This window comes from Petrimonas sulfuriphila (genome assembly GCA_038561985.1).
GTDB classification, from domain to species: Bacteria; Bacteroidota; Bacteroidia; order Bacteroidales; family Dysgonomonadaceae; genus Petrimonas; species Petrimonas sulfuriphila.
Genome location: CP073276.1, coordinates 922,743 through 1,384,115, shown reverse-complemented (window position 1 = coordinate 1,384,115; position 461,373 = coordinate 922,743). Strand labels below are relative to the sequence as shown.

Sequence of the window (461,373 nt, the reverse complement as noted above, 5' to 3'; positions counted from 1 at the left end):
CGAACACGGTATGTCTGTCGACCACAAAGGTTTTAACGTCGAAATGCAAAAACAGAAAGAACGTGCCCGTAACGCAGCTGCCGTTGAAACGGGAGACTGGGTTAAAGTACGGGACGGCGGGACCGAATTTGTGGGTTACGACGAAACAGAATGCGAGACACAGGTGATCCGTTACCGGAAAGTGAAACAGAAAAACAAGGAATATTACCAGGTTGTGCTTACCAAGTCGCCGTTTTATGCCGAAATGGGGGGCCAGGTAGGCGACAGCGGCTGGCTTATCGACGAAAATGGAGAGGGGACCGACATCTTCGACACCAAGCGTGAGAACAATCTTCCCGTTCATTTGGCGAACAAGCTGCCGCATCATATCGAAGGCTCTTTTCGAGCAAAAATAAACACCGCCAGGCGTACGGCAACCGAATGCAATCACACCGGGACACACCTGATGCACGAGGCGCTGCGTGAGGTACTGGGAACGCATGTAGAGCAAAAAGGATCGTATGTCTCTCCTGAAATCCTGCGGTTCGACTTCTCGCACTTTCAGAAAATGACCCCGGAAGAAATTCGTGCCGTGGAACAGAACGTCACCGAAAAAATCCGCAGCAATTTCTCCATTGAGGAACACCGCCACGTACCCATCGATGAGGCGAGAGCACAAGGTGCCATGGCCCTTTTCGGCGAGAAATACGGCGACGATGTTCGCACGGTCCGTTTTGGGTCGTCCATTGAACTTTGCGGAGGAACACATATCTCTTCCACCGGGCGTATCGGCACATTCCGTATCGTAAGTGAAAGCGCCATCGCTGCCGGTGTCCGCCGCATAGAAGCCGTTACTGCCAAAGGCTGCGAAGATTATTTGTACACGATGGAAGACATGCTCCGAAACATAAAAGAAGCATTGTCGGGTAACGCGCCCGAAATCATGGTGGGCTTACGCAAACTGATGAGCGAAAACGAGGAGATGCGGCAAAAAATTGAAGCGTTTACAAAAGAGCGCACCGTACAGTTAAAGAACCTCATTATCCAGAAAAAAGAGATCGTTAACGGTGTCACGGTGTTTAAGCTTGAAGGTATGGTGGTTACCCCCGAAATTGTTAAGGATATTGCCTTTCAGCTGAGAGGAGAGTTTCCGGAATACATGGCCTTTATGGCGGCAACCGGTGGCAACAACAAACCAAGCCTGACAGTAATGCTGAGCGACGACTTAGTGTCAGGAGGGCTTAATGCAGGAACCATTGTACGTGAAGCAGCCAAACATATTCAGGGAGGAGGAGGAGGCCAACCACACTTTGCGACTGCCGGAGGTAAAAATGCCGATGGGTTAAAGATGGCGATGGAAACAATGTTGCAATATTTACCATAAGCCGGAAAAAACTCCCGGGTTTTGTTGTTTAGGTCCCTTTTTTTCATATATTTGAGACATTTAAAAACCTCAACAATATGGACAAGCGACAAATTACCCTGAAAGACATTGCCAAGGAGTTAAAATTATCACCCTCAACCGTATCCCGGGCGCTAAGGAATCATCCTGCCATCAGCAAGGAAACCAAAGAGCTTGTACGGGACTATGCCGTGAAACACAAATACAAGCCTAACACGCTTGCGCTTCAACTTCGTACGAATCGGAACAATACCATTGGCGTTATTGTTCCTGAAATTGTGCACTATTTTTTTTCTACGGTAATAGCCGGTATTCAGGATGAAGCGGAAAAAGAGAATTATAACCTGATCATATGCCAGTCCAACGAAAATTACGGCCGGGAAGTAAAGAGCGTGGAAACCCTTCTTGATGCGAGGGTACGGGGCATTCTGGCTTCTCAATCCAAATCGACCGAAGAGTTTTCTCACTTCCAGGACATTATAGACAACGGGACACATCTCGTATTTTTCGACCGTATCTGCACCGGGATCAATACCGACAAGGTGGTTATAGACGATTACGCCGGTGCTTACAATGCCGTTGATTATCTGATCAGGAGTGGATGTACACGCATTGCATTTCTTGGATCCAACCCGCACTTGCCCATTGCCAACAACAGAAGGATGGGTTACGAAGATGCGTTGCGGAATCACAATATCTCCGTGGATAAAGCCCTTATACAGGTATGCGATACCATTGAACTTGCACGCGAAATAGTGCCTGTCATGTTGAAGATTGCTCCTGCTCCCGATGCTTTTTTCTGTATCAACGACGAAGTGGCCTCTTATTGTCTTCAGATTTGCAAATCAGCAGGATACAAGATTCCTCAGGACATATCGGTTTGCGGATTTACCAATTCATACATTACTGAAATGACCGATCCAACGCTTACGAGCGTAGATCAACACGGTTTCGAGATGGGAAAAGCTGCAGCACGCCTGCTTATCAACCGCATAAAAGGTATCGAAAAGAAGACGGGTATCGTGAGCAAAGTCATTAAAACCAAGTTGGTGGTCAGGAACTCCACAAGAAATTGACAACGAGTGACGCCCTCAGTTGTTACGTCACAGATTCCAATGCATTCGATTGCATACATTTTTCAACTTTTTTACTTAAAATACGGTTCTTCGATGTTCAAAGCATTGTAAATTTGCTTATTAACAGAAGAAAAACATCACAACATGAAGAAAAGACACCTCTCTTTTTGGGAAATCTGGAACATGAGCTTCGGATTTTTGGGAATTCAATTCGGCTTTGCGCTTCAAAACGCGAATGTCAGCCGTATCTTCGAGACACTGGGCGCTCGGGTGGAAGATATCCCCATACTCTGGATTGCCGCCCCGCTTACCGGACTCATCGTTCAACCCATCATCGGACACCTCAGCGATAAAACCTGGAACCGGTTCGGCAGGCGTCGTCCCTATTTTACCATCGGAGCCATTTTTACTACGCTGGCGTTGTTCGTCATGCCCAACTCCCCTGCACTGTGGATTGCGGCCGGAATGTTATGGATCATGGATGCTTCCATCAATATTTCCATGGAACCGTTCCGCGCTTTTGTGGGAGACAATCTTCCTTCGGAGCAGCGGACCATGGGATTTGCCATGCAGAGCTTTTTTATCGGTTTAGGCGCCGTCATTGCTTCGGCATTACCTTATATCTTAACCAACTGGTTCGGTGTGCCCAATACGGCCGGTGAGGGCATAATACCCCAGTCGGTTAAACTCTCGTTCTATATCGGAGGGGTTGTTTTGCTGGCCTCGGTCTTATACACGGTCTTTACCTCCAAAGAATACTCTCCCGAAGAATTGGCTGCGTTTGAGCAGGAAAAGGAGAAAATATCCGGTATTAAAGCCGGGCTGAAATCGCCGGTCACCCCGGATCAATTTCTTAAAAACGGTTCCGTCTGGACAGTGGCAGGGATCGCTGCAACTGCAATAATCGTTTTGTTGAGGCTTGAAGCTCAACTCTACATTGTTTCGGGATTGTTATTGACCTTTGGAATTATTTTACTGGTATCGGGTGCGTTGACTAAAAAAGGAAGTACCCAAAACGGCATGGTGGGCATCATGAACGACTTGCTTCATATGCCGAAAACCATGGGACAACTCGCCGTGGTCCAGTTTTTTTCGTGGTTGTCGTTTTACGCCATGTGGATTTATACTACGCCGGCCGTAACCCAGCATGTCTTTGGGACGAACGAGACAGCTTCCGAACTTTACAACCAGGGTGCCGACTGGGTGGGGGTTCTTTTTGCCGTTTACAATGCCGTGTCGGCCCTGTCGGCATTCCTGCTTCCGGTGCTTGCCCGTCAGATCGGGCGCAAGGCAACCCATTCCATTGCACTGGCTGTGGGCGGGGTCTCATTTATCTCGTTCTTCTTTATCCAGGATCCCCAAATTCTTCTTCTGCCCATGATCGGCATAGGGTTCACCTGGGGAAGCATTCTCTCCATGCCGTATGCCATTCTCACGGGCGCCCTTCCGGCAGATAAAATGGGAACGTATATGGGGATTTTCAATTTTTTTATCGTTATTCCACAGATCCTGGCTGCCAGTATCCTGGGATTTGTCACGAAAGATATTTTTGGAGGACAAGTTATCTTCACGATGGTGCTTGCCGGATGTTCGCTTATTCTCGGAGCTTTATCGGTTTTCTTCGTTCAAGATCGGGACGATGCGTATAAATTTAAAAAAAATGCACAAGAACAAAAATAACAATTTAAGTTTCGCATGTGTTGCTAAGGAGCTTGAATAAATAACACAGCAATGAAAAAAACAATTTTCCTTTTATGGATTGTGTCGCTTCTGTTTTCGTGCGGAAACAAAAAGCAGGAAGCGGCAACAAGTGTACACCCCGAATGGGTTTACGATGCCACTATCTACGAGGTAAACACGCGACAATTCACGCCAGAGGGTACGTTCAATACCTTTGCCGCTCATTTACCCCGGCTGAAAGAACTGGGCGTGGACCTGTTGTGGTTCATGCCTGTTCAACCTATCGGAGAAAAAGACAGGAAAGGAACATTGGGGAGTTATTACTCCATCAGGAACTATACGGAGGTGAACCCTGAATTCGGCACCATGGACGATTTTATAACCGTGGTAAAAGAAGCACACGACATGGGTATGAAAGTAATTCTGGACTGGGTACCCAACCATACCTCACGCGATCACACGTGGATAACGGAGCACTCCGACTGGTACAAGAGGGACAGTTTGGGAAGTCCGATTATCATGTACGACTGGACAGATATCGCGCCACTGGATTACGGCAAGAACGAAATGCGCAAGGCGATGATTGACGCCATGGCGTTTTGGGTGCGTGAGGCCGATATCGACGGTTTCCGCTGTGATGTAGCCTATGAAGTCCCGATTGATTTTTGGGAAACGGCAAAGGATTCACTCATAACGCTGAAACCGGATATTTTCATGCTTGCCGAAGCTGAAAAACCGGAACTCAACGAATCAATTTTTGATGCCTATTATGCGTGGGATCTCCACCACAAAATGAATATGGTGGCTCAGGGAAAAGAAAACGTGGATTCTCTACGGCTATCGCTCAAGCGAATGAACGAACGTTTTTCCTCCCATGCCATACCGATGTATTTCACCTCGAACCACGATGAAAACTCGTGGAACGGAACGGAGTTTGAACGAATGGGCGAGGCCGCCGGAACCTTTGCCGTACTCACCTATATGCTCCCCGGCATGTCTCTGATTTACAGCGGACAAGAGGCCGGATTAAACCGCAGGCTGCAGTTTTTTGAAAAAGACAGTATCAATTGGACCGACAGGAGCGGATTTACCGGTTTATACACATCGCTTAACGCATTAAAAAAAACCAATAAAGCGTTGCTTTCACCGGAGAGAGGGGGAAAGATGACTGAAATCGTGAACGACAGTCCGGCAAGCGTTTTCTCTTTCAAACGCGCCCATGAAGGAAACGAGATCGTTTGTGTTTTTAATCTCAGCAAATACAGTGTGAAAACTGTTTTCAACGAAGAAGTGCCGGGTATAGGCTTTACCGCTTTTCCTTCTGCCAAAACAGTAACGCCTGTAAAAAAAATAGAACTGGCCCCCTGGGAATACCGGATATATATCAAATAGCCGGTGATAACTTTACAACCACTTCCTTTTCTTGAAATACAACAGGATGGCCAGCGATGAGAGCACCATCAACCCTATGGATACTGGATATCCCCATTTCATATTCAACTCTGGCATGGCTGTAAAATTCATCCCGTAAATACTGGCGATAAGCGTGGGCGGCATAAAAATCACCGACACAATGGTAAAAATCTTGATGATTTTGTTCTGTTCGATATTAACATAACCTAAAAACGTATCCTGCAAGTAATCCAACCGGTCAAAACTGAACTTGATATGCTCTACCAGCGAGTTGATGTCGCGGATCATCATGGATAGTTTCGGCTGTAGTTCCTTGGGAATAAAATCACTGCGTAACATGCTCGAAACCGTGCGTTGCTTATCGATAATGTTCTCGCGGAGCATCATGGTCTTTTCCTGTAAGTTCTTGATCTCGCCCAGCAACTCCTTGTCGGCTTCCTGCAGACTCAAGCTGTTACTGAGCTGGGTGATCTTGTGCGTCATGTTTTCAATCATATCGGCATCAAACTCCACCCGGGTTTCGAGCAATGCCACCAGAACATCCGCACCGGTATTGTATCCTTTGGGGTTTGCCGATATTTTCTTCACCGTTTCATGAAACGAAATAAGTTCCTCGCTGCGAACCGTAACCAATATATTGTTTTTGAGTATAAACGACACCGGGTCGCTTTCGAAGTTCGACAAAAGGAAGTTCGAGTTAACCACCAGTGTATCCTGCGTCTCGATGTAACGCGACGACATCTCGATCTCGATCATTTCCTCTTCTTCCTGAATGTAAATCTTCAGAAAGTCTTCGAGTTCGTTTTCCACTTCTTCGTCAACGTCATTAAGGTCTATCCATAGAAAGCTCTGGATAGGGTTTGATTTGAGAAAATCAAGGCTGCGGCTGAGTCTAACCACGCCGTCTTTGTGGTAAAAGAGTTTGATTTCCGCCATGATGTTTCGGTTTTTAATCGATGAATAATCAGTTCTTGTTTTCTTCCAAGAAATTTTTGCCGGCTAAGGGTTCGAGCAGGTTCGTCAGCTGTTCGAATTGTTCGATCGACAGCTGCTCGGGACGCTTTGTGAGCATCGGGTCGTCGGGCAAAGGACTTTCTTCGGGCAGCAGCGATCTGATGGAGTTTCTCAGCATTTTCCTTCGCTGGTTGAAACTTGTTTTCACTACCGACTTGAACAGTTTTTCATTGCAGTTGAGCTGCTTTCGTTTATTACGTGTAAGCCGCACAACTGCCGATTTGACCTTGGGCGGAGGAATAAACGCCTGTTCGCTCACCGTGAAGAGGTACTCGATATCGTACCAGGCCTGCAGCAAAACACTGAGTATGCCGTAAGCTTTACTACCGGGTGAAGCAATCATGCGTTCAGCCACCTCCTTCTGTATCATACCCGCACAACAGGGAATCAGATCCTTGTTTTCGAGCACTTTAAAGAAAATTTGCGTGGATATATTGTAAGGATAGTTACCAATAACACAGAATGGTCCGTCGTAATATTCCGCAACATCCAGGGTCAGGAAATTTTGCTGCAAAATATTTCCGTTCAACGAAGGAAAATACTCCTTCAGGTAAGCAATGGACTCCCGGTCGATTTCCACAACCGTAAGGTTTCTGCCTTTTGACAGCAGAAATTGCGTGAGCATACCGGTACCCGGCCCTACCTCGAGAATGGGAAGCGGAGCAAAAGCGTCGAGCGTGTCGGCAATCCGACTGGCAATTGCTGAATCTTTCAGGAAATGTTGCCCGAGGTTTTTTTTAGGTTTTACCGATATCATTGTCAATTAGCGATTATTAGCTATCTTTACGGTCGCAAAGGTAAGGAATAATTTAAAAATTTTGGCAATCAACGGTCAAAAAAGGATAGAACAATAAGTTAAAATAGTGCTTTTTAGCTTTCTTTTTATGCCTTTCGCTCCTACTCTAGAAAGACCCTATTCAGTTAAGATGAACTCAAAGCGCATACAGGATATTCTAAAAACAACATTATCACTTGCAATTGGCGTAGCTATAATCTGGCTGCTCTATCGCAAAACCAATTTAAGAGAAGTGTGGGAGATTGCAAGCTCCGCTCATTTCGGGATTATCGCTTCATCGCTCGTGTTCGGGCTTTTGGGCAACTATTTTCGCGCATTACGCTGGGAACTTTTCCTGAATTCCCTGGGATACCGCCCCAAGCGGGAGAGCATTGTGTTCGCCACCTTTGGAAATTATGCCGTCAATTTTCTTTTGCCCCGCGCTGGAGACCTGTGGCGATGTGGGATAGTAACCAAATACGATCAGATCCCTTTCTCCAAAACTTTCGAAACTTTTTTTGTAGATAAAATCCTCGATATCTTGGCGGGTGTTGTTCTCGTTATCATCAGCCTGGCGCTTTATGTCGACTTCTTTGTATCTTATTTTCATCAAAACCCCGGCTTTGCAGAAAACTTCACGAAATTATTTACGTCCGTTTGGCTGTACCTGCTTCTCATACTGATTAGCGGCGGAATCTTTGTCATGTTTTTCTACTTTAAAGAAAACCCTCTGGTAAAAAAAGTCAACAAGTTCCTACAGGTCGTCCAGTACGACATGGTACTGATTGCCAAGATGAAATCGAAAGGGAAAATAATTATTTACACCGTTCTCGCCTGGTTGAGTTTTTATGTGTATTTTTACATTTGCTTTTATGCCTTTGATTTCACCAAAAACCTGGGTCCGATAATCGGGTGGATTGTATACGCCATGAGTAACGTCGGCGTGGCAGTACCTGTTCAGGGAGGCGTCGGGACGTGGCATTTCATGGTAATCTCCTCCCTGGTTATCTTCGGGATAGGTTATGAAGAGGCCAGCGCATTTGCAGGGGCAATCTTCACCGTTCAATCGGTTTGGATCATCCTTTTGGGAGTGATGGGAATTCTAGCTCTTCCGTATGTAAAAAGAGAAAAAGAAAATTTAGGATTACCTGTTATCGAAAATCAGAAACAATAAATATATAATTATGGCAACATCAGAAATTTTAAACCTAAATCCCCAAGGGGTCTGGAAATATTTTCACGAACTCAATCAAATTCCACGACCTACCGGACAAATGGAAGAGGTCACGAAATTTGTAATGAATTTTGGCAAATCACTCAACCTGGAAACCAGGCAGGATAAAGCAGGGAATGTGCTCATAAAAAAGCCGGCATCAAAAGGGTACGAAAGCGGAAAAACCATTATCATTCAATCGCACCTGGATATGGTTCCCCAAAAAAACGCTGATGTTACCCACGATTTCTCCAGAGACCCCATTCAAACGTATATCGACGGTGAGTGGGTGAAAGCCCGCTCCACAACGTTGGGAGCAGACAACGGTATCGGCTGCGCCATGATGATGGCCGTACTGGAAGATAACCTGCTGAATCACCCGCCTATAGAAGCTCTTTTCACTGTGGATGAAGAAGTGGGAATGGACGGTGCCTTTGGTCTGCAGAAAGGCTTTCTGAGCGGCACGGTCATGTTGAATTTAGATACCGAAGAAGACGGCGATCTCTGTGTTGGTTGTGCCGGAGGGACAGACGTGAATGTCTCTTTCCAGTTTAAGCCCGATGAAGAAATTGAGAAAGGCGACGTGGCTTTTAAGATAAGCCTTACCGGGCTCAAAGGCGGACACTCGGGAACACAGATCCATCTGGGACATGCGAATGCCAACAAACTGATGAACCGGTTTCTCAAAGACGTTGTGAGAAACTACGAAGCCCGTCTCGCAAACATTCACGGAGGATCACTGAGAAACGCCATTCCACGCGAATCATTTGCCGTTGTCACCATCCCCGAACAACTTTCGGAGGACCTGGTTGATTTGGTGAATGAATACGAATCGCTTTTCCGGGAAGAATTTTCAGGAATTGAAAGCTCCATCTCTTTTAAAGCCGAAAAAACCGACGTGCCGGAATCGTTGTTACCGATTGAGGTTCAGGATGATCTGATCAATGCCGTAGAAGGTTGTCCAAACGGAGTAATCAGTATGCTTGCCGAATTTCCGGGTGTAGTAGAAAGCTCGCTCAACCTGGCCCTGGTTCAGTCGACGGAAGGACAGATTGAGGTGAAACTGCTGGTCCGAAGCTCCTCGGAAAGCCGGAAAGAATGGGTTTGTTCATCGGTGGAAAGCGTGTTTATGCTTGCCGGAGCAAAAGTGGAATTCGACGGTGCTTATCCCGGCTGGCAACCCGATGCCAACTCAGAACTACTGACCACGATGACGAAAATATACATGGAGAAGTACGGTCAACGTCCCAACGTAAATGTTATTCACGCCGGACTGGAATGCGGAATCATTCAGGCAAATGCCGGACACAAACTTGATATCGTTTCATTCGGCCCCACCATCACCGGTGCACATTCGCCCGATGAAGCCGTTCATATCGCAGCCGTCGGAAAATCCTACGACTACCTGTTAGCTATTTTGGAACAAATGAAATAAATTTCTATTCTGCACGCACTTCTTCCCAAAACAACCATCAGATGGCAGCAAACAACACACTCATTGTTTATGCTTCCCGGCGCGGAGACGAGGAGAAGTGCGCGCGGGAGATTTTCAATTTGATCGACGGTAAAGTAGATATCTGCGACCTGAGTAACAGAGAATCTTTTCCCGATGCGTCAACGTATGATACTGTCATTATAGGCAGTTCCGTTTATCACGGAAAAGTTTTGGAGTTGGTCTCTAATTTTTGCCGGATAAACCTCGACATACTTACCCGGAAGCGTCTCGGGCTTTTCATCATATGTCCGGATTCCGGCGAAAGGGCAGAAAAAGAATTGCAGGAAGCTTATCCACCCGAGCTTTTTAACAGTGCCATTGCCAGGGACTACTTCGGTGGAGAGATCGATCCTTCCAGGCTGTCCATCCTGGAAAAAATAATAACGTACCGGCTGTCCGGATCAAGAAAACCGTCGATCCCTGCCTCCCGGGAAAAAATTAAAAAATTTGCCAAAAAAATGAACCCGTCCCATGCCTCTCAAGAGTAAAAGGTACATATTTCTACCGCTGGCTTTAGCTGCTTATGCTATCGTGATGGCTGTTATCGGATATCCCAACTACAAACAGTCGGGTAACCTCAACGAGTTCTGGATGATTATTGGTGTATGTCTCATTTTGGCAGTTTTACTCCATTTCGTTTTAAAACGAAGAGAAAAAAACCGGGAGAAATTCAACAAGTAATTCTTTTTTCTGTCACAAATCTAATCCCTTTTCGTCTTCTTTTTAAAAGGAAGACAAATCTTATTTTGCAATCACCAAAAATTCTATTTTATGTACAAACGTCTATCACTCATATTGCTGTGCGGATTATTGGCATTCTCCGCCTATAGCCAGTCGAAAGTATCGTTCGAACACCTGTACAACAGGTTTGCGCAGGAGAAGAACGCAGAAAAAGTTAAGGTGGGCGGATTGCTGATGTTTCTGACCAAGCCCCTTGTAGCGAAATACGCTGACGGTTTAAATATTTCGAGCGTTCATGTTCTCGCTCTGGATGAATGTTCGCAGGATGTAAAACTCAGGTTCAATACGTTGGCTGAAAAACTGAATGATGACAAATATGAGGTTCTGCTGAAAGCAAACGATAAAGAAGAAAAAACAAGAATACTCGCACGATTTCAAAACGACGCAATCCGGGAGCTGGTCATCGTTTCCATGGGTAATGAACCGACTCTCGTACGCATCAAAGGAAAAATTAAACCCGAAGATGTACAAAAATTAGTCAACCCGGACGACAATGAGCAATGAGGAATTTAAAAAGCGTTTTTTATCCTTTCATTCGTTGATTTATCGAATTTCGTGCCGTATTCTCGAAAACGGAGATGACGCTGATGATATTACGCAGGAAGTGTATATAAAACTTTGGGAACAGAGGAATAATCTTGGAAACATCCGTAACGATGAAGCCTTTGTGGTAACCCTGACAAAAAACCTGTCCATTGACTGGCTCAGGAAAAATCACCGCAAAACGACATCCGTTGTTGACAACAAAGACATAAGGTGTGAAAACAGGGAAGAGGAAAGAATGGATGCCCGGGACGAATTATCCAATTTGATGAAATGTATGAGCGCTTTACCCAAAACACAACAGGAAGTAATCAGGCTCAGGCACTTCGCTGATCTGTCGATCAGAGAGATAGCCGAAGCCACTCGTCAAACGGAAACCAATATCCGGCAACTATTATCGAGAGCCAGACGTACAATGAAAGAAAAATTAAACAGAAACGGAAATGAACAGCAATGATATCAGAAAATTAGTAGAAAAATTCTACGAAGGAAAAACTTCGTTGGAAGAGGAGAGAACACTGGCTGATTTTCTTCTACGGGATAACGTGCCGGACGAGTTTTTCCCAGACAGCAAACTGTTTTATGCATTGAACACGCATTCGATGGCAATAGCGTCACTCATCGACTCGTTTAAAGAGGAACAACCGTCGGATAAAAAAATAAAGATGTCCCACGCAAAGTATTGGGCCATTGGCGTTGCAGCATCGTTCGCGCTTATTTTAGGAGTAAGACAGTTTCAAAAAAGTCAGCATGCAGAGTCTACACTTTTTACCGACACTTACAAAAATCCTGACGATGCTTATCGGGCTACCGTAGAGGCCTTACAACTCTTTTCGGATAATTTCTCCAAGGGAACCGAATCGGTTGAAAAAGCCAACATGCATCTGGAAAAAGCACAAGAGATAATCAATCAATCACTTAAACAAGGCATAGAAAAATGAAAAAAACAATCTTATCCATACTGTTACTGGCAGGTTTCACATTTACTTTTGCACAAAAAAACCCGTTTGAACAATTCTCCGAAATGGACGGTGTAACATCGGTTTACATATCAAAGACGATGTTGTCCATGATTCCCAAAAATTCTAAAATGAATTACGGAGGAGTAAACGTGGGAAGCTTTTTAAACAAATTGTCATCGATCCTCATCCTTACATCCGAGGATCAGAAAATTGCCCCGCAAATGCTTTCCATGGCTAACAACCGCGTGAAAGGACGTGATTACGAACTGTTGATGCGCGTGAAGTCGGACGATAACGATAACGTCAATTTCTTTATGAAAGGTAAGCCCGAGGATATCCGTGAGCTGATTATGATTGTTGCCGGAAATGACGGTGAAAACGTGGTGATGCAGTTTTTGGGAAATTTCACACTCGACGATATTCAGAAAATGACAGAAGGGTTCAATAAATAACCAAACTTAGTTCAGAACACCTTTCCATATATTTTATCACACCTAACAACCGGAGATCAGCCTCTGTCGGTTCAGAAGGAAAGGAGGTTGTCCGGAAAAATATTTTTCCGGACAACCTCGCAGATTTACCGAATATTCTTCAAGTCAATATCCTTCATTCTGAACGATACTTCCTCCGGATTTGTCTATCTCCCTTTGAGGAATAGGGTACAGGTAATGCACACCCTGAAATCCCCGGGAACCCAATACCTCTTCCGCAATACCCCAGCGTTTAAGGTCCCGAAAACGGTGAGACTCAAACCCCAATTCAACCCTTCTTTCGTGAATCAACCAGTTTGAAATAACAGCTACATTTGATTCATTGATATCTCTGTCGGGTAATGTCCCGGCTGGAGGCCAAGTTCCGTCAGCGGCCATCGAATTTCTGGCCCTCTGGCGAACCCGGTTGATAATACCAATGGCAGCTTGTAGTTTTCCGGTTTTTAACAACGCTTCCGCTTTCCACAAGAGGACATCGGCATAGCGAATGTAAACTCTGCTGCTTGGCGCATCATCATCACCTTTAAATTCCCCGTCGAGCGTTCCCAGAATTTTATTTATGTTCCTTGATTCAACATCTACCGTATAGAGCAGCCGTGGATCATTATCCTCAAAAGCAGCGATGAACGATGCTTCGGGAGCCACGAACCCCCAACCCAGCAGGGCACACAGACCGTTTCCTTTTCTTGGAGTCTGGGCCGACTCGTGATCATAGCAAAAGATCACTTCTTGCTCCTGAAATTGCTTATTCACATCAAAGCTATCGAAGTAATTATCGTTTAAATTATAATACCCGCTGTTTTCAAGTTCCTCTACAAACGTGATAACATCCTGCCATCTTTCGTTAAATAACGCCACTTTCGCCTGAAGGGCTATCACCGCCCCCTTTGGCACACGCCACTTTTCTTGTTGATGGGAATATTTGGCATCGGGCAACAGACTCCGGGCATCATTTAAATCTTTATCAATCTGAGCCCAGACTCCATCGGCGGTTGCCCTTACGGCAACTTCATAAGCCTCATTAAAGGATGTCAATGGCTTCAACAACAATGGAACTCCTCCGAAATTCGTCACCAGATCAAAATAGTAAAATGCCCTTAAAAAGTACACCTCTCCTAAAAGCCTGTTCTGTTCCGTTTTATTGAAATTAAGCTTGGCCATCATTTCCTCATCGGTTAAATAGTCAATGGCGGTATTCACCCTGGAAATTCCCTCGTAATTATATGCCCACTGCCCATTGAATCCTCCGTTTGAGGCAATAAAACTAAAATTATTGAACTCATCCATCCAAGCCTGGTCTCCATCGGGATTCCATTTTTTCTGCACATCGTCGGAAGCGATATCCTGAAGGATAAAATCGCCTCTGGTAACCGTTCCGTCATTCCATCCCCATTCCCCGATAATATTCAACGTACTCGAAAGCAGTTGATAGGAGGAGCTTACAGCATATTGTACAGTGGTAGTCGTGGGCTGCATATCAACCTGGTCGGGCGTCAACAGGCCTATCGGGTCTTTCGACAGATAGCCTTCGCATCCTGACAAAAGAAATACCCCGATGATCAACACAAACAGATTCTTATATAATTTCATTATTCAAAAGATTTAAGTTGTTTAAAAAGAAAGATTTATTCCAAAAATAAAAGACCTGGACTGTGGATAGGTCCCCATATCAATTAAGTCCGTAGATTCCGGATCGAGTCCCGTATACCCGGTCAATGTAAAGATATTTTGACCTGACATATAGATTCTCATATTCTGTAAGCCAAGCTTTCTTATGTTTGTAAAAGAGTATCCGATTTCAATGTTTTTCAACCTGAAATAAGAAGCATCCTCAACAAATATGCTCGATATCCTGCTACTTCCATTGTCGGTAAAACTCACGCGGGGAATTTTGTTCGTTGATCCTTCTCCGTCCCATGCGTTCAAAATATTTGTGGTATAATTAAACGGACGCGTATCGTAATCAATTATTTTTTTAGAGTCGTTATACCTGTCTACACTTCCAACACCTTGAAAAAGTACGGCCATATCAAAATTTTTATACGAACCTGAAAAATTTAATCCGTACAACAATCCCGGGTTAGGATCGCCGATGAAATCCCTGTCGTTGTCGTCGATTCTTCCATCGTCATTTCGATCTTTAAATCGGATATCTCCGGGTAGGGGTGTCGGGTTCGTTGTACCATGCAGGTGGGTTTTGATCTCATCCGTATTTTGATAAACTCCTTCAAAAACATATCCGTAATAGGCATTAAGCGGCTGTCCGGGCTCCGTTCTTGTGACTGACCCTACTAAACTGGGCAGATTCGGATGCAGTTTTTCCACCCGGTTCTTTACGGTAGATAAATTGGCATTGATATTATATTTAAATGCAGTTTCAGAATTGCGCAACGTTATACCAAATTCCCAACCGCGGTTACTCACTTCTCCTGCATTAACGATAGTAGGCTGTACATCGCCAACGATACTCGGAAGGCTTATAGGTAACAGGATGTCCGTGGTGTACTTATGAAAATAGTCGGCAGTGAAATACAACCTGTTTCTAAAGATACCTGCATCAAGCCCTACGTTATACTGTGTGGTGGTTTCCCACTTTAAATCGGGATTTCCATATCTTGAAACAAGATATTTGTCTCCATCTTTTTTTATCAACGTGAGATATGCATAGTTGGCAATTTCCTGATTTCCCAACTGTCCGATGCTTGCCCTTAGCTTCAAATCGGAAAGCCAGTCCTGTTTTTTCAGAAATTGCTCTTCGGATAGCTTCCAACCTACTGACAAAGAGGGGAAATATCCCCATCGGTTTTTTTCCGCAAACCGGGAAGAAGCATCTGCCCTGAAATTTGCCGTGAGCATATACCTCATATCATATACGTAAGTTAACGAGGTAAAGTAAGACATCAAAGCCCATTCCGAGCCACTGCCCCCATTCCATATATCCTGCTCGGTACTTCCGAAATCAATATACCTGAACTTCTCGGTATCATACTCATATCTTCTTCTTGATGCATTTATTCCCGATCCGTAATTGGTAATAAATTCACTTCCGGCCAAAGCATTTAAGGAATGGAGATTGAACATTTTGTTATAATTCAACGTGTTGTTCCAGGTAAAAGTCAGCTCTTCCCCCCTGTATTCATCTAATCCATTGGGTCTGTTTTGGCGTCCTAATCCGCGATCGATCTGACTTCCGCCACCATCGTCATCTCCAAAATTAACAAAGAAAGCCTTTTCATGCTGGAAATTCAAGTCAACACCTGCATTTGTCCTGAAAGTCAGCTCTTTTTCGGGCAAGAAAGAGATTTCTCCGAAAAGATTGCCGAATGTTTTGAAATGCGAACGGGTATCATCAGTGAAGTAAGCCAGGGCAATCGGGTTTTGTGTCCATTCGTACTTATCGCTTTCCCAACCTCCCGCATCTCTGTTGTTATGGAGATAGAAAGGTAAATCGGTAAAAGGATTTGTCTCCGAATAGGTGGGGTCGGAGGGTGATTTATACACCGGAATAACGGGCGGGCGTAAAAGCGCATGCCTGATAATTCCGGGGGCATCGCCTTTCGACGAAAGCTTATCCTGAACGGCATAGGAGAGTTGCAAGTTGGTCCCTATCTTTATTTTTTCCGAGAGATTGGCATTGATGTTCGTACGGAAATTAAAACGCTTGTATTTATCGTTATCATACACGACAATACCGTCTTGGCTAACATATCCTGCGGAGAGCAAGTACTGTAATTTATCACTGCCTCCACTTGCCGTCATCTGGATATTCCGCGTATATCCCGGTTCAAAAAGCTCACCCAACCAGTCGGTATTTGCAAAATCACTTCTTCCCTTATCGGCGGTATAGGGATTCGTTCCGGAATAACCGGCATTGTTCCACGCTTTTTCCACAACATTCATATATTGCTGGGCATTCAGCATCTTGGGAAGATTGGAAGCGTATTGTATGCCGCCGTAAAAATTAATGTCGAAGTTCGTCTTTCCGGCGGCGCCGCTTTTTGTAGTAATAACAATTACTCCGGCCGAGGCCCTCGAACCGTAAATGGCGGCAGCGGAAGCATCTTTCAACACAGTCATCGATTCAATATCGGACGGATTGATAAAAGCCAATTCCCGGGTAGGGACTCCATCCACAATATAAAGCGGGTTGTTGTTACCGATGGTGCCTTCCCCTCTGATCCGGATGTTTATCTCATCTCCGGGGGCGCCGGTACTTTGGGTCACCTGAACACCTGCTACCTGTCCTTGAAGCGCCTGCCTCACATCTGCTACGCGACGCCGCTCCATATCGTCAACGTTGACAGGTGCCACCGCCCCGGTAAGGGTCGACTTTTTTTGCGCGGAGTAACCAACGACGACCAACTCATCCATCAGTTGAGTTTCCGGCTGGAGGTTTATATCCAACACCGTTTGATCGGTTATGACAACTTCCTGGTTAGCATATCCCACATAGGATATTCTAAGGGTATTATTTACCGGGACAGCCAGTTCAAAGGTACCATTGATGTCGGTAACAGTACCTGCTCCTGTTTCTACAACAAGCACGGTTACTCCGATCAATTCTTCATTGGACAGGGCATCCTTGACAGAACCCCTGACATGGATAGTCGTTTGAGCATGCAATCCTAAAACAGCACAAACCCCTATTACAAAAAATAATGTTTTCTTCATGTTTTACAAAAGTTAAGTTATTTATACGCTATAATTTTTTTATCAATCAAAAGCTTTTTATCCCCTTTTTCCATTTCCGCGCCTGACGGCAACTCCACGATAACACAAGCCTGATCGGCCGGCATTTCTATTTCTGCACTGCCCTTAACCAACCTGGCTAAATAAGTCTTTGAAACAATATCAAAAAGATCGGCCTCCTCTCTCACGGGCGTGTACACCACTTTCACCGGTTCGTTATACGGGTTGTACAATAAAAAAGTAGGATAACTCCTGTCTGAATAAAAGTCTGTAACGTTACAGTTAAGTTTAAGTACTTTTTCAACATTGGTTTTTTCTATCATAGCCCCAAATATGCCCACGGGGGCCGTACTGTAAAGACTGAACATGGATTCTTTTGGATTGTCTTTGTGCCACTTCGGCCCGTCGCCGAGGGCAACGGGGTGCACCCCCTCCAGCCGGGGACTCTGCAAGTCGTCCGCGTAACGCAAGCCTTCGTAAGCAACAACGGAATTCGTATATCCCTGCATCGCCGGAAGCCATTGATTGGCATCCGGTATCTTATCGGGGAAGAAAAGCCGTGAAGCATTCACGTTATTCAGCATCCATTTACCTATAGCCCTCGCAAACTCAGGTTCATACTTTACCATCGGGACAAGGGGCATGGCCATTTTTATACTGTTCATCAGAAACGCGTAACCACCCCCGTCGGTAATGCTTCCTTGCAGGCCGCTAACATCGTATTCCCCCCATTTGTCCACAATAATTCCCCATCCGGTACGCCCGTTTTCGCTTTTCGTGCCCTCAAAAACCCAATCAAGCATCTTAGCCACGTCGTAATCCGTTCCTTCTTCGGCATTTAAACGGGCGGCCGTGTAAACCCCAATAGGCAGCAACACTTCATAGAAACGGCTTTCGGTTTGATGGTCCAACGCCTCAATGGCAGATTTTGCGCGTGCCAGATAACGCTTATCCCCAAATAGTTTGTATGCCGCATACAGCACGTAGCCGTGTCCTCCGGCAGCATCTTGTTGCAGGGGGATCTGGTTTGTCATGCCCTTCATTTGAGCGTAATCGAAGTAAGAATAATTGTAATTCCCGTTTAATAACGAATCGGCTTTATAAAACTGTTCTGCAATCGTACGCTGTATGTTTTCGGCATTATCAACACCCGGAAAAACGTCACATACATTATAAAACAACACGTTCGGAAAGACATCATACCACCAGTCTCTCCCATAACCTCCACCCAGGAGAGCCACTTCAGGAGTCGTGTTGTTCATCATGATATTCCATCCGTTGTCCCTGTTAAAATAGTTCTGGATCATCTTCACAAAGTTATACCCGTTCTGACTGGTTTTGTCAATCCCTATTAATCCGGCGCCTAATATTGCCGCTAAGGAATTGAGGCTTTCGTGAAATTCGCCGTTGTTTACATCGGGGCCCTGACGCACGTCATGAACCGCAGTAAATAACCCGAATGTCTGTTGGGGCAAATTACGCTGGTTATTGTCGAGCCAGATCATCGGTCCCGCGGGCAGCTTGGAATCAAAGTCAAAAACATATTCGTCAAACTGCCGGGCCTTTTCTTTCCAATCCAGCAAATCATAAGGCTGCGGCATATTGGGCATAAGCTCTACCCTGTTAATATTAACCTGAACAACAGGATCTCCATAATAAGGCTCCGCAGTATTGCACGACAACAGGGCAACAATGCAGACAAGTGCTGCTAAATTAAATATCCATTTCATCTGTTTATATTTTTCTTTTTGCATTATAGTCGGATGACAATTTTGCCTCGCTAAATTGCCGACTTCCGTTGAAAATCTTATTGACTTTTATCAAATGACAATTTAAAACCACACATTTTTTATGTAAGTTCTTTATACTTCGTATCGATATCGTGGATGATATTTTTGGCAAGCGGCAGCGATAATAATTGGATGCCCCCCACAATCACCAACGCGTATTTCAAGGCGAAATCTTCCGATATCCAATAAGCCAGTGATATAAACAACCCCATTCCAAAAGCACGGCCAATAAACAATCCTATCTCATGACTGAGTATATAGGCATATTCATTTCTATTCTCAATTGCTTTCACGGCATCAATGGTTTTCATCATGGTTGGAAAATAAGCCAAGTCGTGCAGGGGTTGAAACAACACTTTGCACAACACGAAAACAATGACGCCAACGGCAGAAAAAAGAACGGCGTTAAACAGTGTGCCCAGAAAAAAGACAAACAGTCCAAGTCCAAAGATTGCCATCCGGTGTTTGGGTTTGGCAATCCGCCCTAATGTGTAAACCAGGATTGCCGTAAGCAATCCTCCCACACCTTGTATCAATCCCAAAGACCCTTCATTACCGACAAGACGCATGACCAATATGGCCGGCGCTGTCACCAAAAAGCCCTGCACCATCCCTTTGAGCCCGGCAAGAGTCAAAAGTTTTTGCCAAAGCACATGAAAACGGGTATAAAAAAACCTTTTTTGCACCGGGTTGTCGAAGTGTCCTTTCGATAAAACAAATCCGGCAGCCATCGCGACCAGTAAACTGAACGCGGTAATAAATTGATAACCGTTATTCACATCCAGCACCCTCCCAAGAAAAACAAACCCGTCTACCGAAACCAGAAAAGCCCCTACAATTAACGGGACGGTAATACTCCATAACGAGAAAAAGAACGACTCCAGCCCGAAAAAGTAGTTTCGGTTTTCATCATTTGTTGAATTTAGCGTGAGCAGGTAACGGTTGGTCCAGAAAAATCCGGTAGACGCGCCCAGAACAAATCCGGACAGCCCCAGCTCTACGATTCCGATGGAATTCACGAACATCATGGCCATTAATGCAGTTGCCGACAACAAAATACCGAAGACGTAAAGCAGCGAAGCCTTAAACCTTTTAAGCATTAATCCGTTGAGAACCGATGTAACCAACACCCCAAAGTACATACATAGCTGATAAATTGCCACGTAAGCCGGGCTACCCGTGTTACGCATGATATACGCCCCCACGAAAATCTCGATGATGGGCAATATAAACGCATACAACATGTTTGTGACCAGCAGTGTTCTTATGTTCAAGGGTTGAGAACGGAAAAACCTGTATTCTCCCAATATGCTTTTCGACATATCCCTATTTTAATGAGTTCAATATTTCCTGAATGGATAACTTTGCTCCGCAAATAACCTCGTCACTCGCACCATAGAATATTTTAACGGTATCGTTTTCCACATAATGTCCGTTCGTGAAGACAACGTTACCGAAGAATCCGTTTTTTTCATATTCGGCAACGGGTTCCATAATCGGCTCCACACTCCTTGCCAGCACTTTCGACGGGTCGTTCAAGTCCAGCAGTAACGCACCCAAACAATACCGGTGATCGGCATTTGCACCGTGGTATATTTCGAGCCATCCTTCCGGCGTTTTAATAGGTGGACCTCCGGCTCCCACACGCGCCGAGTCCCAGCTGTTCCGACGGGTAACGGCAATGCATTTGTGATTCCCCCAATGAAGCCTGTCGGGAGATTCGGCTAACCAGATGTAATTTCCTCCCAGTTCGGGACTACTCGGACGATGCAGGGCATAATACTTTCCGTTTATCTTCTCTTCAAAAATAGCGCAATCTTTATTGTGCGGAGGAAATATCATCCCCTTACGATCATAAGTTTTAAAATCATTTGTGACAATCAGCCCAACGCCTACTGCCACGGGTGATACCATTGTATAGGTAAGAAAAAAGCCATCATCCAGTGTCGCCACGCGACAATCTTCAATACCGAATGACTCCAGTGCACCCTCACCAAACAGGGGCGGATAATCGGGATCTTCACGGAAATGCACGTCGTCATCACTGACAACAATACGCAAATAGGATAAAGTGGTGAGGTAATCCTTCCCCTTGTACCGTATCACCCGCGGGTCGGAGGCATCCAACCGGGGATCTTTCTTATCGAAAACAACGATCTCTATTTTACCGTTGTCATTGTAAACGGGAAAGCTGATCTTCCCTTCCACCTGTTTCGGCCGTTCCGCCACGCGTAATAAAAGAGCGGTTTTGCCATTTATCCGGAATACTCCGGGATTGAGCAAACAGGTTATTTCCATTCCTGCTATTCCCGGCTCTAAGTCCGAAGGTCGTAACAATGGATTTTCATTGAAGCGTTTTGCAATATCCATGATATAAATATTTTTAATGAAATTCAATCAAAATTAATGGATTCAAGACAAACAGAGGTATCCTAAACTTTCAAAACAGTATACTCCTCTTTCAATTAAAAAAATAGATGCTCCTCTTGAAAAGATAATGTACTTTCGGCATTTTAAAAGCAGCCAAAATTTAGATATTGCCGTAAGTTTTACGGAGAAAATATGTAAATTTGTGATTACAACCGGATGAAAGGAACATGTAAATCAGTCACACCCCTATTTATCCCTAAAAGCGAACCGCCTCCGGCTAAAATTTCCAAAGGAAGTCGACAATTTCGCTTCATTCAATTGTCGCACGACACATTTGAGCTATCGCGATAAACCGGAAAAGCATACTACGTAATACCGCCAATAGGTCGAACAAAGAAGAGAAACTCCAACGCTTGCGGCAAAGAAGACTCATGCTTCTAAATTTGAACGAAAACAAAATAAATATCAATTTACAATGAAAAAAATTATTTGCATATTTTTTCTTATTTTTCCGGTAACGGGGTATGCAATTGATTTTGACATTAAGGCTCTGACAAACAAGGATGGTTTGTCGAACAGTTCCATTAATGTTGTTTTTCAGGATTCGAATCAACTGATGTGGTTTGGAACCTGGGATGGGCTTAATTTGTATAATGGGAGGGAGTTTCAAGTTTATAAACCTTCTCCGGGTAATATTCAAAGTATAAGCAACAACATTGTCCGGGATATTATTGAGGAAAAAAGAGATTATTTGTGGATTGCCACAGACATTGGTATAAACAGGTTTAATGTCAGGGAAAAAGTTTTTGAGCGTTTTTTTGTCGACTCCCTAAGTCGTCGGGAAATAACGAATGAACACTCCTATTTAATCGCCCGCAATTCTCAGGGAAAAATCATTGTATCCATTTATCAACGAGGACTATACTATTTTGATTTTGAAAAAAAACATTTTGAGCCACTGAATCTCAACAAAAAGCTGAACATAAAAAAGATTATTTTCGACCGAGATGATAATCTATGGATATTAACTAAAGAAAAAAATCTGCTCACCGCCACGTTGCAAACCCAGGATGGCCATTTAATTGTACATGATACCAATCTATTTCTTTCAAGAGATATTGAGAATTTCTTTCCTCTCAAATCGGGTGATCTGTTTATACAAACATCCGATTATAAAATATATACATACGGTAAGTACCAGGATAAACTTAAGCCACTTCCTTTCCATGGCGAAATTGGCAAGATCAACGACATTGAATTTAATGAAAAATCAATTTATTTAGGCACAAACAAAGGATTGTACCTGTACGATTTTAACACCGGTATTGTTCCGATAATCGAAAATACTCCCGTATTGAATGTGGGCAGAGGCACTCAAAATATTATATGGGTAGGCACAGATATGAAAGGAATATTTAAGATTGTTCCTTCCGGGGAAAAATTCAGAGCCTGTTTATCGGAAAACATCCCCAATTTTGGCAATTCTGCCGTAAGAACTTTTTTTGAGGACGAAAGCGGGACGCTCTGGGTGGGCACCAAGGGATCGGGCATCTACAACTTTACAAGGGATCCGACAATCAAAGCATTAACACTCAGCAACAGATTCAACATGGAAAGTGGGTTATTGAGCAACTCTGTTTATAAGATAGCCAAAGGTTTCAAGAATGAGTATTGGATCGGAACGGACGGGAGCGGGATCAATTATTATGATAAGAAAACGAAGAATATTCGCAGCCTGAATATGCCCGATAACCTAACCCTCTCATCCGTCTATGCCATTTTACCGGACGATGACGATATCTTATGGGTGGGAACAAGCGGTTACGGCATGTACAAATTGAAAATCGATCTCTCAACGACTCCTTATCGGGTTGCCGATTACAAACAATTTATTTTCAATGAAGAGAAATCTTCCCTGAGCAATAACATTGTATATTCAATCATAAAAGAAGACAGTGCTCACTTATGGATAGGTACACGAGGAGGGGGAATAAACCGATTCAACATCATTGACGAAACCTTCCAAATATTCAAATTTTCCGGGGAGAGCTATGGTAGCAACGATGTGTTATGTATGCATAAAGATAACAAAGGAAGTTTATGGGTCGGTACAAGCATGGGGCTTATCAAGCTGACATGGAGAAACAGAGAACAGCCTGCAGTCATTAACTTTAATGAGAAAAACGGGATGCCTAACAATACCATTCACGGTATTTTAGAAGACAAAAACAATAATTTGTGGGTAAGCACCAATCATGGGCTGGCAAAACTTATTCCGGACGAAACGAAAGAGGACTCCTACCGCATTATTTCATACTTTGCAAACGACGGACTACAAGACAATGAGTTCTCGGACGGGTCATATTACTCAAGTCCTTATTCTTCTCTCTTTTACTTTGGGGGTATCAGCGGATTCAATGAATTCAACCCTCTCGAAATTATTCAAAATGAATACATGCCCGAACTCTGGTTGGACGCATTTCATGTTGATAATACAGAAACAGATTTGTCCGATTATTTAGTACAAAAAGAAGGCCTTAAAGTTCTTACTTTATCACACCAACACAAATCTTTCAGCTTCCGCTTCGTCCCCATTGATTACATTGCTCCATCCAAATGTGAAATAGCCTATATGCTGGAAGGGTTCCACGATGCCTGGGTTAACTTAGGGACATCGAATGCGGTAGTGTTCACTAATTTGCCAAGAGGGAAGTATGTACTTAAAGTCAAAACAAGCAATGCAAATAAGGTATGGAGCAAAACGCTCTACAGCTTACCCATCGAAATGACACCCCCCTGGTGGAAAAGCAATCCGGCATATTTCCTTTATTTTGTTTTTTTCTTAGGTCTCCTGGCAATTATAAGGAAAATGATATTGTATCGCATAAGGCTTACCAACGATATACGAATGAAAGAGCTGGAAACACAAAAAACAGAAGAAATCCACCAGGGAAAACTCCGTTTTTTCACCAATATAGCACACGAATTTTCCAATTCTTTGACACTTATCTATGGCCCTTGTGATAAATTGTTGAAGGAAAAAGAAACCGACAGGTATACTAAAAAATACCTACAGGTAATAAAATCAAATTCGGAAAGGATGCAGAATCTGATAGAACAGCTCGTGGAATTCAGAAAAGCCGAAACCGGACATTTAAAATTGAAAATTGAAACGGTGGATATTTCCGAGTTGATTAAATATGTAATTGACAACTTTATCGAAATATTGGAGCAAAAAAAGATCGATTACACAACCACTTTCATACCCGACGAAAACATAATTTGGAGAACCGACAGAAACAATCTCGAAAAAATCATCTTCAATTTGCTATCAAATGCCGTAAAATACACATCGGAAGAAGAACATATTGAAATCAACGTTAGAACGGAAGATGAAATATTATCCATCTCAATCAAAAATACCGGTATCGGAATAAAACCAGAATACTATGACATTTTATTCGACCGGTTTGAAGTGCTTAACCGCCTTGAAAAACAAATGACTATCGGCGACTATCCCCGGCATGGGATTGGATTGGCATTATGTAAAAGCATCGTAAATATTCTAAAAGGAGACATCAGCATTGAAAGCGACGGGGAAACCTATACATTGTTTGAAATTCGTATCCCAAACTTAGAGTTAACATCCGTACAACCTGAGCCGGCATATAACAAACCTGATTTATCACGGTTAAAATCAATTACATCAAGTGAAATCAATCGATCAGAAGAAAAAAATAAATTACCGGAACAGGATTATATCTCAAACGACGGATCTGTTTTGATAGTTGAAGATGATCAAGACATCCGTTCAATGATAAAAGATCTTTTAAGCCCAAGTTACAATATAATAGAAGCTTCCAATGGAATGGAAGCATTACAGGCTGTAAACAGACAACACCCAATATTGGTTATCAGCGACATTATCATGCCAAAAATGAATGGGGTTGAGTTTGTGAAAATAATGAAGACGCAGGAAATGACCAGCCACATTCCCATCATACTTTTATCTTCAAAAAGCTCCATCGAAAGCCAGATTGAGGGATTTGAAGTGGGTGCCGATGCTTATATAAACAAGCCTTTCAATTTTCGCCATTTAGAAGTAATCGTAAAAAGCCTGCTTCACAAAAAAAACATATTGGAGAAGTACAGTAATTCTCCCTACTCCGCTCTTGAACAATATGAGGGCTCTCTGATCCACAAAGAAGACAAAGATATAATCCTGAATATCTCAAAAGTTATCTACGATAATATCGACAACGAAGAACTCACGATAGATTTCATTGCAAATGAAACGGCAATCAGCAAGATACAACTTTACCGTAAAATAAAGGAGATCACCAAAAAAACACCTACCGAATTTATTCGTTCCATCAGGCTTACGCATGCGGGAAAGCTTCTGAAAACCACTAACAGGACCGTTCAAGAGGTTATGTATGCATCCGGTTTCAACAATAAGGCCTATTTTTACAGGGAATTTTTTAAAAAATACAATACAACCCCCAAAGATTTCAGGGCATCAAGAAGCGATCCGAAAAATTGAAAATCGACCGATAACTTTTACACGGTTATTCGTTATCTGGGAAACTTCACGCTCGACGATATCCAGAAAATGCGTATATTTGTCCCTCCACCATTTATCGAGATAGAATGAAATTGTCCGGCATCACCTTTTTCTTGTTTTTCTGCATCACTTTGTCCGCTCAAAACACGCAACTTCAGTATCGTTTCAGAGTTTACCTGAAAGACAAAGGAAATACGCTTTCCTTGTTTTCCGAACCTGAAAAGTTCCTCACCCCAAAAGCCATTGAGCGTAAAAAGCAACAACAGGTAAAAATAGATCAATCGGACCTCCCTATTTCTCCCGACTATTTCAATCAATTGAAAAATGCGGGCGGGAAGCCGGTTTCGTACAGCAAATGGTTTAAAACCATCGTGATTCAATTAAGAGACAGCTCTCAGATCAACGCTATTCTACAACTCCCGTTTGTGGATTCTGCCAGATATGTTTGGCGGGGTATCGAACGGAATTACCGCAACCCTGTTCGCCCCCGACTCGGGTGGCCCGATTGCCCGGAAGAAAGCGGAGAGGAAAATGGATTCGGACTTACAGAAAAACAATTTGCGCTCCACAATGCCCAACAGATGGTGTTGAGTGGATTCACCGGAAAAGGCATAAACGTAGCCGTTATCGATGCCGGATTTACCAACGCCGATGTTATCCCGCAATTCGGGGATGTTAACTTGGCAGGGTTCAGGAGTTTTGTTCCCGAAGGCGATATTTTTGCATCTAGCGACCACGGCACCAAAGTCTTTTCGACCATGGCGGCAAACCTGCCCGGGGTAATGGTGGGATCGGCTCCTTCTGCGAGGTATTATTTGCTTCGTTCCGAAGACGTTGTGAGTGAGTTTCCCGTGGAAGAGGATTACTGGGTACGGGCCGTTGAATATGCCGACAGCATCGGGATCGACCTGATAAATTCATCGCTGGGATACACCGCCTTCGACGATACTACCCTGAATTATAAACCCGAAAGTTTAGACGGAAAGACATCTTTTATGACCCTCGCTGCCGATAGAGCTTACGAAAAGGGAATGATCCTGGTCACAAGTGCGGGGAATGAAGGCAATAAACCGTGGCAGAAAATATCGGCTCCAGGCGATGCGCAACATGCCCTGACCGTGGGGGCAGTCGGAACGGACAGCCTAATTGCTTCGTTCAGTTCAAAAGGTTTTACGGCCGACAACCGCTTGAAACCTGATATTGTTTCCGCAGGAAAAAATACGGTAACTATAAGTAACAACGGCTTATTAGATTTCACGAACGGAACATCGCTTTCATCGCCTTTTGTAGCCGGACTTGTGGCTTCGTTGTGGTCGGTAAATCCTAGCATGAACCGGGCGGAAGTGCTGGATATTGTGAAACGATCGTCCGACCGGTATAACCATCCCGATTCTGTTTACGGGTACGGTATCCCCGATTTCAGGAAAGCGGTAAGGGTCGTTTTAAGCAAACTGGAAACCCACGAAAAACTGGTTGCCGAAGACTGTTTTTCCATATCGCGTACTGCGAAAAACAGTTTCGAGATAACCATTACCGAGCCCGATTTTTCATTCGATGCCTACACGGTAAATGTGTTGGATGAATCGGGTAACCTGATAGCAAAACACGAGTTTGAAAACGAAAAGCTCACTGTTCCTGTTCAACAGGAGGTCAAAAAAGCTAATCAATTCATACATTTCGTCTTCAAATCACCTTTTACACAGAAAACGGTCCGGTTCAAATTGTGATCCGGGACTGATAAAACAAACCAAAAATAACGGTATGCCCGAAAATTCACTTTCGTTATCGGAACTCAACGGTCAGGTGAGTGACGCCATCCGCGACCACCTGCCCGACACCTATTGGGTACGTGCCGAAACCAGTGATGTGCGCCTCAACCGGAACGGGCATTGTTATTTAGAGTTTATTGAAAAAGATGCCAGGGGGCAAAACATTGTTGCGCGCGCGCGTGGAGTTATTTGGAACAATGTGTATGAAATGCTTTCGTCCTATTTCGAGACGGAGACAGGACAGCCATTTGTATCGGGATTAAGTATTTTGGTACGGGTCTCGGTGGATTTTCACGAACTGTACGGCTTCTCTCTCTCGGTGGTGGATATAGATCCTTCGTTCACTATCGGCGAAATTGCCCGAAACCGGCAACTCGTTCTCAGGAAGTTGGAGGAAGAAGGCGTCTTAACGCTTAACAAAGAGCTTACGTTTCCCGAACTGACGAACCGGATTGCGGTAATTTCATCGCCAACAGCCGCCGGGTACGAAGATTTCTGCGATCAATTGGCAAAAAACCCGTACGGGTTTGTGTTTTATACCCGGTTGTTTCCGGCAATCATGCAAGGGGAGCGGAGTGAACCGTCGGTAATCGCTGCCCTGGAAAAAATTTACGCCCACAAAGAACACTTCGATGCCGTTACCATTATTCGCGGCGGCGGTTCTTCGTCCGATTTAAGTTGTTTTGATTCTTACTATCTGGCAACCAACTGTGCGCAGTTCCCGCTTCCTGTAATCAGCGGAATCGGCCACGAACGAGACATCACCGTGATTGATATCGTTGCTCACACACGGGCAAAAACTCCGACAGCAGTAGCCGAACTCCTGATTTCTCACGCCTCCAAAACGGCCGTCGAGTTGATGGATTTACAGCAGCGTCTGGTAGAAAAGAGCGGCCTTATCTTGCAAAGTTTGCAGGATAAGCTGGGCGAATTATCGCGTCGAATGATCCATTCCTCCCGTTTTTTTGTCCGGGAAGAACTTTCTGTAGTGCAGCAGTTATCGATTATTCTCAATCACCAGGCCAAACGTTTGCTACAAGCAGAAAATCACTCTGTGGCCGAAAAAAGTCAATACATCCACATGGCGTCACCCGAAAATATCCTGAAACGGGGGTATACATTGACATTGAAAAATGGAAAAATCATTAAATCGGCAACGGAGCTTTCGGAGGATGATATTATCGAGACCCTTTTTACAGATGGAAAAACAGAATCAATAATCACTAAAAAGTAATACTGTCATGACAAAAAAAGATTTCTTCAGAATCGTGCTAAGAATTCTCGGACTCTATTTCTTGGCCATGGTGGTTTTTAACTACCTTCCCAGCATAGTGGTCTTTTTTCACAGTCTGCCCCTTCTTAGCCTAATTCTGGCCATAGTTGTGGTTTCGCTGTTCGCATACATTTTTTTACTGCTTATTTTGAAGCCTGATCCAGTTATTAGAATTTTCAAGTTAGACAAAGGATTCGACGATGATGCGCTGTCTGCAAAGCGCATAGAATTCGTCAACTTATTAAAAATAGCTATTATAGCCACGGGGTTATTTCTAATCATCAGCCACTTGCCAACCTTTTTAACTCACCTCCTTTTTCTTTTAAAGCTAGTAGTAAAGAACCGGAACGAAATAACGGACCATGTGGAAAGCGCGCTCCTGACCGATTATATCTCTTGGGGAATAAAGATTTTAAGTTTGATAGTCGGTTATCTGATGATAACGAATTACTCGGCTATTGCTCGGTTTATCATAAAAAAAGATTCAGAAAAACAGTCAGATAAATGAAAGAATCAGCCCTTACCTACTCACAGGCCAAACAGGAACTCGAAGAGATTGTTTCGGCGATTGAATCGGGGGAATTGGATGTGGACGCGTTGACCGAAAAAGTGAAACGCGCATCGGAACTCATCGCATTCTGTAAAGAAAGACTCACAAAAACCGATGAGGAGTTACAGAAAATATTGGATGAAATCAATTAAGAGTTTATGATCCCGGAACAACACTTCAGCGTAGTTATCGTTGCCGGCGGCAAAGGATTGAGGGCAGGCGGAGAAATCCCGAAGCAGTTCCAGCCCATTGGCGGGAAACCCATATTGATGCGTACGGCAGAAGCCTTTTACAATTTCGATTACCGGATGCGAATTGTTATTGTTCTGCCAGAGGAGTTTCGCTTCTTCTGGGAAGAACTTTGTGAAAAGCACAGTTTCCGGATACCACACAGCATTGTCAGCGGGGGAGAAACACGCTTCCACTCCGTGAAAAACGGACTGGAAGAAATCCAGAAAGACGAGATTGTAGGGATTCACGATGCCGCCCGACCGTTCATCCCTAAAGAAGTGATCGGGAGATGTTACCGGGAAGCTTTTGATTTTCGTTGCGGAGTCATTCCGGTTATCGAGGAGAAGAATAGTGTCCGTATTCTTACTGCATACGAGAGTAAAGCTCTTGACCGTAAAAAAATCCGTGTGGTGCAAACTCCGCAGGTCTTTCCGGCCGATTTGCTAAAAAATGCCTACGAAACACCTTACCGCGAAGAATTTACCGATGACGCTTCAGTGGCTGAAGACAGTGGAATTCAGATAAAATTGGTGAAAGGCGATGAAAGAAATATAAAGATTACCACCCCACTCGATCTGAAATTTGCAGATTATTTATGTCGGAACAACCTTGTTTGAGTAACTTTTTGTAAACAATTAAGCGGTTATTAACCCCTATTTCGTACTAAAAGCACTATTTTATTGAAATAAACTTCTCAAAATGCTATTTTATTGTGACTTTTTCTCTATCTTTGCCCTAATATTTTAAAACGAGTTCCCATGGAAAAAATCGACAAACTAGACAGGCAAATACTTGAAATTATTTCACAAAATGCCCGCATCCCATTCAGAGATGTTGCGGATCAATGCGGAGTTTCACGCGCTGCCATTCATCAACGTGTTCAGCGTATGGTGGAAAACAATGTCATAACAGGATCAGGTTATCATGTCAATCCCAAAATACTCGGATATGCTGCAAGCGCTTATATCGGTGTGAAACTCGAAAAAGGATCGATGTACAAGAACGTGATTCCCGAGTTTGAAAAGATTCCCGAAGTAACCGAGTGTCATTTTACTACTGGGCCATACACTCTTCTTATAAAGCTTTATGCTAAAGACAACGAGCACCTAATGGACTTGCTAAACAACAAAATTCAGGAGATTCCCGGTGTTGTAGCCACCGAAACCATGATTTCGCTGAGCCAGAGCGTAAAAAGAGAAATTCCTATCTTAAAAGAATCTCCACGCGAATAACCAAAAACATTAAATAAAGTTAAACAGACGGCTTTTTTCGTGCATAAATAAGGTTTATATTATAAATCGATTTATATTTGCGTCGTATTTTGATTATAAACTTGAAATAACTATTCACTAAAATATTAAACAAAATGGAAGACAAACAATTAAATGAAAAAGAAAGTCTGGAACTTATCGCTCAGATGATCCGCAACACGCAAAAGAAAATGGAAAAAGGGAGCGGTATTCCGTTCCTGATTTGGGGCTATGTCACCATAGCCGTTTCATTAACAGTGTGGTATTTACTCGGTAAAACCGGAAATCAGAACTGGAATTTCCTCTGGTTTGCCATTCCAGTTATCGGATTTCCCGTAATGCTGCTCGCCCTGAAGAGGAAAACAACTCTTCCCAAAACGTATATCGACAAAGTAATCAGCTATGTATGGATTGTCATGGGGGTTTCAGCGTTGATCCCTTCGATGGCTGCAGCCGTAATACACAATTTCCCGGTACTGTTTTTGGTAGTCTTGCTTATTAGTGCCGGGACGGCTATGACGGGACTTGTTATCAAGTTTAAGCCATTGGTTATTTCCGGTTTTGGAGGGATGCTTTTGTCGATTCTGTGCTTGATCCTTCGCGAATCGCTAGATTCAATCCTTGTCTTTGCTGCTCTTTTCTTGTTAGTCCAAGTCATTCCCGGACATATTTTGAATTATAAAAACCGAAAAAACCATGTTTAAGGAACTAGATCCGCTCCTTCATTCCGAACTTCGACTGGCAGTTATGTCAATACTGTTGTCGGTAGATGAAGCCGATTTTGTTTACCTGAAAGAACAAACAAAAGCGACCTCCGGCAACCTGAGTGTGCAGATCGACAAGCTGAACGAAGCTGGATACATTGAAGTGGAGAGGGGATTTGCGGGAAAACGCACGCGTACCGTTTGTAAAATAACGCCGGTTGGCGTGAAAGCTTTTGAAGATTATGTGGAATCTCTAAAAAGCTATTTGAAGCTATAAGGGAAAGACAACGGAAAGAGAATATAACTTCTAAAAAAGACGAAAGCCTGAAACTTTCGTCTTTTTATCTTTGTCGGGATGAGGTGACTCGAACACCCGACCTCCACGTCCCGAACGTGGCGCGCTAGCCAACTGTGCTACATCCCGATTTTTACGTATGCAAAGGTACAATATTTTTTTGTTCGTTCGGAACAAAAGTGAAAAAAACTCTTGCCCAATGAATAAATCGATCGAAAAAAATGTTACATTTGCATAACTATTTGCGGCAATAGCTCAGTCGGTAGAGCATTAGCTTCCCAAGCTGAGGGTCGCGAGTTCGAGTCTCGTTTGCCGCTCGTTCATCATCAAGCACTTATCGGTTTATTCCGGTAGGTGCTTTTTTCTTATAACAAACAAATAACAAACATGCGCCCAGAAAAACAATGAAAAGAAAAACAACGTTATCTACTGAAATCGAATAATAAATAGTATGTTTGCTATTCAAAATCATGGATTATGGCACGTCCCCGCAAATATACCTTTCCCCTTTCCGATCTGAGAGGATTTGAAGATGTAAGGCTGGAACTTAAATCCAACCCTGAACTTGATGGTCTTGATATTGAAAACGCAGTTATAACCCTGAAGCAACGTAAGCAGTCATATACCGCACAGCCTGAAAACCTTAAAAGAGCCCTTGTATCACTTGAACGATATATTTCCCGAAACGGTATCACCGAACCGGTCGAGTTGAGCAAGCGTGAAATGAGCGATATATTATGCATTTCCCGTCCGACCGTTGACAAGTGGATCGATGCGGAGATTATCAAGGCCGAAGTCACTGAAATTACAAATGACAAGTTCAGTAGCATTCAGTATTATCCGAAAATCTTTACTACCCGATCCGTATTGCAAGGATTGAAAAAGTTAGTAGATAAATTATAGTTATACAGCGTTTTATAATCATTACTACCTCTCATTTACACATACTCCCCCTTTCTATTTATATTTATTTAACCGAAAATAATTACCACTTTACGTTTGGCATCGAGTGGCTTCGACTGTCTCCGAATTGACATATGGTATTGTTAAAATGTAAAGTTTAATCTCTGCCATTACTTTACGTTTGTCTGTGAGTGGCATCGAGTGGCTTCATAATACAGACATCTGTAAACCGATTTTGTGATTTGATTTTCAATAATATACGACTTTACTTTGTGCGATGGATTTTTATTTATAATTTAAAAGAAAACGTAATGGAGAAAATTATTATCACTACACCCGACGAATTGAAAGCACTGGTAAAGGATGCGGTACACGGGTTACTGCCGGCACCGGCAGAGCAAAAGAACGATACGGATGCAGCCAACCTTGTGGAGATACTTGCCTTCCTGAAAGAAAACGGTTATCCCACATCCAGAGGAAAGATGTACAAGCTCACTTCCGCAGGAGATATCCCGCACCGGATTTATAATGGCAAACTTGTCTTTTCACGGAAAGAGGTACTGAAATGGGCTGCAAGCCAGACACGAAACCGTCATGACTATAGTGAAATCACCCGAACCGTTGCCCGTAGCGCACGCAGGAAAATGAAATGAAGCCATGGAAGATAAAAGAGAATATTTCCGTGTCGGGACAACCCTGTACAAGAATGTCAGGCGACCACTGATCAGTGGTGATTTTATCGAGGAAAAGATTGTCTGGAGCTATGAAGCGTTACGGCAGGATTACGGGAAAAACAGTCTCCCCGAAATCGGGAAATACGACGGATTTTGTATCATACCCAGCCATATAGACTATCAGCAGGCCTATGGAACTTTCCTCAACCAGTACGAACCTGTTGGCCATGCACCCTGCGAGGGTGATTTTCCTTATATCCGGCTATTTCTGGAACATATTTTCGAGGAACAGATAGAGCTGGGACTGGATTATATCCAACTACTGTATGTCCGTCCGACACAAATGCTGCCCATTCTCCTGCTTGTATCCAATGAAAGAGAAACGGGCAAGACAACGTTCCTGAAATTCCTGAAAGCATTATTCGGGAAGAATGCCACATTCAACACGAACGAGGATTTTAAAAGCCAGTTCAATGCCGACTGGGCAAACCGGCTGTTGATCCTGGTCGATGAGTTGCTGTTGAACAGGATGGAGGATACCGAGAAGATCAAGAACCTGTCAACAGCCGGAGACTACAAGATTGAAGCCAAGGGGAAAGACCGTCGTGAGATCGAGTTCTTTGCCAAGTTCGTACTCTGTTCCAATAATGAAAAGAACCCGATTATCATCCCGAGGGAAGAAATCCGTTTCTGGGTTCGTAAAATCAAACCGGTCGAAAAGGATATAACTTCCCTAAAGGAATTGATGACAAAGGAAATACCCTTTTTCCTGCATTTTCTGAAGAACCGGAAGCTATCCACGCAAAACGAATCCCGCATGTGGTTCAAACCCTCGCTGCTTGAAACCCCTGCGCTGAACAAGATAAAGAAATACAATTCGAGCAAGGTCGAGATTGAAATGGCTTCCTATTGTGCCGAGGTCATGGAACGGCTCAACCTGACCGGAATCCATTGCTGCCCGAAAGATTTACTTGACGTGGTACGGAATGCAGGATTGAAAGCAAACCTTCCTCAAATCCGGAACATTCTAAAGGATAACTGGAAGCTCCGTTCGGATCACAACAGCGATTATACATTTTACAGTATAGGCCCTAACGGGGAGATAAGTCCACTGGACAGGAAAGGACGGTATCTGGAGGTAGGGAAAGAGGTGATCGATAAAATCCTGTTGTGATGTTTTTCTTTCATCGTTAATTGGTTAATAATCAATGAAAGAAAAATAACAACAAAAGCACAACAACCGTACAACAAAACCGGGATTGTCGGGAACGGGCGGCAACGGAAATAATACTTGTTGTGGAAGTGTTGTCAGTGTAATGTATTGTAATACAGCAAGTATTGGATAAACCGCAACAAAACAACAGAAAAATGAATAGAGACAATATAAAAAACATACAGATAAGGGATTACCTGAAAAGTCGGGGATTTTACCCTGCAAGGGAATATTCCGGCTACGGGATGTACAGGAGCCCGTTCAGGGATGACAGCACGCCAAGCCTCAAAATCGATTATTCCAAAAATCTGTGGTACGACTTCGGAAGCGACGAGGGAGGAAGCATCATCGACCTGGTGATGAAACTGGAGGGATGCACTTTCAATGACGCCATCGAACATCTGAGGGAACAGCCGCTCATACCCATGGAGGAGCAACGATCCTTTTCCTTTCACCGGAACAGCGGAAAGAACAGCGGTATCACCCTGATCGAAGATAAACCGCTGGAACATCCCCGACTGCTGGAATACCTGAAAATCCGGAAGATCAATGCGGACATCGCACGGGAACATTGCAGGGAGATACACTACAGCGTGGGGGAAAACACCTACTATGCCATCGGCTTTGCGAACAATGCCGGAGGCTATGAACTGCGCAATTCCTCATTCAAGGGATGCATCGCCCCCAAGGATATCACCCATATCCGGCAGGAGGACGGAAAGGAAAGCTGTCTCGTTTTCGAGGGGTTTATGGACTATCTCTCTCTGCTTACCATACACAAACAACTCAATCCGGAATATCCAAATTCCAACCGGCACGACCATATCATTCTCAACTCGACGGCAAACCTGCAGAAAGCCATACCTCTATTGGTAGACTATGAACAGGTACATCCCTTCCTCGACAACGACAAGGCAGGGATGACAGTTTTCAGAAAAATGGAAAAGGATCTGGGCTGCCGTGTACGGAATTCCTCGCACCACTATTCGGAGTACAAGGACTTGAACGAATACCTGTGCGCAAGGGCACATTTGAAACACAGCCGATCTCCTAAGAAGCCAGTCCAAAAACCAAAAAGGGGATTAAGGATTTAATGCAGCAAAAAATGGGATACCTTATGTTTTTGGGAGTAGCAAGTTTATGTTTTGGTAGTACCAAAACCCGCTTGCTCCCCGAATAGGGAGAAGAAATCCCGCCGGTCTGGAATGAAATCATAATGAAAAATGACATTGAGAACTAAAGTATGAACACGATAAAAAAGGGAGGAAGACCCGCCAAGAAACTGGGAGAAAAACGCAAGTACACCGTCAGCGTGAAACTCGACACGAGGGAGTATATCTCGCTAAGGACAAAGGCAAACAGTGCAGGGATCAGCAGGAGTGAATTTATCCGGCAGTCCATATCTGGGAGCATGATCCGTCCACGGATAACCCCCGAACTGAACGGCCATATCCGCAAGCTGTCGGGGATGGGGAACAACCTGAACCAGATCGCAAGGAGAGCGAATGCCGAGGGGTACGCCAATGCAAGGGGGGAATATCTCCGTCTGGCAGTCAAGATCGATGACCTGATAGAAACTTTACGCAATGATGGCTAAGATCACAAAGGGAAGTTCATTCAAGGGCGTAATAAAATACGTCATCGATGAAAAGAAAGAGACACGGATACTCAATTCGGACGGCTTACGGCTGAAAAACCTGAATACCGTCATCGACGGCTTTGTAACGCAGGCAGGGATGAACGGCAGGGTATCGAAACCGGTCGGGCATGTCACGCTCGATTTTTCGGCACAGGACAAGGAAAAGCTATCCGACAAGGTGATGGTAAGAATCGCCCATGATTACATGCAGCGGATGGGGATCACCGGTACACAATACATCATTGCCAGGCATTTCGACAAGGAACACCCGCACATCCATCTTGTCTTTAATCGGGTTGACAATAACGGCAAGACCATATCCGACAGTAACGACCGTTACCGGAGCGAGAAGATCTGCAAGGAATTGACGCACAAGTACGGATTATACTATTCCACGGGCAAGGAGAATGTGAAGCAACACCGCCTGCGTGAGCCGGACAAGACCAGATACGAGATATACGAAGCCCTTAAAACTTCCGTCCCGAGGTGCAGGGACTGGAAACAATTGATAAGAGAACTTGAAAGATCAGGAATCAGGACGGAATTCAAGACCAAAGGCAATACCACCACCGTGGAGGGAGTAAAATTCAGAAAGGGAGGGTACACGTTCAACGGCTCGAAAGTGGACAGGATGTTCAGTTACTCGAAAATCGACTACCAATTAAAACAGAACGTCCGACAGTCCATGCGGCAGGATCAGGCACAATCGATATCGGCAACGGTACACAACAGTACAGAATCCATAGTATCGGGATTGGGAGGACTGTTCGACATCCGGCCTGCAAGCGGGCATGATGACGATCAGGCATACCTGTACCAGCAACCGAAAAAAAAGAAGAAACGCAGGTACGGCCGGCAGATGTAGTCTACATAATGCAGTCAATATCTCAATAAGTCATGGCATCATGATCTCATTAAATAGTACTTCAATGCATAAATGCAAGGGTGCAATAAAATATCAAGGTAATAACACAATAACACATTAAAGAAATGAAGAATAAAGACGTAAACGAGATATACACGCTTTTCGAGGAAATCAGGGAGATTGTAAAGGCAGGGAACAGTAATAGCGCTCCCACCCAACCCGAAATACTCGGCTTGTCGGCCATCGACGAGTTATCCGGTAAACTGGATGAAGCCATCAGAGAAATCCGCAAACCGGTTAGGACTGAATACCACCATATTTTCAGTATCGCTTCCAGTAAGGTATTTTACGGGATGATCGGGTTATGTATCATGTGCCTAATTTTATTTTTCATCGTATTCTACCAGCAGAAAGAAATCACTACCTGCAAGGACAACGATTTAAAGTACCGTTACGTCCAGATGCAGGGAGAAATCACCCCTGCAGGTGTAAACGATCTCGACAGTATTTTCGAGAACCGGAGGGATAGCGTGAGAATGATCCGTAAACTGGTGAAACAGCACGAAAAAGCAGTTATCGAAAAAACCAGAAGGTTGGAAAGGGCAAGGCTGAAAGAACTGGAAGCAGAGCAGTTGAGACAGGATGTGGAAAATTTCAAACACAAAAAATAAATTTCACAGCGATCAAAAAACACACTTTTGTGTGTTGTGTACACTATTTTTCTTCACGACCTTTGTTGCAAAAATAAGACAATATGGAAGAAAGATACAGTAGGAACCGAATTTATGTCCGCCCGGAAGAACAGCAACTCCTCAAGCATTTCCGCATCCTGCTGGGTGGTGCAGGTATCGGCAGTATTATAGCCGAGTGCGCATTGCGGTTCGGATTTGAAACCATTACCATCGTGGATGGCGACGTGGTGGAAGAATCAAACCTCAACCGCCAGAATTACCGGATGCAGGATATAGGTAAACCCAAAGCCGAAGCTTTGAAAGAGCATTTATTGAGTATCAATCCAAATGCTGACATTACGGCAATAAATACATTCATCGATGCCGGCAATGTGGAAGAACTGGTTAAAGAACAAGATGTTGCCATAAACGCATTGGATTTCCAGTCGGATATCCCGTTTGTTTTTGATGAATGGTGCCAGAAGTATAATGTCCCGGTCATACACCCCTATAATCTCGGTTGGGGCGGATTGGCATTTGTGGTGGAGCCTACAGGCCCGCAACTGAAAGACTTTACCGATAAATGGGAGAACTTTGAAGTACAGCTTATAGAGCGCATTGTGAATTACTTTAAACTCTGGGTACAACCCAAGCCGTGGATTGAAAAAATCATCACCCAATACAAAAATGAAAAAAGTATACTTCCGCCACCGCAACTTCCTATCGCTTCGTGGATAGCCGCCGGATTGTGCACCAACCTGTTGTTTTGCATTGCCACGGGGCAAAAGACAAAACGCTATCCAAAATTTTATCTGTCATCCATTATAGATGACAGGAATTAAACAGGGGAGACAAGTAAAGGTATTGTAAAGCTTCGAGCTCCACTTTGAATTATACTATATCAGCCTGTGGTGAATGGCAAAACCAAGGGCTTCGGTTATGTTACCCACGTTTAATTTCTCAAACAGTAACCGTTTATACCCCTTGATGGTATCGACCGACTTATGGATCTGTTCAGAAATTTCGTTCATCGTGCAGCCTTGTGCGGATAACCGGAGCACCTCTTTTTCATAATCCTTCAGTTCTACACCCGCATATTTGACCCATTTTTTATTTTCCGGATGATACCTCCAGCGCGAATTACAACCCTGACGGGAAATCTCGATATTACCGGCTTTCGTCTGTGAGGAGAGGGATACCGAGCATAACGCCAACCATATCCTGCCGTCCCTTGTCAAATGTAGCGGTGTGATTTCATGGTGGACAAGCATAGCCTTGCCTGACGGTTGTTTCATATGGAAATCGTAACCAAGCGTATATTCCAGCCGGTTCACAGGCGGAACAGACTCCGAGAACAAAAAACCTGCCCGGTTGATTTCCAGTAGAAGTGGCAGGTCTGCATCCGTCACACGTTCAAGATAAAAATCGTATCCCATATCCCTGACCTTTCCGGCAGGCATACCACAAAGGAATAAAGGGTTTTCAGACACATACAGGAAGTTTTTCCTGAAATAGTCAATGACGTAAATACTTACATAAGTAGTTCGTGAGAACGCATCCAAAAACTGAATATACCTTTCCATGGGTGCATAGTCCTCATCAGGGACAAAAAGAATTTCATTCTCCTGAATGAAAAAATCCTCTTTTTTAGCCATACAACACTCCTTTTAATAAAAACAGACGGATCTTACATCCGGAACTTAAGAAACACACTTTTGTGTCATTCCCTTTTGCCCCGACAACTGTACTTTTGTGTCCGTAAATATAAAAAAATAAATCTAAATAATGGATAAATTCATTACATTTTACGACAAATATACCATCTGGCAATTGTCGGAGGATAGTTTGCATGAACTTGCCGGATTTGTGGTGCGGGAAAACTACAAGCATCATTCCAATAGCCGGCCCAATATTCATTTCGATGCAGAAGTCGAAGCAGTATATCGGGAAGAAGTGCGTTATTTTAACCATTCACGGATATTTGTAGCAAAAAATAGTGAGAATAACATTATAGGAGCCATCCGCCTGATGCTGTGGGATGGGAGAGAAACACTGCCCATACAGTCTTTATTCGGCATTCAATGCCTAAACGATATTTCACCCGATGATAGTTGTTCTGCAATTTGGCATATAGGACGATTGGCAGTCAATACCGATATCGGCCGTCATGGATTGTTACTGTTCAAATCGCTGTTGCTCTATGCCATGTACCCGATTTGCAACAGAAAGAAAGGGATTGTGTTTGCAGAATGTGATAGCAAACTGCTGCGAACAATGAAACTAATGGGTATTCGGGTGCATAGCCTTGGCAATGGGATCGAATACCTCGGTTCGGAAACGATCCCCGTTTATTCCACATATGATGACCTTGTCGGTTTTTTTCGTGAGAACCAATCTTCCTACAGTATCAATCAAGCCAGTGTAGTTGCTTGAAATGCAATTGTAAGGAACAACCAAGTGTCATTACGACGGCTTTTTTGGATCAGAATTGAAAAATATTCCGTAAAACCAGAAGTTTTTTGCCCAAAGGAAAAAACACACAAAAGTGTGTATTTCGATAGTGTACGCCAAAAACACACTTTTGTGTATAGTAAATGGAAAAACAAGGGTATAATTTTGCATCAGCAAAGCAAAAAAATGAATTAACAAACAGCTTTTTTATAGTGCGCAATCAATATAGAAAAGATGGTTAAGAGAATTTACTAACAAATATTCATTCACTCCGCAAGTGCCTGAATACAATAGGCATGGGAAAATAAAAAATTAAATTTATGAAAACAAATTTCAGACATTTATTATTGGCGATATTTATGATTTTCGCCGCCTGTGAACAAGATGAATTAATTGTTCCAGAACAACAACCTGAACAGTCTAAACAACAACTTGTCAACCCAGATTTTCCAATGCTTCAATACAGTAGTAGAGATGCTTTCTATGCTGCATTGGAAAGTGGGGTTGAATCAACAAGAAGTACAACGTCAAATTCGTTTATTAGTCTTTTGGATGAAATTCCTGTTTCTTTACGCAGTGCATCTAATGATGATGAAGAAATGAGTTATTACGAACTAAATGGATATGATGAACTTGTCCCAAATAAGGATTTTGCGAAACTATTGAATCCGAATGGAGAAATAATGGTAAATGATACTATTTATCTTATAAACAGAAACGGAACATATTATTTCCCGAAAGAAAAAGAAGAAGAATTTAGAAATATTTATGCTATGGATTCTATCGGGACAGAAGTTTCCGAAGATTTGTACGAATTAGCGGATAACATTTACAGATTCGATACATTCAAAGAGTTGAAAGATCTTATAGAAATCGATTTAGATTCCTTGGATTTTGAAACGAATGAAGTTGAAACAAGGTCTTCAAATAATGAACCTAATTACGCGAGTTTTCCGTCTTACAAGGCAGACCGTCATACATGGTTAGGTAAACTAAGACAGGGACTTTTTGGAAATGATAAATGGTATTCGGTTGAAATAAAAAATATTAGTAAAAAACGTAAAGTAAGAGGCCGCTTATATGCCTATCATTATGCATTCTATTCGGAAGCAGGAATTACAGGTCAGGTTAAGAAAAAAAACTGGATTGGTTGGAGTAAAGAACCAGCTCAAGAGATAAGAGTTGGATGGAGACCCGTTGTTTTGACAGTGAAAATTCCTGAATTAGCAAGAATACAGAGACCTGTTATACAGCAACCAGTTCTTACTAACGTATTAGCAGAACCTTTTCCTCATAAGACTGCAAGAGTTGAGTGGGTTCACGTGTTACTTCCAACAGATCTTTTAACTGATCAGCAAGTAAACCAATATACACAACAGGCTATTCAAATGGCGTTTAGTCATGTAAGAAGCAAACATAATAGTGTTACAGAAGTAAAATGTAAAAATATTGTTATGGCAGGCCCCTCAACTATATATCATGTTATGCCTGATGATTTTATTATTGCGTATAATGCTAAAGAAATAAATAAAGTATTTACATCAAATTATAACATTCATTTCAGTGCAGATTTATTAAATTTACCAAGCTCAATAATTGGATGGGCAAAGACATTGACCGGCTCACTCAAACAGGAGTATCCTAAACTCCATTCGGGGGAGGCTATAATCTGTGGAAAAGAACAAAATAAATGGGCTGGTATGCGCATAGTGAAATAAATAGAATTTGGTTTTGCAAGTAAATAACTTATATTATGAATAGTAAAATTGGATTTGCATTTCTATGTATTGGTTTGTTTTTCAGCACTGTTGCTAAATCACAACTAAATAATACTTCTACGCTTCAAGTTGAAATTTTGGGTGTTTACAACCTTGCAGGTGTTTCTTTTGATCAGCGCTTTTTGGATAATTACTCCGGACTTGGTTTTAAAGCGGGGATTGGTGTTGGATATGCTAATGCTCCCTGGACTTTTGTACCTTTTAAATATACCTCATGGGGGAGTTTTCCAAAAAATGAAATTGTATCAGTTCCTCTACAATTGAATTATCTTTTTGGGAAAGGTAATAGTCAATTTGAAGCAGGTGCAGGTGTTACACCCTTTTATTCAACTTATAAATTCAATGAAAAAAGTAATTTCAATGCGTATGGAACACTTGCTACCGGTTATCGTTATCACAACCTAAAGAGAAACTTAGCTTTTGGTGCAGGTATTATGTATGGATTTAAACTGCCCGTACTTAAACTTAACTATGTAGATAATTTCTTTTGGCAACCCTATTTTTCAATAGGTTATATCATTAATTAGTATGTGAGAAAAAATAGTCGAAGTTTATTCATGAATAGGAAAGAGGTTAAAATCACTTCAGTGGATTTCTATCCTCTTTCTCTTTATATATTGTACCGATATTCTTATGATTTAGTAGCTGGAATATACTGGGATATATTCTTAAAAATAGAATGCCAAAGATTAGATGGCTGGTTGAATTGGGTTAGATTAATCTCCCAAAAAGAATCTTTATCAAAGAAAAAAAGTTTATCCTTATTTATTAATAAATCGCCGGATGTTTTTATAGTACCTACCGGAACATACGAATTATCAAGTAAGATAAAATCTGTATTATTATTCGATACCAATGTGTATTGACTATTATCTGTTATCTTATGATACAAGTCAGGTTTACCATACACCAATATTGTTTCAAGATTATCTGTCAGAACAAAAATCCTGCCTTTGGAAGTCATCATAAAATTGTGATTTGAAAAATCGGATATGAGTTCTTTGAAAAAAGGCTCATTCCCTTTCCAATAAATCCCGGAATCAACAAAAACATCCAAGAATTCCCCATCATGTAATTCTAATGCTTTTTCAGTTATCATTGAGCCATCACTTAATGAATATGCAGCTATCTTATCCTCAAAAACCACGAATAATCTATCATTTACTACCTGAAAATTACGAATAAACTCTTTCTTTTCAGCAATGGATGTAAGAAATAATTGTTCCCCACTTTGTAAATCAAATGATGCAAAATAGGGTGCGCCAACCATGGAAAAATTTCTATTATATTGGGCATATCCCCGGTTAATCATAAAAATGTTGGTATCAATCAGGAATAAAGAAGATTTTGATGTTTTTTTCTCCGGTAAAGAGGTTGACCATTGTATTTTCCCTGACTTGTCAATCTTCGATATTCGATCTTTAGAGGCAAGGATTGTATTTTCATAGGGATCAATAAGCATATTTGATACCATATCGGAATAAGTATTAGGTTCCGTTTGTAAGATATATAGATCAAAAATCAAACCAAGAATTATATTGATCGCATTAAAACCTATCATCTTTCCAATCTCTTTATTGGAGGTGCTTGCCTTATAAGTCCACCCTTTGCCATTTGTTAGATTTATTGCTCTGATGCCGTCAACTGAAATTAACAATGTAGTATCGTCCAACATATATGCGTCATTCCATCCGCATATCCGGTTAACCTTTTTTCTCCATAACTCTTTGCCGTTCGATAAATCAACTGCCGTAAGTTTATTGGACAACGATTGGAGCGGATAACCAACCCCAATATTTAAAAACGGATCGATAAAATAAAACTCATTTCTGTTCTCCCACAATACATCCCCCGTTTCGGGATGGATACAATAATTTTTTTTCTTTTCAGAAAGAAAGTAGTAGTTTCCCTGCAATTTAACTTCCGACGAATTATAGTTTATAGCCCGTGCCCATTTCACATTCTTAGCCTCCATGTCGACCATGTTAAGGGTACCTCTATTTGTGAAAGAAATCTCCTTACTGTCAGGATCTTTCAATTCGAGCAGTAAATTATCCGAAATCCCATCCCAATGCCATCCGGATAATTTTCCCGAAACAACATAACGTGTTGCGGTAACAGGAGATCCTGTCACATAAGATGTGCCAACTGTCGAATCCGTTAATGAAAACAAATGGGTTGATGTTTGACCAACAGTAATCCCAAAAATACAGATTGATAGTATTAAAAAAGATGTTCGTTTCATGTGATTGCTAAAATATGAGGACTGTTACTCTATGGCAAATTTACAGAATTTTCTTTTATAATCGATCAGGAAAAAACACACAAAAGTGTGTATTTCGATAGTGTATGCCAAAAACACACTTTTGTGTATAGTAAATGGAAAAACAAGGGTATAATTTTGCATCAGTAAAGCAAAAAAATGAATTAATCAACAGATTTTTATAGTGCGCAATATGGAAAGAAGGTTGTTAAGATAGTTCATTGACAAATATTTATTCATACCCTGAGTACTTGAATACAATATGTACGGTATGGGGACAAAAAAATTACAATTATGAGAACAATTCTTTTTACATTGCTGGCATTAACATGCATGCTACTATCCTCTTGTAATAATGAGTTGGATGAACAACAAGTAGCGATCACCGATGAAACTAATACAGTTTTTAGGCAATCGGATGGAATTCTTATGTTTGATAATGAAGCAGCATTTTTAGAAGCTGTCGAAAAAGTGAGAAATAATGAAGTTGGAACTGCCTCTTTTACCCGTTCTGCTTCCGGGGAAGAATTTATTTCTTTATTTAGAGAATTTGATCAGGCTATGACTGAAGCAGACGATTATTACCAACGTGAGGGAGGATATGAAGAATTTAAGGTGAAATTCCCCAATCTGTATTATCCTGAATACGAAGAAGATTATGCAGCGTTCCTGCCAGTAAGTGACGAGGCTATTGCAAAGCTATTAAATCAGCAAGGTAAAGTTATAATAGCTGGAAAAGAGATAGATATGCGTGATGTTTTTTCTTATGAAAAAATTCAAGAATTAGGATTAGGTATGCCCGAAAATGTAAATGTTGATGTAGAGGAAAATCCCAATACTCGCGCATTTACAGATATAAAGTATCTTACCTTGGATAAAGAAAATATGAATAAAAAAAGAAAAGCTTGGATTACTTTGAGAGGAATTGAGGTTAGTGATAAAAATTCAAAAGACGGGTCTAAAGTTAAACTAGGAAGAGTTGATTTATGTTTTAGGAAGAAAGGGGCTGTTCATTGGTATAATGGGAAAATGACATCAAGGGGTTATTGGTATTCAACAAATGGCGTTCGAACCCCCATAACAAGTCAAGGTCTAAAAGAACTTGAATATTCCCCCCATAAATATTATGTTTCTGCATCCAGGTATTATCAAACTATAAAGCCATCAGAAGTTGATAAAATTAAATTGGAATTCGCATGCGGAGAAGATTATCCTAAATACTCTTTTACAGGAATTTATACTGTAGATATAAATCATTTAATGTCACTAGATAACGGTACGGGTTTTGGGGAAGACCTTGCAAGTTTTTTGGTTAATTGGGGCCTGTGGTTAATACCTGTAGCAGTAACCATTATTTTATTATAAATATAAAAAAAAGGATTATGTTTTCGATTTTAAGGACATCATTATTTGTGTTATTTGTTTTCGCATGCACATACATGAACGGCCAGAACTTAGAAAAGATGGAATTTTTTTTTGAAGCAGGTTCCGCAAAGGGGATAAATGACGTTTTTAGTTATAACTTCCAGTTTTCTCCAGGATATAAATTAACAGAAAATTTCACATTAGGAGTAGGAATTGGATTTGTAGACTATAATAATAGAACGGATTTAAAAAATGAATTAATAGATAATCATTATTTTCAAACAGGCTGGCATAATGCGTGGAAGCCTTATCTACATGGAAAATATAGTATTTCGTCAAATCATCGGGTAAACCCCTTCATTAAGGTTGACATTGGCTATGCATTCTTTTCCCATAAGAAAAAACTTTCTTATGTAGATGAAATTGAAAACGATTATGTTACTATACCGTTTGATATAAAGGGGGGGATTAACTCTACTATCAATTTAGGCATTTTAAAACATTCAAATCATTTTGGAGAGGCATTAACTGTATCCGTGTTTTATCTTTTTCAGCCTGTAACATATAAATATATGTCGAACTCTGTAAGGAAAAACATATCTTCCATTGGATTTAATGTAGGTGTTATTTTTTAGTCTCCTGCGATTGTATCGCATGGATGAGCATGAGCCATATGAATGTGAAATATACGTTCTCCTCACGTGGTAAGATCGCTCCTTACGTCAAAGGCCGGGTAGGACATGGGATTCTCTTATCCACTTGCGGGAGAAGCTCGTATATTGTTAGCTGTTTCTTATCATTATCAGCGGTTAACAAATAGATACCTGGAGCATCCATGAGAATATAGCCGGTTGCAAGTCAATTCCTCCGTAGGATTAAACGTCGATATTCTTTTTTAAGACAAATGTCTATTGAAATAGTAGCACTATCATTTCAGCATGCTGCCTTTTAAAAATTTTATGGAAATGAAATTGATTAAGTACTTTTATTTGACAGCTATATTGTCCCTGCTAGTAAGTTTGGGGTCAAATATTACTTTTAGAATATATTTGATTCCAAGCCAATTTCTCTTTCAGAATTACCCGCAGGAGTTTTGTTCTTACATTCAACAATGATCACGGCACTATGTGGGGGGAATTTGAAATTAATTGATAAGGTAGAGTTGAGACTTTAACTAAAGTTTCTTTGTAAACTCTAAATGACAATATTGGATAAATACTCTATCCTCTTCTCAATGGCAGCAAGCTTGTGGCTGAAATAAGACAAGCAATAAAAGCAATTATTAATTTCGTCCTGAATGCGTAGGGACGTAACACAATTTTACAAAATGAAAAAGTTTAATGTATTCATGCTTGTAGCATGTTTTGTTGTTTTTCAGTTTTTGTCTTCATGCAATAAAAGTGAAGATAATTTTGAGAATGAAATTTTGGTTAAACAGACAGAATCTGTTTCTGAGATCAATGCTTTTAGTAGTAAGGAAGAATTAAAAAATGCGATAAACAATACAGGTTATACTCGATCGGCATCTTCTGTTTCAGCATTTGACTCTGATATTTCCGAGGTACTCGTTCCAAATGAAAATTTCAGAAAATTATTGAATGAAAAAGGACAAATTATCGTAGATGATACCTTATATATGATTACAAGACAGGGTACACTATTTACCCATATGTCAAATCAAACAGTTGTTGACACGCTTTCTGATTTTTCAGTTTTTGAGCAAGTTTCTACCGATTTAAAAAAATTCAATGAAATATTTCTTTTTGATACTTTCAAAGATTTGTCAGAAGAAGATTTTTATGAAGAACCGGATGGAGATGAAGAGGATATTTCATCTATCTCTACACGTGCAACCGCATATAATCTACAAAGAGATCCTGTAGATATAAAGAATTTTCCTGTTATGTCAACAGAACCGTATACTTTGGTTGGGAAAGGACTTGCAGGTTTATTCGGAAATAACAGTGCTCACAAAATAGATATTCAACATAAAAGAAGATTGAGTGCTTCTTTATATAGTTATAATTATTTGGTCTATAGTGAAACAGGATTAAAAGCGGCTGTAATAAGAAGACGATCGTTGCTTCATAACTGGACTAAAGAAGCAAGTTGGGGGCCTGGAACAGTTATGGGATGGGAACATATTCATTTTGTATATGATAAGTTAGATATACCTGACATGCCTGATTTACATGATCAGACTAAGAGAATGACCTACGGCAAATTCATGGGAAATTTAGCTAAAGTCTCTACATTGTATAAATTTGACAAGAAAGTCTCGGATGGTAATATTATTACCATACCTATTATTTTAGGAAAAGAGATTGAAGTTAATTCACTTGATATTGCAAATGCAGGTATAGACTTAATGACAAAAGCAGGATTAGATTATCTGAAAAAATTAGGAGACCCCTATCTTACTCAAGCTCTTGAGCAAAGAGAAGCGGCGATTAACAAGAGTATATGGAATACAAATCCTTTTCAAAAAGTACCGATTCCGGGTATTTCAATACATATTATAGATTTGAAGAAAAAGCAGATGCATGTTTTTATTGGTTCCGATAAAATTTGGAAACCCGGGCCAAGCCAAGTGAAAGTTTTTGATAGTGGTGTTGTATTTGAAGTTGAATACAATTCAAATTTAGGACTGGTTGGAAGTGCCCTTAAAACTTTAGCAAAAAATGTCAAGAATAAAGCTCCTAATGTGGAATCTGCATTTGTTTACGCATATACAACAACTGATTCCGGCGGTGAAGTAAAAGGTATGATTCTTAAAAAGACAAAAGACAAGTAATAGAATCATAGTAAAATATTATATTTAAATTTTATATCCGGCGTGAGTGTTTATTTGCTTGCGCCGGATTAAAAGTAAAATAATCAAAATAATACGAATATATAAATGGAAACGAAGAAACTACTTTTTAGATACTTTTTATTTTGCTCCCTTTTTATTACAAACACTTTGTATTCACAAGAGTTGCAAACAGTATCCAGAATAGGATTGGGAATAAATGGACTTGATCTGGCGGTTGAGTTACCCATAGCGAAAAAAATAACCATTGAACCGAGCATTGGTCTTGGGCCAAGTTATGATTTCGGTGAAGGTGAAGCCCTTACGTTCAGGATGGATTGGCATTGGACATTATTGAATCCGAGCGTACATTTAGGAGTAAATGGCAAGTTTATTTATAACCATAAAAGTGAACCGAAATTATTCAATTCGGGAAACTTTATCGGTTTAAAAGTGAAATATGTATCAAAACCATTAACTGATGAGATACATTATTTGACCAATACATTGCTAACAAATCTGAATTGGGGAGGACAGCGAAATATTGGAAGACATTGGATTTTCAGTTATTCGTTAGGAGCAGGATACGGCTACAACCTCGATGAACCGTATGGTTTATTCTATCCGGCTTTCGATCTCAAATTTGCCTATGTATTGCCCTACGGAAGAAGCAATTAAAATTTAACTATAGCAAACAAAATACTAAATAGTCTCTTAGCTAATAAATTAATGTTTTCACAATTATAATTAGTATGAGGGACTATTATTTTACTAATTGTTTCTTTCTGCAAAAATAGAAGAACAAATAATGATACAAATATCGGCATGAAACGTATAATATTTTGTACTTTGGTTTTGGTTATGTTTTTTCTTAATTCAGTTTATTTGAATGCGCAAATCCAAAAAACTTTAGGTATGGATGGCGGTTTTTACTTTAATTCCAGTAACATAGCATATCATTTTTCGTTGACTTATAGCCTTCAATTCAATCAGTATTTTGGAATTTCTGCTGGAACTATGTTCCTTTCCGTTCCATTGGATATTGCTGGATGGTCGGATAGTTCAAGAAATAGCAGCTATTATTTTGATGAAGATAATATTAAACGTTTCAATCTGTTTTTTTCTACTTTTTATTCACGACCACTTTTCCAATCTACAGGTGTTTACACGAATTGGTCGGTTTCATTCGAACCAATTCCATATGAGTATATATCATTAGAGAAACGGATGAACAATGATATACTATCCGAGAATGTAGGTAAATACCAATTTGCTGGATTTTCACCCGGTACATTTTTAGAAATGGGCTTAGTTCAATATTTAAATAGAGATAATAATGGATTAAGGCTATCCCTCGGGTTTGGTTATGGCTGGTATGATATGTATGCCGGTTATAATAGAGCTATTATTGATGGACAAAGAATATCGACATATATTCCTAATAATAATCTTTATAAAAGGATAAGTCTAAAGTTAATTGGACTTTAGACGATTAATGACTTAAAAATAAATGTAATTACACTTTCTAAATTCTAACGCGCTCATACCATATTTTCATTAAACAAATAGTTGGGATAATGTTTTCATTTAGCGAAGGTGCCTAAAATATCACATTTTACAACCAGTTCGGTGTTATACAGGAATTGGTTTCCTTATCTTTGAAATTAACAGACACAGTCTGTCATATTTCGGGAAACGATCATCCGGTTACAGACAATAGACTTATCGTATTATATTTTTTGTTTGGGTTTAATAGTTTAGAATTCACCTCTCTCCTTTTTTTGGGGGATGGATTATTATAGCCGGCGGTTACATTCTTTCCAGTACTATGGCCAACCATTTGTTTAACGAAAATCTCACTAATATACATTTCGCTTGTAAGATGAGTTACGTAGCTGTTACGGGTATAGGCGGTCGATAAATTCCGGTCTATCCCTAATTGTGCTGCTATTACTTTTAATGAATTATTTATTGGGTTTAATGCCAGTTGAATAGCGTCTTTTATCTTTCTTTCGTTTTGATCTACTCGTTCGATGCCGTTAAGAAATGGAAAGATATATCCATTCTGTTCTTTATTGCCGTGTCGGTTAATTATTTCTACCATTGGAGGTAGTAGCGGAGCGCAAATAGGCTCTGGATTTTTTTTCTTTTTTGTATCTCTGGTTTTCTTACGATGAAATACAATCTCTTGGGATGCTCCGTCGATGTCTTTGTATTGCAACCTGCATAGATCACCGAAATTTAGTCCGTTACAATAGAACATGAATATGAAAATATCCCTTGCAACCATCAATCCTTGATTGTCAGTCTCAAAATCCTCTATTTTCCAAATGTCCTCAATGTCTAAAGCGATAGATTTTCTCCCACCTTCCGGAATAGAATATTTATTCTTGCCCTCTCCAAATGGATAGCGAGTTCCGCTTAAATAAGGGTCTTCTCCATTGTTTATTATTGCCCTAAGTGTTCTCATATAAATCCCGATAGTAGCGTATTCTATACCGGTCGCACTCCAAAAGTCTTCGCAGTCAGATAAAAATTTCACCGTGATATCGTCAAATTTAATATCAGCGATGACGTTTAAAACATCCTTACCTTTTGTCTTATGCTTTTTACTTACACATTCTTCAATAAATAGTTGTTTGGCTATTTTACTTTTGATTTTTCTGTAATACTGAAAACGTATAAGAGCGTTTAATGTGGTTCTGTATATTGTTGTAATCAGTAACTTCGCATGTACAATTTTCGGCAAGATTGAATGTACAGAAATTGGCAATATGCAATGTACATAAAAAGGGTTAAAGAAGAGTCTTCATATATTTGTAATTCACAAAAATACAAACACTATGAAGACTCAGATACATGACCTTAGAAAGGTACGTATGTGGTACGAAGTTAAAGAACTTTCCAGTAATCCGGGCAATTCGGACAGTAAAATTGCAAAAAAGTTGGGTGTTGATCGCAGAACTGTTTCCAGGTACAAGAAGATGAGTGAAGAAGAGTTTCATGAGTTTTCAATGAAACAACGTGTATACGAACTTGTTCTGTCGCCATATTACCCGGACGTTCTTTCCTTATTGAGTATAGACAATGGTTTGCCGGCGGCAGTGATAGAAGACCGGCTGAAGGAGAAATACGCCGACTTGCCGAAGGTGAACAGCAAGACTGTATACAACTTTGTCCAGCACGTGCGGCGTCAGGAGAAGATCCCTGTACCGGAGAAGATCCGCCAGACGGAAGCCCTGGAAGAGTTTGCATATGGCAGCCAGGCGCAGGTTGACTTCGGTACAGCACAGATGCGACGTTTGGACGGCAGTAGGCGCAGGGTTTATTTTTTTTGCCCTTGTCCTGTCACGCAGTCGCTACAAATATGTGTTTTTCCAAACAACTCCCTTCACCGGGAAAACAGCCGTCCAGGCTCACGAGCAGGCCTTCAAGTATATAGAGGGTATCCCCGGGAAGCTTCTCTATGATCAGGACTCGGTGTTTCTGAAAAGTGAGAACCTTGGCGATTATCTCCTGGCTGATGATTTTCGTCGCTACAGGGATGAACGCGGTATCAGCGTTGAGTTCTGCCGCAAGGCCGATCCCCCAGAGCAAAGGCCGGGTCGAGAACGTGGTAGGATACGTGAAAAACAACTTTCTTCGCGCGCGTACCTTTCACGATATAGATCGCCTCAACGAGGAAGCCCTGAGCTGGTTGGAGCGCAAGGCGAACGGCACCAAACATGCCACGACGAAGCGCCTGCCCCATGACGTGTGGTTGATTGAAAAGGAGCATCTCTCCTTTTTTTCGCCCCTCACCGGCAATCCCCCGGGATGAGATTCCCACCTACACGGTGAGAAAAGATAACACAATCAGTTACAAAGGGGAACTTCTACAGGGTCCCATATGGCACCTATAACGGGAAGGGACCGGAGGTATTACTCAAGGTCAAGGATGGCACCCTTTCGCTTTCCAACCGGCAAGGCATCCTTCTGGCCGAGCACCCCGTCAGTCTTGAAAAAGGCAAGGTAATCGGCAGCACAACTTATCGACGGGATCGGAACTCCAGGCTCGAGGTCTTCAAGCAGGAAGTCCTATCGATCTGGAAGGGCAACAACACTTTGTACCTGTTCATAGAGGAGATACACAAGTATAAGCCCCGTTATCTGAGAGACAATCTGAAAATGATAAGGGAGGTGATGGGCGAATATGGTGAGGAGATCGTTGGCAGCGCACTTGATTACTGCCTCGACAATGGGCTCCACAACGCCCTTTACCTGAAAGAAGCCGCATCACATTACCGGGAGTTAAAACGCCGGGAGAAGAAGCCCTTGCCTGTTGTAAGCGTGTTGCATGACGGTGTTCAAACAAGTCAGTATGACACGGATGCATACATCCCCGAGAGAAGCAAGATAAACCGGTACGATCAAATCATGGAGCTATGAAGCAGATAGAAAACATGAAGCAATATGCCGGCATACTTCGTTTGGGATACCTGAGCAAAAACTTGCAGCCGATGCTTCACCAGGCGAGCATAGATACACCGGGATACGCGGACTTCCTGGAGAACATGCTTGTAAAAGAGCTGGAGCAGCGACAGCTGAATGATTACCGGCGCAGGACTAAACTGGCCCGTCTGCCACGTGCACACGAGCTTGACGAGTACGATTACAAGGCCTCGAGCAGCATCGGCATAAGGCAGATGACACAGCTCAGGGAGCTGCTCTGGGTCGATCAGCTATACAACCTGGTGCTGATGGGTCCAAGCGGTACGGGCAAAACATACCTGGCCGGGGGACTGGTCAATGATGCCATCAAGAAAGGTTATAGGGCCTATTTTACCACCATGGCTGACCTGATAGGCGTGCTCAACAGGAAAGAAATCATCTCATCGGCAATGAGCACCTACAAGCGATACACCAAGGCACACCTGATTGCCATAGATGACATCATGATGTTCCCGGTGCAAAAGAGTGAAGCGGTGGCTCTGTTCAATCTGATCAATCACCTGCATGAGCAGTGCTCGATCATCATCACCACTAACAAGTCACCCAGCCAGTGGGCGGAGACACTGGATGATGAAGTGTTAGCCACAGCCATCCTGGATCGACTGCTATATCGTTGCGAGGTGATCAGGTTCGAGGGAAACGGTTACCGTATGGACAACCGGAAAACTTTCCTTGAGAAAGAATAAAAAAACAGTTGAATACAATAAAAAAGAGATAGTTAATGTAATGTTAAACCTGTACATTGGATATTGCCAAAAGTTGTACACTCAACATTGCCATTTTTTGTACATTGTAAATTTGCTAATTACAATTGTTGCATTCCCGACCTTGAAGGTGTTGTTTAAAGTGTTTATTTTGGCCGTAAACGCATCATTTACGGTTAAGATATCCGACTTGCCTAATTTGTGATCGAGTGCTGCAAAAGAGAAATTGTCTGCAGTCTCTTTAACTGCGGGTTTAAGAATATCATCAAAATATTTTTGTATGTCGTCTTTATGCTCTCTTAGATGTGCCGCTTTAGTCTTAAAATTAAAATCAGCTTCCTCTGAAGCTTCAAATAATTCCCAGTCCTCACGATCTAATACTTTTCCTGTAGAGTAGTAGTCGCTATCTCTTTTATATGTTACACGCCACCGTAGTGGGCATTCATTTTCGGGATTTTTATTCCTTATATCTCGAACAAGTTTAACGGTTATACCGTTATTGGAATAGTAGAATTTCATATCAGTATATTTTTAGATTGTATTCGATATATAACAAACAATCATAACAAACAAATAACAAACAAAAGTAGCAAAAATATACAAATAGAAGAAATAGGAAAGAGTTAATAATTTATTATATATGCTGTTAAACAGGTATTTATGAATTATTTGAAAATAGAGAAAAAATACAGAAATAACTGTTTAAAAGCTTCCCAAGCTGAGGGTCGCGAGTTCGAGTCTCGTTTGCCGCTCGTTGAAAATCAATCGCTTATAGGTTTTACCTGTAAGCGATTTTTCATTCTGGGTAAACAATGGGTAAACATTTTGCCACAAACATCCAAAACCAACCACCCCTATCCATAACCTCAAACTCACCTTTCACCATTGAAACATTCTCTTTCGATAACGAAAACCATAATTATCCGAAAACCGTTTATAAATTATATAGAGGTGTGATCATTATCATCACGTGCTTCGCACGCCATGATAATCGACAGTATTAGGTGAAACGACAGAATCTGATTATTCTTTTGTGAAAAAACCATCAACATAACCTCTGGCAACCGTACCGGTTACCAGGTTATGTCATTCACATTGAATAATCAATCTTGTCAGATTGATTGGTGCGACTCAACAAGGATTGTTTGGGTAATTATTCTCTGAATCTTTTCAGAAGTCTTTCATGTCCCATTAGAGAATACAAATCTGTTATGAGAGCGAAAGAATACCTTGAAATCAATAAGAAAAGGATTTACCACTACGACCAGGTAAAAAAATCCGTTTATGATCTCTACCCATTGAGAAATAGCAAGATACAGACGGAAGTCTATTTTAACCGGTATCTTTTCGCCGATACAAGATACCGGAGTTACGAACAATATTATGCCGATAAACCACCTTCAACAACTTTCAACGAAAGAGAAGACGAGATCGACAGGAATATTGCCCATAAAGTCAGGCAGGAGATCCTCAATGTCATTTCCGCGGATGATACATTTATCTTCGCCTATAACATCATCACGGTAGGAGCCAACAAGTACGACGACTACCACCGCATCATGGCCTATAACCTGAAGGAAGAAAACCGGAATACACTCACCTATATAGAAGAAATTTGCAAAAACTATAAGGAGGATTATCCAAAAGCCGATCTGGCCGACTATCTTTTGGATGACAACAACAGGACAATCTTCAACAATAGAAAGTGCGACCTGCGGAAAGACGAGGACTGGTGGATTTGCGCCTTCAATAAAGCCTACGAGATATTCGACCTGGTACGTGCCAAAGTTTCCAATCCCTTCCAGGCGCAATATATCATCAAAAATATCTACTTTGATGATAAGGACCTCGAAAGAACCATCGTCGAAATAATAAAAAGCCTGATCGACAATTACTCCTACGATCTAACTGATGCACAGAAGAAAAAATTACAAATGTTATCAGACAATATCGATGGATATGGGAAAGAGTATTTTCTAAAAATTGATGATATATACCTGGACAACATCCGGGATCTAAACCTCGATGAAATAAACTGGCTCAAAGCGACACATCTATTCAATTACGAAGTGATTTCCATGTGGACCACACACGAAGCGTTCAATCCCGAACAAAGACTGCATATCATCGACCTTATCGAAAAGAAATACCTCATCGAGAAAGAAAAGCATCCCGATATTTTTATCTACGATCTTTCTCATTTCTTTGCTTCACTTCGTGAACAAAGAAATATAAATTACCTCAACGATCCCCAACCCCAAGCGTATAAGTATCTTCCGGAGAGGGTAGAGGAACTCGAATCGACCATCGACCAAAAAAACAAAGAAATTGAAAAAATCAAAAACACTATCGGGCAACTTAATCAGTTGCTCGATGGAGAAAAACAAAAAATCAAACAACTCAAAACCAAACTCCGGACAGAGACCCGGGCACTCAAAACAACCATAGCAGAGCTCACGGAAGAAACCAACACCAGGGGAATGACCATGCCCCAACAAGTACTGGCGTTCTACTATCTTTTCAACGAGTTGGGAATTAGTTTCAACAACTCCGACAAGACACAATGGGCAAGATTTATCAACACCTTCACCGGGAAGAATTTCCAGAACATCCGGACGGAACTCAATATCGATTTCGAGAGCAGGAAAACTCAGAAAAATCTTAGGATAGTTGCCGATCTCTTTGCCGAATTATTCCCGAGAATCCAACAAAAAGTAATAAACGATAGCCAAATCTAAAATTGTAGCACCCAAAGTAGCCCGGTAGATAGTCTACAACCCTTACTACAAGGTTATTATTACTTCTCATATTTGAACCACTTCCTCACTTCCGGGGAAGTGGTTTGCTTTTCTATTGGTACGGAAGTGAACCTACATACCGATAGTATCATGGCAGAAAAAACAATCACGTTCAACGACGTACCCGAAGCAATGACCTACCTGATCGAAAAATTCGACAGATTGGAAAATCTGATCGAATCCGCAGTCTCCCCGAAAACCGATGAAGTACAATGGATGGATATCGATGCCCTCTGCGAGTATCTCCCCGACAAGCCGGCCAAGCAGACAGTCTACGGATGGGTATGCAAGAAAACCATCCCCTTCCACAAGAAAGGAAAGAAGCTGCAGTTCCTGAAAAGCGAAATCGATCGCTGGTTACTCTCCGACGAAGCACCACCGGAAGCACCACCTGAAGTCTTCCGGATCTCCACCAGGCGAAGAAAAAACTACTAAGATGGCCGACAGAAAGCATACCGGCAGCCATCAGGACAGGAGCGACAGGAACGGCAGAAACAACAGTAACGATTGGACCGACTGGATCGATGCGCAGGATGTGATGCAAAAGCTACACATCTCGCTGCGCACGCTCCAGACATGGAGAACCAACGGAATCCTGCCCTATTCCCGAATCCGGGGAAAGCTCTATTACCGTAAATCCGACATTCTATCCCTACTCGAAGAAAACTACAATGGAAAGAAAGGAGAATCCCTATGATCGGAAAAACAAGTACCGGCATCAATCCGCAACAACAACGAGTAAACATCAATAACGGCTTTTCTTTGGAAAACTCCGACTTTATTGATATCCTTGAAATGGATTTGCAGAAATTCAGGAGCCAGTTCAGCGAGAAACACGAAGAACCGGCAATCGACCATTCCAAGATACTCAATTCATTATTCGAGCAGATTGATGAGGTCGATTTCCGGGAAGAAGCCGGATTTACCAATGAGGACCAGAAACTGTCAAAGAAACATTACCTGGTAACCTGCGTCGAGAAAATTCTGGAAACGGCCAACCTCAACAACTGGGGAATCTGTCGCAACCACGATTTTATCTACCTCTATAATGGCGAGTATTGGAGCCTGTTGGATAACATAGAGTACCAGACCTTTCTGGGGATCGCTGCAGAGAAGATGGGAGTAGACCGGTTCGATGCCCGGCTTTACACCTTCCGGGAACAACTACTCAAACAATTCCTTGCCGTGGCAAACCTGCCAAACCCGCCACAATCCGATAAGGTGTTGGTAAATCTCAAAAACGGAACCTTTGAAATTGATGAAGGACGGTTGAATTTACGCAAACCCGACAGGAACGATTTCCTCACCTACCAGCTCCCATTCTGTTATGATGTGAGTGCCAAATGCCCTATCTTTGATTATTACCTCAACACCGTCCTGCCCGAAATTGAAAAGCAACAGATACTCGCAGAGTATCTGGGATATCTCTTTATAAAACCTTCGGTTTTAAAACTCGAAAAGGCATTGCTCCTTTATGGCAAGGGGGCAAATGGCAAATCCGTTTTCTTCGAGATCGTGAACGCCCTCTTGGGAGGAACCGAGAATGTAAGCAGCTATTCGCTGCAGAACCTCACCAACGAAAACGGATACTACCGGGCCATGTTGGCCAACAAGTTGGTCAACTATGCCAGCGAGATCAACGGCAAACTCGAAGCATCCATATTCAAACAACTGGTCTCCGGGGAACCGGTCGAAGCCCGGCTGCCATATGGAGAACCGTTTACCCTGATTAATTACGCTAAACTGATCTTCAACTGCAACGAACTCCCGAAGGAAGTCGAGCAGACGACAGCCTATTTCCGCAGGTTCCTTATCATCCCTTTCGATATCTCCATCCCGGAAGAAAGACAGGACAAGCAGATCGCACAGAAGATAATCAGGAATGAGCTGTCGGGCGTATTCAACTGGGTGCTCGAAGGACTGAAACGGTTGCTTCACCAGAAGCAATTCACCCGAAGCGAAGCCGTGGACAATGTCCTTGAGCGGTACATGAGAGAATCCAACACCGTTATCCTGTTTCTCGAAGAAGAAGGCTACCGGGCATCACTGGATGAGCATGTACAACTCAAAGACCTCTATAACGACTACAAATTATTCTGTTACAATGGAAGTTATCACCCGGTATCAAAGCGGAACTTCAGCGAACGGCTCCGGAATGTGAACATAAAATCAGAACGGAAGAACTATGGCATGGTAGTCTATGTAAAGAAATATTTTTTTTAGAACGTTCACTTCGTTCACTTTCTACACTTTTTTCGGCATTTCAGCCCCTTTTTCTCCAAAATCGTGCACGAAGTGAAGAAAGTGCAGCTTGAAAAACAAATTATTTTTATGCCAGTCTATAAAAAACCATATCTCCAACCCTATAAGGGAAAATCCACCAGGCACACCTGCCCGGCTTGTAAAGCCGTGCAGTCTTTCACCCTCTACCTCGATGGGAACACCGGCCAACCCATCCATCCCACTGTAGGCAAATGCAATCACGAAAACAAGTGCGGTTACCACTATACACCACGCCAGTACTTTAACGATCATCCCGGGAAGAAAAACAACCAACCTAAAAAACAGCACACTTCCCGACAATCAAAAAAGCAACAAACTCAACAAACCCAAAAACAACCCACATCCAAACCCCTAACACCCCAACAACCGAAAAATCAACAACCACCGGAATCGTGCCAATTGCCTTTCCGGCAATTAACACCACCTCAACAACTTCAACTCCAACACCCGGTACAGCCGGTCGGAAGTGCCCCAAATAAGAAACCATCAACAGAAATAAACTACATCCCCTACCTTTATGTTAAGAAATCCGCATCTTGCAATTCCAACTTCGTGCGCTTCCTCTGCAATTTTTTCTCCAAAGAAAAAATAGAGAAAGCTGTAGAAGACTATGCCCTGGGAGTCACAAAAAATAACGAAGTTATTTTTTGGCAAATAGACATCGATGGGAAAATCCGTACCGGGAAAATCATGCAGTACAATCCCAAGACAGGCAAGCGGGTAAAAAACAATACCGGAGCGATCAACTGGGTACACAATAAACTAAAGAAAACCAACCCTACGTATGCCGACTTCAACCTTCGCCAGTGCTATTTTGGAGAACACCTGTTGCGCCTCTACCCCGACAAACCCCTGGCCATTGTTGAGGCGGAGAAAACAGCCGTCATAACAAGCATGGTAATCCCCCAATGCAACTGGTTGGCTGCCGGCAACCTCAACGGCTTAAACATAGAAAAATCAAAAGTATTCGAGAATCGCGATATAGTCTTATATCCCGATGCCGGATGTTATGAAAAGTGGAGTAGGAAGATGCTTGAAATCAGAAAACAGATACCCTGCCAAATAGCCATATCAGAATTAATAGAGTACCACGCAACACCTCGACAGATTGAAGCCGGTTACGATATTGCCGACTACATCATCCAACAACTCAAAGCAAACAAGGCTTACGATCAGCAACAAACCCGGAATCAACACCCCCAGCCCCAACAACAATCATCAACCTTGCAACCCGGACAACAACCGCCCCAACCCCAAAAAGAAGAATCCATTGAAACAGGACACAACACTCCCTTTAGCCCCACACTACAAGAAATGATTGACATTAATCCCTCATTACTAACTCTCATAAACGAATTCGAATTAGTCGAATGTCAATAGTGAAGAAACTTCTCTCGAAGCACCTTCCATTGTATTCTTTATGTGCAACTATATTATTATTTTCCAATTTGTAAGTTTATTAGATTGTGATTTTTTACCTTTGTCAAAAGGACGTGAGTTTTTCAATAAATTGGATAACTAATCGGTTAAAAATATTCAATCATTATGTACAAATATATCTTGATCATATTACTTTTAAATAGTATGGTTATATTGGGGCAGTCCAATGCCGAATACTATAAATTTTTACGAGATATTTATTCAGCAATTGATAAAGATACAACGGATTTTAAATACCAATTAGGTGCCAATGAGCTATCGTTTAGCGGCTACTATATGGATGTTTTAAAAGTCTGGGAGAAGAATGGATTTGGTGGGTCTGAAAGGCCGACATTCACAAGAGAAGATAGTTTGTTATGGTTGAACAGCAGGAAAGTCGATGCAAAACAATATATACTTAGTAAATCAAAAGAGGCGGAGATCGTCATAATCAATGAAGCGCACCACATCCCAAAACATCGGACATTTACCAAATCCTTACTGGAAGGATTGTATGAGAATGGTTATCGATATTTAGGACTTGAGGCGCTATTCGACACAATAATTAATGAGAGAAAATATCCTGTCATTGAAAGTGGAATTTACACGAAAGAGCCTGAATTCGGGAATCTTATTTCCGAGGCATTGGCTTTAGGGTTCGTCTTGTTTGGTTATGAAACGTCGAAATTAATGAATGGGGCAGAAAGAGAAAAGGAGCAGGCGGAGAATATCCAGAGATTTATTGAGAATAATCCCAAAGGGAAAGTTCTTATCCATTGCGGATATGCACATGTATATGAAAATGAATATGGGGCATGGGGAAAAGCAATGGCCGGCAGGTTAAAAGACAATCTCAAAACAGATCCGTTGACAGTTAACCAGACGATGTTTTTAGAAAAATCCAGAGAGAGCTATAATCATTTGTATATCAGGAATAATGATAAAGGGTATCCGATAATTCTGGTCGGTGAAGATGGAGAAGTCTTTAATGGAAAAAAAGAACCGAAACAAACCGATATTGTAGTAATACATCCGGGAACAACATATATCAATGGCAGGCCCGATTGGTTTATAAAAGGAAAACATAAGCACTCTGTTGAATATGCGCGGACAGACAATAGCCAACCTGTTTTGGTATTGGCCTATAGGGATCAGGAATTTGAGAACGATGGAATTCCGTCCGATGTTATAGAGGTAACCGGGAATAGTATTTCTCAAGATCTTTACTTAAAGGGTGGTATGTATGAAATTATAATTAAGGATCAGTATTATAACATTATCGAAAAGTATAATATCACGATAAGATAGTGTGTGCTTTATTCCTTCAGGTAAATGCTGTTTGTATAAGGTGTTTGTCAATCAAAAGGAGACGTTTCAAAATAGATAAAGTATGAAAATAAAAAAGACAATATGTTTCAGCGGTATTTTATCCCTTGTTTTGTTAATGAGTTGCATACCTAAACAAAACGGACAAACATCTGTGTCTGATCAGAAAAAAGATTTGACAGAAAATGAAAGGATTAAATCTCATTTGAATTCTTTGGATATACGGATGGAGTTGGTGGACTCCCTATTTTTCGGGAGAGTAGATATGATAGAATGTGTTATAATCAATAATTCCGATTATGATCTTCGCTCGGGTTCGATGTATGATATCAAACAATTTGAATCGGGACAATGGAAGCAAAGTCAAATACCGTTGAATATGATATGGAATGATGAGGAAATTATCGTACCTGTAAAAAGTAATAGACGTTTTGAAGCATCTATTCATTATCTCAATTTAAAACCGGGTAGATACCGGATAGAGAAAGAATATGAAATACACCTTCCATTCAAACGAACTACAAATCCCCATCGTATAACTCTGTCACATGAGTTTGTGATAAACTCCCAGAACTCATAATTGATTATGTTCATGTTACACTCCCAAGACAGGCAAGCGAGTAAAGAACAATACCGGAGCAATCAACTGGATGCACGACAAGTTATCGAAAAAAAATCTGTAATTTTGCATGAAGTGCAAAGATGCGAAACAATCACCTAATCTATGGATAATACAGAATTAATAAAACTGGTCGATGAGTTACGTGCCCTACCCAAAGAGAACGAATACGTAGAATTCAAATCAGGGAATGCAACTACCAATGAAAGATTTGGAATGTATATCTCCGCTATTTCCAATGCGGCATGTATTCACAACAACCCTTTCGGGTATCTTGTATTTGGCATAGATGATGCTACCCATGCCGTGGAAGGCACTAAATTCAGATTTCAAAAAAGAAAGGAAGGCAATTCGGAGTTGGAGATATGGGTAAGAAGATTGCTCTATCCTTCCATCAAATTCGAGTTTCTGCCTTGCGATTATGAAGGACATTATCTCGAAATATTTAAAATACCGGCAGCCGTCGGTGAACCCACTTACTTTAAGAATACACCCTATATCCGTTTCGGATCGAGCCTCACCGAATTAAAGAAATATCCCCAGTATATAAAAGTCATCTATAACTCACAGGATGACTGGTCAGCCAAAATAATCGAGAGTGCAACAATCAACGACCTCGACAGTGAGGCCATTTCCCTTGCAAGAGAAAAGTTCAAGGAGAAGATGGCCGGAAAACCTTTCTTCGATGATATTGATCGCTGGTCGGATGAAACCTTTCTCGACAAAGCCAGAATTACCCTCAATGGTAAAATCACCAACACCGCCATTATTCTTCTGGGAAAACCCGAATCGTCCCATTATATCCTGCCAGGTGTGGCACAGATCACGTGGAAACTCGATACCGAAGAAAAGGCATACGAACATTTTGGGATACCTTTCTTTATCACCGTGAACGATGTCCTGAAGCAAATCCGCAATGTAAAATATAAATTCTTTCCCAGGAATCAACTCGTTGCCGTTGAGGTGCAGAAATATGATCCCGAAGTCATACTCGAAGCGCTGAATAACTGCATCGCACATCAGGAATATAACTACAACTCCCGGATTGTCCTAACTGAACAGACCGGGAAACTGATATTTGCCAATGCCGGAAACTTCTTTGAAGGAAATGCGGAAGACTATACAACAGGAAATAAAACACCCAAGAAGTACAGGAACAGATGGTTGGCAGAGGCGATGGTTACCTTGAAGATGATCGACAGCCTGGGATATGGTATACACAAGATGTATAAAAGCCAGATGCAACGATATTTCCCTCTGCCCGATTATTCCAAATCAACATGGGATGAGGTCGTACTTGAAATATATGGCCACGCCATTGATGAAAACTACTCGAAACTCCTGATCGAGAGAAAAGGCGATATCGACTTGACCGATGCCGTCCTTCTGGATAAAGTGCAAAAGTCGCTTCCGATCAATGGTGAAGCAGCAAGAAAATTAAAACAGAAAGGATTTATTGAAGGACGGAAACCAAACTACTTTATTTCGGCGCAGATAGCGGACATAACCGATAAAAAAGCCCAATACACACGTAACAAGGGATTAGATACTGAACTACTCAAATCATTTATTCTAAAGCATATCGAAATACACGGCTACGCTACCAGGAAAGAAATCGACGAATTACTATTAGACAAGATGCCCGATTACTTGGATGAAAGACAACGTAAAAAGAGAATCGATAATATCATACAGAATATGAGAGACGACACCATTGTAAATCTTGGAACTCGTAGTATTCCTAAATGGGTGATAAAAAAAGATTAAGAGATAAAGTAGGAAAGGAATTCAGCAATTTAAGGAAAGAAAAATTTATTAATTGTTGATAATCAAAGGTATATGCTTTCCTATTAAGGAAAGGATTAGGAAAGGAATTCAGCAATTTAAGGGAAGGAAATATATACAAATGTCTGGTATTTAGGTTGATATTGATGAGTAAATAAGAGAAGGGTAAGGAAAGGATAAGAGGTAAAATAGGAATAAGTAAGGGAAGGATTGGAAATAAAAAAGGGAAGAAATTCATTAGTTTATTTTTAAATACAATATTAATTGTAACTTTGCACCCAGTTGAATTTCGATCACACATAAAACTTATTTATGATGAAATCAAAAACTAACTTCTTTTTTGCGATGGTTATCGCATTGCTTACCGTTTCCTATGACGGCAAGGATGAACCGGTCAATCTGAAAAAAGTGTCTACAAGTTTGAAGTCTCCACAACGGAAAATTCAATGTATTATCAGGAGAATTTGCTTTTGCAAATCTATGATGACAATGCAAGCAGTGTTACTCTAAGTAATGCACTTGATTTTGAGGTAGTACCTGAAAGAGCAACCCCAATTTCCAAAATGTTTAGATCGGCCAAAAAGGCACAAAGGCTATCAGTTTTTGAAACTTCACAACCGATCTCTGAACTTAGCTTGTTTATAAGCTATTTGTTTGATGATGATATTACTACTGAAGGGGATTTTTCATTTATCTGTACTGTAAAAGTGTATAAAGACAATAAACTATTTGATACTAATAATTATAATTTCAATAAAACTTCGATTGAACCGGCAGTATTGAACTATCTAAATAATGAATCATAGAAGAATTAATCTGTCCGGTTTGGATTATAGTTTTTCTATTTGCTTTATAGTAAGCCCTGCATACTCTGAAATATTGGAATACTATACTCCTTTTGCTTTCATCCTTTTGGCAATTATTTAGTGTTTCGTCCTTATCCGTTTTTATTCTATTTTTAATCCGTTTCTTATTATGAAGAAAAAAACGATAAAATATTTACTTTGTTTCATTGTATTCTTTAGTTCTCTGAAAGATATTTATTCTCAACAAATTAATCCGATTTTTTCTTTTATTGAGATTGGTGGGGGAGCTCTTATAGCCAATCAAAATAATAAAGACTTTGGTAATGCACATTTTATATTTAATAATTCGCCAAGTATTTATACTACAGAGCATTTTGGATTGGGGTTTGGCTTTTCAATAATGACATACAGTTTAAATAAGAGATTGGCTGAACTCTCTCAGGGAAATGATATAGTCTTTAACATCCCAATTTATATACACGGAATGTATATTTTTCCTGGGTATAAAAAATATTACCCATTTATCCATTTAAAGGCTGGATATGGTATCCTCTCAAAAGAAGTTGAAATAACAGAGTCTCAGTCACAAGAAGCCAGGGAGTATAAATATTCAGGTGGAAGATATTTAGGGACTTCAATCGGAGTCTTCTATAATTTTAATAGCGATCATAAGTTCTCAATATCTTTATCCTGCAACCTCATGAATTACCACTTAAAGATAAATGCAACTGAATCCATAAAACGGGATAATACGGCTGTTTCAATAAATATAGGGTGGTTATTAAACTAATATCACTTTCCATAAATCATTTCACAACAACTGAAATTTTGATCAGCAATAAAACTATGACTATCGTCAACTACTTCTTATGTTCTCAATCAAGTTGAACTATCATAACCAGTAATCATGTAAGAATTAATCTGTCCGGTTTGAGTTATAGTTTTTCTATTTGCTTTAGGGTAAGTCCTGTATACTCTGCAATATTGGAATACTCTACTCCTTTTCCTTTCATCCTTTTGGCTATTGTCATTGTCTCTGATCCGGAATTTAGGTAGGAAAAGAATATACTTGACAGGTATTCGATTGCGTTACGCAGCCGTTGGGTGCCTTCCTCAGAATTAATGTCAATCCCGCCAAACTCCGATAAATCCCCATGTAACACGAGGTAATATATACCACCGATGATTAGTGCCGATAGAGCATCTATCTCGACGGAGGAATCCTCAAAGATCTTTTTATATCTCTCCACTAATGGCAAAGTATGAAATTCCCGTAGCCTTGCCGTACGTTTAGTCGTATTATTGTGCGTAGATAACTCCCACCGTAGCAATTGCTGCATTACCTTATTCTCTTTTAATGAATCCAATAAGGAATGCATGATAGTTATATATTGCTCCCGAGGGTTTTCCTGAATTTCTATGTTTTTAATAATATCACTGAACCAGTAGTCGTATTTCTTTACAAATTCATCCATAAAATTGTCGAGGTCGTCGTATCTATTATAAAATACGACAGGTTCTATCTTGGCTCTTTGCATGATAGCTGTTACGGCAATATTCTGAAATCCCTTCTCCTCTATCAGTTGAATCGCTGCATTATTGATGCTTTCATCAATATCTTTCTTTGTTCTTTGTTTCCTTTTCCTTGTTTCCATTTGCCCGGTTTGTTACTTAATGTCTTTTTGATTTGAGTAGAGAATTAACAATAAAATTACTATTTCCTGATGACTTATGCGTATTTAGCAAAGAATAATGGGTATTAATACCCAAGTCAAAGTGTTTTTGAAATGCAAATTTACATATAATTAGTTAGAGTAGTATCAATTTACAATATATATTGTATCTTTGCTTTTGGCATAAAAATAATAAACCGCAATACGGATATAAGTAGATATTTAATATTACACGGTGAAGATAGTATTCTTACCTTTAAAATAAAACGTTATGGATAAATTACTAAGATTTCCCTTTTCATGTTTCGTTTTGATTAGTGGTGTATTCTTGACAAGTTGCACCGATAGATATCTCTTTGATATGCCTGATACTATAGAGACAAGGTTATATGAGCAAGATGCTGAAATATTAAGTCGATTTGTGGATATTGATATGGAGAACGGCTGGTATTACTTAAACACTCAAAGAGGTTCCTTCTTCGATCTACTTCCTCAATCCTACAGGAATGAGTTAAACTTGGTAGCTGAAGAAAATCGACAAATATTTCTTCGGGAAATGGAGATATTAAACAGGAATCTTGCAAGTGTTATTGACAATGGGAGTAGTGATTTTGTTGTCTTTTCTACCCCGAGAAAATATGTGACAAAAAAGATCAATCCCAATTCAACTATTGAATTTTTTAGTAAATCTCCGGGCACATCAACACGTTTGGCCAACCAAAGTCATAGTTTGTCCTTGACCGGATTTGACGATGCGCAAAATCAGCTTAATTTTAATTCCGGTAAATATGTTGATTGCCTGGTAGATATGACAGCTTCCGGTGGAAGTAATTTCTTAATAACTATCAGTGAATCAAAATCGAATGCAACGCCAAACGGTTCCGATCCAACTAATCCTTATTCAATTACTTATTCCGGTTATGGAAGTTATAGTGGGATCACCAGATGGACTCATAGCAACTGGGGAAATAACCTGCAATGGAATATGGAATCATACATAGCAATTGCTCCTACAACCGGTAATGCTGTTTTTAGTTCTGTTCAATAGTATTTCCGCAATTCTTATAAACAAACAAAAGATAGAGTGAATTAATCTGGTCATCATACACTTTATTTTAAGTGTTTTAATCACCTAATGGGGAATAGGTATAAGAGGAAGACATGGAATTAAATCGGAAACCCACTTTACAGGAAGAAAGATTAATTGAAATTCTTTTAAGAAGATCTTCCCTTGAAATATCCGAAGATTGGAAAGAAGGGTTACTGGTTCGTCCTATGGATAACGGAATGGGAGACAGTTTATATTTATTTCCCAAAGGCAAGGACATTACAGGCCGAAATTTCGGAAAACGGATCAGTGATTTCCAATTTACCGATGCCGATGGAGTAGAAGTGATCGCATCCTTGCATATCGATAGTGATGGAGACTTGTTCGAGCTCGATATCTGGAAAACCGATCACGGCAAACTTGTAGAATTTCCAAATATATAGATTAATAAAAAGAAACAACACTTGTCATTGCCGAGGTTTGCATACGAATTAAAAATAGTTGAAAAATGGTGCAAAGTTTCTCAATATTTTAGCGTCTTGATAATATAGAACCTTTCTTGAAGTGATGTTTATGTGTTTAGATAGATAAAAGATGAAACAATTAAGTGGTAAAATATTTCATTGTTGGCATATAGCTTTCATTGTTGGTTGTTTTCTATTGAACCCTGTTTTCACATATTCGCAGAAACAAACACTATTAAGTATAGATGGTGCGTTGTATGCCAATTCAGATAATATAGCAGCTCATTTTTCTGTTAATCGTAACTGGTTATTTAATCCCAGTTTTGGTATCTCTGCAGGAGTTATGTTTGCCGCAGCACCATTGGATATTCCCCGATGGTCGAACGCAGAACAAACCATTAGCTATACTTTAGATAATAAAAGTGTAAAACATTTGAATATAGCACTGTCCACTTTTTATATGCGACCACTTATCGGGAATACCGGAATATACGGAAATGTCTCTTTTTTATTTGAGCCTATTCCGTTTGATTATATTTCCATAGAAAAGCGAGCAGAAAATGATTTCAAACAACAAGCGGAAACTATTGGGAAGCTTCAATTCTCCAAATTCTCACCCGGCATTTTTGCTGAAGCGGGCCTGTTTCATCATTTCAAAAGGGGCGACAAAGGAGTCAGGCTCTTTATTGGCATAGGCTATGGATGGTACGATATGTACACCGCATGCCGGATTGTTACCCTCGATGGACAATCTCTCTCTAAATTTCTTCCTCAAAACAATAACTACAGCAGGTTCACAATAAGAGTAATGTAAAGTATTAAGATGAGTGTATTTATTATTTACAACATTTTCCCATTTGAACAAATCGAATAATTAATTTATTATGAAGCAGATACTTTTTTTTATTTTATGCCTTTTGATCGGTATCTCCGGAAGTTTAAAAGCACAATCTTCTTTTTCTAAATCAAAAGGAGCCATCGGTATCACCTACTCCGGTCTGGGGGACAATGATGCCTACTATTTTGAAAGCCTTGTTGGAATAGGCGGATATGACGGCAAAGGGTATTATTCTTTGGGAATTACCTATATACGCCCCATCACAAAACGTTTGGATATAGAAACCGGTATCTCTTATAGTAAATATAAATACCGAGTCAGTAGTGCGCCTATGCCGGATCCACCGGCACCTTACAATATAACGAATGCTGTAGTCGATATACCGGTAACAGTTCGATGGAATTTTCTTAAATATTTCTTTTTGAACGGAGGATTGTTACTCGGGATTGATACCGGAAAAGAAAATCATTTAGATAGGCAGACCGGTATTGGGGCGATGATTGGTGTCGGCGTAAAGTATGATCTGAAAAATGTACCGGTAGGTTTCTTTGCCAATCCCTATTTTAAAATGCATAGCTTGCTTCCGTTTTCTATGGAAAAATATCATCAACGAACAGATGAAAGTGGGTTCCGGTTCGGTGTCGTCTATTCCCTACCATAAAGTGATATTGATTTATTATAAGTGTCTGTTATTAAGATGGGAAAGCAGGTATGAATTAAAATAGGTGAAATAGTCAATGAAGCGATTGTAATTTTCTCACAAACGATATTATACAGGATAAGACAATGATGAATTTCTTAATCGGACAGAATCAAATTTCTAATAACAAAATGTACAGTTATGAAACAATTTAAATTATCAAGAACATCGGTTTTATTTTTCTCCTTGTTATTGTCATGCGTATTGCTTTCTTGTGACAAGAAGGAGAAGGAGCCCGAAATCCAGCATTTGTATATCGGGAACAGCAGCTATTCAGTGGGAGTGAAGGCAAGCAATTATATTCCTATCTATAGCGGGAATAAGAGCTATACACTTACGCCCGGTGATGCCAGTATCTTCAAAGCGGAATACAGACCGGCAACCGGTTCTTACGATAGGACCGGAGATATCCGTATTGAAGGATCGAAAAAAGGAACTACCACGCTTACCGTGAAGGATAATGTCAGTGGTGAAACTGCAGTGCTGGATATTACCGTAACACGAAAATACTTGAATCTGTATATGAATTATGCTTTTCCTTCTATTGATATGGAGGATAAGGTGGATAAAAATAAATTAAGTTTGGAAGTGAAAGGTGATATCCTACATACAAAGGATTATGTTGTCACATTGTTGGCCAATGAAGGGAATAACCTTGAGAATAAGGCGTACCTGTTCAATTCGCCCAAGGAGGCCCGAACCGGGGAAATATTATTGGCTGGAAACTACCAATTTGAACGGAAGGGCGATGACTATTGGCTCTATCTGAACTTCAAGGATGGCGATAAAACAATCTCCCATAAGTTCAATATTTTTAGAGGCGAATACATTTTTCCCTCTCTGGTAAGTTATTTGAATGTAGCCTCGGGAGAGAAGGAAACAGATTACATATCAGAGGAAATACGATTGTTGGAAGACTTGACAGATAAGTATAAGTCCAATTATCCGGAATTAAAAAATATTTCTTTGACTGTCAAGATGTACGCTTCGGCCCGTAATTGGGATATTGCAACCGATTTGATTAAATAATGGGAGTTCGAGCTCCCATTAAACAGGATATAGATGTAAGTGTTTCTCTACTTTCCCTTACATCTTGACAATCATCCTTGACAATAGCCATATTTTCAGGGATGTTGTTTATTGATCAAATAACTCAATAATATTTTACAAAATATGAGAGACCATATTGTTGTAAATATTTGAAGCACCAAAATTTCGAAATGGGTAACCATACCAGTAGTCATTCTTTGTCTTTACTTTGCAGTACGAATTATTTCTCTTAATTGTGAACAAGAAAAAAGTTAATACATATGAAGCTAAAAATCAGAATTTTATTCGCTTTCGTAATAATGACAAATCTTGTATTTACACAAAATGCTAAAATGACAAACAACTACGGAAGTGAAAATCAAGAAATCCAAGACTTAATGGATTTTGAAAATATTTACATCGAACAACTCAACTTTGAAAGTGAAAATCTGAATGGTAAATATTATCAAATAAATCTTGAAGAATATAAAAACGGAAAACATATAAAAACTTTTACACTTTTTGACGGCTCAGAAACTGAATATTTCAAAATAGACTCTAATAAAGAATCAATAAAATTCTTTTTCAAACTGAGTGACGGAAAATTAAAAACTTATATCAAAGGAAAAAAATTTGGGAGTAAAAAATCGTATTTCAAACTAAGTAATAATTCAGATAAATACGCATTGAAAGATTTTTTTGGAAGTAAAAAAGAATTAAGCATTGACTTGCAGAAAAAAAATGCTGTTTTTGCAATCATTACACCAACAATTCACGAAGACGGTTCTGGTTCATATTGCGAAGTTGCACAATCAGAAATTGCACCAGAAAAATTGGGAGAACATTTTAAAATTCCACACTATTTTTTAATTACAATAACATTCAAATAAAAAACAGCAGGTAACACACGCTAAATAGTTCTGCGCTTCGAATAAACTTCCTTTAAAAACAATAGTATGAATGGATGTTTGAAGATAATAGGTTTTATAATTATCATTTCGATCGCTTCAATCACAATATTGAACGGTTTGATGTCTCGTAACTATTTTGCCTTTTTTATTGGTGTAGTCCTTTTTTGGGGATATGTTATTTGGGCATTAAAAAAGAAAAAGCAATGATGATGAAAACTTGTATAAAACACCTACTTGCAAAATGAAAAGTTCTATTTTTAAAACAATAGTGGTGGCCAGCATTTTGGCATTTAGCAATAATATATATGCTCAACTGGTATAGCCGGGGGAGTAAATCTCTCCACCTTGAGGAATGGTAATACCATCCTGCGATGGGATAATTCTCCGGGAGTAGGATTTCAAATTGGAGCATTCTATGATATTCACCTGTCAGACAAATTTAAGTTTCAACCTTCCTTGATGTTGTTGAACGAAACATACCGGCGATCAATGCTGGTTGAACAGGGTAGTACCGATGACATGAAGGAAGCCTTCAAATCATTCGGTTTTTTATCCCCATGGTTTTTTCATATAAGTTACCGGTAAAGTCAAATGAGAATTTTTTAATTGATCTCGGCTTGTATAACTCTTTTGGTCTTTGGGGAAAGGTTGATAGGACTAAAGATTTAGTCACAACCAAAGCTGATTTATACACTGAAGATTTTGGCAGATTTGACTTTGGATTAATAACAGGAATAGGTTACGACACACAGAAAATAAACTACTCACTTCGAGTCAAACATGGTTATATGCTAAATGGCTCTACCCGGGATAGACCGATGGCTTTCTTATTCACTATTGGATCTAAATTGCAATAATAGTTTTAAATAGAGTTTTTTTTCAATTTGCAAGAATTCATTTGTTTGTTTCGATTGTGGAAAGAAGTAGAAAGTAAAGAAATAATGACAAACTCTAAATTATGAAATATCCTATTTTATCAATCCTGATAGTTTTTATCTTATTACAAGGTTGTGTTTCATCGAGAAATTACATTTCTCCTGATGAAACTGCAAAAAAAATCTTTACCCCGACAGAGCTGGAAGGCATCGGACAGATGATCCACTTCGTGGATAGTATCGTATCGGAAAAGACCGGGCTAACAGGCATCAATGAAAGTTACCACGCCTATTTTGATAAATTGACCGCAGATTTTTTTAACGAAAAGGGCTTTGTTCCACTGTTGAATGATACCGCAAAATTTAAGTTTTTCGATACAATGGAGAGTGAGGCTTTTTCTGCATTTTGGATAGAAGGTCTCGAATACATAAATAGAAGCACACAAGGTAGAAAAGTCGTTACTCTTGATATACGAGGGAAATATATGAAATATTTGCAGGAGACAGGAAAGTCGGACGATCCGTATGCTATGGTATATGAACTTACATACACGTCGGGGACTATCTTATCTGCATCGGTAATTGTATGGTTTTTCAGAAATTACCATGAACTTGACTTTACCGTTTACAAGCACCGTTTATGGGCTACAGTTTTCCTACTTAGTATAAAAACGTATGAACCCCCGGAGACTTATTTGCAAAACTTAAAACGTGAATAATAAATCTTATAATCTTGAAAAGACTGAACTAAAGTCGAGATTATATTGATCTAAGCAAACTTATCGATGTAAGAGTTTCTCTACTTTCCCTTACATTTTAACAATCATCCTTGAAGGTATTTTATTTTCAGGGATATTGTTTTGAAATAGAAAGAGTATAAATTCGATTAGTCTCATTTTAATTTTCCCCATCCCCCGGCAGTGAAATCAGTCTACTGTCTTTTGAACCTGTCGAACGGCAACTAACAAAAGCGAACAATTAAATAAAGCACCAAAATAAGCAGATAACAAACGAGAGTAAATTTTACCCTCATTCTATGAACGAGAGTAAAATATTTGTGTTTTTACCCTTGTATTGAAAACACTCCCCAGACAGAATAAAATTCTTACCACATGCTCAGTTCAGTTGTACCCCCCGGCAAAAACAACCTTTTACATTTCTATACCCATACATCATTACCGGGCATTAGGATTTTCTAATCCTGCAGCTCTAATCATTCGGGTACAGCGGAAATTGGGGAACGAACATCAAAGGTAACCCCCACCACATCTTTCATCCCGGTTCCCCAACACCGTAACCACAGGAACTCTCAAATCCCCAATTCCCCCTGTACCTCTGCCGGGCAAAGGATGTTTTTGCCTCACCGACAGCGAAATCCATGCACCGGCTTCTGTTCCTTTCAACATCCCCCGGAAGTCTTGGATACCACCATCATCCCTGTAGTGCATCGATGAATCCCACCGGCAGACCGATTTCCAACCCCATCCCGATAGTGATCCGACTCTCTCGCTATCCGTCTCCCCGGTTTCCAACCTTCACCCCAATAGTAATACAATCCCCTCGTTACCCATCTTCCCGGTTCCTACCTCATCCCAATATTGCATATGCCACCTATCTCCACCCATCCCGGTATTCTCCCGGGATGCAGTCCACACCGCTCTTTGACCGCAGACCATAAAATCAACCATCCCCTTCCTATCCCGGTAAACTCCTGCACCCACCGTCTCCCGGTAAAACCAAACAGGTTATAAGGTGTTCGTCAATCGCTCGCTTAGTTCCGCAAAACATGTGAGCAAGGGCAAGCAAGTGGCTTAAAAAAATCTCCACACCTCGCTCCGCTTCGGGTAGCATTTTTTTAGCCACCCTTGCACACACCGCAGTCACACCTCACGCTTCCGCTCCAGTCCACTTCGCTTGCGGAGGGCAATCCATATCCATACCAACCTATCACATCCCCCAAAAATATCCAATAAGAAACCCCTTCAAACCGCTCCGTTTGGTGCTCATCGTGGCGTGGCTGCTTGTTTTTCTGCACAACGCTCGCTCAATCCTCACCCGTGGCTACTCTTGCCCCCTTAAACCCCGATATCGAATTCGCTACGCTCATACATCTTTTTCTAAGGGGGCAACCGCCACTCAGTGTTTCTGCTCGCCTGCTGGTCGCTCGGGCTACGCGGGGTGTCACACTTTTTGTAAATCCACCGGTCTGCCGCTATTGCAGTGCTCATTTCACTCACTACGTCTGTTGCCGACCCTCATTCTTCGGGACAACAACATCCTTCGTTCGGTTCCATTCACACCGCACCGCTGTATCAAGGCAAGAGCTTAATTCCGCTCGTCATCCCGTTCCATCCTTCGCTCATTACACTACAGGCGCTTTTCCCTAATCGTTGAATATCAACCAATCGTTCTCCGCTTCGCTCCGCATATTGCAGCCAAGTTTGCTCCGCACTTCGCTGCAATCCGCACCGTCTAAAGCCCCTTACGTTTCATTCGCTCAATTCCACTCACTTCCTCACTGCATCAAGCACTTGCCCAAACCGATACCCATAAACAAAAAGATGCGCCACCCCTGCTGAAATCAGTAGGCGTCACTCGCACTCGTGACCTCGTGCTTCCTTCTGCCACCACCCTCGCTCCACTCGCAACGGCTCGCGCCTCTTCACTCCGCAACAAAAAAACACTCCACTTCGTTCCGCAGTTTTTTTATTGCTCCGTTCCGGATAACCTGTTTTTCCGGCAGGCGAAGAACCCGATAATCAACCGGCAGGTCGTTCAGGTATATCCGACGCAGTATAGTGAACCGAACCTTTTCAATAGAAAAACCAGGTTGCTTCGCTCCCCCGGTTTTTGAATTGAACCTTTGAGGATAAATATTTTATCCTCAAAAATTCGATATTCTTTTAGTCCTTTTTTCGGATTTCCGAAAAAAAAGACTAAACTTGCACGGTTATTACTATTTTAAATGCATTATGTGTGATATTGAAACGATAAATCCATACGAAGAACCTCTAACAAAATATTTTGAGACAATAATTGATTTTATTCATACTTATAATAGACTAAATAAAATTCTCTTGAAAGACGCTCAAAAATATTCCCAAGAAGGCTCTATATATGATGCTACGTCTGCTTTAGTAATTAGTGATTGGACAGGTTCCACTGATAACGGATGGAAAATTAATTATTACACGGGTACAATAAAAGAAGTGAATAAGAAAAACTATCCTGATGAAATAAGCAAAATACTCTCCAGGGAGTTTGGAATGGCATATGCTCAATGTTTTGAAGCGTTCGAAACATTATTAAAGGATTTGATTTACATCAAAATTCAGAATGATCACAATTTCAAAAACTTATTGCCAAATAATGACTATTCAAGACAATCTATAAAAGGAGGAACCGACTTATTTAAATTAGTGAGAAAAGCTGGAGGTGAGAGATTTAGAAAGTATTCTAAAGAGAATAATTGTAAATTCAGGTTTAAAGAAATGTTCACCATTATATCCGAAATAAGGCATGCAATTACACACTCAAAAGGAGTTCTTGCAACGGCAAAAATTCCAAACGACAACTATTACAAGGCTCTTTTCAAATACTTAATGCCTTTTAATGATCTTGAAGGAGAAAAAATACTTTTGAAATTTGAATATGATATGTTTTATAATCTTCTTATTTATTTGTCAGAGTTTGGTTATCAGATATTTAAGATATTAAGCGAAGAAGATAATTACGAGTGTAAAATACTGTAAATAAATTCTTACTTAAAAATGACACTACACGAAGCCATAGAAAAGCTTTTACGACGGACAGGACTACCTATGACAACCCTGCAAATAGCACAGGAGCTGAATAATAATGGTTGGTATCAAAAAAGGGATAAATCACCAATTCATGAATCGCAAATTCGTATTAGGGCATATAATTATTCTAAGATTTTTCACTTGCATCGTTCAATTGTCTCACTTAAAAAACAATCTTCAAATGAAGCAATAGGGAAGGTTACAATATTATCCGATAATACTAACAAGAGGCAAAAGTGTACTCTCCTTCAAAAAACTAATCAATGTATAACGAGAATCTAAAATTCCGTTAGACATTTGTTAGAGTTCCGTTATGTTTTTTATTTCGTCCCACCTTAGGTCTGTATAACTTGCTTTTAATCATAGATAAAATGGAATAAAGAAAATAAAAATCAATAAATTCGGTAGTGTGAAAAAAAATAGTTAAACTTGCAATTGACATTATTATGCTTTAGAAACATATCAGTTCATATTATCAGATTATTATTAAATCAAGTAGAGAAGCATGACAATTAAAGAAGCTGTTTTAAAGAGTCTGGAAGATATCAATGGTGTAACAAATTATTGGGCTGTTTTCGAGCATATCATTAGCAATAATTATTATGATTTTGGTGAAGCGAAAACTCCCGGATCCACAGTATCCGCAATATTGGGGGATTTTATTAGAAATGGAGATACCAGAGTAAAAAGAATTAAGCAAGGAAGTACATATTCATATTACCTGACAAAAAATGAGCAAAACATTGGTCTGGAGATATTGAGCGGAGAAACAGAACCTTTAGTAACCGGCAAAACTAAGGCAAGGAAGACCAAAACCTATGAAGAGAGAACTTTACATAAGCTTTTGAGTAGTTTCCTTAAGAATATCGATACCTATTCAAAAACCATTTTTCATGAACATTCTAATGGGAAAGACAGCAACCAGATTTGGACTCATCCAGATATGGTTGGTATTAAATTCTTGAATTTACAGACAAAAGCCAGTCAAAACTTCTTAAAATCAATCAATCGGGTTGACACTTTCAAATTGAGTTCATATGAACTCAAAAAAGAAATTAACAGCGATAGCGAACTGAAAAAAGCGTATTTCCAGGCAGTATCAAATTCAAGCTGGGCAAATTATGGTTATCTCGTCGCTTTTGAATTTAGTGATAACCTGTATGAAGAAATGGAAAGGCTGAATCAGTCTTTCGGAATAGGTATAATTGAGCTTAATGCCAATCCCTATCAAAGTAAAATCCTTTTTCCGGCAAGTTATAGGGATCTGGATTTTAAAACGATTGATAAACTCTGTAAGATGAACAACGAATTTGAAAATTTCATCGTGCAGGTTGAAAAACTGATGACCGCAAGTGAAAAATATCTTATGGGGGCAGAAAAGGAACTTGATGAATTTTGCGACACCTACTTTGCCAATGACACAGAGGTTGAAAATTATTGTACTGAAAACCATATTCCTATAACAATTGAATAAAAAAACATTCATAGGCTTGCATCCAAAGAAGTAACACTGAAATTAAAACAACATTAAAATGAATAAGGCAATCTCAATATTTCTGTCAGCCATTATCCTGATGGCATGTTCCAAATCGGATGAAGACGTTCCTTCCGGAGATGAGGATAATCGTATTGTCAAAACCACGATAACTGGTAAAATCGAAAAGGGTCCTTTCCTTACAGGCTCAAAGATTACACTGTACGAATTGGATAAAGAGTTAAAACAAACAGGAAAGAATATATTTAAGACAGAAACAACGAATGATAATGGTGATTTTGTTTTTGACAGTAAAATGGAACTACTGAGTCAGTTTGTCGAATTGGAGATATCCGGATATTTTTTTAACGAAGTTACAGGTATAAGATCTTCCTCACAAATCACGCTTAACGTTCTCGCAGATGTTTCCGGTAAAGACAAGGTCAATGTGAATATCCTCACGCATTTGGTCTATAAAAGAATTAAAAACTTGATCTCTGAGGGGTTAAGTTTTCCTGTTGCGCAAAAACAGGCGCATAAAGAACTTCTAAACGTTTTTTATATCGCCAATGAAGTCAAAAATTCCGATGACATCGGGTTAACAGACGGAAATGATGATGCAGCGGTACTGCTTGCGATATCGGCAATTCTATTGCATGACAAAAGGGAAGCTGAGTTTTCAGAATTCATTGCTAAACTGAGTAATGACTTTGCGGATGACGGTACAATTTCGGATAGTGACTTGATGGGGAAAATTCATCTGGGTCAGCAAAATGTGAACTCAATTAAAGTGATGGATAATCTGAAATCCTATTTTTCTGAACAAGGTAAAACAATAGAGGTTCAGAATATTCGCAAATTTATCGATGGTAATGGAGATGGTATATTGGATGATAAAGACGCAAATCTAGACCGTAACCCGAATGAGTCGATAACGGAGGATGAGATTTTTAAAAATGAGGAAGTATTTAAACAAGCCTTAACCGGATCCTACGATAAGGTTCGTGGCTATTTTGAGAGAATGCTTGTGCTGGATGCAGTTCGATGTAATTTAATCGATTATAGTATAGATATTTCTTCTGACAATACTATTTTAAAAGACGCCTGGGCCCAAGCATATCAAGCTATTCATAGGTTAAATCAAATCATTGAACATTCCCAGGATGATGCAAACCAATACGCAAAACCATACCATTTTACCTCACGGGTATTGCGTGCTTTGCTCTATTTGGACATGGTTCAGCATTGGGGTGATGTACCTTTCATTACAAAGCCATTGACAATGGAAGAGATATTTGTACCCAGAACTGACAAAGTTCAAATATTCAATTCTTTATTAATCGATCTGGACGAATCGATGCCTTATTTAGAAGAAGATACGGAACATAATCAGATGTTTGTTTCACAAGATCTGGCAATCGCATTGATTGCAGCCATCCAATTGGAACGTAAAGATTATAGTACCGCAGCAACATATTTCGAAAAAATAATCAATAAAGGGAATAAAATATCTTTGGATAATACTGTCTACTCTGACATAAATAATAACGAAGCATTATTTACCCTGTTGTTTTCTGAAAGCGAAGATTATCAGCCTTTTCAGGTGTTTAGTCAACACTTGAAAAAAGGCAATTTGCATCCAATATACAGAAATACAGATGTATTTCTCAGCTATGCGGAGGCTCTGGTAGCTTTAAACAAAACATCAGAATCGTTAAGCTTATTGAATAAGGTCAGGGCTGCTGATAATATGGCTCCATTACAAGACTTTCCGTTAAAACCTGAACATGAAATAGCAGATCTATGGAAAAAATTCATTGGTTCGGATTACGGTTACTTTAGTCTCCTCAAACGATTAGGAATTGCAGTTGAACTTTTAGATATTCAAAGTTATCATCAGTTATATCCTATTCCGCTAACTGAATTAATGATGAATCCAAATATAACGCAGAATCCGGGATATTAAAATATATTTATACCTCAATTTAAGACAGAGATACTTATCCCCGCCCAATCTCTCATAAATACGCACACCGCAAAGGTACGGTGGCTTTTGTGTAATCTTGCAAGGTCGAGCCCTTCGGGTTTTCGATGGAATCTCCAATTCCGCCGGGGCGGAAATAGTATTCCACCGAAAAACCTTGCCGATTACAAAGCCACCCTTTGCTATACGCTAAGTTTGTATTTAATCCATTCCGTTCATTTCCCTTCGTTTTTCCTGACACATGGTTATATGATTGATCAGACGTCTATTAATAGGAAGAGTAATGGACAAGCCTAATCTTTAGCTACCGGTTTAACCTCTTAATTATTTATCAATCGAAACGTAGACTCTTTCAATACCAAGTTTCTGCCATTCTCCATTCCTAAATTCAGGTCTTGACCTTAAATTTCCTAATACACCTGAACTTTCGCTAAATCTTAGGGCATTCCAAACTTTTTGTTTTGTTGTCCCATTATTGTAGAACGTTGTTATATACGCTGTTTTTGTTGATAAAAGCCTCTGCTTAAACTCCGACTCAGACGATGGATTTAACTCGATCGGCAAAACACCCGCAGAATAGTCAATATTTACCTCCTGTTTTAATTGATTTTTAGGTAATTCTGTTGGATTTTGCTCTATGTTTTTCTGTTTTATCTCAATTCTTAACTCTTTCAGTACAGTATCTATTAGCTCCCCATCATATTCGTTTAAAAAATCTTGTTTTATCAACTCCCGGATTTTATCCTGATAGCTTTCTGAGAGTATTTTTTTTGTCAAGATTTTATGTTCTTCCCTTCGGTTTATTTTTTTTAAAGCACTTATTGTATAAGATTTTAATGATTCCCGGTTGAAGCTTTCTTTGCCAAATAATTCAACAAATCTCAACCCTTTCTCATTATCTTTTGTAAAATTAATTGTCTCTAATAGTATTGGATCTTCTTGATTTGATAAGTCGCCATCATAAAATATTTGAATTTCTTGTCCGATTAAGATTCCGTATTCAAGCCTTAGTTGACGCATATAAGAAAACAACTGTTGTTGGAATTTGGAAGTAAGCGGAATACTTGGTTGCTTTATTTCAATGACAAACAGTTTCTTATTGTCAGAAGCTTTGATTACAAAATCAGGAGTAATTTTGTTAGCCGCTCCAATTGGTAAAGAAGGGCGAATCTCAATATCACCAGAATACTCTTTCCAGTCTAAAACTCTTAAAGCCTGAACTACATTCTTTTCGAAATCGTTTTCACTAATGTCAAATTTAATGCTATCGAATAATAAAAAGCATATTTCATTCCATTTTTCGTTGTTCATTTTTGTTCTTTTCAATATTAATATAGTGAGATAAGCAATTAACAATTAAATAGATATATGTATATCTGTACTATGTAATTCAATCGAATCCACTTGCCCGATATTTTAAATCAGATCGCTTGAGAAATATTGGAAGTATCTTTTCAAAATACTTTCCTGACAAACCAAAAAAATTGGCTGAAAATAAAATAGATATGCAAGTTTAGCGAATTTTTTTAATACCAATAGCATTTATTTTGAAGTTTCTTCCTATAACGCAAGATAAAGCATACGAAGGCACTCCATACCAGCCCCAAACAACTTGAAATATTATTCAATATTTTAGCCTCGGATAAGGTTACGGCCATACCAAGTCAATACCAAGTCCAAGCAATCAATGTTTAACATTTTAAAGAATACAGTTTTATGGGAACAATTAAACAAGGTATTTTAGGAGGTTTCTCCGGCAAGGTCGGAACGGTTGTCGGAGGAACGTGGAAAGGCATCCATTACATGCGAAGCCTTCCTTCCAGTGTGAGGAATCCCCGGACACCCGGGCAAGTGAAGCAGCGGACAAAATTCTCCATCATGATCGAGTTTCTAAAACCGCTCACCCCTTTCCTGCGGATAGGGTTCAAAAACTACGCCAACAGGCAGACAGCGTTCAATGCAGCGATGTCTTACAATGTAAACAACGCGGTAGATGGCGAGGTTCCCGATCTGGAGCTTGATTTTCCAAAAATCCTCGTCTCCCGGGGAAGTCTTCTGCCGGCAGAGAATGCCGCTGCAGTAGCTTCCGAAGGGAGCCTGAACTTCACATGGAATGACAACAGTGGAGTAGGGAACGCCTCTGCAGGAGACCTGGCAATGCCGCTGGTTTTCAACAGTGACAAAGGCGAATCCGTTTTCAGCACCGAAGCCGGTGAGCGCTCGGCCGGTTCTGCAACAATGAATATCCCCGACAGTTGGATGGGTGATACCGTGGAAATATACCTGGGGTTTATTTCCGAAGACGGTACGATGGTGGCCAATAGCGCCTATCTCGGTCAGCAGACAATAGCTTAAGCTATTACTGTCCTTCATGGAACCGCTCCCTGCAGGAACGGTTCCATGTTCACCTACTATAATGTTTAACATGCCACATACAACCACAAAATGTTTTCGGTTATTGCCCTGATTGCATCGTGATATTTTTCTCAAACCGGCTCCCCTATAAAATATTGAAAAGATGATCGGACTTCTTCAAAATAATTATGAATTGCTCGCCATATTCTCTTCATTGGTAGGTGGAGGTGCGTTGGGTGGATTAGTTTCGACAATCATAAACCGGAAAGAAAACAAACGGATCAAAAAGAGTGAAGCCGTAAAGTCGGAAGCGGAAGCTAAAAAGGAAGATGTTTCGGCAGCCGTGGAAATGATGGGCTTATTGGAACGTACAGTGGCACACATGGAACGGATGAATGATTATAACAAAACCAATTCGGAAGAACTGCTAAAACTACTTCGGGATAAGGACGATATCAACGAGAAGTTGAGGAGCGATATCAAACTACTACAGCTTCAAAGAACCGAAGATCATAGAAGGATCACCGGACTTGAAAAAGCATTCGACAGGGAGCTTCAATGGCGAAAAGATGGGGACTACCATTATTGCGGGGTTGAGGATTGCGACAAAAGACAACCCCCTCTGGGCACATTTAAACGTGAAACCCAACAAAAACAACAACAATGAATATCCAAATCTTTCTTCAGGAGATAAATACAAGTCTGTTCAACCGACGTATGAATGACAGCCAGCGAAAAGGCATCATTGTTAAGTTGACAGAATTTGGCAACCACCATATAACCGATACCCGATGGAGAGCATATATGCTTGCGACATCCTTCCATGAAACCGCCAGAACCATGCAACCGGTCGAGGAAATCGGAAAAGGCCGAGGCAAACCTTATGGTCAAAAACTGAAATATAACCGAAAACCCTATACATGGCCCGACAAAATCTACTACGGACGAGGCGATGTGCAATTAACCTGGTACGAAAACTACCTGAATATGGGGAGAATCCTCAACCTGCCGCTACTTGAACAGCCGGAGCTCGCCCTTCAGCCCGGCATATCCGCACGGATAATGATAGAAGGCATGACAAAAGGTATCTCCAACCGAGGCGATTTCACCGGTGTATCGCTCGAAAACTACTTCAACCCGTACACCGATGATCCCATACGTGCACGACGGATTGTGAATGGACTCGATCAAGCCAATAAAATAGCGGAATATCATTACAAGTTCCTGGACGCAATAAAAAAAGCATCATAAAAAAGTACCACTATGAGTAAAGCAACAAAAGATATAATAGCTGCAGTCGCTTTAGTAATTGCAATTCTGCAATTACTTTTAGGATGCAAACCCAATCAACTGATCACAGAAAAAATAATCACAGAAATCGACAGTACCGCAGTATGGAATCTTGAAAAAGAACTCTATAAGAAAAAACTCCAGATCACCCTTCTCGAAACCGATTTAAAGCTGACAAAGGACGAAAACATCAATCTCCGGAATGAAGTATTGAAACATGAAGTACATTACGATACAACCGCCCCGGTTGACACCTCAACCGGTCGGCCGCCTGTATCTGCAGAGATCATTACCATCAGCAAGAGTTGGATGGAAAAAACGATTAAGGAGTATGAAACCCTTATTCAGCAAACATCCACTCAAAATGAAACCCTAACCACGGAAAATGCCAACCTGCAGCTCACGGTTAAAACCTTGGTCAATGAAAATAAAGAATTGAAAGAAAAAACCACCAGTACTGGCAGTACAAAATTCAGGCTATTTTTCTCCGGCCTAATGGCCGGCATACTCTTGAGCTTGCTGATTTGTTTCGCAATTCGCAAACTCAAATAAAAAATGGATGAGGATCCTCTCCTTCGGAGTAGATTATCATCCATGCAAAATTCAGATCATTCCTGCCGATTTTTTTAAATTATTTTGTTTTTACATATCCTATCGGATTACGTGGTTTTCCGGATAGTTTCTTTTGCGCTTGGAGTTCAGCCAATGACTCATTGATAAGCTCTAATTGCATCCTTGTATCTTCATTAATATCATTGTAGTCGGTGAACACTTCCTCTATGTATTCTTTGAATTTCCTTACTTCTTTTTGCAGTTCCTTTACTTCATCGACTTGCGGATTGTGGATCAAATGCCGGATGGCGACGAAAGCACGCATGATACCCTTGTTTATTTCAATAGCTGTATCTGAGTTCAGTACACTACTTAACATTGCCACGCCTAATTCGGTGAATGCAAAGGGCATATATTTTATGTTGTATCCACGACCTTTGTTCAAGATCACAATTTGTGATCTTGAAAGTTCTTCCCTTGTAACCTCAAACATAAAATCATCACCTTCAAAGCGTTTTATATTGCGCCTTACCGACTGTTTTAAAACCCTCGTTTCCACGCCATACATCTCCGCCAAATCAAAATCCAGCATGACCTTTACGCCCCTTATTTCATATATCTTACTCTGTATTATTGCTAATTCCATGAACTATTAAATTATATTCAAATTCTCCTTTCCCCTTGTTACGATCCACATTCAAAAACAACATAGCTTATATAAACTCTCCTGCACCTCAAATTATTGACAAAGGTATGAAAAACAACCAATTTGTTGCTACTCGTATAATCTTCTATGATATAAACATATAGGTTTATTATCTTTGGTTTAATCACCACCCGGGACGTAACCCCTAAGTCTAAGTTCCTGCAGCAATGAGTTTATTTTTATTAGAAAATATGCAGTTATACTGCAAATATCCTAAATAATGTAACCCATTTGTATTTCTTCTCAGATCATTTATCCGACTTCTACCGACTTGCCAGAATTGATCGTCGCATATTTTTTTTTCGGGTTCAACAATTTTGAATTGATCTCTCTTCTCTTTTTCGGCGTCAGGTTGACATATCCTGCCGTCACATCCTTCTTTGTACTATGCCCAACCATTTTTCGTACCACGATAGGATTGACATACATTTCGCTGGTAAGATGCGTTATATAGCTGTTTCGTGTGTACGAAGTTGATATTTCCGGGTCTAACTCAAGTTTATTGGCAATTATTTTTAACGAAGAATTGATAGGGTCTAATGCGAAATTGATAGCCTCTTTGATTTTCCTTTCATTCTTGCCGCTTGGAGCAATTCCGTTGAGAAATGGGAAAATATATCCGTCCTGATTTTTGTTCCCTTGCCGGTTGATTATTTCAACCATAGGTGGGAGCATCGGTGCATAAATATAAGTAGGTTTTTCTCCTTTTCGCAAAGTCTTTTTTCTTTGGAAAATTATTTCTTCACTGGGAGCATCAATATTCTCATACCTTAACCGGCAAAGGTCTCCGAAGTTCAATCCATTGCAGTAGAACATAAAAACAAATATATCACGTGCTGTTGCTATGGCATCATTATCTGTTTGGTAATTTTCGATTTTCCAAATGTCATCAACTGGTAAAGCAATATTCCTTCTGCCACCTTCCGGTATGGCGTACTTACCCCGTTTTACTCCGAAAGGATATTTCTTCTGGTTTATATAAGGTTCCTCACCCTCATTATTATTGATGATGGCTCTCAATGTTCTCATATATATACCGATGGTCGCATGTGCGACCCCGGTATCGAGCCAAAATTTCTCACATTCGATTAAGAATTCCGGAGTGATCTCCTCAAAAGATATTTTTTCGGATATACTCAACGCCTTTTTACCGATGGCTACATACTTGCTTTCAATACAGCGATTAATAAAATCCGTTTTGTCAGCACTTTTCTTATAAAGTTTATAATGTTTGAACCTCATAAGTGCATTAAGGGTTGTTCTATAAATCGATGCATTTCCAATCTTGTACTCATTTTCCAATGATACAATTTTCTTTTGAAACGCTTCATTGACTGTAGAGGTCGGTTGATCAGTCAAAAGGTTATCCAACGCAGCAAAAGAAAAGTCATTCGTCTCGGCCAAAGTATCTATCGCAGGTTTTAATGTAAGGGATAAAAAACGTAATAGTGTTTGTTTAGTTCCTGCATGTTTTCTTAGGTCTCTGTTTACAAATTCATCCCACTCATTTCTAGAAAACTCAAAGCCGGAGAAATAGACTTTTAGTTTTCGATTGTACGTAATCCGCCAGAATATGGGAGCCACTTCTTCAATATCGTATCGATATTTTCTCACCAAGCTAACAGAAATATTCCTATTTTTGTATTTAAAAACGGGGTGAGTTGATAAATAATTGTCGCTACTTGGCATAATATTAATATTTTAAACATTATATTTTGGGTAAACAATGGGTAAACAAAGATAGAAAAATACCAATATATAAGCAAAAATATCGATAAGATTTAACGTGGAAAAAATCATAAATAATTATAAATCAAATATATAATAAATAACGGTAAACAACGAAAAGAGCCAACTATTGCTTCCCAAGCTGAGGGTCGCGAGTTCGAATCTCGTTTGCCGCTCATTGAAGAACAAGCGTTTACCTATCGTAAGCGCTTGTTTTCATGATAAACCGTCCGGCGTCACTTCTTCCACAAACTTTCCATCTCTTCCAATGACTTCCCTTTGGTTTCGGGAACCATTTTCCATACAAAGAGAGCCGAAATTACAGCCATCAACCCATAAAAACCGTAGGTCAAAGCTCCGCTGTATTCCATCATTGCCGGATAGGTAGACGAGATCAGGTAATTGGCAGCCCATTGTGCGGCAACCGCCACGGCTACCGCCTGACCCCGGATTTTGTTTGGGAAAATTTCAGAGATGAGCACCCAGCAGATCGGTCCCCACGACATCATAAACGACGCCGTATAAATGATGATGAATACCAGTGTGCTTATTCCGATAATTTCGTTATAGGACAACGAGGATATGGCAAACATGCCGATGGCCATGCCAACGGAGCCGGTAATCAACAACGGTTTTCTCCCCCACTTATCCACCGTCAGGATGGCCACAACCGTAAACACGACATTGACAAACCCCATGATGATGGTTTGCAGCATGGAGGCATCTTTCGCAGCTCCCATACTCTCAAAAATACGTGGAGCGTAATACAACGCAACATTGATTCCCACAAACTGCTGAAACACCGACAACAAAACACCGATAAGAATAACCATTTTCCCGTAAGAAAAAATACGGGAACGTTCCGTTGTACGTCCGATGGACTGCTTTATTTCGGAGAAAATAGCTTCAGCCCTTAATTTATCAGCGTTAATCCGGCTTAAAACAGACCGTGCTTTTTCATCGCGATTCGACAATACCAGGTATCTCGGCGTTTCAGGAACCAGAAACAGCAACATACCAAACAAGGCTGCAGGAATAGCTTCTGATGCGAACATATACCGCCAACCCACATCGTTGATCCAATCGATACTCTGTCCAAAGGCGATGCCCCAATTAACGAAGTACACCACCAGCATTCCAAAAATAATGGCGAACTGGTTGAAAGAAACCAGCCTTCCCCGAATATCTGCAGGAGCTATCTCGCTGATGTACATGGGAGAAACGGCAGATGCCAGTCCCACTCCGACACCTCCGATTATACGGTAAAAATTGAATGTCAACAGCAACCCGATGGACGGCTGCCCTTTAGAGAAGAAAATAGCTTCGGGAAATCCCGATCCCAGTGCTGACACAAAAAACAAAACGGCAGCTATAAGCAGCGTTTTTCTTCTGCCAAACCGGTTTGAAAACACTCCCGAAATAACTCCTCCGATAATACAGCCGATCAGGGCACTCGACACGGTGGCTCCATGGATTAACGAATTTAATCCCAACGGCTTGACCAGGTAAGCTTCTATCGATTTTTCCGCACCGGAAATCACGGCCGTATCGTAGCCGAAGAGTAAGCCACCCAATGTCGCTACCAGGGTGATCCCAAAGATATAGGTTTTGTTGTACTTCATTTATCTTTAGATTATAAGACGTGAGAGCCAGAAATCAAGACAGACAAAAGATTATCAGGTCAATAAGCTTTTTCGTTGAATTGCTCAACGTTGTGCCCGATGAATTCACTGGTCAATGTTTTGAGAGTAGGGACGAACGTCCTTGTTCTTGGCTCTACTACCATCTTGGTTCTATCAAATGTACATGTTTACAATTGCTTCGTACAGTTCCTGCTTGCCGCTGATCTGATCAGGCTCTTTCCCCAGCGCGAGAGCGTATTCACGCATATCTTCGAGCGAGAGCTTTCCCTCTTCGAACTCGTTTCCTTTACCGCTATCGAAAGAAACGTATCTCTCCTTGAGCATCTGCAGATAGGGTGATTCATCCAGAATCCCGGCGGCAGCCTCCAGGGCTCGTGCAAAGGCGTCCATACCGGCAATGTGTGCAATAAAGATATCTTCCAAATCGGTGGAATTTCTCCGGATTTTGGCATCGAAGTTCGTGCCTCCGCCTTGCAAACCTCCACCTTTCAGAATAACCAACATGGCTTGGGTCAGTTCGTAAAGATCGATGGGAAACTGGTCTGTGTCCCAGCCGTTCTGGTAATCACCCCGATTGGCATCAATGGAGCCCAACAAGCCGGCATCGACAGCGCACTGCAGGTCGTGTTCAAAAGTGTGCCCTGCCAGTGTGGCGTGGTTTACCTCAATGTTCAGTTTGAAATCCTTGTCGAGGTTGTGTGCGCGGAGAAATCCGATCACTGTTTCAGCATCTGCATCGTACTGGTGTTTGGTCGGCTCCATCGGTTTGGGTTCAATAAGAAATGTTCCTTTAAATCCCTTCGAACGGGCATAATCGCGTGCCTTGGCCAGCATCATGGCCAGGTGTTTTTTTTCACGCTTCATATCGGTATTCAGGAGGCTCATATACCCTTCGCGACCACCCCAGAACACATAATTTTCTCCTCCCAGCTCGATGGTGGCATCAAGTGCGTTCTTGATTTGTGTGGCAGCGTAGGCTACACTGTCGAAGTTGGGGTTGGTAGCTGCCCCGTTCATGTAACGCTTGTGACTAAAAACATTGGCCGTACCCCAGAGCAGTTTGATGCCTGTCTCTTCCATCCTTTTTTTAGCGTATGCGACGATGGACCTGAGGTTGGCTTCATACTCCCCGATGGTTTTCCCTTCGTCGATCAGATCGATATCGTGAAAACAGAAATATTCGATTCCAATCTTCTGCATAAACTCGAAACCGGCATCCAGTTTCTTCCGGGCTCTTTCCAAAGCGCCATCACCATTGTTCCATTCGAAATCCTTGGTTTCTTCGCCAAAGGGGTCACTCGATTCCGCACAAAGGGTGTGCCAGTAAGCCATGGAGAATTTGAACCACTCTTTCATCTTCCGTCCGTAAACCACTTTCTCCGCATCGTAGTAACGGAATGCCAGCGGATTTTTGCTTTCTTTTCCTTCGAACCTGATCTTCCCTATTCCGGGAAAAAATTCTTTTTTTGTTTCCATAATTTTTCGCATCTGTTTTCTATTGTTTAATGTATTTTTTCCAACGTTGGTAAACCTCCTTGTACCTCTCACCATTCTTTTCATCGGGCTTAACGGTCATGATTTTCTTCAGCGAAGCAAATGCCTCTTCGTTGGAAGAATAGATCCCTACGCCCATACCGGCAGCTTTTGCAGCGCCTGCCGCTCCGTCGGTATCGAACAGCTCGATGGTTGATCCGGTTATGCCCGCCAGTGTTTCTCTGAATACGGGACTCAGGAACATATTGGCGTTTCCAGCCCTGATAAGGTTGATCTTCATCCCCATCTCTTCCATAATCTCCATTCCGTATTTAAAAGAGAAGACAATGCCTTCCTGCGACGCACGAACAATATCGGAAAGGGTATGAATATTGAAATTGATACCGTGAAAGGAACATCCCGGATCCTTATTTTGCAGTACGCGCTCTGCACCGTTTCCGAAAGGAATCACCGAGACCCCCCTTGAACCGACAGGAGACTTTTCAGCCAGCCCGTTCATGTCGTTGTAACTCAATCCCGGCTGTATCATGTTCCTTTTTATCCACGAATTCAGAATACCGGTTCCGTTGATGCACAATAAGACACCCAGCCTCGGCTTCCCGGATGTGTGGTTCACGTGTGCAAAGGTGTTAACACGCGAAAGCGGATCGTAATTCACTTCGCCCAGCACGCCGTAAACCACTCCCGATGTTCCTGCGGTAGAGGCTATTTCTCCTGGGTTGAACACGTTGAGCGAAACGGCATTGTTGGGCTGGTCCCCTGCCCGGTATCCCAGCGGGATACCCTCTTTCAGACCGAGCTCCTTGGCTGCTCCGGCGGATACCGTTCCCTGAAAACCAAACGTTGGAATTACCGGAGGAATAATTTCGTCACTGAATCCAAAATACCTCATCACCTCTGTCGAGACGGCGTTTGTCTGAAAATCCCAGAAAACACCTTCCGATAATCCTTCAATCGTAGTGCAAACACCACCCGTCAGCTTCATGGCAATATAATCACCGGGGAGCATGATCTTATCGATTTGTCCATAAAGGTAGGGTTCATTTTCTTTTACCCAAGCCAGTTTTGATGCGGTGAAGTTACCCGGCGAGTTCAACAGTGCAGCCAGGGCATTCTCTGCCCCTATCGCCTCGAATGCTTTTTCACCGTAGGGTACAGCGCGACTGTCGCACCAAATGATGGACGGGCGAAGCACTTTTCCGTTCTTATCGATGGCGACCAATCCGTGCATCTGCCACGATATCCCGATGCCTTTGATTTCGGCAACATCTATACCCGACTTTTTAATTACCGATTGGTTTGCCAGCTTCAGGTTTTCCCACCACATGTCGGGGTCTTGTTCCGCCCAACCCGGTTGTGCAGCATAGATCGGCATCTCGGTCTTCGGGAAAAAATCGGATGCTACCACCTGCCCCGTTTCTGCATTCACCAGGCAAGCTTTTACCGATGAACTGCCTATATCGTATCCCAACAAATACATGATGTTCTCTTTTTATTCGTTAATAAAATAATTATCCCCCTCTGTCTCAATAAAAACCTCTACTACGTTTCCGGTAGCCAGCGAACCGGCATCGGGTTGCTTACCTCCGATCGACACCTGCACTTTTCCGGTCTCAACAACCGGTATGTTCGCTTTGTTCCTTGCAGCAATCTGATGCGGTTTCAACGTAAACTTCACGGTTTGTGTTTCGCCTTTTTTCAAATGTACCCGTTTAAATCCCTGCAAAGCACGAATCGGTTTTTGCAGTTTACTGTCGGGTAGAGACACGTAAAGTTGAACAACTTCATCTCCATCCATATTGCCGGTATTGGTCACATCGACAGAAACCGAAATATCCTCTCCGTTCTTCACGCTTTCGGGAACAGTACGCAGTTTATACTGAAAGGTGGTATAGCTTAACCCATAACCAAACTCGTACAGAGGTTTTCCTTCAAAATACCGGTAAGTTTTACCCTGCATGTCATAATTATCAAAAGCAGGAATCTGGTTCACATCTTTATAAAAGGTAACCGGAAGGCGGCCTGCCGGATTGTAATCGCCAAAAATAACGTCGGCAATGGCTGTTCCGCCCGACTGCCCGGGATACCATGCCTCCAGAATGGCAGGAATATTTTCAGCTTCCCAGTTAAAGGCTAAGGCGCTTCCATTGAGAAGGACCAGAACAGTGGGTTTCCCGAGTTTCTGAATTTCTTTCATGAGCTCGGTTTGAACAGCGGGTAGTTTGATGTCGAGACGGTCTCCACCCGCAAAACCTTCTACATTGACTTTCATCTCTTCGCCTTCCAATAAGGGGCTCAGTCCCATACACAGAATCACCAGATCGGAGTTCCTGGCCAAATCAATGGCTTCTTGTTTCAAATTAGGATTAGGCACATCCCAAAGTATCTTCACATGAGCATATTCTGTTTTATCCTGAACGTATTCCACCTCTATTTCATACGGTTTTCCGGCTTCAAACTGCACATACTCATACCTTTTTCTCGCGTGATGCTGGTCCCTGCCTTGTGTTACCTCCTTACCGTCCACCGACAGTTTGTATCCGGTGAAAGCTTCGCCTCCAATGGCATATTCACCTGTAACAGGTGGCACAAGAACCCCTCTCCAGCAGATCGAGAATTCTTCCGGGTTTAAATCATCGAAGGGTGCTTTATTCCACCACACGAAATCGATATTGTCATCAACGCGCGTGCGCTTTGCGATACCTTCCAGCTTGTTGTTATCGAAATATTCAACATTCAGTCCTTTCGTTTGAAGCGTTTTATCGGTATAAAAATAATCAGCCGGAATAACGGTAAAGTAGGGAAGCTTTTCCGCCAGTGTGCATCCCTGAGCAAAAGCAACTTCAGCATGGGGTAATTTTTCGATAATCCCTTTTAACGGCGTGATTCCTTTCGAAGGGTATCCGTTGTAGTTGCCCAACAGAACCTCGTTATCGTCCGCATTTGGACCAATAACGGCTACTTTTTTAACTTCCTTGCTAAAAGGCAAGAGGTTGTTGTCGTTCTTCAATAAAACCATCGATTTTCGTGCAGCTTGTAATGCCAGCACCCGATGATTCTCACTGTCCACGACCTCAATAGGGATTTGCGCATATTTCACTTCGCTATCCGGGTCAAACATTCCGAGCTTGAACCTGGCAAGCAAAAGCCGTTTTACCGAAACATCCAGCTCCGCTTCCGTGATTAGATTTTGCTTCACGGTTTCAATCAAACCTTTGGCATATGTATCGCCACAATTAAGGTCGGTTCCGGCTTTTACCGCTTTAGCCGATGCTTCTTCGGGTGTGTTGACTATGTGGTGGGCATTTTCCCTGTAAAAATCACTGATGGCCCCACAATCGGAAACAATATATCCGTTGAACCCCCATTTGTTCCGCAACAGATCTTCCAGGTATTTATCGCCACAGCACGGCTCACCCCGTAACCGGTTATAGGCACACATGACGGAATAGGCACCCGCCTCCTGGACAGCACGCCTAAAATGAGGCAGATAAGTTTCTGCCAGATCATAATCTGAAGGATATACGTCGAACGAATGCCGGGTGGATTCCGGACCGCTGTGAACAGCAAAATGTTTGACGGTTGCCACTAACTTCAGGTACTTTGAATCATCGCCCTGTAATCCTTTAATGAAAGGGATGGCAAGTTCTGCCGTCAGGAACGGATCTTCCCCGTAGGTTTCCATCCCCCTGCCCCACCGCGGATCACGGAAAATATTGATGTTGGGTGTCCAGAAAGTCAATCCCTGGTAAATACCTCTTTTCCCTTTTGAGACATAATCGTGATGCTTGGCGCGCGCTTCGTCAGAAATGGCTGTTGCAATTTCTGACATTTGCTGACTGTCCCACATAGCCGCCATTCCGATAGCTTGTGGAAAAACCGTAGCCAAACCGGAGCGCCCGACACCGTGCAAGCATTCGTTCCACCAATTATATGCAGGTATGCCCAGCCGGTCAATGGCCGGTGAATCGTATCGCATCAGCTCAGCCTTCTCTTCGATTGTCAACCGTGAGAGCAGGTCGTCCGCTCTTTCTTCGAAAGAGAGTTTTGTGTTTAAATAAGGCTGTACCTCTTTGCAGGAAAAAAAGAGAAATCCTGCGATCCACAAAAGAAACAGGTAGTAACCAGAAGTCTTTTTCATTGCAAACTGTATTTTGAGTTTAACATGAACGGCTAACTATATAGTTTTCGTGTATTTTTTTTGTGTACTTTTTTATCGAACCTGTAAAGCCTGGGAGCTCTGTAAGGTACATCTTTCTGCACTTCGTCCAATTGTTCCAGGCCTTCAATCTGCATTATTTTTTTCTTGAAGTTACGGACATCAGACGTTGTGCCCATTATGATATCATACAGGTTTCTAAGTTGTGTCATGGTGAACTTCTGAGGCAGCAGTTCGAATAACATGGAGGGCTCCGACTTCACTTTGTGGCGGATATGCTCTAACGCAGTATCCGCAATTTCATTGTGATCGAAAGCTAGCCGTAAAGATTTTAATGAACTTACGTCGTACCAGTTTGCTGCAGTATTCTCCGACTCAAAAATAATTTTTCTACTTATTTTAATCAGTGCCACATACCCTACTGTAACGATTCTGCCGATTTTCATGTTTGTCAGTTTCTCCAGCCAATTTTTGTCCCTCATATTCTTTGTCCTTTGGGGATTGCCAAAGCTATGAAACTGGCTCAGGTAAATGTTTTTTAATCCCGTCAGTTCGTTAAGGATACGTATAGCTGCCTCATCCAGGTCTTCATCTTCGAAAATAATGCTTCCCGGTAATTTTTTATCGCTGAAGTTTTGTTCTTCTATCGTCCGTTCGATAAGCAATACTTTCAGTTTTTCACCGTCAAACCCAAAAACAACGCAGTCCACCGAAACGTGAGGGTTGTAAACATGAGTGCTATTTTTCATGACATATTCTTAATAAGAATACAAAATTATACAGATTAATCACAATACATGTAAAATTTTTATATGTTTTAAAACATTATTATCAGCAATTTATATAAAGTAAAAAATACATATATAAAAATAACCTTATTGTAATTATTACTTATATTACATCTTGAAAACTACTTCGAATTACTTTTATAGCTTTACCTTTTTATGAAAAATAATATTCATGAATAGTTTTATATATATGATTAGCTTAGGAGAAAAGTTTCCTGCCAAAAGAAACAGATTTCTGACATAATTCCAATAAAAAACTTGTTTCAGGAGATTATCTTCTTTTTTTTTTGTTATTTTGTGCGTAAACTCCCTTAACAATACTTTTTATGATTCACAGATTAGCTGAACTTACCGAAAAAGCCAAACAGAAACCCATACGGAAGATTGCAGTTGCGGCAGCAGAAGACGGATCGGTACTAAAATCCATCAAAGCAGCTATGCAACAAGGACTTGTCAGTCCTGTACTGGTTGGTAACAAAAGTGAAATTGAAAGAATCGCGCAACTCATTGATTTTGATCTGAGTCAGGTAGAAATTATCCACAACGACAACGGAGCCAATGAATCGGCAAAAATAGCTGTGTCTGAGATAAAGAAAGGTAATGCCGGTATTCTTATGAAAGGCCTTGTCAGCACGGGCGACCTGCTAAAAGCTGTTCTCGACAAAGAAAACGGCCTGCGAAAAGCAGCAGTCCTCAGTCACGTGGCCTTTTTTGAGTCGCCTTACTACCACAAACTTTTCTGTGTAACGGATGCGGCCATGAACATTGCTCCCGATCTGGATACCAAGGTACATATCCTCAACAATGCCGTGGAGGCATGTCATAAACTCGGGATAACCGTGCCTAAAGTCACTGTAGCCGCCGCTGTAGAAACCGTTAATCCAAAAATGGAAGCCACCGTTCATGCCGCTCAGCTGAAAGAAATGAACATCAATAAACAATTGCAGGGATGCCTCGTGGATGGACCTTTTGCCGTCGATATTGCCGTCGACAAAGAGGCTGCCACACATAAAGGCATCTTCAGTGAAGTTGCCGGGGACAGCGACATTATTCTCGTACCCGACATAGAAGCCGGAAATATATTTTACAAGGCGTTAAACTTCTTGGGAGGAGCCGTCTGTGCAGCCGTAATCATGGGTGCGGCGGTTCCTATTGTGCTTACATCACGCTCCGATTCAGAAATCAGCAAGATGCTTTCTATCGTTTTGGCAGCAGCTATGGATTAAACATTACAACTATGGACAATCATCCACGGATCCTGGTGATTAACCCGGGTTCAACATCAACAAAAATTGCCGTTTATAAAAACGGAGATGTAGTTTTTTTAAAGACTATCCGCCACTCAGTCGAGGAATTAAGCCAGTTTAAAAGAATAAGCGATCAGTATGAATTTCGCAAAAACATCGTCTATAATGAATTAAAGAACGCCGAAATCAGGTTGGACCTTATCCGGATCGTCGTCGGACGTGGAGGAATAGTGAAACCTATTGCGTCGGGCGTTTACAGGGTAAACGAAACCATGAAGAGAGACCTTATCGAGGCAAAAAGAGGAGAACACGCCAGTAACCTGGGAGCGCTTATTGCCGACGATATCGCCAAACAACTCCCCTCAGCAGAAGCCTTTATCGCTGACCCGGTAGTGGTGGACGAGTTCGAACCCATTGCCCGGTATTCGGGGCATCCCCTTTTCGAAAGAGTATCCCTTTTCCATGCGCTCAATCAAAAAGCCATTGCCCGCGCTCACGCCAAATCACTCATGCGGAGATATGAGGATATGGACCTTATCGTGGTACACTTGGGAGGAGGAATATCGGTGGGGGTACATCATCAGGGACGCGTCGTGGACGTGAACCAGGCACTCGACGGTGATGGACCCATTTCTCCGGAACGGTCCGGAACGCTTCCCGTCGGCGAACTCCTGAAAATGGCTTTCAGCGGCAAATATACGTATGAGGAGATGAAGTCGATGGTGGTCGGCAAAGGGGGACTGTACGCATATACGGGCCTCAACAATGCCTATGAAGTAGAAAAAGCCGCTCAGGCCGGAGATAAAAAATGCTACGATGTGATGGAAGCCATGGCTTACCAGACAGCAAAAGAAATCGGCGCATTCTCAACCGTTCTGAAAGGCGATGTGGATGCCATCCTGATCACCGGAGGAATGGCTAACAGCAAATGGTTCTGCAACCTGATCATCGAACGTATCCATAAAATCGCACCGGTATACGTTTATCCGGGTGAGGATGAAATGAAAGCCCTGGCTGAAAACGGTGCACTGATCCTAAGCGGAGAGATTGAACCGAAAGAGTACGTGTAACCCAAGCGTATGCATCTCTTCAATCCCGAGAACGATCTGGCCCTGGCGAACTTCGGTATTAACTACACGCCTCCGGCATCTGCAGTGAAAATTGCGGACGATCTGGCCATTTTGCCGATGTGGTATGCTCCGGAAGGTGCTAAGGTGATTGCCGCCACTGCTCAAAACGAACAGTTCCTTTCCCGATTGAAAGAGTTTTTCGCCCTCGAGGTATCCCTCATCCCTTTTTCGGGCATTTCCCTTTTTCCGAAAGAGAAAATTATCCCGTGGGGATGGAACCCCGCATTGAGAAAAAAGTTGCTGGACGCCGGTGCAATGGAAGAGAGCCTGCCTTCGATGGAGGAGTTAAAACAGCTTCGAAGCGACTCGGGCAGGAAGAACGCCATACATATTCTGAACGAACTCAGGGCGGAGAATAACGCGTTTTGTGGAGAATCCTATTTTTTCTCCGCTGTTGATGATGTATTGCACTTTTTACATTCGCGAAACGGGGATCACGTATTGAAAATGCCCAATTCCGGCAGCGGCAAGGGATTAAGCTGGATCAAAGGGAAAATAACCGACAAACAAACCGATTGGTGCCGGCGGGTAATTCACGAACAGGGAGGCCTTATTGCGGAGCCTGTTCTGAACAAGATTCGAGATTTTGCCATGGAATTCTGCCTTTCCGATAACAAAGCTGAATTTATCGGGTACTCCCTGTTCCAATCCACATCTTCAGGTGCCTACATGGGCAACTTCCTGATGCCACAAACCGATATTGAAGAAAGGTTGGGTGAATACACCGGTCCGGAGTTGCTGCCGCAACTCCGGAAATCTCTTGCCGAAAAACTCTGCCGCCAGTACCCATCCTATTCCGGTTGTCTGGGAGTGGACATGATGGTTTGCAAAACCAACAGAGGGTATCAAATCCAACCTTGCGTTGAGATTAACCTTCGAATGAATATGGGGATTGTCGCCTACATTCTCTACGACCGTTTTGTAAAACCCGGGTCTACCGGAAAATTTACGGTCGATTTTTTCAAAAAAACGGGCGGAGCGTTAACCTTCCAACAGAAAATGTCAACAGATTTTCCCCTCATCGTTGAAAACGGGAAAATTATTTCGGGATTTTTAGCTTTAACACCGGTTTCCGAACAAACACAATATCTGGCTTATGTGTTTGTTACCTCCCCATCTCTTCTGCAAAATACCGGTAAAACAGCGGAATAGTACGGATTCCGTTGTAAAACTGTTCCAAAGGGTAATTTTCATTGGGTGAGTGAATGGCATCAGATCCTAACCCAAAACCCATTAGCACCGACTTAATACCGAGGACCTCTTCAAAAGTGGCGATAATCGGAATACTTCCTCCCGAACGGACAGGAATCGGAGTTTTTCCGTATACCTCCGTGTAAGCCTTTGCGGCGGCTTTGTATGCCGGCAAATCAATAGGGCAGACATACGACGGCCCTCCGTGCAGGTATTCCACTTTTACCTTTACCGATTTCGGAGCAATGCTTTCAAAAAACTTCACAAACAATTTGGCTATTTTGTTGTGGTCCTGGTTGGGCACCAGCCGGGTACTGATTTTAGCATATGCCCTGGAGGGAAGCACTGTTTTGGCGCCTTCACCCGTGTAGCCGCCCCAGATACCGCATACGTCGAAAGTAGGCCGGATGCCGGTGCGTTCATTGGTGGTGTACCCTTTCTCGCCGAAAACTTCCTTCACGTCAAGCGATTTTTTGTATTCCTCAAGCGAAAACGGAGCTTTCGCCATCATGTTCCGTTCCTTTCGGGAAACCTCTACAACATCGTCGTAAAATCCGGGAATCAAAATACGTCCGTTATCGTCCGTAACCTGTGCAATCATTTTGGCCAGCACATTGATGGGATTGGCTACTGCACCGCCAAAGAGGCCCGAATGAAGATCTTTGTCCGGGCCGGTAACTTCCACCTGCCAGTATGCCAATCCGCGCAACCCGGTGGTAATGGAAGGAACATCCGGGGCTATCATTGAGGTATCTGAGACCAGAATAACATCGGCCTGCAGCATTTTTTTGTGTTTTTTGCAAAACTTGGGCAAACTGGGCGACCCAACCTCTTCCTCACCTTCAATCAGGAATTTCACGTTACAATTCAATTTTTCCGACTTCACGAGGTATTCAAACGCTTTGGCGTGCATAAATCCCTGGCCTTTATCGTCATCGGCGCCACGCGCCCAGATCTTCCCCTCTTTCACCACCGGTTCAAAGGGGTCGGTTTTCCATAAGCCGACCGGATCAACCGGCATAACGTCCATGTGAGCGTAAACCATTACGGTGGGTGCCTTGGGGTCGATTATCTTCTCGCCATATGTCACCGGATTTCCATCGGTTTCATATACCTCCGCCTTATCGGCACCGGCAGCGAGCAGAATTTCTTTCCATTTTTCGGCGGCGCGGTACATGTCCGGTTTGTGCTCGGGAAGTGATGAGATGGATGGAATTCGGATCAGTTCGAAGAGCTCGTCTAAAAATCGTTGCTTGTGGGTTTCCACGTAGTTGTTAATCTCCTGCATAATTAATTTAGTTTTAGGGTTTGGGCGTAAAACTACAAAAAAAATTGCATCCAGAAGCGGATGAAACGCTTTTTAATTACCTTTGCAACATAATGTTAAAGTTTAAACATGAAAAAGATGAGGCCACTACTATCCGTTTCACTACTGTTGGCATTACTTGTTTCTTGTAATACCCACCCATCAAAAAAAGAGAATGATATGTCAGAAAGCCGTTTTATTGCAGAAGCGCAGCGCAACGAAGTAATTTCAATGCTGAAGGATTCGTTGGGAGAAACGGCCTATTTCCGTATTGAACGTGGTGTCCGGCAGGTTGCTGACCTTTGGCGGGAACCGGACGGAACGGCAGGAGAATTTGCCGAGTTCTGCAAGCGGAGTTTTGTTGCTGATGAAGCTCGACTCGATCAGCTTTTTCATACACTGGAGCGAAACTTTGAAGTATTCGACGGATACTTCCACAAAATCGATGTCCTGTTGAAAGAGCCGCTACAACTGGAAGGTGAAGAAATTACCCCCGTAGACATGATGTTTGGAAGCTACGATGTAACAGCACACCTGAACGATGACCTATATGCCAATAAAATTGCCTTTATTACAGCACTTAACTTCCCATTCTATTCGTTACAGGAGAAGACAGGGCTGGGGGAGAAATGGTCAAGAAAAGAATGGGCTTACGCCCGCATGGGCGACCGTTTCACCGCGCGTGTGCCGGCAACTGTTCAGCAAAACATATCGAAAACAATTACCGAGGCCGACGCATACATTTCCGACTACAATCTTTTTATGGGAAAGCTTCGCAACGATAACGGTGAACAGCTTTTCCCGGACGATATGAAACTGATTTCACATTGGGGGTTACGCGATGAACTGAAATCGAACTATGCCGATACAGTCAGGGGGCTAGAAAAACAACGCATGATATACACGGTGATGAAACGTATCATCGACCAGACTATTCCTCAGCAAACCATTAACAGCGACAAATTCACGTGGAACCCGGGTACGAATCAATTGTTTGAAAACAATGCCGAGGCATCAGCTTCTCCCGAACCCGATACCCGGTACAAGATTTTCCTCGCCAATTTCCACGCTATGCGCCAGCTCGACACCTATTTTCCGCATTATCCCACTCAACTCTCGCGAGCCTTTGATGCGACCATGGAGATTCCGCAAAAAGACGTGGAAACCCTTTTTAAAGGGTTGCTCTCTTCACCCGAAGTAAAAGAAGTAGCCGCATTTATCGAGTCGCGCTTAGGACGGAAATTGGAGCCGTTCGATATTTGGTACAACGGATTTAAAGCCCGCGGGGGAATACCCGAGGAACAGCTTACAGCCATCACCTCTAAAAAATACCCGAACCCAAAAGCATTGGAGACCGATCTCCCCAATATCCTGGTTAAACTGGGATGGAAGCCAGACAGGGCCCGGGAAATTTCATCACTCATTGTGGTTGACCCGTCACGTGGCGCCGGGCATGCCTGGGGGGCAACGATGCGTAACGACATAGCTCATCTGCGTACAAGAATCGGTGCTGGCGGAATGGATTATAAAGGCTATAATATTGCCGTACACGAGTTCGGTCATACGGTGGAGCAAACCATTACGATGAATGATGTAGACTACTATGTTCTCAACGGTGTACCCAACACAGCATTTACCGAAGCAGTGGCTTTCCTTTTCCAGAAAAGAGACTTGGAACTGCTGGGCCTCAAAAATCCAAATCCTGAAGACGAGCACTACCTGGCTTTGGACAACTTCTGGTCGAGTTACGAGATCATGGGAGTTTCCCTGGTGGATATCCGCGTTTGGGAATGGCTTTACAACCATCCGGATGCCACTCCCGATCAATTGAAAGAAGCGGTTATAACGGCTGCAAGAGATGTGTGGGACACCTATTATGCCGATATTTTGGGAGGGAAGGGAGAGACGCTTCTCGGGATTTACTCGCACATGATCGACTACCCGCTTTATCTACCGAACTATCCGATGGGACACCTCATTGATTTTCAAATCGGCCAACAGGTGCGCGGAAAAAATCTTGCCGACGAAATGGACCGGATGTACACCCAGGGTAGAATCATCCCACAGCTGTGGATGAAGAACGCTGTTGGCTCCGGCATATCTATTGAGCCGCTTCTGGCATCCACAAAAGCAGCGTTATATGCTTTAAAGAAATAACTTTCAGGGGCCACAACATGCAAATATCCAAAAATATTGTACCTTTGTATCGTTTTTTAAAACCATATTTTAATGATGAAAAAGTTAAGTATTTTATTATTTGCTTTTGTTGCAATTGTCTTCATCAGCTGCAATAACGCAAAACAAAAAAATGCCGAGACTCCCGATATGCATACATCTGAAATGGCTTTAGACTATCTTGGCGTTTACGAAGGCATACTTCCTTGTGCTGATTGTGAGGGCATTAAAACCCAACTGACAATCCACGACGACAACACATTCACTCTCGTCAGCGATTACCTGGGTGAAAAGGAAGCTAAGTTTGAAGATAAAGGCTCCTATTTTATCGAAAGTGGAGAAATTTTAGTTATTCAGGACGAAGACGGAGATCAAAAATATTTTAAACTGCAAGAAGGAAGTCTGGCTCAGTTGAATGCCGATAAAAAAATGATTGAAGGAGAATTGGCTCCTTTTTACGTTCTTACAAAAGTAAGGTAAGACTTGACATAAAGCCAATAGCGAATAGGCTTTAAAAGGAAAGATGCCGGAGTGGTCGATCGGGGCGGTCTCGAAAACCGTTGTACTCTTACGGGTACCAAGGGTTCGAATCCCTTTCTTTCCGCAGAGGTAACACAACAATGATATCCCACGTATTTCCGGAATATGTGGGATTTTTTATTGTCGATTTTCTATTTTCACTTACATTTGCAGTATGAGAAAAGTGTATGCATCGACACAAATAGAAATTTACAAACCGGAGTTTTCGGAAGTGGAAATTTCATTGGGGGGCAGCGTAGCGGCGGGCCCATTCTCGAATGTGGACGATTTTGCAAGCGAACGGATCGATATAAACAAATTGCTTATCCGGCATCCGGAAGCCACATTTTATGCCCGTGTCCGGGGGAATTCCATGCTGGGAGATTTTAACGATGGAGACCTGCTGGTTGTGGACAAGGGAGAGGAATGGTCGCACGGCAGGATTGCCCTGTGTTATCTGGAGGGTGAATTTACCGTGAAACGTATACACCTGGAAAACGGTGTTTGTATGCTTATGCCCTCCAATACAAGTTATAAGCCTATTGTCGTCACATCGGAAAATACACTCATTGTGTGGGGTATTGTCACCTACTCAATCCGCAAACATCCATGATTGCCCTTATCGATTGCAATAATTTTTACGCTTCGTGCGAACGGGTGTTCAATCCTTCCCTTAACGACAAGCCGGTAGTTGTGCTTTCCAACAACGATGGGTGTGTTATCGCACGCAGCAACGAAGCTAAAAAGATAGGCATCGAAATGGGAATTCCGGCCTTTAAAGTACAGGAATTGTTCAGGAGAAATAACGTGGCTGTCTATTCAGCCAACTTTGCCCTATATGGTGATATGAGCCGTAGGGTAATGAGTATTCTATCGGGTTACTCCCCTCTGCAGGAAGTATATTCCGTGGATGAATGCTTTCTCGACCTGGCGGAAACGGCAACCCCGAAAGAGTATGGCCTACGAATGAAGGAGCACGTGGGGAGATGGACAGGAATCCCCATTAGTGTGGGTATTGCCCCCACCAAGGCGTTGGCAAAAGTAGCTAACCGTATTGCCAAAAAGTATCCTTCACAAACGGGAGGATGCTACGTAATGGATACGGAAGAAAAGCGGGTGAAAGCCTTAAGGTGGCTGTCGGTAGAAGATGTGTGGGGCATCGGCAGGCGCAATGCCGTGAAGCTTCAGGCGGCAGGAGTGTTCAAGGCCGTCGACTTTGCGGAGATGTCCGAGTCGTGGGTGCGCAGAAACATGACCGTTACAGGAATTAACCTGCAAAGGGAATTAAACGGGATTCGCTGTATTGAGTTTGTGGAAGAAGAGAAAAGCAAGAGTTTTTCCGTCACCCGCACGTTCGAAAAAGAATACGGAACGTGGGACGAGATAAAAGAGCGTGTGGTTACGTTCACAGCAATGGCTGCCGCAAAAATACGCAAACAACAATCGCTGTGCAGCCGGATACAGGTATTTTTACAGACCAATTATTTTAAGGATACGGAGGAAGTGCTTTCAAGGAGCGTTGAAGTGCGATTACCCTTTTCCACATCGTCCACGCTGGAGATAGTGGACTTTGTCGTATCCGGACTAAAAAAAATCTATGAAAAAGATCTCCACTACAAAAGAGCGGGGGTTACACTTTATAATTTCACCGATGAAAAGCACCATCAGCCCGCTCTTTTCCCTGAAATGAATGCCAATCCCCGCCACAAAGGACTGATGAATGCCATAGATGCGATCAATCACTTTTCATCGTCGGGAGGCATAAGGCTGGCTTCACAAGATGCCCGTATGTTTAAAATGCACCAGGAACATCTCTCCGGAAGATATACCACCGATATACGGGATATTTTACAAGTAAGGGGCGAATAGACAGACGATTTTTGCACACACAAAAGTTGTGTATATTTTCCACGTTTTATCCCTCATTTACAATTAATTGAAACAATTAAAGTAATTTTGTCGTTATTAATTTCTTAATTAAGATTGTAAGATTGTCAACGACAAAAAAGATGAAGGCTATAAAAATCATTGCACTGGCCGCGCTTATCACATTATTAGCAAGCTGCGGCAACGGAAAACCGGCTAACGAAAACCAAAACGACCTGACTTCACAAACGGAAAATGAACAGATTGCCAGTCCCTTAACAGATATCTACGGAACCTACCAAGGTGTTATCCCGGCAGCAAACACCGCTGGTATTGCAATGCATCTTACCATTAATTCCGATGAAACTTTTATCCTCACCCGTGAATATCAGGACAAAAAACAAGGTTCTTTCAAGGACCATTTGCCTCACGCTATCAACTCAAAAAGATTTAACCCATGAAAAAGGTTGCTTATTTGCTTCTGGCATTGACTTTTTTGGTCTCATGCGCCAAATCGAAAGAAGACCAGGTATTGAATTACGTTCAGAAAACTATCGGGGAAAAACCGAGTAACGTTGAAGCCAATCTGGGAGATATTCTTTATGAATTTGAATACGTGAATGAAAAAATGATGCTTGACCTGCTCAACGACTTTAGAATCTCGACCAACGGATTGGATAAAATCATGAACAAGAAGCACGAAAACCGAAAAGGAGTGATTGTGAGCGACGCCAGCGGGCGGCAGCTCGGCACATCGGAAGTAAATATCTGGGAAACAAGGGATATGACAACTTTACTCGAACTTTTTTCACCCACTGAAGAGCAATTCAATCACAAGATAAACGTTCGGGTGATATCCAAATGAGCACGCGGCCTATTTTTTGACTGCCCGCAACATTTCCCTTTTTCCGGGCGGCCCCGGCAGCCTCTCAACAAAGAAACCCGCAGCCTGTAACATTCTCCTCACGGACCCTTTGGCGCAATAAGTGGTCAATATCGCATTTTCGGAAGAAACAGAATATATTTTATCGAAAATTGCCGGTGTCCACATTTCGGGTTGTTTTTCAGGAGCAAAAGCATCGAAAAAGACGACATCAAACTTGTTCTCCGGATGGAAATTAGATGGGTTGCTGAAATCGAGCCGCATTTTCAGCAGCGAAAAATAGAGCGCTACCTGATTCCATTTTCCCCAGCCTGTTTTGTGCAACTCATTAAAAACTTCCTTTCGGGTGGGATCAATCAACTCGGCATAATTTAATTTTTCAGCATCGGTTATTGAAACAGGATAGAGTTCAAGTGAAGTGAAATCTATTTTCCTGCTGTTTTTTTCGGCTTCCAACAAGGTCAGAAATGCATTTAACCCGGTTCCGAAACCGATTTCCAGCACCTTTACTTCGCTTTTCACGCAATGTCGTAATCCGGCATCAATATACACGTGCATCGATTCCTGTATGGCTCCATGCGTGGAATGGTAATGTTCGTTCCGTTCAGGAACAAAAAGGGTGTGCGAACCGTCTTCGGTAATTTCAAATTTGATGTTCATGTCCGTCTTTAACAACAAACAAAAATAGAAAATCTTTGTTTATAACTTTCCTGTTGCGCTATTTATCTTAATTTTGCAACAGATTCTAACAAAACAATCAACCCAACAGGATGAGAAAATATATTTTCACGCTCTTATTTCCATTCTTACTTCTTGCCTGCCATTCCAACCGTGAAAAGGAAGCAAACGTACTCACGGTAACTATTGAGCCGCAGCGGTATTTTCTGGAACAAATCGTGGGCGATAAATTTCAGGTAAACACGCTTGTCCCTCCGGGTTCAAGCCCGGAAACCTATGAACCGTCGCCCTCGGCCATGATAAAGCTGGGAAACAGTCGCGCCTATTTTAAAGTAGGTTTTCTGGGTTACGAAAACGTGTGGACGGGAAAACTTGCCGAAAACAATCCTGACCTGAAAATCGTGGATTGTTCAGTAGGAATTGAACCTGTTTATGGTGGACACGGGCATCACGATCATTCGCACGAGGCCGCAGACCACAGTCATAACCAGACAGATGCTGCTGATCCGCATGTATGGAGCTCTGCCAAGAATGCGGTTCTTTTTTCGCAAAATATGTTGAACGCAGTAGTGGAACTGGACGTTGAAAACGCCGATCTCTACCGGGCCAACTTCGAAAAACTGACGCAAAAGATCGCCGAAACCGATTCCGCGTTAACCCGCTTGCTGAAAGATATTCCTACCCGGAGTTTTATCGTTTACCATCCGGCGTTGGCCTATCTTGCCCGCGACTACAACCTGACGCAGCACAGTATTGAGTTTGAAGGGAAGAACCCGTCACCCGCTCAAATGAAAGAACTGGTGGATCTGGCAAAGGCTGAAAACATCAAGATCGTTTTCGTTCAGCAGGAATTCGATATAAAAAACAGCGAGGTTATTGCCCGGGAAATCGGGGCCACATCACATACCATCAACCCATTGGCTTATGAATGGGACGAAGAATTGATTCGCATTGCCCAACTGTTAGCCAGCCAGGAAAAATGAACCCGATCATTGAAATACATAACCTGAACGCCGGCTACGAAAACAAGCCCGATGTACTGAAAAACGTTTCGCTCACCGTTTTCGAAAATGATTTTCTGGGTATTATCGGGCCTAACGGAGGAGGAAAAACCACCCTACTGAAAGCTATTTTAGGGTTAATACAACCGGTTTCAGGCAGTATCACGTTTCTCGATGCCGGAAAAAAAGTTAGCCACCTTAACATCGGTTACCTGCCACAGATCAACCAGATCGATAAAAAATTCCCCATCAGCGTACACGAAGTTATTCTCTCCGGCTTAACGCTACGGGGGAAGTTTATCAAAAGATACACGGCAGAAGACAAACAAAAGGTAGAACCAATTGCCGTAAAAATGGGCATTGAAAACCTACTGCACAGGGCTATCGGCGAACTTTCGGGCGGACAACTGCAACGCGTGTTGCTGGGGCGAGCCATTATCGACAACCCCAAGCTTATCATTCTCGACGAGCCAAGCTCATATGTCGACAAACTCTTCGAAACTAATTTTTACAAATTGCTCGACGAAATAAATAAAGAGATAGCTATCGTGCTGGTCTCCCACGACGTGGGAACCATTATTTCGCAGGTAAAAAATATTGCCTGCGTCAATCAAAGCCTTCACTACCATTGTGGAAGCAATATTTCGCAGGAGTGGCTCATGGGGGCTTACGATTCGTGTCCCATCGAAATACTTGGCCACGGTTCCCTGCCGCACCGGGTGCTTTTGCAGCACGACCACGATCACGATGAAAAAGAATAACTCATGTTGCCCGAGCCGTTACTAATCTCCCTGGCCGTAATCTGCGTTATTGTAGGAGCAGTCGGTACGGTTGTACCGGTATTACCGGGTGTTCCGCTTTGTTGGGCAGGATTGCTGGCGCTGAAATTCGTACCTTCGGTAAAAGATAACGTTTCGTGGACCGTAATCGTGCTTCTGGGAATTATCACCATCGGCGTCACTATCCTCGACAATATTTTGCCGCTGTGGGGAACCCGGAAGATGGGCGGAAACAAAAAAGTGGTCTGGGGAGCAACCATCGGTTTACTGATCGGTTTTTTCCTGGGTCCGTGGGGGATTATTTTCGGCCCTTTTGCCGGAGCGCTCGTGAGTGGATTAATCGTCGGGAATAAAATAAAACCCGCCGTAAAACACGCGTCAGGCGCATTTTTCGGCTACATTGCCGGACTCATTATTAAGCTGATCACCGTGGGGTTGATCGTTTTCTTTTTTGTGATGACGTTGGTATAAAACCTATACTGTTTTACTGTTTCATCAAATACTCTGCAATTTGCACCGCATTTAAGGCGGCACCCTTACAGATTTGATCGGCTGCTGTCCAGAACGTCAATCCGTTGGGGTTAGTAAGGTCTTTTCGAATCCTTCCCACATAGACCGGATCTTGTCCGGCAGCATCCAACGGCATCGGGTATACTTTTTTCTCCGGGCTATCGAGTAACACAACGCCTTCGGCTTTGGCAAACGCTTCACGAGCTTCCTCCACCGACACCGGCCTTTCCGTCTCGATCCAGATAGCTTCCGAATGTGCACGTAATACAGGAACACGTATGCAGGTAGCACTCACTTCGATATTGCTGTGCATTATCTTGCGAGTTTCGTTGAACATCTTCATCTCTTCCTTAGTGTATCCGTTTTCAGTAAACACGTCTACCTGTGGTATCAGGTTGTATGCCAATTGATACGCAAATTTAGAGATCGTCGGATTTTCGTTGTTCACCAGTTGCCTGTGCTGTTCCTGCAACTCGGCCATCGCTGAGGCGCCCGCTCCCGAAGCTGCCTGGTAGGTAGACACGTGTACGCGCTTAATGTGTGAAATATCTTCGATGGCTTTCAACGCCACAACCATCTGAATAGTAGTACAATTAGGATTGGCAATGATGTTTCTGGGACGCTTCAGCGCATCTTCCGCATTCACTTCGGGTACGACTAACGGAACATCGTCATCCATCCGGAAGGCACTTGAATTGTCAATCATGATGGTTCCGTACCGGGTAATCGTTTCTGCAAATTCCAACGATGTTCCGCCTCCTGCCGAGACAAAAGCAATATCAATCCCTTTAAAATCGTCGTTATGCTTGAGTTCTTTAACGGTAATTTCTTTACCGCGAAAAGTATATGTTGATCCTGCACTTCTGGAAGAACCGAAAAGAAACAATTCATCCACAGGGAAATTTCTTGCATCAAGTACACGAAGCAATTCCTGACCTACCGCTCCGCTTGTTCCAACAATCGCAATTTTCATTTTAGTAACTGTTTTAATGATGATAAATAAATGAAACAACAAAGGTATAAAAAAACTACCATTACACGCAACATCGCCTTCAAAAAGCAAGTATTTTTATAACTTTATGCGCTAAAATATACTTTTTTCACTTTAATAATATCTTTTTGACTAAATCTCCGATCCGGATGATGTAATACCCCTTAGGAAGGTCGAGTTGGTATTCGTTCGTTCCGGCTTTTATTTTCCGGGTATACACTTTTACACCCATGATGCTGAAAATTTCCAACACTCCATCTTTCGGAAGATTTTCGATGACCAGCCGGTTTTCCGTTACCTTGATTTTTGTTTCAGGGACGACCTCTTCCATAACCTCTTTCCTGTTTTGATCTTGTGCGTAAATTCCGTCAATCCCAAAACCGCATAAAAAAAGCAATATACATAGCGTTGTCCAGTAAAATCTCTTCATACTTAACCCTTTTGAGTGTCGAACCTCCGGGGTTGAAAACCTCACAAACTGTTTTGTGTTCAATACCCTGCAAAAGTAGGAAAAAATTACGTTGTTGTAACTGTTTCTCTTAAAGATTAATCGTCATCCCTTCATCAGCCAGTTCTGTTTCAGGAAAAACGGCCTGGGCTTCGTCAAGCAATTCGCCCAATTCATGGTACCGTGACGAAAAATGACCGATAATAAGTTTTCTCACGTTTGCCGACCTGGCGATTTCGGCCGCCTGTCGTGCAGTGGAATGGTACGTCTCCTGCGCTCTCAGGTTCTCGGCTTCAGCAAAGGTAGCTTCGTGATACAGCACATCGGAATGTTGAATGTATGGAATAATTTCGGGAGAATAGGCAGTATCCGAACAATAAGCATAGGTCCTGGGTGGAATGGCCGGAGTAGTGAGAATTTCATTTTTAATCCATTTTCCATCATCAGTCAGGTAGTCACCCCCTTTTTTGATCTCATTTATCTTGCAGACTGGAATGTTGTAAAAGTCAATCATCTCCCGCTTGATGTGACGGGGCCGGTCTTTCTCTTCGAATAAAAATCCGCTGGTGGGTATCCGGTGCTTCAAAGGAAATGAAAAAACGCGTATGGAGTTGTTTTCGAAGATCAGTTGATGTTGATAAGGATCCAAAGGAGTGAGGTTTATTTTGTACGGAAACTGGTTGCCGAAGTGTTTGATGAAAGGGTCGAGAAACAACTCCATATCCTTGTGCGCGTAGATATTCAAATCGCCGGTCCTTCCCAATAAACTCAGTGTAGCCAGCAATCCGGGAAGCCCGAAAACATGGTCGCCGTGCAAATGGGATATGAAAATGCTGTGCAGCTTGTTTATCCGGGTTTTATACTTCCGCAACTGAAGCTGGGTACCTTCACCGCAATCGATCATAAAGAGTTTTTCGTTTACATTGACCAATTGCGAAGAAGGGTTATGCAGCGTGGTTGGCATTGCCGAACCACAACCTAAAATCGTTATTTCAAAGCGAGTCATAAAATTTCAAACGGATAGCTTACAGTTACCTGATTCCAATAAGCTTATGAACTTGTAAACTCAGCCCCCAGTGCGGATTTTGCTTGATAAGCTCCACGCAGTAATCCACATTTTCCTGTATAACGTTCAACCCATCAAAGATAGGGCTTAGCAAATAGCGTTTTGTTTTGGGGAGGACAGAGACATCGGGCAAGGGATCGCCCTTGGCCATGGGAAAACGCAATTCATCCACCTCAGGAATCAGCGTACGGATCTTCCCGAACTGCTGCTTGGGACTGCACGTGATGTAGTCGATCCCCGAAGGAACCCGGCGTGTCCCATTGGTTTCAATGGCTTGCCTGTATCCCTTGTCTTTGAAAAAAGCAACGATCTCCTCGTTAAGTTGAAGCGTAGGTTCACCTCCCGTCCAGATAATCCACCGGCAAGGATAGGATGAAATTTCAGCGTAGATCTCGTCGAGCGCCATGCTCTTCCCGAACTCAAAATCGGTATCACAAAAACTACACGCTAAATTGCATTTGGACAACCTGATAAATACGGAAGCTTCGCCAGTACGGCCTCCTTCTCCCTGTAATGAATAAAATATTTCATTAATTATCAAGCTCATATATAGCAGAAGTTTTTGGTGTTTCACTCACTTCAACGGCATACAGCTCGGGAAGCATCGGTTTAAAAATATCAAAAAACAGCCGGGCCAGGTTTTCGGCCGAGGAGTTCAACGGATACATGATATCGTTCAGGTTCCGGTGATCGATATGTTCATCAATATATTGCTTTACGACCTTCAACTCGTTGTAGTCTTTCACAAATCCCGTATCGTTCAGCTCTTTGGACCGAAGGTGCACCGTAACCACATAATTATGTCCGTGTAAACGGGTACACGGATGATCGCCGGGCAATCCGTCAAGCGAGTGCGCAGCGGAAAATGCAAACTGTTTACTTATCTTATACATAAATTTTTATCATTTTTTAGTGTTCTATTTCACCAGACCCTCAGCATCGCTTTCTGCGAAACGGATAAAGCCAAAGGAATAATTAGTCGCCCACGTTCAAAAAGGTAGTTAACGGATAATGATCGGAATAGGGTACTTTGTCTACCTTCGCCTTGTAGGATTTCAGGTTGGGGCTGTGCATAATATTGTCGATCCGGAACCAGAAGAAATCCTTATGATAGGTGATCCCCGGACCGAAACCGGTGGATGCAAACGCGTCATCCATTCCTTCCTTCATCTGTGCGTAAACGTAAGAAATGGGTGTATCATTAAAATCGCCGCAAATCAGGGTTCCATCAACATTTAATTCCGAGAGATGATCTTTTACTTTCCGTACCTGTTCCGCACGCATGCGATAAGCTCTCCCTAAACGGGAACGAATATTGGATGTTACATCTTCCAGGTTTACCTCATCACTGTTCTGAATGAAATCGCCATAAAGTTTTTTATCTTCTGCAGAAATACTGTTCGACTCAAGATGTACATTGGCAACAGCAAGTTTTTTCCCGTTTACATCAATGGTATAAACCGCAGCACCGTTAAACGACGAATTAAAAACGACTTCATGGGTTTTCTCAATGGGGTATTTGGAGAAACAAGCCAACCCGTAAATATGGTATTTCCCCGACGCTTCCAGTGCCGTAGAAGAGTGATACGGATATTTATTGAGGATACGGTTCACATCGCGCTGCGATTTTATCGATTGTCCTGTTTTACTTACCAGGTACTCCTGCAAGCAAACAATATCGGCATCCGTTTCTACAATATAATCGAGGATAGGATGCTCTTTGTCCTCTTTTTTGTTCTCGTTGACAAAACCCTCCACGTTATACGTAAGAATTCTCAAGCTGTTCCCCGGGACTTTCTCCGGAAAGATGTTCATCGGGAAAAAAGTGATTATCGGATGGTAACACAACAGCAGAGAGACAAGAGAGACGAACGTCAATTTCCATTTTTTAAAAGCTATCCATAAAAAAAGATAGCTGATATTCAGGAAGAAAACAAACCCGAACGCGATTCCGATGTAGGAGAACAGGTTGGTTTTGAGCGGCGAGACACGCCAGGATAAAAATGAACTGAAAAGCAACAGTATAGCCATAATATTCGTAGCGAATATTATGTTTCTTACTATTCCCCGGAACAAGGCTATTTTATTTTTTACTGGCATCGAACAACTTCTTTTTCTCTTCCGACGATAAATTACTATATCCCGACTTCTTCAGCTTATCCAGGATAGCATCGATCTCTGCCTGTTCATTATGCTTGCGCTCATTATATTCCCTATCTGTTTCTCTTCGACGGTACTCAACTTTCATTTTTGTTTTTTTTCTTCTCGGCTTCGACAGGTTGGCCAAACCGTCAAGCAGTTTACTCACCCAACCGGTAATATCACGTCCGTTCCGGTACTGTCGCGCAAAGATGTAACCCGCAATAGCTCCGCCGATATGGGCAACATGTCCGCCTTCGTTTATCCCATTACCCAAGGAGAGGAAGTCTATCAAGAAAACGCCAACAGCAATATAAACAATCCTCACCTGACCTATCAGCAACAGGTTTAACTGAACATTGGGGCGGTAAAAAGCGGCGCCCATCACGACAGCCATGACGGCGGCAGATGCTCCAATCATCCAACTGTGACCCATTCCAACAAAATAGGGAACTGTATTAAACGCTACGATATAGAGAAATGCGCCGGCAAAACCTCCCAAAACGTACAAACTGCCTAACGTCCTTCCGCTAAAGTATTGCAGAAAAATGCGTCCAAACCAATAAAGCCAAAGCATATTGAAAAGCAGGTGCCAGAATTGTTCGTGGACAAACATATAACTAAGGAGGGTCCAGAAGCGGTTTAGCAGCTGAGACAACTCGGAAGGAACACCCAAAAAAGAAATCAAGTCTATCGCGCTGACATTGAACAAGACAAAAAAGACGCCAATCACCTTAAGTATGAGAAAAACTGCCACATTGATGAAAAGAAACTTCACCAAAACATCCCCGTTTTTATACCTGTATTTTAACCGATCAATAATAGTTGCCATGTACCCTGTCTTTTTTCCTCCAATATAATATCATAAATATGCCGAATAACATACCTCCCAGGTGTGCAAAATGGGCAACATTATCCCAAGAAAAGTTACTGATACCGAAGATAAGTTCAAAAACACCGTATCCGAGAACAAACCATTTTGCTTTGATGGGAAACGGAAACGGAATGATAAAAAGTTCCGCATTGGGAAACAACATCCCAAAAGCCAGCAGTATCCCAAAAACAGCTCCGGAAGCCCCTACCGTAACCGAATTCAGAGCAATGTTCAAGCTACCCTGTGCACTGTTGATGTAATTCATATTTTGTTGCAGAAGCTGATATCCCTGGGAGTAAACCTCCTCTATGGCTTCAACAGACATACCGCTCTTAACAGACTGAATACGTAAAAAAGCGACAACCAGTTGCACCAGCCCGGCTCCAACACCCGTTACCAGGTAAAAACTAAGAAACCGTTTCGATCCCCACACGTGCTCTAATGTACGCCCAAACATAAAAACGGCAAACATATTGGAGAAAACGTGCATAAACGAACCGCTATCGTGAAGAAACATATATGTCACTAGCTGATAAACCCGGAAGCCTTCGGACGCTATATAATGCAGCCCGAACAGTTCGGCCAAGTTGATTCCCTGCCTCAAAAAAACCACCTGAGCCAGCCATAAAATAACATTTATTATAATTATATTCAGTGTCACCGGCGGCAATGCAGCACCAAATCCCGATCTTAAATTGTTCATAATTGCTTTATGGAAATGAAAAGCAAAAATACGTATATTTTCGTATTATGTCGAGATTTTGGGGCATAATTCCTTTTTTTTAAATAAAATCAAATACTTTTTATCTTTTTTCTTGATTGTTTTTAAATAATCAATTATATTTGGCGCTAAAATAGGTGAAAACCTTAACATTAATGTTTGTTTAATTTTTTTATTAACGTTTTCTTATGAATAAATCAGAACTAGTTAGTGCTATTGCTGAAAAATCAGGCCTCAGCAAAGTTGATGCGAAAAAAGCATTGGACGCAACCCTCGATGCAATCTCGGGTGAAGTGAAAAAAGGTGGCAAAGTTGTATTGGTAGGCTTTGGAACTTTCTCTTTAACACAAAGAAGCGCACGAAAAGGTATTAATCCCCGCACGAAAAAGGCAATCAACATCCCGGCTAAGAAAGCAGCTAAATTTAAAGCAGGTGCCGCCTTGTCCAACCTCTAATAATTTAGTCAAACGATCTAAATAAGGAGCAAAGTCCAATAACTTTGCTCCTTATTTTTGTTTTTATAAGAAAAATAATCCGTAACTTTGTGCGGTTTTTCAGACTCCGTAGCTCAGCTGGTAGAGCAATTGACTCTTAATCAATGGGTCGAGGGTTCGAGCCCCTCCGGGGTCACAACAATCGCAAAACAGCACGAAAAGGATTTCATTACGAAATCCTTTTTTTGTATTTTTGCACTTTAATTCAGAAGCGTAATGGAAATCTCAAGTAAGTACAACCCTGCGGAGGTAGAAGACAAATGGTATTCATACTGGATGGAACACAAACTGTTTCGTTCCAAGCCCGATGAACGTGAACCTTATACAATTGTCATTCCACCCCCGAACGTCACCGGTATCCTGCACATGGGGCATATGCTCAACAACACCATTCAGGATATCCTGATACGACGTGCACGGATGGAGGGAAAAAATGCCTGTTGGGTTCCCGGAACCGATCATGCCTCCATTGCTACCGAAGCGAAAGTGGTTGCCAAGCTTGCTGCGGAAGGAATAAAAAAATCCGACCTTACGCGCGAAGAATTCCTGTCCCATGCCTGGGAGTGGACACACAAGCATGGCGGAATGATTCTGGAACAGTTGAAAAAGCTGGGTGCATCGTGCGACTGGGACAGAACCTGCTTTACCATGGACGAAAAACGTTCCGAAAGTGTAATCAACGTTTTCGTGGATCTGTACAACAAAGGGCTCGTTTATCGCGGTGTCCGTATGGTAAACTGGGATCCGCAGGCACTTACCGCACTCTCGGATGAAGAGGTGGTGCACAAGGAGGTGAACGGGAAACTTTATTACTTGCGTTATAAAATCGAAGGAGAAGAGGCCTATGCGGTTGTAGCCACGACCCGTCCGGAGACCATTATGGGCGACACGGCGATGTGTATCCATCCGGATAATCCTAAAACGGCACATTTGAAAGGGAAAAAAGTTATTGTCCCGCTCATCGGCCGCGTTATCCCCGTTATCGAAGATGAATACGTGGATATGGAGTTTGGAACGGGATGTCTGAAAGTTACGCCGGCCCACGATGTCAACGATTATGTGCTGGGAGAAAAATACAACCTGCCGTCCATCGACATTTTTAACGATAACGGTACGCTCAACGAAAACGGAGCGATGTATGCTGGAAAAGACCGGTTCGAAGTTCGGAAACTCATCGAAAAAGACCTGGAAAATGCGGGCCTGATTGAGAAAACCGAACCCTATACCAATAAAGTCGGTTTTTCTGAACGAACCAACGTCGCCATTGAACCCAAACTCTCCATGCAGTGGTTTCTGAAAATGGAAGACATTGCTAAACCTGCCCTTGATGCGGTTGAAAACGATACCATTAAATTTCATCCGGTGAAATACAAAAATACCTATCGCCACTGGATGGAAAATATCAAGGATTGGTGCATCAGCAGACAATTGTGGTGGGGACATCAGATTCCAGCATATTATCTTCCCAAAGGCGGAGTGGTGGTAGCCGTGACAAAAGAGGAGGCTTACCAAAAGGCGCTTCAAACGGTGGATTACCCACTCACCATAGACGACTTGCGTCAGGACGAAGATTGCCTCGACACCTGGTTTTCATCGTGGCTATGGCCCATCTCGGTTTTCGACGGAATTAACCAGCCCGACAATCCGGATATCAGTTACTATTATCCTACAAACGATTTGGTTACCGGGCCCGACATCATTTTCTTCTGGGTGGCCCGAATGATTATGGCGGGATATGAATACCGCCAGTCTCCCTGTTTCAGCAACGTATACTTCACGGGAATCGTTCGCGACATTCAAGGCCGAAAGATGTCGAAACAGCTTGGAAATTCACCCGATCCCATTGAATTGATGGCAAGACACGGCGCCGACGGCGTCCGAATGGGTATGTTGCTGGCCTCATCAGCGGGAAACGATTTGCTGTTCGATGAATCACTCTGTGAACAGGGCAGAAACTTCAACAACAAAATCTGGAACGCTTTCCGGCTGGTAAAAGGCTGGGAAGTAAACGACACAAATGAACAGCCAGAAACGGCAAAAATTGCCATCAACTGGTTTGGGAACGTATTGTCGAAAACCATTGTCGAGCTGGATGATTTATTCAGTAAGTACAGGCTTTCGGAGGCATTGATGATGGTCTATAAACTATTCTGGGACGAGTTTTCATCGTGGTACCTCGAATTGGTAAAACCGGCTTACCGACAACCCATAGACCGGGCAACCTATCAGGCGACACTAGCGTTCTTCGACAGCCTACTGCGCCTGTTACACCCGTTTATGCCCTTCATCACCGAAGAATTGTGGCAGGCCCTGAACGAAAGGAAACCGGGTGAAAGCATCACGATCGCTCAACAGCCAAAGGCTAATCGGGTGGATGAAAAACTGATCGCCGATTTCGAAATTACCAAACAAATTATTGCCGGCATCCGTACTATCCGTTTGCAGAAGAATATTCCCAATAAAGATGAATTGACACTGCAGGTGATCGGGAATCACGATAGCCGGTTCGATACGGCTGTTGCCAAAATGGCAAACCTCTCATCGATCGAGAACCTATCGGAGAAGCCTGCCGTCACCATCGGTTTTTTGGTGGGTACCACCGAGTTCATCGTCCCGATGAGCGATAAGATGGACGTGGAAGCCGAATTAAAAAAGATGAAAGCCGAACGGGAGTACTACGCAGGCTTCTTGCAATCGGTGATGAAAAAGCTGGGTAACGAACGGTTTGTACAAAATGCCAAACCCGAAATCGTGGAAAACGAACGCAAAAAACAGGCCGATGCGGAAAGTAAAATTGCGTTGCTCGAAGAAAGTATTAAGGCGTTGGAGCAATAACCAATAATGCAAACAATCCTATCTCATATTTCCCAGGAAATCGGAGAAGGCATTGCCTCATACCGCTCCATTCCCGGAGGCGATATTTCTTCAGCATATCAACTGCAAACCGAAACCAAAAAGTATTTTCTCAAAGTAAACACCAACCCGTTTGCGTTGGCAATGTTCCATGCGGAACAAAAAGGGTTGCAGACGATTGAAAAAACAAAGACTATTGCCATACCGCACGTGTATGTAGTGGGGTCGCTTGAAGGAAAATCATTTCTGCTGATGGATTTCGTGGAAGCCAAACGTCCTGACGCAAACGATTTCAGGCAGTTTGGCACGCAACTCGCCCAATTGCATCGGTGTACTCAAAAAGACTTTGGTTTTTTGTCGGATAACTTTATCGGAAGCTTGCCGCAAAGCAACCGCCTTCATCCCGACTGGGCAGAATTTTACTGGCACGAGCGTATTTCCCCGCAATTAAAGCTGGCTTACGACCACCAGTTACTCCATAAAAAGGAGATTCCCTCGCTTGAAAACGCACTTCCGGTTTTTCGTGAAATTTTTGGAGTTGTAAAGCCGTCACTCTTGCACGGAGACTTGTGGGCTGGAAATTACCTCATCTCCACCGACGGAACCCCTTACCTTATTGATCCTGCCGCCTATTACGGACACTCACTGGTAGATATAGCCATGAGCAAACTTTTCGGCAGTTTCGGCCAATCGTTTTACGATGCCTATCACGAAATCAATCCAAAATCTGAAAACTATTCGCAGCAAATAGAACTCTATCAATTATATTATCTGCTTGTTCATTTAAATTTGTTTGGAAGCGGATATTATTCAAGCGTTTCATCTGTCTTAAGAAAATATTTTACATAAATAATCGTTACTACCTCAATCAGTTTTACCAACATAATCATTACTGCTCTAACCTTTTCATAATTATTTTCATTATATCAATAACTATTTTTTCTAACAACTTGGTTGTTCCGATAACTATTTATACCTTCGCAGAAGCAGCTATTTTCAAACAAAAATGGACAGCCTACTCAACACATATCGCAAGTTAATATCAGCAGAAAAGTCTGATTTTAAGCGCTATCTTCACTCCGATATTGATTGGAACGAGAGAATGACAGGTATTACAGGTGCTCGCGGAACAGGAAAAACCACGCTTATTTTACAGCACATTCGCAATAATTTCCCCGATAGAAACAAAGCCGTTTACGTAAGTTTGGATAATCTGTGGCTTTCGAAAAACAGTTTGCTCGATTTTGCCGAACGATTTTCGGTGTACGGTGGCACGCATCTTTTTATCGACGAAGTGCATAAATACCCCAACTGGTCACTGGAATTGAAAAATGTGTACGACAATTATCCCGACTTGAAAACCGTTTTCACGGGGTCGTCCATTTTGGAAATTTACAAATCCGATGCCGATTTGAGCCGTCGTGCAGTGAAGTACGAACTACACGGATTGTCGTTTCGCGAATACTTATCGCTGGAAAAAATTATCGATTTGCCAGTGCTCCCGTTAAATGAAATTCTGAGCAATCACATCGACATTGCTGACGATATCCGCAACAAAATCAAGGTTATACCGCTATTCAAGCAGTATCTAAAAAACGGTTATTATCCAATTTACAAGGAAGGGATTCGCAACTATTTCACCAAAATTACCAATATCATCAACACCACTCTCGAAAAGGATTTGCCCTCTATCGAAAAAATCGATTACAACGGCATTTACAACGTGAAAAAACTGCTGATGGTGCTAGCAAACCTTGTTCCGTACACGCCCAACATCGAGAAACTGAGTGCGGAAATGCAGCTCAATCGCGCATCCACACTCAAATACCTGCATTATCTGAACAAGGCAGCGCTCACGAATCAACTGCTGGTGCCAAACAAGGGCATGAGCTTGCTCACGAAACCCGAGAAAGTGTATCTGAACAACTCGAATTTGATTTATGCCCTCAATGTAGATGATGCTTCAGCAAATATTGGAAACGTACGCGAAACATTCTTCTTCAACCAGTTAAAAGTCAGACACGATGTAAATTTGCCTAAAAGCGGCGATTTTCTTATCGATAAGAAATACACATTTGAAGTGGGCGGAAAAGGAAAATCTTTTGAACAGATTAAAGATTTGAAAAACAGTTTTGTTGTAGCCGATGATATTGAAATGGGTATAGGCAATAAAATTCCTTTGTGGCTTTTCGGATTGATATATTAACTTTACTTCTCGTTACTGCTATAATGAATTTAAACGTAAAATCAGTTATAGCAATAACTATTTTATAAATAAAATTCAATAAATATGTTTGACGATTTACGAATGGAAAACGCCGCCATTATCCGCAAATGCGCCCGTGATTTAATGGTGCGGCAGCAGATTGAAGAATTCCAGTTGCTTTTTATCGATTGGGCAGCAAGCTTCGACCCATGGAATTACATTGTGAACGATTGGGGATTGTTTAATCCGCCGGGAGTTGGCCCGCACGATGAACAGTTTTAAACGTGCACGGCGGTTCGAAACCGCCTTGCGCATTACTTCCGCTTAGCGGAGCAAATTTCCCTTCTATGAAACTCACTCGATACATCCGTCTTCTTTTCACGTTTTACCGATATTTTCTATGGGTATCCGTTTTTATTGATGCGGCTTGTGCTTACATCCTGTGGCAACACGGAATAAGTGTTTACAAAGCACTGTTTTGGTTGAAATTATTCTCCATGGGCGCATCGTTTTATCTGGTTAACGAGTATCGAAAGCAGGAATATTTCTACTTTTACAACTTTGGTTTCTCAAAAAAATCACTGTGGATAATTACGCTGGCGTTTGATTTATTGCTGTTTTTCGGTTTAATGATTTTAGCCTATCAATTCCGATGAAACACACGATGGAAATAAGTGGAATGCGGTTGTTATTTGACGAAAGACTTATCCTTTCGGATGTTTACATGAAAATTGAAACCGGAGATACCGTTGGATTATTAGGCCGAAACGGATGTGGGAAAACGTGCTTGATGCGCGGTGTTTACGGCACATTGGAGTGTGAAAAATCCGTTATTATCGATAATATCTCAGTTTATGAAGCCTACAAAAAACCCAGTTTAATACGATACCTTCCGCAACACCATTTCATTCCGAAATATCTTACGTTGAAACGGGTCTTTCGTGATTTTGCTGTCGATTTTGAACGTTTTACAGAATTTTTTCCGGTATTTCAGCTTTGGGAAAACACAAAAATCGGACATCTTTCCGGTGGAATGCATCGATTGGTGGAACTGTACGTTATCATCAAATCCGATGCAAAATTCATATTACTCGATGAGCCTTTCACACACATCAGCCCCGTACAGATCGAAACTATTCAGTCCATCATCGATGAAGAGCGTTCCTGCAAAGGGTTTCTGATTACCGACCACCTTTTCAAACGCATTCAAGAATCTTGCAATCAAGTATATTTGCTCTTAAACAGAAAAATCCACTACGTAGAAAATGAAGATGATTTGAAAAAAATGGGGTATTTATTTTGAATGAAAAAGTTCACGAGCGCATGGCAGTTTCGTCCACCTTAAACCTGATTGTCAACGAATTTCCCATTTCATCCACCACCGTCAACCCATGTGCACCCGATTCGGGTGAAAGCTCCATCTGATGAACATCCGCTGTTTCACCGAGGTATTCATTGTCCAAGTGCCAGAACACCCGTGCCGAAGGGTTTCGGTGAGCAAGTTCGAAAACCGCTTTTCCACGCGAACCATCCAGTTGCCTGGTTATTTTGATGACTGAGTTGGGATAAGGGTAGATAAACTGCATCACCTCTCCCGATGCGCCATCGCTACATTCAGGCGAAAAAGGCGGAAGCGACCGGTATGTAGGGTGTTGTTGTTTGTAATACCACTCCCACGACGGAGGCAACACAAACCACGAAACCGGGCGAATTCCCCTGCCTACAGCACAATGTTCATAAACCCGGTAACGCTCATCTTCCGAAACATGCACCCGTTGGTGATAATTGCAGACGCTTCCCTGCACCGCTTTTGCCGGAGCAAAAACAGTATCTGCCGATGAAGGCGGACAATGCAATCCCACGAGGCATCCGCTCTCCCGGCAAACAACAACCTCGGTCAGATGATTATAAGGTGTCTCGAACCAGGAAGTGGGCGGCAACAAGTTGAACAAATCAAACATCACCCGCGCCGATGTACGCGCACCAGTCAGTCCGGGACGGCCTTCGCCACTCGCATTCCCTGTCCATACCGCCACAAGATATTTCGGTGTAACACCCACTGCCCAGGCATCGCGGAAGCCGAAACTCGTTCCTGTTTTCCACGCTACCCTCCGCATCGAAGGGATAAACTGCCAGTCGATCTCTTCGGGGCGGTTGACGTTGGTCAGCGCTTCCAATGTCAACCACGCCGCTCCAGCATCCGTAAAGGCGTTTACCCGTCCTCCCCTATAATCCTGACCTTCATGCACCAGTGAAAATTCCTCCTTACGGGGAGCAACCGTCCTTACGGCGTTCGCCATATCCGCATACGCGTTTGCCACTTCCCAAAGTGTCCCTTCAGCACCGCCCAGAATAAGCGAAAGTCCGTAATAGTCGGCCGGGCGGTTAAGCGTTGTCAATCCGGCTTTTTTCAGAAAATCGTAAAATTTCGGCACTCCATACCGGCGCAGCGAGACTACAGACGGAACGTTCAACGAGCGTGCCAGCGCCTCATTTGCATGAACTGCTCCGTCGTATTGCAAACTGAAGTTTTTGGGCGAAAAACCGCCAACATTTATCGGTATATCGGGCAATAACTCACCCGGTAACAGTGCGCCCTCCTGTAACATGGCACAGTAAAGAAAAGGTTTGAGGATACTGCCCGTACTTCGCGACGATTGAATAATATCCACTTGATTTCCTGATTGTTGTTTGCCGAAGTTTACGTTACCGATATACGAAATGACTTCGTTTTTTTCCAAATCGACAATCAGCGCGGCGAGGTTCAGGATATGGTTCTGCGAAAACTCGGTGTTCCATCGCTCCAGCACATTATCGGCTTGGAGTTGCAAGCTTTTGTCGATAGTGGATTGCACATGCGTTCCGGGTTGAGACAAATAAAGCCGTGTGACCAAATGAGGGGCGATTTGTGGCAACGAATGTGGGTTTTCGGGTAGCGGCTCGGCGGTGGCTAATCGATAATCGGTTTCGGAAATCGTGCCGTTGTCAAGCAATTTTTGCAGCAAACGATTTCGTTTCGTGAGTAACGCATCCCTGTTCCTGCCGAAATGCATTAACGACGGTGAATTAGGCAGAACAGCTAGAGTGGCAGATTCGGCCCACGACAACGACCGCGCGCCGTGACCGAAATACCGCCACGCGGCGGCATCAATTCCCACCACATTTCCCCCCATCGGTGCGTGGGAAGCGTATAGCGCGATAATTCGTTTTTTGGAGTACGACAGTTCCAATCGCGTGGCGAGAATAATTTCAATAAATTTCTCGAAGTAGGTGCGTTTGTTTTTCCGCATTAATCGTACGGTTTGCATCGTGAGGGTACTTCCGCCGCTCACTACCCTGCCCGCTTTGATATTTTGCACCATCGCACGCCCCAACGACAACGGATTCACTCCCGGATGATACCGAAAATAGCGGTCTTCAAACGCCATCAGACAGGTTTTGTATTTATCGGGAATACTATCGGTTGGCGGAAACCGCCACTGCCCGTCCGACGCAATGCGTGCACCCAACAATTCACCGTTCCGGTCAGAGACTAACGTACTGTATGATGCATCGAACAAGGGATCGGGAAGGGAAAAAGCATACCCCATCATCAGTATAAAACCGATAATCAAGGTTGCTTTTTCCCATCGTTTTAAAGATAGAAATTTGTCAATCATCTTACCTCTACCCATATCCCGCTCGTTCGGGCCTGTTCACGCGGTTCATACATCGCCTGGCACGATACGGCAGGCAGGTAATAGTTACCCCGGTACGCCGCCTGGAGCCTTGCACGGAACGTGGCCGATTGACCGGCTCCCAGGTTGAAATAGGTCAATACCCGGTCGTCCCGGATATCCCGGTAGTTATAGGTTTCGGCAGCCGATTGGGTTCCCGTCAGGCGTTCGTTAAAAATCTCCCAACCCGACGGAAATACCTGCAGCAACGCCAGATCTGTAAACGACTGCTCCACCGAATTCCGGACAGTAACCACGGCCGTAAATTCCGTTCCCTGTTTCAGCGATTTCACGTCCAGCGGTTTACCTGCGGCATCAAGGTAATTAACCGACAACCGCAACGAACCCTCCGCGGCACGAAGTGTGTCCACCAACGGTTGCATGAAGGCGGTAAGCCGGGCATACACTTTGCCCTTGCCTTTGTTGGAAATCTGTACCGATTGATTGGGCGCCGTTTTCAAATCCACCTGATGAAAAGCATGCGGCGTATTCACGGCAGCCATTTTCTTTCCGTTCAATGTCCAATCCACATCAATATTTCCCGAACCCATTTTTTCTGCTAACTGTGCCATTGCCATCAATCCGAACGCGACGGTTTGCGTGGAGATATAATCGGATGAAAGCGCCCGTGACACATCCGGAGCCAATTGCAACGCTTTCTCGATATTCCCCAGCAGCAGATACGTCTGCATGATCATCGCCTTATCACGTGCCGGAGAACCGTACGTATCGTTATTGAAACGATAATCTTCCACTGCATCCGAAGCATTGAAAACAAGAGAGTTAGCAACATCAGGCTTTCCAGCCAACGCATAAGCCGCCGCAAGCCGCCATTTCGCCAGCAAGTTCAAGTCAGCGATTTCGCGCATCCGGTTCATAGCGCCCAACTCCGTATTTCCACTCAATGCCAAGGCGTACAACCGATAAGCCTGCTGCAACTCAGTCATCGAAATCCCGTAATAACCCCGATGAGAATCGATACGTGTCCAGTTTCGGGCTAGCTTCTGCTGAAAGCCTACCCACCGGCCGATCACGCTCTGCGATACATCGAAACCCTTGTTTTTGGCTTCCACCAGGAAATGTCCGGCGTACGTAGAAGCCCATTCCGAGGCAAAGCCTTGTCCGGGCCAATAGACGAATCCTCCGTCCGGCAACTGCCTAGAGGACAAAACCTGAATTACCGACGCTATTTTTTTGTTCATCAGCTCTTTTTCCCCATCCGATAACGAAACAAAATTACCCAGATACAACAAGGGAAACCCTTGTGATGTAACCTGTTCGGTGCATCCGTGCGGATATTCTGCCAAATAAGACAGATTTTTGTTTAGATTGACACTCGGAATGCGCGACAGCTCCAGTTTTGCCCAATCGGTAGGGTTCACGTTTCCGGGATTGAGCGCAAGTTGCGCATTCCCGTTCGGGTCGATAAGCACCGATTGGCTGATGACAACAGGAGGATTTGGATTCCGGATGCCGATATCGATGGTCTCCGATACCGATTCTCCTCCACCCGACGCCTTGATTCTTACCTGCTCCGCTCCTGTGCTGTTCCCGGCTTTCAGCGTAAAGTAAACGATTGTATCGCCTGTGGCGTTAAACGAAACCGACTTGGACGCTCCATCCAGTAGTTTCAGTAATCCGTCTGTCTGGACGGAAACTTGCACGTTTTTCACTTTTCTGTCCATCACAAACACATTTACCGGAAGCCAAACCTCTTCACCCGGGCCCAGTACGCGCGGGAGCGTACTGAGTGTCATCAGCGCATTTTTCACCGCAACTGTTTTCTCGGCGCTTCCGTATGCCCCGTTTCCTCCGGCAACTACCATCACGCGGACAGAGCCCACGTATGGCGGAAGTTTTATCTTGTGTGTTTTGGTCTCTCCATTTTTAATCGTAAATGGTCCCAAAAATTTAACTACGGGCTTGAAACGGTTTACCTTATCGCTCGATGCTTTCAGCGCCTCGTCGCCTCCGATGCTCAGCAACGGGCCAATCATTCCGGTATTCGCTCCCAATACACGGTCGAACAAGTCCCAAGTACGCACGCCAAGCGCCTCGCGGGCATAAAACTCATTCCACGCGTTGGGAGTCTTAAAAGACGTAAGATCCAGTAAACCTTCGTCCACAATGGCAAGCGTGTAAGTCATCGACTTTTTGGTTTTCTCCGAAATCGAAACCGAAAATTCCTTTTCCGGACTTAACTCATTGGGCATTTGTATGATGGGTTGTAACTTGCTATTTTTATCTTCAACGTTTATATTTCTCACACCATACAAGCGGATAGGTAAATCGTTTTCGGTTTGCGCGTGCGGTTGAAGTAACGTGATGAAAAGATAGAAATTGGGGTTCATCTCTTCGGTAATTTTGAATCGATATTCGGTGTCTTCGGTTTCCGACGTTTTTATCCATTCTTTCCAAATGATGCTAGAACCGTTTTCGATACTTATCAAAGCACTTCCCGATGAGCTTTTCGGAATGATAACCGTAGCCGTTTCGCCCACAGCGTAGGTTTCTTTATCGGTAGAGAATGACAACATGGTCAAGCCGTTCGGATCGGTCTTATTGGAACGTCCATATGTCGATGCCCAGTCCACATAAAAGATTGTTCCCGCCGTGTGTCCGCTCCCGGCATCTTTCACCAAGATCAGGTAACGACCCCAATCGGGATAATCAACCTGAAATTTAACTTTTCCGCTTCCGCCCGATGTCGAAATAACTCCGTTGGCAACGGGCGAGACCGCCGTGTTGTTCACGTACGAGCCCAAATCTTCTTCGGAGCTGTTCCACCACCACGACCAGTTAAGCTTGTAGATTTTATATTCTACATTGTCGCGCGAAACCTTTTTCCCATAAGGATCCAAGGTAACAACATCAAAAACGATGGGTTTGTCTGTCTCCAGAAAGCCCGATGCTTCTGTCTCCGGTGTTTTCACTCCGGCGTACACGCCATAAGGCGAGTAATAAGCGGTTTGCGCGTAAAAACTCATGTCGCCGCCGGTTTCGAAAACGCGTGACACAATATTGCCCCGCAACATGCCCGGTGCACTTTCAGCAACCGGAATCCTCGAATTCACATCCGCCACACCCGATGCATTAAGCGTTCCTTCAAACAACTTGTAGCTGTTGGTTTCAAACTTGAAAAGCGGATTGTTGAAAACATATTTATTGTATCCCGAAAACGGATTTTCCGTACGCGAAAGTGTGATTTCCACTTCCGATTTCAAGTTAGATGCCGGCGCACCGTGCAGCCACTGCGACGTGAGCGTTCCCGAAAAAACACCTTTACTTGCATCGATAATGGAATCGGTTTCCAAACGTACTTTCAACCGGTTCGGCTTAACGGTTTCTATCCGCAATGGTTTGTAGAACGAAGTGCCACCCACTTTCACGTAAGACTGCCAAACACCGGTGGGTGCTGACGGGTCGGTAACGATTTGAAACGTGTAAAATCCGTTTTCACCGTTGGTTTTCACTTGGCGGTGATAAAACTGACGCGTGGGTGTGTACACTTCGAGCGCAACGGGATGTCCTTCGGGCAGTTTCTTTGCCCTGTCCTCTAGGATAAACGACAAGTAGATAGTGTCGCCGGGACGCCAAACACCTCGTTCGCCATATACAGAACCTTTTAAACCTTTCTGGATCTCTATTCCGCTTACATCAAAATTACTCAGCGAAAGCGAAAGTTCTTCCTTCACTTCCAGATAGCCTATATCTTTTCCGTTGGTGGCAGTAACCACAAACGGTTTCCCGTTTTTATAATCAATTTCGGCAAAACCCTGTCCATCGGTTTTCCCTTTTCCTATTGCCTGCATCTGATAGTTATAAACCGTTACATCAGCACCGGAAATAGGTGATGTGGAAAGAATATCGGTAACAGCGATCAGGATTTTATTCTCGTCTCCGCCTTTGGCAATAATCCCCATGTTGGATGCCATAACCGTGGTTTCGATAATGCGGTCGCGGTTCATATAATAGGTGGATTTGCACGGGTCGTCACGCTCTTCCCAATTGTATTCTGCCCAGTCGATGGGTTCGTAATAATACGGGTTCGTTTCGTCCCAAACCGCTTCATCTTCTTCGCTGATGTTTTCGTCTTCAAAATTACGCATCGATGAGCTTTGGGGAATCTGTGGCGTTATACCTCCACAATTGAAAAGCGAATAATCGGATTTCATAGAGAGTTGCACTATATAGATAGCTCCCGGGTCTTCATTAATCATCGGTGCCAAGTCGATAGAAAAATTGTTCCAGCGGGTTAAATCCAGTGTTTTATCAGTATCTAAACGAATTTGTTTCTTTTTGATTAACCGTCCGAAACGACGTACTTCGCCATTCGAATTGCTGTTCATTGAATTCGATTGCAAGAAGTAAAGAATATTATTCTGATAAATTTTTATCACTTTCACATCCACGGCCCACAAATTCACAGCACTAAACGGAAGGACTAATTGTGAGGAATTGGGCAGGATATTTCCGCTTTTTCCCATTTTCACCTGTGGTTTTTCGCTTTCGGCACGAAGTTGATAGGTATAATCTCTTGCGAGTGCCCGATTTTCGAAACTCCGTAACCCTTGATGAATTTGCAATGTAATTTCTTCCCGCGGGTAAGCTTCGGGAAATATTTTCAGTACGTTTTTATCGATTTGATACGTGAAATTAGTGATTCCTGAAGGAACGACCAATCCCTGAATATCCTGGTCATGTGACAAAGGGCTACTGAAAGCGATACGAATGTGAGAAGCGGTTTCACTTATCATCCGCACATCAATCACCTGAAATTCGGTTTCGGGCAATGAAGGGAGCTGAATGCTAAAGTTCTCCCTTTTTTTGGCTCCGACAGCGTTTCCGTTCACCGTAAGTTCATAGCTTTCCGCATTATTTGTCCGAAGCAAACTATCTATCGAAATCTGATACATTCCGTCTGAAACCGTTTTCACATTAACTTTTGCTTCACGATTAGCCCCTTTCAGTTCAAAGATACCAACGATTTTCTCGGGTGATTCGTTATTGGCCAATCGTAATGCTCCCGTTACGGAGTTCCATTTCAAATCATTGATACTCATAGGAGAATAGGGTAACAGATCGAACGAGAAGTTTTGCTCGTTTACCCTGAAATAGAAATTGAAAGTCTTAAACTTCGGCTCCACTTTCAACGCTTTATCCAAATAAAATTTCGCCGTATATTCTTTTCCGGGTTTTAATTGTCCGTATTCGGGAACGAATCGTATGGTTCTCGAATTGATCCAATATGTTTTCCCTTTGATGAAAGGCAAGAACGAGAAAAACTTCTCTTGCACCTCGGTATTTAATTCCACGGAAGGTAGTTCCTGTGCAAGCTCGATTTCGATGTACGAATCGGGCGAAATGTTGCCGTAAGTGAATGCCGCTATATATCGGGCAAATTCGGGGTCGATCTGCGTTGTTTTCTGTTTGCAGGAAACAAACGAGAAGAAAATTATCGTGCAAATAAATGCAACGTAAATATAAAGAAGAGGTTGTTTTTTCATATCGATTGTTTTTTCTGAAGATTTTTTTAACCGAGTTATTTTATGAGCAGGCTGTCGTGAAAGTATGAGGGAAGTCAAAATGCCAGATAGGGTTCAATCCGAAAAATATCTTCCGAGGTAAATTCATCCAACATAACCAATTCATGGATGGAAGCAATATTTCCTTTCTTTTTCCGCAGGTTCATAATGGCTCGTACCTGTTTGTAATTGAGGTAAGGATGCCTTAATAGTTCCTTAAATTCCAACTCGTTAATCCGAAGCTTTCTGAAGTTTTCGTCAGCTTGGATATACGGCGAGATCCTTGAAAATAGTTCGTTGTCAATCCCATAAACCTCCCTGAGTTGCTCTACCGAGACAAATCCCCCCAGTAGATTCCGATACTTCACAATCCGCGAAGCGAAGGTACTGCCTATTCCCGGGATCTTTTTCCATTCAGCCGTATCAGCAGCATTCAAAAGGATCGTTTCTCCTGCGTCTAATTTTTCTGCTGTAGGAAAGGGAGCATCGCGATCCGGACTGTTCTCTTCGGAAAGTTTTTTGGATCGCAACCCGTCGTTACTCCTTCCTTCATTTTGCGGCACAACATGCGCTGAGTCCAGAACGTCTATACCTTCACGCAAACTAAGGTTCCGCTGAAATTCTTCAAATACTTTCACCAGCGAATCGTTTTGCGTGAAAATGACGCCCCGGCTGTTGCGTTGCGAGAGTATCAGGTTTAAAATCAGCGTCAGCACAATCAGGATAAGCAGCAGAATTACCGCTAATTTCTCGCTTTTCCGATAATATAGAAAATCCTTCCAATGCATAGACGGCAGCACTTCTAAGGGGTAAAGATAAAAATTATTTCCCCGAAAGTATTACCTTTGACAGAATAATTGTGAAATGCTTTTGCTATGGTCCTGAATTACATATGGATTGCCTTTTTTCTCATCGCTTTTGTAGTTGCTCTGGCCAGACTTGTTTTCTTCGGCGATGTAAATGTATTTACAGAAATAATGAATTCCACGTACGACTCTGCCAAAACTGGATTCGAGATTTCACTGGGTCTGACAGGCATTCTTTCGCTTTGGTTGGGCGTGATGAAGATCGGCGAACGTGGTGGAATGATCGATCTTTTTTCGCGTGGTGTGGCACCGTTATTCTCCAAACTCTTCCCGGATATTCCTAAAGGACATCCGGCGTCGGGCTCTATGCTTATGAACATCTCTGCCAATATGCTCGGGCTCGATAATGCGGCCACCCCATTCGGGCTGAAAGCAATGCAGGAGCTTCAGGAGATAAATCCTGACAAAGGCAAGGCATCCAATCCAATGATCATGTTTCTGGTGATGAACGCCTCGGGACTGACCCTGATTCCTGTCACTGTGATGGTTTATCGTGCACAAATGGGTGCAGTTAATCCGGCAGACGTGTTTATCCCGATAATGATAGCAACATTTGCTGCCACCCTCGTGGGGGTTATTGCCGTTTGTCTCAAACAACGGATAAACATCTTTAATAAGGCCATAATGGGATTTTTCCTCGGTATGCTGGTAATAATTGGAGGAACCATTTTTGCTTTTAACTCTATGCCGCAGGAGAAAGCAAACATCGTTTCGGGACTTGCGGCTAACATTATTCTGCTCTCTATTATAGTCCTTTTTATCGTGGTGGCGTTGCGGAAGAGGGTCAACATCTTTGAATCATTTATCGATGGTGCCAAGGACGGGTTTAAAACAGCCGTTACCATCATCCCTTACCTCATTGCTATCCTGGTTGGAATTGGTGTTTTTCGAGCATCTGGCGCCATGGACTTCCTGATGGATGGCCTGCGGAATTTAGTAGCACTTACCGGAATGGATACCCGTTGGGTAGACGGAATGCCCACGGCGATTATGAAGCCGCTCAGCGGAAGTGGTGCCCGCGGGATGATGATTGATGCGATGAAGACTTTCGGAGCCGATTCATTTACCGGAAGGCTCTCATCCGTCCTGCAGGGAGCGACAGACACTACGTTTTACATTGTTGCTGTTTATTACGGAGCCGTGAACATCAAAAACAGCCGCTATACCGTTCCCTATGCGCTTTTGGCAGATTTGGCAGGTGTTTTGACTGCGGTTTTTGTTGCCTACCTTTTCTTCGGATAAAAACAAGCTCTTCTCTGCGTAAATAAAAGTTAAAAAATATGGCAATTACATTTCAGGCTGACAAAATCAATTTTCCGAAGATCAGGAAAGGCGATATTAAAAATTGGATTAAACGTGTTGCCGCCAGCTACGGCAAAACAATCGGCGAGGTCAATTATCTGTTTTGTACGGATGATAAAATTCTCGAGGTAAACACCCAATATCTTTCCCACGATTTTTACACCGACATTATCACGTTCGACTATTCGGAAGGAGATAAAATATCGGGCGATATCATTATCAGCTTAGAGACGGTCCGCACTAATTCACAAAAGTATAGCACCGATTTTACGGAAGAACTACATCGTGTTATTATTCACGGAATCCTCCACATGTGCGGGATTGATGATAAAAGCGAAACGGCTTCCCTCAATATGAGGAAGGCGGAAAACCAGGCTTTGGAACAAATAAACCCCCAATAATTACAGTTCTCTTTATCAGTAATTTACTTTTGGAAACATACAAATGTTAATCACCTAAAATAAACCGTAATGACAACCCCGTTTTCTTTTATGTTTTATAATACCGAGAATTTTTACGATACTTCAGATGACCCTGGAGTAATGGACAGCGAATTCACTCCAGGGGGAAGATTAAGATGGGATGAGAAAAGATTTAACGACAAGGTAACCAAGTTAACATTTGTAATTCAAGACATTGTAAAACCGGAAATTCCCGATATTATCGGACTGGCCGAAATCGAGAACAAAAACGTGATGATGAGTATTCTGGACGATTTACACAGAAAAGGAATGAAGCACTACAGCTTTGTTCATTACGACAGTCCTGACGAACGCGGCAGCGACGTAGCCATGATCTACAATACACAATCATTCATCGTACTCGAATCAAGTCCGGTTCTTGTTCACCTACCGGGTATTGAGGATCGTACCCGCGATATTCTCCACGTGAAAGGCAAAACTACATTTGACGAGATCTTCCACATCTTTATTGTGCATTTCCCTTCGCGAAGGGAGGGGACAGACAGATCGGAGCGCAGGCGCTATTTCGTAGCAAGCGAGCTGCACAGTGCCGTTTACAAGGTATTAAGTGAAAACCCCGATGAGAACATACTTATTATGGGCGATTTCAACGACACTCCGGACGACAACAGCGTTGACGAGGTGCTCGGGGCGCAAAAATCATTCGACAACATAAGCAACACCAAACTCTATAACCTTATATACCCTAGGCACAAAAAAGGTATCGGATCAACCTATCACAAAGGCTGGCTGCTGTTTGACCAGTTTATCGCTTCGGGACATGTGCTTCTGTCCGGTAAGTTTGACTGCAAGCCAGAGAACGCCGACGTTTTCAACCCCAAATACCTGCTCCATTTTGATAAAAAAGGCCGCCCCAACACCAACCGGACCTACCGGAATCATTATACCGGTGGCTTTAGCGATCACCTGCCTATCTACCTGAAGATCTATGTGAAGTAAGTTTAATTTCACTCAATTAACATCTTATAAGCGCATTAGCAGCTTCTTTTTTCGTATATTTGCAGCCGCAAAACAAAAAAAATGGATTTCAAGTACGACATAATTGTGGTGGGCGCCGGACACGCCGGATGCGAAGCCGCTGCCGCCGCCGCAAATTTGGGCTCAAAAACGTTGTTGATAACAATGGATATGAATAAAATCGCCCAAATGAGCTGCAACCCTGCGGTTGGAGGTATTGCAAAAGGACAGATTGTGCGTGAAATTGATGCGTTGGGCGGACAGATGGGTATTGTAAGCGACAGAACAGCTATCCAGTTCCGTATGCTTAATCGTTCCAAAGGGCCTGCCATGTGGAGTCCTCGTGTACAAAGCGACCGGGCAAAATTCATCCAGGAATGGCGTTCGATCATCGAAAATACGCCTCATCTGCATGTATGGCAGGACACCGTTACGCAGCTTTTTTTCCAAGACGGTGAGGTAGCTGGCGTAAAAACCCGTATGGGGGTTGAGTTTACCGCCAAATCGGTTGTTCTGACCAACGGAACATTCCTTAACGGGCTGATTCACATCGGCAGCGTACAAATAGGCGGCGGACGCATGTCGGAACCGGCCTCTTTCGGGATGACGGAACAATTGCAAGCAATCGGATTTAAAACCGACAGGATGAAAACGGGTACGCCTGTACGCATAGACGGTAGAAGCGTTGATTTTTCACTGCTGGAAGAACAAAAGGGGGACGATGATTTTCACAAATTCTCCTATTTGGATAACATTCAGCGTGAACTCACCCAACGCAGTTGCTGGATAACGTATACCTCGGAAGCCGTGCACAACCTGCTTCGGGAAGGCTTGAATGATTCACCGCTCTATAACGGCCAGATCCAAAGTATCGGACCGCGTTATTGTCCAAGCATCGAGACCAAGATCGTCACGTTTTCAGACAAAACGAGCCATCAGCTCTTTCTTGAACCGGAAGGCGAAACCACCCACGAATACTACCTCAATGGATTCTCCTCTTCCCTACCCCTGCAAATTCAGCTAAACGCACTTCAAGCTGTTCCCGCTTTCAAGAACGTACATATTTTCCGGCCGGGATATGCTATCGAGTACGATTTCTTCGATCCTCGCCAGCTCAATCCGACACTTGAAACAAAACGGGTGAAGAACCTGTTTTTTGCCGGACAGATCAACGGCACTACCGGCTACGAGGAAGCGGGGGGACAAGGCATTGTAGCCGGAATAAACGCCCACATCAATTGCCACGGCGGGAATCCTTTCACGCTTCGCAGGGATGAAGCCTATATCGGTGTACTGATTGACGACCTCATCACAAAAGGAGTGGATGAACCGTACAGAATGTTTACGTCCCGCGCCGAATACCGTATCCTGCTTCGCCAGGACAATGCCGACGAACGACTCACACAACGTGCTTACGACCTTGGGCTCGCCTCTTCCGAAAGAATGATTTTACTGGCAGAGAAACGAAAAGAAGTGGACAGGATTATCGATTTTGTACGCAGCTTTTCCATCAAGGCAGACCGCATAAACCCATACTTGGAGGCCTTAAATACGGCGCCGTTAAAGCATGGCGTGAAGCTTATCGATCTGCTTACCCGCCCGCATATCGACCTGGAAACAATGTCCAGGGAGATTACCCCTTTAAAGGAGCTGTTGTCGAACATCAAAAACCGAAAGGAAGAAATCATTGAATCTGCCGATATAAAAATAAAGTACGAGGGCTATATCAAACGTGAAAAGTTGATGGCCGATAAGATAAACCGGCTGGAAGATATCCGGATCAAAGACAAGTTCAACTACAACGGGATTCAATCCTTATCAACCGAAGCGCGGCAAAAACTAACGTCTATCAACCCCGAAACCATTGCACAGGCCAGCCGAATCCCCGGAGTATCCCCGAACGACATATCGGTTTTACTTGTGCTTCTGGGAAGATAGAATACAAATGTTCCACGTGGAACAATCCCAAATTATACACACATTTATAATTATACAGAAATGAGTATCGAAACATTAACCGCTGCTGTCAGGAACATCCCTGACTTTCCCATTAAAGGAATACAATTCAAGGACATCACTACGCTGTTCCAGTCGCCATCGCATTTAAGAGAATTGTCCGACATTCTTTACGAAAGGTATAAAAAAAAAGGCATTACCAAGGTGGTAGGTATTGAATCCAGGGGTTTTTTCATGGGGCCTCAATTGGCAGTACGGTTAAACGCAGGATTTGTTCCCATTCGTAAACCGGGTAAACTTCCTTACAAGGTTATCGAAGAAAAGTATACCAAGGAGTATGGAGAAGACACCATCCAAATTCACGAAGATGCACTAACAAAAGAGGACGTTGTTTTGATTCACGACGATTTGTTGGCTACCGGAGGGACAATGGTAGCTGCCCATAAACTGGTGAAAAAAATGGAAGTTAAGAAAATTTACATCAATTTTCTGATAGAACTGGAAGCACTCCACGGACGCTCCCTGTTCCCCGATGAGGTGGAATTGGATACGATTCTGAGATTTGAAATATGACACAAGAGATACGGGATACACTAAGAATACTTCCTCAGGGGCCGGGCTGCTACCAATTTTTAGACGAAAAAGGCAGAATAATCTATGTGGGCAAAGCCAAGAACCTGAAGAAAAGAGTATCCTCGTATTTCAATAAACACCAGGAAAACCCCAAAACCCGCATCCTCGTCCGGAATATCCGACAGATAAAATACATCGTGGTCAATACGGAAGAAGATACATTTCTTCTCGAGAACAACCTTATCAAGGAACTGAAGCCACGATACAACGTGATGCTAAAGGACGATAAATCCTACCCTTCCATAGTTATTAAAAACGAATTTTTCCCACGGGTTTTTAAAACAAGAAATATCGTAAAGGATGGCTCAAAATACTTTGGCCCGTACACCTCCGTTGCTGCGGTCGACACCCTGATTGAAGTTTTTCGAAAAATTTACAAAGTAAGAACCTGCAGGCTCAATTTAACTCCCGAAAACATCTCCGCGGGCAAATTCAAGGTTTGCCTCGAATACCACATTAAACGATGCGATGCTCCCTGCGTTGGATATCAATCGCTGGAAAATTACAACAAAAACATTGCAGAGATTACCGAAATTCTGAAAGGAAACATCTCCCTTATCGAAAAGCAAATAACGATTGAAATGCAGCACTACTCCGATGAGCTCCGTTTTGAAGAAGCACAGCGGCTCAAAGAGAAGCTTCTGCTGATCCGGAATTTCAGGGAGAAATCGCAAGTGATAAGCAATGTTCATTATAACTTGGATGTCTATGGATTTGCAGAAGACGAAAATACTGCTTACATCAACTATCTCCACGTGGTGAATGGCGGTATAATCCAGGCGTACACTTTTGAATACAAGAAAAAACTGGATGAGACACCCGAAGAACTGTTGGGGTTAGGAATTGTGGAAATGCGTCAACGCTTCGGCAGTGAATCAAAAGAGATCATGGTCCCCTTCATTCCTGATCTTATTCTTTCCGGAGTTGAATTTATCGTCCCTCTGCGGGGAGACAAGCGAAAACTCCTGGACCTTTCCGAGAAGAACGTCAAGCAGTTTAAAGTAGACAAACTGAAAAAGTCAGAGATGCTGAATCCGGAACAGCGAACCACACGAATTTTAAAGACGGTTCAGAAAGATCTGCACCTGAAAGAGATGCCGTGGCACATCGAATGTTTTGACAATTCAAACATTCAAGGCACAAATCCCGTGGCAGCATGCGTGGTTTTCAAAAAAGCAAAGCCATCGAAAAAAGATTACCGCCATTTCAACATTAAGACCGTCGTAGGGCCCGATGATTACGCCTCGATGGCCGAAATTATTCACAGACGCTATTCTCGTGCAGTTAACGAAGGTCATTCTTTGCCTCAACTCATTGTAATTGACGGCGGTAAAGGGCAACTCCACGCTGCAACAGAATCGCTTCAGAAAATTGGACTTTACGGCAAGATCGCCATTATTGGAATTGCGAAGCGGTTGGAAGAAATTTATTTTCCTGAAGACTCCGTCCCACTCTACATTGACAAAAATTCTGAAACACTAAAACTCATTCAGCAACTTCGCGACGAAGCTCACCGTTTCGGTATTACCCATCACCGAAACAGAAGAAGTAAATCGCAAGTGACTTCCGAACTGGATCAAATAAAAGGAGTCGGAAAAGAGACCAAAAAGAAACTTCTTTCACACTTTAAAAGCGTGAAGCGTATAAAAGAAGCCCGAGAAGAAGAAATTGCTTCAGTTGTCGGAAAAAGTAAAGGAAAACTCATTACCGATTTTTTTAAAGAAAAATAAGATATTTACTTGACCTATGCGTTTATTGATTCAACGAGTATCTGAAGCATTGGTAACGATTAACAACCGAAAAAAGAGCTCCATTAAAAAAGGACTGCTGCTCCTGGTAGGAATAGAAGAATCCGATACAAAAGAAGATATCGATTTTATGTGTAAAAAGACCATTTATTTACGTATATTTGACGATGAAAACGGTGTGATGAACAAATCGATCTTAGAAACCGATGGGGAAATTTTAGTGGTCTCCCAGTTTACCCTTCTCGCAAGCACAAAGAAAGGGAATCGTCCTTCCTATATTCGTGCTGCCAAGCCCGATGTGTCCATACCGCTGTACAGACAATTTTGCATAACATTGTCGGAAATGCTGGGAAAACCGGTGCAAACCGGCGAATTTGGTGCGGATATGCAGGTTCAGCTTATTAACGACGGTCCCGTGACCATTTGGATAGATTCGAAAATGAGAGAATAAGATGACCATTCAGGAAGCACAACAACTAGTAGACAAGTGGATCAAGACCTACGGGGTTCGTTATTTCAGCGAACTTACCAATTTGGCCATTCTCACCGAAGAAGTGGGGGAATTGGCGCGAATTATGGCACGTAAGTACGGTGAACAATCGTTTAAAGAGTCCGATATGGAGAAAAACCTTGCCGATGAGATGGCGGATGTATTGTGGGTATTGCTATGCCTGGCCAATCAAACCGGAGTAGATTTAACGGATGCTTTGAAAAAAAACATCGAGAAAAAAACAAAAAGAGACAAGAACAGGCACAAAAAAAATACTAAATTATAAAAAATAAACATCAACCGATTGATAATATGAATACTACAAACAAATACACCGATGCGCTAAAAAAATATCCGTTTACCCTTTCGGATACTCAGATAACAGAATCCATCAACAAAATCATTGCTGATGGATTCAGCGGAAACAATACGCAGGAAGTATACCGGAAAATCTATTCCTGCATCGATCTTACAACACTCAATTCTACTGATTCCAGGGAAGAGGTATGGAAATTCACGGAGAAAGTGAACGCTTTTGAAGACATACACCCTGAATTACAGAATGTTGCATCTATTTGTGTATATCCAAACTTCGCCAAAACCGTAAAAGAAGCATTGACCGTTGATGTCAACATCGCCTGTGTATCGGGGGGGTTCCCCAACTCTCAAACCTTTTCGGAAGTGAAAATAGCGGAAACTGCACTTGCCGTGGCAGACGGAGCCGACGAAATAGACACTGTCATCAATCTTGGACTTTTTCTGGACAAGGAATACGAGGAAATGTGTGAAGAACTTACGGAGATAAAGGACGCGTGCCACGGGGCAACTCTGAAGGTCATTCTCGAAACCGGAGCCTTGAAATCGGCAGAGAATATTCATAAGGCCTCCGTCCTATCGCTCTACTCAGGTGCGGATTTCTTAAAAACATCCACGGGAAAGGGATATTCCGGCGCCTCTCCGGAAGCTGCCTACGTAATGTGCAACGTCATTAAGTCCTATTACGAAAAAACCGGGAACAAAGCCGGATTTAAGGTTTCCGGCGGTGTGTCTTCTGTAGAAGATGCGGTAAAATATTATACCCTTGTAAAAGAAATTCTGGGTGAAGAATGGTGCTCCCCTACCCTCTTCCGTATCGGTGCAAGCCGCCTGTCCGATAACTTGCTAAATGCAATAAAAGAGGATTAATAATCCAGAGAGAATCAATAACAAATTAAATAATGAAATTCAAATTTTTATCATTGGTGCTGACGGTTGGACTTTCAACAATCGTAACCCTACACGCTCAGGAGAGCAGAATGATCTCATCCCAGCGAAAAACGCCGTACTGGCAAGATGTAAATGTAGTGCAGGTAAACAAAGAATATCCGCGCACGCAGTTCATGACTTTCGATAACAAGCCGGAAGCGATGAACTCCCGTTTCGAAGAGAGCAAATACTACATTTCGCTCAATGGGACGTGGAAGTTTTACTTTGTAGAGGGATACAAACAACTGCCCGAAAATGTGACTGACTCCGTGGTCTCACTTTCCGGCTGGAAAGAGATAAAGGTGCCGGGGAATTGGGAATTACAGGGCTTTGGTACACCTATCTATGTCAATCACCCCTACGAATTTGTAGAGCGTGATCCCAAAACACGTTTTCCTAAATTTGCACCCCCTTATCTCCCCGAGAAAAATCCTGTAGGGGTTTACCGCCGAGAAATTGACATCCCCCAAGACTGGAAAGATAGGGAGATTTTCCTGAGCATCGACGGAGCCAAATCAGGTGTCTACGTATATATCAATGGAAAGGAAGTTGGTTATAGCGAAGATTCAAAAACCAGTGCCGAATTCAGGATAAGCAAATACGTGAAACCGGGGAAGAACTCCCTTGTATTGAAAATATTCCGCTGGTCAACAGGCTCTTACCTTGAATGCCAGGACTTTTGGCGCATCAGCGGTATTGAACGCGATGTGTTTTTGTGTTCTCAACCCAAGACTTCACTCCGCGATTTCCGCGTGAAATCCACGCTTGATGACAGTTACCAAAACGGCATCTTCGAACTGGAAACCACCGTTAGCAACTACAGTCCCGGCGTGTCGTATGCCGAAGTCTTTTACGAATTGCTGGATGCAGCTGGAAAGACGGCAGCCTCCGGATCACAGGCAGTCAGTGTGCAAGGACAAGGCGAAAACACCGTAAAATTTGAAGCTCAACTACCCAACGTAGCCACATGGACATCGGAACACCCCAACCTCTACAAGCTTCTTATTAGCGTAAGAAAAGAAGATGAGAAGTCTGGAGAAGTAGTCCCCTACTCCGTCGGATTCCGCCGTTTTGAAATCAAAGCCGTAAAAACCGGTGAGAGAATCGACCGCTTATTTCTGGTGAACGGGCAACCCATCAAATTAAAAGGGGTCAACATCCACGAAACCAACCCCAAAACAGGGCATTACGTGCCCGAAGAATTGATGCGCAAGGATTTCGAACTGATGAAACAAAACAACATCAACACCGTCCGTTTGTCGCACTACCCGCAAGCACGCCGCTTCTACGAACTGTGCAGTGAATTCGGATTATACGTTTACGACGAGGCCAACATCGAGTCTCACGGCATGTATTACGGCCAGGAATCGCTGGCCAAACATCCCGAATGGGAACAGGCGCATAGGGATAGAACGGTGAACATGTTTGAACGGAATAAAAACCATCCCTCGGTAGCCATATGGTCACTTGGAAACGAAGCCGGTAACGGAATCAACTTCTTCCATACCTATAAATACCTGAAAGATCAGGAACGCAATTTTATGAACCGTCCTGTAAACTACGAGCGCGGACTTTGGGAATACAATACCGACATGTACGTTCCGCAATATCCAAGCGCAGCGTGGCTCGAAGAAGTCGGGAAAAAAGGAAGCGATCGCCCTGTTGTACCTTCGGAATACTCGCACGCCATGGGAAATTCAAGTGGAAATCTCGATCTGCAGTGGCAAGCCATCTACAAGTACCCTAACCTCCAAGGAGCGTACATCTGGGATTGGGTCGACCAGGGTATGGAGGCTGTCGACGAAAACGGCCGGGTTTACTATACATACGGCGGCGATTACGGAACGGATATGCCCAGCGACGGAAATTTTCTCTGCAACGGTATTGTAAATCCGGACCGTACCCCCCACCCCGCTATGGCCGAAGTAAAATATACCCATCAAAACTTTGCCGTTGAAGCCGTTGACCTACCAAAAGGGATTTTCAACATCATCAACCGGCAATACTTCTCCAATACAGACAATTACACGTTTAAATACAACATTACAGAAAACGGAAAGCAAATTTCCGAAGGTGTCCTCCCGGTAACATTGGCACCGCAACAAGCCGCCCATGCAACCGTTCCGGTTGGCCAAATAAAAGCAAGGCCGGGGATGGAATATTTCCTGAATTTCGAAGTGGTTCAGAAAACCGCAACCCAACTTATTCCAGCCAACCACATCGTGGCTGTAGAGCAATTTAAATTACCGATAACGCTACCCAAACAAGCGTTTACCGACAAGTCACAAAAACCCGAATTGAAGATTACTTCGTCCGGAAAAAGCATTGTTGTCAAATCACCTACAGTAAACTTTGTTTTTGATAAGAAAAGCGGAACGGTGACATCCTACAAGGTAAACGGTCAGGAATATTTCGATAAGGGCTTCGGCATTCAACCCAACTTCTGGCGTGCACCCAACGACAATGACTTTGGAAATGGAAATCCGCACCGCCTCCAGGTATGGAAACAATCGAGCCGCAACTTCAACGTAACCGACGTCAAGGGATACGCTCAGGGCAATAATGCCGTGGTTGAAACAACCTATCTGCTGGCCGCCGGCAACCTTTACACGATTAAATATACCGTTCATCCATCGGGAGTAGTGAAAGTAGACGTAGAGTTCCATTCTACTGACATGCAGGCCGCCCAACTTGAAGCATCGGAAGCAACACTTATGGCAACCGCATCGCCCGAGGCCACTGCAGCGCGCAAGGCCTCATCGGAACTGGTTGTTCCACGTATTGGCGTACGCTTTCGCCTGCCCGCATCCATGAATGCGGTAGAATACTTCGGCCGTGGGCCCGGTGAAAATTACATCGACCGCGCCTCAGGCTCAAAAGTAGGCCTCTATAAAACCACCGCTGATGAAATGTATTTCCCATACGTCCGTCCCCAGGAGAACGGACATCGTACCGATACACGCTGGGTTGCTCTTAAGGGTGCTGGAAACGGACTGATGGTTGTTGCCGACGAAACCATCGGCTTTAACTCACTGAAAAATTCAGTGGAAGATTTCGATTCGGAAGAAGCTACTCGACGCCCCTACCAATGGAACAATTTCAGCAGCGAAGAAATTGCCGGACGCGACGATGCCGATGCTAAAAATAAGCGCCCCAGACACACCCACATCAATGACATCACTCCACGTAATTTTGTGGAAGTCTGCGTGGATATGAAGCAACAGGGCGTAGCCGGATACAACAGCTGGGGTGCACGCCCGCTGCCCGAATATTCCATACCGGCGAATCAAAACTACAAGTGGGGATTCACGCTGGTGCCGTTCGGTAACGCGGGCGATATTCAAATCAAATCGGTATTGAAGTATTGATCCGTCAGATATATTCGAAAACGGGAATGTTGAATAACAACAGTTCCCGTTTTTTTTTGAGGAAAACGTCACATTTTCTTCACTTAATTCCGAAACATTACCTCAAGTTTATTGTTGAATCTGTATAAGTAATTCTGCATTAACATGCATTTATCATTGACGTATACAGCTTGATGAGTGACATTTAGCTGCTATACGCACACGTAAGAAAATTCAACAAGCAAAAGATATCAACAATGAGAAAGAACATTTTACTTCTTTTTGCCTTGCTGGCAAGTTTTACCGCTCATGCTCAGCAGATGGCTTCAGGCTATGTGTTTGAAGACACCAATAAAAACGGTAGGAAAGACCGTCGTGAAGCGGGAATTCCTGATGTTGCCGTCTCCAACGGAATCGAAGTAACCGTTACAAACGACAAAGGGCATTACTCCCTTCCGGCGGGAACCGACAATACGATTTTCGTGATAAAGCCTAGCGGATACGGAATTCCTGTGGATGAGCATTTTATACCTCGGTATTATTACCACCATAAGCCGGAAGGCTCACCCGGTTCATTCCGGTACAAAGGTGTTCCGCCAACCGGAGAACTTCCCGGCTCAATAAATTTTGCACTGTACAAACAGGATGAACCCAACGATTTTACAACCGTCGTTTTTGGGGATCCCCAGCCCTACTCCATTCAGGACCTGGATTATTTCTCTCAGAAGATCGTGGCCGATGTGCAAAAGACCGGGAAAACGTTGTTTGGCATCAGCCTGGGCGATATTGTCGGCGACAACCTCGATCTTCAACCGGTTTACAAGGAAAGGATGAAACGGCTTCAGCTGCCCTGGTACAACGTGATGGGCAATCACGATATGAATTACGACGCCACGTCCGATATCCTGTCGGATGAAACTTTCCAGCAAAATTTCGGACTGGCAAACCTTGCCTTCAATTACGGCGATGCCCATTTTGTTATTCTTGACAATATCCTTTATCCCGATCCCCGCGGCGGAAAAGGGTACTGGGCCGGTTACCGGGAGGATCAGCTCCGTTTTTTGGAAAATAACCTGAAGCGGGTACCCAAGAACAAACTGGTGGTGTTGTCGCAGCACATTCAAATGAAAGACAACACGGGCAGGTCGTACCGGTTAGAGGACAGGCAACGTATTTTTGACCTGCTTAAAGATTTTGAGAACGTACTGATTATGTCGGCTCACACACATCTTCAGGATCAGATTGAATATACCGAAATCGACGGATGGCAGGGAAAAAAACCGTTGCATGAATATAACGTGGGCACCACTTCGGGCGACTGGTATTCGGGTAAACTGGACGAAAGGGGATTGCCCGACGCCACCATGCGCGACGGTACTCCACAGGGATACGCTTTCCTTCATATAAAAGGCAACCAATACACCGTAGATTACAAAGTAGCCGGAAGGAATCCTGATTATCAGATGAATATATATGCTCCCAAAGTAGTTCCCCACAACGGAAGAACGACCTCCCAGGTGGTAGTAAACTTTTTTATGGGAAGCAAAAACGACGCGGTTGAATATAAAATCGATGACGGAAAGTGGCGTCGAATGAGGTACCTCGAAGCTGTTGACCCGAATTACACGATAAAGCTTATTGAGTGGGATTTTACGGAAAAACTCCTCCCCGGCCGGCGTCCCTCGAATGCGGTAAACAGCACACATTTATGGGCCGGGGGGATTCAACTGGACCTGGAACCCGGAGAACATACCATTTATGTACGTGCAACCGACCGGTTCGGGAAAGCGCATTATGGGCAAAAAACGTACAAGATATTGGCACCCTGATATGGGTGAAAGTTCGGCAACACAATGCCATTTTGTCAGCATATAGTTCGACATTTAGCAAATATCATCTTTTTTCAAGCCATTTTGTCGTAAATCATCTCAAAAAGACGCAAATATTCCATCGGCACATAATTTGGAGTTTTTTTGATGTATCGTTGGCGATGCACATAAAAAAGTGAATAAACAACTAAAAAGAAAGGATAGAATTATGACAATTATTAGACGAACAAACACATGGCTGCCCAGTGTTTTCAACGATTTTTTTGGAAACGAATGGGTTACAAACAACAACAAGTCGGTGCCGGCAATCAATATTCAGCAAAATGAAGACGGCTTTACCGTTGAGGTGGCTGCTCCCGGCATGACCAAAGAAGATTGCAACGTAAGTGTAGATGAAGATAACAACCTGGTTATCTGCTTTGAAAAGAAAAATGAATCGGAAGAAAAGGACAAAAAAGGGACTTACCTGAGGCGCGAGTTTTCTTACACGCAATTCACCCGAAAAATGATTTTGCCCGATAATGTAGTGAACGAGAAAATCGCTGCTAAAGTGGAAAACGGCGTATTAACAGTAGATATACCGACAATTAAAGAAGAAGAGAAGGTATCAAAGGTAAAACAGATTGATATTCAATAAGGCAATTTACCTTAAGTAGGTTAAGAAATATCACTCCAGGCAGGAGTGATATTTTTTTTGGGATATCCGGCCTAATTGTTAAAATCGAATTGTTTTTACATTTTGATGCAACGTTTTTCCATTTTTTTCATCTATACCCTATACATAACGACAAGCGGCTCGATTATCTGGATTTTATAAATTAATAGTATGAACAAACGCATTACCTTATTTTGTCTGTTTATCTGCCTGTTGCAATATACTGGAGCACAACCCGTCAATGAAGCACTTTATCCGAGAGTTGAGAGAGGATACATCGAATTGAAAGATGGCCGCATTCTCAAAGGAAAATACATCTATTCTCCTGATTTTGGAAAGATAAGGATCGTCACCTTTCACGAATCTGTTGTCCTGGATGCATCGGAAGTGGTGAGGATCACCAAGAAAAAACCGGGAACAGGGGAAACGAATGACTCCGGGGAAGAATTTTCACAAACTAAAAGCTACTTTATTTTTAGTGAATTAGGGATTTTACCCGGAAATCCGGACAACATGAACAAAATGCCGTTTATTTTCCATACGACAGTAAATTACAGGCTGCTTGAAAAACTATCTGCCGGATTGGGAGCCGGTGTGGAGTTTTACAAAGAGACATACCTGCCGGTAACGATAAACGGGATTTACAGGTTCAACAACAACCGTGCTGCCCCGTTTGCAATGCTTCAGGCCGGATATCAGGTGCCAATAGAAGGTTCCCGGACAAAAGTTGTAAACGTAATGCCGGCACATACAGACTACATTTGGCCGGGCCCGCAGGTAAGTTACGATATGGAATTAAAGGCCAGAGGCGGAATTTTGCTTAATCCGTCGCTCGGAATTATGTGGCAAACCCGGTCGGATGTAAATTTCACTTTTTCTGTCGGTTATCGTTTTCACAGGCTGGCTTACCGCAACAAAGAAAAGGAGTATAACTTAAATGTAGATTACAACCGGCTCTCTTTAAAACTTGGTCTTATCTTTAACTAACTTGTTATGAAATATATAAAAATATTTTTTTGTTTTATTTCGGTGTTGGCTCTCAGCTCCTGCATGGATACATACACCGAAGATTACATGGCCAACGTGCCGGTTTATATGAGTTATGCCGATTTAAGAAGCTCCGTCAAGGCTTTGCCCGCCAGGGAACTGGAAAAACCCGGAAAAATTTATTTCAAAGACAATTACTTGTTAATTGTCGAGAAATTTAAAGGAATACACGTGATCGATGTTTCCAATCCGGCAAATCCGAAGAATACATCTTTTGTTGAGGTTCCTGGCTGTGTAGACATTGCCGTAAAAGGCCATATTTTATATGCCGACAGCTATGTAGATCTGGTAGCCATCGATGTTTCGGATATAAGCAAAATCAAGGAAGTAAACCGGTTGAAGGATGTTTATCCTTACGCGGTTCCGCCCACCGACAATCAACTGCGGATAGGCAATGTGGAAAAAGATAAAGGCGTTGTTATTGCCTGGGAACAAAAGAAAGAGCACAATAAACTGGAAGAGCACATAACATACCCTATTTATTACGGATGGGATAGCTATGGAAAAAACTCAAATCTAAGCATGGATGCGGCCTTTGGTGGCACTGTCGGAGGAATATCAAGCGCATCGTTTGGCAAAGGCGGGTCAATGGCCCGGTTCGGCTTATACGATAACTTTCTTTATACGGTAGATCAGTACCAGCTATTCGTCTTCAATGTTTCGGAAGCGTCCAATCCGGTAAAAGTAATTACCCAACCTATCGGATGGAACGTGGAAACTATGTTCCTGTATGACCATCACATGTTTTTGGGAACAACCAACGGGATGCTTATTCTGGAGCTGGTGAATCCATCGGCTCCACGGCAAATAAGCTCGCTCTGGCATGTAACAACCTGCGATCCCGTAGTGGTGCAGGACGGATATGCATACATTACCCTCCGCTCCGGTGTTACCTGCAACAGAAACGCAAACCTAAGCGTAAACGTTCTCGATGTGGTAAAACTATCCGACGATTACAAAATGAATAACCTGATAGCTACGTATAATATGAAAGCGCCTTACGGGTTGGGGATCGATAATAATACGCTTTTTCTGTGCGATGATGGATTAAAGGTATTTAATGTAGCAGATAAGTTGAATATCAACAACAACCTGATAGCTCACTTTAAAGAGATAGAAACGTACGACGTAATTCCGCTGAACAAATTCCTGTTTACGATCGGCGACGACGGATTTTATCTTTATGATTACTCCAATTTACAAGATATCAAACTATTGGGAAGTATCCCGGTGAAGGAACAACGTTAAACCATCCGGTTCTTCAAATACATCACCAACAGGTTTAAGATTATTTTAAACTCGTTGTCGATCGAAACATTTTCGATAATCTGTTCAGCCTCTTCCAGTAAATTGTCTATGGTTTTCTGGGCATATTCAATACCTCCGTTACTTTTGGCAAATTCAAGCAAGAGTTCGATGTTTACGGGCGAAAAATCACAGGAACGGATAATCTTCATCATTTCATCCGATAGTGCTTGGGGCGCATGGTTGAGTGCATAGATTAACGGAAGCGTGATCTTGCCTTCCCGAATATCGTTTCCGGTAGGCTTACCTACATCGGCTTTGTAATAATCGAAAATATCGTCACGGATCTGGAAAGCAATACCCAATATACGGCCCGCTTTTCCGAATTCATCTATCGTTACCCGGTCTGCACCTGCAGTAATGGCACCGATCTTTGCACAAGCGTACAGTAGGGAAGCTGTTTTTTTGTCAATTACTTTAAAATACTCTTCTTCATCAATAATTATCTCATTGACCAACGAGTATTGATTAAGCTCTCCTTCCGCCAGGTTTTGCCCAAGTTCGGAAATGATCCCGATTATTTCCAGGTTATTGGTTTTAACACTCTCACGCAGGGCCGATGACAACACATAATCTCCTGCCAGAACGGAACGTTTATTATCGAAAACTGCATTTGACGATGGTTGTCCGCGACGTGTCGATGCCTCATCCACCACATCGTCATGCATAAGCGTCGCCATATGGAGCAACTCCACCGTAACAGCACCGTGGTACGTGGCAGGCGTTATCTCCCCGCAACATTTTGCCACCAGAAAAACCAACATCGGCCTTATCCGTTTACCGTCAACCTTAAAAGCATGCCGGAGAATCTCCGATATCCGGGAATTATTGTTTTCCAGCGATTTCCAGAGATAAATGTCGAATTGATTCAACTCGTCACGCAACGACTCCTTTATAACCTGACTTTCGTCCATTCCTGTTTTTATTGAAACGCAAATTTAAAAATAATTCACCTTAAAGCAATCAAATATTCGTAACTTTACGTCTTTAAAAGAAATATTTAGTTTATATGTCCAAACAGAAACTGTTTCTACTCGATGCTTATGCGTTGATTTACAGAGCATATTATGCATTTATTAAAAACCCTCGCGTTAATTCGAAAGGACAGAATACATCGGCAATTTTCGGGTTTGTGAATACGTTGGAAGAAGTGCTGAAAAAAGAGAACCCTTCGTACATTGCCGTTGCTTTCGATCCCCCGGGACCCACATTCCGTCATACGGAGTTTGAGGCCTACAAAGCACAGCGCGAAGCCACTCCCGAAGACATAAAAGCTTCAGTCCCCCTCATCAAAAAAATCCTGGAAGCCTACAACATACCGGTGCTTGAAAAGGAAGGCTTCGAAGCTGACGATGTAATCGGAACCCTGGCCAAAAAGGCGGATAAAGATAAGTTTGACGTTTATATGATGACTCCGGACAAGGATTACGGACAATTGACGGAGCAGCATGTATTTATCTATAAACCCAAATACGGCAGTAATGAGTTCGAGATACTGGACGATAAGAAAGTGATGGAGAAATACCGCGTTTCCCACCCATCACAGGTAATCGATTTGCTGGGCCTGATGGGCGACACGTCCGACAATATTCCCGGCTGCCCGGGTGTGGGACCTAAAACAGCGGAAAAGCTGTTGGAAGAGTTCGGATCCGTTGAAAATCTGCTTGAAAACAGTGATAAACTGAAAGGAACGCTACGTACAAAAATTGAAGAGAACAAGGAACAGATTTTATTTTCAAAATTTTTGGCCACGATAAGGACAGATGTTCCTATAGAGACCAGTATCGAAAGCTTGAAAAGAAAAGAACTGAACGAAACAGCTATAAAAGAGATATTCGAAGAACTGGAATTCAGGACATTGATAAACAGGGTACTGAAAATTGAACCCCAAAAACCGATTGGTAAACAACCCGTCCAGGGCGACTTGTTCAGTGGCTTCAGCGATGTTTTGGAAGAAGTAAAAACGGCTCCGGTTGAACTCCCGGGCAGCTTCTCCGACATCCACTCCACCAGGCATACGTATAAATTACTGGAAACGGAACAGGAACTTACAGAGTTGAATCAACAACTTTGCGCACAGCAAACGGTTTGCTTCGATACCGAGACAACCGGAATCGACCCGCTGTTGAGCGATCTGGTGGGCCTATCGTTTGCATACACTGAGGGCGAAGCGTTTTACGTGCCCATTTCCGAAAACAGGGAAGAAGCGCAAAAGCAAGTAGATATTTTCAGGCCTTTTTTCGAAAATGACCGGATCGAAAAAATTGGACAAAACCTCAAATACGATATCCTCTCCCTTCGCCATTACGGCATTAGCGTAAAAGGAAAACTCTTCGATACGATGATTGCGCATTATCTCCTCAATCCCGAACTCCGGCACGGGATGGATTACATGGCAGAAACCTACCTGAAATACAAAACCATCCATATTGAAGAGCTAATCGGTCCAAAAGGAAAAAATCAAAAATCAATGCGTGACGTGGATAAACAAGTCGTTTGCGATTACGCGGCAGAAGACGCCGATATCACGCTGAAGTTGAAGAACATGCTGGAGGAGGAGATCAGACAAAACAACTTCGATTACCTCTTTTACGAAGTGGAGTCGCCCCTCGTTTATGTACTTGCCGATATGGAATGGACGGGTGTTCGTCTCGATCTAGACGCGTTGGCTCAACTTTCGGAAGAATTTACCGCCGAGCTGCAACAAGTTGAAGCGGAAATCATCGCTATGGCCGGGGAGGAGTTCAACGTAAATTCACCCAAACAAATAGGGGAAGTGCTTTTCGAAAAGATGAAAATTATCGAAAAACCAAAAAAAACCCGGACCGGGCAATACAGTACCAGCGAAGATGAATTACAGAAGTTGCGCAACAAACATCCCGTTATCGAAAAAATACTGGAGCAACGGGGATTGAAGAAACTGCTGGGAACCTATATCGATGCTTTTCCCTTACTGGTAAATCCCCGGACGGGAAAAGTACACACCTCCTTCAACCAAACCGTCGCTGCAACGGGACGACTGAGCAGCACCAACCCCAATCTGCAAAACATACCCATTCGCGATGAGCGCGGTAAAGAAATGAGACGCGTTTTCATCCCGGACGAAGGGTGCACGTTTCTTTCCGCCGACTATTCGCAAATTGAACTCCGCATCATGGCGCACCTGAGCGAAGATAAAAATATGCTGGAAGCCTTTAACCAGGGACTGGATATTCATACCGCCACAGCCGCCAAAATCAATCATATCCCCGTTGAAGAAGCCACTTCCGACATGCGGCGCAAGGCAAAAACCGCCAATTTTGGAATTATTTACGGCATTTCGGTCTTCGGACTTTCCGAACGGCTGAATATCCCTCGTGGGGAAGCCAAAGCACTTATCGACGGTTATTTCGCCACCTATCCCGGCGTGAAACGCTATATGGACGAAAGCATTGCCGACGCACGCGAAAAAGGTTATGTGGAAACCGTGTTGGGACGCAAACGTTTTTTGGCCGACATCAATTCCAAAAACGCCGTCGTTCGTGGGTATGCGGAAAGGAATGCGATAAACGCACCCATTCAGGGGAGTGCGGCAGACATTATAAAAGTGGCAATGATCCGCATCTTTAACCGGCTGGAAAAGGAAGGACTGCAATCGAAAATGATTCTTCAGGTACACGACGAACTTAACTTCAACGTTCCGGCAAACGAACTGGAAAGGATGAAAAAAATTGTTGTCGAGGAAATGGAAAACGCCTATAAACTCCGTGTCCCTCTGAAAACGGATTGTGGAGTGGGGGATAACTGGCTGGAAGCGCATTGATTATGCTTGACGGATTAGCAGAATACGGGTATTGGGGACTATTGCTTGCATCGTTCCTAGCAGCAACGGTACTGCCGTTCAGCTCTGAAGTAGTTTTTGCGGCGCTTATCGCCGCAGGAATGGATGTTTGGACTTCTGTCTTTTATGCCACCATCGGGAATGCTGCCGGAGGAGCCACTTGTTATTATGTGGGAAAACTGGGAAAAACCGAATGGCTGGAGAGGTGGTTCAAAATAAAACCGGAAAAGATCGATAAAACGATCAGATGGTTGCACGGCAAGGGTGCAATAATGGGTTTTTTCGGATTTCTTCCCGCCGTAGGCGACGCCATTCTGGTAGCGTTAGGGTTTATGCGGGCAAACGTTCCCGTGGTAATGGTTTCGATGACTATCGGAAAATTGTTGCGGTACGTGTTGATCGGTTTTGGGACGGATCAAATTGTATCGTGGCTATGATCTTTCAACATTATTTTTTTAGCTAAATAACATGTCTACCATCCTTTTTCACGAAATAGTTTACGGCCCGGTTCACAGCCGCCGGATGGGCACTTCACTGGGCGTAAACCTGTTACCTTACGACGGCAAGCTTTGTTCGTTCGACTGTATTTATTGCGAATGCGGATTCAACAAGGATTTCAGAACAAAAACAAAGCTTCCCGATAGAGAAAACGTTTACGCCGCTATGGAAGATAAATTGCAATCGCTGCGCGGGCAAAACGTAAAACTCGACGTCATCACTTTTGCCGGAAACGGCGAGCCGACGATGCATCCTCAATTTTCAGGCATCATTGAAGATACCGTTTCGCTGCGCGATAGGTATTATCCCGAAGCAAAGATCAGCGTTCTGTCGAATGGAATTAACGTGGGCAAGGTATCCGTTTTCGATACTCTCCGGAAAGTGGACAACCCCATTCTCAAACTCGACTCTGCTTTTGACGAAACCGCTAAACTCATTGACCGTCCGAATTCTCCCAATTATTCGGTTGCCCGCCAAGTGGAACTTTACAAGAAGTTTCGCGGTAATTTTATCTTGCAAACGATGTTTCTCAGAGGCGAGTTTGAAGGGAAGCGGCTGGATAATTCCACCGAAAAGGAAGTTTCTGCCTGGTTAGAGCTCGTCAGAGCACTTTCTCCCCGCGAGGTGATGATTTACACCATCGACCGCGAAACACCCGCCAAACAGCTCGAAAAAGTCTCCCTGGAAGAGTTGCGGAAAATAGCTGACAGGGTAGGGGAGCTTGGAATCCGAACAAACGTGGCAGGATAAAACAAACCCGACAGATGCCAGCATCGCTGAGGTCAATATGACTTATGTTGTTAAGAACAATCCCAATTTCCGGTATTTTTCGTATTTCCCGGCGTAATGAGGTTTACGACCTTCATTCGGCAAATATTCAGCCCGTACTCCTTGTCCCATAGCACACTGCGCATTTTCCAACGAGGAATAGACTCCCGAAGCCACCGCCGCGCACATAGCCGCACCCAGCGCACCTGCTTGTTCCGTAGCAGCCACTTTTATCGGCACTCCCATTACATCAGAAAGTACCTGCATCACATAAGGCGATTTTAATGAAATCCCTCCCACGCCAATCACTTCGGTCACTTTCACCCCTTCTTTTTCAATATGATCCATAATGGCTTTCGAACCAAAGGCGGTAGCTTCCACCAGACTCCTGAAAATCTGAGCTGGTGTTGTTCCGAGTGTCAATCCGGTAATTCCCCCCTTTAAGGTCTGGTCGGCAAAGGGTGTGCGGCGGCCGTTGAACCAATCGCTGGAGGTGATCCCGTCATCGGTTAACGGAAGATCCTGCGCCTCTTCGGTCAGTTTCTGAAGAATTTTCCCGGTGGCATTCTCCACATCCCCTGCCGGCAAAACTGCAAAACTCCACGAAAGCAAATCCCGTAACCAGGCATATACATCGCCGAATGCCGATTGCCCTGCTTCCAGTCCGACAAGGCCCGGAATGACAGAGCCGTCTACCTGCCCACTGATGCCGGGGATCAACCTGTCCTCTATGTCGGACTTGGGAGTAACCACAATATCGCACGTGGAGGTTCCCAGAATCTTAACCATCGTGTTTGCCTTTATTTCTGCTCCGATTGCTCCGGCGTGAGCATCGATGATGCCTACAGCCACATCAATCCCTCCGGGCAATCCGAGTCGCCCTGCCCACTCTTCGGACAGTTTGCCGGCACTTGCGTCACTCGTGTACGTATAAGCGCTCAAATGGGCTGCAAACCCGTTTAGCAGCGGATCCAGTTCCGAGAGGAATTCCTGGGAAGGATAACCGTCCCATTCTTCGGCCCACATGCATTTGTGTCCGGCCGCACAGCGGCTACGTTTCAGTTCTTCGGGTTTCAAATTCCCGGTAAGGAGTGCCGGCATCCAATCACAATGTTCAACGATGGAATAGGCATCTTTACGAATCGATTCATCTTCGCGCAAGGCGTGCAATGCCTTAGCCCAGAACCATTCCGATGAATAAATTCCTCCTGAACGGGAAGTATAATCAATCTCCCACCGGTAAGCGAGTTGGTTGATTTCCCCAGCCTCCTGGATGGAAGTATGATCTTTCCACAAAATAAACATGGCGTTGGGATTATCGGCATAATCAGGCAACAGGGCCAGGGGAGTTCCCTGTCTGTCGGTCAGACAGGGTGTGCTACCAGTGGTATCGATGCCGATACCGATAACTTGCCGGGCCGCATCCGCAGGAAGTTGTCCCAATGCTCCTTTTACAGCCTGTTCCAGCGTATCGATATAATCTTGCGGATGCTGGCGGTATTGATTCTTGGAAGCATCGCAGTACAATGCTTTTTTCCACCGGGGATAAAATGCAACATGTGCAGCCATTTCTTTTCCCGAAACAGCATCAACGACTAACGCCCGGCAGGAGTCCGTTCCGTAATCGATTCCTATAACTAATTTTTCCATTATCCGTTAATTTTGATTTTTTTACTTCGTGCTACCGTAAAGCTGTAAAACGCAATGATGATGAAAGCGATGGTGGGCACCCAATACGCAAATTCGATACTTCCTGCCTGGTCGGAAAGAATGCCCTGCATTTGAGTCAATAGTGCGGCACCCGCAATAGCCATCACCATCCCCGATCCTGCAATCTTGGTATCTTCCCCCAGTCCTTTCATCCCAATTCCATAAATGGTGGGAAACATCAGCGACATACAGCCCGATATTCCCATTAAGGCATAAACACCAATAAATCCCTGACCGTAAATAGCAACTAATGAACAAACCACCGCAAGTACTGAAAGGGCTGAAAGTAAATTTACCGGCCTGGTCCATTTCATCAGGAACGTGCACACAAAACGTCCTACTACAAACAAAACAAGAGAAAGTACGTAATAGGTGGCCCCAGCCTGTTCGGCAGTTCTCGGCAGCAAAGCGTCAATCCCCAGCGATTCCGCCAAGTTATAAAATCCGCCGGCAATGGGTTCAACGCTTCGAAGAGCTGCAATAATTGATTCCTGAGATGCGTTATTTCCCAAGCCCGAGATTACAGCATCAAACTGCAATTGCTGCATGGCGTACCGGATGATATACGACCAAACTGCAATTTGCGCACCGACGTAAAAAAACTGTGCTACAACACCCCAAACGTAGTTTTTATTTCTTTTCAAGCGATTGAAGGTCGCTTTCAGGTTCAGGGTTTTGTCCTCATCCTGTGCCTGAGGCATTTTAGTAAAAAAGATTAACAGGAAAAGGGCAAGCATTACCAAACCCAGTATGAGATAGGCTATGGTGACCGCATTCAACTCTGCATTCTGAACGTTTACCAACTCGGCTTCGTTCAACACTGCTCTTTCCGCTGCACTCATCGTATTTAATTGCGAGAGTACAAAGATCTGGCTTGCCAGTACTCCGGTTAATGCACCGAAAGGGTTGAATGACTGCGAGAAATTCAGTCGTCGCGTGGCCGTATGCGGATCGCCTAATGCATACACGTAGGAATTTGCCGATGTTTCCAATACCGACAGTCCCGCAAAAAGGACAAAAATAGCCAGCAAATAGGTAGCGAAGCTAAGCGGTGAGCTGATGTTATTAGCCAACATTGCCGGATAAAACAATACTCCTCCGAAGATACATAATCCCAATCCCAACAATACACCATACTTGTACGTGTGTTTTTTAATGAAAATGGCACCCGGAAGGGCGAAGCACCCATAACCGAGCAAATAACAAACTACCTGGATCCAAGCTGTTTGCGTATCCGACAAGCTCATGATCCGCTTGAAAGCGGCCAGCATGGTATCGGTCATGTTGTTGGGAACCGCCCAAATGAAAAATAGGGAAGTAAGCAGGATAAACGGAAACACAATTCCCGCAGGCACTAAACGATGTTTTTCTACGTTGCTATTCATACGAATAAAATTATTGATTTTAAATGTGTTGCATGGAACTTGCTTTTAATCATTTGCTCGGGTGCAACTGATTTACATGCTCGTTCCATACTGTTTTTTTCAGAAAATGGTTGTAACTTGATGGATACTTACTCCGAGCAATTTTTCGCAAACAGGCGACAAGACTGCTTCGTCACCTACAAAATGGTAAACATTGTGTACATGCGACAATGATTCTCCCGGTTTTAAAAATGCTGCCGGAGAACAGCTTTCCAGTTCCAGGAAAGGCCCCATGATGCTGCCATCTTCCAGCGGGCCATCGTTATACGCATTCAGGGCATCTCCTGTAAGTGGATTTCTTGCCGGATTCCATTCCTGGTTCAGGTACACTGCAGAAGGATCAACATCGAACGTAATTACCGTAAGTCTCTTGGAAATCGGGTCGTAATTGCCCGCAATAGCTTTTGTTCGTTTAGCATTCATCCCCAGTTTGCTTCTGAATTTTCCGTCAGTTTTCAGGTAGAGCGTTCCGTTTTCGGCTTTCAGCCTGTCAGCTGGAATTTCACCGAAATAGTCCGTCGTTGCCAGTGTCCCCAGCTGGCCCTCATCTCCCTCGTTATATGGAACAACGGTTACTGCGGAATCCGAAGGATTGAACATATCCAACATCCATATACAAACGGTTCCTGTTTTGCTGGTCCATTCAAAATCATTCTTGTTGGTGATTTTATTCTCGGTAGCATAGCCAACAGCGCTTACTCCATCGGGCAGGGTTACACCCAGTTTGCTTGCCATTTCTGCTTCGGTAACAAGCGAAATTTTCCTCTCTACGGTTATATCTAAGATGCTTCCCTGATAATTTTCAAGTTCCATATCTTTGGTTAACACAGTTTCTTCCTGAGTAGCACGGTCCACTTTCCACTCCTCTATGTCTATGGCTTTAGGGGTATGCCAATTATCGAAAACCTGTTCTTTTCCCGGTTTGAAATAGATAGAATACTGTCCTCCCTCGGGGCCCAGCCACAACCGATTCTCCCCACCAAATCCGTTCATATGCTCATCCACTGTTCCTGCATCAAAGAACTTGTAATTCACAAAACCCAGACTATTTCCTTCTTCACCGTTTGCCGTTGAGGTAAAGACTTTTGCCTGATATTTGGCAGACACGATCACCTGTGCTTTTCCGTCGTCGGACTTCAGCACAATGAGGCTGTCTTTTTTCGATAGATAATTCAGATCGTATCCAAATGTCCCTTTTTCATACTCCTTTTTCATATTGTCCGATGATTTTTTAGCGTTGCCTGTGCAGGAAACAAGGATGGACCCTGCTGTGAGCAAAAACAGATTTAATTTCTTCAGCTTCATACGTTTCATTTTAGACTGTTATATTATAAACTTCTTATTTTTCTATTGTTCGATTTCCCCGAATTTGTCCAATATCCGATTATAGGCTTCGGCAGCAGCTCCGTTTCCCCAATCGTATATAGTGAATTCGCCCATTCCTTCTCCTTCGGAGCTTGTTCGTCCCCCGTGGCCGTAATTCTCCATCGTGAATCCGTAATCTTTTTCCCCGAAAAACGGATAAACTTTCTCCCACTGTACTTGTGTCAACGGATTTTCGGGGCAGTACATCATCACAAACGATGCTTTTAGTGCAGCAAAGCCTCTTTCGATATACTCACGGTTATTCAGCAGTTTTCCGTATTGTAAAATAAGCTCAGCAAATAAACTTTCGCGTGAATCGTTCCACTCGCCGTCCGCATTAAGGACTCCAAATCCACCCAGTACATTTACAAACATATATGGCGGTTGCCACGATGCTTGTGTCATCAGCAATTCATCCAGTGTTCGCTGACCAGATCTCAAATATTTTCTGTTGCTTGTCGTGCGATAACACTCGTACAGGGCTTCTGCCGTCCAAAACATGGAAAAATTATTTTGCTTGTGCATGTTATTGCGTAGAACTTTTTTCCCGACCAGATCTTGTGAACCATACCGGGAACAAGACCAGTAGGTCTCAAAATCTTCCCAGCGTCCCGTAGGGATAACCTCACGGATCACCGCCTCCATAGCTTTAAGCGCAGCTTCCTTATATTCCTGCTTCCCGGTTAGCTCATGCAGTTTCAGAAGAAAGGTTACCGACAGGGATGTTTCGGGCGAATCGTTCAGGTGCTCCATCGGCTCAAGTTTATCGAGCGACAACCATGCCGGAAAAAAACCGTTGGGATATTGGGTTTTCAGCAGCGATTTGGCATAATTCTCGGCAAAATCAAGCAACCGGATATCTTTTTCCAACTCATCATACCAACGAAGCATCAGTAAACCCGTCCAGCTCATATCCAGAATATGAAACGGCGATTCGCGGGGGTTCCACGTATATGGATTCCGATTAGAGTTGCCCCAATAATGGGTATCCCAACCTTTGCTGCGGTTGTATTTTCTACCGTCAATTTCCACTTCGTGCATTTCGGTGCCGATAAGTCCGTAAAAAAAACCGTTGAGCTGTGGAAAAGAGAGGGCCAGCTCTTTGGTAAGCCGGGCTTTTTTCATCAATTCCTCATTGCCTGTCCTCCTGGCATACCGGTACAATCCGCTTGCCGAGCGAAGAGAGCTAAACCACGCCTGGTTCCAGACAGACCTGAATTCTCGCTCGTTTACCTCACCCGGATAATTGGGGCTTTGTGTTACATTAACGATAAAGGCAGGCGCACCCACTTTTCGCCCTTCAACTTCAAACTCCTGCCACACGCTTTCCTTCCAGTTTTTAAATGCCCAGTCATACGTGTGTTCTATGTAAGGCTCCAAATCGCCTCTTATGGGATTACCAGCTCTGTAGGCTTCTCTCCCCCAGTTTGACCAGATAAAATCCAACGGTTTTCTAAAGGGATTTACGATAGAACCCTCATCCGTATAGTGCAGCAGATAAAATCCGATTTCCACTTTTCCGGCCGGATATTCCGCTCCTTCAGTACGTTCGAAAAGAACATGGTCGGCGACGCGGCTATCACTCATTCCCAGCGTCAGCGTGTTGGTTTCGGTACTCAGGTCCAGGTACCACCGTACAGGCGTACCTCTCTGCATAACGCTTAAATCGGGAATGAGCGCAAGAACTTGATCTTTATCGGCGATAATAAGCGCCGGTGAACGGAAAACATGCTGATCGATCACGTGATTATCGGTAGGAGTCAAATGGGGCGACCAATGGAAAGAGGGAGTAAAGGCCGGTTTAAGGGTCAGTTGCCAGTCATCTTGCCGCAGCAGTTGGTCCAGGGAAAAGGTGAGTTTCACATGCAACGTGTTCCGGTCTATTATTCTCACCGACCTTTTTCCCTTTTCATCTCCCATCCGGTCGTATTGCATATGCTCAAGGGCTTTGCTGAAATTATGCGGGACAGAAATTTGTTCCTGAGCAAATACACTCCAATAAAACAGGGCGATCCACGCAAATCCGATCACAAAAAAACGTTTCTGCATACCAACTAATCTATTCTTTCTAGTGTAATTAAATTCAGTTCAAATAAGTCGGCATTCCCGTTTTTCCGGATATGAAACGTTATCGAATTCGTTTGCTGAGTGAGTTGAATATCACCCACATGAACTTTTTCCTTGTACTTTTCCTGACCGGCTTTGGTCGATATCCATTCCGAGAGTTGGTTTTGCCTTTGCCAAACCTGAAAATCGGCACCGTTTTCCCGTTCGTGATAAGTAACCAGAACCTTGTAATTTCCTTCGGGAACGTCCGTGAGCATAATCCTTGCAGCACCCTGACCGTAAGCTGTCAGCATAAGGCCTCTGTCTAAAATCACCCCGATTCCTCTTTCGGGAGTAACTTGCATTAACTGCGGAAAATAGACATGAGCAGAAGGCAGGTAAACCTCGCGTAATTCAGCAGTAGGTTCCATTTTTTCCTTAAGGGGTTGTGACGCATAAAAAAATGCTACCGATGTGTAATCTACCGGAAAATTATTGCCTGATTCGCCGTGTTCCATTCCGTGATAAATCTCTTTCTCGAAAGACAATTTGTCGGAAAGGAAGAAGCGGTAAGCACCGGTTCTGTTCATAGGCAGAGAATAATCCAGCGAACCGTGAACAGGCATGCTTATTCCTCTGTCCCAACGGTCGAGTAGAGCATACCAGCCACCGTTATAATAGTCTTCCGACCCCGTGCCATGCATGCGTGCCTTTCCGTCTATACGCGTGCTGTCATCTCCCTCGAAGAACAGTGTCATCCCCGGACGAAGTCCTTGTGCCAGGTGAACGGTTCCTACATAATGACCCTTACCCGCTGTTTTCAAAAACGTATAAAATTTACCCATATCGGGTTTTTCCCTCTTCCAAACGCTGTAAAATTTTCCTTCGTCTTTTAGGCTACGCTTCGTGTTGTTGTAATAAACCTTCACATTCACCTGGACGGGATTTTGCTGCACGCTCTTTCTTTCTCTGTAAATTAATCTCATGGAAGCTGCACGGTCATAAGGCATGGGTAGATAACAGTAGTTGGTTGTTCCGTACCTACCCATCAAGATACTTCGCATGGCCGGTTTTCCATAAGCATAACCAAAGAAATCTGCAACCGGGGCATGGATGGACTCCACCTTTTCATCGTCCCATTTCGCCGAAAGGATAATATCTTTATAAATACCCTCGAACGATGTTCCTCCATCTATTTCGAATCCAACAATGCGTCCTGCTGTTTTTTTATCGAAAAATGTGAACTCCTCTCCCGGTTGCAGCGTAAAGCTTTTTTGTTCCGTTTTAATTCCGGCCGACAACCCCGACGTATAATTTTGTACCGTTGGAAAAATACCGGACCACAACGTGCTTATTTCCGACAAAAGCTCCCGGTCGGATTCCGAGAAGTTCCCTGTCCAACTTTCCACATCCATGCCCGGCAGCTTTCGAGCTTGTATCTGATGAAACATGATCTTTTCTCCTTCAAACACAACCTTCAGTGATTTTTTGAACGGGATGGGAATGTAGCAGTAATATCCACCAATTTCATTTCCGCAAACCGGTTTTACGAACGGATACACTTTTCCCGAAAAGAGATCCGTAAACCGAATCTTCAAACGCGGTGTTTTTTCGCCATCGAAATAAAACGAAAGAAAGTCGTTGGTAGGGGTAGGAGTCCAGATCCTGTTTACCACACCGGGACCTTCAAATTCTGCAAGGACAAGGTGTCCGTTTTCCTTCCGGATATAGGAGTATTTTCCCGAAAAACCGTCGTCGTTTCCCCACGTTCGATCGTAACTCGATTCTTGGTCTATAAGTTGATTGTGACGGTAAGCGGGAAGCAAATCCACTCGTTTTAGTAACGCCAGTTCTTTCCGGAATGTGTGTGTTTGCGAATATGTGTTTAAACTGCAAATAGATACTAATATGACACTCAGAAGAATTTTCAGCGATATCTTTCTCATTATTCCTCGGTTTTTAATTAACTTCCAATTGCTGCCAATCGGGTAATTGCGGGAATTTGGCATGTGGTTCAGATTGGTACCAGAAACACACAGACGAAATATCCGATTGCTGCGGTAAATAACGACCGCCGTGCCGCCATCCCAAATCCTGAATGGTTATGCGCAAGTCTTTTTTGAAACGGATAGGATCCATTATGTGCCACCTGTACAGTCCGAAACGTTGTCCCGATCTGTACGTAATATCGGGAGGCAATACCTGAACCAGGCCCGCATAAGGTGTGGTAAATGTAACGTACTTTCCTTGCCTGTCAAAATTGTAGGATCCGCAGAAATAATCTTCAGTACCCGTTCCGATGATGGTCGGGAATTTTTTGTCTCCATCCATAAAGAACTTAATTTCTCCTTCGCCCCACCAACCGTTATTGTTTACTTGCCAGGCCATGTACACACCTACGTAATGGCCTTCTCCCTTAATGCCGTCGACGATTGTATAATCGGATGTTTCGTTCACTTTCGTACGTCGGTACTGCGCATGAAAATAGGCGGCATCTGCCGGAACATCAGTCAATGTGTAGTCAATCTGATAATACAGGTTCATGGCTTCGGCATCGTTGATGTTGGTCATGGTTATTCTGCATTTCCTGCGGAAAGGCATCACCCAGTAAGAGTTAAACGCGCTACCTGGATTTACCGTAACAGGCATCGAGTTCAGGGGTGCATATTCATTCCATCCCATACCGAAAAAATGGCCGATCGGGCACTCCACCGAGGGTTCAGTCTCGTCATCCCAGTATACGCGGATGATTGAAAAGCGCCAGTTGCCTGTAGGGGTCATCCAAATATGTTGGATGGCGCCGGGCCCTTCAATTTCAGCCATAGTGAACGTTTCTCCCGGATTGATACGTACATAAGGATTTACTTTCCATCCTTGTCCCAAATCACGTGCGGCATGAGTAGCATTAGCCGTATTCCGGGGTGCATTGGGGTCGGGTATAGCCATACCTCCTTTTCCTTTCTCCCCGGTAAAGTTTTCGGGGCTGATGGAGCGGGTCTCCGCACTGGATAGCCTGTACAGGTTACCCATATTCATATCCAGGCCATTGAATTCACGGTTTTGAGCAAAAATACCTGCCGTGAAAACAAATAATAAAAAAGTAATGTAAATTGATTTTAAGTTCATAGTTGCTTATTTTATTTGGTTCTACAATATTTTAATGGAATAAACTCCTGTTTTTGCAATGAATAGCAGATTTGGATTATCATTATCGGGCAAATATAAAATTTCTTCGTCATTTAACGTGTAATTATCCTGAATTAAATAATTAACGAATTCTATTATAAATCAAGCATGTTACCGCTAATATTGTACTTTTCTACTTCGATCGTTCCATACACCACATTCAAGATCGGCCTGCCAGCTTTAAATTCAACTGTTCCAAATCCCGATCGGGCACTGATAAAACACTTGAAATCACCAATCCGGGAATCGATATATAAGGTTTTATCCACGGCGTCGTAATAAATGCCGGTTAATCCCTGCAGCAATCCGTAACTGGCCATTGCCCGGGCATACCAATGCCCACACTCGTACTCGTCAAAAGGATTTCTTACGGAACCGTCGTACCTGTCGCGACATACCCTCACAATTTCCAAACCCTTTTCTACCTCTCCTTTCAACATCAGATGGCTTGCCACCTGGTATTCAATTCCGGTCCAAACCTCATTACTATAAACAAAAGGTAACGACAATGCTCCTCCTTTCGGCCATGAACAGAGCAATAGTCCTCCGTCTTCACCACACGCATAAGTCGGCCGTTGCGGATTATAATGATCCAGCAGTGTTTTTCTCAAATTATATTTATAAACGGCTTCCAGGTGGCTTTTAACCATATTATTGTCAATAATTTCGGGTAGTCTGCAGACCAAAGCCATCCACATTCCCAAAATCCCATCAGAAAGACAGCCGGTACCGTACTGATATTTCGGACCTTCCTTTTTGAGTAAAGCCATTGCTTCACTTGAATAACTACCACCAAAAGATTGCACATCTACTGGGTTGGGAGCCTCTAACCCTTCCCATTGGATTTTCTGGATAAAATATTCACCGTCAAATAAATCATTCTCAATGTATTTTTTACCTTTATCCAGTAACGACTGGTATTCTTTGTAAGGTTCCTTGAGGGTTTTGCACATTTCAATAAAAGCCGTGAGTGCTCCCAAATAAAAACTGGTGCACATCCCATCGGGCCCCCAAAATTCAATATCATACGTATTGTGATGCGGTTCTTCGAGGTATCCTTTCTTTTTCGGATCCCAGGTACGGATACAATAATCGAAGCTCTTCTTCACGTACGGGAACAACGACTTCATCCATTCCGTATCGCCGCTAATTCTCCATTCTCTATACACTTTCATGATTCCTCCCAACTGACCATCGGCAGCAGCATGAAAATTATGGTCGGTGGGAGTAATGGGAATATTCGTCCTGAAATTCTGGTGCCCCGCTTCATTCTGACTTATTTTGAATTCCGTCTCACGTAATGTCCTTTCTAAAGTGGGGAAAAGATGAGGAATAGCCTGTGCATAATTCCAGACATGAGTGCAACTTCCGTGACAACATCCCGAATCGTCGTTACACCCTTCCCACGCCCAAAGCCTCCCATCAGATACACGTAAAACGGTAGGTGATTTCAATATAGTCAGATTCGCAGCAACTGCTTCCAATACTTCCGCAGGAAGGGTAGAATCATAAAACGATTTACAGAATAGTTCGGAATTCCTCCTTAAAGTTGTAGAATTTTTGTCCCAATACTTGATTAGACTGTCTAAATTCTCAAAACGGGTTGCATACCATGGACGATAATTGGAATCCTGTGAACCTACAATACCCAATTCCCCGGGCCCTTTAATTTCCCATCCGTCCGAGTAATCACTTTCAAAATCAGCCAGCACAATAGCTCCAGGAGAGGGAGAGGAGAGTATCTCATCGCGACGATCGGTCAGCATGAACTGATCGGCCAAGATATGCCCCCACGCAGATGTATCAATATCCATGATTTTCAACCGAGCATTTTTTCCTCTATGTTTGCTCAAATCCCAGATTATTTCTGTTAATTGTTCTGTATTTTTACCTGTTGCGGTTTCTACAATTTGGCCATCAATTAACAGATTAACAGCAGTTTTCTCTTTCTGACTACCACCTCCCACCAAAAATTTGAGGTATTTTCTGTTGATGATAAACTCCGGCGAAAGCAGCGTTCCTACCTGCCCATCACCATTCGGATCGAAGGAATTCAACAAGGCTTCTCCTGCAAAACCCGATACTTTTTGTTGGTTCTTTACCGCTCTCTTTGTAGTTTTACCTGAAAATGCCGCACCTGTGACGACCTGCTGCCCGATAGAAAGATCCGACTGAGGAAGATACCAGCAGAAATTGACTTTCACTGTTTTTTCTTCACCCGGTTTCATTTTTATCGGCAAATACACAGAAGCGCCCGGAGAAACTCCTTCAACAGGAGGATTATCAATAATTTTCGCATTTCTGATATTTTCCCAAAGGATGGTTTGCGCATCAAACCACCCACCCCTGAACCAACAATGGTCCGTTACTGCGTTAACGTTATCGAGATATATGGCAAAACCTCCGGTAACGCTGTTACCATCGACACCGGCCCTGATCATTCTGAACCCGTTTGTCTGCTCCAATATATGCCCGTTATCGTCGATGAAATTACGCGCATTATAGGAGAAGACAGCCTCAATCGCATCACGGGACCTATTCTTAAACGAATATTCCAGCACGCCTACCGGCAGGCTCGAATTATCTTCATCAGTGGGAACAAAAGGGCTCCAGCCGGTAATTTTCACATCCAGTGGAATATCCTTATCTTCCAATTCAATAATCCCAAAAGGGAAACGAGCGAGGAAAGAACCCTTTTCAAACCTAGGCAATCCATAATTCCGGTTACCCAAACCATTTCCACTACCTTGCAGGCCAAACAGTTTCCAGGTAGGAACGATTGATTCCAGCACTTTCGCTCCGTTTTTCACCCCTTTAATGCTGATGGCAGCAAAAGTATAGGGAGTATTGTATATTTCCGGACGATGGTTAACCGATAAGTGAGAAATAGCTCCGGTTCCTTCCAGACAAAACATACCGGCACCTATACCTCCAATCGGGAAAGCTACTTTGCTTAAATATTCATTCCTGTATACGCCGTTATAGTTTCTCTCAGTTCTTTCGAACTGAAAATGCAGTTTGTCGGGATTATTTGATCCCAATAAACTTTCTGCCGAGGTAAAAGCGGGGATATTTGTCGCGGCGATCGTGCCTAACCCAATTTTCTTTAGGAATGCCCTGCGATTGTTATTCATTTTTACAATTATGGTTTAAATTAAATTCATTAACCATGACATCACCAGGAGGTCGAGTTTTTATCTGTTGAATAAACTGTTGAGGAGGGAGCATGGTGATCCCAAAAACAAACTGTTCACCGTTTTTAAAAGGTGATTTCAATTCAAAGTTTTCGAATGAAACACCTCCGGGAATGGGATTTTCACTGGCCCAATACGTAAAACGCCCGTTCACCAATCCGGTCAATTTCTCTTGGGGGTTCTCTTGTATCCAATATTGAGTTGCCGTTTTTCCGGTAAACTTCCAATGTTCACTAGTTCCCGCTGCAAACTCTGCTTTACTGTAGTCTTTTTCATTAGGAGCCGCAATAAAATAAGCGTCTCCCTTCCAACTCCGTATCATCTCTTGTTGAGAAAAACATTCATGTGGCGTAAAATGTATATCCTTGTAGCCGGACCACAAATTGAGTGAAGATTTTTCTCCGTCTTTAAAGAAAAGCGTTCTCAAACGGGCTTTGTTTCCCATTGTAGCGGTCGTTATGAAATAATCCAGATTAACGGAGCCACTATATGTATTCGTCGTTATCTCAAATTCGTAAGGGCGGGATTCGAAAAAACGAAGACGAACGTACACCTTGGCTCCATTATCAAAAGGTTCGGAAAAAACATACAAGGTAAGTGTCTCTTCTCCGTTAATTTTTTCAACGACTCCCCGTGCCGGGTATACCGGGCCAGACGGTAAACCCGCCGTGGAATCATTTGAACTCCAGAACCGTTTCCCTCTTTCTTCCGGATCAAGACTGCTCACTTCAAGCTCCGAGAATCCACGGTGGTTGCTTCCTTTGGGAATCGGTTCAAAAGCAATAAAATTCATTACTTCGGGAAATTCATACTCCAGATAGGGTGTATAAATCCGTATCAGCCCCCTGGGGCCGGGCAAGGGAGCCAATCCCACAACTATACCGTTGGCATGCCCCCATACCGGCATTGCCGGTTTCCCTTCCGCTGGCAGTATCCAGGATCCTACCGTGTCGGGGAGCGCTAGTTGTTTCCAGTCGGATAAATTTTGCTGAGCGTACAAAGAAGTCAGTATCTGCAAAAACAGAAAGAATAAGAACTGTTTCATATTTTTATAAGCGATGATATTTACATTATCTTTGTTAGTTCTGGAATTTACCCATATCCGCCATTTCAACCTTCATCAGAAAAACATTGTAGGGCATCCACATCGACATCAGGAAATAGAGACTTTCCCCGCTTACCGACAAGGGGTGAAAGTACGATCCGTACAATTGTGCATAATCTTTTCCCGCAGCCAATTCGTACGGTTCACTCCAGGGACCGGTAACCTGTTCTGCAGTGCGCATGGTGATATTGTACCGGTCACCATTGAAATAAGCTATAAACCATTTGCTGAACGTCTCATTATAAATGAATGACAGTTCTCCTACTTTATCATCAATAACAACGGTTGCCTGATTTTCATCTCCCGTGATCCATTGACCGGAAGATCCGTTCCAATACTCATAGCGCTCTCTGTTTTCGATGTCTTGTTCACGAAAGCGGGCAAGAACGGCTTTGCTGTCTCTGCCGGTCTGTGTGCCGATCATATAGACGTACCCGTCTTTCTTAAAATACCCACCTTGTCCGAAAGGGCTATTGGAAGAGAATGTGATGGTTTCACATTTCTGCCATGTTTGTCCGTTATCCGTTGATTTGTACATCCCGGAATAATTGGTGATCCAGCCGGTCCAGTTTCTCATATTGAAGTAATGGACATAATCGATACCGTTGGCACGGACGGCAGCTGTAGGAATGGAGGTCCAGTCACCATTACCCGATCCGTCTTTCCCACCATATACGATTTCACGGGCATCCCCCCTGGCATCGGTAGCCATACTGCTGAAAGCAAGTCCGTCTTCCAGTTTTTTATCCTCCGAGAAAGCCAACACATTACTTCTCCAACTCCCTCCGTTAGGGCCTGGATTGGCAGGATTTGGCTTAAAATCGCGCCCGAATGTATCGCCAAAAATATTCCGTATCTACCCGGTTGCATCTCCCAGACAACCCCCAGATCAGTTCCTCCCACATTCCATTTCAATGTATTATTGGGGCTAGGAAAGGTTTCTCCAGCCATAGGGGCTCCGGTAACACGTGCTATCCGGCTTACTGTACGAATAAAAAAACCCCACCGGTTGTCTACATTAAGCGAAACTTCCTTGGAAACGTTTCCATCCAGATAAACGGCCTTCAGTAGGAGTTTGAAAAAATCAGGATCGGAAGGCTGCACTGTATATGTAAAAAGGTAAGACGATGAAAGCTCACTCCGGTTAATCTTTTGCGAATAACTTTCTCCTCCACTTTTGCTAACCATTAAATAATCAATGTCATCAATATTTTTAAACGTAAGAATTGCAGAAACAACTTTTGTCTCCTTATGGGGTATAAGATCGGTTTCAGCTGATGAGATCTCATCAGCAGGCACATAAGGCTCAGCGCCTTCTTCTTTGCTACAGGACAATACAATCATCGTAACAATAACAAAGGATATACATATAAAATAATTTTTTCTTTCCATCTAAATTCTACGCACAATTTTCAGCAAACAAGGATTAAAAGGGTGTACCGCCAGGAAGCATCATTAACGGTATGCACCTGTCCGTGGTACACCCTTATCGAATAAATTACAACTTACCGATCATCATTTAATTTCAATTACAGCTCCTTCTGAAAAAACCCTGTCCGTAAACCCTTCCTCTCTTGCTTCGGCAGTCAGAAAGCCCAGCAATTTAACTATAAACCTGTACTCTTTATCCGGATTTATTGTAATATTTGCTGACTTAACTTCATTGAATACGGAAACTTTTTGCCTGTAGATGCCATTTTCAACCACCTGAATACTTGTCTCCAAAGGCCTTCTGAAATCTTCAGGAATATTGTCCGGTATCTGCCACGACAGCGTAATCACATTCCCCTGTTGAGTGTATGATAAATTTTCCACTTTGGACAAAGAATGATTGAAATCTTTCCTGTCGATAATGTCTCTATCGTAGCACCCGGTAAACAGGATCAAGGTAAGTGCTGCAATAATTAATTTTTCTATTTTTTTCATACGATATTGTTTTACTATTTTACACTAAGGTTGTACAGAACTCACCTATTATCGCGCTTGTTCTACAACCATAACATAGGTTCTTACCCGGAGGATTAGTATCCGGGGTTTTGTGTATAGGTACCTTTAGCCCACTTCATCTGATTTTGCGGGATAGGGAAAAATTCATCACGTCCGGCAGTAAACCGGGCGTTTGCCATCCATGAGAACCGGGTTTTCTCCACGGTAAAATAGTTGTTCATAATCTCTTCCAGATTTCCCCAACGCTGCAAATCGAAGAAACGACGTCCTTCACCGGCCATTTCCAAGCGGTTTTCCCACTGCATTGCTTTCCAGGCAAAATCTTTATCCCAGACACAATTCTCACCCGGCTTGTAAATCTCAACATGATAGTTCATTACCGATGTTCCGTCTGCTTTGATTAACCAATCGGCACTATTAGCAGCTCGTTCACGAACTTTGTTGATGGGTGCTAACGCTTCGTTCCACCTGTCCAACTGAATAAGTACTTCAGCTTTCCAGAGCAAGACCTCATCGTAACGAATCATCCGCTTGTTCATAGAATTGAACTGCCATCCATCATACAAAAGACAATCACAACCGGGGTGAGGCAATTCTTTTACTGATTTCAGCCAACCGTATTCGGCTCCATTCCTTATCCCCCTACTCTCAAAAATCAAGCCCGGATCGTATTTCCACGGATGTCCGGGGACACCTGCAGTATGGCTAAAACGAGGATCCCAACTATATTTTCCGAAATATTCCGGATTTCCAGCTTCCACAAGGGCAATGTTATCACTTCCATCCGTATTCTTGATATAATCTCCGTAACTGTCTTTATTGTAATCGTCAAACAAAGGTAATCCGTCAGGTCCTGTTTTAAAGGCATTGCCCATATTGTAGCTTATGTGGTGGAATCCGCAACATTGAAATCCGCCCCAGTTCCAGGGGTGATTCAACCCTTCCCCCCGGTTTATTTTTCCTCCCGTAGAACTGCCATCATCAATGGAATATTGAATCTCCCAGATTGATTCCTTCGTATTGTTGTCGGAAGTATGGATAAAGTTTTCTCCGAAATTTCCACAAAGACCCACTTTTTCACCTTCCTGATCGGTAATCTTATTCAGGTAAACCAACGCTTCCGTAAGCCTGTCTTTGTTTATATTGATTACCTGATGCCTGTCGTCTTGTTCGTATGCCATAAACATTAATGTTCTGGCAATCATAGCCGTTGCAGCATTTTTATCTACCCTGCCTTTTTCAGGTTGTGTAGCCGGCAAAGCATTTTCCGCATCTTTAAAATCACTAAGAATCCGCTCCCAAAGATACTGATCATTCGGAAACTTGGCGTCTTTGTTAGGAATTGCTTCAAATTCACCCGAACTACCTACCACATTTTCGTCGATATACGGCATATACTTGAAAAACTGTTTTAACCTGAAATGTACGAAAGCCCTGATAAACTTCATTTCTCCTATTCTTACGCTTTTCAACGGATAATCTTCCTCGGCGATATTGTTCAGTTTCTGTATTGCGGTGTTGCTGCGCTGAATAATCTGATAAGAAACATACCACGGATAATCTATCGGCCAGCCATTTGCTGTCAGGTTCACAAAGGTTTCCATGAAACCCCATCCATCACCTCCGTCCCAAACGCCGCCTCCTCCTTTATAGGAGTCGTCGGAACGCATGGATCCGGACCACCAGGGCGAAAAAGGCGAATCCCAGGAAGGTATGTCGGTAATCCTTGCGTAAGTTGCCGTTACAAAACCTTCCATGTCTTCGGGAGAATTTAGTAAGCCTTCATCCAACACTTGTTTAGGATTCACTTCCAAAAGATCGGAGCAATTGTTTGCCGTAATGAGGAAAGCGATGAGTAAAAAGATATATTTTAATTGTTTCATAATCTATAAATTTAGAATGTTACATTAACTCCAAAAGCCATCGTAAGCGGTGTCAAATATCCGTACCCGGGCATTTCCGGATCAAAACTGGTGTACTTGTCGCTTCCCCATCCTTTCTTAAGCGTAAGCACATTGCGCGCCGAAGCGTAAATCCTAAGGTGCTGCATCATCATTGCTCCTGTAAGTTTCTTGGGGAAAGTGTATCCCAATTCTATGTTCCTCAGCTTCAGGTAGGATCCGTCTTCCACAAAATAGGAAGAAAACCGTTGTTCACTGTTGGGATTTGAATTGGATACAGCCGGGATATCGGAATCGGCATTATCAAAATACCAGGCATTCAGGATTCTTTTTTCGTGATTCTTTCCTGCAGGAACAGAAATATTCCACAGATCACTTTCCTGTTTCCAGATATTATTTACCTTATTACCATACACTCCCTGGAAAAAGATATTCATATCGAAATTTTTGTACCCGAGGTCAAAGGTAATCCCTCCGAAAAAATCCGGATCGGTAATCCCGATAAAAGTCCTGTCATACAACTCATCAATAACTCCGTTGCCGTCCAGGTCTTTATAACGAATTCTCCCGATAGCTTTTCCGGTCTGCTCGGCATGGTTATCCACTTCTTCCTGCGTTTTGAATATTCCGTCCGCCACCATCCCATAAAGGATATTAGGCGTTCTGCCAATTACAAAATCACGCATACCATCTCCCGGATAGCGGTTAATCACATTTTCTGGAAGTTCGACCAGCTTTGTCCTGTAAGAGCCGATATTAGCCGTTATAGCATATTGAAAATCAGCAGTAGGGTTATTTCTGTAAGTGACTTCAAACTCAACACCCTGATTATTCATATTAGCCCCATTGATCCATGGTTCTCCTCCTTCACCCATTGCGGCAATGTAGGGGACCTGTACCAGTACATCGTTTGTTTTTTTAAAATAATAGCTTAATGAGCCAAATAAACGTTGATTCATAAAACCAAAATCCACAGCAACGTCGGTTTGTTTTGTCGTTTCCCATTTAAGATTAGGGTTTCCCAACCAGGTTCTTCTGTAACCTGACCAGAGGGGGCCACTTTCGTTACCTTCTATCGGGTAAGATGTACCAAAATAATCGGTTGTGAAAGGAGTGGAGGTATATCCGCGGGGTAAACCTTGTACACTTCCGTTAGCACCCCAGCTTGCACGAAGTTTTAAGTCAGACACAACTTCGATATCAGCCATAAAGGGTTCGTTATTAATCCTCCACCCGGCCGATACCGCAGGAAAAGTAGCATATAGGTTGTTCGAACCGAAAAGTGATGAGCCGTCACGTCGTAAAGTGAACGAGAGTAGATATTTCGAGTCATAGGCATAATTCATTTTACCAAAGAGCGAGAAATAGGTAAATTCATCTGCAGAACTACCCAGGGAATATTTTGTACCGGTAGTCACCCCAATGTGTGCAAAATCCCTGTCTTCCAAGTATATTCCCTCTCTTCTGGCCGAAAATCCTTCCTGTACAAAACGGGTAAACTCAGTACCGGCTACTGCATCAAGCGAATGCCTTCCTGTAGTCAGATTATAGGAAAGCGTATTGGTCCAGACATAACTCAACGGATGGGACTGGTAACTCCCTACGTAATTCTCCCCGTCGCTGTTCCTTCCTCCTGTTTCAGACCAAATACCATCTACCACTCTGCTATAAGCGTTTCCGTAATCTACTCCAAACTGAGTACGTGCCGAGATCCCTTTCCATATATCGAGGTCCAGGAAAACATTCCCGATTATCTTCACGTAATTGTTAATATTATCCTTATTCATTGTCAATACACGTACCGGATTGGTAAAGTCATCAAAACCGGGAGCTCCCGCCCAGTTACCATTAATGTCGTAAACGGGACCTGCAGGAGGATTGATCATCGCCCAACGGGTCTCATTCGCATCCCTGTACTGCAGGTAGCTCAATGCGATATTTTCACCAATTTTCAGCCGGTTGTTCAACAGTGCATATTCATTATTGGCACGCACCGAATATTGTCTGAAAAAGGTATGAATTTGCGTACCCTCGTTATTGTAATAACCCAGTGAAAACAAACTTTTGGACCGGTCTGTCCCCTGGGATACAGTTACCTGGTGGTTTGTCATCATGGCGGTACGGTAAATTTCATCCATCCAGTTGGTATCCGAACCCCTGGCTGTTTTTTCCGGATTAAGCCATTCTGCAGGTTTCACCCCATCAAGAACTGCCAATCCGTTGTCGTTTCTGTGCCAGGTAAAATCATAGGTATTAGGCAACGACATAGATACACCATACACTTTCTCATCATATGCCTGTGCCCTGAAAGCCGCTATTCCATACTCTTCCGCATTCATTAACGTGGGTTTGTTAACAACAGAACTGAATGAAACACTTCCGTTATACTCAACGGATATAGCGCCTTCTTTTCCTTTTTTAGTCTGGATAAGGATGACGCCACCCGATGCACGCGCACCGTATATACTCGCTGAAGCAGCGTCTTTCAATACCTGAATTGATTCTATGTCCCCGGAATTGATGTCCCTGAGGTTAAGATTTTCCGTGGGCATCCCGTCCAGCACAATCAACGGCTTTACACCACCAGAAAGAGAAGAAAGCCCCCTCACTTGAATGGTTACTCCTTCGGCTGGATTCCCCCCGTTTGTGGTGATATGGACTCCGGAAAGTTTTCCCTGTAACGCCTTCATAGCGTTGGCCGAAGGATTTTTAATGATATCACTGCTGGTTGCTATGGAGACGGATCCGGTAAGATCGGCTTTTCGTTGTGTCATATAACCTGTGTAAACCACTTCTTCAAGCATGGTTGCATCATCTTCCATAACTATATCAATTACGGTCATTCCTCTCACAGGGTGTTCCACTGTTTTCTTTCCTATAAAAGAGAAAACCAGTATCGACTCTTCCGAAGGGACATTTAACTGATATTTACCGTCTACATCGGAAGTAGTACCGATAGTAGTACCTTTTACATACACACTTGTTCCCGGTAAAGGTTCATTTGTACCTTGCTCTGTAACGATTCCCCGGATGGTTTTTGCCTGTTTTATTTCGTCAGGCATTTGGATTGCGAAGGTGTATACATTGATTCCCAGAAACAAACAAGCCAAAACGAGTTTGTTGATAAAATTTTTCATATGATATTATTTTATTTTTAATTTTATTCTCTCTATGATGATCACTCATTCCCCCACAACTGAGGATCATTCCCTTTTGCTTTCCGCCATGCATCTCTCCAACGGTGCATATCCATATGATTGATAAACGGTTTCGGTTTTCTCATTTCCTGGGTAGGTGCAGGTGGAAGCATCACCGCATTTTCCTGATACCAGTAAGCGACAGTAGCCAGATCAAGGGTCAGGTTATTGTTATGTCCGGTCTCAATGGTTCCCTTTACTGCGGTTTCAAAAAAGATGGGATCGTTGATAAAGAACCGGTATACATGGGTCCTTCCCAACCAGCCTATATCGTTGTTTACTCTTGGATAACCGAAATAAGGATGGGAGAACGGTTCTTTTGGACACCAGGAAGTGTTGAAAAAATCTTCGGTTCCGGTACCGATCAGTGAAGGTGTTTTTTCTCCGTCGATAAACCACATATCATCACCTTCACCGTACCACATAGGGGTAGGGGAGTGAACATAATAGTTAATCCCTACAAAATGCCCTTTCCCTTTTGTATCGATAAAGCAATAATTTCTATCTCCCTTCTTGTTGGGTTGCTGCGGTCCCGTTAGCGACCATTCTGTCTCTCCTTCGGGTAATGCTTCAGTAAGGCTGTGATTGTACCAGGCATGAAAACGTCCCGTTCCTTCGGGTAATTTAGTCATTTCCAGATAGTCGACATAGAAATAAAAGGCATTTATCGTTTTGCCGGTCTGATTTTCTATCTCAATTCTTGCACCTTTACCGAAGGGCATTGCGAAATAACTGCTCATGCCGGTCCCGTTTTCAGGTCCAGCTGATAAAGGAAGAGAAGCATAATTATAGCGTTCATCCCACCCCTGGCCAAAGAACGGCCCGATAGGAGATTCCACGGAGGGATAGTCGTTCCCGTCCCAATACATCCTGATAATAATATCATTTCTGCTTAATTCACCCGGTGGTGGAGCAATGGTGACCCAGATGTGATTGATCACACCAACACCTTTAATTTCCGCAATCGTCCTTTTTTCACCGGGACGGAAAGGTTCCAGGTGGTCGCGATTTCCCCCTGTAGGATCGGTACTGGATATCCTCCTGTTTTTTACCCCCGATTTCAATTTTGCCAGCTCAAACATTTCCCCCACGGACTCTGTCTGGGAAAAGAGGGGGAGCGAAAGTACAATTCCCAGAATAAGAGTGCTTAATTTCAGCATTTTAAAATCATTTTTTTTCATTTCATCCATCTATTTAGTTTATAAGAATTTCAACTTTCGCAAGTATCAGTTATCAGACCTTGTGCACTAACAACGAGACATTTAGCTGTTTTGCGGGGACACATTCCGCGCAGCCTTGCGTTAAAAAAGAAAAGTTGTTTGAGCGTAAGCGAATTCTTTTCTTTCAGTAAGCAAGCGGCAGACGGGTCGCAAAAGCAGCGGGAATCGAGTGTTAGTGCCAACCAAAGAAGCTTGCGAAACTTAAATAAGAATCAGACTACTTTTCGCCATACAGAAGAACCTCCAACCTATCTGTACAATGGCCCGTAAACGGCGCATGCACGGTAATCCGCACCTTCGTTGTCAGATCCGAATGCCGACCAGGCATCGGGCCGGAAAATCTTTTCATCATCTACATTGTGCATATTCACGGGAATGGAAATTGCCGAAGCCAACGTAATCAAATCGGCCCCAATATGTCCGTAGCTGATAGCCCCGTGATTGGCTCCCCAATAATTCATTACCGAATAAACATCTGTGAATCGCCCTTTTCCGGTAATTCTAGGAACAAAAAAAGTAGAGGGCCAGGTTTTGTCCGTTCTTTTATTGATAATGTCGAACACATGAGCGGGAAAAGTAGCTGTCCAACCTTCGGCAATCTGCAATACCGGACCCAGCCCTTTTATCAAATTCAACCGGCACATGGTGACCGGCATCCCCCGTTTGGTCAGAAATTGAGAGGAAAATCCGCCTCCACGCATATATTCCAACGATGCAGGATGCCAGGTGGTGGCTTCAAGCATTTTAGAGACTTCTTCATCGGTAATCTCCCAAAAAGGCTTCATTACGGGATTTCCATCCTTATCCGATTGTTGCCCGGTTCCATCCAACGTACAGGAGCCCGAGTTGATCAGGTGGATAGCCCCGTCTTTCAACAATCCATCGGGCTTCCAGCCGCTAACTCGCTCAATGGCCTCGGGACTCCAATAGGTGCGTACGTCGGCAAACATTTGCGAAGTGTTGGTTAGCAAATGATTGAAAAGCATACTGATTCCGTTCAAATGATCGTCCTCGGTAGCAAATGTGAACGCTTCGCGTTTTCCGTTCCAGTCGAAAGAAGAGTTTAGGATAGCTTCCGAAAAATCGCCGTCCGGCAAGAAATCAGTCCATTGCCGTTGTCCCTGGAAGCCTCCTGCAATGGCATTATGCCCGAGCGCTTCTTCCCCGAATCCCATTTCATCGAGTTTGGAATTTCCAATCATTAAATCACGCATGACCAATGTCATCTTTACAACAAATTCCCAGTCTTTGTCTTTCTGTTCCCTGCTGTGTTTAAGGTGTTCCGGATTGAAATCTTCGCCTTCACGCGACATACAGTTTTCTTTTGTCCAGGCCAACGCTTTCTCAAATTCTTCTTTATCGTAAATTTCAAGTTGGATACGACGAAGGACTTCACTGGCATCCACCTGTTCAGTACGCATGCCTAAATAATCCTGCAAAAAATCGGGATTTACCATGGATCCACCAATTCCCATTGATACCGAACCAATAGCCAGGTATGATTTTCCACGCATAATGGCAACCGCCAACCCGGCACGGGCAAACCGGAGAAGTTTCTCTTTTACATCATCGGGGATTGCCCCGTCGCCAACATCCTGAACGTTTTTGCCGTAAATTCCAAAAGCAGGCAGCCCTTTCTGGTTATGAACAGCAAGCGCTGCCGATAAATAAACCGCGCCAGGGCGTTCCGTGCCGTTGAATCCCCAAACTGCTTTTGGCATAAGAGGATCCATGTCAATGGTTTCAGATCCGTAGCACCAGCAAGGCGTCACGGATAAAGTCAAACCGACCCCTTCTTTTTTAAATTTTTCGGCACACAAAGCCGCTTCCTTTACTCCACCGATCGTTGTATCCGCAATGACACACTTCACAGGCGATCCATCAGGATATTTCAATGTTCCGGAATACAATTCAGCCGCACTTTTTGCCAGATTCATGGTCGTTTCTTCCAACGATTCACGTATTCCCCCGCGTCTTCCGTCAATTATCGGGCGAATGCCAATTTTAGGATAATTTTGTTTCATATATAAAAAACTTTTAGAATTTTAATTAAACGTTTAACTTAATGGAAAAAAGGGTAAGCATTTTACTCCTCAAATAAAAACCAATAGAGTTAAACGTTTAACTTAATAAATAAATAAGAGTATAATTGCTTACAGGTACATCATGTTTTCGTTTAATACTAACTCTGCCCCTACAACGACATTTTTAGTTCCTTCACTTTTCATTTCAATTTGATCGATTAATAATTCTACCGCATTTTTTGCCATCTCTTTGATGGGTTGTTTAATAAAAGGTACAGCGTAGGGTAAAATATAAAAAGCGTCATTTTCGTCAAAGCACATGATTTGAATGTCTTTTTGGATATTGATATTGTTTCTGATCAACTCTTTTACTCCATTTATGGAAATTGAATTGGTTGTAAAAAACAAACCATCTGATTTTTCTTTCTTTGATATTAAATTACATATAGCCCTTTTGATGTCATTTTTTAAAAAATCGTACCGGACTTCTTCTACCATTTCAGGATCGTAAATACCCGCATGTTTCATAGCATCCACACTACCGCGCTTTCGTTCATTTATATGGTAATGATCTTGTTTATAAGTAATCAGACCAATTCGTTTACACCCTTTCTTTATAAGCTGCCCGGTAGATCGATAAGATATCTCGTAATTATTGATCAACACCGAATTAACCGGCAATTCTGGAAAGCTCCTGTCAACCAACACAAACGGAATCTTATTGCTTATTAATCTTTTCAAAAGATACTGACTATTTTCAGTGGGCGTAATAATTAGTCCTTCCACTTGCCGGGCATACAGAAATTTCATTAAATTCTCCATTTCATTCAACTGCTCATTGGTATTTCCTATAATCACACTATACCCTCTTTGCTCGGCATAAATTTGTATATGTAAGGCCAACGCACCAAAAAAAAGGTTGGAAATATCAGCAATGATCAAACCGATGGTTCGTGACTTGCCTACTTTTAATCCCTTGGCTAACGTGTTGGGAATATAATTCAATTCCGAAGCCTTATCCAATATTTTTTGCGACATCTCACTGCTTACACGGCCTGACATGTTTTTACCATTCAAAACAAGAGAAACGGTTGCGGTAGAAACCCCTAACTCTCTGGCAATATCTTTTAAAGAGACTCTTTTCAAACCTGATGAAAAAATAATAACATTAATTAAGGCAAAAGTATAAGGTTAAACGATTAATTAAAAATTTATTTGTATGTTTTACAACATATTATTAACATTTAAACGTAATTTAGAATAATTTTAAACAGAAAATTACACATTAAACCTGAAGTGCATGATATCTCCGTCCTGAACGATGTACTCTTTACCTTCCACGTTCATTTTTCCGGCTTCCTTAACGGTGGCTTCTGAACCGTATTGTATGTAGTCTGCGTATTTTATTACTTCTGCCCGGATAAATCCTTTCTCAAAATCAGTGTGAATAACACCGGCACATTGGGGTGCTTTCCATCCTTTCTGAAATGTCCACGCACGAACCTCCTGCGGGCCGGCAGTCAGGAATGTCTGAAGGTTTAACAATTTGTAGGCAGCTTTAATCAACCGGTTTACACCCGACTCTTCCAAACCGAGTTCAACGAGAAACATTTCCCGCTCTTCGTAGGTATCAAATTCAGCTATTTCGGACTCAATTTTTGCCGCCACGATCAAAATTTCAGCATTTTCTATCTTTACCGCCTCGCGAACCTGTTCTACGAATTTATTTCCACTCACGGCACTCTGTTCGTCAACATTACAAACATAAAGTACCGGTTTGGACGTTAAAAGAAATAAATCCCGAGCCACTTTATTTTCATCTTTGGTATCAAAAACAACAGTTCGGGCCGATTCTCCTCGCAGCAATGCTTCACGGATTTTTGAATAAACTTCAAAAGCCAGCTTCGCATCTTTGTCGCCGCCGGTTTTGGCTTGTTTTTCTACTTTTTGAATTCTTGATTCAATAGTTTCCAAATCCTTTAGCTGCAGTTCAGCATCGATTATTTCTTTGTCGCGAACTGGATTAATATTTCCATCAACGTGAGTCACATTTTCGTCCTCAAAACACCGCAACACATGTAAAATAGCATCCGTCTCCCGAATGTTGGCCAGAAATTTATTTCCCAATCCTTCCCCTTTACTTGCTCCTTTTACCAAACCTGCTATATCGACGATCTCAACGGTTGTGGGAACAATTTTTTGGGGATGGACCAACTCTGCCAACCGGTTCAGTCTTTCATCCGGAACAGTTATAACACCCACATTGGGCTCAATGGTGCAAAAAGGAAAGTTTGCAGCCTGTGCTTTAGCGTTTGATAAACAATTAAAAAGAGTTGATTTCCCTACATTAGGAAGCCCAACGATACCACATTGAAGAGCCATGTTTTCGAGATTGTTAGACCGTTACGCTTTTAGAGCCAAGTATCAGGGCTTCTTGACGAAAACGGTATGTGAATATTTTTGCGGGTGCAAAGGTACAAAAATTTACTTGGTTTTTCTAAATGTCCTTGGTTGAGGTTTGTTTTTGCCTTTTCCACGTAATTCCTTTGCTTTTGGATTGACAAAACCTTCGTTTCTTTTGGATTGAGCCTTTTTGGAACTATTAAACGACTCTTCATAGGAGGAGCGAAACTTTTTTCTCTCCTGTTCCTGTCCCGAAACAAGGGGTTGTTTTGATTTGGCCGGTTGGTTTTCGTTAGACGAATAAGCAATCGTCGTTTTTAATTCTTTCATTTCCTGTTCTTCCAACAACCGCCAATCGCCTAAACCAATACCTTTCAGTGAAATGTTCATAATCCGGACACGTTCCAGTTTCTCTACTTCATACCCAAAATATTCGCACATCCTGCGGATCTGGCGATTAAGTCCCTGAACAAGAATTATTCGAAAAATAAATTCCGATATTTTTTCAACTTTACACTTTCGAGTTACCTCTCCTAACACTGGCACTCCACTCGACATCCGCTGCACGAATTCATCGGTTACCGGCCTGTTTACAGTCACAACATACTCTTTCTCGTGACTGTTTCCTGCACGAAGGATTTTATTCACTATATCCCCGTCATTGGTAAGGAGAATCAACCCCTGAGAATCTTTATCCAACCGTCCGATAGGGAAAATTCGCTCGTGGTAACCTATATAATCAACAATATTGTCCCGCACACCTTTCTCGGTGGTACTTACTATTCCCCGTGGCTTATTGAAAGCCAGCAAGACAAAATCTTCCTCCGCTTTAGATTCAATAAGCAAACCGTTTACCAACACTTTATCACTTTTGCTTACGAGTGTTCCTATTTCTGCACGCTTCCCATTTACTAATACCTGCCCCTTTTCAATGTATTTGTCCGCTTCTCGCCGGGAACAAATTCCGCTCTCGGAAATAAATTTATTAATTCGTACTGCCATTATAATCCGTATTTAGCTGATATTTCCAACATCCTTTCAATCGGTTTCACTGCTTTCAAACGAACCTCTTCTTCGACAAAAATTTCTGGACGTTCGTTCTTCAAACATAAATACAACTTCTCCAACGTATTCATTTTCATATAAAAACAATCGTTGCAAGCGCATGTAGAATCTTCCGGTGGAGCCGGAATAAATTCTTTATCCGGATTATCTTTCTGCATCTGGTGTAAAATCCCCGATTCTGTGGCTACAATAAATTGTTTATATCCTGAATTCCGGGCAAACGCAATTATTGACGATGTCGACCCAACGTGATCGGCGATTTCCAGGATATATTTCCTACATTCCGGATGTGCCAGTAACAATGCCTGTGGATACTCTTTTTTTAATTCAAGAATTTTTTCCAACGAAAATTGTTCATGGACGTGGCAAGCACCTTCCCATAAAAGCATATTCCTTCCCGTAAGTTTATTGATATAATCTCCTAAATTTTTATCGGGTCCGAAAATAATCTTTTCATCTTCAGGAAGTGAATCCACAATTTGTTTTGCATTGGTAGAGGTTACCACTATATCGGTTAACGCCTTTACAGCCGCAGTGGTATTTACATACGAAATAACCGTATAACCAGGATATGCCTGCGTAAATTTCTCAAATTCATCGGCCGGGCAACTTTCTGCCAACGAACAGCTAGCCATACTATCGGGAATAAAAACCCTTTTTTGCGGAGAAAGAATTTTTGCCGTTTCGCCCATAAAATGAACGCCGCAAAGCACAATGATATCTGCCGTTGTCTTAGCTGCCCATTGTGCCAATGCAAGACTATCGCCTACAAAATCAGCAATATCCTGAATATCTGATTCTTGATAGTAATGTGCCAATATAATCGCATTTTTTTCCTTTCGAAGTGTATTTATTTTTTCAATCAATTCTTTTTTTTCCATTGAACATTATTTATTAATATTATAGTTTAAAAATAAAGAAATATAATGATGATGATGAATGCCTGTTGATAGTGTTGATAAATAATTCTAAAAAAAATTGCAAAATAAGTTATTAAAATATAGACGATCCTAAAATTGTCTTATCAACAATTAAAATTAAATCAAGTTGTTTATTAATAATTTATTATAGACTTTATCAACAATCTTTTTATAATTCTGTTGTTGATAAAATATTTCGAATTTGTTTCTTTTTTCTGTTGATGAAACGTGCAAAAATTCCCGAGAATTTTTAGCAGCCTTTTTTGCATCCTTAACTTAATTTTTTCATATAAACAAAAAATCAACGAAACAAAATAAAGTTGTGCAATAATTCTCTACATAGAATTAACAGTTTATCAACAACCTTTTCAAAACATCGAATGCAAAAGTATTATTTAAAAATTAGTTATACAATTACTTATGTTTTAAAGTTATAAAAAATGGCAAAAATCTGATTATTTATTGTTAAGTTAGAAACGCAAGAGTTTTGTTTACAAAATGTTTTAGCTATATTTGCTTGCCAAAATCAAACGCGGGTGAGAATATATAGTTATCAAATTATTTCGGCTTTTTTTTTGTTGATTGCAGCAGGTTGCGCATCAACAGTTAAAATAACATCTGTGGCAGAAAAGAACAAAGACGGTGATTTACTTCTCAAATGGGAAGTCAGCCCCGATCAGGAAGGAAATATCAACATTTATTCTTCTCAGTCAGACAGTGATATTTCCGCTTTTACACCCATAAAAACTTCCAATATTACTGATCAGGTAACGGTAATCAATCCTTCGAGTCCCGATATCCGGGAATTCTACATATTAAAAACTACCTCTGCATATTCGGGAATTATTGCCAACCGGATTATTGAGATGAGTAATATAAAAAATTTCAGGGATATGGGCGGATATTTCACACGAACTGATCAACAAATGAAATGGGGAAAAATTTTCCGCTCAGGTGATTTGAGTAGCGCAACATTATATGATCAGGAGAGGATAAGACGGTTAAATATAAGAACCATTATTGATTTCAGATCAGATAGAACAGCTAAAAGATACCCTATTCTCGTTCATCCGAACATTAGGAAGATATCGTTACCCATTACTCCGTTGGACGACGAAAAAATCAATGAAATGATGGATGACGAACATTTAACGCGCAGCGATGCCATTCGTGATGTTCAGGATTCTTACATAGGAATCATAGAGAACTACAAAAACGAGTTTGCAGAGATGTTTAATATTCTAACCGATGAAAATAATTATCCTGTGTTGCTTAGCGGATCGTTAGGTAAAGACAGGGTAGGGCTGGCTTCATTTTTCATACTTTACGCAGTGGGAATTCCGCAAAATGTGATTATTGACGATTATCTTCTGTCTCGCCAAACTGTAGATATATCTAAAATTGCAGAAAATGTGAAAACAAAACCCGAATATTTCCAGGAAGCCGTTACAGCGTTGATGTCTGTAAATCCTGCATACATCAATTATACCATCGATTACATAAACCAAAAATACGGTTCGATTGATAATTATCTGGAAAAAGAACTTAAGTTGACTTCCGGGAAAAAGATTTTATTACGCAAATACCTGCTCTATAATCAATAAGATTGATTTTTTTTTCGTACCTTTGCGCCCGATTTAAAATTCGGGCTTTTTTGTTCCGGAATAATCAGATTTTGTATATCAAATTTTCTCACATCTTTATATATATATGTCGTGTTGTGGGGGTTTCGAGAAAATGCGAATACTTTCACCATTAAAATAGAATTAAAGAAAAAAATGAGAACTTTTGAAGAACTTGGGATTGCACCCGCGATTTGGCGTGCCATTCAGGAAATGGGTTTTGAACAACCCATGCCGGTACAGGAGGAAGTGATTCCGCAACTGCTGGCAAATACCCGTGACATAATTGCTCTGGCGCAAACCGGAACTGGAAAAACTGCTGCTTTCGGTTTGCCAATCATCCAAAAAACAGCCATCGAACTGCATGCACCGCAGACACTGATCCTTTGTCCTACACGGGAGCTTTGTTTACAGATAGCCGGTGATTTAACCGATTTTTCCAAATATATTGATGATATAAAAATCCTTCCTGTCTACGGCGGATCAAGCATAGAAAGCCAGATTAAAACGTTAAAACGAGGCGTTCATGTTATCGTTGCCACACCGGGTAGGTTGATTGATTTGATAAACCGCAAAACCGTTTCGTTGGCAAATGTCCATACCGTTGTGTTGGATGAAGCTGATGAAATGTTACACATGGGATTTACGGAAAGTATAGATGAAATTTTGTCTCACGTTCCCGACAACCGCAGCATGCTGCTTTTTTCAGCCACCATGCCCCAGGAGATAGCCAAAATTACCCGGAAATATATGTCCAACCCCATGGAGATAACCATTGGACGGAAAAACGAAGGTGCGCTGAACGTGAAACACACCTATTTCATGGTTCACGCAAAAGACAAATACCTTGCGTTAAAACGGATCGTGGATTACTACCCCAACATATACGGCATTGTCTTTTGCAGGACAAGAAAAGAAACGCAGGAAATAGCAGATAAGCTTATTCAGGATGGCTACGATGCCGATTCGTTGCACGGTGACCTGTCGCAGGCACAACGTGACTATGTCATGAACAAGTTCCGCTTACGGAACCTGCAGTTGCTTATTGCTACCGACGTTGCTGCCCGAGGACTGGACGTGGACGATATCACTCATGTGATTAACTTTGGGCTTCCCGATGATTACGAAGTATACACGCACCGTAGCGGACGTACAGGCAGGGTGGGAAAAACCGGAACATCCATATCCATTATCCATACCAAAGAAAAAGGAAAAGTTGCTCAGATAGAAAAACTCATCAATAAAAAATTTGAATATCGTCAGGTACCCAAAGGAGATATTATTTGCGAAAAGCAACTGTTCAACTTTGTAGATAAAATTGAAAAGGTTAAGGTAAATGAAGAAGAAATTGCCCGTTTACTGCCTTCCATCTTCAAGAAACTTGATTGGCTGGAAAAGGAGGATGTCATTAAACGTATGGTCTCCTTGGAATTTAACCGGCTGATTGACTATTACCAAGCCGCCAATGAAATTGAAGAACCCAAAGAACACAACTCGAAAAGAGAGGAACGTGGAAAAGGAAAAAAATTTGACAGAAACGAAGGGGGACCGAAAAAGGCTGAAAATGGATATGCCCGCTTTTTTATCAATATCGGAAAAATGGACGGCGCCAACCCGGCTAACCTGATGGGTTTTATCAACGATTATGTGCCCGGGAAGATCAGGGTAGGGCGTATCGATCTGATGAAGAACTTTTCGTTTTTTGAAGTCCCCGAAGAAAATGTCAAGCAAATTCTCAAATCCTTTAAAGGAGTTTTCGTGGAAGACAGAAAACTGGTGGTTGAATTAGCAGACAACAATATGCCGGAGAACAAGAAATACAAAGGTGACAAACCAAAACAGGATTTCAACGTCTCCAAGAAAGGGAAAAAACGTTTCTAAGGTGTAATTTCCTTTCGTTTACACACCCGGAAGCAGCATTTTAAACACGAAATGCTGCTTTTGTTGTTTTTAGCATGAATTAAAGAAAAAAATCTTTAATTAATTGCTTATAATTCGAAATTAATTTGTTACTTTGTATGGCGAAAGATAAAACTAAATTTCTGTATTTGAGATATTTATAATGTTTAAAAACTGTAAGTATAAATAGTGAAAAACAACGAAACTAATGTCAAAAACCACCATAAAAAGTAGAAATTAAATTTTTAAACAGATGAAACGTAAACTTTTAATCAGAGATCTCACTTTGAGGGACGGTCAGCAATCGGCTTTTGCTACCCGAATGAACCAATCACAAGTTGACAGAGTGTTGCCTTATTACAGAGATGCCAATTTCTATGCAATGGAAGTTTGGGGAGGTGCTGTTCCAGACTCCGTTATGCGCTATTTAGGCGAAAACCCATGGGACAGGTTAAAAAAAGTCAGCGACGGTGTGCAGGGAGCCTCAAAACTCACTGCGCTTTCTCGTGGACGAAACCTCTATGGATACGCTCCCTATCCGGATGAAATTATTGATGGATTTTTCAAAAATGCCGTCTCTAGCGGACTCAACATTATGCGTATTTTCGATGCGCTAAACGATGTTGACAATATAAAATCGAGTATAAAATACATTAAGAAATACGGTGGTTTGGCAGATTGCGCGGTTTGCTACACGATAGATCCCAAATACGACGATGAGGTTAAAATTGTTGAAAAGAAAGGCTTTCTGGGGCTGTTCAACAAGAAAGAAGAAATACGGATAAAAAAAGAAAATGTGTTTACAGACCGCTATTTTCTTCAGAAAGCCAAGGAAATGCTAGCGTTGGGTGCTGACATGATCACCATTAAAGATATGAGTGGACTGATTCCGCCCACGCGTGTGGCAAACCTTATCTCATTATTCAAAAGAGAACTTAATGTTCCCATCGATTTTCACACACATTGCACCCCGGGGTATGGATTGGGTTCCGTACTCTCAGCAATCGTAAATGGGGCAGATATCGTAGACACCAATATCTGGTATTTTTCCGGCGGGCCGGCTGCTCCAGCCATTGAACTCGTTTATATTTTCTGCCAAAAACTGGGCATTGAACTGGATGTAAACATGGAGGCTGTGGCAAAAATAAATGCCGAATTGTTCGGAATCCGCCGGGAATTGGAAGCTTTCGATACGGTAAAACAGTTCCCAAATCCGTTTAACCCGCTTACGGATACCCTGCCTGCTGCTATTGATAAGTTGTTTGACGAAGCTATTGCCGCAGTTCAAATCAACAACGAGACGGCTTTACTGGAGGCCTGCCACCAAATTGAAGCTTATTTCAATTTCCCCAAACCCGACGAGAGGGTGAAAAACGCCGAGATTCCCGGAGGGATGTACACCAATATGGTGGCACAATTGAAACAATTTAACTCGCTGGATATCTTGGAAGATGCAATGAAACTTATTCCAAGTGTCCGGCTCGATGCTGGATTGCCACCTTTGGTTACTCCTACAAGTCAGATCGTAGGAGTGCAGGCGGTCAGTTCGGCCCTGAATCTGAAGAATGGGCGGGATAAATATGCCAATGCTTCTAATCAATTTGTTGCACTAGTAAAGGGGGAATACGGAAAAACTCCCGTTCCGGTAGATCCGGAATTCAGGTTGAAAATTGCCGGAACGCGTGATGAAACTCCGTACGATACCAGTACGTATAGACGTCAGGAGAATCCTGTTTTGCCGGAGTTCGAAAATGTCCGGCTGGCTAAAGACGAAAAAGAGGAGTTGTTACTTGAACTTTTCCCTGCCGTGGCCACCCAATACCTGAGGAAAATCCGTGAAACGGAATTTGCATCGCATCAATCGCAAAAAACAACTGTAACCGGTGCTGGAACGGTACCTACCGATGCGGAAGTAAAGGAACCCGAAGGATACATTACAGAAAGCCCTATGCCCGGCAGCGTTATGAAGTTTCTGGTAAAAGAAGGCGATGAGGTGCAAAGGGGAAAAAACCTGTTTGTTCTGGAAGCTATGAAAATGGAGAACGACGTAATTTCTGAATATTCGGGAAAAGTGTATAAGATATATGTAAAACCGGGTGATATCGTTCAGGCCGGAGAGCCTATAATGAAAATAGTACAATAGAAGTAACAGCACATGAGTAAGTTGGAAAAACCGGTACACCAGTATCGGTTTTTTTATTGGTGAAAACTTAACAATAATGTAATCAGAATGTAATTGCTTTGTAACATTTATACTTGACCTTTGTGACGATAAATTATGATACTCGTTAATGAAAAAAGACTCAAAATTAATGATAAGTAGAGCAAAGGTATTGTTTAGGTTATCTGTTTTACTTTTATTTTTCGTTTCAGCATCCGCTATTTATGCTCAGACGGGAACAATCAAAGGAACAATTGTTGATGCCAAGACCAAAGAACCACTAATAGGAGCTTCGGTTTTGGTCGAAGGAACCACAAACGGGGCTGCCGCCGATCTGGACGGCAATTTCGTTATCAATAACGTATCGGCGGGAACGCACACGCTCGTTGCATCTTACGTGGCATATCAACCGGTAACTAAAACGGGGATCGCAGTAGAAACAAACCGCGAAACGGTGGTGGATTTCGAAATGAACTCCGACGATATCAGCCTCGAAGCGGTTGAAGTGGTCGCACGCGCTAACCGCGAAAGCGAGAATATTCTGCTTCTCGAGCAAAAAAAAGCATTACTTGCCACGCAAGCTGTAGGGGCAAGAGAGTTATCACGCAAGGGGATTGGAAATGCGGAAGCAGCCGTGTCCAAAATTTCGGGAATATCCAAACAGGAAGGCGTGAAAAATGTTTTTGTGCGGGGCTTGGGCGACCGATACAACGCGACAACCCTCAACGGTTTTCTTGTCCCTTCGGAAGATCCCGAATACAAAAACATCGCACTCGACTTTTTCGGAACCGATATCATTCAAAATGTAGGGGTAAACAAAGTTTTTTCGGGTAGCTCTACCGGAGATGCAGGGGGTGCTATCATAGACATTTCGTCAAAAGAATTGATTAATGACCGGGCTTTTGGTGCCGAAATATCGGGAGGGTTGAACCGGGGGACTATCGGAGTTGATTTCCTGCGTCAGGACGGCTCAAACTACCTGGGATTTGCCAACAATAAAAAACCGAACGAAAACAAGGTTGATTTCGCCAACAGCCTCGATCCAAAGGTCATAAAAACACCCGTAAACCACACTTTTGGTATCTCCGGAGGAAAACAATTTAAAGTGGGAGCGGATAATAATCCACTTTCATTTTTTATTGTAGGCTCACACGGAACAAATTATTCTTATACCGGGGAATTGATCAGAAACACCACTTCCGACGGAACCATTTATCAAGACCAGCAAGGCGACAAGTATTCCCAAAACATTAACCAGCTTGTTCTCGGAAATATCAATTTCGGGATTAACAAAGCGCACAACCTGGCGTATAATTTCATGATGGTCCATGCCAATAATCAATACGTTGGGCAATACAGCGGAAAACATACCGAAAGCCATCAAGACAGTAACGATTACACGGGAAGGGCAATCAGACAACAAACGAACGACAATTTACTATTCACGCATCAACTTATTTCCAGCTGGAAATTATCGAACAAAATGAAACTAAACGCCGGGGCATCGTATAACAGGATAAAAGGGCTGGAACCTGACCGTCGCGAAAATTATCTTTCAAAACAGGATGATGGTACCTATATTTTAACGGGAAGTAACCGGCAAAAACGTTTCTTTTCTGAACTGAAAGAAAATGATATAAATACAAAAGTGAATCTTCAGTATAAACTGAATGATGAATTTGACAATACGAACTCTGCCCTGGAAATAGGTTACAATGGACGCTTTGTTGATGACAAGTTTGAGGCTGTAGAGTACAATTTTGACGCTCTTTCGGGAACATTCCCCATAGATAACCTGCAATTGGATGATTTATATAACCAGGCCAACTACGAAAGTGGAAAATATACCATGAGCGTTGGTGAATTAAATACCTACAACGTTAAAAAAAATGTCCATTCAGCATATGCGGAGGCTACATATCAATTGACTTCTCCTCTTACCGCGAATGTGGGTTTACGTGTAGACAATGTGGATATGACCGTTAACCATCGTGTTCAGCACGTGGAGCCTGGAAGGGAATCTATCAAAAAAACCTATTTTTTGCCCAGTTTGAATCTGAAATATGATTTGAACGATAAAAACGCAATACGGATGGGCTTGAGTAAGACATACACATTGCCGCAATCGAAAGAGATTTCACCCTATCAATATGTGAATATCGGCTTTGCCAGTCAAGGTAATCCTAACCTGAAACCGTCTGATAATTACAATGCTGATCTTAAATGGGATTATTATTTGAGCCCTTCGGAATTGTTTACCGTTACCGGATTTTTTAAACACATTGTCAATCCTATCGGACGAGTGGATCAGGGTAATTCAGCCGGATTACTCTCCTATTCAAACATCAGCGCGTTTGCAACTGTCGCCGGTATAGAGGTGGAGTTGAGAAAAAACTTGATCAACAGAGTGAATACTGCAACTTCAAAAGTAAACCGGGTATCCCTGGGATTGAATGCTTCGTATATTTATACGGATCTCGAAGTTGATATCGTTAACACACCGAGAAGAAAAGCACAGCTGGAAGGAGCTGCACCGTTTATAGGAAATTTCGATGTTTCTTATAGTTATTCAAATCGCGATAAAAATTTACTTGCTTCGGTCGTTTTTAATTATTTCAGTAACAGGGTACATACAATCGGTACACGCAACTACGGCAATATCATAGAAGAAGGAGTTCCCACGATAGATTTCGTGTCTTCCTACAAATTTAACAAGAACTTTACCGCGAAATTTAAAACATCAAACCTGCTGGATCCTTCGTATAAATTATCCAGAAGAATGAATTCAAGCGGTGAAAACATTGTCCTGAATGAATACAAAAAGGGTATTAACTTCAGCTTAGGAGTAAGCTATGATTTATAACTGACGAATACGAACAACTAATCAACTAAATTTTTAAACTGTATTAAAATGAAAAAGTTTCTTTTGATTATTATGATGATGGCCACAATTTCAGCTCCTGCTGTTCTGACTTCTTGTGGCTCCGATGATCCGAAACCCGAACCTCCGGTAACCGAGTCGGAACTGAAAGGTTCTATAACCACTACCCAAACCCTGGATGCAGCAATTACTTATACCATTACCGGTCCTGTTATTGTTGAAGACGGGGGTGTATTAAACATTCCGGCAGGAACAATGATCAAGGCTAAAAATGGATTCAGCAATTATATTCTCGTATTGCAAGGTGGAAAAATCAATGCGAGGGGTACTGCCGAAAAACCCATTACCCTGACTGCCGATATTGAAAATGCTAAACAAGGACATTGGGGAGGGCTTATTATTAACGGTAAAGCACCACTTTCGGGTGGGACAAAAGGGTCTACCGAAATTAACAGCGCCTATAGTTACGGAGGCGATAACGTTTCGGATAGCTCAGGTGAATTGACATACGTTAAGATAGAATATACCGGCGCCCGTTCGAGTGCAAACGTTGAACACAACGGACTTACGCTGAACGGCGTTGGAAATGGCACCAAGATCGAAAACATTTACATCCCTTATGGGGCAGACGATGGGATAGAATTTTTTGGCGGTAGCGTAAACGTGAAAAACCTGTTGGTGGTTGACTCGGACGATGACATGTTCGACTTTACTCAAGGGTACACAGGAACACTGGAAAACGCATACGGAATCTGGCAAAAAGGTTACTCCAGCTCAGAATCAGACCCTCGCGGAATTGAAGCTGATGGAAACCTGGACGGTTTAAATCCCGATGAGAAAGGGCAGTCCGACTTCACCGTCAAAAACATGACTATCGAACTTAAGCTGGATGCGAGCAGCGATGTGAAAATGCAAATGCAGGATGTCATCAAGATCCGTCGTGGAGCCAAGGCTACCGTTACCAATGCTCTGGTGAAAGGCGTTGGCACAGCTATGGATTTAGTTGACTGTACAGACGGTAAAGGTGATGCCGCTGCGGGAACAGTGATAAATCTTACAAATAGCTTAACCTCTCCCATTACCGGCAAAGACATAAAACCGGGTGCAAATGCCGCAACGATAGATATTAAAACCGGAAATACCGGCTGCCCAACCGATGTATTTGCTTGGACCGGATACAAATTTTAATCAGAACAATCGGTTTATAAAAACAGGAGGTATTTCGTGTAAAAACCGGAGTACCTTTTTGTTTTTATGCACCAGGAAATTGTATCTTTGCTATGGAGGTACAACTTAAAAACAAGAATCGTATGAAAAATAAAACAATACTATTGCTGGGTGTTTTTCTTTTAACGTTAAGTGTTCAGGCTCAAGATCAGCAGGGTAATCCTCAAATCTATCAGAATGAAGGAGTCTATTACAGAGACAAGAAACAAAACGAACTTTATACCGGAGATTATCGTGAATATTACGATAACGGCACACTCAAGCTTGAGATGCAGATTAAAAACGGCTTACCCGAAGGAGCTTACCTGATTTATTTCGATAACCGTAAACCCAAAGAAGTGCGTTCTTACAAGGAAGGTAAATTACACGGCCTGTGGCGTACGTACGATATTTCGGGACAGCTCATTTCGGAAGCTGAATACAAGAATGGCGCAAAACACGGCACCTGGCGTATTTGGGACGAATTGGGAAATCAGCGTTACGAAATGAATTACTACGAAGGCAATAAAACCGGCTTGTGGCGTATGTGGGACGACAAGGGTAATCTATTGGATGAGAAAAAATATTAACAAAAACTTAACCGAAACTTAACCGTTCTGTAACATTTATGCCTCACCTTTGTATCGGTTTAAAACGGAAAATTTTCAAAAATTAGATACATAGGATGAAAACAATTTTGGTATTAATCGCAACGGTTTTATTGTCTGTTTCAGTGTATGCTGAAGACAACAAAAACGACAAGAATGTAAAAAGTACTGCTGTTACCGAAGCTGTACGGAAAGTGAATACGGTGGATATATCGGGTTCCGTTGTCGACAACAAAAGTAACGAATCGTTGGCTGGTGCAGCTATCTTCATTGACGGTAACAAATATTATTCGGACCTGGACGGAAACTTTTCGGTTTCGGATCTTAAACCGGGTAAACATACCGTACGTGTGGAATTGATTTCGTATCAACCTTCTGAAATGCAAGTAGATTTGCAGAAAGATAAAGAAATCAACATTGGGCTGATACAGGAATAGGAGATCAGTTGAGAAAACATTGAAAAGTTTGCTTCATAGCAAACTTTTTGTTTTTTATGTCAGGAAAAGTTAACCAAAACTTAACTGAAATGTAGCGGGTTCGTAACAAAAGATACCGATATTTGCAACGTTGAAACAATATTCATTTGGTTCAAAAATAGCAAAAAATCAATTTTTCATTAACTCTCTATGGGTCTTTGTAAATGGTGAAGATGTGAATCTGCACCATTTTTTATTATCTTTGTAAACCACATTGTTCCCATTATGGCAAAACGAACATTTTCACAAACGCAATTCGGCTTCATCGCCATACTTTGGGTGATTTTAGCCGGGTATATCCTTATGAACGCAGAGATAAACGCTATCACGATTATTTCCCTGATCATGTCGGGGATTATCGTATTTGTTCCTGTTTACAGAAATCTACGAAAATAAACTTTTTTCTGTCAAAACATAAAAAAATGATGAAATATTCTTTCATTTAAATTTTTGATACTATTTTTGTATTTCAAAGTGATTGTTTACAAAGTTATCACAATTAAATCCTTTTTTTATGAAGTACGAAGAAATTATCAGTCTGGTAAAAAGACGTTTTCCAAATGAGCCTGAATATCTTCAGGCTGTTGAAGAAGTGATTGAGTCGATCGAAGAGGTGTACAACCAACATCCTGAATTCGAAAAGGCGAACCTGGTCGAACGGTTGATTATTCCCGACAAGATTCATACGTTTCGTGTCACCTGGGTAGATGACAAGGGTAACGTACAAACGAACATGGGATACCGTATACAGCACAACAACGCTATTGGCCCCTACAAAGGAGGAATTCGTTTTCACGCATCCGTGTCTCCTTCCATCTTGAAATTCCTGGCTTTTGAACAAACCTTCAAAAACGCGCTTACCACACTTCCCATGGGTGGTGCCAAGGGCGGGTCAGACTTTTCTCCACGCGGTAAATCGGAAGGTGAAGTCATGCGCTTCTGCCAAGCTTTTACCGAAGGATTATGGCGGGTTATCGGGCCCGATACCGATGTCCCGGCCGGCGATATTGGTGTGGGCGGCCGCGAAGTGGGCTATATGTTTGGGAAATACAAAAAGCTGGCCGGTGAGTTCACGGGAACGTTTACCGGAAAAGGGCGTGAGTTCGGCGGGTCACTTATTCGTCCGGAAGCTACTGGTTACGGAAACGTTTATTTCCTGCTGGAAATGCTGAAAACCAAAAATATCGATATAAAAGGAAAAAGATGCCTGGTATCTGGCTCGGGGAACGTGGCTCAATATACGTGCGAGAAGCTGATCGAGCTAGGTGCAATTCCGGTTACCCTTTCCGACTCCGACGGATACATTTACGATCCTGACGGAATTACATCGGAAAAACTGAAATTTGTGATGGATTTGAAAAACCTCTATCGCGGCCGTATCCGTGAGTATGCAGAGGAATACGGTTGCAAGTACGTTGCTGGTGCCCGCCCGTGGGGTGAGAAAGCCGATATTGCACTGCCTTCTGCCACACAGAACGAAATCGACGGAGACGATGCCCAGTCACTCGTGAATAACGGAATCTTTGCCGTATCGGAAGGTGCCAATATGCCGAGCACCCCGGAGGCAATCGAGATTTTCCAGAAACACAAGATCCTCTATGCTCCTGGGAAGGCAGCCAATGCCGGTGGAGTATCGGTGTCGGGCCTGGAAATGACGCAAAATTCCGAACGTTACAGCTGGAGCGCTGAGCAAGTGGACGAAAAGCTAAAATGGATTATGGGCAATATTCACGAAAACTGTGTAAAATACGGTACCGAACCGGATGGTTATGTAAACTACGTGAAAGGGGCTAATATTGCCGGATTTATGAAAGTAGCCAAGGCGATGATGGGGCAGGGAATTTTGTAATTTTATCGATTTGCCTTAAATTCAGTTTCATAAATTTTTTTTATTCTCAGAATTGCCGTATTTTTGCAGCCTGAATTTGCACAAGGAGGGTCGGGTAGCTCAGCTGGATAGAGCAACAGCCTTCTAAGCTGTGGGTCCTGGGTTCGAATCCCAGCCTGATCACTCTCTGAATAAGGCACTTACAACAAATGTTTGTAGGTGCTTTTTTTTATTGCACACGTTTTTCACACACAAACAACAAAAAAACTACCTACTTAAACAAAAAAACCACCTCAATAATTGAAGTGGCTTTTAGTATTTTATCTGCTCAATCACTAATAATTAGAAGGCTGTTGCCCTATCCAATAGAAAACACCCATTTCGGTTTTAACTCAAAATATAGTCGCATCATCATCGCATCGGAATAGTCGGGGCTTCTACCTATCAACTGCTTGATATGTTCCTTTGGAATGATAGCCAGCTTACCGTCCTTGTCTATATCCTTACGCTTGACTTGTTCCAGTTCCTGTATCAGATTGTTCTTTAAATGTATATTATCAGTCTGAACATAAACCTCTCCTTTGTTTATTTTCTCCGCCAGCATGAAGTAACATTGACTTTTCAGGTTGCTATAATTCTGTGGGTGTCCGTCTATTTCCATAGGTGTACCATTATTTACAAAGCCATCACAACCAACAATGTCAACTACTCCGCCACCTACTCCGTCCTCATCAACTACAATGTTAGATGTCGACACTTTATAGTAGGTTCTTAATCGGTTAATCTCGCCAGCAACCACAGTTAAGGGCTGTTTTTCGAGAGTTAAAATCTCTACGACCTTGTAGCCATTCCACACCATTAGAACGCTCTTATCGCTCCCAAATCGTGCCACGTCAGCCGTTATGTACATCTCTCCGCCAGATACGTATGTAGCCGAGAATATGTCTGTAATTTTATCGTATGGTATGAGTGCCGAAGGGTCATCGTCAAACTCCCAATTCCCAAACAGTAACCTCTCCTTTGAAATAGTGTCAAGCTGTAATAAGTTGCTTTCGTAATGCTGTGATATAAATTTATTATCGGTTAATAATGATTGAATAAACTTCATACTGTCAGGTAGTTTTTTCTCCCTGTAGGGCTTGAAAAATTTTTCATACAAATAGCCCTTCGAAGGGTTGCATGTTCCCAGCATCTTAGGTATTATATTATTCTCATCTAACTTGTACCTTATTCGCGACTTGACAATGTTCCATGCTTTTTCTGTAATCTGATTACACTCATCAACAAAAGCCCCTGTTATCTCTAAACTGCCTAAACTGTCAAAGTTTGGATCGCTTGGATAAAGAAACAAATCTTTTAATAAAATAACGCTCCCATTTATTAACTCTATCTGCTGTAGCTGTTGGTTATACTTGTAGTGTTCGCCAGCTGTCAGTCCCTGTATCTTACACACCTCAAAGAACGTGTTCAGCGTGGTTTCTCGCAATGTTTTAAGTGTAGCCCTACCCATTAGCCACCTTGTGCCTTCGTACTTTACTGCTGACTTTAAAAGCCAGTAGCAACCTAATAAGCTTTTTCCGCCACCAGCACCACCGCCGAACAATACTTCATTTGTCTTATTGTCCTCTAAATAGTCAAGTGCTTCACTCTGTTTCTTTGTCAATTCCATCGCTGTATCGTTTTTCATTCCAAACTACCGTTAAACTCTGATTGTTCATATTCACCTCAACGCCCCCTGTCGCTTCACCTTTGAGACGAAAATATAATTCAATCGCTCGTAAATCTCCGTCCAGTATCTTTTTATAGAGAGCGCAAAATACCGCATCTCGATAAGTAGGCTTCTCAATCTTAAACGCTTTTTCAATCTGCTGTGTCTGCGTTAAGTCATCGGGTAATTCCATTTCATCTATCATGTCTAAGGTTGCTTTAAGGTCTCGTTTCCTACGCCTTGCAACACCAGACGCAACTCCGCCAGCTCGAGTAATCTCTCTTAACTGTTCATCGCTTCGCCTGTCAAGTGGTGTTAAATTTTTAATCTTTTTCATTGCTCAATCATTGTTTAGTTGATTTATTTGTTTCATAATTCATAATTCTTAATTGTTCATTGAAGTAATCAATCATATTATTATACGCTTTTCGTGCCCTGTGTGCCCTTATCTCTTTTTTTATTAGTGAGACTACACTACAAACAAATAAGCTCCCACAAGTCAAATAAATGATTGTGTGAATAACTGCTGTTGCTATTGTTTCCATCATTGCTGTTTTATTTTAAAAATTTTAATATATTCGTATCTTAATTATCTGTGTTACTTAGTGCTACTATAACACGTGCCTATTGGGTGGTGAAATTCAACTGTTATTGATTTTTGATAATCAGGAATAGATGTTTTACCGCCTGCATATCTTACTTTTGTTCTATCTCGTGCCATTAACCAAATATACTCACGCTTGCGCTCCTTAATCATTTTATTAAATGCTGTTACGCCTACCTTCGCGAATCTCCTTATCGGTGAACGCTCGCTCAAATCATGAAATAGAATAATGTAGTAATTGCTCGCTTTATCAGTCTTGAATACTGCTAAAGGTGTAAACCAACCTATTATATCAGATAGCTTTGCATTAGTGCCATCTTCATTAATTAATCTGTGAAATGTAAATTTTTCTCTCATAGTCTTGAATTTTTAATTTATTTAATTTTTTTGCTTCAATAAATACCGTTTTTATCAAAAATATTACGAGTTGCATCAGGTTGTTGTTAGTTGCTTACGGGTTGTAACCCGCTCTGGTGACGAGTTGGCGAGTTGCATCAGGTTGTTCCGTATTCTCTCTATCTCTATCTCTATCTCTATCTCTCTATTTCTCTATCTCTATATCAAATATTGAGTCTGCTCTGAAAACCCCATTTTTTCAAATTGCTGAAAAATGAAGTTTAACCGGACAAATGTGATTGTTTTTATTAATTGAAAGTATGTTTACAATAATATACATATTGAAACATAAATTAATTATATATTGTGGCAGTTTTTGCCAAAAAAGCGCTCTTTGACTTATTCGCGTCATATAATTCACTATCCTGACGAAGTTTATCCACAACGAGCGGGAGTATGCCCATAGTTTGTGCTTGGCAAGTGACCTGTAACGGCTCTTGTCATTCGGGTAATGGTATCCTAACTGGAAAATGCTTGCTTCGACATTGTTCCTGATATTTTTTTCATCTATCGGGATATCGTCCAATTTCTTCCTCAGAGCGGCAGTCCTGAGGTTATCCTCATCGAAGTAGCGGTATTTTCCTTCTTCAGTCTTGATCCTCCATTTCCTCTGTGTTTTGTCTTTGCGGAGTTTTACCCGTTGTGCCTGTATTGTTGTTCCTGTTTTGTTGTCGGTTACTATTAAATTGATTTCATTCTGTTCGTCCAAACGGATGTCATATCTCGGTGCGGGGCCTTGCATGCCTGTGAGTATCAGCTCGATGCCATTTTTATCGCTTTGGCAATACTCCTGATTATCAGCACTGTGGTAAGCCCCGTCGGCATATACTTTCTCTATTTTGTCGGATATTATTTCCTGTGTCCGATCCAGGGCTTGTTCAAGGAAGCCGTTGTCCGGAGCCGATGCCACCGTTACCTCGGTATCGGTTATCAGGTTCAATGCCGTATCTTTGTCATCTCCCGGTTGGTCGCATGTCTCGGTGACGTTCACCGAATACCCTTTGACCTTGTTGCCGTCTTTGTCACGGTAATGGCAGTCGGTGTCATGGGGTGACTGTATGGATTTGGCGCTGACTTTCTCCTTTTCCAGAGGAACGACAGTTTTGTCCCTGCCAACCGAGTATTGTTGTTCGAAAACCGCTTTAAGGGTCTGGTAATGACCATAGTCATGCTTCTTGAAGAGCCCTATAAAACGGTACATCAGTTTGCCCAGTTCAACGAACCTGGCATCAACCTCGGCCTTTGTACTGCGGTACACCACCTTGTTGCCCGTTTCACCCTGTATGCTTTCGATAAGGGAAAACATCTCTTTGGACAGGCTCTTATTGAAGATATGTTCCTCCCTTTCATTGATAAACAGACGCAGGGTTTCATGAATCAACTCGTAACGGGAGTACCAGGCGATATTGCTGCCGACCAGTTTACTGTCCATGCGCACCTGCTTGCCGCTCACCTCAAACTCCAATAGCTGGTCACGGGTGATTTGCCCCTGGCACTTTTTGAACAGGTCTTCGCCGTGTTCCCTTGCATAGTCAACCAGATTGCGACGGAAAAGGTAGTAAGTGGATGAAACAGGCTCAGCGTCCTCTAACGACATCAGACCCAGAGCACTGCGAACAAGTAAATTGTATGCGCAGTTCTCAAACAATTGTGCGTCGCTCCATCCCTGGCCTTCCTTGAGGATCATCATACCGACCAAAATACGGATAGAGGCATTAGGAGCCCCCGTTCCATTAGAATAAAGTGGTCTGAAAATAGACTCATCCACACGCATTACAACATGGTTTCGGAACCGGTTATGCCAGGAGTCATTTTTTAGGTATTCTTTCTTCTTAGAGTCTCTGAAGTACTCCGTCGGTGATGAAAAAATGCCCAATTGAGGGTTTTCGTCCGATTTTTTGAACATATTATACAGTTTTAAGCCCTACTAAGGTAGTGAATAATAGCTATATACGCAAATATTTCAAAGAACTTTTCAGGTGAAATTTACCTGATTTATAAAATTTATTGTACAAAAAATTTTAAACTAAATTATCACTCCGACTTTTCGGAGCGGACTCAATATTTAATTTATAATTTAAAGTGTAATAAACCTGTTTAACTTGAAACCTCGTCACAATCAATTAGTTAAACCCGTAACCTACCCGTAATACACTTGACTAACCTGTAATTAAAAAAACAACAACAACAACCCTGACGCAAGAACGAACAACCCTGACTAAAACGGAAGTGAGTTATCAGGAACTGAATCTAAACCTGACATACAAACCCGTCTCCAGACTTTTTCGCTTCTGATATATTCCCAATCCAGTTTATGATAATCGATATAATGATTGATCGAATCTCTCGCCTTGACGGTCGATAGATTAAAATCTGCACCATTGCCATGATGTTTTTGCATATGAATCTCTCTAAACCTTGTAACATTAAATTCTGTTTCAGAACTCAATTCATTAAAAATCCTTTCAAATTCTTGCTCTCTGACATCGTTAAATGTTGCTACATAATTATCAAACGTCTTGTCATATTTAATTGGAATAACTCCCTCATTCAGGTATATTTGCACACACTCAACAAGAAAATCAAAAGCTTCCTGCCAGTCCTGTTCGCTCCAGTCATCAAAAAAATCGCCACCGCCGAAGTATTCTGATGGTGTTCTGTTTATATTCCAGAACTTAGAAAACTTATATTCCCTGTATCGTCTGTTTGTGGAATCTGCATTTTCATTGTATCTCACCGCATTGTTAGTTGTAACAACAATTTTCGGTGACTCCTTAAACTTAAGTACAAAGGGGCTTTTGTACAAATCTCGAACTACCATATCGCCAGTAATCAACGTGTAGTTTGCTATCCAGTCATAGCCTGCGGGTACATCATCATGTACTATTAGGGTGTTATGTTTCTGTAAACCAGCTAAAGCAAATTTATCATCTTTTCGCCAGTCATTTTTCCCTTTATACAAACGAGTACGTACCTTTGAAATCAACTCTAATAATAATGTTTTCCCTCGCCCTCCAGCATTTGCAACATCATTGCTCCCTTCATCTGATAAAATAATACAGTAAGCTTCTGAACTTTTCTTATGTGAATCTATTAAATATCCAACCATCGAACAAGCCGCTTTAAAATCGCTCTTTTCCTTGCCTGTAAGCTCTGATATTGGTTTATCGTTGCCCACCATTGCGTAACGAATAAATCGCTTAGGTTTGCCCTCGTATTTGATTGAGCCTTCCGGTAAGATTATGAATTTGTGGTTCATGCTCTCAATTCCTTCAGGAAAAAAGCCTATTTCATCATCTGAATAATCAAGCATTGTAAAGGAATCTTTTGTGATTTTTAGAACTCCGTTTTCGAAAGGAATATATTTCGCATCGGCTGTATCTCTATGATATTTTATTTCTTGCCCGTCCATCAACTGCATGAAGTCCATTATCTGTATTTTCCATTTATGAGAAATACATTTTAATACTTCATTTTGTAAACTGTCATCAGGAACAAATTTTTTCAGAAAGTTGGGTATTTCTTCTTTTGGAAAATATTTGAGAATTTTATTCTCTATCTTAATAAAATTATCGCTCTCCCTTTCTCTAATAAAACCCTTATTAATCATAAACTCAATAAATGGCAAAGGCTCTAACATGGGTTTTCCCTTATAGTCGATTGAATAAAATAAAGGTTCAGCATCTACCCTGACAATACTATGTGCAATATCCTTCGTTTCCTTCCAGTATTCAGATAGCTGTTTATATTTCCATGCTCCAGCTTGCACCTTATCACTTATATAGATATTAGGATCGTGCGACAAATAGCATCTATCTGTTTTTTTAATTCTACGCCCTATGTTGCGAAAAAAGTACTCATCATACATATTGAAAATATTATTGTTAGAATCTCTGTACTTTCCAACATCATAATTTCCAATTTCCACCGCTTCACTTGAAGGAACAATAACATTAAGCCCATCATTAGCACGATTTTTAAAAACCATCAAAACATCAATATCTTTCACATTGATAAGATCAGATTTTAATTTATCCACAAATTCAGATGAACATTTTATTTCAAATTGCATTAATCCTGATGTTGAAATAATGGTGCTATCATGTGCTTTCCTGAAAGTGCCCTGAATCTTCACCATGTCATGACTTGTATTATCTCGCCCATTGTCGGTTCTTACATATTCAAACACATCAAGTAATGTAACATTCTTTTCGGGTGTCAGATTATCAAGGTAATCATCTGATTGTGTATTGAAATATGAAAATTTATTTCTAACTATTTGATTATTAGATAATTTTCCATTACCTTTACTGTTGCTGTTATCGTATGATATAGAGGGGGTTTGTAAGCTTTGCGCTTCGCCTCCTTTTTTTTGTTCTGCCATATAATTACCCCCTTTCCTTTCTGCGTGCCGAATCAGCCACGCTTTTAGTGATCTCGCTTACTTTGTCCTCTTTTCCTGATAACTGTTTGCTTATCCATTGATCCAGTTCATCACGTAAAAACACAATCTTTTTACCGCCCCATCTTTGGAATGGAATCTCTCTGTCAGCTGTCTTCTTATAAAGAGTGCTTTTCGAAATAGTTAAACCCCTTTCATTGATATAAGATAAACCCTCATCTAAAGAGAAATAATCTTTTTGCTCATCAATTGGATCAGCTACATTTGTTATCGGGATCATCTCTTTGAGTAATTCCCTTAAATCTTCTTTTCTAACTATTATCAAACTTTCCATATTAAAAACATTTTAAGTTATTGTTTGATACAAAGTTACCCCCAGTCAAGCCCTTTTATTTTAGGCTTTTGTATGGCTTTTCCATAAAAAGAAAAAAGACTATCACGGTGAGTAACAGTCTTTTAACGTAATATCTGAATAGGGCTTTTATTGCCTGAAAATGGCTACGTTAGATTTAATGATTTTATCTTGCTTTTTACCCCATCGTTAAACGCCTTTAGGGTTTTTCTCCACTCATCTATAATAGCTTTTATTTCGTCTTCAAGTTTAGGGTCTTGTACTTTGGTTAATTCATTTTTAGTTATTCCTAAATTATCCACTGTTTCAGTGTACCAACTTTCACAAATAGCCTTTTCCCTTCCGATCATCTTTATAATAATATTTATTTTAGTCTTATTACCTTTGTTGTAAATTTCACCCGATAAATCAGCCCTTGCAATACGCTGTAAAAATTCAGCTTCATCAATATTAAACATATCCCGATCCTGACAATGTTTATAAATCATCTTAAATAAGGTGTTATCAATTTCATACAGTTTGCCATTTTGCTGTGGATCATCAGCCTGCTGTATATCGTCATCATCAGCCTGAATAATTTGTTCTAACTCTTTAACTTTACTTTGCCAGTAATCAAATACTTTGATATAATTATCAATATCATTTACCACTGTTTCAAGTTGTGATTTATAACCCTGAATCCTTCTTTCTGTTTCTCTTTTATGATACTCATCATAGGTTATTGCTTTTCTTATATGAACGCCTGTTTCGTATTGAAAAGCTACATCTTTATCATATCCTGAATGATAGTACATAAATTCATTACTATAATTATAAGCTGTTTTTATTTCATGTTCTAACTCTGATTTTTTCTTTGTAGCATCACGAATCAAATCACTTTTTAACTCATCTAACGCCTGCGTTAATTCTCTGATAAATGTTTGTGGTTTACAAAAGTGATCACGTCCTGCAAGTTTCATTTCAGACTCCAAATAGTCAACTTCATAGCTGTTTGGAAAATTGATTATTATATCAAAATAGTTTACCCTGCTCATAGCTGTATATTTTAAATCACGTTCATATATTTTACTTTTGAATCACCGTCAAGCTTCAGCAACAAAGAGTTATATTCAAATCGTGCGTCCCTGTCGTATGCACCAAAATAACCCTGCGTAACTGTCTGCGTGCTGTGTCCCAGTTGTTGCGATATAAAGCTTTCAGGAACACGAAGTTTATTTAATATCGTTGCGTAAGAATGGCGGGCCGTGTAGTTGTTTACTGAATCATAGTCGGGTATCATAAGAGTTCCGTCATCATGCTTTAATTCCCTGCAAATAGCTTTAATACGCTTATTGCTTTCGTGTGTGATATTGAATATCTTTTTTCTGCGATCAGTTTCATTCTTGCAATCATTCAGCAAAGGAAAGATATAACCGCCCTTCGAAGTGTTACCGTGCTTTTTGATTATCTTTTTCATTGGTTCCAGTATCGGGACGTTTAGATAGGTTTCATCATTACGGGTATTACGTGTTTTATACCTGACAAAATTAAGTTCGCCCAGTACAATATCAGTGTATTTCAAACGGAATATATCAGTGAAGTTTATCCCTGAACCATAAAAAGAGAAAAGCCATATATCACGGCAAAGTTCAGTTAACAGATCGCCACATTCGAAGGCTTCAATCGCATGAATCTGTTTCAAAGTTAAAGCTATCTTTTCACCCCCTTTTGAGGTCTTTATAAGGTACTTCCCACGTCCGAAAGGGTAGGCATCGCCTTTTAAATAAGGCTTGCCATCGTTGTTTATAATAGCCCTAAGCGTGCGCATGTATAGACTTATCGTTGCAGTCTTAACTCCTTCAGCCTTCAGGTGTGCCTCATAATTATTTAAAAATGATACTGTGATTGAATTGAAAGAAATATTCTTTCCCTTGTAATTTTCAAGTGAGTTCCTGACAGTTTTATAAATTGTGCTGTTTCCAATCCTGTTACTCTTAATAAGTGCATCGATCTTTGAATTAAAAGCATCATTGACAGTTTTAATATCAGACTTCCCCAACTCAATATTAAGTGCATCAAATGAAAAGTTATCGGAAAGACTTTTTACTTTTGGCTCCAGAATATTATTAAAGTAATTGGATAGATCTTCAAACAATGGTTTCAGATGGTTTGCATTTTTTTTGTTAAACTCCTTCGGTTCTGATTTCTCGAACAATTCCCAGTCATCTGCATTCAATGATTTGCCAGTTGAGTAGTAAATTCTTTTTCTGTTAAATGTTATGCACCATCTCAATGGGCAATCGCCTGACTTATCCCTTCGTCTAATATCTCTAAATAACCTTACATTTAAACCTTCACCGTTCGAATAATAATACTTCATAGCAACATGATTTTTGCCTGTGGGCTGTTAATGTTAATGCACACGTTTTGCACACACAAATATAATAAATAATTGTGAAATAAAGAAATATAATGAAAGAAAAGTTATCTACAATATGCTGTTATTTAGATAGATGGCAAACATTCCGAAAAATAAGGAAAACATAAGAAATGTAAATAAATACGCCTTCTAAGCTGTGGGTCCTGGGTTCGAATCCCAGCCTGATCACGTTAGAAACGAAACACTTATCAATGAATGTTGGTAAGTGTTTTTTATGTTCGCCCAGCGAGAACATTCTCTAATCGGTGAAAGTCCGTAATACACCCGATAGCGGGAAGTGTATAGCCCAAGGCTAGGGTGTCCGCCGTGAGACGGAATCTGAAGGAAGTCGGCGGCAAACATCTGGCCTGACGCACAGAAACTAGATACAAAGCTTGAGGGCATGGATAAATACGCCCATGACAGACGGTATACGATGCAGCTGCCTCAATCTCGGCAAAGTGAGCTCCTCTACTTTTTTATAACAGGCAATATGCATGGCGGTAGGAAAAGTATCATTCGACGATTGTGATTTATTCACATCATCATTTAGATGCAGCCTCTTCTCTCCCTCCTCAATCACTTCTCCAGCCTGCAGCCGTGCTAGATTGGATATCAATTCATTGGTCTTTGTGATACTCAGTTTTCCTGATCCTGACTGCCAAATTATCAGCGGAAACTAGTCGTCTTGCTTCCCCTCCAGAATCTCGTCGCACACCTTTGCAATGAAATCCCTTTTTTCAACAGACAACCCCTCAGTTGATGATTTGCATTAGCATCTCCTTTTTTCATATTTTCAAATATATAAAAACAACATCAAATTTTTTGTGACTAATTACTAAATTTGTATAGTGGTTTAATTAATATAACTTTGCGTTCGTCGGAATAAATTTTACTTCCTTTGTCACAGAGATTTTTCCTGAGAAAGAATATGCATTCATTGAAAAAAACTGGCTCAGTTAAATTTATACAACTGAAAATAAGTCCATAGATGAAAAACAAGAACAAAGAAAATAGTCTCGCATCTTTCAAATCTTATTACGTGGCAAACGTGTCACCACTGATATTGTTTGCGCGGCGTTTTGTTTCTTTGGAAATGACCGAAGATATCATACAGGATGTTTTCCTCGATATATGGGATCATTTTAAAATGAATGATAAATTACCTTCTCCTGCTTATTTATTTATGGCCGTCAGGAACAAATGCCTGAATATCCTCATAAGGGAACAGGTTAAAGAAAACTATATAGAGTCAATCGAATTAGATAATCGCATTTTAGGCCTTGGTTATTACGACTCTTTTGAAAAACAGATCATAGATAAGGAAGATATGCAGTATATCTATGACGAGATTGAGAAATTACCTGAAAAATGCCGGATCATTTTTAAAATGGCCTATTTTGAAGAAAAGAAAAATGCAGAGATTGCAGAAGTTTTGAATATTTCTATCCGTACTGTGGAACACCAATTGTATCTGGGATTAAAGACATTACGAGTTCGATTTACAGGCAATGGTAAAAAAGATTTATTTTTTTTATTTTTCGTTTAAGTAAATATGCACGGCATCTTGTCTTATCTATATAGAAGACAATCATACTACCAAAAAGATGTTGCCGATAACTGAAGAAATAATTGTCCGATCCATCCAGAAAATTGCTACTCCGGAAGAAATGGTCATGCTCAATAAGTGGTTGAAGGAGGAGGACGGACATATAGCATATTACTGCCAACTCGAAGAGATATGGAACTCAGGTAAAAGTTTATCCGAAGAAGCTGTTTACAGTGGTTGGCAGATACTTGCCGGAGAAATTGACGCACTTTCACGGAGATATCAGCCGCTTATTGCCCCGCTTAAAAAACGAAAGATTGGTTGGTTTCGTTACTCCGCTGCTGTATTTATGGGCGTGCTGATTGCCTCAGCCGTTTGGATGACTCTGTCCGACTCCTTGAAAGAACCACAGCAATACATCCTTGTGCAAAATGTGGTTTACAATAAGACAGGTGTACAATCCGTTGTTTTACCCGATCAATCGGAAGTGTGGATGAATGAGAATACCCGGATAACCTATCCCGAAAGGTTTACAGAAAGGAAGCGGTCGGTATCTCTGGAGGGAAAAGCTTATTTTGACATTCGTAAAGATTCGGAGAAACCATTTATTGTACAAATAGGAAATGTGGAAATAGAAGTTACCGGTACGGAATTTTTTGTAGAATCCGGTCTGGAAGAACAATCGTGCATAACCCTGATTTCAGGAGGTATTAATCTAAACTATAAAGATAGGGAAGGACAATACTTGTCGACCTCTCTTGTTCCCGGGGAACAAGCCCGTATAAACGCTTTGAACGGCAATGTGGAAATTGAAAATATCGATACCGGTTATTATATCGCCTGGAAAGACGGAACTTATAGGTTTACGGATGAAACTTTGGGGAGAATCGTACCCTTATTGGCTAAGCATTTTGATCTGGATATCCATATCGCTCCATCTTTGAAAAATAAAAGATTTACCGGTAGGGTCATACCGGGAGAGATTATAGAGGATGTTTTGAATTCAATCGGGAAAAGTTATCCGATCGAATACCGCATCTCTGGAAAAAATATCTATATCGATGAAAAATAGTGTCTTATGTATAATTCAACAAAAAAGTAATGCCTATGAAAAATTAGTAAAATTAGCCTTATTTGTAATGATTTAAAAAGAGCCGGAAGATATGGGCGTATCATCCGACTCGTTAAGTTTTCAATTTATTAATCCCGCCAATAACCTTACATCTCGCAGGATCCGGTTAAAGGCTACAAATTAAAAACAAACAAATGTATGAAAAATAACAAACTTGGAATACCTATTCCTAATTTTTTATTGTTTATTATGAAAGTGACTTTCTTATTGTTTGTCATTGGCGTTTTTCAAATATATGCTCTCGACTCATATGCTCAGAAAACACATCTGACACTCCATGAAAATGAGATTGAATTGGACAAACTTTTCAGTAAAATAGAAAATCAAACTGATTTCTACTTTTTTTATAGTAATGATCAGATTAATAAACATCTGAAAGTTTCAATAAACGTAGAAAACAAGACTATTTACGAAGTCCTGAATCTTGTCCTAAACAATACCGGTATAACCTATCATGTGAATAATAAGGCGATTATTTTGAATGTCGACAATAAATCAACATCTCAATCTCAACAACAAGCTAAACGACAGATAACTGGTAAGGTGAAAGATGAACGTGGGGAACCAATTATTGGGGCAAACATCATCGAAAAGGGGACGTCCAATGGGGTTATAACAGATATAGATGGACTTTTTATTATCTCTGTTGGAAATAATGCTGTTTTACAGGTTTCCTATCTTGGTTACGTTACGCAAGAAATAACGGTTGGAAACCAGAATTCTGTTGCAATTACTTTGATTGAAGATCTAAAAACTCTGGAAGAAGTTGTTGTGATAGGATATGGTACACAAAAACGTGTAAATCTTACAGGCTCTGTCGCTTCGGTGAGTAGTGAAACATTGACTAAACGTCAGGTTGGCCAAACTTCTCTAGCCTTACAAGGTGTTGCTCCGGGAGTTACCGTTGTTCAACGATCTGGACAACCCGGATTGGATGCTGGAAATATAAATATCAGAGGGATCGGAACGTTAAATAATTCTAGCCCTTTAATTTTGGTTGATGGGCTTGAAATGGGGATAAATAATATTGATGTTTCGACAATTGAATCAATTTCGGTCTTAAAAGATGCTGCATCCTCTTCTATATATGGATCTAAAGCGGCTAATGGTGTTATTTTAATCACCACTAAACGTGCATCTGAAAGTAAATTCAATATTGCATATAGCGGGTATGTTGCACAACAATCTCCAACGAATCTTCCCGATAAGGTAAATGCAATTGATCATATACTTCTTCTAAATGAATCAAAGATTAATGCCGGTGCGGGTGTAGTCTATACAGATGAGCAAATTAAAAATTGGAAAGAGAAAGGTCCGAATGACAGAGATAATTATCCGGATACGGATTGGCAAAAAGAGATTTTAAGGGGAAGTGGATTGCAGCAGAACCACAACTTGACACTAACAGGAGGAACAGAGAAATTGAAAGTGTTAGCATCTTTAGGATATTTGAATCAGAAAGGAATAATTGAAAAAGTTAATTTTGAAAGAATCTCCATTCGATTGAATACTGATTTTGTTTTTACAAAGAATTTTTCCTCGTCATTGGATTTATTTCTTTATAATTCTAATCGAAATTCTGTTTCCAGGTATAATAGTAATTCAGGAAATTCATCTGGGATAGGATATATTTTCTTTTTAATGAATAAGCTGCCTGCTGTTCAGGCTATGCAATATTCAAATGAAAATTATGCCGAAGGGCAAAATGGTGAGAATCCTGTAGCCAGTATATATGAAGGAGGCTTTACGAATGACAAATCCACTCCAATTACAGGAAATATGTCGTTCAAGTGGGAACCTTATAAGGATTTCTGGATGCAAACAGCTTTTTCACCTTCAATTTCATACCCTTTGTCTAGAAGTTTTGTCAAACAGGTAACAACATATAATCCAAATGGAAGTATTTTTTCCCAACTTCCAAGTAAATCTAATTTGACAGAAGAGTCAACTTATAATAGATATCTTCAATCAAGAACAACGGCTAATTATCATAAGTCAATAAGTAATCATACAATCTCTGCTTTGGGCGGATTTCAATATGAATCTAATTTTTACTCAGGATTTAACGCCTTTAGAGATGATTTTCCATTTCCCGAATATTCTGTATTACAATCCGGGTCTGTTGAGAATATGAGAAATGATGGATGGGCTGGGGAAAATGTTCTTCTTTCCTGGTTTGGACGAGTTAATTATGATTATATGAGTAAATATTTGCTTGAAGCAAATATACGATATGATGGCTCATCGAAATTTGCAAAAGGTAAAAAATGGGGGGCTTTCCCATCTTTCTCAGCTGGTTGGAGGTTATCGGAAGAATCATTCTGGGATAATTTTAAGGAAAATGTATCCAATGTTAAAATAAGAGGCTCATGGGGTACTTTGGGAAATCAAAATATAGGAAATGATTATCCCTTTTCTTCTAATATTGATATGAGTGCAAAATATATTTCAGGTGATAACCTGATAGATGGGGCAGCTATTTTAACTATGAATAATCCCAATATTACATGGGAAACAACCACAATGTCAAATATAGGGTTGGATTTGAGTTTTTGGTACAAGCTGAATTTTACTTTCGATTGGTTTTATAAAAAAACAAACGATATTTTAATGCGTTTGGATATTCCGGGTACAATGGGATTGGAGCCTACATTTCAAAATGCTGGAGTTGTTGAAAATAAAGGATACGATTTGAATATTGTTTATATGGACAAAATTGGAGATTTCGATTTTGATATATCATTCAATTTTTCTGACGTTAAGAACAAAATCACTGATTTGAAAGGTATTAACGGAACAGGCCTAGTAACCAACCGAGAAAGATATGCTATCAACTCTTTATATATGAGAAAAAGCTTGGGGATCTTATCTAAAGACGATTTTAATGGTGATGGTTCGTATAAATGGGAACGCCAAGGACGTACTTTAGCTCCAGGTGATTTAAGATATGCTAATTTGAATGATGATGATATTGTAAATGCTGATGACAGGGAGGTTTTAGGTTCTACAATTCCTCGTTACACTTATGGATTCAATTTTAGTGGACGTTATAAAGGATTTGATTTGAATATATTGCTTCAAGGAGTAGGTAAAATTGACGGATATTTGTCGCAGATAGCAATGTATCCATTCTGGTCGGGTGGAACAGCTTTTACGATGCATAAAGATCGTTGGACTGAAGAGAATGAGAATGTACACGCAGCTTTCCCGCGTTTATATTTTTATGATTCTGCAAACAATTACCTTGATTCGGATTTCTATATGAAAAGTGCAGCCTATTTAAGAGCAAAGAATATCCAATTAGGTTATAAAGTACCTACATCAATTTCCAGACGTGCATTAATGGAGCATTTACGATTTTATATTTCCGGAGAAAATTTATTCACTTTTACTAATTTTTGGAAAGGATGGGATCCGGAAGTTTCTCCCGCTTCAGGTGGAGCATATTATCCTCAGGTAAAGACCATAAGTGCCGGTGTAGATATCAGGTTTTAATTATTACAGACAGATAATATTATGAAAACAAATAGAAAAACATTAAGCATATTCATATTATGTTCCTTGTTGTTTGTCTCATGCGAGAGCGCCTTGGAAAAATATCCATTAAATTATCCTTCAACGGAAACATTTCTAAGAACAGAAATTGAGATTCAGATGGCTATTGTAGGAATACATACACCTTTCCATATATTTAATGATCAGATTCCTTTTATGATTTACTTTGATACAGGATCCGATATCTCAGCAGAAAGAGACGTCAAACCTGAGCAAATGTATCAAACTTCTACGGCTTGGCAATTAAAAGATATTTGGGTAAATATGTACAAGAGTATTAGTCGATGTAATTTTATACTTGAAAATATCGATAGGGCCAGTAATAACGTATCGGCAGATAAAATAGAGAGGTATAAGGCAGAAGCCAAAGTATTAAGAGCATACTGTTATCTCACTCTTACTTCTATGTTTGGAGATGTACCATTGATTGACCATACGCTAACATTGGATGAAGCATATGTTAGCAGAGATCCGATAGAAAAAGTTGTAGATTTTATCATTTCCCAATGTGATGAAGCCGCTCAGTATTTGCAACAGGAAAATCAGCCTAATACTATGGCGATAACAAAGGGGTTTGCATGGGCTGTAAAAGCACGTACAGCTTTGTATAATGAACGTTGGCAAGATGCAATTAACGCTTGTGAGAAAATAATGGAACTTGAAGGTGTTGAATATATTCTAGAACCTAATTATGGTGATATTACCATGTTAAAAGGAAAAACATCCAAAGAAATTATATGGGCAATTCAATTTAATCAGGACGATAAAAGTCAGGGAATGCCAAGTCGTATGAAATCAAGATTGGGAGGTGGATTTTCGAACAAAATGCCGGTACAGGCTTTAGTGGATTCCTATGAATGTATTGACGGACTATCTATTGATAAATCCCCATTATATAATCCGAAGAAACCTTGGGAAAATAGGGATCCACGGCTCAATCATACTGTTGCTTTACCCGGTAGTATATACTTCGGTTATCAATTTGAGACTGACAAAGACAGCATTCTATGTTGGAATTATAATCAATCTCCAGCAGTACGAATTGCTAATCTTGATGCAACACATGCTTACGCAAGTTTTTCAGGTTTTTGTTGGAGAAAGTATTGCGATCCGCTTGAATTACGGACTGACGGAGTTTCTTCCATTAATGCTATCGCATTTCGTTATGCAGACATTCTATTAATGTATGCAGAAGCGAAAATTGAAGCAAACCAATTGGATGATACCATGTATGAGTCGATCAATAAAGTCCGAAGGAGAGCCAATATGCCTGAAATAACCAAAGGCAAAAATCAACAAGAGCTTCGTTCTGTAATCAGAAAAGAGCGCAAATATGAACTGGCCGGTGAAGGACTCCGGTTATTTGATATTCGTCGGTGGAAAATAGCGGATAGACTAATGAATGGAACATGTTATGGACGATTCCCAACCGGTTATCCGTCAGCTGCTCCACTTATCGATGAATATGGAAATCCGGACTATACAAATTTCGCAGAAAAGGATAAATTTGGAACTAAACTGGGAGTCCGTTATTTTGATCCTAATCGCGATTATCTATCACCTATCCCTACATCGGAACGTCAGGCAAATCCTAATCTGACGCAAAATCCAGGATATTGATCACTATTCATGATTTATTTTAAAACAGCTAAGCTGTAATAGAAGAATAGCAATTCTTCTATTACAGCCTTAAAAAGCATTGTTATAATGGAATATATAATAGAAAAACAACGAAAAATTCCGGTAATAGCAACTCCGGAAGTATTAGTTGCAGGAGGTGGTCCTGCAGGGATCGGTGCAGCAATTGCTGCCGCACGGTCGGGGGTAAAGACAATGCTTATCGAAAGATATGGTTTCCCGGGCGGTAATCTGACCACGGCAATGGTAAATCCGTTTTTTACATTCCATGACGAAAAAGGCAACCAAGTAATCCGAGGAATAGCCGAGGAATTTGTAGACCGAATGAAACAGATGGGAGCTTCCTTAGGGCATGTGGCTGACTTGACTTTCGACAATGCGTCCATGACTCCTTTCGATGCAGAAAGAGCAAAAATAATTCTTATCGAGATGTTGGAAGAGGCAGGTGTAGAAATGCTTTTTCATACATGGATTGTTGATGCGAATGTAGTCAACGGTGTTGTAGAATCGGTTATCATTGAGAATAAATCTGGGCGACAAGCTATTTGCCCCCAATATATTGTTGACTGTACAGGTGATGCCGATGTTGCAGCCTTTTCGGGTGTACCTTTTGCAAAGGGTAAAGACGAAGATGGGTCGATGCAGCCAGCAACACTCTATTTCAGAGTTGGCGGAGTGGACGTGGCACAACTACGCAACTGGATGAAAAAGAACCGAGACTTGCTGAAAGATTCACCATGTGATGAACAAATTGATAAACAAAAGGCTATAGCTTTCTTGGGGATGAACAGTTTAGTTCAACAGGAAAAAGAAACCGGAATGCTAGATTCGGAGGTAGCCCCTCGCATCCTTATGTACGAATTACCCATTCCAGGGGTATTCAGTGTTAATACGACCCGTATACAGAACATTGATGGGACAAAAACTGCGGATATAACCCGAGCCGAAATTGCTTTGCGAAAACAAGTTATAGAAGTACATACATTTATTCGAAAGTATATTGGAGGCTTCGAAAACTCATACATTCATGATAGTGGTATACAAGTCGGGATCCGTGAAACCAGAAGAATAGTCGGTGATTATGTATTAACCGAACAGGAAGTTTTGAATAGCGCCTCGTTTGAAGACGGCATTGCCTGTGGTACTTTTGCCATAGATATCCATCCTCCTCATGGAAAGAAGCAAATCTTCACGGGCTCCGGAAAATCAGTATATGAGATTCCTTACCGTTGCCTGATCCCCAAAGATCTATCGAATCTATTGGTTGCAGGACGGCCTATCTCTGCAACCCATATCGCGCATGGCTCCATTCGTGTAATGGCCACCTGCACGGCGATGGGACAAGCAGCCGGAGTTGCTGTTGCCATGGCATCTCGTCAGAAATGCAGTACACGAGAAATTGACATTAAGCAATTAAGGAGAGAACTGGTAAAACAAGGACAATATCTGCTAAATGAAAATATCGATAAGATTGTTGATCCTGATTTAATATTAGATACTAAAAACAGTGATGGAGAGAAAGCAGAACATTATAACCCATTTATCAATAAAAGATAAAAATAAGTTTTTGAGTAATCAGGCTGTTAGGTGGAAAATTTCACTTCTGTTGTGTTTGGCGTCCGGTCTGAATGCTTTGGACAGAAATGCTTTTGCCATTTTAGCATCAACAATTCAAGCAGAGTTTAGTTGGTCGGATATTGATTATGCCAATCTTACTTCTTTATTTGTATTTAGCTATACTTTAATGTATGCCCTTAGTGGTAAGATTGTAGACAGGATAGGTACAAGAAAGGGGTTTGGCATAGCTGTGGGAAGCTGGTCTTTTGTTGCTGCGATGCATGCTGTAGTAAGTACTTTGGCCCAATTCTCCATAGTACGCTTCTTCTTGGGAATTACTGAATCAGCAAATTTTCCGGCAGGCGTTAAAGCTTCTACAGAATGGTTCCCTCTAAAAGAAAGGGCTTTGGCAATAGGCATATTTAATGCCGGTACTGCAATTGGTGCTGCCGTAGCTGTTCCTTTGGTTTCTTTCATTGCTTTAGCTTTTGGGTGGAGGATTGCTTTCTTAGTAACAGGTCTCCTAGGTTTTGTTTGGTTATTCTTTTGGCTTAGAAATTATTACAGCCCCCAAGATCATCCTAAAATCACAAAAGAGGAAAAGGAGTATATCCTTCAGGATGACATCCCTAGTACAGACAATGAGGGAGAGAAAAAAATTAAGTTAAAGGATTTGCTTAAAAGGAAAGAAACATGGGGATGCTTTTCTGCCAGAATATTAATTGACCCGGTAACTTATTTTTTGCTTTTTTGGATACCGAAATATCTACAGGATGTACAAGGTTTATCCTTAAAAGAGTTGGGATTCGCTGCTTGGTTACCCTATACAGCAATGGGATTGGGAACAATACTTGGAGGATATATCCCAAAGTTATTGATAGAACAGCGGGGGTGGTCTTTGAACAAATCTAGAAAAACCGTTATGGCCATGGCTTCTTTGCTCATACCACTGTTGTGTTTCGTTTTGTTTTCGGGGGCTAATCCCATAATCGCAGTATTACTTATTTCCGGAATTATGTTGTCGCACGGCCTTTGGGCGAACATCACCATACCGTCGGAAATTTACCCTAAACAAGTGCAGGCAACCTTGACCGGTATAGGCGGCACCTTGGGCGGCATTACAGGTGTTATCTCGCAGCAAATGATAGGTAATACAATAACTGCACATTCTTACTTACCCATATTTATTTATATCGGTGGAGCCTATCTCTTTTGCTTTTTTTGTGTGCAATTACTAGTAGGCAAACTGGGAGTCATCAGAAATATTAATAATTAAAATAATTTGTAATATGAATCGTAGAAAAATAAAATTCTTGTTCCTCTATTTATCATTATGTTTTCCATTGTCGGTTATATACGGACAAAAAATAGATAAACAGCCAACGACAGTATCAATAGAAATTCCAGATAATCTGGTATCCATAGATCCTATGATCTATGGACAAATGCTGGAAGACTGTAATGACAAAATTATTTATGGAGGACTTATAAATGAGGATGGTGAAGAGAACAGTAAAGTAAATGAATTACTTAAGCCACTTGATATGCCAGTAATGAGATGGCCGGGTGGTACATTCGTACATGAGTACGATTGGAGGAAAGGTATTGGACCGAAAGAAGAGAGACCTGTTATGCATGAATCTGCATGGAACGGAACTGAAACCCATCAATTTGGTACGGATGAATTTTTACAATGGTGTAAAAAAATTGGAACAGAACCCTATATAAACTTCAATATGGCAAATCATCCCGTATTTGGAGCATCATTGGGTGATGCCTTAAGTTGGATAGAATATGTAAATGGTTCTACAGAAACAATTATGGGAAAGAAAAGAGCACATAACGGACATGAAGAACCTTATGGAGTTAAATATTGGGGTATAGGAAATGAAAATTATGGTTCATATGGAATTAATAAAAAAGAGACTGCTGTACAATACGCAGAGAGGCTTCTCCGATGGTCTAGTGCTATTCGTTTTCAGTATCCGGATCTAGAGTTATTGGGAGTTGGTTATACGTACGAATGGAACGATACTATTTTACAAAAGAATGGGGGACTAATTGATTTCCTTACGATCCACTTTTATATGGGGGCAAAGGTTAAAGACGAAAAACTTCAAAATCCAGAGCAAACATTATATTCACCAGCTAAAATAGAAGTCCATCTTCAAAAGAATGCAGAACTATTAAATGTAATCAATACTAAATTCGGACGTACCGACAAGCCAGTACGATTCAGTATTGATGAATGGAATTGTCGTCATTCTGTTTTTAATGGAGAAAAATATACTTTTACAAGAAATGATCCCAGAAGATTATTTGATATTGTAACTATCGCCGGGATGTTAAATGTATTTATACGTCAGAGTCCCTATGTAGGAATGGCAAATTATATATTTCCTATAAATGGTCACGGAATGGTTAGAACTGTAGGGAACGACGATGCATATGTAACTCCAATTTATTATATTTTCGATTTATACCGAAAATATATGACTGGGAAAAAATTGGATTTTACAATAAAGGGCCCAGAGACTACTATACCGGTTAATACGATATCCCTTGATGGAGCTATAAGTAAAGAGCTCAATACAGGAGATATTACATTGACCTATATAGACGGATCAGCAGTGATGACAGAGGACGGAGATATGCAAATCGCTTTGATAAACCGTTCTCATGATAAAAAACAAAAAGTTAATATAAATGTGCCGAATGGTTATATACCTGTTACAATGTGGAAAATTGATAACAGTGATATAAGTAAAGCAAATTTTGAAAATGAAAGAGATAATATTTCTCTGCAAACAATAAATCTTTCCAAGAAACATTTAAACTCTACTTTTACAATGTCACCCTGTGGATTTATTATGGTTAAATATGAAAGAATTAAATAATTACATGAGGGTTTCTATCGTTAACATTGCCTTTTGTGAGAGAGGAATTCAGTAATTCACCCTTTTCGTTACAGACTAAATGGAGTTTGAACCCAAAAAACCAACCCATTGTACTTTTCCCTCTTTGGGCCAGACCTTTGAATACTTTGTTTGAATGTATACGCTTGTTATGGTATACTTTGATGGGAGTACTATCCACATATGTAATGTAATGCCTGTGCATTCACCAAATCCAACCAATTTAAGCAAAAGCATGAAAGGCACAATAGCCCTGGGTTGCAACTCGATAAAACGGTTGTATGATACGGCATTTGGAAAATAGCTCTTCATGTGCTGACAAATATAAAACAGGTAATAATTCTTGAAATTTTGAAACATTCCACATTGAAAACAAATCATCATAGCAATAATCTCACTCTGTGGCATTTACGTTTTTTCTATACGTTTTTCTATTTCTCCTTTTTATTGCACCGCCGGTTTGGAGTTATGATTCTGTTTTTCATTGTCAAATGCAGTAAATATTTTTTGGTATCGTGATAAATATGTATTATAATAAAAACGCCCATTGTCAGAATAAATCAAGACTAATTCTATTTAATCTATCTCAAACCCACCGCTGATGATAAATTCTCTAAGTAAGTTTTGAGCCTTGATATTTACTCTAAATTGAGGGATTTTTTTTCCTTCAATATTTTCAAAATATTGCTTTACTTTTTCTTTATCAATCGTCTCTTTAAGATCATCAAAACGGCCATACTCATTGATGTTGGCCTCAGTAATCTTAGAATTCATCATGTAGCGGAGCTTATCTTCATCTAGTCCGAACAGTAACGCAAATTTGTGAATTTCAGTATTTTTCGCATTGGTCTGGTATTGTGTGATGTAATCTCTCAATGTGTTTTTCGGATTCACGATTACATCACCTCTATACACATCGTTGAGAAAAATATTGGCATATTTTTGTTCTTCATATGTAAGATAGGCAAATGATTTATGCAGTTCTTCCAGCGCATTTAGAAATTGCTCACTGTCGGCACCTTCCTGTTTCAGGGTTTTTAAATATTTTGTAAACCGCGAGTTCATGTAGTTTGTATCGATCACACCTGTATCAATCTCGGTTAAATGGCCTACAATTTCAAATGGAATATCACCACCGGTAGTACTACCACCACCGCCGCCGGTTGACAACTCTTTATAACGAAGAGCTAACACCAAATATTGATCCTCACCAAAAGGTATAAAAACGGCTGTTTGATTTTTTCCTTTTCCAAATATGTACTGGGACCTATTCCATTTAAAACCTTGAATTTTTGCTGCTTCTAAATACTCATTAAACTCTTTAAACAACTTAGCGAATTTGCCACGCTCGGAGAGATTATCGGGCAGTTTTTCAAAGTCCGGAATATCTGTATTTATAAACAACTCATCAATCTCTTCATAAATCGAGATCATCTTATTTAAATTGCTTTCCAGCTTCTGTACGAATAAACCAAGTGGTCTATCACCGGAATACAACTTGACCGCCTTCTCGATATACCGCTCCATGGTATGCGGCTTCCTATAATACCTTATTGTTCCAAAGGGTTTATCAGGACCGAACAAACGATTTGTACGAGAAAAAGCCTGAATGATATTCTCATACTTGAGCACTTTATCCAGGTATAGCGTATTCACCCATTTAGAGTCAAAACCGGTAAGCATCTGATCTACCACAATCAGTAAATCCAGTTGCTTTTCAGGATTGTTTTCTATTCTCAAATAAGGACTCTTATGGGCCAATCTCGCAGAGATATCCTTTTTAAATTTTCCATGACTCGCTAACGTAAAATCCTGATCATATCTGAGGTTATAGTCCTTCATGATCTCAATCAACCCATCCTCTTTGTAGATTACACCAGCCTTATTATCAATATTTGGATCAAACAAAGCAGTTATTTTCAGTGCAGGCATAAGCCCTTTCATCAATCTGTAATACTCTATTGCTTCAGGAATACTATGGGTTGCAAAAAGTGCGTGGAACTTCCCGTTTTGACTCAGTGTTAACCAGTTATCCCTGATATCCTCCACAACTTTCATTTTATGTTCGTCACGTAGATACTGGGTATTAGGGAGTAAATCTTCTATCCCCTTCACGTATCTCCCCCCCTGATCGATGTACCCAGCCATCTTCACTGTAGTTGGACGCATATATCGGTTGAATATTTTACTCTTAGCGGGATCAGAAAGCGCCTCCTTTTCATCCCTTGCTTTCGATATCTCTAAAGCAACCGCTTTCCTCAAATCCCTGTCCCTATAGGTTAAAACCTTATAAGGATCGAACCCCAACACATTTTTATCACGTATACCATCAGCAATGCTATACCTGTGCAACTCATTTCCAAATACTGTTGTGGTAGTGTTCTTGTGTTTTTGGTTTTCAATTTGGATAGGAGTGCCCGTAAATCCAAAAAAAAGCGCAGATGGAAAGGTATCTTTAACGGTGATGAGCATTTCGCCAAAAGTAGAACGATGTGCTTCATCCACAATAAAAACAATCCTTTTAGAATTCATCAGTTTAATATCATGAGCATTAAGTCCATCATCTTCAACTTTGATTCTGCTCATCTTTTGAATGGATGTAACAATAAGCGTATTTGCGGGATCAGCGCTTTTAAGCTTCGTTACCAAAATAGCAGTATTCTCAGTTGCCTGGACATCTTCATTCTCCTCGGCAAAACCTTCATACTCCCGCAATGACTGTGTACCCAGCTCGATCCTGTCCATCAGGAAAATTACCTTATCCGCATCCTTAGAATTGGCAATCAGTTGTGCCGATTTGAAACTGGTCATTGTTTTTCCTGAGCCGGTAGTATGCTCAATATACCCTCCAAGCTGATTTTTGGATCCCCAATCGTATTGTGAAACTTTGTCAGAAATAGCATTGGCAGCATAATACTGATAACTGCGCATCACTTTTAAAATGCCATCGGAATCATCCGCCACGGTATAAAAACCGATTAATTGATGAGCCATGGGTATAGATAGAAGAGTTGATGCAATATTTTTCCAATTGTTTAACGGTTCGTTATTAAAGTCGGCCCAATGGAAATAGTAATCCTTATTGAATATTCCATCCGGTCCGGGATTTGCGAAGTATCTTGTTTCCTGGGGCTCCATTGCCACAAACACCTGTATTAACGAAAATATGCCCTGAAATATACCTTCGTGCATATATTTTTCTATCTGATAATAAGCCTGACTAACCGATACACCACTTTTCTTCAACTCTATATGAATAACAGGCATACCGTTAATCAAGAGCATAAGGTCACCCCGACGGTCGTGTTGAATATTTGTCGATCCTTTATATTGTGGTTGCTGAACAATCTGGTATCTACTTTGTCCGGCTGCAATTTCGTGTCGGTCATAAATTTTCAGGCTAACTTCCTTCCCGAAATGTAAAGCATCGTCAGGATTATCTCGCTTGATAGAAACTGTTTTGCCATTAATAAAACCGTTGAGTTTATTCGGTGTTCTTAACCCGATGATCTGCTCAATAATCTGATCCATTTCACCATCAGTCAAGCGGGTATCATTCAACTTGTCGATATCCCTATTGTTTTCAAACAGAATGTTCGCCCAGTTGTCAAGCAAATCTTTTTCAGATGGTCTCTTTAGAACCTCTTTCTCCCATCCATATTTAGTTAGCTCTTGAATTAAGGCTCTTTCGAATTCTGCTTCTGATGTATAGATCATGATAAATGTGCTTTTAATGATAAACTGTGTATGCTTATACAAACATCTTTTCCAGACAGGCTTTTTTTATGTTTTTGAGTTTTTGTATCTCTTGCTGGTGTAGTGATATTAGTTTATCAAGATTTTGGAAATAAGAGCCGATTTGTTTCTGTTCCTCTAAATTCGGTAATGGCACACTTATCTCCATTACTTTGTTTTTTGAAATATTATACCGTGAAATTCCTTGGGCTAAAAAAATAATTCTCTTTCTTATAACTGTTGATCGTAATAAATAGGCGAAATAGTAATTATCAACTTTTATATTAGGACGGTATCCAAAACAGAAGCTATTTAAATAGGTATTATGGCAATTCTTAAGCCACACTGAAGACATTCCCACCTCTTCCGGTGTTTCTGAAGAAGTTGTAAAAAACACATCTCCAAATTGCACTTTGTTTTGATTGTTGTCGACTTCAATTGCTTCTGTTATATCATTATCTGCTACTGGATTTGAGAATACATTCATATAAGTAATATACTTTCCATTTCCATGTCCAAAATCCGCTTTTGTTTTCCCAGTTAATCCAGTATATGTATAACCGATATCACCAAGTTTCTCCTCATCCCAATCTCCTGTAAATCCCATAAAACGAATTTCAGGAACATCAGCCCCCTCTGTGGGGAACATTTTGTCAAGCATCGCTTTCTTAAGTGTTACCAGCTTATCGTGTTTTTGTTGTTGAAGAGTTATTAGCTTATCGAGGTTTTGGAAATAAGATCCTATGTGGTATTGCTCACTTATTTTTGGCCTCGAAATGCAGATTTGCATTACTTTATTTTTAGAAATGTTATAGCGAGAAATTCCTTGAGCTAGGTAAGTAATTTTTTTTCTTGTATTGAAAGAACGAAGTAAATATGCGATAAAATAACTATCTAATTCTTCTGTAAGTCTATAGCCAAAACAAAAACTATTTAAATACGTGTTTTTACCAGAACCAAGCCAAACTGAGGTCATACCAACTTCTTCTGGTGTCTCAGATGAAGTGGTAAAAAATACATCACCAAATTCAACTTCATTTTGATTGATATCAATCTCAATAGGAGCAGTAATATCTACGTTCGTAATTGGATTAGAGAAAATATTCATGTAAGTTATGTATTTCCCTTCACCGTGGCCGAAATCAATTTTTGATTTTCCAAACAATCCAGAATATGTAAACCCTATTTCTCCTAATTTCTTAACTTCCCAAGATTCATCAAATCCATTAAACCGAATCTGTGGAATATTATTCTTTTCTCCCATCTTACTCTGCATTTAATAAAACCTTAAACTCACTCAAACCTTTCATATCAAACTCATTCCCGGTAAGTTCGTCAATTTGTAAAGCTAAAGAGCTCTTGGTTTTATCTATCTCATTCATGACATCAGCAAAAGTAGTAGCGTATTTTTCGGCTAATGCTTGTACCTTGTCCACTAGCTGCAGCAGAACACTTCCAGGCAAATTATTCAGCGAGTTGATCAAAGGAGTGATCCATTTTAATTCGAGTAGTTCATAAACCTGTTCATCAGTCAGCTCTTCAATAGTTTTTTTTGTCTTTCCATGAAGCTTTGCAGTTTCGGCTTTCACCTGACTGTTGAGTTTTTTTTGTTCATCGATCAGCTTGTCAACTTTCAGTATTTTAGCCTCGTATGTATCCTCTTCGAAAACTCCATTTTTCTTCTCTTCAACTTTTAGCAGTTTAGCTTCTTTTCCAACTGCTGCATTGACAAAACTATCTTTTGCTTCATTCACAGTATCTCCTTCTTTTTCCTCTTCGGAAAATGAGTCAAACAGTTCCTCTATACCGGAAGTTATTTCAAGGAGTCGCTGCTCTTTCTCTTTTATCTGCTTTAGTTCATTTTTCAGATATGTTTCCTGTACAAGTTCAAAGGGCATAATCCGGCCAACCCAACCTTCCTGGACTTCCTGGTCTTTACCTTTTACCTTCTTAATGACCATATTGGGGTCGACTGCCTTATTAGCCGAAAAACCTTCGGTTTGGATAATCTCCAGATCCACTGAAATTACATTCCATCGGTCATCGAGAATCTGGTAAGCATCATATTTATCTATAAGCGGAATAGATTCTAAACGACTGAATATTGCCTCACTCAATACGGTCTCTTCACTGTTAACTTTAACAGATTCAGTATTGGCCAAAAGTTCATTTTTTAAGAAATCATCAAAACCGGCAAATGATTGATGAAAACTATCCACGAACGTTTTTACTGATAGATGGTTTGTGATTGTATGTTTCAATTCATCGGCTTTAAGTTCTGCATAATCGGTAGAAATATTCGAGAATATTGTTTCTTTTAAACCGGGCAGAGCATCCCAATATTTGTTGAGCTCATCAATCTCTTTTACCGGGATACCACCAAACATGGTTGCATAAATATCCCAGCTTTCTGTCGTTTCTGAGGAATCGACATATCGTGGTATATTCAGATTATAATCATTTTCCCGTATCTCATCCCGAGTAACTAATCTTGCAAATTTAGGTTGAGGCTTTCTTTTGATCACGGTATCTGCTATTTTCCTGATATCGCATGCACGAAGCTTATTGTTTTTACCTTCCTTGATGAAACCTTTTGAAGCATCAACTATTAAAACATCCGTTCTCTCTCTTTTCTGTCTTAAAACCATTATGATGGTTGGAATGCCTGTGCCAAAAAAGATATTTGACGGAAGTCCAATAATCGCATCAATATTGTTTCGCTCGATCAGATTTTTCCGAATGACTCCCTCTTCACCACCACGGAACAGTACACCATGAGGAAGAACAATTGTCATTATTCCTTCAGGCTTCACGTGATACAGATCGTGTAGGAGAAATGCATAGTCGGCTTTTCCTTTTGGAGCAAGTCCATAACTCGCATAACGCGGATCCGCATCTTTATTATCTGAATCCCATTTTTGCGAGTAGGGCGGATTGGATACAACTGCATCCACATAGAGGGGATTGTAAGAACCGATGGGATCACTCTCTTCGAAATAGGGCCAATCATCTTCCAACGTATCACCATTGCGGGTAACGATATTGTGCGGTAAAAGGCCACGCATAACCAGATTCATGCGAGTGAGGTTATAGGTGTTCTGCTTTAACTCCTGTGCATAATATTTGATGTTGTTTTCATCGTCAACATGTTTGGCAACACTCTTTCCAATGTTAATAAGCAGTGAGCCGGATCCACTTGTAGGGTCGTATATTTGAATCTCCTTTTTGTCTTTCAGATGATCAGCGATAATCTCTGACATCAACAGGGAAACCTCGTGAGGAGTATAAAATTCACCGGCTTTCTTTCCTGCATTTGCAGCAAACATACCTATCAGATACTCATAAATGAATCCAAGCATATCATAATCCTGCTTGGCATCCATGGGTATTCCTTTGATCAAATGAATGAGATCACTGATTGCTTTTGTCTGGGAGGCAGCACTCTCACCCAGTTTGCTCAGTCCGGTTTGCAAAGTGTCGAAAACGCCATCGAATAGTTTCTTGTGTGCCGGACTTATCAGACGACTAAATGCAGACAACGCATCCCTTACATTCGATACATCAAAGTCTTTTCCCATTTTAATCCAAGTGGAAAAGAGATCCTTATAAGAGATGAAATAACCAATATTTTTTTTAAAGTACTCAACAGCTTCGATATCCTCCTCCGAAAGTGACTTGATGTCCTCATCAGAATAATCAACTTTTTTTGCGAAAATAATTTCCCTGTCGGAGAGGTATTTATAAAAAATGAAACCTAGGATATAGTCTTTGTATTCATTGGCGTCAATCTTAGAACGCATTTGATTAGCAGACTGCCATATCTTGGCTGCCAATTGTTGTTTATTCATATTATACTTGTATGCAATTGTCTTAGTCGTTAGTAACCAGTATGTTCATATCATATCAGACAGTAAAATATAACTTTAAAGTGATTAAAGTACAAATTTACAAAATAAAACATTCTGCTTCACCTGGATTTTACAGTCTTATTACCTTATTATTGATTTCATCAAAAATTCAATGGTTTATCGTGTTATTTATGCTAAATATGAGTTATATTAGGATGGCGTTTTTATTGCGATTGATATACCACATCAATCACTTTCTCAAATAGTTCATAAACGAAATTATTTGTATTATTCACATGATCCTCAAGTTCTTCCGTTGAGATTTCAACTATTCCTCCATCAATGGAGAAATGATATCTGTGTGCAATATCATTTCTCGTGTCATATGCAGTTTTTAAATATGTGTAATCAGGTATTTTAATTCCGAGTAAAGTTGAAAAAAGGGAATCAACCACTTCAAAATTATTGTAATGGGATCTCCTCAATTTCTCAATTACTTTTTCTTCTGTCAGTCCGTGAAATTTTTTACTTATGTTGTACATTTCTTTTATTTCAGGAAATCTTGAATAACATGCTATTAATATCTCCATCATGAAGAGTTCATAATTTGAAAAGACAGAGAGATAAATCATACGGTGAATATTTCTTGACAGGCTGTAGTTTCTGTATGAATTAAATTCTGTAGTCTCTTCTGTTGATAGATCATCTATACGCTTGTTCCTGTTTAAAACTTCCCACATACCGTATATGTTGTAGTTGTATGAGTAGATGCAGCGGTATGGATTTTCTATAACAATTTCATTCCCATAACTGGAAATTTCCCCTGCTGTGTGATATATGATGTCGTCTCGGCAAATTTGGTCGTTATTAACGTACTTAACTATCTTACCGTTTTCATTTAATGATTTATCAGCAAATATTACCTCTGTAAATTGATCTTTATTTAGATTTGAATAAGCTACTAAATCTAGGTAGGATACTTCTTTGTCAGTATCAAAGATGATATGCCCATCTACAAAAACATCCTTGTGAAAATCCCTGATTTCAAACATAACGCATATTGTTTTTATGTAATCGAATGAAGTTAAGATATACCCATATCTTGGCAACGAAACCAAGCAACGAATTTAACGAAAACATTTCAGTGTAACCAGCTGAATATATAACATTTGTAGTTAGAAAGCAACTTAAAATCCATGTCTTGACCTATTTCATTTTTTATGTGAATCAAGAAAATGCAGACATTTAAGCACTTATCCATTTTGCATTGAAAATGCAAAGTGCTGGATTGAAATTTTTAAATACCATAACCAATCTTTCTAGTCAATTTTGAAGACCTGTCTCCGGCTGTTGCCGACATCATTTTTCCTCAATTTGGTTCATTTTAGCAATTTCCAGTGCCTTATGTAGTTTGTCGGCAAACCATTGTTTATCAGGTAGCTCAGTAAGGTATTGAGCTACTTTTATCTGGTTATTATCGAGCATCAATAGTTCAATATGTTCGGTATTGCCTTCGCTGCATAGCAAGAGCCCGATAGGTGTTTCCTCACCCCGTAACATTTCGTTTTTTTGCAGCCAGCGCAAGTATAACTCCATTTGGGCTTTGTGTTCGGGTTTAAACTTTCCTAGTTTAAGATCAATTGCCACCAGTCTTTTTAGCTTGCGATGGTAAAAAAGCAAGTCCAAATGGTAATCAATAGCATCAACCGATATCCGTTTTTGTCGTTCCAAGAATGCAAAACCGCTCCCCAGTTCCATAATGAATTGTTGTAGGTTCGCAATCAAGGCGTTTTCCACGTCTTTCTCTGAATACATTCCTTGCAAACCCAGAAAATCAAGTATATAGCTGCTTTTAAATACCAGTTCGGGGTTTAAGGTGTGATCTTCTTTCAAATCGTTTAGCACCTTTGCTATTTGTGTTTCAGGCTTTGTTGAAATGGCAGTACGTTCGTATAGCATCTTATCCATTTGATCTGCCAGTGCTCTGGTGTTCCAGTTTTCTAAGATGGCCATTTCAAGATAAAAATTCCGTTTAAGCGGATCTTTCTCATAAGCTAATGTTTTGAGGTGTGTCCAACTTAATTGTCTCTGCGCTGCGGAGACAATCTGCTCCTCTGTAAAATTCTCTGCAACGCGGAGACAATGCCGAAGATGCTTGTCAGACCATCCGGAGCCAATGGCTTGGGTAAGGTTTTCAGATAGCCTGATAATGATTTGTTGGCCATATGTGGCCCTATTTCCCTGGAGGATGAAAGTTTGTATGTGCTTACCAACTTTGAAATTCAACAACGTGGCTTCGGCATTTACAAATGCGGCGACTCGTTTTCTTGTCTCTGAAATAAGTTGAAAAACTGAGTTATACAACTCCCCTATGTCTGAATTGATTATGTTTTCTTCTGATGTTTTCATCCCGTATTTTTTTTATTAATTCATTCCACAATACACTTATTCATCCCACAGGCTCTTTTTACTTATTTTCAGTTTCCAGATCAATGGTAAACAGTTTTGCAAAGATGGCTTCTCTTTCGTTTTCTCCTTAGGGCATCCTAACTCATAAACTATATTTGTAATTACACCAAATTCCAATCATCCGAAATACGATCAAAGTTATTGAAAAGAAGTTGAGTCTCAAATTTTCTCTAAGAATTATTTAACTGGCAGTCAATTATGGGAAACAAAATAGATTGTATGACTCTGATTACTATAAGGTATGAATGTTTGTGATGAGTCAATAGATTATATTTGAGCTCTGCCCTCCCCCCGGCAAAAACAACCTTTACATTTCTATACCCTCCCAGTTTAAAGATCACATTCGAGAATTTCTCTCTAGCAGCTTCAATAATCCGGTCACAGCGGAAATTGGGGAATCGCAAAAGAAAAGTGTACCAAAATAAGATACAGATCCGATACCCAAAGCATCAACCATAGAAACCTTCAAATCCCCATTCCCCCTGTTCTCCTGCCAGGCAAAGGCTATTTTTGCCTTACCGACAGTGCAACCCATAAACCGTCTTGTGTTCCTTTCAACATACCCCCCGGGCTGCCCTGATCGAAGCTTTTCCCAAATCATACGCTGGTCTCCTCCTGCTTTTAATCTGCAGCAGTATCAATCACCATCCCGTTTCTACAACCGTAAATCCCGTAAATTAAACAGAACAGGTTATAAGGTGTTCGTCAATCGCTCACTTAATGCAATAAAGCATGTGAGCAAGGGCAAGCTATAAACAGTGGCACTAAAAAATCTCCACACCGCAACTTCCATGGTATTTATCAAGAATCAATCGTGTTTTTTCCGTTGAGATTATTCGAGGAGCAGAATATCAATTACAGCCTGATGGATTTTGAACTCACTTAAAAGACTTACTGACCCATTAACTTATGGTGATTTAAAAACCCAAATTCATTTAGCTTATAAGAAACAAAGAAATTACCCGCTTCTTCATACGTAAATTTAACTGATAAAGAATTATGTCGTGCATTCCTACAATTATATGCTTAATACAAATTCCGTTTTATTCTGCGCCCCACGGAATACTGATCCCTCATTCCGGTCAAGGAGTTAGCATCACCGGAATGTACTATCTAAACATTTGGGGGCTGATTTTAATAGGAATTTCCTTATTTGTCGGACTGTATGTTCGTTGGGCATCACTATTTGCTGCCATCTTATTGTTTTTTTTGTCAGCAGATATGACGTGTGGATTAGACCGGTCCCCCCGGAGCCGCAGAAAGGACTGGTTGTCGGTCGTCGTGAACTGTTGAAAGATTTGATTTCGGTTCCATTTATAGGAGCGTTTGTTTACGCAGTTACGGGAAACCCGTAGGAATAGGAGCCCACCGGTTAGAAACGATCAAAGCTTGCGTAGAAAATGGAATAAAGCCGGATTTTTGGGTTAAAACACTTCACCATCATAATTATTGGTCTGCACAACCGGACTCAGAATGGCACGATAATATGTATTGTTTCGAACCCCAGGAAACAATTGATTTTATGAATGCCCTAGAAGAACCGAGGATTGCATTCAAGGTGTTGGCTGCAGGTGCAATTGAGCCTAAAGATGGTTTCAAGTATGCATTTGACAACGGTGCTGATTTTATCTGTGTCGGGATGTATGATTTTCAAATTGTTGATGATACGAATATTCTTTTAGATACTCTGTCGAACGTACAGCGTGTAAGACCTTGGAGGGGTTAAAAAATCCCGTTCTTAGTTTGACATCATCCTACGAAAGGTCGTGCTCACACTCTAACCGACCGGTTGTGCAACGGGCAGAGGTGATTAACGGACATAACCTCCATAAAAGGATCGTGAGGTTGTGGAAAAATTACACACTCTTCCGTTTTTTTGTAAGAAGCCGGTTTGATTTTGTTTTATCGATTACCTTTGTTTCGGATTCATTAATAAACAATAGAATTACGCGCATTGATTTTTATTTTAATCCAACCAAAATCTTAACTATGTTTTTATTTTTTTCGTAGTGATTACGGGAGCTTAAAAACATAGTTTTTTTATTCTTATTTATCCCCAACACTTTGTTGATCTCGTTTGTTATATCGTAAAATGCAACCGGTATGGGCTACGAAATCGAACGTAAATTCCTCGTCAGCGGTGAATATAAATCACATGCTTACGACCATTATGTCATGAAGCAGGGCTATCTCTCCCTGTCGGGTATTAGCGTAGTGCGGGTACGTGTGAAGGGAGAGAAAGGGTATATCACCGTTAAAGGCGCTGTGGGAGAAGGGGGGATCACCCGGCGTGAGTGGGAGTATGAGGTTCCGCTCCGCGATGCGGAAGAGATGCTGCTTCTCTGTGAAGATGCCGTGATTGAGAAAACCCGTTACCTCGTGAAGGTGGGAAAGCATACCTTTGAAGTAGATGAGTTTGGCGGAGAAAATGCAGGGCTGCAAATTGCGGAGGTGGAGCTGGAGAGTGAAGAGGAATCCTACGAAAAACCCGGATGGTTGGGTCACGAGGTTACCGGTAATGTCCGCTATTACAACTCTTATCTTTCCATCCATCCCTACAGGGAATGGGCTGAGCAGTAACAAAAAAAAGCGGCAATCGCCGCTTTTTGGTTTTATTCAACGATGGTTACCCACCCGTGCGTATCCGGCTCGTCACCGTACTGGATAGCGCGAAGTTTCTTATATAGTTTTTCCGAGATCGGGCCGGCCTTCCCGTCTTTGCAGAATGCATAGGTTTTATTTTCCACCAGGTCGTCGATGCGCAGGATAGGGCTGATTACTGCGGCTGTTCCGCACGCTCCGGCTTCTTCAAAGGTGGCCAGTTCTTCTTCGGGAACACGGCGGCGTTCCACTTTCATTCCCATATCTTCTGCCAGTTGCATCAGGCTTTTGTTGGTGATGGAAGGCAAGATGGATGTTGATTCGGGCGTGATATAGGTGTTGTTTTTGATGCCGAAAAAGTTGGCAGGCCCGCATTCATCCAGGTATTTTTTCTCTTTGGCATCCAGGTAAAGAACCGCAGAATAACCCATTTTGTGGGCTTTTTCACCTGCTGTGAGGCTTGCGGCATAGTTGCCGCCCACTTTAAAGGTCCCGGTTCCGAGTGGCGCAGCACGGTCATATTCGCGCAAGATCACCATGGGTGTAGGCTTGAATCCTTCTTTAAAATAGGGGCCTACGGGGGTTACAAAGATCAGAAAAGTGTATTCAGATGCCGGTTTTACTCCCACCTGTGCACTGGTTCCAATCAGGAGCGGGCGGATATATAATGATGCGCCGCTTTCGTAAGGCGGCACAAACCGTTCGTTTTTCTTCACGGCCAATAAAACCATCTCTTCGAATAGTTCCACAGGAAGCTCTGCCATCATGATCCCGTGGCACGATGATTGCAGACGTAACGCATTCTCACGCATACGGAAAATCCGGATTTTTCCGTCTTTTCCTTTAAAGGCTTTTAGTCCTTCAAATGCTTCCTGCCCGTAATGCAGACAAGTGGCAGCCATGTGGATGTTTAAAAACTCGGAGGTATCGACTTGTGGTTCACTCCATTTTCCGTCCTTGAAATAGGTGCGGATATTGAAGTCTGTTTTCATATAGCCGAACGATAAATCGGCCCAATTGATCGTATCCATTTTTGTTGTGTTTAAAATAATAAAGTCAGGTTTTATACCCTATGCAAAAGTAACATTTATTTTCAAATTATCCCTTATTGACGATTAATTTCACTATTTTCGTATTCCCAAAATGATAGATTCGCAAACCATAGAACGGATTCAGGACACGGCTCAGATCGTTGATGTGGTGTCTGATTTTGTCACGCTTCGCCGGAGGGGTGTTAACTTTGTGGGGCTGTGTCCGTTTCACGACGACCGGACCCCGTCGTTTTATGTGTCGCCCGCCAAAAACATCTGCAAATGTTTCGCTTGTGGTGAAGGCGGTTCTTCTGTGCATTTTATCATGAAGCACGAGCAGCTTTCCTATTACGAAGCACTGAAATTCCTGGCAAAAAAATACAACATTGAAGTTGTTGAAAAAGAGCTGACCAGCGAGGAAAAGCAAGCCCAGAGCGATCGCGACAGCATGTTCATCCTGAATGAGTTCGCGCGTGATTATTTTGTGAAAAAGCTTCACGACGACCCGGAGGGGAAAGCCATAGGGTTGAGTTATTTCAAAGAGCGCGGATTTCGGGACGACATAATCAAAAAATTTCAGCTAGGTTACAGCCTCGAGCAGCGCGATGCGTTTTCCTCGGAAGCGCAAAGGGCCGGTTACAGAAGCGACTATTTGCTAAAAACCGGACTTTCCGCCGGAGGTGAAAATAACAGCCCGCTGATCGACCGATTCCGGGGAAGGGTCATTTTTCCCGTGCATACGTTATCGGGGAAAGTAGTGGCCTTTGGCGGCCGTATTCTCAAAAAGGCTGAGAACACAGGAAAGTACGTAAATTCGCCGGAAAGTGAGATCTACTCCAAAAGTAGGGAGCTTTATGGGATCTTTTTCTCTAAAAGTGCCATTGTTAAAGCCGATAAGTGTTTTTTGGTTGAAGGTTATACCGATGTGTTGTCGATGCACCAGGCAGGTATTGAGAACGTGGTTGCATCGTCGGGAACAGCGCTTACGCACGGACAGATACGGATGATTCACCGCTTTTCCGAAAACATCACGGTCCTGTACGACGGCGATGCAGCCGGTATTAAAGCTGCCCTGCGCGGTATCGACCTACTGTTGGAAGACGGAATGAACGTAAGGGTAGTGCTGCTGCCCGAAGGTGAAGATCCCGATTCGTTCGCCCGCAAGCAGAGTGCTGAAGAGTTCAACCGGTTTATCGAAGAGCATGAGCAGGACTTTATCCGCTTTAAAACCCACTTGCTGTTGGATGAGGTTGGGGATGATCCTATCAAAAAGGCCGGGCTTATCACGAACATCGTCCAGAGTATCGCGCTTATTCCCGACAACATCAAGCGCTCCGTTTACATACAGGATACGGCAACATTACTCAATACACGTGAAGATGTTGTTATTGCTGCCGTCAATAAAATCAGGATCAGGAACTACGAAAAGAAGAAAGAACAGCACGAGAAGGAGGAATCCCGGGAAGCGGCCGTTGGAACGGCATCCTTACCCGGCGATACTGCAGATAACGGAAGCCGTAAGATCTTAACGGCAAGAAACCCTTACGAGAAACCGGAACGCGAACTGATCCGGTACATCATCCGGTACGGGACGCTACCCATTTTTGTGAGGTATGAAAAAGAAAAACAAAAAGTGGAAGACGAAGAGATTGAAGTGGAGGTAACCATCGAGGACGGACCGTCCGTTATCGAAGTTATCCGGTTCGATCTCATGAGGGATAAATTTATTTTTTCAAGCGAAGCCTTTTTTTCCAACACACTATACCGGGCAATTTTTGACGAAGCCTGCGGAAAGGTAAGTGACGAGTCGTTCGTTTGTGACAGGTATTTTCTTACCCATCACGATCCCGGAATCAGCAAACTGGCTACCGATCTTATCAGCGACAAATACCAGTTGAGCAAGATCCACGCAAAATCAATCGGAGAAAGCGAAGATGAGAAAAGCTCACGCCTTCGCGAACGAAATTCACTGGACAAGTTGGTTATCCGTGCCACCACAGAGCTTAAGAATGCTCACGTGATGCAGCGGATAAACGAAGTGAAAAAAAACATAGAAACTGCAGATGCCCAGCAACAAATGGAGTTGATGAACGAACTTAGGCAATTGCAGGATTTGAAGAAAGTATTGGCCAAGAATCTGGGAGAAAGGATAATACTGAGGTATTAGGTATCTACTGAATAACAACCGAATATAATGTATTTAGAAACCACCAACGTTGTAAAACAATATGCCAACCATTTGGCGCTGAACAAAGTCAGCATCCGGGTTCCCAAGGGGACAGTTTTCGGGCTGCTAGGACCGAACGGAGCGGGGAAAACCACCCTTATCCGCATCATCACGCGTATCACTGCACCCGACAGCGGTGAGGTGCTTATCAACGGACGCCCGTCGAAGAGCGATGACGTCTTCAATATCGGATACCTGCCCGAAGAGCGTGGATTATACAAAAAAATGAAAGTAGGCGAGCAGGCCATGTACCTGGCTCAACTGCGCGGATTATCGAAAGCCGACGCACATCGCGAGCTGATGGTTTGGTTCAGGCGGTTCGATATCGCGAATTGGTACAACCGCAAGGTGGAAGAATTATCGAAAGGAATGCAGCAGAAAGTGCAGTTTATTTCCACCGTCATCCACAACCCCGACCTGCTGATCTTCGATGAACCGTTCAGCGGCTTCGACCCGGTAAACGCCGAGATGATAAAAAACGAAATGCTTCGCCTGAAGGCCGAAGGGAAGACCATTATTCTCTCCACGCACAACATGGAGTCGGTGGAAGCGTTGTGCGACAATATCGCGCTTATTCACCGGTCGCAGGTCGTCTTGCAGGGAAAGGTCTTCGATATCCGGCGGGAACACCGGACCAACATTTTTCGTTTTCGCCTTCGTGACAGCGACTTCTCGTTTGAACATCCCTCCTTCACGCTGGTCTCAAAAGAGCCCTACCACGAATTTACCGATATCCGGGTCAGGAAACAACCCGAAGTCGCCACTAATGAACTGGCGAAACTTATTTTCGATAAATTCGATGTTGTGGCATACGACGAGGAAATACCTACGATGAATGATGTTTTCATTGAAACCGTATCAAGCTAAAATTATGAATACCTTATCATTAGTTATACAACGCGAATACCTTACCCGGGTAAGGAAAAGATCGTTTATCCTCATGACGCTGCTGATGCCGTTGCTGATGGTGGCGCTGTCATTTGTGCCCCTGTGGCTCTCCACCCTGAACGACGGTGTGGTGAAAAACATTGCCGTCATCGACAATACCGGCATCTATGCGCCGTTATTGAAATCCACCGACCTCTACCGGTTTCAAATCATCAACGATGCGCAGCAAGGCGAGTACCAATCTAAAATAGGAAAAGACCTGTTTGCCATCCTGCAGATTACCGAAGACTTGAGCAGGAATAGCCAGGCGGTGACCATATTATCTGAAAAGCAGACGCCGCAGGAACTGCGTACGATGGTTGAAAGTGCACTGAACGAAAAGGTTATGGAACAGCGGCTGGACGATTTGTCTCGGCAGGGCAACGTAAACGCGGAAGCCATCTCGGAGGTCCGTTCCATCATTGAAGCCGGTTCAGACATTTCCGTGAAAACGATGAAATGGGGAGACGACGGGACAGTGTCGGAATCATCCACCGAGATTGCCACCATTATCGGAATGGTATTTACCATTCTTATCTACATGTTTATCCTGATGTACGGAAACATGGTGATGCAGGCTGTTCTGGAAGAGAAGAAAAGTCGTGTGGTGGAGGTGATGGTTTCGTCGGTGAAGCCTGTCAACCTGTTGGTCGGAAAAATTACCGGGATCGGTTTGGTGGGGATTACCCAGCTCATTATCTGGGGAGTGCTGACCGGGGTGTTGTTTACCTCGCTCTCCCTGTTTATTGCTTCACCACAACAAGCCCCGGGGGCTGTGCCGGCCGAGATGAGCAGCTTCGACACGGAGGGAATCATGAAAGCCGTATTGAGTGTCAACTGGTTTGAGATTATTGTTTACTTTTTGCTTTTCTTCGTAGGGGGATACATCCTGTATGCTTCCATTTTCGCAATGTTTGCTTCGGCAGTCGACAGCGAAGAAGATACATCGCAGTTCATGATGCCCGTAACCCTGATCATCATGTTTGCCTTTTTTGCCGGATTTTACAGTGTGGGCAATCCCGACGGGCCGTTGGCATTCTGGGGTTCCTTGATTCCGTTTACATCACCCATTGTGATGATGGTGCGACTGCCGTTCGGGATTCCGCTGTGGGAGAAACTGCTTTCGCTGGTGCTGCTTTACGGAACGTTTATCCTTATCTCCTTCTTTGCCGCTAAGATCTACCGAGTGGGGATCCTGATGTACGGCAAGAAACCATCGGTGAAAGAGATGATAAAGTGGGTGAAGTACAAGTGATTGAAAATCCTGAGGCATGAAGCAGAAACTCATTTTTTTCCTTTTGTTTGCCGCAAGCCTGGTGAATGCGCAACAAAAACCGTCGCAACGGTGGATCGACCAAAAATTTTCGATGTTTATTCACTTCGGATTGTATTCCGTTTACGGTGGAGTTTACAACGGAGAGCCTGTTCGGCGCGGCTACAGCGAACAGATCCAGTCGTTTGCCGGGATTTTCAGCGACTGGTACGCGAGTACCGCTCAGGAATTTAACCCGGTAAAATGGGATCCCGATGAAATAGTGAAGCTCGCCAAGGATGCCGGAATGCGCTCCATTGTTTTTACATCCAAGCATCACGACGGGTTTTGCATGTACCACTCCCGGCATACCGATTTTAATATTGTGGATGCCACGCCTTACAAGCGCGATTTGATGAAAGAGCTGGCAGAAGCCTGCCGCCGCGGAGGAATCGATTTTTCGGTTTATTATTCCCTTATCGACTGGAACTTTCCGCAAGCTTATCCTATCTCGAGCCACAATGCGGACCCGCTCACGGAAGAACACTACCGGTTCAACCTGAACCAGGTGGAGGAGATCATGACAAACTACGGCGATATTTCGGAAATCTGGTTCGATATGGGCTCACTCACGCTTTCGCAAAGCCAAGGATTGTACGAGTTGGTCAGCCGCCTGCAGCCGCAGTGTATGATCAGCGGACGGTTGGGCAACGATTGGGTGGATTTTGCCGTGATGGCTGATAACGAATATCCCGATTATAAGCTCGGCGTGCCGTGGCAGACCGCCGCCTCCATCTTCCCCGAAACGTGGGGCTACCGCTCGTGGCAGGAGCGAGGAGAGGTTCAGCCGAAAGTGGAAGAGAAGATCGCCAGCCTAGTAAAGGTGATCAGTCGTGGCGGGAATTACCTGCTCAATATCGGCCCCAGAGGTGACGGATCGGTAGTGGAGTTTGAGCGCGATGTGCTGCTCGGTATCGGTAAATGGATAAAAGTGAATGCCGAAGCCATTTACGGTACGAACGCCAACCCGTTCGACCAGCCATTCGCCTGGGGCAGCATAACCACGAAGGGCAACGACCTGTTTGCTTTCGTGGAAAATATTCCTGTGTCGTTCAGCATACGTTTGTCGGGCTTTTCCGGAAAGGTGAGTGAGGTACGCCTGCTGGCGTCGGACGAATCCTGCCGGTTTTCCCAAAAAGGAAACTCGGTTGTGATCAATTTGCCACAAAGGATCTCCGGGGAATTTATCCCTGTTTTAAAGATCCGGTTTGAAAACGGATTTAAAGTTGTCCCTTCAACCGTTGTAACCGGTAATGTGCTTTCGCCACAAAACGCCACACCCGTATTCGGCCATTCCAGCTTAAACTATTACGGTGGATATAAGAGCCTGATCGGGTACGGCTGGAGGGTGTCCTCAGGCAAAAGAGCGGGGAGCCCGGAGCTTGTGTATACGGACAATGAACGGGGGCGTCGTCTCCATATCGAGATCGACGGAAAGACACAAGCCGTTGTGCTTAACGGCGGCAGCCCCAGGATCGAAAAGCTGAAAAAGAACACGGTGAAGTGGGGCAGTTTATACAGAAAACCCGGACGCGGCGTGTTTGGATATGTGGAAGAGGAGGGTATGGCTGTCGTGAATGTCCGTGCGGAGGATTCGGGATGGGAACCCGTCAGTCATTTCCGGTACGGTGAGCCCTACTCCGAAAAAATTCCGCCGCGTCAAAGCATGTTGTTCCTGCAAGAGATTGAATCAGAAAAAGATCAGTCCATAGCGGTGGAGGTAGGCAGTGGAAACGGGGTATATATGTTGCTCAACGGAGCATACCTCACTGCCCATTTATCTCCCTGGCGCGTAAAATTCGGGAAGGAGATTGTCCTTCTTCCCCTCCAGAAAGGCCTGAATCAATTGATTATAAAACACTATAACGGATACGAGAGTGACCTGAGTTACAGTTTGCAACCTCTCGAAGAATGGTCGATCTACTCCCAACAACTTCCGGTAACACGGATAAATCAATCGGTTTCCATACGTGCTGCGGATGCGGAGTCGAAAGTGGCACCGTTGAGGATGAACAATTTAAGGATTATAAAATGAAAATAGGAAACATAGCATTTACATCGCGGTATCCCGTTTTTCTGGCACCGATGGAGGATGTTACCGATATTGGTTTTCGGTTGCTGTGCAAGCAGTTCGGAGCAGATATGGTATATACCGAGTTTGTGTCGAGCGACGCACTTATCCGCCACGTGAGGAAAACCAAGGAAAAGCTTACGATCTGTGAGGAAGAGCGTCCCGTAGCTATACAGATTTACGGAAACGATCCCGATTCGATGGTTGAGGCTGCAAAGATCTGCGAGGAGGCAAACCCAGATGCCATCGATATCAACTTCGGATGTCCGGCCAAGAAGGTGGCCGGGAGAGGCGCCGGTTCGGGAATGATGAAAACACCCGGTTTGATGCTTGAGATCACAGAAAAGGTGGTGAAGGCTGTCGGCCTGCCCGTGACTGTGAAGACCCGGTTAGGGTGGGACGAGAACTCCAGAATCATTGTTACGCTGGCAGAGCAGCTGCAGGATTGCGGAATTGCCGCACTCACCATTCACGGAAGGACACGCTCTCAAAAATATACCGGAGAGGCCGACTGGACCCTTATCGGCGAGGTTAAAAACAATCCCCGTATGCACATTCCCATCATAGGAAACGGTGATCTGGTAACGCCGCAGGACTGTAAACGCCGTTTCGACGAAACCGGCGTGGATGCGGTGATGATCGGGCGGGCGAGTTACGGGCAGCCGTGGATCTTCAGTGATGTAAAGCATTTTCTCGAAACGGGGGAGCTGGCTCCTAAACAATCTTTTTCCTGGTACCTCGATGTGTTGAAGCAACAGGTAATGCAGAGTGTGCAGCGACTGGATGAGCGGCGTGGTATTCTCCATATCCGCCGCCATCTGGCAGGAACCCCCATCTTTAAGGGTATCCCCGATTTTAAACCCACCCGCATAGCGCTGCTCCGGGCGAATACCGTGGAGGAGTTGTTTGCCGTGATGGATGAAATTCCTGAAAAGTTCGGGATACGTTAAACAAACAGCCTTCGGGATAGTCAGATTACTAACACTAAAAAAGGACGAGATGAAAAAATTGGGATTGTTGCTGACCGCTTTGATTGCAATTGCTGCCATCGCCCCGGCACAAAAAACGGGAATTATTGCCGACGTGCTGAAAAAGAGCGCCGAAGAGAAAGTGGCCAGGATGCAGGAGGTGATCGGTTTTGACGATAACAAGGCCAGGCAGCTCAATGAGCTGGAGTTTACGTTTCTGCTCGATGTCCAGAAAGCGGAGAACTGCTGCCTGTGCAACAGGAAAAAACGGATCGAAAGGTTGAAGCAAAAACGCGACCGGGAATTGCAGCAAATTTTATCACGCGACGAGTATATCAAATACGATGCGGTGGAGAACGAGCGGATAAAGAAACAACCTTTATGGGCTGAATAAATAGGACAACCTTTTTCAATGGGTAACTATTTACTGTTGAGGGCCTTTTCCGATAACAGAAACCCCCGAAAGACGAATGATAGGGTATGAGGAAATTCCGATTGTGGCAATAAAACGGTTGAACTTTTTGCAATATTTATTTATTTACTCTATCTTTGTGTATACATTTGTGTACTCATTAAAAGATAACAGGTATGAATATGAATATTATTACAACAAGAGAAATCAGAAAAGATACGAAAGCTTTTTTTGAACTAGCCGAAAAAGAAAGGGTTTCCATTAAAAGAGGTAAAAAGTATATAAATCTCCTGGTTTCGGACAACCCGGCAAAAAAATACGTAGATGAAGATTGGATAAAGGAATTTATGGCCATTCCTGCTCAATATAGAGTCAATCCGTTTGATCTTAGCCCATCCGGTGATTTGTTTTTTGCCGATAAAAGAAATATAGATCATATTAACAATGCAATAGATCAAGCTAAAAAAGGACAGGTAAAAAAACTCTCCAAAGAAGATCAAGGTAAGTTCTTTAGCTTATAGTGGTTTTTTATCTTAAAAAGATTTTATGGAGAATAAAGAATACGAGATAGAGTACACAGAGCAATTTTATGCGGATGTGGAAGCTCATAAAAAATCCGGCCAAAAAGCTATTCTTATTAAGATAAATTCTCTTATTAACGAGCTGCGTAAGCATCCAACGACCGGAACCGGGAAGCCTGAACCTTTACAGGGCGACCGTCTGGGCCAATGGTCACGCCGAATAACCTCGAAGCATCGATTAATTTATGAAATTAAGGAGTCTGAAATAACAGTATTGGTTCTTTCCGGATTGGGCCATTACGGTGACAAATAAATGACGATCATTCTTTTAAAGTGATGAACTGCATATTATTATTTTTTTTGCTCCCCAATTTCCGATAAACTGCTGTTTTAGTCAAGTTCCCTCTTTTTGTTAAAAGGGCTCTTATTTATTCATAATATTGCGAATTACTTCTTGGCGTTTATCGTCATACATTTCGGTTATTTTCATGGATTGAGAACTTTTTACTGCTTTCAAGTCTGTATTTGTCTTTATTATTCGGGTAGCTGACTTTAGGGCTGTCCCGGTAATAAGGCTAAGAGCTTTACTTCCTTAGCAGGATAAGTTTTTGAAAATCGTCTGCCGTTAATTTTATATTATCAATAATTACAGGTTTAGCTTCATCATGCCTATTGACAATTTCTTTACGAATTGTTTGAATACTTCTTGTTGAGCTAGGTTCAACAGGTAAGTAACTGACATTTCCTGAAATTAAATATAAGGCTTGTCCCAAGAAAACGTCTTTAGTGTCTCCAAGCTGTGTCCAGCGATCAATATATCCAAAACCTTCTTCTAAATTATAATCGGGACTTAAATATCCAGGAATATTAAAACTTTTGCTGTCTTTATTGGCATACATCGCTACGATGGGTTGCATTGCCCATTTTTTCAGTTTAGTTTTTTCATCTGTCTTTAAATCGTTCGTATCATATACTGTTGCTCCTAACTCTTTGTCGTATGCGTGGATTGTCCACGAAGCAGTATATTTTCCACCGGTATTACTCCCAATATGAACAACATTCATATACGACTTTAGACAATGTGTAACAAGTTCCGATGCAGAATAGGAGTTTCCTGTTGCAATAATGTATACTTTATCTAAATTTAGGTTGGCTTCCAACGGATTCTTATCGTTTGAACTATAAGTTCCCAAATAATCTTTTCTATCGTATTTGTACTTATCTGCCGGTGTAGCTCCATCATACCACTTGTCAAAAGAGGTGTTTAAAAAATTATTATAATTCATTACGATAAACGGAGATTTATTTTCCACAGCTGTCCTTGGAGCTATCAGAGAACTTAGATAAATGGCCGATGATACAGATCCTCCTGTGTTATAACGCAAATCTAATATCAAATCAGTTATACCCGCTTGTTTAAATTTGTTGAAAGCCTCAAATAAGCGATAGTTGAAATTGTCATAGAAATTTGTGTAAAACAGGTAGCCTACTTTCTTATCGCCTACGGTATAGATATTCTCGTAAAGAACAGGATCTTTCTCACTCTCATCAGGGGTGATGGACACTTCTTTGTCCAGAATAATATTATTATCAGAAAATTTATAAATTGAAAAACTAACCCTGCTGTTGCCATAAAGCAGATTCATGTCTTTGTCGCTAACATAAGTATATGTACCTCGTTGTTCAGTTGAAATGAGCTGCCCATTTAGTTTTCCTATTAAATCCAGCCTTTTTAAACCCGCTTTGGCAGCCGGAGTATTGTCATATACATATTTAATGTATGCATAAACAACATTATTAATAATTATAAAACCAATATTGTATCCAAACGATAATGATTTGCCTGAGAAATCCGCTAAAAGGGCATTTACATCGTCGGTGATCCACGACCAGCCGTGTTGCGTATCGGTACTGTTGAGGATCTTGTAAAAATAATTTTCAGGATTGACATCTGCAACGGTGGGCTTTTTGTTTTTCACTTCATCCGCCCAGAAGTAATAGAGCGACATACCGTCGTAAACAAACTGGCTTACTATATTGATCTCTTTGGCTATGGTTGCCGCTCCGGCTACGGTGGCATCCCCGGCATAAATTACGGTTCCGTCCTTCAGTGTCGCAGTGGCTGTTGGAGGATCGGTCTTGTCATCAACCACCGCATTTACCGTTTCGGTCTGTCCGCTGCTGTAAGTGAGGGTGAATGACTTGGTGGCGGGGTTATATGTTGCCGATTGCAGCGTTCCTTTCTCAACGATCGGATCTTTGGTCTCGCAAGAGGAAACCACAATCATCAGGGTGGCGAGGATCGAAAAGAGTGCAACTAGTTTTTTCATAGGGTTGGCTTTTTTATTGTAACGAACATTTGACTGCGAAAGTAACGAAGATTTTAATCGGGAAGTCGATATTTTAAAGATTTAACACTCCTTTTCCCTGACGCACGATCACCGGCTCATCGGAAGTGCAGTCCACTACGGTAGAGGGTTCAATCCCACCAAATCCGCCATCAATAACGATATCGACAATGTCGCTCCATTTCTCGTGGATAAGGTCGGGATCGGTAGTGTATTCGATCTCCTCTCCTTCGTCCTTTACCGAGGTGCTGAGGACAGGGTTTCCGAGCATCCGGGCAATTTCGCGGATTACCGGATTATCGGGTATACGGATCCCTACTGTTTTCTTGTTTTTGTAGATCTTAGGCAGTGACGATGTGGTGGGTAGGATAAAGGTGAAAGGTCCCGGCAGGTTTCGCTTCATCAGCTTGAATGTGGGCGTATCTACCCGGGCGTATTCACTGATGGCGCTCAGGTCGTTACAGATGATGGAGAGGTTGCTTTTCTGCGGATTGATCCCTTTCAGGTCACAGATTTTTTCTACGGCACGCACGTTCAGCGCATCGCAACCCATCCCGTAAAGCGTATCGGTAGGGTAGACCACGATGCCGCCGTCCCTCAGGGCCGAAACTACCTTCTCAATCTCTCTCGGATTGGGATTCTCATTGTATATCTTCAGTAGCATAACGAACACAAAAATATAAAAAAATAGCTTCGATACACTGTCCGAAGCTATTAAATTGTCATTTATGGGAGCCTGCCTCAACTTTCACTGTCTGAAAGCGTCGTGTTTTCATCAAGGCCATTGCTGTACTGTTTCATTGCCCTGAGGCTCATCCCCATGCTGGAGAATCCTCCGTCGTTGTACAGGTTTTGCATGGTTACCTTGCGGGTGAGGTCGGAAAACATCACTACACAGTAATCGGCACAATCGTCCGCGTCGGCATTTCCGATGGGAGCCATTCTTTCGGAGAAATCCATCAGGTCGGTCATCCCTTTTACTCCACTTCCGGCAGTGGTCATGGTCGGCGATTGTGAAATGGTGTTCACCCGAACCCCTTTGTCGCGGCCGTAAATATAGCCAAAACTCCGCGTTATCGATTCCAGCAACGCTTTGGCATCCGCCATATCGTTGTAGCCGTAAAATACGCGCTGTGCGGCAACGTAAGTGAGAGCAAGGATGGAACCTCCCCGCTGAATAGCATCCAGCTTGCGGGCTACCTGCAACATCTTATGGAAGGAGATGGCTGAAATATCCAGTGTCTTGTTCAGTAAATCGTAATCGAGGTCGTCATACGTGCGCTTTTTACGCACATTGGGCGACATGCCTATGGAGTGAAGTACAAAATCAATTTTTCCGCCCAGTATCTCTACCGATTTAGCAAAAACCATTTCCAGGTCTTCTACGTTGGTAGCATCGGCAGGAAGAATCTCGGCATTGAGCTTTTCGCCCAGTTTGTTTGTGTCTCCCATCCGCACGGCAACAGGAGTATTCGACAATGTGATGGTTGCCCCTTCTTCAACGGCTCGTTCGGCCACTTTCCAAGCGATGGACTGATCGTTCAACGCCCCAAAAATAATGCCTCTTTTGCCTTTTAATAAATTGTGATTCATTTTGACTTTTTGTTTATGAAATAAAAAACTGCACAAAAGTACAAATAATGTGCAAACTTATAAACATCTAAACAAATAAAGATCAAATATGTTCTTTCCCTCGCCTTATTTTGTGCTTTTTACTCAAAAATAAGGTTTCTGCAAGGTGAATCATGCGATTCAGGTTGTTTCCATTTCGTTTTCAACGGTAATTCCTTTCCAGACGAAGGCTGCGATAACTGCACCCAGAAAAGGCGCTACGATGAACACCCAAAGTTGAGCAAGTGCAGCACCTCCTTGGAAGATAGCCGGTCCGATGCTTCGCGCTGGATTAACGGAAGTCCCCGTGATGGGAATACAAACGATGTGTACCAGCACCAATGCAAGGCCTATCGCCAGGCCGGCAAACTTGTTCAGTCCGTTTTTTGCTGTAACTCCAAGCACAACCAGAACAAAAATAAAGGTAAATATCGTTTCTGCAACGAAAGCCTGAGCCATTTGTCCTTCTGCAAAACCGTTAGCACCCGTAAGCGTAGTGGTTGAGCCCGATTCTTTTGCCAAAAACCAAAGAATAGCAGAGCCTAAAATGGCGCCTATAATTTGGAATACAATGTACAATCCCGCATCTTTCCCGCTCATCCGGCCGGTCAACAAAACGCCCAACGTGATAGCGGGGTTAATGTGGCATCCCGAAATACTGCCGATAGTGTAAGCCATGGCCACTACAGAGAGTCCGAACGCAAAGGCTACGCCCAATGTCCCTACCGGGTCGAAAGGCTGGCCAGCACCTGCAAACACGGCTGCTCCGCAGCCCATCAACACCAGTACCATCGTACCGATCATTTCTGCTAAATACTTTTTCATAACTTTTTGAATGAATTTTTGTTGAAATTAAACATAGGTAAAACCAAAATTAAGCAGAATTAAGGTTTATGCAGAAGAATACTTGAGCTAATAAAACAAACGGTGATAAATTCCCCATTTACGTTTTTTTGCCCATTTTTTACCTTTTCATCATTCACTAGGCACTCATTCACAAAGGTATGCTTTTTACAGTTTTTATCAAATTTTATAGCCCTTAAGATGAACAAAATTCCGTAGAATTGTTATAAAGATAAGTTAAGATGTAAATTATGACAGTCACCTATATTTTTCACAGTTGTTATCTGCTTGAATTTGATGGTTTTTCAATCGTTTTCGATTTTTACAAAGACGAAAAAAGAGACGACGGACGTTTTTGGATAAGTGATTACCTGCTTGAAAAGCCGGAGGACCTATACGTTTTCTGTACCCATTCACATCCCGATCACTTCAATCCGGAAATATTGAAATGGGGGTTAAACAAGACAAACGTGAAGTATATTTTTTCAAAAGAGGTGATGGATAGCCGGGAGATATTGGTTTATCAAAACATCGTTTTTCTCGATAAACTAGAGGAGTACGAAGACAACCGGATAAAAGTAAAAGCATTCGGTTCCACAGATACCGGAGGATCGTTTGTGGTCAATGTCTCGGGGAAGCGCTTTTTTCATGCCGGAGATCTCAACAATTGGCACTGGAATGAAGAAGTTCCCCTGCTTGAGTCCACGGGTTATGAAAATAGTTATCTTTGTCAGCTGGAACTGCTGGCGGAAAATGTAGATCAGCTTTATCTGGCGATGTTTCCCGTTGATCCCCGGTTGGGAAGGGACTACATGCGTGGAGCGGAACAGTTGGTCAACAGGATATCTACTGATTATTTTCTGCCCATGCATTTTGGAGAAAATTACGAAAAAGTCAATGCATTCAGCCGGTACGCCCGATTGCAGAACTGCACCTATCTCAACGTGTATAAAAAAGGACAGTCGTTTGAATTATAAAAAGGAGTCATTAGCGCTTACAACAGGCGCGGGGTTTCCGGTATATTGGTTCCGGGTTCCAACAGAATAAACAGTTTAAAAACAATATGAAAATTAAAAGCAGATTTGATCATTACAATATCAATGTGTTTGATCTTCAGAGAAGTATCGAGTTTTATGATAAGGCTCTGGGTTTGAAAGAGGTGAGAAGAAAAGAAGCTTCTGATGGATCGTTTGTCCTGGTTTATCTGGGCGACGGTGAAACCGGTTTTACCCTTGAACTGACCTGGCTACGGGATTGGGACAGGCCTTACAACATGGGCGACAATGAGCAGCACCTGTGTGTACGGGTAGCGGGAGATTACGATCGGATAAGAGCCTATCACAAAGAAATGGGCTGTGTGTGTTATGAAAATGAATCCATGGGTTTGTATTTTATCGTTGATCCGGACGGATACTGGATTGAAATACTCTAAACATTTGCGCAGTTCGGGCGTTTATTTCTCACGTAAAACAATTTATAATGGATTATTTCAATTATCACCGCCGTCCAACCATCGATGTACATATTGGAAACATCACCATGGGCGGGAATCATCCGGTTGTTGTGCAAACAATGACCAATACCAACACTCTCGACACCGAAGGCAGTGTTGCTCAATGCGAAAGGATTATCGCCGCGGGAGCCGACCTGATCCGGTTAACCACGCAAGGTGTTCGTGAAGCGGAAAACTTAAGACTTATTCATCAGCAATTAAGGGAAAAAGGATACAGTACGCCGCTTTCGGCTGACATTCATTTTAATCCGCGTGCTGCGCACGTGGCAGCTACCGTTGCCGAAAAAGTACGTATCAATCCCGGGAACTTCGTCGACAAGCAAAAAACGTTTGCCGTAGTGGAATATACCGATGAGGAGTATGTACAGGAATTGGAAAAGATCCGTTCCAAGGTAGTTCCTTTCCTACAGGTTTGTAAAGAACACGGTACAGCGGTGCGGATCGGTGTCAATCACGGATCACTATCGGACCGGATCATGACCCGTTTTGGTGACACCCCAGAAGGGATGGTAGAATCCTGCATGGAGTACCTGCGTATCGCTCTGGATGAAGGTTTTACCGATATTGTTATATCGATGAAAGCGTCTAACACATTGCTAATGACCAAAGCCGTTCGTTTGTTGGTAGACAGAATGGATAAGGAAAATATCCATTTTCCGTTGCATCTGGGTGTGACCGAAGCAGGTGATGGTGAAGACGGGAGAATGAAATCGGCTGTAGGTATCGGAGCGTTGCTCTCCGACGGCTTGGGCGATACCGTCCGGGTGTCGCTGAGCGAAGATCCCGAAGCGGAAGTCCCCGTAGCCCGAAAAATAGTAGACTATGTGGCGAAGAGAGAAGGACATAAGCCCATATTGGGTGAACTCTATCCCGGATTCTCCCCCTTCTCTACGGACAAACGAGAAACGCGTGCCGTGAGAAATATCGGTGGAGGATTTGTTCCGGTGGTTATCTCCGACAGAAATGCAATAGCCGACATGTCGATCAATCCGCATTTCATTCCAGATTACATATACGTGGGTGACAACGTTCCCGGTAATTTTCCCAAAGGGATGAAGTCAATAGTAGATTTCCCAAACTGGGAAGACAGGATCGATAACTTCCCGATGTTTACTGCCGGAAATATTTCGGATATCAAGGAGTGCCAGGCGGCAGTCAAGTTTCTACAACTTTCCTATCCACAACTGACAGATGAAGTTTTATCCGTGCTGAAAAACACGGAAAAGTTGGTCGTTATACTCCAGACCAGCCACGTGAACGGAGTGGGAGAGCAGCGAGCATTTTTCCATAAATTGCTGAACGGACACTGTGATATTCCGGTAGTGCTGCAGCGCAGTTATTCGGAAGACGTGGCAGAGGATATCCAGGTTAAAGGGGGGATTGATTTTGGAACTGTTCTGCTGGATGGTTTCGGTAACGGGATCATGATATCCAACACGGGGAAAATCGATATTGCCGAACTCGACTCCTATGCCTTTGGCATTCTTCAGGCTGCCCGTGTACGCACCAGCAAAACGGAGTTTATCTCTTGTCCCAGCTGCGGACGCACGCTTTTCGACTTGCGGACGACTGTAGCGCTGGTAAAGAAACATTTCTCTCACCTGAGACACCTGAAGATCGGGGTGATGGGTTGCATTGTGAATGGTCCGGGTGAGATGGCCGATGCAGATTATGGTTACGTGGGGGCAGAACACGGTAAGATATCGCTCTATAGGAAGAAAGAACTGGTGGAGAAAAATATTCCACAGGAGGAAGCCGTAGAACACCTAATCCAGCTGATCAAGGATAACGGGGACTGGATAGAGCCGTAAGGGCCTCTTTATGCCAAAGCTATATGTACCGGTGTAGGATTAGTCAGGTTATCGCTAACCGGACAACGTGCTTCAACCGTTTGTATCCATTTCTGTAATGTATCTTTATCGGTATCGGTGTCGGGCTTGATTTCTACATGTATCGATTTATAACCCGCACGATTTTCGGTCTCTTTTCCAAACAATTTCTCCGGATTCAATGCTCCCGATATTTTTATTTCTACTCCCTTGAGTTTTATATTCATTTCCTGGGCCACAATATGGCACATGACGTTAAGGCAACCGGATAAAGCGGCCAACACGTATTCAACCGGGTTTGGGCCATCGTTTGTTCCTCCCAGATCGGTAGGTTCGTCTATAATCATCTTAAAAGTTCTCGCTTTTACCACAGTTTTTGTGGGATTTTCACTGTGCGCTTTTACGCGGAATGTTAATTCTTCCATTTTTTTTGTTTTTGAAGTTGTGATCTTATTTTTTTGTTTCTGCATTTTATGCGGTGTAAAAATAAGAATCAATACTTCGGTAAATATTCAATTAACTAATTAAAATTCAATGATTTACATAACATAATTTAACATAAAAAAGATGGTTAAGTAGCTGATTATCAGTATCTTTATAGCTGACGAAAGCCTAATAAAGATGGATAAAACCAGCATACTTAACCAATATAGAGGTATCTGTAGTGATGTTCTTGGTGAACTAGCTACGAAGTTAAACAAAAGTTTCAAATCATTCCTTATGGAGACGCTTATTTTGTATCTGGTCATTCCCGGGAGGATTAATTTCCTACAATTAGGGAGATATGGCAAGTCGTGTGAACAGCGATTCCGCCAGAACTTCTCGAAGGATTTTGATTGGCTGGAGTTTAACTTATCCTTGTCTGATAGGGTATTAACCGGAGACCGCAAGGCCATTGCCATTGATCCCAGTTATATATCCAAATCAGGAAAGAATACCCCTTGGATTGGTTACTTCTGGTCGGGTGCAGCCGGTCAGGCGAAAAGAGGATTGGAAATCCTGGGTGTTGGCCTTATCGACATTGACAACAAGGATTGCATCAGTCTACAGGCGGTTCAGACCCCGGACCGTCAAACCCTGGAGAGTCGCGAGGCCAACCTGATCGACTGGTACCTGCTGGTCCTTGAATCGATGCAGGAGAAACTCCATCGGGCAAGCCGTCACGTGGTTGCCGATGCCTACTTCGCAAAGAACAACTTCGTTATGGGTCTGCAAGAGATGAAGTTTGACCTGGTCAGCCGTTTCAGGGATGACGCCGCACTCTATTATCCAACACTGCAAAAACCAACCGGAAAGAAAGGCAGGCCTAAACTCTACGACGGGAAGATTGACTTGGCCAACCTGGATACAACCAGAGTGCAAAAGATCAACATTGACAACGGTGATCTCTACACCCTGGTAGCCTATTCCAAATCACTTAAACAGATGGTCAGGCTTGTCATCTGGTATTTCAAAGATGGGAAAAAACCAAAACTGTTCTTCTCTACCAATCCTGAGATGAGTGGAAAAGATGTCATAGAATTTTACCGCACCCGTTTTCAGATCGAGTTTTGCTTCAGGGATGCCAAAGGCTTCACCGGACTGATGCAATCGCAGGCAAGGGACGTGGCAAAGCTATCGTTCAACTTTAATGCATCACTTACCTCAGTCAACCTGGCAAAGGTACTGGCAAAGGAGAGAGGCATCCCCTTTTCGATGGCATCATGTAAAACAATGATACACAATGCCTACTTGCTTGAACGATTTATTTGCGTGTCTGGCATTAAACCGAACAGAAGATTAAATGATAAACTTGTCAAGGAACTCATTGAGTTTGCAGCCATTGCTGCGTGACTCTAAACTATATTTTTAACGAACTATTGTAAGAATAATAAGTGTGAAAAAATCATTAATCTTTTCAATTAAACATTTTTCTTTTATTCCGATCAGTTTAATGCATTCCGGTTTGGTAATTTGCAAAAAAAGTAGTAATATTGCACCCGCTTTCGACGCAAGAACTGTCGAAAAGGTCCCATAGCTCAGTTGGTTAGAGCACCTGACTCATAATCAGGGAGTCCTTGGTTCAAGCCCAAGTGGGACCACTTTTAAAAAAGGTAAACGGCTGTAAATAAGCTGTTTGCCTTTTTTGTTCGCTCTAATTTGGACAAAATATGTACATGTAGCTTCCAGATAGCCCAAAATAGGGCTTATTTGAATGTATCAAAACTGAAATTAATCCCTATTGAACATACAAAAAAACCACCTCAATAATTGAAGTGGCTTAATTGAAATAAAGAACGTTTTTACTTCATACCCAAATATTTTTTAACATGGTCGGGGTAATCTTCTGCTTCATAATTCCTCTTGGCAAAAGATAGGTCATTTCTGCACTCCCTTAGCCATTTGATATACTCCAGCTGCCCGGGTGTGGTAGGTCTGCTTAGTGGCTCAATAAACTTCCTATCAAAGGAATCAGACAAAGGGGTTAACAGTCGACAATCATTTTTATTAAAGTCATCATATAAGATTGCTCCAAACTCCAGCTTTAAATCTGCTATGTTGGTTTTACAAACGCCCATGTGACAAAATACAACCAGCCAGCTACTCCCCAATACTTCACGTAATAACTGTGATTTGTCCTCTTCTGTCATGCTCTCAAAGTATTCATCTACAAAAGTGAATAACTCCATCGGTGTTTTAATCTCAATTTGCTTCATATTTTTATTATATTATTGTTATATTTATTTATCCTGTTTGTAAATTATTTTAGTGCCATTTACGCCATTCACCTCCCCGTAAACTCGCCGTTTTTACTCGCCCTAATCTCGCCCAACCATTACCCTAAACTTACCCTTTTATTGGTTGTTTTGTAGATTAAAAAAATCTCCCTGTCGCTCTGAAAATGACGATTAAATAATTCTCTTAGTAGATTGAAAAACGATTAAATTTAGATACTCCCATTTTTCCCATTTGAGTAGTTCAGAATGTTTGCCAAAAGTTGCCGAAAGTTGCCATTTTTTTACTCTTGCTGTAATCATTAAAAAAGTAGCATTACTTTTCTTTTATGTATTTCGATTAGCGAGTTTAATTTTCTCTAAATCTTTTCTAATTGTCTCGTTAAATTCATTAATCATATTATTATACGCTTTTCGTGCCCTGTGAACCCTTATCTCTTTTTTTATTAGTGAGACTACTCTACAAATAAATATGAGCCCAAAACTCCAGCAAATGGCTGTCTGAATGAAATTAAATACTGTTGCTGTCATCACTTCCATTTTTTAAATTAATAGTCAATACATTAAATCCCTGTGCCTCCTGCTCTCTCAAATCGTCAATACTAATTGACTGAAGTTGAGGCAAAATAAACTTAGCCATGTCAAGCATGAATTTAATCCTGTCTTTTGGCTCCAATGAATCTAAATCTTTCTGCATCTTTGGTAAGTTGTTCTCAACCAGTAGTTGAAACGCCTTTCTTACTTGTTGCGTGGTTCGGTTCGGTACGCCCTTGCGAGTACCCAACTTGCCCGCCCTACTTGCTAACTCCCTGTTTTCTGTAAATGCCATAGCTATAAAATTTAAAATGTAAATTAATTATTTGTTTACCAATATTATATCATAATCCTTTGTGTTACATTGTGTTACTATAACACGTGCCTATTGGGTGGTGAAATTCAACTGTTATTGATTTTTGATAATCAGGAATTGAAGTTTTACCGCCCGTATATTTTACCTTGGTTCTATCCCTTGCCATTAACCAGATATACTCCCGCTTGCGCTCCTTAATCATTTTATGAAATGAAGTAGTACCAACCTTTGCAAATCTTTTCTTTGGTACACGCTCGCTTAAATCATGAAATAGAATAATGTAGTAATTGCTCGTTTTATCAGTCTTGAATACTGCAATCGGTTTAAACCAACCTATTATATCGGATAGGTTTGCATTTTCTCCATCTTCATTAATCAATCTATGAAATGTAAATTTTTCTCTCATGATGCTAATATTTATATTAATTTAAATTCTATCTTTTTGTTTTTATAAATTATACATCTAATATATTTTTCATTTTCTCCAATCTCAATAAATACGGTTCAAAAGTTATGTCTCCATTGTATCGCTTCACGTACGACAAATGTGAGGTAATGAATTTTTGAACATCGGTTATAACTTCACTTTCTGAAAGTCTAATTTCACCACTCGGCAAATCAATTGAATTGAAGAACGCTTTCAGCTTCATTATACGACCATCCCAATTACCTTGCGCCCTTTTATCTCGCCCGCTTATCCTGTTTGATGTGGCGGAGGTATCAGTCAACATCTTTGGTTCATTTTCTCTAATCGGGTGCGGTTGTGGCTTCACTATTTCAGCAACTACAATCGGACCGGGTGCTTTTACTTCAATAGGTGGCTGTTGAAATACTTTCACTTGGTCGGGTGCCTGCCTCATCTGTTTTATAAGATAGTCTGCAATATCTAAACCGCTTCTTTTTTCCTCATCAGTTGCGTTCTTTTCCAGAATATCAGAAACAACAACCTTACAACCGTATGTCTGCCTTATTTCATTTGCTCTTTTTGTCCAGATCTCAAAGGCTTGTTCCTTCTTTGGTAGTTCAGATTTACTTAAATCAGGGTATAATATAACAGAACGATCTTTTAATACTTTTGATTTTTCAACCGTCAAGCCGGCAACACCTCCAGCCCCTAACCAAATTAGTTGGGGATATAGAACACTTCCTATAACTGCCGTTTTTTCTGCCTCTGTAATTGCTACAATTTTATCGGGCTGTTCATTGAGTTGGTGTTCACCAAAATAACACTGCTTTAAATTATAATCATCTGGCAGTTTATCAGCTCTTTTAAGCGTGTTATGTATCCAATCAATGGCACCGCTTGCATTGTGCACTCTCTTGCCTGTGGTGGGGTTGTATTGCATTATCTTACCAGTTCTTACATTGCCGTTAATATCAATTTGCCAGAATATCACTCTCTTATCTTTAGTCGCTCCCAGTTTGTAGGTTCTGCAAAGTTCCTCAATGGAAATACTATTGTCGAGGCTCTTAAATAATCCAGTGAGGAAATACACAAAATTGCTATCAGTGCTTTGTGTTCTATCGAGGTACTCAATCGGAATTAATCCCATCGGTTTTGGTCGCTGTGGTCGCTGTATTACTCTTGTTGGTCTTGGTTCAAAACCTCCTCTTTGTGGATTATCAATAAAATATTGTTTTGGTGGGTAGTGATAGCCGCAACTATTAGCATGGTTACAAATTCCAACTATGGGGCTTATTGGTTGCCCAGTGTTTCCATCTAAATACAAAGTAAATGAATTACTTTTTTTACATTGAGGGCAAACAGTTCTGCTCTCTTTTCCTGTATAGGGTCTCAAATATGGCTGTTTGTACATCATTTTAATAATTATCAAAAGTTAAACATGGCTCCTGTAAAGGGTTTGCGTTTGGTGCAGGTTGGTGCGCCCCATAGAAAAGAACCTAACCCAAAGGTATGGTGCAGGTTAGGGCACCCCCCTATATAAAGGGGTGCACTGAACCATACTGTTGCCCCATTGATTAAACCATTGAGTATATTGTAGCATTTCCCTTTTTTTCCCATTTGACTAAACCCTCGCTTTTAAAGTGTGCAACAAAATTTTTTGCTCTCTTCTCTACAATATCATAAGCATTTTCAACCGCCAGAACAAAATCACCGTATTTCATTTGAGGCTCCTTTGTGAACATCCGTTCAAGTATGCCTGCGTGCTGTTCGTTATCCCAATCGGTCGGCTGTTTAGCTTTTTCCCTGCCTGTCTCTGTTTTAAGTGCATCAGCATCATTATCAGATAAAATGTAAGGCAATCCCTCCTCATCAATGCCAAAAACAATAGGTTTAAACTCCCTGTCTCTGGTAGCTATTGGCTCAATTGTTGAATAATCCTCATTCTTTTCTAATTTATTCACCCCTAAAACCGTCAAACTCTTATTCATTAATTCAGTGCCTACGTGTCCACGTGCATTATTGTCACCCTTGTTCATGTGAAGGATGCAATTAATATGTATCATTCTTTCAGTGCTCCATTTAAGTAGCTTACTGGTTATCATGGTGGCTTGCTCCTCATCATTTATTGAGGTTATTAAGTCGCGAATCCCATCTATAACCACAAATCCCAAATTTGGGGTATTGTAAATCAGATATTCAATTATCTGAAGTCTTTCTTGTGGTGTAAATGGTCTTAGTGAGTAAACATGAAAGTTTGGTAATGTATCATGATAATAATTTTTATCCAGTAGTCCATAAATACGCCTTGCACTCCTTTGAGCATAGTAACTGCTTTGTTCAGTATCAAATAGGATAACCGTTCGTTTATCCTCTGGCAATCCTCCTCTTATTCTGCCCTGTATGTCCGTATTACCTACAAGTGAGGCTACAAGTAAACCTGTCGCAAAGGTTTTACGGCTCTTTGCTTTACCTATTGTGGTGGAAGAGTCTCCTAATCCAAAAACTGGCTGTCCGTCAATCCATAAACAGTGAGGTGGTTTTTCCGCATCAGTTTTTAAATCCAGCTTTGAGGCTTTTGCAATTTCCTGTATCTGCTCATCAGATAGCCCCTTATTGTATCCAAAATCAGCCCCATTATACGGCTGTGGTGCGATTATTGGCTGTTCTTTGAGTAGCTGTTCATTCTTAGCAATATCAGCCCCCAGAAGCTCTACAAAGTTGTTATTATCTTGCATGGCTATTTGATTTAATGGGTGTATATTTCAGCTCACTGTCTCGTACGTACAGATACCATGCTTTATGCCCTGTTACCTCGCAATAGTTAGTACCCCAGTAGCCAATAAAGCGTCTTTCAACCAGTCTTAATATTGAGCTTCTTACCTCATTATAAGTGTACCTGTTATTTAGTTTATCCACTACCATGTTAGTAGTTGAGCTTTCTTTTAGGAATACATCGTAAACCAGCTTATCCAGATGAGCGCTTGCTTTGACTGCGAGTTTTTGCCTCTTATGCCTTTTATTGTAAAGATTTTGAGTATCTTTACTTCGTCTTTGGTTCTCGGGTAGGTGCATATTTGAAGTGTTTTTCATTGTGCACCTCCTCTATTTTTAATAGGTTGCATCAAACTTTCAAGTTCGGAACGTTTATAAAACCTCTTGCCTCCAATTCCGTAACTGTTTAACTTGCCCATTTTCTCCCAATTCCACAAAGTCGAGCTACTGGCAAACTTACCCCTAACCTCGCTTTTTGGTATGAATTCAGAAAATAACTCCTCTTGTTGAGGCTCCTGCACTTCAATGTTTAGTTTGCTTTCAATTCTGTTAACTCGGTTCAGAATTTCACCTACATACTTTGGCAGTGTTTCAAAAGTTGGTGTTTCTGGTGCCTGTACTTCTTTAATAATATTATCCATTTGCTTTAATATTTTATGTTCAGATATACCGAACGAATTAGTATTAAAACAAAGATAATAGCTTGTTATTCAGCGTGTTGGTTTACCTGTTTCAGGTAAATAGGGTATAAAAAAAGCCATTGAATAACAACGGCTTAGTATTTTTGCAGGTAAATGCAGGTAAATCAGAAGTAAATTTCAGGTAAATGCTACCCAAAAAGATAGTAGTAAGTGTCTTTCATTTTCTCTTTTTTCTCTTCTTCTATGTTTGAGGGTTTGTAAGTGCTTTCCTCAACTCCCAGTATATCACAAAACTGTTTTTGCCAGTTTTTAAAGTTTTCAGGTCTTGTTTTTTTATGTAATATATCACTATCATAAATAACGCTTGCAAGTGCCGATATTTGCATTTTACTATAATTAGGTACAAACTCCTTTAAATCAGATTTAAACCTGTCAAATAGTTCTCTGAATGCTTGGTTCATAAGATTGTCTAACCTGTCTAAATTCATTTGTTTTTTGTGTTTACTTCCTTTACTATCGGGGTTACTGCCCTGTGATTGATTGTTTAAAAACAACCATTCTTTGTTTTCGTTCCAATCGGTTGTATTATATTTTCGCTCCTTAAATTCATGAAAAAGTTTAAAATCATTTTCTTGAATTTTTAAAGCTCCAAACGGTTCATCAGGGTATCTACATTTTGCAATCCATGAGAAGAATTCTTCAAAATTGATAGGTAAAATTTTCGCTTCCTTCCTTAAATAAGCCTCATATTGTTCAGCAATTTTAGTGTAATCAGATTCTAATATTCCTTTCTTTTTTGATATTGATTCTCTTATTCCTGCACCCCAAACATCAAACTGTTTCTTTAATTCAGGGTTGTCATTTAGCTGTCTTTCTAACTTTTCTTTGGCTCCCATAGCTGTAATATTTATTTTAATGCTGTAAATGCTTTGTAAATGTCTTGTTCTGCTCCTGCTATCCTTGCGGTTACCTTGGGGTTTTGGCTGTAAATGCTTTGTAAATGTCTTGTTCTGCGCCAGGGTCTGCTTTGCCGATGTATTTTAATAACATCGCTTCGGTTGCGTGCCCTGTAATGGTCTTAATGTATGCAGTTGGTACTCTGCCATAGTAGTTAGTAGCAAATGAGCGTCTGCCTACGTGCGATGTTATCAGCTCATGTTTTTTGTAGGTACCTATAACCCCTCTAATTTTCCCATCTGGTAAAACCTTTGTAATCTTACCTTTCATCTTATTAGTGATGCCTGCTCTTAAACAAACCTCTTTTACAAAATTGTTATACTTTTGGGCTGTCAATCGTTTTGGAAATTTACCGCCTCTCTTATCCAGTATGGCTTTAACCTCTGGCAAAATTGGCACTGCCATTTGTTTACCAGTCTTAACTTGCTTAAACTCTATAAACTCTACTTTGCCTCTTTTTTTAACCATACTATCATTAAACCGCATGAAGTCGCTTACTCTTTGCCCTGTGTAGCATGAAATAATAAGCCAGTCTCTGGCTGTCTCTTGGTTTTCATTTAATCCTGTTACGGTTTCTATCTTTTTGAGCTCCTCAAAGGTTAACCATATCTTTGGCAGTTCATCACTCTCTAAATCTATTTTGAGAAAATCAAATGCACGATTTAGCTCAATGCCATTATGATGTTTTGCGTGCTTTAGAACGGTTTTAATGATGTTAAACCCTTTCTTAATAGTTGAGACTTCATAATTCTGGTTGATGCCGTACTCGGTCCATAAGTGGACAAACTCATCATCTACCTGTTTAATCTGAATGTCATCACTTGGAAAACCTTTTTCCTCTCTTTGATACTCAATGAAATTAATAACCATGTTTTTTATTGATACATGCTTTTTCCAATTAGCAATATTCTGTTTTAGCTTACGGCTTCTTACGTTTAAGTAATACTCAAAGTATGCCAGTAGCGTTGTTGGTATTATTTCCTCTTTAGGTGGGTTGTAATAGCTTTTAATTGCACCTTTGAGCCAATCCCTGTTAATCTCTTTGGCTTCCTCATAAGCGCTTAAAACGTGTTTTTCGAGGCTCTTTAACTCGGCTTCCAGTTCGGTTTTTCTGTTTGCTTTATCGGTGTCTCTGAAATTCCTGCCTGCTTTACAATCCTGCCAGAATGATTTTTCAATATTGCATTTGCTCTTTGGGTCATCAATTTGAGCCCTTATTGAAATAAACTCATCTTTAACTTTGTGAGTGAATCTCAAATTTAAATTTGCAGGTGTTTTTTTTGAGCGATATTCAAAATTTACGTTTGCCATGTCTTTAGTTCTTTAGTACTGTAAATGTACAAAATATGTACAAATAAACAAAACATAAGCGAACAAATTTATATTAGATTAATTCATTATTTTATTTAATACATTATATTTGTGCCAGTTATATTGTTTTTAAATGTTTTATTTTTCTCTCTTGTTCTATGGTTGTGGTTCAAGTGGGACCACAGCCCTCGAAATTTCCTCCGGAACGTCCAGTACGTACCGGAGGTTTTCATTTTATGCCAAAAAAACAGAAGGGAAAAAAAGAATGTGTATATTTACCGTTAAAATTAAGAAACGGTTGACATGATTATTGCGGTTGATTTTGACGGGACCATTGTTGAGCACGCTTATCCAAAAATAGGGAGACCCATTCCTTTTGCCATCGAGACCCTTCGCATGCTTCACAACGACGGACACCGGCTCCTTCTCTGGACGGTACGCGAAGGGCAGTTGTTACAGGAAGCCATTGATTATTGCGAACAAAACGGCATTTACTTTTTTGCAGCAAACGCGAATTATCCCGAAGAAAACCGGGAAGCCTCTCCTCGCAAATTAAAGGCAGATTTGTTTATCGATGATCGTAATTTAGGAGGACTCCCCGATTGGGGAATAATCTACGGGGCGGTGCAAGCTACCGTGAGGGGAGAGTGCTCGTTTGAAGCCTTTATAAGCAATACTCCTGTTCCCGCAAAGAAAGAAAAGAAGGGGTTCATGGGATGGCTTAAAAGGTGAAAAGGGATGCTCAGGGGTTTCTACGAGGTAAAATCGTAAATTTTCCCGTCAGTTCTTCACTGGATCTGTATCCGTACCTGACGGCCTTTACCCGGATGGTATGCGTCCCCTCTGTCAGCCTGAGACTCCCGGCATACAGCTTCCAGCGAGGAGAATCGCCTTCTTCTGTAGTATACACTATGGAAGAACCTTGTGTGGGGCAATAGAACGACAAGGACATCGGGAGTGTGTAGGTCCCTCCTTCCCGGTAGTTTTTCAATCCCCGGTCCTCTTCCGCATTCACAACGAAGTAGGGCTTATCCGTTACCGGTTGTTTCCCGCCAGGCCACATTTGCTCAATCATTTCCGACTCGTTGAGTAACCCCATGTCGTTGGTTTCCTCTCTCCACCGCTTTTGTTGGAGGCGCATCTCATCGAGCACTCCCCTGTATTCCGGGTTTTCGGCCAGGTTGTTCAATTGGAAAGGGTCAGCCTCCACATCGTAGAGCTCTTCCGGCGGCCGGCTGTCTGCCATCCATTTTTTCTGGTGAACGGTCAGCTTGCCTTCCGCATTGAGGCGCATCACTTCCTGCATGATCGGCATCCGGTTGAGGTAGGGAACCCAAATAGCGAAAGGCTCATTGGGGTAGTAGTTTTGGATGTAGAGGTATTTCTTGTTGCGGACGGAGCGCATCATGTCGTACGACTCATCCACCCGATCGCGTGCTGCGAAGACATACTCCCTGGGGGCTCCGGCCTGTGGCCCCAGAAAGGGCAATCCCTGCATGTGAACGGGGACGGGGATGCCGCTAAGCGAGAGAACCGTCGGGCCGAGATCGATGGCCGAGATCAGGTCGTCGTTGACCGATCCCGCATCCCGCCTGCCGGGAAAACGGATGATTAGCGGGATGTTTAACCCTGAATCGTACAACCACCTTTTGGCCCGGGGGAGTCCGTCGCCGTGATCTCCCCAGAAAAAGACTACGGTATTGTCCGCCAACCCCTCTTTCTCCAGTTCGTCCAGCAGCCTGCCTACGACCGAATCGAGTCGAGCGGTATTGTCGTACATCCTGGCAAGGTTGCGCCGGACAATGTCGGTATCGGGATAGTAAGGAGGAACCTTCACCTTGTCGGGATTGGTCTTCACCCGTGAAATGTCCCAGTTCTGGCTCTCGTGGGTTCCCGTATAGTTGAAGACTGCGAAGAAAGGTTGGTCTTTTTCCGGGCGGTTTTTGTAGTGGGCCTGATTGCCGCACTCATCCCAGATGCTTTCCGGCACAGGATCTTTGGCAAACTGATAGTCGGTCTTGCTATTGTTGGTGCAATAGTATCCGCCTGCCCTTAGGTATTCGGTAAAAGCTTTGACGTAATGCGGGGGGACCGCTGTGAACTCAACGGGGTTCTCAACGGAGCGGCGATAGCTCGTTGTTCTCATGTGCATGCATCCGATGGAGGTCTGATACATGCCCGTTATGATGCCGGCTCTGCAGGGAGCGCTGATTGCTGCAGTTGTAAACACATGGGTATAACGTATTCCCTCTGCTGCCAGCCGGTCTATGTTGGGGGTCCTGGCCAGTTCATCGCCGTAACACCCCAGGTGGGGGCTGAAATCTTCGGTAGAGATCCACAGGATATTGGGCCGGTTTGCCCCGGCTTGATCTTTTTCCGGTTGGGATGCTGCAGGTAGGATGCTCCCCAGGGTTGCCGGCAATACACCCAGCAACAGTTTTTGATGATTTTTCATAGTCATGTCTGTCTAGTCGGTTACCGGGAGCACTCTTTTCAGCAATCTCTCCCCCGAGGCATTGATCACTTCAACGGTCAGCCTGTCACCTTTCTTCTCGAGGACCATCACCGTGCCATCGGGCTCCTTGTTCCCTCCTCCGATGATGACGGGAAAGTTATTTCCCACTTCGCCTTTCTCGATCACCCGGAAGCGGTGAGTATGGGCATTGAGGGAGATATCGAACGGTGCACCTTTCAGTACCGGTATCCAGAGGTCGGAGCAGGGCGAAAAGCTGCCGGGGTTCACCCCGAAAATGGGAATGTGGTGGATCAGTATCCGTTTGGTTGCTTGGGTAAAGGCTCCGGACTCCAGTTCCTCTTTCAGAAAGTTGGCCTGATCGATCCGGTGTTGCGTGAAGTCGTTCATGCCGTAATAGACCTCGTGGCTGTCGGGTTTGTCTTCCCCGCAGTCAAGAAGGACAAAGCGGGTGTCCCCCAGGGAAAAAGCACTGTAGGAACGGCCTCTCATTCTCCCGAGGTAATCCCACAGGTGTAGGGAGTATTCGCCCCGTGTTTCGTGGTTCCCCCGAATAAAGACGGAGGGCACCTCATCGCTTTTAATGCGGGGCGTGTAGGCGAGCAGCCGGTTCACGATATCTCCCTCGACTTCCACGTCATCGAAGCAATCGCCGTTGAAGATAACCAGATCGTACGGCTTCTCCTCTACCAGCGCGTGCAACTTGTGGAACATCGTCATGTTGCTGTGGAGGTCGTTGTAGACGATAACCCGGAAATCCCGCGCTTTATCGTTCCAGGTGGTAAACGTTTTCAGGTCGGACCGGACCGTATCACCGAACTCCTTATAGTAACTGGAATAGCGGGTGATTTCCTGCGAGACAACCCGGTAATAGTACTTCGTGCCAGGGCGGAGGCCGCTCAGGTGTACGCGGTGGATCTTGTTGTTTGCTACCATCACTCCTTCGAGGAAGGGGCGCACCCGTTGCAGGCGGGTACTGTCGGTACCGTATTCCACCCAGCTTCGCGCCGGAACATGGGTAAGCCACATAACGGTCATCTCGTCGCTTCCCGGATTTTGCAGGTAAGGGATGGTACGCATCACCTCCGATGCAGGTGTCTTGAGGCGTATATCGGCGAACAGGGGACGGTGGTCGGATGCCACCGGTTCATCCACCACCTCGGCCTTGTACCTGGCGTAGGTCTCTCCTTTGGCTGTGTATCCAAATATATAATCGATCGTGTTGAGCGGATTGACTGAGGGTGAGGTGGGTTGTTTGGGGTTGGAAAGTATCTGCCATCCTTTTCTCAGGAATTCGATGGGGGCCGAGTCGGGGGTTGCGTTCAAATCCCCGATCAGGAAGACCGGTTTGTTGTAGCCGCTCACGGCTTCGGTGATGATTTTTACCGATTGCAGTCGCTCTTCCCCGGTGAGGGAAAGGTGGGTGTTGACCACCACATACTTTTCAAGTTCTACGATGAGCGCTGTGCGGGCTTCAGTGGCTCCGGGCAGGTCGATTTTCTTCACCGCCGCCGGTTTTTCCCGAGTCAGCATGCCGTTGCCGTATTTTCCTCCGTCGTGCAGGATCGAGTAGCCGAAGGTAGCGTACATCCCGGTCTGCTCGGAGAGCAGCCGGATAATATCGATGTTGCCGCTCCTGTTCGTCATGCTGTCCACCTCCTGCAGGCCGACCACTTCCGGGTTGACAGCGAGGATCAGTTTTCCGATGCGTTCGATATCGACTGTGTCGTCCATTCCCCTGCCGTGGTGGATGTTGTAACTCATGATCCTGCGGGTGTTTTCCCTCTGGGGAAATCGGTTGCCCTCCTGCAGAGAAACGGGTTGTGCCCCGCTGTGAAAGAGGGTGAGGAAGAAGATCAGTAAAAGGATCGTTGTTTTCATATGCATTAATTTTGATGCTCGAGGTATTCTTTCAGAAACTTTTTGTCCAGCTCATCGCTATCCCCGTACTGTCTCCGCAGCTCCTCCAGTTTCTTGTGCATCGTTTCGCGCACACCGGCATAACCGGGATCGTTGTAGACATTCCTCAACTCCATCGGATCCGTGTGCAGGTCGTACAGTTCCCATTCATCGATGTCGTAATAGAAATGCATCAGCTTGTATCGTTCAGTAGCCACGCCGTAATGGCGCTTCACCATGTGTACCGAAGGATACTCGTAATAGGTGTAATAGACCGCGTCGCGCCACTCGTCGGTTTTTCCGGCAACCAGCTCCCGGAACGTTTCCCCTTGCATCTCTTCCGGTGGAGTGATGCCGGCATAATCGAGGAGGGTAGGTGCAAAATCGAGGTTCTGAACAAGTTTGTCGACAACGGTGCCGGGCCTGATCTCTTTGGGATAGCGGATCAATAACGGTGTCCGGAACGATTCTTCATACATGAACCGCTTGTCGAACCACCCGTGTTCGCCCAGGTAAAATCCCTGGTCGGAGGTGTACACCACAATAGTGTTTTCCGACAACCCGGCCTCTTCCAGGTAGTCGAGTAGCTGGCCCACGCCGTCATCCACCGATTGGATGGTGCGCAGGTAATCTTTGATGTACCGGTTGTACTTCCATCGGGCAATCTGTTCGTCGGTGAGGTGGGGGTAACTGGCTTTGAACGCTTCGTTTTTGGGTGTATAGGCTGCCAGCCACTTTTCGCGTTGCTGCGGCGTAAACCGCTCGAGCTCACGGTGAAATCCGGTGCTGTCGCCCTGCGGATCCACGATCATTTTAAAATCGTGCCCCCACGTAGCATGCCCGTGGACCTGCATCTCCTGCTCCTTTGCGGCCCTTCCCCGCCCTTCGTAATTGTCGAAGAAAGTGGAGGGGGGCTCAAAGGTGACGTCGTCGAAGAGGTTGAGGTACTCCGGTGCCGGCTGCCAGTTACGATGCGGTGCTTTCTGGTGATAGAGCACGCAGAACGGCTTCCCGGGATCCCGTTTGTTTTTCAGCCAGTCGAGGGTAGCTTCGGTGATGATATCGGTGCAGTACCCTTCCTTTCGGATCTTCTTTCCGTTGATCAGGAAGTCGGGATTGTAGTACTGGCCTTGTCCGGGCAACACCATGGAGAAGTCAAATCCCTGGGGGATACCGTCGAGGTGTATCTTACCGATCATGGCTGTCTGGTAGCCGTTGGCCTGCATGAGCTTCGGGAAGTTGGGCTGGTCCCAGTCGAACGGCTGCACGTTGTCCACCTTGCCATTGACAAAACTGTGCTTGCCCGTTAGTAATACAGCCCTACTCGGGGCGCTGATGGAGTTGGTGACGGTCGATCGGGTAAACAGGGCACCTTCCTTCGCCAGCCGGTCGATATTGGGTGTCCGGTTGAGTCCGTATCCGTAAGCGCTGATTGCCTGATAGGCATGGTCGTCGCTCATGATGTAAATAATGTTCGGCTGCCGGGGCTCCTCGTTTTTATTTTGGCAGGCGGTCAGCAGGGCCAGTGAGCCGATGCCGGCCCACGTTGTGCGGATTACCGTGTTGTACTTTTTCATTTTTACGTCACGTTCTAAAGCGTGTTCAGCAACCTCTTGGCGTCGCTCAATCTCTTCTGCCAGTCGCTTGAAGGTTCCAGCGTGCCGAACCCGGCAATCGCCTCTTCTAGCTGCGCCAGCTTCTTCAGGGATTCGGGCGTGTTCTCTCCGGTGTACTTTTTCCGCAGTACCCGGATTTTTTCCGCGTCCTGAATCCCTTCCACCAGTCGTTCAAACCGGATGGAGCTTCGGGCATCGGGATACACGAAATAGGTGTCTCCTGCCGGCCAGGTCCGGAAACGGGAGTCGGTCAGCGGGTTCTCTACCCAGGAGTTATAGGCCCAGCGCAGGAATCCGTCTAAATCGAGGGCAGCCGCATACCAGGCTGCGTATACCGATTCTGCCGAAGGGGAGAAAGTAAACATGTTGGGAAATTTATCGGCACAACAGACGTAGTAAGTGGTGATAAGCCCTTTTGCTCTTCGTGCCTCGATCTCTTCACGGCTTACCTTGTTGCCGGCACCCACGCAAATATCTTTTATCCACGGATATTCGCGGTAACTCTTGTGATTATCCGCAAGCGAAACACCCAGCTCGGGTGCATAGAGTTCCAACACTCTAAGGGCTGCCTTCATATCGGCAGGCCCACGTTCGTCCATCGCGATATTGGTCTTTTCCAGCCATCCCTTTTCCCGGAGGTGACGGGTAAAGTCTTTCAGGAACACTCCCCACAGCTCTTCATACTCTTTCGACTGCGCCTTCAGCTCTACGGTAACCAGCTCGCCTTTCTCCATATCGTTGTAGTGCAGCTGGTTATTCCAGGTAAGGAGAGAGTAGCAGTTGATCATCTTATTGATGCCCAGATCCATCATGAACTGTACCCAACGGTCGAAAACGGTATAGTCGAAACTCCAGCTCCGGTCTTTGTTCTTCGTCCAGACAATCATGTCGGCATACGCATCAAAGCACTGGTTGTTCCAGGGGTCCTTGTTCAGGGTAGCAGTAATCACTTTTTGTCCCGCATCGGCCAGCATCTGCATCAACGGTTTCATTTTCTCGAAATGGGCGTCGCTCCACAGCTCCAGGTTGTGTACACGGGCTACGGCTGACGGGTGCTGCCACAGGTCGAGGTGGTAGCTCCATTCTGACGGCTCGGGCAACAGCCGGTCAACGATTTCCAGTTCGATCTCGAAATTATGGGGTGACTGGCCCCGGGCGTAGATGGTAAGTTCTCCCTTGTAGTTTCCGGCCGTAACATCGGAAGGGATGTCAAAGGTGATCCATAGCGGCCTGACGGTTTTTGCATCCAGGTTAAAGCATTCCAGGTTATCCAGCATGTCCGGCGCCAGCGAAGCAGGGAAGTCGCCCGGTTGGCGGTGCCCGCAGCCCGGGCCGAACTCATCGGTCATGACATAACGGACGAACCGGGCTTGTGCTACAGATGCGGGCAGGCTGTTCCCTTCAGTCTTGAAGTCGTTAAACGCGTACTCTACCTGGTCGATATCCTCGGCAGTCCAGAGCAGCAGTTGGGCGGACACTTTCTCGCCTTTCCATCCGGAAATTTTCACGTTGTTGACGAGGGTGATCTCCGGTGCCACGGATTTGGGCAGTTTGTCATCAACAGAGATGAACGAGGCGTGCAATCCCGCAGTTACGTGCGACCAGTCGGACAGGGTGTCGTTGGTGGGGTCTTTCATCTCTTCGAAGGTGATGCACTCTTTTTCCGGACGGTTGTTGTTACACGCCACAGCTGTAAGGACCGGTAACCCTAGAAAAACACCGAGGGCATACCGGGAAATTATTTTCGCGATTCTCATATCTCTTTTGTAGTTTAATGCCAAAGATAGTTAATTTTCGGTTGAAGAACTTAAAATATGGCGTTCAACCTCTTTCCTGTTCCTGATGGGGATCAGCGTAAAACCGTAGGTGGCCGAAGCTTCACCCGGGCGGATCAGGTACTCTTCCAGCGGCAGCTTGCCCCAGCTGTTGTTCCCTCCCACACCCTGCATGCGGTGATCGATAAAGAGGTCCACCACATCCGACGGACGGTAGTCGCTTATATGCTTGTTCCGGGGCGCAGTTCCTGCCGGTGCGTCGTTGTTGAGCGATTCTCCGTTGGTGATCGTCTCCAGCAGGTAGTTGGACACGTTGAACTCAAACAGGTCGTCTGCTACAAAGAGCAGTCCATTACCCGATTTCCGGGTTAGTGCCAGCCAGCGGGTATCGGTATGATGTCCGTTTTCCTGCGGCAACACGTAGCGGGTTACCATTTCGTTGATGGGTGATGTGTAACGGTCGAGGAAGGCGGAACTTTTTCGGTCGGCGTAGTTCTCCCAGGGGCCCCTGCCGTAATAATCCGCTTGCACCAGCTCTCCTGTGAGCTGCATCCGCATACCGATACGGGGTATCATTTCTGTATCTGAGTTGGTGGCATCGAACCGGTTGGAGATATGGAGGGTGCCGTTGTCATAGAGAGTATAAGTCACTTCGTTGCTGGCCCCGGTTTCGGGGTAGCTGTAGCGGTAGGTGAGGGTTGTTGTCTCGCCGCGGGTGATCTTCAGGCCTTCCGCCCTGAGTTCCCGGTAGCTGGCCTCTCTCCATGCGGAGAGCCTTTTAGGAAGCCGTGCGCCGTAATCGTTATCGATGGGAGCCCGCCAGAAGAAGGGACGGGGACCAGCACCGTTTTCGATATATTCGGTGCCGTCCACCCGGTAGGAGGTGAGCAGCCCGGTCTGTTTGTCGAAGACAGCCTTGAAACGGCGGCCGCTTACGATCACCGAGGTTTCTGTCTCTTCTGTTCCGGCTGCTTTCAGCTTCCCGGTTATCCGGGCAGAGTAATCGTTGACCACAAACTGGTTACGGGCTACCACCCAGCCGGCAGGGATCAGCCGTTCCTCCTTCTGCTGTGTGACCGTAAAGTTGACGGTCAGCTGCTCTTTGCGTCCGGCGTAACGGGCCCAGCCGGGTACCGCTACCTTTACGGCCTCCTGTGGAGCTGCTTCTGCCTGCAGCCTCCCCTGGGCCAGTTCCTTTCCTTCGGTTTTGATGCTGTATGTAATCTGGTAATTACTCAGATCGGAGAAGAAGTGCTCGTTGAAGAGTTCTACCGACCCGTCCACCGGGTTGAAATTGCGGAACCAGACATGTTGGTACACCTTGCGCATCTCTTCGGTATGTGGTTTCACGCTCCGGTCGGGGAAGACCACACCGTTGATGCAGAAGTCACCCGAACTGGGAGTACCTGTTGGCCCGTAGTCGCCTCCGTAGGCCCAGAAACGGTTCCCTTTCTCATCGTTCTTCACCAGTCCCTGGTCTACCCAGTCCCAGATAAAGCCTCCCTGCAACAGGGGGTACTTCCGGATGATGTCCCAGTATTCGGTGAAGTTGCCCAGGCTGTTTCCCATGGCATGAGCGTACTCACAGAGGATAAGGGGGCGGTCGGATGCGGGATCGTTGGCGTACCGCTCGATCTCATCGGGATCGGAGTACATCGGTGCGAAGATATCGCTGTTCCACTCCATTACAGCCCGTTCGTACTGCACGGGGCGGGAGGTGTCGCGGCTTTTGATCCAGCGATAGGTCTCGTAGAAATTGTATCCGTTACCAGCCTCGTTGCCCAGTGACCAGGTGATGACGCAGGGGTGGTTCTTATCCCGTTCCACCATGCCGGAGGTGCGGCTCAGGTGATCTTCCAGAAAGAGCGGGTTGTTTCCCAGCGTACCTCCTTTTCGGAGGTTGTATCCCATCCCGTGGCTTTCGATGTTGGCCTCGTCGATCACGTAGATCCCGTATTCGTCAGCCAGCCTGTAGAAGAGTTCCGGTTGCGGGTAGTGGCTGGTACGCACGGCATTGACGTTGTATTTGCGGAACAGTTCGAAATCTTTGCGTATCAACTCTTCGGTGACGTAATGGCCGGTATGTTCGTTGTGTTCATGCAGGTTCACCCCTTTCAACAGTATCGGCTGCCCGTTCACCAGGAACTGGCGGTTTTTAATTTCTGCTGTACGGAAACCTACTTTCAGGGCTGTCGCTTCGAGGGTGCTTCCCTTTTCATCCATCAGCTCAACGGCTAGCGTATAGAGGTGGGGTGTCTCGGCGCTCCACTTTTTCACGCCGGGTATCATCTCTTCAAAGCGAACGGATGCTCTTTCGGAAACTTTTTCAGTGAGGGATCCGCCGGCCACTTTTTTGCCGGCTTCGTCCGACAGGGTGTAGGTGAGAGTGAATGGGCGGGTGTTCCCTTCGGGGGAAGCTACGGTGATATCGAGCGCAAACTGTCCGTTGGTGTAGCTGGCATCGAGGCCCGGATGAGCGAAGATATCCGCCAGGTGTAGCTTGGGACGGGCATAGAGGTAGACATCGCGGTCAAACCCCGAGAGCCGCCAGAAGTCCTGACACTCCAGGTAGGAACCACTGCTCCAGCGGTGAATCTGTACCGCCAGCACGTTTTCTCCCGCTTTTGCCTGATCGGTCACGTTGAATCGTGCCGGTAGCTTGCCCTCCTTGTTCATGCCGACGAACTCCCCGTTGAGGTAGTAGTAGGCTGCTCCTCTGGCTGCATCTGCAACGAGGATGATCTCCTTTTCCTGCCAGTTGTCGGGAAGGGTAAATGTTTTCCGATAGGTTCCCGTGGGGTTGAATTCTTCCGGAACGAGTGGGGGATTGGGCCTATCCCAGTAGGGTGTGTGGCCCGGAGAGGTGAATTCGTAGGTGGTATTCACATAAATGGGAACACCAAATCCCTGCACCTCCCAGTTGCCCGGCACCCGGATATCGTTCCATCCGCTGTCGTCAAAATCAGCCTTCTGAAAGCCTTCTTTAGGGCGTTGACTGAACCGGTCGGTGTAATGAAACTTCCAACTCCCGTTCAGTAGCACCACATCGCTTCCTTTGGATATGTAACCGGCAGCAAGGGCTTCCTTTAGATCTGTGAATGAAGAGAATGTTGACCGCGGCTCTTCGCGGTTGATGTGCAACAGTTTAGGGTTGATGATTTCCGCATAACGGTCTGACTGCTCCTGGGCAGATAGCATGCCGGCGGTCGGTCTACCGCATACGATCAGGGACATCAGGATCAGAGGAATTGTTCTTTTCATGTTATGTTTCTTTATGTTTGATAGTGCAAAAATATTAATTAAATCTTCACAAGTGTTACAAAAACACTTAAATCTTGCGGCTAATAATTTTTTTGCAGCTTATCTATTTTCTTATTTTGAGTTTCTGAGCATCCCATTTGATTGCTTCGTTGCGTAAATAGCTTTCGTAACTCAGCAGTGCAGGTGCTGCAGTTCTGACTGCGAAGAGGACGTCTGCCGTCAACGGTGTATTGTTCCTGATTCCATTGAAAAAATTGAAATGATGGTCATAATGTCCTCCTTTGTACCCTTTTTTCGCATTGAAAACATACTCACGGGAGGATACTTTCCGGGGAGCATCAAACTCCTGTCCCAATTCCCCCAATGCTTCAAAATCTTTGGTATTGACATCCCCGGTTGTTTTCAGTACAATTTTATCCCAGCCCACGTCCAATGAACCTTTTGAGCCGACAATCCTGAAATCCATGCTTCCCCACTTTTTGGATACGCCATCCACATAATTGGCTCCCAGCTGCACCGTAAAAGCTCCTGTGTTATTCCTGTCGGGATAATCGAAATATCCCAGCATGATATCGGGCGTATCTCGTGAACCGTCGGTATAGTGATGTATTCCTCCGGTGGTATATACCTTTTCCGGGCCTTTTGCATCCATGATATAGTGAATGCTTGAGAGGACATGTACAAACAGGTCTCCTGCTATGCCCGTACCATAATCTTTCCAGTTTCTCCATTCAAAAAAATGGTGGGGGTTGAATGGGATTTTAGGCGCGTTTCCCAGAAAACGGCTCCACCAGATTGTTTCTTCAGAGGCATCATCGGGTGCGGTAAAGGCATTTAGCATGCCCGGAGCTGAAGTGAACTGCCCGTCAACAAAATTAACCGCTCCGATAATTCCCTGCCGAATCAGCAACCGGGCTGCTCTGTTCCCCAAAGAGGCCATACCCTGACTGCCTACCTGGAAAAGGACTCCGCTTTTTTTCTGCGCTTCGATCAGGCCTTTTCCTTCTGCCAGCTTATGGATGACTGGTTTTTCGCAATAGATGTGTTTCCCGGCCTTCATCGCTTCAATGGCAATCGGCTGATGCCAATGGTCGGGAGTAGCAATAATTACCGCGTCGATATCTTTCCGCAGAAGAATTTCCCGGTAATCTTTCGTAACGAAAATTTCATTTCCCCATTGCGCCTTGGCATCTTTTAACCGTTTATCGTACAAGTCACAAACCCCAACAAGCTTAACGCCTTTAACCGTTAATGCGGTAAGGGTGTCTGAGGTTCCCATGCCTCCCTTGCCGATCAGGCCGATATTGATAAAAGAGTTGGGTGATACCGATAATTTCACGTTTTTGGCTGGTTTGCTTCCTGCTGCATGGAGCAGGGAAGTGGCCGAATTCAAGGCAACAGTGCCTATGGCCATTTTTTTTAGAAACTCGCGTCTGTTTTGCATATGATGTAATTTAGGTATAAGTTGTTTTGCCGGTATATTTTTCTGCACGATTTACACTTCAAATTTACAAAAACTTGTGATATAAAAACGCGATCGATCAGTGTTTATGCTACTTTTTTTAGATCTTCCGTTATCTCTTCATTACGGATAGGGATAGGTGCTTGGTTGTATTCTGCTTTTTTAAAAGGAGATAATCTTGTCCATCAGTGCGGAGATTTTCTTTAAATGCGTTAAATCTCCACCGGGAACTTCAGCGGTCAGCCAACCTCCTTTATGGCCAGTGTCCCGTACGGCTTTCATGACCACCGGCCAGTTGTTGTCTCCCTCAAGGAGTTCTACCTTAAAGCCCTCCCTTAATCCTTTCGAGTTCATGTTCTCACGGCTGAACTCCTTGATGTGCAGCCGCATGATACGGGACTTCAAGGTGTGGATCCAGTGTTCCGGCCATCCGTACCGTAGCACATTTCCGATATCGAAATACCAGCCGACCAGCGGGTGGTTGAGTTCATCGATAAATCGCTTTGCTTCTACGGGGCTGAGTATAAAGTTGTTCCAAACGTTTTCCAGGGCAATTTGCACACCCGTTTTTTCAGCATGGGGAATCAGTTCTCTGATCGCGCTTTGCGAGGTTATGTAAGCTTGTTCATAGGATACCTTTTCATTCACTACGCCTGGAACGACCAATACGGTGTCTCCACCCAGTTCTTTCACTTCATGCATTGACTTGATCACCGATTCAATGCATTGCTGCCTGATTTGTTGATCCGGATCCGATAATGGTTTTGACCAATGGTCCTTATTGATCACGCTGGGCAGTTCTATGCCGGCATTCCGTTTTGCCTGAAGGAGATCGGTTAAGGAAAGGTCGGTCGGACTATTGAGCTCAACTCCGTCAAAACCCGCATCCCGGGCAATCTTGAACTTGTCCGTGAGTGAACCCTTGTCCTGGATCATCCCGAAGACCAACGCTTTTTTTAACGACACCTTGGATTTTTGCTGTGCCGCCGCAGATGGTGTTTTATTTTTGCCCGATACGGTTGCAAACGGGGTGATGGCAGAAACTCCCGCCATCACCGCTGCCGATTTGATAAAATCTCTTTTGTTCATGTTGGTTTATTTAAATGCTGTAACCCCCGGTATCGCAATGGGAAGGTCGTACTTTGTATCCCGGGAAATATCTCCCGGGAACAATACCTCCGATGAGTTCAGCGCCTGGTCAAAGGTGATGGTCTGTCCCGAGTAGGCAGCCATGCGGCCGGCCAGAGCGAGCAGGTTGGAGCGCGTCATCCACTCGCCGTCGTTCATCGGCTTGTTTGCCCGTATGGAAGCAAACAATTCGTCGTGCTCCACCTGGTACATGCCTCTTACCTTTGTCTGCTTGTAAGCTTCCGCATCGGTGAATTTGGTCACGTCAGCCAGGTTCCACGCGTTTTTTCCGGTAATTTTATGTTCGCCGGTTCGACAGTCTACGTAGCATCTACCGTCCTTTCCAATTAATTCAACCGCATAGGAAGGGGTTGTTTCCGCTTGTTGACGGCAGAAGAAATATATTTTCACGCCGTTATCATATTCGTAGGTCAGTCCGAAATGGTCGTATACATTTCCGAACTTCGGATCGGTTCTCTTTTGCCTTCCGCCGGTACCGCTGATTTTCAGCGGAGCTTTGTCCCCCATTGCCCAGGAGAACATATCGATACTGTGGATGGCCTGTTCAATAAGGTGGTCTCCCGAAAGCCAGTTGTAATAAAGCCAGTTACGGAGTTTGTACTCCATGTCTGACCAGCCGCGTTGTCTTTCCTTGAACCACAGTTCACCGGTGTTGTAAGTTGCCTCCCCACCCAGGATCTCTCCGATCTGACCGTTCAGAACCCTTCCGAAGGTATCTCTTTTGGGTTGATGGTACCTCCAGCAGAATCCGGAAACCAGGGATAGGTTTTTTGCCTTGGCCTTCTTTGCGGCATCCATCACCCTTCGTAAACCGGGAGCGTCCACGGCAAAGGGTTTCTCACAGAAGACATGCTTGTTGGCGTTAACGGCTGCTTCCAGGTGTTGAGGCCTGAAACAGGGGGGCGCGGCAAGCAGGACAACATCCACATCGGAGTCGATCAATTTTTGGAAGGCATCGAGACCGGCGAATTTATTGCTTTCCGGCACCTGCACTTTATTCCCGTACTTTTCTTTAAGGGTGTTGAATGATGTTTGCAGCTGATCTTCAAAAGCATCCGCCATTGCGGTTAAGATGACGTTCGGATCGGCATTCAATGCTTCTCCTGCGGCACCTGTCCCGCGGCCACCACAACCGATCAGCCCCACTTTCAGCGTGTTGCTGTTGGACGTCCAGATGGAGTTAGACCCCAAGGCGACCCTGGAAGAGATAATTGTTCCGGCAGTAGCCAGTCCTGCAGTTTTGATAAATTTTCTTCTTGAATAGTTCATTGTTGTGATAGTTTAATTGTATTTATTGCTTTAGTCTTTGTCATAAGGTGGAATCTGAAGATTTATTTTTTTTGGCCCTAAGGTTCCTCCTAAATTATAATTCTGTAAGTTTTCGATGTTATATTTGCTCGCTCCTTTTGTCATGAGCCGTTGTAATTCATCCAGGTGTTCCTGATAAACACCGCGTGGTGTTGTTTTATTTTTTGCAGCGACCGAGGCAGCCATTCCCACCACTTCGCCCATCATACCGGTTGTACGCATAACCCTCACGGTACCTAGCGCCACGTGTGTAACGCTGATGTTTCTTCCTGCCATAAAAAGGTTATCCACGTTTCGGGAATAAAAACAACGGTAAGGTATGGGGTAAGGATGTATGGTTTTGTGAACCGCAATCGATTTAAACTCAGCCCCGGGAAAATGCTTTGTATTTTTTGGATCGGGGTAATGGAGATCAATCGTCCAGCTTGTTGGTGCAGAGGCGTCAGGATAGATTACGAAATCGGTAATGTCCTGTTCTGTCAACACCATATCGCCAATTAGCCTGCGTGACTCTCTTTTTCCCGCAATATACGCTACCCAATCCAAATACTTGTTTTTGTACTCTTCTTTAAATGAACTTTTGTTCTTCAGATAGGACCAATTCGAGTATACCACCAGCATGCCGTAGTCCCTTACCCTCTCGAAATCGGAAATCTGGTCAAAGTTCATGCCCGTTTCCCACGTCCATTCACCCATGGTTACTTTTTGGGCGTTTGTTTCATTAAAGTCTATTCCGTAGTTAAACTCCGGGAAATCGGAACTTTTGTCTCCTTCTTTTGAGTACCACTGGACAGATGAACCCATGGTCATTTTATCCGCTTCCTCGGGAGCGGTAGGTTCATTAAATTCAGCTTTACTTTCTCTTCCCATGGCAAAATCAGCACCTGCTAAGTAGCCAATCGTCCCGTCTCCGGTACAATCCGCAAAAAGTGGTGCGGAAAAGCTTAATTCTTCGGCTGTTTCAATATGCTTGGCAAATACTGTCCGAATAGTTGTTCCCTCTTTTTCAACTTTAAATGCTCTGAAATTAAGAAACAAACTAATGTTTTTTTCAGCATTGACCATCTCCAGCTTTTTCTCATCTTCGTAGTAATCTCCCGGCTGGGCGTTACCTCCCCTGAGAGGGGCAATCTCGTTGACCACATCCCCTAGCTTCGGGTAGGGATCGAGGTTAATCCTACCCCCAAGGTGTACCCTGACTTCTGAACTGTTGTTCCCTCCCAAAACTGGCCGATCCTGGATGAGAGCTACCTTAAGGCCCTGCCGGGCAGCGGTGAGCGCGGCGGCAGTGCCGGCTACTCCTCCACCGATAACCACAAGATCGAATTTTCCTGCTTTGGGTACAACTTCAGGTAATCCCAGTTTTTCTTTTCTAAAGGCCGTCAAAACCTCCGGTTCGTTAGGAGGCAAAATGTTGTCCATAGTAAAGTATACAGCATCGCAACGGCCGTTGAAACCGGTCAGGTCACGCAAACCAACGGTAACTGTCCCGGAGCTTATCTTTACTTTACCGACCTCCTGCCACTCCCAGGCAGTGCTTTTCGTGCCTAAAATTTTGTTGTTTAATACTTTTCCGTTTACCGTCAATTGAAATTTGCCTGGACCTTCCTTTGTGGTCCACGGTGATGTCCAGTTATACGTTCTGACAAATACGGTATATTCTCCGGTTTTGGCGAAATTCACCGTTGTGGTTGCGTCACTCACCGGGGTGCCCAGGCCATGTGCCATCAGGTAGGAAGACCCCATCAGATCCATGAATTGTTGGTCTACCACCCATCCTCCCTTGTTTTGAAAACTCTCCGCTTCAATGAAAATCGACTGAGCATGGGATGACACCATGCAGAGGAAAGATAAAGAAAACAATAAGATAGCTTTTATGGATTTCTGTTTCATTGGATAATTAGTCGAGGTTGAAAAAACCTAATATTTTTTGTTTGAAAATTCGTGCCAACCTAGTTGATAGCAAGTTGTATACCCCTATGGTAATTTCACGCGGGGCGGGGATTTTCTTTAGAGATCCTATTCGATAACTTACTCAAATTGCCTCTTAATCAGTATTATTTACTAATATGAATAGCAGTTACTTAGGGTGTGCTTATTAATTTCCAATCAGGCACAAAATTTCATTTGAGGTCTGAGTGGATAAATGTTTATATTTCTCACTTTCATCAGCTTCAGTAGTAACGAGACAAAATTAGGCAGGGGAATATCTCTCATATGCCGGATCAGGTTCATCACAAAAATGATAGCCCCTATTCAACTGTTTGACGTCGAGGACAGTCTGGCGCGGATATCATTCAAGCCATATCCACGTTTGACCAGAACAAACTTCCCCTCAACCCGGTTGTGTTTTGCCGCTTCCAGTCGCTCTTTACGTTTCCGGTATCTGCTCCTGATCGCTTTTACCGGCTTTCGGCCCAGCGGCGGCTCCCCGGTGTAGCAGATCCGCCTGTTCTCCTGGATAAGATATATCTTGTCCATCCTGGCATAGTCATCCAACAGGCTGATGTTGATCTTCGCCCCGAACTCTGTTTTTGCCTTGGCCTTGCCACGCACGACTGGACGTACATGTGGCTGATGAATGTTCACGATGCGATCCTCCACTTGATGTGTCTTTTTCCTGTACATGGTCTCCTGTTGTTCCAACAGATGCTGGATGACAAAAAATATTTCAGTTGCCACCGGTCGAAAGGAATCGGTTCAACCTTTATGGCGTCCAGCATCTTGTTAATAATCCGTATATCCCGTTTCAGGTAGTTGATCTGCTTTCGTATCGTTTTCCTTAACACGTTGGCAGGTTTTCTCTTCATTTTCGACACATTCAGAAAACTCCTTGCGAGCAACTCTCCTGTAGGTGCGGGGTTTATCCTGAACTCCCAGCTTCAAACACAAATCATCAATCAATTCTTCTGCCTTTTGACGGCTCTCGTTTAACAGGTCCAGGTCGGTGGGCTACTTGATGTCCGCATCACAAACAGTGGCATCCAGTTGGAGTTTTCCCTTGTTACCCGGATGCGAATCAGGGTCGTCATCATTATCATCTTCATCCTTCTTATCCGTGTCAACCTCTTCCGGTTTTTCCCCAGCTTTCAGCTTCAATCCTTTTCTTATCAGATCATCCGTCAATGATTCAAAGACATCCAGATCGATTCGCTTTCGGATGGAGACCAGCAGTGACGGTGTCATCACCTGTTCATAGGTGAAGGCCTCGAGCCCGAGAAAATACTGCATGTAGGGATTCTTCCGGATCATCTCGATCACTCCACGGTCGTCCGTCTTCATGATGTGTTTGATGATGATCACTCCCAGCACAAGTCTGGCATCCTTCGTGGGTGCACCCCGGTTACTTTTTGAAGTTCTTAATAAAGCCGGGCGAGCTCTTCCCATGGAACTATTTTAGAAAGAACAAGCCACCGGTTATTCTCATCCAGTTTGGCCTCAAAGGGCATATTGAACTCTGAAATTGAAAGCTGCCTGGAGCTCTTGTATCGTATCATAAAATGCAAGGATTATGAAGTAAAAATACTCAATATCTTGCAGATATACAAATTTTAGATCAATTAATTTGCTGATTTTCAGCATAAATATCAATTATTCAGCAGACCCTACATAGGTTTTCAGGTTTACGATTGAGTGTATATTTGCAATTGTCAGATCTGTATTGCAAATATAGTTTTTATTTTGAAATATCGGGTATCGAGAGGGTTAATATCGATAAACAGCATCTTTGTGCCGATGGACCAAAAAAAAGAGACGCATTCAATGCGTCTCTTGGATAAATTGTTACTTCAGTGGTTTTATCCGGATGTTTCGGAATTTTACCAAGGAGCCGTGCCCCAGGAAACCAATATGTCCGGTTTTATTCAATAACCCGGGATGATCCCGTTTATCAATCGTCCCGTTTTTGGAGGCTTCGCGGATGTTTCCGTCCAGGATAGTTGTACCGTTAAGAATAATTTTGATGTGATCGCCATCGGCAATTACTTCCTGATAGTTCCACTCGCCTACAGGCTTCAGGTAACCGCGTTTAGCAGGAATAACGCCATAAACCGAACCGTGATACTGGTAGATTTGGAGATTTTTGTAGACCGGGGCATCGTTATCAAGAATCTGTAATTCCATTCCTCCATATGCGGCATCGCCTTCTAGCGGCGCGCGGATGCCTAATCCGTTGTTGGCACCCGGTGTGAGCATAAATTCGAAACGAAATATAAAATTATCGAATTGTTCTTTGGTGTAAAGGTTGCCGCCAAAATTTTGGCTGGGATTCAGCACGATGTTTCCACTTTCCACCACGTAGTCTTTTTTGTTTCCTGTCCATTCGTTGAGGTTAGTACCGTCGAAGAGTACCCGAAAACCTTCTTTCTTTTCGTCAGCAGGAAGCTGGAAAGGTTCGGGGCGTTCAATTTCTTTAATAAATATATCGCGATAAGCCACCTTGCTGCCGTGTGCCTGCAACTCAATCTGTTCCGTCGGGAAGATGGGTTGACTCCTGTTCCAGTAGTTTTCCAACACTACATTGTCAGTAACCAGTTCATCGTTAAGCCACACCGACACCCTTTCACCAATCATCTTGATTCGGAATGTATTCCATTCACCTACTTTCTGGTCAGCAACTTTTAGCGGTTTGCTCGGATTCTGCTGGTTGTTGTACAATCCACCTGATCCAACCTGTGCTCCTACATTTACACGGGCGGTGTCCCAGATCTGAACCTGTGGCGTGCCGCGAAGGTAGATCCCTGCATCAGGCTCCGGCCCGGGATAAAGCTTCCAGTCAACCAGCATTTCGAAATCTCCGTATTGTTTGTTGGTACAGAGGTTGTCCCCTTTTCCGGTGAAGAGCAGTTCACCGTTTTCGATGACCCAGCCCGTTTTTGCTGCTGCGTCGGCTTTTACCTGGGCTGCAGCGAGTTCTTTTGGCGTCATTTTCGCGCGTTTGATGGGATTCTCTACCAAGCCTTTCCATCCGTCCAGGTTTTTACCGTTGAAGATGGACACAAAACCTCCGTCTTGTGGATTTTCGTCCAGGTATTTTTTTATGGACTCACGTTGATAGCCAGCATCTGGATTTTTCAATGTTTTACTCACTTTCTGGAGGATTCCGGTAGTTACAACACCCGCAAAAGCCGGATTATTTGTGGCGATGTTCATGGCAGCCAATGCGGCATTTTCGCTCAATGCCACATTATCCATATACGGGGCTACGAAAAGCATAGCCTGATATTGTCCGGTGTTTCCCAACAGGCGGAGAATGTCGTTTTTCTGTTTCTCGGTCTGTGCAAATTGCATCACTTCACGGAGATACAGGTATTTTATGGCTCCTGTTTCATTTGATTTATTGATGGTAGCAACGATTGCATCCGTTACTTTGCTCAATTCATTTTTGTTCTTACTGTTTCTGGCTATATCCAGCATCGGGTAAATGGAGTTGAACGATTTCCAATTGGTCAGTGCATCAAAAGCGGCATTTTTATTGGCCCCGGTTTCGGTATTGTAGGCCTTGGTAATCATCTCCATTGCTTTTTGAGACCCGCTGTTTGCCAGTGCAGTATAGTAAAGGTGCTTGTTTACAGACTTGTTCATCCGGTCTGATACCAGCTTCATTTGTTCGTTGGCCGGAAGATACGACAGGGCTGCGTTTACAGCTTGTTGAAGAGCGGGAACATTGGCAGCATCCGATTGTTCGAGCAATGTGAACAAGTCGGGCAGGTTTTTATCCGTAGAAACGTATTGAAGCGTATTGGCTGCTTCTGTTTTTACGTTTTCGTTACCAGTGAACATTTGGTTATAAACCAGGTTATACTGACTTTCCATTTTCCGGTTGGCAATAAGCTGTAGGATAGCTTTTTTCCCGACATCCCCGCTTTCGTTGAAAACCGATGCAAGTGTATAGGAGATATCACCCTTGTATGTTGATAAAGCATCTTTGGCGAGCAACACCGTTTCATCGTCCTGGCTTTTCAATAGTCCGGCTAATACAAGCATCGCTTGTTCGTTTCCAATTTTTGCCAAGGAAGAAATGGCCGCTTTCTGTACCATTTTATTACCGGATGTAGCGAAATTGGCAAGCATATTAGCTGTATTCGCTACTTTCTTATCGCCCAACCAGTAAATGATGGCGGTTTGTTTCTCTGCAGAAGCTTTTGGACTTAGTTCCTTCATAATCCTTTCAACCGCTTTTCGGTCGTTGTTGAAAGGATAGGCGTTAAGCAAACGGGCCAGGTAAGCGATATCCCCGTCTTTCAGTGCACTGTTGAGGAGTTTATTTTTGTCCGTCGAAGGAATTGCCAGTAAAAGCCCGGCTGCAGCCACTTTCAGATCGGAACGGTTTTGCTTTATGGCAAAGTTGAGCAATCCATTTGCCTCCTTTTCCACCAACTTAACGTCGGTGTGAGTTAATCTTTTTAAAAGAGAAAGGTAGGATGCCGTAGCATTGTTGTTAAGCTGATAGGAATAATTGACTTTTTGTGCGGCATTTTTCAGTGGGATAAGGGCATTGCGGCTTCCCAGGCTTCCTAAAGCCGTAAGCAATGCGTTGCTGAGTTCTGCTGAGGGATTTTGTGACAGTGTTGAGAGCAGTGCGGGTTCGGCTTGGCTGTATCCGGTCTGAGTTAGTGCGTTCACAATATTGAACTTTACAGCATCCGGGGCGTTACCCGAAAGTGCTGCAACGATGGCTTGATTTGCCTTCTCACTTCCGATGGAAGCCAATGCCTGTACAGCCGGAGCTGAAAGGTGCGAATCCTTCAGAAAAGCAGATAAAGTTTCCACATTGTTGTCAGTTCCTATTTGTCCAAGCTGGCGGATAACAAAAGCTTTTACTTCATTATCCAGCGATTGGTTCAATGCTTTTCCGAAAGCATTTGCCGCAAGGGCCCGTTTGGCATCATCGTTTGCCACAAAGTTTGTCCATCCGCTGATGGCATAGTCCAATGCTTCGTTGCTCCGGTTGCCCGGAGGGTTCATTCGTCCGATCAAGTCCAGTAAACCCTGTTCTCCCGTGGAAACCAGATCGGTCATCGTCCGGTTATATTGAGTTTGATTATCGGCCGGAAGTTGTGCCAGTGCATCCGCAATAATGGTGGCACTTGTTCTGCCCTGCGGCAGTTGAGCCATTAATGCACCCGTTGCGAGCAGAATGGCTGTTAAAATGGATAGGTATTTTTTCATTGTTGTTTAATTTAATTGTTTTATAAGATTGACAAAGATTGGTAAAGATAGATGGCGGGCTGCCTATGTTTCAATCTTATTCAATCTAGTTCGACCTTGTTCAATCTAAATACTCCACGGCGCACGCATTGGCTGATCGGATAAGCGATTGGCTTCCTCGTCGTTCACAAAAATCTCTTTCACCGGATCGTATTCGATTGTTCTGTTTAACCGGAGTGCTACGGCACCCATGTTCACAATAGTAGCGGAACGGTGTCCGTTCAATTCGTTCAAAGCGAATTTCTGTCGGTTGCGTATTGATTCGATGAAATTGGTATTTTGTTCTGTCGGTTCGGGGAAATCGGCCAGTTTTTTCTGCCAGTCGGGAATGTCGCAGACGAAGTTTCTGTAGACATTTCCGTTTGGCCCGGCAATATAGGGCGTATTAGGCTCACCGTAGTCGCCTCCCCACAGAATAATCTGGCAGCCGTCGTCATAGGTGTATGTAATGGAACGCCAGGTACCTACTGCGTCGGGATGTTGTTGAGGAGCATCCACTTCTACTTTTACCGGGCTTGTATTGTCTTTTCCTAACAAATACTGAACCGGATCGATATAGTGTTGACCCATATCACCCAGGCCACCGCCGTCGTAATCCCAGTATCCGCGGAATGTTCCGTGCACGCGATGTGCATTGTATGGTTTGTAAGGAGCCGGGCCCAACCACATGTCGTAATCGAGTTCTTCGGGAATGGGTTGCGGTTCAAGATGTGTTTTTCCTACCCAGTAGAATTTCCAGTCAAAACCGGTATGTTTGCTGATAGTAACTTTTAACGGCCAGCCGAGAAGTCCGCTGTCGACAAGCTTTTTGAGTGGCTTTACCGGCGTGCCCAGTCCATAAAACGGGTCTTTGAACCGGAACCATGTATTCAACCTGAATATATTTCCGTATTGCTGAATGGCTTCAACAACACGCTTGCTTTCGCCGATAGTTCTGGTCATCGGCTTTTCGCAGAAAATATCTTTTCCTGCTTTGGCTGCTTCTACCGACATAATCCCGTGCCAGTGGGGCGGAGTCGCAATATGCACAATATCCACATTTTTGTCGAGGATAAGCTCACGAAAGTCGTGATAGAGGCTGATGTTGTCTTTTACCAGGGCTGCGGCCTGGTTAAGGTGGTTCTTATCGACATCGCACATGGCTACAACGCGCGTCTTGTCATAAGAAATGTGTCCGCGACCCATTCCGCCTACGCCGATAATGCCTTTTGTCAGTTCATCGCTGGGTGCGACAAACCCTTTCCCCAATACATTTCGGGGAACCACAGTGAGAAGCGTTACCCCACCGAGGGTTTTTAAAAATTGTCTTCTGGAGGTCATAAATTAAGTTGTAATGTATAATAAAATTAAATTTTGTAAATATAATCACCAATTTTATGCCATATTTCCCGGCAAGGTTTTCGACAATGTCCCAATCCTCACGAGATGGTTCTGCACTTATAAATTCCATCTCCTTGTTTTTGGCAAAAGAAAACACTTTCTCCCACTCTTAGCGTGAAGAAGTCCAAACACCGGACGATACAATTTTATGTCTTTCGACGTTGCCACTTCTTTCAGGTGTTCTTGTTTTTCGGGAGTTAGATCATAGTCAAAAATAACATCACTGAAATGTTCTCTCATCTTTTGTCCTGTATAGATTTCAATGTGTTTCAAGTCGAGCTGCCTTGTTTTATCTAAAACTTCAATCGCTATGAATTAATAAAAGGTATAGGATAACATGGATAGTTTCCATTCCTTTTCCTCGGTTATCGATTCCAATTTTTCAGACGAGCATTCGGTAACAAGTGTCAACAACGCGAAGATAAAAAAAGAGAAAATTGAATTTCTCTTTTTTTATTTCTCTGAAAATCAATAACCTTGATTTTGAGTGAGATTAGGATTCAATGCGATTTCACTGTCAGGTATTGGCAAATGATTATCTTTTGATATATTATAACCATCAGGGAATTTTACTTGAATTAGTTCTCCAAGAGCACCTCTTACTTCAACTGGATAGATTTCCGTACCAGCTTTCCAGCGTTTAATATCATCCCAATATTGTCCTTCAAGGGCAAGCTCAATTCTTCTTTCCTTTCTAAGGACCTCCCGCGCCTGCGATTGTGATAATCCTTTAGATATTGGTTTAATTTTCACATCAGAACGACTCGTTCTAATCAAATTAATAAGATCTATAGCCTGGTCAATATTCTGATTCAATTCAATAAGCGCCTCAGCTTTACATAATACAACATCGCCATAGCGAAGAATCATAAAATCTAATGGAGATTCATTACCTTTAACTTGCATCGTCTCAATTGTATATTTTCTAATTCCAAAACCAACTTTCTGCCCTGTATGGTTCTTAATTTCGATAGGATACAGTTGTCCCTGAAAATATGCTCCCGGACGTAATATGGTAAAGTCAAGACGCGGATCCCTATTTTTATAGGGATTGTCGGAGTCAATAGGAGAACCATCTATTGTTTCATAAGCGTCAACTAAATCTTGTATTGGAACAACAGAGTTAGAACCATCTATTCCATATTTAAGATTTTGTGGTTGCCAGTACCTATCAAACACACTACCCTGACTAAATGGTCCAGCCATAAAACTCAGTGCAAAAATTGTCTCGCTATTACCTTCGTTTTCAAATTGAAACAATCCATAATATGAAGGGAAAAGTGAATATTTTTCCAGATCATCAATTTTATTACTATACTCCAAAACTTTATCCCATTGCGAATTATACAAATATGCTTTCATTTTCATACCTAAAGCAGCACCGAGAGTAATGTGTCCAGTAGAAGCTGTTTTAGGTAGTACTTTAATTGCCTCATCATAATCTTTGTGGATTTGATTCCATACTTCATCTTCACTTGCACGTGTCAATTCACGAGCTTCTTGTGTCGAAATTGTTTTAAGTATTAAAGGTACACCACCGTATGTTTTTGCAAGTAAATCGTAAAAAACTGCTCTTAAAAAGTAAACTTCGCCTTTATATCGATTTATAAGCTCTGCCGATACATCTTCTGCTTTATCAACATTTTCTAAAAAGTAATTTGCTCTATAGATTCCTTGATAACAAAACTTCCATCTTTCTGTAACAATACCTCCGGAACCTGAAAATATTTGACCCGCACCTACCTGCATTTGTTGTCCTTCCCAATGTGCCCATTGGTATGCATTAGGTGTACAAGCATCATAACCACCACCATAACCATAAACATAGTTATTTCTCAGAGTATTATAAACACCATTTAATGCCAATTCTACATCTTGTTGAGATTTCCAAAAAGTCTCATTTGTAATCTGATCATCTGGAAGTATATCTAAATAGTTATCACAAGAATAGAGTCCTAATAATATCGACAAGAAAATAGATGATAATAATTTTATATTCAAATTGCTCATAATTTATTAAATTTAAAAAGTGATATTTAATCCCATTGAATAAATACGAGGTATGGGATAATGCCCATAACCATCTGTAAAGGTATCTCTTTCAGGATCAAAACCTTCATACTTGCTACTAACCAACGTAAAAACATCGGTTCCATTTACATAAAGATATACGTTTTGTAGTGAAAGTTTGGTTACTATACTTTCTGGCACTGAATAACCCAACTGTATATTTTTCAGCTTCAGCCATGACATGTCGGTTGTCCAGAATGATGACTCTTGTCTGTTCCAAGTATCATTTATAACAATTCGAGGAGTTGTCTTTGATGGATTATCTTCAGTCCATGCATCACGCCATCTCTCTGTTATAGTACCTCCAGATATTCCAAGAGGTTGAGTCCATGAATTCTGAAAATACCCAGTTACTCCAGCAATGCCTGATAATACAAAATTCAAGTCAAAGTTTTTCCATGAAAGATTACCGTTTACACCATAAACAAACTTAGGTATTGTATTGCCAATCTCCTTTTTATCTCTATAGTCGAGTCTTCCATCATTATTCAAATCCTTATATTTTAAGTCACCTGCTTGCGGAATATATCCATTGCTATGCATATGCTGCTCAGCTTCATCGTTAGATTGGTAAACACCTTCCTGTATGAAACCATATAAAGTTCTATACGAATAACCTTCCCTAATCAGGTATAATTGGTCTGGAGATTTTCCACCTCTAAACTTATCTACATTATTTTCAACATATGTTAGATTTGCACCAATACCATAAGACAAACCCGATGACTGAATTTTATCGTTCCAATTAGCATTAATTTCAAAACCTTTATTTGTCATCTCTCCAACGTTTTCAAAAGGAGGAGTAAGACCACCCATAACATTAGGTATAGGCAATTGAACAATAATATCCCTTGTTTTTTTCAGAAATAAATCGGTTTCAATAGTAAGTCTGTTTTTTAAAAAACCCAAATCTAAACCTAAGTCGGCAGAGGTTGTTGTTTCCCATGTAATATTTGGATCAACTAATGATGTTACAGCTGCACCTGGTGCAAGTTGATTACCGAAGTTATAGCTAGTAGCGTAAGACTGAGTTACAATTGTCAGGTAAGGAAAATAATCTCTGTTGCTCGATTCTCCAATATTTTGATTACCTAATCTCCCCCACGATGCTCTTAATTTAAAGTTGTCAAAGATTCCAGTTCCCTTCATAAATGATTCTTCGTTCAAGCGCCAAGCAGCTGAAAAAGAAGGGAAATATCCCCAACGGTTACCTTTTGCAAACCTAGATGATGCATCAGACCTGAAATTTGCTTCAAACAAATATTTACTCATCAGAGCATAGTTAACCCTACCAAAGTAAGAAAGCATGCGCCAGGAAAATTTGTTTCCATTTGCTATCGGATTAGATGTACCTGAACTTACCTGATGTAATCCATCTTTAGGTGGATCAGATTTCTGAGCCTGAACCGTTCTAAGAACTAAATCTTCGGTTTGAACACCTACCACAGAAGAAATCTCGTGAATTTCATTAAATGTTTTATTGAAATTAAGGTTAGAAAAGAAAGTCGAATAATATTCGTCATTATCACTCCTAATAATATTAAGAGTCGATGGATAATCAAGAGGCTTTGTTTTGTTATTTAAATCTAGATCCGTATAGCAAAAGTGCGTTTCATTATAACGGTCATACATGTTATTATTATACTGCCCACTATATTGTGTAGTCAAACTCAATCCATCCATAAACTTCACAGTTGCAAAAATATTACCTTTCATAAAGTTATTGGTATTATCGTTGCGTCCGTTATATAAATCAGGAAAGGGATTCCTAGTATCTACAATAGGCTGCCCTGCTCTTTCACCCGAAAGATACAAAGCCTGAGTACCACCAAAGGTTTTACCATCTTGAAGATAGGGTGTAGAGAAGGGATGTCCATTTGCCATCATGTATATTACACGTCCTATTCCATCGTAAGGTTGATGCGAATTCTTTCTTGAAAATCTGATCTTCGCACCTAAATCCAACCATTTATTAATCTTTGTATTATTATTTACAGTAATACCATACCTGTCCGAATTAGTATTTTTCACAATACCATCCTGTTTTAAATAATTAACCCCAACATAAGTATTAGATACTTTATTATTTATTGATACAGACAAATTGTGCTGAGTTGTAAAAGCATTTCTGAATACCTCATCAAAATAATTTGTACTTGGGTATTTGTACGGATCATTACCTGATTTAAACGAATTTATAACATCTTCAGGAAAGAGGGGCGAACCTCCGCTATTAATAATTGCAGCGTTCCAATACCCCATATATTCAGGACTATCCGAAATTAAATCATACCGACGCACTAATTGTTGCATTCCGGCATATCCATTATAATTAAGAGTAATTCCATCCAATCCTTCACCTTTTTTAGTTTCTATAAGGATAACACCATTAGCAGCTCTGGACCCATAAATAGCTGCTGAAGCAGCATCTTTCAAAACTGTAATACTCTCAATATCATTTGGATTTAATTCTGCCATACGACCCTCTACCCCATCAATAAGCACAAGAGGATTAGTATTGTTAAGTGTGCCAAATCCTCTAATGCGAATAGTAGCGCCATCGCTACCTGGAGAACCGGAATTCTGGCTTACCCAAATACCAGGTATTTTACCCGAAAGTGATTGCGAAGCATTTGTAATAGGCCTGTTTTCTAAACCTTTATCATATTTTATAGTGGAAACGGACCCTGTTAAATTCACTTTCTTCATCGAACCATATCCCACAACAACCACTTCTTCTAACGCCTGTGTATCTTCTAGGAGTGTAATGTTGAAACTAGCTTTTCCTGAAGTGTTGATATCTTGTTCCAAATAGCCGATGTACGAAATACGAATAATAGCGTTGTCTTCCACATTTAGTGAAAATTTTCCATCCACATCGGTAACGGTACCGTTGGTTGTTCCGGTTTCAACAATGTTAGCCCCAATAACGGGTACGCCGGCGGCATCAATAATGGTTCCGGTAATGGCTTTTTTTTGTTGTTGCACCGCTTCGGCAACTGCAGTTATCTGGCTGTACATTTCCTTAGGAGAAAGGATGATTTGTGTCCCTTTCACTTCATAATCCACATTTTCCGATTTAAAAAGCTTCTCCAGTACGGCTGAAATAGCGGCATTCCTTACCCGCACGCTTACTTTCCGGTCAACATTAATTAACCGGTTGTTGTACAGAAAGTAATAATCGGATTTCTCTTCAATGGTTTGCAATACTTTTTCGATGGTTGAATGCTTCAAATTCAGCGAAATTTTGGTGTCCTGAGAATAGATGTGTTCAGCTTGTAGTTGAAAAGTGAGCACAAACAGTAGTAAAAGCGTTATTCTCATAGCAATAGGGATTTTTTTTAATAAAGCATAAAAAAGGTGTGCTTTTTGGTTTTTTGTTGTTTTATTCATACTTTTACATTGTTATTAAATTCATTTTATGGGTTTAGTAATTGATTGCCTGGCGGTGAGGTGAGATTTTCCGCGATGGTAATGTAAATCATGGGCGGGAGAGGTATTAAACTCTCCCGTTTTTTGTGTTTCAATTGGTGTTTATCTTATCATTGGCAGCCCTCCTTATTTCGATTTTATAGTTACTTCTCTTCGAGTGAATGTTTCATTGTTTAATTGTTTTTGTTTGGATATGGAATAGGTAATGGGGGCCGACCGTTTCAATAGGTCGAGGATGTCCTCGAGCGTTTCGTCGGTAAACGTGGCCGTGTATTCATACTCTTTAAGCCTGTCGCCCTCAAGGTGTATATCTACTCCGAATTTGCGCGAAAGCCTGGTCACAATCTTATCCAATTTTTCCCGGCGGAACACCATTTTACCGTCTTTCCAGGCTGTTTCTACGTAGGTATCTGCCGTTACCACATGGATATTACCGGTTTTAACCTGGAGGATCGCCTTTTCGTCAACCACCAACGTTTCCGTTGCTTTTGAGCCGATTTCAGAAGAGACCTCTACCTGTCCGCTTGCCAAAGTAACCTCGTGGCTTGTCTCACTTTCGTAAGCATTTACGTTAAATTCCGTTCCGTAAGCGCTGACGACCATTTTTTGGGGTGTTTCCACATTAAAACGGTGTTTCTTGTCGGAGGTTACTTTGAAATAAGCTTCTCCAGAAAGTTGAACCCTGCGTTCTTTTTCTGTGAAGCGTTGTGGATAGGTAAGTGAGCTTAACGCATTCAGCCATACTTCGCTTCCGTCCGGAAGTATGGTTTTTGTCACCATCCCCGGAGCAGAGGTGACCGTAATGGTTTCTACGATGGACCCGCTTTTTTTGAGAATGGGATAGAGCGTATACTGGTATACCAGAAACAGGGGAAGAAGAATCGCGGCCGTATTTCTCAGGTAGTTGAAGAACAAGCGCCTGTTCCGATCGGACGTGATGCGTTTCCGCAATTGTTCCCAATCAGCTACAGCGTCTATCGTTTTTTGTTTCTCGTAGTTCTCCAGTAAAGCATTCAAAGAATTGGGATTCTCCTTTTCAATCATCTCGTTTTTGACATTTATATATACTTGACGAACAACTCCCGGGTTACCCTATAAAAAAAGTGAAGTTTTTTAAGAAAAGTAAAAATTTAACAATGTGGGGTGAAAAGGAATATCTATATAAACAGCAGTAAAAAGGGAAGGTAATCACGCAATTCAATGCGTAAAATTTTTAATGCCCTACTGATATAGGATTCAATGGTTTTTTGGGAAACCTCCATTTTATCGGCTATGGCAAGGTAGGTCATTCCCTTAAAGCGACTCATCTCGAACGCTTCCCGCACGTTGGGCGGTAGTTTTGCCAATGCTTCGCCAATAGTGGTTTCCAACTCTTTTAAGGTATATACTTCTTCCGGTGAAGTGTGAATGACAGACAACATGTTTTCTTCTTGATAGCGGTTTTCTACTTCCTGCTTCCGTAGATAGTCCGTACAATGGTTGCGGACGGAAGTAATCAGAAAATTGCGAAAAGAAACGGTTATATCCATGCTTTTCCGGTTTTTCCAAATTTTAAAAAAAACATCCTGCACAACGTCTCTGGCTGTTTCTTCCTGTGTGATATACCGCATGGCAAATACACACAGTGCCGGATAAAATTCGAGAAAAAGTTCCCTGAAGGCCTGCTCATCGTCCCGAAAAGCAACTTTTCGAAACAGGTTCTCATATATTGTATCTTTTTCTTTCATTCTTTCTCCTTACTTCTTTCCGTTTCAAATCACCCCGCCCAAACCTCCCTGTCGAGATTGCGGTAGTTGATTGCTTCCGCCAGATGAACCGGTAAGACATGGGGGCTGGCTTCCAGATCGGCAATGGTCCGGGAAACTTTCAGTATCCTGTCGTAGGCCCTTGCCGATAGGCTAAGCCTGTCCATGGCGGTTCTGAGTAATTGCAGTCCCGCTGCATCGGGAGCAGCATATTCGAGCAGCATTCTCGATGTCATTTGCGCATTGCAATATATGCCGGGAGTTTTTCTAAACCGTTCCGCCTGAATCCGGCGGGCTTTTACCACACGTTTACTGATTTCTGCACTGCGTTCGGCCGGAGTGCTGTCGGATAGCTTTTCGAACGCGACCGGTACGATTTCGATATGGATATCGATCCTGTCCAGTAAAGGTCCTGAGATTCTGTTTAAATATTTCTGTACGGCTCCTCCCGGACAGACACACGCTTTATCGGGATGGTTGTAATAACCACAAGGGCAGGGATTCATGGCCGAAACCATCATAAAGCTCGCAGGGTACTCCACGGAATATTTGGCGCGGGAAATTGTTATTTTTCGGTTTTCCAATGGCTGACGCATCACTTCGAGAACATTTCGATTAAACTCCGGAAGTTCATCCAAAAACAGCACTCCGTTGTGGGCCAAACTGATTTCACCCGGTTGAGGATCGGCTCCGCCACCGACCATGGCTACATTACTGATGGTATGGTGTGGGGACCGGAATGGCCTGCGCGACATAAGGGAGATGCCTTTTTCCAGTTTGCCGGCAACGCTGTGTATCTTTGTGGTTTCGAGTGCCTCTTCAAGGGTGAAAGGGGGGAGGATAGAGGGCATTCGTTTCGCCATCATCGATTTCCCTGCGCCGGGAGGCCCTACCATAATTATATTGTGGCTACCTGCAGCCGCTACTTCCAACGCGCGTTTCACATTTTCCTGTCCTTTTACATCGCTGAAGTCGAACTCGAAATTCGACTGGCTCTGCAAAAACTCCTGCCCTATATCTGCGGTTGTTTTTTCAAGCTCAAGTTCATTGTTTGCAAAACCGACGACCTGACGGATATTTTCTACCCCGTAAACCTCCAATCCTTCCACAACAGCTGCTTCTTTAGCATTTTCCGTAGGAAGGATGAACCCTTTGAATCCGTTTTCCTTAGCCATGATAGCTATAGGTAAGGCACCTTTGATGGGCAGGATATTTCCGTCGAGCGATAACTCACCCATGATAAGGTAATCGGGCAGTTTATCCGCCATAATGGTTTTGGAGGTGGCCAGTATGCCTATCGCCAGGGGCAGGTCGTAAGCTGATCCCTCCTTCCGGATATCCGCCGGAGACATGTTGATCACAATTTGTTGCCGGGGATACTTAAAACCGCTTACCTGAATGGCGGATACAATCCTTTTGTGGCTTTCTTTCACTGATGCATCGGGCAAACCCACCAGAAAGAACTTGATCCCCTTTGTGCAATTTACCTCAATAGTTATAAGTGTGGCATTTATACCTTGTACTGCCGCACCAAAAACCTTGACCAGCATGGCATTTAACGATTGTTTTTTACAGAATTTTTAAGTGCATTTTCCACTGCGATGGCCGGGACGTTTCTGTCGCTGATGATGCCGGCAGGGGAAATAAGGATATTGTTCGGAATGAACTCAATATTGTATGCTTCCACGATGTCTGATGCCCAGCTTTTTTTCTCCGGTACAACGGTCCACGGGATAGAATCGTTTTCAATATAACTGATGGGATAAATATCGGAATCGATATATACGGAAATGAACTCCACGCTGTCTTTGTTAACATCCCTGTAGGTTTGCTTGAGTGATTGAATCGTTTCGCGGGAATCGATTCCTGTAGTTGAGATGAAAGACAACAAGAGGTATTTTCCCCGGTAATCGTACGATTGTATGGTGTCGCCCGATTTATCAACCAGCCGGAAGTAAGGCATAGATGAACCTTCTGCGGAGCGGTTGATTTTTTCGGAATAAGCCTTCAGGTTCAACCCCATTTTCGATTTCAGTATATCCCCCTGCATATATTCCAATACACGGCTAAGCCCTTTCGGATTTTCCGAGTTGGCAAAAAACTCGTTGATAAGAATCAGGCTCGATATTTTTGTGGGATTTTTTTTGACCTGCTCTTCGGCATTTAATGTCAACTCCTGATTGAAAGAGTTGATCTTGGCTATTTCGTCAGCATTGGCTAAGATCCTATTATTGGACGCGGAGTTCGATTCTTTTTCTTCTTTCAGGTTACGAAGTAAAAGCGTACGTTGTTGAAGCAGCTCTTTGTTTGATTCTTTAAACAACGTGAGGTCGTTGTTTATTTCGTTTCCGTTTACTTTGATTAAATCGGACAGTTGCGCATCCCCTTTGATGGATATGTTATCTTTCGGATGGGCAAAAACCATGACTGAAGAACTTTGGTTGTTGAAATACAACGAAAATACAGTAAGGGTATCTATGGTATTTTTATACGTAAATCTGCCGCGTTTATCGCTCATGATGGTGTCGATAGCGAGGGTATCGCCGGCGAAATAAGAAACCAGAACCTGGGGATTTTCCAGGCTGGAGATGTCACCTTTAAGCGCAACCCCATTTTCGTTGTTTTTGCAGGAAAACAACAATGCGCAGATAATGATTAATATGGACAACTTTACAAACTTCACTCGATTGATTTTTTTGTTTCTTCTAACTCAGCTTTACCTTTCCCTGATTTTCCAACTGTTCCTCCCGAAATAGTAAAACGTTGAAAGTTGACAAAGATAAAGATTAATTTTAAGAATTCTATATATTTTCACATATTTTTAATACTTTTTATAAAATCACAGAAATGGCTGGGATTACAGATAAAATCATTTAATTTAATTAGTTTTGCACTGTAATTCCAATTTCGTGAACATGAATTTTTCTGTTGTTATCCCTGTTTACAATCGTCCGGAAGAAGTTGACGAGCTTTTAGACAGTTTAACCCGACAATCCGGCAAGAATTTTGAAGTAATCATTGCCGAAGATGGGTCGTCTGAGAAGTGCGATGGTATAGTCCAGAAATATGTATCGCAACTCCCTGTTGTTTATTTTGAGAAACCTAATTCCGGTCCTGGGCTGACCCGAAACGCTGGTGCCAAAAAAGCGAAGTATGACTACCTCATTTTTTTTGATTCCGACTGTATTATCCCCGAACACTACATGGAGTATGTCTCTTTTTACCTGGAAAGGAATTTTGTTGATGCCTACGGTGGCCCTGATAATGCGTTGCCCTCCTTTACAACGGTACAGAAAGCTATAAATTATTCCATGACCTCTTTTTTTACTACCGGAGGTATTCGCGGCGGAAAAAAATCGATGGATAAGTTTCATCCCCGGAGTTTCAACCTGGGGGTCTCCAAAAAAGCGTTCGAAGCCCTTGGCGGATACGGTAAGATGCGTTTTGGGGAAGACATCGATTTCAGCCTCCGGCTGCTTAAAAAAGGATTTGGAACGGCACTTATTCCCGAAGCATATGTTTATCATAAACGCCGGTCGACCTTCAGGCAGTTTTTCAAGCAAGTTTACAATTCAGGAATAGCCCGGATCAATTTGCACCTGGCGCACCCGGGTTCATTAAGATTAGTACACTTTCTGCCATCGTTCTTCGTAACAGTGATGGTTCTTTCCCTGCTTTTATCCTTTTTTTACCCGGTCGTTGTGCTTGCTCCCGCATTATACAGCTTGCTGGTACTGATCGACTCAACCGCAAGAAACAACTCGTTGAGGGTCGGCTTTTACAGTATTGCAGCAGCCTGGACACAACTTTTCGGATACGGTGCAGGATTCATCTCTGCGATCTGGAAACGATTAATCCTGAAAAAAGGAGAATTCAACGCTTTTGAGAAAAAATTTTATGAGTAGTAGTCTATCAACCTAAATCTTCTCCCCGTAGGCCAAATCGCCTGCATCGCCAATTCCCGGTACGATATAAGAGGATTCATTTAATTCCGGATCAATAGCTGCGACCCATATGGTGGTTTTATCTTCAGGAAAATGTTGGGTGCAATAATCCACAGCCTGCTGGCTGGCAATAATGGATGCAATATGAATCCTCCGAGGTGTTCCCTTCGTTAGTAAAGCTCTGTACGTCAGTTCCATGCTGCTTCCTGTGGCCAGCATTGGATCGGTAAGGATAAGCGTTTTTCCATCAATACTGGGCGAGGCAATGTATTCGATATGAATATCAAACGATTGATGCCCTGTTTCCTTGTATTTCCGGTAAGCCGACACAAACGCATTTCCGGCACAATCAAAATAGTTCAGCACGCCATGATGATAAGGTAATCCTGCCCGTAAAATGGTGCCGATAACAATCTCTTCATCGGGGACAGAAACTTCGGCCACGTCGAGAGGGGTGGTTACGGATATTGTTTTGTAGCTTAAATCCTTACTGATTTCATAAGCCATTATTTCACCGATCCTTTCTAAATTTCTACGGAATCTGAGCCTGTCGTTCTGGATGGTTATGTCTCTTATTTCACGGACAAAAGAATTCAGGAGTGAGTTGTTTTTCGAAAAATCAATTACATTCATTGTTGTAATAACAAATTGTTCATACTATCTTTTTTCGAAAAACAAAGGTAATATTTTTGGTCTCAACGATAAACATTTTCACCGTTTTTTTGTTCCATTTACTTGAGTGTTTTTTTCTCAGGAAAGAAATTTGAGTTAAAACAGGAATAATTAAAGAAATTTTTCTTTAATTACTTTATTATCTCAACTTAATTAATTATTTTTGTCGCCGTTTTAGGATATCGTTGATGTTTTAGGATGTTATTCACAAGTAAAACGGTTTGAGCAGATAGAGATTTATTCACACATTTATATTCACAAACAATTATTATTAACATGGCAAATTTAGATTTAAGCAAGTATGGAATTGTAGGCAACTTCGAGATCCTTCACAATCCTACTTACGAAGAGTTATTTCAGGCGGAAATTGATCCGGCCAATGAAGGTTTTGAAAAAGGCGTGCTGACTTCAACCGGTGCAGTAGCAGTGGATACCGGAAAATTTACAGGCCGCTCACCCAAAGACAAATTCATCGTAATGGACGACACTACCAGAGACACGCTTTGGTGGGACGGTACCATCAACCGCCCGACTACTCCTGAGGTGTTCGACCACTGTAAAGATCTCGTGACAACTCAGCTTTCAACAGCTAAAAAATTGTATGTTGTTGATACGTTCTGCGGCACCAACGAAGATACCCGTATGAAAGTGCGTTTTGTGATGGAAGTAGCCTGGCAGGCACACTTTGTGACCAATATGTTTATTCGTCCTTCACACTACGAGCTGGCAAACTACGGTGAGCCTGATTTTGTTTGCTTAAACGGTTCCAAAACCAGCAATCCAAACTGGAAAGAACAAGGTCTGAATTCAGAAGTATTTACGTTGTTTGATCTTACTCGTAAAATGCAGGTGATTGGCGGTACTTGGTACGGAGGTGAAATGAAAAAAGGTATCTTTGCTCTGATGAACTATTATTTGCCATTGAAAGGTATTGCTTCTATGCACTGCTCGGCTAACGTAGGTACAGAAGGAGACGTAGCCATTTTCTTCGGGCTTTCGGGAACGGGAAAAACGACTCTTTCAGCAGACCCGAAACGTTATCTGATCGGTGACGACGAGCACGGCTGGGACGATCACGGTGTATTCAACTACGAAGGTGGTTGCTACGCCAAGGTTATTGATCTGGAAAAAGACAAAGAACCCGATATCTGGAGAGCTATTCGTCGCGATGCATTGCTGGAAAACGTAACTGTTCTTCCTGACGGAACTCCCGATTACTCCGCTGCCGCTTCAAAAACAGAGAACACACGTGTTTCTTACCCCATCTATCACATCAGTAAAATTGTTTCTCCATCTCGCGCAGGACATGCGAGCAAAATCATTTACCTGTCGGCTGACGCGTTTGGCGTATTACCTCCGGTATCTATTTTGGATGAGAAATCAGCTCAATATCACTTCCTCTCCGGCTTTACTTCAAAACTAGCAGGCACTGAACGCGGTATTACCGAGCCGGTTCCTTCGTTCTCTCCCGCATTTGGTGAAGCATTCCTGACCCTGCACCCGACTATGTACGCAAAAACATTGATTGGAAAAGCACAAGAACACAATGCAAAAGTTTACCTGGTAAACACAGGCTGGAACGGAACAGGAAAGCGCATCTCTTTAAAGAATACACGTGCCATCATTGACGCCATCATCGATGGTTCAATTGAAGAAGCTGAAACCATTCAGATTCCTATCTTGAACCTGGTTGCGCCTGCCGCATTGAACAATGTGGACACTGAAATTCTTGACCCGCGCAATACTTACGCTGATGTTGCCGAGTGGGAAGCAAAAGCCAAATCGCTTGCGGCCAAATATATCAAAAACTTTGAGCAATATTGCGACAACGACGATGCATTGGCGTTAGTTGCGTCCGGACCGCAATTGGACTAAACGTAACCGATTAAAAAAAAAATCCCGCCTCCTTTCGTGAGAGCGGGATTTTTTATTCAGTCAAGAAAGTCAATCGTCCAGTTTCATTATCTCCACTTTCCTAAAATCAATGGGGTGCCCTTCGCTTTGAAGCGAGATGGTCCCTTTGCTCAGCATTTTGTCGCCACCGTTCATCACGATAAGTTTGGCGTAGGTCGCATCCCTTTCATCCAACTGTGGGCGGTTGTACTGTAAAACCGTATCGCCGTTGATAATATGACTAATAACATTGTTTCCCCTGACCTCTACTTCGGCCGTTATCCAATCTTCACCGTAGAAGTTTTCCGAGGAAGAGTTGATGCAATGATCAAGGATCAACTGATCGTCCATGACGATATTTGTTCCGGGTGTGCAAACATTCATATTGGTCCTTTGCACCAGGGAGTCGCTGGCCAGCAACTGTACCTCAATGGAAGTGGGAAAATCCTGGTCTTTTTCCATTGACTCCGGTGTCTGCCCGTGTACCATGATTCCGGAGTTTTTATACGCCCATCCGGGTGCTCCCGGACATTGCTCGCCAACGATACGGTATTCTACTCGCAGTTTATAATGCGAAAACTCATCGTTGTAAAACAGGTGGCCGAAACGGTCGCGTAACGAGTCATACTGTTCGTAACGTACCTTTATCATGCCTTCTTCCACCCGGAATGTATTGCCGAAATTGTCGCCCGCATCGTAACCTTTAATTTTTACCGTCCAACCGGTTAAATCGGTTCCGTTGAAGAGAGGAGTCCAACCGCTGGATGCATCGCTGCTTTTTTTCTGGCTGCAGGATATCAGAATGAATGCCGCGGTCGTGGCACCCAAAAGTGACCATACTTGTTTCATGCTATATTCTATTTTTTGTTGTTGTTCTTAAAATATTCGTCGGCAAACTTGACGAACTGTTTCCAGTCGAAAAGATTCATGTTGTGGATGCCGTCTCGGTTATGAAAGCCCAACGGCAACTGAATGACCTGTTCGTTGTTCGGGGGCATGTTGGCGGGTAAACTTGTTTTGAGGCCAAACAGGCTGAAAACCGGTTGTGCGGCAACCAGAGCCAGGTATTGTCCTTTGGGGTCCGCCCACGAATCATCGGCTGCACTGGCGACATAGACTGCCCGGGGAGCCATTAATGCCAGCAGCATATGTTGGTCAACAGGCAGGTTTCCTTCGTTGTTGGCGAAAGCAGCATATCCCGGAACAAACCAATGCGGGAAGTTACGGGTAATTACTTCCACTGTTTCTCCAAAATTCCTGCGGGAGATTTTTGCGCCCGAGTTTCCCGACTCGTTCGATACGGCAATGGCTACCCGTCTATCTTGTGCTCCGCACCAAAGTGCAGCTTTGCCCCCACGGGAATGTCCAACAACAATTACCTTACTGGCATCTATATCCTTATCGGTTTCAAAATAATCGATTATCCGGCTGACGCCCCAGCCCCAGGCGCCTAATGCACGCATTCCGTTTGGTTGCAGGGTTTGCTCGGGATAAAGTTTGGTGAGAATTTGATTTACGTAGTCTGTTTTGTGATCCGGTGCGACGTCCTTTACATCAAATCCGGCAATGGCATAGCCAGAGTTCACAATCTCTTCGGCAGGCCAAAACTCATTTTCGGGTGATGCTTGCATCGTATCCAGTCCGCGGTGGTTAATCGTCAGGAATACAGGAACCGGCTTTTTTATTTTGTTGGGGATAAACAAGTGGACCTGAACAGTAATAACTTTTTTGTTCCGGATAACGTCAACAGCTACCTGCTTATAGGTGGCCTTTCCGTTCAATGCCTTGTAGTTTTGTTCCAACACCTTGAATTCGATTTTATCGAAATCCTTGGGAACCTGCCCGTACACGTTATCCTCAAAAAGTTTTAGAATTTCTGGACGGCGGATCCTGTCCCAGTCTTCCGCAGACACGATTTCTTTGCCGTTTTGAGCCTTTAGCAGTTCCGGTAATACATAGCTGCCGGCTTTGGTTTCATCGTAGTTCTGGGCAAACAGCGTTGTTGTTAACGTAAACAACAGCAGGTAAAGTATCTCTTTTTTCATTTCCATGGAGTTTGAAGTGTAAAATTATTGGTAAAAGGAGTTCCTGACTAATTAGGCTTTGCAAAAAACGACTCAATGGCTTCAATGGAGGTGTCTTTAAGGATCACCTTCTTGTCTTTGTCCAGCAAATACAGCGTTGGAATGGCTTTAATGTCGTACAGTTTCTGTTTGGTAATAGTTGTTTCTTTATCGTACGAGTGTATCCAGTTTGCAGGCATCTGCGGTAAATATGATCTCCATTCGTCGATATCTGCATCGGGATAAACGGTTAATACGGTTATCATTGTGCGGGTAGGCGAGTTCATTGAAAAAGCCTTGTTAAGAGTGACTGACTTTGTTAGCACATCGGTAACAGAGGCACAAGTAGAACATCCGGGATTTGAAAACATCAAAACAAGGTATTCACTTTTGATGGAGTGCATCCTTTGTGATTCTCCCGAAGCCAGTGTGTAGGCGAAGTCATTGGCCGTCTCTCCCACGCGGTTTTTCATTACCATCTCGAATTGGAACCGGTACCTGGATTTATCCGTTTCGGATAGAATTTCGGAATTTACCAACTCCTGCAAAACGGGAATGTAAAACTCTTCGTTGCGGAATGGGGAATTGGCACCGTAGAAATATTTATCGAACAGCGTGCCAAAATAAGTATACATGGTGTTGTTCGCTTCGGCTTTCCTTAACGTGTAGTTGAGCGATTCTTTGGTTCTGTCGAACGGAACATAAGAAAGAATATTGATGTAATCCACGAAAGCCTGCTCTGTAATTTCAGGACGAAGTGTGAGCTTTTCGTCGGAAAAATCGAACCTGTCCCAGTAGTGCATCACAAGATATACGGCACGGGCATCGGAATTGGTCATCTCTTCAGGGATGTATGGCAAAACAAAGGTGTCGGGAACGATGGTTTGTTCCCGTTTCAAAGAATCTTCACCGATAGTGTCGATCTGAGCTTTCTTGCTCGATGAGCAGGCATAGATCATAAGAAAAGCGGTAAGTACGAAAAATGATTTTAGAGAATATTGATTCATAATTCATTCGGTTTCATCAGGCTATTTGAGTCGCCTTCGCTCAAGCAAGTCTGGCCCTGTCTCGCTTAGCGAAATAGCTCTTTTTGTTTGGTGTAAAAGTACAAAAATTTCATTGAAGTTCTCAAGCTATTCATCAAATGAATAGAGATTTTGAGTTTTTTTCGTACATTTGTCTTTCATAATTTCAGGAAAAAATGGACAATTATGTTGTTTCGGCGAGGAAATACAGGCCGGTGACTTTTCGCTCAGTGGTGGGGCAGGAGGCATTGACCACTACGCTTAAAAATGCCATTACAGGAAATAAACTCGCTCATGCTTATCTGTTTTGCGGCCCGCGGGGTGTGGGAAAGACAACGTGTGCCCGTATTTTTGCGAAAACCATCAACTGCCTGAATCCGACACCTGAACATGAAGCCTGCAATCAATGTGAATCGTGTGTGGCTTTCGATGAACAACGTTCCTACAACATTCACGAACTGGATGCCGCGTCCAACAACTCCGTGGATGATATCCGTTCGCTTATTGATCAGGTACGCATTCCGCCTCAGATAGGGAAATACAAAGTGTATATTATAGATGAGGTTCATATGCTCTCCACATCGGCATTCAACTCTTTTCTCAAAACACTGGAGGAGCCTCCTGCACATGCTATTTTCATTTTGGCAACTACGGAGAAGCATAAAATTATTCCTACCATTCTTTCACGCTGCCAGGTGTATGATTTCAACCGCATCAGCGTTGCCGATATGGTGAATCATTTACAATATGTTGCGCAGAAGGAAAATGTTTCTGCCGAACCCGAAGCATTAAACATCATCGCGCAGAAAGCGGACGGGGGGATGCGTGATGCGCTTTCCATTTTTGATCAAACAGTAAGTTATACAGCGGGAAATGTTACGTATAAATCGGTGATTGAGAACCTCAACGTGCTCGACTTCGAATACTATTTCAAGCTTACCGATGCCATCGTTGCGGGAAGTGTGGTAGATTGCCTGTTGGTTCTGAACGATATTTTGAACCGGGGATTCGAGGGGCAGTATGTAATTAGCGGAATAACGTCGCATTTTCGCGATTTACTGGTTTGTAAAGATCCCGTAACTGCAACATTGTTCGAAGTGGGAGCATCTATTCGTGAAAAGTATGTTGCCACCGCAAAACAGTGCAGTAACGCGTTTTTATATAAAGCCATTGAGATGGCCAACGATTGCGACCTGAACTATCGCATGAGTAAAAACAAACGCTTGTTGCTCGAGCTGACCCTTATCAAGCTTTGTCAGTTATCGGAAAATTCCGAAGATCCTAAAAACCTTAACCCCGTGACTCCATCGGAAAAAGTTCATCCGAAAACAAAAACACAACCAGTTCAAATTTCAGGGACTGTTTCCGAACCAAAACCGGAAATTAAACCCCTGCCCGTAATCCCAGGAGAGAAGAAGTCAACCGTAACAACGATTGCGGGATTGGGTGTTTCGTTGTCATCATTGACGGAAGAGAATCCGGAAAAACCGGTTGAGAAAAGTATTTCTCTGCAGGCGGAACCCAGGCAGAGCAACCGGCTCTTTACCGAAGAAGAGTTGCAAAAAGCCTGGCAAGAATTTGCTGAGAATTTGGTCGAGGAAAAGCTGCTGAGAAATACGATGATGCTTTATAAGCCCAAGATGCTGGGAAACACTGTTTTTGAGGTGGAAGTGAACACGGAAATCAACAAGAATTATCTGGATGATTATGGCAACGTAATCTTAGCCTACTTGCGGGAGAGTTTGCAGAACGATGATATTACGATGACCATTAAAATTTCAGAAGCAACCGTGGTTAAGAAACCCTTGACTTCGAGAGAGATTTTTGATGAACTGGTACAGAAAAACCCTTCGTTGCAAAAGTTATCCGACGAATTTGATTTGGAGTTGAGCTAAAACGGTCGCTGTTTTGAAAAATCAACGCAACAAAATAATTTCCCTGTCTTTTATCGGTTTTGCGGTGTTGTTCTGTTCCATCCAATCCTGTAAAAAAAAAGAGGCACAGCAGGCCCGGAAAGTTTCCTTGTATACCCAGGCCGATGCCGTTGAACCCAGAGATACCGTTATTATCGACTCCCGGTTAACCTTCCTGGAAGCAACTGCCGGGACGAAAGCGCCAAAATCTATATTGGATGAATTGTTTCTTATGGATGTTTTGTATAGATCAACAGATCAGAGGTTACATCAAGGACAAATACTGACAAACAAAAAGATCGAAAACGACATACGAAATATGTTCGTGTTTATGCTCGAAAATGATTTCGTCATCGAAAAAGCCATTCCTATTGTGCATTATAACTGGGACGACAGCTTGTCGATGGACGATAACAACACCTACAGTTTTTGTTACCGCAACGTTTCTTACTCAAAACACGCGCGGGGAATGGCGATTGATATAAATCCGCGTTTTAATCCGTTACGGTGGAAAAACGCAGATTATCCCAATCAGCCCGAAGGGGCAGTGCTGGATACAACCGTTAACGGGACTTTGTATTCTGGACATAGAGTGGTGGAGGAGTTCCAAAGACTCGGGTTCCGGTGGGGGCACACTTTTTCAAAATATTACGACGACCATCATTTTGAGAAAAGGTGAAACTTACAGGTACCTCATTACCCATTCACCTATTAAACTTCCGACGTACCGGGCATCTTTTATGTTTTTGATGAGGTGATCGATACCGTCCAGGGCGATGAAGCTTTTCGGATGCCTTGCAGCCATAAATATCTCCGTGGCGTGATCTATACTTACCATTTCATCCTCGGGGGAGTGTAAGATAAGTAAGGGCTTGTTCAGTCTATTAAGCGACTTCTTGATGTTGTGATTCGCCAGGTCATCCACAAAGCCTCTGCCTATCTCAATATCCCTCCCGGCCACGTCGATCATGGCACTTCCATAGTGGGTGATCTCCTCCATTTTATTGACGAATAATCGTTTTATATGATCCAATGTCGACGGAGTTCCCAGTAGAGAAACAGCTTTAACAGAGGCTAGTTGTCCGGCAGCCACAATAGATGCGGCACCTCCCAAGGAGTGTCCGACCAGGAGTTTGGGCGCTTCGTAATTGAGCGTTAAAAACTCGGCAGCGTACAATAAATCATCGATGTTCGATGAGAAATCAGTTTCCGCAAAATTACCCTGGCTATCTCCCAATCCTGCAAAATCAAAGCGAAGTACAGCAATTCTTTTTTCACTAAGCGCCTCCGAAATGTATTTGACATTTATCAGGTTCTTGTTGCAGGTAAAACAGTGCGAAAAAATGGCAAAGGCCTTTGGTGAATTGTTTTCAGGCAATTCTATTGCGCCGGAAAGAATCAGCCCCCTTGAATTTTTGAACGTTACTTTTTCTCTTTTCATCGCTACTTTAACGTTAGAGTAAGAGAAATGTTTCTAAATTTTTTTCAAAAAATTAAATTCAAGTTGCAGGTCAATGGTCTCTTTGGTTACAATATTCAAAGGCATGTAATTTTCAACCTTGGGCTTGGTCTGCAAAATCAAGTACTCGAGCAATGTTTTCATCGCCATATACCCCTGGTAGTCAGGATTTTGATCGATAAGGAAATTGATCCGCTCATTTTTTAAGGCACAAATATTGGGCTTTGTCAAATCCACTCCAACCAGCTTTACGTCGGTTATATTATTTTGTTCCAGAAAATTAGCCACAACATTCCCTCTGGAGTTTAGCACAATCACACCCTTCACGTTGGGATGCGAAGAGAAAAAATCCCTCATTTTTTCTTCGTTCCGCTGGGCTTCGTAAACGGAAAACTGGATGTGGTGTATCCGGTTGGAGAAGTTGGTTTCAGTCAAATAATCGTATGCGCCTTTTCGCCGGAGGATACTTGTATTCGCGCTCTGGTCACCAATCCGGATAGCTTGAAGTACCCCGATATCACTTGATTCCGGGATAAGTGATTTTAACAATTTACACATCAGGTAGCCGCAAATGTAGTGGTTAGCTGAATAAAATGCCAGGGGTGATGTCCCTTCGACCATGGAGTCGACAAATGTAAACGGGATATTTTTTTCTGTCAGTTTATTTGCGAGGGCAATAGTTTCGTCTTTAAAAGTGGGACCAATGATAACCGCATCAGGTTCAAGGATAAGGATTTGGGTAAAGACATTCTGACAAGAATAAATGTTGTATTGGTCGTAGGTCAGGTAGGTGGTTTTGATATGCAAGCTTTCGTGCTGATCGATCGCTTCCTGAATGCCGTTATGAATACTTTCCCAGTACTCACCGCGAGAAGCATGAGGAGTGGTAATCACTATCTCATACGTTTTTTTCAACGAAAGGCCCGACAAGTGGATATTGGGTTTATAACCCACCTGTTTCAACACCTTTTCCACAGCTATCCTTGCTTTATCCGATACATTGCCGCGGTTGTGCAGGATCCTGTCCACCGTACCCGAGGATACTCCAGCCTGAGCAGCTATGTCTTTGATTCTGATACGTTTTTTCATTGAGATACTGTAATCTTCTTATTGTTTTAAATCACAAAGATAATCGGTTAATTTATTTTTGTGTGAAAACACAGAATTAAATCATTGGTGTTTTTATATAAGTATCTTTTAATTAGTAAAATTTAACATAATTTTATTTGTCGGTCAAAAAAGGCGAGTTATTTTTGTAAACGTACACAAGCGTTTACAAAAAATGAATTTTCTGTTGATTCGCTTGATCAGCGTGTGTATAGCTACATTGAAAATACATTAAATTGCTATTGAGATTTTGATGATAGATTTTACGTGAAAATTTATTGTTTGTGCAAATCCAGAGTGAAATAATAAGATACAAGAAAGCCATGGCCGATTTTCCGAAGATACGTACAATGGGAAACCAATCGGGTAGGGTACCCGCCCAAAAGAACGGGTATTCTTCATGTTGAAATATCGTTGCTACGCACCCGGAAAAAGGCGACTGTCTTACCGGTTAGAAACAGATTAAATTAACATGGAGCCGGGAATTCTCAAACTTAGAGTCACATTGTTTGTTTTTGTGATTGTTGTTCTCTAATAAATAAAATGCTTTAAAAACACCGATTTTTTCATTGATTTTACATTGTGTACGTAGACAAAATGAGGTTTGACAAATAGATCGTCCAAGTTTTTGGTTTTTTTGTATTTCTGGAAAAACGACTTTGGTTAATAGCTGTGCATAATCAAAACCATTTAAAATAATTCGCCTATGATGAATAAAAATAAAACCAAATTGTGGAAGAAGGGAGTTTTCCTTTTCTGCGCTTGATTGGCTCCGTTCAATCTTTTTAAATTTTCTAAATCTTTAAAATCCCTGAATCACGGGAATATGTATTTTAAACGTTAACTATATAAATAAGACAATGAAAATCATTAAATTACTCCGGTGGAAGAGGGTAGGGTTATCCTCGACCATCTTATTCGTTTTTATTTTGGCATTGTTGAACACATTTGACAGTTTTGCCGACGACTATTTCCCGGAATCGCAACCGTCTTTTAACATACAACAGCAGAAAAGGCAGATTGCAGGTATAGTTACGGATGCAAAAGGGGAGGCCGTCATCGGAGCCAATATCATAGAAAAAGGCACGACGAACGGAACGGTGACCGACAACAACGGAGGCTTTTCCCTCACCTTGGAAAACGACGGTATACTCCAGATCTCTTACATTGGCTACCTCACACAGGAAGTCAACACCGTAGGACAAACAACCGTCACGATAACCCTGCAGGAAGATACGCAGGCCCTGGACGAACTGGTTGTGGTGGGTTACGGAACCATGAAAAAAAGTGACCTGACCGGAGCTGTAAGCCGAGTGACACTGGACGACAAAACTTCCCTGCCGAACATGAACTTATCTCAGGCACTGTCTGGGACAATGGCAGGGGTCAACCTTTCAAGCCGGGGGATGGCCGGAGGAGATGCGGACATATCCATCCGCGGACAAACCACATTGTCGGCCAGCAAATCACCTCTTATCGTGCTGGACGGCATCATCTTCAACGGAAGGCTGAACGATATCAACGTAAGCGATATCGAATATATCGACGTGCTGAAGGACGCCAGCGCCGCCGCCGTTTACGGCTCCCGGTCGGCCAACGGTGTTATCATCATAACCACTAAAAAAGGAAGAAGCGAAAAACCGAAAATTACGGTCAATGCTTACTACGGGACGCAATTCGAAACCAACCATCCGGTGAAATACATGAATGGCAACCAATATGCGTTGCGGATGCTGGATTATTATTACCAACAAAACCTCTACAATTGGTACGGCAAATATGCAAAGGGATCGGATGAAATTTCAAGCAAGCCTGTACGTCCGGACGCTTCCGACAGGGAAGTTGTGGCTTCCTATTTGAGGACCCGGGAAGAAATGGAGAACTACAAGGCCGGCAACAATATCGACTGGTTCGATGTGGTTATGCGCGACAAGCCGGTGATCCAGAACTACGACGTGAGTTATTCCGGAAGCACAAACAAGGTGAATTACTATATCTCCGGCTCATACACCGGAGAAGAAGGAATTATTGTCAATGATCAGTGGGACCGCCTGACGTTCAATTCGAAGGTGGACGGAAAAATAACGGACTGGATGTCCGTGGGGTTCAACGTCAATTATTCTTATCAGGACTATTCCGGTAGGGAGCCCGCCTTTGTGGATGTCCGCAACGCCAGCCCTCTGGCAAACAACGATCTGGAGTCTCCGGATAAATACGTTGTTTACCTGACGGGCGAAAACTACATGCCGCATCCCCTGGGATGGACAAAAATTAAAAATGAAGATATCCGAAACTCTCTTTTTCTCGTGGCCAATACAAGGATGGATGTTCCGTTCGTAAAAGGGTTGTCTTACGATTTTAACTATTCAAACACGTATTGGAACCGGAAAAACAATTCGTTTTACCCGGCGTCGATGCATGACGGTGCCGCCAACAAGGGTAAAGCTGAAAAAATCCCCGAAGAGCAAAGGAGTTGGATTTTTAACAACATAATTACTTACCTACGCTCATTTGATGAGCACAGTATCAATGCGACGCTTCTGTACAGCCGTGAAAAGTCGATGGGCGAAAGGTTTCGTTTTACTTCCGAGGGATTCGATAACGAGGCATTGGGATATTACCAGATGGCCTTCGGAACCATCCTCAGTACCGGCAACAATGAGAAGTGGCAGGAAACCGGAGTGTCTTATATGGGGCGCCTGAATTATACGTTTAGAAACCGTTATATGGCTACGGCGACAATACGGCGAGACGGATTTTCGGGTTTTGGAGCAAACTCGAAGTACGTTGACCTGCCGTCGTTTTCCTTAGGCTGGATTGCTTCGGAAGAGCAATTCATGGAAAACCTGAAATCGCTTTACCTGAAGTTCAGGCTTTCTTACGGACAGAACGGCAACCAGGGGGCGGGACGGTACACAAGCCTTTCCAAGATGTCGAGCGACAACTACGTCTTTGATAAAACCACCGGAGTAGGGGTTTTTCCTAATTTTGATCAACTGGGGAATGCGTCATTGGCATGGGAGAAAACATCATCGTTCAATCTCGGCATCGATTTCGGGTTGCTCCGGAACCGGAGGATTTCCGGATCACTGGATCTCTATACTTCCGAAACGTCCAATGTGCTGGTGAGGAGGAAGCTTCCGTACTCCTCCGGGTACGAGCAGGGGTGGACCAATATCGGACATGTGAAAACGAAAGGGGTGGACCTTGAACTGAGATCCTCAAACATTGAAACTAAAAATTTCAGCTGGAATTCAACGTTCACTTTCTCGTTGAACCGGGATAAGATTTCCAAATTATACGGCGGCAAGAACGATAAGGATATCGGAAACTCCTGGTTCGTGGGACAGCCCATCCAATCGTTGTACAACTACCATATCACAGGTATCTGGACGGAAGAAGACCTGTTTTCGAAGACATATACCGAACAGAGCAACATGACTCCGGAGGAGATGGGATGGACTCCCGGGCAGATATATCCCGGATGGCGCCCCGGACAATGGAAATATGAAGATGTAAACGGCGACGGGATCATCGATCCGGATAATGACCGCAAGATCGTAGGTTATAAATCACCGAACTTTCGTTTCAGCTTAAGCAATACCCTGGCTTACAAAAGCTGGTCGCTCTATTTCATGCTGAACTCCATCCAGGGCGGTAACGGGTATTACATGCTGAACAACGCCGAGTTCCTGAACGTGTCGTCGCGGTCGGACGATGTATACCGGGTTAATCAGCCCGCCATACGTCAATACTGGACTCCCGATAACGGCGTGGGCAATGCCACCGGAATCTATAACTCGCAGCCGCAATCCGGAGCCATATACCAGAGCCGGTCTTTTGTCCGCCTGCAAGATATATCCCTGATGTACAAATGCAGTCCGGATTTGTTAAAGTCATTCGGAGGTTTTGATTATTTACAGCTTTACGTATCGGGAAAGAATCTTTATACCTGGACCAAATGGCAGGGATGGGACCCTGAACTTGCCGACGACGCGGACAACAGAAAATTCAGGCCCAATACCCGTAACATTGTCGTGGGAATCAAATTTGCTTTTTAACATAAAAAATATTTATTATGAAGACTTCTATTGATTATAAAAATATTATTTTTTGCCTGCTGCTGGTTATCCCCTTGACATGGGGGTCGTGCAACGACAGCGCATTCCTGGAGGAGAAGCCGATGGACTTCCTTGCCCCGGAAAATGCATACAACACGGAAGCCGGTCTACGGCAAGGAATTAACGGGCTTCATTGGTCTGTCCGCAACGATTTCTTTTTTGGCGAAGAGATACAGGAGCACAGCAGTACCTATAAAGGGCTTGGCACCGATGTTGCCTTTCACGGAGAGGATCCGAACAGCACGAAGTTTGTAAGCAATTACGTGAATTACTTCACATCCACCAACCTAATTGTCAGGGAGTGGTGGCGTCGCCCGTTCCGTATCATTCAGCGTGCGAACCTGATTCTGGAATACATAGACAAATCGGATATTAACTGGTCCACGCCGACAAAGAAAGATGAGTTTTCCGGTGAAGCATTGTTTTTTCGCGCGTGGTGTTACCGTCACCTGGTGTCTAATTACGGGGACGTTCCCGTTGTCACGGAGGTGACCAACGAGTTTAAGACGGACTATGTACGGCAGCCGAAAGCCGATGCCTTCAAATTGATGGAGGAGGACCTGACAAAAGCCGTGTCTTTCCTCCCCGACAGGGGTAAAGAAGAGAGTCCCGGCCGTATTACCAAAGGTGCGGCATTGCATCTCCTTACCGAGATATACCTGATGGAGGGTAAATACGATGAAGCGATACAGTCGTCAACCCGGCTGATCGATAACATGGGATACAAACTGATGACCAACCGCTTCGGCAGCGCCGGAAACTCTGTATGGGGCACGGGAGATGTTTTCTATGACCTGTTTGCGGCCAACAACCAGAACCTGGCCGAAAACACGGAAAATATCTGGTCAATCCAGTTTGATGAACCGGGAGTTATCGGAGGGAGCAACAACCGCGGGGGGCGTGCCTGGGGGCCGGCCTATTTCAGAATGGGGAACACCCCCGACGGCAAAAAAGCGTTTCGGGGTGAGCTGATAGACGGTAAATACACGGGTTATTCCGATTCCCTGGGAAGAGGGGTGTCCTGGATACGGCCGACCTACTATATGACGCATATCGTGTGGGGAAAGGATTTCGACAAGGATATCCGGAATGCCAAACACATGGTGAAGCGTGATTTCTACTTCGATAATCCCGAGTCCGCCTATCATGGCCAACGAATCGATTTCAGCCTGTACCCGCCAAGCGCGGGGCGTGACCCGATCCGAGACACGTGTCAATATATTTATCCGTTCTTTTTAAAATTCTATGATCCCTGCAATGTCCTTGAAAATCCGGCCACATCGGGAAACGGGGCTTCTTACAAGGACATATATGCCATGCGGCTGGCCGAAACCTACCTGTTCCGGGCAGAAGCGTATATCCAGACCGGGCAGAAAGAAAAGGCGTTGGCAGATATCAATGTCATACGCAACAGGGCCAAGGCCACACCCGCCACAGTGGATGAGGTGGATATCGATTACCTGCTGGATGAACGCGCCCGTGAATTGTACCAGGAAGAGTGCCGTTTTTATGTGTTGCGCAGGACGGGAAAGCTTGTTGAACGAGTCCGGAAATACAACAATAATCCGCTTACTCCGGGACTGAATATTCAGGATTATCACGTGTTGCTTCCCATACCGCAGGAGCAGATTGATCTAAACATCAGTGGTGATTTTCCGCAGAATCCGGGATATCAATAAAGAAAATCTTCCGATTCGTAATCTCGTAAGTTGGATGTGTTTTTTTGAAAAATAAAAAACACGGGATATTATTTGTACTTTACCGAAGATAGTGTTAACTTTGTGCACGTACACAAGTAGGCGTGAATTCAATTAATAAACAAAAATAAATCATGTACGAACTATTTAACATTCAAGGCAAAGTAATTGTTGTTACCGGCGGAACAGGCGTTTTGGGCGCATCGATGGTGGAGTACTTGGCTTTGCACGGAGCGAAGGTAGCCGTATTGGCCCGGAACAAAGAAAAGGGGGACGAGCAGATTGAGCATGTAAGATCAAAGGGTGGAGATGCGTTGTTCCTTCAAACCGATGTGACTGATGAGGCAGTATTAAGGCAAAACGCAGAGGCGATCATTGCCAGATACGGTAAAATAGATGCCCTTATTAACGGAGCGGGAGGCAATATGCCCGGTGCCACTATAGGACCGAAAAACACCATCTTCGATTTGAAAATGGATGATTTCCGTAAGGTGGTAGACCTGAACCTGATGGGAACTGTTGTTCCGACAGTTATCTTCGCCGAATATATGGTGAAAGAGAAAAAGGGAAACATCATCAATATTTCATCCGCTTCGGCGTTGCGTCCGTTATCACGTGTGGCCGGATACGGCGCAGCAAAAGCAGCTGTTACCAACTTTACCAAATACATGGCCGGTGAACTGGCTATTAAGTTTGGTGAAGATTTCCGTGTAAATGCACTTTGTCCGGGATTTTTCATTACTGAACAGAACAGAAACCTGCTTACTAATCCTGACGGGACTTATTCCGATAGAGGAAATACCATAATTGCCCATACTCCTTTCAGACGTTTCGGCAATCCGGCAGATCTACTTGGTACGCTACACTATCTGGTGAGCGATGCTTCTAGGTTTGTTACCGGTACCGTTGCTATTGTGGATGGCGGTTTTGATGCCTTTAGTATTTAAACAGACTTAACTTCTTCACCATTATGCTTCAACTTAAAAGAGAATGTAGGTATTCACTGATAGTCGCTTCCAGTATGGGAGTGAGAATTACACCGGTAAATGCCCAGCCGGTACATAGCAGCAAGATTTTCGAAATGCAGGCAACGAGCGCCGAAACAAATGTGGCTAGTATTTCATCTTCTCTCGGACTTCCGGTCAAGGTGCTGACTACCTTTGTAAAAGACAGCCCGATTGCGGCTTTTATCAAATCCGACCTGAGGGCAAGAGACATTGACTTCGAAGGGCCGGAGATCCCGCAGGGAGGCCCGTGGGGTTACCGTCACCAGTTCAATATTGCCGATAGTGGTTTTGGATTACGTGGGCCCCGTGTCCAGAACGACAGGGCAGGGGAAGTAGGAAAGACCTTGAACGTGAAAGATTTTGATTTGGAACGGATTTTTGCCAAAGAGGGAGTTCAGATCATGCATTTGTCGGGATTGATAGCTGCCTTATCGCCCGAGACAAGTGATTTCTGCCTCCAGCTAGCCCGCTATGCCAAAAGACACGGCACCCTTATCTCTTTTGACCTGAACCACAGAGCAACATTCTGGAAGGGCCGGGAAAAGGAGTTGAAAGAGGCGTTTGCTGAAATCGCTTCCCTGTCGGATATCTTAATTGGAAACGAGGAAGATTTTCAACTCTGTTTAGGTGTCCAGGGTCCGAAAGCAGGGGGTGAAAATATTGAAGACACCATTGATGCCTTTAAAGGGATGATTTTGAATGCAAGAAAAGCATTTCCCAACGTTTCAGTATTTGCAAATACGCTCCGGGAGGTGATCAGTGCCAATGAACATCTTTGGGGAGCAATTGTTTATGAAAATGAGAACTGGCACGTTGCCCCGTTGCGCAAGATTAACGTGGTGGATCGTATTGGGGGGGGTGACGGTTTCGTGGGTGGATTGCTCTATAGTATTCTGAAGGAAATGCCGTCTGAAAAGTGGATCCAGTTTGCGTGGGCCAGTGGCGCTTTGGCCACCACTTTCCTCACCGATTATGCCCAGCCTGCCGATGAAGAAATGATCTGGAGCATCTGGAAAGGAAATGCGCGGGTGAAACGATAAAACAACCAATCAAAAATATAATATGAAACAAAAAGCAGATATTGGACTCATTGGGCTTGCAGTAATGGGCGAAAACCTCGTCCTGAACATGGAAAGTAAAGGTTACACAGTAGCCGTTTATAACCGCACGGTTGAAAAAGTAGATAATTTTGTGAGCGGCAGAGGTAAAGGCAAGAATTTTATCGGGGCACATTCACTTGAAGAATTGGTGGATTCACTCGAACGCCCTCGTAAGGTAATGATGTTGGTAAAAGCCGGAAAGCCGGTGGATGATTTCATTGAACAACTCATTCCTCTCCTTGAACCCGGAGATATTATTATTGATGGGGGAAACAGCCATTTCCCGGATACCGTCCGCCGTACAAAACAGGTGGAAAGTAAAGGATTACTGTACATAGGTACCGGTGTTTCCGGGGGTGAAGAAGGTGCATTGCTCGGGCCTTCGATGATGCCCGGCGGATCGCCGGAAGCATGGCCTTTCGTAAAAGAAATTTTTCAGGCGGTAGCGGCAAAAGTAGAGGATGGATCTCCGTGTTGCGACTGGGTAGGCGAAGACGGTGCCGGACATTTCGTGAAAATGGTACATAACGGTATCGAATACGGGGACATGCAGATAATTAATGAGGCATATCACCTGATGAAGGAATTACTGGGGATGGATGCTTTTGAACAACACGAAGTGTTTAAAAAATGGAATGCCGGAAAACTCGATTCGTATCTTATTGAAATCACCACCGATATCCTGGCGTACAAAGACGAAGACGGGAGCCCTTTGGTAGAAAAAATTCTCGATACGGCCGGACAGAAAGGTACCGGGAAATGGACAGCCGTAACGGCGCTCGATCTGGGAATCCCGCTTACGCTTATCGGCGAGTCCGTGTTTTCGCGCTGCCTTTCGGCTCAGAAAGACCTTCGTGTAAAAGCATCGAAGGTGATTGCAGGAAAAAAACCGGCATTCAAAGGAGACAGGCAACAATTCATTAACGACCTCGAACAGGCCATTTACGGAGCGAAAATCATTTCGTATGCACAGGGGTACGACCTGATGATGGAGGCTGCCAAAGAATATAACTGGAACCTCAATTACGGAGGAATAGCGCTGATGTGGCGTGGAGGATGCATCATCCGTTCGGTATTTCTGGGTGACATCAAAAAAGCATTCGACAATAATCCCAAGCTGGAAAATCTGTTGCTCGATCCGTTCTTCAAAGAAAGTATCGAATCGGTTCAGGAAAGTTGGCGCAGGGTGTGCGCTACTGCACTCGAAAACGGAATTCCTGTTCCTGCACTGACATCGGCTTTGTGCTATTTCGACGGGTTCCGTAACGACCGCTTACCGGCTAATCTGCTGCAGGCGCAGCGTGATTATTTTGGAGCACATCAGTATGAGAGGGTAGATAAACCGCGCGGTGAGTTCTTCCATACCGACTGGACAGGTCGCGGAGGAAATACCGCCTCGTCCACATACCAAGTTTAGTATTCAATCTGAAGAGATGATTTATTATCAAAACGGCTCTGCCACAAACAACCTGTCGCGCGAAGACCTGGAGGCGGGTCTTCGCGAGGCTTTCGGTAAATTGGGTGAAAAGCATAAAGTGCTGGCTATCCCGCCCGATTATACTCGCCTGCCCAGCCGTGCGGGTGAACTGACAGAAATAAGCTGGGAATATTATGGTGACAGGCTAACCGATATTCTTCCGGCGTTGGGGACGCATACACCCATGACCGATGATCAGATCTCACACATGTTCGGAAAAACTCCGGCTAATTTGGTACGAATTCACGACTGGCGAAACGATGTGGTAACGCTTGGTAGGGTTTCGGCAGAAATTGTGGAAGAGGTTTCTGAGTATAAAGTACACTTCGATTGGCCGGTTCAAGTAAATAGGTTGTTGGTTGAGGGCAATTTCGATCTTATCCTTTCTATCGGACAGGTTGTTCCGCACGAAGTAGTGGGGATGGCAAACTATAACAAGAATGTTTTTGTGGGAACCGGTGGATTCGAAGCGATCAACAAGAGCCATTATGTGGGAGCGGTCTATGGCATGGAGCGGATGATGGGACGTGCCGATACCCCGGTTCGCAGGCTATTCAATTATGCTTCGGAAAATTTCGCAAAACAACTCCCTATTGTGTATGTGCTCACGGTAGTGGGTGTAAACAAAGAAGGAAAACAACAGACTTACGGACTGTTTGTGGGTGATGATTTCGCTGTTTTTGACGTAGCTGCCAAGCTCTCTCTCGAGGTTAATTTCCAAATGGTTGAAAAACCGTTGAAGAAGGTCGTAGTGTGGTTAGACCCCACGGAGTTCAAAAGCACCTGGCTGGGAAACAAATCCATTTACAGAACACGAATGGCTATTGCCGACGGAGGGGAGCTTGTTGTGTTGGCGCCGGCATTAAAGGAATTCGGAGAGGATAAGGAGATAGACCGGTTGATCCGGAAATACGGTTATTTTGGAACTCCTGAAACATTAAAAGCAGTTGAGGATAACGAAGAGTTGAGGAATAATCTGGGTGCCGCGGCACATCTTATTCACGGGTCGTCGGAAGGCAGGTTTTCCATCACCTATTGTCCGGGTAAAGGAGCAGAAAACCTCACACGGGAAGAGATTGAAAGTGTGGGCTTTCGGTGGGGAGATATCGATGAAACGATGCAAAAATATAATTTCCAACACCTGAAAGAAGGATTTAACATCCTGCCGGACGGGGAAGAGGTATATTATATTTCAAGCCCCGCCTTGGGATTATGGGCGCACAGGGACCGGTTTGAGTATTGAAGACCGTTTAAAGAGATAGCAATCCAAGCATTTTTTTTGCTTTAAAAGGCGTTTTTTTATATTTTTGTTTTTCTACAAAAACAAATACGTTAGAATATATATTATGACGACAAGAAGAGATTTCTTGAGAAATACAGCTTTAGCCTCTGCGGGAATTGCGTTAAGCGGTATCTATACCAAGACCAATGCAGCTAGCTACAGCCGTATTGTAGGGGCTAATCGAAAAGTAAATCTGGCACACATCGGGATAGGAAACAGAGGTTGGGAGATTATCAACGATTTTGATAAAACAAAATTGGCAAACGTTGTTGCCCTCTGTGATGTGGATTTAGGAGCCGAGCACACCCAAAAAGCCATGGCTAAATTTCCAAACGCAAAACGTTTCAAGGATTTTAGAGAGATGTTCGATAAAATCGGAAACGAGTTTGAGGCGGTAGCCATCGCCACTCCCGATTTTGCTCATTTCCCATCAGTGATGCTAGCCATTAAAGAAGGAAAGCATGTCTATGTGGAAAAACCTATGGGCCGCACATTTAACGAAGTTGAACTGATGATAAAAGCAGCCCGGAAGTATCCAAAAGTTGTAACGCAGATGGGTAACCAGGGACATTCTGAAGGTAATTATTTCCAGTTCAAAGCCTGGAAAGAAGCCGGCATCATAAAAGATGTTACCGCCATTACAGCGCACATGAACAACGCCCGCCGCTGGCACGGATGGGATCCGAACATCAAGAAGTTCCCTGGTGCCGAGCCCATCCCGGAAACAATGGATTGGGACACCTGGTTGTCGGCCCAGTCGTATCACGATTACAACAAGGACTTTCACTATGGACAATGGCGTTGCTGGTACGATTTCGGAATGGGGGCTTTAGGCGACTGGGGAGCGCATATCCTCGATACGGCTCACGAGTTTCTTGATCTGGGTTTGCCGGAAGAGGTGAATCCGGTAAAACTCTCCAAGCACAACGAATACTTCTTTCCGATGTCGAGCACGATCGAATTTAAGTTTCCAAAACGTGGAAAAATGCCGCCTGTTGTCATAACGTGGTACGACGGTGTGGATAACATTCCTCCCGTTCCGGAAGGTTATGGGGTTTCTGAACTTGATCCGAATATTCCCAGTGTTGGAGGCGGAAAAATTCAACCGGCCAAGCTGAATCCGGGGAAGGAAATTTACAGCAAAAACCTGATTTTTAAGGGTGGTTCGCACGGGAGTACGTTAAGCATTATTCCGGATGACAAAGCCCGGGAAATGGAGAGGAAGCTTCCCGTTGTTCCGAAAAGCCCGTCGAACCATTTCGCCAATTTCCTATTGGCCTGTCAGGGAGAAGAGAAAACACGCTCGCCCTTCGAGATTGCCGGCCCGCTGAGCCAGGTGTTCTGTCTGGGGGTAGCAGTGCAGCGACTGAATCGGAGAATTGTCTTTGACCGAAAAACAAAACGGGTTGTTGACGATGTTTTTGCGGATGCTTTTCTGACAGGGGCACCTCCACGAAAAGGATGGGAACATTTTTATGAAATATAAAAAATAGTAATCTATGAAAAGGAATATTCTTGTATTAATTGCAACGGTTTTTATTGTTTCTGCTTCGGCTCAGGAAGCCAAATGGCAGGATCTCTTCAACGGAAGGAACCTGAAAGGGTGGACCAAACTAAACGGAACAGCCGAATATAAAATTCAGGAGAAGGCCATTGTCGGGATTTCAAAAAGCGGAACGCCTAATACATTCTTGGCTACCAATAAGATGTATGACGACTTTATCCTGGAATTTGACTTTAAAGTGGACGACGGACTGAACTCCGGAGTTCAGTTTAGAAGCAATAGCTTGAAAGAGTATCAAAACGGACGCGTGCACGGGTATCAGTTCGAGATTGACCCTTCCGACAGATCGTGGACGGGAGGCGTTTACGATGAAGCACGCAGAGGATGGCTTTATCCTATGACTGTCAATCCCATTGGACAGAAAGCCTTTAAACATAATCAGTGGAACAAAGCACGCATAGAGGCAATCGGTAACTCCATACGCACGTGGGTAAACGGTGTCCCCTGTGCCGATATATTGGACGACGTCACAAAATCGGGTTTTATTGCCTTACAGGTCCACTCAATAAACAACAAACAACTCGAAGGCAAAACGGTCTCCTGGAGAAACATCCGTATCCTGACTCAGGACCTCGATAAGTTCAGGTCGCGTGAAAACACAGACGGAATAGAACAAGTAAATACCATCGCCAATACCATTTCCGAGCGAGAAGCACGTGAAGGATGGAAACTGTTGTGGGACGGAAAGACTACCAACGGATGGCGAGGAGCAAAGCTCGATAATTTTCCCGAAAAAGGCTGGTCAGTCGATAACGGAATCCTCAAAGTTCAAAAAAGCGGTGGAGGAGAATCTACGAACGGTGGCGATATTGTTACCACCCGCCCGTATAAAAATTTTATGTTGAAAGTGGACTTTAAGATTACCGAAGGTGCCAACAGTGGCATCAAGTATTTTGTGGACACAAACCTGAACAAAGGCGCAGGTTCAGCCATCGGCTGCGAATTTCAAATATTGGATGACAAAAAACATCCCGATGCCAAATTAGGTGTTGCTGGAAACAGGACACTTGGTTCACTTTACGACTTGATTGCAGCCCCCGATAACAAACCTTTCAGGCCCGGCTTCTTTAATACGGCTATGGTGGTTGTGAAGGGAAATCACGTAGAACACTGGTTGAACGGAGTGAAAATTATTGAATATGAACGCAACAACCAGATGTGGGATGCGTTGGTAAACTACAGCAAGTATAAAGACTGGCCCGATTTCGGAAATGCAGAAGAGGGGTTGCTCTTATTGCAGGATCACGGCGATGAAGTATGGTTTCAGAACATAAAGATTAAAGAACTTGAATAACAATATCATGGATCGAAGAAATTTTCTCAAGAGATCAGCCGTTACGGTTACCGGCCTAAGCCTGAATCCTTTAATAGGGAAATCCTACTCATCCGTTTTCGGACAATCGGCGCCTGGGAATAAAATCAAAATCGGACTCATTGGCTGCCGTAACCAGGGGTGGGCCAACTTGAAAACTTTCCTCGACTACCCCGGGACCGAATGTATCTCCTTGTGTGATGTAGATGATCAGTGGCTCTATCAACGGGCTGCCGACGTAGAAAAAATAACCGGAAAAAAACCACCTCAGCTGGTTAAAGATTGGCGCCGGGTGATTGACAACAAAGATATAGACATGGTGATTATCGGTACACCGGATCATTGGCACTGTCTTCAGTTGGTGGCCGCCTGCGAAACCGGAAAAGACGTATACGTGGAAAAGCCGCTTGCCAATACCATGGAGGAGTGTGACCTGATGGTGCGTGCTACCCGGAAATATAACCGGATTGTACAGGTGGGACAATGGCAGCGGAGCGATCCCCACTGGGATGAGGCGGCTGCCTATGTGCAGAGCGGGAAGCTGGGACGAGTGAGAACCGTTAAGGTTTGGGCGTACCAAACCAGCAAATGGACGTTGCCGGTGGTGCCTGATTCGGCACCTCCCGCTGGAGTAGACTACGACATGTGGCTGGGTCCTGCACCGAAGCGAACGTATAATCAGAACCGGTTCCACTATAATTTTCGCTTTTTCTGGGATTACGCCGGCGGATTGATGGCCGATTGGGGAGTACATTTGCTGGACTATGCCATGAAGGGAATGAATGTCGGATTGCCATCGTATGTATACGGTGCCGGAGGGAAATTCGGTTATCCCGATGATGCAATGGAGACGCCCGATACACTTATGGCGACCTATAAATATCCGGATTTCAACATTATCTGGGATCATGCCTGCGGCATTGGTAATGGATTGTTCGGGCTTCGCGAAGGGGTCGCCTTCTTCGGAGAGAACGGTACGCTTGTCCTAACCCGGCAAGGATGGGAGGTGATGCCCGAACAGGGGGTTAACAGCCGCAATTTTCCTTATTGTTATCCTTGCGACAACGAGCGAAAGCCCAACACCCCGAGAATGGAGGCGGTAGAGAAAAAAACGGGTGGAGGGAAAGGATTGTACCTGCATGCAGGAAACATGCTGGAATGCATGCGTTCACGCCAGTTGCCCAATGCCGATATTGCGATAGGGGCGGAAGTAGCCAAGCTGAGCCATATGGCCAATATTTCTTGTAGAGTTGGATCAGCGCTGAACTGGGATAACGAAACCGGCACTTTTGATAACCCGGAAGCGAACCGGCTGGCTAAAGCCCATTATAGGGAACCCTGGAAGTTACCCAAACTCTAAGAAGAAAGAACAGGATTTAAAATGAGAAGACGAGGATGCTTGCTGGTGTGTTTTGTGCTGGTGATTTTCTGTACATATGCACAAAACAAACCTACGGGTTTGATGACGGATTTGTTGAAAAATACGGGGGAGGTTTTTATCAATGGTTATCCCTCTACCCTGGATCATGAAGGGATCGATTCAGCCATTGAACCTGTTCAGACAGCCAAAATCCTCTCGGAGTACCCATCGTTCAGTTGGATTGTTCCCAACAAAGGGAAGAATACGCTACAATCCGGTTACAGGATTATTCTGTCGGACTCTTTGCACCTTATTCAAAAAGGGGAAGGGAATGTGTGGGATAGCGGGACGGTAAACTCCGGCAGGTCTGTCTCCGTTGCGTACCGGGGCAGGTCGTTGCAGCCACGAAAAGTGTACTACTGGAGAGTCAAGGCGATAACCGGCAATAGCGAAGAAAGCGATTGGTCAGATATCAAATCTTTTAGAACAGGAGATGAGTTAAAGCCATACCAATCTTCGAGTGAGGTTCTTGTTAAGTCTGTCGAACATCCGGTTCTGTGTTCGACCCGCGATGACAATTGGTTTTTTGACTTTGGTAAGGCATCCTTCGGGCAATTGCTTGTCAGACTGACGTCTGAAACCGGGAATGATACGGTTATCGTAAACCTGGGAGAGAAAGTCCGGGATGGGCGTGTGGACTCCCGGCCAGGAGGAACCATTCGTTATCAATCCTACTCTTTGGCGTTATTGAAAGGTACTCACCTGTACCGTATAAAAGTGCATAAAGATAAACGAAACACATTGGAAGTTGCCGTAAAAATGCCTGCTTACATAGGCGAGGTAGTTCCTTTCCGTTATGCGGAAGTGCTGCATTACGGCAATAAGTTGGATAAAGAAGATGTCATAAGGGAATCTGTTCATTATCCATTCGATGATTCAACCTCCTTCTTCCGCTGCGATAATGATACCCTGAATCAAATCTGGGAGATGAGTAAGTATACGATGAAGGCAACTTCATTCACAGGAGTTTACGTTGATGGAGACAGAGAACGTATCCCGTATGAAGCAGACATACTTATCAATCAGCTAAGTCATTACAGTGTGGATAGGGAATATTCCATTGCACGTAAATCCCTGGAGTATATCTTGAAAAAACCCACCTGGCCTACCGAATGGATTTTGCAGGCTATACTTATCGCTTGGTATGACTATATGTATACGGGTGATGCTCGATCCCTGGAAAAGAATTATCCGTTGCTGAAAAACAGATCGTTGATGCAACTTAAAACCAGTAAGGGGTTGATTTCCACTACTGCAGGCCTGCAAACATCTGCTTTTCTTCAATCTATAAATTTCAATAAACCCATACAGGATATTGTGGATTGGCCCGGGGAAGAAAGAGACGGGTTTGTTTTCTGTGACCATAACGCGGTGGTAAATGCATTTTATTACGAAGCCCTGAAAATAATGGAGCAGATTGCCCGAGTATTGAATAAACAGGAGGACAGGTTGTTTTATGCCAAAGCACATCAAGAGGTTTATAAACTATTTAACGACACTTTTTTTGATCTTAAACGGAAACTGTATACAGATGGCGATACCACCAGCCATACATCATTGCATGCCAATATGTTTGCCTTTGCTTTTGGGTTAGTTCCTCAACAACATTCCCAGGGAGTGCAGGATTTTATCAAGTCCAGAGGAATGGCGTGCAGCGTTTACGGGGCTCAGTTCCTGATGGATGCTTTGTATAACGGTGGTAATGGGGCGTACGCGGAGGAATTGCTGGCATCGACCGGTGAGAGGAGCTGGTACAACATGATACGATCAGGCTCAACAGTAGCGCTGGAAGCCTGGGACATTAAATATAAACCTAACCTGGACTGGAATCATGCTTGGGGAGCGGTTCCTGCAAACACGATTGCCCGATACGTGGTTGGTATTAAACCATCTGCTCCAGGGTTCGAGAGCATTGAAATTAAACCGCATGTTTACAGCCTTACTTCGGTTGAATCTGCTGTTCCCACCATTAGAGGAAACATTTTATTTACTTACAAGACGATCAATAATGATGAATATGAGTTGTCGGTAGAGATTCCGCCAAATACCCAAGCAGAACTCTATCTACCGATTAAATCCGGTAAACGGGTCAGAGAGGTTTTTCTCGACGGTAAAAAAATTACTTTTGCTAAAGGGAAAAAGGAGCCGGAACACCTGTATGTTGGAAGAATAACTTCGGGAAAACAGGTGTATCGGGTAATGTTGAGCAACAGGTAATTAAAACTTTTTCAGTTCCATTTCCTTTCCGTCAAAGACACCGTACGAGAAATGCTGTATCCAGTCGCCGATATTGATAACGCGCGACGTTTCGTTCAGCGGTAAATCCAATAAGAGGTGCCTGTGTCCGAAAACAAAATAGTCAATATCCGGAGTTCGGATAATTTCCTGCTTTGCAAACTGGATAAGGTATTCGTTGTCCTCACCTAAAAAATCCTGTACACCGCCTGATTCCCGGCTTTTATTCGACCATGCGTGTGCCAGGCCCACGGTCCATCGAGGATGGATAGCCGCAAAACAGCGTCGCAAGAACGTACTGTGAAAAATTCTACGAAGTATCCTGAACGAAGCCGATTTATCGGCCAATCCGTCGCCGTGAGCGATAAAAAATTTCTTGCCGGAAAGTTCCGTGACAAACGGTTTGCGGTGGACAATTAACCCGCATTCGTTCTGGAGATAATCGGTGAGCCAGATGTCGTGATTGCCAATGAAAAAATACACAACCACCCCTGAGTCGGTAATTTCCGACAGTTTACCCAGCAGACGCGTAAATCCTCTGGGTACAACGGTTTTATATTCGAACCAATAATCGAAGATATCGCCCAGCAGGTAAATGGCTTGCGCATCTTCCTTTACAAAATCGAGCCAACGGCACAATTTCCGCTCCGTTTCAACGGAATCGGCGTGCATTTTTGAACCCAAATGAGCGTCGGAAACGAAATATACTTTTTTGTTCATTTTTTACATAAACCCAAGTTCCAGCAAAGCTTCTTCGCTCATCATCGATTTATCCCATGGTGGATCAAACGTAAGGTTAAGGTCTACGCTGTTCACTTCCGGTATGGACTCTATTTTCATCTGCACATCCATCAGGATGAAGTCGGCAGCGGGACAACTGGGAGAAGTAAAGGTCATTTCAATGGTTACGTTGTTGGTATCGTCAATGTCCACGTCATATATTAATCCCAGGTCGTAGATATTTACCGGAATTTCGGGGTCGTACACCGTGCGGAGCAAAACCACTATTTTATCTTGAAGTTTTTGTAATTCGTCGTTCATTTTTTTTATTTTTTCAAGTGCGTTGAACTGTTTATTAAAATTGTAGATTGATTTAGCTTGAAAGAGATTGAGAAGCGGGTTTATCTTATTCAATCTTTTTCAATCTGTTATCTATCTTTTTCAATCTGTTATCTATCTTATTCAATCTTCTTATATCATGCCATTATCGGCAAAACTGTAATACGTTTCACCACATACGATTATATGATCAAGTAAAGAAATATCCATCCATCGGGCTGCCTCCTTCAGTTTTTTTGAGATTGCGGTATCCTGTGCGCTAGGCGTACAGTTCCCCGACGGGTGGTTATGCCCCAACACGATACTGCTTGCATAATGACTGATTGCTTCGCGGAGGATTAACCGTATGTCAACTACTGTTCCCGATATACCACCACGGCTGACCTGCAAAGTGGCAACCACTTTATTGGATCGGTCGAGAAGCAATGCCCACGTCTCTTCGTGATTTAAATCTACCAGCACAGGATAGAAAACGGCATAGGCATCATCGGAAGAGGTGATTTTTTTTCTGTTAACCGCTCCTTCCGATTTCCTTCTTCTACCCAGCTCCAGAGCAGCAATTATAGTAATTGCTTTTGCCGGTCCGATACCACGGAAATTAGTCACCAGATCGTTAACGCTGAAACGGCCTAATTTGTTGAGGTTATTACCGGCTTTCTGCAGAATTCTTTTGCATAGTTCCACTGCGCTCTCCTTGTCGTTGCCTGAACCGATAAGAATAGCTAGTAACTCGGAATCCGACAGTGCCGAAACACCCTTCAGCATCATTTTTTCACGCGGACGATCCTCTTCGGCCCACTCTTTTATGCTGATTTTTTTCATTCCTTTCAATTCTCGGTCAATCGCAAAGATAACACAAAAAAAGACACCGTAAAATACGATGTCTTTCTTCTTGCTGGTAAATTTCTCCAATAGCAGGTGTTATTCCTTCACACGTTCAACATATGTTCCCGTGCGTGTATCTACCTTAATTTTTTCACCTTCGTTGATGAACAGGGGAACTCGGACTTCCGCTCCGGTTTCAACGGTGGCAGGCTTCAATGTGTTAGTAGCCGTATCGCCCTTGATACCGGGTTCGGTATACGTAACCTGCAGTACTACGTGTGTAGGCATTTCTGCTGTTAAGATGGTACCGCTTTCGGAATGGATTTGAACTTCCACCAGGTCGCCCTCTTTCAGGAACTGCACTCCCTCAATCTGTTCGGCAGGGATAGGTATTTGTTCGAAAGTTTCGGTGTTCATGAAGTTATATCCCATATCGTCCTGATAAAGGTATTGGAACGGACGGCGTTCTATGCGAACCTCATCCACCCTGACACCCGAGTTGAAAGTCTTTTCGAGAACACGTCCCGTTGTTACGTTTTTAAGTTTTGTACGTACGAAAGCTGCACCTTTTCCGGGTTTCACGTGAAGAAATTCTACGATGAAATAATATTGTCCTTCCAAATCGATGCACATTCCGTTTCTGAAATCAGCTGTTGTTGCCATAAATTGTATTTGTCTGAGTTATATTTGGATTAGGCCGCAAAAGTAATGGTTTTATTCCAGAACAGCAAATAAATTAACGGGTTGAGTGCGTTTTTTGAGCCATTAGTGAACAAATGCATTTGACGCGTCAAGAATAATTTTAATCAGGAAAAAAAGCGTCAGTACATACATGGTAATGCTTACGTCTTTTACTTTTCCCGATAAGAGTTTAACAAGGGTGAAGCTCAACATTCCGAAAATAATTCCGTTGGCAATGCTGTATGTGAACGGCATAAATATGATGGTGACGAATGCCGGAAGTCCTTCGCTTATTTCGTTGAAGTCGATATCAGCAACCGAACTCATCATAAATAGCCCAATAATGATCAGTGCCGGAGCTGTTGCTGCAGCTGGCACCATTAAGAATATCGGGGCAAAGAAAAGGGCCAGTACAAACATTAGTGTAGTGCTCACACTGGTAAGTCCTGTCCTTCCACCGGCTGCGACCCCCGAAGCACTTTCCACGTATGAGGTATTCGGACTTGTACCCAAGACAGCTCCTACGAATGTTCCCAATGCGTCGGCAAACAATGCTTTCTGTAATTGAGGGAAACTACCGTCTTTTTCCGATTTTCCAATTTTTGAGATGACACCAATCAATGTGCCCATAGCGTCAAAGATGTTGACCATCAGGAAAGTAAACACAACGATCAGCATGTCGAAAGTTAAGATACTGCTCCATTCGAATTTAAAAAAGATAGGCTCTATGCTGGGCGGAAGTGTAATCCAGCTGCCTTGAGGTAACTGGATCATTCCCAAAAATCCGGCAAATATGGTGGAAATAATAATTCCGATCAGGATCGCACCGTGTACTTTTTTAACCAAAAGCACTGCAATAACCACCAATCCGAGTACTGCAATCCAAACATTGGGATCTGCCATGTTCCCGAGTTGAACGAGCGTAAACTGGTTTGGGGTTACAATCCCCGCACTTTTCAGTCCTATCAACGTGATAAACAATCCAATACCAATAGGAATCGCATTTTTTAGCGCCACCGGAATATTGTCTACAATAATTTTTCGAATATTGAAAATGGTCAGCAGCATGAAACAGAAACCTGAAAGTAAAACGCCTGTCAAAGCAAATTGCCAGGAGTGTCCCATCGCGATAACTACGCTGAAAGCAAAAAAGTTGTTCAACCCCATTCCAGGTGCCTGGGCTATAGGTACATTGGCAATGAGTGCCATAAAAATGGTTCCGGCAATAGCCGCAACGGCAGTCGTCGTGAATAGCGCTCCTTTATCCATACCTGTCTCACCCAATATTTGAGGGTTCACAGCCAAAATATAGGACATGGTCAAAAAGGTGATGATACCGGCCAAGATCTCTGTGCGGATGTTGGTGTTGTTTTCTTTAAGTTTGAATAGTTTTTCTATCATGATTGTTCGTTTGTAATTCAGTTGATATTCACAGCCAGGACGAAATGATATTCGCCTTTAGGCAATTACATAGGCGAAGCGATTAGAAGTTCCATTTGGTAGCTATAGTAGGTATGGCAGTGAATTTTTCGAGGCGAGCAAAGTTGTAACTCAATTCAATTTCGCTACCGATAGCAAAATTCGGTGTGAAGTTATACCATACCTGAGGCTCGCTTAAAAGAATCAATTTCTTGCCGCCTTCTCCGGTAGCCCGATTTTTGTTTTCAGTCCACAGATCCAGAAAACCGGCCAGCGATACTTTGCTGTTTGGAAATGCTGAATTCCACGTCAAGGTCCATTGTACGTCGTGACTGTTGGTTTCGAAAGCATTTAATTTGTAAGCTAAATAGGTTCCCATAAAGAAATTACCCAATTGAAACGGATATTGCATTCCTGCTAAATAAGAACTCGGAATGGAGAAACTGTAACCCGTGCCTCTTACCAAACCTAGCCCACCGTTGTATTCCAAATGCGGCATCAACGGGAAATCGCCTATCTTAAATGCACGTGCAATCTCTGCATACGCTAATCCCGGATTTCTTTTGTCAAAGTTAAAATCAAAATCCACGAACATGAATGTTGAACCCCAGGCATCGGGTTTAAACATCTCGAAGGTTGCCGTCAGGTAATTGATTGGGGCGTTAATATTATCGCCGTAGAGCGAGTGGCGCGGATCGAAGTGCAATTGTAGGTTTTGCGCATTCATCGAGGCAAAAGCCACCAATGATAAGGTAAACAGAAATAATTTTCGCAACATAAATAATTAAAATTTAAAGATTATTGAAAAGAAATGGCGAAAATAATAAAAAAATGTAAACCATTTAAGTGTTAATGCTACTTTTTTATCTTTTGTTTGATATCTTCTTCAGTTAATGGATAAATTTGTATTTTTGCTCTTCAATTCAAACTCAAGCTTAGCTATTATGCAGGAAAATATTTCGCAACCTCTGGTCATTTACAATACGCTCAGTCGCGCAAAGGAGCTTTTCGAGCCCATAAAGCCGCCTTTTGTGGGAATGTATGTTTGCGGACCTACGGTGTACAGCGATGTGCATTTGGGGAACTGCCGTACATTTATTTCTTTTGATCTTATTTACAGGTACTTGATTCATATCGGATACAAGGTGAGGTACGTGAGGAACATCACGGATGCGGGACATCTGGAAGGCGATAACGATGAGGGTGAAGATAAGTTTGCTAAAAAAGCGAAATTGGAACAACTGGAGCCGATGGAGATTGTACAAAAATACACCCTCGGTTTCCACGAGATATTGCGTATTTTCAATACGCTGCCTCCTAGCATTGAGCCCACGGCAACCGGACATATCGTGGAGCAAATAGAGATGATAAAAGAGATCCTTGCTGCAGGGTATGCCTACGAAACAGCGGGAACGGTTTATTTCGATGTGGAGAAATACAGCCGTAAATATTCGTACGGGATACTCACAAACCGTAAACTGGAAGATCTGCTCGAAGGAACGCGGGAACTAAGCGGGCAAGACGAAAAGAAAGGCAGGCTGGATTTTGCGCTCTGGATTAAGGCAAAACCCGAGACGTTGATGAAGTGGCCATCGCCGTGGGGTTGGGGATTTCCTGGCTGGCACATAGAGTGTTCTGCCATGGGCACCAAGTATTTGGGAACTACCTTTGACATCCACGGGGGAGGGATGGATTTGCAGGCAACGCACCATACCAATGAAATTGCCCAATCGCAGGCTTGTCATCATGCGGAACCGGTAAAATATTGGGTTCACACCAATATGTTGACAGTTAACGGCGCCCGAATGTCAAAAACAGCCGGGAACGGATTTTTGCCTAAAGAATTGTTTACGGGCGACCACCCCTTATTGGACAGGGGGTATTCACCAATGACCGTACGCTTTTTTATGGCGCAATCGCACTATCGCAGTACACTTGATTTTTCCAATGAAGCGCTGCAGGCTGCAGAAAAAGGCTACAAAAAACTGATGGAAAGCATCAAAAGAATATCAAAGATTGAGCCTGCAGCCCACTCATCGGTGAATATAGATGAGCTTCGCGCAAGTTGTTATTCAGCCATGAACGACGACTTCAACAGTCCTGTACTTATTGCGCAGCTGTTTGAGGCTGTCAGGGTCATCAATTCGGCAGTAGATAAAACGGAAACCCTCACGAGGGACGACATCGGCAAGTTGAACGCTTTGATGCAAACCTTTGTCTTTGATGTTCTTGGATTGACGGACGAGAGCGAAGCGAATGCCGGGGGCGATGTAATCAATGGCTTGATGGATCTGATACTTGATATTCGCAAATCGGCCCGTGAAAACAAGGATTGGGTTACCTCCGATAAGATTCGCGATCAATTGAAAGCCGCAGGTGTGGAAATAAAAGATACGAAGGACGGCGTGGAATGGCGGATTTGAGGCTTGGCATTTGACTGATCGAAAATCTAAAGAATATGCAAATCGTTATGTCTCCCGCCAAGCGGATGAATTTTAATGCGCAGGAAGAAAATATAAAAACGACCCCTCCGGTCTTCTCCCGAAAAACCGGAGAAGTGTTGGAAGTGTGCAGAAAACTTTCGGAAACCGATATCGCTGAGAAAATGAAGGTGAACCGCGAAATTGCTCAGCAAGTGTATGGATATTTTCAATCGTTCAACTCCAGGACAATTCCGCTTCGGGCAGCCGCGCTGGCTTATGACGGTATTGCTTACAAAGGGTTAAACGCGCATGATTTCAATAAGGGAGAGGTCCTGTTTGCCCAGAAACACCTGAGCATCCTCTCTGGACTTTACGGCGCTCTGAAACCTTTCGACCGGATAAAGCCTTACCGGTTGGAATTTGCCCGGAAAATCCAACCCAAGGGGTATAAGGATTTATACGAATTTTGGCAAAACGAAGTAAACCAATACCTTTCCGGAAAATTGGCAAAAGACGAGAAGGTAATCATCAATGTAGCTTCCAAAGAATATTCAAGCGTTTTATCTAAAAAGCTTTTACCTGAAAAAACGCGGATCGTTGAGATAAGCTTCCTTCAGCAGGAAGGCAATGACCTTAAGCAAATAGTGGTTCACAGTAAAAAGGCTCGTGGGTTGATGGCCCGGTTTATCATCAAGAACCGGCTGAATGTTGCTGAGGATGTAAAAGCTTTCGGTTACGAGGACTATTTCTACTATCCGCAACTTTCCTCTGAAAACAAATGGGTGTTTGTCAGATAAAAAAATAACTGTATGAACGAAAAAAGGTCCACGTTCGGATCAAAATTGGGTATGGTGGCAGCGGCAGCGGGTTCCGCGGTTGGGTTGGGAAATATTTGGCGCTTCCCGAGTGAAACGGCCGACGGGGGCGGTGCCATTTTTATCATCGTCTACATAGCGTGCATCCTGTTTTTCGGAATCCCGCTGATGGTGGCAGAGTTTTTAATCGGACGTTCATCAAGAGCCAATGCTGCAGGCGCTTTTCACAAACTGGCGCCGAACACCCCGTGGAAATGGGTGGGGCGGCTCGGAGTGCTTACCGGATTTGTCATTCTGGGGTTCTATATGGTGGTCTGTGGCTGGACTGTGGATTATTTTATTCAATCCGTTACAGGAAGTTTGAAAGAGGTGAGCGATTTTTCAGCCAATTTTAACACGTTGCTCGCCAACCGTCCCAAACAGGTCGGCTTAATGGCCTTTTTTGTCCTTCTTACGGCGTATTTTATTTTTTCAGGGGTACAAAAAGGAATTGAACGGTCGGCAAAAATCATGATGCCGGTTTTGTTTCTGTTGCTAATCGTCCTTGTTGTCAGGGCACTTTCGCTCGAAGGGGCAAGGGGGGGCATCGATTTTCTTTTTAAGCCGGATTTTCAAGAGGTAAAATCCACTGTTTTCCTCGATGCCATGGGACAGGCATTTTTCTCGCTGTCCCTGGGAATGGGATGCATGATGACTTATGCTTCCTATTTCAAGGACAATACGAATTTAACAAAAACAGCAGTACAGGTATCCCTGCTCGATTCTACAGTGGCACTTCTTGCCGGAATGGTCATTTTCCCGTCGGCTTTTGCGTTGACCACAAATCCCGATACCATCGTTTCGGAACTGGTGGCAGGCGGTCCCGGATTGCTCTTTATTACCGTTCCCGGGCTTTTCAATCAAATGGAAGGATCGATGATCTGGTCGGCCATGTTTTTCCTCCTTTTGGCGATTGCCGCGCTTACCTCCACCATTTCGCTGATGGAGGTTGTTACAATTTATATCCAGGAAGAGCACAAGGTAAGCCGGAAAAAAGGCCTTTTTTTTGTGTTAATCGGAGTCTTGCTCCTGGGCACTCTTTCTGCCCTTTCCCCACAGTCCTTTAATATATTGGATATGGCTTCGGCAAAAATAATGCTCCCCGTGGGTGGATTGTTTATTTCTCTTTTTGCAGGATGGTATCTCGACAAGAAAATTGTTCAGGTGGAACTGACCAACGATGGAAAAATAAAATTTGGTATCTCCTTCCTGAAAACATACAGCTTCATTCTTAAATTTCTGGCGCCAGTTGCCATCTTGTTGATATTTTTATACGGATTAATCGGATAGCAATGAAGCGAGTAGCCAGTGGTTCTCACGCAGCGAGAATCGATTTTGGTGTTTGCCGAAGCCCGGAAGAACGGTTGTTCCGACACAGGCAATATAGACTTGGTGATACGGCGTTCTACTGACGGCGGCGCGTTTTTGTGATCCACTCCGATACTGACGGATTGAGCTTGTCTGCTCCCGGCCCGGCTTTTTTCCAATCCACGTTCGACCGTGAGGGAGAAGATGACCGTACAAATTAGTCGTGATGGTGGGGTATCGTGGCAACCCAACGTATTGGTTTATGATGGACCCTCCGCATACTCGGACATGACGGTTTTCCGTAACGGAGATGTTGGAATCGTTTACGAAAACGGGTTGGAGAATCCTTACGAAAAGATTACTTTTCTGAGAATGAAAAGAAAACGGTTTAAATAATCCTAAAGACAACCCATTGCTTTGGGACTCCGTAATTTATTATTATTTTTGCATCAAAATAGCGGCACAGCATGCAATACAAAATATATCCGCCCGAAAAGTTAAAAACAACCATCGAACTTCCGGCATCCAAGAGCATCAGCAACCGGGTTCTCATCCTGAATGCGCTTAGCTTGAATACCAACCCGGTGGAGAATCTTTCGGATTGCGAGGATACACAGGTTATTATCGATGCTTTCAACTCCGATTCAAATGTGTTTGACGTGAAAGGTGCAGGAACGGCCATGCGGTTTCTGACGGCTTTCCTGGCCGGAATGGACGGAGAGTGGATTGTTCAGGGCTCAAAACGAATGCACGAACGTCCCATTTATCCGTTGGTGGATACATTGAAGGCAATAGGAGCAGATATTGAATACCTGAAAAATGAAGGTTGTCCTCCGTTGAAAATTCGGGGAAAAAGGTTACAGGGTGGAGAGGTTTATGTCTCCGGTAGCGTCAGCTCGCAGTTTATTTCTGCGCTAATGATGGTGGCTCCCACTATGGAGAATGGATTGATCATCAATATCCGGGACGAAATTATATCGAAGCCTTATATCAGTCTGACCGCTAAACTGATGGAAGAATATGGTATTCACCTTAAATGGGAGGGGAACAGAATAAAGATCAAGCCGCAGTCTTATAAACCCGTTAGTTTTAAGGTAGAGTCGGATTGGTCGGCCGCCTCTTACTGGTACGAAATGGTAGCGCTTTGCCCTGATGCCGAGATTACCCTGCTCGGATTGAAAGAAAACAGCTATCAGGGAGATGCCAACCTGGTAAGCCTTTTTAAGGATCTGGGCGTTTCAACGGAGTTTGTTTCAAACGGTGTGGTTATCCGAAAAGCAGGAAAGCCCATCAAAAAGTTTTTCCATAATTTTATCTATGAACCGGACTTAGCGCAAACTTTTGCCGCAACCTGTTGTTTTCTGCATGTGCCGTTTATTTTTTCGGGTGTTCAAAGTTTGCGTATCAAAGAAACGGACCGTATTGAAGCGCTGAAAACGGAATTGAAAAAACTGGGATTTGTCTTGCGTGAAACCGACAGCGAGATGCTGGAATGGGACGGTGAACGTTGCTTTGTTGAAGAGAACGCGGTTATGGACACGTACGACGATCACCGGATGGCGATGTCGTTGTCATCGGCAGCTATTCTGTTTAAGTCATTAACAATGAATGATCCGCATGTTGTCAGCAAGTCGTACCCGAACTTCTGGGACGACCTCAGAAAAGCAGGGTTCCGTATCGAAGAGGTTTGACATACCGATTGACTGATAACTCTATACTTTTTTGTCTGTCTGTTTTGGTTATAAAATTCTTTAATCTTTAAAAAATGACAAGTTTATATATATTACTCGGAATTATCGTGTTCTTTCTCATGGCGTTGTATATTTCCAATACAATACAACGCAAAAAGGGGAACACACAGGAACGTAAAACGCCTCTCCCGTCGATAGACGTAAGGACAAAACAGGAAAAAGAAAGCGGATGTTGCGGTATGCATGAGGTTTGCGAGAAAGACAGCCTTATCGCTGCTTTCCGGGAGGAACCCGAATATTTTGATGATGAAGAGCTCGACCGTTTTCATTTTCGGGAATCCGGTAGTTATTCCGATAAGGAGGTGGAGGAGTTTCGCGAAGTATTCTACACTATTGTGGATGAAGAGAAGCCGCGATGGGTACGCAGCCTGCAGCTACGCGGAATCGCTGTCCCCGATCAGATAAAAGACGAAATTGTGCTTGTTGTCAGCGATTTACGCGAAGCAAAAATGCATGCTTGACCCCACCCATGGATATCATTGAATTACTGGATTATGCTTTTTTTCGGAATGCATTGCTGGGAAGTTTTTTTGCAAGCATTGCGTGTGGTATTATAGGCACCTATGTGGTTACGCGCCGGTTGGTTTTTATCAGCGGGGGAATCACGCATGCTTCGTTTGGCGGACTGGGTATAGGTTTTTATTTCGGACTGAATCCCATCTTTTCGGCGATGATATTCTCGGTGTTTTCTGCATTCGGTATTCAATGGTTATCGCGAAAACAAGGTGTTCGGGAAGATTCTGCCATCGCTGTTTTCTGGTCGTTGGGAATGGCGGTAGGAATTATGCTTACATTTCTCACGTCGGGATATGCTCCCAACTTATCTGAATATCTTTTTGGAAATATCCTCACCATTACCCGAACAGATATTGTTTCTCTCGCCATACTTACTTCTGTCCTTTTTCTGTTTTTCGCAGTCAATTACCATGCCATTGTATCGGTATCATTCGATACGCAATTTGCCCAGACCCGGAGGGTTAATACCCGGTTTATAGAATACGCGATGATGCTTTTTGTTGCCGTCACCATTGTTCTAAGCATTCGGTTGGTCGGCATCGTGCTGTTGATGTCGCTCATTACTGTTCCCCAGATGACAGCCAATCTTTTTACTGTGAATTATTCCCGGATCATTTACCTTTCCGTAGGAGTCAGTTTTGTTGCCTGCGTTGTAGGATTGTTATTGTCATATTACCTGAATGTGCCGTCGGGAGCGTTTATCATTTTCGTTTTGATCGTGATGTTTTTTGCGGGAAAAATAGTGAAAATATGGAATCCCGGTTCAAGTAAGCAATCTTCAGCTTAAAAACAAGCAATTTTATTTTTTCTGGTATTTCTTTTGTCTAAACCATTTATTTTTTATAATATGACTTTAAAAAACTTATTGCTAGCTCAACTATTCTTGCATTTATTTTGTATAATCATCGATGTGTAATTTTTTCTGTGTGCCAACCGAATAATGTACATGTTAATTTTACTGTGGAATTCGAACAAGCGTGTACTTCGATAATAATGATTGGCCTTCTGTACACAATCGCTTCTTATGGATTTGCTTTTAATCGAAAGGGGTTACTTTTCAAAAAATGACAATATATGGGGTGTCCTATAATGATTTTATGCAGTATCCGCGTATTTAATAGAATAGATGTATAGTTGTTAGGGATACTTTTCAATGGATAAATGGAAAAATTCTTAGTAGAGTTGTTAAATCTAATTGCGATAGGTGCAATTTTATGTTTTCCTCTTTTTAAAACAAAAGGAAAGGGTATACTTGCCGTTAGTGTGATAACAATACAGGTGATTATTGCATCTGTGGTAGCAATTTCTGTATTTAACAATGGATTGATTGAATTTTATTATCGCGGTTCATGGGTTACGGGAGAGATACCGGTAAGGATTGATTATTTATCGGCTTGGTTTGTGCTGATAATCAGTTTTACTTTCGCAACAGGAGCCTGGTATGGTATCAGGTACATGATGGCTTATAAGAGTCAGTCAGGTAATTTAGCCTCTCATGCTGCTGCTTACTTGCTGGCATATACTGCATTGGTTGATATCTGCCTGGTTCAGAACGGCCTTGTGTTTCTTATTTTGTGGGAGGTTATGGCGCTGAGTTCTTTCGTTCTGGTAATTTTTGAACATTATAAGATCAGGACCTTGAAGGCTGGAATTAATTTCCTGATACAATCACATGTTTCTATTTTGTTTCTAACCATTGCCATTATGATGGTAAAGGTTAATACAGGTACTTTTGATTTCGCTGCTATCTCTTCTTCAACCTATACCCAACCGGCTGCTATTGCTGTTGGATTATTTATTTTTTTCTTTTGTGGATTTGCTATCAAAGCGGGGTTTGTGCCGTTTCACACCTGGTTGCCCCTAGCACATCCGGCTGCTCCTGCACATGTTTCAGGTGTAATGTCGGGAGTAATTATCAAGATTGGTATATACGGGATACTGAGGATGGTATTGTTAATAAAATGTGACATGGTTTTTATAGGCTATTTTATTTTGTTCATCTCAGTCATGACAGGTGTATATGGAGTGATGTTAGCTATAGTGCAGCATAACCTGAAACGGTTGCTGGCCTATCACAGTATTGAGAATATCGGGATTATTGGTATAGGTATAGGGTTGGGTTGCCTGGGTATTGGATACAATAATCCGCTATTAGTAGCCAGTGGGTTCGGAGGTGGATTATTGCATGTACTCAATCATTCGTTATTTAAGTCCTTGTTGTTTTACGTTTCAGGTAATGTATACCAGGCGACTCACAATCTGGAAATAGATACCTTGGGTGGGCTTATCCGAAAGATGCCGCACTCTGGATATTTATTTTTAATTGCTTCATTGGCAATATGTGGATTACCCCCTTTTAATGGATTTGTATCCGAGTTTTTTATTTATAATGGCCTGTTCAATGGGTTGATATCCAATAATTTTTTGTTTATACTTTTTATACTTTTTGCGATTTTGGGGTTGGTGTTGATCGGTGGCTTGGCATTGATTTGCTTTACAAAAGCATTTGGAGTAGTGTTCCTTGGCAATCCGCGTTCATCAAAGCCTTTAGCTCCGGTTAATGAAAGTCTCATTAAAGCCGCACCGCTATATCTTATTGCCTTGTTTATACTTATTATTGGCGTATTTCCTGTTTTGTTTGGACCCATGCTTATTAAAACAGTGTACTTATTCCTCCCGGAGTCAGGAACTCAGGCGACATTTGAATTAAGCAATACGTTACAGAGCCTGACCGCGATAGGATGGTACTCGTTAGGTTTTATTGGGTTAACCGCGTTGCTTTATTTTATAAGGAAACTGGTTACCGCAAAACGCAGCCAGGCTTCTGACGTTACCTGGGGGTGTGGTTATACCGGAAGTGCTGAAAAAACACAGTACACCGCTTCTTCATTTGTCAGAACCTATCGTAAACTCGCAGAGCCTGTTTTGATGATTAAAAGAAAGAAGAACGAAGCTGCCGGGTTGTATCCGGACAGAATAAGCCAGGCAACACACCCATATGATAAAATAGAATATTGGTTAATTGATAAACCGTTGTTGTTTATAAGGAGTTTCCTGAAACGTTTTACATTTCTGCAAAACGGCCATATTCAGGCATATATTTTATACGGCTTTGTTTTTGTAGGACTCACAATCTTGTTACCTGTGATCGTAGAAAAGATCATTGAACTGGTAAATTTCTTAAATCAATTATAGGATGGTAAGTGTCATTTTAATCATATTCGCCAGTATCTTTTTTGTTGGGATAGTAACCCGAACAAAGAGCATAGCTTCAGGACGCAAGGGCCCAGGTATTATGCAGAATATGAAAGATATAATTAGACTATTGAAAAAGGGAAGTGTCTATAGCAAAACAACCAGCTTTATATTTCAGATCGCTCCAACTGTTTACTTGGCCTCTGTATTGATGGCTATATTAATGCTGCCGCATGGTGTTCATCCGGGTGTTATTTCTTTTAGCGGTGACTTTGTGATGTTCGCTTATCTGTTGGCGTTAGGTAAATTTCTGATCATAGTTTCGGCTCTTGATACGGGAAGTAGCTTTGAAGGAATGGGGGCAAGCCGTGAAGCACTGTTCGCCATGCTTGCGGAGCCTGCGTTCTTTATATTAATGGGTTCTTTTGCTTTATTTACAGGCCATACATCATTCAGTAGCATCTTTAATGCACTTGATTTTGGTTCATATATCTCTTATATGTTAGGGGGATTGGCCACATTTGTGCTGGTAATGATTGCTATGATTGAAAATAGCAGAATGCCTTTTGATGACCCTAAGACTCACCTGGAGCTGACGATGATACATGAGGTGATGGTGCTTGATAATAGCGGATTTGACCTGGGTGTAATTACTTTTACTACTAATTTAAAATTTGCTATGTATGGTGCCATTATCTCAAATTTCTTTATTGGAGCCTTGCCATTGATTCTTTCTATTCCATTATTTATGCTGATTCAGTTTTGTTTCGCCGTGACAGTGGGTGTTATTGAATCTTTTATTGCACGATATAGGATGAGCCATAATCCTGAATTTATTTTTATACTGACCTCATTATCCTTATTGATATTTTTCGGGGTATTGCTGATCCTTGGTAAATTTATGTAAACCGATTGATTATGACAGATATATTATTAATTGCATTGGCCATGACACTGCTCTACATGAGTATTGCTGATCGGTTACAGACCTATCTGTATATACTGGTTTTGCAGGGTTTGATCCTTTTTGGAACTACTTACCTGACTCTTACCGATGTAAGTACCTTAAACCTTCTGTTGGTTTTGCTTGAAACCATTGTTTTTAAAGCCATTGCCGTACCCTGGTTTATGAATTACCTGATTAAACGTAATAAAATTACCCGCGTAACAGAACCCTATCTTCCTAATTTTGTGTCATTAATTATTGTTACGCTGATTATTGTATCAACAATTATTCTCTCGGGTTCAATAGAGGATAAGAATCTTGATAAAACATTCTTTGTTGTGGCATTATCAACCCTATTCACGGGTCTGTATTTAGTTGTCTCCAGGAAAAAGATTATCTCACATGTTGTAGGATACCTTGTTATTGAAAACGGGGTTTTTGTTCTTTCTCTGGCTATTGGAAATGAGATGCCTATGTTGCTAAATCTTGGAATTATGCTTGATATTTTTGCAAGTGTACTTATACTGGGAGTTTTCTTCAATAAAATTGGAGACGTAATCCGTGATCCGGATGTAAACCTGTTGACTAACTTAAAAGATTAAAAACAATGACAGGTATTTTTTTATCCGGAGCTGTATTGGTAAGTATCGGTTTAATCCTTAACAGGAATGCAGTAGTCAATTATTTATTGGTTGTTGGTTATCTGGCATTACTTATAACGACAACAGTCTACGAGTATATTAATCAGGGAATAACCCAATTGGTTTATTTTACTTCTGATTCGTTGGGTCTATTAATGCTGATAGCTATGACTATTGTCAGCATCCCTGCTTTTTATTATGGATATCGTTTTATAGCAACCCGTAATGATGCTCCTCATGCAAGAGGGCTATTCTTTGCTGCCATGGTGATGCTGATTACATCATGTTGCATGGCATATCTATCAAACCACATTGCTGTTACCTGGATATTTGTGGAAATTACTACGCTGAGCGCTTCGGTGCTGATTTATCATAACCGGAGTATGCGTGCGCTTGAGGGAGTATGGAAATATGTATTCCTTTGCGCCATCAGTATCACATTTATCTATATTGGTATTTTGTTTTTGAGTTTGTCCCTCAAATCGGCAGGTGTTGGGGAGATGTCATTTAAAGTACTGTATGAGAATCATCACAACCTGAATGTTTTCTGGCTTAAGCTTGCATTCCTCTTTATCTTCACGGGATTTACAGCAAAGATGGGGCTTGTGCCTATGTACACGGCAGGCATTGATGCAAAAGACAAAGCTCCGGCGCCTGCAGGGGCTTTGTTGGCAAGTGTATTGATGAATGTTGGCTTTGTTGGCATATATCGCGTTTATGCTATAGTAGCCCATACCCCGTTGAAAGGATGGGCAAATTCTGTTATCATTATTGTAGGCTTGCTTTCGGTTTTTGTGGCAGCTGTTTACATGACCCGAATAAAAAATATAAAGCGTTTATTTGCTTATTCCGGTATTGAACACATGGGATTGGTTGTGCTGGGGCTGGCAGCAGGAGGGGTAGGCGTGTACGCTGCAATTTTACATATTATATTGCATACTTTTATTAAACCTACACTGTTTTTTCAGTTTAACCAGATATACACCATTTACCAAAGCAAGAGTGTTTATGATTTGGGAAATTATTTCAGGTATTATAAAACCGGAGCATTTGTAGTACTTTTAGGATTCCTTTCCGCTACTGCAATGCCTCCGTCAGGGCTGTTTGTTAGCGAGTTTATGATTTTTCAGTCACTGTTTCAATCGCATTATGTGGTTTTACTGGTTGTTGTATTGCTACTCCTTACATTGATAATCTGGGGTTTTGGTGTAAATATATTTAAACTTTTATTTACTCCTACTGGACAAATTAACGAGGACAAGTTGCCTTACATCAGCCCATGGGAGTCTTTACCGCAGTTTGTTTTGTTAGCGCTGTCGGTTTATCTGGCCTATAATCCTCCGGCTGAATTTGTTGTTTTAATTCAGGAATCGGTAAAACTAGTTCAGTAATCATGATTAAATTTATGAATGATTTAAGTTTCGGGTACATCCACTCAATGAGCAGATAACTGAATATAAAATTATGAAATATATTTCCATATCCAACAATCAGGCTGTCAGCCTTGATTCTATTCCGGAACTTCCTTATGAGGAGTTCCTGGAAAGTAATGTCGGTATGTTGACTGATTCTCCTGAAAGACATTGCGTAAATTATTTTGGTTTCTGGACGGGAGTTTATTCATCTGGTGGGCCGGTTGAAGATCAGTATGATGAAAATAAAAATAGAAAAGAATACAGCGAAAATGTTAAGCTGATATGTTGTATCGCTGACGACAAGACACACCAGATTTACGTATCATCAGCTACGGTTGCCCCTGAAGTTGTTTATGAGTCATTCACAGCCAGAAATCATAACTTCGAGAAGTATGAGAGGGAAATGCATGAAGCCTTCGGGATTCAATACAACAATCATCCGTGGCTCAAACCGGTCAGGTATTCACACGATAGAGCCGGTAAGGCTGAAACAATTGAGAACTACCCCTTCTTTGGCGCAGACAGCCATGAGCTTCATGAGGTAGGGGTTGGGCCCATACATGCAGGCATCATTGAACCGGGGCATTTCCGCTTTATATGTAATGGTGAACAGATTATGCATCTTGAAATCCAACTTGGATACCAGCACAGGGGGATAGAACAATTGTTCCTGCAAAAAAAGAAATTGGCTGAACTGACCACCCTGGCAGAGAATATTGCCGGTGATACCACAGTAGGCCATACTATTGCGTTTGTGAATTTATGGGAGAGTTTGTGTGGTTATAGACCCGGCCGCTCGCTTCATTTCTCGAGAACACTCGCATTGGAATTGGAGCGGATTGCTATTCATACCGGTGATATGTCCGCTGTTTGTGCTGATATCGGTTATCAACTTGGAAACTCCGTATATGGCAGATTACGCACACCAATTATTAATTTCCTGCAGGAGTGGGGAGGCAATCGTTTAGCAAAAGGATTGATACGCGCTGGGAGGACAAATTTTCCGTTTTCCCGGAAATTGGGTGCGAGATTAGCTTCAATACTGGATGAATTTGAGCTGGACTTTAATGAGATGACGAGTAAATTCTTTAAACTGCCATCAGCCTTGTCACGTCTCGAGAAAACAGGAGTTGTAACTTATGGACAGGTTCTTGAGATCGGGACTGTGGGCATGGCTGCACGAATGAGTGGTTTGAACAGAGATATCCGTTCCTCACACCCTTTTAACCTGTTTGGAGAGGGATTTACCCACGAACCGGTAATCAAACACCACGGTGATGTTTATGCCCGTGTCAGGCTCAGAAGAGACGAGATACACCAGTCAATCGGCTATATCAGAAAGATGATAGCTGATATCCCCGAGTTCACAGAGGTAGCCGGTGTTAAGTTGAACCCGCAAAGGAATATGTTCATCCTTTCGCTGGTTGAGGGGTGGCGGGGCGAAATTTGTCACTGTGCCATTACGGATAATGAGGGGAGCCTTGGGCTGTATAAGATTAAGGACCCTTCTTTTCACAACTGGATGGCATTGGCCCAGGCTGTCAGGAATAATGGGATATCAGATTTTCCGATTTGTAATAAGAGCTTCAATTTGTCGTATTGCGGACATGATCTGTAAGTTAAACCGGTAAATTATGTTTGAAAATATAAAAATATGGTGGCATCAGGGAAAACAGTATATTCCCGACGTTACGAATGCTAAATTACCCGGGATATTCAGGGGAAGGCCAGTTATAACAAGATCTGGGGTTGATGAGGCTGCCCTGGTAGAGTTGTGTCCTACCGGAGCGATTACCGGAAATCCGGTTTGTATTGATTTGGGTAAATGTACTTTTTGTGGCGAATGTGCTTTCAGGTTTCCCGAAAAGATATCTTTCACCAGTGACTATAAGCTGTCTGCAAACGTTAGAGAACGCCTGGTTGTTAAAGAAGGGGACGATAAAGGTATTGTGGTTGAACCTTCAAAAGTGAGAAAAGGGGTGCGCTCTTTATTTGGACAATCACTAAAACTAAGGCAGGTGTCGGCGGGAGGAGACAATAGTTGTGAGTTGGAGCTGAATGCGTGCAATAATGTGCAGTTTGATATGAGCCGGTTTGGTATTGACTTTGTTGCATCACCCCGTCATGCCGACGGAGTGGTGATTACCGGGCCAATTACTGCAAACATGGCCGGTCCACTGGAAATCTGCTACAACGCTGTTCCTGATCCAAAAATTGTTATTCTTGTGGGTACTGATGCCATTAGTGGAGGGATTTTTGCTGACAGCCCGGCTCTTGACAGGGATTTTCTGACAAAATATCCTGTCGATCTTTACGTGCCCGGCAATCCAGCCCATCCGCTGACGTTTATTAACGGTGTCCTGGATATGTTGAAGAAGCAATAGAATGTTTGTTTGTCAATGAAGAAGAGAGACCATTGATGAAAGATGGAATACTAAACGCTGCTTCGATACTTTTTTGTATTTTTGGAAAGTAAAAATTGCATCAGTGAGTTGAATCTTCGTTTGGGAATAACTTGACAAACAGAAAATATGATTAATAAACCCATTATTATCGGTATAGGAGAGCTCCTGTGGGACATGCTTCCCACAGGAAAGAAAGTAGGGGGCGCACCCGTAAACTTTGCGTACCACGCTTCCCGCCTGGGTGCGGCAGGTTATGCGGTCAGCGCGGTGGGAAAGGATGCGCTGGGTGATGAAATCATACAGGAAATCGATAAGGTTAATATCAACCCTGTCATTGAAAGGGTTAACTATCCGACAGGAACTGTAGGGGTTGAACTCAACGAGGGTATTCCTGCCTATACGATCAACGAAGGTGTCGCATGGGATTATATTCCTCTCACCGAAGCGATGAAACAATTGGCCAAACGTGCCGACGCCGTGTGTTTCGGGACATTGGCCCAGCGGTCGGAAGTATCTCGCAACACCATACAAGCATTGCTTTCCTGCGTCCCTGTAGATTCTTACCGCATTCTTGATATTAACATCCGCCAGCATTATTATTCGGAGAAGGTCATTACGGATTCGTTGAGAAGTTCTAACGTGTTTAAAATGAACGATGAAGAACTGATTTTATTGAAAAAGTTGTTTAAAAAACAGCCATTTACAGATGAAGAGGTTTGTCTTTGGTTTTTAAAAGAGTTTAATCTTAAGTTTTTAATCCTTACCGCCGGAGCCAACTACAGCATCATTTACACGCCAGAAGGCCTATCATACATAAAGACGCCGGTAGTAAACGTGGTAGATACCGTAGGGGCTGGCGATTCGTTTACCGGTGCGTTTATATCGTCCATACTTGATGGAAAATCAGCTTCAGATGCTCATCAGACCGCTGTGGATAGAGCTGCCTATGTGTGTTCTCAGGCAGGGGCATGGGTGTAAAATGTTATTCCCTATTCTCAATATGCACGCATATTTAAAACATATTGCAGCAGGAATGTTTATCGTTCTCCTGTGTACCGGATGTTCCTCCAAAAGGAATACGCCCGCTACACGTGCCTGGCATGAGCTTACCACACGGTACAATATCTATTTTAATGCGGAAGAAGCATACAACGAGGCCTTAAAATCAATCACTGAAAGTCATATTGACAATTATCAGACATGGTTACCCATGTATCCCAATAGTGCTGATCCCAATGATACTGTGGTTAAGCAACCGGGGGGCCCTTTCGACAGGGTAGTCGAAAAAATGACGACAGCTATCCAGGAGCATTCCATCACGGCAAAACCGCGACGTGACCCCGCCCAACCCAACACGCAGGAATACCGTGACTGGCTTCGGCAAAACGAATTCAACCCGTTCATCGACCGGGCATGGCTCCTGATGGGAAAGGCGCACGTGCAGAACAAGGATTATACCGAAGCAATTTCCGTACTGTCTTATACGGTACGGCTTTTTGCCTATGATATTGATGTGGTTTCCGAAGCGCAAATCTGGATGATGCGGGCTTATACAGAAATGGGATGGTTTTCGGATGCCGAAGGCCTTGCGTTGACGTTGCAAGTGCGAAGATTACCCAAGGATCTGCACGATAAATTCACGGAGTTTTATGCTTTTCTATTGATTCGCCAAGAAAAATACCGCGATGCCCTTCCGTTTCTTATACAAACCGTCAAGAGCGAAAAAAGCGGAATCCAGAAAAGACGCCTGCAGTTTTTGCTCGGACAGGTTTATGCGCATCTGGGCGAACGCGAAAATGCGTACAACGCTTTTGAACAAATAAAAAAATTAAGTACACCTTACGATGAAGTATTTAACGCCCTCGTAGCACAGTCGCAAGTAGCCACTGGAGACGGAGAGATTATAGGTGAGTTGCAGAAGATGGCCGAAAACAAGAAAAACAGTACTTACCTCGATCGGATCTATGCGGCTATTGGAGACGTTTACTTGTCGCGAAACAATGTCGAAAAAGCCATTGAGAACTACCTGCTTGCGGAGGAAAAAAGTGTAAGAAACGGTGTTGAAAAAGCGTTGACGCAAGTGGCACTGGGTGATATTTACTTTGAACGTAAAGATTTTTTGAAAGCGGGATCGCGGTATTCCCAGGCATTGGGTGCTTTACCCCGGAGTAGCGGAAATTATGCGCGGGTGGAGTTTCGGACGGATGTGCTGGGTGAATTAGTTCCGCATATGGAGGTGCTTGCAAGGCAGGACAGTTTGCGGCAACTGGCAGTCCAGCCGGATGAGTCCGATAAGATTATTGAAGGAGAGTTGTTTCGTATCGGAAGTATTGCGAAAGACAGGTTGGGGGATTTTGAGTTTGCCGTTGAGGTTTACAACCGCCACTTAACGGATTTTCCGGAAAGCATCCGGCGAAAAGAGGTTTATCACCAGCTTTACCAGCTTTACCTGAGAATGGGAAACCGGGCAATGGCTAAAAGCTTAAGGGACAAAATAATTTCTGAATTTCCCCAAAGTGAATATGCTGCGGCCATGAGTGACCCGGATTACGAACATGTCGTGCGTAACTATGCCCGGGTTCAGGATTCGCTTTACCAACAGACGTATCTGGCATACCGGCAAGGCCAGGTGGAAACGGTTCAGGGAAATTTCAAGCGGGCACAAAAGCTGTTCTTCAACGGACACCTGATGCCGAAATTTATGTTGCTGAACGCTTTATCGTTGGCACAATCGGGTAATCCGGAACAGTTGAATACTGCTTTAAGCGAGCTCATTCAAAAACATCCAGGTACCGAAGAAACGAAAATGGCTCAACAAATCCTGGCGGGTCTTTCGGAAGGGAAAACGCTAGTTGCAAATGTACAACCCTTTTCGGGAATCGATTGGGAAAGCCACATTGTGGCAGGTAATGCCGCAGATTCCGTTTGTTTTGAAAAGGAGAAAAACCTCCCCCACAGTTTATTGCTTCTGTTCTCACCAAACTCGCTCCGTAAAAATGAGTTGCTCTTTGCCGTTTCCGATTTCAATTTCTCCAATTTCCAGATCCGGTCTTTCCACACGGATTATACCTATGTCTTTCCGTACGAGGCGCTTCAGATTAAACCGTTCCGTTCGTTTGAAGAGGCCGGCCGATACGCCAGCATGCTTGCAGGAGATTCCATTTTTCGGCAAAATATCACCACCGGTATTGTTCCGTTAGTTATTTCCGATAAAAACCTGGAAATTCTTCGGGACGGAGAACCGTTGGAAAATTATATATCTTTCGTTACTAATGAGTTAAGTGATGGCCTGTCTGACTCTATTCCGCTTATTGTTTCGGTGAAAATACCGCAGACGATTACGGAAACAGAAAAAAACGTACCTTTGGAACCTGAAAAAACCGGTAAACCAGATATTGCTTCAAAGAAGCCAACACCTAAACAATCCGAACGGCTGACTGATGAGCAACGCCTGGAAGAATTGGAAAGAAAGGCGGAAGAAGCGCTTCGGCAAACCGGTGACGTTTTCTCGAAAAGAGACAGGGAGAGGATATTGAAAGAGCGTGAGGAAGCTCGTAAAGAGTGGATAAAACAACGTGAACGGGATTTGAAACAAAGGGAAAAAGTCCGAAAAGAAATTCTGAAGCAACGCGAGCGTGAGCGCAAGCAAAAATTGAAAGAGCAGGAGCGGTTGCGCAAAGAAAAATTAAAAGAGCGCGAACGTATCGTGCAACAAAGAAACGAAAAATGAAAATTGTATTCGCCACCAACAACAAGCACAAACTCCATGAGATCCGAAAGATAACCGCTGGCAGCATGGAGATTTTAAGTCTGTCGGAAATCAACTGTCACGAAGAAATCCCTGAGACAGGAGCGACCCTCGAAGAGAATGCATTGATGAAGGCGCAGTTTATAAAGGATAAGTTTGGCTTCGATTGCTTTGCCGATGATACCGGACTGGAAGTGGATGCATTGGACGGAGCGCCCGGTGTTTATTCGTCGCGATATGCCGGCGAAGCTTGTGACCCGCAGGATAATATGGATAAAATCTTGCGTGTGTTGCAGGGAGAAAGAAACAGAAATGCCCGGTTCAGAACTGTTATTGCCCTGTTGTTGAATGGGGAGAGGCATTTCTTCGAAGGCGAAATAAAAGGTCAGATTATAGAAGAAAAACGCGGGACAGCCGGGTTTGGGTATGATCCGGTCTTTCTCCCGGACGGTTACAAACAAACATTTGCAGAGCTGGGAGATGACGAAAAAAACAAAATCAGCCACAGGGCTATAGCTACCCGCAAACTGGTGGAGTTTCTTTTGTCGAATTAATTAATTACCTTTGAATAACCAACGACTTAAACTGACAAACATGACAACTATCATTCGCACAGGCATTATCGGATACGGACTATCCGGAAGAGTTTTCCACGCACCGTTTGTAGATGTAGTGGACGGTTACGAACTCACCAAAATCAGTACACGTAAGCCCGACAGTATCAGTATGATCAACAAGAGGTATCCATCAACGGTTATTGTTCCTGATGGGCAGGATATTATCGATGATCCCGATATCGATTTGGCTATCGTGACATCGCCCAATACCGACCATTTCCGTTGGGCAAAGGCGGCTTTGCTTGTGGGTAAGCATGTCCTGGTGGAAAAGCCGTTTACCGTGACGGTCGCCGAAGCCGACGAATTAATCGAGTTGGCGAAAAAACAGGGCAAGGTGCTAACCGTCTATCACAATCGCCGTTTTACCAGCGACACCAAAACGGTAAGGAAATTGCTCGACAGCGGATTACTGGGTGAAGTGCGCGATTACGCGTCACACTTCGACCGTTATCGCCCGGAGCCCCGTCCTTTCGGAGCTTGGAGGGAAAAACCACTTCCCGGGTCGGGAATTTTTTACGACTTGGGTGCGCACCTTATCGATCAGGCTCTTTGGTTTTTCGGGATGCCCGAGGCAGTTACTGCTGAAATAAATTCGCAACGCCCCTGGGCAAAAGCCGATGATCATTTTGACGTGAGGTTGCATTATCCTGCTTTTACCGCTACGTTGAAATCGGGGATGCTTTGTAAAATTCCGGGGCCGACATACATGATCCACGGGACGAACGGTTCGTTTGTGAAATACGGATTGGATGTGCAGGAGGCAACCCTCGACGGGGGAGCTATTCCCGAAGGAAAAAACTGGGGGCGCGAACCTGAGGAAATCTGGGGTACGGTGAATGCGGAATACAAAGGCATTAAAATTCAGGGAAAACTAGAAAGTGAGCACGGTGATTACCGGGAGTATTTCATGAATCTTCGCGATGCTATTTGGGGAAAAGCAGCGATTGCCGTAAAACCCGAGGAGGCCCGCAACGTAATGAGGATTATTGAGTTGTCATTTCGAAGCAGTGAGGAAAGGCGAACGATAAGCGTAAAATAAAAAAAAATAAGTACGCTATAATCCACAAAATCATTACATTTGCAGTTCGAAAAAAAAATTGGAAGAAAACGATATACACGCTATGATAAAAATTACATTTCCCGATAATTCGGTTCGGGAATACGAAGAAGGAATTACAGGATTACAAATTGCAGAGAGTATTAGTTCACGACTGGCCCAAGAAGTCCTGGCGGCAAGCGTAAACGGTGAAACGTGGGATCTAACCCGACCCATCAGTGAAGATGCTGCCATTCAATTGCTCAAGTGGGAGGATACCGAAGGTAAACATGCTTATTGGCACTCGTCGGCGCACTTGATGGCAGAAGCGCTGCAGGCACTTTATCCAGGCATTAAATTCGGCATCGGGCCGGCCATCGAAAACGGATTTTATTACGATGTTGATCCGGGAGAGGGCGTATCCATTAAAGAATCTGATTTTCCCGCTATCGAAAAGAAAATGATGGAACTTATCGCGGCCAAGGAAGAGATCAGGCGAAAAAATATATCGAAAGCTGATGCCATTAAAATGTTCTCCGACCGCAATGAGAACTACAAAGTGGAACTTATCAGTGAACTGGAAGACGGAACCATAACCACATATACTCAGGGGGATTTTACCGATTTATGTCGTGGCCCGCATTTACCCAATACCTCGTACATAAAGTCAGTAAAAGTGTTGAGCGTAGCAGGAGCATATTGGCGTGGCGATGAAAAGCGCCCGCAACTGACGCGTCTGTACGGAATCACTTTCCCGAAAAAAAAGATGCTGGACGAGTATCTTGAGATGATTGAAGAGGCTAAAAAACGTGATCACCGTAAAATCGGAAAAGAACTTGAACTTTTCACCTTCTCTCAAGTTGTCGGAGCTGGACTGCCGTTATGGCTTCCCAAAGGAACTCAACTCCGGTTGAAACTGGAAGAATTTCTAAAAAAAATTCAACAACAATTCGAATACGAACAGGTTATCACGCCTCATATCGGGGGAAAACAGCTCTACGTGACATCGGGGCACTATGCCAAATACGGTAAGGATTCGTTTCAACCCATTCGTACCCCCGAAGAAGATGAGGAGTTTCTGCTAAAACCGATGAACTGTCCGCATCACTGTGAGATATACAAGGCTTTCCCGCGTTCTTACAAAGATTTACCGCTTCGCCTTGCTGAATTCGGCACGGTGTATCGCTACGAGCAAAGCGGTGAATTACACGGGCTCACACGGGTTCGAGGCTTTACACAGGATGACGCGCACATTTTCTGTATGCCCGAACAGGTAAAAGACGAATTCCTGAAAGTGATGGACATTATTTTCATTATCTTCAAGGCGTTGGATTTCAAGGATTTTGAAGCTCAGATCTCCTTGCGGGATCCCGAAAACAAAGAAAAATATATTGGCACAGACGAGAATTGGGATAAAGCGGAACGCGCTATCCTGGAAGCTTGTGAAGAAAAAGGAATGAAAGCGCGGGTGGAGCTCGGAGAGGCTGCCTTCTATGGGCCAAAACTCGATTTTATGGTGAAAGATGCCCTTGGCCGGCGCTGGCAATTAGGAACCATTCAGGTGGATTATAACCTGCCAGACAGGTTTGAACTGGAATATACCGGAGCGGATAACCAGAAACATCGCCCGGTAATGATTCACCGTGCGCCGTTTGGTTCCATGGAGCGTTTTGTGGCTGTACTTATTGAGCATACTGCCGGAAAGTTCCCACTGTGGTTGACGCCGACTCAAGTGGTAATCCTTCCTGTGAGCGAGAAATTTAACGATTACGCCTATTCTGTCGCTCGAACATTAAAGATGCAGGATATCCGTGCTGAAGTGGATGACCGGAATGAAAAAGTGGGCAGGAAAATCCGGGACAACGAGCTTAGACGCACCCCATATCTATTGATTGTGGGTGAGAAAGAGGCAGAAAATGAAGAAGTTTCGGTAAGAAAACAAGGCGGAATTGATCAAGGTTCAGAAAAATTAACTACTTTTGCACACAGAATAAAACAGGAGGTGGATGAAATGATGAATCCACAGGTAAATATTTAATTCGTTTTCGACAATCTAAAAAGTACTAACATTTATAAAGAAAGGAATAATACTATCCGAATGAGGAATAACTTTAGAGACACAAAAGATCAACATCGGATCAACGAACGTATCCGTGTGCCCGAAGTCCGCCTTGTAGGCGATAATGTAGAACAGGGGATATACCCCACCAGAGAAGCCTTGCGGATTGCCGAAGAGAAAGAATTGGATCTTGTGGAAATTTCGCCAACTGCCGTTCCGCCTGTTTGCCGAATAACTGATTATCAGAAATTTCTGTACCAACAAAAGAAAAAACAAAAAGAGCAAAAAGCAAAAGCGGTTAAAATCGTGGTCAAGGAGATTCGTTTCGGCCCACAGACCGATGATCACGATTACAACTTTAAACTGAAACACGCCAAAAGTTTCCTCGAAGAAGGAGCTAAAGTGAAGGCTTACGTATTTTTTAAAGGACGCTCCATTCTGTTCAAGGAGCAGGGAGAAGTGTTGCTGCTTCGTTTTGCTAACGATCTGGAGGACTATGCCCGTGTAGAACAGCTACCGGTGCTCGAAGGAAAACGCATGATAATAATGCTGACACCCAAGAAGCAGGGATCTGCTAAAAAAGAACAACCTTCGGAATAAAAGTATAAAAAAAGAAAAGTCGCATCGATTTTTCAAAAACATGTTGTATCTTTGCACACTTTTTGATGAAAAAGGCTGAGGAAGCCTCAACATAAACATCAACCGGCGATATTGCGAGACCCCTTGGGGAAGAGCAATATCGGGTTGATTATCTAAACTAAATAATTTACAAAAAACAAGAGCAAAATGCCAAAAATGAAGACTAATTCCGGTGCCAAAAAGAGGTTCGCCCTTACCGGAACAGGAAAAATCAAGAGAAAGCATGCGTACAAAAGTCACATCTTAACGAAAAAGACCAAAAAGCAAAAGAGAAATCTTACGCAGACTGGACTTGTTCACAAAGTAGATGAGAACAGCGTAAAACACTTATTGGGATTGAAATAAGCCCGAAGCTTTCCAACTTAACGATTTATTAACCGGATGTATGCACCAAAGATTCCCTCCCGGGGGAACGCTGACATTCAAAAACAAGTAACATTATGCCAAGATCAGTCAATCATGTTGCATCACGCAACCGCAGAAAAAAAGTTCTGAAATTAACAAGAGGGTATATCGGCGCACGCAAAAATGTGTGGACCGTAGCCAAGAACACGTGGGAAAAGGGGTTGACCTATGCCTATCGTGACCGTAAGAATAAAAAGCGTAACTTCCGCGCACTTTGGATTCAACGTATCAATGCCGCCGCACGTCAGTATGGCATGTCCTATTCCCGTCTGATGGGAGCATTGCACAAAAATGAAATAGATATCAACCGTAAAGTGCTCGCCGATTTGGCGATGAATCATCCCGAAGCGTTCAAGGCCATCGTGGATAAGGTGAAATAAAAACTCTCTGAGGTAACATAACAAAAGGGGAAAGGCCGGCCGGTTTTTCCCCTTTTATTATTATTTGTCGCCTGTCTTAAGAAGTTTGGGCAGATTTCTCCAATGAGAAATAAAATTTCAGGGTGAAAAGGGAAAGAGGTGCTTTTTTTTCATTATTTTTACAACTTGAATATTGATTCTTATTTGTTTTATGAACCGGATTTTAGCCCTGTTTTGCCGTCCTCACCCGGGATATGCGAATTTTAAAGTTTACATCGCTACCTGTACTGTGATTGCTGCAGGTGTTTTTTTAGTATTGAGTTTTTTACAGCCTTTTAATTTAGGAGACAGGAACATTCTGGATAATCCGTTTCTCACGGCAGCGTTATATGCAGGAGGTTCTTACGTCACTATGCTGATCAATTTTGTCTGGCTCAAATTCTTCCCACGGTTTTTTTCAAACGAAAGATGGATAGTAGGTAAGGAACTATTCATGTGTGTTTATCAGATGATGACCATTGCCTCAACAATTTGGTTGATCAATTATATCAGAGGTGTTTTCCCGCCAAATATACACGGTTATCTGGGGATGTTGTGGGTAGTGGTATCGGTGGGTTTCTTTCCGTGTCTGACAGCGCAATTAATCCGGCATATTTATTTTATGAAAAAACGCTTGAGGAAGGCGACGGCAATGAACATCAGTTTAATGCTGGATAAAAAAGAAACTCCTGCAGAGGCAGATCCTCAATTTATCAACCTGCAACGATTTATTAAACCTATTGATATCAATACGTTTATTTCGGCAGAATCAAAAGGGGATTATCTAGTGGTCAATGTTTCCAATAACGGAAGCGTGGAGGAGTTAACAATAAGTGCTACGTTGGAGGAGTTTGAAGCAGAAAATACGCATTTCGAGCAACTTTTCCGGTGCCGTGATGAGTTTATTATAAATAAAAATAAAATTACCTGGGTTGAGAGTAACGCCGCCGGCTACAAACTCCAGCTACATCCTAAATTACCCTCGGTGTTCGTGTCGGGAGAGAAAGCTGTCGAATTAAAAAAAAGAATGGATGTCGAAAAATATGCATAAACAATTTCAGGTTAAAACGATTCTTCAAAATTTGCTGACGGTCATTTTATTTGTTCTTATTTTTTCCGGATGTATTGCACCGGATAATAAGTCATCAGGGCCAGTCAGGTATATTAATCCCTTGCCGGTTGCTCTTGGCGATCCATTTATTCTTTCGGCTTCCGACGGAAAATATTATATGTACGGAACGGGTGGGGTGGAAAAAGGTTTTGGCGCGTACAGTTCTAACAATTTGGCGGATTGGCAGTACGAAGGACAAGTTTATTCGGGAGACACTCCAGAATCGTGGACTTTGAAAAATTATTGGGCGCCTGAGGTGTATGAAATAGACGGCAAATACTACATGTTTTTCAGCGCTGACTGGAAGGTAAATCCCACAAATGAGTCGGAGAATTTCCGTATTGGGGTGGCAGTAGCCGATAAACCGACAGGGCCGTTCAAGGAGCTGTCCGATAAGCCGCTTTTCGATCCCGGTTATCCCATTATCGATGCCAATATCTTGAAGCATAAGGGAAAAACATACCTTTACTATTCACGTTGCTGTTACAAAAACCCTGTCGAAAGTGAAGTGGCGGAATGGGCACGCTCACAAAACCTGTTTGATGAAATTGAAGAAAGTTGGGTGTATGGCGTGGAGATATCCAACGACTTCACATCCGTAATCGGTGAACCGGTCTTGCTTTTGCAGCCACCTTCTAAAATGAGTGACCTGCAAACGGAATGGGAAAGCCGTTCTGTTACGAATGGTGAGGTAAACCGGCGTTGGACAGAAGGCTCGTTCGCTTTTGAGCACGGTGGAAAAATCTACATGATGTACTCTGCCAACTTTTTTGGTGGGCAAAATTATGCTGTGGGATATGCCGTTTCCGACAATCCCCTGGGTCCGTTTGTAAAAGCCGGAAATAACCCGATACTTGAAAAAAACAGGGACGGTGGCGGCAATGTAACCGGAACCGGGCATAACATGATGTTTCGTTTGAAAGGTAGTGAGAAGATGTATACCGTTTATCATGGACGAACCCGTAAAACGGGAGAAGAGCGTGTTGTTTTTATCGATGAATTAAAAATGGATGAAAAGGGTGTCCTTAGTGTAGACGGGCCCTCTACTTCTGAGAAAGAATTGTGAAAGAGCATGAAAACATTTTCAATAGAAGAGCGGGAACGTATTGAAACCGTTATCCGTTCGTGCAAGGTATGTTTTGTAGGTATGGCAGACGAAGAAGGACGTCCGTATGTGTTGCCGATGAATTTCGGTTATGAAGATGGCGTTATCTACCTGCATTCTGCACAGGAGGGTCGTTCCATCCGTACTATGGAGAAAAATCCGCGGATTTGTGTCACCTTCTGCTCCGACCCCGAACTTATCCGCCAGCATCCCGATGTGGCATGTAGTTACCGGATGAAGGCGGGAAGTGTTATCTGCGAAGGTGAGGTAGAATTCGAGGATGATTTTGCCGAAAAAGAAAAAGCACTCCATATCATTATGCGACAGTATGTCGATAAAAAGTTTACCTATTCAGTCCCGGCGGTAAATAACGTGAAGATCTGGAAATTAAGGATGGATAGTGTGGGCGCGAAAGAATTCGGGATCATGCGCCCAGGAAGCATATCGTATAAAGATCGAATGGAGTTTTAAACTTCAGGGACAGATTAAACGTTTTCGATAAACTTTTGTCCGTATGAAGGCGTTTATAGGAAACATTTTATAAATCACAGGTATATACAATCAATAAAAATGAGAAAATTAACGGTAATAGTGGCGGTTTTTGCATTGGTTCTTTCCGCATGGGCAGCAGAACCACAGGTTAAAAAAACAGTGAAACCCATCGCGTTGAACACGACGAGTTTTACGGAAAAGGTTTTTGACTACAACAACGAAAAGGAATGGAAGTATAAAGGAGACAAGCCTGCCATTATCGATTTCTGGGCCGCGTGGTGCGGCCCTTGCCGGCAAATTGCTCCTGTTTTAGAAGAACTTGCCGCCGAATATGGAGAGGAGATCTATGTTTATAAGGTGAATGTAGATGAAGAAACTGAACTTGCCCGCGCATTTGGTATTCAGAGTATCCCCACAATACTTTATGTTCCTATGACCGGAACACCGCAAGGGGTATTGGGTGCAGCACCCAAGAGCCAGCTTAAAAAAGCTGTCGATACGCTTCTTCTGAACAAGGAAGAGGGAAAATAATAAAGTTATATGCTTATTACAAGCCTTCAAAATCCGTCGGTAAAAAACATTGTAAAACTTGCAAAAAGCAGGGAACGCAAAGAGCAGCAGCTTTTTGTAATTGAGGGTGCCCGGGAGTTGTCACTGGCTTTACAAAGCGATTATATCGTTGAATCGGTATACGTTTGTTGGGAAATGTTTGAAAAAACCAAGTATCCCGGTGTTTTAGACAGCATGGAGGAGAAAAATGTTTTGGATATTTCACCGGAGGTTTTTGGCAAGATTGCCTACCGGGAAAACTCTGACGGCGTTGTGGCGATTGCAAAACCCAAGCTACATACACTTGAATACATAAAACTCTCTGGAAATCCGTTTGTAATTGTTTTGGAAGCGGTGGAAAAACCTGGGAACCTGGGAGCGATTCTCCGCACCGCCGACGCCGCAGCTGTGGACGCTGTCGTTGTGTGTGATCCCCAGACCGATTTATACAATCCCAATGTGGTTCGTTCCAGCGTGGGTGGAATATTTACGGTACAGACGGCTGTCTGTTCATCAGGAGATGCGGCGGAGTGGCTGAAAAACAACAACATCACACCGTATGCCGCCGAATTACAAGCTGCCGAGTTTTACCAGAACATTGATTTCCGGACACCCTCCGCGATCGTGATGGGCACTGAAGCCGAAGGGTTAACCGATTTCTGGCTAAAGACTGCCGCAAAGCGAATCAAAATCCCGATGCGGGGGAAAATTGATTCGCTGAATGTCTCGGTCTCTACTGCCGTGCTCACGTTTGAAGCCATGCGACAGCGGGGGAGTTAATTCTTCTTTTTGGTTTCTTCGTCAGTTAGCTTTTTAACGGTCAGTATCATGTTGCGTTGCGACTTCATCAGGTTAACCGACTGAAGGACAATTGTCTTGGTCTCATTGAGGATGTTCATAAACAAGATACTGTTTCTTGTGCTGCATTCTTTATCTTTTACCCTTCGTATCTGCTTTTTGGTAAGCTTGGCACATTGTTCTATAATTTCGTCCCGGATGTTTGTTATCGTGGCAAAACCGGAGTAATCGCTTTTCTCCATCATGCCAATATAGGTTTTGTACATGTTGGTCACCTTTTTACTCAAGTCTTCCAGGTCCTCTTCCTGCTCGTTGTTAAATCCTTTGTGGTTGTTCTCGATATAGAGTGAACTGTCGGAAGTAATTACCCGTAACGCCTTGGTTATTTCATACGTGTAGTCCACAATCTGAACATATTCCTGCTCTATGTCCAACTCTTTCAATGTAATGGACTGGATTGTTGGCACAACTTCGTACGTCCTTTTATTCTTGTAGTTCAGGTATAACTCATCCGCCTTGGAAGCAATCTCCCTCAACAAGGAACGGCTTTCCCTGGTCAACCCCTTCACGTTTTGGTGATAAATATCCAGCATTTTCCCGATGACCTCCCTTACTTCGGTCGTTGAAGTTTTCACTATCCCACTTTCATCCTCAATCAATGTGGCATTTGCTTTTTCAGCCAGTTTCCTTTTTTGGTGAAACTTGGAAGATTTGAACAATATAAAACCAACCAGGGCCAATGCGATAAAGATGGCAATTTTCCCGCCCCAGGCCAGGAACATGGCCACCACCATAGCAACGGTGAATGCTACGATGGCCGTGATAAACCACCCACCGATCACCGTTAGTACGCCGGTAATCCTGTACACCGCACTTTCGCGCCCCCATGCCCTGTCTGCGAGCGAAGTACCCATCGCTACCATGAAAGTCACGTAAGTGGTAGACAGGGGTAGCTTCAGGGAGGTACCGAGAGAGATCAGCAAGGCTGCAATGGTTAAATTTACAGAAGCCCGAATCAAGTCGAAAGAGACTCCCTGTTCTTCTATCTGTTCGGGAATAATAAACCGACTGTTGAGTTTTTCCCGGAAAGAAGGCGTTGTCCATTTGTTGAAAAAACGATTGGTATCTACTCCCCAACGGACAATCGATCTTGATAAAGGAGTGGACGAAAACCTTTCCAGTCCGCTACCCTGACGTGCCAGATTCACTTCGGTCTCCGTTACTGTTTTTGCTTTTTTTGAGAACCACAAGGCCAAAACCATCACGATACCTGCTGCGAGAAGCATTCTTATGTCTGCTTTTACCGGTCCGTTCAGGGCATCCATGTATAACGTATCGATTGAACCGCCGGAAGCCAGCGTGGCGCTTGCATTTTTGAATGCATCCAATCCGGCAAGAGGTACGCCGATGAAGTTGACCAGGTCGTTACTGGCAAAAGCAAGCGCTAACGCCATGGTTCCTGTCAGTACGATTATTTTCAAGATGTTAACCCGGAACAAGAACTGCAACAATGCCATAAGTATGGACCAGCCGGCAAAAGTAACCAACAGGGACCTAAGCATGTTGGATTCTACTAAATAAAGGAAATCTGTGGCCACAATCGGACTGTTCTTTAACCCCTTGAAAACGATAAAGTAGGTCATGGCTGTCAGGGCAAATCCGCACCAGAGCGCTCCGAAAAATCTAAACGTCTTTCTGTATTTAAAAGAGAAGATAATCCGGGTAATATACATTACCGAACTACCCACGATGAATGCAACGGCTACAGAAACAAAAATACCGGAAATAATGGCTAACGCCTTGCCGGTATTGATGTATTCAATCAGGTCGCCCGCATTCGCCTGCCAGATACTGAAAATCGCTACCGCCACAGCTGATCCCAGCAACTCGAATACCAAAGAAACCGTCGTAGAGGTCGGTAGTCCCAGCGAGTTGAAAACATCGAGAAGGATAACATCCGTAAGCATAACGGCAAGGAACAGCACCATTATGTTGGGAAACGAAAACATTTCCGGATGAAAGACCCCGCTTCGGGCAATTTCCATCATTCCGCTCGAAAATAAGGTCCCGAGCATCACTCCAACGGATGCTACCGTGAGGATCACCCACAAGGGAGCAACTTTTGAACCGATACTTGAGTTGAGAAAATTGACGGCATCGTTGGCTACGCCGACACTTAAATCGAGTACTGCCAGACCCAGCAATATGATTACGATAATTAGGTAAATGGGATCCATAAAAATTTTATTTTGTCCACTTGTTGAAGCAAAACACCAGTTGTTCCTTATATTGTGACACAAAATTAGCGAAAGATTTTCGTTGTAATTTAAAAATCAAAAGCAATTTGTGCTTGAAATCAAAAACTTAACAAAAATGTAACAATTTTATATCTTACTGAAAAAGGAAGAGCGGGATAAACGTTGTAAGTCTCCCGCTCTTTTCTTAAATGCGATAATTCAGTGGCTTTTACTCTGCCTTTTGATAAACCCTTACGTAATCAATATAAAAGTGATGTGGAAAAAGTGAATCATCAATACCCTTTTGTCCGCCCCAGTTTCCACCAACAGCCAGGTTCAGCAGGAGGTGAAACCTTTTGTCGAAAGGCCATTCGGCAAAACTGGTACCCTCATTTACGAATGTAAAATAATGCTGGTCATCCACGTACACACGGTATTCTTTTTCTTCCCATTCGAGGGTATATACATGGAATCCTGTATAGGAGTCAGGGACATAAATCTTGCCATTTTTATGCGTTCCAAGCACATGGTTGTAACTTTTAGTGTGAGCTGACCCTACTATGGTATCCGGATCGTAGCCGACGTTTTCCATAATGTCAATCTCTCCACTATCCGGCCATCCGCCATATTCCCAGTCGGTAGGTAGCATCCAGATGGCTGGCCAGGTACCCAATCCTGTTGGAAGCTTTGCTTTTATTTCGAATCTGCCGTAAAGCCAATCGCCCTTGCCCTTGGTTATCAGTCTGGCAGAAGTATATCTTTTACCTCCTGCACTATCGATTTTCGCGGTGATGGTCAGCAGCCCGTCTTTTACGTGTGCGTTGGCAGTGTCGTTTGCCGTGTAATGTTGTGCTTCGTTGTTGCCCCATCCCCAGGTATTACCGTCAGTATCGTAACTCCATTTCGCGGAGTCGGGCAATCCGTTATAATCGAACTCATCGTTCCATATAAGTTGCCAATTTCCGGTTTGAGTGCTAATTGTTTCAAACTGTTCAGGCTGCTTTTCTTGTTTGCTGCTTTGGCAGGCGAAGAAAAATATTCCGGAAAGAAAAATAAGTAGAATCGTTTTGTTGGTCATCTGATTGAATGTTATTTTAAAATCCACATGATCTTATTGATTTCATCGTATCCGTCGTACTGACGGTTTAACGCCTCAATCAGGTTTTCCCTGTTGTAGGTGGTTTCAGATCCGGGGTACAACCACCGCATTGGAAGACCGTTCTTGTTGTTCTCGTTTAGGCTGGTGGCGGCATTTATCGGAAAAACAGGGTATCCATTCCTCCTGTATTCGAAGAAGCTTGTTTCGGCATCCTGCATAAACTGCAAGATGTAACGTTGCATCCAGATTTGCTGTAATTGCTCCTGGAGGGTGGTTTTAAACGCAGCTTCCCCGGTAAAGTAACCGTCAATGTAAGCCTGATCTATCGGCATGTCCTGTGCATAGTTCTTGTTCACTTTCATAACATCCGCCAAGGCAGATTTTACACCCGATTCATAATAGCTTTTCGCATCACCGGAAATCCATCCTTTCAGGACGGCTTCAGCCAGAATGAGCTGCTGTTCTGCGTGGCTCACAATCCGCAACGGCTCTGTTGCCTCTTCCTGTAAGTACCTTTTGTTCAGCAATGAGTACAGGTTATTGCTGTGACCTGAATTCATAACGGCGTATTCAATCTCTACATCTACTCCAACGTACGCTTCGAGGTCAGATTTTGTTTTTCCAGCAGCAATTTGTGCGCCTGCCGGCTCTGCAAAATAATAGATGCGGCGGTCGTTCAGCTTTTTCAGGTTATCGATCAACAGGGAGCTGATGACCGTTCTGCTGGTAAATAAATCGTTTGTACCGGAAAGCGGATGTTTGTTTTGCGATGAGTATTCCAGTCCGAGAAATCCGGTAGAACCATCAAGTATGTTTCCGGCCGATACTATTTCGGCAAATCGTGATTTTACGTTTATACCTCCTACGGATTCTTTCTTGCCTATGGTCATCAGTACTTTTAGTGCGAAAGAATTTACCGCTTTTCTCCATTTCACCGGGTCACCTTTGTAGGGTGTAGGATCTCCTTCGAAGGTTCTGCCCTTCGCAAAATATTGGTCAGCAGCTTGCAGTTCGTCCAAGATACCTTTTAAGACCGATTCCTGCGTATCGTATTTCACTTTATACACTCCCTGCGCCCCTTTCCCGGCTTCACTGTAGGGTATGTCGCCCATTTCCATCGTAAGCCGGAAAAAAGTGTACGCCTTCGCATACGCTCCCAAGCCCCTGTATGAGTCTTCCATGACGCTGCCTTCCGCGTATTCAATCATCTTTTCAATATTCGGGAGAATGGTCATTCCACCGAAATCGCTGCTTCCTATTTTGTTGTATTGCTGGTCCATCTGGCCTTCATTGGCATACCCGACGTATTTGGGCAGTGCATTATCTGCGATGAGCGATTTTCCGTCTCTTCCGGCAAACTTAGTCACGCGAAGGATAACGTTGGTAGCCAGCAATGAGGCGCTTACGCTGGTGGGGTCGTCGGGATTTGTGTTAATCTCCTCGAAGTTATTGCAACTCAATAACGTAAAAGCAGATAAGACGAATACCGTGAATTTCCTTATGTTGGAATAATTTTTTTTCATACGATTATATTTTATTTTTTTCTTTAAAGTTGTACAGAACTTGCCTCTATCATTTCCTGAGTTGTAATTGATTTACATGCTTGTTCAATACTTCCTTTACAAGGAATTGTTTATATAAATGACCTGCTTAGAAAACAACCCTCAGGTTGAAACCCAAATAACGGATGGAGGGATCGCTAAAATTGTCCGAACCTCCGTCGGGATCGGAATACTTGAATTGTTTTGCCCACAGGAAAACGTTCTGGCCTACAGCCGAAAGGGTAGCATTGTTAGCCCTGAATTTTTCAACCACCGACTTGGGAAGCGTATAGGAAAGCGATACCTCCCTGATTTTAAAGAACGTTGTCGAATATGCATCCAGGGTTGAGGGTGACCCTCCCCACGCTGTTCCCCTGTGCAGGTTGTTGATGTAAGTTTGATAGGTTACGGCTACATCGTTTGGAGCATACGTCCTGTTATCGCTTGTTATGTTGCCGTAGGTGTCGTATGTTGCCGACCCCGATACAACCTTAACTCCCTGTCCAACGTAATTTTTTGTTCCGGGTTGATTAGCGTCGAGAAAGCGTTCCGCTACGACTGATTGGGGATGGGATCCGGCTCTCCACATATACATTTCTGTAGTAGTCTGTGCGATACCGCCTACCCGTCCGTCCAGTGAGATGCCGAACGTGAAATCTTTGTACTTCAGGGAGGAAGAGATACCCCACAACCAGTCCGGATCATAATATCCAAACAGCGATTGGTAACTCGAATAAAGTGGCAGTCCGTTATTGTGGATAATGTTGCCCTGCGGGTCTTTCTGGTAATCGTTGAGAACATAATGATCGGCTCTTTCGCCAACTTTCACCCAGGGCCTGTCTGTTGAATAAACCGAATCCAGCTGCGTATAGTAACGGGCATATTTTGACCAGTTCAAGGATACATCCCATTGCCAGTCCCGGGTTACTACGGGAGTAGCGTTTAAGGTAACTTCAACCCCTTTTCTTGTTATCTCCTCATCGATATTGATGTAGTTGGATGTAAAGCCCGAAGCAGGGCTGATGGGTGCCCATCGTAAAAAGTCGTACATGCGTTTCTGGTAGAAAGCCACATCGATGGATGCCCTGTTTTTCAGGACATTTACTGCCGTTCCTATTTCAAAAGTGGAGGCAGATTCGGGCAGCACGTCGGTACCCCGGATTGCCGAAGGATAAGCTGCGGAACTTAAATTTCCCCAAGCATTGGAGGTGATGTTATACACCGAATTTATGCTGTAAACATCGGCAGGGGTTTTAGACGCTGTCCATGAACCTCTCAACTTCCATAGCGATAACCAATTGTACTTGGGCAGCAATTCCGAAACGATAAAGCTTCCCGAGAGTGAAGGATAGAGATAGGAGCGGGTCGTTTCCGAAAGCGTGGAGCTCCAGTCGTTACGCAGCGTTGCTTCTCCGTAAAGTAGGCTTTTCCACGATAAGGCGAGCCGTCCGTATAAACTGTTGACCTGTTGTTTATACATCACAGAGCTTACGGCTGCCGGATTCACGGATGCCTTTAGCGAATAGAAAGCCGGTATGGTGAGTCCGCCTTGTGTGCGTGCTTCCATCCCGTCATTTTGTGTGTAATAAATAGTTCCTCCGATAAAACTTTCCATGCGGACATCTCCAAATGATTTGTCGGCGGATAACAGCAAGTCGTTGTTCAGGCTGTACCCTCTGCCAAGGCCAATGTTGTAGGAACCTCGTTGCGATTCCCCCCAGACCTGTGTTCCTCCGGCTAAAACGGTAGCACTGCCTGCACCCTGGAACGAACCTTTGGAAACCGTTATATCCTGCCTGTCGCTGTAAATGTCAAATCCACTTCTGACAGTTCCTTTCAACCACGAAGTAAAATCATAATCCAACGATACCGATCCGTTAAAGATATCGCGGTTGATGCTGTGCGTTCTTTCGTATCTGTCGAAGTAGGGATTGTTGTTGGTTGAGGTATAACTGCTATTTTGGACTTCGTTTTTGATTAACCAGTAATCTTTATAGTCCCTGATGTCGTAATCGGGAGCTGACCAGATTAACAGGTTGTACATCGGGTCATAACCGGTATAACCGCTGAACCCCTTGTTGGGGGATGCTTGTTTATTGTATGCCATCGACGCTGTAAGGAGGAACTTATCGATTTTCATGTCTCCTCCAAGGCTGAAGGTTAATTTGTCGAACGTAGAGTTGGGGTATTGTCCTTTGTTGTTCACCCATGTGAGCGATGTCCGGAAACTTCCGAATTCTCCTTGCTGGGCCAGATTAACGTTATTGTTTAAAATATAGCCTTGTTCCAGGAAATTTTGAAAATTATCTTTTCCAACAGGTAAATAGGGCATGGGCTTCATCATTTTGCTTATTGGATCCCACTGAATTATTTCCCGGCCGTCCAGTGGTACACCCCAGGATCCGTCTCCGGAACGAACATATTCGAGGGCTCCGTCGGCATTTTTTCTAACGACACGTCCAAAATCTGATTGCAGTTCAGGAATGGCCAAGTATCCGGCAGAGAACATGGTCCCCGAGTTTACCGAAACGGATAGCCCTTTGTTGGCGAGCCCTTTTTTTGTGGTTACCATGATGGCTCCACTCCCTCCCCGGTATCCGTAAAGAGCCGAGGCTGTAGCTCCTTTCAATACACTAATGCTCTCTATATCGTCAGAAGGAACATCCCGTAAGGTCATGTTGGCGTATGGAACTCCATCAATGACCAGCAGCGGGTCTTCTCCGCGGATTTGGATAGAAGGAGCATCCGAAAATTCCGTGCTGTTTCGCACCAGCAGTCCTGCAATTTTTCCAGTCAGGGAGGTACCCATATCCACCCCTTTTACGGTTTGTAGCCCATCGCCTTCCACTGCCTGTACCGAGTACCCCAAAGCTTTTTCTTCTCTTTTTATGCCCAGTGCGGTGACAACCACCTCGTTAAGAGTCCGTGTGTCTTCCTGCATAACAACATTGAAGGAGGTGCCTCCAGCTGTATTCAATACAACGTCTCCGTATCCGAGGTAGGTGATCTTGATTTTTGCTTTTGACGAAACAGTCAATATGAAATTACCGTTGTAATCGGTGACCGTACCGTTTCCGGCTATTCCTTCTTCTATCACGTTTGCCCCTATTATGGGAACCCCGGCTTCATCAAGTACACGGCCCCGTACCGTTACTTTATCCTGTTGAGTTTCTCCCGGTTGCAGACCCACAGTCCCCTTATCAACCAAAACAACAATGTTGTTGTTTTTTTCATACGCAACATCTGTACCGGCCAGCAAGGTTTGCATGGCTTTATCGATACTGGAGTTCGTTAGCTGGATAGAACTGTTTTTATCCAGGATGGCCAGTGATTCGTTGTAGAAGAACCGGTAATTGCTTACTTTCTCAATTTCTTTCAAGGCCTGACGCAGGGTTTTGTTCTGTACGTTTACAGTAATCTGCGAGAAAGAAGGTAAGAAAAACAACATGAAAATAAATGCGACAAGAAACTTTGCTGAACATAAAGTTTTGCCTTTCCTTCGTAATAGATTCTGATTCATAGACAAATAATTGAGTTAATATTAAAAAATTCTACGCAATAAATAATAAGTTCCACATAAAGGGAACTCCTATAAACAGAATACAGTTGAGTCGGTTGTTTACTCTAACGCAGGTTGATATTTTAATGTTATTTAACCATTTCGGCTTTGTGATGCAGAATGATTGTGGTGTCTTTCATTTCGTAGTACATGGGAGAGGTCATGGACAAGATATCCAGTGCATTCTTAATGCCGCTGCTTCCAAGTGTTCCTGAAAATCGCATAGGGCGAAGCTGTTCAGAAGCAAACTGAATTTCCACGTTATAGATGCGCGATAAAGCCCGGGCAATCTCATCATACGTTTGGTTGCTGAAATAAATGTTTCCGTTTTTCCACTCAATGAAGTTGAGGGCTTCCACCCGGTCTGCCAACAGGGTCTGTTTTCTCTTGTCGAATGTGGCTCGTTCATTAACGGATAAAATTGTCTCATGCCCCGATGCGGAGACCTTTACTTTTCCTTCCAGCAAGACAGCTGAAGCCAGGGAGTCGGTTTCGTAAGAACGTACATTGAAAGAAGTTCCCAGTGCTTGTACGGTAATGTGTTTTGTATGGACGATAAAGGGGCGTTTTTTGTTTTCCGTGACTTCAAAGTAAGCCTCTCCCTGCAAGTATACGGAGCGTTCTTTTCCGTTGAAATGCCTGTCGTAGGTGAGGGTGGAGCCTGAATTGATCCAGACGTTGCTTCCATCGGGTAAAACAACTTCAGCTTTTTCCCCTTTTTGTGCTGTGATCACAGTGGGTTGGAGATTCCTTTGCGGACGTTGAGTAAAGTAGTAGACGGTGAAGGCAGAAAGAACCGGTAGTAAAAAAATAGCTGCCCATTGCATGGCTTTTCGCCAGTTAACCGACAAATAGCTTTTTTCTCGCGTCGTTTCTAGGCGGATCTTTCCGAAAATTCTTTTCTTGATCGTTTCGTCAATGGTTGGATCTGCATTCATCAGTTCGACCTCCAACATCTCCTTGAATTTATCTTCGGAGCCGATGAGGTCGATTAATGCTTCTGTCTCTTCGGCGGTGGACTCACCCCGGAGATATTTCTCGAACAATACCATGTAGTTTTTATCGGTCATTTTTTATTTAGCCTCTCTGTTATGATACAATCGGGTACTGCTTTTCCGCTAATCAAATTTTTACATTACATTAAATTAACAAAAAGAACACCGCCAGAAACAGTTTGTCGTAATTTTTAGCGAATTCGGCTTTCATGAACTTCATCGCGAGCGATAATTGCGTTTCAACCGTACTGACGGATATGTTCATTGCTTCAGCAATTTCCCTTGTGGAAAGGTCTTCCTTCTTGCGTAATATAAAGATCTTTTTCCTCGCAGGCGGAAGCTGGTCAATAAGTTCATCCACAAAGCTCTCGAGCCACTTCCGGTCTATCTCATTTTCTGTTTGTCGGTGATACGGCTTCTGCTCATTGATCATTAATTTTTGATACAAAAATTCGATCGTTTGACGTTGATATCTGTTGAACAATAGATTTCTCGAGATTGTGGACAAGTAGAACAATATTGACTTTTCAGGATCTATTCTTTCTTTTGTTTCCCATAAACGAACGAAAGCAGATTGGATGACTTCTTCTGACATGTACTTGTCGCCATGAGAGATGGTCATGATGAAGTTGTAAAGCTTTCCCGCATATCTGTTGTAAATAGCTTCGAAAGCTTTATGCGAACCGTTTTTCAACGCGATAAGTTCTTCTACTTCACTTGTCATGGACTACTTTTCTCCATCTTCCTGCCGCTCAATTCCCGGGTTGTCCGGCCTCTAGATCATATCCCCACGATTTTCCTTTTTCAATAGCCGGCAACCCACGTGTCATCCAAACAGGAGCGGGAGCTCCTTTCAGGTAGTGGTCGAAAAATTGTTGGAGCCGGATGGAAAGGTCTTTTGCGTTACGACGCTGGTTCAGGTTATGGGCTTCCTTGTTGTATTGGAGCATCCAAACCGGTTTGCCCAGGCGTCGCAGTGACATGAAATATTCAATTCCCTGATACCAGGGCACTGCGCCGTCGTTATCGTTGTGCATAATGAGCAGTGGCGTGTTTACCTTATTGGCAAAGAACACGGGGGAGTTTTCAATATACAGTTGCAGGGAATCGCTCATTGTGGCTCCAATCCTCGATTGTGTCTGCTCGTACTGGAACTGGCGGCTGCGACCCGTTTCCCATCGGATTCCGCCGTAGGCGCTCGTCATGTTTGATACGGGTGCTCCGGCTCCTGCAGCTTTAAACATGTTTGTCTGGGTGATGAGATAGGCCACCTGGTAGCCTCCCCAGCTTTGTCCCTGTATGGCCATGTTTTCCGAATCTACCCATTGGTTTTTTGCCAATGCCTGCGCTCCCGAAACAACGTAGTTGTATGCGTCAGGGCCGGGTTGTCCCACTCCGTAATGGATGTCGGGAGTGAAAACGATGTAGCCGCGACTGACGAAGAACGGTATGTTGATAACAGACCGGCTTGGGGCGGGCGCAAAATAGCGATAAAGTTCATCGGAATGTTTTTCATAGAAATAGATCATTACCGGATATTTTTTGGAAGGGTCAAAATTCTCGGGTTTATACAAAATTCCCTGCGACTGCTTTCCATCGAAAGCAGTCCACCTGATTAGTTCTGTCGTACCCCAGTTATACTCTTTCATCTGAGGATTGATGTCGGTGAGTTTTTTCGCCGATTGCCATAAATTCTGGGTGATATACAAATCTGGCGACGTATTGAAATTGCTTTTTTGAAACACAAACAGGTCGGTGTTTTTTGCCTTCTTAACAGAAGTGTATCCATATTTATCCAGTTCCCTCTTTAACAGTGGATTTCGACCTTGTAGTCTTAGCGTGTAGAAACCGGCCTCCTTACTTATGTTGTCGAACGCCGATAAGAGCAACACATCTTTGTTTTCGACGAAACGTTTATCTGGATCGGTGTTGATGTACCGGAAAGTAATGGAATCAGTCCTTCCGGCATTGTTGGTGATGTTCACCGGTTTCTGTTTTCCGGAAGGATCTAATTTCCAGATGTCGAAGGCATCGTACATAAGTACGAATTTGTCCCCCTCTCCCCATGCTGCAATTCCGTATGCACCCGGTTCGCTTGGAGTATCATTTTTCTCATTCCAGAAGTTGACCGGAATTTCTTGTGTCAAGCCGATGGTTTTTCCGGTTTTGTTGTCGAAAGCAAACCACTGTTTTTCCGAAGCATTCCACCAGTAGGTGAAATTACCCGAGGGTGAAATCTGTGGCCTTCCCGAAACAGGTTGGGCAATTACGGTCAATTGATTGGATTGCGTATCGTAAATCCAAGTATCCATTTTGGAGGAAATGTCCCATTGGCTTTCAATTTCGTACGGCAAGCCGGAAGTGAGCAGGACAAACCGTCCGTTTCCCTCGTCGGAGAACGATGCGTTTGGCATTTGCTCGTTGGCAACAGAAATGAACTCGCGTGGACGATTGGGGTCGATAATGCCGGTATAGGTCCTGCGCAATTCGTTTTTCAGCTGGGAGAGTTGTTGTGGCTGTACAACCGGATCCTTCCAGTGCCAAATATCAAGGGCTGCTGTTTCGAAGTCAACAAGGGTAGTATCTTTGGGCGTTTGTCTTGGAGCAGCGCCAACAAGGATCCGTTGCCCGTTTTTACTGAAAGAAGGCTTTGAGTTTTCATTGAAGATCCAGTTTTCCGGCAACCCCCTTGACGTTTTGGAAGCAATCACAACGGCCGAATCCATGGTGTTTTTGAAATACCTCACGTCGAATACTTTTTGTTCAATTTTGGAGGTGTCCTTTGTGGCTAAATAGACTAGTTGGTTTCCTGGCTCGTCGAAGGAAAAGGATCTGTATTCCATTTTTTCGCCGGAGATCTGCTTTTTGTTCCCGTTTTTTAAATCGAAAAAAAGTACCCTGTGCGTATCGGTGGAATCTTTTTTTTCGGGCTCCACTGAGACGGCCAGTGAATTTCCGAACTTGTTAAAAGCAAACTCTTTGGAGTTCTTAACGGTATCTTCCGCAGAGGTGTTTAGGTTTCGGATAATTAGCAGGTCTGCCGGTTTGTTTGGTTTGTTTTTTGCCGTATCTTTCGGTGCGGCTTTTTTATAGGCAATGTGTCCAGCCATCTCTGTAGATGTGGCATAAGATTTTACATCGGCTATTTTGTAAAGCGTAAATGCTTCATTATCGACAATAACCAACGAGTCTTTGGGAAAATCATCGGCTTTCTTTTTCTTGATCTTTGCCTGACGAATTTCTGAAAAAGGGGCTTTCAACAAAGCGACCGTGTATCGTCCGTCGGGCGACAGCGTATATTTGTTTACCCGGTGAATTAGTAACTCTTTTTCTTTCTTTGAATCATAGATATAAAGTGTGCTGTCGCCTTCCTGCGGGCTGATAACGGCGTTGATAAACCTGCCGTCATTACTGATGGAAATTTCCTGGAGGCTTTTCCAGTTGTCGTAAACGGAGTGATCGAGTTGTTTTTTCTGAGAGAAGCTCGATAGACTGAGCGTAAGCAAAGTAATAAATACAAAGGGCCTGTAGTAAAAGAAACGTTGCATAAAATTTATTTTTGGCAACGAAATTACGATAAAACTTCAACTTGAACAAGGGAAACCCCATAAAAGAAACAGGGCTGAATCGCCTGTACAACTCAGCCCTGTCCGTATCCTTAAGACAGTTTGATCAAATAAACTCTTTTTTTAATTCCTCTACCCAAGCCTTAAGCCGGGCGTCGGTTTGATCGTATTCATTGTCCTCATCAATGGGAAGGCCTACCCAACGTCCGTCTACAACAGCGGTAGAGTCATCGTAGGTGTATCCCTCATCGTCGACGAAGCCAACCACCTTTGTTTTATCCTTTATGGCATCGTAAATTACTTTCATTGCCTCGGCAAAACTGCTCGAAAACGAGGCGCTGTCACCCAACGTAAAGATTGCAACGGTTTTATCCGATAGGTCGGCTTTCGAAAAAACGGGAAGAAAACTGTCCCAGTCGTCCTGCAAATCGCCAATTCCTGTAGTTGAAGTGCCCAGGATCAGGTATTTATAAGGTTTTATGTCGTCAATCTTAATCGTATCGACGTTGTAAAGGTCGGCATTATCGTCGAAAAGGTTCCGGATGCTTTTAGCCACGGATTCAGTGTTACCGCCGGAAGTGCCGTAAAGTATTGCAATATGGCTCATGAATGAAAAATTATGGGTTGAAATAAATTGTTTACACTCTAAACAGTTTAAATGAAAAATTGTTTGGGGGGCCAATTGATTTGAGCAAATATGTCCGGATGTTTGAGAATATCGGAAAAAACATTACTTTTGCAGTGTATTTGGCGCGGTAGTTCAATGGATAGAATAGAAGTTTCCTAAACTTTAGATCCGGGTTCGATTCCCGGCCGGGCTACAAAGATTAAAACAATCCTCCCCTTTATTTTTGTTGATTATAAGGGGGAGGATTTTATTATGCTGTATCCTCATTTTCCCACCGTAACACTAACCAATCAATAACTGAGGCAGTTGTAATTTCGATAAGGCTAAAGAAGGCATAAGGCAACGTCGGCTTACCTACGAACAGTGGGCCAACCTGAACAAAAGTCAGAAGAACTCCCGCAGCGATATTTAATCATCGATGCCACGATGTTTCTGCCTAAGTTTCGGAGAATCTTTTTTCGGAAAAATATTTGTCGCCATGAGCGACGACAGGACCTTTCATTTTTACGATTGACGGAAATTTCAAAAGCTGATTGATGTTTCGTTTGTCATTGGCAATAATTGATCAGAATCCCGTTTTCTCTTCTTTACTTTTAACTCCTCATCCAGGAAAAACTGCTGGCCTTTTTGGGTTTCAAGTGTCAGGATTTTTCCCCCGTAGCGTAAGTGCAACTTTTCCCCTTTATCGGAGCGAACGCTGACGTGGTTAAGTTTACCGGCTTTCCAGTCGATATCCACCTCAAAACCGCCGCGTGCCCGCAGCCCTTTTACAGAGCCTTCAGGTATTGCCGACGGGAGCGATGGGAGAAGGTGCAATTCGAATCCTCCGTCTGGGGTGCGGACATGGCTTTGAATCAACATCTCTGCAATGGCGGCGGTGGCGCCGAAATTCCCATCGATTTGGAACGGAGGATGTGTGTCGAACAGGTTCGGGAGGGTTTTGGAACCCAACAATACCGACAATAGCTTGTAAGCATGATTTCCGTCATGAAGCCGGTTCCACATGTTTATTTTCCAGGCGAGGCTCCAGCCGGTCCCGTCGTCGCCGCGGGCAATAAGTGTTTTGCGTGCGGCCTCGGCCAGGTCGGGCGTTCCGGTGACTGAAATCTGGTTCCCGGGATGCAATGCAAATAAGTGTGATGTATGGCGGTGATGCGGTTCTACTTCTTTATAGTCTTCCGCCCATTCCATTATACGTCCGGTTTCTTTACTGATACGTGTTGGGGCCAGCTGTTTCAATGCTTGCGTACACCGGCTGCGGAAATTTTTATCTACACCCAGTATTTTACTTGCTTCAATGCAATTTGTAAGCAAATCATGAATGATTTGCAGATCCATGGTGGCGCCATAGGTAAAAACTGCACGTTCACCGTTGGGCAATATAAAAGCGTTTTCAGGAGAATAGGAAGGGTTTGTTACCAGTTTTCCGGCGAAAGCCGTACCTTCGGGAGCGGTTACCAAAAAGTCGAGAATGAACTCTGCTGCGCCCTTCATCAGTGGATAACCCCGTTTTGCAAGAAAACTTCTATCGAGTGTGTGGCAGTAATGTTCCCAGGGATGTTGTGCCAGCCAGGCGGCACCCATCGGCCACACGCCTTGTGGCCCGTCGGCCGGGGCAGAAAATCCCCACGCATCGGTAAGGTGATGTACTACCCAGCCCCTGGCTCCGTAAATTACTTTGGCGCTGCGCCGGCCAAATGGAACAAGGGCTTCGCAAAGATCAAATAAGGGGAGGTGCATTTCCGCCAGATTGGTTATTTCAGCAGGCCAATAATTCATCTGTAGATTTATGTTGGTGTGATAATCGGCATTCCAGGGTGGATTCATTTGCCATGCCCACAGTCCCTGCAGGTTTGCAGGCATGGTTCCCGGCCGTGAACTGGCGATAAGCAGGTAACGGCCAAACTGGAAATAGGTTTCCACCAGGTTGGCGTTGGGTTGTCCTGTCCTCTTCGCTTCCTTTAGTTGTTCGTCGGTTGGAAGGGCCGATTCCGGGCCGAGGTCGAGGGCAACCCGGTTGAAATAAGCCTGATGGTCAGCTATGTGAGCCGACCTCAACATCTCGTAGGGTTTAGCGGAAGCTTTGTTGATCGCTTCGAGGCAGGTCTGCTCGGGATTACCCGGGAGGGGGGTCTGCCCGAGATTGTCTAACCCCGGATAATCGGTAGCGCCTGCAACATAAAGTGTCAATGAGTTGGCTTCAGCTACCGACATGATGTTGCCGTTGAAGCCGATTGTTCCTCCATCGGTAATGGCTTTTACCTGTGCTGCAAAACTTATTCCGCGTGTATTTCCTTTTGTATCTTTTATAGGAAGCCGGCCTTTTAAAAGCAATGTGTTCGATTCCGACGAATGCTTTTTGCATTCTGCATCCTGCTGACGACGCAAGGTAAATGATGCGTTTATTTTTCCACCGTTTATCGAGGTGAAACGGACTACCATAACCCCATCTGCTGCCGACACGAAGTTTTCGCGGACATACTCTTTGCCTTCAAACGTGTATTTTATTGTGGCGATGGCTGTTGTTAAATCGAGGCTGCGAAGGTAGTTGTCTGCCCGCTCATGAGGAGTGTCAAACCATAATTCGCCCAATGACTGGTAGGGTCTCACACCTTTCGGGATGCCCATCATTTTTTTTTCGGCCAGTTGTACGGCTTCGTTGTTTTTGTTCTCGAAAATAAGCCGTTGAACTTCAGGTAAAGCCCTTACTCCTTCGGGATTATTGGGGTCGAGTGAGTAACCGTCCCACAAAGAACTTTCATTAAGTTGAATTCTTTCATCAGCCACGCCTCCAAAGACCATCGCTCCTAAACGTCCGTTGCCTAACGGTAAAGCTTCTTCCCATACTTTGGCCGGTTCACGGTACCAGAGAACATTGCGCCCTTCCGGTTTAGACGCTTTACCTGAAAACAATACGCGATCGGTCCATGCAGCGCTGATATTGTCGGTCCGCGAAGTGGCTTTTAGAGGTTCAATTTTCCCGGATTGAGAAAAGACGGCAACGTACGAGAACAGTAAAGGAAGAATTAATGATTTAGTATTCATGTTTGAGTTTTCTTCATGTTTGATAAATACAAAAATAAAGGGCGGGTATTAATAAATGGAGCCCAGTACAAAATTTGTGTAATTATAAAGCGGATGCTTTAGTTGTCTTTAGAGTTGAAACTGATTTTCAAAGATAATTAAAAATTGAATTAAAATAAATCTCAAGTTATTAATTCGCTTTGTCCATTTCTTCAAGAATTTACTTGAATTTTCACATAAACATGTTGGGATACGGTAAGCATTCAATTGAACTTACCAACAATTATTGCATTTCCGGGATGTGAGGCAGGAGTGAAGTAACAAATAGTTTTTACTTTTTTTTACAACAATATGAACTGTTGCCATGTTTATAATGGTATAAATGCAGAAGAATCCTAATAAATATTAAATAATTCGTTTTATGAAGAAGATTTCCTTGCTTGCTGCATTGTTATTCTTTTCTCTAATTGCTGTTGCTCAGGAAAAAAGTTTTATCGTTTTGAGAGATATTCATTACGACCTCATCGAAGATCACGATATGGATTGGCTAAAAACAAAGCCTGATGATGTACGGCAAGTAAAAGAGTATACACAAGTGAACAGCCGCTGCTAAAGTTCATACCGGATATGGCTGGAGGATAGCGATGAAATATTTTTCGAATATTATCCGGCAATAAGTTCGGCACCTTATGAAAGGATTTGTATATCCGATCATCTCAAATAATTGTTGAATAAGCGTTAATTAATGAAAACTCCCATTTTTATGACTTCCTCAAAACAACATTTTCGTCTACTGGTCAGCTTTGTCGGAATGCTGATCTTGTCTTGTACCCACTCTTTTGCACAGTCAGACTCCACGGTGATCGTGCAAATTACCGACACACAGTTTGGATTTTTTGAGAATAACACAGGTTTTGAAAAAGAGACTGAACTTTACACAAAAGCAGTTCGACGAATCAATGAATTGAAGCCTGATTTTGTTGTTATTACCGGCGATTTTGTTAACGACTCAAAAAATATTTTGCAAATTGGAGAATTTAAGAGAATTACGTCTCTCATCCATCAGAACGTTCCGGTTTACCTAAGTCCGGGTAATCACGATTTGGGGCAATCACCCACAAAGAATGACTTTAATTTCTATTTTTCTAACTACGGCAGGGGAACCGACCGTTTTTCATTTAAGCATAAAAATTTGGCTTTTATTGGTCTTAACTCGGTCATTGTTAAGTCGAATAAAAACAAGAAAGAGGAGAAAAAACAATTCCGGTGGTTGAGAAACCAACTGCGCAAAGCAAAAAAATCGGGCAGTATTGTCTTATTTACACATTATCCCTTCTTTCTTTACGACTTTAATGAAAAAGAAACTTATTCAAATCAAAGCGTAGAGGTGAGGGATAGATACTTTCAATTATTCGAAAGGTATGGTGTGGATGCTATTTTTGCCGGACATTTGCATAATAATGCCGAAGCATCGCACAACGGCATTTCAATGATTACCACCAATGCCGTTGGAAAACCTTTGGGTAATGCGGAGCCGGGGATGAGAATAATCACAATAACTTCCGAAGGTATAAAAAGTCGTTATATTTCTATTGAATAGGTCTCTACTGAAATTAATGATGCTATTCCCAAGCTCCGTTATAAAAATTATTCATACAACCATTTTATATGCAATAACGTATTTTCTGTGACAGCCAAGTGTGTTTTCTGAGATTGGCTTCCAGCACAATAACTCAGTAAAATATTTTTATTATCTACAAAGTGAATTGCTATATAGCAATACCATCCGTCTGGATCAGCATGAATATTTTTGATTTTCTCCCATGTCTTTCCTTCATCTTTGGAAACGGCAATCGTTATCGGTGTCCTTTTATCCTTGATTTCAAGATTCGAGCCATCGTTGTTGTTCCATACCAGCAACCAGTCGCCAGTACCAGGAATCCTTTCGATAGTCGCTGGTGATAAGGGAGACGGTATATTACTGGCTTCAATGTGGCTCCAGGTTTGCCCCCTGTCCGATGAATAAGACAACCGCTGAAACCCTCCACTTGCGCGAATATACATCATTATTCTACCGTCCTTCATCTCGATTAATCCGGGTTCTTGAGTGATAATGTCGGTATTATTAGGAACTTGGGAGCTAGATTGCCAGGTTTGTCCATTATCATCCGAAAAGTAACAATATAAATCAGCTTGGTTCTCCCATTTCCCTCCAGGAATTTGATGTAATGCAACAGCCATCAATAATCGCCCATCTTGTAATTGGATGACCCTGTCGTTATTGAGGACAAAATAACCTTTTTTATCAGTGATGCAGGGTACGGCATCACTCCAGGATTTGGCTTCATCTCTAGAAATTCGCATCATGGGAATACAGTCTTCCGTTGAGTTTTTCTTCAAGTAAAAGAGGGCTATGTTCCCGTTTTGTAAACGAAGCAACGAAACTGACATCACATTCATCCCTCCTTCATTCTCAATGATGGTTTCATCTTCAGTAGTCCAGGTTCTTCCTCCATCTGCAGAATATCGGCCCGCCAGAAAGGCCGGATCATGATCTCCTCCGGATCCACTGGTGTAGTGGCTGTACACAAACAAAACCCTGCCGTCTTTAAGAGTTATAAAATCGCCTTCACTGTTCCGGGGATTATTGCTTGAGGGAGGTAGTTTTAATACTGTATTAGGAGAATAATCGGATAATCTGTTTGCATCTCTAATGGATAAGCAAGAAATGAGTAACCCAATAATTAGGGCGTTGGCAACAACAAGACTTAATTGCCAGCAAAATATGAACTTTTTATACATAAAAATACTATAAATTTTTATTTTGTCTGAATCATCCGACGACACTCTCCTTGGCAGCACGGAGCATTTCTTTGGCCAGCTGGTCTGTCGGTAGCGGTCGCAGCGAGGGGAAGAGTCCCAGCCGGTTGAAGAAACGAATCGCTTTCACCCCGGCCAGCTCCAACGTCCGATTGCTCTGTTTGCGTATCAGTGATGGAGGCCGAAATATCAATAGTTTTGGGAATTCCAGTTTCCGCACTGCTTCCTCCAGTTTTCCTTTCATCCGGGCATAAAAGAACGGTGATCTCGAGGAGGCGTTCATCGATGAGACCAGGACAAAGCATTTCATTCCGTTTTCTTTGGCAACTTTAGCAAACCGGTACTGGTAATCGAAATCCACCTTCCATTGCGCTGCCTTACTGCCGGCGTCTTTCAGGGTGGTCCCCAGGCAAGAGAAGAGGATATCCCCCTTCACCCGGTGGGCCCATTGCTCCGGCCTTTCAAAATCGATCCGGTTTACCGTCAGTTTAGCGTGTCGTATCTGCGGGTCTCTCCTGACGAAAATCTCTACGCTCTCTATCTCGCCGTCGTTCAGCAACAGCTGCAGCAGGTCGCTGCCCGTAGCACCCGTGGCACCGATTAACAGTGTTTTCATCAATTTTCTCTATTTAAATTCCGGATAAGGCACAAATTCTGACTCTCCCGGCACTTCCGGGAAGCGACGGTTAACCCAATCCTCTTTTGCCTGTAGAAGTCTCTCCCTTCTCGAAGAGACGAAGTTCCAGTCTATATAACGCCGTTCTGGAAAAGGTTCGCCGCCAAAGAGGTAGACCCTGGTGTCAGGGCCCATCTCGAACGCGCAGAGACGGCTGTTTTGTGCAATCAGCAACTTTCCGGGCCCAAAACTGTAGTTTTCAATTCGCACCTTCCCTTTCAGGATATAGAGTCCGCTCTCCCCATACAGTTCACCGTCCGGATTGAACATCTGCGGCTTGTCGCTTTTCAGCTCGATCAGGTATAGAGGGCTGTAGACCGGTACCGGTGATTTCTTCCCGAACACTTCACCGGCGATCAACTTTGTTTGTATCCCGTGCATCTCCCAGGCGGGTATCTCTTCAGCGGGGATGTGGAAGAATGAAGATTCTGTCTCCTCCATTGCTGTGGGGAGTGCCACCCATATTTGCATACCGTGGAGCACTTTTTTGGTGTCGCGCAGTCGCTCGGGTGTTCGCTCCGAGTGGACCACTCCTCTACCGGCTGTCATCCAGTTCACAGCCCCGGGTGTAATCTCCACCTCATTGCCGATGCTGTCACGGTGCATGATTGCCCCGTCGAACAGGTAGGTGAGGGTGGAAAGGCCGATATGGGGATGTGGCGGTACATCCAGGTTCTCTCCGGACTGCATCGTGGCAGGCCCCATATGGTCGATAAATGCGAAAGGGCCTACCGTCCTTTTCTGTCGGAAAGGCAGAAGACGTCCTACCATAAAGTTACCGATACTGGCCGCCCGTTCTTCAATGATCAATCCAATGTTTGACATATTATTTTATTTTATGAATTACCTTGTTTTAATTTCCAGTGTGTTGTGAAGACAGATGTAGGTCCCCCTTGATTTTCCTGTTGATAGAATACGTCTCCTGGTCATCCAATGGACTGTTGTTTACTGTTTCTGGTTCAGACCAGGTTTTCCCATTATTCGTACTGCGGATGAGTCGGGTTTTTCCCCAGGGGCAAACGTGTGAATCTCTGTCTCCCGAGTAAACAATCAGCAACTCTCCCTTATCGGTTTTTGTGATCGAAGGCCAGCCGAGGCAGCGGTTAGGTTCGATAAAAGGTTGGGTTGCTTTTGGATGGCCGTTTTCGTCAATTGACTGACCAATAATCAGGTACTTTCCGGACTCTTTGGAGACAAGCTTTGTTTCCACGATTTCAGCGATCCTGTTTTGTGGTGTGTCCGCGGGTATTGTTCCTTGGTTCAAAACGGAATAAATATGCTTATTGTTTGTCGGCAATCGATGGGTCAGTAGGCTTCCCATTGTTGTCAATCCGGAGATTTTTAAGAAATTGCGTCTGTTGTACTTTCTGTTGTCCATCTTTTTCTGTTATCGAATAAATATTCAATCGCGTAGAGGTTTGTATCTGTTTAGAAATGAGCTGATTAATTTTGTTTGACTCATGGAAAGTTAAATTAAGTGATGTTTCGTTCGAATAAAAAACAAAAATACCATAATTTTCAAATAAATATCGGACTTACCATTGTGAAATCCAAACACCGGAGGAAATACAAAACAAGTTTATCAACTCGATTATAAGTAAATAGAACCAAGTTTTGGAGCCATCCGGTATCGGTTCTATGCATATGGAACAATATTTTGCACTGCAGCTAGATCTGTGGTGGTAGTTGAGTTTTACCAAGCTTTGTTCTTCAGACAATTGGGGTTGACGATAAAAAGTGACTGTTAAAAAGTAGCTAATACTTACTTACTCTTTCAAGTGAATATTTCGCAAAGCTGAGGTTGTCCTCCACGAACAAATGCCAAAGGGCTTTGAAAGGCTTACTTCACTGCGGACGGAAAGTTGCTTTCCCGAGGTAGAAAAATCTACGACTTGTTCCCCATCAATCCATGCTTCAATCTTTTCGGAGGATACTTTTAAGTGAATGGCGTACCAGGTATCGTGGTCGAATTTTTTCAAAGTGTGACTTTCGTTGTCCGATGCGTCTGATCCGTCGATGTTGCTAAGACCCACCACCGGACCGCCCCATCCTCCTATGATCAAAGTGCAAAACGAATCTTTCACAGGGAAAGTCATTCCGCAAAAAAAATCGTTACCGGTTATTTTTTTAGCTTCCAGCTTCACTTCGTAATCTGTTTTTGGGAAATTCCCATTCCAGGTAATACCTGTACAGCCATCTCCCATTCCAAGCACAATTTCACCTTCAATAACCTGAACCGTGCCTTGCGTACCAAAGTTGGTAATTTGCCAGCCATCCAGTGATTTGCCATCAAACAACTGAACCCAGCCGGAATCAACACGTTGGGGTATAGTCTCAGTGGCGTTCTTACTTTTTTGATTGCCAACACAAGCAGATAAACCAATCAGAAAAGCTACTACGATATAAGGGGTTGTTCTCTTGTAAAGTGAATTTTTTATTTGCATGAAGAAATGTTTTGCTTTTTTTATGCACTTATAGCCGCTACTTAACAATTGGAACAAAGGTATAATTATTTTTTAATTGAAAGGGATCGTTCCTGTTTTTTGGTACTTTGTTGATGTTCGTTACTGGGTGTGGAAATTTACCTCAATACGATTCGGGGTGATTGTTTGTATATCCCTGATAGATAGGTTATCGTATGTTTATTTAAGTTGATTTTAACACTTGGAAACAAAGTTTTTGGCGTAAAAGTTTTTTTTTAATAAAAACGGACGTAATTTTGTCCCTGGAAATGATGACTTTTAGCGAAAAGTCAACAGTAAATAAACTTAGTTAAATGCGTGAAGCACAAGTAAGTTTGAGTATTAATTAAAACATTTTTTATGAAGTATGTGAACTTTTGTCTTGTAGCAATTGTTTCGCTTTTCTTTATGTCGAGCTCAATCAAAACCGAAAAAACTTCCACAGGTTATTATCCCGGCGAACAGATTCCAAATATTGTTCTCAGTGGATTGGAAGGACAACATCTCGACTTAAGCGAATATAAAGGCAGAAAAGTAGTATTAAGCTTTTGGGCGGCTTACGATGCCCAATCAAGAGCCAGCAACGTTCAGCTGTATAATTATTTAAAAGAAGCAGCCCCTGACGTTACGTTTCTATCGATCTCGTTTGACGAGAACCGGAACGTCTCTGAAAGAACGGCGCTCTTGGACAAGATTGATTTAAATTCGCAGTTTTGCGATGAAACAGGAGCCAGCTCAGCGATTTATAAAGAATTCAGGTTGAGGCATGGTTTCAAAAATTACTTGATCGATGAAAACGGAGTTATTTTGGCGATAGACCTCTCGATTGAAAAATTAAAAGAACTGATCTAAGTAATTTGAATGTATTAAAATAAAAGTCAGGGTGCCTGTTCTGAGCACCCTGACTTTTTTTATTCATTTCTTCTTGGCTTGATTAGCCACGGCATCCATTAGTTTCTTGATTTCTTCCGGATCGCCCAGGAAATAATCTTTCACCAGATTCATGTTGTCGTCAAATTCGAACACGTAGGGAACAGCTGTTGGCAGGTTTAAGCTAACGATATCTTCATCAGAAATACCTTTCAGGTGTTTGATAATTCCACGTAAACTGTTTCCGTGAGCGGCAATAATCACTTCGTTGTATTTCTCTTTCATTTCGGGAACAACTGTATCGTTCCAGTAAGGAAGAATGCGATCTACTGTGTGGCTCAACGCTTCGGTAAGTGGTAAGTCCTTTTCGTCAACCCCCTTGTAGCGGACATCCATAAAGGGAGAACGGGGATCGTCCTTGGCCAGTTCTGTTGGAGGAATATCGTAGCTTCTGCGCCAGATAAGTACTTGTTCATCGCCGTACTTCTCGGCTGTTTCAGATTTATTTAGTCCCTGCAGCATGCCGTAGTGCTTTTCATTGAGGCGCCATGTTTTTTCTACGGGAATCCAGTCCAAATCCATTTCATCCAGGACGACGTTGAGAGTTTTAACAGCTCTTTTCAGGTAAGAGGTGTAAGCCTTTTCAAAATGAAAACCCTCTTTTTTCAATAATTTCCCTGCTTTGTGTGCTTCTTCAACACCTTTTTCAGTTAAATCCACATCGGTCCATCCCGTAAAACGGTTCTCCTTGTTCCACACGCTTTCGCCGTGACGAATTAATACTACTCTCTTCATTGTGTATAATTTATTTAATTATTGTTTATCGTTTTGGAGGGACAAAACTACTCAAAAAGGATGAATTTTCCGAATTTTTATCGGGCTATTTACATAACGATGGCTCAGCGGTACAAGGGTTGATTCTCTTGCATGTTACGAATAATTCTTATTTGTCCCACCAGTAAATAGAGGGACAGGAGCGATGCCAGGAAGTCTGAAACCGGCATAGCGATCCAAACGCCGTTTAACCCAAGCAACGCAGGGAAGATCAATAACCCGGGGACCAGAAAGATAATCTGCCGGCTCAAACTTTGTATAATGGCTTTTTTCGCTTGCCCGATACTTTGAAAGAAATTCCCTGCAACAACTTGAAAACCCACTAAGGGAAAAGCAATCAAGCTAAGCCGGATACCGTTTTCAGCAATTTCAAGCAATTCCTGGTCACCGGTGAACGCACTGGCAAATTGACGGGGGAAGAACATGCCGATAATAAATCCGGCACTCGTGATAATAGTCGCCACTTTTACGGTATAGAAAAAAGTGTCTTTGACCCGCAAAAAGTTCCCTGCACCGTAGTTATACCCGATAATCGGCTGCGTACCCTGGTTTAACCCCACTACAGTCATAATTATGATCAACAACATGGAGTTAAGTATTCCATAGGCACCTACGGCTAAATCGCCTCCGTGTTTCAACAGTGAGGTGTTTAACAAAACGGCTACTCCTGATGCTGCTACCTGCATAAAAAAGGGAGAAAGACCGATAGATACGATAGCCAGGACGATATTTTTATTTAGCCGGATATTCTCTTTCCGCAAGCGTATAAGACTGCTGTCCTGTATGAAATGATGCATCACAAATAACATTCCTACAAACATGGAAATAACTGTGGCCCAAGCCACTCCGGCAATACCGAGATCAAAAACGAAAATAAACACCGGGTCGAGGATGATGTTCAACAGAGCTCCGATTAACATCGTTATCATCGCTTTTTTGGGATATCCCGAGGCCCGCATCATGTTATTAAAGCTGTAACAGAGACTGATAAAGACATTTCCGATAAGAACGATTTGTAAATATTCCCGTGCGTAGGGCAGTGTGTTTGCGGTAGCTCCGAAAGCGAGAAGGATAGGATCGAGATAAACGTAGAAAAGCGTCATGATCACTGCGTTGAACAAAAGTATAAGTATCAGGGAGTTGCCGAGGATTTGTTCTGCCGTATGTTTCTTCCTTTCGCCCAAACTGATAGAAATCCGGCTTGCGGCACCTACACCAACCAACATCCCGAGCGAAGAGGCAAGTATGGTAACCGGGAAAGTGATGGCCAGTCCCGAAATAGCATACGCTCCAACCCCTTGGCCTATAAAAATTCGGTCAACGATGTTGTAGAGCGAATTTACAAGGGTGCCGATGATGGCGGGAATAGAATATTCCCATACCAGAACGCTTATTTTTTTTGTTTCGAGAGTAAGTTCCGTATCTGTGATCGATTGTCGCACAGTGAAATTGCGCTTTAAAATTTTAATTTTCCGGTAACTACCGGCACAGCAAGATCTGTCCGTCTTATAACGAAATTTCCAGGGTTTATGTTCGAACGATTTTTATCCTTTGTGCGTCATTACTTGCAATACAATCCTGTCGGTTTCTGCCATGCCCTGGTTACCAATGATGGCTAGGTTTTGAATGGTCTTGTCCACGTCTTCATTCACGATACCTTCCTGTGACGTTACCACCCGGTTTTCTATGGCCATCAGGGCAGAGAGCATTGCCGTGGAGGTGCCGCTGGCTATTTTAAGTGCACAACTGGGCTTTGCCCCGTCGCAAATCATACCGGTTATGTTGGCAATCATGTTTTTTATGGCGAACGTAACCTGTCTATAATTGCCTCCCATAAGGTACGTTATGCCGCAGCTGGAACCCGCTGACGCCACTACGCAACCGCATAATGCCGATAACCTTCCCAGGTATTGTTTGATGTAAATAACCGATAGGTTGCTGAGAATCAGTGCTCTGATAAGACTTTCTTCGTCACAGCCAGCGTCCTCTGCATAGGTTAACACGGGAAGTGTCGCGGCTACACCCTGGTTTCCGCTTCCGGAGTTGCTCATCACCGGAATTAGGGCTCCGTCCATCCTTGCATCGCAGGCACCAGCCGTTGCAGAGATCATGCGGCTGTGTGGATTTTCTCCGAAAAGGGCCTTTCCCCTATCGCCTGTCAGGCTTTTGGCCACGTTGTGTCCGTAACTTTGTTTTTGGGATTGTAGTGAAGCTTCCCGATTCATTCTTGCCGCTTCAAGGATGAAATCCAATTCATCTATAGGCGATTCAGCGGCATATTCGTATACTTTCCGGAACGTGAGCTGTACATCCTCTTCCTTTTCTTCTGCTGTTTCCGTTTTATTTTTCAGCAGCACAGTTCCGTTTTTTTCGACGTAGGAGAACTGGGTATGGCTGCCGCGAATAACAGCTACGGACGATTCATTTCCGGCGTAGCACCGGACTTCTATATACAGTTTATCTTCAATTTCCTTTTCAACATCGATTTTTATTCGTTTGTCTTGGATGTATTGTTTGGCGCGTTCCACGTCCGCAGGTTGGAGATCCCGGAGAACTTCCAGGCCGTACTCCGGTTTCCCGATCAGTGCGCCCAAGGCAACGGCTATAGGCAACCCAATCATTCCTGTTCCGGGAATTCCTACACCCATAGCGTTTTTAAGGACGTTGGAACTCAGAATTACCTCGATCTGTTTGGGTTTTCGTCCCAGTGTTTCCGTTGCCTGTGCGACACAAAGCGATACGGCGACAGGCTCTGTGCAACCGATAGCCGGAATTATTTCACGTTGCATCAGTTGCTTGATTTTTTTTCTCTCTTGCGGGTTTAACATGAAAATTTGTGGTTCAATGATTTTAAGTATACGGCAAAGTTACATAAAAATCGACAGAAAGCCGGTTGAAAGGAGAAATAATGAAAAACAGACGTACCGTTGACAGGATTAAAATATAATTGTATATTTGAACTCCAAACAGCCTTAAAGAGATATGACAAACAACGAATATTTGCTTCATTATGTTTGGAAATACCGGCTTTTCGACCGGGCTGACCTCCAAACGATGGATGGACAAAAAGTAGATATCATCGATCCGGGAACACACAACACTGATGCCGGAGCTGATTTCTTCAATGCCAAAATCAAAATAGGGGATAAGATGTGGGCAGGGGATGTGGAGATTCATCCATCATCAGGTGATTGGACCAAACACGGACACCATACCGATGAAAGCTACAACTCGGTGATTTTGCACGTGGCGGAAAGAGTGAAAGGTGTGGTGAGGAACCAAAAAGGTGTGCAGGTTCCGCAAATGCAATTGATTGTACCTGAAGATGTAAGAAAAAATGCAGCGTATTTGCTCAACAGCAAGTCGAGTATCCCTTGCAAGAATCATCTCCCGCTGGTGGAAAGGGGAGTAATATGTGCCTGGATGGTTGAGATGGGGCTTCAACGGTTGGAGCGGAAGATCAACGATATTTTTACACATATGGCCCGATTCAACAATTCATGGGATCATTCCTTTTATGTGTTGCTTGTCCGGAACTTTGGATTCGGATTAAATTCCGACGGATTTGAACGACTGGCGTTGAGCCTTCCTCTCAACTGTATTCAGAGACACAGCGATAGCCTTTTTCAGATAGAAGCGTTGCTGTATGGGCAAGCCGGATTGTTGTATGACGACATTGTTTCCGATGATTACTACCTGCAACTCAGAAAAGAATACGGGTTCTTAAAACACAAATACCAACTTAAGCCTATCGATGGATTTTTATTCAAGAAGTTGCGTGTCCGTCCCCGCGCATTTCCACAAGTACGTATCGCACAGCTGGCAACTCTGCTGAAGCAGTCGGACCGTCTCTTTTCTTCCATACTCGAGAGAGAAGACTATAGACAGTTATGGAGTTATTTTCAGGTTGATACCTCCGATTACTGGCATACCCATTATTCTTTCGGAAAAGAGTCGGAAAGATCCCGAAAGTACCTGGGGGAATCTTCTTTCCATGTTATCCTTATCAACACGGTTGTTCCTATGCTCTTTGCTTACGGAAGAAAAACCGGCCAGGAGAAATTTTGTGACAGAGCGTTGCAGATACTGGAGACGGTAGAACCAGAACGAAATGCTATCGTTGCTGAATTTGCAGTTTCCGGTATATCTCCTGTCAGTGCATTCGATTCGCAAGCGCTCATTCAATTGAAAAAAGAGTACTGCGATAAGCGGAAGTGCCTGTACTGCAAAATCGGAAATCAAATCTTAGCCCGATAGCGCTGCAAAACATCTTGTATTTACTGAATTTCCGTTTTTTTAAACATCAAAACGCTAAAAACTACTTAATTCGTTGTATTTTTGCGCCAATTATGCAAATGACAGGAAGGTAATAATGATAAGGTTGTTGAAATATATACTCATACTCATTTTTCCGGGAGGAATACTGTTCGTATTGAATTCATGCGCCAATATGGCAGCGCCCACGGGTGGGCGGTACGACGAAAAGCCACCCCGGCTGATCCGTTCCAATCCTCAAAACAGCGCATTAAACGTAACCCGCAACATCGTTGAAATTGAATTTGACGAGAACATAAAAGTTGAAAAACCGACAGAGAAAGTGATCATTACGCCTCCGCAGATAAATATGCCTGTGATAAAATCGGTGGGAAAGAAAGCCGTTGTGGAATTCAACGATGAACTATTGCCAAACACTACTTATACGATCGATTTTACTGATGCTATTGTCGATAATAACGAAGGGAATCCGCTCGAAAACTTCTCCCTCTCTTTCTCTACAGGAGATCAACTCGATACGCTCGCCGTTTCCGGCAAAGTGTTATCCGCAGAAAACCTGGAACCTGCTCAAGGTATTTATGTGGGCATGCACACCAACCTGGATGACACCGCTTTTGTAAGGACTCCTTTTGAAAGGATTTCAAGGACTGACTCACGCGGAAGGTTTACAGTAAGAGGATTAGCCGCAGGTAAATACAGGATTTTTGCTCTCGACGATAAAAACAGGGATTATAAATATGACAACCCGCAGGAGGCCATAGCCTTTCTTGATTCCATTGTCGTGCCGTCATCGATGCCTGCTATACGACAGGATACGGTTTTCAAAGACAGTGTGACCATTGATACCGTAAAAACGATAAATTACACCCGTTTTCTGCCTGATAATATTTTACTTCGCTCATTTTCATCCGGATTTCAACGGAAATATTTTCAAAAACACGAACGAACCCAGCGTGAAAAACTTGTTGTCTTTTTTGCGGCTCCAACCCAGGAGCCTGCTTTCGAACTGTTAAAACCGGTATCAGGCAATGAAAACTGGTACGTGATGGAGAAAAGCAAAGATAACGATACCCTTTCCCTGTGGATATCCGACTCATTGGTCTTAAGGCAGGATACCGTTATACTGAAGATGGATTACCTGAAAACAGATTCGTTGAACCGGGACCTTTTGCAGTCGGATACATTGAGTTTTAACTTCCGCGAACCGCGACAAACCCGTAGAGAAAAAGAAAACGAAGGGAAGGAAGAAGAAGTGCGTTTGCTTGCCGTTAATCACAATATCCAATCTTCACACGAAATTTACTTGCCGGTTCAGTTGGAGTTTGAACAACCGGTAATCGATTTTGATTCATCGAAAGTTCACCTCACATACGAAGTGGACTCTGTTTTCTCGCATGTCCCTTTCACTATGCTTGGCGACACGCTCAACCCCCGAAAGTATACGCTTCGGCACAAATGGGAACCCGGAGGGAAGTATAAATTAACCATCGATTCAGCGACTGTTCACAGTATTTACGGATTGTGGAACAACAAGGTAGAGCAGACGTTTGCCGTAAAAGCACTGGATCAGTACGGAAACTTAATGTTTCAGCTGTCGGGACTGCCGGTAGGGAAACCGGCTTATGTAGAGTTGCTGGACAAATCGGATAAACCTTTTCGAAAAGTACGTGTCAAAAACAGCGAAGCCCTGATTTTCGATATTAATCCGGGAACGCTGTATGCCCGACTTTTCATCGATGACAACGAAGACGGTGAATGGACGACAGGTGACTATGAGAAGGGTAGACAGCCCGAAAGAGTTTACTATTATCCGGGTGCGTATGAGATTAGGGCATACACTGACCATGAAGAGTCGTGGAATGTGACGGAGTTGCCGTTAGACAAGCAAAAACCGCTTGATGTCACTAAAAATAAACCCGAAGAAAAGAAACGCCGTAACCTCAACGAAGAACGCGAACGCCAGCAACAGCAGCAAAACCGACGCGGAGGAGCTTCTTTTCCCGGCGGGGCCGGAAGTATGGGCGGACCGGCCACTCCAATGCAGAGACCGGTTGCTCCTGCCCGATAACCGCACTTAATCCAAACGAACGAAAATGAACAAAACGATTCAATTGTTTCTCTTATTTATCTTGGTTGTCTCCCTGCCTCAGGGAGCAATTGCCCAGTGTAAGATCATCAATAACTCTTTTAAAGACGGAGAGAACATCTCTTACGATTTGTATTTCAATTACGGCATAGTGAATGCCAAAGCCGGCACAGGATCATTAAAGACCAATCTGGTAAACTACAAGGGCAACAGCGCTTTCAATGTTCGCATGTTGCTTAATACGAGTGGATTGGCAGGAAGTGTTTATACGGTTAATGATACGCTTGTGTCGTATATCGACATGAATTTGCGACCGCTGCTCTTCACTAAAAATGCATTTGAAGGAAAGGATTATTCCCGGGAAGTGCAGTCTTTCAGTTATGTAGAGGATGGGATAAAAGTAAGGACAAACCGTGTTTTTAACGGAAAAAAGAAATTTGAGGAAACCATTACTACCCATGAATGTACATACGATTACCTGTCGGTATTGGCGTTGATCCGGAACCTGGACTACACGGATATGGAACCCGGTGACCAAAAGCAAATACAGTTTATTTCCGGAAGAGAGATCGTGAACATGGCTGTAAACTACAACGGTTTGTCCAAGATTAAAGCCAATGACGGGCAAACCTACAACACGGTTCAAATCTCCCTGACCATCTACGATAAGGCGTTTAAAGACAAGAAAGAGGCTATTAGTGCTTCATTGACCGATGATGCGAACAGAATTCCCATTATCATCAACACGCATTTAAAGATTGGAGCTATACGCGCTGTGCTGAAAAATGTTTCCGGTCTGCGAAATTAAGAAACTGTTTTGAAGTTTCCTTTTGTTCCATACGCCGTATGATGCGAAAATCCAGGTTCATAAAAAATGACACAAACAGTGCATAAATAATCAAAACAGTTTTTAAATTTTCTTAACCTATGCAAAAGCAATTTTTTCTTTTCTGTGTGCTTTTTCTGACGCTTCTTTCTGCTTATCCCCGCCATTCACAGGCACAAAATGCAGGTGAACCCTATGTGATTTTGGTTGAATTTACGTTGGATGAGAGCCGGGTAGATGAGGCCATAGAGTTGTTATCAGACATTCAATTGCAAACCCTTGAAAACGAAGAGGGTTGCCTGGTTTACGATGTTTTGTTGAGTGAAGAGGATCCTGCTCGTGTATTTATCTACGAGAGCTACGAGAGTGAAGCTGCATATAAAGTGCATTCCAATGCTTCTTATTTTAAAGAGATTGTTCTGAAAAAACTGAAGCCACTCATCAAAAGCCAAAAGATAACCAAGGTATTTCCATTGAATTTCGAAGGAGTGTTAGGTGACGCTGAGATTTAACGCTCTCTAAAGAATTTCCATCTCTGTAAAAAGTTGCCTGTATATTTTGGCCTTTTCGGATAATGGCCTGGGGTATGCTCTTGATGAGGAAGGCATCCGGTAAAATTTGTATTTCTTATTGAGGAAATCAACGGTCACGCTGTTCCCAATCTTAGGAATGGGAGTTGTGGCGGGAAAAAGCGACCGAAGAGTCTCAGTCGCTTTTTCACCGGTTGTAGCGAACGCTTTGCAGTCAGGGATTTTCGATAAAATGTTTTCAAGGTTGAGCGGAGTAACTATTTCCAGAAAATTATCCGACGCATTTCCTTTCAGCCGGTGTACTTCGTGTGCCGTATCACATACGGCAATACCTTTCAAGGATAGGAATTCCATAATTTTTTCTTTATCGAAAGAGAACTTGTTTTCCGAAAGGAAATAGTCTTTTTCATTGAAAAACGCCAGCCCCAAAATCCGCCACATATCGTTTTGGAAATTCGGATAATAGAAATCCATCTTCCACTTCGCCTTCGGTGGAGGAAAGCTGCCCAGCATCAGTAACCTGGTTTTGCCGGGTAAAAAGGGTTGCAAAGGGTGAGTCTCGATTGGAAGCATCATTCAGTTGTCCTTCCTGATCGGGTCATCGTATTGCTCCTGGAGGCGTTTAAGTTCGGCGCAAAGCTCGCCGGTAATTTTTTCGTATCCGGTTTTTCCGTACAGGTTGTTCATTTCCATCGGATCGGCTTGCAGGTCGAACAGTTCCCACTCATCTATGTCTCCGTAGAAGCGAATGAGTTTGTACCGTTCCGTTCTCACTCCATAATGACGCCTTACGGCATGTTCACCGGGATATTCGTAGTAATGATAATACAGGGATTTTCTCCAATTAGCGGGAGCTTTTTCGTTTTTGAGTAAAGGTACCAGGGAGACGCCTTGTATATCTGAAGGGATAGGAGCACCCGCAAGCTCAAGCATTGTCGGTGCAAAATCGATGTTTTGAACCAGTTGTGGTATGTCGCCCCGTTTCTTGTATGATTTGGGAAGCCACATAACCAGGGGTGTGCTGAACGATTCTTCATACATGAATCGTTTGTCGAACCAACCGTGTTCACCCATGTAAAAACCCTGATCGGACGTGTAAATGACAACGGTGTTCTCCAGCATTCCGTTTTTTTCCAGGTAGTCGAGAATACGCCCCACATTTTCATCCAGCGACTTTATGGTTTTGGCGTAATCACGCATATAGCGTTGATATTTCCACTCTGCCAATTCGTTGCCTTGTAAGCCAGACGCGTAAAATGCATCAATGATTGGCTGGTAATGAGCATCCCATTTTGTTTTCTGTGCAGAATCCAACCGGGCATATTCCCCCTGGATATATTGTTCCGACAACCGGGTGCTGACACCCGGACGCAGCATCTTCAGGTCATTCACAATGTCCATATCGCGGTCGCTAGCGATGCTCATCTCCTGCATTTTTGCTGCTTTTCTCCCTGAATAATCGTCGTAAAAATTGGTAGGGAGCTCAAATGTTTTGTCTTCGTAAGCTTTTAGGTAAGTCGTATCGGACATCCAGTTACGGTGTGCCGCTTTGTGATGCAGGAACAGGCAGAAAGGCTTTTTCTTGTCGCGTCCGTTCTCGAGCCAATCCAGTCCGAAGTCAGTAATGAGGTTTGTGGCGTACCCCTGGTGGTTTTTTCTTCCTTCAGGGGTGATAAAATCGGGTTGATAATAATGGCCTTGACCGGGAAGAATTGTCCAGTAGTCGAAATGAGTGGGTTGACTGTCCAGGTGCCATTTTCCAATCATTGCTGTTTGGTATCCCGCCTGTTGCAGCAGTTGCTGGACGGTTTGCTGACTGCCGTCGAACGAAGTGATGTTGTCGATTTTTCCGTTTTTGTGGCTGTGCTTTCCGGTCAGCAGACATGCACGGCTGGGAGCAGAGATGGAGTTTGCCACGAAAGCATTGGTAAATCTCACTCCGTTATTAGCTATTCTGTCGAGGTTAGGTGTTTCTATGTGGCGCTTGTCATAACAACTCATCATTTGCCGGGTATGGTCGTCCGTCATGATATAAACGATGTTCAACGGTTTCGTATTTACCGTTTTTTCTGTTCCTGTGCACGAAGCCAGCAAGGCTGTTCCGGCGATGGTGAATAATAGATTGTTCTGATTGAGTTCCATTGGCTCTTGGGATTCCGTTTTCACAAAAATAGTTTTTTTTGTCCAATTACGGACTTTTTTCTTTAATTATCTGCCGGGATAAAAATTTTTAGCAAAAAACGAGTATCTTTGCAAATTAAAACAGATCTGTCAATGAATCACGACAACTATCATTCGAGAATCCCTGAACCGGCTTTGCGAAGGCTGCCGTGGTATTTGTCTTACGTTAAGTTGTTAAAAAAACAAGGATACAGCAAAGTGTCTTCTACACAAATCGCCAAAAAGATCAATGTGTCAGCCACTCAAATTGCGAAAGATCTTTCCTATGTAAATGTCAGCGGTAAAACCCGGGTAGGCTATGATATTGATAAGCTGATAGGTGTGCTGGAAGATTTTTTGGGTTTCAAAAAGATGCATACCGCCGTGCTTTTCGGGGTAGGAAGTCTGGGGGCTGCCTTGCTTTCCGATTCGGGTTTAGAGCAATACGGCCTAAAGATACGTGCTGGATTTGACGTGAATCCATCCATCGTCGGACAGAAAATTAACAACATCCCCGTGTTTCACTCCGATGATTTCGCGGCAAAAAACAAAAAAATAGATGCCCAAATTGGTATTCTCACCGTTCCCCCCGATATTGCTCAGGAAGTTGCCGACTTTATGATTGCGGGAGGGATTCAGGCAATATGGAATTTTACTCCTTTCCGGATTCGCGTTCCCGAGCACATTGTGTTGCAGAATACATCGCTTTACGCGCACCTGGCGGTCATGTTTAACCGGCTTGTGAAGGAGGGGTAGCACCAATGAAAATTTTTGCTGTCGGCTTAAATTACGATTCGCATAACCGGGAGATGAAGCGGGTCTTTGAGGCCAGTGAACCGGTTATCTTTATGAAACCCGATACGGCTTTATTGCGTAACGGAAACCCTTTTTTCCTGCCTGATTTTTCCAGTGAAATTCATTACGAAACAGAATTGGTGCTAAAAATTAACCGGTTGGGAAAGAACATTGCCGAAAAATTTGCTCACCGTTATTACGATGAAATTACCGTAGGTATAGATTTTACCGCCCGTGATTTGCAACGGAAACAAAAGGAATTGGGCCTGCCTTGGGAGATAGCCAAAGGTTTTGATAATTCTGCGCCCGTAGGAGAATTTATTTCCATAAAGAAAATACCGGACATTAACAACATAAACTTTCGTCTCGATATCAATGAAAAAACTGTACAGCAAGGGAATAGTTGTGATTTGATTTACTCTTTCGATAAAATCATCGCTTACATCAGTCGCTTTTTTACGCTTAAGATAGGGGATCTTGTCTTTACCGGAACTCCGGCAGGAATTGGAGGTGTATCCATCAACGATCGTCTTGAGGGCTATATTGAAAATAAGAAGCTGCTCGATTTTAAAATTAAATAGCACCAATACAATAAAAAGAGATTATATTTGTTTAGAAATTAAACAACATATACAGATCTATGCAATCGAAATCAAGTTTCTTCACTACCGTTTGTTTCTTGAGCCTATTTATACTGTTTTCCGACAAGGCTTTTGCCCAACAATATAATCCGATTCCCGTGGCAATGCCTTCTCTTCAGATCGCATCCGATGCCCGGGGCGGCGGTATGGGCGATATAGGTGCTGCCTCCATGCCCGATGTCTATTCACAGTATTGGAATGCTGCCAAGTATCCGTTTATATCCGGCAGTACCGGATTTTCGATCTCGTATACTCCCTGGTTAAGTAAGCTGGTAAACGACATTGATCTGGTGTATCTGACCGGTTTTTGGAAATTCGGGAACGAAAACCTGAACGCTATCAGTACTTCACTCCGTTATTTTTCTCTGGGAGACGTTGATGTATTTGATCAGAACACCGATTACGTGATGGCCGTATCCCCCCATGAATTTGCTTTCGATGTGGCGTATTCAAGAAAACTTTCTGAAACCTTTTCAGGAGCGGTCACCTTGCGGTATATACGTGCCGATTATTCCACGGGAAGCGATGACGTGACACCCGGCAACGCTTTCTCAGCCGATATTTCCGGTTACAATGAGACCTATCTCAACCTGGGACAGTCGGAAGCATTGTTGGGGTTTGGGTTTAATATTTCAAATATAGGAACAAAGATATCTTATGACGGAGGCAACACATCCATGTTTTTGCCTGCGAACTTGAGGGTGGGTACATCACTGGGGCTGCCGGTTGATGATAAAAACAGTTTCTCTTTCAGTGTTGATGTCAACAAGTTGCTTGTTCCGACGCCACAACTGCCTGCTGAAGGGGAGAGCGAAGAGGAGAGGACGAAAAGGGTACAGAAATATGCCGATACTTCTCCCGTTGCCGGTATTTTCAACTCTTTTGGTGATGCTCCCGGGGGATTTAAGGAAGAGATGCAGGAAGTGATCTGGTCGCTGGGAGTAGAATATTCTTACGATAATCGGTTTTCGCTCCGTACGGGGTATTACCACGAGAGCGAATACAAGGGAAATCGCCGTTATATGGCTTTTGGAGCCGGATTTAAAATGAACGCCTTTCAAATTGATGCGGCTTATTTAGTCTCAACGGCCCAGTCCAATCCGTTGGATCAGACCTTGCGCTTGTCGCTCGGTTTTGATATCGATGGAATAAAACAGTTGTTGCGGTAATCGAGTAATTTTTCTATGAAGATAAGGGTAGGTTTTGGATACGACATGCATCGCCTGGCAGAAGGCAGAGACCTCTGGATGGGAGGAATAAAAATAGACTTTGAAAAAGGCCTGCAGGGTCATTCCGATGCCGATGTATTGATCCACAGCATTTGTGATGCATTGCTTGGTGCGGCCAACCTGCGGGATATCGGTTTTCATTTTCCTGACACCGCAGACGAGTTTCTGGGTGTCGACAGTAAAATACTGTTGAAGAAAAGCGTTGCCTTGTTGCGAGAAAATGGGTTTGAGGTAGGTAACATTGACGCAACCATCTGTGCCGAAGCTCCCAAAATGAACCCGCATGTTCCGGCTATGCAAAAGACGTTAAGCGAAATAATGGAGACGGATGTCAACACTATTTCCATCAAGGCCACCACCTCTGAAAAGATGGGGTTTGTGGGCCGGCAGGAAGGCATAACAGCCTATGCAGTAGCTTTAATTTATACATTATAATTGTTCCCGGTTTTGTGTTTCAAGTGGTTTAAACGAAGAAAGCAGGCAAGAGGGTTCGGTATTCATTCTCCTTTTGCTTATAATTTTGTCACCCATATTATTAACGAAGAATATGGGTACACGGCATTTCTGGATATTGACCAGCTGTTACGCGCACACAACATAGAGACGTCCGATAAAAAGCTTCATCATTTGTCATACAAGCTTGTCAGGTATTTTAAACCCGGGAGGGTTCTCGAACTGGATACGGGAAAGGGGATTAATACGCTCTATCTAAGTGCAGCTTCTAAGGATGCCGTTTGTCACTGTTTTGATCCGGAAGGGAAAAATGTGTTGCTGGCAAGAAATTTGCATACAACGTATAACAGGCATGTTGAGTTTATCGATGAAATAGACCTTTCCGAGTTGTACGACGGAATATTTGTCTATTTAAACTCATTTCCTGTTGATATGGAGAGCCTGCTATCGATGAGTTCAGACGATACGTTCTGGGTTATCGCGGGAATAAAATCGGGTAATGGCAAACGTTTCTGGAAGGCTGTCGTCGCAGATGAAAGGGCAAGAATTACTTTCGACATGAAAGATATTGGTGTTGTCGTTTTAAAGAAATCGTATCACAAAGCGAGTTATTTGATTTAAAAAGGCAATTAGACATTAAATAAGAGGTAAAATTCCTGACAATAAAACAACCTGAGTGCCTGAGGCCTAAAATGGATTTTGAAATGAAAAAAAGTACTGTATATACAAAATCGGGAGATAAGGGTAAAACATCGTTGGTTGGCGGCACCCGGGTAAAAAAAACGCATGTCCGGCTAGGGGCTTACGGAACAATCGACGAATTGAACAGTTTTATCGGTTGGTTGAACTGCGGTGTTGATGATGAGGAAACCGGTCTCTTCCTTTCTTTTCTACAACACAAGCTTTTTACGGTAGGCTCTTACCTGGCAACAGAAACAGAGCAGATTCCCCCTAAAGCTGCCAGTATCATCTCCCCGGAAGACATTGAAAAAGTTGAAAAGGAAATCGATCGGATAGACCATACTTTACCCCGGTTGAACCGTTTTATTCTTCCCGGAGGCAATGAAGCTGCTGCACGTGCACATATCTGTCGCACCGTTTCCCGAAGAGCTGAACGAAACGTTTATCGGGTGGCTGAAGAATTTCCAGTAGCCGATTTTGTTCTAATTTTCTTAAATCGTTTGTCAGACTACTTTTTCGTGCTCGCACGATACGAAAGTAACAAGACCGGAAAAGAAATATACTGGGAATAGGATAATATCTGATTTTTTTGTATATTTTTGCGCTAAATTTATGAAACAACAAACCCTAAGGAGATAATTATGTATTGGACACTCGAATTAGCTTCTAAATTGGAAGACGCTCCCTGGCCGGCAACAAAAGACGAGCTCATTGATTTTGCTCAACGTTCCGGTGCCCCGCTTGAAGTGATTGAGAATTTACAGGAAATTGAGGACGACACGGAAGTTTTTGAAACGATAGAAGATATATGGCTCGATTATCCCAGTAAAGAAGACTTCTTTTTTAACGAAGATGAGTATTAATGTTTTCCAAAAAAACAAAATCTTACAGCCGTCCGACTTTCCTGACGGCTGTTTTGTTGGTAGCCGTTAACGAAGCATTATACCGGAAAGCATTCTTCCAGAGTGCAACGATTGCCGCCGGGCCGAGAAAAACAGGCGGCTATTACCGTAGGTACAATACCGCGTTTTCTCAATCTGGTGCTTGGGAACGCCCATCCTAATGAGTTCCTGTCGGTTGATTTCCTTGAGATCAATATGCAACTTCCGGGATAAGTTATGGCGATACGAAATGGATTTATTGAGATTGAAGCCGCTTTTTTGAAACTCTTCCTCAACTTCCCTCCCTACTTCGTAATTATCGATGCCGATTGCCGGACCAATTGCTGCGAGAATGTCCCGGGTTTCAGTTCCAAAGTTTTTCTTCATTTCAAGAAGTGTCTTTTCAACGATTCTCCCTGAGGTCCCTTTCCATCCGGCGTGAATAGCACCGATAGCTTCGTTTTTCCGGTCGAACAACAACAGCGGAACACAGTCGGCCGTGGTGACACACAAGAAGTAACCTTTCTCCTGTGTAACGGATGCGTCGTATCCGTAGAGCCTTTCAATTTTTTCTGCATTGGAGAGATTCAGAAACTCAGCGTCAATAAGCAGTACCCTATTACCATGGGTTTGATGCGGAGTTATCAGATCATTGGCCTCTTTGTAGAACTTTCGGGCCACAATGGATCTGTTCTCAAAAATATTCAGCGGATTATCATCGGAGTAATTTCCCAGGTTTAACGACCGGAATTCACCGCGGCTCACGCCGCCTGCCCGTGTAGTAGAGAAATGAAGCAACCGCTGTTCATTGGAGAAAATAGTGAAGAAAAGCAGGTTTGAATAATTGGGGTGGCGAAACATAATTTAAAAATCCTCTTCGTAATAATTTTCTTCTTCCTCCCCGTATTCATCGTCCAAATCCTCTTCAATTTCTTCTTCGGGTTCAAACTCCAGGGATTGAACGTCCAGGCGTCTGTGAACAAGCGACTCCCTCGATGTGGAAACGTGGATGGTCTCTTCTGAATTTAATTCCCTCCAGAGAATATCCTTTAACGCAGGGATTCCGTATCCGGTGATGGACGATATGAAAACATAGGGAATTTTCGGTAAGTCATAGGAAATCTCGTGTATCAATTCGTCGTCCAGCATATCTGCTTTAGAGATTGCGAGAACACGATGTTTGTCTAGCAACTCGGGATTATATTTGGTGAGTTCGTTCAACAGAATGTTGTATTCTTCGTGAATATTTTCGGCATCGGCAGGTACCACAAACAAAAGTAGCGAGTTCCTCTCAATATGGCGTAAAAATCGCAGACCGAGTCCTTTCCCTTCGCTGGCTCCTTCTATGATGCCTGGAATATCCGCCATCACGAACGATTTTCCTTCGCGATAACTTACTATCCCCAAATTGGGTTCCAATGTGGTGAATGGATAATTACCAATCTTTGGCTTCGCTGCAGACACCACGGACAGGAGTGTTGATTTTCCGGCGTTGGGAAAGCCAACCAATCCCACGTCGGCGAGCAATTTCAATTCAAGAATAATCCATTTCTCTTCGTAAGGCTCTCCCGGTTGGGAATAACGCGGTGCCTGGTTGGTTGCCGATTTGAAGTTCGTGTTTCCCAATCCTCCACGTCCACCCTTCAGCAAAACTATTTCTTGTCCATCGTCGGTAATGTCGCACAGGTATTCACCCGTATGAGCGTCATAGGCCACAGTTCCGCACGGTACTTCAATGATTTTGCTGTCGCCTCTCTTGCCAGAGCTGTTACGTCTTGAGCCGCTTTCACCATGTCCGGCAAAGATATGGCGTTGGAATTTCAAATGGAGCAGTGTCCAGTAGTTTCTGTTGCCGCGTAAGATTATATGTCCTCCATCGCCACCGTTTCCACCGTCAGGCCCGCCCTTTGGGATATATTTTTCTCTTCTGAAATGGGTTGACCCTCGTCCTCCCTTTCCCGATCTGCAAAAGATTTTTACATAATCAACAAAATTTGTTTCAGCCATTTTATCTGCCAGTAAGATTATCAACCACTTCTACTATCGAATTAAAGATCTCCTCGATAGCTCCCTCACCGGGTATGCATACTAATTTGTTCTGTCCGGCATAATACTCTTTCAACGGTTCTGTTTGCTGGTGGTATACGTTGAGCCTCGATTTGATGGTATGCCCGTTGTCATCGGAGCGACCCGATAGTTGCCCGCGTTTCAGCAGCCTGTCAATCAGTTCTTCGTCCTTAACCTCCAGGCTTAGTACAGAGGTGATGTCCAAACCGTTTTTCTTCATTTTGTTGTCCAAGGCTTCTCCTTGCGGAAGTGTACGGGGAAATCCATCGAAAATAAATCCTTTTTTATCCAGGTTTTTCCGGATCAGATCTTCCAGCATTTCGATCATAATCTCGTCGGGAACCAAATGTCCTTTCGAAATATATTGATCTGCTATTTTGCCTAACGCTGAGCCAGCCTTTATTTCAAATCTCAATATATCTCCCGTTGATACGTGCTTCAGTCCGTATTTTTTAATCAATAAATCACTTTGTGTTCCTTTTCCAGAACCGGGAGCGCCAAAAATCACGATGTTTAACATAAAAATTATCTATGAGATAAGTTTGTGTAATAATCCATATAAAGATATAACTAACAGATATCCAACGATGATTTGTTTCGTATTATTTAATTGATATTTGTTGTAGCGTTGAAAATTTCATCGTTACAATCAAATTACAATTGAATATCTATTGAATTACTTTAATGATTACAAAGATAAGGTTTTTTTTGCTTTTAATTTATCGTTTTGAACTTAATTAGGGCGATATCTGTTTTAATGTCAGAAAACTTTTTAAAAAAATATCGTATGAACAAACAGGAGTTTAAGCAAAAGACGCAGGAGATATTGGATCAGCTCGATGCAAAAATTGATGAAATGAAGCAAGGCATCAGCAACATTACCGAAGACGCCAAAGAAGAATATGCCGAGCAAATAGAAAAATTGAAAAGCTTGAAAGATGAACTGTCGGAAAAGTTGGGAAAGTTTGATGATATTGCTGAAAATAAATGGGATGTAGTTAGAGAAAGTGCCTCCAATTTCTTTTCTAAAGTAGGGGAAGCGTGGAAAGAAGATTTTGAGCGGGTTAAACAAGCTTTCAAAAAAGAGACTGACACAGCTTCAGGTATGGCACAGGATACGGAAACGGGTGCTAAAGAGGACTAGGCATAAAAAAACTCCCGAAATTCGGGAGTTTTTTTATGCCTCTGCGAGAGATAATTATTTGATACCCAGTTTGGTTTTAACCAAAGGAGTGGCATCCTCTGCGGTTGTAGCATTGAAGTAAACCGGATTTCCAGCAGCCAGGTCAAAAATATAGGTGTATCCTTTTTCGTCACCCACAGCTTTAATAGCGGTAGCAATCTTTTGTTGAACCGGAGCCAGAAGTTTCTGGCGCAACTCTTCCATTTCCCGTTGGCTGTTTTGCAAAAACATTTGATACCTTTCATTAATCTGATCCAACTGTTTCTGTTGATCGGCTTTAACGGTCTCGGATGAAGTGGGTGCCAATTTTTGGAATTCTTCTGCTTTTTTATTGAATTCGTCAACCAGTGCCTGGCCGTTTTTAGAAATCTCTTCCTGCTTGGTGTTCAACTGAGTCTCGATACCCGGGATTTCAGGCATTTGGTTAAAAAGCTCGGAAGTGTTTATGTGTGCTAGTTTTGCATTCTGTGCAAAGGCAGCGATAGGAGCAATCGCGAGCAATAAGATGATTAATTTTTTAGTCATGATTGGTGTATTGAATTTTATTAATTTTTTCGTTTAGACTGAATCAACGTCGGTTTAGTCTTGATCAGTTTCTGTTTTTGCGTCGCAAAGATAATAAATATTTGGTTATTAATACCCTAATCGAGCTAAAACTTGATTGCTGATATCAATGTCCGGCGATGCAAATATGATGGATGTGGCCGAAGCTCTGTCGACAACTGCCTGGTAAGAGTTGGCCGCGGCAATCTCCTTTACAGCATTGTAAATGTCATCTTGGATAGGTTTCATTATCGCTTCGCGTCGTTTGAATAACTCACCTTGCTGCCCGAAATATTTGTTACGTAGCGTGTTGATTTCGTTTTCCTTCGCAACTATTTCGTTCTCGCGTTTCGTTTTCTCCTCACCAGCCAGAAAAACCAGGTCCGCCTGATATTTTTTGTACATGGCTTCTACTTCCTGTGCTGCTTTATCCACTTCGCTTTGCCATTGTTTTGATACATTTTCAAGCTGCATGTTGCCATTTTCGTAAGCCGGAATTTTTCCAAGAATATACTCCATATCAATGAAAGCAAATTTTTGTGCATATGTAGTTCCGATCGCCAGGGCTAAAAAGAAGCCAACTAAAAATAAAGTCTTTTTCATATTCATTAGTCGTTTTAATTGTTCTGTGAATGTAAAGACAACAAAAATTGCATTTCGTTTATACCAGCAGAAATAAATTTTGTTAAATTAAAATTCCTGTCCGATGATGAAGTGAAACTGGCTTCCGCTGTTCGACCGGCTTCCCCGGATCGGGTCGAATCCGTATGCCCAATCTATCCCCATCAAACCGATCATGGGCAGGAAGATACGGGCTCCGACACCGGCAGAGCGTTTCAGATCGAAAGGGTTCATGTCTTTCAGGTTATACCAGGCATTCCCTGCTTCCAGGAATCCTACGGCGTAAATGGTTGAGTTAGGCTCAAGTATTAACGGATAACGGAGCTCCAGTCCCAAACGGGTATAAGCGCGTCCCTGTTGTGCGATGGAGTTGTTGTCGTACCCGCGTAGTGCAATATTCTCCGTTGCAAAAGAAGAGGAGTAGCCGCTCATTCCGTCACCACCCACGTCGAACGTTTCGAAAGGAGTCAGTTTATTTTTGTTGTAGTGTCCTAAAATTCCGAATTCTGCCCGGGTTGCCACGACCGGAGTTCTTTTTACGGTGAGCGGAGCCAGGGGAGTATATGTCCTTATTTTTAGCTTCCATTTGTGATACTCGTTCCAAGTGTATTTTGCAGGATCGGAGTAGGCCATTTTGGAGTAATCGATGTTATTGAAGAGCGAGAACGGCGGGGTTGCACTTACGCTCAATGTAAATTGCGAGCCCAGGCGTGTGTAGATGGGATTGTCGATGGAATTTCTTTGCAGCGTTATACCGAATGTAACACTATTGCTCGAACCTGTCTGGAAGGGGAACTGTTGCCACGACCAGTTTTTGAGGTTGTAGCGCTGATATCCCAACTCGGCCATAACCTGAAAATAGTCATCTGGCCACTCCAGTCTTTTCCCGTAGCCGATGGAAGCTCCGATCATTTCGAATACCTGATTTGGGTCGTACGAATATTCCATCATATCCTGATAGCCGTATCCACCGTATCCACCATATCCACCGTATCCACCATATCCATATGGACTGTATCCTCCATACCCTCCGTATCCGTAGGGGCTGTATCCTCCGTACCCGCCACCGTACATATAGGGGTTCATCTGGGTGTAATAATCGGAGTTTAGTCCAGTATACCTTGAGTAGTAAGCGCTTAATGAAAAGTTGTTAGGGCGTTTTCCGCCAAACCAAGGTTCGATAAATGAAAACTGGTAGGACTGATAATAACGTCCATTGGTCTGTGCACTAAGAATGAGCGTTTGTCCTTCACCTTGAGGAATAATACCTCTGTAGTTTTCCCGGTTAATCAGGTTTTTCAACGAAAAATTATTGAGTTTCAAGCTCAGTTTACCTACCAATCCGGTAACACCCCATCCGGCTGAAAATTCAATTTGGTCGTTGCCTTTGGATGTTAACGGGTAGGTAAGGTCTACGGTACCGTCTTCCGGATTTGGATTTACGCCCGGCTGCAGGTTTTCGGGGTCGAAATGTCCGGTCTGGGCTATTTCACGCACCGAGCGAATGAGGTCTTCTTTACTGAAAACAGCTCCCGGTTTAGTCCGTAATTCACGGCGGATGACGTCTTCATAGAGGCGATCGTTCCCTTGAATGATAACTTTCTTGATTGTTGCCTTGGGGCCTTCGGTAACCCGAAGTTCCAGATCAACTGAATCGTTTTCTATGTTTATTTCAATCGGGTCAATGCCCGAAAACAGGTAACCGTTGTTTTGATAGAGGTTGATGGCAGCATCATCGTCGGTAGTCAGCCTTTCCTGTAGTTTTTTCTGGTTATAGACATCACCCGGGCTCATGTTTAACATTCTGCCCAGATCGATGGAATTGTATTGAGTATTTCCCACCCAGTTGATGGAGCGTACATGATATTTAGGGCCCTCCTCTACCACGATATCGATATTGACTGTTTTTTCATCGTTCTTATAGACGGAGTCACGTATTATCTCAGCATCACGGTAGCCGAACTCGTGGTATTTGTTGATGAAATTTTTCTTGTCTTCCTTGTAGAGATCCTCAACAAATTTCTTTGTACGGAACAGGTGTAAAATGTTGCCTTTCTCGTTCGTCTTCTTCATCGCCCATTTAAGCGTTCGATCCGAGATGGATTCATTACCCTCTATGTTGATTCTGTTGACTTTGATTTTTTCTTTCTTATCTACTTCGATATCAAGAATGACTTGATTTTTCGCACTTGCATCGGGACGTTGCATAATGGAAATGACAGCTTCTCCAAACCCTTTTTCATCAAAGTACTTTTCTATGATGGTTTTTGCACTGTTTATCTGGTTTGGTGTGATTTGATTTCCCTTGACCACGGAAATCTTTTTTTCGATATCGTCGCGTTCGCTTTTTTTCATACCGATATACCGGATATCCGATACGCGCGGTCTGTCTGTCAGTTTGATCTCGAGCCAGGTGCTGTCACCCTCAATCTTGGTTTGCAGGATTTTAATATCGGAGAACAGGCCTTGTTTCCAAAACCGTTGTATGGCATTGGTGATCTCCTCTCCGGGAATCTGAATTTCCTGTCCTTTTGCCAATCCGGAAAAACTGACCAATACAAAAGGCTGTGCTTCATACATCGTTCCTTCTATGCCGGTAACATCAATACCGGCAATAATGTATTTTTTTGGTGTTGCCGTGTAATTCACCACGGGAACATCTTCAGCAGGTGCAGTTTTAACAGTATCGTTGGTGGTTATTTGTCCAAACGACCTCACCTGGGAAAACAGGATTAAGAGTATAACTAAATGGAATGTTTTCTTCAACATTGTGATTTTTTTTTCTTTCGCTTCAACTGTTCAGCTTTTCAGTACTGTATATCGAAATTTATTGGTTTTCCTTTTCTAATTGTTCACTGGTTTTTCCAAAGCGCCTTTCTTTCTTCTGGAAATCGAGGATGGCTTCATAAAAGCATTCTTCATCGAAGTCGGGCCAGAAAACGCCGGTAAAATATAACTCGGAGTAGGCTGCCTGCCACAACAGAAAGTTACTGATACGAATATCCCCTCCGGTTCTGATGAGTAAATCAAGTTCGGGCATACCTTTTGTAGCCAGGTATTCATTAATGGTCTCCTCGGTAATGGAACTTTCATCCAACTCTCCGTTTTTGACGCTGGAAGCAATAGCTTTTGCCGCATTGGCCAGTTCCCATCGCGATGAATAACTCAAGGCCAATACCAAGGTCAGGTCTTCTCCAGAGGACGTTTGTTCGATACAGCGATTCAGCGCTTTTCGGGTATTTTCCGGCAGCCGTTGAATATTTCCAATGCACTGTAAGCGGATTCCGTTTTTGACCAAGTTGTCTGTTTCGTTGGCAATGGTGTACACCATCAACTCCATCAATGTATGTATTTCTTCTTCAGGTCTAAGCCAGTTCTCGGTAGAAAAAGCGTACAAGGTAAGAAACTTCACCTTTGCTTTCGCAGCTGCTTTCACCACTTTTTGTACGGATAAAGCGCCTTCTTTGTGTCCTTCGGTCCTGTCCAAACCTCTGGCTTTAGCCCACCTGCCATTGCCATCCATAATGATGGCAACGTGTTGCGGAATATTCTCCTTATCAATCTTGTCAAGTAATGACATATGTTTTTTTAAATTCTCTGTTGATCATTCACAGCACGGATCATGTCTGATTCCGAAGTCCCAGGTCAGAAAGATCATTGTAAGTGAATACCAGTCCTGGTTTTTAAAAATACTGCTTTTAATGCCGTAAGGAGCATCTAAACCCCAATCAGCATTTTTCTCCGCCGCATCGAAACCGTCTCCGAATAATTTCCGTACGGAAAACTCGAGCCCGATGTTTAGCCTTTCTTTTATCTTGTATTTAAAACCGATACCTACCGGTACATTTGTATTGAAAAATGGCTTGCTACCTGTGGCAAAAGTTACTCCGGCACCGGCAAAAACATACGGGGTATATGGCTTTGCATCCTTGTAGGTGAACTTATCACTGAAAGGCAGAAAGTTGAATTCAATCTGTCCGCCCCAATCGATAAATGTCCTGTTAAACGATGTCTGTTGCGCCAGCGGAAAAACAGTATTTGCATCTCTTGTATTTCCCGATACCTTACCGGCAAGCAGGTTTGCTTTTGCTGCCCAATGAAAATTAATGTTGTACCGGTACAAAATGCCTCCCGTAAATCCCGGATGTAGATAGAGTCTTGTTTTGTTGGCATCACCCAAATAGAAAGATATTCCCAACATCCCGCCGGATTCGTGCTTGTATTCCTGCGCTTTAACTTCGTCGGTGTCAAAAACTGCAGCGATCAAAAGCAGAAAAAAGACAAATTCACTTTTTTTCATTGCCGAATTAATACCCCGGTTATCCAACTTCTAATTCCCGGTTTTTCAACTATTCCGCTAACTTGTTGAGCCTTCCTCTCCAAACATCTACGATGGGTACCTGGGCTCCGGATTCTCCGCCGAGAATCCAGATGAAATTATTGGTATCGGTAATTACCGATGCGTGCATTCTCCCTGTGAAATTGTCGGGAAGCGTTTGATTGGTTCCCCCCGAAATCCAGTTTAGCCCATAATTCTCTGAATAATATAACTTGTTTTTACCTGTTTCATACGTCATCAAATATACTTTGTTATCGTACAGGAACAACCGACTTAACTGGAGGGAAATGGACGAAACCTCTGAGAGATGCGTGATATCTCCGTTTAATTCCTGGATAATCCAGAGCTTATTGTTCACGATATTGTTCTTGTCTTTTCCTCCGGAGAGAATGATGTATTTGGCAGAGAAAACTGTGGGATTCTCTAAACTTACCGCCGAGAAATCAACAGTTGGTAATGTGTTGTCGGAAGGTAGTGCACTCTTCACGGTGAATGTTGTGAAATCCTTTGTGAGAGCAAATTTAAGTGTCCCCGCATCATTAACAGCGGTAAGTATCGCAAATTCTCCCGACGCTGAAGGTAGTTTTCCGTATATAGCGATAACCGGATAATCGGAAGTTACTTTACTCCAGACCAATCCATCGGTCGATGTATATATGCTATTATCTGTATTCAGGGCATAAGCAGTTGATCCTGAGTTGTTTGTTGTTGAGAGAATAGTGTTGGTTTTTACAGTGACCGGCAGCCCGGAGACAGTTACCGGGGTCCAGTTCTTTCCGTCTGAAGATAAAGAAGAGGAAGCCTTGATCATTGCCCCCGATTTGTAGTAAGTGATAAATTTCCCGCCGTGAAGAATGGTTTTTTGTTGTTCTACTGGATTGATTAGTTGATTTTGAGTGATTTTTGCCCAGTTTAAGATATAGGGGTCCTGTTGGTGAATGTTTGCTTTGAACTCGTATAACTTCACCGTTTTACCGTCTTCAGCAGTTGTTTCAATGGATTTTAACCGTTTAAAAGCGACAGAGTCTTTTCCGTTCCATAGGTAAGAGCTGTCCTTGTCTTGCAGGTTAATTACAATTCTGGGAAGGGTGTAACTTGATTTCCCGGCGATATTCAGGTAGATGCTGTCTACGTGGAAAAGATAAGGCAGAGAGTCGCGGTTGAAAATCTTGTTGTTAATCTGGTCAATAGTGAACCTCGTCCCCGAAAGTGCGCTGGTTGTGTCTTTTTTGGAGGACATGCTGAACGAATAAATCTGAGCATCGTGAGACAACTCGATATCGCTTTGCGATGAATTAAGACAGGAAGAGAATACCAGAACCCATAATAGTATAGAAGCAGTCTGGTGGAGATATTTTAATGTCATTTGTTTCAAAAAAATATTGTACAATACGTATAAGTTCTGCAAAAGTAGAAAGATTTTTCACTTAAACCATAGCAAAATAAATATTTAAAGAAAATTTTGAGTTATTTTATTCTTTAAATGATGTTGGGTAGAGTCTAAATACTTTTTAGTAATAGCGTTATCCATAGAGATTTCGGGGGCTTTCACTCCTGAAATTAGTTTCGTTGCAGCAATTTCAATATACGCTTCGTCCCAAAGATTTTTATCTATAAAGGTTGATAAGAGGCGGGTGCCACCTTCAACGAGGACTGAATAGATTTTTTCCGCATATAAATGTTTTAGAATCTGCCTGTTGGTATCTCTGTTGAAATCAATGATGATGGGCTTGATGTTTCTTTTTCTTACTGGATAGCCTGATTGGGTAAAAACGATAACGGCCGAGTCTTCGCTGAAGATTGCTGCATTTGAAGGGATTTTGGCTTCCCTGTCAATAACAATCCGGGTAGGATTGTTACCGAACCACTTCCGGGCTGTCAGCTTTGGGTTATCCAATAAGGCTGTGTCGGTTCCCACCATTATTCCCTGCACGTGAGTGCGGAACCTATGGACAATGCTATGAGTCAGATCATTGGATATCTGTGCAGGCGCTTCTTCTGCCGTTGACCGTCGGTAATCGATAAATCCGTCGGAACTCTGTGCCCATTTAAGAATCACATAGGGACGGTTATATAATTGGTTCACAAAAAAGGCCCGGTTTAATTCTTCGGCTTCTTTTTGGAGAATACCTGTAGTTACTTCAATTCCAGATTTTTGTATCTTCTCAATACCCTTTCCCGACACTTTAGGATTCGGGTCTGAAACGGCGATGACCACTTTCGGAATTTTTTTTTCAATGATCAACTCAGCACAAGGGGGAGTTTTTCCATGGTGAGCGCAAGGTTCGAGTGAGACGTACAAGGTAGAAGAAGAAAGTAATGCCTGATCTTTCACGGAGAGTACGGCATTCACTTCGGCATGCGCCTCGGCAAACTGCCGGTGATAACCTTCACCGATAATTTGTCCGTTATGCACAATGACTGCTCCCACCATGGGATTGGGTCTTGCAAAACCTTCACCCTTTTGAGCGAGCTGCAGGCATCGGTACATAAATTTTTCGTCTGTCGTCATTTTTTCTATCTTTGTTTAGTAAAACGATCCAACAATGCAAGATGTGAAAAACTTCCTAAAAAATGAATTAAAAACTCACTTTTCGCCGGAGGAGATCAGTAGCTTAACCCGGCTGATTCTGGAAAAAGAGTTTTCGATCCCACTGGCAGATATTTTAACATGCAAATTTAACCATTTATCCGATGCAGCGGTGAAGAAACTGAGCGAAATTATCGATAAATTAAAGAATGCTGAACCCATTCAATACATTTTGGGTGAAACCGATTTTTTTGGATTACCCTTTTACCTCGATAGTTCTGTTTTAATTCCCCGTCCCGAAACGGAAGAATTGGTACAGTGGGTGATAACTTCGACAAACAATGCATCCGCAAAAATTCTTGACATTGGAACCGGAAGCGGCTGTATTGCCGTTACGTTGGCAAAAAAACTGCCTCATGCAGAAGTACATGCGTGGGATATTTCGCCAGATGCGCTGGAAGTGGCCCGAAAAAATGCGGAAAGAAACGGAGTACATTTGTTTTTCCTGGAAAAAGATATTTTGCAGGAATCTGTTTCGGATAAGATGTTTGACATTATTGTGAGCAACCCCCCTTATGTGACTGAATCTGAAAAATCGGACATGGAGGACAATGTCTTGAGGTTTGAGCCTCACCTGGCTCTGTTCGTTACGGACGAAAATGCGTTGGTTTTCTACGAAAAGATAGCGGACTTTGCCCGGATATACCTGAACAAGGGAGGGGTCCTTTTTTTCGAGATCAATCGGGAAAAGGGATGCCAGGTTGAAGCATTGCTCCAGCAAAGAGGATTCAAAAATATCGAACGGGTAAAGGATATTTCGGGTAACGAAAGGATGATAAAAGCGGTAAAAGAGTAGGGTATGGAACGAGTAGAACGAAAACCAGTTTCCGAAAAAACAGCTTACCAGCGTATGGCGAGACTCTGTTCCATGAAGGAGTGTTGTTCGTTTGACATCCGGCAGAAATTGCTACGGATGCAACTTGCTGATAATGCAGTCAACAACATTATGTCTCTTTTGTTGAAACAGAAATACATCGACGATTCCCGATATACTCGCAGCTTCATCAGCGATAAACTCCGTTTTAGCAAGTGGGGAAAAACTAAAATTGTTTTTACCCTGCGACAGAAACAAATTTCGCAGGAAACTATTGACCAGGCATTGGAGGCGTTTTCTGATGAGGTTCTCCTTCAATCGTTAAAACCTTTGTTGGAGAAGAAGCTGAAATCAGTAAAAGGAAAGTCCGGATATGAAAAGCGGACTAAGGTTATTCGTTTTGCGCTGGGCAGAGGATTTTCGATGCCGGATATTCTGGAATGCCTGGGAAAAATGCCGGAGGAGAATTGAATGAGTGTGAAAAGCCTGTTAAACGAATTATCGAATCTCTTTTTTCCGGAATGCTGCCCGGTTTGTAGTATTCGACTTTTGCCTTCCGAGCAGGGCGTTTGTTTACAATGCTTACATGCCCTTCCCAAAACGAACAATTTTATGGAGCCGGATAATCTTGCTGAAACTCTTTTGGCAGGAAGATTCCCGTTTGAGCGGGCTGCCACTTTCTGCGTATATTCAAGAGGAGGTGTTTTACAGCCGCTTATTCACCAACTCAAGTACAACAACAAAAAAGAAATAGGAGTGTTGTTGGGAAAACTGTTTGGCAAGGATTTGATAGGTAGTGAATTTATTCTACCCATCGATTTAATAGTCCCTGTTCCGCTGCATCCCCAGAAACAGAAAGAAAGGGGCTTTAATCAGGCGGAAACGATTGCTTACGGTTTATCGGAAGTTACCTCCATTCCTGTTTCCAGTGGTAACTTAGTGCGTGCCATTTTTAACCCCACGCAAACCCAACGTACCAAAACGCAGCGATGGGAAAACGTAAAAGGTATTTTCGATTTGTTGCATCCATCCCTGTATGCTGGAAAACATATTTTGTTGATTGACGATATCATTACCACAGGCTCAACGCTGGAAGCTTGTGCTTACGCTTTGCTGAAAAGTCCAGATATAAAGATAAGTGTTGCGACACTTGGAGAAGTGTTTTGAATGGATATTTTATTTTACCACTCATGTTTTGTGCCATTTTTTGCTTTAAAAACACTATTTTTGCATTTCATTTTTAAGTTTGGAAAATATGAATACTGTAGAAAAATTAACAGCCGAAAAGCTTCTCAAGATAAAAGCGGTCAAGTTACAACCATCCAACCCGTTTACCTGGGCATCGGGGTGGAAGTCACCCATCTATTGTGATAACAGGAAACTGATGTCCTATCCTGCCACCCGCAACTTTATAAAAGTAGAATTTGCACGGATCATCCTTGAAAAGTATCCGCAGGTTGAAGCTATTGCGGGGGTAGCTACAGGAGCGATTGCTCCAGGAGCGATTGTTGCCGATGCGTTGGGCCTTCCGTTTGTTTACGTTCGGTCGGCGCCGAAAGATCACGGGTTGGAAAATCTTATCGAGGGTGATTTGAAACCCCGGCAAAAGGTTGTAGTTATCGAAGATCTCATTTCTACGGGACAAAGCAGCCTGAAGGCTGTAGAAGCGATTCGCCAAAGCGGATCGGATGTGCTCGGAATGGTAGCGATATTTACGTACGGTTTCCCTGCGGCAGAAACCAACATGAAAGAGGCTCGCGTGGAGTTGACCACTTTGACTCATTACGATGCCATTCTGGACGAAGCGCTCTTGATTGATTATATCGCTGAATCTGAAGTGAAGACATTGCAGGATTGGCGTAGAAATCCCGAAACGTGGGGAACCACCACCAAAAAAATGAATAAATGACTGAATTTATCAGCGATGTGAAAAATATATCTCACAATGACGTGGATATCTTTCGTGTGCTCTCGGATTTAAGCAAGCTCGATTTGATAAAGGACCAAATACCTGGGGATAAGATCAGGGATTTTAGGTTCGACAGTGATTCCTGTTCGTTTCGCGTCGACCCGATTGGAGAGGTAAGGTTTTGCGTGATAGAACGGGAACCCTGTAAACTGGTCAAGTTTAAATCCGAAAACTTGCCGTTTGATGTTTTCCTGTGGATCCAACTTGTGCAGAAAGCCGAGAAGGATACCAAAATGAAAATTACGCTTCGCGCCGACCTCAATCCATTCATCAAGGGAATGGTCTCAAAACCACTGAAAGAAGGACTGGAGAAAATTTCCGACGTTATAGCATCGCTACCGTACGATAGGATTTGATGTGTCGTTTTTGTGGAACGTTTTAAACCTACGATGAATAAGATCCGGCCGTTCGTTCACTTTAAGCGTGCGTACGGTCCAACCGGATTTTCTTTTTAATATTCCCCCTTTTTTACTAGTTTTGCAACTTATTCTATTACTAAAGATTTGATGCTGATTTCAAAAAAACAGTTTTCGGAATATTACCACAGTTATTATCGTCAACTTTGCTTGCACGCCTTGCATTTCATGTGCGACACCGATGAGGCGGAAGATGTTGTGCAAGAAACATTCGTGAACTTATGGGATAAAAGGGAACAGCTGGAAACGATAAAATCGGTGAAAGCGTATCTTTATACTGCTGTTCGAAACAACTGCCTTACCCGAATACGTGACGCCAAGCCAACTACCTCTCTCGATAAATTGTCCGGAGAAGAGTTTCTTACGGAGGACGAGCAAATGGAACGTGCCGAGATGGAAGCACGTATCTGGAAGATGATCGACGAACTTCCGGAACGCCGCCGCGAAATCTTTTTAATGGCTAAGCGCGATGGGATGCGCTACAAAGACATTGCCGAACAAACCGGGCTAACCGTAAAAACTGTGGAGAACCATGTCCTGCGTGCCATGCAGTCGTTACGTGCAAAAGACATCAAGGCTTATCTTTTCTTCTTTGCTTAAAATATTTCCCTTTAGAAAGAGGGATTTTATACTTTTTTGCATCTTATAAATAGAAAAAGTAATGGAAGAGAAGAAATGTGTAGAAAAATTATCGTGTCCCTTTGCCTTATTATTTGTCCTGTATTCGTTGTAAATACACAAGCCCGGGATAGTGACACAGACCTGCGAATAGGACTGGGATTTTCTACACTTAAGCAGGGAAATGTTTTTTTGGTGCTTAGTGAGTATGAACTTGATGCTAAACTGTCAGATTATTTTACAGTTGCTCCATCCATTGTGCTAAGTGTTGCGGATAAGTGGAAGTCGGATTCGGAAAAATTATTTCAAGCAAACATGAATGTTTTTTTATCTCCTTTTCGCAATAACAGGAGAAACGATTTCAGGATTGGGGGTGGATTAAGTTTTTACAAGTTTAACCAGCCTGTAATTCGCAGTGCATTCGGTTTTAATTTAATTGTTGAAGATTCTTATTCAATAAATGATCGATTTTTCATCGGAGTCAAAGCATTTATGCAGCCGTATTTTAACAGAGAATCCAGTTCCGGCGTATTGTTGAAGGCCGGAATAAATCTGTAGATTGCCAAAACTGAAAATAATGGAAAACCAGTCAAGACATAATATAGATGAGGGTATCCGGTTTGTAGCCCGGTATTACAAGCCCAATGTTTTTGATTCCCGGAAAGGATGGGGAAAGATACAAAAATACATTGCACCCGAACGCAACATTCTCGCTATGAGGATGCTTTATGGCACTGCGGCCGCTGTCGCTTTATTGCTGGTTGTAAGTGTTTTTTATTTCACGTCAAATACCGGCACAAGACTAGTAGCCAAAGCCGATAATGCTTCCTATGTGTTGCCCGACAGTTCCCGCATCGGAATGCAACAGGGAGCAAAACTGAAATACGGTAAAAATTTCGGTAAGGCAGAGCGCCGTGTTTCCATGTCGGGAGAAATTTCGTTTGCCGTTGCCCGAAACGAAGCCCTGCCCTTTGTCGTTTCCACACCCGGAGCAGAGATCCGGGTGCTCGGCACGGAATTTACCGTACTGGCCGACGACGCGGAAACCCGCCTTGGCGTGGTGTCGGGGACAGTGCAGTTTACGCCCGAAAGTCCCGTTATTCCGCTATTGTGCACCGCCGGTATGACCGTGCATTACACTTCCGTAACCGAAACCGTAAAGGTTGTTTCGCCCGGAAGCTCAATGGAAATCAACGGAAAAGACCGCTCCCTGGTCTTCAATAATACGCAGCTGAAAGACGTGGCGTTGGTTTTGTCGCACTTCTATAACGTGCAGGTAGAATTGCCGGAAGAGGAATCCACGCTCACTTTTACCTCGTCATTTGCACAAAAAAACAGTATTGAAATTGTTGATATTATTAATTTAACACTGGATACGCACTTGATAATAAAGAAGGGTTCGAATTAAGAATAAAGAGCAAAAACATTGAAATTCTCGAAACGCTATACTATCCTTGTTTTGTTGGCTGTTTGCTCCTTTTTAGGAGCATCAGCCCAGCAAAACATTACGATTAACGTTGAAAAACAGCCGGTTGCTTCCGTTCTGCAAAAGATTGAGAAGCAGTCAGGATATACGTTTTCATACAATCCGGCACTGTTGAGAAATTTTCCGCCCGTAACGCTTCAGGTAGAGAATATGTTGTTGCAGCCTTTACTGGAAAAGCTTTTTGGCAAGACCGATATCCAATTTATTATCCGCGACAATTATATTATTTTGAAAGAGCGTCAGAAGAACGTTACGATAAGCGGATTTATCCACGAATCTGGATCGCGCGAAACACTTATCGGCGCCAATGTATTTGACTTGCTTTCGCAAAAAGGAGCCGTAAGCAACAATTTCGGTTTTTTCAGCCTTTCCCTTCCCCCTGGAGAAGTCCGTTTAAGGGGAAGTTACGTAGGATACACATCGCAGGAGATAACTTTTGTTGTGGATAACGACACGGTTATCCATTTTTTTTTAGAGCCTACTTCTTTGCTTAAAGAAGTGGTGATAGAGGGTAGACAAACCGGACCACTACATAACGTCGAAACCGGAAAGATAACACTTACTACGCAGACGCTGCAGGCTTTGCCTTCTTTTTTGGGAGAAAAAGATGTGATTAAAACCCTGCAACTTTTGCCGGGGGTGGCCGCCGGGACCGAAGGTGTGGCAGGTATGTACGTGCGGGGTGGAAATTTAGATGAAAATCTCTACTTGGTGGATGGGAATCCGCTTTATCACGTGAATCACCTGGGTGGCATGTTTTCCACATTCAATCCTGAGGCGGTGAAAACCATGGATTTTTATAAAGGCAGCTTTCCTGCGCGTTATGGCGGTCGTCTTTCGTCGGTAGTAGATGTGCGTATGAATGACGGCGATATGAATAAACTTGGCGGCACGGCCTCTATCGGGTTGATTTCATCGCGATTTAATTTTCAAGGTCCGTTAGTGAAAGAGAAGACTTCATTCAATGTTTCTCTTCGCCGTACGTATTTAGATTTAATCGTGCGCCCTGCATTATATTTTGTAGGGAAGAAAGATGAAAAAGATAATCCCGATGATTATAACAGATCGGATGTGGGATATTTTTTTTATGATTTCAATGTCAAAGTCAATCATAAGTTTTCAGAACAAAGTCGATTGTATTTAAGTGTTTACGACGGAAAGGACAAGCTCTTTCTAAATATGAACGCCAAAAGTGAAGGTTCTTACAATTTAGATTCGGATAACAATTCTCCTAATCCGGCATTCAACACACATCACGAAATAAATAAGAATAAAACCAATTTTGACACCGGTTGGGGCACGCGAATGGCATCGCTCAATTGGGCCTATGCTATTAACAGTAAGTTGTTTAGCAATGTTGCATTAATTTACAGCCGATACTCGTCGGATATTGTAATGAAATCGAGTAGCGAAAAAGAATTAACTCTATCGGAAGAGAATTCGGACAAGATTGAGAGACGGGTCGATAAAACAAAAGAGAATACTCATTACCGTTCCGGAATTCAGGACATAGGTTATCGCCTGGAGTTTGACTATACACCGGTGAACAATCATTTTATTCGTTTCGGGACATCGTTGTTGCACCACCGGTTTCGCCCCGAACAAAGCGGAATTACCTTGATAACAGAAAACGATACAGAGAAGCGAAACGATACCGTTACTTTTGCCAACGAACGAGTTTTGGTAAAGGAACTTTCGTTCTATGCTGAAGATGAAATGATTTTGAACGAACGCATGAAAGTGAATGCGGGAGTACATTTTTCTGGATTCCTGGTGCAGGGAAGATCTTATATCAGCGCACAGCCACGTCTTTCGGCACGTTACCTGCTCAATAACGATTGGTCGGTGAAAGTATCGTATGGCAAAATGAACCAGTATGTACATTTGTTGCAAAGCAGTAAAATAAGTTTGCCTAACGATTTGTGGGTCCCCATCACAAAAAATGTAAAACCGATGGTCTCACATCAGGTTTCAGGTGGACTTTTCGGGCGTTGGCGCAGGTTTGACCTTTCATTGGAAGGATATTACAAATCTTCCAGGAATCAAGTGGAATATAGGGAAGGTACGTCCTTGCTTTCGGGTAATCTTAATTGGGAACAGCGTATAACTCAAGGATTAAGTAAATCATACGGAGTGGAAATGATGGCGAGCAAGACTTTCGGAAATACTTCGGGGTGGCTGGGCTATACGCTATCGTGGTCGAACCGTCATTTCCCGAACGGTGAAATAAACCGAGGACTTGTCTATCCGGCGAAATACGATAACCGCCACAAAATAAATGCGGTAGTGATGCGCAGATTCGGGAGGAAATTCGATGTGAGCACGTCTTGGATATATTCTACCGGTAACTGGGCTACGCTGGCAAAGCAAAAGTATATTAACGACATGGGAGAGGAAACAGATTATATCGATAAACTCAACAACTTTAAAATGCCTTCCTATCACCGCCTCGATTTAAGTTTCAATTATTACCGCCACAAAAAGAAAGGGCGGTTGGGAATTTGGAATTTAAGTATTTACAATGCGTATTCGCATCACAATTCGTTTATTCTGGTGCCCGCTACCGAGGCCGAGTTTTTTACTCGGGAAGAGAAACAGGACAGGAGTAAACCGGTATTAAAAAGTTTGTCGATTTTCCCTATTATCCCATCATTTTCTTACACGTATAAGTTTTGACCGACTGTATCGGGTGGTTCATAGGTCTCTCGACACGTGAAGAAAGTAGAAATAAATAGAAATATAAAATTCAAGACAGATTCTAAAATGAAGAGAAAATATATTTCGTTTCTGATAACAACGATTCTATTGCTGTCGTGTGAGCGTATGCTTGAAGTGAATTTTTCCGATGAAAAGCCGCTTATTGTGATGAATGGAGTTGTTGAACCCGATAAGCCAATAAGCGTTGCTGTCAGCAAAAGTTTCTTGTTCACCGATACCGACAGCACTGCGCCTTATTTGAAAGATGTTTCGGTGGAATTGCACGTTAACGATACATTTGTTGAAAAACTGCAACGCTTCACCATAGATACTGCCAAGTACCGGGCTCGAAGAGGAAATTCTTATTTCCGTTCCGAGTCACACGTTAAAGTCGGCGACCGGGTTAAGATTAAGGTTTCGGCACTAGGCCTCGAGACCGCATGGGTGGAGACCGTTATTCCCACACCGGCTGCGATTGAAAAAGTGGATACGGCAACGTTTTTCGTACCGGCAACAGGCAACAATACGTTCGGATTCTACTGGAATCCATACGGCGAGTATTCCTGGAATTCAGACAGCGGATGGGGGTACGGCGGATATTATATTCCAGTTCCGGAAATATTTTACGAGCCGTTTTATCGGAGGATGCGCTTGCATATTGGGGTTCGAAAACAAAAAAACGATGTGGCACATTATTTTCTTTTGAGGATCATCGCGGAAAATACGGAGTATAAAGATTATCCTTTTAACTTGCCTGTCGAAACACAGGATGATCCCATTTTTGCGAGAGATCCTAAAAACCTTTTTCTAGAAAAGCTGTTCAATAACAATTACTCCACAAATAGTTCATCTGTTTTTACGGATAACTTGTTTACAGAGAATGCCTATACGTTAAATGTCTCCACCGGAGAACTATACACGGTGAAGGTGGAACACACCAAACCGGAAAAGGAGGGGGAGAAACCGGAATATTTAAGTCACGAAGTGAAAAATCCGCCAATCGAGGTGTGGATTTACACGCTGTCTCACGATTATTATTCGTACCTGAAATCGGTTGAAAAGTGGAATTACGACGAAGAGTTTGATGTTATCTCCGAACCTAGGGTTACCTACTCCAACGTACACAACGGAATCGGGTTTGTGGGATCTATGTCATATACATCTAAGCGCATTCAGATACCACCTTATCCGGGCGGTAAAAACACTGTTCCAAGGTAAGCTTTCTCACAGAAAGAAGATGCTTGCCCCGGCAATACTGATTACTGCCCCGATTACCTGGCGGGCGGTGATTTTTTCGTTGAACATGATGGCCGAAGGCACAATGATAAAAATGGGAACCAGTGCCATCAACGTAGCGGCAATGCCGGTATGGGTATGCTGCACGGCATATAGCGATAGCGTTACGCCCACGAACGGCCCGAAAACAGCTCCCAGGGTGATGGACTTCATGCTTGTCCGGTCTTTCACGGCCAGGGAGACCCTTCGCCACCGTTTCAAAAAAGTGACCAGCAAAAAGAAGCAAACAAATCCGAAAATAGCCCTTATCTGCGTTGCCGCAACGGCATCGTAATCGCCCATCCCTTTTTTACTCAACACCAACCCGACGGCTTGCCCTAAAGCGCCGCCAAGCGCATAGAGGAAACCCTTGAGCGGAATATTGAGTTTCAGTTTTTTGCCAGCGACGGCAATCATAATTCCCGAAATGCTGACAATAATCCCCAGGATACTTTTTACTGGCAGTATTTCCGACAGAAAAAGCCAGCCGATAATTGCCGTTATCATCGGCGCCAGGCTCATGATAAGCTGCGAGGTGCGCGAACCGATCAGGGTGTAGGACTTAAAGAGGAACAGGTCGCCCAGAAAGAAGCCCACCACACCTGATAACCCTAGCCAGAACCAGTTGTACGGAGTGGCATCCATAGGGAAGAACATCCCGCGGGTGAAGAACGTGGTGACTCCCAGAAACAAAATTCCCAGGAAAATCCGGATGATGTTTACCGACAGCGAACCGACTTTCGCTCCCGCTCTTTGAAAAAAAAGGGCGCTCAGCGTCCAGCAGATTGCCGTCAGTATCGAAGCGATCTCGCCAATATGTGATTGAAAAAGCATGAAATGTAATGTGGGCTATATTTGTCCGAAAAATCATGCAAAGGTAGGTGAATATTGAAAATTTCCCATTAATAATTGGCAATAGATTTTTTCAATTTTTGTACCGCAGCCTCCACCGATTTTTCACTTCCGAGCAAGGAGACGAACTTACTGCCGATAATGGCTCCCGAAGCATGTTCACAAGCCGCATCGAAGGTGATTTTGTTGGAGATGCCGAACCCGATAAGCCTGGGGTTCCTGAGGTTCATAGCGTTAACGCGCTTAAAATATTGCAGGTTGTCTTCCCCGAAACCGGTTTTTGCTCCGGTAACCGATGCCGACGAGACCATATAGATAAACCCGCCAGTATTTTTGTCAATTAAACGGATGCGTTCTTCCGACGTTTCCGTAGTGATGAGCATGATCATACGCAATCCGTGTTTTTCGGCAACGGCTTTATACTCCCTCATGTATTCGGCAAACGGTAAATCGGGAATGATGATCCCGTCGATCCCGCAGCGTTGCGCTTCGGAGCAGAATGTGTTAAAGCCGAATTGAAGAATGGGGTTCAGGTAACCCATCAATACCAGAGGGATCTGCGCCGACGAGCGGACCCGCGAGAGTTGCTCGAAGAGCACCCGAAGGCTCATGCCGTTCTTGAGTGCCTGTGTCCCCGACGCCTGGATGACGGGACCGTCTGCCATAGGGTCGCTGAAAGGGATGCCTATTTCAATCAGTTCCACACCGTTTTTTTCGAGCGATTGAATGACCGGAACGGTGTCACCGAGGTTGGGGAATCCAGCCGTGAAATAGACGGATAAAATGTTGTTCTTTTTTCGTTGAAATAACTCATCTATTCTGTTCATAATTATTTTCCATTTAAAATCCAAATAAAATTGGACAATTCACTTTAATTAACTTTTAAATTTTATCTTTGTGTCAGGGTGTTAAGAGGAAACAGGCTCTGCCGGGGGGCAACCTGTCAGCAATAAGCACCCTGACGGTACGCAGTAATGCTACTGGGGGAGGTCGAGATTCTACCTCCCTTTTTGTATTACTGATACTGTCCATATGGCTAAGAAAACCCGATCCTACATCCTACGGTAAACAATCTTTCCACAGCAGACTGTCCGTCCTTTCGGCGGGAGCTGCAAATTCCTGTATCAGTTTACGATAGGCGGGGGTCACATACTAATTTAAGCAGACTTCAAAGCTGCAACATTATGATAGTGTTTCCCCCGTGGAAAAATTGCTTACACTGTAGGATTGTATGTTAATTGACAACACAAGGCACATATTCCTGTCCATGTTTGAGTACGAAAAATATCCTGTTCACCAGTTTACGGGCAATCTTGACGATGGCCTTCTGAGCGTTCATCCGTTTACGGTACCCTTGGTAAGCCATCGTCATTGCCGGGTCTTTCCTTATGGCTATCCAGGCAGCCTCGATTATATAACAGCGCAACATGGCGTGCTTGCGAACCGTGATGTTACCGTTTGCCTGACTTTCCCCGCTGGAATGACACATCGGTATCAGACCGATGTAGGAGGCCAGCGCATCGGCATTGCAAAACCGCCCGATATCGTCTATCTCGACCGCCAACGACATGGCGGTGGTTATCCCTATTCCCGGGACCGAAGTCAGCAGACGTATTGGCTCCTTGAGTGCATCACTGCGGGATAACGCACGCAGCAGGCGTGTTTGCCCCAGGAGTATGCCCCGCAGGCGTACAAACTGCTCAATATGTATCCCCAGTGCTTCCTTTCCATATTCGGTAGAAAGGAGTACTTCGCGTAGCCATGCCAGAAACCGCTTTGACCAGTTACCCACCGAATAACGTGTGAATTCCTCCGGGATATCTATCCCGTGGAAGCGTAAAAATGACTTTATCCGGTTCTTCTCCCTCGTGGTGTCTTTTACGATCCTGTTTCTCAACCTTATCAAAGAACGCATTTCCAGGGTGGCTATATCCGGCACATAAATACCTTTTAATGTTCCCGACCGTAACTCCCTGGCCAGTTTCCCGCAATCAACCGCGTCGGTCTTGCGCAATTTCTCCTTACTCATGGTCGGCACATCCGCCGGATTGACTACGATATTGTTGATCCCCAATGTTACTAACTTCTCATGTATCCAGAACCCGCTGAAGCCCGCTTCATAAACCGAATGATAATCCGCTCCCGGATAATGGGTTGTCAAAAACTTGTGCAGCGATTCCGGACTTGGAGATTGACTGAACCTCTTTAGAACCGAATGTTCCGACAATACCGATACCGACCAACTCTTCAAATGGACATCAATTCCTATGTAAATATTTTGTCCTTTGAAATCTAATTTGTTACTTTGCCTTGTATTCATAAGCTATATTGTTTAAGTTAAGATTGTTATCTCTCAAAAACAAAGTTAACTAAAATGATATAGCTTTTTTACTGGACTACCTATCCGTCTTTTCCAAGTTTAAACATAGGAACTAAATTAATAATGTTTTGTTGTCTATCTTGTTTCCCGGATTTTTTATGACTTTAATAAACTGTTTAACCAACTTTGCGTCTTTAACAGCGGGGCTGATTTCAAATTTACTGTTGATATCTACTCCGATGCATTTCGGGTACGAGAAAGTTTTTAATGCTTCTGCATCGCCCGGTGTTATGCCGCCGCTCAGTAAAAAAAACGTATTACCACGGTAATTTAAAAGAGTCTCCCAGTTAAATTTCTCCCCCGAACCGCCGTACAACGATGTTTGGGTATCGAACAGAAAATAGTCGCATTTGCCGTGATAGGGCTCCACCTCTTCCTCCTTGAATTCATCGCCGACCCGGAAGGATTTGATTACTTTTACCCCGCTTCGGCGTATATTCTCACAAAATTCGGGCGATTCATTGCCATGAAGCTGTACCAGATCCAATCCGAAAAGAGATATCGTTTCACTAATTTTTTCTTTCGGCGCGTTCACAAAAACTCCAACTCGTTTGGATTTCCTGGGTAAATAGTCCGGAACCTCATGCACAAAACGCGGTGATTCCGGATAAAAAATAAATCCTATCCAATCCGCTCCCGCTTGTTCTACTTCGCGGATGTTGGTTGCTTCGCGCATCCCGCATACTTTAACTAATTTCATGTGTATATTTTGTTATTGTAGCACTCCTTTTATAAATTCTTCCAGGCTTGCACCGGGATTAGCTGATCGCATGAAGTTTTCTCCGATAAGAAATCCCCGGTATCCGGCTTTGCGTAACTCTTTTACCGTTTCTGGGTTTGAAATTCCGCTTTCCGATACCCAGACGGCATCCCGAGGCAACAACTCTACCATTCTGTACGACTTTTTCAGGTCCGTTACGAAAGTACCCAGGTTCCGGTTGTTGATGCCGATAATGGTGGTTTCGAGAGAAGTGTATTCAATTTCCTTCTCATCATGAAGCTCCAGTAAAACCTCCAAACCCAGTTGTTTCGATAACCGGATAAACCGATGCGTTTCTTCTATGCTCAGTGCTGCAGCAATAAGTAAGATGGCGCTTGCACCCGATAACCGGGCTTGCAGGATCTGGTATTCGTCTATGATAAATTCTTTGCGTATTACCGGTATTTTTGCCTGTCGGGCTGCATGCTGCAAATCGGCAAGCGTGCCGCCAAAATAGGTTGAATCGGTCAGTACCGATAGTGCAGTGGCTCCGGCAACCTCATATCCTTTAGTTGCATTCCCTGCGTTGGCATGTTGATTTATCCATCCCTTGCTTGGCGAGCGGCGTTTAAACTCCGCAATGATTCCTGTACTGGATTGCAGCAACGCATCCTTGAGGGAATAGACGGGTAAATGGCAGTCTGCCAGTTCCCGTTCCAGCAGGGAATAAGGTATGCTGTTTTTTTGTGCCGCTATTTCGTTCCGTTTGTGGGCGATTATTTCATTTAGAATATCTTTCATATGGGTGGTTTATCTGTTTATTTCCACGAATTTCTTGAGCGCATTCAATGCCTTTTTCCCGTACAACGAGTTTTTGGCAATCTCAATACACTCCGCAATCGGTTTTTTGTTTTCGATGATCTGAATGGCAAATGCGGCATTGGCAATAACCACATCCATCTGGGGTTGCGTTGCCGTACAGTTGAGTACCCTGTTGAATACAGAAACCACATCTTCGATTGTGTTTCCTCCGAAAATTTCTTCCTGTCTCACACGATTAAACCCCAGCTCTTCGGGCATAAAAAGTTGTTCTCCCTTGTTGGTCACCACTTTGAATTGCCCGGTGAGTGAAATTTCATCATAACCGTCCAGGCTGTGAACGATACCGAATTTTTTTCGGCTTGCCTGGTAAATATAGCTGTACAGCCGCGACATCGATAAGTCGTAGACGCCCAGCAACTGATACTCCGGATCGGAAGGGTTGATGAGCGGTCCGAGTACATTGAAAAAGTTTCTCACGCCCAGGCTTTTCCTCACCGGGGCGACCGCTTTTAGGGCAGGGCTGAAGAAAGGCGCGTGAAGGTACGCGATGTTGGCGGCCTCGATGCTTTTTCTCAGGACGTGGATGTCGGTTGTGAATTTGACCCCTTGCTGTTCCATGGCGTTGCTCGAGCCGCTGACCGAAGTGGCACCGTAATTTCCGTGTTTCACAACGGGGTATCCGGCTCCGGCAACTACAAAACAGGCCGAAGTGGAAATGTTGAACGTGTTTTTCCCATCGCCACCGGTACCTACAATATCAATGGCCTTGTACTCTTTTAGGTCGACGGGAACCCGCATCTCCACCAGCGCTTCGCGGAAACCGAGCACTTCTTCTACCGAAATGCTGCGCATCAGAAATATGGTGATAAGTGCCGCCACCTGTGTGTCGGGCACTTCTCCCCTCACGATTGCTATCAATAATTCGCGCGATTCGTCGCGGCTCAGGTACTGATAATCCAGTAGTTTGACAAGTATATGTTTCATTTTTCTAAAAAGTTTTTTATGATTTCCGTGCCCAACGGGGTAAGGACAGATTCGGGATGAAACTGAACGCCGTGAACGTCTAATGTTTTGTGCTTCAAAGCCATTATGTTGCCCGATTCATCTGTGGCCGTAATCTCCAGATGGGAGGGAAAGTTTTTGTCCGATACAATCCAGGAATGGTACCGCCCCACTTCTATCCGGGTTGGGAGGGCATCGAAGATATAATCGCTGCCTACCATCCTGATGGGTGTTTGCACGCCGTGGTGCACCAGGGGAGTATTCTCGAGGGTGGCGCCAAAGGACAATCCGATCGCCTGATGCCCCAGGCAAACCCCCAGCATGCTTTTGCCCGGCGCATATCGGTGGATTAGCGGTAACAGGTCTCCTGCTTCCTCCGGAATTCCCGGACCGGGTGAAAGAATGATTTTGTCGTATCTATCCACATCGTCCAGATCGATTTTATCGTTCCGGATAACGTCTATATCGGTGTACCCAAGCTCCCAGACGACGTGTCGCAGGTTGTAGGTGAAGGAATCGTAATTATCGAATATCAGAATTTTCATTTTTTTAAGACAGTTAGACAGTTTTAGCTTCACACATTATTCAACTTCTCCGCGAGGTCAATTGCTTTCTTCAAGGCCCCCAGTTTGTTTTTAACTTCCTGGAGCTCGTTCTCTTCGATGCTCTGCGATACAATCCCTGCGCCTGCCTGATACCAGAGCTGGTTATTCCGGCTTACAAACGTGCGGATGGTTATGGCCTGGTTGATATCGCCGTTAAATCCGATAAACCCGATGCAGCCGCCATATGCCCCGCGGTTGTGTTCCTCGATCTCCGATATCAGTTGCATGGCCCTCACCTTGGGTGCTCCCGATAATGTCCCGGCCGGGAAGGTATCGAAAAACGCCTGGACGGGATTAACGTCCTCGTCGAGCGTGCCGCTTACGCGGGAGACCAAATGAATGACATGCGAATAATACTGTACTTGCCGGTAAAAATCGAGTTTTACTTTGTGTGCGTTTCGGCTCAGATCGTTCCGGGCCAGATCGACTAGCATCACGTGTTCGGCATTTTCTTTCGGGTCGCTTTTGAGGCGTTCGGTAGCTTCCGCGTCCTCCTGAAGGTTCCCTGTTCGCTTAGCCGTTCCGGCAATAGGGTCTATGCTGATGGTTTTACCCTTGATCTGACAATGTGTTTCGGGTGAAGAACCGAAAATGCGAAAACCGCCGAAATCAAAGTAGAAGAGATAGGGGGACGGGTTGATGGTTCGCAGTGCGCGGTAAACCTTAAAGTCGTCTCCCGAAAATTCCTGCACGAAGCGTCGCGAGAGAACGATCTGAAACACATCGCCCCGGTGGCAGTGTTCAATGCCCTGCCGGACATAAGACTTGAACAGGTCGTCGGTAATGGGGCTCGATTCCTGACCGTGAATAAAAAAGTCGTACGATGCAAAATTCCGGGCATTGATAAGGCTCTCCACCTTGTAGAGTTTGCTTTCCTCTTCATTGCCAAGCAGTTCGATCAGCAGCAGTTCGTCTTTCTGATGATTAAAAACCATCAGGTATTTATAGAGGATATACCGCATGTCGGGGGCGTCGTTACGGTCCTCGGTACTCTCCTTGACGTTGATCCCCTCGGTATATTTCACACAGTTGAACGTGGTATAGCCAAAAAGCCCCGTCAGGGAGGAGTTGTCGCCGTTTATGCAGAAGTTGTTGATGAAATTGTTTAATGCCCCGGAAATGGTAAACTCTCCGGATATCCTGTTCCTGACGGTGTTCCCGTCGGGATAGGTTTCGATGCACTCGCCCCGGTTTATGTCGATATGCGCCATGGGATTCAGCCCGATGTACGACGTGCTGTTTTCGTTGGCATGATAATCGGAACTTTCGAGCAATGCCGATTGGGGAAAGGCATCCCGGATTTTCAGATAAAGGCTTACCGGTGTATGCAGGTCGCCCATGACCTTTTTGCAGTTTGTTGTGAATTTGTAAGTCATATTTTTTAGATTGAAAGAGATTGAAAGAGATTGAAAGAGATTGAAAGAGATTGATTTCCAGACTGTATACAACAACCTGTTTTCAATCTTAAATCAATCTGCATCAATCTGTTTAAAGTAAGTCTCCAGGTCTTTATCCCCCCTTCCCGAAAGTGTCAGGACAACTATGTCGGACGGTTTGAAAGTGATTTTATCGAGCGCAGCGAGTGCGTGAGCCGACTCCAATGCAGGGATAATGCCTTCATAACGCGTAAGTTCGAAAGCGGCTTTTAGGGCTTCGTCATCGTTTACGGCAACTACCTGTGCCCGCCGGGTAGTTGTCAGGTGGGCGTGGATGGGCCCAATACCCGGATAGTCCAGCCCGGCGGAAATGGAATAAGGTTCCGTGATTTGTCCGTCTTCCGTTTGCATCACCAACGTTTTGCACCCGTGGATAATTCCAATAGAGCCCATTTGTATGGTGGCTGCCGTTTCTCCGCTGTCGATTCCCTTGCCGCCTGCTTCGGCGAGTACGATTTTCACCGCATCATCGTTCAGGAAGTGATAGATGGTTCCCGCAGCGTTGCTTCCCCCTCCCACGCAGGCGAAAAGATAATCGGGAACGGCACGGTTTTCCTTTTCCATCAGCTGCTTCCTGATCTCTTCACTGATGACTGATTGTAACCGGGCTACCATATCGGGATAGGGGTGAGGCCCAACGGTGGATCCGATGATATAATGTGTGTCCGTCGGGTTGCAGCACCAGTCGCGGATGGCTTCGTTGGTAGCATCCTTCAACGTCATGTTCCCCGAAGTAACCGGAACGACCGTTGCACCCAGCATCTGCATCTTCTTGACGTTTACGGCTTGGCGTTCCACATCGGTTTTTCCCATATAAACAATACATTCCATCTGCATCAAAGCACAAACAGTAGCGGTTGCCACACCGTGCTGCCCGGCACCCGTCTCGGCGATAATTCGGGTTTTCCCCAATCGTTTAGCAACAAGAATCTGGCCGACTGTATTGTTGATCTTGTGTGCCCCGGTATGGTTTAAGTCTTCCCGTTTGAGGTAGATGCTGCATCCGTGTTTACCGGAAAGGTACCCAGACCAGTAAAGCGGAGAAGGCCTGCCTACGTAATCCCGGAGAAGCTGGTCAAAATCTTTTTTAAACGATTCGCTTTCCAGGATTCTGAGATAGGCGTCCTGCAATTCGGTAACGCATCTGTGAAGGATTTCAGGAATATAGGCTCCGCCAAATTCACCGTAAAATCCGGACTTATCTACTGAAAAATTCTGCATATACTGTTTTTTTTGTTTGATACCAACGAAAAGAGCCTGTCGCAGGTGCGACAGGCTCTTCTATGTTTATTGTTATTGAGTTCTTGCTATAGATACGACTGCTTCCCTTACGACCGGTTGAGTTGTAAGTAGCGCCACCAATATCCGTTAGCAAGAGAAATGTTCATATTCCAATTATTTTGCTGCAAATGTAGGTTTAAAAAAATAAAAAGCAATGTATTTTTCAAACTTTAACATTTAAAAAATGTTTCTTACATTTAAAACCTGTATCCTATGGAGAAAGAAGAGCGGATAAAAGCCCACGGGCCTTTGGTCTTTGCTTCTGCCGAAGTGGAAGAGACATCAACACGCTCTACCTCCGCAATTTTTTTCCCTCCAATTTCAATGTCGTTCAGGTTCTTTATAATCTCCTGTTTCAGGCTTGCTTGCTCTTCTGCAGACATTTCATGGCTGGAAGTTCCGTTAAATAGGGCTTTGTTCGTGCCGTAGTGAGCACCAATGATTGTCCAGTCAAGCGCGATCCTTTTCTTTTTCCCGGCTAACCATTGTATTCCGATAATTGCTCCCCCACTGTGGGTATTCAAATTACCCTTAAGGTTAATTTCTTGCGGCACACTATTCTGATCTTCAAATTCTATTAAGAGGTTTGAAGCTTTAAAGCGTTCGTATTTGTAATATGGGGCAATATAGAAGCCTTTACCGTAGCCGGATCTGCTTAAGTAAAAACGCACCTCGGGTGTAAAGGAGAACGTGCCAATCCGGATGTCTTCGAGTTGAGGATCATCTGAAAAACGGCTGATATAAGGGACCCCGCCCTGGGGCATAATGTTCACTCCCAGTACGGCGCTGATGTTTTTGCTAATGATCTGTTCTCCGTAAAACCCGAAATTCCGAGTCGCCCACCCCAGGACATTGGCCTTTAGGATGGTTTTGCCTCCCGACAGCAGCCCGTCAGCGGCATTCGATTGTCTGTTAATTTGTTGTGCGTTGACACCACCCATAATCATCAGTGCCAAAAGGGATAATAAAGCTGTTTTTTTCATGTGAGTGTTATTAAAAAGTGATACCGGGATTTTACCGCAAAAACAGGGAAATATTTTTGTAAGAAATAAACGAAAATCCCGGCAAATTGTTCAATAATTTTATATTATTTTTTATAATAAAAAGGTATAGCTGTTAAACTTGAATTTGGTCTGTTGAGTAAAAAATTGTTTCTTTGCTACAGCGTGCGGTCTATTTGGTTCAGTGATATACAGAAGATGTTTCCATCCTGATTATCTACTCGCATTAATAAGGTTGGACGCTGTTTGGTTATCAGGCTTTGAAGGAAAGGGCAGGTCTGCCTTTTTACTGACTTGGGGAATGAGGCACAATATATCGTCTGTTGGAAGATTTGGCCGTAGCAGTAACGGGTACAAAAGTTAAATAAAGAAAATCAGAAAAGGGATGAATTCTAAAAAATCCAAAATAAAATACAGAGTTGAGAAAGATACGATGGGGGAGGTAAAAGTTCCTGCTGATAAACTCTGGGGTGCGCAAACCGCACGTTCGCTCCACAATTTTAAAATAGGAGCGCCTGCTTCCATGCCTCTGGATATTATTTATGGATTTGCGTACCTGAAAAAAAGTGCTGCGTACGCCAATTGCGAGCTGGGGGTGTTGTCGCAGGAAAAACGGGACCTGATTGCGCAGGTGTGTGATGAAATACTGGAGGGGAAGCTGGACGATCAGTTCCCTTTGGTTATCTGGCAGACCGGCTCTGGAACGCAAAGCAACATGAACGTAAACGAAGTGATTGCCAACCGCGCTTATCAGATTTCCGGGAGGGAAGTCGGCGATGGAGAGAAGCCCCTTCACCCGAACGATGATGTAAATAAATCGCAGTCATCCAACGATACGTTTCCAACGGCGATGTCCATTGCCTGCTATAAAAAAATTGTTGAGGTTACCTTGCCGGGATTGCGTGGTTTACAAAGAACACTTGCTGTAAAATCCATCGAAACGGAAGAAGTGGTCAAGATCGGGCGTACTCACTTTATGGATGCTACCCCCCTGACATTGGGACAAGAGTTCAGTGGATATGCTGCTCAGCTGGAATACGGTATAAAAGCCATTGAAACCACCTTGACTCACCTGGCCGAACTGGCTCTTGGCGGAACCGCGGTAGGGACCGGCCTGAATGCTCCCAGAAATTACGATGTCCTCGCAGCAAAATACATAGCGGAGTTTACCGGGTTGCCTTTCGTGACTGCAAAAAATAAATTCGAAGCACTTGCCGCACACGATGCCCTGGTTGAAACGCACGGAGCATTGAGACAGGTGGCGGTTTCGCTTAACAAGATAGCCAATGATATCCGTATGCTTGCATCCGGGCCACGAAGTGGAATTGGAGAGATAACGATCCCTGCCAATGAGCCGGGTTCTTCCATCATGCCGGGGAAGGTGAATCCTACTCAGGCAGAAGCTGTAACGATGGTTTGCGCACAAATCCTGGGAAACGATGTGACGATAGGTGTCGCCGGCATGCAGGGCCATTTTGAATTAAATGTTTTTAAACCGGTTATGGCGGCGAACTTTTTACAGAGCGCCCGCCTTCTTGGAGATGCCGCCGTATCTTTCAATGAACATTGCGTTTCAGGAATAAGGCCGAACTTAGGAAGAATCAAGGCATTGGTGAATAATTCCTTAATGCTTGTAACGGCTTTGAATACAAAAATCGGTTACTACAAGGCGGCCGAGATAGCCAAAGCTGCTCACAAAAACGGAACCACCTTAAAGGAGGAGGCGGTGCGGTTGGGTTATGTTACCGCCGAAGACTTCGATGAATGGGTGAAACCCGGGAATATGACCAAACCTCTGGATTGAACATTTTTACTGAATTTTACTAACTCAATACAATAAAATTTCTTTTTATGAGGATAGCTCAACTTTTGATGGTTCTGTTTTATCTAGCAGTGACTTTTTCTGCTGAAGCGCAAACCCGTGTACAATTAACGTTAAAAAAAGGCTGGAAGTTTTCGCGTGAAGACAACGCATCTGCCTCGGGAATAAATTTCAACGATGCCTCTTGGCAGTCGGTGGAGGTGCCCCACGATTGGGCTATTTACGGCCCGTTTGACCGGTCTAACGATATCCACCGGATGGCTATTGTCCAGGACGGTCAGACAAAAGCGACCGAACATTACGGAAGGACGGGAGGACTTCCTTTCACCGGCGCCGGATGGTACAGGAATAGATTCTCGATTCCGGATTTTACCGGTGACAAGCGGGTGAAAATTCAGTTCGACGGGGCAATGAGCAATGCCCGAGTTTACGTCAACGGGAAAGAGGCTGGATATTGGCCGAACGGATACAACACGTTTTATCTTGATATTACCGGTCTTATAAACAACGATGGAAAGGAGAATGTGCTTGCAGTCCGCCTCGAAAATTTTGAAGAACAATCGCGCTGGTATCCCGGTGCGGGACTCTACCGAAACGTTCACCTGATCGTTACGGACAAGACACACATTCCCATCTGGGGGACTTACGTTACAACGCCTGTTGTGGAAAAAGATGTTGCGCGTGTGAATGTCCGCACCCGGGTACATGCCTCCGGAGAAGGCAATCTGAAACTGGTTACCGAGATCCGGGACAAGTCGTTCAATACAATCGCTTCCGCAGAGAATACGCTCTCTAAAGCCGACATGGGTGAATTTTCACAAAACCTGGCCGTGGAAAATCCCCAATTGTGGGGGATTAAACAGCCGAACCTGTATACGGCGGTGTCCAGGCTCTACGAAAACAATCAATTGGTTGACGAGTACACTACGCCTTTCGGCATACGTACCCTGGAGATTAAGCCCAACGACGGTTTTTACCTGAATGGCGAGAAGATAAAATTTCAGGGTGTATGCCTGCATCACGATTTGGGACCGCTGGGGGCTGCAGTGAACGAAGCTGCCATCCGTCGCCAGATCCGTACGATGCAGGATATGGGTGTAAACGCTATCCGCACTTCACACAATATGCCTGCACCTGAATATGTTCGGATTGCCGATGAAATGGGAATGATGCTGATGGTGGAAACGTTTGACGAATGGGCCATTCCGAAAGTGAAAAACGGCTACAACCGCTATTTTAACGAGTGGGCGGAGAAGGACCTGACGAACGTGCTGCATCATTATCGGAACAATCCCAGTGTGGTGATGTGGTGCATAGGCAATGAAGTAGAGGAGCAAAGTGACAAGCACGGTTCAAGGGTGGCACGTTTCCTGCAAGATATTTGCCACCGCGAAGACCCGACTCGTCCGGTAACCAACGGAATGGACCGTCCCGACCATGTGCTTTCCAACAACATGGGGGCCGTGATGGAGGTTCCAGGATTCAATTATCGTCCGTTTCGTTATCAGGAGGCGTACGACCGCTTACCGCAACAGGTAATCTTAGGCAGTGAAACGGCATCTACGCTTAGTTCCCGAGGGGTATACAAGTTTCCGGTGGAGCGTAAATCCATGGCGCAGTACGATGATCATCAGGCCTCTTCATACGATGTAGAGCATTGCGGTTGGTCGAATCTTCCTGAGGATGATTTTATTCAACACGAAGATTTGCCGTATACCATCGGAGAGTTTATCTGGACGGGCATCGATTACCTGGGAGAACCGACGCCATACTACAGCGCGTGGCCCAGTCACAGCTCCCTTTTTGGCGCGGTTGATCTGGCGGGAATTCCCAAGGACCGTTTTTATCTCTATCGCAGCCACTGGAATAAAGAGGAAGAAACGCTGCACATCCTGCCCCACTGGAATTGGGAAGGGCGTGAAGGGGAAGTGACGCCCGTTTTTGTGTACACCAGTTATCCGTCGGCAGAGTTGTTTATCAACGGGAAAAGCCAGGGAAAACGTACTAAGGAACTGTCTGTCCCGCTTGAAGGAAGTTATACGACAGAAGCGCAAAAGAGTTTCGAACGGCAGAAGCGCTACCGGTTGATGTGGATGGATACCCGTTATGAACCGGGAACGGTGAAGGTGGTGGCGTACGACAACAACGGAAAAGCGGTTGCCGAGAAAGAAGTGCGTACCGCTGGAAAACCGTATCGCGTTGTTATGCAGGCCGATCGCAACGTGATTAACGCTGACGGCGAGGACATTTCGTTCGTCAACGTGAAGCTTGTGGATAAAGCTGGAAATTTCTGCCCGGTTGAAGACAGGGAAATTTCTTTTACGGTAAAAGGTGCCGGTGTATTTAAAGCTGTTGCCAATGGAAATGCAGCCAGTCTGGAATCGTTCCAACTCCCCAGAATGAAGCTTTTTAGCGGACAGCTTACTGCGTTGGTGCAGGCCGGAGAAGAACCGGGAACGATCGTGCTGGAGGCAAAAGCAAAAGGAGTACAAAGCGGAAGGATTGAGATTCTGGTAAAATAGATGACGGGCTGAATGGAATATTGCATACCTTTGCACCTTCAAAAAAATAGGCAATGGCAAAAAAGAGAAAGCAACTTCCTTTATTGGAAAAGGTACCTGTTACCGGTGTAGCGGCAGAAGGCAAAGCAATTGCCCGGGTGGACGGAATGACGGTTTTTGTCCCGTATGCCGTTCCCGGTGATGTGGCCGATATACAGATCACCAAAAAGAAAAGTAATTACGCTGAAGGCAAAGTGACCCGGTTTGAATCGTTTTCCGAAAACAGGGCGGACCCTTTTTGCGAACATTTTGGAACATGCGGGGGCTGTAAGTGGCAGATCCTGCCTTATGGGGAACAGTTGAAATACAAACAAAAACAGGTTGAGGATAACCTGACGCGCATCGGCAAGGTAGAATTGCCGGAAATTTCACCCATTCTGGGCGCTCCTGAAACCACTTTTTACCGGAACAAACTGGAATTTACTTTTTCCGATAAACGGTGGCTGACGGAGAAGGAGATTAGCTCAGGGAGTGAGCTCAGGCAGATGGATGCGTTGGGGTTTCATATCCCCGGTATGTTCGATAAAGTGCTTGATATAAACAAATGCTGGTTGCAGGACGACCTGTCTAACCAAATACGGAATGCTGCCCGGGATTTTTGCCTGAAAAACAATTTCTCGTTTTTCGACCTCCGTAACCAGACCGGGCTGATGCGTACGCTTATCCTGCGCAACACCTCTGTTGGAGAGTGGATGGTTATTGTAGTGTTTTACGAAGATGATGCTGAAAAAAGGGAGATGCTCTTGAATTTTCTTGCCGGCAAGTTTCCGCAAATCACTTCGCTGCTCTACATCATTAACCGGAAGGCCAATGACACCATTACCGACCAGGAAGTAATCTGTTGGAAAGGGCGTGAGTATATTGTGGAAGAAATGGAAGGCCTGCAATTTAAAATAGGTCCGAAATCGTTTTACCAGACCAATAGCCGTCAGGCTTACAACCTGTATAAGATTGCGCGGGAGTTTGCCGGGTTATCGGGCAGTGAACGGGTGTATGATCTGTATACCGGAACGGGAACGATTGCCAATTTTGTTGCGCGAAATGCTGGAAAAGTTATCGGGATTGAATTTGTGGAAGAGGCTGTCGAGGATGCGCGAAAAAATTCACGCAACAACAATATCGAAAACACGTCGTTTTTTGCCGGAGATATGAGAAAAATTCTGACGGAAGATTTTATTCGTGAACATGGCCGTCCCGATGTGATCATCACCGATCCTCCCCGAGCCGGGATGCATGACGATGTGATCGAGGCCATTATTTTTGCCGAACCGCAGCGGATTGTTTATGTAAGTTGCAATCCTGCCACTCAGGCGCGAGACCTCAACCTGCTGGACAGTAAATACCGGGTCGCCCGCGTACAGCCGGTGGATATGTTTCCGCAAACCCATCACGTGGAGAATGTGGCCTTGCTGGAGAGACGGACCTAGTTTTGCCTATTTCACCGGTTCAACCCGGTATCCCATCTTCTGTAGTCCCACGATCAGTCCGTCTTTGCCCACCAGGTGAAGGCATCCGACAGCGATGAACGATGGTTTTTCCCGCATAATATCCGGAAGGAGTTTTAACCACCTCTCGTTCCGGTCCTTGTTCATCGCGTCTTTTTCTTCCGGGGTGCCGGGGCAGGGATCTCCGGGCAACTCCTCTTCGTACAAAGCGTTCAGCGCGTTAATGTCCTGAGCCATGTACGCCGTTTGCAACCTGTCCATTTGCTCTTTCAGCATCCCGGGATGATTCACCATGCAGGTAAGCAGCTCGGCCTGTCTTTCGATGGTCTGGGTGCCCAGCAACAGGTGAATCTGTTCTTCGGCCGTTTCCAACGGTCGTACGGGGCGGGAACGCCTGACCGCCTCTTCCTGGAAGTGCTGGTCGACGCTTATTCCACCCGATAGGGCAGGATAATATTTTTGATATAAAGAGACGGAAATTAAATTGCTCAGCATGGCCGGTTTCATCCTGCCAAGCTGATCCAACCCGACGCCGATAAGCTCTTTCAGCGTTTTGTCGAGCAGCTGAAAATCCGCTTCGCTTGTGAGCGTCCGGTAGTCGTACCCGTTGGGCATAACGGCAGCACCCATGATCTTCATCTGCATCTCGCTCATTTTGTTCATATCGAGCTCCCCCACTGTTTGTTCAGTCGCTTCGAACGCTTCTTCCAGGCCGGTGATGCTGTCTAAAAATGACAACGGAACCAGATGATGTGTTCCAAACAGGTAGGACGGAGATTCAAGACCGCTTCCCGAGATTTTCCACAACAACGCGTTTGTCTCCTCTGTTGTGTTCGCACAGGCTGTCAGGGTGAAAAAAAGGACCAGGCAGCCGGTTAGTTTTCGTAAATTCATAAAATTATAGCGACATCAGTTGATTTCAATAAAATCTGTATCCACAGGCGAATTGGCCGTTTTTGCTTTTTCCCCGACACCCAGAAAATCGAACAAAAACCAAAAAATGGTGAACGATGGAATTACATCGGTAACGGGTAGTATTTCTTCAATAAAGGTGATAACGGATGTGTATTTTCCCCTTTTTTCCCCGAACATCCTGTAGCTGATGGATGCCGCAATGGGTGCCCACACAACATCAACGACGGGCAAAGCAGCTGACGCCATACCGATAGCGTCGAGCACCATGCATTTGAGAAGCTTTTTGTATTTTCTTTCCATTTTCAAGTTTTTAATATACATTATGCTTGTACTTGCCAAAGTTCGACAAAGAACAGGAGGTTAGATGAAGTTAAACCCAAAAAGTTTATTCAGAGACTCTTTTCGTTGAAAATTTAACCAAACAAAAAAGGAGCCTTTCGACGAAGAAGGCTCCTGAATAAGTACGACAAAAAAATCTATGCGCCTGCTGCAGTGGCGTTCAGCGGAGTATAACTGCGTTGTGCCAGCTCTTTGTCCATCGTATAGATTCCGAATCCGTTGGTGCCGATCAACTTCAGGCTGTCAATCATTCCCTGTGCGGTTTCTTCTTCTTCAACTTGCTCGTTTACAAACCATTGAAGCATATTTTCGGTTGCATAGTCGTTCTCGTTCCTTGCTAAGCTTACCAGGTTGTTAATCAGTCCGGTCACCACTTTTTCGTGCGCCAGGGTGTCTTCAAAAGCTTTCAATATCGATTCCCACGACGTATCTACTTTCCCAATCGGTTTCAGTTCGACCTGATTGCCTTTGGCAATCAGGTAGTCCATGAATTTGAGGGCGTGATCTTGTTCTTCCTGAAACTGTACTCTAAACCAGTTTGCAAACCCCATCAATCCCTCATTGGCGAAATGAGCCGACATGGACAGATAGAGATAGGCCGACCAGAATTCTGCATTAACTTGTTCGTTAATAGCTTTTTCTAAATTTTTACTTACCATAGTGTTCGTTTTTAAATGATTCGTTAATCCTACCCTGTTAAACGTTTTTCTCCTGAAAATGTTTACGTTTGATTTTGCTTTTTATACACCACGACCGGTTTTTCAATAGCACGAAACAGGAGTGAAATAGCGATGAAGTCTCTTATTGTCAGACACTTTTCTTCGTAGGTATATTTTTACCCGCCCACTTCGCATTATGAGAAATATTCGTATCTTTGTATCCTGGTTTTTATTGGAAATAGATAAAATATCCAACTCATTTTAATTTTTATCTGATGAATCTGTTAAAAGAGAAAATGATGAAATATGATGCTCCGCAGAAATTTAAATCGGCAGGCATTTATCCATATTTCAGGGTTATCGAAAGCGATCAGGATACGGAGGTGGTTATCAACGGTAAGAAAGTGTTGATGTTTGGATCAAACGCTTACTTGGGACTCACCAATCATCCAAAAGTAAAAGAAGCAGCTGTTGAAGCCACCCAAAAATACGGAACAGGTATGGCAGGTTCCCGTTTTTTAAACGGGACACTGGATATTCATATAGAACTCGAGCGTAAGCTGGCAAATTTTTTAAGAAAAGATGACGCCATCGTTTTCTCCACCGGATTCACGGTTAACGAAGGGGTGCTGGGTGCGGTTACCGGACGAGAGGATTACATCATTTGGGACGAAAGGAACCACGCTTCCATTATCGAAGGTATTCGTGTCTCTTTCTCTACCAAGTTCAAATTCCGTCACAACGATATGGTATCGCTCGAAAGACAACTGAAGCGCTGCGATCCCAACAAAGTGAAACTGATTGTGGTGGATGGCGTATTCAGTATGGAAGGAGATCTGGCGGATTTGCCGGGAATTGTTAAGCTGGCCAGAAAGTATAACGCCAACATCATGGTAGATGAAGCGCACGGCTTGGGAGTTTTGGGAAAGAGGTACAACGGAAAGGGGACTTGCGACCATTTCGGATTGCTTCCCGATGTGGACCTTATTATGGGGACTTTCAGCAAATCCCTGGCCTCTATCGGTGGGTTCATCGCGGGGGATTATCACACGATCAACTACCTGAGACACAATGCCCGAACTTATATTTTTAGTGCGAGCATAACACCTGCTGCTACAGCCGCTGCATCTGCAGCTCTGGATATCTTGCGTGCGGAACCCGAAAGGATAAAGAATTTGTGGGAGCTGACGCATTACACCATTCAGCAATTCAAAGACCGCGGGTTCGAGGTAGGACCTACTTCCACGCCGATTATTCCGCTCTATATACGCAGCGACGAGAAAACGTTTGCCATTACGAAACAACTGTTTGAGGAAGGGATTTTTGTGAATCCGGTTGTTCCGCCTGCCGTTGCACCCAACGAAACCCTTCTCCGTTTCTCGTTGATGGCTACACATACATACGAACAAATTGACTACGCCATAGATCATATCGAAAAAATGTTCAGGAAGTTTGGCGTAATCTAACATACGGCACAGACGGTGGTGAGACCTCGAAATTCTGTTTCGGGGTCTTTTGTTACGTGCCAAAAACCAAAAACAACGTTCAAACGTTAAGAGTACTCACAAAAGAAGAGATTTTGCAAGTCATTGATTTAACTCATAGAATTGAAACGGGACTGCCCGAAGTCGCCGGTACTCTGGGCTTTTTTGACGGAGTTCACATCGGCCACCGACACCTGATAGAACAGGTGAAAACGGAAGCTGGCCGGTTGGGTCTGCCGTCAGCCGTGATCACTTTTCCTGTGCATCCGAGAAAGGTGCTGCACGCCGATTATCAGCCTAAACTGCTTTGCGGTTATGAAGAAAAACTGGAGCAGTTGGCTGAAACAGGAATAGATTATTGCATCAGTTTGCCGTTTACCAGGGAGCTGTCGAAGCTGACGGCCAGTGAATTTATTACCCGGATACTGAAAGAGAAGATTCACGTCCACACGATGCTGGTTGGTTACGATCACCGGTTCGGACACAATCGGGAAGAGGGCATTGAGGAGTATGTATTATACGGCAAAGCCGTGGGGATGAACATTATTCAGGCTACGGAGATGCGTGTGGATGACGAAGATGTGAGTTCTTCGCGGATCAGGCGCTTGTTGATGAAAGGCGAAATTGCGAAAGCCAATCAGTTGCTGACTTACAATTACACCCTGTCGGGAAAAATTGTGGAAGGTTACCAGGTAGGGCGTACTATCGGCTTTCCGACTGCTAACGTGAAGGCTTGGGAGAAATATAAAGTAATTCCCCTGCTCGGAGTTTACGCCGTGTTGGTTCACTTTAGGGATAGAACACATCAGGGAATGTTGTATGTCGGTACGCGCCCGACATTGCAAAACGGAACGGAGATCAGTGTAGAAGTAAATATTTTTGATTTTGACGGAGACCTGTACAACGAGTCGCTGACGGTTGAATTTATCGATTTCATCCGTGGGGATGAAAAATTTGAAAGTATTCAACGGCTTATTGAACAAATATACCGGGATAAGGACAATGTGATAAAACGGTTGAAAAACGTATAAACATGGAATATACTTTATTGAATAACGGTATCAAAATACCTATGCTGGGTCTAGGAACCTACAGAATTGGAAAAACAGATAATGATGTTTATCGTGCTATAAGGACGGCTTTGGATGTGGGTTACAGGCATATTGACACGGCAACTTTATACGGCAACGAAGCTCCGATCGGCAAAGCTATTCGTGAGAGCGGAATACCGCGTGAAGAGATCTTTATTACCACCAAACTTTGGGGGGATGATGTGGTGAAAGACGCCGTTCCGCAGGCTTTCGACAGAAGCATGCAACTGTTGGATATCGACTACATCGATCTTTACCTGGTCCACTGGCCCGTAAAAAATAAACTTGTTTCCACCTGGCGGGAAATGGAGAAGATCTACGCTTCGGGAAAAGCGAAAGCCATTGGATTAAGCAACCACCTGCAACATCATCTTGAAACAATTCTGGAAGAGGCAAACATTCCACCGGCTGTGAACCAGGTCGAGATGCATCCTTATGTGGTATTGGATGATTTGGTCGGGTTCTGTGCCGAAAACGGAATCATATGTGAAGCCTGGAGCCCGTTGGGTAGCAATAAGATCCCTCTTCTCAAAGAGCAGGTATTGCAGGAAATAGGAGGGAGGTATGGAAAATCAACCGCTCAGGTCGTGTTGAGGTGGAATCTTCAGCGTGGAGTGATTGCTATTCCCAAGTCGTCCGGTAAAGAACGGCAACAAGCCAACCTGGATATTTTTGATTTTGAACTCACCTCGGAAGAGATGCAGTTCATCCGGTCACTCGACAGAAATTACCGGACGGGTATCCACCCCGACGAGATAACTTTCTGAGGTGTTTTAAAAGATACCCCTTTCATTGAGCGCTCGCTGGTAACGCGCTGCATTGCGCGCATGCTCTGCGTGAGTGGCCGCAAAATTATGCTTTCCCGACAGATCTTCTTTAGCGCACATGAACAGGTAATTGTGCTGTTGTGGAGACAAGGTTCCGTCAATAGCCTGGATGGATGGTATTCGGATTGGCCCGGGTGGTAATCCGGTATTCCTGTAGGTGTTATAAGGTGATTCCACTTCCAGGTGGCGGAACAAGATACGCCGCAACGAGAAATCGCCAACGGCAAATTTCACCGTCGGATCAGCCTCCAGCCGCATCCCTTTTTTTAACCGGTTGAGATACAATCCGGCCACAACCGGATACTCCTCGGAGTAGGTGGCCTCTTCTTCCACAATCGATGCCAGCGTAGAAACCTGCACCGGTGACAATCCGATTTTTTCCGCTTTACTTTTCCGGGCGTCATCCCAGAATCGGTCGTATTCCTTTTTCATCCGGTTGAGGAGATGGTCAATGCTTGTATCCCAGTATACTTCATAGGTGTTGGGGATAAACAGGGCCGGCAGCGTGTTTTCGTCAAACCCGGCCTCTTTTATTTTTTCCGGATCATTCAGTGCGTTTGCTAGCAGGGCGCTGTCCATCATCAGTTGCTGTGAGATCCTGCCGGCCAGGTCTTCCCTGGTGCGGACATTGTTGAACGTGAGTTTTACCGGTGTCTGATTTCCGGCACGCAGCACGCGAATCACGTCGAGCATGGTCATCCCGTCTTTAATGGCGTATCTTCCGGTTTTTATGTTGCCGGGATAGTTCATTCTTTCCGACAAGATCCTGAAGAGTTGTTCCGACGGCAGGTCCGCTTTTTTTAATTGGGTGATTACCTCTTCGTAGTTCTTCTCGTTATCGATATAAATGTACACCGTTTCTTCCAGGTTGAATGGCTTGAAAATGGTTTTTCTGACAACAACTGCCCCCACAATTACTATCATCAACAGGGAAAGTACTGCCCATAGAAAAATTTTCCTGCCTTTTCTTTTTGGTTTCTGCTCCATACGTCCAAAAGTGATTTGAAAAACTGCACAAATGTAGGAAGATTTAAATAGAAATCTTCCGTTTTTTTTGACAAGATGAAAACAATCTTGTATATTTGCACCCAATTTGGTCGGAAGTCCTACCGGGAAGTGTGGGTGAGTGGCTGAAACCACCAGTTTGCTAAACTGACGTACGGGTAACTGTACCGGGGGTTCGAATCCCCCCGCTTCCGCTAAGAAAGAAAATCCCTTGCAAATAAATAATTTGCAAGGGATTTTCTTTTAAGGAATATGACTACAACACCACTTCCGGTACCACTTTGCCATCAAACAATTTAATTATGCGGTTGGCATAACCGGCATCGTGTTGGCTGTGCGTAACCATCACAATGGTTGTTCCTTCACTATTCAAATCAGTGAGCAAACTCATCACTTCTGCGCCGTTCTTACTGTCCAAGTTTCCGGTAGGTTCGTCAGCAAGGATAAGCTTGGGATTGGCGACTACGGCACGAGCAATGGCAACGCGTTGTTGCTGACCGCCCGAAAGTTGCTGCGGAAAATGTTTCTCCCGATGCGAAATGGCCATACGGTTCATTGCCTCTTTCACCCGTTGTTTTCGCTCGGCGGCCGGGATTCGCATATATAAGAGTGGAAGCTCGATGTTTTCGTACACGTTGAGTTCCTCAATGAGGTTGAAACTTTGGAACACGAAACCAATAATACCTTTCCGCAAGTTTGTCCGTTCGTTTTCAGTAAATTTAGATACGTCGGTTCCGTTGAGGAAATACTGTCCCGATGTGGGGTTGTCCAGCAAACCCAATATATTGAGCAACGTGGTTTTTCCGCAGCCCGACGGCCCCATAATGGCGACAAACTCACCTTCGTTGATTTCGATGTTTACTTCGGACAATGCCCAGGTTTCCACTTCTTCCGTGCGGAAGATTTTTTGTAAGTTTTCTGTTTTAATCATAGTTTTTTTAAATTATAAATTATTAATTACCAATTGTGTCTTTGCGATTATTCCAACTTTAGTGCATTCGCGGGATTTGTTCTCATGGCAGTCTTTATTTGCCACACGAGGGTAAGCAGCGATACGAAAATTACAATAATTGCCGATATCACGGAAAACATCGCTATCCATGATGAAACGGAAATTTTATAAGCGAAATTTTCGAGGTGTTTGCTTATCACAACATATGAGATCGGAATAGCGGTTAGAAAAGATACGGCTAATAGCATCAGGTATTTATTCAGAAACAGATGCATGATATTGTTTGTCGTAGCACCGTTTACTTTTCGCAACGCAATTTCGCGGTAACGTTGCCGAATATCGAAAACCGAAATTGCAAATAATCCCATACAGGAAACCAGAATAGCTATGATGGAAAATAACAGGTAAACGCGGCTTATCCGTTTGTCTTCTTCATAAAGTTTGGCAATATCGTCTTCCAGTAGGCTGTACGTAAATTCTGCGTCGTTGTTAATTTCCTTGTATAAATTTTCCAAATAAGCTAAAGCTTCTTTCTGTTTTCCGGGAACGAAACGTGCCATTAGGTAATCGAAATGGAAACCGCGTTCAGTGTAAGAAATTACTAATGGTGTGGTCGTTTTGGATAAATGTCCGGTATGAAAATCCTTTATTATACCCACTACCTGATGAATCGGCGCTGTTTCTCCTTCTCTTTTATATTGCGATTCGAGTTTTACCGTTCGAATATCAGTTATTTCAAATAATTTCGCAGCCGATTCATTGATGATGTATTTAAATTCACCGTTCACATCGGTTGAATCCCATAAGCGGCCTTCTTTTAACTGAAAACCGAACATCTTCATGTATTGAGGCGACATCCCGACAGAACTTACGGGTTGATAATTACTTCTGTCGGAACGTTTCATCGGAACTTTCGCTTCCAGATTATACACAGGAAGCCCGAACTCCCAGTCTGAAAATAAAGGCGATTTGTTCATCTTGTCCCTAACAAGAGTCGCATTTTCGCTTATTTTGCGGAATGCTGCTTCCATGTCGGAGCTCCTGAAAGCATTCAGATCACGGTGCATCATTCTTGCCATAATTACATCTTTGGTGTTGTATCCAGGATTGACGGCTAGCATATAATTCAATTGTTTCATAAAAAAGAGAGCAATAACTATCAACCCGAAAGTGATGACATATTGCAGAAACAGGAACGTTTTGCGTGAGGCCAGTGAAACCCCTCGCACATATACAGATTGGAGCGACGCGATGGGCTTTGAATAATGATACCTGAGATAAGGATGTAGTGAGGTTATTAAAGGCAGAAAAATCAGGATTAAAACTGAAAATAAGATACTGAACACAGGGTTTGGTATCACCTCAAAGTTAAGCCGGGTTGATAAATACGATTGTGCTATCTCGATGAAGAACCAGGCTAAAAAGACCGCAATAAGCGTCATCAGGAGATTTTCACCATAGATTTGCCAAAATATTTGTCCTTTACCGGCTCCGAATATTTTTTTTACACCAAACTCCTTTCCGCGTTTCAATGTGATGACCGTATAGATATTGATGAGGTTAAAAAGCCCCACCAACAAGATGAGTATACCTACAACGAGAAGTATTTTCACGGCATCTCTGTTCCCCTTCACAAATACCGAAAGATCATTGTTACGTGTTATTTTCCATACCTCGTGTGTACGGTCGAAGTAAAAATCTTTCAAGGGAAACAACTGAAGACGGACAGGATTGGGAGCGACAGATCTCGACTCGTCTAACTGTCTATTGCTGTCGTTTAATTTCCGCACATCGGCTCCTGTGTGTAATTTGATCAGGGTAAACGCTTGTATAGCCATAAATTGGCGCTGATCCTTGTCAAGGAGAATATCAAAAGCGAGGAACGATTTGGAAGAAGGCTTTCCGGTAACTCCAACCACTTTTAGTTCGTCGCCCGAAGAGTGGGTGAATTTTTTCCCTATTGGATTTTCTTTCCCGAAAAGCTTTTGTGCGAATTTTTCGGTAATGATTGCATCGCTGGGATCAATCATTTTATGGCTTCCGTAACGTATTGGAAACGGTAGAATTTTAAAGAAATTGCTGTCGGCAGCTATTGCTTTTACATTGATACGGTGGTTGCCTGAAACGATAAAGTCTTCTTCGTATGCAAAAAATGTAGTTGTATTTTTTACCGAAGGATTATTCAACAAGGGAGGAAAGGGGATGTTGTCTTCGGCTCGTACAGTAGCTCCACCAAAACGTTTTCGCCCGTCTTCGGGATTCTCTATCGATAAGATGTAAGTGTGTTTCAGATCCGAAGCAAAATGATTTACGGTAGTTTCCTGATTGATATACCTCGTAATAACAATAACACACGCCAGACTTATTGCCAATCCCAACATGTTGACAATTGAATACAGTCTGAATCGGCCTAAAACTCTAAACGGCAATGCTAGTAATTTCATTATTTATCTTATATTTTAATAAATATAGTTTTATTTAATAGACTTTGACTTTACTCTGCCTTCAAACTTTCCACCGGATTGCTCCGCGCCATGCGCCACACGTGCCAGCCAACGGTTAAAAATGTGATAACGGCGACTAATAACAATGCAAGTAAAAACGAGCTTACCGATACATCTATCCGGTAAACAAACTGCTGCAGCCACCGTTCCATCAGCCACCACGCCAACGGCGCGGCAACCACAAATCCCACCGCCAACCACACGAACATCGGTTTCATCAGCAGCCATAAGAGTTGCGGCGTTTTCGCCCCGTTTATTTTTCGGATTCCGATTTCTTTGGTTCGCTGCCGCACGGCGTAAAACGTGATGCCGAACAACCCGAAACAGGTAAGCAGGATGCTGATCAGCGAGTACATGTCGAGCAGGCGCGACATCTCGAAGATTTTGCTGTTGGCTCCAATCATAGTGTCATATACTTCGCCATACATAAAAAAATCATCGGGGTATGCCTGTGCCCAAGCTTGTTTAAGCGATTTTACCACGTTTTTGGTTTCTCCTTTTTGCGTTCGAATATAAATGTTGATGAGTTGCTTTGTTTTATCTTTATATCTTATTATTGCAGGAATAGCTTTGTTTTCCACCGAACCAATGTAAAAATCTTCCACCACTCCGGCTACAACGGCCAACGAGTCATGGTTGTCAATATAACTGCGCAACGAATTACCTACCATATTCTCCGGCGATGTTTCGGCTACATCGGCAAATGTTTTGTTTACGAAAACCGGATGGGGATACTTTTCGTGTGCACTGTCCCAACCAACACCTGAAATCTGATTAAGTTGCAATACTTCGGCAAATCCATCGCTACCGGTAATCAGCAACACATTACTTTTTTGTTCTTCACCGTTCTTTTTCCGGAAAGTGTTTTCACCAACAAATATGGAATTTACTCCACCTTCACTGAAAGCGTAGCTTTGGATGCCTTGAATGCTTTTCAACCGAGACTCGAATGGCACGATGGATTCTTTAGCAAGCGGACTTCCCACCTCAATCACATCCTTGTAACGCTCTATGTCCTTTTCTACCAGATTAACCTGTTTGTTTACCGTTAGTGTTCCGATAATAAGCGCGAAAGCAACGATAAATTGAACCGTCACCATAGCGGCTATCCAACGGTTTTTCCTGGTTACGAAAAACAGGGTGTAATCGCTTCCCGACAGGCGACTGATTTTCCGGCTTATTATTAAGGCGGGAATTACCGTCAGCAGAAAAATCAACAGCATCAGTAACGGGAAAAAGTCCTTGTTGTAGAAATATCTCGATGAAAAATCGACGGCCACTACCTGTTTGAAAACGGGCAATAAATCGTGCATCAGGAACATCGCCAGTACAAACGAGATGAAAACTGTGAGAAACGTATCCAAAAAAATCTGCCACCGCACGTCAACAGGTTTTGCGCCCATCAGTTTTTGCGTATGCAGGGTTCTTACTTGCTGCAACACGCGCGAAAAACTCAAATTCACATAATTGAAAATAGCGATAAGAAGCACTAAAATAGCTGAAATAAACCCGATAAGTAATAAAGTATCTTTTCGGGAATGCAGTTTGGTGTGTCTCGAATTTTCGAAAGAGAGAGCATCGTCGAAATCATAAAAATAATACACTTTGTCTTTCGCTGCTAATTTCTCTTTTCTTACTTTCTGCTCAAATTGCTGCAAATTAGTTCCTTTTGCGAGTTTTAAAAACGTGTTTCCTCCGTCTTTTGTATCCGGATTACAAAATAAAGCATCGAAAGCAATACCCGATTGTTCCCGATTTTTTATTACACCTTCCACCGTGTAATCGTTGTCATTTCCGAAAACTTCGGAAATCCGTATCTGTTTGCCTATCGGATTTTCATCGCCAAAAAACAATTGTGCCTGTTTTTCACTCAGGAGAATGGAGTTGGGATTATTGAAAGCGTTCCAACTTCCGTAAAGCAACTCGAACGGGAAGAACGACGGAAACGAAGCATCTACATTGAGAATGACAGGTGCATCAAACTTTTGGTTATTTACCTCAACATACTTTATAAACGGCGAACCAAACTGCAAAACATCTTCCACTTCAGGATATTTTTGCTTGAGTTGTCCGGCGATTTCCTTTTTCATAAATGCCCATTTGGATCCCGAGTCATCAGAAGATCCCTGCATCACCCACACCAATTGGTCGCGGTTGGGATTGTTTTTCTCGATGCCGTATTCGTAGCTGACGAATGAAATCAACAATGCCGTGCAGGCGATGCCCACGGTAAGGCTGAGCATGGAAATGAGTGTGAACGTTTTGTTACGCCACCAATTCCTGAAAATGAGTTTTAGAGTTGTTTTGAACATATTTTTTTGATTTTTAGAGTGGGTGAAGCGAGTTCCGGCTCGCTTTATTCTTTTCTTAAGCGACTTGGAAGTCGCTTCACCCGTTTATTATTAGTTTTGTCAATAACCGAATTAATTTGGTTTAAGGCATAACAGGCGGTTCGTCCACTTCCCATACCTCGTAAACTTTGTTGGTGTCCACGGCTTCGGTCTGTTCTGTTTTATTCAAAGGCGATTCGTCTTTTGGTTGTTTGTTTTTACCAGTGCAACTTGTCAGTAAAAACAGGCTTGCGAGAGCGAAAAAAATTGTTTTTGTTTGCATTTTTTTTAGATTTTAGAGCCAAGAGTCAATAATAAATAATTAAAAATGAAGAATTAAAAATTAAGACAGCCGGCTGTTGTTTATTTGTATGTTATCCTTTTTATTCTCAGCAATAGACTGACTCATTAGCATATTGGCACGTTAATTCCTTGTTTTTATTCCGATTTCAAACTCTCCACCGGATTGCTTCGCGCCGTGCGCCATACGTGCCAGTTAACGGTTAAAAATGTGATAACGGCGACTAATAACAATGCAAGTAAAAACGAGCTTACCGATACATCTATCCGGTAAACAAACTGTTGCAACCATCTTTCTATAAACCACCACGCTATCGGCACTGCTACCACAAAGGCTATTGCCATCCATATAAATATCGGTTTCATCAGCAACCATAAGAGTTGCGGCGTTTTCGCCCCGTTGATTTTTCGGATACCGATTTCTTTGGTGCGTTGACGAACCGCATAAAATGTGATACCGAACAAGCCGAAACAGGTAAGCAGGATGCTGATAAACGAATACATGTTGAGCAGACGCGACATCTCGAAGATTTTAATGTTGAGTTTGATAAATTCATTATAGGTGTCGATGTAAGTGAACCCGTCATCGGGAAAGGTTTGCCTCCATGCCGATTTAATGGCGGAAAAGGTTTCGGAATCATTCTTGCCGTCGAGCCTGACACGCAATGTGCTGGTGTATCTCGGATCATAAGCATATCGCCCTATCACAAACGACGTTGTTTTTTCTTCTAAGGAATTGAAGTGAAAATCTTCCACTACTCCGGCGATAACGGATACCGAATCTCCCACATCGAAATACTTGGATAAGGGCTCGTTCGTTAACTCCGTTTCCCGTTTGCCCAATATATCGACAAACGTCTTGTTCACCAGTACCGAATATGGATTGATTTGGAATGATGACCTCCAATCGTCTCCCGAAAGTTGCCGGAGATTAAGTATGTCTAATAATTCTTCATCTCCCGAGAGTTGCAGCACCGCCGTTTCAATTTCTTCCCCGGTTTCTTTTCGTAACGTGCCGTGCATAATCCATGAGTTCATCACGGGCAGGTTTCCTATGGAAACACCGGATACGCCGGGAATATTTTTTAACCGGGATGTCAGTTTTTGAAGTTCCTGAATCTCCATCACCCCAGATATCTCTATCAGGTTCCGGTACCGGTTGCCGGTTTGTTTCACCAGGCTTACCTGCCGGTTTGCCGTAAGGGTGGCGATGATCAAAGCGAAAGCAACAACAAACTGCACGGTAATCAACGTGCCAATCCATCGGTTTTTACGGGTAGCGAAAAACAGGCGGTAGTCGCTTCCCGACAGGCGGCTGATTTTCCGGCTCATTATCCAGGCCGGGATCACCGTAAGCACAACAATGAACAGTATCAGTATCGGGTAAAAATCTTTGCTGTAGAAATATCCCGGTGAAAAATCGACCGACACCACCTGGTTGAAAACCGGCAGCAAATCGTGCATCATCAGTATTGCCAATACGAAAGAGATGAGAACGGCAAGGAAGGTGTCCGCAAAAATCTGTATCCGCACATCGGATGCGCGGGCACCCATCAATTTTTGTGTGTGGAGTGCTTTTACCTGTTGCAGGACGCGTGAAAAACTCATGTTCACGTAATTGAACACTGCCGTGAGGAACACCAGGATCGCGGAAATCAGCCCGACGAGCAACAGGCTGTTTTTTCTGTAATGCCAGTAATTGAGTTGTTGCTGGTTATAAGTGGATGAAATGGATTGATCGAACGAATAAAAATAATACTGTCCTCCTGCGAGCGTCGGTATCCGGTCTTTCTTCACCTTTTCTTCAAATTGGGAGCGGTCTGTATGCACCGGCATCATCAACAGTGTGGGACCGCCCCAGTTGTTTTCGGGGTCGCAGACAAGCCCGTCGAAGATAATGGCCGACTGCGTGCGGCTTTTTGTTACTGCCCCAACCGTGTAAACGATTATTTTTTCCGAGCCGAAACCGTCCTCCTTACACACCGTAATCTGTTTTCCCAGAGCGTTTTCGTTGCCGAAAAACTTTTGTGTCTGCTTTTCGCTAAGAACGATCGACTGCGGATTGTGGAAAGCGTTCCATGAACCGTACAGCAGTTCGAACGGAAAGAATTCCGGAAAAGAGGCATCCACGTTGAGAATTTCCATTGGCTCAAGATGTTGGTTGTTCACCTCGATATACTTCATGCCAAAACTGTTCAGTTGCAGGAACCCTTCCATTTCGGGATACTTCTCTTGCAGTTGTTTGGGAACATCGCTGCTCATATACGCCACTTTTTCTCCGGGGTTGGACGGCATATCCTGCATCACCCACACCAGTTTATTGCGGTTGGGATTGTTCTTCTCGATTCCGTATTCGTAGCTGACGAAAGAAATCAGCAGAGCCGTGCAAGCAATACCCACGGTAAGGCTGAGGATGGAAATAAGTGTGAACGTTTTGTTGCGCCACCAATTTCGGAATATTAATTTAAGTGCCGTTTTGAACATATACTTGTTTTTTAGATGATAAAAGTTAAGAGTCAAGACTTTAGACTTTTATTCCGATTTCACCACCTCCGCCGGATTTTGATTTGACGCTCTGTTTACCTGACTAAAAATTGTAAGCAGCACGATAACCGCCACAACCAAACTCACCACCGCAAACATCCACCACGAAATGGAAATGCGATAGGCAAACCCTTGCAGCCAACGGTGCATAAATAATCCGGCCAACGGGAACGCCCCGGCGCACGCTGCAAGCGTAATAATCAGGTACTCGCGAATGAACATCACCATTATCTCGCGCGTTTTCGCTCCCGCCGTTTTGCGAATGGCAATTTCCTTGCGGCGGCGTTGCGTTTCGCGCTGCGACACGGAATAGATGCCGAAAACGGCAATCAGAATACAGAGCAAAGAAACGGTGAGGAAAAGTTTCAACAGATCCTGCTCGGGTTGGCTTAGTTTGTTTAATAAGTCGGTCATTGTTATGAGCGGAATCTTAGAAACCTGAGATTCTTCAATATACTCTTCTAAAATTGAACGGATGGACTGTAGCGTCTCCGTTTCCGTTCCTGGTGTGGAGCGCACGTAATAAATAGTTTCGCGCCACGACGATACGCTTTTCAGTATCATCGGCATAATGGGTTGTTTAAGCCCGATGCCGTGAAAATCACGAAATACGCCAATTATTTCCATCGTTCCCCTACCAGGCCCTTCGGGTGTATAATAATCAAGGTCGATTTCTATTTTCTGCCCAATCGGATCTGTCAGTTGCATTACGCGGGCAGCCTCTTCATTGATTAACGTTTTGGCAACATCCGTCTTCCAATCAGCTTCCGTAAAATCGCGTCCTTGTATTATTTCCAATCCGAAAAATGAGGCAAAATTCAACCCCACATCCACTGTCTGGAAAAAAGGCCTGTAATCGGGTTGCCTGCCTTCCCAATTCACATTGTTTTGAGAAAAAGGTCCAGCTTCGTTGCTAACTGTGAATAATTCGGTGGGGCAAATTTCTTCAACGGTGGCCAATTGCTTAATCTCCTCAAGAATAACTTTTTTATTGGGACCTCCCATAACGCCTACCTGAATGGTGTTTTTTGTTTGTATTCCCCAATCGGAAGTTTGCATAAATCGCACTTGTCTCCAAAAAGCAAGAGCACTCATCATAAAAAATGCGCCGACAAGACAAGCAGTTGAACGGCCATACTTATTTTCCCCGCAGACAGTGTTCTTTGCATTTGAACACGGGTAATGTTTTTCCTGAAAGATGTTTTTTGGAGAAATCGGTAAAGGGATACAAAAACGATACTGCAAAGCGAAACACCCACTATGGCGATAGTCTCAAAAAGTATTCCGAACAATTGATGTTTCAGGATAACGGTTTGAAACACTTTCTCGAAAGATGATGCAGTTAATTCGGCAACAGATAAGGATAAGAGGATAACAAACAAGATTAACAAACCAATTTCTACAAAAAGTTGTACAAAAAGATTTCGGGTGTGTGCCCCCGACACTTTACGAAGATTCATTTCGCGCGTTCGTTGCACTATACTGTTGATAAGAATGTTCAGGTAGTTAAAGAAAACCGATAAAATCAGCAACACGCCGACAAACAGGAATGTGTGTATGTAGGTTAAATTGAGGCTGTTATGTTGTTCAAACACGTTTCCTGCTTGTTGAATGTCGTACTTAACGGTTCTCAATGGGCTTATCGCGAACAACAAATTAGTGTTTAAATCATTATCGACCGCGTAGCTGCGCAATTTTTCTTCAAAAGCCTTTCTGTTTGCGTTTTTATGCAACTGAACATACAGTTGTGTTTGATAGAAGCTCGTCCATTGAATTTTTTCTTCCGACTCACTTGATATCGCCCTTACGTTTATATCGGCAATATAACACTGCGCTTGAAAGTTTGAATTGACAGGTGGATTTTTTATCACCGCTTTTATGACGTAGCTGTTTTTGTAGGTTGATATAAACATTTTACCGAGAGCTTCTTCGGGTGTATTGAAGAACTTTCGGGCGAAATCTTCCGTAACTACCATATCGGCTATCTCTTTTTCCAAAAACAAATCGTCGTCCAACGAACCGCAAATTACTATTGGAGGGAACATTTTGAAGAAGTTCTCATCAACATTCTCGATATCCCGAATTTCCAACCTTTCGTTTTCGTAAGTAAACGATATAGAAAACTGATCGTACAGAACGGCAATTTTCTCCACTTCGGGAAACCCATTTTTTATCTTGGCAACTGCCAAATAAGGGATTTTTGCGTTTTGATTCATCGTGTTTTTCTCAATGCCATACACTCGATAAATCCTGCCCGAATTAGGATAAAAACCGTCATACGATGTTTCGTATTTATACCAATGGTATCCGTACGCGAAAAACACCACGCCGATGGTCAATCCCAATACACTGATGATGGTTTGGGTTTTGTATTTCAGGAGATTTCTCCACGCGATTTTTAGATAATGTAACAGCATATATTTTTAATTACAAATTATTAATTACCAAATACTAAATAGACTGTTAGAAGTCCGAAAACCGAAGTTTGCAGCCGGCGGTTTGATAAATTTTCAAACTTTAAACCTTAAACTTACTAATAATTACCAACTCAGCACTTAAAACTATTTTATTACCAGTTCCTCCACATCGCCAAAATTAGCGTATCCACTCACCACCACGCGGTCGCCGGCTTGCAGTCCGCTCACTATTTCGTACTGCACCGGATTTTGCCGACCAACGCTGATGGGTGTTTTCACTGCCCTGTCGCCCGATTTGTTCAACTTATAAATCCACTGTCCGCCGGTGGTTTGGAAAAAATCGCCGCGTGGAATGACGATGGCCGTTTCCGGTTGTCCCAGCTCCACCTGCACCCGGAAACTTTTGCCAATGCGTACGTTGTCGGGCATGGTCTCCGTAAACACCAAATCCACATCAAATTGCCGGTCTTTCACTTCGGGAACGACTTTCGACACGCGTAGCGGATATTTCTTTCCCTGATAGGTTACCGATGCAGGCAATCCCACCTGTACGCGGTCGATGTAATACTCGCTCAATCGGGTATGTATCTTGAAATTGTCCATCACTTTTATTTCGCCAATGCTTTCCGATTGTCCCACCCGCAGGCCGAGCGTAACGTTGAGGAAACTCAATTGTCCGTCCATCGGGGCGCGCACAATTAAATTATCCATTCGTCCGCGGGCGTGTGAGGTGGTTTTTCGTACCCGCTCGAGGTCGTTGTCCATCAGCGTTCGGCGCAGGTGTGTGGCGGCGCTGTCTTGTCTTAGCCCGTCTAATTGCAGGGCGGTGCTTTGGGTTTTGTAGGTAAATTCTTCGCGTTGCACATTGAGTTGCGCCTTGCTTTTTACACCCATCTTAAATTCTTCTTCGCCCAGCGCGAAGTCTTTTTGCAAACGGCTCAGTTCGTATCGCGCCTGAAGTGTTTGCTGCTTGAGCAGGATGGTTTTCTGCTCCATTTCCAGCTTTTTCTCCTCGTAGAGGATACGCTGTTTTTCCCATTCGGCTTGCTGCTCTTCGATGATGCGCTCTAATTCGGGATTTTGCAACACAAGAATCACGTCGCCTTTTTTCAGCATCGCGCCTTCTTCGGCAATCACTTCCTGTACCATTCCGCTTTCCAGCGCGTTGAGCTTGATGGTTTGGATGGGCTGCACGATGCCTTCGGCATCCACGTAATCGAGAAACGGCGCTTCCGCCACGTCGGCAATCGCGATTTTTTCGTTGTCCACACGCAGTTTTCGTCCGCCCGATACGCTCACGATAACAAATACGAGGAACGCCACAAACGCCGCTCCGGCAAGCAGGTGGTATTTGTATTTTTGGAAAAACGAACGTTTGGGCAAGCGTTTGTCCATAGCGCTGTCGCGGGATTCGTGGAAAGAGTTATCGGTTCTAAGTTTTGAGTTCTGAGTTTCGAGTTCCGGGTTGTTCATTTTTATGTTGGCCATTGGCGTTAAAAGTCTATTATCTGAAATCTGTATGAAAAAACAAAGTTGTACTTTAGATATTCATGAAAAAACAAAGCTATACTTTAGATATTCATGAAAAATAATGTATCTTTGTAACGGTTTTACCTTATTATTCACAAAAAACAAATCAGAATGTTATCACGAAAAATAACAATTCAGGATATAGAGAACGAAAGCATTTTTCTTTGGGGTGCGCGGCAAACCGGTAAGAGTACGCTGCTGAAAATGCTGTTTCCCGACAAACGAATCATCGATTTGTTGAAATCGGATGAATTTGAACGTTATAACCGCCGTCCGGCACTGTTACGCGAAGAACTAAGCCTGTTCGTAAACGAGTTGGTTATCATCGACGAAATTCAGAAAATCCCTGCTTTACTTGACGAAGTGCATTGGTTGATAAGCAATCATAATCTTCGTTTTATCCTGAGCGGCTCCAGTGCACGCAAGTTACGCCGAAGCGGTGTGAATTTGCTTGGAGGCAGAGCTATTCGAAAGCACTTGTATCCGTTTGTCAGCGCCGAAATTCCCGATTTCGACCTTGTAAAAGCCTGCAATAACGGTATGCTGCCGCGCCACTATTTAGTGGAAAACGCCACAAACCGGCTTCACGCTTACGTGGGCGATTATTTGCAACAGGAAATAAAAGCCGAAGCACTTACGCGAAACCTGAATACTTTTTCTCGGTTTATGGAGATTGCGGCTTTGAGCAATGGTGAAATTCTCAATTACAACAACATTGCTTCGGAATGCGGCGTGAGTGCACCTACAGTGAAAGAGTATTTTTCTATTTTGGAAGAAACGCTGATAGGTTATACCATTCCCGCTTTTACCCGAAACGTGAAACGTCGTGTTATCCAATCTCCCAAGTTTTACTATTTTGATGTAGGCATTGCTAATTTTCTTCTCAAAAGAACTGAGATAAACCCCGGTTCACCCGAATTTGGACATGCTTTCGAACATTTAATCATGCAAGAACTTATAGCCTACCTTGGTTATTTCAAGCCTCAACTCAGCTTGTCCTATTGGCGCACAACATCGGGTTACGAAGTGGACGCCATTATCGGAAATGCCGAAACAGCCATTGAAATAAAATCATCCGACGAAGTGCAATCGCATCACACAAAGGGATTAAAGGCATTTTCGGAAGAATTTCCCGATTGCCGGCTGATTATTGTTTCGTTGGATAAAAATCCGCGAAGGATGAACAATGTGGAGATTTATCCCGTGTTACAATTCTTGTCGATGCTTTGGAGCGGCGATTTCTTTTGATCAGATCAATTTTCGCTTATATTATTATTTCAATTTTTGAAGTAGAGCAACGCTTTGCTGTACCGGTTTTATTTAATTAAACTATAAAAATTGTCTTCCGTCTTCTGACATCTGTACTCTATTTTCTGTACTGACACATTCAAAATCGGACTATTCTTCTCAAAATCCCATCCCGTGATGCTCCGCAATCCGTAATAGAGGCTCCAGTAGTTTTGCAGTTCGCGGATATAGTCGCGTTGCGAACGGTCTTTTTCGGCAGTGGCGGCGTTGAGGTCGAGAACGGTGGATTTGCCTAATAAATAAAGACGGTAGGCCACATCGTTCCGGCGAGCGGCACGTACCGATGTTTTCTGCGCGATAGCCACTTTATCGGCTTGCAGGTTAAACTGCTTCACAAGTTTTATCACGTTGGAATCAAAATCGGTTCGCGCTTGCGCAATGTCTATTTTTACTTTTTCGAGGTTGCTTTTTGCCACTTCCACCCGTCCGCGCCCCACGCCCCAATCCAAAATCGGGATGCGAATGCCCAAACTAGCCAATTGCTGGTTAAGCGGATTGTGATAGACGTTGGCAAAACTGCGGTCGGTTTGCGACAAGCCGAACTGCATATACAAATCAGCCTTAAATCCTCGCGAAGCTTTGGCATAGGCCACCGCACTTTCGCTTTGAAGTTTTTGCAAGGCAAGCAGCTCCATGTCGGGACTGTTTTGGCGCGCAAGTTGTAGCGCATCGTCCACGGGAACAGTAAAATGGGGCACTGCTTCACTCACTTCCGCCACCATTTCCATGTTTTCCGTAATTCCCAAAAAACTGCGTAAATCCTGTATTCGGTCGTCCATTTCAATGCGGGCATTCAGGCGATTGGTTTGTTCCGAAAGGTAATTGATTTCCAGTTGCAGCATCTCGTTTTCGGTTATGGTGCCTATTTCGTAACGTCCTTTGGCGTAAGTATAAAGGGTATCGGCATTGGCGTAATTGTAGTTTGCCGAACGTAAATTGCTTTGCGCCGTAGCCAACTGAAAAAATTTCATTGCCGCCTCCGAAGCCACTAATTCGAGCGTTTCGGCGTAGTGTTTTTGTGCTGTGCTGTATCGTACAGGCTCGATGCGCTTATTCCATTTCAGGTAGTTGTAACCGAACAGATTTTGCGAATATCCGACGACCACGGGCGTGGATTTGAACGAGTATTGGTTTTCGGAGAAAATATCCAATCGCTGCAAACCGCTCTGTACGAACACGCTACCTCCAAGTGGGGCAATATTTTGATTGATGGTCATTGAGCCGTCGTTGAGCAATTGGTTGCGGTGTACAAAACTATCGGTTCCATCGGGCAGCGTAACCGGACTGATGGACCGGTTGAGCTGCGAATTGGACGAGAACGTCAGGCTGGGCAGGTAATCGGCCTTGAACGACCGCCAATTCCAATAAGCCGCCCGGTATTGATGGCGTGCCGCCACCGCCTGCGGCGACTGCTTCCGGGCAAGCGCCACCGCTTCGTCCAATGTGAGCCGAAGTGTGTCTTGAGCTGCTGCCAAATGCCCGAAGGCAAACAAGGAGAGAATGACGATGATTTGTTTCATATAAAAAACAAATAACAAAAGTTGTACCAAAGGCGTATGTATAAGATAATTAGATTATTACGATTTTAATGTTTTTTGCAAAAAGTGTGGAATCGCACAAATTGAGTTCGATTTCGCACAGTTTTGTAAAGATATATTGTTTACATTTGTGGTGGGAATTAAGTTTAATGTTTAAAGTCTAATGAATGTTTAGGGTAAAAGTTGTGTAAATTTAAACAACAAATCCTGCAAATTTAAAGTTGGAGTTCTGTAAATTTAAAGTTGTGGTCCTGTAAATTTAAAGTTATAGTCCTGTATTTTTAAAATATTAAGTATCTTTGCATCCAAAACAATCTAAAAAACAATAAACTATGATGGTTAATCGGGAAATAGCAGGTGCTATGAAACAACTTGCAGAAAAATATCCCATTATCGCACTTACGGGACCAAGACAATCAGGCAAAACAACGTTGCTAAAAGAGATGTTTTCGGATTACAGGTATGTGAACCTTGAAAATCCGGATACGCGAAATTTTGCGGAAACCGATCCGCAAAGTTTTTTAAACCAGTATGGTAAATATGTTATTTTTGATGAAGTGCAGCGCGTACCGCATTTGTTTTCATATATTCAATCCATTGTTGACGATAGCAGAATAATGGGGCAATTTATTTTTTCGGGTTCGCAAAACTTTCATCTGATGCAAAACATCACGCAAAGTTTGGCGGGTAGAGTTGCCATTTTTCGGCTTTTTCCGTTCGATTTTCAAGAATTGACAAATGCGGAACTACTTCAACCAGAATACGCGGAATATTTGAAAAAAGGTTTTTACCCTGCTATTTACGACCGAAATATCAAGCCTTCGGATTTTTATCCGAACTACATCGAAACCTACATTCAGCGCGATGTGAGCGAATTGATTGCCATCAAGGATATGAGCCTTTTCCAAAAGTTTTTGACATTGTGTGCAACTCGTGCAGGGCAGATCTTGAATATGAGCAACTTGGCAAAAGAATGTGGCATTTCGTCGCCAACAGTAAAGGCGTGGCTGTCGGCATTAGAAAACAGTTACATCATTTTTCTGCTGAGACCCTTTTACAACAATTTTAGCAAACGCATTGTCAAATCTCCCAAGCTTTATTTCTACGACACAGGGTTATTAAGTAATCTGCTAAAAATAAATGACGTATCGAAAATTGAAAATCAATCCATAAAGGGCACATTGTTTGAAAATATGATTATTTCGCAATACGTAAAGCGTCTGCATCATAAAAATGAAAAACAAATAGAGCCGTGGTTTTGGCGGGATTCGGAAGGCAACGAGGTGGACATGGTACTCGAAAAGTCGCAGCAAACTGAAATTGTAGAAATCAAAGCAACACAGACCATTATGCCGGATTTGTTTAAGGGATTAAATTATTACGCTGCACTCGCAAAAGAAACGAAACTCACAAAAACATTGATTTACGGCGGAAACGAAAGGCAAAACCGTACCGTAGCACAAATTGTGCCGTGGAATGAAACAGATGTTTGATAAGTTTTTTAATTCGACAACCATGACAACCAAACAAGGAAAAATACTCATCGTTGACGATAACGAAGACATTCTCTTCGCTCTTAATCTACTGCTGCAACCGCACGTGGAAAAGGTAAAAGTCACAACACAACCCGAACGCATCGCTCATTTCATAGAAACGTTCGCTCCTGACGTGATTTTACTCGACATGAACTTTACGAAAGATGCAGATAGCGGACATGAAGGTTTTTTCTGGCTAAAAAAGATAAAGGAAACCGATTCCGATGCGGTGGTGATTTTCGTAACTGCCTATTCCGATACTGAGAAAGCGGTGCAAGCAATTAAAGCCGGCGCTACCGATTTTATTCCCAAACCGTGGGCAAAGGACAAATTGCTGGCCACGGTGGCTTCGGGCGTGGAATTACGCCGTAAACGTACAGAAGTTTCGCAACTGAAAAAACAAGTGGCGGCTCTTGAGAGCAACCTTTCGTTTCCCGAAGTTATCGGAGAAAGCCAAGTAATGCAATCCTTGTTTGAAACCATCGACAAACTGAAAAATGCCGATGCCAACATACTGATCCTGGGTGAAAACGGAACGGGGAAAGACCTGATTGCCAACCTGCTTTATTGTTGCTCACCACGCGCCGGCAAGCCGTTTGTGCATATCGATTTAGGCGCTATTCCCGAAACACTGTTCGAAAGCGAACTTTTTGGATACGAAAAAGGGGCGTTTACCGATGCTAAGAAGGAAAAAGCCGGACGGTTTGAAATTGCATCGGGCGGAACACTTTTTCTGGACGAAATCGGAAATCTCACGCCAGCAACGCAAATGAAGTTGTTAACAGCTATCGAAAAACAACAAATAATGCGTCTTGGCGGCACTTCTCCCATACACATAAACGTACGTTTGCTTTGCGCCACAAATGTCGATATTCACGAAATGGTTGCTCGTAGCTATTTTCGGCAAGATTTGCTCTATCGCATCAATACTATCGAGTTGCATATTCCGCCATTGCGTGAGCGTGGAAAAGATATTGAACTACTTGCCGGTCACTTTTTACATCGCTTCGCGAAAAAATACAAGAAAGACATCCGGTGCATTTCTACATCTGCGTTGCGGAAACTAAACGCATACAACTGGCCGGGCAACGTGCGCGAATTGCAGCACGCTATGGAACGCGCTGTGATTTTGGCATCGGGATATACGCTTTCTGCCGATGACTTTATGCTGAAACCGGCGCCGGTGCGAAAAACGAAATCCGAGAACCTGAATTTGGAAGAACTGGAACAATCAGCCATCGAAAAAGCCCTCGAACAAGCTGACGGAAACATGAATCAAGCAGCAGAATTGCTGGGTATTTCGAGATTTACCTTATATCGGAAAATAGATAAATATAAACAACGATGAAGTTCAAGTCCAAGCACCTCTTTTCCCTGAAAATCACCACGATTGTGTTGTCATCGTTGATTGTAGCGTGGATTTACCTGAAAGGATTTATCTTCTCGTCAGCAATAATATTGGTTGCAATTGTGGCGGTTGCGGTTTCAATGTATTTAGATCGCAAAAAACTGATCAGTCGCATGGAACAATTGATTGCAGGTATTCGTCATTCCGACTTCTCTACACACTTTGTCAGTTCTGGAGCTAACGATGAGATCAATCTCCTTTCGCAAGAAATGAACGAAGCACTCGATATTTTTCGTTCCCGTACGCACGATGCCATGATGGACGAAGCCGAGTCACAAGCGTGGCAAAAACTTATCAGTGTGCTCACGCACGAAATCATGAACAGTATCACGCCCATTATTTCTCTTTCCGAAACGCTCAACGAACGCAAAATGCCAGATGATACCGATCCCGAAGCGTATCGCATCATGAAACAGGGGATGGAAACCATCCACCGACGTAGCAAAGGATTACTTTCGTTCATCGAAAATTACCGCAAACTTACACACTTGCCGCAACCTACCGTTCAGCCTATTCACGTGCAGTCGATGCTCAAATCGATGCAACAACTGGTTGGTCCCGGCGGTATTCAATTTGCCTATTCTGTTTATCCCGATCAGCTTATTCTAAAGGCCGACAAGGGCATGACGGATCAATTGTTGCTCAATCTGCTAAAAAACGCCCACGAAGCTTGCGTTACACAACCTAAATCTAAAATAGAGGTAAAAGCCGAAAAGATAGGCGGCGAAATCCATATTTCGGTTTCGGATAACGGTCAAGGTATTTCATCCGAAGCCATGGAGAAAATTTTCATTCCCTTTTATTCTACAAAACCTACCGGATCCGGCATAGGTCTTAGTATTTGCCGACAAATAATGTTGCGCCACAAAGGGAAAATAGTGGTAAGATCGGAAAAAGGTGGAAGTAAATTTACAATGATTTTTCCGGATTAACTCAGGTATCCAGGTAAATGGCATTTCCCTAAAATCAGATGATATATGTTTTACAGCATAAAGGTTGTTTTTTAACTTAAAATATTTTGCTGATTCGATACAGCAAGATATTTTTGTGGAGAAAAACAATAACTGTTGTGGATGAAAAGCCTAGAGATAGAGTTTCCTTAAAGGATTTGGCCAACCACATCGGCGTATCCAAAACGTTGGTTTCAGCTGTTTTAAACGGAAAAGCCAAGCAATACAGGATAAGCGAGGAGACGGCTACTTTGGTAAAACGAGCGGCCAGGGAGTTACAATATTCACCCAATATGGTTGCCAAAGGATTGCGTACCGGTAACTCTCAACTCATCGGGTTAATCGTGACGGATATTTCAAATCCTTTCTACTCAACGATTTCGCGTATCATTGAAAACAAAACCAACGAAATTAATTACAAGGTCATTTTCGGCAGTTCCGATGAGAGTTTAGTAAAAACCAGACAACTGATCGATGTCATGCTTGACAAGGGTGTTGCTGGATTAATCATCGTTCCGTGCGAGGGATCACAAGGCATGATCGCCGAATTACACAAGAAAAATATTCCTGTTGTACTTATCGACAGGTATTTCCCTGAACTGGAGGTAAGTTATTCGTGCCTGAACAATTTCAATGCGACTAAACAGGCTACGATGCATTTAATTGAACAAGGGTACAGAAATATTGCGTTAATCTCTTATAAATCTGGATTGAGTAACATCAGAGACCGTATTCTCGGGTATAAGGAAACCATGAATAACCATGAGCTTGGCGAATACGTTAACGTGAAAAGCGTAAATATTGATCATCCGCTTCCCGAAGTTGAAAAAGCACTTGATTATTTAGTCAATAGAAAGAATGCGGAAGCCGTAATTTTTATTACAAATGCCTTGTTGGTAGCCGGCCTGCGTAGTTTAAACAAATTGAATAAGCGGATTCCCGACGATGTGGCAGTGGTAGGATTCTATGGTAGTGAGTTGTTCGACTTGTACTATTCTCCGATAACGTATATCAAGCAACCGATTGATATGATTACGGAGGAAGCGGTTAATACCTTGATAGATAAGATAAAATATGGGGAGAACCGTAAGTTTTCCAAGACGTTTATCGAACCGGAACTGATTATACAGCATTCATCCATCAAAATGGATAACGTATAAAACTTAATTTTTTCTTAATAAAAACGTATAGGATTGGTAACATTATTTTTATTTTTTTGTACCTGAAGGGTTTGGAAGTCATGTTGTTTTTTTACCACATAGCTGAATCGTTTTAGCATTTCTGCGATTAAAAAGATAATAAGAAGAGGCACTGGATGACAGAACGAATAAGAAGAAAACAATGAATTGAACAATGAATAAAAATCAAGCATTGCATATACTGATGGTTGGGATGACGCTGGGGACTGCGTGGGCAGTCCGCGGTCACTTTGGACATGAGCAGGGAGCAGCATGGGCAGGTGGCATAGCCACTCTGGGCCTGATCTTGGTTTCGAGGCGTAAAGACTGGTACAGCAAAATGTTGCCGACAGTGCTTGCAGCATCTGTCGGGTGGGGTATTACAGGAATGATAAGTTACGGTCTTGTTGTGGGTTACGGTATGAGCAATAATTATCCAAATGCCTTATACGGATTGACGATGCTGTTTGCTATCGGAACACTGTTTGGGGTATTGGGGGGAGGTTTGACGGGGCTTTCCCTGGAATCCTCGAAAGAGAGAAAGGTGGAGTGGGGAGTCCTTTTTGCTCAAATGGGCATGGGAGGACTAATCGTTTACGGGCTCTTGATTCGACAACTCGAATGGTTAATGACCCCTCCCCGTTCGGAAGCCTGGGCCATTTGCCTGGGAGCTGCGCTTGCTTTTTTGTGGTACACTGCCCGAAAGGGATTTCCGGCAACGACCAGGATATCGTTGATTACCGGTATCGGCACAGGGTTTGGCTTTGCTTTCGGAAACTTTCTACAAATTGTTGGAATGGTCGCGGAGATTCCGTTTAATATGTGGAATGTCATGGAGTACAGTATCGGATTTTTTGGAGGGATTGCCCTTGCCTACGGTATTTTTACCTCAGTGTGGCCCCAAACCGTTTCTCCGGTTAAAGCATGGGAAAACAGAGTGGCATTTGTGCTGGTGTTTCTGGTTATACCTTTCGTTGTATTTCAGCAATCTCTTTCGTTTGATCCTGTTATCGAGCGGTTTAGAACGGGAGCTGAGGTTGTGCAACCTGAACTGACCGGCAAAATAAGCAGCATATCCTCACTGATTATCTTGGTTATATCGGCAGCTTTGATCGGATATAGGTTGAAAAAAGTCCATACAGGGTTCAATGTAGGAGACATACGTTTTGTTTTTATCGTCTACTTCTCAGTATACATTCTTTTTGGATACATCATCAACGGAGTGATGGGCGGAAAAGCAGCATTGAATATTCACCTCTATGTTGTCAATTTAATTGTGATACTGATGTTGACACGAATACAGGGAAGTCCTTTTTCATCACATCCTTTGTTACAGGTTGACTCCCGGAAACTCTTCAAGGTGCTTGTCGCAGTGATACTTTTTATTACGGTCATGTCGTTTATTGCAGTTAATCTCCACGAGGGATTGCCGGGAACACAAAATCGTTTCTAAATTCATGCGAACAATTTTTTACACAACTAAAAGTTTAGATACATGAAAGGAGCCTAAGGCTGGTGTACTCCTGTTATGCTGAAGTGAGTAGATGCCTTGCTTATAATTTGAAAATAAATAATTTAAATCATATGAGAAAAATTGTTCAGGGAATAGTAACCCCACTTGTAACTCCGCTTATCGACAACAACACCCTGGATATTGCCGGTTTGGAGAGATTGATTGAACACGTGATATCGGGTGGTGTACACGGCATTTTTATTTTGGGGACAACAGGAGAAGCCTCAAACCTGGCCATCAATCTCCGAATTGAAATGATTCGTCAGTCGAGCAGGTTGATACGAAAAAGAGTGCCCCTGCTGGTCGGTATTTCAGATACTTCCATTACGGAAAGTATCCGGTTGGCTGAAACAGCAGCTAGTTTCAGTGCAGATGCAGTAGTTTCCACCCCTCCGTTTTATTTTGTCATGGATCAGACGGAATTGGCAGAATACTATGAATCGCTGGTACCCCAGTTAAATCTACCGCTATACCTGTACAATATGCCTGTAAACACCAAGATAAGCTTTGACCCCAAAACGATAAAGAGAATAGCCGAAAATCCCCGTGTGGTAGGGTTTAAGGACAGCTCGGGTAACGCGCCTTATCTCCAGAGGGTTATACACGAGATGCGTAACTGTGAAAATTTTTCAATATTTGTGGGGCCGGAAGAAATGACAGCCGAAATGGTTTTGCTGGGTGCTGACGGAGGAGTTAACGGAGGAGCAAATATTTTTCCACGGTTGTACGTGGACTTGTATCATGCTGCTGTAGCAAATGACATCGAGGTGGTAAGAAACCTGCAGGCCAAAATAATGAATATCTCTTCTACCCTTTATACTGTTGGTGAAAACGGTTCCAGTTACCTGAAAGGATTGAAATGTTCATTGGAGATACTGGGAATTTGCAACGGTTTTATAGCTTCCCCTTTTAAAAAATTCAGCGGGCAGCAATACGGGCAAGTTAAAACTGCCCTGGAAAAGATTATGAGGATCTGTGAGTGATCCGAAAAGGATGGATAAACCTGGATTAACAATAATCCGAGAGTGATACTGTAGAAACGGCATTGTAGTTATTGGCGAATGGATTAAAACGAATTTAAGTTAATCAAAATTGATCAGTAAAGAAGTTTTTATGAAAACACGTTTTTTGTACTTAACCTCTCTCTTTCTGTGCATGACGGCCTTTTTTTCCTCATCGTGTTCAAGTGAAGAGACAGGGGATGACTTACCGCTTTCTGCCTTGATTTTCCACAGCATAGACGGGAAACAGGCAGCATTCACAGCGCTCACCCACAGTGCGGTAAGCTGGGAGTGGAATTTTGGAGACGGAAATACCAGCAACGAAAAAGATCCCGTGCATGTGTATGGGGAGGGGGGGTATTACCTGGCAAAATTAACGGCAAAAGACAAGATTGGCAATTCAGTAACCGCGCAAGTGAGTTTGGCGGTTGCGCTCACTCCCTATGCCCTGCTAACGGGAGATCATACCGCTGAAGGGTACAATGGCAAGACCTGGAGGTTGACACAGTCGCATACCGTTAACGATAAGTTGGTAAACTCAGACATAGCATTTTCGTTGCTCGATGAAGATATTCCATCGTTGCCCGCAGGAGCTTTTAGTGTATTTGTCGGACTTCCGGAAGCCTATAACGATGAGTACACCTTTTACCACGACGGTGGTTATAGGCATACCCCTACAGATGGTTCCTCTTTTGGGGGTATTGTCTATGCGATGATCTTGCAACAGTCGGGATTAGCCCAGATTACAAAGACGGGGGGAGAAGCCGTGTTTGGACAGGATGTCTTTGCAATGACCACCTGTACTCCCCGGGAAGATGCGACATTTGTATTCAACGAAAGTGAAGATTTTTCCGTCCCTACGGTTCCGGGTTTTGCCACTGGAGTCCGTCCTGACGGAGTTCCCGTAGTTACCTATCCGGGGGTAATGACTATTGACTTTCCGGGAACCGGTGATTTTATAGGAATCAGGGATTTCCACCGCAAGGTTATTGTTCAGGAGATAAAAAACAGCACCATGCGGCTGGTGATGTTCATGACACTGGACCCTAAAGCGATAATCAGCCAGGATCCACTGATAGCACTGAGTACTTCTGCTGCAATACTTACTTTTGAAGCAGTTAATTAAATCCTGTTAAATGGTTCGGTATGAGACGGGCGTGATAAGAGCGCGTTTCCTACAATACCTTTGAAACTATTCGCAAAGCCAAGGAGCAAAACCAAGCTTGAGCGTGTTATGCTGTAGCGCGCGAATAGCTGACTTTATTGAAAGTTAATAATCTTAGTCGTATGAAAATAATTATTTTACAAAAGATAAAAAGCAATAATGTGTTGGCGTTTTTCTTGTCCGTATTCTTTCTTGTGGTTCTTGTGGAGAACTGTTATGCGCAACCAACAGGAGCCGGGCAAAACACCATACGTGTTACAGGAACAGTTACGTCAGCGATCGATGGAGCGATTCTTCCCGGAGTATCCATTGTTGTGGAAGGAACTACTACAGGTACTGTGACCGACATGGACGGAACTTACAGTATAGAGGTACCTGAAAATGCAACCCTTGTGTTCTCCTACTTAGGATTTGCCCTTCAGAAAATTGCTGTAGGAGGCAGGAACTCCATTAACGTTTTAATGGTTGAGAGTGCTGAGGCCCTGGATGAACTGGTAGTTACAGCTCTTGGTATCAGGCGTGAGGAGAAATCGCTGGGCTATTCAGTAGGAAAAATTGCTTCTAAAGAGTTATCGAAGGTTGTTCATGAGAATATCCTCACTTCTATGGCAGGAAAAGTAACCGGGGTAACCATTAACTCTACCGGTGGAACAGGATCTACGGTAAGCATGGTTATACGGGGAGCTACTTCCATGAGTACGGATAATCAGCCGTTGTTTGTTATTGACGGAGTACCCATGACAAGCTCGGTAAATAATGTAGGAGGTTTTGGCAGCGGCAATCTGGTCGACTACGGGAATTCCATTTCGGATATCGATCCCGAAAGTATCGAAAGCATTTCCATCCTCAAAGGCCCAAGTGCAGCGGCCTTGTATGGCACACGTGCCGGTAACGGGGTAGTACTCATTACCACAAAAAAGGCTAATCAGAGGGGAGGAATGAAAGTGGAAGTGGTTTCGAACACCGTTTTTGATATTCCTTCGAAGTACCTGGATGTGCAGAACCGTTTTGGATTTGGAGCACGGAGTTATACGGATAAGACCTTTGCCAATGGAGTTATACCGCCCTACAATGTATCGGAAGTGGCCGGTGCAGGCCCTGAATTAAATAAGGGGTATTGGCAGGTACAACCGTTTGCCCCACTCGACGCGAATGGAGCAGCAATACCAACGGAGCTGATTGCCTATCCTGACAACTACAAAAATTTTATCAACAGGAGTGCAATTACCAGCACCAACAGCATATCCATATCCAGTGTTACGGATCTTGTGAACTACAGGCTTGGAATATCGAATATGACCAATAAGGGTTTGGTGCCCAATTCTGATCTTAACAGAAATAATTTAACTCTTTCTGCAACGTCCGAAATGCGGAAGGGATTTACAGTCAGTACCGATATTAACTATACGCAAAACTGGGCCGACAACAGGCCGGCCACCCAGGAACGGGGGGCTAACCCTTTACAGTGGGCTGCCTGGACGCCACCCAACGTTGATATTCGTCAGTTGAAAGCGTATAAACTTGGTGGAAATGAGGTTCTTACCATCGGAGAGGGTTGGGAAAACCCTTATTTCCTCGTATATGGGATCAACAACCGGTTTAAAAGAAACAGGCTTATCGGAAATGTATCGGCTACATGGGAGGTAACTCCGCAACTCAGTTTTATGGGAAGATACGCATTGAATAAGTCTGATGAAGTCAGGGAAACGAAAATGGATCCGGGCTTTTCAGGGGAGCCCAACAACGGGGCATACGGTATAGTAACCAGTGAAAGTGCTGAAACAAATGCCGATGTGTTGGCTACCTATAAAAACAACTGGAATGATTTTTCGTTAACCGCATCTGCCGGAGGAAACGTGTTGTACGCCAACTGGTCACACATCAGCAATTCGTCCAAACCCGGTTCAGGATTAATCATCCCTTATTTGTACACGGTCCAGAACATTGAAAATACTTCGTTAAACTATTCCAATGCCCGTTACGAAAGAGCAATCCACAGTGTGTATGCGATGGGTAATCTGGGGTGGAAAGACATGGTCTACCTCGATCTTACCGCGAGGAACGACTGGGCCAGTACGCTTCCCTCTGAAAACAGATCCTATTTCTATCCCTCTTCTTCTTTAAGTTTCATAGTGAATAACATGTTCGATCTGGGAAAACGGATAAACCTTTTCAAAATAAGGGGAGGTATTGCACAGGTAGGAAATGATACTTCGCCCTACAGCCTTTATGCCACCTATTTTGATGCGGGACAGTGGGGGGAAGCCATCAGGCTGGGGAAGCCCGGAAACCTGCTAAACCCGGTGCTCCTTCCCGAAGAAGCTACATCGTATGAAGTGGGGGTTGACTTGAGGATGTTCAATAACCGGCTGCGGTTTGAAGGTACCTACTACAAGGAAGACAACCGTAACCAGATTCTAAGTGTTCCCCTGGCAGGGTCAACGGGTTTCAACAGCATTAAAATCAATGCCGGATTATTGCAGAGCAAAGGCGTCGAGCTGATGCTCGGCTTTACGCCTATACAGACCAATGACTGGACTTGGGATATCAATGCAAATTTCACCAAGAACAGAACTCACTTACTGGAATTGTCGGAGGGGACAGATTTTGTGGAGTTTTGGAGCGAGGCAAGAGTTAAGAATATTGCATATGCAAAAAATGAGGAGTTGGGCAGAGACGGTCTGATCGGGAATCTTTACAGCCGGAAAATACTGAGGGTTACCGACAAGAATTCAAAGTACTACAATTATCCTCTGCTGCCGGAAAACAGCGAGGATGCCGAATGGCAGTCGGAAGACGAATACTCCAAAGTAGGAAATTATAACCCCAGCTTTATCATGGGGTTTCAGACCACGCTTTCATACAAAAACTTCAGCTTGAGTATGACCTTTGACTGGAGATCGGGCGGACAATACGTGTCTCAAACCTGGAGGTACCTGACAGAAGGAGTTGTTTCGAATACATGGCTCAACCAACTCGTTATCCCGCCAGACGGGCTGGGCGGCAATCCGAGTAATGCCCTGCGCGACTGGGTAGTAGCCAACGCTGATGCCTTGATTTTTACCAACAATCCAAGGCCTGTTGGGGGACCAACACCTGATTTTGGCGGATATTACAACGATTTTTATACGGGAATAGGAGCTTATGACGGCACTTTTGCACCCGGCGTTTACGGATATTACGACGATAGCGGCAATTTTATCCTGACAAAGGAGAATCTGGGAAACGAAGGAACCGAGTTCAGGCCGTATGTCATGAGTTATCCCTGGGATATTGGAGAAGCGAACCTGTTTGATGCGGACTATGTAAAGTTAAGAGAGATTGCACTGAACTACCGGGTTCCTCAGAGAGCCTCCCAAAAATTGGGGATAAGGGACCTGAATGTTTCCGTGTACAGTAGAAACATTATGATTTGGACGAAAAATGCAGGTATGGGAATAGATCCCGAGAAAGCATATCAATCTGCGGGCAATGGAACGTTTAAACAAGGGGTCGAACGCTTCAACGCCGAACCCTGGGTAGTTCCGGTAGGATTCAAATTAAGTTTTTCTTTTTAAATGAGAATAATGTCATGAATAAGATTAAAAAACGTTTTACCGTAGCGTTAATATTGATGGTTGGCTTTGTTATCTCCTGCAAGGATCTCGAAGAGCTAAATATCAATCCAAATGGAGTTGATCCTGCCATTGCAGACGTGAATTTTTTGTTGCCTACGATTCAAACCAATACGGGACAAACAATATATAGCATCGGTTTTGGTACGTTTTCCGGAGTAATGCAACATACACAACATACCGGATGGGCAGGCGGACACAACAATTATGAATGGAACAGCCTTTCACACAGCTGGAATGGTTATTACAGCATTTTGATGAACAACAACGAGTACTTTAATAAAGCGGTAAAAGGAGATTACACCTTTCACGAAGGAGTAGCCCGTATTATGAGATCGTATGTTTTTGGCTTAATAACCGATATCTGGGGTGACGCACCTTATAAGGACGCGCTTAAGGCGGAACTTGGAGCTGATTACTTCAGGCCGGCTTTTGATCCGCAGCAGGAAATCTACCGGGGTATTCTGGCTGATCTGGATACTGCCAATACGTTGCTTTCAAAAAGTGCCAGTGAATATAAGAATATTGTGTCCAAACAAGACGTGGTTTACAAAGGAGATGCTTCAAAATGGCGGAAATTTGCGAACTCCCTTGCTTTGCGGTATTATATGCGGCTACAGGCGAAAGAACCCTCTTTTGCCGAGGCAGGGATCAAGAAGATGGCGGATAACCCTGTACAATTTCCATTGATAACCGTTGCGGAGGATGATGCAAACATCAGTTTCCCCGGGACTTCAGAAGGTGTCTCCAACCCGCTGAATACGGTCTACGATACCGATCCTGCCGGAGCCTATATGAGGGTGAAACTGGCAAAAACACTGGTAGATGTACTCAGGGAATACGATGATCCGCGGCTGGCGGTATGGGCAGATAAGATTGAGATTCCTTTGGTGTTGGTTCAGGGTAGCGGAATAGACCGGATCGTTGAAGGCAAGCGCGAAGTCTCGCAGGACATCGTGAGTGCTTTTGAAGAGACCAATGCGATGAAAGTAGATTTCGATCCGGAATATGCAGGCGTACCTGTTTCTCACTCCAGGGTACAGATCTTTAATATGAATAATGCCAACTCTGCCCAGGGGACAGTTAATCCGCACGCGTCCCATTTGAACAGCAGGTATAAAAAAACAACCGATCCTTTTGTGCTGATGAGGTTGATTTCAGCTTGTGAAACCAACCTGATACTCGCTGAGGCTGCTTATCGAGGGTGGATTCCGGGTGATCCTGCCGAATATTATGCCGACGGGGTCAGGGAGTCTCTCAAAGCCTGGGGGGTAGGGAATGATTTTGACAATTACATCACAAGAGTACCTTATGGTGGACTGGAGAGCATCATTGAACAAAAATGGATAGCCAGTTGGACAACGGCTCAAGAGGCCTGGTTCGACTGGAGAAGGACCGGACTGCCTGACCTGAAGACGGGACCATCGGCCATACGTCCGGTATTACCTATCCGGTGGTACTACCACACGAACGATGAGGTGGAGAAAAACAGGGCCAACGTTGAAGCAGCCGTTGAAAGGCTGGAAGCGACACCCTATCAGGGTACCGATCAGACCAAAAATAGTGCCTGGTCGAAGATGTGGGTTCTTCAGGGAACCGGGAAACCTTATTGATAAACGAATATCACTGTAGAAATTCAAAAAAAAACCAGATGAAAATATATTCTGTCCTAATAACTATCTCTTTACTCGTTTTACTTGCCTGCGGGCCTACCGGAGGAGGTAGGCTCAAGGGTTCGGTAAAAGACGAACCGTATGTTACTCCAGTTTCGGTGAAATACAGGGTGTCGCCCGGGTGGGATGGGACTGAACTAAAAAAAGTAGTGGTTAACGGAGACAACAGCGTATTTGTATTGACAGACAAGGGGGTGTTCAGGGATTTTCCCGGGGAGATTATCTCCAAAGACCTTATGTACAGCTCTCTTGCCGATAAGATCCCGATGGATATATCTATCCAGGAAGAAACGGGTTACCTGTATTATCTCTATGCCGACCGGTTCCTGAC

At 43.1% G+C, this 461,373-nt stretch carries 383 protein-coding genes, 8 tRNA genes and 3 pseudogenes (2 of these 394 running past the window's edge); 225 read left to right on the top strand and 169 right to left on the bottom strand.

Annotated features, from left to right (window positions below):
* From alaS to KCV26_05645, 4 genes are all read left to right on the top strand, one after another.
* A protein-coding gene (gene alaS / locus KCV26_05660; GenBank protein WZX37863.1) for an alanine--tRNA ligase crosses the window boundary here: on the top strand, positions 1-1,363 show its 3' portion. Its footprint begins 1,259 nt before the window's first position; the window shows 1,363 of its 2,622 coding nt (coding positions 1,260-2,622); the start codon falls outside the window, past its left edge; it ends in the stop codon at positions 1,361-1,363.
* Positions 1,364-1,440: 77 nt separating this feature from the next.
* Positions 1,441-2,457, top strand: coding sequence for a LacI family DNA-binding transcriptional regulator (locus KCV26_05655; GenBank protein WZX37862.1), 1,017 nt, complete (start codon positions 1,441-1,443; stop codon positions 2,455-2,457).
* Positions 2,458-2,601: 144 nt separating this feature from the next.
* Positions 2,602-4,137 (top strand): MFS transporter, encoded by a 1,536-nt coding sequence (locus KCV26_05650; GenBank protein ID WZX37861.1) that lies wholly within the window; start codon positions 2,602-2,604, stop codon positions 4,135-4,137.
* A 51-nt stretch (positions 4,138-4,188) separates the two neighbouring features.
* On the top strand, positions 4,189-5,529 hold the full coding sequence (locus tag KCV26_05645) for an alpha-amylase (GenBank protein WZX37860.1): 1,341 nt from the start codon (positions 4,189-4,191) through the stop codon (positions 5,527-5,529).
* A gap of 12 nt (positions 5,530-5,541) precedes the next feature.
* Here the strand turns inward: KCV26_05645 and corA are convergent, their stop codons facing one another.
* Both corA and rsmA read right to left on the bottom strand, forming a co-directional pair.
* Positions 5,542-6,486 carry a magnesium/cobalt transporter CorA gene (gene corA / locus KCV26_05640; protein ID WZX37859.1) on the bottom strand — a complete coding sequence of 315 codons (945 nt, stop codon included), beginning with the start codon at positions 6,484-6,486 and terminating at the stop codon, positions 5,542-5,544.
* Between the two features lie 28 nt (positions 6,487-6,514).
* Positions 6,515-7,321 (bottom strand): 16S rRNA (adenine(1518)-N(6)/adenine(1519)-N(6))-dimethyltransferase RsmA, encoded by an 807-nt coding sequence (rsmA, locus tag KCV26_05635; protein ID WZX37858.1) that lies wholly within the window; start codon positions 7,319-7,321, stop codon positions 6,515-6,517.
* Positions 7,322-7,490: 169 nt separating this feature from the next.
* Here rsmA and KCV26_05630 point away from each other — a divergent pair, with 169 nt between their 5' ends.
* From KCV26_05630 to KCV26_05595, 8 genes are all read left to right on the top strand, one after another.
* Positions 7,491-8,513, top strand: a complete 1,023-nt coding sequence (locus KCV26_05630; protein ID WZX37857.1) for a flippase-like domain-containing protein — start codon at positions 7,491-7,493, stop codon at positions 8,511-8,513.
* Between the two features lie 10 nt (positions 8,514-8,523).
* Positions 8,524-9,987: an aminoacyl-histidine dipeptidase gene (locus tag KCV26_05625; protein ID WZX37856.1), complete on the top strand. Its 1,464-nt coding sequence runs from the start codon at positions 8,524-8,526 to the stop codon at positions 9,985-9,987.
* Between the two features lie 41 nt (positions 9,988-10,028).
* Entirely contained in the window at positions 10,029-10,535 is a 507-nt protein-coding gene (locus KCV26_05620) for a hypothetical protein (protein WZX37855.1), read from the top strand.
* On the top strand, positions 10,519-10,728 hold the full coding sequence (locus KCV26_05615) for a hypothetical protein (protein WZX37854.1): 210 nt from the start codon (positions 10,519-10,521) through the stop codon (positions 10,726-10,728). The genes KCV26_05620 and KCV26_05615 overlap by 17 nt, the downstream gene beginning before the upstream one ends.
* Before the next feature lie 90 nt (positions 10,729-10,818).
* Positions 10,819-11,292, top strand: coding sequence for a DUF4252 domain-containing protein (locus KCV26_05610; GenBank protein ID WZX37853.1), 474 nt, complete (start codon positions 10,819-10,821; stop codon positions 11,290-11,292).
* On the top strand, positions 11,282-11,788 hold the full coding sequence (locus KCV26_05605; protein ID WZX37852.1) for a sigma-70 family RNA polymerase sigma factor: 507 nt from the start codon (positions 11,282-11,284) through the stop codon (positions 11,786-11,788). The genes KCV26_05610 and KCV26_05605 overlap by 11 nt, the downstream gene beginning before the upstream one ends.
* Complete coding sequence (locus tag KCV26_05600; GenBank protein ID WZX37851.1) at positions 11,775-12,272, top strand: hypothetical protein; 498 nt, start codon at positions 11,775-11,777, stop codon at positions 12,270-12,272. The genes KCV26_05605 and KCV26_05600 overlap by 14 nt, the downstream gene beginning before the upstream one ends.
* Positions 12,269-12,745, top strand: coding sequence for a DUF4252 domain-containing protein (locus KCV26_05595; protein ID WZX37850.1), 477 nt, complete (start codon positions 12,269-12,271; stop codon positions 12,743-12,745). The genes KCV26_05600 and KCV26_05595 overlap by 4 nt, the downstream gene beginning before the upstream one ends.
* A 144-nt stretch (positions 12,746-12,889) precedes the next feature.
* Here KCV26_05595 and KCV26_05590 read toward each other — a convergent pair whose 3' ends face one another.
* The 5 genes from KCV26_05590 to KCV26_05570 all read right to left on the bottom strand — a co-directional run bounded on the left by KCV26_05590 (position 12,890) and on the right by KCV26_05570 (position 21,633).
* Complete coding sequence (locus tag KCV26_05590; protein ID WZX38330.1) at positions 12,890-14,377, bottom strand: RagB/SusD family nutrient uptake outer membrane protein; 1,488 nt, start codon at positions 14,375-14,377, stop codon at positions 12,890-12,892.
* Between the two features lie 18 nt (positions 14,378-14,395).
* A complete protein-coding gene (locus tag KCV26_05585; GenBank protein WZX37849.1) occupies positions 14,396-17,455 on the bottom strand; it encodes a TonB-dependent receptor in 3,060 nt (1,019 codons plus the stop codon).
* Positions 17,456-17,472: 17 nt separating this feature from the next.
* Positions 17,473-19,203: a hypothetical protein gene (locus KCV26_05580; GenBank protein ID WZX37848.1), complete on the bottom strand. Its 1,731-nt coding sequence runs from the start codon at positions 19,201-19,203 to the stop codon at positions 17,473-17,475.
* A 119-nt stretch (positions 19,204-19,322) separates the two neighbouring features.
* Positions 19,323-20,585: an MFS transporter gene (locus KCV26_05575; GenBank protein ID WZX37847.1), complete on the bottom strand. Its 1,263-nt coding sequence runs from the start codon at positions 20,583-20,585 to the stop codon at positions 19,323-19,325.
* Positions 20,586-20,589: 4 nt separating this feature from the next.
* Positions 20,590-21,633, bottom strand: a complete 1,044-nt coding sequence (locus tag KCV26_05570) for a glycoside hydrolase family 130 protein (protein ID WZX37846.1) — start codon at positions 21,631-21,633, stop codon at positions 20,590-20,592.
* Between the two features lie 475 nt (positions 21,634-22,108).
* Between KCV26_05570 and KCV26_05565 the strand changes: the two genes are divergently transcribed.
* The 9 genes from KCV26_05565 to KCV26_05525 all read left to right on the top strand — a co-directional run bounded on the left by KCV26_05565 (position 22,109) and on the right by KCV26_05525 (position 32,251).
* Positions 22,109-26,176 (top strand): response regulator, encoded by a 4,068-nt coding sequence (locus KCV26_05565; GenBank protein WZX37845.1) that lies wholly within the window; start codon positions 22,109-22,111, stop codon positions 26,174-26,176.
* Positions 26,177-26,283: 107 nt separating this feature from the next.
* On the top strand, positions 26,284-27,924 hold the full coding sequence (locus KCV26_05560) for a S8 family serine peptidase (GenBank protein WZX37844.1): 1,641 nt from the start codon (positions 26,284-26,286) through the stop codon (positions 27,922-27,924).
* A gap of 34 nt (positions 27,925-27,958) precedes the next feature.
* A complete protein-coding gene (locus KCV26_05555; GenBank protein WZX37843.1) occupies positions 27,959-29,200 on the top strand; it encodes an exodeoxyribonuclease VII large subunit in 1,242 nt (413 codons plus the stop codon).
* A 7-nt stretch (positions 29,201-29,207) separates the two neighbouring features.
* On the top strand, positions 29,208-29,747 hold the full coding sequence (locus KCV26_05550; protein WZX37842.1) for a hypothetical protein: 540 nt from the start codon (positions 29,208-29,210) through the stop codon (positions 29,745-29,747).
* Positions 29,744-29,941 carry an exodeoxyribonuclease VII small subunit gene (xseB, locus tag KCV26_05545; GenBank protein ID WZX37841.1) on the top strand — a complete coding sequence of 66 codons (198 nt, stop codon included), beginning with the start codon at positions 29,744-29,746 and terminating at the stop codon, positions 29,939-29,941. The genes KCV26_05550 and xseB overlap by 4 nt, the downstream gene beginning before the upstream one ends.
* A 6-nt stretch (positions 29,942-29,947) precedes the next feature.
* Positions 29,948-30,637, top strand: coding sequence for a 2-C-methyl-D-erythritol 4-phosphate cytidylyltransferase (locus KCV26_05540; protein ID WZX37840.1), 690 nt, complete (start codon positions 29,948-29,950; stop codon positions 30,635-30,637).
* A gap of 141 nt (positions 30,638-30,778) precedes the next feature.
* A complete protein-coding gene (locus KCV26_05535; protein ID WZX37839.1) occupies positions 30,779-31,252 on the top strand; it encodes an Lrp/AsnC ligand binding domain-containing protein in 474 nt (157 codons plus the stop codon).
* A 134-nt stretch (positions 31,253-31,386) separates the two neighbouring features.
* The gene (locus KCV26_05530; protein WZX37838.1) at positions 31,387-31,974 is read left to right on the top strand and encodes a hypothetical protein; all 588 of its coding nucleotides are present in this window, start codon (positions 31,387-31,389) and stop codon (positions 31,972-31,974) included.
* Positions 31,967-32,251 (top strand): transcriptional regulator, encoded by a 285-nt coding sequence (locus KCV26_05525; protein WZX37837.1) that lies wholly within the window; start codon positions 31,967-31,969, stop codon positions 32,249-32,251. Before KCV26_05530 ends, KCV26_05525 begins: the two co-directional genes overlap by 8 nt.
* Positions 32,252-32,324: 73 nt before the next feature.
* Here the strand turns inward: KCV26_05525 and KCV26_05520 are convergent.
* A tRNA-Pro gene (locus KCV26_05520) sits at positions 32,325-32,398 on the bottom strand.
* Positions 32,399-32,513: 115 nt separating this feature from the next.
* Here KCV26_05520 and KCV26_05515 point away from each other — a divergent pair.
* From KCV26_05515 to KCV26_05475, 9 genes are all read left to right on the top strand, one after another.
* Positions 32,514-32,586: transfer RNA gene (locus KCV26_05515), tRNA-Gly, on the top strand.
* Positions 32,587-32,746: 160 nt separating this feature from the next.
* The gene (locus tag KCV26_05510; protein ID WZX37836.1) at positions 32,747-33,172 is read left to right on the top strand and encodes a hypothetical protein; all 426 of its coding nucleotides are present in this window, start codon (positions 32,747-32,749) and stop codon (positions 33,170-33,172) included.
* A gap of 311 nt (positions 33,173-33,483) precedes the next feature.
* On the top strand, positions 33,484-33,825 hold the full coding sequence (locus KCV26_05505; protein ID WZX37835.1) for a helix-turn-helix domain-containing protein: 342 nt from the start codon (positions 33,484-33,486) through the stop codon (positions 33,823-33,825).
* Positions 33,826-33,829: 4 nt separating this feature from the next.
* A complete protein-coding gene (locus KCV26_05500; protein WZX37834.1) occupies positions 33,830-35,020 on the top strand; it encodes a helicase in 1,191 nt (396 codons plus the stop codon).
* 194 nt (positions 35,021-35,214) lie between these two features.
* Positions 35,215-36,153 carry a toprim domain-containing protein gene (locus tag KCV26_05495; GenBank protein WZX37833.1) on the top strand — a complete coding sequence of 313 codons (939 nt, stop codon included), beginning with the start codon at positions 35,215-35,217 and terminating at the stop codon, positions 36,151-36,153.
* A 149-nt stretch (positions 36,154-36,302) separates the two neighbouring features.
* A complete protein-coding gene (gene mobC / locus KCV26_05490) occupies positions 36,303-36,656 on the top strand; it encodes a plasmid mobilization relaxosome protein MobC (GenBank protein WZX37832.1) in 354 nt (117 codons plus the stop codon).
* Positions 36,646-37,563, top strand: coding sequence for a relaxase/mobilization nuclease domain-containing protein (locus tag KCV26_05485; GenBank protein ID WZX37831.1), 918 nt, complete (start codon positions 36,646-36,648; stop codon positions 37,561-37,563). The genes mobC and KCV26_05485 overlap by 11 nt, the downstream gene beginning before the upstream one ends.
* A gap of 125 nt (positions 37,564-37,688) precedes the next feature.
* Positions 37,689-38,234: a hypothetical protein gene (locus KCV26_05480; protein WZX37830.1), complete on the top strand. Its 546-nt coding sequence runs from the start codon at positions 37,689-37,691 to the stop codon at positions 38,232-38,234.
* 83 nt (positions 38,235-38,317) lie between these two features.
* Positions 38,318-39,076, top strand: coding sequence for a ThiF family adenylyltransferase (locus KCV26_05475; protein WZX37829.1), 759 nt, complete (start codon positions 38,318-38,320; stop codon positions 39,074-39,076).
* 54 nt (positions 39,077-39,130) lie between these two features.
* Here the strand turns inward: KCV26_05475 and KCV26_05470 are convergent, their stop codons facing one another.
* Positions 39,131-39,889 (bottom strand): response regulator transcription factor, encoded by a 759-nt coding sequence (locus KCV26_05470; protein ID WZX37828.1) that lies wholly within the window; start codon positions 39,887-39,889, stop codon positions 39,131-39,133.
* A 130-nt stretch (positions 39,890-40,019) separates the two neighbouring features.
* On the opposite strand from KCV26_05470, the gene KCV26_05465 reads away from it, so the two are divergent.
* The 3 genes from KCV26_05465 to KCV26_05455 all read left to right on the top strand — a co-directional run bounded on the left by KCV26_05465 (position 40,020) and on the right by KCV26_05455 (position 42,990).
* On the top strand, positions 40,020-40,667 hold the full coding sequence (locus KCV26_05465; protein WZX37827.1) for a hypothetical protein: 648 nt from the start codon (positions 40,020-40,022) through the stop codon (positions 40,665-40,667).
* Positions 40,668-41,005: 338 nt separating this feature from the next.
* Positions 41,006-42,403, top strand: coding sequence for a hypothetical protein (locus KCV26_05460; GenBank protein ID WZX37826.1), 1,398 nt, complete (start codon positions 41,006-41,008; stop codon positions 42,401-42,403).
* A gap of 35 nt (positions 42,404-42,438) precedes the next feature.
* The gene (locus tag KCV26_05455; GenBank protein ID WZX37825.1) at positions 42,439-42,990 is read left to right on the top strand and encodes a hypothetical protein; all 552 of its coding nucleotides are present in this window, start codon (positions 42,439-42,441) and stop codon (positions 42,988-42,990) included.
* Positions 42,991-43,094: 104 nt separating this feature from the next.
* On the opposite strand, the gene KCV26_05450 is transcribed toward KCV26_05455, so the two are convergent.
* Positions 43,095-44,708, bottom strand: coding sequence for a hypothetical protein (locus tag KCV26_05450; GenBank protein WZX37824.1), 1,614 nt, complete (start codon positions 44,706-44,708; stop codon positions 43,095-43,097).
* A gap of 312 nt (positions 44,709-45,020) precedes the next feature.
* Here KCV26_05450 and KCV26_05445 point away from each other — a divergent pair, with 312 nt between their 5' ends.
* From KCV26_05445 to KCV26_05425, 5 genes are all read left to right on the top strand, one after another.
* Entirely contained in the window at positions 45,021-46,091 is a 1,071-nt protein-coding gene (locus tag KCV26_05445) for a hypothetical protein (GenBank protein WZX37823.1), read from the top strand.
* Positions 46,092-46,189: 98 nt separating this feature from the next.
* The gene (locus KCV26_05440; GenBank protein ID WZX37822.1) at positions 46,190-46,726 is read left to right on the top strand and encodes a hypothetical protein; all 537 of its coding nucleotides are present in this window, start codon (positions 46,190-46,192) and stop codon (positions 46,724-46,726) included.
* 692 nt (positions 46,727-47,418) lie between these two features.
* The gene (locus KCV26_05435; protein ID WZX37821.1) at positions 47,419-48,885 is read left to right on the top strand and encodes a hypothetical protein; all 1,467 of its coding nucleotides are present in this window, start codon (positions 47,419-47,421) and stop codon (positions 48,883-48,885) included.
* A 183-nt stretch (positions 48,886-49,068) separates the two neighbouring features.
* Positions 49,069-49,560, top strand: coding sequence for a hypothetical protein (locus KCV26_05430; GenBank protein WZX37820.1), 492 nt, complete (start codon positions 49,069-49,071; stop codon positions 49,558-49,560).
* Positions 49,561-49,707: 147 nt separating this feature from the next.
* Entirely contained in the window at positions 49,708-50,370 is a 663-nt protein-coding gene (locus KCV26_05425) for a hypothetical protein (protein ID WZX37819.1), read from the top strand.
* Between the two features lie 211 nt (positions 50,371-50,581).
* Here the strand turns inward: KCV26_05425 and KCV26_05420 are convergent, their stop codons facing one another.
* Positions 50,582-51,631, bottom strand: coding sequence for a phage integrase SAM-like domain-containing protein (locus KCV26_05420; protein WZX37818.1), 1,050 nt, complete (start codon positions 51,629-51,631; stop codon positions 50,582-50,584).
* Positions 51,632-51,725: 94 nt separating this feature from the next.
* On the opposite strand from KCV26_05420, the gene KCV26_05415 reads away from it, so the two are divergent.
* From KCV26_05415 to istB, 4 genes are all read left to right on the top strand, one after another.
* Complete coding sequence (locus KCV26_05415; GenBank protein WZX37817.1) at positions 51,726-52,352, top strand: hypothetical protein; 627 nt, start codon at positions 51,726-51,728, stop codon at positions 52,350-52,352.
* A gap of 32 nt (positions 52,353-52,384) precedes the next feature.
* Positions 52,385-52,702: a transposase gene (locus KCV26_05410; protein WZX37816.1), complete on the top strand. Its 318-nt coding sequence runs from the start codon at positions 52,385-52,387 to the stop codon at positions 52,700-52,702.
* A gap of 284 nt (positions 52,703-52,986) precedes the next feature.
* A complete protein-coding gene (locus KCV26_05405) occupies positions 52,987-53,310 on the top strand; it encodes a hypothetical protein (GenBank protein ID WZX37815.1) in 324 nt (107 codons plus the stop codon).
* On the top strand, positions 53,307-54,059 hold the full coding sequence (gene istB, locus KCV26_05400) for an IS21-like element helper ATPase IstB (protein ID WZX37814.1): 753 nt from the start codon (positions 53,307-53,309) through the stop codon (positions 54,057-54,059). The genes KCV26_05405 and istB overlap by 4 nt, the downstream gene beginning before the upstream one ends.
* 81 nt (positions 54,060-54,140) lie before the next feature.
* On the opposite strand, the gene KCV26_05395 is transcribed toward istB, so the two are convergent.
* Positions 54,141-54,596, bottom strand: a complete 456-nt coding sequence (locus tag KCV26_05395; protein WZX37813.1) for a hypothetical protein — start codon at positions 54,594-54,596, stop codon at positions 54,141-54,143.
* Positions 54,597-54,737: 141 nt separating this feature from the next.
* Between KCV26_05395 and KCV26_05390 the strand changes: the two genes are divergently transcribed.
* The 11 genes from KCV26_05390 (at position 54,738) to KCV26_05340 (ending at position 65,903) form a co-directional block, all read left to right on the top strand.
* The gene (locus KCV26_05390; GenBank protein WZX37812.1) at positions 54,738-54,941 is read left to right on the top strand and encodes a hypothetical protein; all 204 of its coding nucleotides are present in this window, start codon (positions 54,738-54,740) and stop codon (positions 54,939-54,941) included.
* A 347-nt stretch (positions 54,942-55,288) separates the two neighbouring features.
* Positions 55,289-56,815 (top strand): hypothetical protein, encoded by a 1,527-nt coding sequence (locus KCV26_05385; protein WZX37811.1) that lies wholly within the window; start codon positions 55,289-55,291, stop codon positions 56,813-56,815.
* A 150-nt stretch (positions 56,816-56,965) separates the two neighbouring features.
* Positions 56,966-57,310 (top strand): helix-turn-helix domain-containing protein, encoded by a 345-nt coding sequence (locus tag KCV26_05380; protein WZX37810.1) that lies wholly within the window; start codon positions 56,966-56,968, stop codon positions 57,308-57,310.
* A gap of 1 nt (position 57,311) precedes the next feature.
* Positions 57,312-57,572 carry a helix-turn-helix domain-containing protein gene (locus tag KCV26_05375; GenBank protein ID WZX37809.1) on the top strand — a complete coding sequence of 87 codons (261 nt, stop codon included), beginning with the start codon at positions 57,312-57,314 and terminating at the stop codon, positions 57,570-57,572.
* 98 nt (positions 57,573-57,670) lie between these two features.
* Positions 57,671-59,098, top strand: coding sequence for a DNA primase (locus KCV26_05370; protein WZX38329.1), 1,428 nt, complete (start codon positions 57,671-57,673; stop codon positions 59,096-59,098).
* A 108-nt stretch (positions 59,099-59,206) separates the two neighbouring features.
* The gene (locus KCV26_05365; protein WZX37808.1) at positions 59,207-60,538 is read left to right on the top strand and encodes a hypothetical protein; all 1,332 of its coding nucleotides are present in this window, start codon (positions 59,207-59,209) and stop codon (positions 60,536-60,538) included.
* Between the two features lie 165 nt (positions 60,539-60,703).
* The gene (locus KCV26_05360) at positions 60,704-61,885 is read left to right on the top strand and encodes a hypothetical protein (protein WZX37807.1); all 1,182 of its coding nucleotides are present in this window, start codon (positions 60,704-60,706) and stop codon (positions 61,883-61,885) included.
* A gap of 82 nt (positions 61,886-61,967) precedes the next feature.
* Positions 61,968-62,483, top strand: a complete 516-nt coding sequence (locus KCV26_05355) for a hypothetical protein (GenBank protein ID WZX37806.1) — start codon at positions 61,968-61,970, stop codon at positions 62,481-62,483.
* Positions 62,484-62,627: 144 nt separating this feature from the next.
* Positions 62,628-64,289 carry a putative DNA binding domain-containing protein gene (locus tag KCV26_05350; GenBank protein WZX37805.1) on the top strand — a complete coding sequence of 554 codons (1,662 nt, stop codon included), beginning with the start codon at positions 62,628-62,630 and terminating at the stop codon, positions 64,287-64,289.
* A 464-nt stretch (positions 64,290-64,753) separates the two neighbouring features.
* Positions 64,754-65,113 (top strand): hypothetical protein, encoded by a 360-nt coding sequence (locus KCV26_05345; GenBank protein ID WZX37804.1) that lies wholly within the window; start codon positions 64,754-64,756, stop codon positions 65,111-65,113.
* A gap of 169 nt (positions 65,114-65,282) precedes the next feature.
* A complete protein-coding gene (locus KCV26_05340; GenBank protein ID WZX37803.1) occupies positions 65,283-65,903 on the top strand; it encodes a hypothetical protein in 621 nt (206 codons plus the stop codon).
* A 145-nt stretch (positions 65,904-66,048) separates the two neighbouring features.
* Here KCV26_05340 and KCV26_05335 read toward each other — a convergent pair whose 3' ends face one another.
* A complete protein-coding gene (locus KCV26_05335; GenBank protein ID WZX37802.1) occupies positions 66,049-66,768 on the bottom strand; it encodes a TetR/AcrR family transcriptional regulator in 720 nt (239 codons plus the stop codon).
* 289 nt (positions 66,769-67,057) lie between these two features.
* Here KCV26_05335 and KCV26_05330 point away from each other — a divergent pair, with 289 nt between their 5' ends.
* From KCV26_05330 to KCV26_05290, 9 genes are all read left to right on the top strand, one after another.
* On the top strand, positions 67,058-67,834 hold the full coding sequence (locus KCV26_05330) for a hypothetical protein (protein WZX37801.1): 777 nt from the start codon (positions 67,058-67,060) through the stop codon (positions 67,832-67,834).
* Between the two features lie 113 nt (positions 67,835-67,947).
* The gene (locus tag KCV26_05325) at positions 67,948-68,277 is read left to right on the top strand and encodes a hypothetical protein (protein WZX37800.1); all 330 of its coding nucleotides are present in this window, start codon (positions 67,948-67,950) and stop codon (positions 68,275-68,277) included.
* A gap of 151 nt (positions 68,278-68,428) precedes the next feature.
* Positions 68,429-69,112 (top strand): hypothetical protein, encoded by a 684-nt coding sequence (locus KCV26_05320; GenBank protein WZX37799.1) that lies wholly within the window; start codon positions 68,429-68,431, stop codon positions 69,110-69,112.
* Between the two features lie 70 nt (positions 69,113-69,182).
* On the top strand, positions 69,183-69,797 hold the full coding sequence (locus tag KCV26_05315; GenBank protein ID WZX37798.1) for an outer membrane beta-barrel protein: 615 nt from the start codon (positions 69,183-69,185) through the stop codon (positions 69,795-69,797).
* Between the two features lie 180 nt (positions 69,798-69,977).
* Entirely contained in the window at positions 69,978-70,865 is an 888-nt protein-coding gene (locus tag KCV26_05310; GenBank protein WZX37797.1) for a hypothetical protein, read from the top strand.
* Positions 70,866-71,146: 281 nt separating this feature from the next.
* Positions 71,147-71,755: a hypothetical protein gene (locus KCV26_05305; GenBank protein ID WZX37796.1), complete on the top strand. Its 609-nt coding sequence runs from the start codon at positions 71,147-71,149 to the stop codon at positions 71,753-71,755.
* A gap of 366 nt (positions 71,756-72,121) precedes the next feature.
* Positions 72,122-72,361 (top strand): hypothetical protein, encoded by a 240-nt coding sequence (locus KCV26_05300; protein ID WZX37795.1) that lies wholly within the window; start codon positions 72,122-72,124, stop codon positions 72,359-72,361.
* On the top strand, positions 72,334-72,633 hold the full coding sequence (locus tag KCV26_05295) for an outer membrane beta-barrel protein (protein ID WZX37794.1): 300 nt from the start codon (positions 72,334-72,336) through the stop codon (positions 72,631-72,633). The genes KCV26_05300 and KCV26_05295 overlap by 28 nt, the downstream gene beginning before the upstream one ends.
* A 101-nt stretch (positions 72,634-72,734) precedes the next feature.
* The gene (locus KCV26_05290) at positions 72,735-73,370 is read left to right on the top strand and encodes a hypothetical protein (protein ID WZX37793.1); all 636 of its coding nucleotides are present in this window, start codon (positions 72,735-72,737) and stop codon (positions 73,368-73,370) included.
* Between the two features lie 528 nt (positions 73,371-73,898).
* Here KCV26_05290 and KCV26_05285 read toward each other — a convergent pair.
* The 3 genes from KCV26_05285 to KCV26_05275 form a co-directional block, all read right to left on the bottom strand.
* Entirely contained in the window at positions 73,899-74,183 is a 285-nt protein-coding gene (locus KCV26_05285) for a hypothetical protein (protein ID WZX37792.1), read from the bottom strand.
* 3 nt (positions 74,184-74,186) lie between these two features.
* Positions 74,187-74,372 carry a hypothetical protein gene (locus KCV26_05280; protein ID WZX37791.1) on the bottom strand — a complete coding sequence of 62 codons (186 nt, stop codon included), beginning with the start codon at positions 74,370-74,372 and terminating at the stop codon, positions 74,187-74,189.
* Positions 74,373-74,506: 134 nt separating this feature from the next.
* Positions 74,507-74,686 carry a hypothetical protein gene (locus tag KCV26_05275; GenBank protein ID WZX37790.1) on the bottom strand — a complete coding sequence of 60 codons (180 nt, stop codon included), beginning with the start codon at positions 74,684-74,686 and terminating at the stop codon, positions 74,507-74,509.
* A 576-nt stretch (positions 74,687-75,262) separates the two neighbouring features.
* Here KCV26_05275 and KCV26_05270 point away from each other — a divergent pair.
* The 5 genes from KCV26_05270 (at position 75,263) to KCV26_05250 (ending at position 79,894) form a co-directional block, all read left to right on the top strand.
* Positions 75,263-75,505: a hypothetical protein gene (locus tag KCV26_05270; protein ID WZX37789.1), complete on the top strand. Its 243-nt coding sequence runs from the start codon at positions 75,263-75,265 to the stop codon at positions 75,503-75,505.
* Between the two features lie 118 nt (positions 75,506-75,623).
* On the top strand, positions 75,624-76,403 hold the full coding sequence (locus tag KCV26_05265) for a hypothetical protein (protein ID WZX37788.1): 780 nt from the start codon (positions 75,624-75,626) through the stop codon (positions 76,401-76,403).
* Positions 76,404-76,421: 18 nt separating this feature from the next.
* Positions 76,422-76,736: a hypothetical protein gene (locus tag KCV26_05260; protein ID WZX37787.1), complete on the top strand. Its 315-nt coding sequence runs from the start codon at positions 76,422-76,424 to the stop codon at positions 76,734-76,736.
* 223 nt (positions 76,737-76,959) lie between these two features.
* On the top strand, positions 76,960-77,928 hold the full coding sequence (locus KCV26_05255; GenBank protein ID WZX37786.1) for a hypothetical protein: 969 nt from the start codon (positions 76,960-76,962) through the stop codon (positions 77,926-77,928).
* A 58-nt stretch (positions 77,929-77,986) separates the two neighbouring features.
* Complete coding sequence (locus KCV26_05250; GenBank protein WZX37785.1) at positions 77,987-79,894, top strand: RagB/SusD family nutrient uptake outer membrane protein; 1,908 nt, start codon at positions 77,987-77,989, stop codon at positions 79,892-79,894.
* A gap of 342 nt (positions 79,895-80,236) precedes the next feature.
* Here the strand turns inward: KCV26_05250 and KCV26_05245 are convergent, their stop codons facing one another.
* Complete coding sequence (locus KCV26_05245) at positions 80,237-81,223, bottom strand: type I restriction enzyme HsdR N-terminal domain-containing protein (protein WZX37784.1); 987 nt, start codon at positions 81,221-81,223, stop codon at positions 80,237-80,239.
* Positions 81,224-81,628: 405 nt separating this feature from the next.
* Between KCV26_05245 and KCV26_05240 the strand changes: the two genes are divergently transcribed.
* The 4 genes from KCV26_05240 to KCV26_05225 all read left to right on the top strand — a co-directional run bounded on the left by KCV26_05240 (position 81,629) and on the right by KCV26_05225 (position 84,109).
* Entirely contained in the window at positions 81,629-82,267 is a 639-nt protein-coding gene (locus KCV26_05240; GenBank protein ID WZX37783.1) for a hypothetical protein, read from the top strand.
* A 163-nt stretch (positions 82,268-82,430) separates the two neighbouring features.
* Positions 82,431-82,934, top strand: a complete 504-nt coding sequence (locus KCV26_05235) for a hypothetical protein (GenBank protein WZX37782.1) — start codon at positions 82,431-82,433, stop codon at positions 82,932-82,934.
* Positions 82,931-83,518 (top strand): hypothetical protein, encoded by a 588-nt coding sequence (locus KCV26_05230; protein WZX37781.1) that lies wholly within the window; start codon positions 82,931-82,933, stop codon positions 83,516-83,518. The genes KCV26_05235 and KCV26_05230 overlap by 4 nt, the downstream gene beginning before the upstream one ends.
* A 12-nt stretch (positions 83,519-83,530) precedes the next feature.
* On the top strand, positions 83,531-84,109 hold the full coding sequence (locus KCV26_05225) for a hypothetical protein (protein ID WZX37780.1): 579 nt from the start codon (positions 83,531-83,533) through the stop codon (positions 84,107-84,109).
* Positions 84,110-84,188: 79 nt separating this feature from the next.
* On the opposite strand, the gene KCV26_05220 is transcribed toward KCV26_05225, so the two are convergent.
* The 7 genes from KCV26_05220 to KCV26_05190 form a co-directional block, all read right to left on the bottom strand.
* Positions 84,189-84,755, bottom strand: a complete 567-nt coding sequence (locus KCV26_05220; protein ID WZX37779.1) for an ORF6N domain-containing protein — start codon at positions 84,753-84,755, stop codon at positions 84,189-84,191.
* A gap of 312 nt (positions 84,756-85,067) precedes the next feature.
* Entirely contained in the window at positions 85,068-86,504 is a 1,437-nt protein-coding gene (locus KCV26_05215) for a phage integrase SAM-like domain-containing protein (GenBank protein ID WZX37778.1), read from the bottom strand.
* 275 nt (positions 86,505-86,779) lie between these two features.
* Positions 86,780-88,165 carry a D-xylose transporter XylE gene (gene xylE / locus KCV26_05210; GenBank protein WZX37777.1) on the bottom strand — a complete coding sequence of 462 codons (1,386 nt, stop codon included), beginning with the start codon at positions 88,163-88,165 and terminating at the stop codon, positions 86,780-86,782.
* A 174-nt stretch (positions 88,166-88,339) separates the two neighbouring features.
* The gene (gene xylA, locus KCV26_05205; GenBank protein WZX37776.1) at positions 88,340-89,662 is read right to left on the bottom strand and encodes a xylose isomerase; all 1,323 of its coding nucleotides are present in this window, start codon (positions 89,660-89,662) and stop codon (positions 88,340-88,342) included.
* Between the two features lie 19 nt (positions 89,663-89,681).
* Complete coding sequence (locus tag KCV26_05200; protein WZX37775.1) at positions 89,682-91,160, bottom strand: carbohydrate kinase; 1,479 nt, start codon at positions 91,158-91,160, stop codon at positions 89,682-89,684.
* A gap of 12 nt (positions 91,161-91,172) precedes the next feature.
* A complete protein-coding gene (locus KCV26_05195) occupies positions 91,173-93,821 on the bottom strand; it encodes a glycoside hydrolase family 3 C-terminal domain-containing protein (GenBank protein WZX37774.1) in 2,649 nt (882 codons plus the stop codon).
* 32 nt (positions 93,822-93,853) lie between these two features.
* On the bottom strand, positions 93,854-94,588 hold the full coding sequence (locus KCV26_05190; GenBank protein ID WZX37773.1) for an NUDIX hydrolase: 735 nt from the start codon (positions 94,586-94,588) through the stop codon (positions 93,854-93,856).
* A gap of 365 nt (positions 94,589-94,953) precedes the next feature.
* Between KCV26_05190 and KCV26_05185 the strand changes: the two genes are divergently transcribed.
* From KCV26_05185 to KCV26_05175, 3 genes are read left to right on the top strand one after another with little or no spacing between them, the layout of a single operon-like run.
* Complete coding sequence (locus tag KCV26_05185) at positions 94,954-95,853, top strand: bifunctional enoyl-CoA hydratase/phosphate acetyltransferase (GenBank protein WZX37772.1); 900 nt, start codon at positions 94,954-94,956, stop codon at positions 95,851-95,853.
* A gap of 11 nt (positions 95,854-95,864) precedes the next feature.
* Positions 95,865-96,944 carry a butyrate kinase gene (buk, locus tag KCV26_05180; protein ID WZX37771.1) on the top strand — a complete coding sequence of 360 codons (1,080 nt, stop codon included), beginning with the start codon at positions 95,865-95,867 and terminating at the stop codon, positions 96,942-96,944.
* Between the two features lie 9 nt (positions 96,945-96,953).
* Positions 96,954-98,156: a hypothetical protein gene (locus tag KCV26_05175; GenBank protein ID WZX37770.1), complete on the top strand. Its 1,203-nt coding sequence runs from the start codon at positions 96,954-96,956 to the stop codon at positions 98,154-98,156.
* Here KCV26_05175 and KCV26_05170 read toward each other — a convergent pair.
* Positions 98,110-99,483: a dipeptidase gene (locus tag KCV26_05170; GenBank protein ID WZX37769.1), complete on the bottom strand. Its 1,374-nt coding sequence runs from the start codon at positions 99,481-99,483 to the stop codon at positions 98,110-98,112. The two genes, KCV26_05175 and KCV26_05170, sit on opposite strands and share 47 nt — an antisense overlap.
* A 108-nt stretch (positions 99,484-99,591) precedes the next feature.
* Here KCV26_05170 and KCV26_05165 point away from each other — a divergent pair, with 108 nt between their 5' ends.
* The 7 genes from KCV26_05165 (at position 99,592) to KCV26_05135 (ending at position 104,926) form a co-directional block, all read left to right on the top strand.
* Positions 99,592-101,658, top strand: a complete 2,067-nt coding sequence (locus tag KCV26_05165) for a hypothetical protein (protein ID WZX37768.1) — start codon at positions 99,592-99,594, stop codon at positions 101,656-101,658.
* A 72-nt stretch (positions 101,659-101,730) separates the two neighbouring features.
* Positions 101,731-102,156, top strand: a complete 426-nt coding sequence (locus tag KCV26_05160) for a copper resistance protein NlpE N-terminal domain-containing protein (GenBank protein WZX37767.1) — start codon at positions 101,731-101,733, stop codon at positions 102,154-102,156.
* 37 nt (positions 102,157-102,193) lie between these two features.
* A tRNA-Ser gene (locus KCV26_05155) sits at positions 102,194-102,280 on the top strand.
* A 90-nt stretch (positions 102,281-102,370) separates the two neighbouring features.
* On the top strand, positions 102,371-102,808 hold the full coding sequence (gene umuD, locus KCV26_05150) for a translesion error-prone DNA polymerase V autoproteolytic subunit (protein WZX37766.1): 438 nt from the start codon (positions 102,371-102,373) through the stop codon (positions 102,806-102,808).
* Positions 102,805-104,064 carry a Y-family DNA polymerase gene (locus KCV26_05145; GenBank protein ID WZX37765.1) on the top strand — a complete coding sequence of 420 codons (1,260 nt, stop codon included), beginning with the start codon at positions 102,805-102,807 and terminating at the stop codon, positions 104,062-104,064. The genes umuD and KCV26_05145 overlap by 4 nt, the downstream gene beginning before the upstream one ends.
* Positions 104,065-104,204: 140 nt before the next feature.
* A complete protein-coding gene (locus KCV26_05140) occupies positions 104,205-104,522 on the top strand; it encodes a copper resistance protein NlpE N-terminal domain-containing protein (GenBank protein WZX37764.1) in 318 nt (105 codons plus the stop codon).
* Positions 104,519-104,926 (top strand): hypothetical protein, encoded by a 408-nt coding sequence (locus tag KCV26_05135; GenBank protein ID WZX37763.1) that lies wholly within the window; start codon positions 104,519-104,521, stop codon positions 104,924-104,926. The genes KCV26_05140 and KCV26_05135 overlap by 4 nt, the downstream gene beginning before the upstream one ends.
* Before the next feature lie 9 nt (positions 104,927-104,935).
* Here KCV26_05135 and mnmD read toward each other — a convergent pair whose 3' ends face one another.
* Positions 104,936-105,604: a tRNA (5-methylaminomethyl-2-thiouridine)(34)-methyltransferase MnmD gene (mnmD, locus tag KCV26_05130; protein ID WZX37762.1), complete on the bottom strand. Its 669-nt coding sequence runs from the start codon at positions 105,602-105,604 to the stop codon at positions 104,936-104,938.
* 110 nt (positions 105,605-105,714) lie between these two features.
* Between mnmD and KCV26_05125 the strand changes: the two genes are divergently transcribed.
* The 3 genes from KCV26_05125 to KCV26_05115 are packed head-to-tail and all read left to right on the top strand — an operon-like array spanning position 105,715 to position 107,873.
* On the top strand, positions 105,715-106,605 hold the full coding sequence (locus KCV26_05125) for a zinc ABC transporter substrate-binding protein (protein WZX37761.1): 891 nt from the start codon (positions 105,715-105,717) through the stop codon (positions 106,603-106,605).
* Positions 106,602-107,384, top strand: coding sequence for a metal ABC transporter ATP-binding protein (locus KCV26_05120; protein ID WZX37760.1), 783 nt, complete (start codon positions 106,602-106,604; stop codon positions 107,382-107,384). Before KCV26_05125 ends, KCV26_05120 begins: the two co-directional genes overlap by 4 nt.
* Positions 107,385-107,387: 3 nt before the next feature.
* On the top strand, positions 107,388-107,873 hold the full coding sequence (locus KCV26_05115; GenBank protein WZX37759.1) for a DUF456 family protein: 486 nt from the start codon (positions 107,388-107,390) through the stop codon (positions 107,871-107,873).
* A gap of 13 nt (positions 107,874-107,886) precedes the next feature.
* Here the strand turns inward: KCV26_05115 and KCV26_05110 are convergent, their stop codons facing one another.
* The 8 genes from KCV26_05110 to KCV26_05075 form a co-directional block, all read right to left on the bottom strand.
* On the bottom strand, positions 107,887-108,885 hold the full coding sequence (locus KCV26_05110) for an aspartate-semialdehyde dehydrogenase (protein WZX37758.1): 999 nt from the start codon (positions 108,883-108,885) through the stop codon (positions 107,887-107,889).
* A 127-nt stretch (positions 108,886-109,012) separates the two neighbouring features.
* On the bottom strand, positions 109,013-109,333 hold the full coding sequence (locus KCV26_05105; protein WZX37757.1) for a T9SS type A sorting domain-containing protein: 321 nt from the start codon (positions 109,331-109,333) through the stop codon (positions 109,013-109,015).
* 109 nt (positions 109,334-109,442) lie between these two features.
* On the bottom strand, positions 109,443-110,357 hold the full coding sequence (locus tag KCV26_05100; protein ID WZX37756.1) for a ribonuclease Z: 915 nt from the start codon (positions 110,355-110,357) through the stop codon (positions 109,443-109,445).
* 25 nt (positions 110,358-110,382) lie between these two features.
* A complete protein-coding gene (locus tag KCV26_05095) occupies positions 110,383-110,964 on the bottom strand; it encodes a radical SAM protein (GenBank protein ID WZX37755.1) in 582 nt (193 codons plus the stop codon).
* The gene (locus KCV26_05090; protein ID WZX37754.1) at positions 110,948-111,310 is read right to left on the bottom strand and encodes a 6-carboxytetrahydropterin synthase; all 363 of its coding nucleotides are present in this window, start codon (positions 111,308-111,310) and stop codon (positions 110,948-110,950) included. Before KCV26_05090 ends, KCV26_05095 begins: the two co-directional genes overlap by 17 nt.
* 82 nt (positions 111,311-111,392) lie before the next feature.
* Positions 111,393-112,517 (bottom strand): endonuclease/exonuclease/phosphatase family protein, encoded by a 1,125-nt coding sequence (locus KCV26_05085; GenBank protein WZX37753.1) that lies wholly within the window; start codon positions 112,515-112,517, stop codon positions 111,393-111,395.
* Positions 112,501-113,388, bottom strand: coding sequence for a rhomboid family intramembrane serine protease (locus KCV26_05080; GenBank protein ID WZX37752.1), 888 nt, complete (start codon positions 113,386-113,388; stop codon positions 112,501-112,503). Before KCV26_05080 ends, KCV26_05085 begins: the two co-directional genes overlap by 17 nt.
* Positions 113,372-114,133 (bottom strand): rhomboid family intramembrane serine protease, encoded by a 762-nt coding sequence (locus KCV26_05075; GenBank protein ID WZX37751.1) that lies wholly within the window; start codon positions 114,131-114,133, stop codon positions 113,372-113,374. The genes KCV26_05080 and KCV26_05075 overlap by 17 nt, the downstream gene beginning before the upstream one ends.
* Before the next feature lie 206 nt (positions 114,134-114,339).
* On the opposite strand from KCV26_05075, the gene KCV26_05070 reads away from it, so the two are divergent.
* The 8 genes from KCV26_05070 to KCV26_05035 all read left to right on the top strand — a co-directional run bounded on the left by KCV26_05070 (position 114,340) and on the right by KCV26_05035 (position 121,007).
* Complete coding sequence (locus tag KCV26_05070; GenBank protein ID WZX37750.1) at positions 114,340-114,606, top strand: HU family DNA-binding protein; 267 nt, start codon at positions 114,340-114,342, stop codon at positions 114,604-114,606.
* Positions 114,607-114,708: 102 nt separating this feature from the next.
* Positions 114,709-114,781 (top strand) — tRNA-Lys (locus tag KCV26_05065).
* 80 nt (positions 114,782-114,861) lie between these two features.
* A complete protein-coding gene (locus tag KCV26_05060; protein WZX37749.1) occupies positions 114,862-117,480 on the top strand; it encodes a valine--tRNA ligase in 2,619 nt (872 codons plus the stop codon).
* Positions 117,481-117,486: 6 nt separating this feature from the next.
* On the top strand, positions 117,487-118,347 hold the full coding sequence (locus KCV26_05055; protein ID WZX37748.1) for a fructosamine kinase family protein: 861 nt from the start codon (positions 117,487-117,489) through the stop codon (positions 118,345-118,347).
* 157 nt (positions 118,348-118,504) lie between these two features.
* Positions 118,505-119,704: an AAA family ATPase gene (locus tag KCV26_05050; GenBank protein ID WZX37747.1), complete on the top strand. Its 1,200-nt coding sequence runs from the start codon at positions 118,505-118,507 to the stop codon at positions 119,702-119,704.
* A gap of 84 nt (positions 119,705-119,788) precedes the next feature.
* The gene (locus tag KCV26_05045) at positions 119,789-119,986 is read left to right on the top strand and encodes a hypothetical protein (protein WZX37746.1); all 198 of its coding nucleotides are present in this window, start codon (positions 119,789-119,791) and stop codon (positions 119,984-119,986) included.
* Between the two features lie 65 nt (positions 119,987-120,051).
* The gene (locus tag KCV26_05040) at positions 120,052-120,360 is read left to right on the top strand and encodes a hypothetical protein (protein WZX37745.1); all 309 of its coding nucleotides are present in this window, start codon (positions 120,052-120,054) and stop codon (positions 120,358-120,360) included.
* Positions 120,357-121,007: an ATP-binding cassette domain-containing protein gene (locus KCV26_05035; GenBank protein WZX37744.1), complete on the top strand. Its 651-nt coding sequence runs from the start codon at positions 120,357-120,359 to the stop codon at positions 121,005-121,007. The genes KCV26_05040 and KCV26_05035 overlap by 4 nt, the downstream gene beginning before the upstream one ends.
* Before the next feature lie 10 nt (positions 121,008-121,017).
* Here KCV26_05035 and pbpC read toward each other — a convergent pair whose 3' ends face one another.
* The 3 genes from pbpC to KCV26_05020 form a co-directional block, all read right to left on the bottom strand.
* Positions 121,018-123,363, bottom strand: coding sequence for a penicillin-binding protein 1C (pbpC, locus tag KCV26_05030; GenBank protein WZX37743.1), 2,346 nt, complete (start codon positions 123,361-123,363; stop codon positions 121,018-121,020).
* On the bottom strand, positions 123,360-128,927 hold the full coding sequence (locus KCV26_05025) for a hypothetical protein (GenBank protein WZX37742.1): 5,568 nt from the start codon (positions 128,925-128,927) through the stop codon (positions 123,360-123,362). The genes pbpC and KCV26_05025 overlap by 4 nt, the downstream gene beginning before the upstream one ends.
* Before the next feature lie 74 nt (positions 128,928-129,001).
* On the bottom strand, positions 129,002-129,733 hold the full coding sequence (locus KCV26_05020; GenBank protein ID WZX37741.1) for a helix-hairpin-helix domain-containing protein: 732 nt from the start codon (positions 129,731-129,733) through the stop codon (positions 129,002-129,004).
* Between the two features lie 87 nt (positions 129,734-129,820).
* Here KCV26_05020 and KCV26_05015 point away from each other — a divergent pair, with 87 nt between their 5' ends.
* The 14 genes from KCV26_05015 (at position 129,821) to KCV26_04950 (ending at position 146,750) form a co-directional block, all read left to right on the top strand.
* Entirely contained in the window at positions 129,821-131,053 is a 1,233-nt protein-coding gene (locus tag KCV26_05015) for a hypothetical protein (GenBank protein WZX37740.1), read from the top strand.
* Between the two features lie 38 nt (positions 131,054-131,091).
* Positions 131,092-131,514, top strand: a complete 423-nt coding sequence (gene ybeY, locus KCV26_05010; protein ID WZX37739.1) for an rRNA maturation RNase YbeY — start codon at positions 131,092-131,094, stop codon at positions 131,512-131,514.
* 69 nt (positions 131,515-131,583) lie between these two features.
* The gene (locus KCV26_05005) at positions 131,584-132,534 is read left to right on the top strand and encodes a hypothetical protein (protein ID WZX37738.1); all 951 of its coding nucleotides are present in this window, start codon (positions 131,584-131,586) and stop codon (positions 132,532-132,534) included.
* Positions 132,535-132,615: 81 nt separating this feature from the next.
* Complete coding sequence (gene mnmG / locus KCV26_05000; GenBank protein WZX37737.1) at positions 132,616-134,490, top strand: tRNA uridine-5-carboxymethylaminomethyl(34) synthesis enzyme MnmG; 1,875 nt, start codon at positions 132,616-132,618, stop codon at positions 134,488-134,490.
* 60 nt (positions 134,491-134,550) lie between these two features.
* Positions 134,551-135,081 carry an adenine phosphoribosyltransferase gene (locus KCV26_04995; protein ID WZX37736.1) on the top strand — a complete coding sequence of 177 codons (531 nt, stop codon included), beginning with the start codon at positions 134,551-134,553 and terminating at the stop codon, positions 135,079-135,081.
* Complete coding sequence (uvrC, locus tag KCV26_04990; GenBank protein WZX37735.1) at positions 135,078-136,871, top strand: excinuclease ABC subunit UvrC; 1,794 nt, start codon at positions 135,078-135,080, stop codon at positions 136,869-136,871. Before KCV26_04995 ends, uvrC begins: the two co-directional genes overlap by 4 nt.
* Before the next feature lie 16 nt (positions 136,872-136,887).
* On the top strand, positions 136,888-137,340 hold the full coding sequence (dtd, locus tag KCV26_04985; protein ID WZX37734.1) for a D-tyrosyl-tRNA(Tyr) deacylase: 453 nt from the start codon (positions 136,888-136,890) through the stop codon (positions 137,338-137,340).
* Position 137,341: 1 nt separating this feature from the next.
* Positions 137,342-137,665, top strand: coding sequence for a nucleotide pyrophosphohydrolase (locus KCV26_04980; protein WZX37733.1), 324 nt, complete (start codon positions 137,342-137,344; stop codon positions 137,663-137,665).
* A 26-nt stretch (positions 137,666-137,691) separates the two neighbouring features.
* Positions 137,692-138,564, top strand: coding sequence for a deoxyribose-phosphate aldolase (gene deoC / locus KCV26_04975; protein ID WZX37732.1), 873 nt, complete (start codon positions 137,692-137,694; stop codon positions 138,562-138,564).
* Positions 138,565-138,596: 32 nt separating this feature from the next.
* Positions 138,597-141,992, top strand: a complete 3,396-nt coding sequence (locus KCV26_04970; protein ID WZX37731.1) for a DUF4981 domain-containing protein — start codon at positions 138,597-138,599, stop codon at positions 141,990-141,992.
* Positions 141,993-142,228: 236 nt separating this feature from the next.
* A complete protein-coding gene (locus tag KCV26_04965; protein WZX37730.1) occupies positions 142,229-143,800 on the top strand; it encodes a calcineurin-like phosphoesterase C-terminal domain-containing protein in 1,572 nt (523 codons plus the stop codon).
* 208 nt (positions 143,801-144,008) lie between these two features.
* Positions 144,009-144,437, top strand: coding sequence for an Hsp20/alpha crystallin family protein (locus KCV26_04960; protein ID WZX37729.1), 429 nt, complete (start codon positions 144,009-144,011; stop codon positions 144,435-144,437).
* Positions 144,438-144,626: 189 nt separating this feature from the next.
* Positions 144,627-145,442, top strand: coding sequence for a hypothetical protein (locus KCV26_04955; GenBank protein ID WZX37728.1), 816 nt, complete (start codon positions 144,627-144,629; stop codon positions 145,440-145,442).
* Between the two features lie 6 nt (positions 145,443-145,448).
* Positions 145,449-146,750, top strand: coding sequence for a hypothetical protein (locus KCV26_04950; GenBank protein WZX37727.1), 1,302 nt, complete (start codon positions 145,449-145,451; stop codon positions 146,748-146,750).
* Here the strand turns inward: KCV26_04950 and KCV26_04945 are convergent.
* On the bottom strand, positions 146,747-147,721 hold the full coding sequence (locus tag KCV26_04945; GenBank protein ID WZX37726.1) for a polyprenyl synthetase family protein: 975 nt from the start codon (positions 147,719-147,721) through the stop codon (positions 146,747-146,749). The two genes, KCV26_04950 and KCV26_04945, sit on opposite strands and share 4 nt — an antisense overlap.
* A 95-nt stretch (positions 147,722-147,816) precedes the next feature.
* Between KCV26_04945 and polA the strand changes: the two genes are divergently transcribed.
* The 3 genes from polA to KCV26_04930 are packed head-to-tail and all read left to right on the top strand — an operon-like array spanning position 147,817 to position 151,875.
* Positions 147,817-150,609, top strand: a complete 2,793-nt coding sequence (gene polA, locus KCV26_04940) for a DNA polymerase I (GenBank protein WZX37725.1) — start codon at positions 147,817-147,819, stop codon at positions 150,607-150,609.
* 2 nt (positions 150,610-150,611) lie between these two features.
* Positions 150,612-151,064: a DedA family protein gene (locus KCV26_04935; protein ID WZX37724.1), complete on the top strand. Its 453-nt coding sequence runs from the start codon at positions 150,612-150,614 to the stop codon at positions 151,062-151,064.
* Positions 151,065-151,095: 31 nt separating this feature from the next.
* Entirely contained in the window at positions 151,096-151,875 is a 780-nt protein-coding gene (locus KCV26_04930; GenBank protein WZX37723.1) for a radical SAM protein, read from the top strand.
* Positions 151,876-151,917: 42 nt separating this feature from the next.
* Here KCV26_04930 and KCV26_04925 read toward each other — a convergent pair whose 3' ends face one another.
* The 18 genes and pseudogenes from KCV26_04925 to nadA form a co-directional block, all read right to left on the bottom strand.
* Complete coding sequence (locus tag KCV26_04925; protein ID WZX37722.1) at positions 151,918-153,543, bottom strand: ribulokinase; 1,626 nt, start codon at positions 153,541-153,543, stop codon at positions 151,918-151,920.
* Positions 153,543-154,988, bottom strand: coding sequence for an L-fucose:H+ symporter permease (gene fucP / locus KCV26_04920; protein ID WZX37721.1), 1,446 nt, complete (start codon positions 154,986-154,988; stop codon positions 153,543-153,545). The genes KCV26_04925 and fucP overlap by 1 nt, the downstream gene beginning before the upstream one ends.
* Positions 154,989-155,087: 99 nt before the next feature.
* Positions 155,088-156,341 (bottom strand): hypothetical protein, encoded by a 1,254-nt coding sequence (locus tag KCV26_04915; GenBank protein ID WZX37720.1) that lies wholly within the window; start codon positions 156,339-156,341, stop codon positions 155,088-155,090.
* A 33-nt stretch (positions 156,342-156,374) separates the two neighbouring features.
* Positions 156,375-158,405 (bottom strand): hypothetical protein, encoded by a 2,031-nt coding sequence (locus KCV26_04910; GenBank protein ID WZX38328.1) that lies wholly within the window; start codon positions 158,403-158,405, stop codon positions 156,375-156,377.
* 41 nt (positions 158,406-158,446) lie between these two features.
* Positions 158,447-160,384: a DUF2961 domain-containing protein gene (locus KCV26_04905; protein WZX37719.1), complete on the bottom strand. Its 1,938-nt coding sequence runs from the start codon at positions 160,382-160,384 to the stop codon at positions 158,447-158,449.
* A gap of 13 nt (positions 160,385-160,397) precedes the next feature.
* Positions 160,398-161,564 carry a DUF2961 domain-containing protein gene (locus KCV26_04900; GenBank protein ID WZX37718.1) on the bottom strand — a complete coding sequence of 389 codons (1,167 nt, stop codon included), beginning with the start codon at positions 161,562-161,564 and terminating at the stop codon, positions 160,398-160,400.
* A 155-nt stretch (positions 161,565-161,719) separates the two neighbouring features.
* Complete coding sequence (locus KCV26_04895) at positions 161,720-164,758, bottom strand: hypothetical protein (GenBank protein ID WZX37717.1); 3,039 nt, start codon at positions 164,756-164,758, stop codon at positions 161,720-161,722.
* A complete protein-coding gene (locus KCV26_04890) occupies positions 164,751-165,863 on the bottom strand; it encodes a hypothetical protein (GenBank protein WZX37716.1) in 1,113 nt (370 codons plus the stop codon). The genes KCV26_04895 and KCV26_04890 overlap by 8 nt, the downstream gene beginning before the upstream one ends.
* Positions 165,864-165,897: 34 nt before the next feature.
* Positions 165,898-167,315, bottom strand: a pseudogene (locus KCV26_04885) (DUF4185 domain-containing protein).
* A gap of 123 nt (positions 167,316-167,438) precedes the next feature.
* Positions 167,439-167,849, bottom strand: coding sequence for a DUF4945 domain-containing protein (locus tag KCV26_04880; protein ID WZX37715.1), 411 nt, complete (start codon positions 167,847-167,849; stop codon positions 167,439-167,441).
* Positions 167,850-167,944: 95 nt separating this feature from the next.
* Complete coding sequence (locus tag KCV26_04875; protein ID WZX37714.1) at positions 167,945-169,753, bottom strand: RagB/SusD family nutrient uptake outer membrane protein; 1,809 nt, start codon at positions 169,751-169,753, stop codon at positions 167,945-167,947.
* Between the two features lie 11 nt (positions 169,754-169,764).
* Positions 169,765-172,908, bottom strand: coding sequence for a TonB-dependent receptor (locus KCV26_04870; protein WZX37713.1), 3,144 nt, complete (start codon positions 172,906-172,908; stop codon positions 169,765-169,767).
* A gap of 41 nt (positions 172,909-172,949) precedes the next feature.
* Positions 172,950-174,149 carry a DUF2961 domain-containing protein gene (locus tag KCV26_04865; GenBank protein WZX37712.1) on the bottom strand — a complete coding sequence of 400 codons (1,200 nt, stop codon included), beginning with the start codon at positions 174,147-174,149 and terminating at the stop codon, positions 172,950-172,952.
* A 287-nt stretch (positions 174,150-174,436) separates the two neighbouring features.
* On the bottom strand, positions 174,437-176,212 hold the full coding sequence (locus KCV26_04860) for an L-fucose isomerase (GenBank protein ID WZX37711.1): 1,776 nt from the start codon (positions 176,210-176,212) through the stop codon (positions 174,437-174,439).
* 129 nt (positions 176,213-176,341) lie between these two features.
* Entirely contained in the window at positions 176,342-177,358 is a 1,017-nt protein-coding gene (locus tag KCV26_04855) for a LacI family DNA-binding transcriptional regulator (GenBank protein WZX37710.1), read from the bottom strand.
* A 132-nt stretch (positions 177,359-177,490) separates the two neighbouring features.
* Positions 177,491-178,594, bottom strand: a complete 1,104-nt coding sequence (ychF, locus tag KCV26_04850; protein WZX37709.1) for a redox-regulated ATPase YchF — start codon at positions 178,592-178,594, stop codon at positions 177,491-177,493.
* A gap of 102 nt (positions 178,595-178,696) precedes the next feature.
* Complete coding sequence (gene rluF / locus KCV26_04845) at positions 178,697-179,617, bottom strand: 23S rRNA pseudouridine(2604) synthase RluF (protein ID WZX37708.1); 921 nt, start codon at positions 179,615-179,617, stop codon at positions 178,697-178,699.
* A complete protein-coding gene (gene nadA / locus KCV26_04840) occupies positions 179,617-180,561 on the bottom strand; it encodes a quinolinate synthase NadA (protein WZX37707.1) in 945 nt (314 codons plus the stop codon). Before nadA ends, rluF begins: the two co-directional genes overlap by 1 nt.
* Positions 180,562-181,220: 659 nt before the next feature.
* On the opposite strand from nadA, the gene KCV26_04835 reads away from it, so the two are divergent.
* The 10 genes from KCV26_04835 (at position 181,221) to KCV26_04790 (ending at position 193,464) form a co-directional block, all read left to right on the top strand.
* Positions 181,221-182,204: a tyrosine-protein phosphatase gene (locus tag KCV26_04835; protein WZX37706.1), complete on the top strand. Its 984-nt coding sequence runs from the start codon at positions 181,221-181,223 to the stop codon at positions 182,202-182,204.
* 174 nt (positions 182,205-182,378) lie between these two features.
* Positions 182,379-184,103 carry a DEAD/DEAH box helicase gene (locus KCV26_04830; GenBank protein ID WZX37705.1) on the top strand — a complete coding sequence of 575 codons (1,725 nt, stop codon included), beginning with the start codon at positions 182,379-182,381 and terminating at the stop codon, positions 184,101-184,103.
* A 271-nt stretch (positions 184,104-184,374) separates the two neighbouring features.
* Positions 184,375-186,264, top strand: a complete 1,890-nt coding sequence (locus KCV26_04825; protein WZX37704.1) for a carboxylase — start codon at positions 184,375-184,377, stop codon at positions 186,262-186,264.
* 169 nt (positions 186,265-186,433) lie between these two features.
* Positions 186,434-189,145 carry a TonB-dependent receptor gene (locus tag KCV26_04820; GenBank protein ID WZX37703.1) on the top strand — a complete coding sequence of 904 codons (2,712 nt, stop codon included), beginning with the start codon at positions 186,434-186,436 and terminating at the stop codon, positions 189,143-189,145.
* 48 nt (positions 189,146-189,193) lie between these two features.
* Positions 189,194-190,351: a hypothetical protein gene (locus tag KCV26_04815; protein WZX37702.1), complete on the top strand. Its 1,158-nt coding sequence runs from the start codon at positions 189,194-189,196 to the stop codon at positions 190,349-190,351.
* Between the two features lie 122 nt (positions 190,352-190,473).
* Positions 190,474-190,959, top strand: a complete 486-nt coding sequence (locus KCV26_04810) for a toxin-antitoxin system YwqK family antitoxin (protein WZX37701.1) — start codon at positions 190,474-190,476, stop codon at positions 190,957-190,959.
* 95 nt (positions 190,960-191,054) lie between these two features.
* Positions 191,055-191,414 carry a carboxypeptidase-like regulatory domain-containing protein gene (locus KCV26_04805; GenBank protein ID WZX37700.1) on the top strand — a complete coding sequence of 120 codons (360 nt, stop codon included), beginning with the start codon at positions 191,055-191,057 and terminating at the stop codon, positions 191,412-191,414.
* A gap of 264 nt (positions 191,415-191,678) precedes the next feature.
* Positions 191,679-191,849 (top strand): hypothetical protein, encoded by a 171-nt coding sequence (locus tag KCV26_04800; protein WZX37699.1) that lies wholly within the window; start codon positions 191,679-191,681, stop codon positions 191,847-191,849.
* Positions 191,850-191,967: 118 nt separating this feature from the next.
* On the top strand, positions 191,968-193,302 hold the full coding sequence (locus tag KCV26_04795; protein ID WZX37698.1) for an NADP-specific glutamate dehydrogenase: 1,335 nt from the start codon (positions 191,968-191,970) through the stop codon (positions 193,300-193,302).
* A gap of 88 nt (positions 193,303-193,390) precedes the next feature.
* Positions 193,391-193,464: transfer RNA gene (locus KCV26_04790), tRNA-Arg, on the top strand.
* Between the two features lie 175 nt (positions 193,465-193,639).
* Here the strand turns inward: KCV26_04790 and KCV26_04785 are convergent.
* The 9 genes and pseudogenes from KCV26_04785 to KCV26_04745 form a co-directional block, all read right to left on the bottom strand.
* Positions 193,640-194,950 carry a phage terminase large subunit gene (locus KCV26_04785; protein WZX38327.1) on the bottom strand — a complete coding sequence of 437 codons (1,311 nt, stop codon included), beginning with the start codon at positions 194,948-194,950 and terminating at the stop codon, positions 193,640-193,642.
* Positions 194,925-195,326 carry a hypothetical protein gene (locus KCV26_04780; GenBank protein WZX37697.1) on the bottom strand — a complete coding sequence of 134 codons (402 nt, stop codon included), beginning with the start codon at positions 195,324-195,326 and terminating at the stop codon, positions 194,925-194,927. Before KCV26_04780 ends, KCV26_04785 begins: the two co-directional genes overlap by 26 nt.
* 261 nt (positions 195,327-195,587) lie before the next feature.
* Positions 195,588-195,950: a hypothetical protein gene (locus tag KCV26_04775; protein ID WZX37696.1), complete on the bottom strand. Its 363-nt coding sequence runs from the start codon at positions 195,948-195,950 to the stop codon at positions 195,588-195,590.
* A 238-nt stretch (positions 195,951-196,188) separates the two neighbouring features.
* A complete protein-coding gene (locus tag KCV26_04770) occupies positions 196,189-197,895 on the bottom strand; it encodes a transposase (protein ID WZX37695.1) in 1,707 nt (568 codons plus the stop codon).
* Between the two features lie 312 nt (positions 197,896-198,207).
* Entirely contained in the window at positions 198,208-200,373 is a 2,166-nt protein-coding gene (locus KCV26_04765) for a hypothetical protein (protein WZX37694.1), read from the bottom strand.
* Between the two features lie 4 nt (positions 200,374-200,377).
* A complete protein-coding gene (locus KCV26_04760; GenBank protein WZX37693.1) occupies positions 200,378-200,725 on the bottom strand; it encodes a helix-turn-helix domain-containing protein in 348 nt (115 codons plus the stop codon).
* 164 nt (positions 200,726-200,889) lie between these two features.
* Positions 200,890-201,777 (bottom strand): hypothetical protein, encoded by an 888-nt coding sequence (locus tag KCV26_04755; GenBank protein WZX37692.1) that lies wholly within the window; start codon positions 201,775-201,777, stop codon positions 200,890-200,892.
* Between the two features lie 11 nt (positions 201,778-201,788).
* Positions 201,789-203,102: a site-specific integrase gene (locus KCV26_04750; protein WZX37691.1), complete on the bottom strand. Its 1,314-nt coding sequence runs from the start codon at positions 203,100-203,102 to the stop codon at positions 201,789-201,791.
* Positions 203,103-203,523: 421 nt separating this feature from the next.
* Positions 203,524-203,933: pseudogene (locus tag KCV26_04745) on the bottom strand (hypothetical protein).
* A gap of 199 nt (positions 203,934-204,132) precedes the next feature.
* Here KCV26_04745 and KCV26_04740 point away from each other — a divergent pair.
* The 7 genes from KCV26_04740 (at position 204,133) to KCV26_04710 (ending at position 215,469) form a co-directional block, all read left to right on the top strand.
* Positions 204,133-204,690, top strand: coding sequence for an RNA polymerase sigma-70 factor (locus tag KCV26_04740; GenBank protein WZX37690.1), 558 nt, complete (start codon positions 204,133-204,135; stop codon positions 204,688-204,690).
* Positions 204,691-204,748: 58 nt separating this feature from the next.
* A complete protein-coding gene (locus KCV26_04735) occupies positions 204,749-205,762 on the top strand; it encodes a FecR domain-containing protein (protein ID WZX37689.1) in 1,014 nt (337 codons plus the stop codon).
* A gap of 198 nt (positions 205,763-205,960) precedes the next feature.
* Positions 205,961-209,317, top strand: a complete 3,357-nt coding sequence (locus KCV26_04730; protein WZX37688.1) for a TonB-dependent receptor — start codon at positions 205,961-205,963, stop codon at positions 209,315-209,317.
* Between the two features lie 21 nt (positions 209,318-209,338).
* Positions 209,339-210,997 (top strand): RagB/SusD family nutrient uptake outer membrane protein, encoded by a 1,659-nt coding sequence (locus tag KCV26_04725; protein ID WZX37687.1) that lies wholly within the window; start codon positions 209,339-209,341, stop codon positions 210,995-210,997.
* 87 nt (positions 210,998-211,084) lie between these two features.
* Positions 211,085-212,572, top strand: a complete 1,488-nt coding sequence (locus KCV26_04720) for an FAD-dependent oxidoreductase (protein WZX37686.1) — start codon at positions 211,085-211,087, stop codon at positions 212,570-212,572.
* Positions 212,526-213,848: an MFS transporter gene (locus tag KCV26_04715; protein WZX37685.1), complete on the top strand. Its 1,323-nt coding sequence runs from the start codon at positions 212,526-212,528 to the stop codon at positions 213,846-213,848. Before KCV26_04720 ends, KCV26_04715 begins: the two co-directional genes overlap by 47 nt.
* A gap of 13 nt (positions 213,849-213,861) precedes the next feature.
* Positions 213,862-215,469 carry a hypothetical protein gene (locus KCV26_04710; protein ID WZX37684.1) on the top strand — a complete coding sequence of 536 codons (1,608 nt, stop codon included), beginning with the start codon at positions 213,862-213,864 and terminating at the stop codon, positions 215,467-215,469.
* Here the strand turns inward: KCV26_04710 and KCV26_04705 are convergent.
* From KCV26_04705 to KCV26_04680, 6 genes are all read right to left on the bottom strand, one after another.
* A complete protein-coding gene (locus KCV26_04705) occupies positions 215,462-215,668 on the bottom strand; it encodes a transposase (GenBank protein WZX37683.1) in 207 nt (68 codons plus the stop codon). The genes KCV26_04710 and KCV26_04705 overlap by 8 nt on opposite strands.
* A gap of 395 nt (positions 215,669-216,063) precedes the next feature.
* Positions 216,064-219,204 (bottom strand): HsdR family type I site-specific deoxyribonuclease, encoded by a 3,141-nt coding sequence (locus KCV26_04700; protein WZX37682.1) that lies wholly within the window; start codon positions 219,202-219,204, stop codon positions 216,064-216,066.
* 34 nt (positions 219,205-219,238) lie between these two features.
* Positions 219,239-220,486, bottom strand: coding sequence for a restriction endonuclease subunit S (locus KCV26_04695; protein ID WZX37681.1), 1,248 nt, complete (start codon positions 220,484-220,486; stop codon positions 219,239-219,241).
* 1 nt (position 220,487) lies between these two features.
* Positions 220,488-223,070: a type I restriction-modification system subunit M gene (locus KCV26_04690; GenBank protein WZX37680.1), complete on the bottom strand. Its 2,583-nt coding sequence runs from the start codon at positions 223,068-223,070 to the stop codon at positions 220,488-220,490.
* A 224-nt stretch (positions 223,071-223,294) separates the two neighbouring features.
* Positions 223,295-224,122, bottom strand: coding sequence for a hypothetical protein (locus KCV26_04685; protein WZX37679.1), 828 nt, complete (start codon positions 224,120-224,122; stop codon positions 223,295-223,297).
* A gap of 307 nt (positions 224,123-224,429) precedes the next feature.
* Positions 224,430-225,479, bottom strand: a complete 1,050-nt coding sequence (locus tag KCV26_04680) for a DUF1016 family protein (protein WZX37678.1) — start codon at positions 225,477-225,479, stop codon at positions 224,430-224,432.
* A gap of 1,582 nt (positions 225,480-227,061) precedes the next feature.
* On the opposite strand from KCV26_04680, the gene KCV26_04675 reads away from it, so the two are divergent.
* Positions 227,062-227,265 (top strand): hypothetical protein, encoded by a 204-nt coding sequence (locus KCV26_04675; protein WZX37677.1) that lies wholly within the window; start codon positions 227,062-227,064, stop codon positions 227,263-227,265.
* 377 nt (positions 227,266-227,642) lie between these two features.
* Entirely contained in the window at positions 227,643-228,119 is a 477-nt protein-coding gene (locus KCV26_04670) for a CYTH domain-containing protein (protein ID WZX37676.1), read from the top strand.
* A 32-nt stretch (positions 228,120-228,151) separates the two neighbouring features.
* On the opposite strand, the gene KCV26_04665 is transcribed toward KCV26_04670, so the two are convergent.
* Complete coding sequence (locus tag KCV26_04665) at positions 228,152-229,171, bottom strand: branched-chain amino acid aminotransferase (GenBank protein WZX37675.1); 1,020 nt, start codon at positions 229,169-229,171, stop codon at positions 228,152-228,154.
* 112 nt (positions 229,172-229,283) lie between these two features.
* Here KCV26_04665 and dnaG point away from each other — a divergent pair, with 112 nt between their 5' ends.
* The 8 genes from dnaG (at position 229,284) to KCV26_04625 (ending at position 237,922) form a co-directional block, all read left to right on the top strand.
* On the top strand, positions 229,284-231,338 hold the full coding sequence (gene dnaG, locus KCV26_04660) for a DNA primase (protein ID WZX37674.1): 2,055 nt from the start codon (positions 229,284-229,286) through the stop codon (positions 231,336-231,338).
* Positions 231,339-231,362: 24 nt separating this feature from the next.
* Positions 231,363-232,265: an ATP-binding cassette domain-containing protein gene (locus tag KCV26_04655; GenBank protein WZX38326.1), complete on the top strand. Its 903-nt coding sequence runs from the start codon at positions 231,363-231,365 to the stop codon at positions 232,263-232,265.
* Between the two features lie 4 nt (positions 232,266-232,269).
* Positions 232,270-233,580, top strand: coding sequence for an ABC transporter permease (locus KCV26_04650; GenBank protein WZX37673.1), 1,311 nt, complete (start codon positions 232,270-232,272; stop codon positions 233,578-233,580).
* Positions 233,581-233,596: 16 nt separating this feature from the next.
* Positions 233,597-235,672 (top strand): alpha-L-fucosidase, encoded by a 2,076-nt coding sequence (locus KCV26_04645; GenBank protein ID WZX37672.1) that lies wholly within the window; start codon positions 233,597-233,599, stop codon positions 235,670-235,672.
* Positions 235,669-236,658 (top strand): tRNA dihydrouridine synthase DusB, encoded by a 990-nt coding sequence (dusB, locus tag KCV26_04640; GenBank protein WZX37671.1) that lies wholly within the window; start codon positions 235,669-235,671, stop codon positions 236,656-236,658. The genes KCV26_04645 and dusB overlap by 4 nt, the downstream gene beginning before the upstream one ends.
* 49 nt (positions 236,659-236,707) lie before the next feature.
* Complete coding sequence (locus KCV26_04635) at positions 236,708-237,070, top strand: hypothetical protein (GenBank protein ID WZX37670.1); 363 nt, start codon at positions 236,708-236,710, stop codon at positions 237,068-237,070.
* Between the two features lie 194 nt (positions 237,071-237,264).
* A complete protein-coding gene (locus KCV26_04630; GenBank protein WZX37669.1) occupies positions 237,265-237,609 on the top strand; it encodes a hypothetical protein in 345 nt (114 codons plus the stop codon).
* Between the two features lie 25 nt (positions 237,610-237,634).
* Positions 237,635-237,922, top strand: coding sequence for a Txe/YoeB family addiction module toxin (locus KCV26_04625; GenBank protein WZX37668.1), 288 nt, complete (start codon positions 237,635-237,637; stop codon positions 237,920-237,922).
* Positions 237,923-238,193: 271 nt separating this feature from the next.
* Here KCV26_04625 and KCV26_04620 read toward each other — a convergent pair whose 3' ends face one another.
* The 4 genes from KCV26_04620 to KCV26_04605 form a co-directional block, all read right to left on the bottom strand.
* Positions 238,194-239,939, bottom strand: a complete 1,746-nt coding sequence (locus KCV26_04620; protein ID WZX37667.1) for a hypothetical protein — start codon at positions 239,937-239,939, stop codon at positions 238,194-238,196.
* Positions 239,940-240,012: 73 nt separating this feature from the next.
* Positions 240,013-240,621 carry a threonylcarbamoyl-AMP synthase gene (locus KCV26_04615; GenBank protein ID WZX37666.1) on the bottom strand — a complete coding sequence of 203 codons (609 nt, stop codon included), beginning with the start codon at positions 240,619-240,621 and terminating at the stop codon, positions 240,013-240,015.
* A gap of 77 nt (positions 240,622-240,698) precedes the next feature.
* On the bottom strand, positions 240,699-241,550 hold the full coding sequence (locus KCV26_04610; protein WZX37665.1) for an enoyl-ACP reductase: 852 nt from the start codon (positions 241,548-241,550) through the stop codon (positions 240,699-240,701).
* Positions 241,551-241,709: 159 nt separating this feature from the next.
* The gene (locus KCV26_04605; GenBank protein WZX37664.1) at positions 241,710-242,393 is read right to left on the bottom strand and encodes an MIP family channel protein; all 684 of its coding nucleotides are present in this window, start codon (positions 242,391-242,393) and stop codon (positions 241,710-241,712) included.
* Positions 242,394-242,662: 269 nt separating this feature from the next.
* Between KCV26_04605 and KCV26_04600 the strand changes: the two genes are divergently transcribed.
* The 3 genes from KCV26_04600 to KCV26_04590 all read left to right on the top strand — a co-directional run bounded on the left by KCV26_04600 (position 242,663) and on the right by KCV26_04590 (position 245,735).
* Positions 242,663-243,388, top strand: a complete 726-nt coding sequence (locus KCV26_04600; protein ID WZX37663.1) for an MBL fold metallo-hydrolase — start codon at positions 242,663-242,665, stop codon at positions 243,386-243,388.
* An 86-nt stretch (positions 243,389-243,474) separates the two neighbouring features.
* A complete protein-coding gene (locus KCV26_04595; protein ID WZX37662.1) occupies positions 243,475-243,843 on the top strand; it encodes a VOC family protein in 369 nt (122 codons plus the stop codon).
* A gap of 47 nt (positions 243,844-243,890) precedes the next feature.
* A complete protein-coding gene (locus tag KCV26_04590) occupies positions 243,891-245,735 on the top strand; it encodes a 4-hydroxy-3-methylbut-2-en-1-yl diphosphate synthase (protein ID WZX37661.1) in 1,845 nt (614 codons plus the stop codon).
* Positions 245,736-245,743: 8 nt separating this feature from the next.
* Here the strand turns inward: KCV26_04590 and KCV26_04585 are convergent, their stop codons facing one another.
* Complete coding sequence (locus tag KCV26_04585) at positions 245,744-246,178, bottom strand: OsmC family protein (protein WZX37660.1); 435 nt, start codon at positions 246,176-246,178, stop codon at positions 245,744-245,746.
* A 196-nt stretch (positions 246,179-246,374) separates the two neighbouring features.
* Between KCV26_04585 and KCV26_04580 the strand changes: the two genes are divergently transcribed.
* Positions 246,375-247,586, top strand: a complete 1,212-nt coding sequence (locus KCV26_04580) for a transposase (GenBank protein WZX37659.1) — start codon at positions 246,375-246,377, stop codon at positions 247,584-247,586.
* Between the two features lie 174 nt (positions 247,587-247,760).
* A tRNA-Ile gene (locus KCV26_04575) sits at positions 247,761-247,834 on the top strand.
* Between the two features lie 201 nt (positions 247,835-248,035).
* On the opposite strand, the gene KCV26_04570 is transcribed toward KCV26_04575, so the two are convergent.
* The 8 genes from KCV26_04570 to KCV26_04535 form a co-directional block, all read right to left on the bottom strand.
* Positions 248,036-248,449 carry a hypothetical protein gene (locus KCV26_04570; GenBank protein WZX37658.1) on the bottom strand — a complete coding sequence of 138 codons (414 nt, stop codon included), beginning with the start codon at positions 248,447-248,449 and terminating at the stop codon, positions 248,036-248,038.
* A gap of 529 nt (positions 248,450-248,978) precedes the next feature.
* On the bottom strand, positions 248,979-249,296 hold the full coding sequence (locus KCV26_04565) for a hypothetical protein (protein WZX37657.1): 318 nt from the start codon (positions 249,294-249,296) through the stop codon (positions 248,979-248,981).
* 64 nt (positions 249,297-249,360) lie between these two features.
* The gene (locus KCV26_04560; GenBank protein ID WZX37656.1) at positions 249,361-249,723 is read right to left on the bottom strand and encodes a hypothetical protein; all 363 of its coding nucleotides are present in this window, start codon (positions 249,721-249,723) and stop codon (positions 249,361-249,363) included.
* A 49-nt stretch (positions 249,724-249,772) separates the two neighbouring features.
* Positions 249,773-251,137 (bottom strand): hypothetical protein, encoded by a 1,365-nt coding sequence (locus tag KCV26_04555; protein WZX37655.1) that lies wholly within the window; start codon positions 251,135-251,137, stop codon positions 249,773-249,775.
* Between the two features lie 160 nt (positions 251,138-251,297).
* The gene (locus KCV26_04550) at positions 251,298-252,458 is read right to left on the bottom strand and encodes an AAA family ATPase (GenBank protein ID WZX37654.1); all 1,161 of its coding nucleotides are present in this window, start codon (positions 252,456-252,458) and stop codon (positions 251,298-251,300) included.
* Positions 252,459-252,809: 351 nt separating this feature from the next.
* Entirely contained in the window at positions 252,810-253,136 is a 327-nt protein-coding gene (locus tag KCV26_04545; GenBank protein ID WZX37653.1) for a hypothetical protein, read from the bottom strand.
* Positions 253,137-253,324: 188 nt separating this feature from the next.
* Positions 253,325-254,032 (bottom strand): hypothetical protein, encoded by a 708-nt coding sequence (locus KCV26_04540; GenBank protein WZX37652.1) that lies wholly within the window; start codon positions 254,030-254,032, stop codon positions 253,325-253,327.
* A 70-nt stretch (positions 254,033-254,102) separates the two neighbouring features.
* Entirely contained in the window at positions 254,103-255,404 is a 1,302-nt protein-coding gene (locus KCV26_04535; GenBank protein ID WZX37651.1) for a tyrosine-type recombinase/integrase, read from the bottom strand.
* 303 nt (positions 255,405-255,707) lie between these two features.
* On the opposite strand from KCV26_04535, the gene KCV26_04530 reads away from it, so the two are divergent.
* Positions 255,708-256,136, top strand: a complete 429-nt coding sequence (locus tag KCV26_04530; protein ID WZX37650.1) for a hypothetical protein — start codon at positions 255,708-255,710, stop codon at positions 256,134-256,136.
* A gap of 10 nt (positions 256,137-256,146) precedes the next feature.
* On the opposite strand, the gene KCV26_04525 is transcribed toward KCV26_04530, so the two are convergent.
* From KCV26_04525 to KCV26_04430, 20 genes are all read right to left on the bottom strand, one after another.
* Positions 256,147-257,859: a sulfatase-like hydrolase/transferase gene (locus KCV26_04525; GenBank protein WZX37649.1), complete on the bottom strand. Its 1,713-nt coding sequence runs from the start codon at positions 257,857-257,859 to the stop codon at positions 256,147-256,149.
* Between the two features lie 12 nt (positions 257,860-257,871).
* Positions 257,872-259,758 (bottom strand): endonuclease/exonuclease/phosphatase family protein, encoded by a 1,887-nt coding sequence (locus KCV26_04520; GenBank protein ID WZX37648.1) that lies wholly within the window; start codon positions 259,756-259,758, stop codon positions 257,872-257,874.
* Positions 259,759-259,763: 5 nt separating this feature from the next.
* Positions 259,764-261,353 carry a sulfatase gene (locus KCV26_04515; protein WZX37647.1) on the bottom strand — a complete coding sequence of 530 codons (1,590 nt, stop codon included), beginning with the start codon at positions 261,351-261,353 and terminating at the stop codon, positions 259,764-259,766.
* Positions 261,354-261,367: 14 nt separating this feature from the next.
* A complete protein-coding gene (locus KCV26_04510) occupies positions 261,368-263,029 on the bottom strand; it encodes a DUF4091 domain-containing protein (GenBank protein ID WZX38325.1) in 1,662 nt (553 codons plus the stop codon).
* A gap of 150 nt (positions 263,030-263,179) precedes the next feature.
* A complete protein-coding gene (locus tag KCV26_04505) occupies positions 263,180-266,428 on the bottom strand; it encodes a DUF4981 domain-containing protein (GenBank protein WZX37646.1) in 3,249 nt (1,082 codons plus the stop codon).
* A 103-nt stretch (positions 266,429-266,531) separates the two neighbouring features.
* Positions 266,532-267,872 carry a Gfo/Idh/MocA family oxidoreductase gene (locus tag KCV26_04500; GenBank protein ID WZX37645.1) on the bottom strand — a complete coding sequence of 447 codons (1,341 nt, stop codon included), beginning with the start codon at positions 267,870-267,872 and terminating at the stop codon, positions 266,532-266,534.
* A gap of 180 nt (positions 267,873-268,052) precedes the next feature.
* Entirely contained in the window at positions 268,053-268,979 is a 927-nt protein-coding gene (locus tag KCV26_04495; protein WZX37644.1) for a sugar phosphate isomerase/epimerase, read from the bottom strand.
* Positions 268,980-268,985: 6 nt separating this feature from the next.
* On the bottom strand, positions 268,986-270,308 hold the full coding sequence (locus tag KCV26_04490; GenBank protein ID WZX37643.1) for a Gfo/Idh/MocA family oxidoreductase: 1,323 nt from the start codon (positions 270,306-270,308) through the stop codon (positions 268,986-268,988).
* A gap of 30 nt (positions 270,309-270,338) precedes the next feature.
* Positions 270,339-272,186, bottom strand: coding sequence for an FAD-dependent oxidoreductase (locus tag KCV26_04485; GenBank protein ID WZX38324.1), 1,848 nt, complete (start codon positions 272,184-272,186; stop codon positions 270,339-270,341).
* Positions 272,187-272,603: 417 nt separating this feature from the next.
* Positions 272,604-273,029: a hypothetical protein gene (locus KCV26_04480; protein ID WZX37642.1), complete on the bottom strand. Its 426-nt coding sequence runs from the start codon at positions 273,027-273,029 to the stop codon at positions 272,604-272,606.
* A gap of 270 nt (positions 273,030-273,299) precedes the next feature.
* Positions 273,300-273,734, bottom strand: coding sequence for a transposase (locus KCV26_04475; GenBank protein WZX37641.1), 435 nt, complete (start codon positions 273,732-273,734; stop codon positions 273,300-273,302).
* On the bottom strand, positions 273,707-273,844 hold the full coding sequence (locus KCV26_04470) for a hypothetical protein (protein WZX37640.1): 138 nt from the start codon (positions 273,842-273,844) through the stop codon (positions 273,707-273,709). The genes KCV26_04475 and KCV26_04470 overlap by 28 nt, the downstream gene beginning before the upstream one ends.
* Positions 273,845-274,130: 286 nt before the next feature.
* Positions 274,131-277,517 (bottom strand): DUF1080 domain-containing protein, encoded by a 3,387-nt coding sequence (locus KCV26_04465; GenBank protein ID WZX37639.1) that lies wholly within the window; start codon positions 277,515-277,517, stop codon positions 274,131-274,133.
* 105 nt (positions 277,518-277,622) lie between these two features.
* Positions 277,623-278,876 (bottom strand): Gfo/Idh/MocA family oxidoreductase, encoded by a 1,254-nt coding sequence (locus KCV26_04460; GenBank protein ID WZX37638.1) that lies wholly within the window; start codon positions 278,874-278,876, stop codon positions 277,623-277,625.
* 528 nt (positions 278,877-279,404) lie between these two features.
* Positions 279,405-280,946: a RagB/SusD family nutrient uptake outer membrane protein gene (locus KCV26_04455; protein ID WZX37637.1), complete on the bottom strand. Its 1,542-nt coding sequence runs from the start codon at positions 280,944-280,946 to the stop codon at positions 279,405-279,407.
* Positions 280,947-280,958: 12 nt separating this feature from the next.
* Positions 280,959-284,399, bottom strand: a complete 3,441-nt coding sequence (locus tag KCV26_04450) for a TonB-dependent receptor (GenBank protein WZX37636.1) — start codon at positions 284,397-284,399, stop codon at positions 280,959-280,961.
* Positions 284,400-284,564: 165 nt separating this feature from the next.
* Positions 284,565-285,482 carry a DUF4974 domain-containing protein gene (locus KCV26_04445; GenBank protein ID WZX37635.1) on the bottom strand — a complete coding sequence of 306 codons (918 nt, stop codon included), beginning with the start codon at positions 285,480-285,482 and terminating at the stop codon, positions 284,565-284,567.
* Between the two features lie 113 nt (positions 285,483-285,595).
* On the bottom strand, positions 285,596-286,165 hold the full coding sequence (locus KCV26_04440) for an RNA polymerase sigma-70 factor (protein WZX37634.1): 570 nt from the start codon (positions 286,163-286,165) through the stop codon (positions 285,596-285,598).
* Positions 286,166-286,194: 29 nt separating this feature from the next.
* Entirely contained in the window at positions 286,195-287,733 is a 1,539-nt protein-coding gene (locus tag KCV26_04435) for a YifB family Mg chelatase-like AAA ATPase (protein WZX37633.1), read from the bottom strand.
* 5 nt (positions 287,734-287,738) lie between these two features.
* Entirely contained in the window at positions 287,739-288,866 is a 1,128-nt protein-coding gene (locus KCV26_04430) for a DUF4369 domain-containing protein (protein ID WZX37632.1), read from the bottom strand.
* Between the two features lie 232 nt (positions 288,867-289,098).
* Here KCV26_04430 and KCV26_04425 point away from each other — a divergent pair, with 232 nt between their 5' ends.
* Positions 289,099-290,088: a glycosyltransferase gene (locus KCV26_04425; protein ID WZX37631.1), complete on the top strand. Its 990-nt coding sequence runs from the start codon at positions 289,099-289,101 to the stop codon at positions 290,086-290,088.
* 12 nt (positions 290,089-290,100) lie between these two features.
* Here the strand turns inward: KCV26_04425 and upp are convergent, their stop codons facing one another.
* Positions 290,101-290,760 carry a uracil phosphoribosyltransferase gene (gene upp / locus KCV26_04420; protein WZX37630.1) on the bottom strand — a complete coding sequence of 220 codons (660 nt, stop codon included), beginning with the start codon at positions 290,758-290,760 and terminating at the stop codon, positions 290,101-290,103.
* Between the two features lie 315 nt (positions 290,761-291,075).
* On the opposite strand from upp, the gene pckA reads away from it, so the two are divergent.
* The gene (gene pckA, locus KCV26_04415) at positions 291,076-292,674 is read left to right on the top strand and encodes a phosphoenolpyruvate carboxykinase (ATP) (GenBank protein WZX37629.1); all 1,599 of its coding nucleotides are present in this window, start codon (positions 291,076-291,078) and stop codon (positions 292,672-292,674) included.
* Between the two features lie 69 nt (positions 292,675-292,743).
* On the opposite strand, the gene KCV26_04410 is transcribed toward pckA, so the two are convergent.
* From KCV26_04410 to KCV26_04400, 3 genes are read right to left on the bottom strand one after another with little or no spacing between them, the layout of a single operon-like run.
* Entirely contained in the window at positions 292,744-293,541 is a 798-nt protein-coding gene (locus KCV26_04410; protein WZX37628.1) for a DUF1080 domain-containing protein, read from the bottom strand.
* Positions 293,542-293,549: 8 nt separating this feature from the next.
* Positions 293,550-294,737 carry an acetylxylan esterase gene (locus tag KCV26_04405; protein WZX37627.1) on the bottom strand — a complete coding sequence of 396 codons (1,188 nt, stop codon included), beginning with the start codon at positions 294,735-294,737 and terminating at the stop codon, positions 293,550-293,552.
* Positions 294,738-294,784: 47 nt separating this feature from the next.
* On the bottom strand, positions 294,785-295,762 hold the full coding sequence (locus KCV26_04400; GenBank protein WZX37626.1) for a DUF5106 domain-containing protein: 978 nt from the start codon (positions 295,760-295,762) through the stop codon (positions 294,785-294,787).
* Between the two features lie 194 nt (positions 295,763-295,956).
* Here KCV26_04400 and KCV26_04395 point away from each other — a divergent pair, with 194 nt between their 5' ends.
* Together KCV26_04395 and KCV26_04390 are read left to right on the top strand one after the other, a co-directional pair.
* Positions 295,957-297,675, top strand: a complete 1,719-nt coding sequence (locus KCV26_04395) for a DNA polymerase III subunit gamma/tau (protein WZX37625.1) — start codon at positions 295,957-295,959, stop codon at positions 297,673-297,675.
* 250 nt (positions 297,676-297,925) lie between these two features.
* On the top strand, positions 297,926-298,372 hold the full coding sequence (locus KCV26_04390) for a M15 family metallopeptidase (protein ID WZX38323.1): 447 nt from the start codon (positions 297,926-297,928) through the stop codon (positions 298,370-298,372).
* A gap of 3 nt (positions 298,373-298,375) precedes the next feature.
* Here KCV26_04390 and KCV26_04385 read toward each other — a convergent pair whose 3' ends face one another.
* Both KCV26_04385 and KCV26_04380 read right to left on the bottom strand, forming a co-directional pair.
* Complete coding sequence (locus KCV26_04385; GenBank protein WZX37624.1) at positions 298,376-299,134, bottom strand: alpha/beta hydrolase; 759 nt, start codon at positions 299,132-299,134, stop codon at positions 298,376-298,378.
* Between the two features lie 33 nt (positions 299,135-299,167).
* A complete protein-coding gene (locus tag KCV26_04380; GenBank protein WZX37623.1) occupies positions 299,168-300,241 on the bottom strand; it encodes a substrate-binding domain-containing protein in 1,074 nt (357 codons plus the stop codon).
* Between the two features lie 878 nt (positions 300,242-301,119).
* Here KCV26_04380 and KCV26_04375 point away from each other — a divergent pair.
* From KCV26_04375 to KCV26_04330, 10 genes are all read left to right on the top strand, one after another.
* Entirely contained in the window at positions 301,120-304,320 is a 3,201-nt protein-coding gene (locus tag KCV26_04375) for a TonB-dependent receptor (GenBank protein ID WZX37622.1), read from the top strand.
* Between the two features lie 17 nt (positions 304,321-304,337).
* Positions 304,338-306,059: a RagB/SusD family nutrient uptake outer membrane protein gene (locus KCV26_04370; protein WZX37621.1), complete on the top strand. Its 1,722-nt coding sequence runs from the start codon at positions 304,338-304,340 to the stop codon at positions 306,057-306,059.
* A gap of 152 nt (positions 306,060-306,211) precedes the next feature.
* Positions 306,212-307,024: an SDR family oxidoreductase gene (locus KCV26_04365; protein WZX37620.1), complete on the top strand. Its 813-nt coding sequence runs from the start codon at positions 306,212-306,214 to the stop codon at positions 307,022-307,024.
* Positions 307,025-307,044: 20 nt separating this feature from the next.
* Positions 307,045-308,124 (top strand): sugar kinase, encoded by a 1,080-nt coding sequence (locus KCV26_04360; GenBank protein WZX38322.1) that lies wholly within the window; start codon positions 307,045-307,047, stop codon positions 308,122-308,124.
* Positions 308,125-308,146: 22 nt separating this feature from the next.
* Positions 308,147-309,601 carry a decarboxylating NADP(+)-dependent phosphogluconate dehydrogenase gene (gene gnd, locus KCV26_04355; protein ID WZX37619.1) on the top strand — a complete coding sequence of 485 codons (1,455 nt, stop codon included), beginning with the start codon at positions 308,147-308,149 and terminating at the stop codon, positions 309,599-309,601.
* 16 nt (positions 309,602-309,617) lie between these two features.
* On the top strand, positions 309,618-310,904 hold the full coding sequence (locus tag KCV26_04350; GenBank protein ID WZX37618.1) for a DUF2088 domain-containing protein: 1,287 nt from the start codon (positions 309,618-309,620) through the stop codon (positions 310,902-310,904).
* A gap of 103 nt (positions 310,905-311,007) precedes the next feature.
* Positions 311,008-312,429, top strand: a complete 1,422-nt coding sequence (locus tag KCV26_04345; GenBank protein WZX37617.1) for a Gfo/Idh/MocA family oxidoreductase — start codon at positions 311,008-311,010, stop codon at positions 312,427-312,429.
* Positions 312,430-312,442: 13 nt separating this feature from the next.
* A complete protein-coding gene (locus KCV26_04340) occupies positions 312,443-313,801 on the top strand; it encodes a DUF1080 domain-containing protein (protein ID WZX37616.1) in 1,359 nt (452 codons plus the stop codon).
* Between the two features lie 7 nt (positions 313,802-313,808).
* Positions 313,809-315,179 carry a Gfo/Idh/MocA family oxidoreductase gene (locus tag KCV26_04335; GenBank protein WZX37615.1) on the top strand — a complete coding sequence of 457 codons (1,371 nt, stop codon included), beginning with the start codon at positions 313,809-313,811 and terminating at the stop codon, positions 315,177-315,179.
* Positions 315,180-315,200: 21 nt separating this feature from the next.
* Positions 315,201-317,456, top strand: coding sequence for an alpha-L-rhamnosidase (locus KCV26_04330; protein WZX37614.1), 2,256 nt, complete (start codon positions 315,201-315,203; stop codon positions 317,454-317,456).
* Here the strand turns inward: KCV26_04330 and KCV26_04325 are convergent, their stop codons facing one another.
* The 6 genes from KCV26_04325 to KCV26_04300 form a co-directional block, all read right to left on the bottom strand.
* The gene (locus KCV26_04325) at positions 317,457-318,194 is read right to left on the bottom strand and encodes a UDP-2,3-diacylglucosamine diphosphatase (protein WZX37613.1); all 738 of its coding nucleotides are present in this window, start codon (positions 318,192-318,194) and stop codon (positions 317,457-317,459) included.
* Positions 318,195-318,197: 3 nt separating this feature from the next.
* Positions 318,198-318,515, bottom strand: coding sequence for a DUF59 domain-containing protein (locus tag KCV26_04320; protein ID WZX37612.1), 318 nt, complete (start codon positions 318,513-318,515; stop codon positions 318,198-318,200).
* A 150-nt stretch (positions 318,516-318,665) separates the two neighbouring features.
* A complete protein-coding gene (gene radC / locus KCV26_04315; GenBank protein WZX37611.1) occupies positions 318,666-319,355 on the bottom strand; it encodes a DNA repair protein RadC in 690 nt (229 codons plus the stop codon).
* 99 nt (positions 319,356-319,454) lie between these two features.
* Positions 319,455-320,021, bottom strand: coding sequence for an elongation factor P (gene efp / locus KCV26_04310; GenBank protein WZX37610.1), 567 nt, complete (start codon positions 320,019-320,021; stop codon positions 319,455-319,457).
* Positions 320,022-320,123: 102 nt separating this feature from the next.
* Positions 320,124-321,440 carry an NCS2 family permease gene (locus KCV26_04305; GenBank protein ID WZX37609.1) on the bottom strand — a complete coding sequence of 439 codons (1,317 nt, stop codon included), beginning with the start codon at positions 321,438-321,440 and terminating at the stop codon, positions 320,124-320,126.
* Positions 321,441-321,522: 82 nt separating this feature from the next.
* Positions 321,523-322,236 carry a DUF5020 family protein gene (locus tag KCV26_04300; GenBank protein WZX37608.1) on the bottom strand — a complete coding sequence of 238 codons (714 nt, stop codon included), beginning with the start codon at positions 322,234-322,236 and terminating at the stop codon, positions 321,523-321,525.
* A gap of 178 nt (positions 322,237-322,414) precedes the next feature.
* On the opposite strand from KCV26_04300, the gene cysS reads away from it, so the two are divergent.
* The 26 genes from cysS (at position 322,415) to KCV26_04170 (ending at position 349,851) form a co-directional block, all read left to right on the top strand.
* Positions 322,415-323,881: a cysteine--tRNA ligase gene (gene cysS / locus KCV26_04295; GenBank protein WZX38321.1), complete on the top strand. Its 1,467-nt coding sequence runs from the start codon at positions 322,415-322,417 to the stop codon at positions 323,879-323,881.
* A gap of 35 nt (positions 323,882-323,916) precedes the next feature.
* Positions 323,917-324,678 (top strand): YaaA family protein, encoded by a 762-nt coding sequence (locus tag KCV26_04290; GenBank protein ID WZX37607.1) that lies wholly within the window; start codon positions 323,917-323,919, stop codon positions 324,676-324,678.
* Positions 324,679-324,690: 12 nt separating this feature from the next.
* Positions 324,691-326,025: a sodium-dependent transporter gene (locus tag KCV26_04285; protein ID WZX37606.1), complete on the top strand. Its 1,335-nt coding sequence runs from the start codon at positions 324,691-324,693 to the stop codon at positions 326,023-326,025.
* A gap of 222 nt (positions 326,026-326,247) precedes the next feature.
* Positions 326,248-326,439: an exo-alpha-sialidase gene (locus KCV26_04280; GenBank protein WZX37605.1), complete on the top strand. Its 192-nt coding sequence runs from the start codon at positions 326,248-326,250 to the stop codon at positions 326,437-326,439.
* Positions 326,440-326,510: 71 nt separating this feature from the next.
* Complete coding sequence (locus KCV26_04275; protein WZX37604.1) at positions 326,511-327,734, top strand: 3-phosphoshikimate 1-carboxyvinyltransferase; 1,224 nt, start codon at positions 326,511-326,513, stop codon at positions 327,732-327,734.
* 74 nt (positions 327,735-327,808) lie between these two features.
* Positions 327,809-328,255 (top strand): phospholipase, encoded by a 447-nt coding sequence (locus tag KCV26_04270; protein ID WZX37603.1) that lies wholly within the window; start codon positions 327,809-327,811, stop codon positions 328,253-328,255.
* 8 nt (positions 328,256-328,263) lie between these two features.
* Positions 328,264-329,097, top strand: a complete 834-nt coding sequence (locus KCV26_04265) for a metal ABC transporter permease (GenBank protein WZX37602.1) — start codon at positions 328,264-328,266, stop codon at positions 329,095-329,097.
* Between the two features lie 476 nt (positions 329,098-329,573).
* Positions 329,574-331,505, top strand: coding sequence for a hypothetical protein (locus KCV26_04260; GenBank protein WZX37601.1), 1,932 nt, complete (start codon positions 329,574-329,576; stop codon positions 331,503-331,505).
* Between the two features lies 1 nt (position 331,506).
* The gene (locus tag KCV26_04255) at positions 331,507-332,412 is read left to right on the top strand and encodes an NADH-quinone oxidoreductase subunit H (protein ID WZX37600.1); all 906 of its coding nucleotides are present in this window, start codon (positions 331,507-331,509) and stop codon (positions 332,410-332,412) included.
* A gap of 11 nt (positions 332,413-332,423) precedes the next feature.
* Positions 332,424-333,053 carry a hypothetical protein gene (locus KCV26_04250; GenBank protein ID WZX37599.1) on the top strand — a complete coding sequence of 210 codons (630 nt, stop codon included), beginning with the start codon at positions 332,424-332,426 and terminating at the stop codon, positions 333,051-333,053.
* Positions 333,054-333,058: 5 nt separating this feature from the next.
* Positions 333,059-334,483, top strand: coding sequence for a hydrogenase 4 subunit F (locus tag KCV26_04245; GenBank protein WZX37598.1), 1,425 nt, complete (start codon positions 333,059-333,061; stop codon positions 334,481-334,483).
* A gap of 73 nt (positions 334,484-334,556) precedes the next feature.
* Positions 334,557-336,125: an NADH-quinone oxidoreductase subunit C gene (locus KCV26_04240; GenBank protein WZX37597.1), complete on the top strand. Its 1,569-nt coding sequence runs from the start codon at positions 334,557-334,559 to the stop codon at positions 336,123-336,125.
* A gap of 16 nt (positions 336,126-336,141) precedes the next feature.
* Complete coding sequence (locus KCV26_04235; GenBank protein WZX37596.1) at positions 336,142-336,891, top strand: NADH:ubiquinone oxidoreductase; 750 nt, start codon at positions 336,142-336,144, stop codon at positions 336,889-336,891.
* A 147-nt stretch (positions 336,892-337,038) separates the two neighbouring features.
* Positions 337,039-337,890, top strand: a complete 852-nt coding sequence (locus KCV26_04230; protein ID WZX37595.1) for a carbohydrate kinase — start codon at positions 337,039-337,041, stop codon at positions 337,888-337,890.
* Positions 337,826-340,642, top strand: coding sequence for a tetratricopeptide repeat protein (locus KCV26_04225; protein WZX37594.1), 2,817 nt, complete (start codon positions 337,826-337,828; stop codon positions 340,640-340,642). Before KCV26_04230 ends, KCV26_04225 begins: the two co-directional genes overlap by 65 nt.
* Positions 340,639-341,214 (top strand): non-canonical purine NTP diphosphatase, encoded by a 576-nt coding sequence (locus tag KCV26_04220; protein WZX37593.1) that lies wholly within the window; start codon positions 340,639-340,641, stop codon positions 341,212-341,214. The genes KCV26_04225 and KCV26_04220 overlap by 4 nt, the downstream gene beginning before the upstream one ends.
* 40 nt (positions 341,215-341,254) lie before the next feature.
* Positions 341,255-342,316: an oxidoreductase gene (locus KCV26_04215; GenBank protein ID WZX37592.1), complete on the top strand. Its 1,062-nt coding sequence runs from the start codon at positions 341,255-341,257 to the stop codon at positions 342,314-342,316.
* Positions 342,317-342,398: 82 nt separating this feature from the next.
* Complete coding sequence (thrS, locus tag KCV26_04210; GenBank protein WZX37591.1) at positions 342,399-344,351, top strand: threonine--tRNA ligase; 1,953 nt, start codon at positions 342,399-342,401, stop codon at positions 344,349-344,351.
* A 60-nt stretch (positions 344,352-344,411) separates the two neighbouring features.
* Positions 344,412-344,972, top strand: a complete 561-nt coding sequence (gene infC / locus KCV26_04205; protein ID WZX37590.1) for a translation initiation factor IF-3 — start codon at positions 344,412-344,414, stop codon at positions 344,970-344,972.
* A gap of 186 nt (positions 344,973-345,158) precedes the next feature.
* Positions 345,159-345,356 carry a 50S ribosomal protein L35 gene (gene rpmI / locus KCV26_04200; GenBank protein WZX37589.1) on the top strand — a complete coding sequence of 66 codons (198 nt, stop codon included), beginning with the start codon at positions 345,159-345,161 and terminating at the stop codon, positions 345,354-345,356.
* Between the two features lie 95 nt (positions 345,357-345,451).
* The gene (gene rplT / locus KCV26_04195; protein ID WZX37588.1) at positions 345,452-345,796 is read left to right on the top strand and encodes a 50S ribosomal protein L20; all 345 of its coding nucleotides are present in this window, start codon (positions 345,452-345,454) and stop codon (positions 345,794-345,796) included.
* Between the two features lie 190 nt (positions 345,797-345,986).
* Entirely contained in the window at positions 345,987-346,865 is an 879-nt protein-coding gene (locus KCV26_04190; protein WZX37587.1) for a LytTR family transcriptional regulator DNA-binding domain-containing protein, read from the top strand.
* Positions 346,858-347,991 carry a glycoside hydrolase family 43 protein gene (locus KCV26_04185; protein ID WZX37586.1) on the top strand — a complete coding sequence of 378 codons (1,134 nt, stop codon included), beginning with the start codon at positions 346,858-346,860 and terminating at the stop codon, positions 347,989-347,991. Before KCV26_04190 ends, KCV26_04185 begins: the two co-directional genes overlap by 8 nt.
* Before the next feature lie 6 nt (positions 347,992-347,997).
* Positions 347,998-348,501: a pyridoxamine 5'-phosphate oxidase family protein gene (locus KCV26_04180; GenBank protein WZX37585.1), complete on the top strand. Its 504-nt coding sequence runs from the start codon at positions 347,998-348,000 to the stop codon at positions 348,499-348,501.
* 99 nt (positions 348,502-348,600) lie between these two features.
* A complete protein-coding gene (trxA, locus tag KCV26_04175) occupies positions 348,601-349,053 on the top strand; it encodes a thioredoxin (GenBank protein ID WZX37584.1) in 453 nt (150 codons plus the stop codon).
* 9 nt (positions 349,054-349,062) lie between these two features.
* Positions 349,063-349,851 carry an RNA methyltransferase gene (locus KCV26_04170; GenBank protein WZX37583.1) on the top strand — a complete coding sequence of 263 codons (789 nt, stop codon included), beginning with the start codon at positions 349,063-349,065 and terminating at the stop codon, positions 349,849-349,851.
* On the opposite strand, the gene KCV26_04165 is transcribed toward KCV26_04170, so the two are convergent.
* The 8 genes from KCV26_04165 to KCV26_04130 all read right to left on the bottom strand — a co-directional run bounded on the left by KCV26_04165 (position 349,848) and on the right by KCV26_04130 (position 363,473).
* Positions 349,848-352,106, bottom strand: a complete 2,259-nt coding sequence (locus KCV26_04165; protein ID WZX37582.1) for an inorganic phosphate transporter — start codon at positions 352,104-352,106, stop codon at positions 349,848-349,850. The two genes, KCV26_04170 and KCV26_04165, sit on opposite strands and share 4 nt — an antisense overlap.
* A gap of 229 nt (positions 352,107-352,335) precedes the next feature.
* Positions 352,336-353,184 carry a glycoside hydrolase family 16 protein gene (locus KCV26_04160; protein ID WZX37581.1) on the bottom strand — a complete coding sequence of 283 codons (849 nt, stop codon included), beginning with the start codon at positions 353,182-353,184 and terminating at the stop codon, positions 352,336-352,338.
* An 11-nt stretch (positions 353,185-353,195) separates the two neighbouring features.
* Entirely contained in the window at positions 353,196-354,728 is a 1,533-nt protein-coding gene (locus tag KCV26_04155; protein ID WZX37580.1) for a SusD/RagB family nutrient-binding outer membrane lipoprotein, read from the bottom strand.
* A gap of 127 nt (positions 354,729-354,855) precedes the next feature.
* Positions 354,856-358,194: a SusC/RagA family TonB-linked outer membrane protein gene (locus KCV26_04150; GenBank protein ID WZX38320.1), complete on the bottom strand. Its 3,339-nt coding sequence runs from the start codon at positions 358,192-358,194 to the stop codon at positions 354,856-354,858.
* A gap of 200 nt (positions 358,195-358,394) precedes the next feature.
* A complete protein-coding gene (locus KCV26_04145; GenBank protein ID WZX37579.1) occupies positions 358,395-359,375 on the bottom strand; it encodes a FecR domain-containing protein in 981 nt (326 codons plus the stop codon).
* Positions 359,376-359,445: 70 nt separating this feature from the next.
* The gene (locus tag KCV26_04140) at positions 359,446-360,024 is read right to left on the bottom strand and encodes an RNA polymerase sigma-70 factor (protein ID WZX37578.1); all 579 of its coding nucleotides are present in this window, start codon (positions 360,022-360,024) and stop codon (positions 359,446-359,448) included.
* Positions 360,025-360,052: 28 nt separating this feature from the next.
* Positions 360,053-362,848: a S9 family peptidase gene (locus tag KCV26_04135; protein ID WZX37577.1), complete on the bottom strand. Its 2,796-nt coding sequence runs from the start codon at positions 362,846-362,848 to the stop codon at positions 360,053-360,055.
* 124 nt (positions 362,849-362,972) lie between these two features.
* Positions 362,973-363,473, bottom strand: a complete 501-nt coding sequence (locus KCV26_04130; protein ID WZX37576.1) for a flavodoxin — start codon at positions 363,471-363,473, stop codon at positions 362,973-362,975.
* 142 nt (positions 363,474-363,615) lie between these two features.
* Between KCV26_04130 and KCV26_04125 the strand changes: the two genes are divergently transcribed.
* Positions 363,616-363,687: transfer RNA gene (locus tag KCV26_04125), tRNA-Arg, on the top strand.
* 329 nt (positions 363,688-364,016) lie between these two features.
* On the opposite strand, the gene KCV26_04120 is transcribed toward KCV26_04125, so the two are convergent.
* Positions 364,017-366,539, bottom strand: a complete 2,523-nt coding sequence (locus tag KCV26_04120; GenBank protein WZX37575.1) for a glycoside hydrolase family 95 protein — start codon at positions 366,537-366,539, stop codon at positions 364,017-364,019.
* A gap of 457 nt (positions 366,540-366,996) precedes the next feature.
* On the opposite strand from KCV26_04120, the pseudogene KCV26_04115 reads away from it, so the two are divergent.
* Positions 366,997-367,110, top strand: a pseudogene (locus KCV26_04115) (metallophosphoesterase).
* Between the two features lie 171 nt (positions 367,111-367,281).
* Positions 367,282-368,118, top strand: coding sequence for a metallophosphoesterase (locus KCV26_04110; GenBank protein WZX37574.1), 837 nt, complete (start codon positions 367,282-367,284; stop codon positions 368,116-368,118).
* A gap of 47 nt (positions 368,119-368,165) precedes the next feature.
* Here the strand turns inward: KCV26_04110 and KCV26_04105 are convergent, their stop codons facing one another.
* From KCV26_04105 to KCV26_04085, 5 genes are all read right to left on the bottom strand, one after another.
* Entirely contained in the window at positions 368,166-369,320 is a 1,155-nt protein-coding gene (locus KCV26_04105) for an exo-alpha-sialidase (protein ID WZX37573.1), read from the bottom strand.
* A gap of 31 nt (positions 369,321-369,351) precedes the next feature.
* Positions 369,352-369,954, bottom strand: coding sequence for an NAD(P)H-binding protein (locus KCV26_04100; GenBank protein WZX37572.1), 603 nt, complete (start codon positions 369,952-369,954; stop codon positions 369,352-369,354).
* Positions 369,955-369,963: 9 nt separating this feature from the next.
* Entirely contained in the window at positions 369,964-370,839 is an 876-nt protein-coding gene (locus KCV26_04095) for a pirin family protein (GenBank protein ID WZX37571.1), read from the bottom strand.
* A 28-nt stretch (positions 370,840-370,867) separates the two neighbouring features.
* A complete protein-coding gene (locus KCV26_04090; protein ID WZX37570.1) occupies positions 370,868-371,392 on the bottom strand; it encodes a hypothetical protein in 525 nt (174 codons plus the stop codon).
* Between the two features lie 388 nt (positions 371,393-371,780).
* A complete protein-coding gene (locus KCV26_04085) occupies positions 371,781-372,458 on the bottom strand; it encodes a DUF1080 domain-containing protein (GenBank protein ID WZX37569.1) in 678 nt (225 codons plus the stop codon).
* Positions 372,459-372,836: 378 nt separating this feature from the next.
* Here KCV26_04085 and KCV26_04080 point away from each other — a divergent pair, with 378 nt between their 5' ends.
* Complete coding sequence (locus KCV26_04080; GenBank protein ID WZX37568.1) at positions 372,837-373,328, top strand: redoxin domain-containing protein; 492 nt, start codon at positions 372,837-372,839, stop codon at positions 373,326-373,328.
* 63 nt (positions 373,329-373,391) lie between these two features.
* Here the strand turns inward: KCV26_04080 and gpmA are convergent, their stop codons facing one another.
* The 3 genes from gpmA to KCV26_04065 all read right to left on the bottom strand — a co-directional run bounded on the left by gpmA (position 373,392) and on the right by KCV26_04065 (position 377,008).
* Positions 373,392-374,141: a 2,3-diphosphoglycerate-dependent phosphoglycerate mutase gene (gene gpmA / locus KCV26_04075; protein WZX37567.1), complete on the bottom strand. Its 750-nt coding sequence runs from the start codon at positions 374,139-374,141 to the stop codon at positions 373,392-373,394.
* Positions 374,142-374,245: 104 nt separating this feature from the next.
* A complete protein-coding gene (locus tag KCV26_04070) occupies positions 374,246-375,610 on the bottom strand; it encodes an MATE family efflux transporter (GenBank protein WZX38319.1) in 1,365 nt (454 codons plus the stop codon).
* Positions 375,611-375,724: 114 nt separating this feature from the next.
* Complete coding sequence (locus tag KCV26_04065; protein WZX37566.1) at positions 375,725-377,008, bottom strand: serine dehydratase subunit alpha family protein; 1,284 nt, start codon at positions 377,006-377,008, stop codon at positions 375,725-375,727.
* Between the two features lie 154 nt (positions 377,009-377,162).
* On the opposite strand from KCV26_04065, the gene KCV26_04060 reads away from it, so the two are divergent.
* The 4 genes from KCV26_04060 (at position 377,163) to KCV26_04045 (ending at position 381,879) form a co-directional block, all read left to right on the top strand.
* Positions 377,163-378,437, top strand: coding sequence for a DUF2851 family protein (locus KCV26_04060; protein WZX37565.1), 1,275 nt, complete (start codon positions 377,163-377,165; stop codon positions 378,435-378,437).
* A 127-nt stretch (positions 378,438-378,564) separates the two neighbouring features.
* Positions 378,565-380,523 (top strand): Ig-like domain-containing protein, encoded by a 1,959-nt coding sequence (locus tag KCV26_04055; GenBank protein ID WZX37564.1) that lies wholly within the window; start codon positions 378,565-378,567, stop codon positions 380,521-380,523.
* A 25-nt stretch (positions 380,524-380,548) separates the two neighbouring features.
* Positions 380,549-381,349 carry a DUF3108 domain-containing protein gene (locus tag KCV26_04050; GenBank protein WZX37563.1) on the top strand — a complete coding sequence of 267 codons (801 nt, stop codon included), beginning with the start codon at positions 380,549-380,551 and terminating at the stop codon, positions 381,347-381,349.
* A 119-nt stretch (positions 381,350-381,468) separates the two neighbouring features.
* Positions 381,469-381,879, top strand: a complete 411-nt coding sequence (locus tag KCV26_04045) for an antibiotic biosynthesis monooxygenase (GenBank protein ID WZX37562.1) — start codon at positions 381,469-381,471, stop codon at positions 381,877-381,879.
* Positions 381,880-381,885: 6 nt separating this feature from the next.
* On the opposite strand, the gene KCV26_04040 is transcribed toward KCV26_04045, so the two are convergent.
* Both KCV26_04040 and KCV26_04035 read right to left on the bottom strand, forming a co-directional pair.
* Entirely contained in the window at positions 381,886-382,473 is a 588-nt protein-coding gene (locus tag KCV26_04040; GenBank protein ID WZX37561.1) for a uracil-DNA glycosylase family protein, read from the bottom strand.
* Positions 382,474-384,039 (bottom strand): sulfatase, encoded by a 1,566-nt coding sequence (locus KCV26_04035; protein ID WZX38318.1) that lies wholly within the window; start codon positions 384,037-384,039, stop codon positions 382,474-382,476.
* A gap of 126 nt (positions 384,040-384,165) precedes the next feature.
* Between KCV26_04035 and KCV26_04030 the strand changes: the two genes are divergently transcribed.
* From KCV26_04030 to KCV26_04000, 7 genes are all read left to right on the top strand, one after another.
* Entirely contained in the window at positions 384,166-384,813 is a 648-nt protein-coding gene (locus KCV26_04030) for a redox-sensing transcriptional repressor Rex (protein WZX38317.1), read from the top strand.
* 5 nt (positions 384,814-384,818) lie between these two features.
* Complete coding sequence (locus KCV26_04025) at positions 384,819-385,433, top strand: fumarylacetoacetate hydrolase family protein (GenBank protein WZX37560.1); 615 nt, start codon at positions 384,819-384,821, stop codon at positions 385,431-385,433.
* A gap of 59 nt (positions 385,434-385,492) precedes the next feature.
* Positions 385,493-386,662, top strand: a complete 1,170-nt coding sequence (gene porV / locus KCV26_04020) for a type IX secretion system outer membrane channel protein PorV (protein WZX37559.1) — start codon at positions 385,493-385,495, stop codon at positions 386,660-386,662.
* Positions 386,663-386,677: 15 nt separating this feature from the next.
* Positions 386,678-387,157 carry a 2-C-methyl-D-erythritol 2,4-cyclodiphosphate synthase gene (locus KCV26_04015; protein WZX37558.1) on the top strand — a complete coding sequence of 160 codons (480 nt, stop codon included), beginning with the start codon at positions 386,678-386,680 and terminating at the stop codon, positions 387,155-387,157.
* A 12-nt stretch (positions 387,158-387,169) separates the two neighbouring features.
* Positions 387,170-387,796 carry a hypothetical protein gene (locus KCV26_04010; GenBank protein WZX37557.1) on the top strand — a complete coding sequence of 209 codons (627 nt, stop codon included), beginning with the start codon at positions 387,170-387,172 and terminating at the stop codon, positions 387,794-387,796.
* Positions 387,797-387,879: 83 nt separating this feature from the next.
* Positions 387,880-388,428 (top strand): cob(I)yrinic acid a,c-diamide adenosyltransferase, encoded by a 549-nt coding sequence (locus tag KCV26_04005; GenBank protein WZX37556.1) that lies wholly within the window; start codon positions 387,880-387,882, stop codon positions 388,426-388,428.
* A 69-nt stretch (positions 388,429-388,497) separates the two neighbouring features.
* Positions 388,498-388,719 (top strand): DUF2795 domain-containing protein, encoded by a 222-nt coding sequence (locus KCV26_04000; protein ID WZX37555.1) that lies wholly within the window; start codon positions 388,498-388,500, stop codon positions 388,717-388,719.
* A gap of 66 nt (positions 388,720-388,785) precedes the next feature.
* Here the strand turns inward: KCV26_04000 and pgeF are convergent, their stop codons facing one another.
* From pgeF to KCV26_03985, 3 genes are read right to left on the bottom strand one after another with little or no spacing between them, the layout of a single operon-like run.
* Complete coding sequence (gene pgeF / locus KCV26_03995) at positions 388,786-389,598, bottom strand: peptidoglycan editing factor PgeF (GenBank protein ID WZX37554.1); 813 nt, start codon at positions 389,596-389,598, stop codon at positions 388,786-388,788.
* Between the two features lie 3 nt (positions 389,599-389,601).
* On the bottom strand, positions 389,602-390,744 hold the full coding sequence (obgE, locus tag KCV26_03990) for a GTPase ObgE (GenBank protein ID WZX37553.1): 1,143 nt from the start codon (positions 390,742-390,744) through the stop codon (positions 389,602-389,604).
* A 1-nt stretch (position 390,745) separates the two neighbouring features.
* Entirely contained in the window at positions 390,746-391,324 is a 579-nt protein-coding gene (locus tag KCV26_03985) for an adenylate kinase (protein ID WZX37552.1), read from the bottom strand.
* A 267-nt stretch (positions 391,325-391,591) separates the two neighbouring features.
* Between KCV26_03985 and KCV26_03980 the strand changes: the two genes are divergently transcribed.
* Entirely contained in the window at positions 391,592-391,948 is a 357-nt protein-coding gene (locus tag KCV26_03980) for a hypothetical protein (protein ID WZX37551.1), read from the top strand.
* A 54-nt stretch (positions 391,949-392,002) separates the two neighbouring features.
* Here the strand turns inward: KCV26_03980 and KCV26_03975 are convergent, their stop codons facing one another.
* From KCV26_03975 to ribD, 7 genes are all read right to left on the bottom strand, one after another.
* Entirely contained in the window at positions 392,003-392,512 is a 510-nt protein-coding gene (locus KCV26_03975; GenBank protein WZX37550.1) for an OmpH family outer membrane protein, read from the bottom strand.
* A 108-nt stretch (positions 392,513-392,620) separates the two neighbouring features.
* A complete protein-coding gene (locus tag KCV26_03970; GenBank protein ID WZX37549.1) occupies positions 392,621-393,133 on the bottom strand; it encodes an OmpH family outer membrane protein in 513 nt (170 codons plus the stop codon).
* An 87-nt stretch (positions 393,134-393,220) separates the two neighbouring features.
* Positions 393,221-395,920, bottom strand: a complete 2,700-nt coding sequence (locus KCV26_03965) for an outer membrane protein assembly factor BamA (GenBank protein ID WZX37548.1) — start codon at positions 395,918-395,920, stop codon at positions 393,221-393,223.
* Between the two features lie 58 nt (positions 395,921-395,978).
* A complete protein-coding gene (locus tag KCV26_03960; GenBank protein WZX37547.1) occupies positions 395,979-396,731 on the bottom strand; it encodes an isoprenyl transferase in 753 nt (250 codons plus the stop codon).
* A gap of 24 nt (positions 396,732-396,755) precedes the next feature.
* Positions 396,756-397,451, bottom strand: a complete 696-nt coding sequence (locus KCV26_03955; protein WZX37546.1) for an outer membrane beta-barrel protein — start codon at positions 397,449-397,451, stop codon at positions 396,756-396,758.
* 49 nt (positions 397,452-397,500) lie between these two features.
* Positions 397,501-398,856 carry a hypothetical protein gene (locus KCV26_03950; protein WZX37545.1) on the bottom strand — a complete coding sequence of 452 codons (1,356 nt, stop codon included), beginning with the start codon at positions 398,854-398,856 and terminating at the stop codon, positions 397,501-397,503.
* 84 nt (positions 398,857-398,940) lie between these two features.
* The gene (ribD, locus tag KCV26_03945) at positions 398,941-400,002 is read right to left on the bottom strand and encodes a bifunctional diaminohydroxyphosphoribosylaminopyrimidine deaminase/5-amino-6-(5-phosphoribosylamino)uracil reductase RibD (protein WZX37544.1); all 1,062 of its coding nucleotides are present in this window, start codon (positions 400,000-400,002) and stop codon (positions 398,941-398,943) included.
* A gap of 34 nt (positions 400,003-400,036) precedes the next feature.
* Here ribD and prmC point away from each other — a divergent pair, with 34 nt between their 5' ends.
* From prmC to KCV26_03900, 9 genes are all read left to right on the top strand, one after another.
* Entirely contained in the window at positions 400,037-400,876 is an 840-nt protein-coding gene (gene prmC / locus KCV26_03940; protein ID WZX37543.1) for a peptide chain release factor N(5)-glutamine methyltransferase, read from the top strand.
* Between the two features lie 3 nt (positions 400,877-400,879).
* Positions 400,880-401,365, top strand: coding sequence for a RecX family transcriptional regulator (locus KCV26_03935; protein ID WZX37542.1), 486 nt, complete (start codon positions 400,880-400,882; stop codon positions 401,363-401,365).
* Positions 401,366-402,061, top strand: a complete 696-nt coding sequence (locus tag KCV26_03930; protein ID WZX37541.1) for a ComF family protein — start codon at positions 401,366-401,368, stop codon at positions 402,059-402,061.
* An 88-nt stretch (positions 402,062-402,149) separates the two neighbouring features.
* On the top strand, positions 402,150-402,803 hold the full coding sequence (locus KCV26_03925; protein ID WZX37540.1) for an orotate phosphoribosyltransferase: 654 nt from the start codon (positions 402,150-402,152) through the stop codon (positions 402,801-402,803).
* On the top strand, positions 402,800-403,219 hold the full coding sequence (locus tag KCV26_03920; protein ID WZX37539.1) for an SRPBCC family protein: 420 nt from the start codon (positions 402,800-402,802) through the stop codon (positions 403,217-403,219). Before KCV26_03925 ends, KCV26_03920 begins: the two co-directional genes overlap by 4 nt.
* Positions 403,220-403,369: 150 nt before the next feature.
* Positions 403,370-403,879: an RNA polymerase sigma-70 factor gene (locus KCV26_03915; GenBank protein ID WZX37538.1), complete on the top strand. Its 510-nt coding sequence runs from the start codon at positions 403,370-403,372 to the stop codon at positions 403,877-403,879.
* Between the two features lie 595 nt (positions 403,880-404,474).
* Complete coding sequence (locus KCV26_03910; protein WZX37537.1) at positions 404,475-405,305, top strand: FecR family protein; 831 nt, start codon at positions 404,475-404,477, stop codon at positions 405,303-405,305.
* An 18-nt stretch (positions 405,306-405,323) separates the two neighbouring features.
* Entirely contained in the window at positions 405,324-408,059 is a 2,736-nt protein-coding gene (locus tag KCV26_03905) for a TonB-dependent receptor (protein WZX37536.1), read from the top strand.
* An 87-nt stretch (positions 408,060-408,146) separates the two neighbouring features.
* A complete protein-coding gene (locus tag KCV26_03900; protein ID WZX37535.1) occupies positions 408,147-409,298 on the top strand; it encodes a DUF4249 family protein in 1,152 nt (383 codons plus the stop codon).
* A 6-nt stretch (positions 409,299-409,304) separates the two neighbouring features.
* On the opposite strand, the gene KCV26_03895 is transcribed toward KCV26_03900, so the two are convergent.
* The 10 genes from KCV26_03895 to KCV26_03850 all read right to left on the bottom strand — a co-directional run bounded on the left by KCV26_03895 (position 409,305) and on the right by KCV26_03850 (position 419,416).
* Entirely contained in the window at positions 409,305-410,189 is an 885-nt protein-coding gene (locus tag KCV26_03895) for a DMT family transporter (protein WZX37534.1), read from the bottom strand.
* 68 nt (positions 410,190-410,257) lie between these two features.
* A complete protein-coding gene (locus KCV26_03890) occupies positions 410,258-411,034 on the bottom strand; it encodes a tryptophan synthase subunit alpha (GenBank protein ID WZX37533.1) in 777 nt (258 codons plus the stop codon).
* A 407-nt stretch (positions 411,035-411,441) separates the two neighbouring features.
* Positions 411,442-412,527, bottom strand: coding sequence for an IS110 family transposase (locus KCV26_03885; protein ID WZX37532.1), 1,086 nt, complete (start codon positions 412,525-412,527; stop codon positions 411,442-411,444).
* Positions 412,528-412,639: 112 nt separating this feature from the next.
* The gene (locus tag KCV26_03880) at positions 412,640-413,287 is read right to left on the bottom strand and encodes a phosphoribosylanthranilate isomerase (protein WZX37531.1); all 648 of its coding nucleotides are present in this window, start codon (positions 413,285-413,287) and stop codon (positions 412,640-412,642) included.
* Positions 413,288-413,299: 12 nt separating this feature from the next.
* Positions 413,300-414,088, bottom strand: a complete 789-nt coding sequence (gene trpC / locus KCV26_03875) for an indole-3-glycerol phosphate synthase TrpC (GenBank protein ID WZX37530.1) — start codon at positions 414,086-414,088, stop codon at positions 413,300-413,302.
* Positions 414,089-414,097: 9 nt separating this feature from the next.
* Positions 414,098-415,093, bottom strand: a complete 996-nt coding sequence (trpD, locus tag KCV26_03870) for an anthranilate phosphoribosyltransferase (GenBank protein ID WZX37529.1) — start codon at positions 415,091-415,093, stop codon at positions 414,098-414,100.
* Positions 415,090-415,656, bottom strand: coding sequence for an aminodeoxychorismate/anthranilate synthase component II (locus KCV26_03865; GenBank protein ID WZX37528.1), 567 nt, complete (start codon positions 415,654-415,656; stop codon positions 415,090-415,092). The genes trpD and KCV26_03865 overlap by 4 nt, the downstream gene beginning before the upstream one ends.
* 29 nt (positions 415,657-415,685) lie before the next feature.
* Complete coding sequence (locus KCV26_03860) at positions 415,686-417,092, bottom strand: anthranilate synthase component I family protein (GenBank protein ID WZX37527.1); 1,407 nt, start codon at positions 417,090-417,092, stop codon at positions 415,686-415,688.
* Positions 417,093-417,185: 93 nt separating this feature from the next.
* The gene (gene trpB, locus KCV26_03855) at positions 417,186-418,373 is read right to left on the bottom strand and encodes a tryptophan synthase subunit beta (GenBank protein WZX37526.1); all 1,188 of its coding nucleotides are present in this window, start codon (positions 418,371-418,373) and stop codon (positions 417,186-417,188) included.
* Positions 418,374-418,630: 257 nt separating this feature from the next.
* Complete coding sequence (locus KCV26_03850) at positions 418,631-419,416, bottom strand: DUF3575 domain-containing protein (protein WZX37525.1); 786 nt, start codon at positions 419,414-419,416, stop codon at positions 418,631-418,633.
* 424 nt (positions 419,417-419,840) lie between these two features.
* Between KCV26_03850 and fumC the strand changes: the two genes are divergently transcribed.
* The 3 genes from fumC to rlmD are packed head-to-tail and all read left to right on the top strand — an operon-like array spanning position 419,841 to position 425,244.
* Positions 419,841-421,238, top strand: a complete 1,398-nt coding sequence (gene fumC, locus KCV26_03845) for a class II fumarate hydratase (protein WZX38316.1) — start codon at positions 419,841-419,843, stop codon at positions 421,236-421,238.
* A gap of 47 nt (positions 421,239-421,285) precedes the next feature.
* On the top strand, positions 421,286-423,778 hold the full coding sequence (locus tag KCV26_03840; protein WZX37524.1) for a DUF4982 domain-containing protein: 2,493 nt from the start codon (positions 421,286-421,288) through the stop codon (positions 423,776-423,778).
* Between the two features lie 53 nt (positions 423,779-423,831).
* Complete coding sequence (gene rlmD, locus KCV26_03835) at positions 423,832-425,244, top strand: 23S rRNA (uracil(1939)-C(5))-methyltransferase RlmD (GenBank protein ID WZX37523.1); 1,413 nt, start codon at positions 423,832-423,834, stop codon at positions 425,242-425,244.
* A 6-nt stretch (positions 425,245-425,250) separates the two neighbouring features.
* Here rlmD and KCV26_03830 read toward each other — a convergent pair whose 3' ends face one another.
* From KCV26_03830 to KCV26_03820, 3 genes are all read right to left on the bottom strand, one after another.
* Positions 425,251-426,156, bottom strand: coding sequence for a TraB/GumN family protein (locus tag KCV26_03830; GenBank protein WZX37522.1), 906 nt, complete (start codon positions 426,154-426,156; stop codon positions 425,251-425,253).
* 15 nt (positions 426,157-426,171) lie between these two features.
* Positions 426,172-426,477, bottom strand: a complete 306-nt coding sequence (locus tag KCV26_03825) for a hypothetical protein (protein WZX37521.1) — start codon at positions 426,475-426,477, stop codon at positions 426,172-426,174.
* A gap of 176 nt (positions 426,478-426,653) precedes the next feature.
* Entirely contained in the window at positions 426,654-427,175 is a 522-nt protein-coding gene (locus KCV26_03820) for a ferritin (GenBank protein ID WZX37520.1), read from the bottom strand.
* A gap of 275 nt (positions 427,176-427,450) precedes the next feature.
* Between KCV26_03820 and KCV26_03815 the strand changes: the two genes are divergently transcribed.
* From KCV26_03815 to KCV26_03805, 3 genes are all read left to right on the top strand, one after another.
* The gene (locus tag KCV26_03815; GenBank protein ID WZX37519.1) at positions 427,451-428,641 is read left to right on the top strand and encodes a pyridoxal phosphate-dependent aminotransferase family protein; all 1,191 of its coding nucleotides are present in this window, start codon (positions 427,451-427,453) and stop codon (positions 428,639-428,641) included.
* Positions 428,642-428,754: 113 nt separating this feature from the next.
* Positions 428,755-429,690 carry a bifunctional riboflavin kinase/FAD synthetase gene (locus tag KCV26_03810; protein WZX37518.1) on the top strand — a complete coding sequence of 312 codons (936 nt, stop codon included), beginning with the start codon at positions 428,755-428,757 and terminating at the stop codon, positions 429,688-429,690.
* A 2-nt stretch (positions 429,691-429,692) separates the two neighbouring features.
* On the top strand, positions 429,693-430,517 hold the full coding sequence (locus KCV26_03805; GenBank protein WZX37517.1) for an aldo/keto reductase: 825 nt from the start codon (positions 429,693-429,695) through the stop codon (positions 430,515-430,517).
* Positions 430,518-430,523: 6 nt separating this feature from the next.
* Here KCV26_03805 and mltG read toward each other — a convergent pair whose 3' ends face one another.
* On the bottom strand, positions 430,524-431,564 hold the full coding sequence (mltG, locus tag KCV26_03800; GenBank protein WZX37516.1) for an endolytic transglycosylase MltG: 1,041 nt from the start codon (positions 431,562-431,564) through the stop codon (positions 430,524-430,526).
* Positions 431,565-431,689: 125 nt separating this feature from the next.
* Between mltG and KCV26_03795 the strand changes: the two genes are divergently transcribed.
* Positions 431,690-431,776: transfer RNA gene (locus KCV26_03795), tRNA-Ser, on the top strand.
* Positions 431,777-431,838: 62 nt separating this feature from the next.
* Here KCV26_03795 and KCV26_03790 read toward each other — a convergent pair.
* The 8 genes from KCV26_03790 to KCV26_03755 form a co-directional block, all read right to left on the bottom strand.
* The gene (locus KCV26_03790) at positions 431,839-432,513 is read right to left on the bottom strand and encodes an ABC transporter ATP-binding protein (GenBank protein ID WZX37515.1); all 675 of its coding nucleotides are present in this window, start codon (positions 432,511-432,513) and stop codon (positions 431,839-431,841) included.
* Positions 432,514-432,560: 47 nt separating this feature from the next.
* Complete coding sequence (locus KCV26_03785) at positions 432,561-434,978, bottom strand: ABC transporter permease (GenBank protein WZX37514.1); 2,418 nt, start codon at positions 434,976-434,978, stop codon at positions 432,561-432,563.
* A 50-nt stretch (positions 434,979-435,028) separates the two neighbouring features.
* Positions 435,029-437,350 carry an ABC transporter permease gene (locus KCV26_03780; GenBank protein ID WZX37513.1) on the bottom strand — a complete coding sequence of 774 codons (2,322 nt, stop codon included), beginning with the start codon at positions 437,348-437,350 and terminating at the stop codon, positions 435,029-435,031.
* A gap of 121 nt (positions 437,351-437,471) precedes the next feature.
* Positions 437,472-437,651 (bottom strand): hypothetical protein, encoded by a 180-nt coding sequence (locus KCV26_03775; protein WZX37512.1) that lies wholly within the window; start codon positions 437,649-437,651, stop codon positions 437,472-437,474.
* A 155-nt stretch (positions 437,652-437,806) separates the two neighbouring features.
* Positions 437,807-440,152, bottom strand: a complete 2,346-nt coding sequence (locus tag KCV26_03770; GenBank protein ID WZX37511.1) for an ABC transporter permease — start codon at positions 440,150-440,152, stop codon at positions 437,807-437,809.
* A gap of 48 nt (positions 440,153-440,200) precedes the next feature.
* Complete coding sequence (locus KCV26_03765) at positions 440,201-441,271, bottom strand: FtsX-like permease family protein (protein WZX37510.1); 1,071 nt, start codon at positions 441,269-441,271, stop codon at positions 440,201-440,203.
* 35 nt (positions 441,272-441,306) lie between these two features.
* Positions 441,307-442,629 (bottom strand): ABC transporter permease, encoded by a 1,323-nt coding sequence (locus KCV26_03760; GenBank protein ID WZX37509.1) that lies wholly within the window; start codon positions 442,627-442,629, stop codon positions 441,307-441,309.
* A gap of 144 nt (positions 442,630-442,773) precedes the next feature.
* On the bottom strand, positions 442,774-444,024 hold the full coding sequence (locus KCV26_03755; GenBank protein WZX38315.1) for an HlyD family efflux transporter periplasmic adaptor subunit: 1,251 nt from the start codon (positions 444,022-444,024) through the stop codon (positions 442,774-442,776).
* A 246-nt stretch (positions 444,025-444,270) separates the two neighbouring features.
* On the opposite strand from KCV26_03755, the gene KCV26_03750 reads away from it, so the two are divergent.
* Positions 444,271-445,407, top strand: a complete 1,137-nt coding sequence (locus tag KCV26_03750) for an ATP-binding protein (protein ID WZX37508.1) — start codon at positions 444,271-444,273, stop codon at positions 445,405-445,407.
* A gap of 68 nt (positions 445,408-445,475) precedes the next feature.
* Here the strand turns inward: KCV26_03750 and KCV26_03745 are convergent, their stop codons facing one another.
* Positions 445,476-446,987: a TolC family protein gene (locus KCV26_03745; GenBank protein WZX37507.1), complete on the bottom strand. Its 1,512-nt coding sequence runs from the start codon at positions 446,985-446,987 to the stop codon at positions 445,476-445,478.
* A gap of 350 nt (positions 446,988-447,337) precedes the next feature.
* Between KCV26_03745 and KCV26_03740 the strand changes: the two genes are divergently transcribed.
* The 10 genes from KCV26_03740 to KCV26_03695 form a co-directional block, all read left to right on the top strand.
* Positions 447,338-448,498 (top strand): ATP-binding protein, encoded by a 1,161-nt coding sequence (locus KCV26_03740; GenBank protein WZX37506.1) that lies wholly within the window; start codon positions 447,338-447,340, stop codon positions 448,496-448,498.
* Between the two features lie 22 nt (positions 448,499-448,520).
* Positions 448,521-449,888 carry a sigma-54-dependent Fis family transcriptional regulator gene (locus KCV26_03735; protein ID WZX38314.1) on the top strand — a complete coding sequence of 456 codons (1,368 nt, stop codon included), beginning with the start codon at positions 448,521-448,523 and terminating at the stop codon, positions 449,886-449,888.
* Entirely contained in the window at positions 449,885-450,880 is a 996-nt protein-coding gene (locus KCV26_03730; protein ID WZX37505.1) for a HAMP domain-containing histidine kinase, read from the top strand. The genes KCV26_03735 and KCV26_03730 overlap by 4 nt, the downstream gene beginning before the upstream one ends.
* Positions 450,881-451,017: 137 nt before the next feature.
* The gene (locus KCV26_03725; protein ID WZX37504.1) at positions 451,018-452,058 is read left to right on the top strand and encodes a LacI family DNA-binding transcriptional regulator; all 1,041 of its coding nucleotides are present in this window, start codon (positions 451,018-451,020) and stop codon (positions 452,056-452,058) included.
* 193 nt (positions 452,059-452,251) lie between these two features.
* Positions 452,252-453,529 (top strand): hypothetical protein, encoded by a 1,278-nt coding sequence (locus tag KCV26_03720; GenBank protein WZX37503.1) that lies wholly within the window; start codon positions 452,252-452,254, stop codon positions 453,527-453,529.
* Positions 453,530-453,660: 131 nt separating this feature from the next.
* Positions 453,661-454,572: a dihydrodipicolinate synthase family protein gene (locus tag KCV26_03715; protein ID WZX37502.1), complete on the top strand. Its 912-nt coding sequence runs from the start codon at positions 453,661-453,663 to the stop codon at positions 454,570-454,572.
* A gap of 130 nt (positions 454,573-454,702) precedes the next feature.
* Complete coding sequence (locus KCV26_03710; protein WZX37501.1) at positions 454,703-455,716, top strand: PKD domain-containing protein; 1,014 nt, start codon at positions 454,703-454,705, stop codon at positions 455,714-455,716.
* A gap of 161 nt (positions 455,717-455,877) precedes the next feature.
* Positions 455,878-459,312 (top strand): SusC/RagA family TonB-linked outer membrane protein, encoded by a 3,435-nt coding sequence (locus KCV26_03705; protein WZX37500.1) that lies wholly within the window; start codon positions 455,878-455,880, stop codon positions 459,310-459,312.
* 14 nt (positions 459,313-459,326) lie between these two features.
* Positions 459,327-460,982 (top strand): SusD/RagB family nutrient-binding outer membrane lipoprotein, encoded by a 1,656-nt coding sequence (locus KCV26_03700; protein ID WZX37499.1) that lies wholly within the window; start codon positions 459,327-459,329, stop codon positions 460,980-460,982.
* Between the two features lie 38 nt (positions 460,983-461,020).
* A protein-coding gene (locus tag KCV26_03695; GenBank protein WZX37498.1) for a hypothetical protein crosses the window boundary here: on the top strand, positions 461,021-461,373 show its 5' portion. It continues 1,837 nt past the right edge of the window; the window shows 353 of its 2,190 coding nt (coding positions 1-353); its start codon is at positions 461,021-461,023; the stop codon falls past the right edge of the window.

Excerpts from the sequence above, each read along its gene's own strand:
- KCV26_05655 (WZX37862.1), top strand. The coding sequence starts at position 1,441 with ATGGACAAGCGACAAATTACCCTGAAAGACATTGCCAAGGAGTTAAAA.
- KCV26_05650 (WZX37861.1), top strand. The coding sequence starts at position 2,602 with ATGAAGAAAAGACACCTCTCTTTTTGGGAAATCTGGAACATGAGCTTC.
- KCV26_05645 (WZX37860.1), top strand. The coding sequence starts at position 4,189 with ATGAAAAAAACAATTTTCCTTTTATGGATTGTGTCGCTTCTGTTTTCG.
- corA (WZX37859.1), bottom strand. The coding sequence starts at position 6,486 with ATGGCGGAAATCAAACTCTTTTACCACAAAGACGGCGTGGTTAGACTC.
- rsmA (WZX37858.1), bottom strand. The coding sequence starts at position 7,321 with ATGATATCGGTAAAACCTAAAAAAAACCTCGGGCAACATTTCCTGAAA.
- KCV26_05630 (WZX37857.1), top strand. The coding sequence starts at position 7,491 with ATGAACTCAAAGCGCATACAGGATATTCTAAAAACAACATTATCACTT.
- KCV26_05625 (WZX37856.1), top strand. The coding sequence starts at position 8,524 with ATGGCAACATCAGAAATTTTAAACCTAAATCCCCAAGGGGTCTGGAAA.
- KCV26_05620 (WZX37855.1), top strand. The coding sequence starts at position 10,029 with ATGGCAGCAAACAACACACTCATTGTTTATGCTTCCCGGCGCGGAGAC.
- KCV26_05615 (WZX37854.1), top strand. The coding sequence starts at position 10,519 with ATGCCTCTCAAGAGTAAAAGGTACATATTTCTACCGCTGGCTTTAGCT.
- KCV26_05610 (WZX37853.1), top strand. The coding sequence starts at position 10,819 with ATGTACAAACGTCTATCACTCATATTGCTGTGCGGATTATTGGCATTC.
- KCV26_05605 (WZX37852.1), top strand. The coding sequence starts at position 11,282 with ATGAGCAATGAGGAATTTAAAAAGCGTTTTTTATCCTTTCATTCGTTG.
- KCV26_05600 (WZX37851.1), top strand. The coding sequence starts at position 11,775 with ATGAACAGCAATGATATCAGAAAATTAGTAGAAAAATTCTACGAAGGA.
- KCV26_05595 (WZX37850.1), top strand. The coding sequence starts at position 12,269 with ATGAAAAAAACAATCTTATCCATACTGTTACTGGCAGGTTTCACATTT.
- KCV26_05585 (WZX37849.1), bottom strand. The coding sequence starts at position 17,455 with ATGAAGAAAACATTATTTTTTGTAATAGGGGTTTGTGCTGTTTTAGGA.
- KCV26_05580 (WZX37848.1), bottom strand. The coding sequence starts at position 19,203 with ATGAAATGGATATTTAATTTAGCAGCACTTGTCTGCATTGTTGCCCTG.
- KCV26_05575 (WZX37847.1), bottom strand. The coding sequence starts at position 20,585 with ATGTCGAAAAGCATATTGGGAGAATACAGGTTTTTCCGTTCTCAACCC.
- KCV26_05570 (WZX37846.1), bottom strand. The coding sequence starts at position 21,633 with ATGGATATTGCAAAACGCTTCAATGAAAATCCATTGTTACGACCTTCG.
- KCV26_05565 (WZX37845.1), top strand. The coding sequence starts at position 22,109 with ATGAAAAAAATTATTTGCATATTTTTTCTTATTTTTCCGGTAACGGGG.
- KCV26_05560 (WZX37844.1), top strand. The coding sequence starts at position 26,284 with ATGAAATTGTCCGGCATCACCTTTTTCTTGTTTTTCTGCATCACTTTG.
- KCV26_05555 (WZX37843.1), top strand. The coding sequence starts at position 27,959 with ATGCCCGAAAATTCACTTTCGTTATCGGAACTCAACGGTCAGGTGAGT.
- KCV26_05550 (WZX37842.1), top strand. The coding sequence starts at position 29,208 with ATGACAAAAAAAGATTTCTTCAGAATCGTGCTAAGAATTCTCGGACTC.
- xseB (WZX37841.1), top strand. The coding sequence starts at position 29,744 with ATGAAAGAATCAGCCCTTACCTACTCACAGGCCAAACAGGAACTCGAA.
- KCV26_05540 (WZX37840.1), top strand. The coding sequence starts at position 29,948 with ATGATCCCGGAACAACACTTCAGCGTAGTTATCGTTGCCGGCGGCAAA.
- KCV26_05535 (WZX37839.1), top strand. The coding sequence starts at position 30,779 with ATGGAAAAAATCGACAAACTAGACAGGCAAATACTTGAAATTATTTCA.
- KCV26_05530 (WZX37838.1), top strand. The coding sequence starts at position 31,387 with ATGGAAGACAAACAATTAAATGAAAAAGAAAGTCTGGAACTTATCGCT.
- KCV26_05525 (WZX37837.1), top strand. The coding sequence starts at position 31,967 with ATGTTTAAGGAACTAGATCCGCTCCTTCATTCCGAACTTCGACTGGCA.
- KCV26_05510 (WZX37836.1), top strand. The coding sequence starts at position 32,747 with ATGGCACGTCCCCGCAAATATACCTTTCCCCTTTCCGATCTGAGAGGA.
- KCV26_05505 (WZX37835.1), top strand. The coding sequence starts at position 33,484 with ATGGAGAAAATTATTATCACTACACCCGACGAATTGAAAGCACTGGTA.
- KCV26_05500 (WZX37834.1), top strand. The coding sequence starts at position 33,830 with ATGGAAGATAAAAGAGAATATTTCCGTGTCGGGACAACCCTGTACAAG.
- KCV26_05495 (WZX37833.1), top strand. The coding sequence starts at position 35,215 with ATGAATAGAGACAATATAAAAAACATACAGATAAGGGATTACCTGAAA.
- mobC (WZX37832.1), top strand. The coding sequence starts at position 36,303 with ATGAACACGATAAAAAAGGGAGGAAGACCCGCCAAGAAACTGGGAGAA.
- KCV26_05485 (WZX37831.1), top strand. The coding sequence starts at position 36,646 with ATGATGGCTAAGATCACAAAGGGAAGTTCATTCAAGGGCGTAATAAAA.
- KCV26_05480 (WZX37830.1), top strand. The coding sequence starts at position 37,689 with ATGAAGAATAAAGACGTAAACGAGATATACACGCTTTTCGAGGAAATC.
- KCV26_05475 (WZX37829.1), top strand. The coding sequence starts at position 38,318 with ATGGAAGAAAGATACAGTAGGAACCGAATTTATGTCCGCCCGGAAGAA.
- KCV26_05470 (WZX37828.1), bottom strand. The coding sequence starts at position 39,889 with ATGGCTAAAAAAGAGGATTTTTTCATTCAGGAGAATGAAATTCTTTTT.
- KCV26_05465 (WZX37827.1), top strand. The coding sequence starts at position 40,020 with ATGGATAAATTCATTACATTTTACGACAAATATACCATCTGGCAATTG.
- KCV26_05460 (WZX37826.1), top strand. The coding sequence starts at position 41,006 with ATGAAAACAAATTTCAGACATTTATTATTGGCGATATTTATGATTTTC.
- KCV26_05455 (WZX37825.1), top strand. The coding sequence starts at position 42,439 with ATGAATAGTAAAATTGGATTTGCATTTCTATGTATTGGTTTGTTTTTC.
- KCV26_05450 (WZX37824.1), bottom strand. The coding sequence starts at position 44,708 with ATGAAACGAACATCTTTTTTAATACTATCAATCTGTATTTTTGGGATT.
- KCV26_05445 (WZX37823.1), top strand. The coding sequence starts at position 45,021 with ATGAGAACAATTCTTTTTACATTGCTGGCATTAACATGCATGCTACTA.
- KCV26_05440 (WZX37822.1), top strand. The coding sequence starts at position 46,190 with ATGGAATTTTTTTTTGAAGCAGGTTCCGCAAAGGGGATAAATGACGTT.
- KCV26_05435 (WZX37821.1), top strand. The coding sequence starts at position 47,419 with ATGAAAAAGTTTAATGTATTCATGCTTGTAGCATGTTTTGTTGTTTTT.
- KCV26_05425 (WZX37819.1), top strand. The coding sequence starts at position 49,708 with ATGAAACGTATAATATTTTGTACTTTGGTTTTGGTTATGTTTTTTCTT.
- KCV26_05415 (WZX37817.1), top strand. The coding sequence starts at position 51,726 with ATGAAGACTCAGATACATGACCTTAGAAAGGTACGTATGTGGTACGAA.
- istB (WZX37814.1), top strand. The coding sequence starts at position 53,307 with ATGAAGCAGATAGAAAACATGAAGCAATATGCCGGCATACTTCGTTTG.
- KCV26_05395 (WZX37813.1), bottom strand. The coding sequence starts at position 54,596 with ATGAAATTCTACTATTCCAATAACGGTATAACCGTTAAACTTGTTCGA.
- KCV26_05390 (WZX37812.1), top strand. The coding sequence starts at position 54,738 with ATGAATTATTTGAAAATAGAGAAAAAATACAGAAATAACTGTTTAAAA.
- KCV26_05385 (WZX37811.1), top strand. The coding sequence starts at position 55,289 with ATGAGAGCGAAAGAATACCTTGAAATCAATAAGAAAAGGATTTACCAC.
- KCV26_05380 (WZX37810.1), top strand. The coding sequence starts at position 56,966 with ATGGCAGAAAAAACAATCACGTTCAACGACGTACCCGAAGCAATGACC.
- KCV26_05375 (WZX37809.1), top strand. The coding sequence starts at position 57,312 with ATGGCCGACAGAAAGCATACCGGCAGCCATCAGGACAGGAGCGACAGG.
- KCV26_05370 (WZX38329.1), top strand. The coding sequence starts at position 57,671 with ATGGATTTGCAGAAATTCAGGAGCCAGTTCAGCGAGAAACACGAAGAA.
- KCV26_05365 (WZX37808.1), top strand. The coding sequence starts at position 59,207 with ATGCCAGTCTATAAAAAACCATATCTCCAACCCTATAAGGGAAAATCC.
- KCV26_05360 (WZX37807.1), top strand. The coding sequence starts at position 60,704 with ATGTACAAATATATCTTGATCATATTACTTTTAAATAGTATGGTTATA.
- KCV26_05355 (WZX37806.1), top strand. The coding sequence starts at position 61,968 with ATGAAAATAAAAAAGACAATATGTTTCAGCGGTATTTTATCCCTTGTT.
- KCV26_05350 (WZX37805.1), top strand. The coding sequence starts at position 62,628 with ATGGATAATACAGAATTAATAAAACTGGTCGATGAGTTACGTGCCCTA.
- KCV26_05345 (WZX37804.1), top strand. The coding sequence starts at position 64,754 with ATGTATTATCAGGAGAATTTGCTTTTGCAAATCTATGATGACAATGCA.
- KCV26_05340 (WZX37803.1), top strand. The coding sequence starts at position 65,283 with ATGAAGAAAAAAACGATAAAATATTTACTTTGTTTCATTGTATTCTTT.
- KCV26_05335 (WZX37802.1), bottom strand. The coding sequence starts at position 66,768 with ATGGAAACAAGGAAAAGGAAACAAAGAACAAAGAAAGATATTGATGAA.
- KCV26_05330 (WZX37801.1), top strand. The coding sequence starts at position 67,058 with ATGGATAAATTACTAAGATTTCCCTTTTCATGTTTCGTTTTGATTAGT.
- KCV26_05325 (WZX37800.1), top strand. The coding sequence starts at position 67,948 with ATGGAATTAAATCGGAAACCCACTTTACAGGAAGAAAGATTAATTGAA.
- KCV26_05320 (WZX37799.1), top strand. The coding sequence starts at position 68,429 with ATGAAACAATTAAGTGGTAAAATATTTCATTGTTGGCATATAGCTTTC.
- KCV26_05315 (WZX37798.1), top strand. The coding sequence starts at position 69,183 with ATGAAGCAGATACTTTTTTTTATTTTATGCCTTTTGATCGGTATCTCC.
- KCV26_05310 (WZX37797.1), top strand. The coding sequence starts at position 69,978 with ATGAAACAATTTAAATTATCAAGAACATCGGTTTTATTTTTCTCCTTG.
- KCV26_05305 (WZX37796.1), top strand. The coding sequence starts at position 71,147 with ATGAAGCTAAAAATCAGAATTTTATTCGCTTTCGTAATAATGACAAAT.
- KCV26_05295 (WZX37794.1), top strand. The coding sequence starts at position 72,334 with ATGGTTTTTTCATATAAGTTACCGGTAAAGTCAAATGAGAATTTTTTA.
- KCV26_05290 (WZX37793.1), top strand. The coding sequence starts at position 72,735 with ATGAAATATCCTATTTTATCAATCCTGATAGTTTTTATCTTATTACAA.
- KCV26_05265 (WZX37788.1), top strand. The coding sequence starts at position 75,624 with ATGTGTGATATTGAAACGATAAATCCATACGAAGAACCTCTAACAAAA.
- KCV26_05260 (WZX37787.1), top strand. The coding sequence starts at position 76,422 with ATGACACTACACGAAGCCATAGAAAAGCTTTTACGACGGACAGGACTA.
- KCV26_05255 (WZX37786.1), top strand. The coding sequence starts at position 76,960 with ATGACAATTAAAGAAGCTGTTTTAAAGAGTCTGGAAGATATCAATGGT.
- KCV26_05250 (WZX37785.1), top strand. The coding sequence starts at position 77,987 with ATGAATAAGGCAATCTCAATATTTCTGTCAGCCATTATCCTGATGGCA.
- KCV26_05245 (WZX37784.1), bottom strand. The coding sequence starts at position 81,223 with ATGAACAACGAAAAATGGAATGAAATATGCTTTTTATTATTCGATAGC.
- KCV26_05240 (WZX37783.1), top strand. The coding sequence starts at position 81,629 with ATGGGAACAATTAAACAAGGTATTTTAGGAGGTTTCTCCGGCAAGGTC.
- KCV26_05235 (WZX37782.1), top strand. The coding sequence starts at position 82,431 with ATGATCGGACTTCTTCAAAATAATTATGAATTGCTCGCCATATTCTCT.
- KCV26_05230 (WZX37781.1), top strand. The coding sequence starts at position 82,931 with ATGAATATCCAAATCTTTCTTCAGGAGATAAATACAAGTCTGTTCAAC.
- KCV26_05225 (WZX37780.1), top strand. The coding sequence starts at position 83,531 with ATGAGTAAAGCAACAAAAGATATAATAGCTGCAGTCGCTTTAGTAATT.
- KCV26_05220 (WZX37779.1), bottom strand. The coding sequence starts at position 84,755 with ATGGAATTAGCAATAATACAGAGTAAGATATATGAAATAAGGGGCGTA.
- KCV26_05215 (WZX37778.1), bottom strand. The coding sequence starts at position 86,504 with ATGCCAAGTAGCGACAATTATTTATCAACTCACCCCGTTTTTAAATAC.
- xylE (WZX37777.1), bottom strand. The coding sequence starts at position 88,165 with ATGAAGTACAACAAAACCTATATCTTTGGGATCACCCTGGTAGCGACA.
- xylA (WZX37776.1), bottom strand. The coding sequence starts at position 89,662 with ATGGAAACAAAAAAAGAATTTTTTCCCGGAATAGGGAAGATCAGGTTC.
- KCV26_05200 (WZX37775.1), bottom strand. The coding sequence starts at position 91,160 with ATGTATTTGTTGGGATACGATATAGGCAGTTCATCGGTAAAAGCTTGC.
- KCV26_05195 (WZX37774.1), bottom strand. The coding sequence starts at position 93,821 with ATGAAAAAGACTTCTGGTTACTACCTGTTTCTTTTGTGGATCGCAGGA.
- KCV26_05190 (WZX37773.1), bottom strand. The coding sequence starts at position 94,588 with ATGAAAAATAGCACTCATGTTTACAACCCTCACGTTTCGGTGGACTGC.
- KCV26_05185 (WZX37772.1), top strand. The coding sequence starts at position 94,954 with ATGATTCACAGATTAGCTGAACTTACCGAAAAAGCCAAACAGAAACCC.
- buk (WZX37771.1), top strand. The coding sequence starts at position 95,865 with ATGGACAATCATCCACGGATCCTGGTGATTAACCCGGGTTCAACATCA.
- KCV26_05175 (WZX37770.1), top strand. The coding sequence starts at position 96,954 with ATGCATCTCTTCAATCCCGAGAACGATCTGGCCCTGGCGAACTTCGGT.
- KCV26_05170 (WZX37769.1), bottom strand. The coding sequence starts at position 99,483 with ATGCAGGAGATTAACAACTACGTGGAAACCCACAAGCAACGATTTTTA.
- KCV26_05165 (WZX37768.1), top strand. The coding sequence starts at position 99,592 with ATGAAAAAGATGAGGCCACTACTATCCGTTTCACTACTGTTGGCATTA.
- KCV26_05160 (WZX37767.1), top strand. The coding sequence starts at position 101,731 with ATGATGAAAAAGTTAAGTATTTTATTATTTGCTTTTGTTGCAATTGTC.
- umuD (WZX37766.1), top strand. The coding sequence starts at position 102,371 with ATGAGAAAAGTGTATGCATCGACACAAATAGAAATTTACAAACCGGAG.
- KCV26_05145 (WZX37765.1), top strand. The coding sequence starts at position 102,805 with ATGATTGCCCTTATCGATTGCAATAATTTTTACGCTTCGTGCGAACGG.
- KCV26_05140 (WZX37764.1), top strand. The coding sequence starts at position 104,205 with ATGAAGGCTATAAAAATCATTGCACTGGCCGCGCTTATCACATTATTA.
- KCV26_05135 (WZX37763.1), top strand. The coding sequence starts at position 104,519 with ATGAAAAAGGTTGCTTATTTGCTTCTGGCATTGACTTTTTTGGTCTCA.
- mnmD (WZX37762.1), bottom strand. The coding sequence starts at position 105,604 with ATGAACATCAAATTTGAAATTACCGAAGACGGTTCGCACACCCTTTTT.
- KCV26_05125 (WZX37761.1), top strand. The coding sequence starts at position 105,715 with ATGAGAAAATATATTTTCACGCTCTTATTTCCATTCTTACTTCTTGCC.
- KCV26_05120 (WZX37760.1), top strand. The coding sequence starts at position 106,602 with ATGAACCCGATCATTGAAATACATAACCTGAACGCCGGCTACGAAAAC.
- KCV26_05115 (WZX37759.1), top strand. The coding sequence starts at position 107,388 with ATGTTGCCCGAGCCGTTACTAATCTCCCTGGCCGTAATCTGCGTTATT.
- KCV26_05110 (WZX37758.1), bottom strand. The coding sequence starts at position 108,885 with ATGAAAATTGCGATTGTTGGAACAAGCGGAGCGGTAGGTCAGGAATTG.
- KCV26_05105 (WZX37757.1), bottom strand. The coding sequence starts at position 109,333 with ATGAAGAGATTTTACTGGACAACGCTATGTATATTGCTTTTTTTATGC.
- KCV26_05100 (WZX37756.1), bottom strand. The coding sequence starts at position 110,357 with ATGACTCGCTTTGAAATAACGATTTTAGGTTGTGGTTCGGCAATGCCA.
- KCV26_05095 (WZX37755.1), bottom strand. The coding sequence starts at position 110,964 with ATGAGCTTGATAATTAATGAAATATTTTATTCATTACAGGGAGAAGGA.
- KCV26_05090 (WZX37754.1), bottom strand. The coding sequence starts at position 111,310 with ATGTATAAGATAAGTAAACAGTTTGCATTTTCCGCTGCGCACTCGCTT.
- KCV26_05085 (WZX37753.1), bottom strand. The coding sequence starts at position 112,517 with ATGCCAGTAAAAAATAAAATAGCCTTGTTCCGGGGAATAGTAAGAAAC.
- KCV26_05080 (WZX37752.1), bottom strand. The coding sequence starts at position 113,388 with ATGGCAACTATTATTGATCGGTTAAAATACAGGTATAAAAACGGGGAT.
- KCV26_05075 (WZX37751.1), bottom strand. The coding sequence starts at position 114,133 with ATGAACAATTTAAGATCGGGATTTGGTGCTGCATTGCCGCCGGTGACA.
- KCV26_05070 (WZX37750.1), top strand. The coding sequence starts at position 114,340 with ATGAATAAATCAGAACTAGTTAGTGCTATTGCTGAAAAATCAGGCCTC.
- KCV26_05060 (WZX37749.1), top strand. The coding sequence starts at position 114,862 with ATGGAAATCTCAAGTAAGTACAACCCTGCGGAGGTAGAAGACAAATGG.
- KCV26_05055 (WZX37748.1), top strand. The coding sequence starts at position 117,487 with ATGCAAACAATCCTATCTCATATTTCCCAGGAAATCGGAGAAGGCATT.
- KCV26_05050 (WZX37747.1), top strand. The coding sequence starts at position 118,505 with ATGGACAGCCTACTCAACACATATCGCAAGTTAATATCAGCAGAAAAG.
- KCV26_05045 (WZX37746.1), top strand. The coding sequence starts at position 119,789 with ATGTTTGACGATTTACGAATGGAAAACGCCGCCATTATCCGCAAATGC.
- KCV26_05040 (WZX37745.1), top strand. The coding sequence starts at position 120,052 with ATGAAACTCACTCGATACATCCGTCTTCTTTTCACGTTTTACCGATAT.
- KCV26_05035 (WZX37744.1), top strand. The coding sequence starts at position 120,357 with ATGAAACACACGATGGAAATAAGTGGAATGCGGTTGTTATTTGACGAA.
- pbpC (WZX37743.1), bottom strand. The coding sequence starts at position 123,363 with ATGATTGACAAATTTCTATCTTTAAAACGATGGGAAAAAGCAACCTTG.
- KCV26_05025 (WZX37742.1), bottom strand. The coding sequence starts at position 128,927 with ATGAAAAAACAACCTCTTCTTTATATTTACGTTGCATTTATTTGCACG.
- KCV26_05020 (WZX37741.1), bottom strand. The coding sequence starts at position 129,733 with ATGCATTGGAAGGATTTTCTATATTATCGGAAAAGCGAGAAATTAGCG.
- KCV26_05015 (WZX37740.1), top strand. The coding sequence starts at position 129,821 with ATGGTCCTGAATTACATATGGATTGCCTTTTTTCTCATCGCTTTTGTA.
- ybeY (WZX37739.1), top strand. The coding sequence starts at position 131,092 with ATGGCAATTACATTTCAGGCTGACAAAATCAATTTTCCGAAGATCAGG.
- KCV26_05005 (WZX37738.1), top strand. The coding sequence starts at position 131,584 with ATGACAACCCCGTTTTCTTTTATGTTTTATAATACCGAGAATTTTTAC.
- mnmG (WZX37737.1), top strand. The coding sequence starts at position 132,616 with ATGGATTTCAAGTACGACATAATTGTGGTGGGCGCCGGACACGCCGGA.
- KCV26_04995 (WZX37736.1), top strand. The coding sequence starts at position 134,551 with ATGAGTATCGAAACATTAACCGCTGCTGTCAGGAACATCCCTGACTTT.
- uvrC (WZX37735.1), top strand. The coding sequence starts at position 135,078 with ATGACACAAGAGATACGGGATACACTAAGAATACTTCCTCAGGGGCCG.
- dtd (WZX37734.1), top strand. The coding sequence starts at position 136,888 with ATGCGTTTATTGATTCAACGAGTATCTGAAGCATTGGTAACGATTAAC.
- KCV26_04980 (WZX37733.1), top strand. The coding sequence starts at position 137,342 with ATGACCATTCAGGAAGCACAACAACTAGTAGACAAGTGGATCAAGACC.
- deoC (WZX37732.1), top strand. The coding sequence starts at position 137,692 with ATGAATACTACAAACAAATACACCGATGCGCTAAAAAAATATCCGTTT.
- KCV26_04970 (WZX37731.1), top strand. The coding sequence starts at position 138,597 with ATGAAATTCAAATTTTTATCATTGGTGCTGACGGTTGGACTTTCAACA.
- KCV26_04965 (WZX37730.1), top strand. The coding sequence starts at position 142,229 with ATGAGAAAGAACATTTTACTTCTTTTTGCCTTGCTGGCAAGTTTTACC.
- KCV26_04960 (WZX37729.1), top strand. The coding sequence starts at position 144,009 with ATGACAATTATTAGACGAACAAACACATGGCTGCCCAGTGTTTTCAAC.
- KCV26_04955 (WZX37728.1), top strand. The coding sequence starts at position 144,627 with ATGAACAAACGCATTACCTTATTTTGTCTGTTTATCTGCCTGTTGCAA.
- KCV26_04950 (WZX37727.1), top strand. The coding sequence starts at position 145,449 with ATGAAATATATAAAAATATTTTTTTGTTTTATTTCGGTGTTGGCTCTC.
- KCV26_04945 (WZX37726.1), bottom strand. The coding sequence starts at position 147,721 with ATGGACGAAAGTCAGGTTATAAAGGAGTCGTTGCGTGACGAGTTGAAT.
- polA (WZX37725.1), top strand. The coding sequence starts at position 147,817 with ATGTCCAAACAGAAACTGTTTCTACTCGATGCTTATGCGTTGATTTAC.
- KCV26_04935 (WZX37724.1), top strand. The coding sequence starts at position 150,612 with ATGCTTGACGGATTAGCAGAATACGGGTATTGGGGACTATTGCTTGCA.
- KCV26_04930 (WZX37723.1), top strand. The coding sequence starts at position 151,096 with ATGTCTACCATCCTTTTTCACGAAATAGTTTACGGCCCGGTTCACAGC.
- KCV26_04925 (WZX37722.1), bottom strand. The coding sequence starts at position 153,543 with ATGGAAAAATTAGTTATAGGAATCGATTACGGAACGGACTCCTGCCGG.
- fucP (WZX37721.1), bottom strand. The coding sequence starts at position 154,988 with ATGAATAGCAACGTAGAAAAACATCGTTTAGTGCCTGCGGGAATTGTG.
- KCV26_04915 (WZX37720.1), bottom strand. The coding sequence starts at position 156,341 with ATGAAACGTATGAAGCTGAAGAAATTAAATCTGTTTTTGCTCACAGCA.
- KCV26_04905 (WZX37719.1), bottom strand. The coding sequence starts at position 160,384 with ATGAGAAAGATATCGCTGAAAATTCTTCTGAGTGTCATATTAGTATCT.
- KCV26_04900 (WZX37718.1), bottom strand. The coding sequence starts at position 161,564 with ATGAACTTAAAATCAATTTACATTACTTTTTTATTATTTGTTTTCACG.
- KCV26_04895 (WZX37717.1), bottom strand. The coding sequence starts at position 164,758 with ATGAATAACAATCGCAGGGCATTCCTAAAGAAAATTGGGTTAGGCACG.
- KCV26_04890 (WZX37716.1), bottom strand. The coding sequence starts at position 165,863 with ATGAAACAGTTCTTATTCTTTCTGTTTTTGCAGATACTGACTTCTTTG.
- KCV26_04880 (WZX37715.1), bottom strand. The coding sequence starts at position 167,849 with ATGAAAAAAATAGAAAAATTAATTATTGCAGCACTTACCTTGATCCTG.
- KCV26_04875 (WZX37714.1), bottom strand. The coding sequence starts at position 169,753 with ATGAAACAATTAAAATATATCTTTTTACTCATCGCTTTCCTCATTACG.
- KCV26_04870 (WZX37713.1), bottom strand. The coding sequence starts at position 172,908 with ATGAAAAATTTTATCAACAAACTCGTTTTGGCTTGTTTGTTTCTGGGA.
- KCV26_04865 (WZX37712.1), bottom strand. The coding sequence starts at position 174,149 with ATGAAAAAAAATGATTTTAAAATGCTGAAATTAAGCACTCTTATTCTG.
- KCV26_04860 (WZX37711.1), bottom strand. The coding sequence starts at position 176,212 with ATGAAACAAAATTATCCTAAAATTGGCATTCGCCCGATAATTGACGGA.
- ychF (WZX37709.1), bottom strand. The coding sequence starts at position 178,594 with ATGGCTCTTCAATGTGGTATCGTTGGGCTTCCTAATGTAGGGAAATCA.
- rluF (WZX37708.1), bottom strand. The coding sequence starts at position 179,617 with ATGGCAGTACGAATTAATAAATTTATTTCCGAGAGCGGAATTTGTTCC.
- nadA (WZX37707.1), bottom strand. The coding sequence starts at position 180,561 with ATGGAAAAAAAAGAATTGATTGAAAAAATAAATACACTTCGAAAGGAA.
- KCV26_04830 (WZX37705.1), top strand. The coding sequence starts at position 182,379 with ATGAGAACTTTTGAAGAACTTGGGATTGCACCCGCGATTTGGCGTGCC.
- KCV26_04825 (WZX37704.1), top strand. The coding sequence starts at position 184,375 with ATGAAACGTAAACTTTTAATCAGAGATCTCACTTTGAGGGACGGTCAG.
- KCV26_04820 (WZX37703.1), top strand. The coding sequence starts at position 186,434 with ATGATAAGTAGAGCAAAGGTATTGTTTAGGTTATCTGTTTTACTTTTA.
- KCV26_04815 (WZX37702.1), top strand. The coding sequence starts at position 189,194 with ATGAAAAAGTTTCTTTTGATTATTATGATGATGGCCACAATTTCAGCT.
- KCV26_04810 (WZX37701.1), top strand. The coding sequence starts at position 190,474 with ATGAAAAATAAAACAATACTATTGCTGGGTGTTTTTCTTTTAACGTTA.
- KCV26_04805 (WZX37700.1), top strand. The coding sequence starts at position 191,055 with ATGAAAACAATTTTGGTATTAATCGCAACGGTTTTATTGTCTGTTTCA.
- KCV26_04800 (WZX37699.1), top strand. The coding sequence starts at position 191,679 with ATGGCAAAACGAACATTTTCACAAACGCAATTCGGCTTCATCGCCATA.
- KCV26_04795 (WZX37698.1), top strand. The coding sequence starts at position 191,968 with ATGAAGTACGAAGAAATTATCAGTCTGGTAAAAAGACGTTTTCCAAAT.
- KCV26_04785 (WZX38327.1), bottom strand. The coding sequence starts at position 194,950 with ATGGAATTGACAAAGAAACAGAGTGAAGCACTTGACTATTTAGAGGAC.
- KCV26_04780 (WZX37697.1), bottom strand. The coding sequence starts at position 195,326 with ATGAAAAAGATTAAAAATTTAACACCACTTGACAGGCGAAGCGATGAA.
- KCV26_04775 (WZX37696.1), bottom strand. The coding sequence starts at position 195,950 with ATGAGAGAAAAATTTACATTTCACAGATTAATTAATGAAGATGGCACT.
- KCV26_04770 (WZX37695.1), bottom strand. The coding sequence starts at position 197,895 with ATGTTCAAAAAATCGGACGAAAACCCTCAATTGGGCATTTTTTCATCA.
- KCV26_04765 (WZX37694.1), bottom strand. The coding sequence starts at position 200,373 with ATGGCAGAACAAAAAAAAGGAGGCGAAGCGCAAAGCTTACAAACCCCC.
- KCV26_04760 (WZX37693.1), bottom strand. The coding sequence starts at position 200,725 with ATGGAAAGTTTGATAATAGTTAGAAAAGAAGATTTAAGGGAATTACTC.
- KCV26_04755 (WZX37692.1), bottom strand. The coding sequence starts at position 201,777 with ATGAGCAGGGTAAACTATTTTGATATAATAATCAATTTTCCAAACAGC.
- KCV26_04750 (WZX37691.1), bottom strand. The coding sequence starts at position 203,102 with ATGAAGTATTATTATTCGAACGGTGAAGGTTTAAATGTAAGGTTATTT.
- KCV26_04740 (WZX37690.1), top strand. The coding sequence starts at position 204,133 with ATGAAAAACAAGAACAAAGAAAATAGTCTCGCATCTTTCAAATCTTAT.
- KCV26_04735 (WZX37689.1), top strand. The coding sequence starts at position 204,749 with ATGTTGCCGATAACTGAAGAAATAATTGTCCGATCCATCCAGAAAATT.
- KCV26_04730 (WZX37688.1), top strand. The coding sequence starts at position 205,961 with ATGAAAAATAACAAACTTGGAATACCTATTCCTAATTTTTTATTGTTT.
- KCV26_04725 (WZX37687.1), top strand. The coding sequence starts at position 209,339 with ATGAAAACAAATAGAAAAACATTAAGCATATTCATATTATGTTCCTTG.
- KCV26_04720 (WZX37686.1), top strand. The coding sequence starts at position 211,085 with ATGGAATATATAATAGAAAAACAACGAAAAATTCCGGTAATAGCAACT.
- KCV26_04715 (WZX37685.1), top strand. The coding sequence starts at position 212,526 with ATGGAGAGAAAGCAGAACATTATAACCCATTTATCAATAAAAGATAAA.
- KCV26_04710 (WZX37684.1), top strand. The coding sequence starts at position 213,862 with ATGAATCGTAGAAAAATAAAATTCTTGTTCCTCTATTTATCATTATGT.
- KCV26_04700 (WZX37682.1), bottom strand. The coding sequence starts at position 219,204 with ATGATCTATACATCAGAAGCAGAATTCGAAAGAGCCTTAATTCAAGAG.
- KCV26_04695 (WZX37681.1), bottom strand. The coding sequence starts at position 220,486 with ATGGGAGAAAAGAATAATATTCCACAGATTCGGTTTAATGGATTTGAT.
- KCV26_04690 (WZX37680.1), bottom strand. The coding sequence starts at position 223,070 with ATGAATAAACAACAATTGGCAGCCAAGATATGGCAGTCTGCTAATCAA.
- KCV26_04685 (WZX37679.1), bottom strand. The coding sequence starts at position 224,122 with ATGTTTGAAATCAGGGATTTTCACAAGGATGTTTTTGTAGATGGGCAT.
- KCV26_04680 (WZX37678.1), bottom strand. The coding sequence starts at position 225,479 with ATGAAAACATCAGAAGAAAACATAATCAATTCAGACATAGGGGAGTTG.
- KCV26_04675 (WZX37677.1), top strand. The coding sequence starts at position 227,062 with ATGAATGCCCTAGAAGAACCGAGGATTGCATTCAAGGTGTTGGCTGCA.
- KCV26_04670 (WZX37676.1), top strand. The coding sequence starts at position 227,643 with ATGGGCTACGAAATCGAACGTAAATTCCTCGTCAGCGGTGAATATAAA.
- KCV26_04665 (WZX37675.1), bottom strand. The coding sequence starts at position 229,171 with ATGGATACGATCAATTGGGCCGATTTATCGTTCGGCTATATGAAAACA.
- dnaG (WZX37674.1), top strand. The coding sequence starts at position 229,284 with ATGATAGATTCGCAAACCATAGAACGGATTCAGGACACGGCTCAGATC.
- KCV26_04650 (WZX37673.1), top strand. The coding sequence starts at position 232,270 with ATGAATACCTTATCATTAGTTATACAACGCGAATACCTTACCCGGGTA.
- KCV26_04645 (WZX37672.1), top strand. The coding sequence starts at position 233,597 with ATGAAGCAGAAACTCATTTTTTTCCTTTTGTTTGCCGCAAGCCTGGTG.
- dusB (WZX37671.1), top strand. The coding sequence starts at position 235,669 with ATGAAAATAGGAAACATAGCATTTACATCGCGGTATCCCGTTTTTCTG.
- KCV26_04635 (WZX37670.1), top strand. The coding sequence starts at position 236,708 with ATGAAAAAATTGGGATTGTTGCTGACCGCTTTGATTGCAATTGCTGCC.
- KCV26_04630 (WZX37669.1), top strand. The coding sequence starts at position 237,265 with ATGAATATGAATATTATTACAACAAGAGAAATCAGAAAAGATACGAAA.
- KCV26_04625 (WZX37668.1), top strand. The coding sequence starts at position 237,635 with ATGGAGAATAAAGAATACGAGATAGAGTACACAGAGCAATTTTATGCG.
- KCV26_04620 (WZX37667.1), bottom strand. The coding sequence starts at position 239,939 with ATGAAAAAACTAGTTGCACTCTTTTCGATCCTCGCCACCCTGATGATT.
- KCV26_04615 (WZX37666.1), bottom strand. The coding sequence starts at position 240,621 with ATGCTACTGAAGATATACAATGAGAATCCCAATCCGAGAGAGATTGAG.
- KCV26_04610 (WZX37665.1), bottom strand. The coding sequence starts at position 241,550 with ATGAATCACAATTTATTAAAAGGCAAAAGAGGCATTATTTTTGGGGCG.
- KCV26_04605 (WZX37664.1), bottom strand. The coding sequence starts at position 242,393 with ATGAAAAAGTATTTAGCAGAAATGATCGGTACGATGGTACTGGTGTTG.
- KCV26_04600 (WZX37663.1), top strand. The coding sequence starts at position 242,663 with ATGACAGTCACCTATATTTTTCACAGTTGTTATCTGCTTGAATTTGAT.
- KCV26_04595 (WZX37662.1), top strand. The coding sequence starts at position 243,475 with ATGAAAATTAAAAGCAGATTTGATCATTACAATATCAATGTGTTTGAT.
- KCV26_04590 (WZX37661.1), top strand. The coding sequence starts at position 243,891 with ATGGATTATTTCAATTATCACCGCCGTCCAACCATCGATGTACATATT.
- KCV26_04585 (WZX37660.1), bottom strand. The coding sequence starts at position 246,178 with ATGGAAGAATTAACATTCCGCGTAAAAGCGCACAGTGAAAATCCCACA.
- KCV26_04580 (WZX37659.1), top strand. The coding sequence starts at position 246,375 with ATGGATAAAACCAGCATACTTAACCAATATAGAGGTATCTGTAGTGAT.
- KCV26_04570 (WZX37658.1), bottom strand. The coding sequence starts at position 248,449 with ATGAAGCAAATTGAGATTAAAACACCGATGGAGTTATTCACTTTTGTA.
- KCV26_04565 (WZX37657.1), bottom strand. The coding sequence starts at position 249,296 with ATGGCATTTACAGAAAACAGGGAGTTAGCAAGTAGGGCGGGCAAGTTG.
- KCV26_04560 (WZX37656.1), bottom strand. The coding sequence starts at position 249,723 with ATGAGAGAAAAATTTACATTTCATAGATTGATTAATGAAGATGGAGAA.
- KCV26_04555 (WZX37655.1), bottom strand. The coding sequence starts at position 251,137 with ATGATGTACAAACAGCCATATTTGAGACCCTATACAGGAAAAGAGAGC.
- KCV26_04550 (WZX37654.1), bottom strand. The coding sequence starts at position 252,458 with ATGCAAGATAATAACAACTTTGTAGAGCTTCTGGGGGCTGATATTGCT.
- KCV26_04545 (WZX37653.1), bottom strand. The coding sequence starts at position 253,136 with ATGGATAATATTATTAAAGAAGTACAGGCACCAGAAACACCAACTTTT.
- KCV26_04540 (WZX37652.1), bottom strand. The coding sequence starts at position 254,032 with ATGGGAGCCAAAGAAAAGTTAGAAAGACAGCTAAATGACAACCCTGAA.
- KCV26_04535 (WZX37651.1), bottom strand. The coding sequence starts at position 255,404 with ATGGCAAACGTAAATTTTGAATATCGCTCAAAAAAAACACCTGCAAAT.
- KCV26_04530 (WZX37650.1), top strand. The coding sequence starts at position 255,708 with ATGATTATTGCGGTTGATTTTGACGGGACCATTGTTGAGCACGCTTAT.
- KCV26_04525 (WZX37649.1), bottom strand. The coding sequence starts at position 257,859 with ATGAAAAATCATCAAAAACTGTTGCTGGGTGTATTGCCGGCAACCCTG.
- KCV26_04520 (WZX37648.1), bottom strand. The coding sequence starts at position 259,758 with ATGAAAACAACGATCCTTTTACTGATCTTCTTCCTCACCCTCTTTCAC.
- KCV26_04515 (WZX37647.1), bottom strand. The coding sequence starts at position 261,353 with ATGAAAAAGTACAACACGGTAATCCGCACAACGTGGGCCGGCATCGGC.
- KCV26_04510 (WZX38325.1), bottom strand. The coding sequence starts at position 263,029 with ATGAAAGACCCCACCAACGACACCCTGTCCGACTGGTCGCACGTAACT.
- KCV26_04505 (WZX37646.1), bottom strand. The coding sequence starts at position 266,428 with ATGAAAAGAACAATTCCTCTGATCCTGATGTCCCTGATCGTATGCGGT.
- KCV26_04500 (WZX37645.1), bottom strand. The coding sequence starts at position 267,872 with ATGCAAAACAGACGCGAGTTTCTAAAAAAAATGGCCATAGGCACTGTT.
- KCV26_04495 (WZX37644.1), bottom strand. The coding sequence starts at position 268,979 with ATGAACAAAAGAGATTTTATCAAATCGGCAGCGGTGATGGCGGGAGTT.
- KCV26_04490 (WZX37643.1), bottom strand. The coding sequence starts at position 270,308 with ATGAACTATTCAAGAAGAAAATTTATCAAAACTGCAGGACTGGCTACT.
- KCV26_04485 (WZX38324.1), bottom strand. The coding sequence starts at position 272,186 with ATGGTGTCATCCCATGCTCAGTCGATTTTCATTGAAGCGGAGAGTTTT.
- KCV26_04475 (WZX37641.1), bottom strand. The coding sequence starts at position 273,734 with ATGGGAAGAGCTCGCCCGGCTTTATTAAGAACTTCAAAAAGTAACCGG.
- KCV26_04470 (WZX37640.1), bottom strand. The coding sequence starts at position 273,844 with ATGATACGATACAAGAGCTCCAGGCAGCTTTCAATTTCAGAGTTCAAT.
- KCV26_04465 (WZX37639.1), bottom strand. The coding sequence starts at position 277,517 with ATGAAAAAATACCTATCCATTTTAACAGCCATTCTGCTCGCAACGGGT.
- KCV26_04460 (WZX37638.1), bottom strand. The coding sequence starts at position 278,876 with ATGACCTCCAGAAGACAATTTTTAAAAACCCTCGGTGGGGTAACGCTT.
- KCV26_04455 (WZX37637.1), bottom strand. The coding sequence starts at position 280,946 with ATGAGCAATTTGAATATAAAATTATTATCATCTATTTTCTTGTCGATA.
- KCV26_04450 (WZX37636.1), bottom strand. The coding sequence starts at position 284,399 with ATGAATAAAACAACAAAAAACCAAAAAGCACACCTTTTTTATGCTTTA.
- KCV26_04445 (WZX37635.1), bottom strand. The coding sequence starts at position 285,482 with ATGATTGAAAAGGAGAATCCCAATTCTTTGAATGCTTTACTGGAGAAC.
- KCV26_04440 (WZX37634.1), bottom strand. The coding sequence starts at position 286,165 with ATGAAAGAAAAAGATACAATATATGAGAACCTGTTTCGAAAAGTTGCT.
- KCV26_04435 (WZX37633.1), bottom strand. The coding sequence starts at position 287,733 with ATGCTGGTCAAGGTTTTTGGTGCGGCAGTACAAGGTATAAATGCCACA.
- KCV26_04425 (WZX37631.1), top strand. The coding sequence starts at position 289,099 with ATGAATTTTTCTGTTGTTATCCCTGTTTACAATCGTCCGGAAGAAGTT.
- upp (WZX37630.1), bottom strand. The coding sequence starts at position 290,760 with ATGAATGTAATTGATTTTTCGAAAAACAACTCACTCCTGAATTCTTTT.
- pckA (WZX37629.1), top strand. The coding sequence starts at position 291,076 with ATGGCAAATTTAGATTTAAGCAAGTATGGAATTGTAGGCAACTTCGAG.
- KCV26_04410 (WZX37628.1), bottom strand. The coding sequence starts at position 293,541 with ATGAAACAAGTATGGTCACTTTTGGGTGCCACGACCGCGGCATTCATT.
- KCV26_04405 (WZX37627.1), bottom strand. The coding sequence starts at position 294,737 with ATGAAAAAAGAGATACTTTACCTGCTGTTGTTTACGTTAACAACAACG.
- KCV26_04400 (WZX37626.1), bottom strand. The coding sequence starts at position 295,762 with ATGAATCAATATTCTCTAAAATCATTTTTCGTACTTACCGCTTTTCTT.
- KCV26_04395 (WZX37625.1), top strand. The coding sequence starts at position 295,957 with ATGGACAATTATGTTGTTTCGGCGAGGAAATACAGGCCGGTGACTTTT.
- KCV26_04390 (WZX38323.1), top strand. The coding sequence starts at position 297,926 with ATGGATGTTTTGTATAGATCAACAGATCAGAGGTTACATCAAGGACAA.
- KCV26_04385 (WZX37624.1), bottom strand. The coding sequence starts at position 299,134 with ATGAAAAGAGAAAAAGTAACGTTCAAAAATTCAAGGGGGCTGATTCTT.
- KCV26_04380 (WZX37623.1), bottom strand. The coding sequence starts at position 300,241 with ATGAAAAAACGTATCAGAATCAAAGACATAGCTGCTCAGGCTGGAGTA.
- KCV26_04375 (WZX37622.1), top strand. The coding sequence starts at position 301,120 with ATGAAAATCATTAAATTACTCCGGTGGAAGAGGGTAGGGTTATCCTCG.
- KCV26_04370 (WZX37621.1), top strand. The coding sequence starts at position 304,338 with ATGAAGACTTCTATTGATTATAAAAATATTATTTTTTGCCTGCTGCTG.
- KCV26_04365 (WZX37620.1), top strand. The coding sequence starts at position 306,212 with ATGTACGAACTATTTAACATTCAAGGCAAAGTAATTGTTGTTACCGGC.
- gnd (WZX37619.1), top strand. The coding sequence starts at position 308,147 with ATGAAACAAAAAGCAGATATTGGACTCATTGGGCTTGCAGTAATGGGC.
- KCV26_04350 (WZX37618.1), top strand. The coding sequence starts at position 309,618 with ATGATTTATTATCAAAACGGCTCTGCCACAAACAACCTGTCGCGCGAA.
- KCV26_04345 (WZX37617.1), top strand. The coding sequence starts at position 311,008 with ATGACGACAAGAAGAGATTTCTTGAGAAATACAGCTTTAGCCTCTGCG.
- KCV26_04340 (WZX37616.1), top strand. The coding sequence starts at position 312,443 with ATGAAAAGGAATATTCTTGTATTAATTGCAACGGTTTTTATTGTTTCT.
- KCV26_04335 (WZX37615.1), top strand. The coding sequence starts at position 313,809 with ATGGATCGAAGAAATTTTCTCAAGAGATCAGCCGTTACGGTTACCGGC.
- KCV26_04330 (WZX37614.1), top strand. The coding sequence starts at position 315,201 with ATGAGAAGACGAGGATGCTTGCTGGTGTGTTTTGTGCTGGTGATTTTC.
- KCV26_04325 (WZX37613.1), bottom strand. The coding sequence starts at position 318,194 with ATGAACAAAAAAGTATATTTCGTTTCCGACGCTCATTTGGGTTCAAAA.
- KCV26_04320 (WZX37612.1), bottom strand. The coding sequence starts at position 318,515 with ATGAACGACGAATTACAAAAACTTCAAGATAAAATAGTGGTTTTGCTC.
- radC (WZX37611.1), bottom strand. The coding sequence starts at position 319,355 with ATGAAAAAAATCAGCATAAAAGAGTGGGCCGAAGAGGATCGTCCGCGT.
- efp (WZX37610.1), bottom strand. The coding sequence starts at position 320,021 with ATGGCAACAACAGCTGATTTCAGAAACGGAATGTGCATCGATTTGGAA.
- KCV26_04305 (WZX37609.1), bottom strand. The coding sequence starts at position 321,440 with ATGATAGAAAAACTATTCAAACTTAAAGAAAACAACACCAACATCCGC.
- KCV26_04300 (WZX37608.1), bottom strand. The coding sequence starts at position 322,236 with ATGTTGCGAAAATTATTTCTGTTTACCTTATCATTGGTGGCTTTTGCC.
- KCV26_04290 (WZX37607.1), top strand. The coding sequence starts at position 323,917 with ATGCAAATCGTTATGTCTCCCGCCAAGCGGATGAATTTTAATGCGCAG.
- KCV26_04285 (WZX37606.1), top strand. The coding sequence starts at position 324,691 with ATGAACGAAAAAAGGTCCACGTTCGGATCAAAATTGGGTATGGTGGCA.
- KCV26_04280 (WZX37605.1), top strand. The coding sequence starts at position 326,248 with ATGACCGTACAAATTAGTCGTGATGGTGGGGTATCGTGGCAACCCAAC.
- KCV26_04275 (WZX37604.1), top strand. The coding sequence starts at position 326,511 with ATGCAATACAAAATATATCCGCCCGAAAAGTTAAAAACAACCATCGAA.
- KCV26_04270 (WZX37603.1), top strand. The coding sequence starts at position 327,809 with ATGACAAGTTTATATATATTACTCGGAATTATCGTGTTCTTTCTCATG.
- KCV26_04265 (WZX37602.1), top strand. The coding sequence starts at position 328,264 with ATGGATATCATTGAATTACTGGATTATGCTTTTTTTCGGAATGCATTG.
- KCV26_04255 (WZX37600.1), top strand. The coding sequence starts at position 331,507 with ATGGTAAGTGTCATTTTAATCATATTCGCCAGTATCTTTTTTGTTGGG.
- KCV26_04250 (WZX37599.1), top strand. The coding sequence starts at position 332,424 with ATGACAGATATATTATTAATTGCATTGGCCATGACACTGCTCTACATG.
- KCV26_04245 (WZX37598.1), top strand. The coding sequence starts at position 333,059 with ATGACAGGTATTTTTTTATCCGGAGCTGTATTGGTAAGTATCGGTTTA.
- KCV26_04240 (WZX37597.1), top strand. The coding sequence starts at position 334,557 with ATGAAATATATTTCCATATCCAACAATCAGGCTGTCAGCCTTGATTCT.
- KCV26_04235 (WZX37596.1), top strand. The coding sequence starts at position 336,142 with ATGTTTGAAAATATAAAAATATGGTGGCATCAGGGAAAACAGTATATT.
- KCV26_04230 (WZX37595.1), top strand. The coding sequence starts at position 337,039 with ATGATTAATAAACCCATTATTATCGGTATAGGAGAGCTCCTGTGGGAC.
- KCV26_04225 (WZX37594.1), top strand. The coding sequence starts at position 337,826 with ATGCTCATCAGACCGCTGTGGATAGAGCTGCCTATGTGTGTTCTCAGG.
- KCV26_04220 (WZX37593.1), top strand. The coding sequence starts at position 340,639 with ATGAAAATTGTATTCGCCACCAACAACAAGCACAAACTCCATGAGATC.
- KCV26_04215 (WZX37592.1), top strand. The coding sequence starts at position 341,255 with ATGACAACTATCATTCGCACAGGCATTATCGGATACGGACTATCCGGA.
- thrS (WZX37591.1), top strand. The coding sequence starts at position 342,399 with ATGATAAAAATTACATTTCCCGATAATTCGGTTCGGGAATACGAAGAA.
- infC (WZX37590.1), top strand. The coding sequence starts at position 344,412 with ATGAGGAATAACTTTAGAGACACAAAAGATCAACATCGGATCAACGAA.
- rpmI (WZX37589.1), top strand. The coding sequence starts at position 345,159 with ATGCCAAAAATGAAGACTAATTCCGGTGCCAAAAAGAGGTTCGCCCTT.
- rplT (WZX37588.1), top strand. The coding sequence starts at position 345,452 with ATGCCAAGATCAGTCAATCATGTTGCATCACGCAACCGCAGAAAAAAA.
- KCV26_04190 (WZX37587.1), top strand. The coding sequence starts at position 345,987 with ATGAACCGGATTTTAGCCCTGTTTTGCCGTCCTCACCCGGGATATGCG.
- KCV26_04185 (WZX37586.1), top strand. The coding sequence starts at position 346,858 with ATGCATAAACAATTTCAGGTTAAAACGATTCTTCAAAATTTGCTGACG.
- KCV26_04180 (WZX37585.1), top strand. The coding sequence starts at position 347,998 with ATGAAAACATTTTCAATAGAAGAGCGGGAACGTATTGAAACCGTTATC.
- trxA (WZX37584.1), top strand. The coding sequence starts at position 348,601 with ATGAGAAAATTAACGGTAATAGTGGCGGTTTTTGCATTGGTTCTTTCC.
- KCV26_04170 (WZX37583.1), top strand. The coding sequence starts at position 349,063 with ATGCTTATTACAAGCCTTCAAAATCCGTCGGTAAAAAACATTGTAAAA.
- KCV26_04165 (WZX37582.1), bottom strand. The coding sequence starts at position 352,106 with ATGGATCCCATTTACCTAATTATCGTAATCATATTGCTGGGTCTGGCA.
- KCV26_04160 (WZX37581.1), bottom strand. The coding sequence starts at position 353,184 with ATGACCAACAAAACGATTCTACTTATTTTTCTTTCCGGAATATTTTTC.
- KCV26_04155 (WZX37580.1), bottom strand. The coding sequence starts at position 354,728 with ATGAAAAAAAATTATTCCAACATAAGGAAATTCACGGTATTCGTCTTA.
- KCV26_04150 (WZX38320.1), bottom strand. The coding sequence starts at position 358,194 with ATGTTGTTTTTCTTACCTTCTTTCTCGCAGATTACTGTAAACGTACAG.
- KCV26_04145 (WZX37579.1), bottom strand. The coding sequence starts at position 359,375 with ATGACCGATAAAAACTACATGGTATTGTTCGAGAAATATCTCCGGGGT.
- KCV26_04140 (WZX37578.1), bottom strand. The coding sequence starts at position 360,024 with ATGACAAGTGAAGTAGAAGAACTTATCGCGTTGAAAAACGGTTCGCAT.
- KCV26_04135 (WZX37577.1), bottom strand. The coding sequence starts at position 362,848 with ATGCAACGTTTCTTTTACTACAGGCCCTTTGTATTTATTACTTTGCTT.
- KCV26_04130 (WZX37576.1), bottom strand. The coding sequence starts at position 363,473 with ATGAGCCATATTGCAATACTTTACGGCACTTCCGGCGGTAACACTGAA.
- KCV26_04120 (WZX37575.1), bottom strand. The coding sequence starts at position 366,539 with ATGAATACTAAATCATTAATTCTTCCTTTACTGTTCTCGTACGTTGCC.
- KCV26_04110 (WZX37574.1), top strand. The coding sequence starts at position 367,282 with ATGACTTCCTCAAAACAACATTTTCGTCTACTGGTCAGCTTTGTCGGA.
- KCV26_04105 (WZX37573.1), bottom strand. The coding sequence starts at position 369,320 with ATGTATAAAAAGTTCATATTTTGCTGGCAATTAAGTCTTGTTGTTGCC.
- KCV26_04100 (WZX37572.1), bottom strand. The coding sequence starts at position 369,954 with ATGAAAACACTGTTAATCGGTGCCACGGGTGCTACGGGCAGCGACCTG.
- KCV26_04095 (WZX37571.1), bottom strand. The coding sequence starts at position 370,839 with ATGTCAAACATTGGATTGATCATTGAAGAACGGGCGGCCAGTATCGGT.
- KCV26_04090 (WZX37570.1), bottom strand. The coding sequence starts at position 371,392 with ATGGACAACAGAAAGTACAACAGACGCAATTTCTTAAAAATCTCCGGA.
- KCV26_04085 (WZX37569.1), bottom strand. The coding sequence starts at position 372,458 with ATGCAAATAAAAAATTCACTTTACAAGAGAACAACCCCTTATATCGTA.
- KCV26_04080 (WZX37568.1), top strand. The coding sequence starts at position 372,837 with ATGAAGTATGTGAACTTTTGTCTTGTAGCAATTGTTTCGCTTTTCTTT.
- gpmA (WZX37567.1), bottom strand. The coding sequence starts at position 374,141 with ATGAAGAGAGTAGTATTAATTCGTCACGGCGAAAGCGTGTGGAACAAG.
- KCV26_04065 (WZX37566.1), bottom strand. The coding sequence starts at position 377,008 with ATGTTAAACCCGCAAGAGAGAAAAAAAATCAAGCAACTGATGCAACGT.
- KCV26_04060 (WZX37565.1), top strand. The coding sequence starts at position 377,163 with ATGACAAACAACGAATATTTGCTTCATTATGTTTGGAAATACCGGCTT.
- KCV26_04050 (WZX37563.1), top strand. The coding sequence starts at position 380,549 with ATGAACAAAACGATTCAATTGTTTCTCTTATTTATCTTGGTTGTCTCC.
- KCV26_04045 (WZX37562.1), top strand. The coding sequence starts at position 381,469 with ATGCAAAAGCAATTTTTTCTTTTCTGTGTGCTTTTTCTGACGCTTCTT.
- KCV26_04040 (WZX37561.1), bottom strand. The coding sequence starts at position 382,473 with ATGATGCTTCCAATCGAGACTCACCCTTTGCAACCCTTTTTACCCGGC.
- KCV26_04035 (WZX38318.1), bottom strand. The coding sequence starts at position 384,039 with ATGGAACTCAATCAGAACAATCTATTATTCACCATCGCCGGAACAGCC.
- KCV26_04025 (WZX37560.1), top strand. The coding sequence starts at position 384,819 with ATGAAAATTTTTGCTGTCGGCTTAAATTACGATTCGCATAACCGGGAG.
- porV (WZX37559.1), top strand. The coding sequence starts at position 385,493 with ATGCAATCGAAATCAAGTTTCTTCACTACCGTTTGTTTCTTGAGCCTA.
- KCV26_04015 (WZX37558.1), top strand. The coding sequence starts at position 386,678 with ATGAAGATAAGGGTAGGTTTTGGATACGACATGCATCGCCTGGCAGAA.
- KCV26_04005 (WZX37556.1), top strand. The coding sequence starts at position 387,880 with ATGAAAAAAAGTACTGTATATACAAAATCGGGAGATAAGGGTAAAACA.
- KCV26_04000 (WZX37555.1), top strand. The coding sequence starts at position 388,498 with ATGTATTGGACACTCGAATTAGCTTCTAAATTGGAAGACGCTCCCTGG.
- pgeF (WZX37554.1), bottom strand. The coding sequence starts at position 389,598 with ATGTTTCGCCACCCCAATTATTCAAACCTGCTTTTCTTCACTATTTTC.
- obgE (WZX37553.1), bottom strand. The coding sequence starts at position 390,744 with ATGGCTGAAACAAATTTTGTTGATTATGTAAAAATCTTTTGCAGATCG.
- KCV26_03985 (WZX37552.1), bottom strand. The coding sequence starts at position 391,324 with ATGTTAAACATCGTGATTTTTGGCGCTCCCGGTTCTGGAAAAGGAACA.
- KCV26_03980 (WZX37551.1), top strand. The coding sequence starts at position 391,592 with ATGAACAAACAGGAGTTTAAGCAAAAGACGCAGGAGATATTGGATCAG.
- KCV26_03975 (WZX37550.1), bottom strand. The coding sequence starts at position 392,512 with ATGACTAAAAAATTAATCATCTTATTGCTCGCGATTGCTCCTATCGCT.
- KCV26_03970 (WZX37549.1), bottom strand. The coding sequence starts at position 393,133 with ATGAAAAAGACTTTATTTTTAGTTGGCTTCTTTTTAGCCCTGGCGATC.
- KCV26_03965 (WZX37548.1), bottom strand. The coding sequence starts at position 395,920 with ATGTTGAAGAAAACATTCCATTTAGTTATACTCTTAATCCTGTTTTCC.
- KCV26_03960 (WZX37547.1), bottom strand. The coding sequence starts at position 396,731 with ATGTCATTACTTGACAAGATTGATAAGGAGAATATTCCGCAACACGTT.
- KCV26_03955 (WZX37546.1), bottom strand. The coding sequence starts at position 397,451 with ATGAAAAAAAGTGAATTTGTCTTTTTTCTGCTTTTGATCGCTGCAGTT.
- KCV26_03950 (WZX37545.1), bottom strand. The coding sequence starts at position 398,856 with ATGACATTAAAATATCTCCACCAGACTGCTTCTATACTATTATGGGTT.
- ribD (WZX37544.1), bottom strand. The coding sequence starts at position 400,002 with ATGACGACAGACGAAAAATTTATGTACCGATGCCTGCAGCTCGCTCAA.
- prmC (WZX37543.1), top strand. The coding sequence starts at position 400,037 with ATGCAAGATGTGAAAAACTTCCTAAAAAATGAATTAAAAACTCACTTT.
- KCV26_03935 (WZX37542.1), top strand. The coding sequence starts at position 400,880 with ATGGAACGAGTAGAACGAAAACCAGTTTCCGAAAAAACAGCTTACCAG.
- KCV26_03930 (WZX37541.1), top strand. The coding sequence starts at position 401,366 with ATGAGTGTGAAAAGCCTGTTAAACGAATTATCGAATCTCTTTTTTCCG.
- KCV26_03925 (WZX37540.1), top strand. The coding sequence starts at position 402,150 with ATGAATACTGTAGAAAAATTAACAGCCGAAAAGCTTCTCAAGATAAAA.
- KCV26_03920 (WZX37539.1), top strand. The coding sequence starts at position 402,800 with ATGACTGAATTTATCAGCGATGTGAAAAATATATCTCACAATGACGTG.
- KCV26_03915 (WZX37538.1), top strand. The coding sequence starts at position 403,370 with ATGCTGATTTCAAAAAAACAGTTTTCGGAATATTACCACAGTTATTAT.
- KCV26_03910 (WZX37537.1), top strand. The coding sequence starts at position 404,475 with ATGGAAAACCAGTCAAGACATAATATAGATGAGGGTATCCGGTTTGTA.
- KCV26_03900 (WZX37535.1), top strand. The coding sequence starts at position 408,147 with ATGAAGAGAAAATATATTTCGTTTCTGATAACAACGATTCTATTGCTG.
- KCV26_03895 (WZX37534.1), bottom strand. The coding sequence starts at position 410,189 with ATGCTTTTTCAATCACATATTGGCGAGATCGCTTCGATACTGACGGCA.
- KCV26_03890 (WZX37533.1), bottom strand. The coding sequence starts at position 411,034 with ATGAACAGAATAGATGAGTTATTTCAACGAAAAAAGAACAACATTTTA.
- KCV26_03885 (WZX37532.1), bottom strand. The coding sequence starts at position 412,527 with ATGAATACAAGGCAAAGTAACAAATTAGATTTCAAAGGACAAAATATT.
- KCV26_03880 (WZX37531.1), bottom strand. The coding sequence starts at position 413,287 with ATGAAATTAGTTAAAGTATGCGGGATGCGCGAAGCAACCAACATCCGC.
- trpC (WZX37530.1), bottom strand. The coding sequence starts at position 414,088 with ATGAAAGATATTCTAAATGAAATAATCGCCCACAAACGGAACGAAATA.
- trpD (WZX37529.1), bottom strand. The coding sequence starts at position 415,093 with ATGAAACATATACTTGTCAAACTACTGGATTATCAGTACCTGAGCCGC.
- KCV26_03865 (WZX37528.1), bottom strand. The coding sequence starts at position 415,656 with ATGAAAATTCTGATATTCGATAATTACGATTCCTTCACCTACAACCTG.
- KCV26_03860 (WZX37527.1), bottom strand. The coding sequence starts at position 417,092 with ATGACTTACAAATTCACAACAAACTGCAAAAAGGTCATGGGCGACCTG.
- trpB (WZX37526.1), bottom strand. The coding sequence starts at position 418,373 with ATGCAGAATTTTTCAGTAGATAAGTCCGGATTTTACGGTGAATTTGGC.
- KCV26_03850 (WZX37525.1), bottom strand. The coding sequence starts at position 419,416 with ATGAAAAAAACAGCTTTATTATCCCTTTTGGCACTGATGATTATGGGT.
- KCV26_03840 (WZX37524.1), top strand. The coding sequence starts at position 421,286 with ATGAGGATAGCTCAACTTTTGATGGTTCTGTTTTATCTAGCAGTGACT.
- rlmD (WZX37523.1), top strand. The coding sequence starts at position 423,832 with ATGGCAAAAAAGAGAAAGCAACTTCCTTTATTGGAAAAGGTACCTGTT.
- KCV26_03830 (WZX37522.1), bottom strand. The coding sequence starts at position 426,156 with ATGAATTTACGAAAACTAACCGGCTGCCTGGTCCTTTTTTTCACCCTG.
- KCV26_03825 (WZX37521.1), bottom strand. The coding sequence starts at position 426,477 with ATGGAAAGAAAATACAAAAAGCTTCTCAAATGCATGGTGCTCGACGCT.
- KCV26_03820 (WZX37520.1), bottom strand. The coding sequence starts at position 427,175 with ATGGTAAGTAAAAATTTAGAAAAAGCTATTAACGAACAAGTTAATGCA.
- KCV26_03815 (WZX37519.1), top strand. The coding sequence starts at position 427,451 with ATGAATCTGTTAAAAGAGAAAATGATGAAATATGATGCTCCGCAGAAA.
- KCV26_03805 (WZX37517.1), top strand. The coding sequence starts at position 429,693 with ATGGAATATACTTTATTGAATAACGGTATCAAAATACCTATGCTGGGT.
- mltG (WZX37516.1), bottom strand. The coding sequence starts at position 431,564 with ATGGAGCAGAAACCAAAAAGAAAAGGCAGGAAAATTTTTCTATGGGCA.
- KCV26_03790 (WZX37515.1), bottom strand. The coding sequence starts at position 432,513 with ATGATTAAAACAGAAAACTTACAAAAAATCTTCCGCACGGAAGAAGTG.
- KCV26_03785 (WZX37514.1), bottom strand. The coding sequence starts at position 434,978 with ATGAAATTACTAGCATTGCCGTTTAGAGTTTTAGGCCGATTCAGACTG.
- KCV26_03780 (WZX37513.1), bottom strand. The coding sequence starts at position 437,350 with ATGTTCAAAACAACTCTAAAACTCATTTTCAGGAATTGGTGGCGTAAC.
- KCV26_03775 (WZX37512.1), bottom strand. The coding sequence starts at position 437,651 with ATGCAAACAAAAACAATTTTTTTCGCTCTCGCAAGCCTGTTTTTACTG.
- KCV26_03770 (WZX37511.1), bottom strand. The coding sequence starts at position 440,152 with ATGTTCAAAACGGCACTTAAATTAATATTCCGAAATTGGTGGCGCAAC.
- KCV26_03765 (WZX37510.1), bottom strand. The coding sequence starts at position 441,271 with ATGCAAACTTCCGATTGGGGAATACAAACAAAAAACACCATTCAGGTA.
- KCV26_03760 (WZX37509.1), bottom strand. The coding sequence starts at position 442,629 with ATGCTGTTACATTATCTAAAAATCGCGTGGAGAAATCTCCTGAAATAC.
- KCV26_03755 (WZX38315.1), bottom strand. The coding sequence starts at position 444,024 with ATGGACAAACGCTTGCCCAAACGTTCGTTTTTCCAAAAATACAAATAC.
- KCV26_03750 (WZX37508.1), top strand. The coding sequence starts at position 444,271 with ATGTTATCACGAAAAATAACAATTCAGGATATAGAGAACGAAAGCATT.
- KCV26_03745 (WZX37507.1), bottom strand. The coding sequence starts at position 446,987 with ATGAAACAAATCATCGTCATTCTCTCCTTGTTTGCCTTCGGGCATTTG.
- KCV26_03740 (WZX37506.1), top strand. The coding sequence starts at position 447,338 with ATGATGGTTAATCGGGAAATAGCAGGTGCTATGAAACAACTTGCAGAA.
- KCV26_03735 (WZX38314.1), top strand. The coding sequence starts at position 448,521 with ATGACAACCAAACAAGGAAAAATACTCATCGTTGACGATAACGAAGAC.
- KCV26_03730 (WZX37505.1), top strand. The coding sequence starts at position 449,885 with ATGAAGTTCAAGTCCAAGCACCTCTTTTCCCTGAAAATCACCACGATT.
- KCV26_03720 (WZX37503.1), top strand. The coding sequence starts at position 452,252 with ATGAATAAAAATCAAGCATTGCATATACTGATGGTTGGGATGACGCTG.
- KCV26_03715 (WZX37502.1), top strand. The coding sequence starts at position 453,661 with ATGAGAAAAATTGTTCAGGGAATAGTAACCCCACTTGTAACTCCGCTT.
- KCV26_03710 (WZX37501.1), top strand. The coding sequence starts at position 454,703 with ATGAAAACACGTTTTTTGTACTTAACCTCTCTCTTTCTGTGCATGACG.
- KCV26_03705 (WZX37500.1), top strand. The coding sequence starts at position 455,878 with ATGAAAATAATTATTTTACAAAAGATAAAAAGCAATAATGTGTTGGCG.
- KCV26_03700 (WZX37499.1), top strand. The coding sequence starts at position 459,327 with ATGAATAAGATTAAAAAACGTTTTACCGTAGCGTTAATATTGATGGTT.